Annotated in this window: 350 protein-coding genes, 1 tRNA gene, 1 rRNA gene, 1 other RNA gene and 4 pseudogenes (1 of these 357 running past the window's edge); 183 read left to right on the top strand and 174 right to left on the bottom strand. The window is 63.0% G+C overall.

Translation table 11 applies throughout. The features are described 5' to 3' along the window. Positions 1-117: 117 nt before the first annotated feature. The 7 genes from rrf (at position 118) to ACQKPS_RS16855 (ending at position 11,959) form a co-directional block, all read left to right on the top strand. Positions 118-233: ribosomal RNA gene (gene rrf, locus ACQKPS_RS16885) — 5S ribosomal RNA — on the top strand. Between the two features lie 124 nt (positions 234-357). Further along, on the top strand, positions 358-3,819 hold the full coding sequence (gene recC, locus ACQKPS_RS16880) for an exodeoxyribonuclease V subunit gamma (protein ID WP_427604959.1): 3,462 nt from the start codon (positions 358-360) through the stop codon (positions 3,817-3,819). Then, positions 3,816-7,484, top strand: a complete 3,669-nt coding sequence (gene recB, locus ACQKPS_RS16875) for an exodeoxyribonuclease V subunit beta (RefSeq protein WP_427604957.1) — start codon at positions 3,816-3,818, stop codon at positions 7,482-7,484. Before recC ends, recB begins: the two co-directional genes overlap by 4 nt. Beyond that, complete coding sequence (gene recD / locus ACQKPS_RS16870; protein WP_427604955.1) at positions 7,481-9,556, top strand: exodeoxyribonuclease V subunit alpha; 2,076 nt, start codon at positions 7,481-7,483, stop codon at positions 9,554-9,556. Before recB ends, recD begins: the two co-directional genes overlap by 4 nt. A gap of 70 nt (positions 9,557-9,626) precedes the next feature. Next, positions 9,627-10,193: a YfiR family protein gene (locus tag ACQKPS_RS16865; protein WP_254481461.1), complete on the top strand. Its 567-nt coding sequence runs from the start codon at positions 9,627-9,629 to the stop codon at positions 10,191-10,193. Further along, positions 10,190-11,464 carry a diguanylate cyclase domain-containing protein gene (locus ACQKPS_RS16860; RefSeq protein ID WP_427604953.1) on the top strand — a complete coding sequence of 425 codons (1,275 nt, stop codon included), beginning with the start codon at positions 10,190-10,192 and terminating at the stop codon, positions 11,462-11,464. Before ACQKPS_RS16865 ends, ACQKPS_RS16860 begins: the two co-directional genes overlap by 4 nt. 3 nt (positions 11,465-11,467) lie before the next feature. Then, complete coding sequence (locus ACQKPS_RS16855) at positions 11,468-11,959, top strand: OmpA family protein (RefSeq protein WP_283724822.1); 492 nt, start codon at positions 11,468-11,470, stop codon at positions 11,957-11,959. Positions 11,960-12,098: 139 nt separating this feature from the next. Here ACQKPS_RS16855 and ACQKPS_RS16850 read toward each other — a convergent pair whose 3' ends face one another. Further along, positions 12,099-13,049, bottom strand: coding sequence for a LysR family transcriptional regulator (locus ACQKPS_RS16850; protein ID WP_254481458.1), 951 nt, complete (start codon positions 13,047-13,049; stop codon positions 12,099-12,101). A gap of 132 nt (positions 13,050-13,181) precedes the next feature. Between ACQKPS_RS16850 and ACQKPS_RS16845 the strand changes: the two genes are divergently transcribed. Continuing rightward, positions 13,182-14,708 (top strand): CoA-acylating methylmalonate-semialdehyde dehydrogenase, encoded by a 1,527-nt coding sequence (locus ACQKPS_RS16845; RefSeq protein WP_283724821.1) that lies wholly within the window; start codon positions 13,182-13,184, stop codon positions 14,706-14,708. Positions 14,709-14,718: 10 nt separating this feature from the next. Continuing rightward, entirely contained in the window at positions 14,719-15,609 is an 891-nt protein-coding gene (gene mmsB, locus ACQKPS_RS16840) for a 3-hydroxyisobutyrate dehydrogenase (RefSeq protein WP_427604950.1), read from the top strand. 87 nt (positions 15,610-15,696) lie between these two features. Here the strand turns inward: mmsB and ACQKPS_RS16835 are convergent, their stop codons facing one another. Beyond that, a complete protein-coding gene (locus ACQKPS_RS16835; protein WP_003258412.1) occupies positions 15,697-16,041 on the bottom strand; it encodes a cupin domain-containing protein in 345 nt (114 codons plus the stop codon). A 96-nt stretch (positions 16,042-16,137) separates the two neighbouring features. Continuing rightward, the gene (dmeF, locus tag ACQKPS_RS16830; protein WP_427604948.1) at positions 16,138-17,070 is read right to left on the bottom strand and encodes a CDF family Co(II)/Ni(II) efflux transporter DmeF; all 933 of its coding nucleotides are present in this window, start codon (positions 17,068-17,070) and stop codon (positions 16,138-16,140) included. Between the two features lie 70 nt (positions 17,071-17,140). Between dmeF and ACQKPS_RS16825 the strand changes: the two genes are divergently transcribed. After that, on the top strand, positions 17,141-17,416 hold the full coding sequence (locus tag ACQKPS_RS16825; protein ID WP_110639471.1) for a metal/formaldehyde-sensitive transcriptional repressor: 276 nt from the start codon (positions 17,141-17,143) through the stop codon (positions 17,414-17,416). Between the two features lie 108 nt (positions 17,417-17,524). Here the strand turns inward: ACQKPS_RS16825 and ACQKPS_RS16820 are convergent, their stop codons facing one another. After that, on the bottom strand, positions 17,525-18,409 hold the full coding sequence (locus ACQKPS_RS16820; RefSeq protein ID WP_427604946.1) for a LysR substrate-binding domain-containing protein: 885 nt from the start codon (positions 18,407-18,409) through the stop codon (positions 17,525-17,527). A 78-nt stretch (positions 18,410-18,487) separates the two neighbouring features. Between ACQKPS_RS16820 and ACQKPS_RS16815 the strand changes: the two genes are divergently transcribed. Further along, positions 18,488-19,252: a sulfite exporter TauE/SafE family protein gene (locus tag ACQKPS_RS16815; RefSeq protein WP_427604944.1), complete on the top strand. Its 765-nt coding sequence runs from the start codon at positions 18,488-18,490 to the stop codon at positions 19,250-19,252. Here the strand turns inward: ACQKPS_RS16815 and ACQKPS_RS16810 are convergent. Further along, positions 19,242-19,556: a putative quinol monooxygenase gene (locus ACQKPS_RS16810; RefSeq protein WP_283724815.1), complete on the bottom strand. Its 315-nt coding sequence runs from the start codon at positions 19,554-19,556 to the stop codon at positions 19,242-19,244. The genes ACQKPS_RS16815 and ACQKPS_RS16810 overlap by 11 nt on opposite strands. A 158-nt stretch (positions 19,557-19,714) precedes the next feature. Here ACQKPS_RS16810 and ACQKPS_RS16805 point away from each other — a divergent pair, with 158 nt between their 5' ends. From ACQKPS_RS16805 to ggt, 3 genes are all read left to right on the top strand, one after another. Continuing rightward, positions 19,715-20,305, top strand: coding sequence for an NAD(P)H-dependent oxidoreductase (locus tag ACQKPS_RS16805; RefSeq protein ID WP_254481451.1), 591 nt, complete (start codon positions 19,715-19,717; stop codon positions 20,303-20,305). Between the two features lie 30 nt (positions 20,306-20,335). Then, the gene (locus ACQKPS_RS16800; RefSeq protein ID WP_254481450.1) at positions 20,336-21,232 is read left to right on the top strand and encodes a LysR family transcriptional regulator; all 897 of its coding nucleotides are present in this window, start codon (positions 20,336-20,338) and stop codon (positions 21,230-21,232) included. A gap of 117 nt (positions 21,233-21,349) precedes the next feature. After that, the gene (gene ggt, locus ACQKPS_RS16795) at positions 21,350-23,017 is read left to right on the top strand and encodes a gamma-glutamyltransferase (protein WP_427604941.1); all 1,668 of its coding nucleotides are present in this window, start codon (positions 21,350-21,352) and stop codon (positions 23,015-23,017) included. Positions 23,018-23,136: 119 nt separating this feature from the next. Here the strand turns inward: ggt and ACQKPS_RS16790 are convergent, their stop codons facing one another. After that, a complete protein-coding gene (locus tag ACQKPS_RS16790; protein ID WP_283724813.1) occupies positions 23,137-25,056 on the bottom strand; it encodes a methyl-accepting chemotaxis protein in 1,920 nt (639 codons plus the stop codon). Positions 25,057-25,252: 196 nt separating this feature from the next. Then, positions 25,253-26,143 carry a KPN_02809 family neutral zinc metallopeptidase gene (ypfJ, locus tag ACQKPS_RS16785; protein ID WP_254481447.1) on the bottom strand — a complete coding sequence of 297 codons (891 nt, stop codon included), beginning with the start codon at positions 26,141-26,143 and terminating at the stop codon, positions 25,253-25,255. Between the two features lie 188 nt (positions 26,144-26,331). Here ypfJ and pcaH point away from each other — a divergent pair, with 188 nt between their 5' ends. Both pcaH and pcaG read left to right on the top strand, forming a co-directional pair. Then, positions 26,332-27,051: a protocatechuate 3,4-dioxygenase subunit beta gene (gene pcaH, locus ACQKPS_RS16780; RefSeq protein WP_054886879.1), complete on the top strand. Its 720-nt coding sequence runs from the start codon at positions 26,332-26,334 to the stop codon at positions 27,049-27,051. Between the two features lie 10 nt (positions 27,052-27,061). Next, positions 27,062-27,667, top strand: coding sequence for a protocatechuate 3,4-dioxygenase subunit alpha (gene pcaG, locus ACQKPS_RS16775; protein ID WP_099815682.1), 606 nt, complete (start codon positions 27,062-27,064; stop codon positions 27,665-27,667). Between the two features lie 41 nt (positions 27,668-27,708). Here the strand turns inward: pcaG and trmA are convergent, their stop codons facing one another. From trmA to ACQKPS_RS16760, 3 genes are all read right to left on the bottom strand, one after another. Then, a complete protein-coding gene (gene trmA, locus ACQKPS_RS16770) occupies positions 27,709-28,794 on the bottom strand; it encodes a tRNA (uridine(54)-C5)-methyltransferase TrmA (RefSeq protein ID WP_254481446.1) in 1,086 nt (361 codons plus the stop codon). Continuing rightward, the gene (locus ACQKPS_RS16765) at positions 28,791-30,086 is read right to left on the bottom strand and encodes an NCS2 family permease (RefSeq protein WP_254481445.1); all 1,296 of its coding nucleotides are present in this window, start codon (positions 30,084-30,086) and stop codon (positions 28,791-28,793) included. Before ACQKPS_RS16765 ends, trmA begins: the two co-directional genes overlap by 4 nt. Before the next feature lie 221 nt (positions 30,087-30,307). Next, positions 30,308-31,528 carry an MFS transporter gene (locus ACQKPS_RS16760; RefSeq protein ID WP_254481444.1) on the bottom strand — a complete coding sequence of 407 codons (1,221 nt, stop codon included), beginning with the start codon at positions 31,526-31,528 and terminating at the stop codon, positions 30,308-30,310. 367 nt (positions 31,529-31,895) lie between these two features. On the opposite strand from ACQKPS_RS16760, the gene ACQKPS_RS16755 reads away from it, so the two are divergent. From ACQKPS_RS16755 to ACQKPS_RS16745, 3 genes are read left to right on the top strand one after another with little or no spacing between them, the layout of a single operon-like run. Then, a complete protein-coding gene (locus tag ACQKPS_RS16755; RefSeq protein WP_254481443.1) occupies positions 31,896-33,332 on the top strand; it encodes a cytochrome ubiquinol oxidase subunit I in 1,437 nt (478 codons plus the stop codon). Positions 33,333-33,335: 3 nt separating this feature from the next. Further along, entirely contained in the window at positions 33,336-34,343 is a 1,008-nt protein-coding gene (gene cydB / locus ACQKPS_RS16750; RefSeq protein ID WP_186601184.1) for a cytochrome d ubiquinol oxidase subunit II, read from the top strand. Positions 34,344-34,352: 9 nt separating this feature from the next. Continuing rightward, positions 34,353-34,508 (top strand): DUF2474 domain-containing protein, encoded by a 156-nt coding sequence (locus tag ACQKPS_RS16745; protein ID WP_016489104.1) that lies wholly within the window; start codon positions 34,353-34,355, stop codon positions 34,506-34,508. 30 nt (positions 34,509-34,538) lie between these two features. Here ACQKPS_RS16745 and ACQKPS_RS16740 read toward each other — a convergent pair whose 3' ends face one another. After that, positions 34,539-35,663 (bottom strand): methyltransferase, encoded by a 1,125-nt coding sequence (locus ACQKPS_RS16740; protein WP_427604969.1) that lies wholly within the window; start codon positions 35,661-35,663, stop codon positions 34,539-34,541. Between the two features lie 93 nt (positions 35,664-35,756). Further along, the gene (locus tag ACQKPS_RS16735; protein WP_254481441.1) at positions 35,757-36,467 is read right to left on the bottom strand and encodes an autoinducer binding domain-containing protein; all 711 of its coding nucleotides are present in this window, start codon (positions 36,465-36,467) and stop codon (positions 35,757-35,759) included. A gap of 212 nt (positions 36,468-36,679) precedes the next feature. Between ACQKPS_RS16735 and ACQKPS_RS16730 the strand changes: the two genes are divergently transcribed. Then, positions 36,680-37,456, top strand: a complete 777-nt coding sequence (locus ACQKPS_RS16730; protein WP_176507689.1) for a ferredoxin--NADP reductase — start codon at positions 36,680-36,682, stop codon at positions 37,454-37,456. 33 nt (positions 37,457-37,489) lie between these two features. On the opposite strand, the gene mscL is transcribed toward ACQKPS_RS16730, so the two are convergent. Then, positions 37,490-37,909, bottom strand: a complete 420-nt coding sequence (gene mscL / locus ACQKPS_RS16725) for a large-conductance mechanosensitive channel protein MscL (protein WP_176507690.1) — start codon at positions 37,907-37,909, stop codon at positions 37,490-37,492. A 176-nt stretch (positions 37,910-38,085) separates the two neighbouring features. On the opposite strand from mscL, the gene radA reads away from it, so the two are divergent. Next, a complete protein-coding gene (radA, locus tag ACQKPS_RS16720; protein WP_060485566.1) occupies positions 38,086-39,453 on the top strand; it encodes a DNA repair protein RadA in 1,368 nt (455 codons plus the stop codon). 98 nt (positions 39,454-39,551) lie between these two features. On the opposite strand, the gene ACQKPS_RS16715 is transcribed toward radA, so the two are convergent. Next, a complete protein-coding gene (locus ACQKPS_RS16715) occupies positions 39,552-41,069 on the bottom strand; it encodes a nucleobase:cation symporter-2 family protein (RefSeq protein ID WP_254481438.1) in 1,518 nt (505 codons plus the stop codon). 242 nt (positions 41,070-41,311) lie between these two features. Then, complete coding sequence (locus ACQKPS_RS16710) at positions 41,312-41,695, bottom strand: PilZ domain-containing protein (RefSeq protein ID WP_283724809.1); 384 nt, start codon at positions 41,693-41,695, stop codon at positions 41,312-41,314. Between the two features lie 165 nt (positions 41,696-41,860). Here ACQKPS_RS16710 and ACQKPS_RS16705 point away from each other — a divergent pair, with 165 nt between their 5' ends. The 3 genes from ACQKPS_RS16705 to yjiA all read left to right on the top strand — a co-directional run bounded on the left by ACQKPS_RS16705 (position 41,861) and on the right by yjiA (position 45,194). Beyond that, a complete protein-coding gene (locus ACQKPS_RS16705; protein ID WP_254481436.1) occupies positions 41,861-43,927 on the top strand; it encodes a carbon starvation CstA family protein in 2,067 nt (688 codons plus the stop codon). Between the two features lie 13 nt (positions 43,928-43,940). After that, on the top strand, positions 43,941-44,138 hold the full coding sequence (locus ACQKPS_RS16700; protein ID WP_283724808.1) for a YbdD/YjiX family protein: 198 nt from the start codon (positions 43,941-43,943) through the stop codon (positions 44,136-44,138). A gap of 78 nt (positions 44,139-44,216) precedes the next feature. Further along, positions 44,217-45,194 carry a GTPase gene (gene yjiA, locus ACQKPS_RS16695; protein WP_254481434.1) on the top strand — a complete coding sequence of 326 codons (978 nt, stop codon included), beginning with the start codon at positions 44,217-44,219 and terminating at the stop codon, positions 45,192-45,194. Here yjiA and ACQKPS_RS16690 read toward each other — a convergent pair. Continuing rightward, positions 45,154-46,641 carry a methylenetetrahydrofolate reductase C-terminal domain-containing protein gene (locus ACQKPS_RS16690; RefSeq protein ID WP_254481433.1) on the bottom strand — a complete coding sequence of 496 codons (1,488 nt, stop codon included), beginning with the start codon at positions 46,639-46,641 and terminating at the stop codon, positions 45,154-45,156. The two genes, yjiA and ACQKPS_RS16690, sit on opposite strands and share 41 nt — an antisense overlap. Before the next feature lie 216 nt (positions 46,642-46,857). Here ACQKPS_RS16690 and metE point away from each other — a divergent pair, with 216 nt between their 5' ends. Then, complete coding sequence (gene metE, locus ACQKPS_RS16685; protein ID WP_427604932.1) at positions 46,858-49,143, top strand: 5-methyltetrahydropteroyltriglutamate--homocysteine S-methyltransferase; 2,286 nt, start codon at positions 46,858-46,860, stop codon at positions 49,141-49,143. A 68-nt stretch (positions 49,144-49,211) separates the two neighbouring features. Here the strand turns inward: metE and ACQKPS_RS16680 are convergent, their stop codons facing one another. Continuing rightward, positions 49,212-50,390, bottom strand: a complete 1,179-nt coding sequence (locus tag ACQKPS_RS16680; protein ID WP_427604930.1) for an acetyl-CoA C-acetyltransferase — start codon at positions 50,388-50,390, stop codon at positions 49,212-49,214. Positions 50,391-50,638: 248 nt separating this feature from the next. On the opposite strand from ACQKPS_RS16680, the gene fabV reads away from it, so the two are divergent. Further along, positions 50,639-51,850 carry an enoyl-ACP reductase FabV gene (gene fabV / locus ACQKPS_RS16675; protein ID WP_427604928.1) on the top strand — a complete coding sequence of 404 codons (1,212 nt, stop codon included), beginning with the start codon at positions 50,639-50,641 and terminating at the stop codon, positions 51,848-51,850. Between the two features lie 78 nt (positions 51,851-51,928). Continuing rightward, entirely contained in the window at positions 51,929-52,837 is a 909-nt protein-coding gene (locus ACQKPS_RS16670; protein ID WP_427604926.1) for an alpha/beta hydrolase family protein, read from the top strand. 30 nt (positions 52,838-52,867) lie between these two features. On the opposite strand, the gene ACQKPS_RS16665 is transcribed toward ACQKPS_RS16670, so the two are convergent. The 4 genes from ACQKPS_RS16665 to ACQKPS_RS16650 form a co-directional block, all read right to left on the bottom strand. Further along, entirely contained in the window at positions 52,868-53,209 is a 342-nt protein-coding gene (locus tag ACQKPS_RS16665) for a HopJ type III effector protein (protein ID WP_254481428.1), read from the bottom strand. After that, positions 53,202-53,498 carry a DUF1244 domain-containing protein gene (locus ACQKPS_RS16660; RefSeq protein ID WP_054884724.1) on the bottom strand — a complete coding sequence of 99 codons (297 nt, stop codon included), beginning with the start codon at positions 53,496-53,498 and terminating at the stop codon, positions 53,202-53,204. Before ACQKPS_RS16660 ends, ACQKPS_RS16665 begins: the two co-directional genes overlap by 8 nt. A 9-nt stretch (positions 53,499-53,507) precedes the next feature. Beyond that, positions 53,508-54,200: a dihydromonapterin reductase gene (folM, locus tag ACQKPS_RS16655; protein ID WP_427604923.1), complete on the bottom strand. Its 693-nt coding sequence runs from the start codon at positions 54,198-54,200 to the stop codon at positions 53,508-53,510. Between the two features lie 76 nt (positions 54,201-54,276). Further along, positions 54,277-54,837 (bottom strand): antibiotic biosynthesis monooxygenase, encoded by a 561-nt coding sequence (locus ACQKPS_RS16650; protein ID WP_313201590.1) that lies wholly within the window; start codon positions 54,835-54,837, stop codon positions 54,277-54,279. Positions 54,838-55,055: 218 nt separating this feature from the next. On the opposite strand from ACQKPS_RS16650, the gene ACQKPS_RS16645 reads away from it, so the two are divergent. Beyond that, positions 55,056-55,988, top strand: coding sequence for a MerR family transcriptional regulator (locus ACQKPS_RS16645; RefSeq protein WP_427604920.1), 933 nt, complete (start codon positions 55,056-55,058; stop codon positions 55,986-55,988). Here ACQKPS_RS16645 and ACQKPS_RS16640 read toward each other — a convergent pair. Together ACQKPS_RS16640 and ACQKPS_RS16635 are read right to left on the bottom strand one after the other, a co-directional pair. Then, positions 55,973-56,593, bottom strand: a complete 621-nt coding sequence (locus ACQKPS_RS16640; RefSeq protein ID WP_427604918.1) for a PilZ domain-containing protein — start codon at positions 56,591-56,593, stop codon at positions 55,973-55,975. The two genes, ACQKPS_RS16645 and ACQKPS_RS16640, sit on opposite strands and share 16 nt — an antisense overlap. Positions 56,594-56,653: 60 nt before the next feature. Continuing rightward, complete coding sequence (locus ACQKPS_RS16635) at positions 56,654-57,082, bottom strand: PAS domain S-box protein (RefSeq protein ID WP_254481423.1); 429 nt, start codon at positions 57,080-57,082, stop codon at positions 56,654-56,656. 106 nt (positions 57,083-57,188) lie between these two features. Between ACQKPS_RS16635 and ACQKPS_RS16630 the strand changes: the two genes are divergently transcribed. After that, positions 57,189-57,644: a flavodoxin gene (locus ACQKPS_RS16630; protein ID WP_283724800.1), complete on the top strand. Its 456-nt coding sequence runs from the start codon at positions 57,189-57,191 to the stop codon at positions 57,642-57,644. A 28-nt stretch (positions 57,645-57,672) separates the two neighbouring features. Here the strand turns inward: ACQKPS_RS16630 and ACQKPS_RS16625 are convergent, their stop codons facing one another. Then, positions 57,673-58,551, bottom strand: a complete 879-nt coding sequence (locus ACQKPS_RS16625) for a LysR family transcriptional regulator (RefSeq protein ID WP_254481421.1) — start codon at positions 58,549-58,551, stop codon at positions 57,673-57,675. 99 nt (positions 58,552-58,650) lie between these two features. On the opposite strand from ACQKPS_RS16625, the gene ACQKPS_RS16620 reads away from it, so the two are divergent. The 4 genes from ACQKPS_RS16620 to ACQKPS_RS16605 all read left to right on the top strand — a co-directional run bounded on the left by ACQKPS_RS16620 (position 58,651) and on the right by ACQKPS_RS16605 (position 61,812). Next, positions 58,651-59,037, top strand: coding sequence for a CidA/LrgA family protein (locus ACQKPS_RS16620; protein WP_427604916.1), 387 nt, complete (start codon positions 58,651-58,653; stop codon positions 59,035-59,037). Further along, positions 59,027-59,713: an LrgB family protein gene (locus ACQKPS_RS16615; protein ID WP_176507713.1), complete on the top strand. Its 687-nt coding sequence runs from the start codon at positions 59,027-59,029 to the stop codon at positions 59,711-59,713. The genes ACQKPS_RS16620 and ACQKPS_RS16615 overlap by 11 nt, the downstream gene beginning before the upstream one ends. 175 nt (positions 59,714-59,888) lie before the next feature. Continuing rightward, positions 59,889-60,794: an alpha/beta fold hydrolase gene (locus tag ACQKPS_RS16610; protein WP_427604913.1), complete on the top strand. Its 906-nt coding sequence runs from the start codon at positions 59,889-59,891 to the stop codon at positions 60,792-60,794. A gap of 115 nt (positions 60,795-60,909) precedes the next feature. Then, positions 60,910-61,812, top strand: coding sequence for an SDR family oxidoreductase (locus tag ACQKPS_RS16605; protein ID WP_313201595.1), 903 nt, complete (start codon positions 60,910-60,912; stop codon positions 61,810-61,812). Positions 61,813-62,022: 210 nt separating this feature from the next. Here the strand turns inward: ACQKPS_RS16605 and ACQKPS_RS16600 are convergent, their stop codons facing one another. Then, positions 62,023-62,805 (bottom strand): IclR family transcriptional regulator, encoded by a 783-nt coding sequence (locus ACQKPS_RS16600; RefSeq protein WP_254481416.1) that lies wholly within the window; start codon positions 62,803-62,805, stop codon positions 62,023-62,025. 113 nt (positions 62,806-62,918) lie between these two features. On the opposite strand from ACQKPS_RS16600, the gene hmgA reads away from it, so the two are divergent. The 3 genes from hmgA to maiA are packed head-to-tail and all read left to right on the top strand — an operon-like array spanning position 62,919 to position 66,160. Beyond that, positions 62,919-64,220: a homogentisate 1,2-dioxygenase gene (gene hmgA, locus ACQKPS_RS16595; protein ID WP_427604911.1), complete on the top strand. Its 1,302-nt coding sequence runs from the start codon at positions 62,919-62,921 to the stop codon at positions 64,218-64,220. Between the two features lie 3 nt (positions 64,221-64,223). Beyond that, on the top strand, positions 64,224-65,516 hold the full coding sequence (gene fahA / locus ACQKPS_RS16590; protein ID WP_283724797.1) for a fumarylacetoacetase: 1,293 nt from the start codon (positions 64,224-64,226) through the stop codon (positions 65,514-65,516). Positions 65,517-65,527: 11 nt separating this feature from the next. Next, positions 65,528-66,160 carry a maleylacetoacetate isomerase gene (gene maiA / locus ACQKPS_RS16585; protein WP_254481412.1) on the top strand — a complete coding sequence of 211 codons (633 nt, stop codon included), beginning with the start codon at positions 65,528-65,530 and terminating at the stop codon, positions 66,158-66,160. Here maiA and ACQKPS_RS16580 read toward each other — a convergent pair. Then, on the bottom strand, positions 66,154-66,960 hold the full coding sequence (locus ACQKPS_RS16580; RefSeq protein ID WP_427604908.1) for a SirB1 family protein: 807 nt from the start codon (positions 66,958-66,960) through the stop codon (positions 66,154-66,156). The genes maiA and ACQKPS_RS16580 overlap by 7 nt on opposite strands. Positions 66,961-67,084: 124 nt before the next feature. Between ACQKPS_RS16580 and ACQKPS_RS16575 the strand changes: the two genes are divergently transcribed. Beyond that, positions 67,085-68,104, top strand: a complete 1,020-nt coding sequence (locus tag ACQKPS_RS16575; protein ID WP_186601207.1) for a Leu/Phe/Val dehydrogenase — start codon at positions 67,085-67,087, stop codon at positions 68,102-68,104. A gap of 18 nt (positions 68,105-68,122) precedes the next feature. Here the strand turns inward: ACQKPS_RS16575 and ACQKPS_RS16570 are convergent, their stop codons facing one another. After that, positions 68,123-68,998 (bottom strand): helix-turn-helix transcriptional regulator, encoded by an 876-nt coding sequence (locus ACQKPS_RS16570; protein ID WP_254481409.1) that lies wholly within the window; start codon positions 68,996-68,998, stop codon positions 68,123-68,125. Positions 68,999-69,065: 67 nt separating this feature from the next. Next, a complete protein-coding gene (locus ACQKPS_RS16565) occupies positions 69,066-69,332 on the bottom strand; it encodes a YebG family protein (protein ID WP_254481408.1) in 267 nt (88 codons plus the stop codon). A 295-nt stretch (positions 69,333-69,627) separates the two neighbouring features. On the opposite strand from ACQKPS_RS16565, the gene ACQKPS_RS16560 reads away from it, so the two are divergent. Further along, complete coding sequence (locus tag ACQKPS_RS16560) at positions 69,628-70,098, top strand: phosphate-starvation-inducible protein PsiE (RefSeq protein ID WP_054884705.1); 471 nt, start codon at positions 69,628-69,630, stop codon at positions 70,096-70,098. 3 nt (positions 70,099-70,101) lie between these two features. On the opposite strand, the gene ACQKPS_RS16555 is transcribed toward ACQKPS_RS16560, so the two are convergent. Both ACQKPS_RS16555 and ACQKPS_RS16550 read right to left on the bottom strand, forming a co-directional pair. Continuing rightward, entirely contained in the window at positions 70,102-70,404 is a 303-nt protein-coding gene (locus tag ACQKPS_RS16555) for a DUF3509 domain-containing protein (RefSeq protein ID WP_254481407.1), read from the bottom strand. Positions 70,405-70,528: 124 nt separating this feature from the next. Then, complete coding sequence (locus ACQKPS_RS16550) at positions 70,529-70,876, bottom strand: HPF/RaiA family ribosome-associated protein (protein ID WP_283724793.1); 348 nt, start codon at positions 70,874-70,876, stop codon at positions 70,529-70,531. A 531-nt stretch (positions 70,877-71,407) separates the two neighbouring features. Between ACQKPS_RS16550 and ACQKPS_RS16545 the strand changes: the two genes are divergently transcribed. The 6 genes from ACQKPS_RS16545 to ACQKPS_RS16520 all read left to right on the top strand — a co-directional run bounded on the left by ACQKPS_RS16545 (position 71,408) and on the right by ACQKPS_RS16520 (position 77,634). Then, positions 71,408-71,713 carry a DUF3649 domain-containing protein gene (locus ACQKPS_RS16545; RefSeq protein ID WP_313201601.1) on the top strand — a complete coding sequence of 102 codons (306 nt, stop codon included), beginning with the start codon at positions 71,408-71,410 and terminating at the stop codon, positions 71,711-71,713. Next, positions 71,710-73,281, top strand: coding sequence for a PepSY-associated TM helix domain-containing protein (locus ACQKPS_RS16540; RefSeq protein ID WP_427604904.1), 1,572 nt, complete (start codon positions 71,710-71,712; stop codon positions 73,279-73,281). Before ACQKPS_RS16545 ends, ACQKPS_RS16540 begins: the two co-directional genes overlap by 4 nt. Next, a complete protein-coding gene (locus ACQKPS_RS16535) occupies positions 73,281-73,607 on the top strand; it encodes a DUF3325 domain-containing protein (RefSeq protein ID WP_427604902.1) in 327 nt (108 codons plus the stop codon). The genes ACQKPS_RS16540 and ACQKPS_RS16535 overlap by 1 nt, the downstream gene beginning before the upstream one ends. A 4-nt stretch (positions 73,608-73,611) precedes the next feature. Further along, on the top strand, positions 73,612-74,163 hold the full coding sequence (locus ACQKPS_RS16530) for an RNA polymerase sigma factor (protein ID WP_254481400.1): 552 nt from the start codon (positions 73,612-73,614) through the stop codon (positions 74,161-74,163). Then, positions 74,160-75,140, top strand: a complete 981-nt coding sequence (locus tag ACQKPS_RS16525) for a FecR family protein (protein ID WP_427604900.1) — start codon at positions 74,160-74,162, stop codon at positions 75,138-75,140. Before ACQKPS_RS16530 ends, ACQKPS_RS16525 begins: the two co-directional genes overlap by 4 nt. A 103-nt stretch (positions 75,141-75,243) precedes the next feature. Continuing rightward, the gene (locus ACQKPS_RS16520) at positions 75,244-77,634 is read left to right on the top strand and encodes a TonB-dependent siderophore receptor (protein ID WP_427604898.1); all 2,391 of its coding nucleotides are present in this window, start codon (positions 75,244-75,246) and stop codon (positions 77,632-77,634) included. 46 nt (positions 77,635-77,680) lie between these two features. Here ACQKPS_RS16520 and ACQKPS_RS16515 read toward each other — a convergent pair whose 3' ends face one another. After that, on the bottom strand, positions 77,681-78,556 hold the full coding sequence (locus ACQKPS_RS16515; protein WP_427604896.1) for a helix-turn-helix transcriptional regulator: 876 nt from the start codon (positions 78,554-78,556) through the stop codon (positions 77,681-77,683). A 264-nt stretch (positions 78,557-78,820) separates the two neighbouring features. Between ACQKPS_RS16515 and ACQKPS_RS16510 the strand changes: the two genes are divergently transcribed. Further along, complete coding sequence (locus ACQKPS_RS16510; RefSeq protein ID WP_254481396.1) at positions 78,821-79,723, top strand: DMT family transporter; 903 nt, start codon at positions 78,821-78,823, stop codon at positions 79,721-79,723. Positions 79,724-79,747: 24 nt separating this feature from the next. Further along, positions 79,748-81,361 carry a glucosyltransferase domain-containing protein gene (locus ACQKPS_RS16505; protein ID WP_427604894.1) on the top strand — a complete coding sequence of 538 codons (1,614 nt, stop codon included), beginning with the start codon at positions 79,748-79,750 and terminating at the stop codon, positions 81,359-81,361. Here ACQKPS_RS16505 and ACQKPS_RS16500 read toward each other — a convergent pair. The 3 genes and pseudogenes from ACQKPS_RS16500 to ACQKPS_RS16490 form a co-directional block, all read right to left on the bottom strand. Next, positions 81,318-81,461 (bottom strand): annotated as a pseudogene (locus ACQKPS_RS16500) (NAD(P)-dependent oxidoreductase); the annotation flags it as partial. The gene ACQKPS_RS16505 and the pseudogene ACQKPS_RS16500 overlap by 44 nt on opposite strands. 45 nt (positions 81,462-81,506) lie before the next feature. Next, the gene (locus ACQKPS_RS16495; RefSeq protein WP_254481395.1) at positions 81,507-82,481 is read right to left on the bottom strand and encodes a 2-hydroxyacid dehydrogenase; all 975 of its coding nucleotides are present in this window, start codon (positions 82,479-82,481) and stop codon (positions 81,507-81,509) included. Positions 82,482-82,560: 79 nt separating this feature from the next. After that, positions 82,561-83,508: a LysR family transcriptional regulator gene (locus ACQKPS_RS16490; protein WP_254481393.1), complete on the bottom strand. Its 948-nt coding sequence runs from the start codon at positions 83,506-83,508 to the stop codon at positions 82,561-82,563. 180 nt (positions 83,509-83,688) lie between these two features. Here ACQKPS_RS16490 and ACQKPS_RS16485 point away from each other — a divergent pair, with 180 nt between their 5' ends. Genes ACQKPS_RS16485 through ACQKPS_RS16470 form a run of 4 tightly spaced genes read left to right on the top strand, consistent with a single transcriptional unit; the run spans position 83,689 to position 88,468 of the window. After that, a complete protein-coding gene (locus ACQKPS_RS16485) occupies positions 83,689-85,218 on the top strand; it encodes an efflux transporter outer membrane subunit (protein WP_283724785.1) in 1,530 nt (509 codons plus the stop codon). Beyond that, positions 85,215-87,392, top strand: a complete 2,178-nt coding sequence (locus tag ACQKPS_RS16480) for an FUSC family protein (RefSeq protein WP_313201609.1) — start codon at positions 85,215-85,217, stop codon at positions 87,390-87,392. Before ACQKPS_RS16485 ends, ACQKPS_RS16480 begins: the two co-directional genes overlap by 4 nt. A 4-nt stretch (positions 87,393-87,396) precedes the next feature. Continuing rightward, the gene (locus ACQKPS_RS16475) at positions 87,397-87,597 is read left to right on the top strand and encodes a DUF1656 domain-containing protein (RefSeq protein WP_008097766.1); all 201 of its coding nucleotides are present in this window, start codon (positions 87,397-87,399) and stop codon (positions 87,595-87,597) included. Positions 87,598-87,607: 10 nt separating this feature from the next. Then, positions 87,608-88,468 carry an efflux RND transporter periplasmic adaptor subunit gene (locus ACQKPS_RS16470; RefSeq protein ID WP_283724783.1) on the top strand — a complete coding sequence of 287 codons (861 nt, stop codon included), beginning with the start codon at positions 87,608-87,610 and terminating at the stop codon, positions 88,466-88,468. 443 nt (positions 88,469-88,911) lie between these two features. Here the strand turns inward: ACQKPS_RS16470 and ACQKPS_RS16465 are convergent, their stop codons facing one another. Continuing rightward, positions 88,912-89,361, bottom strand: coding sequence for a universal stress protein (locus ACQKPS_RS16465; protein ID WP_427604891.1), 450 nt, complete (start codon positions 89,359-89,361; stop codon positions 88,912-88,914). A gap of 273 nt (positions 89,362-89,634) precedes the next feature. Here ACQKPS_RS16465 and ACQKPS_RS16460 point away from each other — a divergent pair, with 273 nt between their 5' ends. The 5 genes from ACQKPS_RS16460 to ACQKPS_RS16440 all read left to right on the top strand — a co-directional run bounded on the left by ACQKPS_RS16460 (position 89,635) and on the right by ACQKPS_RS16440 (position 95,543). Next, positions 89,635-90,543: a LysR family transcriptional regulator gene (locus tag ACQKPS_RS16460; protein WP_254481386.1), complete on the top strand. Its 909-nt coding sequence runs from the start codon at positions 89,635-89,637 to the stop codon at positions 90,541-90,543. Positions 90,544-90,653: 110 nt separating this feature from the next. Beyond that, on the top strand, positions 90,654-92,195 hold the full coding sequence (locus ACQKPS_RS16455) for an MFS transporter (RefSeq protein ID WP_254481385.1): 1,542 nt from the start codon (positions 90,654-90,656) through the stop codon (positions 92,193-92,195). A gap of 27 nt (positions 92,196-92,222) precedes the next feature. After that, the gene (locus ACQKPS_RS16450) at positions 92,223-93,284 is read left to right on the top strand and encodes an HlyD family secretion protein (RefSeq protein ID WP_427604889.1); all 1,062 of its coding nucleotides are present in this window, start codon (positions 92,223-92,225) and stop codon (positions 93,282-93,284) included. Next, on the top strand, positions 93,281-94,735 hold the full coding sequence (locus ACQKPS_RS16445; RefSeq protein WP_427604887.1) for an efflux transporter outer membrane subunit: 1,455 nt from the start codon (positions 93,281-93,283) through the stop codon (positions 94,733-94,735). The genes ACQKPS_RS16450 and ACQKPS_RS16445 overlap by 4 nt, the downstream gene beginning before the upstream one ends. Before the next feature lie 13 nt (positions 94,736-94,748). Next, complete coding sequence (locus ACQKPS_RS16440; protein ID WP_427604885.1) at positions 94,749-95,543, top strand: SDR family NAD(P)-dependent oxidoreductase; 795 nt, start codon at positions 94,749-94,751, stop codon at positions 95,541-95,543. A 106-nt stretch (positions 95,544-95,649) separates the two neighbouring features. Here ACQKPS_RS16440 and ACQKPS_RS16435 read toward each other — a convergent pair whose 3' ends face one another. The 15 genes from ACQKPS_RS16435 to yaaA all read right to left on the bottom strand — a co-directional run bounded on the left by ACQKPS_RS16435 (position 95,650) and on the right by yaaA (position 114,800). Continuing rightward, on the bottom strand, positions 95,650-96,462 hold the full coding sequence (locus ACQKPS_RS16435) for an SDR family oxidoreductase (RefSeq protein WP_254481382.1): 813 nt from the start codon (positions 96,460-96,462) through the stop codon (positions 95,650-95,652). Positions 96,463-96,532: 70 nt separating this feature from the next. Next, entirely contained in the window at positions 96,533-96,997 is a 465-nt protein-coding gene (locus tag ACQKPS_RS16430; protein WP_254481381.1) for a multidrug transporter, read from the bottom strand. Positions 96,998-97,097: 100 nt separating this feature from the next. Then, positions 97,098-98,552: a mannose-1-phosphate guanylyltransferase/mannose-6-phosphate isomerase gene (locus ACQKPS_RS16425; RefSeq protein WP_254485622.1), complete on the bottom strand. Its 1,455-nt coding sequence runs from the start codon at positions 98,550-98,552 to the stop codon at positions 97,098-97,100. Between the two features lie 36 nt (positions 98,553-98,588). Further along, a complete protein-coding gene (locus ACQKPS_RS16420; protein WP_283724777.1) occupies positions 98,589-99,236 on the bottom strand; it encodes an alginate O-acetyltransferase AlgF in 648 nt (215 codons plus the stop codon). Between the two features lie 20 nt (positions 99,237-99,256). Beyond that, positions 99,257-100,414 (bottom strand): alginate O-acetyltransferase, encoded by a 1,158-nt coding sequence (locus tag ACQKPS_RS16415; protein WP_254481379.1) that lies wholly within the window; start codon positions 100,412-100,414, stop codon positions 99,257-99,259. Between the two features lie 10 nt (positions 100,415-100,424). Beyond that, positions 100,425-101,882: an MBOAT family O-acyltransferase gene (locus tag ACQKPS_RS16410; protein ID WP_254481378.1), complete on the bottom strand. Its 1,458-nt coding sequence runs from the start codon at positions 101,880-101,882 to the stop codon at positions 100,425-100,427. A 139-nt stretch (positions 101,883-102,021) separates the two neighbouring features. After that, a complete protein-coding gene (locus ACQKPS_RS16405) occupies positions 102,022-103,125 on the bottom strand; it encodes a mannuronate-specific alginate lyase (protein WP_254481376.1) in 1,104 nt (367 codons plus the stop codon). A gap of 7 nt (positions 103,126-103,132) precedes the next feature. After that, positions 103,133-104,575: an alginate O-acetyltransferase gene (locus ACQKPS_RS16400; protein WP_427604882.1), complete on the bottom strand. Its 1,443-nt coding sequence runs from the start codon at positions 104,573-104,575 to the stop codon at positions 103,133-103,135. A gap of 13 nt (positions 104,576-104,588) precedes the next feature. After that, positions 104,589-106,148 carry a mannuronan 5-epimerase AlgG gene (gene algG / locus ACQKPS_RS16395; RefSeq protein ID WP_283724774.1) on the bottom strand — a complete coding sequence of 520 codons (1,560 nt, stop codon included), beginning with the start codon at positions 106,146-106,148 and terminating at the stop codon, positions 104,589-104,591. A 16-nt stretch (positions 106,149-106,164) separates the two neighbouring features. Further along, entirely contained in the window at positions 106,165-107,643 is a 1,479-nt protein-coding gene (locus tag ACQKPS_RS16390) for an alginate export family protein (protein WP_254481371.1), read from the bottom strand. Continuing rightward, positions 107,640-109,067, bottom strand: a complete 1,428-nt coding sequence (algK, locus tag ACQKPS_RS16385; protein WP_254481369.1) for an alginate biosynthesis TPR repeat lipoprotein AlgK — start codon at positions 109,065-109,067, stop codon at positions 107,640-107,642. Before algK ends, ACQKPS_RS16390 begins: the two co-directional genes overlap by 4 nt. A gap of 12 nt (positions 109,068-109,079) precedes the next feature. Further along, positions 109,080-110,246 carry an alginate biosynthesis protein Alg44 gene (locus tag ACQKPS_RS16380; protein ID WP_254481367.1) on the bottom strand — a complete coding sequence of 389 codons (1,167 nt, stop codon included), beginning with the start codon at positions 110,244-110,246 and terminating at the stop codon, positions 109,080-109,082. Positions 110,247-110,283: 37 nt separating this feature from the next. Next, positions 110,284-111,765, bottom strand: a complete 1,482-nt coding sequence (locus tag ACQKPS_RS16375; protein ID WP_254481365.1) for a glycosyltransferase family 2 protein — start codon at positions 111,763-111,765, stop codon at positions 110,284-110,286. A 73-nt stretch (positions 111,766-111,838) separates the two neighbouring features. Then, positions 111,839-113,155: a nucleotide sugar dehydrogenase gene (locus tag ACQKPS_RS16370; RefSeq protein ID WP_254481364.1), complete on the bottom strand. Its 1,317-nt coding sequence runs from the start codon at positions 113,153-113,155 to the stop codon at positions 111,839-111,841. An 865-nt stretch (positions 113,156-114,020) separates the two neighbouring features. Continuing rightward, positions 114,021-114,800: a peroxide stress protein YaaA gene (yaaA, locus tag ACQKPS_RS16365; RefSeq protein ID WP_254481362.1), complete on the bottom strand. Its 780-nt coding sequence runs from the start codon at positions 114,798-114,800 to the stop codon at positions 114,021-114,023. Positions 114,801-114,936: 136 nt separating this feature from the next. Here yaaA and ACQKPS_RS16360 point away from each other — a divergent pair, with 136 nt between their 5' ends. The 5 genes from ACQKPS_RS16360 (at position 114,937) to moaE (ending at position 119,003) form a co-directional block, all read left to right on the top strand. Further along, positions 114,937-116,064 carry a polysaccharide deacetylase family protein gene (locus tag ACQKPS_RS16360; protein ID WP_427604878.1) on the top strand — a complete coding sequence of 376 codons (1,128 nt, stop codon included), beginning with the start codon at positions 114,937-114,939 and terminating at the stop codon, positions 116,062-116,064. A 283-nt stretch (positions 116,065-116,347) separates the two neighbouring features. Continuing rightward, positions 116,348-117,742, top strand: a complete 1,395-nt coding sequence (locus ACQKPS_RS16355) for a PhoH family protein (RefSeq protein WP_254481358.1) — start codon at positions 116,348-116,350, stop codon at positions 117,740-117,742. Between the two features lie 96 nt (positions 117,743-117,838). Next, on the top strand, positions 117,839-118,309 hold the full coding sequence (moaC, locus tag ACQKPS_RS16350; protein WP_427604875.1) for a cyclic pyranopterin monophosphate synthase MoaC: 471 nt from the start codon (positions 117,839-117,841) through the stop codon (positions 118,307-118,309). Beyond that, positions 118,309-118,554, top strand: coding sequence for a molybdopterin converting factor subunit 1 (gene moaD / locus ACQKPS_RS16345; protein ID WP_283724770.1), 246 nt, complete (start codon positions 118,309-118,311; stop codon positions 118,552-118,554). Before moaC ends, moaD begins: the two co-directional genes overlap by 1 nt. A gap of 2 nt (positions 118,555-118,556) precedes the next feature. Further along, a complete protein-coding gene (moaE, locus tag ACQKPS_RS16340; protein ID WP_254481356.1) occupies positions 118,557-119,003 on the top strand; it encodes a molybdopterin synthase catalytic subunit MoaE in 447 nt (148 codons plus the stop codon). A gap of 67 nt (positions 119,004-119,070) precedes the next feature. On the opposite strand, the gene rhlB is transcribed toward moaE, so the two are convergent. Both rhlB and ACQKPS_RS16330 read right to left on the bottom strand, forming a co-directional pair. Further along, complete coding sequence (gene rhlB / locus ACQKPS_RS16335; RefSeq protein ID WP_254481354.1) at positions 119,071-120,534, bottom strand: ATP-dependent RNA helicase RhlB; 1,464 nt, start codon at positions 120,532-120,534, stop codon at positions 119,071-119,073. A 100-nt stretch (positions 120,535-120,634) separates the two neighbouring features. Then, positions 120,635-121,291, bottom strand: a complete 657-nt coding sequence (locus ACQKPS_RS16330) for an alpha/beta hydrolase (RefSeq protein ID WP_254481352.1) — start codon at positions 121,289-121,291, stop codon at positions 120,635-120,637. A 331-nt stretch (positions 121,292-121,622) separates the two neighbouring features. Between ACQKPS_RS16330 and ACQKPS_RS16325 the strand changes: the two genes are divergently transcribed. The 4 genes from ACQKPS_RS16325 to ACQKPS_RS16310 all read left to right on the top strand — a co-directional run bounded on the left by ACQKPS_RS16325 (position 121,623) and on the right by ACQKPS_RS16310 (position 125,780). Further along, positions 121,623-122,651, top strand: a complete 1,029-nt coding sequence (locus ACQKPS_RS16325) for an amino acid ABC transporter substrate-binding protein (RefSeq protein ID WP_054884657.1) — start codon at positions 121,623-121,625, stop codon at positions 122,649-122,651. A gap of 67 nt (positions 122,652-122,718) precedes the next feature. Next, the gene (locus ACQKPS_RS16320) at positions 122,719-123,897 is read left to right on the top strand and encodes an amino acid ABC transporter permease (protein ID WP_254481350.1); all 1,179 of its coding nucleotides are present in this window, start codon (positions 122,719-122,721) and stop codon (positions 123,895-123,897) included. Between the two features lie 10 nt (positions 123,898-123,907). Further along, positions 123,908-125,005 (top strand): amino acid ABC transporter permease, encoded by a 1,098-nt coding sequence (locus ACQKPS_RS16315; protein ID WP_254481348.1) that lies wholly within the window; start codon positions 123,908-123,910, stop codon positions 125,003-125,005. Positions 125,006-125,015: 10 nt separating this feature from the next. Then, on the top strand, positions 125,016-125,780 hold the full coding sequence (locus tag ACQKPS_RS16310; protein ID WP_027918029.1) for an amino acid ABC transporter ATP-binding protein: 765 nt from the start codon (positions 125,016-125,018) through the stop codon (positions 125,778-125,780). Positions 125,781-125,824: 44 nt separating this feature from the next. On the opposite strand, the gene algW is transcribed toward ACQKPS_RS16310, so the two are convergent. Beyond that, complete coding sequence (algW, locus tag ACQKPS_RS16305) at positions 125,825-126,985, bottom strand: Do family serine endopeptidase AlgW (protein WP_254481347.1); 1,161 nt, start codon at positions 126,983-126,985, stop codon at positions 125,825-125,827. Between the two features lie 168 nt (positions 126,986-127,153). Here algW and ACQKPS_RS16300 point away from each other — a divergent pair, with 168 nt between their 5' ends. The 3 genes from ACQKPS_RS16300 to cysN all read left to right on the top strand — a co-directional run bounded on the left by ACQKPS_RS16300 (position 127,154) and on the right by cysN (position 130,979). After that, on the top strand, positions 127,154-127,912 hold the full coding sequence (locus tag ACQKPS_RS16300) for a Nif3-like dinuclear metal center hexameric protein (protein ID WP_254481345.1): 759 nt from the start codon (positions 127,154-127,156) through the stop codon (positions 127,910-127,912). Positions 127,913-128,143: 231 nt separating this feature from the next. After that, positions 128,144-129,061, top strand: a complete 918-nt coding sequence (gene cysD / locus ACQKPS_RS16295) for a sulfate adenylyltransferase subunit CysD (RefSeq protein WP_283724765.1) — start codon at positions 128,144-128,146, stop codon at positions 129,059-129,061. A gap of 16 nt (positions 129,062-129,077) precedes the next feature. Continuing rightward, positions 129,078-130,979, top strand: coding sequence for a sulfate adenylyltransferase subunit CysN (gene cysN / locus ACQKPS_RS16290; RefSeq protein WP_427604869.1), 1,902 nt, complete (start codon positions 129,078-129,080; stop codon positions 130,977-130,979). A 459-nt stretch (positions 130,980-131,438) separates the two neighbouring features. Here the strand turns inward: cysN and ACQKPS_RS16285 are convergent, their stop codons facing one another. The 5 genes from ACQKPS_RS16285 to ACQKPS_RS16265 all read right to left on the bottom strand — a co-directional run bounded on the left by ACQKPS_RS16285 (position 131,439) and on the right by ACQKPS_RS16265 (position 135,349). Further along, the gene (locus tag ACQKPS_RS16285) at positions 131,439-131,705 is read right to left on the bottom strand and encodes a bacteriocin immunity protein (protein WP_254481343.1); all 267 of its coding nucleotides are present in this window, start codon (positions 131,703-131,705) and stop codon (positions 131,439-131,441) included. Beyond that, a complete protein-coding gene (locus ACQKPS_RS16280; protein ID WP_427604867.1) occupies positions 131,699-132,055 on the bottom strand; it encodes an S-type pyocin in 357 nt (118 codons plus the stop codon). Before ACQKPS_RS16280 ends, ACQKPS_RS16285 begins: the two co-directional genes overlap by 7 nt. A 121-nt stretch (positions 132,056-132,176) precedes the next feature. After that, a complete protein-coding gene (locus tag ACQKPS_RS16275; protein WP_313201630.1) occupies positions 132,177-132,440 on the bottom strand; it encodes a bacteriocin immunity protein in 264 nt (87 codons plus the stop codon). Further along, entirely contained in the window at positions 132,437-134,755 is a 2,319-nt protein-coding gene (locus ACQKPS_RS16270) for an S-type pyocin domain-containing protein (protein WP_427604865.1), read from the bottom strand. The genes ACQKPS_RS16275 and ACQKPS_RS16270 overlap by 4 nt, the downstream gene beginning before the upstream one ends. Positions 134,756-134,869: 114 nt before the next feature. Beyond that, a complete protein-coding gene (locus tag ACQKPS_RS16265; protein ID WP_313201632.1) occupies positions 134,870-135,349 on the bottom strand; it encodes an Lrp/AsnC family transcriptional regulator in 480 nt (159 codons plus the stop codon). Between the two features lie 127 nt (positions 135,350-135,476). Between ACQKPS_RS16265 and ACQKPS_RS16260 the strand changes: the two genes are divergently transcribed. Continuing rightward, the gene (locus ACQKPS_RS16260) at positions 135,477-136,673 is read left to right on the top strand and encodes a methionine gamma-lyase (protein ID WP_427604862.1); all 1,197 of its coding nucleotides are present in this window, start codon (positions 135,477-135,479) and stop codon (positions 136,671-136,673) included. A 99-nt stretch (positions 136,674-136,772) separates the two neighbouring features. Here ACQKPS_RS16260 and ACQKPS_RS16255 read toward each other — a convergent pair whose 3' ends face one another. Continuing rightward, on the bottom strand, positions 136,773-137,210 hold the full coding sequence (locus ACQKPS_RS16255; RefSeq protein ID WP_186601252.1) for a YhcB family protein: 438 nt from the start codon (positions 137,208-137,210) through the stop codon (positions 136,773-136,775). Positions 137,211-137,345: 135 nt separating this feature from the next. On the opposite strand from ACQKPS_RS16255, the gene ACQKPS_RS16250 reads away from it, so the two are divergent. The 3 genes from ACQKPS_RS16250 (at position 137,346) to zapE (ending at position 140,536) form a co-directional block, all read left to right on the top strand. Continuing rightward, positions 137,346-137,981, top strand: coding sequence for an alpha/beta hydrolase (locus ACQKPS_RS16250; RefSeq protein ID WP_254481340.1), 636 nt, complete (start codon positions 137,346-137,348; stop codon positions 137,979-137,981). Positions 137,982-138,006: 25 nt separating this feature from the next. Then, positions 138,007-139,356 (top strand): tryptophan--tRNA ligase, encoded by a 1,350-nt coding sequence (locus tag ACQKPS_RS16245; RefSeq protein WP_254481339.1) that lies wholly within the window; start codon positions 138,007-138,009, stop codon positions 139,354-139,356. Positions 139,357-139,441: 85 nt separating this feature from the next. After that, positions 139,442-140,536, top strand: a complete 1,095-nt coding sequence (gene zapE / locus ACQKPS_RS16240; RefSeq protein WP_176508307.1) for a cell division protein ZapE — start codon at positions 139,442-139,444, stop codon at positions 140,534-140,536. 34 nt (positions 140,537-140,570) lie between these two features. On the opposite strand, the gene ACQKPS_RS16235 is transcribed toward zapE, so the two are convergent. Both ACQKPS_RS16235 and ACQKPS_RS16230 read right to left on the bottom strand, forming a co-directional pair. Continuing rightward, positions 140,571-141,491, bottom strand: a complete 921-nt coding sequence (locus ACQKPS_RS16235) for a GlxA family transcriptional regulator (RefSeq protein WP_176508366.1) — start codon at positions 141,489-141,491, stop codon at positions 140,571-140,573. 223 nt (positions 141,492-141,714) lie between these two features. Then, positions 141,715-142,755 carry an NADP(H)-dependent aldo-keto reductase gene (locus tag ACQKPS_RS16230; RefSeq protein WP_283724755.1) on the bottom strand — a complete coding sequence of 347 codons (1,041 nt, stop codon included), beginning with the start codon at positions 142,753-142,755 and terminating at the stop codon, positions 141,715-141,717. 258 nt (positions 142,756-143,013) lie between these two features. On the opposite strand from ACQKPS_RS16230, the gene rplM reads away from it, so the two are divergent. The 7 genes from rplM (at position 143,014) to ACQKPS_RS16195 (ending at position 147,878) form a co-directional block, all read left to right on the top strand. Further along, positions 143,014-143,442, top strand: a complete 429-nt coding sequence (gene rplM / locus ACQKPS_RS16225; RefSeq protein WP_003260798.1) for a 50S ribosomal protein L13 — start codon at positions 143,014-143,016, stop codon at positions 143,440-143,442. Between the two features lie 14 nt (positions 143,443-143,456). Next, positions 143,457-143,849: a 30S ribosomal protein S9 gene (rpsI, locus tag ACQKPS_RS16220; RefSeq protein ID WP_003260797.1), complete on the top strand. Its 393-nt coding sequence runs from the start codon at positions 143,457-143,459 to the stop codon at positions 143,847-143,849. A 263-nt stretch (positions 143,850-144,112) separates the two neighbouring features. Beyond that, positions 144,113-144,706 carry a ubiquinol-cytochrome c reductase iron-sulfur subunit gene (petA, locus tag ACQKPS_RS16215; RefSeq protein ID WP_054884640.1) on the top strand — a complete coding sequence of 198 codons (594 nt, stop codon included), beginning with the start codon at positions 144,113-144,115 and terminating at the stop codon, positions 144,704-144,706. Beyond that, complete coding sequence (locus ACQKPS_RS16210; RefSeq protein WP_054884639.1) at positions 144,706-145,917, top strand: cytochrome b; 1,212 nt, start codon at positions 144,706-144,708, stop codon at positions 145,915-145,917. The genes petA and ACQKPS_RS16210 overlap by 1 nt, the downstream gene beginning before the upstream one ends. Then, a complete protein-coding gene (locus tag ACQKPS_RS16205) occupies positions 145,917-146,696 on the top strand; it encodes a cytochrome c1 (protein WP_054884638.1) in 780 nt (259 codons plus the stop codon). Before ACQKPS_RS16210 ends, ACQKPS_RS16205 begins: the two co-directional genes overlap by 1 nt. A gap of 116 nt (positions 146,697-146,812) precedes the next feature. Continuing rightward, positions 146,813-147,436 (top strand): glutathione S-transferase N-terminal domain-containing protein, encoded by a 624-nt coding sequence (locus ACQKPS_RS16200; RefSeq protein ID WP_427604857.1) that lies wholly within the window; start codon positions 146,813-146,815, stop codon positions 147,434-147,436. 10 nt (positions 147,437-147,446) lie between these two features. After that, positions 147,447-147,878: a ClpXP protease specificity-enhancing factor gene (locus ACQKPS_RS16195; RefSeq protein ID WP_427604855.1), complete on the top strand. Its 432-nt coding sequence runs from the start codon at positions 147,447-147,449 to the stop codon at positions 147,876-147,878. Between the two features lie 51 nt (positions 147,879-147,929). On the opposite strand, the gene ACQKPS_RS16190 is transcribed toward ACQKPS_RS16195, so the two are convergent. The 5 genes from ACQKPS_RS16190 to ACQKPS_RS16170 form a co-directional block, all read right to left on the bottom strand. Then, the gene (locus ACQKPS_RS16190) at positions 147,930-148,148 is read right to left on the bottom strand and encodes a YgdI/YgdR family lipoprotein (RefSeq protein WP_054884635.1); all 219 of its coding nucleotides are present in this window, start codon (positions 148,146-148,148) and stop codon (positions 147,930-147,932) included. An 80-nt stretch (positions 148,149-148,228) separates the two neighbouring features. Beyond that, the gene (locus ACQKPS_RS16185) at positions 148,229-148,807 is read right to left on the bottom strand and encodes a BON domain-containing protein (RefSeq protein ID WP_176508311.1); all 579 of its coding nucleotides are present in this window, start codon (positions 148,805-148,807) and stop codon (positions 148,229-148,231) included. Continuing rightward, entirely contained in the window at positions 148,804-149,397 is a 594-nt protein-coding gene (locus tag ACQKPS_RS16180; RefSeq protein ID WP_054884633.1) for a phosphoheptose isomerase, read from the bottom strand. Before ACQKPS_RS16180 ends, ACQKPS_RS16185 begins: the two co-directional genes overlap by 4 nt. A gap of 86 nt (positions 149,398-149,483) precedes the next feature. Beyond that, positions 149,484-149,855 (bottom strand): YraN family protein, encoded by a 372-nt coding sequence (locus ACQKPS_RS16175; protein WP_283724753.1) that lies wholly within the window; start codon positions 149,853-149,855, stop codon positions 149,484-149,486. Next, entirely contained in the window at positions 149,855-151,672 is a 1,818-nt protein-coding gene (locus ACQKPS_RS16170) for a penicillin-binding protein activator (RefSeq protein ID WP_427604852.1), read from the bottom strand. Before ACQKPS_RS16170 ends, ACQKPS_RS16175 begins: the two co-directional genes overlap by 1 nt. A 221-nt stretch (positions 151,673-151,893) precedes the next feature. Between ACQKPS_RS16170 and rsmI the strand changes: the two genes are divergently transcribed. From rsmI to lpxC, 18 genes are all read left to right on the top strand, one after another. Beyond that, positions 151,894-152,736 (top strand): 16S rRNA (cytidine(1402)-2'-O)-methyltransferase, encoded by an 843-nt coding sequence (gene rsmI, locus ACQKPS_RS16165; protein WP_283724827.1) that lies wholly within the window; start codon positions 151,894-151,896, stop codon positions 152,734-152,736. 67 nt (positions 152,737-152,803) lie between these two features. Further along, positions 152,804-153,163: RNase P RNA component class A (gene rnpB, locus ACQKPS_RS16160), an RNA gene on the top strand. A 308-nt stretch (positions 153,164-153,471) separates the two neighbouring features. Beyond that, positions 153,472-153,927, top strand: a complete 456-nt coding sequence (gene mraZ, locus ACQKPS_RS16155) for a division/cell wall cluster transcriptional repressor MraZ (protein ID WP_427604850.1) — start codon at positions 153,472-153,474, stop codon at positions 153,925-153,927. Beyond that, entirely contained in the window at positions 153,924-154,871 is a 948-nt protein-coding gene (gene rsmH, locus ACQKPS_RS16150; protein WP_054884629.1) for a 16S rRNA (cytosine(1402)-N(4))-methyltransferase RsmH, read from the top strand. Before mraZ ends, rsmH begins: the two co-directional genes overlap by 4 nt. Then, positions 154,868-155,161, top strand: coding sequence for a cell division protein FtsL (gene ftsL, locus ACQKPS_RS16145; RefSeq protein WP_054884628.1), 294 nt, complete (start codon positions 154,868-154,870; stop codon positions 155,159-155,161). The genes rsmH and ftsL overlap by 4 nt, the downstream gene beginning before the upstream one ends. Next, positions 155,161-156,894, top strand: a complete 1,734-nt coding sequence (locus ACQKPS_RS16140; protein WP_192858710.1) for a peptidoglycan D,D-transpeptidase FtsI family protein — start codon at positions 155,161-155,163, stop codon at positions 156,892-156,894. Before ftsL ends, ACQKPS_RS16140 begins: the two co-directional genes overlap by 1 nt. Further along, positions 156,891-158,381, top strand: coding sequence for a UDP-N-acetylmuramoyl-L-alanyl-D-glutamate--2,6-diaminopimelate ligase (locus ACQKPS_RS16135; RefSeq protein WP_427604847.1), 1,491 nt, complete (start codon positions 156,891-156,893; stop codon positions 158,379-158,381). The genes ACQKPS_RS16140 and ACQKPS_RS16135 overlap by 4 nt, the downstream gene beginning before the upstream one ends. After that, positions 158,374-159,741 (top strand): UDP-N-acetylmuramoyl-tripeptide--D-alanyl-D-alanine ligase, encoded by a 1,368-nt coding sequence (locus ACQKPS_RS16130; RefSeq protein WP_427604845.1) that lies wholly within the window; start codon positions 158,374-158,376, stop codon positions 159,739-159,741. Before ACQKPS_RS16135 ends, ACQKPS_RS16130 begins: the two co-directional genes overlap by 8 nt. Continuing rightward, a complete protein-coding gene (mraY, locus tag ACQKPS_RS16125; RefSeq protein WP_254481332.1) occupies positions 159,741-160,823 on the top strand; it encodes a phospho-N-acetylmuramoyl-pentapeptide-transferase in 1,083 nt (360 codons plus the stop codon). Before ACQKPS_RS16130 ends, mraY begins: the two co-directional genes overlap by 1 nt. Positions 160,824-160,829: 6 nt before the next feature. After that, positions 160,830-162,176, top strand: coding sequence for a UDP-N-acetylmuramoyl-L-alanine--D-glutamate ligase (gene murD, locus ACQKPS_RS16120; protein WP_254481330.1), 1,347 nt, complete (start codon positions 160,830-160,832; stop codon positions 162,174-162,176). Next, positions 162,176-163,387 (top strand): putative lipid II flippase FtsW, encoded by a 1,212-nt coding sequence (ftsW, locus tag ACQKPS_RS16115; protein WP_254485618.1) that lies wholly within the window; start codon positions 162,176-162,178, stop codon positions 163,385-163,387. Before murD ends, ftsW begins: the two co-directional genes overlap by 1 nt. Further along, positions 163,377-164,456, top strand: a complete 1,080-nt coding sequence (murG, locus tag ACQKPS_RS16110) for an undecaprenyldiphospho-muramoylpentapeptide beta-N-acetylglucosaminyltransferase (RefSeq protein ID WP_254481329.1) — start codon at positions 163,377-163,379, stop codon at positions 164,454-164,456. The genes ftsW and murG overlap by 11 nt, the downstream gene beginning before the upstream one ends. After that, positions 164,449-165,897, top strand: coding sequence for a UDP-N-acetylmuramate--L-alanine ligase (gene murC / locus ACQKPS_RS16105; RefSeq protein ID WP_054884621.1), 1,449 nt, complete (start codon positions 164,449-164,451; stop codon positions 165,895-165,897). The genes murG and murC overlap by 8 nt, the downstream gene beginning before the upstream one ends. Beyond that, the gene (locus tag ACQKPS_RS16100) at positions 165,894-166,850 is read left to right on the top strand and encodes a D-alanine--D-alanine ligase (protein WP_254481328.1); all 957 of its coding nucleotides are present in this window, start codon (positions 165,894-165,896) and stop codon (positions 166,848-166,850) included. Before murC ends, ACQKPS_RS16100 begins: the two co-directional genes overlap by 4 nt. Before the next feature lie 5 nt (positions 166,851-166,855). Beyond that, positions 166,856-167,725, top strand: coding sequence for a cell division protein FtsQ/DivIB (locus tag ACQKPS_RS16095; RefSeq protein ID WP_427604841.1), 870 nt, complete (start codon positions 166,856-166,858; stop codon positions 167,723-167,725). Positions 167,726-167,739: 14 nt separating this feature from the next. Further along, the gene (gene ftsA, locus ACQKPS_RS16090) at positions 167,740-169,002 is read left to right on the top strand and encodes a cell division protein FtsA (protein ID WP_027594020.1); all 1,263 of its coding nucleotides are present in this window, start codon (positions 167,740-167,742) and stop codon (positions 169,000-169,002) included. Between the two features lie 55 nt (positions 169,003-169,057). Beyond that, a complete protein-coding gene (ftsZ, locus tag ACQKPS_RS16085; protein WP_003260772.1) occupies positions 169,058-170,254 on the top strand; it encodes a cell division protein FtsZ in 1,197 nt (398 codons plus the stop codon). Between the two features lie 114 nt (positions 170,255-170,368). Further along, positions 170,369-171,280: a UDP-3-O-acyl-N-acetylglucosamine deacetylase gene (lpxC, locus tag ACQKPS_RS16080; protein ID WP_054884618.1), complete on the top strand. Its 912-nt coding sequence runs from the start codon at positions 170,369-170,371 to the stop codon at positions 171,278-171,280. Positions 171,281-171,333: 53 nt separating this feature from the next. Here lpxC and ACQKPS_RS16075 read toward each other — a convergent pair whose 3' ends face one another. After that, positions 171,334-171,795 carry a DUF721 domain-containing protein gene (locus tag ACQKPS_RS16075; protein WP_254481325.1) on the bottom strand — a complete coding sequence of 154 codons (462 nt, stop codon included), beginning with the start codon at positions 171,793-171,795 and terminating at the stop codon, positions 171,334-171,336. Positions 171,796-172,087: 292 nt separating this feature from the next. Between ACQKPS_RS16075 and secA the strand changes: the two genes are divergently transcribed. The 4 genes from secA (at position 172,088) to ACQKPS_RS16055 (ending at position 177,832) form a co-directional block, all read left to right on the top strand. After that, a complete protein-coding gene (secA, locus tag ACQKPS_RS16070) occupies positions 172,088-174,823 on the top strand; it encodes a preprotein translocase subunit SecA (protein WP_283724750.1) in 2,736 nt (911 codons plus the stop codon). 87 nt (positions 174,824-174,910) lie between these two features. After that, positions 174,911-176,128 (top strand): bifunctional glutamate N-acetyltransferase/amino-acid acetyltransferase ArgJ, encoded by a 1,218-nt coding sequence (argJ, locus tag ACQKPS_RS16065; RefSeq protein WP_283724749.1) that lies wholly within the window; start codon positions 174,911-174,913, stop codon positions 176,126-176,128. A 130-nt stretch (positions 176,129-176,258) separates the two neighbouring features. Next, positions 176,259-176,891 (top strand): glutathione S-transferase family protein, encoded by a 633-nt coding sequence (locus ACQKPS_RS16060; protein ID WP_427604837.1) that lies wholly within the window; start codon positions 176,259-176,261, stop codon positions 176,889-176,891. Then, positions 176,888-177,832, top strand: a complete 945-nt coding sequence (locus ACQKPS_RS16055) for a Nudix family hydrolase (RefSeq protein WP_254481319.1) — start codon at positions 176,888-176,890, stop codon at positions 177,830-177,832. Before ACQKPS_RS16060 ends, ACQKPS_RS16055 begins: the two co-directional genes overlap by 4 nt. Before the next feature lie 34 nt (positions 177,833-177,866). On the opposite strand, the gene ACQKPS_RS16050 is transcribed toward ACQKPS_RS16055, so the two are convergent. The 3 genes from ACQKPS_RS16050 to ACQKPS_RS16040 are packed head-to-tail and all read right to left on the bottom strand — an operon-like array spanning position 177,867 to position 181,413. After that, positions 177,867-178,433 carry a cob(I)yrinic acid a,c-diamide adenosyltransferase gene (locus tag ACQKPS_RS16050; RefSeq protein WP_254481318.1) on the bottom strand — a complete coding sequence of 189 codons (567 nt, stop codon included), beginning with the start codon at positions 178,431-178,433 and terminating at the stop codon, positions 177,867-177,869. Between the two features lies 1 nt (position 178,434). Further along, entirely contained in the window at positions 178,435-180,465 is a 2,031-nt protein-coding gene (locus ACQKPS_RS16045; RefSeq protein WP_254481317.1) for a sensor histidine kinase, read from the bottom strand. Between the two features lie 30 nt (positions 180,466-180,495). Then, positions 180,496-181,413 carry a putative 2-dehydropantoate 2-reductase gene (locus ACQKPS_RS16040; protein WP_254481316.1) on the bottom strand — a complete coding sequence of 306 codons (918 nt, stop codon included), beginning with the start codon at positions 181,411-181,413 and terminating at the stop codon, positions 180,496-180,498. 102 nt (positions 181,414-181,515) lie between these two features. On the opposite strand from ACQKPS_RS16040, the gene ACQKPS_RS16035 reads away from it, so the two are divergent. From ACQKPS_RS16035 to ACQKPS_RS16025, 3 genes are all read left to right on the top strand, one after another. Then, the gene (locus ACQKPS_RS16035) at positions 181,516-182,001 is read left to right on the top strand and encodes a YajQ family cyclic di-GMP-binding protein (protein ID WP_054884610.1); all 486 of its coding nucleotides are present in this window, start codon (positions 181,516-181,518) and stop codon (positions 181,999-182,001) included. Between the two features lie 116 nt (positions 182,002-182,117). After that, positions 182,118-182,957, top strand: coding sequence for a mechanosensitive ion channel family protein (locus ACQKPS_RS16030; protein ID WP_254481315.1), 840 nt, complete (start codon positions 182,118-182,120; stop codon positions 182,955-182,957). A 123-nt stretch (positions 182,958-183,080) separates the two neighbouring features. Then, positions 183,081-184,325, top strand: coding sequence for an MFS transporter (locus tag ACQKPS_RS16025; RefSeq protein ID WP_427604833.1), 1,245 nt, complete (start codon positions 183,081-183,083; stop codon positions 184,323-184,325). A 68-nt stretch (positions 184,326-184,393) separates the two neighbouring features. Here ACQKPS_RS16025 and ACQKPS_RS16020 read toward each other — a convergent pair whose 3' ends face one another. Together ACQKPS_RS16020 and ACQKPS_RS16015 are read right to left on the bottom strand one after the other, a co-directional pair. Continuing rightward, positions 184,394-185,941 (bottom strand): AmpG family muropeptide MFS transporter, encoded by a 1,548-nt coding sequence (locus ACQKPS_RS16020; protein ID WP_254481313.1) that lies wholly within the window; start codon positions 185,939-185,941, stop codon positions 184,394-184,396. A gap of 43 nt (positions 185,942-185,984) precedes the next feature. Then, positions 185,985-186,338: an MGMT family protein gene (locus ACQKPS_RS16015; RefSeq protein ID WP_254481312.1), complete on the bottom strand. Its 354-nt coding sequence runs from the start codon at positions 186,336-186,338 to the stop codon at positions 185,985-185,987. A gap of 153 nt (positions 186,339-186,491) precedes the next feature. Between ACQKPS_RS16015 and ACQKPS_RS16010 the strand changes: the two genes are divergently transcribed. The 5 genes from ACQKPS_RS16010 to groL all read left to right on the top strand — a co-directional run bounded on the left by ACQKPS_RS16010 (position 186,492) and on the right by groL (position 191,092). Continuing rightward, positions 186,492-187,502 carry a DUF481 domain-containing protein gene (locus ACQKPS_RS16010; protein ID WP_427604830.1) on the top strand — a complete coding sequence of 337 codons (1,011 nt, stop codon included), beginning with the start codon at positions 186,492-186,494 and terminating at the stop codon, positions 187,500-187,502. A 93-nt stretch (positions 187,503-187,595) separates the two neighbouring features. After that, a complete protein-coding gene (locus tag ACQKPS_RS16005; RefSeq protein ID WP_427604828.1) occupies positions 187,596-188,327 on the top strand; it encodes a HugZ family protein in 732 nt (243 codons plus the stop codon). A 67-nt stretch (positions 188,328-188,394) separates the two neighbouring features. Continuing rightward, on the top strand, positions 188,395-188,856 hold the full coding sequence (locus ACQKPS_RS16000; protein ID WP_254481309.1) for an FxsA family protein: 462 nt from the start codon (positions 188,395-188,397) through the stop codon (positions 188,854-188,856). Positions 188,857-189,107: 251 nt separating this feature from the next. After that, positions 189,108-189,401, top strand: coding sequence for a co-chaperone GroES (locus tag ACQKPS_RS15995; RefSeq protein ID WP_054884602.1), 294 nt, complete (start codon positions 189,108-189,110; stop codon positions 189,399-189,401). Positions 189,402-189,451: 50 nt separating this feature from the next. Next, complete coding sequence (groL, locus tag ACQKPS_RS15990; protein WP_176508333.1) at positions 189,452-191,092, top strand: chaperonin GroEL; 1,641 nt, start codon at positions 189,452-189,454, stop codon at positions 191,090-191,092. A 58-nt stretch (positions 191,093-191,150) separates the two neighbouring features. Here groL and ACQKPS_RS15985 read toward each other — a convergent pair whose 3' ends face one another. Next, entirely contained in the window at positions 191,151-191,879 is a 729-nt protein-coding gene (locus ACQKPS_RS15985) for a phosphatase PAP2 family protein (RefSeq protein WP_427604826.1), read from the bottom strand. Positions 191,880-192,059: 180 nt separating this feature from the next. On the opposite strand from ACQKPS_RS15985, the gene colR reads away from it, so the two are divergent. The 5 genes from colR to ACQKPS_RS15960 all read left to right on the top strand — a co-directional run bounded on the left by colR (position 192,060) and on the right by ACQKPS_RS15960 (position 195,748). Further along, positions 192,060-192,743: a two-component system response regulator ColR gene (gene colR / locus ACQKPS_RS15980; RefSeq protein WP_003255215.1), complete on the top strand. Its 684-nt coding sequence runs from the start codon at positions 192,060-192,062 to the stop codon at positions 192,741-192,743. Next, the gene (locus ACQKPS_RS15975) at positions 192,733-194,034 is read left to right on the top strand and encodes a sensor histidine kinase (RefSeq protein WP_254481307.1); all 1,302 of its coding nucleotides are present in this window, start codon (positions 192,733-192,735) and stop codon (positions 194,032-194,034) included. The genes colR and ACQKPS_RS15975 overlap by 11 nt, the downstream gene beginning before the upstream one ends. Positions 194,035-194,141: 107 nt before the next feature. Further along, on the top strand, positions 194,142-194,822 hold the full coding sequence (locus ACQKPS_RS15970) for a class I SAM-dependent methyltransferase (RefSeq protein WP_254481305.1): 681 nt from the start codon (positions 194,142-194,144) through the stop codon (positions 194,820-194,822). A gap of 6 nt (positions 194,823-194,828) precedes the next feature. Then, entirely contained in the window at positions 194,829-195,530 is a 702-nt protein-coding gene (locus ACQKPS_RS15965) for a lipopolysaccharide kinase InaA family protein (protein WP_254481304.1), read from the top strand. Continuing rightward, the gene (locus tag ACQKPS_RS15960) at positions 195,527-195,748 is read left to right on the top strand and encodes a hypothetical protein (RefSeq protein WP_254481303.1); all 222 of its coding nucleotides are present in this window, start codon (positions 195,527-195,529) and stop codon (positions 195,746-195,748) included. The genes ACQKPS_RS15965 and ACQKPS_RS15960 overlap by 4 nt, the downstream gene beginning before the upstream one ends. 61 nt (positions 195,749-195,809) lie before the next feature. On the opposite strand, the gene ACQKPS_RS15955 is transcribed toward ACQKPS_RS15960, so the two are convergent. The 9 genes from ACQKPS_RS15955 to ACQKPS_RS15915 form a co-directional block, all read right to left on the bottom strand. Next, positions 195,810-198,854, bottom strand: coding sequence for a multidrug efflux RND transporter permease subunit (locus ACQKPS_RS15955; RefSeq protein WP_427604823.1), 3,045 nt, complete (start codon positions 198,852-198,854; stop codon positions 195,810-195,812). A 13-nt stretch (positions 198,855-198,867) separates the two neighbouring features. Beyond that, entirely contained in the window at positions 198,868-200,016 is a 1,149-nt protein-coding gene (locus ACQKPS_RS15950) for an efflux RND transporter periplasmic adaptor subunit (protein WP_427604822.1), read from the bottom strand. 209 nt (positions 200,017-200,225) lie between these two features. After that, on the bottom strand, positions 200,226-201,323 hold the full coding sequence (locus ACQKPS_RS15945; protein ID WP_254481298.1) for a DUF1513 domain-containing protein: 1,098 nt from the start codon (positions 201,321-201,323) through the stop codon (positions 200,226-200,228). 2 nt (positions 201,324-201,325) lie between these two features. Beyond that, positions 201,326-202,390, bottom strand: coding sequence for an imelysin family protein (locus ACQKPS_RS15940; RefSeq protein WP_427604820.1), 1,065 nt, complete (start codon positions 202,388-202,390; stop codon positions 201,326-201,328). A 19-nt stretch (positions 202,391-202,409) separates the two neighbouring features. Beyond that, positions 202,410-203,837, bottom strand: coding sequence for a di-heme oxidoredictase family protein (locus ACQKPS_RS15935; protein ID WP_254481295.1), 1,428 nt, complete (start codon positions 203,835-203,837; stop codon positions 202,410-202,412). 276 nt (positions 203,838-204,113) lie between these two features. Next, entirely contained in the window at positions 204,114-205,451 is a 1,338-nt protein-coding gene (locus ACQKPS_RS15930; protein WP_254481294.1) for an imelysin family protein, read from the bottom strand. A gap of 159 nt (positions 205,452-205,610) precedes the next feature. Further along, on the bottom strand, positions 205,611-207,662 hold the full coding sequence (locus tag ACQKPS_RS15925; protein ID WP_254481293.1) for a putative bifunctional diguanylate cyclase/phosphodiesterase: 2,052 nt from the start codon (positions 207,660-207,662) through the stop codon (positions 205,611-205,613). A gap of 239 nt (positions 207,663-207,901) precedes the next feature. Next, the gene (locus ACQKPS_RS15920) at positions 207,902-208,498 is read right to left on the bottom strand and encodes a superoxide dismutase (RefSeq protein WP_186601280.1); all 597 of its coding nucleotides are present in this window, start codon (positions 208,496-208,498) and stop codon (positions 207,902-207,904) included. Between the two features lie 191 nt (positions 208,499-208,689). After that, positions 208,690-209,289, bottom strand: coding sequence for a LysE/ArgO family amino acid transporter (locus tag ACQKPS_RS15915; protein WP_427604817.1), 600 nt, complete (start codon positions 209,287-209,289; stop codon positions 208,690-208,692). Between the two features lie 90 nt (positions 209,290-209,379). Between ACQKPS_RS15915 and ACQKPS_RS15910 the strand changes: the two genes are divergently transcribed. The 3 genes from ACQKPS_RS15910 (at position 209,380) to ACQKPS_RS15900 (ending at position 212,220) form a co-directional block, all read left to right on the top strand. After that, complete coding sequence (locus ACQKPS_RS15910; RefSeq protein WP_313203332.1) at positions 209,380-210,270, top strand: LysR family transcriptional regulator ArgP; 891 nt, start codon at positions 209,380-209,382, stop codon at positions 210,268-210,270. A 45-nt stretch (positions 210,271-210,315) separates the two neighbouring features. Further along, on the top strand, positions 210,316-211,311 hold the full coding sequence (locus ACQKPS_RS15905; RefSeq protein ID WP_254481290.1) for an NAD-dependent epimerase/dehydratase family protein: 996 nt from the start codon (positions 210,316-210,318) through the stop codon (positions 211,309-211,311). Between the two features lie 87 nt (positions 211,312-211,398). Next, complete coding sequence (locus ACQKPS_RS15900; protein WP_254481289.1) at positions 211,399-212,220, top strand: ATPase; 822 nt, start codon at positions 211,399-211,401, stop codon at positions 212,218-212,220. Between the two features lie 39 nt (positions 212,221-212,259). On the opposite strand, the gene ACQKPS_RS15895 is transcribed toward ACQKPS_RS15900, so the two are convergent. Next, the gene (locus tag ACQKPS_RS15895) at positions 212,260-213,309 is read right to left on the bottom strand and encodes an alkene reductase (protein ID WP_427604814.1); all 1,050 of its coding nucleotides are present in this window, start codon (positions 213,307-213,309) and stop codon (positions 212,260-212,262) included. Positions 213,310-213,326: 17 nt separating this feature from the next. Next, positions 213,327-213,629, bottom strand: coding sequence for an ArsR/SmtB family transcription factor (locus tag ACQKPS_RS15890; protein ID WP_254481287.1), 303 nt, complete (start codon positions 213,627-213,629; stop codon positions 213,327-213,329). 153 nt (positions 213,630-213,782) lie between these two features. Between ACQKPS_RS15890 and ACQKPS_RS15885 the strand changes: the two genes are divergently transcribed. Then, positions 213,783-214,367 carry an ACP phosphodiesterase gene (locus tag ACQKPS_RS15885; RefSeq protein ID WP_254481286.1) on the top strand — a complete coding sequence of 195 codons (585 nt, stop codon included), beginning with the start codon at positions 213,783-213,785 and terminating at the stop codon, positions 214,365-214,367. An 84-nt stretch (positions 214,368-214,451) separates the two neighbouring features. Here the strand turns inward: ACQKPS_RS15885 and ACQKPS_RS15880 are convergent, their stop codons facing one another. Together ACQKPS_RS15880 and olsB are read right to left on the bottom strand one after the other, a co-directional pair. Further along, positions 214,452-215,240, bottom strand: coding sequence for a lysophospholipid acyltransferase family protein (locus ACQKPS_RS15880; RefSeq protein ID WP_427604811.1), 789 nt, complete (start codon positions 215,238-215,240; stop codon positions 214,452-214,454). Further along, positions 215,240-215,995, bottom strand: coding sequence for an L-ornithine N(alpha)-acyltransferase (gene olsB / locus ACQKPS_RS15875; protein ID WP_254481284.1), 756 nt, complete (start codon positions 215,993-215,995; stop codon positions 215,240-215,242). Before olsB ends, ACQKPS_RS15880 begins: the two co-directional genes overlap by 1 nt. A gap of 147 nt (positions 215,996-216,142) precedes the next feature. Between olsB and ACQKPS_RS15870 the strand changes: the two genes are divergently transcribed. From ACQKPS_RS15870 to ACQKPS_RS15845, 6 genes are all read left to right on the top strand, one after another. Next, a complete protein-coding gene (locus tag ACQKPS_RS15870; protein ID WP_254481283.1) occupies positions 216,143-217,030 on the top strand; it encodes an acyl-CoA dehydrogenase family protein in 888 nt (295 codons plus the stop codon). Between the two features lie 68 nt (positions 217,031-217,098). After that, the gene (locus ACQKPS_RS15865) at positions 217,099-218,178 is read left to right on the top strand and encodes a serine hydrolase domain-containing protein (RefSeq protein WP_427604809.1); all 1,080 of its coding nucleotides are present in this window, start codon (positions 217,099-217,101) and stop codon (positions 218,176-218,178) included. Then, the gene (locus ACQKPS_RS15860; protein WP_427604807.1) at positions 218,175-218,471 is read left to right on the top strand and encodes an amidase; all 297 of its coding nucleotides are present in this window, start codon (positions 218,175-218,177) and stop codon (positions 218,469-218,471) included. Before ACQKPS_RS15865 ends, ACQKPS_RS15860 begins: the two co-directional genes overlap by 4 nt. A 44-nt stretch (positions 218,472-218,515) precedes the next feature. Then, a complete protein-coding gene (locus tag ACQKPS_RS15855; RefSeq protein ID WP_283724729.1) occupies positions 218,516-219,097 on the top strand; it encodes a YceI family protein in 582 nt (193 codons plus the stop codon). A gap of 1 nt (position 219,098) precedes the next feature. Further along, a complete protein-coding gene (locus ACQKPS_RS15850; RefSeq protein WP_283724728.1) occupies positions 219,099-220,256 on the top strand; it encodes a phospholipase D-like domain-containing protein in 1,158 nt (385 codons plus the stop codon). A gap of 50 nt (positions 220,257-220,306) precedes the next feature. Then, positions 220,307-220,885: a DJ-1/PfpI family protein gene (locus ACQKPS_RS15845; protein ID WP_427604804.1), complete on the top strand. Its 579-nt coding sequence runs from the start codon at positions 220,307-220,309 to the stop codon at positions 220,883-220,885. 44 nt (positions 220,886-220,929) lie between these two features. Here ACQKPS_RS15845 and ACQKPS_RS15840 read toward each other — a convergent pair whose 3' ends face one another. Further along, entirely contained in the window at positions 220,930-221,328 is a 399-nt protein-coding gene (locus tag ACQKPS_RS15840) for a nuclear transport factor 2 family protein (protein ID WP_283724727.1), read from the bottom strand. Between the two features lie 115 nt (positions 221,329-221,443). Between ACQKPS_RS15840 and ACQKPS_RS15835 the strand changes: the two genes are divergently transcribed. Both ACQKPS_RS15835 and ACQKPS_RS15830 read left to right on the top strand, forming a co-directional pair. Beyond that, complete coding sequence (locus ACQKPS_RS15835; protein ID WP_427604802.1) at positions 221,444-222,034, top strand: GNAT family N-acetyltransferase; 591 nt, start codon at positions 221,444-221,446, stop codon at positions 222,032-222,034. Then, complete coding sequence (locus ACQKPS_RS15830) at positions 222,031-222,903, top strand: carbon-nitrogen hydrolase family protein (protein WP_427604800.1); 873 nt, start codon at positions 222,031-222,033, stop codon at positions 222,901-222,903. The genes ACQKPS_RS15835 and ACQKPS_RS15830 overlap by 4 nt, the downstream gene beginning before the upstream one ends. A gap of 43 nt (positions 222,904-222,946) precedes the next feature. On the opposite strand, the gene ACQKPS_RS15825 is transcribed toward ACQKPS_RS15830, so the two are convergent. Then, on the bottom strand, positions 222,947-224,470 hold the full coding sequence (locus ACQKPS_RS15825) for a fumarate hydratase (RefSeq protein ID WP_110635935.1): 1,524 nt from the start codon (positions 224,468-224,470) through the stop codon (positions 222,947-222,949). Positions 224,471-224,720: 250 nt separating this feature from the next. On the opposite strand from ACQKPS_RS15825, the gene ACQKPS_RS15820 reads away from it, so the two are divergent. Next, positions 224,721-225,641, top strand: a complete 921-nt coding sequence (locus ACQKPS_RS15820; RefSeq protein ID WP_427604798.1) for an iron-sulfur-binding ferredoxin reductase — start codon at positions 224,721-224,723, stop codon at positions 225,639-225,641. 109 nt (positions 225,642-225,750) lie between these two features. On the opposite strand, the gene pyk is transcribed toward ACQKPS_RS15820, so the two are convergent. Continuing rightward, complete coding sequence (pyk, locus tag ACQKPS_RS15815) at positions 225,751-227,205, bottom strand: pyruvate kinase (RefSeq protein ID WP_254481274.1); 1,455 nt, start codon at positions 227,203-227,205, stop codon at positions 225,751-225,753. A gap of 180 nt (positions 227,206-227,385) precedes the next feature. Between pyk and ACQKPS_RS15810 the strand changes: the two genes are divergently transcribed. From ACQKPS_RS15810 to sbcB, 3 genes are all read left to right on the top strand, one after another. Beyond that, positions 227,386-227,772, top strand: a complete 387-nt coding sequence (locus ACQKPS_RS15810; RefSeq protein ID WP_176505935.1) for a tetratricopeptide repeat protein — start codon at positions 227,386-227,388, stop codon at positions 227,770-227,772. 124 nt (positions 227,773-227,896) lie between these two features. Then, on the top strand, positions 227,897-228,256 hold the full coding sequence (locus tag ACQKPS_RS15805; RefSeq protein ID WP_254481273.1) for a PilZ domain-containing protein: 360 nt from the start codon (positions 227,897-227,899) through the stop codon (positions 228,254-228,256). Between the two features lie 45 nt (positions 228,257-228,301). Continuing rightward, entirely contained in the window at positions 228,302-229,741 is a 1,440-nt protein-coding gene (gene sbcB, locus ACQKPS_RS15800) for an exodeoxyribonuclease I (RefSeq protein ID WP_313202554.1), read from the top strand. 66 nt (positions 229,742-229,807) lie between these two features. Here sbcB and mvaT read toward each other — a convergent pair whose 3' ends face one another. Then, the gene (gene mvaT / locus ACQKPS_RS15795) at positions 229,808-230,185 is read right to left on the bottom strand and encodes a histone-like nucleoid-structuring protein MvaT (RefSeq protein ID WP_099815758.1); all 378 of its coding nucleotides are present in this window, start codon (positions 230,183-230,185) and stop codon (positions 229,808-229,810) included. Between the two features lie 297 nt (positions 230,186-230,482). Between mvaT and purU the strand changes: the two genes are divergently transcribed. Continuing rightward, on the top strand, positions 230,483-231,334 hold the full coding sequence (purU, locus tag ACQKPS_RS15790; protein ID WP_023378897.1) for a formyltetrahydrofolate deformylase: 852 nt from the start codon (positions 230,483-230,485) through the stop codon (positions 231,332-231,334). 185 nt (positions 231,335-231,519) lie between these two features. Here purU and ACQKPS_RS15785 read toward each other — a convergent pair whose 3' ends face one another. The 5 genes and pseudogenes from ACQKPS_RS15785 to ACQKPS_RS15765 form a co-directional block, all read right to left on the bottom strand. Then, on the bottom strand, positions 231,520-232,512 hold the full coding sequence (locus ACQKPS_RS15785) for a lysylphosphatidylglycerol synthase transmembrane domain-containing protein (RefSeq protein ID WP_427604794.1): 993 nt from the start codon (positions 232,510-232,512) through the stop codon (positions 231,520-231,522). Further along, positions 232,509-233,273: a DUF2334 domain-containing protein gene (locus ACQKPS_RS15780; protein WP_283724720.1), complete on the bottom strand. Its 765-nt coding sequence runs from the start codon at positions 233,271-233,273 to the stop codon at positions 232,509-232,511. Before ACQKPS_RS15780 ends, ACQKPS_RS15785 begins: the two co-directional genes overlap by 4 nt. Then, on the bottom strand, positions 233,266-234,387 hold the full coding sequence (locus ACQKPS_RS15775) for a glycosyltransferase family 4 protein (protein WP_254481269.1): 1,122 nt from the start codon (positions 234,385-234,387) through the stop codon (positions 233,266-233,268). The genes ACQKPS_RS15780 and ACQKPS_RS15775 overlap by 8 nt, the downstream gene beginning before the upstream one ends. 198 nt (positions 234,388-234,585) lie before the next feature. Then, positions 234,586-235,182: pseudogene (locus ACQKPS_RS15770) on the bottom strand (methyl-accepting chemotaxis protein); the annotation flags it as partial. Between the two features lie 261 nt (positions 235,183-235,443). Beyond that, positions 235,444-236,460, bottom strand: a pseudogene (locus tag ACQKPS_RS15765) (HAMP domain-containing protein); the annotation flags it as partial. Between the two features lie 164 nt (positions 236,461-236,624). Between ACQKPS_RS15765 and ACQKPS_RS15760 the strand changes: the two are divergent. Next, complete coding sequence (locus tag ACQKPS_RS15760) at positions 236,625-238,094, top strand: helicase HerA-like domain-containing protein (protein ID WP_427604791.1); 1,470 nt, start codon at positions 236,625-236,627, stop codon at positions 238,092-238,094. 105 nt (positions 238,095-238,199) lie between these two features. Here ACQKPS_RS15760 and ACQKPS_RS15755 read toward each other — a convergent pair whose 3' ends face one another. Together ACQKPS_RS15755 and ACQKPS_RS15750 are read right to left on the bottom strand one after the other, a co-directional pair. Beyond that, on the bottom strand, positions 238,200-239,672 hold the full coding sequence (locus ACQKPS_RS15755; protein ID WP_027917931.1) for an inorganic phosphate transporter: 1,473 nt from the start codon (positions 239,670-239,672) through the stop codon (positions 238,200-238,202). 315 nt (positions 239,673-239,987) lie between these two features. Next, complete coding sequence (locus ACQKPS_RS15750) at positions 239,988-240,188, bottom strand: hypothetical protein (RefSeq protein WP_027917930.1); 201 nt, start codon at positions 240,186-240,188, stop codon at positions 239,988-239,990. 457 nt (positions 240,189-240,645) lie between these two features. Between ACQKPS_RS15750 and pcaR the strand changes: the two genes are divergently transcribed. The 7 genes from pcaR to pcaC all read left to right on the top strand — a co-directional run bounded on the left by pcaR (position 240,646) and on the right by pcaC (position 248,560). Continuing rightward, on the top strand, positions 240,646-241,521 hold the full coding sequence (pcaR, locus tag ACQKPS_RS15745) for a pca regulon transcriptional regulator PcaR (RefSeq protein WP_054885056.1): 876 nt from the start codon (positions 240,646-240,648) through the stop codon (positions 241,519-241,521). A gap of 291 nt (positions 241,522-241,812) precedes the next feature. Next, a complete protein-coding gene (locus ACQKPS_RS15740) occupies positions 241,813-243,156 on the top strand; it encodes an MFS transporter (RefSeq protein ID WP_427604788.1) in 1,344 nt (447 codons plus the stop codon). Positions 243,157-243,308: 152 nt separating this feature from the next. Continuing rightward, positions 243,309-244,514, top strand: a complete 1,206-nt coding sequence (pcaF, locus tag ACQKPS_RS15735; RefSeq protein ID WP_177332383.1) for a 3-oxoadipyl-CoA thiolase — start codon at positions 243,309-243,311, stop codon at positions 244,512-244,514. 188 nt (positions 244,515-244,702) lie between these two features. Beyond that, positions 244,703-245,992, top strand: a complete 1,290-nt coding sequence (locus ACQKPS_RS15730) for an MFS family transporter (RefSeq protein WP_283723728.1) — start codon at positions 244,703-244,705, stop codon at positions 245,990-245,992. Positions 245,993-246,001: 9 nt separating this feature from the next. Beyond that, positions 246,002-247,354: a 3-carboxy-cis,cis-muconate cycloisomerase gene (locus ACQKPS_RS15725; protein WP_427604786.1), complete on the top strand. Its 1,353-nt coding sequence runs from the start codon at positions 246,002-246,004 to the stop codon at positions 247,352-247,354. 11 nt (positions 247,355-247,365) lie between these two features. Next, a complete protein-coding gene (gene pcaD / locus ACQKPS_RS15720) occupies positions 247,366-248,157 on the top strand; it encodes a 3-oxoadipate enol-lactonase (protein ID WP_427604784.1) in 792 nt (263 codons plus the stop codon). A gap of 10 nt (positions 248,158-248,167) precedes the next feature. Beyond that, a complete protein-coding gene (gene pcaC / locus ACQKPS_RS15715) occupies positions 248,168-248,560 on the top strand; it encodes a 4-carboxymuconolactone decarboxylase (RefSeq protein ID WP_028635111.1) in 393 nt (130 codons plus the stop codon). On the opposite strand, the gene ACQKPS_RS15710 is transcribed toward pcaC, so the two are convergent. The 6 genes from ACQKPS_RS15710 to ttgA form a co-directional block, all read right to left on the bottom strand. Beyond that, positions 248,557-249,069: a DUF962 domain-containing protein gene (locus ACQKPS_RS15710; RefSeq protein WP_254481260.1), complete on the bottom strand. Its 513-nt coding sequence runs from the start codon at positions 249,067-249,069 to the stop codon at positions 248,557-248,559. The two genes, pcaC and ACQKPS_RS15710, sit on opposite strands and share 4 nt — an antisense overlap. A 71-nt stretch (positions 249,070-249,140) precedes the next feature. After that, positions 249,141-250,064 (bottom strand): LysR family transcriptional regulator, encoded by a 924-nt coding sequence (locus tag ACQKPS_RS15705; RefSeq protein WP_313202563.1) that lies wholly within the window; start codon positions 250,062-250,064, stop codon positions 249,141-249,143. Between the two features lie 209 nt (positions 250,065-250,273). After that, positions 250,274-251,530 carry an OprD family porin gene (locus ACQKPS_RS15700; RefSeq protein ID WP_283723732.1) on the bottom strand — a complete coding sequence of 419 codons (1,257 nt, stop codon included), beginning with the start codon at positions 251,528-251,530 and terminating at the stop codon, positions 250,274-250,276. Between the two features lie 237 nt (positions 251,531-251,767). Next, complete coding sequence (locus ACQKPS_RS15695; protein ID WP_254481257.1) at positions 251,768-253,222, bottom strand: AdeC/AdeK/OprM family multidrug efflux complex outer membrane factor; 1,455 nt, start codon at positions 253,220-253,222, stop codon at positions 251,768-251,770. Continuing rightward, complete coding sequence (gene ttgB / locus ACQKPS_RS15690) at positions 253,219-256,371, bottom strand: multidrug efflux RND transporter permease subunit TtgB (protein ID WP_254481256.1); 3,153 nt, start codon at positions 256,369-256,371, stop codon at positions 253,219-253,221. The genes ACQKPS_RS15695 and ttgB overlap by 4 nt, the downstream gene beginning before the upstream one ends. A 3-nt stretch (positions 256,372-256,374) precedes the next feature. Next, entirely contained in the window at positions 256,375-257,529 is a 1,155-nt protein-coding gene (gene ttgA / locus ACQKPS_RS15685) for a toluene efflux RND transporter periplasmic adaptor subunit TtgA (protein ID WP_254481255.1), read from the bottom strand. 254 nt (positions 257,530-257,783) lie between these two features. Between ttgA and ttgR the strand changes: the two genes are divergently transcribed. Beyond that, positions 257,784-258,416 carry an efflux transport transcriptional regulator TtgR gene (ttgR, locus tag ACQKPS_RS15680; protein WP_054885044.1) on the top strand — a complete coding sequence of 211 codons (633 nt, stop codon included), beginning with the start codon at positions 257,784-257,786 and terminating at the stop codon, positions 258,414-258,416. Between the two features lie 78 nt (positions 258,417-258,494). Here ttgR and ACQKPS_RS15675 read toward each other — a convergent pair whose 3' ends face one another. After that, a complete protein-coding gene (locus tag ACQKPS_RS15675) occupies positions 258,495-259,946 on the bottom strand; it encodes an MDR family MFS transporter (protein WP_427604779.1) in 1,452 nt (483 codons plus the stop codon). A gap of 352 nt (positions 259,947-260,298) precedes the next feature. Here ACQKPS_RS15675 and ACQKPS_RS15670 point away from each other — a divergent pair, with 352 nt between their 5' ends. Beyond that, on the top strand, positions 260,299-261,168 hold the full coding sequence (locus ACQKPS_RS15670; RefSeq protein ID WP_254481253.1) for an isocitrate lyase/PEP mutase family protein: 870 nt from the start codon (positions 260,299-260,301) through the stop codon (positions 261,166-261,168). 47 nt (positions 261,169-261,215) lie between these two features. On the opposite strand, the gene ACQKPS_RS15665 is transcribed toward ACQKPS_RS15670, so the two are convergent. Then, positions 261,216-262,124 (bottom strand): LysR family transcriptional regulator, encoded by a 909-nt coding sequence (locus ACQKPS_RS15665; RefSeq protein ID WP_254481252.1) that lies wholly within the window; start codon positions 262,122-262,124, stop codon positions 261,216-261,218. 109 nt (positions 262,125-262,233) lie between these two features. Between ACQKPS_RS15665 and ACQKPS_RS15660 the strand changes: the two genes are divergently transcribed. After that, positions 262,234-262,848, top strand: coding sequence for an NAD(P)-dependent oxidoreductase (locus ACQKPS_RS15660; RefSeq protein ID WP_254481251.1), 615 nt, complete (start codon positions 262,234-262,236; stop codon positions 262,846-262,848). 12 nt (positions 262,849-262,860) lie between these two features. Here ACQKPS_RS15660 and ACQKPS_RS15655 read toward each other — a convergent pair whose 3' ends face one another. Then, positions 262,861-263,736 carry a LysR substrate-binding domain-containing protein gene (locus tag ACQKPS_RS15655; protein WP_427604776.1) on the bottom strand — a complete coding sequence of 292 codons (876 nt, stop codon included), beginning with the start codon at positions 263,734-263,736 and terminating at the stop codon, positions 262,861-262,863. Positions 263,737-263,865: 129 nt separating this feature from the next. On the opposite strand from ACQKPS_RS15655, the gene ACQKPS_RS15650 reads away from it, so the two are divergent. Beyond that, positions 263,866-265,503: a 5-guanidino-2-oxopentanoate decarboxylase gene (locus ACQKPS_RS15650; protein WP_427604774.1), complete on the top strand. Its 1,638-nt coding sequence runs from the start codon at positions 263,866-263,868 to the stop codon at positions 265,501-265,503. A 1-nt stretch (position 265,504) separates the two neighbouring features. Here the strand turns inward: ACQKPS_RS15650 and ACQKPS_RS15645 are convergent, their stop codons facing one another. Continuing rightward, a complete protein-coding gene (locus tag ACQKPS_RS15645; protein ID WP_313202569.1) occupies positions 265,505-266,425 on the bottom strand; it encodes an AraC family transcriptional regulator in 921 nt (306 codons plus the stop codon). Positions 266,426-266,627: 202 nt separating this feature from the next. Between ACQKPS_RS15645 and ACQKPS_RS15640 the strand changes: the two genes are divergently transcribed. Both ACQKPS_RS15640 and ACQKPS_RS15635 read left to right on the top strand, forming a co-directional pair. Continuing rightward, the gene (locus ACQKPS_RS15640; RefSeq protein ID WP_054885035.1) at positions 266,628-266,921 is read left to right on the top strand and encodes a putative quinol monooxygenase; all 294 of its coding nucleotides are present in this window, start codon (positions 266,628-266,630) and stop codon (positions 266,919-266,921) included. Positions 266,922-266,966: 45 nt separating this feature from the next. Further along, on the top strand, positions 266,967-267,200 hold the full coding sequence (locus ACQKPS_RS15635; RefSeq protein WP_283723737.1) for a hypothetical protein: 234 nt from the start codon (positions 266,967-266,969) through the stop codon (positions 267,198-267,200). Here the strand turns inward: ACQKPS_RS15635 and ACQKPS_RS15630 are convergent, their stop codons facing one another. Together ACQKPS_RS15630 and ACQKPS_RS15625 are read right to left on the bottom strand one after the other, a co-directional pair. Beyond that, on the bottom strand, positions 267,201-267,806 hold the full coding sequence (locus ACQKPS_RS15630; protein WP_054885033.1) for a flavin reductase family protein: 606 nt from the start codon (positions 267,804-267,806) through the stop codon (positions 267,201-267,203). A 100-nt stretch (positions 267,807-267,906) separates the two neighbouring features. After that, entirely contained in the window at positions 267,907-268,194 is a 288-nt protein-coding gene (locus ACQKPS_RS15625; RefSeq protein ID WP_254481246.1) for a hypothetical protein, read from the bottom strand. Between the two features lie 351 nt (positions 268,195-268,545). On the opposite strand from ACQKPS_RS15625, the gene ACQKPS_RS15620 reads away from it, so the two are divergent. After that, positions 268,546-269,298, top strand: coding sequence for a COG4705 family protein (locus ACQKPS_RS15620; RefSeq protein WP_254481245.1), 753 nt, complete (start codon positions 268,546-268,548; stop codon positions 269,296-269,298). A gap of 69 nt (positions 269,299-269,367) precedes the next feature. On the opposite strand, the gene ACQKPS_RS15615 is transcribed toward ACQKPS_RS15620, so the two are convergent. The 4 genes from ACQKPS_RS15615 to bglX form a co-directional block, all read right to left on the bottom strand. Continuing rightward, positions 269,368-270,687 (bottom strand): MFS transporter, encoded by a 1,320-nt coding sequence (locus tag ACQKPS_RS15615; RefSeq protein WP_254481244.1) that lies wholly within the window; start codon positions 270,685-270,687, stop codon positions 269,368-269,370. A gap of 222 nt (positions 270,688-270,909) precedes the next feature. Then, a complete protein-coding gene (locus ACQKPS_RS15610; RefSeq protein ID WP_427604771.1) occupies positions 270,910-272,238 on the bottom strand; it encodes a sigma-54-dependent transcriptional regulator in 1,329 nt (442 codons plus the stop codon). Next, a complete protein-coding gene (locus tag ACQKPS_RS15605; RefSeq protein ID WP_427604770.1) occupies positions 272,232-273,989 on the bottom strand; it encodes an ATP-binding protein in 1,758 nt (585 codons plus the stop codon). Before ACQKPS_RS15605 ends, ACQKPS_RS15610 begins: the two co-directional genes overlap by 7 nt. 147 nt (positions 273,990-274,136) lie before the next feature. Beyond that, the gene (bglX, locus tag ACQKPS_RS15600) at positions 274,137-276,428 is read right to left on the bottom strand and encodes a beta-glucosidase BglX (RefSeq protein ID WP_283723795.1); all 2,292 of its coding nucleotides are present in this window, start codon (positions 276,426-276,428) and stop codon (positions 274,137-274,139) included. Between the two features lie 187 nt (positions 276,429-276,615). Between bglX and ACQKPS_RS15595 the strand changes: the two genes are divergently transcribed. Both ACQKPS_RS15595 and ACQKPS_RS15590 read left to right on the top strand, forming a co-directional pair. Further along, positions 276,616-277,233 carry a TPM domain-containing protein gene (locus ACQKPS_RS15595; RefSeq protein ID WP_427604768.1) on the top strand — a complete coding sequence of 206 codons (618 nt, stop codon included), beginning with the start codon at positions 276,616-276,618 and terminating at the stop codon, positions 277,231-277,233. 73 nt (positions 277,234-277,306) lie between these two features. Continuing rightward, entirely contained in the window at positions 277,307-278,521 is a 1,215-nt protein-coding gene (locus tag ACQKPS_RS15590) for a class I SAM-dependent methyltransferase (protein ID WP_427604766.1), read from the top strand. Positions 278,522-278,537: 16 nt separating this feature from the next. Here the strand turns inward: ACQKPS_RS15590 and ACQKPS_RS15585 are convergent, their stop codons facing one another. From ACQKPS_RS15585 to ACQKPS_RS15545, 9 genes are all read right to left on the bottom strand, one after another. After that, positions 278,538-279,548 carry a DUF4917 family protein gene (locus ACQKPS_RS15585; RefSeq protein ID WP_283723744.1) on the bottom strand — a complete coding sequence of 337 codons (1,011 nt, stop codon included), beginning with the start codon at positions 279,546-279,548 and terminating at the stop codon, positions 278,538-278,540. A gap of 146 nt (positions 279,549-279,694) precedes the next feature. Further along, entirely contained in the window at positions 279,695-279,982 is a 288-nt protein-coding gene (nadS, locus tag ACQKPS_RS15580; protein WP_254481238.1) for a NadS family protein, read from the bottom strand. Beyond that, positions 279,979-280,299, bottom strand: a complete 321-nt coding sequence (locus ACQKPS_RS15575) for a type II toxin-antitoxin system RelE/ParE family toxin (protein ID WP_254481237.1) — start codon at positions 280,297-280,299, stop codon at positions 279,979-279,981. The genes nadS and ACQKPS_RS15575 overlap by 4 nt, the downstream gene beginning before the upstream one ends. A gap of 152 nt (positions 280,300-280,451) precedes the next feature. Next, a complete protein-coding gene (locus tag ACQKPS_RS15570) occupies positions 280,452-282,152 on the bottom strand; it encodes a SulP family inorganic anion transporter (protein WP_254481236.1) in 1,701 nt (566 codons plus the stop codon). Between the two features lie 199 nt (positions 282,153-282,351). Next, a tRNA-Gly gene (locus ACQKPS_RS15565) sits at positions 282,352-282,425 on the bottom strand. Between the two features lie 111 nt (positions 282,426-282,536). After that, positions 282,537-283,436 carry an alpha/beta fold hydrolase gene (locus tag ACQKPS_RS15560; protein WP_427604764.1) on the bottom strand — a complete coding sequence of 300 codons (900 nt, stop codon included), beginning with the start codon at positions 283,434-283,436 and terminating at the stop codon, positions 282,537-282,539. 324 nt (positions 283,437-283,760) lie between these two features. Then, the gene (locus ACQKPS_RS15555) at positions 283,761-284,462 is read right to left on the bottom strand and encodes a pseudouridine synthase (RefSeq protein ID WP_427604762.1); all 702 of its coding nucleotides are present in this window, start codon (positions 284,460-284,462) and stop codon (positions 283,761-283,763) included. A 43-nt stretch (positions 284,463-284,505) separates the two neighbouring features. Beyond that, positions 284,506-284,736: a cysteine-rich CWC family protein gene (locus ACQKPS_RS15550; RefSeq protein WP_427604760.1), complete on the bottom strand. Its 231-nt coding sequence runs from the start codon at positions 284,734-284,736 to the stop codon at positions 284,506-284,508. Next, complete coding sequence (locus ACQKPS_RS15545) at positions 284,729-286,219, bottom strand: sensor domain-containing diguanylate cyclase (protein WP_427604757.1); 1,491 nt, start codon at positions 286,217-286,219, stop codon at positions 284,729-284,731. Before ACQKPS_RS15545 ends, ACQKPS_RS15550 begins: the two co-directional genes overlap by 8 nt. A 213-nt stretch (positions 286,220-286,432) precedes the next feature. Between ACQKPS_RS15545 and ACQKPS_RS15540 the strand changes: the two genes are divergently transcribed. After that, entirely contained in the window at positions 286,433-286,873 is a 441-nt protein-coding gene (locus ACQKPS_RS15540; protein ID WP_427604755.1) for a hypothetical protein, read from the top strand. Between the two features lie 5 nt (positions 286,874-286,878). Here the strand turns inward: ACQKPS_RS15540 and ACQKPS_RS15535 are convergent, their stop codons facing one another. Next, on the bottom strand, positions 286,879-287,988 hold the full coding sequence (locus tag ACQKPS_RS15535; protein ID WP_427604753.1) for an enoyl-CoA hydratase/isomerase family protein: 1,110 nt from the start codon (positions 287,986-287,988) through the stop codon (positions 286,879-286,881). A gap of 126 nt (positions 287,989-288,114) precedes the next feature. Between ACQKPS_RS15535 and ung the strand changes: the two genes are divergently transcribed. Further along, complete coding sequence (gene ung, locus ACQKPS_RS15530; protein ID WP_186601325.1) at positions 288,115-288,807, top strand: uracil-DNA glycosylase; 693 nt, start codon at positions 288,115-288,117, stop codon at positions 288,805-288,807. A gap of 27 nt (positions 288,808-288,834) precedes the next feature. Here ung and ACQKPS_RS15525 read toward each other — a convergent pair whose 3' ends face one another. The 5 genes from ACQKPS_RS15525 to ACQKPS_RS15505 all read right to left on the bottom strand — a co-directional run bounded on the left by ACQKPS_RS15525 (position 288,835) and on the right by ACQKPS_RS15505 (position 294,288). Beyond that, positions 288,835-289,866, bottom strand: a complete 1,032-nt coding sequence (locus tag ACQKPS_RS15525) for an AbrB family transcriptional regulator (RefSeq protein ID WP_427604751.1) — start codon at positions 289,864-289,866, stop codon at positions 288,835-288,837. Further along, positions 289,859-291,373: a tripartite tricarboxylate transporter permease gene (locus ACQKPS_RS15520; RefSeq protein ID WP_254481228.1), complete on the bottom strand. Its 1,515-nt coding sequence runs from the start codon at positions 291,371-291,373 to the stop codon at positions 289,859-289,861. The genes ACQKPS_RS15525 and ACQKPS_RS15520 overlap by 8 nt, the downstream gene beginning before the upstream one ends. 3 nt (positions 291,374-291,376) lie before the next feature. After that, positions 291,377-291,835, bottom strand: a complete 459-nt coding sequence (locus ACQKPS_RS15515; protein ID WP_254481227.1) for a tripartite tricarboxylate transporter TctB family protein — start codon at positions 291,833-291,835, stop codon at positions 291,377-291,379. 139 nt (positions 291,836-291,974) lie between these two features. Next, complete coding sequence (locus ACQKPS_RS15510) at positions 291,975-292,955, bottom strand: Bug family tripartite tricarboxylate transporter substrate binding protein (RefSeq protein WP_283723755.1); 981 nt, start codon at positions 292,953-292,955, stop codon at positions 291,975-291,977. A gap of 43 nt (positions 292,956-292,998) precedes the next feature. Then, positions 292,999-294,288, bottom strand: a complete 1,290-nt coding sequence (locus ACQKPS_RS15505; protein WP_427604749.1) for an OprD family porin — start codon at positions 294,286-294,288, stop codon at positions 292,999-293,001. A 200-nt stretch (positions 294,289-294,488) separates the two neighbouring features. On the opposite strand from ACQKPS_RS15505, the gene ACQKPS_RS15500 reads away from it, so the two are divergent. Together ACQKPS_RS15500 and ACQKPS_RS15495 are read left to right on the top strand one after the other, a co-directional pair. Next, positions 294,489-295,160, top strand: coding sequence for a response regulator (locus tag ACQKPS_RS15500; protein WP_054885013.1), 672 nt, complete (start codon positions 294,489-294,491; stop codon positions 295,158-295,160). After that, positions 295,153-296,532, top strand: coding sequence for a sensor histidine kinase (locus tag ACQKPS_RS15495; RefSeq protein ID WP_427604747.1), 1,380 nt, complete (start codon positions 295,153-295,155; stop codon positions 296,530-296,532). The genes ACQKPS_RS15500 and ACQKPS_RS15495 overlap by 8 nt, the downstream gene beginning before the upstream one ends. 65 nt (positions 296,533-296,597) lie before the next feature. Here ACQKPS_RS15495 and ACQKPS_RS15490 read toward each other — a convergent pair whose 3' ends face one another. Both ACQKPS_RS15490 and ACQKPS_RS15485 read right to left on the bottom strand, forming a co-directional pair. Beyond that, the gene (locus tag ACQKPS_RS15490) at positions 296,598-297,404 is read right to left on the bottom strand and encodes an HDOD domain-containing protein (RefSeq protein ID WP_254481224.1); all 807 of its coding nucleotides are present in this window, start codon (positions 297,402-297,404) and stop codon (positions 296,598-296,600) included. Positions 297,405-297,435: 31 nt separating this feature from the next. Continuing rightward, entirely contained in the window at positions 297,436-298,377 is a 942-nt protein-coding gene (locus ACQKPS_RS15485; RefSeq protein WP_427604745.1) for a YgfZ/GcvT domain-containing protein, read from the bottom strand. A gap of 133 nt (positions 298,378-298,510) precedes the next feature. Here ACQKPS_RS15485 and ACQKPS_RS15480 point away from each other — a divergent pair, with 133 nt between their 5' ends. Both ACQKPS_RS15480 and ACQKPS_RS15475 read left to right on the top strand, forming a co-directional pair. Then, on the top strand, positions 298,511-298,765 hold the full coding sequence (locus ACQKPS_RS15480) for a succinate dehydrogenase assembly factor 2 (protein WP_427604743.1): 255 nt from the start codon (positions 298,511-298,513) through the stop codon (positions 298,763-298,765). Beyond that, the gene (locus ACQKPS_RS15475; protein ID WP_254481222.1) at positions 298,749-299,210 is read left to right on the top strand and encodes a protein YgfX; all 462 of its coding nucleotides are present in this window, start codon (positions 298,749-298,751) and stop codon (positions 299,208-299,210) included. The genes ACQKPS_RS15480 and ACQKPS_RS15475 overlap by 17 nt, the downstream gene beginning before the upstream one ends. On the opposite strand, the gene nadB is transcribed toward ACQKPS_RS15475, so the two are convergent. Then, positions 299,197-300,801 carry an L-aspartate oxidase gene (gene nadB, locus ACQKPS_RS15470; protein ID WP_427604740.1) on the bottom strand — a complete coding sequence of 535 codons (1,605 nt, stop codon included), beginning with the start codon at positions 300,799-300,801 and terminating at the stop codon, positions 299,197-299,199. The two genes, ACQKPS_RS15475 and nadB, sit on opposite strands and share 14 nt — an antisense overlap. A gap of 435 nt (positions 300,802-301,236) precedes the next feature. Between nadB and rpoE the strand changes: the two genes are divergently transcribed. From rpoE to pdxJ, 10 genes are all read left to right on the top strand, one after another. Then, complete coding sequence (gene rpoE, locus ACQKPS_RS15465; RefSeq protein ID WP_003252049.1) at positions 301,237-301,818, top strand: RNA polymerase sigma factor RpoE; 582 nt, start codon at positions 301,237-301,239, stop codon at positions 301,816-301,818. Between the two features lie 31 nt (positions 301,819-301,849). Further along, complete coding sequence (locus tag ACQKPS_RS15460; RefSeq protein ID WP_427604738.1) at positions 301,850-302,440, top strand: sigma-E factor negative regulatory protein; 591 nt, start codon at positions 301,850-301,852, stop codon at positions 302,438-302,440. A gap of 12 nt (positions 302,441-302,452) precedes the next feature. After that, positions 302,453-303,418 carry a MucB/RseB C-terminal domain-containing protein gene (locus tag ACQKPS_RS15455; RefSeq protein WP_254481220.1) on the top strand — a complete coding sequence of 322 codons (966 nt, stop codon included), beginning with the start codon at positions 302,453-302,455 and terminating at the stop codon, positions 303,416-303,418. A 187-nt stretch (positions 303,419-303,605) separates the two neighbouring features. After that, entirely contained in the window at positions 303,606-305,042 is a 1,437-nt protein-coding gene (locus ACQKPS_RS15450) for a DegQ family serine endoprotease (RefSeq protein WP_254481219.1), read from the top strand. Positions 305,043-305,224: 182 nt separating this feature from the next. Beyond that, positions 305,225-307,024 carry a translation elongation factor 4 gene (gene lepA / locus ACQKPS_RS15445; RefSeq protein ID WP_176505995.1) on the top strand — a complete coding sequence of 600 codons (1,800 nt, stop codon included), beginning with the start codon at positions 305,225-305,227 and terminating at the stop codon, positions 307,022-307,024. A 5-nt stretch (positions 307,025-307,029) separates the two neighbouring features. Beyond that, a complete protein-coding gene (gene lepB / locus ACQKPS_RS15440) occupies positions 307,030-307,884 on the top strand; it encodes a signal peptidase I (RefSeq protein ID WP_152954572.1) in 855 nt (284 codons plus the stop codon). Between the two features lie 161 nt (positions 307,885-308,045). Next, positions 308,046-308,735 carry a ribonuclease III gene (rnc, locus tag ACQKPS_RS15435; RefSeq protein ID WP_027917873.1) on the top strand — a complete coding sequence of 230 codons (690 nt, stop codon included), beginning with the start codon at positions 308,046-308,048 and terminating at the stop codon, positions 308,733-308,735. Further along, positions 308,728-309,630, top strand: coding sequence for a GTPase Era (gene era / locus ACQKPS_RS15430; protein ID WP_427604735.1), 903 nt, complete (start codon positions 308,728-308,730; stop codon positions 309,628-309,630). Before rnc ends, era begins: the two co-directional genes overlap by 8 nt. A 105-nt stretch (positions 309,631-309,735) precedes the next feature. Then, complete coding sequence (recO, locus tag ACQKPS_RS15425) at positions 309,736-310,419, top strand: DNA repair protein RecO (protein ID WP_427604733.1); 684 nt, start codon at positions 309,736-309,738, stop codon at positions 310,417-310,419. 61 nt (positions 310,420-310,480) lie between these two features. Beyond that, positions 310,481-311,203: a pyridoxine 5'-phosphate synthase gene (gene pdxJ, locus ACQKPS_RS15420; RefSeq protein WP_409519884.1), complete on the top strand. Its 723-nt coding sequence runs from the start codon at positions 310,481-310,483 to the stop codon at positions 311,201-311,203. Between the two features lie 111 nt (positions 311,204-311,314). On the opposite strand, the gene ACQKPS_RS15415 is transcribed toward pdxJ, so the two are convergent. Both ACQKPS_RS15415 and ACQKPS_RS15410 read right to left on the bottom strand, forming a co-directional pair. Beyond that, positions 311,315-312,697, bottom strand: coding sequence for a heavy metal sensor histidine kinase (locus tag ACQKPS_RS15415; RefSeq protein ID WP_427604731.1), 1,383 nt, complete (start codon positions 312,695-312,697; stop codon positions 311,315-311,317). Beyond that, on the bottom strand, positions 312,694-313,368 hold the full coding sequence (locus ACQKPS_RS15410; protein WP_427604729.1) for a heavy metal response regulator transcription factor: 675 nt from the start codon (positions 313,366-313,368) through the stop codon (positions 312,694-312,696). The genes ACQKPS_RS15415 and ACQKPS_RS15410 overlap by 4 nt, the downstream gene beginning before the upstream one ends. 242 nt (positions 313,369-313,610) lie before the next feature. Between ACQKPS_RS15410 and ACQKPS_RS15405 the strand changes: the two genes are divergently transcribed. Continuing rightward, positions 313,611-313,814, top strand: a complete 204-nt coding sequence (locus ACQKPS_RS15405; protein ID WP_313202605.1) for a hypothetical protein — start codon at positions 313,611-313,613, stop codon at positions 313,812-313,814. 70 nt (positions 313,815-313,884) lie between these two features. Here the strand turns inward: ACQKPS_RS15405 and cmoB are convergent, their stop codons facing one another. From cmoB to ACQKPS_RS15370, 7 genes are all read right to left on the bottom strand, one after another. After that, positions 313,885-314,841, bottom strand: a complete 957-nt coding sequence (gene cmoB / locus ACQKPS_RS15400) for a tRNA 5-methoxyuridine(34)/uridine 5-oxyacetic acid(34) synthase CmoB (RefSeq protein ID WP_254481214.1) — start codon at positions 314,839-314,841, stop codon at positions 313,885-313,887. Beyond that, positions 314,838-315,581, bottom strand: a complete 744-nt coding sequence (cmoA, locus tag ACQKPS_RS15395; protein ID WP_313202592.1) for a carboxy-S-adenosyl-L-methionine synthase CmoA — start codon at positions 315,579-315,581, stop codon at positions 314,838-314,840. The genes cmoB and cmoA overlap by 4 nt, the downstream gene beginning before the upstream one ends. Positions 315,582-315,670: 89 nt before the next feature. Beyond that, positions 315,671-316,063: a protease inhibitor I42 family protein gene (locus ACQKPS_RS15390; protein WP_283723765.1), complete on the bottom strand. Its 393-nt coding sequence runs from the start codon at positions 316,061-316,063 to the stop codon at positions 315,671-315,673. A 170-nt stretch (positions 316,064-316,233) separates the two neighbouring features. After that, the gene (gene lon / locus ACQKPS_RS15385; RefSeq protein ID WP_254481211.1) at positions 316,234-318,654 is read right to left on the bottom strand and encodes an endopeptidase La; all 2,421 of its coding nucleotides are present in this window, start codon (positions 318,652-318,654) and stop codon (positions 316,234-316,236) included. A gap of 146 nt (positions 318,655-318,800) precedes the next feature. Then, on the bottom strand, positions 318,801-321,212 hold the full coding sequence (locus ACQKPS_RS15380; RefSeq protein WP_254481210.1) for a glucose/quinate/shikimate family membrane-bound PQQ-dependent dehydrogenase: 2,412 nt from the start codon (positions 321,210-321,212) through the stop codon (positions 318,801-318,803). A 27-nt stretch (positions 321,213-321,239) separates the two neighbouring features. Then, a complete protein-coding gene (locus ACQKPS_RS15375) occupies positions 321,240-322,586 on the bottom strand; it encodes a carbohydrate porin (RefSeq protein ID WP_427604726.1) in 1,347 nt (448 codons plus the stop codon). Positions 322,587-322,809: 223 nt separating this feature from the next. Next, a complete protein-coding gene (locus ACQKPS_RS15370; RefSeq protein ID WP_254481208.1) occupies positions 322,810-324,849 on the bottom strand; it encodes a TonB-dependent receptor in 2,040 nt (679 codons plus the stop codon). Between the two features lie 164 nt (positions 324,850-325,013). Here ACQKPS_RS15370 and ACQKPS_RS15365 point away from each other — a divergent pair, with 164 nt between their 5' ends. Both ACQKPS_RS15365 and ACQKPS_RS15360 read left to right on the top strand, forming a co-directional pair. Continuing rightward, the gene (locus ACQKPS_RS15365; protein ID WP_023378991.1) at positions 325,014-325,235 is read left to right on the top strand and encodes a VF530 family DNA-binding protein; all 222 of its coding nucleotides are present in this window, start codon (positions 325,014-325,016) and stop codon (positions 325,233-325,235) included. A 1-nt stretch (position 325,236) separates the two neighbouring features. Further along, on the top strand, positions 325,237-325,872 hold the full coding sequence (locus ACQKPS_RS15360) for a Pr6Pr family membrane protein (protein ID WP_254481207.1): 636 nt from the start codon (positions 325,237-325,239) through the stop codon (positions 325,870-325,872). Positions 325,873-325,930: 58 nt separating this feature from the next. On the opposite strand, the gene ACQKPS_RS15355 is transcribed toward ACQKPS_RS15360, so the two are convergent. From ACQKPS_RS15355 to ACQKPS_RS15345, 3 genes are all read right to left on the bottom strand, one after another. Continuing rightward, the gene (locus ACQKPS_RS15355) at positions 325,931-326,689 is read right to left on the bottom strand and encodes a siderophore-interacting protein (protein WP_254481206.1); all 759 of its coding nucleotides are present in this window, start codon (positions 326,687-326,689) and stop codon (positions 325,931-325,933) included. Beyond that, a complete protein-coding gene (locus ACQKPS_RS15350) occupies positions 326,682-327,227 on the bottom strand; it encodes a PadR family transcriptional regulator (protein WP_254481205.1) in 546 nt (181 codons plus the stop codon). The genes ACQKPS_RS15355 and ACQKPS_RS15350 overlap by 8 nt, the downstream gene beginning before the upstream one ends. Positions 327,228-327,312: 85 nt before the next feature. Further along, positions 327,313-330,450: a transglycosylase domain-containing protein gene (locus ACQKPS_RS15345; RefSeq protein ID WP_254481204.1), complete on the bottom strand. Its 3,138-nt coding sequence runs from the start codon at positions 330,448-330,450 to the stop codon at positions 327,313-327,315. Positions 330,451-330,839: 389 nt separating this feature from the next. Between ACQKPS_RS15345 and ACQKPS_RS15340 the strand changes: the two genes are divergently transcribed. The 4 genes from ACQKPS_RS15340 to ACQKPS_RS15325 all read left to right on the top strand — a co-directional run bounded on the left by ACQKPS_RS15340 (position 330,840) and on the right by ACQKPS_RS15325 (position 335,207). After that, positions 330,840-332,258, top strand: coding sequence for an amino acid permease (locus tag ACQKPS_RS15340; RefSeq protein ID WP_427604722.1), 1,419 nt, complete (start codon positions 330,840-330,842; stop codon positions 332,256-332,258). A 175-nt stretch (positions 332,259-332,433) separates the two neighbouring features. After that, complete coding sequence (locus ACQKPS_RS15335) at positions 332,434-332,802, top strand: GtrA family protein (protein WP_313202601.1); 369 nt, start codon at positions 332,434-332,436, stop codon at positions 332,800-332,802. After that, positions 332,787-333,749 carry a glycosyltransferase family 2 protein gene (locus ACQKPS_RS15330; RefSeq protein ID WP_254481201.1) on the top strand — a complete coding sequence of 321 codons (963 nt, stop codon included), beginning with the start codon at positions 332,787-332,789 and terminating at the stop codon, positions 333,747-333,749. The genes ACQKPS_RS15335 and ACQKPS_RS15330 overlap by 16 nt, the downstream gene beginning before the upstream one ends. A gap of 246 nt (positions 333,750-333,995) precedes the next feature. Further along, the gene (locus ACQKPS_RS15325) at positions 333,996-335,207 is read left to right on the top strand and encodes a glycosyltransferase family 39 protein (protein WP_427604720.1); all 1,212 of its coding nucleotides are present in this window, start codon (positions 333,996-333,998) and stop codon (positions 335,205-335,207) included. Positions 335,208-335,211: 4 nt separating this feature from the next. Here ACQKPS_RS15325 and ACQKPS_RS15320 read toward each other — a convergent pair whose 3' ends face one another. Both ACQKPS_RS15320 and ACQKPS_RS15315 read right to left on the bottom strand, forming a co-directional pair. Next, entirely contained in the window at positions 335,212-336,822 is a 1,611-nt protein-coding gene (locus tag ACQKPS_RS15320; RefSeq protein ID WP_254481199.1) for an FMN-binding glutamate synthase family protein, read from the bottom strand. Positions 336,823-337,189: 367 nt separating this feature from the next. After that, on the bottom strand, positions 337,190-341,476 hold the full coding sequence (locus tag ACQKPS_RS15315) for a DEAD/DEAH box helicase (RefSeq protein ID WP_427604718.1): 4,287 nt from the start codon (positions 341,474-341,476) through the stop codon (positions 337,190-337,192). Between the two features lie 90 nt (positions 341,477-341,566). Between ACQKPS_RS15315 and ACQKPS_RS15310 the strand changes: the two genes are divergently transcribed. Then, a complete protein-coding gene (locus tag ACQKPS_RS15310; RefSeq protein WP_254481197.1) occupies positions 341,567-341,980 on the top strand; it encodes an NUDIX hydrolase in 414 nt (137 codons plus the stop codon). On the opposite strand, the gene metR is transcribed toward ACQKPS_RS15310, so the two are convergent. Then, positions 341,964-342,881, bottom strand: coding sequence for a transcriptional regulator MetR (metR, locus tag ACQKPS_RS15305; protein WP_003258025.1), 918 nt, complete (start codon positions 342,879-342,881; stop codon positions 341,964-341,966). The two genes, ACQKPS_RS15310 and metR, sit on opposite strands and share 17 nt — an antisense overlap. Positions 342,882-343,078: 197 nt before the next feature. Here metR and ACQKPS_RS15300 point away from each other — a divergent pair, with 197 nt between their 5' ends. Next, positions 343,079-344,074: an alpha/beta fold hydrolase gene (locus ACQKPS_RS15300; protein ID WP_427604715.1), complete on the top strand. Its 996-nt coding sequence runs from the start codon at positions 343,079-343,081 to the stop codon at positions 344,072-344,074. A gap of 53 nt (positions 344,075-344,127) precedes the next feature. Here the strand turns inward: ACQKPS_RS15300 and ACQKPS_RS15295 are convergent, their stop codons facing one another. From ACQKPS_RS15295 to ACQKPS_RS15270, 6 genes are all read right to left on the bottom strand, one after another. Then, positions 344,128-345,456: a sigma-54-dependent transcriptional regulator gene (locus ACQKPS_RS15295; RefSeq protein WP_283723773.1), complete on the bottom strand. Its 1,329-nt coding sequence runs from the start codon at positions 345,454-345,456 to the stop codon at positions 344,128-344,130. Beyond that, positions 345,453-347,357, bottom strand: coding sequence for a sensor histidine kinase (locus ACQKPS_RS15290; protein WP_254481195.1), 1,905 nt, complete (start codon positions 347,355-347,357; stop codon positions 345,453-345,455). Before ACQKPS_RS15290 ends, ACQKPS_RS15295 begins: the two co-directional genes overlap by 4 nt. A gap of 69 nt (positions 347,358-347,426) precedes the next feature. After that, complete coding sequence (locus ACQKPS_RS15285) at positions 347,427-348,161, bottom strand: amino acid ABC transporter ATP-binding protein (protein WP_003258023.1); 735 nt, start codon at positions 348,159-348,161, stop codon at positions 347,427-347,429. Then, positions 348,158-348,829, bottom strand: a complete 672-nt coding sequence (locus ACQKPS_RS15280; protein WP_254481194.1) for an amino acid ABC transporter permease — start codon at positions 348,827-348,829, stop codon at positions 348,158-348,160. Before ACQKPS_RS15280 ends, ACQKPS_RS15285 begins: the two co-directional genes overlap by 4 nt. After that, entirely contained in the window at positions 348,830-349,576 is a 747-nt protein-coding gene (locus tag ACQKPS_RS15275; RefSeq protein ID WP_254481193.1) for an amino acid ABC transporter permease, read from the bottom strand. Between the two features lie 146 nt (positions 349,577-349,722). After that, positions 349,723-350,640: a glutamate/aspartate ABC transporter substrate-binding protein gene (locus ACQKPS_RS15270; protein WP_054885875.1), complete on the bottom strand. Its 918-nt coding sequence runs from the start codon at positions 350,638-350,640 to the stop codon at positions 349,723-349,725. 322 nt (positions 350,641-350,962) lie between these two features. On the opposite strand from ACQKPS_RS15270, the gene ACQKPS_RS15265 reads away from it, so the two are divergent. Beyond that, positions 350,963-355,096, top strand: coding sequence for an NEL-type E3 ubiquitin ligase domain-containing protein (locus tag ACQKPS_RS15265; RefSeq protein ID WP_427604711.1), 4,134 nt, complete (start codon positions 350,963-350,965; stop codon positions 355,094-355,096). Between the two features lie 35 nt (positions 355,097-355,131). Here ACQKPS_RS15265 and glpD read toward each other — a convergent pair whose 3' ends face one another. From glpD to ACQKPS_RS15245, 4 genes are all read right to left on the bottom strand, one after another. Then, a complete protein-coding gene (gene glpD / locus ACQKPS_RS15260) occupies positions 355,132-356,667 on the bottom strand; it encodes a glycerol-3-phosphate dehydrogenase (RefSeq protein WP_427604709.1) in 1,536 nt (511 codons plus the stop codon). Positions 356,668-356,874: 207 nt separating this feature from the next. Further along, positions 356,875-357,630 (bottom strand): DNA-binding transcriptional repressor GlpR, encoded by a 756-nt coding sequence (glpR, locus tag ACQKPS_RS15255; RefSeq protein WP_054885872.1) that lies wholly within the window; start codon positions 357,628-357,630, stop codon positions 356,875-356,877. Between the two features lie 101 nt (positions 357,631-357,731). Next, positions 357,732-359,231 carry a glycerol kinase GlpK gene (gene glpK, locus ACQKPS_RS15250; protein WP_313203220.1) on the bottom strand — a complete coding sequence of 500 codons (1,500 nt, stop codon included), beginning with the start codon at positions 359,229-359,231 and terminating at the stop codon, positions 357,732-357,734. A 41-nt stretch (positions 359,232-359,272) separates the two neighbouring features. Continuing rightward, complete coding sequence (locus tag ACQKPS_RS15245) at positions 359,273-360,124, bottom strand: MIP/aquaporin family protein (RefSeq protein WP_254481189.1); 852 nt, start codon at positions 360,122-360,124, stop codon at positions 359,273-359,275. Between the two features lie 302 nt (positions 360,125-360,426). Between ACQKPS_RS15245 and ybaK the strand changes: the two genes are divergently transcribed. Then, positions 360,427-360,897: a Cys-tRNA(Pro) deacylase gene (gene ybaK / locus ACQKPS_RS15240; RefSeq protein WP_254481188.1), complete on the top strand. Its 471-nt coding sequence runs from the start codon at positions 360,427-360,429 to the stop codon at positions 360,895-360,897. A 37-nt stretch (positions 360,898-360,934) separates the two neighbouring features. On the opposite strand, the gene ACQKPS_RS15235 is transcribed toward ybaK, so the two are convergent. After that, the gene (locus ACQKPS_RS15235; RefSeq protein WP_427604705.1) at positions 360,935-362,044 is read right to left on the bottom strand and encodes an ABC transporter ATP-binding protein; all 1,110 of its coding nucleotides are present in this window, start codon (positions 362,042-362,044) and stop codon (positions 360,935-360,937) included. After that, positions 362,041-362,961 carry an ornithine carbamoyltransferase gene (gene argF / locus ACQKPS_RS15230; RefSeq protein ID WP_427604703.1) on the bottom strand — a complete coding sequence of 307 codons (921 nt, stop codon included), beginning with the start codon at positions 362,959-362,961 and terminating at the stop codon, positions 362,041-362,043. The genes ACQKPS_RS15235 and argF overlap by 4 nt, the downstream gene beginning before the upstream one ends. A gap of 383 nt (positions 362,962-363,344) precedes the next feature. On the opposite strand from argF, the gene ACQKPS_RS15225 reads away from it, so the two are divergent. Next, a complete protein-coding gene (locus tag ACQKPS_RS15225; RefSeq protein WP_427604701.1) occupies positions 363,345-365,453 on the top strand; it encodes a molybdopterin oxidoreductase family protein in 2,109 nt (702 codons plus the stop codon). Positions 365,454-365,544: 91 nt separating this feature from the next. Continuing rightward, positions 365,545-365,880, top strand: coding sequence for a Grx4 family monothiol glutaredoxin (gene grxD, locus ACQKPS_RS15220; protein ID WP_010952251.1), 336 nt, complete (start codon positions 365,545-365,547; stop codon positions 365,878-365,880). A gap of 58 nt (positions 365,881-365,938) precedes the next feature. Here grxD and bfr read toward each other — a convergent pair whose 3' ends face one another. Continuing rightward, positions 365,939-366,412 carry a bacterioferritin gene (gene bfr, locus ACQKPS_RS15215; RefSeq protein WP_176506029.1) on the bottom strand — a complete coding sequence of 158 codons (474 nt, stop codon included), beginning with the start codon at positions 366,410-366,412 and terminating at the stop codon, positions 365,939-365,941. Positions 366,413-366,613: 201 nt separating this feature from the next. Then, positions 366,614-366,835, bottom strand: a complete 222-nt coding sequence (locus tag ACQKPS_RS15210; protein ID WP_054885863.1) for a bacterioferritin-associated ferredoxin — start codon at positions 366,833-366,835, stop codon at positions 366,614-366,616. 213 nt (positions 366,836-367,048) lie between these two features. Between ACQKPS_RS15210 and ACQKPS_RS15205 the strand changes: the two genes are divergently transcribed. Further along, a complete protein-coding gene (locus ACQKPS_RS15205; protein WP_027918971.1) occupies positions 367,049-367,651 on the top strand; it encodes a peroxiredoxin in 603 nt (200 codons plus the stop codon). 172 nt (positions 367,652-367,823) lie between these two features. On the opposite strand, the gene rnt is transcribed toward ACQKPS_RS15205, so the two are convergent. Both rnt and pyrC read right to left on the bottom strand, forming a co-directional pair. Next, the gene (gene rnt / locus ACQKPS_RS15200) at positions 367,824-368,435 is read right to left on the bottom strand and encodes a ribonuclease T (protein WP_225923474.1); all 612 of its coding nucleotides are present in this window, start codon (positions 368,433-368,435) and stop codon (positions 367,824-367,826) included. 59 nt (positions 368,436-368,494) lie between these two features. Continuing rightward, the gene (gene pyrC / locus ACQKPS_RS15195) at positions 368,495-369,541 is read right to left on the bottom strand and encodes a dihydroorotase (protein ID WP_427604698.1); all 1,047 of its coding nucleotides are present in this window, start codon (positions 369,539-369,541) and stop codon (positions 368,495-368,497) included. Positions 369,542-369,671: 130 nt separating this feature from the next. Between pyrC and ACQKPS_RS15190 the strand changes: the two genes are divergently transcribed. Continuing rightward, a complete protein-coding gene (locus tag ACQKPS_RS15190; RefSeq protein WP_283723781.1) occupies positions 369,672-370,619 on the top strand; it encodes a flagellar protein MotY in 948 nt (315 codons plus the stop codon). A 446-nt stretch (positions 370,620-371,065) separates the two neighbouring features. After that, entirely contained in the window at positions 371,066-372,283 is a 1,218-nt protein-coding gene (locus ACQKPS_RS15185; protein ID WP_054885859.1) for an argininosuccinate synthase, read from the top strand. 86 nt (positions 372,284-372,369) lie between these two features. Here ACQKPS_RS15185 and ACQKPS_RS15180 read toward each other — a convergent pair whose 3' ends face one another. Then, positions 372,370-372,795, bottom strand: coding sequence for a hypothetical protein (locus tag ACQKPS_RS15180; RefSeq protein ID WP_283723782.1), 426 nt, complete (start codon positions 372,793-372,795; stop codon positions 372,370-372,372). Between the two features lie 302 nt (positions 372,796-373,097). Here ACQKPS_RS15180 and ACQKPS_RS15175 point away from each other — a divergent pair, with 302 nt between their 5' ends. Continuing rightward, positions 373,098-373,724, top strand: a complete 627-nt coding sequence (locus ACQKPS_RS15175; RefSeq protein WP_254481183.1) for a response regulator transcription factor — start codon at positions 373,098-373,100, stop codon at positions 373,722-373,724. Positions 373,725-373,768: 44 nt separating this feature from the next. Here the strand turns inward: ACQKPS_RS15175 and ACQKPS_RS15170 are convergent, their stop codons facing one another. The 8 genes and pseudogenes from ACQKPS_RS15170 to metG form a co-directional block, all read right to left on the bottom strand. Continuing rightward, positions 373,769-373,945 carry a PA3496 family putative envelope integrity protein gene (locus ACQKPS_RS15170; protein WP_027918964.1) on the bottom strand — a complete coding sequence of 59 codons (177 nt, stop codon included), beginning with the start codon at positions 373,943-373,945 and terminating at the stop codon, positions 373,769-373,771. Between the two features lie 104 nt (positions 373,946-374,049). Further along, positions 374,050-374,688: an endonuclease III gene (gene nth, locus ACQKPS_RS15165; RefSeq protein WP_427604695.1), complete on the bottom strand. Its 639-nt coding sequence runs from the start codon at positions 374,686-374,688 to the stop codon at positions 374,050-374,052. Between the two features lie 4 nt (positions 374,689-374,692). Then, complete coding sequence (locus tag ACQKPS_RS15160; protein WP_254481181.1) at positions 374,693-375,211, bottom strand: Rnf-Nqr domain containing protein; 519 nt, start codon at positions 375,209-375,211, stop codon at positions 374,693-374,695. Next, complete coding sequence (locus tag ACQKPS_RS15155) at positions 375,204-375,794, bottom strand: RnfABCDGE type electron transport complex subunit G (protein ID WP_427604692.1); 591 nt, start codon at positions 375,792-375,794, stop codon at positions 375,204-375,206. The genes ACQKPS_RS15160 and ACQKPS_RS15155 overlap by 8 nt, the downstream gene beginning before the upstream one ends. Positions 375,795-375,802: 8 nt before the next feature. Then, complete coding sequence (locus ACQKPS_RS15150) at positions 375,803-376,774, bottom strand: RnfABCDGE type electron transport complex subunit D (protein ID WP_427604690.1); 972 nt, start codon at positions 376,772-376,774, stop codon at positions 375,803-375,805. A gap of 268 nt (positions 376,775-377,042) precedes the next feature. Then, a pseudogene (locus ACQKPS_RS15145) lies at positions 377,043-377,426 on the bottom strand (RnfABCDGE type electron transport complex subunit B); the annotation flags it as partial. Positions 377,427-377,434: 8 nt separating this feature from the next. Continuing rightward, positions 377,435-377,983, bottom strand: coding sequence for an Rnf-Nqr domain containing protein (locus tag ACQKPS_RS15140; RefSeq protein ID WP_254481178.1), 549 nt, complete (start codon positions 377,981-377,983; stop codon positions 377,435-377,437). 89 nt (positions 377,984-378,072) lie between these two features. Then, positions 378,073-380,112: a methionine--tRNA ligase gene (gene metG, locus ACQKPS_RS15135; protein ID WP_283723786.1), complete on the bottom strand. Its 2,040-nt coding sequence runs from the start codon at positions 380,110-380,112 to the stop codon at positions 378,073-378,075. A gap of 156 nt (positions 380,113-380,268) precedes the next feature. On the opposite strand from metG, the gene apbC reads away from it, so the two are divergent. Beyond that, a complete protein-coding gene (gene apbC, locus ACQKPS_RS15130; RefSeq protein ID WP_054885851.1) occupies positions 380,269-381,363 on the top strand; it encodes an iron-sulfur cluster carrier protein ApbC in 1,095 nt (364 codons plus the stop codon). A gap of 191 nt (positions 381,364-381,554) precedes the next feature. Here the strand turns inward: apbC and ACQKPS_RS15125 are convergent, their stop codons facing one another. Beyond that, positions 381,555-381,764, bottom strand: a complete 210-nt coding sequence (locus tag ACQKPS_RS15125; RefSeq protein WP_003254922.1) for a cold-shock protein — start codon at positions 381,762-381,764, stop codon at positions 381,555-381,557. Between the two features lie 328 nt (positions 381,765-382,092). Between ACQKPS_RS15125 and dcd the strand changes: the two genes are divergently transcribed. Further along, entirely contained in the window at positions 382,093-382,659 is a 567-nt protein-coding gene (dcd, locus tag ACQKPS_RS15120; RefSeq protein ID WP_003254920.1) for a dCTP deaminase, read from the top strand. 99 nt (positions 382,660-382,758) lie between these two features. Continuing rightward, on the top strand, positions 382,759-382,986 hold the full coding sequence (locus ACQKPS_RS15115) for a hypothetical protein (protein ID WP_099815169.1): 228 nt from the start codon (positions 382,759-382,761) through the stop codon (positions 382,984-382,986). Position 382,987: 1 nt separating this feature from the next. Here the strand turns inward: ACQKPS_RS15115 and pdeM are convergent, their stop codons facing one another. Then, positions 382,988-383,647 (bottom strand): ligase-associated DNA damage response endonuclease PdeM, encoded by a 660-nt coding sequence (pdeM, locus tag ACQKPS_RS15110; RefSeq protein WP_254481176.1) that lies wholly within the window; start codon positions 383,645-383,647, stop codon positions 382,988-382,990. Continuing rightward, positions 383,644-384,228 carry the final stretch of a ligase-associated DNA damage response DEXH box helicase gene (locus ACQKPS_RS15105; RefSeq protein ID WP_427604685.1) on the bottom strand. The gene runs 1,866 nt beyond the window's last position, so the window shows 585 of its 2,451 coding nt (coding positions 1,867-2,451); the start codon falls outside the window, past its right edge; its stop codon occupies positions 383,644-383,646. Before ACQKPS_RS15105 ends, pdeM begins: the two co-directional genes overlap by 4 nt.

Below are 384,228 nucleotides of genomic sequence, written 5' to 3'. Positions count from 1 at the left end.
CAATTTGCTAGCGCAGATTGCGGTGGTGAAGATGATACGAACCGAAAGTTCGCAACCACAAATTCACATATCCGAATTAGCCAAGAGTGTTCAACAGACATTCTGGCAACAGAATTTCTTGACGACCATAGAGCATTGGAACCACCTGATCCCATCCCGAACTCAGTAGTGAAACGATGCATCGCCGATGGTAGTGTGGGGTTTCCCCATGTGAGAGTAGGTCATCGTCAAGATTCATTTCGCAAAACCCCTATCTGCGCAAGCAGGTAGGGGTTTTGTCTTTTCTGGCTTTTACTTGGCCCAGCATCGGCAGCCAGCCGTGATATCGTTCCCCATTATTCTCCCAGGGACTTTTCCATGCCCAGTACCACCTCACTGCAACCCGGTTTCATGATCGTCCACGGCAACCGCCTGGACGACCTGCGCAGCCTGGTCGTGAGTTGGATGCGCCGCTATCCGCTGGCACCGCTGGAAAACGAAATCGCCCTGGTGCAAAGCAATGGCATTGCTCAATGGCTCAAGCTTGCCCTTGCCGAGGACCCACAGGACGACGACATGGGTGGTTGCGGAATTGCTGCCGCCGTCGATGTGCAATTGCCCGGTAGCTTCATGTGGCAGTTGTACCGCAAAGTGCTTGGGCGCGACGAGATCCCAGAAGTATCGCTGCTCGACAAGGCACCCCTGACCTGGCGCCTGATGCGCCTGTTGCCCGCGCTGATCGAGCGCCCGCATTTCGAACCGCTGCGTCGCTTCCTGACCGATGACAATGACCTGCGCAAGCGCTATCAGCTGGCCGAGCGCCTGGCCGACCTGTTCGACCAATATCAGGTCTATCGCGCCGACTGGCTCAAGGACTGGGCTGCCGGCGAGCACATCCTCAATACCGCCCGTGGAGAGCGCAAGCCCCTCGCCCCAGGCAACCGCTGGCAGGCCGAACTGTGGCGAGCACTGCTCGAGGATGTGGGTGAGCAGGGCATGGCGCAGAGCCGGGCAGGGGTACACCAGCGCTTCATCGAGCGCATCAACAGCCTGAACACCGCACCTCACGGGCTTCCTTCGCGGGTCATCGTGTTCGGTATTTCTTCTTTGCCTGCCCAGGCATTGGAAGCGCTAGCCGGTTTGTCCCGTTTCAGCCAGGTATTGCTCTGTGTTCACAACCCTTGCCGTCACCACTGGGCAGACATCGTTGCTGACAAGGACCTGCTGCGTCACCAGTACAAGCGTCAACAGCGCAAGCCAGGCATGCCCGTGCAGCTGGATGACGAGTCGCTGCATCAGCATGCCCACCCATTGCTGGCCGCCTGGGGCAAGCAAGGCCGTGATTACATCAACCTGCTGGACAGCTACGACGACCCCGGCAGTTACCAGGGCGTATTCAGCGATGGCCGTATCGACCTGTTCAGCGAAGCCCAGCCCATCACGCTGCTGAACCAGCTTCAGGACGATATTCTTGAACTGCGCCCACTTGCCGAAACCCGCGACCTGTGGCCCGAGGTCAACCTGGCCAAGGACCGTTCGGTGCGTTTCCACGTGGCACACAGCCCGCAGCGTGAGGTGGAAATCCTCCACGATCAGCTATTGGCCCGCTTCAGCGCCGATCCGTCGCTAAGCCCGCGTGACGTCATCGTCATGCTCCCAGCAATCGACACTTACGCGCCGCATATCCGCGCGGTGTTCGGGCAATTGCAGCGCAACGACCCGCGCTATATCCCGTTTACCCTGACCGACCAAGGCCAGCGTGGCCGCGATCCGCTGCTGATTGCGCTCGAGCACCTGCTCAAACTCCCCGACAGCCGCTTCGCCGTCAGCGAGGTGCTCGACCTGCTCGACGTTCCGGCGGTCCGCGCGCGTTTCGGCATACGCGAAAGCGACCTGCCCACGCTGCACCGATGGATCGAAGGCGCAGGTATTCGCTGGGGTTTGAACGCCGACCAGCGCGCCACACTCGGGTTGCCCCAAGGCCTTGAGCAGAACAGTTGGCGCTTCGGCCTGCGGCGCATGCTGCTGGGCTACGCGGTTGGCGTGGGAGAGGGATGCGACGGCATTGAACCCTACGATGAAATCGGCGGCCTGGATGCCGCCTTGATCGGCCCGCTGGTCGCGTTGCTGGATGCCCTCGATGTGGCCAACCAGACCTTGTCTCAACCTGCCACTGCCAGTGAATGGGGAGATCGCCTCAACGCGTTGCTGCAAGTGTTCTTCCTTGCCGAGGCGGAGCACGACGAATACCTGTTGATGCAACTGCAAGAGTTGCGCGACAACTGGCTGGAAGTCTGCGAAACCGTAGGCCTGCAAGACCAGCTGCCACTCACGGTGATCCGCGAGGCCTGGCTGTCGGGCCTCGACGAAGGCAAGCTGTCCCAGCGTTTTCTCGCAGGTTCGGTGAACTTCTGCACCCTGATGCCGATGCGGGCCATTCCTTTCCGCGTCGTCTGTTTGCTGGGTATGAACGATGGCGACTATCCCCGCGCCCAGCCGCCGCTGGACTTCGACCTGATGGCCAGCGACTACCGCCCCGGTGATCGTTCGCGTCGCGAGGACGACCGTTATCTGCTGCTCGAAGCGCTGCTGTCGGCACGTGACCAGCTCTATATCAGTTGGGTGGGTCGTAGCATCCGTGATAACAGTGAGCGGCCAGCGTCAGTGTTGATCGGCCAGCTACGCGACCACCTGGTTGCCGGTTGGCGCCTCAAGGGTGATGCTGACGGTGAGCAACTGCTCCACGCATTGACTCAGGAGCACCCACTGCAGCCTTTCAGTGCGCGCTATTTCCAGAAGGGTAGTGCGCTGTTCAGCTATGCCCACGAGTGGCAATCGCTGCACCAGCACACCACTGACGTCGAGCAGCCAGACCTCGGGCTGCCTCCTTACGTCAGCGATGAAGCGCTGACGCTGACTCAGTTGCAGGACTTCTTGCGTCACCCAGTAAGGCATTTCTTCAGCCAGCGGCTGAAAGTGTTCTTCGAAGCCTTGGAAGCGCCCACGCCAGACGAAGAGCCATTCGTGCTGGACGCATTGCAACGCTACAGCGCCAGCGAAAGCCTGCTCGGCGCCGCCTTGAGCGATCCGGATAACGCCGAGCGCGCATTGCAGGCCCAGGCCCGGCGGCTCCAAGCCTGCGGCATGCTGCCCCTGGCGGGGTTTGGAGAACTGCTGCAGGCCGAACTGATCCAGCCTTTGCCCGATCTGCTGCAACGTCATCGCCAACTGTTGCAGCGCTGGCCAACGGTGGTCGACGGTGCGCTGCCGATCCACTTCGAACACGCAAGCCATCGTCTTGAGGGGTGGCTGGGCCGGGTCTACAAGGCCGACGATCAAAGCCTGTTGAGCATCACCACGGTGCCCAATACCATCAGCGCCGGGCGCACCCTCAAGTGGCACCGCCTGATTGCCAGCTGGGTGATGCACTTGGCTGCTTGCGCCGCGGGTTATCCCCTGCACAGCGCACTGCTGGCCAGCGACATCACGCTGCTGCTCGGCCCCTTGCCGCAGGCTCAGGCTGGTGAACAACTGGGTCACCTGCTGGTGGCGCGCCAGGCTGCGATGAATGCGCCACTGCCTGTGGCCGCCAAGACCGCTTTCGCCTGGCTGGCCCAGGACGACCCTGACAAGGCCCTGGCTGCCGCCATTCGTGCTTACGAGGGAGATGGCCGCACCAGTTTTGGCGAGCGCAGCGAAAGTGTTGCCCTGGCGCGGCAGTTCCGCGATTTCGCCGCGCTCAGCGCCGACGAAACTTTCGAAGGCTGGTGTGAAGCCTTGTACCGCCCCCTGTTCAGCGCCGACTGGCAGGCCCAAGGCAATCCGGAGAGTCAAGCATGACCCAGGCCCGACCCCTGGCATTGAGTTTTCCCCTGCATGGTAGCCAGCTGATCGAAGCCAGCGCCGGTACGGGCAAGACGTTCACCATTTCTGCTCTGTACCTGCGCCTGATCCTCGGTCACGGCGGCGAGCAAGGCTTTAGCCGCCAACTGCTACCACCACAGATTCTCGTGGTGACCTTCACCGATGCCGCCACCAAGGAGCTGCGCGAGCGTATCCGCGCTCGTCTGGCCGAGGCTGCGCGCTTCTTCCGCGGCGAACTGGAAGGTGGCGACCCGCTGCTGCAGCAGCTGCGTGACGACTACGCCGAAGAACACTGGCCACGCTGCGCCAACCGCCTGGAAGTTGCCGTGCAGTGGATGGATGAAGCAGCCGTGTCGACCATCCACGGCTGGTGCCAGCGCATGCTCCGCGAGCATGCTTTCGACAGCGGCAGCCTGTTCACCCAAAGCCTGGAAACCGACCACAGCGACCTGCTTGGCCAGGTCATGCGCGATTACTGGCGGCGCTTCTGTTATGGCATGCACGGCGAAGCGCTGAACTGGGTGCGTAGCCAATGGGGCAGTCCCGATGCCCTGCTACCGCGCATCCGGCCGCTGTTCGGCCGTGTGCGTGCACAGCAGGACGAAGCGCAACCGCAAGCGCTGATCGATGCCGCGCTGCAACAGCGCGTCGAGCAGTTGCGCCAACTCAAGGCGCCGTGGGCGCAATGGGCGGATGAACTGCAGCAGATCTGCCGCGACGCCGTGGCAGCGAAACAGGCCGATGGCCGCAAACTGCAGGCGCGTTACTTCGAGCCCTGGTTCGAGAAACTGCGTAAATGGGCCAGTGATGAACAAGCGGTGGAGCTCGACTTGGGCACCGGCTTCACCCGCCTGACCCCGGCCGGGATGGCTGAAGCCTGGAAAACCGACCCGCCCGACCATCCGGCCCTGCATGCCATGCAGAATCTCCAGCAGCAACTGCAGGCCCTGACCAGCCCGGATGCCCGCTTGCTTGAACATGCCGCCGCTTGGGTTGCGGCGCGCTTCGAAGTGGAAAAACGCCGCCGCGCCGAAATGGGCTTCGACGACATGTTGCTACGTCTGCAGCAGGCGTTGGGCACGGAGTCGGGAGAACGCCTGGCGGCGCTGATCCGTGAGCAGTTCCCGGTGGCGTTGATCGACGAATTCCAGGACACCGACCCGGTCCAGTACGGCATTTTCGAAAGCATCTATCGCATCAGCGAGAACAACCCGGAAACCGGCCTGTTCATGATCGGTGACCCCAAGCAGGCGATCTACGCCTTCCGTGGCGCCGATATCTACACCTACCTGTCTGCCCGGCGCGCTACCGCCGGCCGGCTGCACAGCCTGGACACCAACTACCGTTCCAGCCAGGCGATGGTCGCGGCGGTCAACCAGGTCTTCATGCAGGCCGAAGCCCGCGAGGTGGGCAGGGGGGCCTTCCTGTTCCGCGAAGCCGACGACAATCCGTTGCCGTTCGTCGAGGTGCGCGCCAGGGGGCGCAGTGAGCGCCTGCTGATCGACGGCAAGGTGTGTGCGGCACTGCAATGCTGGCAGCTGGAAAGCGAAGAGCCGGTATCCAGCACGCTCTACCGTCAGCAGCTGGCCGCCAGTTGCGCCAGCCATATCGTTTGCGTATTGAACGGTGGCCAGCGCGGGGTGACCGGCTTCAGCGATGACCAGGGCGAACTGCGCCCCTGCCAGCCTTCGGACATTGCCATCCTGGTGCGTGATGGCCATGAAGCGCAGTTGGTGCGCGACGAGCTCGCCGCTCGCGATGTGCGCAGCGTCTACCTGTCCGACAAGGATTCGGTATTCGCCGCCCAGGAGGCCCATGACTTGCTGGCCTGGCTAAAGGCCTGCGCCGAGCCGGACTCCGAACGCCTGCTCAAGGCCGCCCTGGCCAGCCTGACACTGGAACGGTCGCTGGCTGAACTTGACCAGCTGAACCAGGACGAACGGGTCTGGGAGGGTTGGGTCATGCGTTTCCGCCGCTACCGAGAGATCTGGCAGCGGCAGGGTGTGCTGCCCATGCTGCGGCACCTGCTGCACGACTTCGAGTTGCCGCGCATGCTGATTGGCCGCACGGAGGGTGAGCGTGTGCTGACCAACCTGCTGCACTTGGCCGAACTGTTGCAGCAGGCGGCCGCTGAGCTGGATGGCGAACAGGCGCTGATCCGTCACCTCGCCGAGCACCTGACCCATTCCGGTCAAGCGGGCGAGGAGCAGATCCTGCGCCTGGAGAGCGACGAGCAGCTGGTCAAAGTGGTAACTATCCACAAGTCCAAGGGCCTGGAATACCCGATGGTCTATTTGCCGTTCATCTGCACCAGCAAGCCGGTGGACGGCAGCCGCCTGCCCCTGGTCTGGCACGACAGCTTGGGCAACGCACAACTGACGCTGACCCCTGACGCAGCGCAGGTCGCCTTGGCCGACGAGGAGCGCCTGGCTGAAGACTTGCGCTTGCTCTACGTGGCGCTGACGCGTGCTCAGCACGCCTGCTGGCTGGGTGTTACCGACCTCAAGCGCGGCAACCTGAAGAGTTCGCAACTGCACCGCTCGGCGCTCGGCTACCTGCTAGGTGGAGGCCTGCCACTGCCCGGCTCGCAGCACCTCAAGGCATGGCTGCAGAGCTTGCTGGCAGGCTGTGAGCACATTGCCTGCCCGGCCCTGCCGCAGGCCAGTGATGAGCGCTACCGTGCGGCCCAGGCCGAGCACGAGCTGATACCCGCACGCAAGCCGCGGCGGGCTGCCGCCGAACATTGGTGGATCGCCTCCTACAGCGCTTTGCGCGTGGGTGAACAGACCCTCGGTGCCGACAGCTCGCAGGCCCAGCAACTGCTGGATGACGAAGTTGCCGATACCCCAATGCCCCGTGAAGTACCTGGTGACGGCGACGACATCCATCGCTTCCCCCGCGGCCCCAACCCGGGCACCTTCCTCCATGGGCTGCTGGAGTGGGCCGGACGGGAAGGCTTTGCCGAGGTCAGCGGCAACCCCAAGCTCATCGAGCGTACGGTTGGCCAGCGTTGCAACCGCCGCGGCTGGACCGGCTGGATCCCGACGCTTGGCCAGTGGCTGCAGCGCCTGCTCAACGAGCCCCTGCCGGCCGGCCATTCGCCGCTGACGCTCGCGCACCTGCAGCATTACCAGATCGAGATGGAGTTCTGGTTCGCCAGCCACAACGTCGACGCCGAGCACCTGGACCGCCTGGTGGCCCGGCATACCCACCCCGGCACAGCTCGCCCGGCTGCGCAGCCGACCCTGCTCAATGGCATGTTCAAAGGTTTCATCGACCTGGCGTATGAGCTTGACGGGCGCTATTACGTGGCAGACTACAAGTCCAACTGGCTCGGCCCGGACATCCAGGCCTACGATACCCAGGCCATGGAAAAAGCCATCCTCGAACACCGTTATGACCTGCAGTACGTGCTTTACCTGCTGGCCCTGCATCGCCAGTTGCGGGCACGGCTGCCTGACTATGATTACGACCGCCATGTCGGCGGTGCCCTGTTCATCTTCCTGCGTGGCGCCAGCAGCAGTGGCCACGGCGTGTATTTCGCCAAGCCGCCACGCGAGCTGATCGAGGCCCTCGACGCGCTGTTCCGGGGCGCGCACCAGCCCGAACAGCAGGACCTGTTTGCCGGAGCCGCGACATGAGCCGAACCCTCGACGATATCTTGCCTGCGCCACTGCACGCCGAGCACCTGTTGGCCCTGGCTCCCCAGCACAGCAGTGCGGACCTGCTGCAGTTGCTCGATCGCTGGGTCGAGCGAGGCTGGCTGCGTGCGCTCGACCGGGCGTTCGTCAGCTTTCTTGAAGAGCTTGCCCCTGGCAGTGACCCGTTGGTCTTGCTGGCGGCAGCATTGGCCAGCCACCAGCTGGGCCACGGGCATGTCTGCCTCGACCTGCAACAAACCCTCGCCGAGCCGGATTTCGCTCTGTCTCTGCCACCCGAAGGCGATGCCCTGACCGGCCCGTTGCTATTACCCTCGCAGCTGCTGGCCAACCTCGGCCTGCCCACCTGGCTGCAGCGTATTGCCGCAAGCCCTCTGGTGGCTGCCGGCAATACGCCGGGCCAGCAAGCACGTCCGCTGGTGCTCAGCGGCCAGCGCCTGTACCTGCGGCGCTACTGGAGCTACGAGCGGCAGATCGACCAGGCCCTGCGCCAGCGCCTGAGTCAACAGGAAGCAACACCGGCCGACCTGCCTGTGCGCCTGGCGCAGCTGTTCGACGAAGGCGCCTTGACTGGGCAGGTGGACTGGCAAAAACTGGCCTGCGCCCTGGCCACCCGTGCAGGCTTCAGCATCATCACTGGCGGCCCTGGCACCGGCAAGACCACCACGGTAGTGCGTTTGTTGGCGCTGCTGCAGGCGCCTGCGGTGGAGCAGGGCAGGCCGCTGCGTATTCGCCTGGCCGCGCCGACCGGCAAGGCCGCCGCACGCCTGACCGAATCCATTGGCCAGCAGGTTGAACGGTTGCAAGTCAGCGCCGAGGTGCGCAGGCAGATCCCCACCGACGTCAGCACCGTGCATCGCCTGCTCGGCAGCCGCCCAGGCTCGCGGCACTTCCGTCACCACGCCGGCAATCCGCTGCCGCTGGATGTGCTGGTGGTCGACGAGGCGTCGATGATCGACCTGGAGATGATGGCCAACGTGCTGGAGGCGTTGCCGCCCAAGGCGCGGCTGATTCTGCTCGGGGACAAGGACCAGCTGGCTTCGGTCGAGGCTGGAGCCGTACTCGGTGACCTGTGCCGGGATGCCGAAGAGGGCTGCTATTCGCCCGCTACCCAGGCCTGGCTGGAACAGATCGGCGGTCAATCGCTTGCCGCCAGTGGCCTGAAAACCGGTGATGCCCAACGCAATCCTCTGGCCCAGCAAGTGGTGATGCTGCGCTTCTCACGACGTTTTGGTGAGGGCAGTGGCATCGGCCAGCTGGCGCGCCTGGTCAACCGCCAGGAGGCCCAGGCGGCACGCGACCTGCTGAGCATGCCGCCAGCGGACGTGTTCGGCCTGGCGCTGCGCGGCGAGCAGGATCTGGCCTTCGACCGCCTGATTCTCGACGGCCTCGGCCGCGGTAACGAAGGGCCTCAGGGCTATCGCAGCTACCTGCGCGCCATTGGCCGCCATCGCCCGGTACCGGGCAGCGCTTTCGACGATCCGCGCTGGGAACAGTGGGCTGCCAGGGTGCTGCACAGTTTCGAAGACTTCCAGCTGTTGTGCGCCGTGCGCAAGGGGCCATGGGGTGTCGAAGGCCTCAACGAACGCGTGGCGCGGGTGCTGCACAATGCCGGGCTGATCGACAACCAGCAGCCGTGGTATGAAGGTCGCCCGGTGCTGGTGACGCGCAACGACTACGGCCTGGGCTTGATGAACGGCGACATTGGTATCGCCCTGCGCTTGCCGGACGAGCACGGTGAAGCGCTGCTGCGTGTGGCTTTCCCGCGTAACGACGGCAGTGGTGGGGTGCGCTTCGTGCTGCCCAGCCGCCTCAACGAGGTGGAAACCGTTTACGCCATGACGGTGCACAAGTCCCAGGGCTCCGAGTTCAGCCACACCGCGCTGGTGCTGCCAGATGCACTCAACCCGGTGCTGACCAAGGAACTGGTGTACACCGGCATTACCCGGGCCAAGCATTGCTTCAGCCTGATCGAGCCGCGCCAAGGCATTTTCGAGGAAGCGGTGCTGCGCAAGGTACGGCGTATTTCCGGCCTCATGCTTGAACAAGTCTGACGCTCCTCCGGCTAGCCAGCGTTGTGCTATCGTTGCGCCGACTCAGACAGGTTTTTGAGAGAACTCTCACATGACAGGCGCCAGGGAGCGGTTGACAGGCTGTGCGCTTTTGTTGCTTCTGGTTGCCCTGTCGCTATTGGCCGGCCCCGTCCAGGCGGGCGGTTCTGCCACCTCCGCTCAGGCCCAGCAGCGTGCCAAGGCGGTCACCCAAGTGGTCCTGGGCATCTTCAGCTATGCACGCTGGCCTACCGAGCCTGTGCCCTTGCGCTTGTGCATGGTCGGCCCGACCGAATATGCCGACGACTTGATCAAGGGCAACGTGCAGAACGCTGGCCAACCCTTGCAGGTGCGCCGCCTGCTGGCCGACGACCGGCATGTCGCCCAAGCCTGTGACGCGGTGTACATCGGCAAGCTCGACGATGCCCAGCGGGAACACCTGTTCCAGGCCATCAATGGCCATCCGGTACTGAGCATCAGCGAAGCCGACGACCCGTGCACGGTGGGCAGCCTGTTCTGCCTGCGCGTCGGTGACCAGCAGGTCGCTTTCGAGGTCAACCTCGACTCCGTGGCACGTTCCGGGGTGCGTATCCATCCCAGCGTGTTGCAGCTGTCACGGCGACGCGGAGCTGTGCCATGAAGCGTTCAGCCAGGAAGGCCGGCGTGCGTCCGACGTTGCGTTCGGTACTCGGCCGCGGCCACCTCAGCGTTGCCCTGATGGCAGTGGGCCTGGCCGGTATCTCGCTGACCCTGCTCGGTGTGCTGGCCCTGCGAGTGTACGCCCACCACAACCTGCACCTGATTGCCCGTTCGATCAACTACACCGTCGAAGCCGCGGTGGTGTTCGACGACAGCGCAGCGGCCCATGAGGCGCTGGAACTGATCGCCAAAACCGAAGAAGTGGCGGACGCCAAGGTATTCAACAACGATGGGGAGCAGCTGGCGCACTGGCAGCGCCGCGAAGAAGGCGTGCTCGGGCACCTTGAGGCGCAGGTGGCGTCGGCCTTGCTGAATGGGCCGATCAACCTGCCGATCATGCACCAGCAACAGCAAGTCGGGCATATCGAACTGGCCGGCCAGGGCCGCAGCTTGCTGCTGTTCCTGCTCAGCGGCCTTGGGGGCATCCTGTTCTGCACGATCCTCAGTGCCTTCGTTGCCTTGTACCTGTCGCGGCGCCTGCTTGGCGACATCGTGCGCCCCTTGCGCAGCCTGGCCAGTGTCGCCCACGCCGCGCGTCGCGAACGCAGTTTTGACCGCCGTGTGCCGGAAGCGCCCATTGCCGAGCTGAACGAGTTGGGTAACGATTTCAACGCGTTGCTCGATGAACTGGAGGTCTGGCACAGCCACTTGCAGAGCGAGAACGCCACCCTGGCTCACCAGGCCAGCCACGATAGCCTCACCGGCTTGCCCAACCGCGCGTTCTTCGAGGGGCGCCTCAGCCGCAGCCTGCGTAATGCTGCACGGCAGCAAGACCATGTGGCGCTGCTGTTCCTCGACAGTGACCACTTCAAGCAGATCAACGACAGCCTCGGCCATGCCGTGGGTGACGAAGTGCTGATCAACGTGGCCGACCGCGTGCGTGCGCAACTGCGCGAGCACGATCTGGTGGCCCGCCTGGGAGGCGATGAGTTTGCCGTGCTGCTGACCCCGCTGCACTCGCGTGAGGACGCAGAGCGCATCGCCGAGAAAATTATCGCCAGCATGCAGCTGCCGATTCTGCTCGATGGCGGTGAAAGCCTCACCACGTCGCTCAGTGTCGGCATCGCCTATTACCCGGAGGATGGCGATGACCCGGCCAGCCTCCTCAATGCCGCAGATGCGGCGATGTACCAGGCCAAGCGCAAGCGCCGAGGCCAGTGGCAAGCGGCGCAGACGGAACGGTCCGCCGCCGATTCCAGCAACAGGAGTTGAACCGTGATACAGCGTTTGCGTTTTTCATTCGTCGTGATGGTGCTGGCCTTGCTGGCGTTGGCAGGGTGCCAAAGCGCGCCACCCAAAGGGCTGAGCGCCGAACAGATTGCAGTACTCAAGCGTGAAGGCTTCGCCCCTACCGAGGAAGGCTGGGCATTCGACCTGTCAGGCAAGGTGCTGTTCGGCAGCGACCTGGACAGTCTCAATGCCCCGAGCCAGGCGATCGTCGAGCGGATCGGCAAGGCTTTGCTGGGCGTGGGTATTCAGCGTGTGCGGGTCGATGGCCATGCCGATGCTTCGGGCAAGGCGGCGTACAACCAGCTGCTGTCCGAGCGGCGTGCGCAGAGTGTGGCCAAGGCGTTGATCGACGTTGGCATGCAGGCGCAGAACATTCATACCCGCGGGCTGGGCAGCACGCAGCCAGTGGCGGACAACCGCACGAGTGCCGGGCGAACCGAGAACCGGCGGGTGTCGATTGTGGTGGCGTCTTATTGAAATAGCTGTAAAGAATGCAGCGCGGTGTAGCTGACAGGTGCCTGCCTTGGCGCTTTCAGCGCCTATCAGATCGACCGCGCGGGCGGCGCCCGATCTGATAGGCGCTGGAAATGCTGTGGCGAACACTTAAAGACCTCCATCAACCCTTAGCAAACCGCATCTCGCGCGTCTCACCCATCAACAACGGAGCATTCGCCTCGGTCACCCCACGGATGTAATCCCACAACAAGGTGATCCGCTTGAGCTTTCTCAAGTCCTCCCGGCAATACATCCAGAACTGCCGCGTCACCTCGATCTCCTCCGGCAACACCGTCACCAGCCGCGCGTCCTGCGACGCCAGGAAGCACGGCAATATCGCCAGCCCGCGCCCCTGCAACGCCGCCGTGTATTGGGCAATCACACTGGTACTGCGTAAATGTGCGTTGGCATTGGGAATCAGGTTGGCCAGGTACAGCAGCTCAGAACTGAACGCCAGGTCGTCCACATAGCTGATGAACGGGTGGTTCACCAGGTCGCTGACCTGGCGGATCGGTGCATGGCTGTCGAGGTAGTCCGGGGTCGCATACAGGCGCAGCCGGTAGTCGCACAGCTTGCAGCACACATAAGGCCCATGCTCTGGCCGCTCCAGGGCGATGACGATGTCCGCCTCGCGCTTGGACAGGCTGATGAAGTGCGGCAGCGGCAGGATATCTACCGAGATTGCCGGGTAGGCATCGACGAAATGGCTTAACTGCGGTGTAACGAAGAAGCTGCCAAAGCCTTCGGTGCACCCCATGCGCACATGCCCTGAGAGCGCCACGCCGGAGCCGGAGACCTGTTCGCAGGCCATGTGCAAGGTGCTCTCGATCGACTCCGCGTAGCCCAACAGGCGTTGCCCCTCGGCGGTCAGGACGAAGCCGTTGGTGCGTGACTTTTCGAACAGCAGCGTGCCCATCGCCCCCTCCAGCGAGCTGATGCGCCGCGATACCGTGGTGTAGTCGACAGCCAGGCGCTTGGCCGCGCTGCTGGCTTTGCGCGTGCGCGCCACTTCGAGGAAGAACTTCAGGTCGTCCCAGTTCAGCGCACTCAGGGAGGTCAGGTCTTTTTGCATGTTGATCCGGTTTTTTTGTGCGTTCTTGTTGGATGTTTGCACATCTATACTCGAAAAAAGCCCCAAGGCGCCACCTCGCGTTTGCCCGGCGCTGGCGATCTCGTCCTGACAATAATTCCAAGGAGAACGCAGATGAACGCACCACAATCCCCTGACAAGACCAAGGTCGAGCAGGTCAAGCTGCTGATCGACGGCCAGTGGGTCGAGTCGAAAACCAGCGAATGGCGCGACATCGTCAACCCGGCCACCCAGGAAGTGCTGGCGCGGGTACCGTTCGCCACCGTCGAAGAAGTGGATGCTGCCGTGGCTGCCGCACAGCGCGCCTTCAAGACTTGGCGTGACACCCCGATCGGTGCACGCATGCGCATCATGCTCAAGCTGCAGGCGCTGATCCGCGAGCACACCAAACGCATCGCCCAGGTGCTCAGTGCCGAGCAGGGCAAGACCCTTGCCGACGCCGAAGGCGATATCTTCCGCGGCCTGGAAGTGGTCGAGCACGCGGCTTCCATCGGCACGCTGCAGCTGGGCGAGTTCGCCGAGAACGTCGCCAGTGGCGTGGACACCTACACCCTGCGCCAGCCCATCGGCGTGTGCGCTGGCATCACCCCGTTCAACTTCCCGGCGATGATCCCGTTGTGGATGTTCCCGATGGCCATCGTCTGCGGCAACACCTTCGTCCTCAAGCCTTCCGAGCAGGACCCGCTGTCGACCATGCTGCTGGTCGAGCTGGCGCTGGAAGCCGGTGTGCCGGCTGGCGTGCTCAACGTGGTGCACGGCGGCAAGCAGGTGGTCGATGCAATCTGCACCCATCAGGACATCAAGGCGATCTCCTTCGTCGGTTCCACCGAAGTGGGCACTCACGTGTACAACCTGGCCAGCCAGCACGGCAAGCGTGTGCAGTCGATGATGGGCGCCAAGAACCACGCCGTGGTGCTGCCAGACGCCAACCGCACGCAAACCGTCAACGCCCTGGTCGGTGCCGCCTTCGGCGCAGCGGGCCAGCGCTGCATGGCCACCTCGGTGGCAGTGCTGGTGGGCAAGGCGCGTGACTGGCTGCCAGACATCAAGGAGGCGGCCAGCAAGCTCAAGGTCAACGCCGGTTGCGAGCCAGGCACCGATGTTGGCCCGGTGGTTTCCAGGCGCGCCAAGGAACGTGTGCTGGGGCTGATCGAAAGCGGCATCCGGGAAGGTGCCAAGCTCGAACTCGATGGCCGTGGGGTCAAGGTGCCGGGGTATGAGCAAGGCAACTTCGTCGGCCCGACCCTGTTCTCCGGGGTGAAGACCGACATGCAGGTCTACACCCAGGAAATCTTCGGCCCGGTGCTGGTGACCCTGGAAGTCGACACCCTCGACGAAGCCATTGCCCTGGTCAACGCCAACCCGTTCGGCAACGGTACCGGCCTGTTCACCCAGAGCGGCGCGGCGGCGCGCAAGTTCCAGAGCGAGATCGACATCGGCCAGGTGGGTATCAACATCCCGATTCCGGTACCGGTACCGTTCTTCAGCTTCACCGGCTCGCGCGGCTCCAAGCTCGGCGACCTCGGCCCGTACGGCAAGCAGGTGGTGCAGTTCTACACTCAGACCAAGACCGTCACCGCCCGTTGGTTCGATGACGACAGCGTCAATGACGGTGTGAACACCACCATCAGCCTGCGCTAAGGAGCACGCCATGCGTATCGCATTCATCGGCCTGGGCAACATGGGCGCGCCCATGGCCCGCAACCTGATCAAGGCCGGGCACCAGTTGAACCTGTTTGACCTCAACAAGACCGTGCTTACCGAGCTCGCCGAACTGGGCGGCCAGGTCAGCGCCTCCCCGAGGGCCGCGGCGGCCAGCAGTGAGCTGGTCATCACCATGCTGCCGGCGGCGGCCCATGTGCGCGCCGTATACCTCAACGAAGACGACGGCGTGCTGGCGGGCATCCACCCAGGCACGCCAACCCTGGATTGCAGCACCATCGACCCGCAGACCGCACGTGAGGTTTCCAAGGCTGCGGCGGCCAAAGGTGTGGACATGGGCGATGCGCCGGTGTCCGGGGGTACCGGTGGCGCGGCGGCAGGTACGCTGACCTTCATGGTCGGCGCCAGCGCAGAACTGTTCGCCACGCTCAAGCCGGTGCTGGAGCAGATGGGCCGCAACATCGTGCACTGCGGTGAAGTGGGTACCGGGCAGATCGCCAAGATCTGCAACAACCTGCTGCTGGGCATCTCGATGATCGGCGTCTCCGAAGCCATGGCCCTGGGCAATGCGCTGGGCATCGACACCAAGGTGCTGGCGGGGATCATCAACAGTTCGACGGGGCGTTGCTGGAGTTCCGATACCTACAACCCGTGGCCGGGCATCATCGAGACTGCACCGGCCTCGCGGGGGTATACCGGCGGGTTTGGCGCCGAGCTGATGCTCAAGGACCTGGGGCTTGCCACCGAGGCTGCGCGTCAGGCGCACCAGCCGGTGATTTTGGGGGCTGTGGCCCAGCAACTGTATCAGGCGATGAGCCTGCGCGGTGAAGGCGGCAAGGACTTCTCGGCGATCGTCGAGGGGTACCGCAAGAAGGATTGACGAGCGAGGACTTTATCGCGGGCCGGGCGGCCTTCCCTCTGTAACTGCGCACCAGAGGGAAGGGCACCTGCCCCGCGATGTTTTTTATCAGGCGAAGACGAAGTATTTGCGCACAGTCTCGACCACTTCCCAGGTGCCTTTCATACCCGGTTCGATCACGAACACATCACCCGCTTTCAGGTGCTTGGGCTCTTCACCTTCCGGGGTAATGATGCAGTAGCCATCGAGGAAGTGGCAGAACTCCCACTTCTCGTAGTTGACCTCGAACTTGCCCGGGGTGCAGATCCACGTGCCCATGATCTTGCTGCCGTCGGCCGACAGGTAGGCGTTGAGGTTGACGGTGTGCGGATCGCCGCCGATGCGCTTCCACTTGGTGGCGTCCACGACCGGCGTCGGGCAGGTTTCGCGCAGGACGGTGATGAAATCGGACATGGCACAACTCCTGGTGACTGGCTGAATGACTGGTCACCATAGGGCCATCCGCCGAGCCGCAGTTGCCTGGGCTCGACGTCCAGCTGCCTGCCCGCGCTATGCCAGGGCGTTGATCTCGACGGTGACGTGGGCCAGTTCCTCGTGCACGCTCAAGGCCTGGCGCACGCTGTCGGCGCTCAATGCGGCCTGGGTGGCGAGGCTGAGGATGCAGGCATATTGGTCTTTGCCCACGCGCCACACGTGCAGGTCGGTGATGGTGGCGGGTACCGGCAGTTCGGCGACCACCTCGCGTATTTCCTCGACCACCGGCGCATCCATCTCGGCGTCCAGCAAGACACGGCCGGTATCGCGCAGCAGGCCGCGGGCCCAGAGCGCCACCAACAGCGCACCGACCAGGCCCATTACCGGGTCGAGCCAGCTGGCGCCCCAGAACTTGCCGGCCAGCAGGGCGACGATCGCCAGCACCGAGGTGGCGGCGTCGGCGATCACGTGCAGGTAGGCCGAGCGCAGGTTCAGGTCGTGGTGGTGATGGCCGTGGTCGTGATGATGGTCGTGGCCATGGTGGTGATGATCGTGATCGTCGCGCAGCAGCCAGGCGCAGATCAGGTTCACGGCCAGGCCGATCACCGCAATGAAGATCGCCTCGTCATAGTGGATCGGCCCCGGCGTCAGCAGGCGCTCGGCCGACTGGAAGGCCATCAGCGCGGCCACACCGAGCAGCAGCAGGGCACTGGAATAGCCGCCTAGGATCTCGATCTTCCAGGTGCCGAAGGCGAAGCGCTGGTCCTTGGCATAACGACGCGCGGCAGCGTAGGCCAGCAGCGACAGGCCCAGGGCCAGGGCATGCGAGCTCATGTGCCAGCCGTCGGCGAGCAGGGCCATGGAATTGAATAACCAGCCACCGGCGATTTCCGCCACCATCATTACCGCCGTCAGCCACACGGCCAGGCGTGTCTTGCGCTCGGCGCCGAGGTTGCTGGTGTGGAACTGGTGGCTGTGCTGCCAGCGGCCTGAGGTTTGTGTCGCCATGGTTTATGATGCTCACGGAATGTCGAGAAATATACTATACCCCAGTATACCTAGCATGGTGTGTAAGCGAATGGCACATACGATCAAGAGCAAGAAGCAACTGCTGACCCGCGTGCGCAAGATCAAAGGCCAGGCCGCCGCCCTGGAAACCGCGCTGGAGCAGGACAAGGACTGCCTGGCGATCCTCCAGCAGATCGCCGCCGTACGCGGTGCGGTGAATGGGCTGATGACCGAGGTGATGGAAGGGCACATCCGCGAACACTTGGTGGCGGAAGGGCTGAGCGCCGAGGAACGGCAGGAAGAGGCGGACAAGGTGGCGGCGTTGTTGCGGTCTTATCTGAAGTGATACCCCCTGGGGGTATAAGAACATTGATTGACATGAGCACTTTTTTGCCTGGGCTGGCCCTTTCGCGGGTAAACCCGCGAAAGGGCCAGCCCAGGCAGCGATGAACGTTCAGCTCTGTATCAATCGCTCAACCAACCCCGCCGCATACCCTGGCAACCCGGCAAAATCCCGCGTACACAACAGCAACCGTCGGTTGGCCCAATCCTCTCGCAGCGCCACCCAGTGCATCGGCAGCATGCCCTTCCAGCGCTGCACCGATGCCAGCGGCACCACGCCGATCCCCGCACCACCGGCGACCATGCGTATCACCCCGTCAAACCCTTCAGCTCGCACCCGTACCTGCATGCGGTGGCCTTCGCGCAGGGCCTGTTCTTCCAGGTACAACGCGAGGGCACTGTTCGCCCCAAGCCCGACATGGCCGTGGGCGAGGGAGTCGATAAAGCTCGGGGCGGGCGCTGCGGCGAGGGGATGATCCAGCGGTGTCACCAGCACCAGCGGGTCATCGCGAAACGGCAAGGTCTGCAGATGCGCGCTGGGCGCTGCGGTGGAAATGATGCCCAGGTCAGCCATGCCCTGGGTGATCGCCTGAACGATGCGCAGGCTGGGCAGCTCCTGCACATCGACGCTGATTCCTGGGTTGTCGGCGAGGTAGCTGGCCAGCAGTTCCGGTAGGTATTCGGTCAGCGCCGCCGTGTTGCACAGCAGCCGCACCTGCCCTTGCCGGCCCTTGGCATAGTGAGCCAGGTCGAACTGCAGGCGTTCGACCTGCTGGCCGATGAGCCGCGCATGCTGCAACAGCGCCTGCCCGGCGGGTGTCGCCTGCACGCCACGGCGATTGCGCTCAAGCAACGGCGTACCCAGCGAGGCCTCCATGGCGCGGATGCGCGCACTGGCCGCTGGCAGCGACAGATGGCTGCGGCGGGCGCCGGCGGTGATGTTGCCGCATTCGGCGGTGTGCTGGAAAAGCCTGAGGTCGATCAGGTCGAAATGCATCTGCCTCTGTCCTTGCAAGAGTCTGGCTGAGTATATGGCAGATTTTCATGCCAGCCGCTGCACGCCATCATGGCGGTCATGGATAACTTGGTTGCTTTCTACCAGAACATCGGCCCGGCCCTAACGCTGCTGGTGATCATCACCTTCTTGCTGGCCGGTGCCGTCAAAGGGGTGATCGGCCTCGGCCTGCCGACCATCGCCATGGGCCTGCTGGGGCTGGCTATGTCTCCGACGCAGGCTGCTGGATTGTTGATTGTGCCTTCGATGCTTACCAACCTCTGGCAACTTGCGGCTGGCGGGCATCTGCGCGCACTACTGCGAAGGCTCGGGCCAATGTTGGCGATGACAGTCCTCGGTACGTTGCTTGGCAGTGCCTGGCTGGGCATCAACAGTGGGCCCTGGGCGGTGCATGCATTGGGGGCGGCGCTGGTGATCTACGCGCTGTACGGGCTGGCAGGCCCGTCCTTGCGGGTGGCGCCGGAGCGGGAAGGGTGGCTGGGGCCGGTCTGTGGGCTGGTGACTGGTGTGGTCACTGCAGCCACAGGCGTGTTCGTGATGCCAGCGGTGCCTTACCTGCAGAGCCTGGGCCTGAGCCGCGACGAGATGATCCAGGCACTGGGCCTGTCGTTCACGGTCTCGACCTTGGCGCTGGCCCTTGGCCTGGCCGGGCAGGATGCCTTGGGTGGGCAAGCGCTGGGGGCTTCGCTGCTGATGCTGGCGCCGGCCCTTTTGGGCATGCTCGCCGGGCAGTGGCTGCGCCAGCGTATCAGCGCAGCGCTGTTCAAGCGCTGCTTCTTCATCGGCCTGGCCGCGCTGGGCGGCCACTTGCTGATCAACGGTTAGCGGACGAGGCGCTGAGCATGACAATGGGCTGGATGTCGAAATCGCGCTCCAGATAATCCATGCGCTTTTCAAAGAACTCGGCCATGTGCGGCAGTGCCGAGTGCACATCCAGCGCGGCCTTGTCGGCCCACACTTCATAGAACACGAACAGGGTCGGGTCCTGCTGGTCGCGCAGCATGTGGTATTCGATGCAGCCTGGTTCCTGGCGGCTGGGCTCGACGTAGGCACGGAACAGGGTTTCGAACGCTTCGGCCATTTCCGGACGGGTCTTGGCCTTGAGGATGAATGCGTGCTGCTCGCTCATGGATCGTACTCACAGATAAATGGAGAATCGATTCTACGGCAATAATTGATTCGTCATTCGTGACTTCCGGTCAATTGTATTTTGCCCGCCAACTGCTGTATCCCGCGTCCGCGAGCCATTACTGTGCCGGTCATTCATCCAATGACTTGAGGCCCAGCATGAAAAAGATCCTTCTGCTCAACGGCGGCAAACAATTCGCCCACTCTGACGGCCGTCTCAACCAGACCTTGCACGACGCCGCGCTGGCGCACCTGGACCGTGCCGGTTTCGATGTGCAGCAGACCTTCATCGACGGTGGCTACGACGCCCAGGCCGAGGTCGAGAAATTCCTCTGGGCCGATGTGATCATCTACCAGATGCCAGGCTGGTGGATGGGCGCCCCATGGACCGTGAAGAAGTACATCGACGATGTCTTCACCGCTGGCCACGGCAGCCTTTACGCCAATGATGGCCGTACCCGCTCCGACCATTCGCAAAAGTACGGCAGCGGTGGCCTGGTGCACGGCAAGCAGTACATGCTGTCGTTGACCTGGAACGCACCGCAGCAAGCATTCGATGACCCGGGCGACTTCTTCGAGGGCAAGGGTGTCGATGCGGTGTATTTCCCTTTCCACAAGGCCAACCAGTTCCTGGGCATGACCGGGCTGCCAACCTTCCTTGCGGTGGATGTGATGAAGCGCCCGGATGTGCCGGCAGCCCTGGCGGCTTACGAAGCTCATCTGGACAAGGTCTTCGGCAAGGCTATCTAATCCCTGCACGGACCCGACACAGGCGCTCAAGTGAAAACCCGCTCCGAAGAACTCCAGGTATTCGTCGCCGTCATCGACTGCGGCTCAATCTCCGCCGCTGCCGAGCAGATGGGCCAGACCCCGTCTGCCGTCAGCCGCACCCTGTCGCGCCTGGAGGCCAAGCTCGGCACCACCTTGGTCAACCGCACCACCCGGCGCATGGACCTCACCGAAGAGGGCCGCTTCTTTCTCGAACGCTCACGCCTGGTGCTGCAGCAGATGGACGAGATGGAGGAGCGTCTGTCGATGAACCGGCAGACGCCGTCCGGGCGCCTGCGCATCAACGCGGCGGCGCCGTTCATGCTGCACGCCATCCTGCCGTGGATCGGCGAGTTCCGCCGCCAGTACCCCGGCATCGAGCTGGAGCTCAACACCGACGACCTGATCATCGACCTGCTGGAACAGAGCACCGACGTGGCCATCCGCATCGGTGACCTTGCCGACTCCAGCCTGCATGCCCGCTCGCTCGGTTGCAGCCCGGTGCAGGTGCTGGCGAGCCCGGAATACCTGGCACAACACGGCACGCCGAAAAGCGTCGAAGACCTGAACGATCACTGCCTGCTTGGCTTCAGCCAGCCTGAATCGTTGAACCAATGGCCGTTGCGCCACGCCCAGGGTGACCGCTGGGGCATTCGCCCGGCGTTGATCGCCTCCAGCGGCGAAACCCTGCGCCAGCTGGCGCTGGCCGGTGAGGGCATCGTCGCCCTGTCGCATTTCATGACCCACGAAGACATCCGCGCCGGTCGCCTCAAGGTGCTGCTGAGCGAGGCCAACAATGGCTACCGCCAGCCGATCCACGCGGTGTACTACCGCAACACGCAGCTGGCCCTGCGGATTCAGTGCTTCCTTGATTTCATCCAGCGCAAGTTGGCCATGTACGCCTGCTGAGTTGCCTGATCGCGACAGGTCCTGTCCACAGGCGGCGAAACTTCCTGCGTTTGATTGCACAGTCAGAGCGCTTCGGCCTTACTGACTGCTCAACAAAAATAACACCAAGGAAGTGTCATGCGTATTGTCCCGTTCCAGTACCTGGCTCTGGCAGCCGCGATCCTGAGCTGTTCATCGACTTACGCCGCCACGTTGGAAGGTGGCGCTGTGGCCGCCCCCGATCAATATGGTGCACAGGTTGCAGCCGACATTCTCAAGAAGGGCGGCAACGCGGTGGACGCGGCCGTGGCCACGGCCTTCACCCTGGCAGTGACCTACCCCGAGGCGGGTAACATTGGCGGCGGTGGCTTCATGACCCTGTTCGTCGACGGCAAGCCGTACTTCCTCGACTACCGCGAAGTGGCGCCCAAGGCCGCCTCGCGCAACATGTACCTGGACGACAAGGGCGAGGTCATCGAGAACCTGAGCCTGGTCGGCGTGCGCGCCGCCGGCGTGCCAGGCACGGTGATGGGCTTGTGGGAAGCCCACCAGAAGTTCGGCAAGCTGCCCTGGAGCGAGCTGCTGACGCCGGCCATCGGTTATGCGAAAAACGGCTTCAAGGTCGCCGAGAAGCAGTACCAGTACCGCAACGATGCCCAGGGCATGTTCAAGACCGCGACCAACTTCAACGACTATTTCGGCAACATGAAGGTCGGAGAACTGTTTAAACAGCCGGAAATGGCCCAGACCCTCGAACGCATCGCCGACAAGGGCGTGAGCGAGTTCTACCAGGGCAAGACCGCCGACCTGCTGGTGGCGCAGATGCAGGCCGACAAGGGCCTGATCACCAAGCAAGACCTCAAGGATTACAAGGCCGTGTGGCGCGAGCCCATGGCCCTTAGCTGGCGTGGCAATGTGGTCTATACCGCGCCGCCGCCAAGCTCCGGCGGCGTGGCCCTGGCCCAGCTGCTGGGTATCAAGGAAGACCGCGCGGCGGACTTCAAGGGCGTTGCGCACAACTCGGCGCAGTACATTCATCTGCTAGCGGAGATTGAAAAGCGTGTGTTCGCCGACCGTGCCGACTACCTCGGCGACCCGGCGTTCACCAAGGTGCCGGTCGACCAGTTGGTGGCCAAGGACTACCTGGCCAAGCGCGCCGCCCAGGTCAACCCGAAGGCCATTTCCGAAACCGACAAGGTCAAGCCAGGCCTGGAGCCGCACCAGACCACGCACTTCTCGATCGTTGACAAACAGGGCAATGCGGTCAGCAATACGTACACGCTCAACCTCGATTACGGCAGCGGCGTGGTGGTCAAGGGCGCAGGCTTCCTGCTCAACGATGAGATGGACGATTTCAGCGCCAAGCCTGGCGCCGCAAATGCCTTTGGCGTGGTCGGCGGTGACGCCAACGCCATCGAACCGGGCAAGCGCATGCTGTCGTCGATGAGCCCGAGCCTGATGACGCGCGATGGCAAGGTCGAGCTGGTGATCGGTACCCCGGGCGGTTCGCGAATCTTTACCTCTATCTTCCAGGTGATGAACAACCTGTACGACTACGGCATGCCGTTGGAGAAGGCCGTGGCGGCGCAGCGTGTGCACCATCAGTTGCTGCCCAAGGACACCATTTACTTCGACAACTACGCGCCGTTGACCGGGCCGGTGGCCGATGAGCTTAAGAAGATGGGCTATGTGCTGGAAGATCAGGGCTGGGAGATGGGCGATATCCAGGCGATCCGGGTGAACGGCGCGCAGCTCGAGACCGCTTCGGATCCGCGTGGGCGTGGGGTGGGGATGATCGTCAAGTAGTTCTGTATCGGCAGGGCTGGCCCCTTCGCGGGCACGCCCGCTCCCACAGGTTCACCGCTGACGTCAGGAAAGCGGCGAAACCTGTGGGAGCGGGTTTACCCGCGAAAGCGATCTTGAGGTCAGACGCGGAACTGGCTGACCAGCATCTGCAAGTGCCCACCCAGGCGCGCCAGCTCAACGCTGGACGCCGCCGTTTCATCACTGGCCGCCGCGGTCTGTTCCGACACATCCCGCACATTCAGGATGCTGCGGCTGATCTCTTCCGCCACCGCACTCTGCTGCTCGGCCGCCGCTGCGATCTGCTGGTTCATCGACTGGATGCTCGACACCGTACTGGTGATGTTCTCCAGCGACGAACCGGCCTTGCGCGCCAGCTCCACACTGCTGTCGGTCAGCGTGCGGCTGCCCTGCATGGCATTGGCCACCTGCTGGGTGCCGTGCTGCAGGCTGGCCACCAACTCCTCGATTTCTTCGGTGGACTTCTGCGTGCGCTGGGCCAGGCCACGCACTTCGTCGGCCACCACGGCAAATCCGCGGCCGGCTTCACCGGCACGGGCCGCTTCGATCGCGGCGTTGAGGGCCAGCAGGTTGGTCTGCTCGGCCACCGACTTGATCACGTCCATCACGCTGCCGATCTTCTGGCTTTCCTGTTGCAGCAGGTTCATGGCCTCGGTGGAGCGGTGCACTTCTTCGGCCAGGCGCTCGATCTGGCTGATCGCCTCGCCGACCACGCGGTCACCGGCACGCGCTTCGTCATCGGCGCCGGTCGCGGCATGGGAAGCCTGCTCGGCGTTGCGCGCCACTTCCTGAACGGTGGCGGCCATTTCGTGCATGGCGGTGGCGACCTGGTCGGTCTCGACCTTCTGGCTGTTGGCACCGGCGCTGGTCTGCTCGGTCACCGCCGACAACTCTTCGGCGGCGCTGGCAATCTGGGTGACGCCATCACGGATGCCGCTGATCAGCTCGCGCAGGGTCGTGCCCATGCGCGCAATGCCTTGTTGCAGCACGCCGATTTCATCGCGGCGGGTCACACGCAGGTCGTGGGTCAGGTCGCCACCGGCGATGCGCTCCACGGCTTGCAGGGTATCGCGCAGCGGGCGGGTGATCTGGCGGGTGATGACCACCGCTGCGATGACGCCAGCCAGCAGCGCCAGCAGCGTGGCGATGGTCTGCAGGCTGCGGGCCTGGGTGCTTTCTGCGTCGCGACGTTCCAGCTGGATGCTGTACAGCGCGTCGCTGCGCTTGACGATATCGGCGCCTTGCACGGTCATCTCGGCGCGGGCGACGGTGATCTCGGCGACCGCATCGCGGAACTGGCGCACGGCATCGCGATAGGCCTGCACCGATTGCTCGAACTGCTGCACGCGAGTGGCTTCGGCTGGGAGCTGGCGCTTGAGGTTGTCGATTTCGCCCAGCGCACCCTCCAGCTGGCGCAGGGCGGTCTGCTCGTTGGCGGTGCTGTTGTCGGCAATGTAACCGCGCACATCGATACGCACCTGCAGCAGTTGCTGGCGCGCCTTGCTGATCAGTTGGTACTGGGCCAGGCGCACGCTGTCGGGTTCGGGGCGGGCCATGACGTCCTGGCTGAGGGCTTCCATGGCCTGGTCGGCCTTGGCCGCCGACACGTTCATTGCATCACGGGCGGCCAGCGAGCTCTTGTAGCCGGCGCGCATCTTGTTCAGCGATACCTTGTACTCGCTGATGGTCTGCCCCAGTTCCTTGAGCAGCACGACGTTGGCCGGGCTGGTGAAGGTGGTGACCAGGTATTGCTGCTGCTTGCTGAAGGCGTCCAGCTTGGCCTGGGTATTGGCCGCGGCCGCGTCATCGCCGTTGGCGATCATGTACTGCAGACGCGCAATGCGCAGGTCGGTCAGATCCTTGTTGAGCTGACCGATGTCACCCATCCAGTTGCTGCGGTCAATCAGGCTGCCCAGGCTGGTCCAGCCGGTCAGGGCCAGCAGGCCGGTTAGTACCAGCACCAGGCCGAAGCCCAGGCCGAGTTTGAGGTTGACGCTGATATTGGCGAACCAGCTGTTCATGCACGCTCTCCAGAAAATTCATTCGCTCACTGATCTTCGATCGCAGGGCGTTGTTGTTCTGGGGCCCGCTGATTCGTGCAGGTGTTATCGGCACGTCGAGGGTAAAGCTGAATCGCTTTTGCAGTTGATTTGTAACCAGGCGAAAAAGTGTGGGAGCGGGCATGCCCGCGAAGGGCCGCAAAGCGGCCCCAAGACCTCAAAGGCTACGCGCCCCGAAGGTATCGCAGCTGTTCACATCGCCTTGGGCAAACCCGGCCTTGAACCAGCGCACCCGCTGCGCAGAGGTGCCATGGGTGAAGGAGTCGGGCACCACGCGCCCCTGACCCTGCTGTTGCAGCCGGTCATCACCAATGGCATTGGCGGCATTCAGCGCCTCTTCAACATCACCCGGCTCCAGCCAGTTCAGTCGCTTCTGCGCCTGATACGCCCAGACGCCGGCCAGGCAGTCCGCCTGCAGTTCCTGGCGCACCAGCAGGCCATTGTCGCCTTCAAGGCGCTGGCCACTGCGCCGCGCGGCATCGACCTTGGCCGACACCCCCAACAGGGTTTGCACGTGGTGGCCGATCTCGTGGGCAATCACGTAGGCCTGGGCGAAGTCACCGGCCGCAGCGAAGCGGGTTTCCATTTCGCGGAAGAACGACATGTCCAGGTACACCCGCTGATCCGCCGGGCAGTAGAACGGGCCGACTGCCGCAGACGCAAAACCGCAGGCCGAATTGACCTGGCCGCTGAACAGCACCAGCTTGGGATCACGGTACTGCTTGCCCGCTTGGGCGAACAGGGCCTTCCAGGTGTCTTCCGTATCGCCCAGGATCGAGGCGACGAACTGCGCCTGTTCGTCATTGGCCGGTGGGGCCTTGCCGCCAGCGCCACTGGGTGCTGCCTGCTGTTGCTGTTGTTCCATCTGCCCGGCGAGCTGGCCAAGAATCTGCAGCGGGTCCTGGCCGGTCAGCCAGCCGATACCGACAATCAACAGCACAGCGCCAAGCCCCAGCCCTTTGCCGCCGCCAAAGCGCATGCCGCCGCCGCCACCTTCGCCGCGAGCATCAACCACGTTGTCGCTGCGCCGGCCTTTTCGCCATTCCATGAGGAGCTCTCCAGAGCTTGAAACATAGGGATAAAGATTAGATCACCACAGCCAAAGCCACTAATACATAACCGTTTGGTTATGTTATTGACGGGTGATTTCATTATCCATCCCTCGCGACCTGTCTGAAACTGCAAGTCCGCCTGCCGTGTACAGGCGTTTTCATAATTCCAAGAGAGGAATCCGGCATGCCTGCCCAGGACAACAGCCGCTTCGTGATCCGTGATCGCAACTGGCACCCCAAGGCCCTGACGCCCGACTACAAGACATCCGTTGCCCGCTCGCCGCGCCAGGCACTGGTCAGCATCCCGCAGTCGATCAGCGAAACCACCGGCCCGGACTTTTCCCACCTGGGCTTCGGTGCCCACGACCATGATCTGCTGCTGAACTTCAACAACGGTGGCCTGCCGATCGGCGAGCGCATCATCGTTGCCGGCCGCGTCGTCGACCAGTACGGCAAGCCTGTGCCGAACACCCTGGTGGAGATGTGGCAAGCCAACGCCGGTGGCCGCTATCGCCACAAGAACGACCGTTACCTGGCGCCGCTGGACCCGAACTTCGGTGGCGTCGGCCGTTGCCTGACCGACCGCGATGGCTACTACAGCTTCCGCACCATCAAGCCGGGCCCGTACCCATGGCGCAACGGCCCGAACGACTGGCGCCCGGCGCACATCCATTTCGGCATCAGCGGCCCGTCGATCGCCACCAAGCTGATCACCCAGCTGTATTTCGAAGGTGATCCGCTGATCCCGATGTGCCCGATCGTCAAGTCGATCGCCAACCCTGAAGCCGTCCAGCAGTTGATTGCCAAGCTCGACATGAGCAACGCCAACCCGATGGACTGCCTGGCGTACCGCTTCGATATCGTGCTGCGTGGCCAGCGCAAGACCCACTTCGAAAACTGCTGAGGACCCCGCCATGCCAATCGAACTGCTGCCGGAAACCCCATCGCAGACTGCCGGCCCCTACGTGCACATCGGCCTGGCCCTGGAAGCGGCCGGCAACCCGACCCGTGACCAGGAAATCTGGAACCGCCTGGCCAAGCCGGATGCCCCGGGCGAGCACATCGTGCTGATCGGCCATGTGTATGACGGCAACGGCCACCTGGTGCGTGATTCGTTCCTGGAACTGTGGCAGGCCGACGCCAACGGTCAGTATCAGGATGCCTATAACCTGGAAAACGCCTTCAACAGCTTCGGCCGCACCGCCACCACCTTCGATGCTGGTGAGTGGACCGTGCACACGGTCAAGCCGGGTGTGGTGAACAATGCTGCAGGCGTGCCAATGGCGCCGCATATCAACATCAGCCTGTTCGCCCGGGGGATCAACATCCATCTGCACACGCGGCTGTATTTCGACGACGAGGCCGAGGCCAATGCCAAGTGCCCGGTGCTCAACCTGATCGAGCAGCCGCAACGTCGTGAGACCTTGATCGCCAAGCGTTGCGAGGTGGACGGGAAAACGGCCTATCGCTTCGATATCCGTATTCAGGGGGAAGGGGAGACGGTCTTCTTCGACTTCTAAGAGAATGCCGGGGCCGCAAAGCGGCCCCGGCAGTCTGAAAGTCAGCGCCGAACCAGCAGGACGCCACTTTCCATGTGGTGCGTATACGGGAACTGGTCAAACAACGCACAACGCTCGATGCGGTGCGTGTCCTGCAACTGGGCAATGTTCGCCGCCAGCGTCTCTGGATTGCACGAGATGTACAGAATCCTTTCAAAACGCCGGGTCAGCTCGCAAGTGTCCGGGTCCATCCCTGCACGGGGCGGGTCGACGAACACGGTGCCGAACGCGTAGCTTTTCAGGTCGATCCCTTCCAGCCGGCGGAACGGCCGCACCTCGTTCAGCGCCTGGGTCAGCTCTTCTGCCGACAGGCGCACCAGCCGCACGTTATCCACAGCGTTCTCGTCGAGGTTGCTCAGCGCGGCATTGACCGAAGTCTTGCTGATCTCGGTGGCCAGCACCTGGCGCACGCGGGTGGCCAGCGGCAGGGTAAAGTTGCCGTTGCCGCAATACAGCTCCAGCAAGTCGTCTTCACGCTCGCCGATGGCCTCGAACGCCCAGCTCAGCATCTTCTGGTTCACCGCGCCGTTGGGCTGGGTGAACGCGCCTTCCGGTTGGCGGTAGCTGAAGACGCGACCGGCGACATCCAGTTTTTCCACTGCATAGTCGCGGCCAATCACCAGCCGTTTGCCCTTCGAACGGCCGATCACGCTCACGCCGAGGTCTTCGGCCAACTGCCGGGCAGCCACTTCCCAGGCCTCGTCCAGCGGGCGGTGGTAGCACATCGTGATCATGGCATCGCCGGCCAGCGTGGTGAGGAACTCCACCTGGAACAAGCGATTGCCCAATGCCTCGCTGGCCTGCCAGGCGGCCTTCAGGCGCGGCATCAGCTCATTGATGCGCTGGCTGGCGATGGGGAAGTCGTCGATCAGAATCGCCTTGTGCTTGTCGCCAGGGGCGAACATCGCGTAGTGGCGCTGGCCATCTTCACGCCACAGGCGGAACTCGGCGCGCAAGCGGTAATGCTCGCGCGGTGAGTCGAAAACGGCCGGTTCCGGCGCGCCGAAGGGCGCCAGCAGCGTGCGCAGGCGGGCGACCTTGCCCTCCAGCTGGGTGTCGTAGGCGGAAGGATCGAAGACAGCACTCATGCGTTGAACCAGCCCAGCTTGATGACGAACAGGATGGAAAGGATCACCAAGGCCGGGTTCAGGTCGCGGCGGCGGCCGGAGATCAGCTTGACGGCGGTCCAGGAGATGAAACCGAAGGCGATGCCGTTGGCGATCGAGTAGGTCAGTGGCATGGCCAGGGCGGTCACCACCACGGGCGCGGCCTCGGTGATGTCGTCCCAATTGATTTCTGCCAGGCCCGAGGCCATCAGCACGGCGACGAACAACAGCGCCGGTGCCGTGGCAAAGGCCGGCACGCTACCGGCCAGCGGCGCGAAGAACAGCGCCAGCAGGAACAGGATGGCGACGACGATCGCAGTCAGGCCGGTGCGGCCCCCGGCGCTCACGCCTGCGGCGGATTCGATGTAGCTGGTGGTGGTCGAGGTTCCCAGCAGGGAGCCTGCCATGGCGGCGGTGCTGTCGGCGATCAGGGCACGGCCCATCTTTGGCATGTGGCCGTCCTTGCCCATCAGGCCGGCGCGCTTGGCCACACCGATCAGTGTGCCCGAGTTGTCGAACAGGTCGACGAACAGGAAGGCGAAGATCACGCTGACCAGGCCCACGTCGAGGGCGCCTTTGATGTCCAGCTGGAGGAAGGTCGGCGCCAGTGATGGCGGCATCGAGACCACGCCACCGAACGGTGTCACACCCATCAGGATCGAAGCGATGGTCACGGCCAGGATGCCGATCAGCACTGCGCCACGAACCTTCAGCGACTCGAGGCCGACGATCAGGAAGAAACCCAGGGTTGCGAGGATAGGCGCCGGCTGCTTGAGGTCACCCAGGCCAACCAGGGTCGCTGGGTTATCGACGACGATGCCGGCATTATGCAGGGCGATGAACGCCAGGAACAGGCCGATACCTGCAGCAATCGCCGAGCGCAGCGGCAGCGGGATGCTGTTAACGATCCATTCGCGGATGCGGAAGATCGACAACAGGAAGAACATCACCGCCGAGAGAAACACCGCGCCGAGTGCCACCTGCCAGGTGTGGCCCATGTGCAGGACCACCGTGTAGGTGAAGAACGCGTTCAGGCCCATGCCCGGCGCCAGGGCGATCGGGTAGTTGGCAATCAGGCCCATGGTGGTCGAGCCGATGGCGGCCGCCAGGCAGGTGGCGACGAAGATCGCGCCCTTGTCCATGCCGGTCTCACCGAGGATGCTCGGGTTGACGAACAGAATGTAGGCCATGGCCAGGAAGGTCGTGACGCCCGCAAGAATCTCGGTGCGCACATTGGTGTTGTGTGCTTTTAGTTGAAACAGCCTTTCCAGCATGCCCGCTCCCCAGGGCGCCCTCGCGCCGTGAATGTATCGACCCCATCAGCAAAGCACAGACCGAAGCCGATGCCGTGGTTTTGTGTGGGGCGGAAAAAAGCCGCGCATCATACCAGCATGCTCGGCAGGGGCCTATGGCCGTTGGGGAATGGGTGCTTTTTAGCCTGTGCTGGCTCTTCGCGGCGGTTCGACGCCGCGAAGAGGCCAGAACAGGCAACCAATCATCCGTTGTGCAACCGATCGCGCTTGGCCAGTGTGGGGAACAGTTTTATCCACACCCCGGTCACCACCAGCGTTCCCACCCCACCCAGCACCACCGCCGGCACTGTGCCAAACCAGTGCGCCGTCACCCCGGACTCGAACTCACCCAGCTGGTTCGAAGCGCCGATGAACAACCCGTTCACCGCACTCACTCGCCCGCGCATCTCGTCTGGCGTCTCCAGCTGCACGAAGGCGCCGCGGATCACCATGCTGATCATGTCCGCCGCGCCGAGCACCACCAGCACCGCCAGCGAGAACCAGAACGAGGTCGATAGGCCAAAGGCGATGGTGGCCACGCCGAACAGCCCGACTGCAGTGAACATGGTGCGCCCGACTTTGCGCTCGACCGGGAACCGCGCCAGCCACAGCGACATCAACAATGCCCCGACCGCAGGGGCGGAGCGCAGCAAGCCCAGGCCCCACGGGCCGGTGAGCAGGATGTCCTTGGCAAATACCGGCAGCAGGGCGGTGGCGCCACCCAGCAGCACGGCGAACAGGTCCAGCGAAATGGCCCCGAGGATGTCCGGGCGGCTGCGGATGAAGCGGATCCCGGCCATCAGCGATTCAATACTGGCGCGGCCGCGCTGAGGCACTTGCTGGCGCGAGTCGAGGCTGAGCATGAGCAGGCAGGCGATGGCATACAGGGCAACGGTCGGGCCGTACACCCAGATGCTGCCGAACGCGTACAGGAAGCCGCCCACGGCCGGGGCGACGATGGTAGCCGCCTGGGTCGCCGAGGCGGAGGCGGCTACCGCCCGCGGGAACAGCCCCGACGGCACGACGTTGGGTAGCAGCGCCTGGGTCGCCGGCATCTCGAATGAACGGGTGGCACCGAGCAGGAAGGCCAGGGCGAAGATCAGTTCGCGGCTGACACTGTCGGTGGCACTGCCCACTGCCAGCGCCAGGGCGATCAGCCCCTGCAAGGTCTGGCACAGCGCCGCCACCTTGCGCCGGTCATAGCGGTCGGCGACATGCCCGGTATGCAGCATGAACAGCACCCGGGGAGCGAATTCGACCAGGCCGACCAGGCCCAGGTCGAGCACATTGCCGGTCAGCTGGTAGAGATGCCAGCCAATGGCCACGGTGAGCATCTGGAAGCCACTGGCGGTGAACACCCGGGCCAGCCAGAAGGCGATGAAAGGGCGGTGATGACGCAATAACTGCGGTGCGGAATCGGACATCGGGAACCTGTTGGTCTCGGCGCAGTAGAGGGGCTCGCAGCGTATCATCTGTTTGTAACAACCGGTTACTGTTTGCCGTGATCGGCACTTTTCTATGTCTCGCGGAAGGGGGTGGGGCAACCGGTCACGCGGCAAACAACCGCACGGCCCAGCGGGCCATTCGGGACTATGCTTTCTAGCAGTCGTTGATCTGGATCAATCGTTGCTTTTGCAACAAATGGGCATTGAACGGGCAACGAATTGGCCTTCGGGCCGGAATCCCTGCGATCGAACAGAACAATTCCAAGACGCCGCACTCGACTACCGTGGGGGCAGTGGGCGACGGGGCCACAAGCCCAGACGCCGGATTATCTGAAGAGGAAGCACCATGTTCGGAATAGAAGCCTTAGAGCTCGCCCGAATGCAGTTTGCCTTTACCGTGTCGTTCCACATCCTGTTCCCGGCCATCACCATTGGCCTGGCGAGCTACCTGGCGGTTCTCGAAGGCCTCTGGCTGCGGACCGACAAGCAGGTCTACCGTGATCTCTATCACTTCTGGTCGAAGATCTTCGCTGTCAACTTCGGCATGGGCGTGGTCTCCGGGTTGGTCATGGCCTACCAGTTCGGCACCAACTGGAGCCGCTTCTCGGAATTCGCAGGTTCAGTAACCGGCCCCTTGCTGACTTATGAAGTGCTGACGGCATTCTTCCTCGAGGCAGGCTTTCTGGGCGTCATGCTGTTCGGCTGGAACCGTGTCGGGCGTGGCCTGCATTTCTTTTCCACGTGCATGGTGGCGCTGGGCACGCTGGTGTCGACCTTCTGGATCCTTGCCTCGAACAGCTGGATGCACACCCCGCAGGGCCACGCGATCGTCGATGGCAGGGTTGTGCCGATGGACTGGTTCGCGATTGTCTTCAACCCATCATTCCCCTTCCGCCTGATGCACATGGCCACGGCTGCGTTCGTCGCCACGGCCTTTTTCGTCGGTGCCTCGGCGGCCTGGCACTTGCTGCGTGGGAGGGACAACCCTGCCGTGCGCAAGATGTTGTCGATGGCCATGTGGATGGCCCTGATCGTAGCGCCGGTGCAGGCGGTGATCGGCGACTTCCATGGCCTGAACACGCTCAAGCACCAGCCGGTCAAGATTGCAGCCATCGAGGGCCACTGGGAAAACCAACCGGGTGAGCCGACCCCGCTGATCCTGTTCGGTATTCCCGACATGAAAACCGAAACCACTCATTTCAAGATCGAGATCCCGGTGCTCGGCAGCCTGATTCTGACCCATAGCCTGGACAAGCAAGTCCCTGCGATGAAGGAATTCCCTGCCGAGGACAGGCCCAATTCGACCATTATCTTCTGGTCGTTCAGGGTCATGGTCGCCATGGGCCTGTTGATGATTGCCGCAGGGCTTTGGAGCCTGCTGTTGCGCAGGGGGGGCAAGCTCTACAGCTCACGCCCGTTCCTGCATTTCGTGATGTGGATGGGGCCCTCCGGCCTGCTGGCCATCCTGGCAGGCTGGATCACTACCGAGGTGGGGCGCCAGCCGTGGGTGGTCTACGGCCTGATGCGCACTGCCGACGGTGTTTCCAACCACAGCTACGCCCAGCTCGGGTTTACCTTGATCGCGTTCGTAGTGGTGTATTTCGCGCTGTTCGGTACAGGCTTCGCCTACATGATGCGTTTGGTCCGCAAAGGGCCTCATACCGGCGAAGGCGACGATCAGCGGCCGGGTGGCCCTGGCCAGAAACGTACCCCGGCGCGGCCGTTGTCGGCCGCCGACGAGGGCAGCGATGCCGTCTCCGCCAACCTGAGCAAGGGGAACTGAGCCATGGGTATCGACCTTTCGCTGATCTGGGCCGTGATCATCATCTTTGGCGTCATGATGTACGTGGTGATGGACGGCTTCGATCTGGGGATCGGCATGCTTTTCCCCTTCGTCAAGGGCGAGCGTGACCGTGACGTGATGATGAATACCGTTGCCCCCGTGTGGGACGGCAACGAAACCTGGCTGGTGCTGGGCGGTGCCGGTTTGTTCGGGGCGTTCCCGATGGCCTATGCGGTGGTGCTCGAGGCGCTGTACTTGCCACTGATCCTGATGCTGATCGGCTTGATCTTCCGCGGTGTGGCGTTCGAGTTTCGCTTCAAGGCGACGGCCGAGAAGCGTCATATCTGGGACAAGGCGTTCATCGGCGGCTCGCTGGTCGCGACGTTCTTCCAGGGCGTGGCCCTGGGAGCCTTCCTCGAAGGCTTCAAGGTGGTCGACCGGCATTTCGCCGGTGGCACCCTCGACTGGCTGACACCGTTCAGCCTGTTCTGCGGCCTTGGCTTGATCGTCGCCTACACCCTGCTGGGCTGTACCTGGCTGATCATGAAGACCGAGGGCGATCTGCAAACGCGAATGCACGACCTCGCACGGCCTCTGGCGCTGGTGCTGCTGGCGGTGATCGGCATCGTCAGCCTGTGGACCCCGATCGCGTATCCACAGATTGCCGACCGCTGGTTCAGCATGCCCAACCTGTTCTGGTTCATGCCGGTGCCGTTGCTGGTGCTGGTGACCTTTTACGGCCTGCTCAAGGCGGTGGCGCGCAATGCGCACTACACGCCATTCCTGCTGACCCTGGTGTTGATCTTCCTGGGTTACAGCGGGCTGGGCATCAGCCTGTGGCCGAACATCATCCCGCCGTCGATCTCGATCTGGGATGCCGCCGCGCCACCGCAGAGCCAAGGTTTCATGCTGGTGGGCACGCTGTTCATCCTGCCGTTCATCCTCATGTATACCTTCTGGAGCTACTACGTGTTCCGCGGCAAGGTGACCCATGAAGACGGCTATCACTAGGAGGGCCGCATGATGACCGGTAAACATGGCCTGGAAGAGAAGAAACCTCTGTGGCAGCGGCTGGGCTGGCTGGTGCTGATCTGGGCAATGAGCGTGGCTGCGCTGGGCGTGGCCGCCTGGGTGATGCGGCTGTTCATGGGGGCCGCAGGCCTGACTACCCATTGAGTGCAGGGGGCGCGCCAGGCGCCCCTGCTTTTATTTGCGCGCCTTGAGGACCACGAACTTCGGTGTCGCAGCGACTTGCTCGACGCCGCGGAACAACCGCGCCAGCTTGCTGTGATAGCCCAGATGGCGGTTGCCTACGATGTACAGCGCGCCGCCCACCACCAGCGCCTCGCGCGCCTGCTGGAACATGCGCCAGGCGAGGAAGTCACCGACAACCTGCTGCTGGTGGAAGGGTGGGTTGCACAGCACTACATCCAGCGATTGTTTTTCAACGCCCGCCAGGCCGTCCCCCGGCATGATCGTGACTGGCCGCTCACCCAAAGCAGCCTGCCAGTTCTCCAGCGCCGACTGCACTGCCATGTACGACTCATCGACCAGGGTGTACTGCGCATCAGGATTTGCCAGCGCGCTGGCAATCGCCAGCACGCCGTTACCGCAGCCCAGGTCGGCTACGCGGGCGTTGCCCAGGCCACGGGGCAGGTGGGGCAGGAAGGCGCGTGTGCCGATATCCAGGCCCTCGCGGCAGAACACATTGGCATGGTTGAGCAGTTCCAGTGCCGGTTTGTCGAGCGTGTAGCGGGTCGGGTAGGGCGAGGTCGCGGTAGGGCGCCCGGCGACCGTGGCGGTCAACAGGCGGGCCTTTTTCTGCGCCAGTGAAGCCTGTACCGGGCCGATGTACTTTTCCAACAGGTCACCGGCCGCCCGCGGCAGGTGCTTGATCATGGCACCGGCAATCACCTGGGCGCCGGGTGCCAGGTGGCCTTGCAGGCGGATCAGTTGTTCTTCAAGCAGTGCGAGGGTTTTCGGCACGCGCACCAGCACGCGGTCGAACGGGCCTTGCCAGTGCTCGCTGGCCGGCACGAAGGGTACGCTGTCGAACGCCTTGCCATTGCGCGCCAGGTTTTTCTCCAGGGCCATGTGCGCCAAGTGCGAGTCGCCGCTGCTGACCACCTGCAGATGGTCGACCAGGCTGGCCGCCAGGGCGCCGAAGCTGTCGTTGAGCACCAGTACCCGGCTGCCAACGTCCAGGCCCTGGGCATGCAGCTGCTCGAGCAGGTATTCATCAGCGGCATCGAAGGCCTGCAGCGGGTCGTTGGCCTGGTCCGGCTGGCGGATCAGGTCGAGTTCGGCGTAGGGGGTGGTCAACAGGGGCATGGCGTCTGGCTCGGGTACGGATCTGCCCATGGCAGTCCGCCACGAGCTTTGGTACGCGATTCTACAGGGCTTTGTCCGAGGCCGCAGGCCTGGCTACTGTTCGATCAGGCCGCGCATCATGGCGATAGCGATGGCACCGGCCTTGTTGGCAGCGTTGGTCTTGGTGATCACGCTGCGGATATGGAAGTTCACCGTACTCTGCGACAGCGACAGGATGCAGGCTACGTCGGCGGCGGTTTTGCCGGCGGCCGACCACTTGAGCACTTCGATTTCGCGCTCGCTCATCTTCAGCGGGGCGCTGAGCTTGGCCAGGTGATATTCGCTGATGATTGCGTGCAGGGTGTGGCACAGCCACTGCACCTTGCAGGATTTGTCGTACAGCTCGGTAATGTTAACTTCTTTGCTAGGCCTGCAGATGCTGACCTGGCTCTCGTTATGCTGAAGGTCGTGCAAGGATTGCGTCCAGCCATGGCGTAGCCCGTGTGCGCAAGCTTGCTCGCGGAAGTCGGGTACTTCGCAGTACAGCTCGTCGGACCACATCACCGGCATGGTCGAGGTGTGGCTTCGGATCGCCGCTGCGTCCCGTTTGTAGAAGTCGTCACGCTGGTAGCGCTCGATCCACGCGATTGGATAGTTACTGTAGAGGTACAGCCGTGGCGATTGTGCTGCCAGTTGAATGCGAATTTTCAGCCCAAGAAACGCCATGTCCAGGTCTTGCGCCAGGTGCACAGCGAGGTCGAAAACCTTTTGCGGTGTGCTTTCGCTGATCAGCTGATGGAGATGCTCATGATTCCATTGAAGCATCTGTCACACTCCGTTGGATGTTGTTTGTCCATACCGTATGCATACCGGAAGGATTGTAGGAAAAGTCCGACTGATGTGTTGGGTTTTTTTGTTATAGAAGCCGCATTTTTCATCAGCGTTGACGCGATCCCCTGTTGTGCCCTTACATTCCGGCGGTTTTTATCAAGGCCGCTTTGCGCGACACTGGGCGCACGCCTTACACGGAGCCCGACATGACCGCCAGTGCCGAGAAATTTACCCGCCAGACCCTGCTCGACGTCCAGCCGCTGACGCCGAACCTGTTCAGCCTGAGGGTTACACGCGATCCTGGGTTTCGCTTCCGCGCTGGCCAGTTTGCCCGGCTGGGCGTAACCAAGGCCGATGGCAGCGTGGTCTGGCGTGCCTATTCGATGGTCAGTGCCCCCCATGACGAATACCTCGACTTCTTTTCAATCGTGGTGCCGGGTGGCGAATTCACCAGCGAACTGAGCCGCCTGGGCCAGGGCGATACCTTGTTGATCGACCGTCAGGCGTTCGGCTTCCTGACCCTTGATCGCTTCGTCGGTGGCCGAGACCTGTGGTTGCTGGCGACCGGCACCGGCATCGCGCCGTTCATGTCGATCCTGCAGGACTTCGAAGCCTGGGAACGCTTCGACAACATCAAGCTGGTGTATTCGGTGCGCGAGGCGAAAGAGCTGGCCTATGTAGACGACATCGCCGGGCTGGAGCAGCGTGACTACCTAGCCGAATTCGAAGGCAAGCTGCAGTTCATTCCGGTGGTGACCCGTGAGCAGCACCCAGGGGCATTGAATGCGCGCATCACCACGCTGATCGAAAATGGCGAGCTGGAAAAGGCGGCGGGGCTTGAGCTGTCGCCCGAGCATTCGCGGATAATGCTGTGCGGCAACCCGGACATGATCGACGAGACACGCAAGGTGCTCAAGGCGCGTGAGCTGCAACTGAGCCTGAGCAAGCGGCCGGGGCAGGTGGCGGTGGAGAACTACTGGTAATGCAAAGGGGCCGCAAATGCGGCCCCAGCTGTTTCACGGCAACCGGTTCTGGTTCTGTGCCTTGAGCAGGTCGCGAATCTCGGTCAGCAAGGTTTCCTGCGGCGTCGGTACCGGCGGGGCGCTTGGTGCCGCAGCTTCTTCTCGCTTGAGCTTGTTGATCGCCTTCACGCCCATGAAGATGGCGAAGGCGACAATGATGAAGTCGATCACGGTCTGGATGAACTTGCCATACGCCAGCACCACCGCCGGCACATCCCCTTGGGCAGCCTTCAGGGTGATCGCCAGATCGCTGAAGTCGACGCCGCCGATCAGCAGCCCCAGTGGTGGCATGACCACATCCCCGACGAATGAGGAGACGATCTTGCCAAAGGCCGCGCCGATGATGATACCGACCGCCATGTCGACGACATTACCTTTGACCGCGAAGGCCTTGAACTCACTGAGCATGCCCATGTTTGATTCCTTGTAACAAATGGTGAGGTTAACGCAGTGTAAGCCACTTGAACGCTTCATGCGCTGGCTTCAGGGGTAGTGACTGCGGTTAGAACGAATAGTTTTGTCGCATCTCGACGGGTCCGAGACACGTCGGCCTCGGCTATCATGGCGATTTTTTCCAGGAGACCCTGCCCATGGCCAAGGCCAAGCGCTTGTATGGCTGCACCGAGTGCGGCGCGACCTTCCCCAAATGGGCCGGCCAATGCGCCGACTGCGGGGCCTGGAACACCCTGGTCGAAACCATGATCGAGAGCGGCGGCGCGGCGGCGCCCAGCGGCCGCGCGGGTTGGACCGGGCAGCAGGCGCAGATCAAGACCCTGGCCGAAGTCAGTGTCGAAGAGATCCCGCGTTTCACCACCAGCAGCACGGAACTCGACCGCGTGCTCGGCGGTGGCCTGGTCGATGGCTCGGTAGTATTGATCGGCGGTGATCCGGGGATCGGCAAGTCGACCATTCTCCTGCAGACCTTGTGCAATATCGCCGTGGGCCTGCCTGCGTTGTACGTCACGGGTGAAGAGTCGCAGCAGCAGGTGGCCATGCGCTCGCGGCGCCTGGGCCTGCCCCAGGACCAGCTCAAGGTAATGACCGAGACCTGCATCGAAACCATCATCGCCACCGCCCGGGTGGAAAAACCCCGGGTCATGGTGATCGACTCGATCCAGACCATCTTCACCGAGCAGTTGCAGTCCGCCCCGGGCGGCGTGGCCCAGGTGCGTGAGAGCACGGCGTTGCTGGTGCGTTATGCCAAGCAGAGCGGTACGGCGATCTTCCTGGTGGGCCATGTCACCAAGGAAGGCTCGCTGGCCGGGCCCCGGGTGCTGGAGCACATGGTCGATACCGTGCTGTATTTCGAGGGTGAGTCCGACGGCCGCCTGCGCCTGTTGCGGGCCGTGAAGAACCGTTTCGGCGCGGTCAACGAACTGGGCGTGTTCGGCATGACCGACCGTGGCCTGAAAGAGGTGTCCAACCCGTCGGCAATTTTCCTCAACCGTACCCAGGAAGAAGTGCCCGGCAGTGTGGTAATGGCGACCTGGGAAGGTACCCGGCCGATGCTGGTCGAGGTGCAGGCGCTGGTCGATGACAGCCACCTGGCCAACCCACGGCGGGTCACCCTGGGCCTGGACCAGAACCGCCTGGCCATGCTGCTGGCGGTTCTGCATCGGCACGGGGGTATTCCCACCCACGACCAGGACGTGTTCCTCAACGTGGTCGGTGGCGTGAAGGTGCTGGAAACGGCTTCGGACCTGGCGTTGCTCGCAGCGGTGATGTCCAGCCTGCGCAACCGGCCGCTGGCCCATGGGTTGCTGGTGTTCGGTGAGATCGGCTTGTCGGGTGAGGTGCGGCCGGTGCCCAGTGGCCAGGAACGCCTGAAAGAGGCGGCCAAGCATGGCTTCAAGCGCGCCATCGTGCCCAAGGGTAATGCGCCGAAGGAGCCGCCTGCGGGGTTGCAGGTGATTGCCGTGACCCGTCTGGAGCAGGCGCTGGATGCCTTGTTCGAGTAATTTTTAACCTGCACTGGCCCCTTCGCGGGCACAGGCAAATGAAAAAGGGGAGCCGACGATGCGCATCGGCTCCCCCCACCTCACCGCTCAGTCAGCGATCAATGTTCGGCAACTGCGCTGCGCCGGGGCGCCTGGTTACCGTGCTCGTCGAGCTCCATCACGGGCACTTCGTTGTCGTCGGCATCGAACAGCTTGCCATCCTTGAAGTAGTCACCATCGCGCAGGCACGAGATGTCCGAGTACTGGATGGTGCGCTCGTAGGCCGCGGCGAATACCGACTGGTTCTCCGAGTTGCCCGTCTGGAAGTGGTTGAACAGCAGGTTCAGCAGGATCGCCATGATTGCCGCCGAGCTGATCCCCGAGTGGAAGATGGTCTCGAACCAGTTCGGGAAGTTGTGGTAGAAGGTCGGCGCGGCGATCGGGATCATGCCGAAGCCCAGCGACGCGGCGACGATGATCAGGTTGACGTTGTTCTTGTAGTTGACCTTCGACAGCGTGCGGATGCCGCTGGCGGCCACGGTGCCGAACAGCACGATGCCCGCACCACCCAGCACCGGCGTCGGTACGGCGGCAATCACCCGGCCCATCACCGGCAACAGGCCGAGTACCACCAGGATCACGCCACCGGTAGCTACCACGTAGCGGCTCTTGACCCCGGTCACGGCCACCAGGCCGACGTTCTGGGCAAAGGCGCTCTGGGTGAAGGAGCCAAAGATCGGCGCCAGGATGCTCGACGCCATGTCGGCGCGCAGGCCGTTGCCCAGGCGCTTGGAGTCGACCTTGGTGTCGATGATTTCGCCCACGGCGAGGATGTCGGCCGAGGTTTCCACCAGGGTCACCATGATCACGATGCACATCGACAGGATCGCCGCGATGTGGAACTCCGGCATCCCGAAGTGGAACGGAGTGGGGAAGGCGAACATCGGCCCTTGGCTGACCTTGCTGAAGTCGGTCATGCCCAGCGCCCAGGCGATCAGCGTGCCAATCACCATGGCCAGCAGAATCGACAGCCGCGAAATGGTTGCGCTGCCAAGTTTGCTCAGTACCAGGACGATGGCGAAGGTCAGTGCAGCCAGGCTGATGTTGGCCACGCTGCCGAACTCCGGCGATGCGCTGTTGCCGCCCATCACCCAGCGCGCGGCAACCGGCATCAACGTCAGGCCGATGGTAGTGATGACGATACCGGTCACCAGCGGTGGGAAGAACTTGGTGATGCGCGAGAACACTGGGGTGATCAGAAAGCCGATCACCGAAGCCGCCATGACCGCGCCGAGCACACCCGGCAGGCCACCACCGCCCTCACTGCTGAGGATGGCGCCCATGGTCGCGACGCCAGCGAATGAAACGCCCTGCACCAATGGCAGCTGGCAACCGAAGAACGGGATACCCAGCGTTTGCAGCAGGGTCGCCAGGCCACCGGCAAACAGCGAAGCGGCGATCAGCATGCCGATCTCGGCACCGTTGAGGCCGGCTGCCTGACCCAGGATCAGGGGTACCGCGACGATCCCGCCATACATGGTCAGCACATGCTGCAGACCATAAGCCAGGTTGGCACCCAGCCCGAGGTTTTCGTCCTCGGGGCGCTGGGCGGGAGACGTGCTAGGGGACGTAGTCATGGAGCAGGCTCTCTGTTTATTGTTGTGCCGCTACTGTAGACATTTCCTACAAAGTATTGCTACATGAATTGTATACAATATTTTGATCGGAGCGCGAACAGCGGGGCTTGCAATGTGTGCAAAACCTCAATGCAGAAGGCGTACCAAGTTATGCAATGCGGTGCTAGAGAGGTGTGTACAAAGCACTGCTACCCAGGCAGAAAGCTGTCTGGGTAGACAAGAAACAGAAGATGGGAAGGCTGTTAGTCAGCTAACAGATTGTATTCTTCGATCAGTTCGCGCAGCTCACGCATCATTTCGGTGCTATCGGCCAGGTTCAATTCCACAAGACGGTGCAAATGGCTCATCGACTCGACGTCGATGTACAAGCAGACGAAGCCCAGGCGGGCGGGTTCCTCATGACGCAATTCAACTTGCATCTGCACGCGCACTCCACGGTCCAGGTGGATGATCGCATCGAAATCCTGGCTCAGGTCTGCGTCCCACTGCTGCGGGCGCTCGACCAGCATGCCCTTGAGCGACACATCCAACAGTTTTACCGGCCAGCGGCGGTCGCCCTGGCGCAGCTCGGTGGGGGCATCGAAGTCGATGCGCTGGAAGCGGCGGCGTTCGTCGTGGTCGCTCATGAACAGGCCCTCGGGTGACATCCTGACTATAGTTAGTTGGAGACGTGCATCAGGTACCGCAATCTGGCCGCAGAGGCTCTAGACCAAAGCAAGTGTGGCAATGCGCGATGACACGCCCTAGACTCGATGGGCGGTCTTTTCCAATCCACCAGCTGGAAGCAAACCATGAACAACAATAATAGCCTGCTACGCCACATTCCGTGGCTGGCGCTGGCAGTCATAGGAGCCTGCGCGCTGGGTGTGGTTGCCCTGCGTCGCGGCGAGGCGATCAATGCCTTGTGGATCGTGGTCGCGGCGGTGGCCATCTACCTGGTCGCCTACCGTTACTACAGCCTGTTCATCGCCACCAAGGTGATGCAACTCGACCCTCGCCGGGCCACCCCCGCGGTGCTCAACAACGACGGTCTGGACTACGTTCCCACCAACAAGCACATTCTTTTCGGCCACCACTTCGCTGCCATCGCTGGTGCCGGCCCCTTGGTCGGCCCGGTCCTCGCCGCGCAGATGGGCTACCTGCCCGGTACGCTGTGGCTGATCGCCGGCGTTGTGCTGGCCGGTGCGGTGCAGGACTTCATGGTCCTGTTCCTCTCCACTCGCCGCAACGGCCGCTCGCTGGGCGACATGGTGCGCGAGGAGATGGGCCGCATCCCGGGTACCATCGCCCTGTTCGGCTGCTTCCTGATCATGATCATCATCCTCGCGGTGCTGGCACTGATCGTGGTCAAGGCGCTGGCCGAAAGCCCATGGGGCATGTTCACGGTAATGGCGACCATTCCGATCGCGATGTTCATGGGCGTGTACATGCGCTACATCCGCCCGGGCCGCATCGGCGAGATCTCGATAGTTGGTGTGGTGCTGCTGCTGGCGTCGATCTGGCTGGGGGGCCAGATTGCTGCCGACCCAGTCTGGGGCCCGGCGTTCACCTTCACTGGCGTACAGATCACCTGGATGCTGGTCGGCTACGGCTTCGTTGCCGCTGTGCTGCCGGTATGGCTGGTACTGGCGCCGCGTGATTACCTGTCGACCTTCCTCAAGATCGGTACCATCATTGCCCTGGCCATCGGCATCCTGGTGACCATGCCCGAGCTGAAAATGCCGGCGCTGACCCAGTTCACCGACGGCACCGGCCCGGTGTGGAAGGGCACCCTGTTCCCGTTCCTGTTCATCACCATCGCCTGCGGCGCGGTGTCTGGCTTCCATGCGCTGATTTCCTCGGGGACCACGCCCAAGCTGCTGGACAACGAAGCCAACGCCCGTTACATCGGCTACGGCGGCATGCTGATGGAATCGTTCGTCGCGATCATGGCCATGGTTGCCGCCTCGGTGATCGAACCGGGCGTGTACTTCGCCATGAACAGCCCCGCCGCCGTGGTGGGCGCCGATGCAGTTTCGGTGGCGCAAACGGTCAGCAGCTGGGGCTTCCTGATTACCCCTGAGCAGCTCGAAGCGGTAGCCCGCGACATCGGCGAGCACACCGTACTTGCCCGTGCCGGTGGCGCACCGACCCTGGCGGTGGGCATCGCGCAGATCCTGCACCAGGTGTTGCCGGGTGAAAACACCATGGCCTTCTGGTACCACTTCGCGATCCTGTTCGAGGCGCTGTTCATCCTTACCGCAGTGGACGCTGGCACCCGTGCCGGTCGCTTCATGCTGCAAGACCTGCTGGGCAGCTTCGTGCCGGCCCTCAAGCGCACCGAGTCGTGGACTGCCAACCTGATCGGCACCGCCGGCTGCGTGGCGCTGTGGGGCTACCTGCTGTATCAGGGCGTGATCGACCCATTGGGCGGCATCAACACCCTGTGGCCGCTGTTCGGTATTTCCAACCAGATGCTGGCCGGTATCGCGCTGATGCTGGGCACCGTGGTGCTGATCAAGATGAAGCGCGAGCGCTATATCTGGGTCACCCTGGTGCCGGCTGCCTGGCTGCTGATCTGCACCACTGCAGCGGGCCTGATCAAGCTGTTCGACCCGAACCCGGCGGTCGGTTTCCTGGCCCTGGCCAAGAAGTACAGCACGGCACTGGACGCTGGCCAGGTATTGGCGCCGGCCAAGAACATCGACCAGATGCAGCACGTGATCTTCAACGCCTACACCAACGCCGGCCTGACCATTCTGTTCCTGCTGGTGGTGTTCAGCGTGCTGTTCTTCGCCGTCAAGGTCGGCTACGCCGCCCTCGGCCGCAAAGAACGCACCGACAAGGAAACCCCGTTCCAGGCCCTGCCTGACGCTTGAGAGGACTGCAGTGATGTTCAACGACCTGGGTCGACTGGGTAAATACCTGGGGCAGGCAGCCCGCCTGATGGTCGGCATGCCCGACTACGACAACTACGTCGAGCACATGCGCAGCAAGCACCCGGACAAACCGGTGATGACCTACGAGGCGTTCTTCCGCGAACGCCAGGAAGCACGTTACGGTGGCAAGTCCGGGCCCAAGTGCTGTTGAACCTACAACGCGCGTGAACCTGTGGGAGGCCGGGCAACCGGCCTCCCACAATCATTTTCAGCTTCAGGAGATTTTTGCGTGCAGACGCCAATTCCCGTAACTGTCCTCACCGGCTTCCTCGGTGCCGGCAAGACCACGCTGCTCAAGCATATGCTCAAGGCCGAACACGGCCTGAAGATCGCCGTGATCGAGAACGAGTTCAGCGAGGCCGGTATCGACAGCCAGTTGCTGGGCGACGAGCCGGTTCAGGTGATGACCCTGGCCAACGGCTGCGTGTGCTGCAGCATCCATGGCGACCTGACTCGTGCCCTGTACCTGCTGCTCGAACGCCTGGATGCCGGCGAGATCGCCTTCGACCGCCTGGTGATCGAGTGCACCGGGCTGGCCGACCCGGCACCGGTGGCGCAGACATTCTTTATCGACGAAGAACTGCGCGATCGCTATATCCTCGATGGCATCATCACTCTGGTCGATGCTGCCCATGCCGAGGTGCACCTGACTCAGACCATCGCCCAGGCCCAGGTCGGTTTTGCCGACCGCCTGCTGCTGAGCAAGACCGACCTGGTCGAGCCTGCTGCGGTGCAGGCCCTGCGTGAGCGCCTGGCGCGGATCAACGGCCGGGCGGCAATCCGAGTGGTCGAGCATGGCCGCATCGACCTCGCCGAGCTGCTCGATGTACGCGGCTTCAACCTGAATCCGGACCTGGGCGCCAACCTCCAGCCCAGCCTGCGCCCGGTGCTCAAACCGGCCACGCCGGACCGGATTTCCACCCTGGTGCTGCGCACCGAGACCGCGCTGGACATCGACCGCCTCAGCGATTTCATGAACGAACTGCTGGAAGAGCACGGCAAGCAGTTGCTGCGCTACAAGGGCGTGCTGAACATTGCCGGTGAAGACCGTCGACTGGTGTTCCAGGGCGTGCTCAAGCTCTACGGTTTCGACTGGGATGCCGAATGGGCAGCAGACGAGCGCCGCGAGAGCGTCATGGTGTTCATCGCCGATGAACTGCCCGAAGCTAAGATTCGGGCTGGGTTCGAGGCGCTGGCTGCGGGCTGAGCTGGCGCGGCGGCTGGGCCTCGAACCACTGCGGCCAGGAGCTGCGGTGGCGTGTCTCGACTTCGATGCACGGGATCAGTCGCTCAGTAAGCACGGCGGTTTGCCCCACGGCCTTGGCGGTGCGGTACTTGACGCTGTGGATGCACTCGCGGTCGCCAAATTCGCAGCGGTTCAGCGTCGTGCCACCGCAAGGGCCGTTGGCCAGGCCCTTGGGGCAGGTTTCCGGGCAGGTGTAGAGGGTGTCCTCCAGGCGGCAGCGGCCGCAGGTGTCGCAGCCTGTCAGCGGGCGTTTGACCGCCCGTTCAAGCCCGTGCAGCACTCTTGCCCCACGCGGGCTTGCCCAGAGTGGCTGGCGTACGGCCCAACCGAATGCCTTGCTGAGCCAGTTGGCACGGCTGAACAGCAGCGAATGGGCGCCGTGCAGCAGGTGATAGCGGGCTTTCTCCTTGGCTGAGGCCATGACGATCGACTCGCCCTGGCGCCAATTGTCCTGTGGCGGATGGAACGCGACGATGGGAAGGCCCGGCATCTGCCAGCTGTCGGCCCAGGCCGGCGCCCAGTGGTCCAATGAATGGATCTCTGCCTGCCAGTGTTCCAGGTGCGCCTCGAGTGCCAACAGCTGCTTGAGTTCGTGGATGCCCGACAGGTGCACGCCGGCATAGCCCATCAGCTTCACGCCGATGATCTGCAAGGCCAGGCGATCGACACTGCGCGCCAAGGCAAAGGCCGTGGACACCTTGCTTTCGGCTTCGAGCAGGTTGCGCATCGAGGGGGTGACGGTAACGCCCGCCACCTGCTCGAGCATGGTCGCGCGGCCGTGGGTCAGGCTCATGAGGCAGGCAAGCATCGGTTTCGGCGCCGCCTGGCGCTGCATCCAGTGCATGGCTTCCTGGTGCTTGCTGGCATCGAAGCCCAGTTGCAGGGTGAGGAAATCGGCGCCGGCGGCGAGCTTTTTCTCCGCCTTGAAGTACTGTGCGCCGCCTTCTTCCTCGTGGTACTTGAACGGGTTCAGTGCCGCCCCGAGCAGCCAGTTCGGGCAAGCCTGGCGCGCAATCAGCAAGGCCGCGACTGATTCCAGGTAGCGCACTGGGCGTTGACCGGGTTGGTGCCCGGGCAGGCGGTCGCCCGTGAGTAACAACAGCTGATCGAGGCCAGCGGCGTCCATGCGCTGCAGCTGAGCCAACAGATGATGGCGCTCGCGGTCCTTGCCTGAAAAGTGCGGCAAGGCGGGGAGTGGGGTGTTGAACGAGGCGAGGGCGTCCAGGGGGGACATGTCCAGCGAGCTGCCTACGCGGTCGCCGATGGCGATGGTCATCGGCCAGCCACACAACTGCCCGCGGGCCATGATCGCCTCCATCGCGGCGAAGCGTTCCGCCGAGGGCTTGGGCACGAATTCCATTACGCAGACGAATTGGTTTTCGCGCAGCGCGGCTTTAAGCAGGCTCATGGCTCAAGGGCACCTGGAGTATTCAGGTGGGCATTGTGCGGCAGGTTGTCGCCAGGACTCATGTCTGAATGCGTAGGGTGCTGCTCTGAACGAGACATTCAGGATCGTCGGCATCATGAGTAATTCTTGAGTTCGTCACAAATTTAATGAGTTTGTCTCAAGAAGCCGCTAGCTAGAAAATTCCCTCATTCATTTCAGCATTCTGAGGGACAAGACATGGCATTGGCGCATAACCTGGGGTTCCCCCGCATCGGCCGCGACCGCGAGCTGAAAAAGGCCCAGGAAGCCTTCTGGAGGGGGGAGCTCGACGAAGCTGGCCTGCGTGCCGTCGGCAGTCAGCTGCGCGCTGCCCACTGGCAGTTGCAGAAGGACGCCGGGATCGAGGTACTGCCGGTTGGCGACTTTGCCTGGTACGACCAGGTACTGACCCATTCGCTGACCTTCGGCGTGATCCCCGAGCGCTTCCGCGGCCAGGATGGCGCCGAGCCGACCCTGCAAACCCTGTTCGCCATGGCCCGTGGCGTCAGCGACAGTTGCTGCGGCGCCCACGCCCAGGAAATGACCAAATGGTTCGACACCAATTATCACTACCTGGTCCCCGAGTTTGTCGCAGACCAGCAGTTCACCCTGAGCTGGGAGCAGTTGTTCGAGGAAGTCGAAGAAGCCAAGGCGCTGGGCCATGTCGTCAAGCCGGTGGTCATCGGCCCGCTGACCTACTTGTGGCTGGGCAAGACCAAAGGGGCCACATTCGACAAGCTCGCACTGCTCGACCGCCTGCTGCCATTGTATGACCAGATCCTCAACCGCCTGGCTGGCCAAGGCGTGGAATGGGTGCAGATCGATGAGCCGATCCTGGCGCTGGATCTGCCACAGGACTGGAAAAATGCCTACGAGCGCGTCTACAACATCCTCCAGCGTGCACCGCTGAAGAAACTGGTTGCCACCTACTTCGGTGGCCTTGAAGACAACCTTGGCCTCGCGGCCAACCTGCCAGTCGATGGCCTGCACATCGACCTGGTGCGCGCCCCTGAGCAGTTCCCGACCATTCTTGATCGCCTGCCGGCCTACAAGGTGCTGTCGCTGGGTGTGGTCAACGGCCGCAATGTCTGGCGTTGCGATCTGGAAAAGGCACTGGATGTCCTGCGTCAGGCCCATGACCGCCTGGGTGAGCGTCTTTGGCTAGCGCCTTCCTGTTCGCTGCTGCACAGCCCGGTAGACCTGGACCGTGAAGACCAGCTCGACAGCGAGTTGAAGAGCTGGCTGGCGTTCGCGGTGCAGAAGTGCCAGGAAGTTGCGCTGCTGGCCAAGGCCATCAACGTCCCGCAGGCCCCTGATGTCGAAGCCGCCCTGCAGCGCAACCAAGCCATCGAGGCTGGCCGGGCGGCTTCGCCGCGTATACATAAATCGGTTGTGAAGGAGCGCCTTGCGGCCATCAAGCCTGCCGATAGCCAGCGCAAGTCAGCGTTCGAACAGCGTATTGCCAGGCAGCGCGCCTGCTTTGACCTACCTGCATTCCCGACCACCACCATTGGCTCGTTCCCGCAGACCTCGGCCATTCGCCTGGCGCGCCAGGCCTACAAGCAAGGCAAGCTGACCGAAGCCGATTACATCGAGGCCATGCAGAGCGAGATCCGCCACGCGGTGCAGATCCAGGAAAACCTCGGCCTGGACGTGCTGGTGCACGGCGAGGCCGAGCGCAACGACATGGTCGAGTACTTTGCTGAACAGCTCGACGGCTACGCCTTCACCCGTTTCGGCTGGGTGCAGAGCTACGGTTCGCGGTGCGTGAAACCGGCGCTGATCTATGGTGACCTGAGCCGACCGAAAGCCATGACCGTGGGCTGGATCCGCTATGCCCAGGGCCTGACCAGCAAAGTCATGAAGGGCATGCTGACCGGCCCGGTGACCATGCTGATGTGGTCGTTCCCGCGTGAGGACGTAAGCCGTGAGGTGCAGGCGCGGCAGCTGGCACTGGCGATTCGCGACGAAGTGCTCGACCTGGAAGCTGCCGGTATCAAGGTCGTGCAGATCGATGAAGCCGCCTTCCGCGAAGGCCTGCCACTGCGCCGCAGCGCCTGGCCGGCTTATCTCGAATGGGCGACCGAGGCCTTCCGCCTGTGTGCTTCGGGAGTACGAGACGAAACCCAGATCCACACGCACATGTGCTACAGCGAGTTCAACGACGTGATCGAGTCGATTGCTGCGATGGATGCCGATGTGATCACCATTGAAACCTCGCGTTCGGATATGGAATTGCTGGAAGCATTCGAGCGCTTCGACTATCCGAACGAGATTGGCCCAGGGGTCTATGACATCCACTCGCCACGCGTACCGAGCCGGGAAGAGATGGTGAGGTTACTGCGCAAAGCGGCCCAGCGGATTCCCGCAGAGCGGTTGTGGGTAAACCCGGATTGCGGGTTGAAGACCCGTGGCTGGCCCGAGACCGAGGCGGCCCTGGTGAACATGGTGGCGGCTGCGCGCGAGTTACGCGCTACAGCCTGACTCCTGGGGGATCAGTTCCGGCCCTTTCGCGGGCGTGCCCGCGAAGAGGCGGCCTGATCAATCTTGAATCAGCGCTCGATCGCCAGTGCGACCCCTTGGCCACCACCAATGCACAAGGTGGCCAGCCCTTTCCTGGCATCACGCTTGATCATTTCATGCAGCAGGGTCACCAGCACCCGGCATCCGGACGCACCGATCGGATGCCCCAGGGCAATCGCCCCGCCGTTGACGTTGACCTTGCTCGCATCCCACTCCAGCGCCTTGCCCACCGCCAGTGCCTGCGCGGCAAACGCCTCGTTGGCTTCGATCAGGTCAAGGTCGGCCAGCTGCCAGCCAGCCTTGTCGAGGCAGCGCTGGGTTGCCGACACCGGGCCGATGCCCATGATCGCCGGGTCCACGCCCGCGCTGGCATAACTGGCAATCTTCGCCAGTATCGGCAGCCCCAGGGCCTGGGCCTTGCTGGCGCTCATCATCAGCACCGCGGCGGCGCCGTCGTTGAGGCTGGACGCGTTGCCGGCGGTGACGCTGCCGTCCTTCTTGAAAGCCGGGCGCAGCTTGGCCAGCGAATCGGCAGTGGTGTCCGGACGGGGTTGTTCGTCACGGTCGAAGACTTTCGGCTCGCCTTTTTTCTGCGGCATCACTATCGGCGTGATCTCGTCCTTGAAGCGGCCTGCTTCAATCGCCGCCACGGCCTTGCGTTGCGATTCGGCGGCGAAGGCGTCCTGCTGCTCACGGCTCAGGCCATATTTTTCCACCAGGTTCTCGGCGGTGATGCCCATGTGGTAGTCGTTGAAGGCATCCCACAGGCCGTCGCTGATCATGCTGTCGATCAACTGGCCATGGCCCATGCGCTGGCCGGTGCGTGCCGATGGCATTACGTACGGGGCCAGGCTCATGTTCTCCTGGCCGCCGGCAATCACCACCTCGGCGTCACCGCAACGGATTGCCTGAGCGGCCAGGTGCAGTGCCTTGAGGCCCGAGCCGCAGACCTTGTTCAGGGTCAGCGCCGGCACGCTGTAGGGCAGGCCGGCCTTGATCGCTGCCTGGCGCGCCGGGTTCTGCCCGGCACCGGCGGTAAGCACCTGGCCGAGGATCACTTCATCGACCTGGGCCGGGTCCAGCCGGGTCTGCTCCAGCAGCTGCTTGATCACGGCAGCACCGAGGTCGACGGCCGGCACGCTGGCCAGGGCACCCTGGAAGCTGCCGATGGCGGTACGGGTTGCGGCGACGATGACCACGTCGTTCATGTTGTTGTTCTCCGGGCAATGGGCGTAGTGCTGCCAGCATCTGCCGGTTTGGTTGATTTGTTAAGTTTGTTTTTCTTTGTGATTGATGTGAAAAGCCAATCAATGAGGGTGCAGACGATCCGCGGTTTTGCATCCCCCTGATCAGCCCGTAATATGTGTCGGATAACCTGCGGGGGTAGTCTCACCCTCTGATCAATCGGAATTGCCCCTACGGCGATTCCCCGGCATACACTGACGAGGTACAGACATTGGCCATCATTCATCCTAAGGTTCGCGGTTTCATCTGCACCACGACTCACCCGAAGGGCTGCGAGCTCAACGTCCGTGACCAGATCGAAGCCACCCGCAAGCTGGGCGTGCGCGAGGATGGCCCGAAGAAGGTCCTGGTCATCGGCGCTTCCAGCGGCTATGGCCTGGCAGCCCGCATCACCGCGGCCTTCGGTTTCAAGGCCGACACCCTGGGCGTGTTCTTCGAAAAACCAGGTACCGAGACCAAGGCCGGTACCGCCGGCTGGTACAACGCCGCTGCCTTCGACAAGTTCGCCAAGGCCGAAGGCCTGTACAGCAAGTCGATCAATGGCGACGCCTTCTCCGATGAAGCCCGTGCCAAGGTCATCGAGCTGATCAAGAACGAAATGGGTGGCAAGGTCGACCTGGTCATCTATTCGCTGGCTTCGCCCGTGCGCAAGCTGCCGCAGACCGGTGAACTAATCCGTTCCGCGCTGAAGCCGATCGGCCAGCCGTACAAGTCGACCGCCATCGACACCAACAAGGACACCATCATCGAGGCCAGCATCGAGCCGGCCACCGAGCAGGAAATCGCCGACACCGTCACCGTCATGGGCGGCCAGGACTGGCAGCTGTGGATCGACGCCCTGGCCGGCGCTGAGGTGCTGGCCGAAGGTGCGCGCACTGTGGCCTTCAGCTACATCGGCACCGAAATCACCTGGCCGATCTACTGGCACGGCGCCTTGGGCCAGGCCAAACAGGACCTGGACGAAACCGCGCTGCGCCTGGACAAGAAGCTGGCCGCTGAAGTGAAGGGCGGTGCCAATGTCGCCGTGCTGAAGTCGGTGGTCACCCAGGCCAGCTCGGCCATCCCGGTGATGCCGCTGTACCTGTCCATGGTCTTCAAGATCATGCAGGAAAAGGGTGTGCACGAAGGCACCCAGGACCAGCTGGACCGCATGTTCCGCGACCGCATGTACCGCGCTGATGGCGCCCCGGCTGAAGTGGACGAAAAAGCCCGTCTGCGCCTGGACGACTGGGAACTGCGCGACGACGTACAGGACGCGTGCAAGGCCATGTGGCCACAGGTCACTACCGAGAACCTGTTCGAACTGACCGACTACGCCGGTTACAAGAAGCAGTTCCTCAACCTGTTCGGCTTCGAGCGGGCTGACGTCAACTACGACGAAGACGTGGCCACCGATGTGAAGTTCGACTGCATCGAGCTGTAAGTTGATGTAAAAGATGGGGGCCGATACAGGCCCCCATTTTTTTTGCTAGTTTTGGCGCACAACAACAGGAAGTGCGCCATGAGCAGCCTCACCCAACCCGCCACTGCCTTTCGCCAGGCCACGGCCGACGGCTATAGCCTCGGCGGCTTTTGCTGGCGCCATGCCCAGGCAGATGCCCAGCGCCCGCTGGTGATCATCAACGCGGCCACCTCGGTGCGCTGCCACTATTATTCGCGCTTTGCCGACTACCTGTTCGCTCATGGCTGCGATGTACTGACCTACGACTATCGCGGTATCGGCGAATCACGCCCACCCTCATTGCGCGGCTTCCAGGCTAACTGGAGCGATTGGGGCAGGCTGGACTTCGAAGCCATGCTGGCGCACGCCGCCGAGCATTTTCCCGGCCAGCCGGTGGATGTGGTGGGCCACAGTTTCGGGGGGTGCGCCGTGGGCCTGGCACCGTCGGCGGGGCAGGTGCGGCGGGTGGTGATGGTCGGCGCGCAGTTTGCCTACTGGCGCGACTATGCGGCCGACCAGCGCTGGCGGCTGTTCGGCAAATGGCATGTGGTGATGCCGTTGCTGACCCGTGCCTTCGGCTATTTCCCCGGCAAACGCCTGGGCTGGCTGGAAGACACCCCGGCCGGTGTCGTGCATGACTGGACCACGCGCACACCGCGTTATGAACAGCGCCCGAGCGGTCGCGGCCTGGCGATGCTGCCTTTTGCCCAGGTGCAGGCCGCAACCCTGGCCATCAGCCTCACGGACGATCCGTTCGGCACGGTGGCGGCGACCGAGCGTTTGCTAGGGTATCTGCCCCCTGCGCAGCGGCGGCATTTGCGTATCGCGCCTGTGGATATCGCGGTCAGCGGGATTGGCCATTTCGCGTTCTTCCATGACCGGTTTCGCGAAAGTCTCTGGCCGATAGCGTTGCAGTGGTTGCAGGAGGGCAGGCTGCCGGACGGAGTGCCAGGGACGCTCATTCATTGAATGCTGGGGCCGCAAAGGGCCCCGGCAACCTCAAGCCTTGCGCGAAAGCGGCTGCGCGGCGAACTTCACGCCAGCCAGGCCATGTTTCATCAGCGCACGGATGTTGCCATGGTCACTGCCCTCGGGCGTGGCCAGCACGTCGCGGTAGTGCTCGCCAAAGGCCAGCAGCGCTTCCTGGTCGCTCAGGCCTTCCAGCAGGGCCAGGCCCAGGGTCTTGCAGGAACCTTCGTTCTGCCCAGCCGCATTCTCCACGCCACCGTTATTGAAGGCCTGGGGCTGGTAGCTGTAATTGTCGGCGATGAACGCCAAGGTATCGGCGAAGATGTGTTGGCCGCTGGCCAGGCTGCTGCGCAGGGTGTTCAGGTCAGTCACGAGGTTTTCCTTGTTCAAACGCCGCTTGCTGCTCGGCGCTGGCTTCTTTCTGGTATTGGGCTTTCCACTCGGCGTAGGGCATGCCGTACACCGCTTCACGGGCATCATCCAGGCTGATGTCGACCTGGCGCTCGTCAGCGGCGGCCTTGTACCACTTGGACAGGCAGTTGCGGCAGAAGCCGGAGAGGTTCATCAGGTCGATGTTCTGCACGTCGGTGCGTTTCTGCAGGTGTTCGACCAGGCGCCGGAACGCGGCGGCTTCGAGTTCGAGCTGTTGTTGCTCAGTCATGGCAGTCTCTCAGATCATGCGGTTCTTCAGATGGCGGCCACCGTTGATGACCACCTGGCTGCCGGTGCTGTACTGGCTGGCGAGCAGGTATTTCACCGTCTCGATCAGTGGCCCGGCGCCGGGTTCGAATTCCAGCAGGGCCTTTTTCAAGGTCTGCTGGCGGTAGGCCTCGTCACCGCCTTCCTTGAGGATCAGCAGGCCCGGCAAAATACCGTTGACGTGCACCTTGGGCGCGTATTTTTCGGCGAACGACAACACCATGTTCTGCAGCGCGGCCTTGGTCGCCGCGTAGCCAATGTGGCCCTTGCTGCCGCGTGAGGAGGTCTCGTCGCAGATGTGGATGATATCGGCCTTGTCGACCTTGTTCAGCAATTCGCCGAGCGCCAGGTTGAGGTGGTACGGCGCTTCGACGTGCAGGCGGAACATGGTCTCGAGGTTGTCGAGGCCATCGTCGAGCCACAGCGAGGCGTTGTGAATGATTGCACGCAGGCCGTCGTAGTTGCGCTGCAGGTGGTCGATCAACGCTTCACGGTCGGCTCTGACGCAGAGGTCGGCCTGGAGCTGCACGATGTTCGGATGCGCGGACTGCGCCTGGAGGCTGCGGCTGGCACTGACTACCGTATGGCCGGCTTGAGCCAGGTCAAGGGCCAGGGCCAGCCCGACGCGCTGGCTGGCGCCGGTGACGAGAATAGGGCTGTTCATGTGCGGGCGGTCAACTTGTCTGTCCTGTCGTTGCTGCCCAGCATACCCGAACTGTCTGCTCTTGTATGACCTCTGCTCAGCGGCTGCGCAGCCCTGGGCTGGCGGTTGGCGTGGCGTGCAGCCAGTTGGCCAGCAGGCGGGTGGACAACGGGATGAAGAGATAGACCATGACGGGTGTCAGCGCCAGCGTGCTGAGCATCACCCGGGGTACCAGCTCGAACGTAGCGAGCCAATGCCCGAACAGTGCATTGAACAGCAGCGAGACCGGGAAGAAGGCCAGCCAGATGGCCACGGCCTGCTTCCAGCGCGGTGGTTTTTGCACCATGCTGGTGCCAAACCAGTCATCAATGCCGGTGACGCGCCTCTCTTTGGGGCGTTCGAACAGGCCGTTACCCCGAGCCAGCCAGGCCCGGCGCGAGGCGGAATGCTCCCAGGCGTGCAGGGTGGGCTCGTCGCTGAAGCGGAATATGATCTGGAATTCATCGCTGTCGCGGGGCGGGGCGAGGATGCCCGAGCCGAGGTAGCCGGGGAAGTCGGTGGCCAGTTGCTCGCCTTCGTGCAGCCAGGCCAGCAGGTCCTGGTAGCGGCCATGGGCGGCGCGGCGCGACACCATCAAGGTGACGGGTGGGGTAGACATCGTGTATCTCCTGGCGACGGGGCTGGCGGGTAGCCGGCCCCTGACTGCGTGGCCCGGGGTGGTGGGCGACGTCTATCTGCATGCAAGAATCGGGCACGCGGCGGCATCCTGGTGACAGACTGCCTTGGCCATTGATCGCAAACGGTTGCTGGCTTGCAGCACCTGATGTCGTAGTAGAATGGCCGTTCAACTTCCGCACACAGGTCACTCCAGTGCAGATGAACAAACAGGGACGTAGCTCGGCTATCGAGGCAGGCCTGCAACACCAGGACCTGTTCCCCATCCGTGAGGTTTCCCGCCTGACCGGCGTCAACGCCGTGACCCTGCGTGCCTGGGAGCGCCGTTATGGGCTGATCCAGCCGACACGTACCGAAAGTGGTCACCGGCTGTATTCCCAGGCAGATATCGAACAGGTCCGGAACATCCTGGGTTGGCTCGAACGTGGCGTGGCGGTCAGCAAGGTCGGCGGCATTCTTGCTCGCGGCCAGGCCGTCGCCCAGGCCGTGGTATCGCCTGACAGCAGGGCACAGTGGCAGGCTCAGGTACGCCAGGCGGTGAATCGCTTCGACGCGTCAAGCCTGGATCTGCTGTTCGATCAGGTGTTCGCGGCAATCGCTCTGGACCAGGTGTTCAGCGATGTATTCCTGCCCGTCTGGCATGACCTGGCGGCGGGGCAGGGGGCGTTCGGCCAGGCCAGCGAGTGGCTGTTCCTCGACCAGTTCCTGCGTGGCCGGGTGTTCTCCCGTTTGCAGCTCTCCCGTCAGCCGCGGGCGCGCCATGTGCTGCTGGCTCCCCTTCCGGGGCTGTGTCACGAACTGGAACTGCTGGTGACCGGCTTGCTGCTGGGCTGCGAGGACATTGGCGTGAGCCTGCTCATGCCCGGCCAGTCGCTGGACGAACTGCCGCTGGTCTGTGAGCGCCTGCGGCCCGATGCGCTAGTGCTGTTCGCCAACCACGCGCCGACCGTCGAATTGAACAAGCGCCTGCGGCGCCTGGCAGCAGGCCTGGAATGCCCATTGCTGCTAGCCGGTGAGGCGTCCGAGAACGCTCAGGACAGCCTGGCGGGCAGCCCGGTTGCATGCCTCGGTGCGGAAAGTCAGCTGATGCGGCGCCGCTTGCAACAGTATCTGGCAGGTCAGCTCGATACCTGATCGTGCAGTTCTGGATGGGCCTGGCGATGGGCCTGCAGGATGTACTCGCGCAGTCGGTCGATTTCTTCGGCCGCGCTGCGGCTGAGGTCGTAGGCCGCCAGGTCCGGGCCGATACGTCGGCGCAGCCTGCCATGCAGGCTGATCGGGCTGGTGCCATCCGGGGCGAAATGCAGATCGAAACGCGAAGGGGCTTTGGCCGGTCCACGCACCTCGAGCAACGCACCCTTGAATGAAATGTCCCTGACCAGCAGGCCACTGGCCTTGCCCTGGGCATCCAGCAGGGCGCTGGGCTGCTCCATCGTCAGGCGCCAGGGGCGCAGTGTGGGGCCGTCGTCTTCGTAGATTTCCGGTGAGCCGATCTGCAGGTGAACGGCATGGAACTCGTCTTCCACCAGTTGCAGCGGGAAGCTGATCTGCTGGTTGTTGAACTGCGCCTGCAGGGTCACCTGCTCGTTGGCCACCAGGCGGGCGAGCAGTGACTGGATCTGGCGGTCGCCATTGACCAGCAGGCTCGACATTGAGTCGGCCAGGTTCAATTGCGGGGAATGCTGCATGTCCTGGATGAAATCCAGTTCGTCCTGGGTCAGGAGCGCTTCTGCTTGCATGATCGAACTCGATGATGACGATTTCTTCAACGGGAATTGACCATGTTCACAGCGCTTGGTTCAGGCGCGTTCGTCGGAATTCCGACGAGCGTGCAGTTCGGCCAGTTCGCGCTCGAGTTCGACTTGCCGGCTGACGTCCTTCTGGATACCGATGAAATAGGTGCGCTGATCGCCAGCATGCCTCACCGGGGTGATCGACAGCTCGTTCCAGAATGCACTGCCATCCTTGCGGTAGTTGCGCAGTACTTCACGGCAGGGACGGCCTTCGGCCAATGCCTTGCGAATGCGGGCTCGGCCCAGTTGATCGCGATCATCGGCCTGCAGGAAGCGGCAATCCTGATAGAGGATTTCATCCCGGCCGTAGCCGGTCAGGCGTTCGAAGGCCGCGTTCACGTAGATTAGGATGGTGTCGTCGCCTTCCTGTTCGGCGACCACGATCCCGTCGTTGGATGCTTCGACCATCGATTGCAGCAGCTGCGCGTTGATCATGTCCGGACCATTGGGGCAATGAAGGGGACTTGGATGGAGGCCGCCTTTTGCCGGCGCCGAATGCTAGTATCCTACGTTTTCACTCAGTTTCGGAATCCTCTTCCTGATGAAAGTCGCCATTATTTCCGGTTCGGTGTACGGCACCGCCGAAGAAGTCGCCCGCCATGCCGAGTCGTTGCTCAAGGCTGCCGGCCTTGAAGCCTGGCATGCTGCGCGTGCCACCCAGCAGGATCTTGAGGGCTTTGGCCCGCAAGCGTTGCTCGCGGTGACTTCGACCACCGGCATGGGGGAACTGCCAGATAACCTGATGCCGCTGTTCAGCAGCATTCGCGACACCCTGCCTGCGGCCTGGCGTGGGCTGCCGGGCGCGGTGATTGCCCTGGGCGATTCGAGCTATGGCGACACCTATTGCGGCGGTGGCGAGCAGATGCGTGAGCTGTTCGCCGAACTGGGGGTACGGGAAGTGCTGCCGATGCTGAAGCTTGATGCCAGCGAGACCGTGACTCCAGAGGCCGATGCCGAGCCTTGGCTGGCAGCGCTTGCTCAAGCACTGAAAGCCTGAGGTATTTCTACAGCTGGTACTGGCCTGCTCATGCTTTCTCCCTCAGCAACGCGAGCCAGGCCTGCGCCGCACGCGACAGGTAGGCTCCGCGCCGCCAGATGAAAGCGATATCCCAGCGTAGATCCGCCGGCGCCTCGAGCGGCAAGCGCACCACCCCAGGGCGCTCCAGCGCTTTTGCCACCACTCGGGGCAGCAGCACCACGCCCTGGCCGGCCGCGACCAGCGCCACGAGGAAATCCGCCTGGCCGCTGCGGCCCCCTTCCTTCGGGGTGAAGCCTTGCTGCTGACAAGCCCTGAGCAAGCGGTCGTTGAGCACGAAGCTGCGCTGGTACAGCAGAAACGGCGTATCCGCCAACTGCTTCAAGCTCAACGGGCCCAGCCCGGCAAGCCCATGCCCGGCCGGCAGCAGGGCATCCAGCGGTTCATTGCAGAACGGCTGGTATTCGAACGCCGGGTCGCTCGGGGTGAGGCTGCCGCCCAGCTCCAGTTCGCCACTCTTGACTGCCTGTTCGACGCTACGGCTGCCGCCCTCAAGCAGCTGAATGGCGATGTTCGGATGGCGCCTGCGGTATTCGGCGAACAACCCGGCGAACAAGGTATCGCTGCCCAGCATCGGCAAGCCCAGGCGCAACTCGCCGCGGGCCATGTGGCTGAGGTCGTCCAGCTCACTGAGCAGCTCCTGACGCTGGCGCAGCAGCGCTTCGCCGCGCTCCAGCACGATGCGCCCGGCTGCCGTCAGATGCAGCTGCGAGGCCTGGCGCTCAAGCAGCGGTTGGCCCACATCTTGCTCCAGCTGAGCGACTTGCTTGCTCACGGCTGACTGGCTGATGTGCAGGGTCTGCGCGGCTTGGGTAAAGCCGCCGCGATGGATGACTTCGATGAAGCTGCGCAGCTGTTTGAATTCCATGGTCGCAATTCCATTGTGGAATGGCTGCCAGTCTAACAATTCGCTTTTGGCCTAGGCAGACGAATCTTAAAATGAGGGCCTGTCGAGGAACGCCCGCCCATGAAACCCGCATTAATGAAAAAAACCCTGCGCCTGCTATTCGAGCTGGCGGTCCTGCTTGCCTTGTTCCTGTTCGGTGGCCAACTGGCCGCCTGGCTGAGCTGGCCGATCCCGGGCGGGGTGATGGGCCTTGGCCTGCTGTTGCTGCTGTTCGCTTTTGGTGTGCTCAAGCCTGCCACCTTGCAGATGGGCGCTGGCTGGCTGATGGCGGAAATGCTGCTGTTCTTCATCCCGGCACTGATGAGCCTGCTCGACTACGGCAGCCTGGTGCGCAGCGAAGGTTGGCGTATCTTGCTGGTCATTGCCGTGAGCACGCTGATGGTCATGGTGGTGACCGCCGTCACCGTGGAGATGGTCTGCCGCTGGAGGCTGCGCCGTGAGCCTTGAACCCATGCCGCTGTTCTGGTTGGCGCTGACCTTGGCCGCCTACCTGGCCAGCCGCTGGCTGTACCGGCGCACCGGGCGCTACCTGATGTCGCCGCTGATTCTGGTCCCGGCATTGCTGTTGGCGGTGGCTGTGCCATTGCACACGGCCTACGCCGAATATTCGCGCAACACCCATTGGCTGATGAGCGTGCTGGGCCCGGTGACCGTGGCCTTCGCCGTGCCGATCTGGCAACAGCGGGCGATGCTGGCGCGGCATTGGCCTGCGCTGCTGATGGGGATGGTGGCCGGCAGCGCGGCGTCGATCGCCAGTTCCTGGAGCCTGGCGCACCTGCTGGCACTGGATGATGCGATCAGCCTGTCGCTGGTGCCGCGTTCGATCACTACGCCCTTCGCCATGCCGCTGGCCCATGACCTGGGTGGCGTACCAGAGCTGACGGCGGTATTCGTGATGTTCACCGGGGTGCTGGGGGCCATGTTCGGGGGTCTGCTGCTGCGCTGGCTGCCATTGCGCACCCCCCTGGCGCGTGGTGCGCTATTCGGTGTGGGCGCGCATGGTGCGGGGGTCAGCCGGGCTCGGGAAGTGGGCTGTGAAGAGGGTTCGGTGGCCGGCCTGGTCATGGTCCTCACCGGCCTGCTCAACCTGTTCGCCGCGCCGTTGCTGGCGATGCTGCTGTGACCATACGTGCCACTGACTCGCTCGGTCATCAAGCTGGCTGTCAACGCAATTTTCACATGATGGACCGGTGACTACACTCGGCCTCGATATAGAGAGCACATGAAAGTGCCGAGGTGAATGCAATGACCGCAGCCTTGCCCTATTCCGTCATCACCCCTCCACCGGGACAATTCTGATGCCTATGGCCGAGATTCCATTGCGCGTCTGGCGTACCCGGGGGCAGGATTTTTCGTTCCGGGGCCAGAGCATCCGCTACTGGACCGCAGGGCAAGGAGAGCCCCTGCTTCTTTTGCACGGATTTCCCACCGCAAGTTGGGATTGGCATTACCTGTGGGCTCCGCTGGCCCAGCGCTTCCGGGTGATCGCCTGCGACATGCTCGGCTTCGGCGATTCTGCCAAGCCGCTCAACCACCGCTACAGCCTGATCGAGCAAGCAGACCTGCAGCAGGCGCTGCTGAGCCATCTGGATATTGACCAGCCGATACACCTGCTGGCGCATGACTACGGTGGCAGCGTCGCTCAGGAACTGCTGTCGCGCCACCACGAACAGCGTGCCAATATCGCCAGCTGCGTGTTCCTCAACAGTGGCCTGTTCCCGGAAAGCTGTCAGATCCCAAGAATCCAGAAGCTACTGCTCAGCCGCCTGGGCTGGCTGGTGGGGCGTTCGTTCGGGCGCGACGATCTGGTGCGCAACGTCACCCAGATCTACGGCCCGTGCACCCACCCCAGTGAAAGCGCGCTGGACGATTGCTGGAGCCTGATCGCCAGCCATCACGGTACGCGCATCCTGCACAAGCTGGTGGGCTACCAGCCTGAGCGAAGGCAGCATCGCGAGCGCTGGGTCTGGGCATTGCAGCGCGGTGGTGTGCCGCTGCGGTTCATAAATGGCATCGCTGACCCTTTATCCGGTGTGCAGATGGTCGAGCGCTATCGGCAGCTGGTGCCTGACCCCGATATCGTGCAGCTGCAAGGCATCGGCCATTACCCACACACCGAAGCGCCGGTGCAGGTATTGCGCCATTACCTGGCCTTTCGCGAACAGCTGCTGAGCTTTCTGCCGCAGAAAGTCGCCTGGTCCTGAGTCCGCGATCATCGCCTGCCGTTATCGCCCGGCATTCAGCCAGGGTGAGCTTGATTGTCCGCGTGCCTGGGCGGGCGGACAATCGATGCATTCAACCTGACCTGGAGCCTTGAGCATGAGCGAGCCGGTACGTCTGCAAGACCGTGTAGTGATCGTAACCGGGGCCGGTGGCGGCCTGGGCCGAGCCCATGCCTTGCTGTTTGCCGCACGTGGCGCCAGGGTCGTGGTCAATGACCTGGGCGGCTCGACCCATGGAGAAGGTGCCAATGCGTCGGCCGCCGACAAGGTCGTGGCCGAAATCCGCGCTGCCGGGGGCACGGCGGTGGCCAACCACGATTCGGTGGGCGACGGTGCGCGCATCGTCGAACAAGCGCTGGACAGTTTCGGCAGGGTCGATGTGCTGGTGAACAACGCCGGCATCCTGCGCGACAAGGCCTTCCACAAAATGGACGACAGCGATTGGGAGCTGGTCTACAAGGTCCACGTCGAAGGCGCCTACAAGGTCACTCGGGCTGCCTGGCCACACCTGCGCGAGCAGAACTGGGGGCGGGTAATCTTCACCGCCTCCACCTCGGGCATCTACGGCAACTTCGGCCAGGCCAACTACGGCATGGCCAAGCTGGGGCTGTATGGCCTGACCCGCACCTTGGCCATCGAAGGACGCAAGCATGGCGTGCTGGTCAATGCCATCGCCCCGACCGGTGGCACGCGCATGACCGAAGGGCTGATACCCCCGCAGGTGTTCGAGCGGCTCAGGCCCGAGTTGATCAGCCCTTTGGTGGTGTACCTGGGCAGCGAGCAGTGCCAGGACAGCGGCGAACTGTTCGAAGTGGGCGGTGGCTGGGTGGGCAAGGTGCGCTGGGAGCGTAGCCTCGGCGTCGGGTTCGATCCCGAGCAGGGGTTCACCCCGGAGCAGGTTGCCCAACACTGGGCGCAAATTGGTGATTTCGAAGGGGCAGTGCACCCCCAGGACAACCTGCAGGCGTTGCAACAGATGATGGCCAACCTGCAGAAATAAAAAAGGCCGCTGCAAGACGCAGCGGCCAATCGAGACGTTAGATCAAGGAGCTTCAAAATCAACGTCGGTGAACCTCGCGGGCCTGAAAGGCGGGGGGTAGAGCCCTTCATGCCGGCCAGTGAGGAAAGAATAAGCGCTTGATCCGGTGGGAAAAATAGCCGCTTGTGACATTCACCTTTACGTTTCGGGCAATAGTGCCGGCCGGGTACTTCACGCCGCTGGCGAATAGCCCATGCGCCAGCTGGTATCACGCGCCGCTGCCAGCAGGCGCTGTGCGGCTGGTCCGTGTTCATCGGCGTGGAAGATCGAGGTCGGGCCGACCACGGTCATCACCGCCGCGATCTGCCCCATGGCGTTGAAGACCGGGGCAGATAACGCATCCACACCTGGCATCAAAAGGCCGTGCACATGGTGCAGGCCCCGTTGGCGGATGCCTGCCAGCAAGCCTTCGTAGTCGCTGGCGCGCTGCTGCAGCGCGGCCAGTTCGCGATCACGCAACTCGACGGTCTCACGCTCGGGCAGATGGGCAGCAAACACCAGGCCGGTGGAGGAGCTGAGCAGCGGCAGCACCGAGCCGATCTGGGTCACCACCGTGACTGCACGCACGGCGGGCTCGATGCTGACCACGGTGGCGCCCTGATTGCCCCACACGGCGAGGAAGCAACTCTCGTTCAGCTCATCGCGCAATTGCGACAGTGGCAGCGCCGCCACTTTCAGCACATCGATGCTGCCCAGCGCCGCCAGCCCCACGCGCAATGCCTCACGCCCCAGGCCATAGTGGTTGGTGGCGCCATCCTGCTCGGCGAAACCACTGGCGATCAGCGCCTGCAGGTAGCGGTGCACCTTGCTCGCCGGCATTTGCACGTGCTCGGCCAGGCGCGACAGCGAGGTAGACGGCGACAGTTCGGCGAGGGCCTTGAGGATGTCGGTGCCGACTTCCGCCGAGCGGACTTTCTGCTTGCCGTTGTCGGCGGGGGAGCTGGCTTTGGCCATGGTAGGAAGCTTCCGGATTTTTCGCGTCGCGCCTTTATAGCTTGACGCCTGGCGGGGAGCAAATTACGTTATTCGTAATCTGATTACGATAAAAACAAAATCCGGAGGCTTCGATGAACCGCGACACGTCCCCCGATCTTCAGTACCTGAGCGGTTTCGGCAACGAATTCGCCAGCGAAGCCCTGCCAGGCGCCCTGCCGGTCGGGCAAAACTCGCCACAGAAGGCCCCCTTCGGTTTGTACGCTGAACTGCTGTCGGGCACGGCGTTCACCATGGCCCGTAGCGAGCTGCGCCGTACCTGGTTGTATCGCATCCGCCCGTCGGCCTTGCACCCGCGCTTCGAGCGCCTGCAGCGCCAGCCATTGGGCGGCCCGCTGGGCGCGGTCACGCCCAACCGCCTGCGCTGGAATCCGCAGCCCATCCCCAGCGAGCCAACCGACTTCATCGAAGGCTGGCTGCCGATGGTGGCCAATTCGGCCGCGGAAAAGCCGGCAGGGGTCAGCATTTACATCTACCGCGCCAACCGCTCCATGGAACGGGTGTTTTTCAACGCCGACGGCGAGCTGCTGCTGGTGCCGGAACAGGGCCGCCTGCGCATCGCGACCGAACTGGGTGTCGTGGATGTCGAGCCTCAGGAAATCGCCGTGATCCCGCGGGGCATGAAGTTCCGTGTCGAACTGCCCGATGGCCAGGCCCGCGGCTACATCGCCGAAAACCACGGCGCGCCGCTGCGCCTGCCGGACCTGGGGCCGATCGGCAGCAATGGCCTGGCCAACCCGCGTGATTTCCTCACCCCGGTGGCGCACTACGAAGAGCTCAATGGCCCGGTGCAACTGGTGCAGAAGTTCCTGGGTGAGCACTGGGCCTGCCAGCTGCAGCACTCGCCGCTGGACGTGGTCGCCTGGCACGGCAGCAACGTGCCCTACAAGTATGACCTGCGCCGCTTCAACACCCTTGGCACGGTCAGCTTCGACCACCCGGACCCGTCGATCTTCACCGTGCTGACTTCGCCGACCAGCGTGCATGGCATGGCCAACATGGACTTCGTGATCTTCCCGCCGCGCTGGATGGTGGCCGAGAACACCTTCCGTCCACCGTGGTTCCACCGCAACCTGATGAACGAATTCATGGGCCTGATCAACGGTGCCTACGACGCCAAGGCCGAAGGGTTCCTGCCGGGCGGTGCCTCGCTGCATGGGGTGATGAGCGCCCACGGCCCGGATGCCGAAACCTGCGAAAAGGCCATCGCTGCCGAACTGGCTCCGCACAAGATCGACAACACCATGGCTTTCATGTTCGAGACCAGCCAGGTGCTGCGCCCGAGCCTGCAGGCACTCGACAGCCCGCAGTTGCAGGCCGACTACGATAGTTGCTGGGCCACCTTGCCGAGCACCTTCAACCCGAACCGGAGATAACCCATGAACCAGACCGCCATTGCTCGTAGCTGGGTCGAGCACGCCAACGGGCACAGCGACTTCCCTTTGCAGAACCTGCCACTGGGCATCTTCAGCCGCCCGGGTGAAGCGCTGCGCTGTGGCGTCGCCATCGGCGATGCCATCCTTGACCTGGAAGCTGTGTTGGCCGCGGGCCTGTTCGCTGGCCAGGCCAAGGCAGCGGTGGAAGCCACCCGCGGTGGTGCGCTGAACGCGTTCTTCGCCCTGGGGCGTGCTGCCCGGGTGGCGCTGCGTGAGCGTCTGTTAGTGCTGCTGGGCGAACACAGCGAACACCAGGCCGAGCTCAAGGCTGCGCTGTATCCAGCCAGTGAGTGCCAGTTGCACCTGCCGGCCAAGGTCGGTGACTACACCGACTTCTACGTCGGCATCCAGCACGCGACCAATGTCGGCAAGCTGTTCCGCCCCGACAATCCGCTGCTGCCCAACTACAAATACGTACCGATCGGCTACCACGGCCGCGCCTCGACCTTGCGTCCTTCCGGGGCCGAGGTCCGTCGCCCGAAAGGCCAGACCCTGCCGCCCGGCCACACCGAACCGAGCTTCGGCCCCTGCGCGCGGCTGGACTACGAACTGGAGCTGGGCATCTGGATCGGCCAAGGCAACGACATTGGCCAGGCCATACCGATTGCCGAAGCTGACCAGCACCTGGCCGGCCTGTGCTTGCTCAACGATTGGTCGGCGCGGGATATCCAGGCCTGGGAATACCAGCCACTGGGCCCGTTCCTGTCGAAGAGCTTCATCACTACGCTTTCGCCTTGGGTAGTCACTGCCGAGGCCCTGGAGCCGTTCCGCTGTGCCCAGCCGGCCCGGCCGCAGGGTGACCCGCAGCCGCTGCCTTACTTGCTCGACGAGCGTGACCAAGCCAATGGCGCCTTCGATATCGAACTGGAAGTGCTGCTGCTCACCGAGCGCATGCGCGAGCAGGGTATGCCGGCCCAGCGTCTGGCCTTGAGCAACACCCTTAACATGTACTGGACCGTCGCCCAGCTGATCGCCCACCACAGCGTCAACGGCTGCCAGTTGCAGCCTGGCGACCTGTTCGGTTCCGGTACGCTGTCCGGTGCCTCAGCTGATTCGTACGGCAGCCTGCTGGAGACTACGGTGGGCGGCAAGCAGCCGGTGGAACTGGCCAGTGGCGAAAGCCGCAAGTTCCTCGAAGATGGTGACGAGATCATCCTGCGCGCGCGCTGCAAGCGCGATGGCGTGGCCAGCATCGGCTTCGGCGAATGCCGCGGCAGGGTCATCGCGGCCAACTGAGGGAGCAGGCCATGGAGCTGTACACCTATTACCGTTCCACCTCTTCCTATCGGGTGCGCATTGCTTTGGCGCTGAAGGGCCTGGAGTACCAGGCCCTGCCGGTCAACCTGCTCAAGGGGGACCAGCGCGCTGATGCCTATGTCGCGGTGAACCCGCAAGGCCGGGTTCCGGCCTTGCGCACCGATGAGGGTGAATTGCTGGTGCAGTCACCCGCAATCATCGAATACCTGGAAGAGGTTTATCCACAGCCGGCACTGTTGCCGGACGCTGCGGCAATGCGTGCCAGGGTGCGTGGTGTGGCGGCGATCATCGGTTGCGATGTGCATCCATTGCACAATGTCAGCGTGCTTAACCAACTGCGCCAGCTGGGCCATGATGAAGCGCAGGTCAATCAGTGGATCGCACACTGGATCGCTCAGGGGCTGGCAGCCGTGGAGCAGTTGATTGGCGATCAGGGTTATTGCTTCGGCGACGAGCCGGGGTTGGCGGATGTCTACCTGATTCCGCAGTTGTATGCGGCCGAGCGCTTCAACATCGACCTCAGCGGCTACCCCCGTATAGCCCGGGTCGCTGCACTGGCCAAGGGCCACCCGGCATTCGCCAAGGCGCATCCGTCCTGTCAGGTAGACACGCCTGCTCAGTGAATCGAGCGGTTCGCTGCCGGTAGCTTGCCGATACGCTCGGACAGCTTAAGGCGCTGAACCGGGTCGTCGGTCAGCAACAGCGCATGTTCCAGGTCGAAACGTTCGGCCTGGGGGCAGTCCAGGTATTGATACAGCGTTGCCCGGGTCATGTAGTCACTGACCTGGGCCGGGCCCAGTTGCATGACCCGTTCGGCGTCGATCAGTGCGGCCAAGTGGTTGTCATTGCTCATATGCAACTGGCGCAGGTTGCGCGAAAGGCGCTGCAGCATCTGCGTGGCACTGGCGCTGCGCAGGTGTTCGGCCGTCAGCGGCACATGCGGGCCAAACTGGCGCGCCAGCAGCTCGCGGCAGTCCTTGGGGTACAGGCGCCGGCCCCCACAAGGGTCGAGCAGGTGGTCGGCACCGGGGACGCGCAGAAGGAAGTGCCCAGGAAATGCCACGCCTTCCAAGGAGATGGACAGGCGCCGGGCCAGTTCCAGTGCAAGGATCGCCAACGCCAGGGGCTGGCCGCGTCGGCGCTGCAGTACCTTGTCCAGCAACGCCGCGTGCGGCCGCAACGGATGGAGTTCGTCCTGTTGGAAACCCAATGCATTGAGCTGCCGCAGCAGCGGCTGGGCCAGTTCGGATAATGGCAGCATGGGCAGGCAGGCACTGATCTGCCCTTGCAGGTTTTGCAACGTAGCAAGGCTGGCCGCAGGCTCGACCTTTCGATCATGCTCGGCGGCGATCCACAACGCAGCTTCCAGCAGGGCGACCGGCTCGCGCTCCAGGCAGGCCAGGCAGGCTTGACGTGGCTTCATGAGGGCTCTCCACACACGCTTGAGTATTAGCTGTGGGGCGTGGATTCGTCCAGTGGTCCGCCGACAGCGCCGGCTCTTGGCGCATGCCTATACTGGTAGGAGCACCTCGTTGGGGAGCCCGTCGATGTTCGCGCTGATGCAAAGCACGCGTACCCAGTCGCTGCACCTGTTCATTGACCCGCCCACCGGCCTCAAGGCCGTCGTGGCGATTCACAGCGAAAAATTGGGCCCTGCCGTGGGAGGGTGTCGCTACCTGCCTTATGCCGATGACGAGAGCGCCATGACCGATGCCATTCGCCTGGCCCAGGGCATGAGTTACAAGGCCGCACTGGCGGGCTTGCCGTTGGGTGGCGGCAAGGCGGTGATCATGCGCAACCCGCATGTGGAAAACCGCGCGGCACTGTTCGAGGCGTTTGGCCGCTTCATCGATACCTTGCAAGGCCGTTTCATCATTGCCGTGGACAGCGGTACCTCGACCCTGGACATGGACTGCATTGCCCAGAGCACACCGCATGTCACCAGCACCACGGCCTCTGGCGACCCGTCACCGCATGCCGCCATGGGCGTGTTCGCCGGCATACGCGCCACCTCGCAGGCACGCCTGGGTAGCAGCAACCTCGAAGGCTTGCGCGTCGCTGTGCAGGGGCTGGGCAATGTCGGTTATGCCTTGGCCGAGCAGCTGCACGCGGCGGGGGCGGAGTTGCTGGTCAGCGACCTGGACCCTGGCCGCGTACGCTTGGCGGTGGAGCAGTTCAATGCTCACCCGGTGACCAATGACGCCCTGATCAGCACCCCTTGCGATATTTTCGCGCCCTGTGGCGTGGGGCCGGTGCTCAATGGCCAGACGGTGATGCAGCTGCGTTGCGCAGCGGTGGCCGGGGCGGCCAACAATCAGCTGACCACCTTGCAGGTGGCGGATCAGCTGGAGTCGCGCGGCATTCTTTATGCCCCTGACTATGTGATCAATGCCGGTGGCCTGATCTACGTAGCGCTGAAGCATCACGGAGGCGACCTGGGCACCATCACTGCGCATCTGGCGCGGATACCGACGCGGTTGACCGAAGTTTTCGGTCATGCCCAGGCGGAAAAGCGCTCCCCGGCCAGGGTGGCGCAGATGCTGGCCGAGCGCCTGTTGTACGGTTGAGGGCCTGGCGCAGCTGCCTCAATCATGCATGAGCCAGGGCCTCAGTTGTTTGAGGTTGGCGACCACGACCTGTTGCGCTTCAGGGCTGGTCGCCACGTTGCGCGGGTCGATCTGATGGCGCTGCAGCACATACTTCACCAGAGCCCTGCGGCTCGGCACGACCAAGCGCCCTTCAATCATGCCGAAGTCGGCTTCGATGATTGCCTTCTGTGCCTCGTTCAAACGCTCGTCGGGCTTGAAGATCACCGGAATTTCGGCATTCCAGTCTTCGTCTTGTGCCCGGGGGTTGGGCGACTCATCCAGCAGGCCCGGCTGACCGCGCAAACGGCTGAGTACGAAGTCTCGGTACTCACGGTTCTTTTCACAGTACGCCCGCACATGCCAGCGCATGCCTGTGTATACCAGCGTGTGCGGGGCGATGAGGCGTATTTCGACGTTCGGCGTGTTGAGAGAAACGTATTCGATTTCCAGGCGCAGGCCTTCACGGCAGGCCTTGAGCAGGGGGCGCAGAACCTCTGGCCGAATGGTCCGGTCCGGTACATCGAGCACCTTGGTGTGGGCATAGGCCAGTGCCAGGCCGTCAATGTGCGGTGCGCGTTCACCGTTCTGATACAGCAGTTGCAGGTAGGCGCTTGCGCTGTCTTCGATGAAGGTGGGTATGAACTGATTACTGGGTACATAACCCTTGAGCTGTTTGTCGTACTCCAGGTTCTTCGGCGCATGCTCGGTGATGTAGGTATTGATGTCCTTGGATGCCTGCTGCCGGCTGATACCGAAACTCTGCATCAGGTGGCCGGTGGTCAGGCGGCCTTCCCACCAGGCGACGGTCTCGATCAGCTTGTAGCGCAGGGCCAGGTCCCAGCGCACCTGCCCGACGGTTTGCCTGCGTTTCATGATCTCTCCTGAGAAGGCATGCCTGGGAGGTGCTTTGCAGGCGGTGACCCCGACTCAGAGGTGCGGCCTACTCGCCGGCTTTTTCCGCTGCATCCAGATCAGCCAACGCCGCCGCATTGCTCTTGAACGCCGCTGCAAACACGGCCCTGTTCTTGGCCATGAAGATGCTTGCCTCTTCGGCGATGTTTTCATCCAGTCCCGGTACATGTTTCACCAGAACCTGAGTAAGCACCTCGGCCAGTTCCAGCATCTGGTCATGGGCGTCTGCGAGTTTGCGGTCCAAGAACGTGGTCTCCAAATCGCGCGTGCTGCGGTAAAGAATCTCAACAGCCATACGAGGCCTCTCGGTCAGTGGGGCAGGGACGCTGTGGTGCGCCTGCTGCTGTGCGGTTCAGTTGCTATCCAGGCAATCGGGCAGAATGCCGTCACCGAATACTGTATCTATATACAGTAATGACAAGGTCGTCATTTCGCAACCGGAAATTGTAGCTGTGCAGAATTCCCTCGCTTCCCGTGCCTTGCGGCAATCGGTCGCCTTCCAAGGCAGGGGCCTGGCCCTTTAACTGCATGGCACAAGCGTCACAGGCGTGACGCATCATCCTTCATGTCGTATCGGGGAATCGCACATCGTGGATATCAAATGGGCTGAAAAACTGCGCAAGGGCCTGCACGGCTCGGCCGACGCGCTGGGCAACCTGTGTGTGGAAGCGTTCCACTACCTGGCGCTGTTCGGCATTGGCGCGATTACCGCCTACGCGGCGGTGGTAACCTTCCTGGACATGCTCGGCAAGGGCGGGGTCAGCGTCGACGACATCCTGCTGCTGTTCATCTACCTGGAGCTGGGGGCGATGGTCGGTATCTACTTCAAGACCAACCACATGCCGATCCGCTTCCTGCTGTATGTGGCGATCACCGCGCTGACGCGCCTGCTGATTGGCGACGTGTCGCACCACAAGGCGCCGGACGAGGGGTTGTTGTACGTGTGTGGCGGAATCTTGCTGCTGGCGTTCTCGATCCTGGTGGTGCGCTACGCCTCGTACCGCTACCCCTCGACCAAGGTGCTGGACGCCAGCGGCAAGGAAGTGGAGGAGGGCAAATAGCCCTCAGTTGGCCAGGCCGACGCTTGCCAGGTGACGGGGCTCGTGGTGGCTGCCATTGGTGAGGGCGGCGAGCACCTGTAATGGGTTCTGCCCCAGTTCGATGGCCAGGCCCAGGCGGATGCTGTCGATCACCCGCTGCAGGCGTACCGGGTCGTTGCGCTGGGCCTTGCTGATCAGGCGTTTGGCGACCACGCCGGCGTCGTCGGAAAGGGTCAGCATGATGCTGCCGTCCAGCCGTTCGATACTGAGGTTGACCCGGTACTCGGGGGAGAAGGCGGCGCTGATCTGTTCGAATGGATTGTTCATGGTCTGGGTCCGCAATGGATGGCTGCAGAAGTTGACCGGGTAACCCTCACGATGGTTCAGCCCCATTGATCGGTGCAAACGAAAACGCCCGGCGCAAGCCGGGCGTTGTGGTTCAGGGAGCCGATCAGGCTTCGGGGTCAGTCAGTTCCAGCACACCACGCTTGCTGCGCAGTTTTCCGTAGAAGTGTTCCAGCGCATTGTTCAGCTTGCTGGCGGCACCGTCGACCGCCTGGTCCAGTGAGGCGGCGGTGTGGGTCACGGAAATCGGCTGATGGCCTTTCGGGCGAGCCTCCAACTGGCAGCGTTTGTCATGCGGGCCGGGCTTGGCGCCGTTCTCGTCACGCAGATGCACCTCGATGCGGGTGAGGTCGTCGTCATAGCGTTCGAGGGTGGCTTCCAGCGTACTGCGGACCCACTCGTTGAGACGGATGTTGCCTTCGATATGGTTGCTGCTGTTGACCTGGATTTGCATGATTCCAATCCTTATTCAGCTTGCTCGCATGGAGGCGTGCCTAGGCCATTGAGGGCCTTGGTATTTCTGCGCCTCTTGACTCTAAGGTCAGGCAACGGCGAAACGAATACAACCCCTTTTTGAAAATAAATTTTCTGTAGCAAATTCAGTAGAGGGGGCCGCCACCATGGGTTCGCCGCGAGCCTTGCAGCGCCTGTGCGATCGAGCGCCGCCCGCGCGGCGCATCGCGAGCTGCGCTCGCTCCTACGTTTGTTTCGGGCCAGTAACGCCTGTGACAGGCGCGCGCGACCGCCTTGTTGGTACGACGCGATATCGCGCCATGCGCCAAGGCGACCGCGCGCAAACCCCACAGGAAACATTGGCCCGAAACAAACGTAGGAGCGAGCGCAGCTCGCGATGCGCCGCGCGGGCGGCGCTCGATCGTACAGGCGCTGAATATGTGACGGCGAACACCCGACAGCCTCCATAGAGATTTTTGCTTATGAGAATTAAACTCATTACTATTGCATTTCCATTCCCCGGACCCACTCCATGAAGCGCTCCGCCGCCAGCCTCCCTCTCAGCTATCGCCTGGCCGTGGTGTCACGCAGCCTGGCGGCATTGCTGGGCGGCTATCTGCTGGCGTCGTTGCTCAGCGTCTGCCTGGCCCTGCTGCTGCCGTTGCCGCAGGTCGACGCCACGCTGACCGGCCTGATGCTCTCGTTCGTGTTCTACCTGTTGGCCTTCATCTGGTGCTTCGCCTGCCGCAGCGCCTGGCGTGCCTGGCTTGGCGTGCTACTGCCGAGCCTGGTGCTGGGGCTGCTCGGCGGGTTCGCCTACTGGATGAAAACCCCATGAAAGAAGGCTTCCGCCAGGCCATGGCCTGGCTGCACACCTGGACTGGCCTGGTATTTGGCTGGCTGCTGTTTGCCATCTTCCTGACCGGCACCCTGTCGTACTTCAAGGAAGAGGTCAGCCACTGGGCGCAGCCGGAAGTGCGCCGCCATGCCCTTGACCCGGTGACCAGCCTGGGCTTGGCCCAGCGCTATCTGGAGCTCAACGCCGCGCACTCGGACAGCTGGATGATCCGCTTGCCGAGCGAGCGCGACGCCGCCTTGAACGTGGGCTGGCGCGACCCCGAAGGCGGGCGCCGGGGCTTTGTCAGGAAGGATCTGGACGCGCAAAGCGGGCAGCCGGTGGACGCGCGTGACAGCCGTGGCGGCGAGTTCTTCTACCGCTTCCATTTCGAACTGCAGATGCCCTATCCGTGGGGCCGCTGGCTGTCGACGCTGTGCGCCTTCATCATGCTGCTGGGGCTGGTCACCGGGATCATCACTCACAAGAAGATCTTCAAGGAATTCTTCACTTTCCGCCCTGGCAAGGGCCAGCGCTCCTGGCTGGATGGCCACAACGCCATCGGCGTGCTGGTGCTGCCGTTCCACCTGATGATCAGCTACAGCAGCCTGGTGCTGTTCATGTACATGGTCATGCCGGCCAGCATCATCGCCAGTTACGGCAATACCAATGGGTACTTCAATGACCTGTTCGGCCGCGACGAGGCACCCAAGGCAGCCCATGTCGCCACGCCGCTGGTGCCGCTGGCGAGCCTCCACGCCAAGGTCCAGGCGCTGGTGCCGGGCGCGCGCATCGGCTTTATCCAGGTGCAGAACGCGGGCGATCGCAATGCCCGTGTCATCTTCACCCAGTCATCGGCGGACAACGTGCCCTACAAACGCAGTGCCAACTGGACCTTCGACGGGGCTACCGGTGAACTGCTGAAACAGGGCGCGCCGGAAAGCGCGGCGATGATGACCTCGTTCAGTTTCGCCGGGCTGCACATGGGCAACTACGCCGGGCCTTGGCTGCGCTGGTTGTACTTCGCCTTCGGGCTGGCCGGCACGGCGGTGATCGGCACCGGCCTGGTGATGTGGCTGGGCAAACGCCAGCTCAAGCATGCCAAGAGCGAACGTCTGCCAGGCGAGTTGCGCCTGGTCGAAGTGCTCAACATCGCCAGCATGAGCGGCCTGGTGCTGGCCGTGGCCGGTTTCTTCTGGGCCAACCGATTGCTGCCGGTGGCACTGCACGGGCGTGCTGACTGGGAGGTGAACACGTTCTTCCTGGTCTGGCTGGCGTGCCTGCTGCATGCCGTGCTGCGCCCGGGGCGCAGGGCCTGGGGCGAGCAGCTGGCAATGGGCGCACTGGCTTTTGCCCTGTTGCCGTTACTCAACGCCTTGAGCACCGGCCAGGGGTTGAACGTCTCTGTGCCTGCGGGTGACTGGGCCATGGCTGGTTTCGATCTTACCGCGCTGGCATGTGGGCTGTTCCTGGCCTGGGCCGCGAGCAAGATGCTGCGCCCACCGAAGCCCGTCGCAAAACGTGCGGCGAAGGCCTCCAAGGTCTCGCCCGGAATGGTCGAGGTGCAGTGATGCTGAGCATTGCCCTGATCGGTTTCGCCGGTTTCGCCGCGCTGTGCCTGGCGATGGAAAAGCACTTCAACGAGCTGCTCAAGCACAAGCCGCCGCCCGTCCAGTTGTGTGCATTGCGCGTTGGCGGTTGGCTGCTGCTGATACTGTCCCTGGTGCTGTCCGTTCACTGGCGTGGCTGGGCCCATGGGCTGGTGGAGTGGGCCGCGCTGTTGATGGCCAGCGTTACCCTGTGGGTGTTCGGCTTGCCTTACATGCCGCGTGCGTTGCTGGGCCTGGCTGCTGCCAGCCTGATACTGGGCCCGCTGTTGGCCGTGGTTGCCGGGTGATGCCTTGAGCGAAACCGAGAGCGACAGCACCCGCGCGCGTTTCCTCGAGGTGTTCCTCGCCCAGCGTGCGCGCATGGAGGCGTTGGTCAGCCGTCGGGTAGGCTGCCGCGCTACTGCGTCCGACCTGGTGCAGGAGCTGTTCCTGCGCTTCTGGCGTCGCCCCGAGGTCAAGGTCGAAGCGCTCGATACCTACCTGCTGCGCTGTGCCGGTAACCTTGCCATCGATCATCTGCGCAGTGCCGGCAGTCGCGAACGCCTTGCCGAAGCCTCGCTGCAGCAAGATGACGCGGCTCTGGCCCAGGCGCCAGAGCAGGCCGTCGAGGTGGATCATGACCTGCAGCGCATTGAAGCCGCCCTGCGAGCGCTGCCTGAGCGTACCCGGCAGATTTTTCTGCTCAACCGCGTCCACGGCTGCAAGTACGGCGAGATCGCCAAGGCCATGCAGCTTTCCCAGAGCAGTGTGGAAAAGCATATGATGCGCGCCCTCGAAGCGTGCAAGGCCAGTGTTGCCGAGCCCGCGACCTTCACTCGCAGGCCTGGGAGCGCCCGCCGATGAGCCATCCAGACCCGGTTACCGCTGCCCAGTCCGAGGCTGCCTTGCAATGGCTGATCCGCATCAACGAGCAGCCGGAAGCGGCCAGCAGTGCGCCGTTCAAGCGCTGGTTGCTGGCCGATCCCAAGCATCGCCAAGCCTACGCCGAAGCCCAGTGGCTGATGCGGCTCAGCGAAACACCGGCAGCGCGTCTGGCGCAAGAACAGCATGCAGATCTGCAGCCCTATTTACTGGCCATGGCCAAGCCACCCGGCAAGAGCCACTGGCGACGCGCTGGCATGGCATTGGCCGCGGCCTGCCTGGTGCTGGCGGTCAGCGTGGCGGGTGGCTGGCGGCCGGGTGACTGGTTACTGAACCTGCAGGCCGATTTCAGCAGCAGTGATGCGATTCGCCAGATAACCCTGGCGGACCAGTCGCTGGTGACCCTGGATGCGGGCAGCGCCATCACCGTCGATTTCCGGCACGATGAACGCCGCGTACGCCTGCTGCATGGCGCAGCCTTCTTCCAGGTGACCCACACCGGGCAGCCATTCGTGGTGCAAGCGGCTGGCGGCGAGGTTCGGGTGCTGGGTACACAGTTCGAAGTGCGTGACCAAGGGCAGGGTGCACAGGTCATCGTTCGCAGTGGGCGCGTGGCAGTCATCCCGGCCGCGGGGCAGGCCGCCCAGATACTGACGGTCAACCAGCAACTGGCCTATGCCGATGGACATGCAGGCGAGCTGGCGAGCGTGGACAGCGACAGCCGCCTGGCCTGGCGCCAAGGCTGGCTGAACTATTACCAGGCGCCGCTGGCGCAGGTAGTGGCAGACCTGGGCCGCTACTACCCCGGCCGTATCGTGTTGATGCATGGCGAGTTGGGGCAGCGCATGGTGAGTGGCAGTTTCCCGGTGGATGAGCCGTTGGCTGCACTGGATTCGCTGGGCAAGGTGCTGGGTTTCTCGCGGCAGACCTTGCTGGGGCGGCTGACCCTGATCCGCTGACAAAAAAATTGCAAAAGCGGATGAGGTAACCCGGCGCGGCATCCGTGTAATGAGTGGAAGTGCGATTCATTCGCAGTAATAACCCTCTCACAGGTCAGCGTCCATGAAGTTCACCCCGCGTTGCGTCCCCCTCTGGTTTGGCCTTGCAGTGTGCCCGGTCATCACCGCTGCCCCCGGCCTCATGGCCGCCGAGCAACTGCAACTGCACGCTTTCGACCAGCCCGGCCAACCGCTGGCCCAGGCCCTCAATGCCTTCAGCCGTGCCACTGGCCAGAGTGTCGTCTACACCCTCGAACTGCCCGGCGTGCAGGCCCCGGCCCTCAATGGCTCGTTCAGCGCCGAGCAGGCCCTGCAACGGCTGCTGGGTAACAGTGGGCTGACCTGGCGCCGCCTCGATGCACGCACCCTGACGCTGGAACCTGTGGATACCTCAGGTGCCCTCAACCTGCAGGCCACCACGGTGACCTCGCAAATGGACAGCGACAGCTATCAGCCGCCCGCCAGTGCCTCGATCATGCGCGGCCAGGGTCCCTCCCAGGACATCCCCCAAGCGATCAACGTGGTACCGGCGCAGGTCATCCGCGATCAGGCCCCGCGCAACCTTGACGACGCCCTGGCCAATGTCAGTGGCATCACCCAGGGCAACAACTTCGGTGGCACGTCCGACACGGTGATGAAGCGCGGCTTCGGTGACAACCGCGACGGCTCGATCATGCGTGAAGGCATGCCGGTGGTGCAGGGCCGCAGCCTCAATGCCAGCACTGAGCGAGTCGAAGTGCTCAAGGGCCCGGCCTCGCTGCTGTATGGCATCCAGGACCCAGGCGGGGTGATCAACGTCGTCAGCAAGCGCCCGCAACTGCAGCAATACAACGCCCTGACCGTGCGCGGTTCCACCTACGGCAGCGGCAAGAATGGCAGCGGCGGCGGCTTCGACAGCACCGGTGCGTTGGGCGACAGCAATTTCGCCTACCGCCTGATCGTCGATCACGAGGACGAGGATTACTGGCGCAACTTCGGCGTGCACCGCGAGTCGCTGTTGGCGCCGTCGTTGGCCTGGCTCGGCGAAGACACCCAGATGGTGCTGGCCTACGAGCACCGCGAGTTCCTCTACCCGTTCGACCGCGGCACGGCATTCGGCAGCAACGGCCACCCGCTGGACATCCCGGCGACACGCCGCCTGGACGAGCCGTTCAACGACATGGAAGGGCGCTCTGACCTTTACCGTCTGGAAGTCGATCACCAACTGACCGACGACTGGAAGCTGCACTTCGGCTACAGCTTCAACCGCGAGACCTACGATGCCAGCCAGGTTCGCGTTACCGGCGTGAACGAGGCCAAGGGCACGCTGACGCGCAGCATCGACGGCACCCACAACGCCATGAGCCGCGACCAGTTCGCCACTTTGAGCCTCAATGGCAATGTCGAGCTGGCCGGTATGCAGAACGACCTTCTGTTCGGCGTCGACCACGAAGACCGCAAGATCTTTCGAGGCGACCTGATCCGTCAGACCGCTCGATCGACCTTCAGCTACCTGAATCCGGTCTACGGCCAGGAGGTGGAGGGCAGCACGGTGCGCGCGAGCGACAGCGACCAGACCGACAAGCTGCGCACCGACGCCTTGTTCGTGCAGGACGCGCTGCACCTGGACGAGCACTGGATCCTGGTGGCGGGTGCGCGTTACCAGCAGTATGACCAGTACGCCGGTCGCGGCCGCCCTTTCAAGGCCAATACCGACAGCAACGGCCAGGCCTGGGTGCCGCATGCGGGCATCGTCTACAAGGTCGATGACCAACTGTCGTTCTATGGCAGTTACAGCGAGTCGTTCAAGCCGAACTCCAGCATCGCCCCGCTGACCGGGGGCGTGGTGCTGGATTCCTCGGTGGCGCCGGAGGAGGGCAAGTCCTGGGAGCTGGGCGCCAAGCTCGACATGCCGGGCAGCCTCACCGGTACCCTGGCGCTGTTCGATATCACCAAGCAAAACGTGCTGGTGTCCAACTTCGACAGCGGCACTGGCGAGACGGTCTACAGCAACGCCGGGGAAGTCAGCTCACGCGGCGTGGAGCTCGACCTGACCGGGGAGCTCAGCGAGCGTTGGAGCCTGATCGGCAGTTACGCCTATACCGATGCCAAGGTGACCAAGGACCCCGACCTTGAAGGCAACCGCCTGCAGAACGTGGCCCGGCATAGCGGTTCGTTGTCGGCGGTGTATGACTTCGGCAGCTTGCTCGGTGGCGATCGCCTGCGTTTCGGCGCGGGCGCGCGCTATGTGGGTGAGCGGCCGGGGAACTCCACCAACACCTTCGACCTGCCGAGCTATACCGTGGCCGATGCGTTCGCCACCTACGAGACCAAGCTTGACGAGCACAATGTGCGCTTGCAGCTGAACGTGAAGAACCTGTTCGACAAGGTCTACTACAGCTCGGCGGTGAACCAGTATTTCGTCGCCATTGGCGATGCGCGGCAGGTGAGCCTGTCGAGTACCTTCGAGTTCTGAGGCTTGTGCCGTCTGTGCCGGCCTTTTCGCGGCTGTAGGAGCGGCTTTAGCCGCGAAGGGCCATACGGTAATAGCCAGGAGTTGCACCGAACGCCTGGCGGAAGCGGTTGCTGAAATGGCTGGCACTGGCAAACCCGCACAGCAGCGCTACCTGGCCCAAGGGCAATTCGCCCAGGCGCAACAGCTGGCTGGCCCGATGCAGCCTGCGCGCCAGCAGGTACTGATGCGGTGGCAGGCCAAAGCTGGTGCGGAACATCCGCGCAAAGTGGTACTCGGACAGGTTGCAGCGCAGTGCCAGTTCTCCCAGGGTGATCGGCTGGTCGAGATGCGCCTCGATGTACTCCACCAGCTGTCGGCGCAGGCTCGGCGCCAACCCGCCTTTCAGGCGCAACCCTTGGCGCAGGCCAACCTGGCTGATCACGGCATGGTCGACGATCTCATGGGCCAGGCTGCTGGCCAGCAGACGCTCGGCGGGCTCATCCCAGTCCAGCGTGATCAACTGGCGAAAGCGCAAGGATTGTTGCGGGTCATCGAGGAAGGTCGCTTCCTGCAGTTGCAGTTCGCGTGGCTCGCGATCGAGCAGGCGCACACAACCCAAGGCGAACTGCGCTTCGCTGATGTACAGGTGGGCCAGGCGAATTGCACCGTTCACCACCCAGTTCGACTCGTGCCCTGCCGGCATGATGCACAGTTTGTCCGGCGCGCCCTTGTCGGCCGGGCGCTGGCGACGAAAGGTGCCGGTGCCGTCGGCGATATAGCACGACAGCGTGTGATGGCTCGGCGCCTGGTAGTCGCGCGCATCGTCGCGGTTGCTCCACAACGCCGCCGCCAACCCGTCGCCCAGGTGCGCGCTCAGCTCCAGCCGGGCGTTGGGCGAGGCGTGCATGGCGTTGAACACTTGCAGCTGGTTGAGTGGGGTCATGGGCAATTCCTCTGGCCTCATCCTACTGCGCCCGCGTTGCGCTGACAGCCACCCGGGGGCGAAAAGCGCAAGTTTGTGCAAGCGCAAAGCAGCGATCAGGCAGAACACTGGTGGCCCTGGCGAGGGCTGCGCCCTCGATTCGCGGGACAAGCCCGCTCCTACAGAGACCGCGCCGCTGGTAAGGCGAGTGATGTACCTGTGGGAGCGGGCTTGCCCCGCGAAAGCGCCGGGCACCGACTTTGAAAGGCCCAAGGAACCGCCGCCATGAATCTGTCCCTGTACCTGCTCACCGTCCTGATCTGGGGCACCACCTGGATCGCCCTTAAACTGCAACTGGGCGTGGTCGCCATCCCGGCGTCGATCGTCTACCGCTTCGCCCTGGCCGGCCTGATCCTGTTCGCCATTCTGCTGGTCACCCGCCGCCTGCAGCCGATGAACCGGCGAGGGCACCTGATCTGCCTGGCGCAGGGGTTCTGCCTGTTCTGCGTCAACTTCATGTGCTTCCTCACCGCCAGCCAATGGGTTGCCAGCGGCCTGATCGCGGTGGTGTTCTCCACTGCCACTTTGTGGAATGCCTTCAACGCGCGGATCTTCTTTGGCCAGAAGATCGCCAGCAATGTCCTCGCGGGCGGTGCGCTTGGCTTGCTCGGCCTGGGCCTGCTGTTCTGGCCCGAGCTGTCGCACCACGCGGCCAGCCGCGAAACCCTCTACGGCCTTGGCCTGGCACTGCTTGGCACGCTGTGTTTCTCGGCTGGCAACATGCTCTCAAGCATGCAGCAGAAGGCCGGGCTCAAGCCCATGACCACCAACGCCTGGGGCATGCTCTATGGCGCGGCGATGCTGGCGGTGTATTGCCTGGTCAGCGGCATCCCCTTCGCCATGGAGTGGAACACCCGCTACATCGGCTCGCTGCTGTACCTGGTCATCCCCGGCTCGGTGATCGGTTTCACCGCCTACCTGACCCTGGTCGGGCGCATGGGGCCGGAGCGGGCGGCCTACTGCACCGTGCTGTTCCCGCTGGTGGCGCTGAATGTGTCGGCATTCGCCGAAGGTTACCAGTGGACGACACCGGCGCTGCTGGGGCTGGTGGCGGTGATGGCGGGTAATGTGCTGGTCTTTCGTAAACTCAGGGTCAGACCTTCGGTTGTGATTGAGGCAACACGCTGAATGTACGTTTGACAACTGGTAGAAATGACAGGTGTGTGTCGGAGTACCTCGATTCAGAATTGTCGAGCGCAGTTCATTTGGGATCAGCCGATGTCATCTACACAGGCAGGGTGTCAATCTCTTACATTCAATCAGGTATGGTTGATCATCTCGCTGGCGTTGGCGTTTCATATAGTGCCGCTGCTCATGGCCGATCAGTTGTATCTGGACGATTACTGGCGCACCGTTCTTGCTGAAAATGACTGGACCAGCCAAGGACGACCGTTGACCGCTGCCCTGTTGGCGTTTCTGGGGTTTGCCAATGGAGCGCCAAATATCTATCCGCTGCCATTGCTACTCGCACTGCCTATCGTTGGCTACTCGCTCGCCCGGCTTGGCCGGCATTGGTACTCGACACCGTCTGTTGCCCACGTACTGGTGTTACTGCCCTTGTGGTACCAGCCTTTTTTCCTGCAGAACCTGTCCTATCAGTTCGACGGCACCGGCATGGCGTTGGCGCTGGTGGCGAGTATCCTGGCCATCACGGTAACTACCGAGGCTATCAAGTACTGGTTTCTGGGATGCCTGCTGGTGGCCACGGCAGTGGCTTTCTATCAGGTCGCCGTCAATGTGTTCATTGGCTTGTGCTGCCTGGACATCATGCGTCAAGTAATGGATGGGGCGTCGTTCAGTAGCGTCAGGCGTCAGGCAACGCAGCGATTGACACAGCTGATAGCGGGTTGCTTGCTCTATTACGCGGCCTGCTCAAGGATGATCACGGTGCCGCGAGGTAGCTTGCTTACTTTCGATGGCCACTGGCCGGAGCTGATCATAGGACGCTTGTCAGATGTTTGCGCTGACCTACGTCTGCTGGCCACGCCCCAGACAACCTTGTTCATGGACGCATTGCTGGTATTGGCAAGCATTGCGCTCGTAACAGAGTTGGCATGCCTGTGGCAGCGGCCATGTTCACGATGGGAGCAGTTGGGGTTGACGGTGGCTCTCTTGTTGCCGGTGCCTGTGATATACGTTTCGATCACAGGCGTCATGCTTCTATTTGCCGATTATGATCACGCTGCCCGGACGCTGATGGGATTCGGGGTCGCTTGCGTGTTGGTGCTGTCACTGGTGCAACGCGCATTGATGCGCTTGCCGCGCATCCAGATAGCTATTTTGTTGATCCCCAGTTTGTTCATGCTGTCGATTGCGTTCGCGTATGGGCGGGTGCAGTCGATGCAGAAGGAACTGAACCAGGCCCTAGCTCATTCGATTGCTCAGGATCTGTTTTCAGGGAATGGGCTGGGCTCATTGGACCACTATTATCTAGACGGGCACTGGATCAGCCAACGCTGGTTGCCAAGTGCACAAGGCCTGTTCCGGACGCTACCGGTGTTGACCCATGTGCAGGGAGTCAATGGTTATGCAATGCTGCTGCCCGAGATGTTGACCTTCGCCGGCGTTGCCAATGTCGGACCGGCACTGGGCGGATCTGCGCCGATGAGCCGTCAACAAGTGCTGGACCTCAGCCCGACTCCTGTGGTCGAACGAGCGCTTTACGAGATTCACAGAGTGGATAACACAGGGTATGTGCTGATGAAGGCGCCGCCCGCCAACTCAGCGGCTCCTTCTCATACACATCCAGGCCAGCGCCGCGAATAGTGCCGTTGTGTCGCGCTTCGATCAGCGCCGCCTCGTCGACCACCTGGCCACGGGCGATCTTGATCAGCAACGCGCTGGGTTTCATCAGCTTCAGTTCACGGGCGCGATCAGCTTGCGCGGGCCCAGTACATGCCGTACAGAGCGATCAACCCTTCCACACCTGCGGATTCACCAGATCCCGCGGCCGCTCACCGAGCAACGCCGCACGCAGGTTATCCATCGCCCGGTTGGCCATGGCCTCACGGGTTTCGGCAGTCGCCGAACCGATATGCGGCAAGGTCAGCGCATTAGGCAGCTGGAACAGCGGCGACTCACTCAACGGCTCCTTTTCGTACACATCCAGGCCGGCGCCACGAATGGTGCCGTTCTGCAGCGCCTCGATCAGCGCCGCTTCGTCGACCACCGGGCCCCGGGCGATGTTGATCAGGAACGCGCTCGGTTTCATCAGCTTCAGTTCACGGGCGCCGATCAGCTTGCGCGTGGCATCGGACAGCGGCACCACCAGGCAGACGAAGTCGGACTCGGCCAGCAGTTGCTCGAGGCTGCGGTACTGGGCGCCCAGCTCCTGCTCCAGGGCAGTCTTGCGGCTGTTGCCTGCATACAGGATCGACATATTGAAGCCGAAGCGGCCACGGCGGGCGACGGCGGCGCCGATGTTGCCCAGGCCGACGATGCCCAGCGTCTTGCCATGCACATCGCTACCGAAGTGCGAAGGGGCCACCGTGGCCTGCCAGTTGCCGGCCTTGGTCCAGGCGTCGAGTTCGGCGGTGCGGCGGGCGCAACCCATGATCAGCGAGAAACCCAGGTCGGCGGTGCTTTCGGTGAGCACGTCCGGGGTGTTGGTCAGGGCGATGCCACGCTCGTTGAAGTAGTCGACATCATAGTTGTCATAGCCGACCGAGACGCTGGACACCACTTCGAGCTTGCCTGCACCTTCGAGCTGCGCGCGGCCGAGCTTGCGGCCCGCGCCGATCAGGCCATGGGCCTCGGGCAGGGCTTCGTTGAACTGGGCACTGATGTCGCCGAGCTTGGGGTTCGGCACGATCACGTTGAAGTCTTGCTGCAGGCGCTCGGCCATGGCGGGGGTGATGCGGCTGAAGGCCAGGACGGTCTTTTTCATCGGCAACTTCTCGGGGCGGTGGGTCGGTTTGATTGGTTAGCAACCTACCATTGTCCACCGCCGCCGTGCAGCAGCTTTTTCAGTTGGCGATCAGCAATTCATGGGTTTTCAGGTCGGCTTCATGGGCCGCCAGGATTTCCGGCAGTGAGTTGCGCAGGTATTCGACCCAGGTCTTGATCTTGGCATCCAGGTATTGGCGCGAAGGGTAGATGGCATACAGGTTGAGCTCCTGCAGCCGGTACTCCGGCATTACCCGCACCAGGCTGCCGTCGCGCAAGCCGTCGATGGCCGAGTAGATCGGCAGCACGCCCATGCCCATGCCGCTGCGGATCGCGGTTTTCATCGCATCGGCCGAGTTGACCTGGAACGGCGAGCTGGTGATGTTGACCAGCTCTTGCCCTTCCGGGCCGTCGAACAGCCATTTTTCCAGCGGGATCACCGGGCTGACCATGCGCAGGCAGGCATGCTGCAGCAGATCCACTGGCTTGTGCGCGAAGCCGTGCTTGGCCACATAGTCGGGTGAGGCGCAGACGATGCTGTAGGTGATGCCCAGGCGTTGCGAGACAAAACCGGAATCCGGCAGCTCGGTGGCAAGCACGATGGACACGTCGTAGCCTTCTTCGAGCAAGTCCGGCACGCGGTTGGCCATGGTCAGGTCGAAGGTCACGTCCGGGTGCGATTCGCGATAGCGGGTGATGGCATCGACCACGAAGTGCTGGCCGACCCCGGTCATCGAATGCACTTTCAACTGGCCGGCAGGCCGGGCGTGAGCATCGCTGGCTTCGGCTTCGGCTTCTTCGACGTAGGTAAGGATCTGTTCACAGCGCATCAGGTAACGCTTGCCGGCCTCGGTCAGGGCGATGCGCCGGGTGGTGCGGTTGAGCAGCCGGGTTTGCAGATGGGCTTCCAGGTTGGAGACCGCCCGCGACACGTTCGCGGTGGTCGTATCCAGTTGCGCCGCAGCAGCGGTGAAGCTGCCTAGCTGGGCTACGCAACTGAAAGCACGCATGTTTTGCAGGGTGTCCATGGGTCACTCTCAAGATAGAGGACAAAATTGTGTCATGAAGTAACGCGAAAGTGCGTTCGACCAAAGCCGGATTATCGCTGTTTCGGTAACAAAGATTCGCAAGAATATACGCTTATCGCCAGTGCGGCGGCCCCCTAGAATTGCGCGGCCCCTCCACCTCTTCCTCGGGAAATCGCAGCTGTGCCGCGTCGCATCATCAGAACGCTTCAAGTGTTCAGTGCCTGTGCCCTTAGTTTCACCTTGAGCGGCTGTATCGGAACCTGGGGTATCGCCCCGCAAAGCAAGACCCTGCAAGCCAATTCCTTGACCACCGACGCGGCTATCCGCGAAGCGGCCAGCGACGCGCACTGGCCTGAGCAGCGCTGGTGGCAGGCCTATGGCGACCCGCAACTCGACCGCTGGATCGAGCTGGCCGTGGCCGGTAGCCCGAGCCTGGCCATGGCCGCTGCGCGGGTGCGTGAAGCCAAGGCCATGGCCGGTGTGGTCGAGTCGGCGGAAAAGCTCCAGGTCAACGGTGATGCGACGCTCAAGCGGCATAACTGGCCCGAGGATCAGTTCTATGGCCCTGGCGCGCTGTCGGGCGCAAATACCTGGGACAACAACGCCGCCATCGGCTTCAGCTACGCGCTGGACCTTTGGGGCCGCGAACGCAACGCCAGCGAGCAGGCAGTGGACCAGGCGCACATGAGCGTGGCCGAGGCCCGCCAGGCGCAGCTGGAACTGCAGAACAATGTAGTGCGGGCCTACATTCAGCTGAGCCTGCATTTCGCCCAGCGCGACATCGTCAAGGCCGAGCTGGACCAGCAGGAGCAGATCCTGGCCCTGGCCAAGCGCCGCCTGGACGGCGGTATCGGCACCCATTTCGAGGTCAGCCAGGCCGAGGCACCGCTGCCCGAAACCCATCGTCAGCTAGACAGCCTTGACGAGGAAATTGCCCTGACCCGCAACCAGCTGGCGGCGTTGGCCGGCAAGGGGCCAGGGGAGGGCGCGCAGTTGCAACGGCCGACCCTGGCCCTCGCTGCCCCGCTGAAACTGCCTTCGAACCTGCCTGCCGAACTGGTCGGCCAGCGCCCCGATGTGGTCGCCAGCCGCTGGCAGGTGGCGGCCCAGGCCCGTGGCATCGACGTCGCTCACGCCGGTTTCTTCCCCAACGTCGACCTGGTCGGCAGCCTTGGCTTCATGGCCACCGGCGGTGGCCCGCTGGAATTCCTCACCGGGCGCAAGTTCAACTACAACGTCGGCCCGGCGATCAGCCTGCCGATCTTCGACGGTGGCCGACTGCGCTCGCAGTTGGGCGTAGCCTCGGCGAGTTATGACGTAGCGGTGGCGCGCTACAACCAGACCGTGGTGGGCGCGCTGAAGAACATTTCCGATCAACTGATCCGCCGTGAATCGATGAAGGAACAGTCGCACTTCGCCGCTGAGTCGGTGGCCGCTGCGCAGAAGACCTACGACATCGCCACGGTGGCCTTCCAGCGCGGGCTGACCGACTACCTGAATGTGCTCAACGCGCAAACCCTGCTGTTCCGCCAACAGCAGGTGCAGCAGCAAGTGCAGGCTGCCCGCCTGATCGCCCATGCCGAACTGGTCACCGCCCTGGGCGGCGGCCTGCAGGCTGGCCAGGATGCACCGAACGAAGAGCGCCAGGCAGCGCCGAAAACCCCGGCCACCCTGGCCATTTTCGACAAGCAGCCGGATAACGCCGAATGAGCACTTCAAGTTTGCCCGTGCGCTGGCTGCAGAGCCTGGAATGGCGCCGTGGCTTCTTCGCCTGGGCGCGCACTGACGGGGTGACCTGGGTGTACATCTTCAAGGTGCTGGCCGCGGCGTTCATCACCCTGTGGCTGGCCATGCGCCTGGAGCTGCCGCAACCGCGCACGGCGATGATCACCGTGTTCATCGTCATGCAGCCGCAGAGCGGCCATGTGTTCGCCAAAAGCTTTTACCGGGTACTTGGCACCCTGGCCGGCTCGGCGATGATGGTGGCGCTGATTGCCATCTTCCCGCAGAACACCGAACTGTTCCTGCCCAGCCTGGCCGTGTGGGTTGGCCTGTGTTCGGCCGGCGCCATGCGCTACCGCACCTTCCGCGCCTATGGTTTCGTCCTCGCCGGCTACACCGCGGCAATGATCGGCCTGCCCGTGCTGCAGCACCCGGACCAGGCATTCATGGCGGCGGTGTGGCGGGTGCTGGAGATCGCCCTGGGCATCCTGGTATCGACCTTCGTCAGCGCCGCGGTCCTGCCGCAGTCGGCCAGTGCCGCCATGCGCAACGCCCTGTACCAGCGTTTCGGCGTGTTCGCCGGGGTCGTCGTGGAAGCCTTGCGCGGCGATAGCCAGCGCGACCGCTTCGAGGCCAGCAACGTGCGCTTCGTCGCCGAAGCGGTCGGGCTGGAGAGCCTGCGCAACGTTACCGCCTTCGAGGACCCGCACATGCGTCGCCGCTCTGGCCGACTGGTGCGCATGAACAGCGAGTTCATGGCCATCACCACGCGCTTCAACGCTTTGCACCGCCTGCTGGAGCGCCTGCGCGCGCGCGGCCCGCTGCAGATCGTCGGCGCCATCGAGCCCGGCCTGGACACCTTGGTGGAGCTGCTGCAGCCCTATGTGGGACGGGCCCTGACCGACGCCGATGCGCTGCGCCTGACGCTGGAGCTGGCGGCTTACAAGGAAGGCCTGCAGGCGCAGGTGCGTGGCTTGCGCGCCGATTATCTGGCCACCCAGCCCAGCGAATCCGACCTGCTGGACTTCCACACCGCATTCGAACTGCTCTACCGCTTCGTCGACGAGATGTACAGCTACGCCGAGACCCACGCTTCGCTGGCCGCGCACAAACACGAGCGCGAGCAGTGGGACGAACCCTATGTGGCGCAGACCAGCTGGCTGGTGTCCTTGGCTGCCGGTGTGCGCGCTTGCGCGGTGCTGTTGCTGCTGGGCAGTTACTGGCTGACGAGCGACTGGCCCAGCGGCGCCATGATGACCCTGATCGCCACCGTCACCGTGGGCCTCTCGGCCGCTTCGCCGAACCCCAAGCGCATGTCGTTCCAGATGGCCTGTGGTACGGCGATCGGGGCCTTCATCGGCTTCTTCGAAACCTTTTTCGTGTTCCCCTGGATCGACGGTTTCCCGCTGTTGTGCATGGTCCTGGCGCCGGTATTCGTACTCGGTGCGTTCCTGTCGTCGCGACCGGCGTACGCCGGCTACGGCATCGGCCTGCTGGTGTTCTTCGCCATCGGCTCGGTGCCGAACAACCTGACTGTCTACGACCCGTACAGCTTCATCAACGATTACATCGGCATGGTCATCGGCATGTTCGTCTGCGCCGCAGCGGGCGCGATCATCCTGCCGCCGAACAGCCGCTGGCTGTGGAGTCGCCTGGAGCAGGAGCTGCGCGGGCAGGTGCTGTTCGCCATCAGCGGCCGCCTGCGCGGCCTCGGTTCGGCCTTCGAAAGCCGCACCCGCGACCTGCTGCATCAGGCCTATGGCCTGGCTGCCGGCAAGCCGCAGGTACAGAGCGAGCTGATGGGCTGGATGTTCACCGTGCTGGAGATCGGCCACGCCATCATCGAACTGCGCAAGGAGCAGGCTCGCGCGCCGATCCACCCGGCCTACGCCGAGTCGCAACCGTGGCGCCAGGCCATTCGTGTCATGGGCCGCGCCCTGGCCCGCCTGTTCCTGCAGCCCAGCGCCAGCAACCACGAGCGTGCGCTGGTCGCGGTGGACCACGCCATTGCGCGCGTGCAGGCCACCGACGAACCCTTCGCCCGGCATTTCGACACCTCGGTGCTGCGCCGGGTGCAGAGCTACCTGCACTTCATCCGTTCTTCCCTGCTGGACCCACAGTCGCCACTGACCCCGGCGAAAGGATTGCACGATGCTTCGTGAAAGCATGCCCCGCGAGATCGCCTTTCATGGCGTTTACATGCCCACCATGACCCTGATGTTCCTGTTCGCCCTGGGCCTGGCCTGGGGCCTGGACCGGTTCATCGCCAGCCATGATGGCTACCGCTTCTTCTGGCACCCGGCGCTGCTGCGCCTGAGCCTGTTCGTCTGCCTGTTCGGCGCCCTGGCGCTGTCGCTCTACTGGTGAGAATCCTTCGATGAAAAAGTTCTTCAGCCTGATCGCCACCCTGCTGGTACTGGCCGCTGCCGTGGTGATCGGACGCCAGTTGTGGTTGCACTACATGACCACGCCGTGGACCCGCGACGGCCGCGTGCGTGCCGACATCATCAACGTCGCCGCCGACGTGCCGGGCTATGTGGTCGATGTGCCGGTCAAGGACAACCAGCGGGTGAAGAAGGGTGACCTGCTGATCCAGATCGACCCTGAGCACTACCAGCTGGCGGTCGACCAGGCCAAGGCCCTGGTCGCCTCGCGCAAGGCCACCTGGGAAATGCGCAAGGTCAACGCCAAGCGCCGCGCCGACATGGACAACCTGGTGATCTCCAGGGAAAACCGTGACGACGCCAGCAACATCGCTAACTCTGCCCAGGCCGACTACCAACAGGCCCAGGCTGAACTGGCTGCGGCCGAGCTGAACCTCAAGCGCACCCAGATCGTCGCCACGGTCGACGGTTACGTGACCAACCTGAATATCCACAAGGGCGACTATGCGCGTACCGGTGAAGCGGTGATGGCGGTTGTCGATGAGCATTCGTTCTGGGTGTACGGCTTCTTCGAGGAGACCAAGCTGCCGCATGTGAAGGTGGGTAACCAGGCCGAGCTGCAAATGATGAGCGGCGAGCGCCTCAAGGGGCATGTGGAGAGTATCGCCCGCGGCATCTACGACCGCGACAACCCACAGAGCCGCGAGCTGATCGCCGATGTGAACCCGACCTTCAACTGGGTGCGGCTGGCACAGCGGGTGCCGGTGCGGATTCATATCGATGAGGTGCCGGACGGGTTTCTGCTGGCGGCGGGGACGACGTGTACGGTGGTGGTGAAGCCGGGCGAGAAATAGCCAAAGCTTAAGTTGGATGTACTTATGTCTTTGGGAAAAGGACTACGAGAGAGTAGGAAGGGGATGGCATGAGCTGAATGGCGTTCGCGCTGCACAATGCCGTTTTCGCGTCGCCAACAAGAGCGATCCGGAAAAGGAATGGCCCCGCGTTGCGGGGCCATTGATACGTACCTAGCGTCATCACCAGCATGACCATCAGGTCTTCTGGGAGAGGGCGACTTAGGGCTGCACCGCGAATGCTAATACAGGATGGACGAGTTTGACAAATCAGGACTGGAGCCAATTCCTCGAACAGGCTTTTTCCAAGCCTCGCCTTGCCCGATACGCGATAAACCCTCGAAAAGCCGCAGCCGCCACGGCTTATGCTCACAATATGTTGTTAGGGCAAGCCATCTACCCATGCCTGCATGTGCTGGAAGGGTTAGCTGTGCCGTGTCTGACTGCTAGCAAGCAGCCCCCACCAACACCGGCACCTCAACTCGATCAATCACTTTTGCGCTGATCGACGGGTCCAGTAACCGCCCCAGCCGCGACAGGTGGCGGTGGCCCATGATGATCAGCTCGCAGTTCAGTTCCTGTGCTTTGGTGACAATTGCCTCGACTGGCTGACCGGCGACCATGCAGCCCCGGCTGCTGAAGCCGGCCTGTTGCAGCAGCGCCACCGCTTCGGCCACGGCGCGGTCGCCCAGGCGTTGCTCCTCGCAGGCGGCGGGGTATTCCTCCAGTTCTTCGGTGGTGTAGGGCCCAGGCTTGTCATGTACGGCGAAGGTCGAGTCGATGGCCAGCAGCACATGCAGAGCGTGTTCGCCGGGGCGGCAATAGCGGCGGGCCAGGGTGAGCAGGGCAGTGGAGGCGGGTGAGGCATCGATGGCGATAAGGACGGGGCTGGGCATGGGGGATCCTTTCTGGAGCTGGCAGATGTTACGGCAGGTTCGGCCCTTTCGCGGGGCAAGCCCGCACCCACATGGATTGCACAAGTCCCAGGCAATGTGAGGTTCCTGTGGGAGCGGGCTTGCCCCGCGAAAAGGCCGGGCCTGCCTATATTTCATTTATTGCCGAACACGACCTGAGAATAAATGCCCCACCACGCACGAGCGCATTGCGTCTGGTGCAATCCATCAACCTGCTACCATCGCCTTTCCCCACAGCTGTAACGGAAAACGGCCATGCAACTCCCGGACATGAACCTGCTAGTCGCCCTTGATGCCTTGCTCGACGAAGGCAGCGTGGTCGGCGCCGCGCAGCGCATGAACCTGAGCCCGGCGGCAATGAGCCGAACCCTGGGGCGTATCCGTGATGCCCTGGGCGACCCGATCCTGGTGCGTGCCGGCCGTGGCCTGGTGCCGACGCCGCGGGCGCTGGCCCTGCGCGAGCAGGTGGCGGCGTTGGTGGAGCAGGCTGGCGAGGTGTTCCGCAGCGCCGATGAAGTCGACCTGCCCAGGCTCGATCGCGCCTTCAACATTCGCACCAATGACCTGTTCATCGCCTTGTATGGCGCGCCGCTGTTGCGCCGTATGCATGAACAGGCGCCGCGCACGGTGCTGCGCTTCGTGCCGGAAAGTCCCGGGGGCGACGACGACAGCGTGCTGCGCGATGGGCGCACCGACCTGATCATCAGCTCGACCGTTGACCTGGGCCCGGAGATCAAGGTGCAGAGCCTGTTCCAGACCTACTACGTGGGCCTGGCACGGCGTGACCACCCGATCTTCGACCAGCCGATCACGCCAAGCAGCTTCGCCAGTTATCCACAGATCAGCGTGTCCCGCCGTGGCCGCGCCAACGGGCCGATCGATGTCGAACTGGCCAACTTCAAGGTGCAGCGGCGGGTGGCGCTGATCACCCCGAGTTTTCACTCGGCGCTGTTCTCGCTGCCGGATTCCGACCTGATCCTGCCGATGCCGGCCAATATCCTCAACAGCGTGCACAAGCTCGGGTTGCCGTTGCGCTCGTTCGAGATCCCGGTGCCGCTGGAGCGAGTGACGGTGCTGCAGGCGTGGCATCCGCGCTTTCATAATGACCCGGCGCATCGCTGGCTGCGGCAGACCCTGAAGGCCTGTTGCAGCGTCGATCCTTGAGCCGGATTGCGCCTGACGCAACTTAAACCTGCCGAGAAGTCAGTTTTCGTCAGCATTCGACCTTCTTAGACTGGCTCCAGTCGCAAATTTGTTGCTGGAGATGTCTGCCCATGAGTTCCCTGTCCGCCCCTTCTGCCGCGATTGCCGCCGCCCCCGCGCCGGCCGCGCCTGCGCAGACGGCGTTCGGCCTGCGGGTGGTGGTCGGGCTGTTCGGTGTGTTGCTGGCGGTGCTTTGCGCCGGCCTCAACGAGTCGGTCACCAAGATCTCTCTCGCCGATATCCGCGGTGCCATGGGCATCGGTGCCGACGAAGGCGCCTGGTTGCTGGCGGTCTACAGCGCTGCGTCGGTATCGGCCATGGCCTTCGCCCCCTGGTTGGCCACCACCTTCTCCCTGCGCCGCTTCACCATGACTGCGGTCGGCCTGTTTGCCGTGCTGGGTTTGCTGCAACCGTTCGCCCCCAATCTGCACAGCCTGATGCTGCTGCGTGTGCTCCAGGGCTTCGCCTCGGGCGCCTTGCCGCCGATGCTGATGAGCGTGGCGCTGCGCTTCCTGCCACCTGGCATCAAGGTCTACGGCCTGGCCTGCTATGCCCTGACCGCCACTTTCGGGCCAAACCTCGGCACGCCGCTGGCGGGCCTGTGGACCGAGTACGTTGGCTGGCAGTGGGCGTTCTGGCAGATCATCCTGCCCTCGGCACTGGCCATGTTCTGCGTCGGCTGGGGCCTGCCGCAGGACCCGCTGCGCCTGGAGCGCTTCAAGCAGTTCGACTGGCGCGGCGTGCTGCTCGGCCTGCCGGCGATCAGCTGCATCGTCCTGGGCCTGTCGCTGGGTGACCGCTGGGGCTGGTTCGATTCACCGCTGATCTGCTGGTTGCTGGGCGGTGGCGTGCTGCTGCTGGTGCTGTTCCTGTACAACGAATGGTCCGAGCCACTGCCATTCTTCCAGCTGCGCATGCTGCAGCGGCGCAACCTCAGCTTCGCCCTGCTGACCCTGGCCGGGGTGCTGATCGTGTTGTCCGGCGTGGGCAGCATTCCGTCGGCGTACCTGGCGCAGATCCAGGGCTATCGGCCAGCGCAGACCAGCCCGCTGATGATGCTGGTGGCCATGCCGCAGCTGATCGCCCTGCCGCTGACCGCTGCGCTGTGCAACATCCGTGCGGTGGACTGCCGTTGGGTGCTGGCCGTCGGCCTGGCCATGCTGGCAGTGTCGTGCGTGGGCAGCAGCCTGTTGACCAGTGCGTGGATCCGCGGCGATTTCTACCCGTTCTACCTGCTGCAGGTGTTCGGCCAGCCAATGGCCGTGTTGCCGCTGTTGATGCTCTCCACCAACGGCATGACCCCGCAGGAAGGCCCGTTCGCCTCCAGCTGGTTTAACACCGTCAAAGGCCTGGCTGCCGTGATTGCCGGGGGCCTGCTGGATGCCTTGGGCACCCTGCGTCGGCACTTTCATTCCAACCACCTGGTGGACAGCCTGGGCAACGCCCCGCTGATCGACGACAACGCTGCCGGTCTTGCCAAGCGCATTCACGACCAGGCGCAGGTGCTGACATCCGCCGACCTTTACCTGGTCATGGCCTGCATCGCCGTGGCCCTGATCTGCCTGATTCCTTTCGTGCCTACCCGGGTCTATCCGCCGCGCGCGGTGGCCTGAACCCTGGATGAATTCGAGACACTGAACATGACCCACAACCGTAAAACCCTTCTCATCGGCTCGGTGCTCGCCGTCGCCGTGCTGGCCGGTATCGTCGGCCCCTGGCTGTTCGGCAGCGACCACCGGCAGAGCACCAACGATGCCTACGTGATCGCCGATTACACCGTGGTCGCCCCCAAGGTCGCCGGTTTCATCAAAGAAGTGCTGGTCGAAGACAACCAGCAGGTGCAGGCCGGCCAGTTGCTGGCGACCATCGATGCTCGTGATTACCAGGCCGCGCTGGATGCTGCCCAGGCCCAGTTGCTGGTGGCCAAGGCGCAAAGCGCCGATGCCCGTGCCACCCTGGAGCGCCAGGCTGCACTGATTGCCCAGGCCCAGGCGGCAGTCACGGCAGCCCAGGCTGAAGCCGCGTTCGCCGACCATGAGGTCAACCGCTACAGCCGCCTGGCCGAGCAGGGCGCCGGTACCGTGCAGAACGCCCAGCAGGCGCGCAGCCGGGTTGACCAGGCCCGTGCACGGTTGGCCAACGCCCAGGCGGCGCTGGTGGCGACACGCAAGCAGGTGGACATCCTCACGGCCCAGGTGGCCAGCGCCGATGGCCAGTTGAAGCGTGCCGAAGCCGGCCTGGAGAAGGCCCAGCTGGACCTGTCCTACACCCGCATCACCGCGCCGGTCGACGGCATGGTCGGCGAGCGTGCCCTGCGCGTCGGCGCCTTCGTCAACCCCGGTGCGCGCCTGCTTTCGGTGGTGCCGTTGCAGCATGCCTATGTGGTCGGCAACTTCCAGGAAACCCAGCTGACCCATGTACAGCCAGGCCAGCCGGTCAGCATCAGCGTCGACACCTTCTCCGGTGAAACCCTCACAGGCCATGTCGAGAGCATCGCCCCGGCGACTGGCGTGACCTTCGCTGCGGTAAAACCGGACAACGCCACCGGCAACTTCACCAAGGTTGTGCAACGCATTCCGGTGAAGATCGTCTTCGATGACGGCCAACCGCTGCTCGAACGCCTGCGGGTGGGCATGTCGGTCGAGGCAACCATCGACACCCTCGGCGACAAGCTGGCCGGTAAAGAGGTGAGCGCCCGATGAAACCTGCCGTACGCTTGAGCCCGCTGCTGCTGGCCGTGCTGCTGGCCGGTTGCACCCTCGGGCCGGACTTTCAGCGTCCCGACAGCGAGGCCCCCCGGCAATGGGCAGCGCTGCAAGGTGAAGCCGCTGCCAGCCAGCCACAAGCCGAGCCGCTGGAACTGCGCTGGTGGGACACCTTCCATGACGCTCGCCTGAGCGCACTGATCCAGCGGGTTGCAGACAACAACCTCGACCTGCAGATGGCCAGTGCCCGCCTGTTGCAAAGCCGTGCCCTGCGCAGCACGGTGGCGGCCGATGAAACGCCAGCGGTCGATGCCAACGTTGGCTACAGCCGTGCCCGCAACAGCGCCGAAGGCCTGAGCGACCCGTCTGGCAACGCCGGCAAGTCAGCCTTCAACCTCTGGCAGGGTGACCTGGTCGCCGGTTGGGAGCTGGACCTCTGGGGCCGTGTGCGGCGCCAGGTGGAAGCGGCCGATGCCACCGTCGAGGTGGCCGAGAACGACCGCCGTGGCGTGCTGCTGGCGCTGCTCTCGGAAACCGCCGGTAACTACATTCAGCTGCGTGCCGTGCAGCACACCCTGGAGGTGACCCGCGACAACCTGAAGGTCGCCGAGCACAGCCTGAAGCTCTCTCAGGATCGTCAGGCCGAAGGCGTCGCCACCCGGCTCGACGTGGCCCAGGCCAGCGCCCAGGTGGCGTCCATCGAGGCGCGCCTGCCAAGCCTTGAGGCCCGGCGTGACGACCTGATCAATGCCCTCAGCCTGCTTGCCGCCGAACCGCCGCGCAGCTTGCAGGCCGAGTTGCTGCAAGCGGGAGAGCTCCCGGCGCCGCAGCAGAAGTTCGCCATCGGCTTGCCGTCCGAGCTGGCCGAGCGGCGGCCGGACATCCGCCAGGCCGAGGCACGCCTGCATGCTGCCACTGCGAGCATTGGTGTCGCCAAGGCCGACTTCTATCCCAGTATCCGCCTGTCTGGCAGCGTCGGTTTCCAGGCCATGCAACTGGCCGATTTCGGCGGCTGGGATTCGCGTCGCTTTGCCTTCGGCCCGCAGCTGTCACTGCCGATCTTCGAAGGTGGCCGGCTCAAAGGTACCCTGCAATTGCGCGAGGCGCAGCAACAGGAAGCAGCGCTCAACTACCGCAAAGTGGTGCTCGGCGCCTGGCACGAAATCGACGATGTGCTACGCCTGTACAACGCCAGCCAGTTGCGTCGCGACCACCTGGCCGAGGCAGTGCGGCAGAACCGCATCGCCCTGGAAACCGCCCAGCGCCAGTATGTGGAAGGGGCGGTGGACTTTCTCAACGTGCTGACCGTGCAGGGTGCCTTGCTGGCCAGCGAAGAGCAGTGGATCGACAGTTCTGCCGCGGTGTCGCAGGCGCTGGTAGGGCTGTACAAGGCCTTGGGCGGTGGCTGGCAGGCATTCGACGAGCAGCCGCAGCATTCTCATAGCTAGAGAGGGAGCACAGATGCACATTTCCTTGAACGGCAAGCGCGCCATCGTCAGCGGCTCTACCGCTGGCATTGGCCTGGCTATCGCCATCGGCCTGGCCGAGGCGGGCGCCGAAGTGGTACTTAACGGCCGCACCCAGGCCCGTGTCGATGAAGCACTCAAGGTGGTGCGCGAGCGCTTGCCGCAAGCGCGCATCATCGGCATTGCCGCTGACCTGGGCAGCCAGGAGGGCGCGCAGAAGCTGTTCGACCAGGTGCCACACACCGATATCCTGGTCAACAACCTCGGCATCTTCGAGCCCAAGCCGTTCTTCGAGATCGACGATGCCGACTGGCAGCGCTTCTTTGATGTCAACGTGCTCAGCGCCGTGCGCCTGTCGCGCCACTACGCCCAGGGCATGGCGCAGCGCAAGTGGGGGCGGGTGATCTTCCTGTCCAGCGAGTCGGCGTTGCAGGTCCCGACCGAGATGATTCATTACGGCATGACCAAGACAGCGCTGCTGGCAGTGTCCCGTGGCCTGGCCGAGACCCTGGCAGGTACCGGGGTGACCGTGAACTCGGTGCTGCCGGGGCCGACCCGCTCGGAGGGGGTGGGTGACTTCTTTGCCAAGCTGGCGCAGGAGCAGGGGGTATCCACCGAAGAGCTGGAGGCCAACTTCCTGGCCGAGCACCGGCCAACTTCGCTGATCAAGCGGTTGGCGACGGTTGAAGAGGTGGCCAACATGGTGGTGTACCTGGCATCGATGCAGGCCAGTGCCACGACTGGAGCGGCACTGCGGGTGGATGGCGGGGTGCTGCGTTCCATCGCCTGATTTGTCGTCGCCTGTACCGGCCCTTTCGCGGGGCAAGCCCGCTCCTACAGGGGATCGCGTTTTCTTGTAGGAGCGGGCTTGCCCCGCGAAAGGGCCGGCACAGGACTCAGAGGGGCCGGAGTAATCCGAAGCGCTTGCGCAAGGCCCAGTCCAGCAACCGCGTAGGCAGCAGGCGGGCCATGAGCGGCAGCGCCGTGCTGCCATTGCCCAACCGCACCACCGCCGGCACCGGCGACTTGCCAACTGCCGCCAGCACTCCCTGGGCAAACTCAGCCGCCGACGTCGGCTTGTCCTGCGACGCCCGCGCCCGCGCCTGCACATGTTCGCGCAGCGGCCACCACGGCGAATCCGCCGCCAGCACCTGATCGGCCTGGCGCTGGGCATTGCTGGCGAACTGCGAGGCAATCGCCCCCGGCTGCACCTCCATCACCTGAATGCCAAACGGCGCCAGCTCCAGGCGCAGTGCGTCGCTCAGGGCATGCACGGCGGCCTTGGAGGCGCAGTAAGCGCCTGCGAACGGCGTCACCAGCACCCCCGAGACGCTGCCGATATTCACCACCCGCCCGCGGGCACGGCGCAGCAACGGGAACAGTGCGCGGGTGACCCCGACCACGGCGAAGACATTGGTCTCGAACTGCTGGCGCAGGGCATCGACGCCGCCGTCGAGCAGCGGCCCCATGGCACCGTAGCCGGCGTTGTTGATCAGTATGTCGAGGGTTTGCAGTTCCTCGGCCAGGCAGGCCAGGGCTTCGCTGTCGTTCACGTCCAGTTGCCGGGCGCTGAAGCCGGCAGCGTTCAGTCGCTCGACATCCTCAGGCTTGCGGGCGGTAGCCCAGACTTGGTAGCCGGCATCGCGGAAGGCGTCGGCCAGTGCGCGGCCGATGCCGCTGGAACAACCGGTGATCAGGACGGTGGGCATGGTTGGGGCCTGTCAGCAGGTGAGAGAGGTATGAACCTGTGCCCGCGAAAGGGCCGGAACAGGCGCTGGATTAGTTGGCAAATGTACCTTGCAGATGCTCGGCACGGAATTCCAGTGTCTGTGGGCGATATCCCGAGCGCAATGGGGGCAGTGGCAGGCAGTCCTCCCACTCCGCCCCCGGCTGCAGTTCACCCGGGCCACGGTAGCGCGGTGCGTTATAAGTGTTCTCCGCAAGGTTCACGGTATCGCCCGGTGCATACGCCGCCACCCGCCAGCGCAGTTCGGTCAGCGGTACCGTGTTGCCGTTTTTCATGCGCACCTGCAGCGCACGGTCTGCAGGGCAGTGTTCGGGGGCATAGCTCAGGCGCAATTCCAGGCGTGCCAGTTGTGAGGCTTCGCGGTTGTCCTGCCAGATGACCAACAATGTCACCAGGCCAAGGCCACAGATTGCGGCCAGGGTAATCGGCAGGGCCTTGGCCGGGTAGCGCAACAGCAGCACCAGCCAGGTGAGGATGAGAAAGGCACCGATGATCATGGGGCAGGCAGACCTTGGTTGAGCAGGTCTGGTCATCGTAGCGCCAAAACTGGCCTGCCTCAAAAGGAAGGGGCCGCACTGGCGGCCCCTTGGGTGTTGCTTATTGCGCGATGGTTTTCACCGAAACGCCGCGCTCGATCGGCGTCGAAGTCCGCCCATACACATCCTCGAAGCGCTCGATGTCGTCCTCGCCCAGGTAGCTGCCGGACTGCACCTCGATGATCTCCAGCGGGATCTTGCCCGGGTTGCGCAGGCGGTGGATCGAGGCGATCGGGATGTAGGTCGACTGGTTCTCGGTGAGCAGGAACACGTTCTCGTCACAGGTCACCTCGGCGGTGCCGGACACCACGATCCAGTGCTCGGCGCGGTGGTGGTGCATCTGCAGCGAGAGGCTGGCGCCTGGCTTGACGGTGATGTGCTTGACCTGGAAGCGGCCACCCATGTCCACCGAGTCGTACGAGCCCCACGGGCGATACACTTCCAGGTGGTTCTGGGTTTCGCTGCGGCCCTGCTCGTCGAGGGTCTTGACCATCTGCTTGACGCCCTGGACCTTGTCCTTGTGGGCAATCATCATCGCGTCCTTGGTCTCGACCACGACGATGTTCTCAAGGCCGATCACCGACACCAGCTTGCCATTGCCGTGGATCATGCAGTTGCGGCTGTCCTGCACCACCACGTCGCCCTTGGTGACGTTGCCGTCGGCGTCCTTGTCGTGCACTTCCCACAGCGACGACCAGCAGCCCACATCGCTCCAGCCGGCCGACATCGGCACCACGCAGGCGCGCTGGGTCTTTTCCATCACCGCGTAGTCGATAGAGTTGTCCGGGCAGCAGGCGAAGGTGGCTTCGTCGATGCTCAACACATCGCCGTCTTCATGGCTGCGCTCAAGGGCCAGCAGGCAGGTATCGTAAATGTCGGAGTCGTGCTTTTTCAGCTCTTCAAGGAAGCGGCTGGCGCGGAACAGGAACATGCCGCTGTTCCAGAAGTAGCCACCGGCGGCGACGAACTCGGCGGCGCGCTTCTCGTCGGGCTTCTCGACGAACTGGGCAACCCGGGCCACGCCTTCGGGCAGCAGCGCGTCCTGGCTGGAACGGATGTAACCGTAGCCGGTCTCCGGCTTGGTTGCCGGCACGCCGAACAGCACCATCTCGCCGCGCTCGGCAGCCACGGTGGCCAGGGCCAGGGCGCGTTGCAGGGCCTTCTGGTCGTCGATCACGTGGTCGGCGGGCAGCACCAGCATCAAGTCGTCACGGCCTTCGTTGACCAGCTTCATGGCCGTCATCGCCACAGCCGGGGCCGTGTTGCGACCGAACGGCTCCATCAGGATGCCCTGGGTCTCCAGGTTCAGGGCAGCCAGCTGCTCCTGGACGATGAACTTGTGGTCCTTGTTGCAGACCACGATCGGGGTGTCCATGCCGTCGAAGCGCAGGCGTTCGAGGGTCTGCTGGAACAAGGTGTGTTCGCCGGTCAGTGCCAGGAACTGTTTGGGGAACTGCTTGCGCGACAGAGGCCACAGACGCGAACCGCTACCACCAGAAAGAATTACCGGGATCATCATGTTTCTCCAATAGTCGTTATGAGGCAGGGGGGATCAGTTGCTAGCCACGGGGCGAGTTACCCACACCGGCGACAAGTTGCTGCCGGAACCCGTTACGTACAGCACGGCCGCTTCGCCACGCTCCAGGGCGACCGGTTTCAGGTCGCTGACTTTCTTGTTGCCTTCGAACAAGGCCAGGTTGACCTTGACCGGATTGATTTCGCGCTCGCCGCGCCCCTTGGTGGCCACCGACGGCACCACTTCGGTCTTGCCGTCGGCGGTCTTCAGGGTCACCGCCTGGTCGCTCAGGTTCTGCACGCGAACCAAGGCTTTCTGCTTGTTCTTGAACGGTGGTTCTTCGATCAGCTGCGGGGTGCCGTTGGCGCTGTTGACCAAGGTGTAGTACTTGTCCGCCGCCAGCTTCACCGGCACGCTCTTGCCGGCGACCTGGGCGGTGTAGTCACCGCCCGGCAGGAAGCTGAAGTCGCTGCTGGCCTGGGCACCGACCTGCTTGATCTGGGTGTTGCCGACGCTGGCCGCAGCCGGGGCGCTGGAGGCGTTGTACAGGCGCACGAAGGTCGAGCCTTTCGGCGCGCTCGGGCCGTACAGCGCGGCGTCGGCACCGGCGAAGGCCTGCATGGAGGCAAGGGAAAGGCCGGCCGCGAGGGTGAGGGCTTTGGCAATGGAAGTCTTGGTAGTCATGTGCATTTCCTCTCTATCGATCAGTGATTCGTCCGGGTGGACGACAAGGCCAGGTTTTCTTCGGATTTACGTGAGTTCTTCAGCTGTGCGATCCACTGCGGATCGAAGCTGCTGAGGTCGTTGGTCATTGGCAGATAACGTTCGGGGAATTCCCACACCACCACTTGTGGCGCGGCGTTCTTGAAGGCATCGCTTTGCAGGTACTTGAGCATCGGCAGCAACGGGCCGTGGCCGTCTTCGGCATAGTTGGCAACGTCGCTGTGCAGCGCCTGCTGCAGCGCGCCGAGGAAGTTCCAGTGCGGGTTGGCGCTGTAGCTGGTACCCACCAGGGCGACCGGGATCTGGTTATCGGCGAACAGGGCGTCGCCGCCGTCACCTGTGGCTTCGGCAGGGCGGGTCGTGCGTTGCTGCAGGTTGTCCGGGGTCGGCAGCAGGTTGCTGAACAGCGGGTCCAGGGGCAGGAAGTTGGTCAGGTCGCCCTTGTACGGGGCGGTGCTGCCAGCTTCGGTGATGAAGGTCTGCGGCGCGCCATTGAGCAGGCTCTGGCGGCTGACGGCCTCGGCCAGCGCCTGCGCCGCCACTTCGGCACCCATCGGCGTCCAGTGGGTGTCGGTACGCAGGAATACCTGACCGCGGGCCTTGGCCTGTTCCAGGGCTGCCATCAGGTCAGGGGCGAACACATTGGCCTGGCGTGCCTGGGCATGGAACCGGTTGTACAAGTCGTCGTGCAGGCTGGCCGGTTGCTGCTTGCCGATGTACTCGGAATACACCCGTGCCTTGGCCGGAATGATCGCCAGCACCAGCTGGCTGCCATGCTTCTGCAAGGTGTCGCGTACCCCGCGGATCAGTGCCAGGTTGTCCTGCATCTGCTGCTCGGCACCGGCGCTGGGCTTGAACTCTTCGTCGCTGAACAGCCACTGGTCGCGGCCCAGCACCACGCCTGGGCGGCCTTCGTTGAACAGCTTGAAGTCCAGCGCGGCCCAGAGGTTGGTACCCAGGCGCTTGATCGGGAACTGGTCGTCGTAGTGGGTCTCGGCGGCCTTGGCCAGCTTGCCGTTGAGCAGGGTCATCTGCTCGGTGCGGTGGAAGCTCTCGAAGCCGCCGGTGGACCAGACGCCCATGCCCACCAGCAGGCCGAGAAACGACAGGGAATAGGTGACGCGTAATGTCCGGGTCATGTCATCCACCTCAGAACTGGAAGTACAGGAACGGCGAGTAGCTCTGCGCCGAAAGCTTGAGGATCGAGGCCACGAACAGCAGCAGGATCAGGGCGCGGGTCATCACCCGGGTCCAGTCCAGGCCGATCGAGCCATCGGCATTGACCTGCACCGGAGTGGCCTTGGCGGTTGGCTTGGCGTTGCGGTAGAAGTCGCGCAGGCCGAAGAACGCCAGGGTGAGGTAGGCGATCACCAGGGTCGCTACCTGCAGGCCGGTGAGCTGGGCGCGGTTGAGTTCCGACAGCTGCCATTCGCCGAAGCTGAACATGGCGCCGTACATGCGGGCGGCGACGTGCAGGTTCTCGGCACGGAAGATCACCCAGCCGACCACTACCAGCAGGAAGGTGAAGGCCCACTTGACCGGGTTGAAGCGTTGCGGGTTGGTGTCGATGCCCAGTGCCCGCTCGATCGCCAGCCACATGCCGTGCCAGGCGCCCCAGATGATGTAGGTGAAGTTGGCACCGTGCCACAGGCCGCCCAGCAGCATGGTCAGGAACAGGTTGCGGTAGGTGTTGAAGGTGCCTTTGCGGTTACCGCCCAGGGTGATGTACAGGTAATCGCGCAGCCAGGTCGACAGGCTGATGTGCCAGCGCCGCCAGAACTCGGTGATCGACTGGCTGATGTACGGCTGCTTGAAGTTCTCCATGAAGCGGAAGCCCATCATCAGCCCCAGGCCGATGGCCATGTCGCTGTAGCCGCTGAAGTCGAAGTACAGCTGCGCGGTGTAGGCCAGGGCGCCGAGCCAGGCGTCGCCGGTGGTCGGGTTCTGCAGGGCGAAGCAATGGTCGGCCACCACCGCCAGGGTGTCGGCGATGAACACCTTCTTGATGAAGCCCTGCATGAAGCGGGTGCAGCCTTCAGAGAACTTGTCCAGGGTGTGGGTGCGGTTGTTGAACTGGTCGACCAGGTCCTTGAAGCGCAGCACGGGGCCGGCGATCAGGTGCGGGAAGATCGCCACGAACGCGGCGAAGTCGATCAGGTTGCGGGTGGCCGGGGTGTCGCCGCGGTACACGTCGATGATGTAGCTGATCGACTCGAAGATATAGAACGAGATACCGATCGGCAGCAGCACGTGGGTGAGGATGAACGGTTCGAGGCCGAACGAGGTGATGATCGCGTTGAGGCTTTCGACGCCGAAGTTGGCGTACTTGAAGTAGCCGAGGATCGCCAGGTCCACGCCCACGCCCAGCAGCAGCCAGCGTTGGGCCGGCTTGGTGCGCACGCCGGCGGCGCCGACTTTCAGGCCGATCCAGTAGTTCCACAGGGTCACGCCGGCAAACAGGGCGAGGAAATCGACCCGCCACCAGGCATAGAAGATGTAGCTGGCGACCAGCAGCAGCAGGTTGCGATAGCGTTGCCCGCTCAAGTAGTACAGGCCGAGGAAAACCGGCAAGAACAGGAACAGGAACACGTTGGACGAGAAGACCATCCCGGTTCTCCTTTTTGTTCACAGCATCCGGGGCACAGCGCCCCCCAAACCCCCCAGTGCAAAACTGGAAGGTCACCTTGGTCCGTGTGGGAGCGGGCATGCCCGCTCCCACAGGTTCCGACCCCGAATGGGGTTCAATTCATTTCTTGCTTTCTGCGCTCGGGTCGTAGACCCGGGTCACGTCGCCGCCGAGTCTGAAACTGTTGAACGGCTGCATGTGCTGCTTGCGTTGCAGGGTGTCGCCGACGCAGTGGTACAGCGCGCACCAGGGTTCGAGCCAGGAGTACTTGCTGTCTACCTTGAGGTCGGTCAGGTCCTGCTTCTCGCCCGCCCGCTCCTTGAAGTGGCTTGGATCGCGGGCACCCGCCAGCACGCCTTCGCCCAGCCGTTGCAAGGCGAAGTTGTTCTCGGCGCGCAAGTCCACGCCGTTGGCCTGGGCGAAGCTGGCGATCATCGCCAGCGGCGGCAGGGCGTAGTTGTGATAGGCCAGGGCACGCTGCTTGCGCTTGACCTCGTTGGGCAGGAAGCCCTGTTCATCGACCTGGTTGGCGCCGATCTTGTATTCCTTCACCGCCCAGTCGAACAGGTCACGGCGGTCGGTGGCGACGGCCGTGGCCATCACCGACCAGGCCGCCCAGTAGCTGTGGTTGTTGATCTTCTCCAGCGGCAGGTCGCTCCAGTCGCGCACGGTCTGCTCGGCGAGGCGGGCGAACCACTTCTCGATCAGCTCGGCCTCGGCCTGGTGCGCGGCCAGCGGCTGCGAGTTGGAAAACTTCAGGCGCAGCCACGAACCGCTCATGCTGCCCAGCGCCCATTTGCGCATGGACTTGCCGGTGTGGTTGTAGTCGGTGGACAGCAGCGCATCGGCGCGTGCCCAGGTACCGAGCCAGGCCAGGGTGCAGTCGAGCTGCGCCGGGCGGCCATCGCGCATGTACTGGCCGACCATCTTGCTCACGCCCTTCTCGAGCGTGGTGATGTCTTCGGTGGACTTGCGGAAGGCTTTTTCCGAGGCGACGTTGAGCGTCGCCCGGGCCTTGTCCGAGCCTTCGTACTTGCTGCGAAACTGCAGCGCGCCGGTATACGGCTTGGGGGCTGGCTCGCAGCGGAAGTTGCCGTCACTGGTCTTCAGCTTTTCGATGCCCTCGTAGTAACCCTGCGGGGGCACCAGCGCGGCCTGAGCGGCACTGCCAAACAGGGCGAGGGTGAGCAGGGTGGGGCGGAAAATTCGCTTGAGCATGGTCATGGTCGCCTCACTGGCCAGCCTGCGCAGTCTGCGCGGGCACGGCAAAGTTGTTGCGTTTGCAGAGCTTGGCTTCGACTTTCTGGGTGCCTTGTTCCGGGCCCTGGACTTCGAAGGCCAGCAGGCTCTGACTGGCCCAGTCTTCGTCTTCGCGCATCTGGAAGACGAAGCGGCCGTCGGTGTCCGAGGTCTCCGGCTTTTCCAGCTTGATGTCTTCGTGGCGGCCATTGAGGTACCAGAGCGTGGCCTGCAGCACCTTGACCGACGGGTCTTCGAACTTGACGTCCATTTGCATGTTGCGGTTGACCAGGTCCTTGATCACGCCGCCCTTGCCATTGACCATCAGCTCGTTCTTGCCGGGCTTGAGGGTGGCGCTGGCGCTCATCAGAGCTGGCCGGTCGTCGCAGCCGTCGTCGAGCAGGGCGAGGATCTGCCGCCAGATGGTTTCCTGGTCCAGGCGGTACAGCGGCGAGAATTCCCAGATCAGGATCTTCGGTGGGTGCTTCTGGAATTCTTCGCTGCCCAGGTACTGGATCATCGAGCCCTCCAGGCCGCCACCGGGGAAGGCGACGTTGAGCACGTCGGCGCCGATGTACTGCTCCAGGAAGCCGGAGAAGTTGTAGTTCTTGCCGCTGTGGCTGGTGCCGACCAGGGTGATCTGGGCGTTGCCGCTGTCACCGAACAGGTCGTCGCCGCCGCCGGTCGAGCCTTTCGGCTCGGTGGTGAACTGGTCCATGTACTGCACGGCGTAGCTCATGCCGCAGAGCTGGCCGGCAACGTTGTGCAGGGTGCCGGTCTTGCCCATGCGCCCGGACTTGTGGGTTTCGAATTCCTTGCGCGGGATGCCTTCGAAGGCCGGCATCTTGTGCACCGTGTCGGCCACGATTTTCGCCGCACGCTCGGCGCCGTACGGCGTCCAGTGCTGGTCGCCGCGGAAGTAGAAGTCCTTGCCCTGATCGGCGGCGGCCAACTGCTCGTTGGTCAGCGGCGAAAGGTCGGGGACGTTGTAGCCCATGCTGGCGAAGCGCTTGAGCATGGCCTGGTAGTTGCCTAGTGCCTTCTGGTAGTCGAAGGCGGCCTTCTCGGCCGGGTTGAGCATGTTGCGGTTCACCAGGCCACGGGTTGGCTGGTACACCACGACCAGCTCCACGCCGCGCTTCTTGAACGCATCGTGCACCTGCTGCAGGCGCTTGTAGCCGGCCGGGGTGGTATTGAACTCGGTACGCAGGTCTTCGCGGGTACGGAACAGCCAGTCGCCCTGGGCCTGCACCAGGGTGGTGAAGTTCTGCTGGTAGCGGGTGGTGTAGCGGCTGGCATCATGCGCCTCGGGGCACAGCTGGCAGCAAGGCTCGGCGGTGAAGGTCGGGGCCTTCACCTGGTCGGCGCGCACGCCCTGGCTGATGGCCAGGAGGGCGGCGGACAGGCCCAGCAGTTTCATCAGGTGTGGAGTCATGGTCTGGGCTTCCTTAATCGATCATTTCGGTCTGGCGTTCGACCGGGTCGATCAGCACGGCCTTCTGCTGGCGCACCAGCAGGTCGAGGATTTCGTCCTGGCGCTCGCCCAGCACGCCGTTGAGGCTGATGCCGCTGGCTTTGCGCGGGGCGAGCATGGACACCTTGTACAACTCGACCGACAGCGGCGAGTCGATGGACAGCGGGCCGGAGCCGTTGGCCGACAGCTCGCCGCCGACCACGATCAGCGACACCTTGGTGTCGAACGGGTCGAGGGCGATGTCGCGGTCGGTATCGGACAGGTCCTTGATGTGCCCGTACACGCCGACCAGGCCGTTGGCCATGGCGATGTTCTCGTACAGGCGGATGTTCACGCTGTTGCGCACGCGGATGCCGTGGCGGCGGTTGTTGATCAGCTTGTTGCCCCAGATCAGGTTGTCGCCGCTCTCGTACAGGGTGATGCCGTCGGTGTGGTTGCGGTAGATCTCGTTGTAGGCCACCAGGTTGTTGACGCTGTTACGGTCGATCACCACGCCGGAAAGCTTGTTGTCGTAGCTCTTGTTGTTGATGATCCAGCTGTCGTTGACCTCACGCGAAACGATGATGCCGTGCTTCTTCTTGGTGCCGTACACGGTGTTGCCCGCGATGATCAGGCGGTGCGAGCGGTCGTGGGGGTCGATGCCGTAGACGATGTTGTCGTGGTAGGTGTTGTCCTTGACCACGAAGTCGGAGGTCTCGTAGCAGTAGAAGCCGTACCACATGTCGCTGAATGTCGAGCCGATGATCCAGCCGGTCGGTTCCGCGCGGCCCATGCGTTTGGACATGTTCGGTGTGTACTGCGAGATGCTCACGCCATACGACTTGGACTTGGCATAACCGAAGCTGGCCATCGTGGTATTGACGATGTAGGTCTCGGTGCCACCCCAAGACAGCAGGAACGGGCGGAATTCCTTGGGCGAGCGGAAGGTCGCCGGGCCGTTGTCCTTCTCGCGCCAGCCAATCACCTGGGTGTCGGTGACGAACAGCTTGCCGTCGTTGACCAGGAACGAACCGCCTTCCTGAGACAGGCGCAGTTGCTTGACCTTGCCGTTGATCTCGAGAATGCCCTTCTGCCCGACCACGATCGGCAGGCGCGCCAGGTAGACGCCCGGCTCGACTTCGCTGAGGTACTGCTTGGGCACCTTCTTGCTCAGCTCGACCAGGTCGACATGGCCATCATCGATGAAGATCGCCTGGGGAATGCCGTGCTGGCGCTGCACCCACTCGGCGGCCTTGTTGTCGCCGCCGACGAATTCCTTGAGGGTGTCTTCCTGGAACATGCGGCGCAGGCTGACCTTGCCTTTGTGCCGACGGTCGATCTTCTTCTGCACGGCCTCTGCGGTGTAGCCGGTGAGGTCAGGCAGTTTCGGCGGGTCCATCTGCAGCGGCTCGATCGGTGCGCTGGCCACGGTGTAGGTCTTGGCCTGCTGCAGCTCCTTGGCGATCACCTGGGGCTCTGCGGCGACAGCCAGGTGGCTTGCCAGCAGCAAAGCGCTGGCAAGGAGGCTGGGACGGATGTGCGGGTGAAGGTTCATCAGGGGTCTCCCGGCCTCAGAAGCGCCAGATCACGTCGACGAAGGCGCGGTGCATGTACGAGTCCGCTTCCTTGCCATAGGCATCGCCCGGCTTGAACACGCCGGCGCGCAGGCGCACCAGGGCGGAAGGCTCGTCGATCGCCTGGCTCATCGAGGCCGGCAGCAGGCCTTGCTTGAAGTACTTGGTGACGACCACGTCCATTTCCTGGCCCAGGTCTTTTTCGCCATCGACCAGTTGGCGGTTCACGCCGTTGTCGTCGACCACTGCATTGATGCCGCTGGAACCGATGTTCTGGTTGCCGTCGACGCGCCAGAACTTGTGGTAGATGAGGCTGGCGTCGTAGTCGTCGCGCAGCTGCCAGGAGGCGAACAGGGTGGCCGCCTGGAGGTTGCCCAGCTCGCCGCGGAAGGCTTCGCCGAAGCGGTGGACGCGCGAGCGGGTGCCGGTGAAGTTGGAGCGGTTGCTCTCAAGGCCGGTCTGCTCGAAGTTGTTCGAACCGTCGTCGCCACCGCCGCCGCTACCACGGGCGTAGGCCGCACCGACCTGCCATTGCGGGTCCAGGCGCAGGCGAATGCCGAGGTCGGTGGCCCAGGCGTTGACGTTGCCGCTCTGCTTGCCGGTGGCCACGGTCTGGTCGCCGACAGTCTGGCTGCTGAGGGTGTCGCGGTCACCGGTCAGCCAGGTGACGCTGCCCCAGTAGTTGACGGTGTGGTCGTTGCGCCAGTTGTAGGCGTCGCTGTTGGCTTCCAGGCCCAGCCAGGTGAGGTCGCCGGTGCGGGTCTTGTCCAGCGCGTCGACGGTTTCGCCCGGGTTTTTCAGGCTGCCGCTGTCATGGGTGTGGTGGGCGCGCAGGCCAACCCAGTGGCCAGGGGTCCACTGCGTGGCGACGTTGCCATAGATGTGGGTGCGGTCCTTGTCTTCCGGGGCCAGCTCGGTGAGGTCGGTACGGTATTCGCTGAAGCGCTGGGCAACGCCCAGGTCGGCCTTGAGCAGGGTGGTGTCGAAGGTCCAGTTCAGCGCTTCGATGTTGGTGTCGCGCCACATGCCATCGTCGCTGCGCAGGCGCTGGCGGCCGAGGCGCAGTTGCTCGCCAGGGTAGGCAGTGAGGCCGCGGTAGCCGACCCAGAACTCGCGCATGGCCAGGTAGCTCTTGTCCTGCTTGCGGCCATCGGCGGCGGTGTCGGTGGTGGTGCCGTCGTCGTTCTGGCGCAGGGTATCGGTTTCGATGGTGTCGGTGGCGGTCACCGCCTGGCCCATGGCGTAGGCGCTCCAGTTGCCGCGCTCGCCGTACACCCAGGGGCGCAGGTCGAGGCCCAGGCCGTTGACGTCGCCGCCAGGGCGGGTGCCGAGGTCACGGTCGTCTTCCGACTGGCCGGTGATTTTCACATCGAGGCCGAAGTTCTTCTGGGCGGTCATGTCCGCCAGGGTCGGGCAGGACCACAGCAGGGCGAAGCTCAGGCCAATGCCGGCTTTCACGAATGGATTGAGCGTCATAGCGAGTCCTCAGCTTCTACTTCTTTTTCGTCGTCTTGCAGCGCTTCGAGGGCCAAGGTGCTGTTGGCACCCTGGAGCATGCTGCCGCGCGCCTGCTTTTCCTGCGCCAGCAGGCTCTGCGCCTGGCTGCGCTGGTCAGGCGTCAGTTGCTGGTCGAGCTGTTGCAGCAGTTCGCTGGACTGTGGCGTCGGGTTGACCTGGGACAGCTGGGCGAACACCCAGGCGTTACCCGGTTGTGGGCGAATGCCATGGCCTTCGCTGAACAGTTGGGCGAGGGCGTAGTCGGCACTGTTCTGGCCGCCGCGGGCGGCAGCCAGCAGGTGGTCGACGGCCTTTTGTGGCTCGACATGGCCCAGGTAGCCGCGGCGGTACAGCTGGCCGAGGTAGTAATGGGCGCTGATTTCGCCAGCGTCGGCGGCGGCCTGCAGGTGTTGCTCGGCCTTCTTGGCATCGGCTGGCAGGGTCTTGCCTTCGTAGTACAGGCGGCCCAGCAGCAGTTCGGCGCGTGGCTGTTCGGCCTCGCGGCCCTTGTCGATGTAGGCCATCAGCTGGTCGGTGTCGCCCAGTTCGGGGAAGTCGTACAGCAGCTGCGCCAGGCTGACCCAGGACGCCGGGTTGGCCGGGGCGACCTGCTCGAGCAAGTCCTTGGCGGTTTTCTCGTCGGTCTGGCCGAGGCTGCGGTCGGCCAGCACACGGGCAACGCTGTCGACCCGGGTCGCCGGCACCGCGCCACGGGCGTAGGCGGACTTGAGCTGCCCGAGCAAGGCAGCCTGTTGATCGGCCTGGCCACGCTTCTGGTAAACGGTGGCCAGCTCGACGTAGCAGATGTCGGTAGCGTTCAGCGCGGCTTTGCAGATTTTCTCGACATCGCCCAGGTGCTGGTCGTAGGTGCCCTGGGTGCGGTACAGCAGCACCTGGGCCAGGCCCGCTTCCGGGTTGCCGGCGGCGCGCCACTGGTCGATCTGCTGCTGCGCGTTGACGTTGGGGAAGCTCTGCGGGTAGGTCAGGTAGAGCATCGCCAGCGGGATCAGGGTATTGCTTTCACCTTGCCTGGCAGCGGCCTTGAGCAGGGTTTGCGCTTCTTCACGCTCGGCCTGCGTGCTGTCGGGCTTGGCCACCAGCAGGCGGCCAAGGCGTGCCTGGGCACGCGGCGAGGTCGAAGCGGCAGCGCGGTAGGTGGCCTCGGCTTCCTTGATCTTCGCCGGGTCCCGGGTAGCGACCTTGATGTCGGCCAAGCCTACTTGTGCGTCGCTGTAGCCCAGGTCGGCCAAGGCCTTGTAGTTGCGCTCGGCCAATGCGGTGTCACCGCGCTTGAGGGCTTCGTTGGCCAGGCGCTGGTCGGGCAGGCCCGCACAGCCGGCCAGCGCGACCGCGGCCGCCAGGGCACAGAGGCCCAGGCTTGCGCTTTTCTTATGGGGAATCATCAGAGGATCCTCTTACAGACCGCGGGCCACGGCTTTGTCGATCAGCCAGTTCAGCGAAGGGCCACGGTCGCTGTTGACCGAAGCCGGGCGACCGGCGAGCTCGGCAGGCATGGCGCTGTCGGGCTTGATCTGCACGCGGATGTCGGAGGCCAGGTCATCGCTGTTGAGGCTGGCGCTGCTGACGATCTGGCCGGTGCGTACTTCGTCCTCGCCGGCCACCTGGAAGTTGACCCGGGTGCCTGGCTTGACTTCGTCGAACTGGCGATAGCTGAAGCGGGCCTCGACCATCGGGGTAGTGGTGCGTGGCACCAGCTGGAAGATCGGCTGGCCCTTGGCAGCGTACTGGCCGTCGTCCACCAGCTGGCGCGCGACCACGCAATCGCAAGGGCTGGTCAGGGTGCCGGAGAGCTGCTTGCCGAACAGTTCCTCGATCTTTGCCGGTTCCAGCTGCGAGTCGTCCAGGCTGCCCTTGAGCATGTCCAGCATGCTGGTGGTAAAGCTGGCCAGCGGTGCGCCTTTGACGATCTGCCCGCCGGTTTCGGCCAGGCTGTTGACGGTACCGTCGCGCGGCATGGTGATGGTGGTGGTCGGCACGGCGACCACGCCGGCTTCGGCATGGCTGACGAAGTACATGCCGTACAGCGACTTGGCAACGAAACCAAAAGCGGCCACACCGACCACGAACACCCCAAGGGTCACGGTCACGGCCTTCAGGCGGCCGAAGGCAGACAGGCCGGAGCCGCCGTCCTTCTGCTTGCGGGCCTTGGTGAAGTTGTCGCGCTGCAGGGTGCTGAGCACGTCGCCGACCGTGATCAGTTCACCCGACAGGTGGGTGGTGATGATGTGGCGCAGGGTGGCGATGTCGCGCGGTTCGAGGTTCTGGAACTGCGCGCCGGTACGGCCGCTGCTGCGGTCGTGGGCGCGGACCTGGAATTCGATATCCATCGACAGGCCGAGGTTGTCGACCGTGAACTGCAGGCGACCGCGCAGCACTTCACCGACCGACAGTGGCTGTTGGGTGTGGAAGCTCAGGCCACCGGCGGAGAGGTCGTCGACCTTCACATCGTGGGCCTGGCGCTCTTTGTCGAGGAAACGCAGCTTGGCCGGGATGCGCACCCGGGCGTGTTGGCGCTGGGCTTCGGACTCATGCACGACGTTGACGTTCACGGCGGTATTCATCTTGGTTTGTTCCTGTTAGTTCCGATCCGGGTTGGGCTCACACGACCATGAACAGCACAGCGACGAAAATGCTGGCAGCCGAGAAGGTCATGGTCCGCGAGGACCAGGTGTTGAACCATTGTTGAAAACTGGCGAGGTCACGCTTGAGGGCAGTCGGTTGGCGGGTCCAGGACTGCTTGTCGAGGCGGAAGAACACATAGATCTTCATCAGCGCGCCGACGATCTGGTTGTAATAGAGAATCAGCGGGTAGGCCGGGCCGACGTTGTGGCCGGAGCACAGCAGCATGACGGTGAGGATCAGGCGGGTGATGCCGATCCACAGCAGGTACACCAGCAGGTAGCCCATGCCGAACTTGAGGCTGGCGATCACCGCCACGGTCAGCCCCAGCAGGCTGGTCCACATCGACACGCGCTGGTCGAACAGCACGATGCTGGTGAACAGGCCCAGGCGGCGCAGGCCGAGGCCCAGTGCACGGGAGTTCTGGCGCAGATTGTTGCCGTACCAGCGGTACATCAGCTTGCGGCTGGCCTTGAAGAAGCTCTTCTCCGGCGGGTGCTCGACCGTGTTGATCGCGGCGTCCGGCACGTAGAAGGTGTCGTAGCCCAGGCGCATCAGGCTGAACCAGCTGGACTTGTCGTCACCGGTGAGGAACTTGAAGCGGCCCAGGCGCCAGTGCATCAGCGAGTCGCTTTCGACGTCGGCGATGAACTCAGGGTTGGTCACGACGCTTGCGCGGAACATCGACATGCGCCCGGTCATGGTCAGCACGCGCTTGGACAGGGCCATCGAGCACATGTTGATGTGGCGCTGGGCGAAACGCAGCTTGTGCCACTCGCTCATGATGTAGCCGCCACGCACTTCGCAGAACTCGTTGGTGGTCAGGCCGCCGACGTTGGGGAACAGCTTGAACCACGGCACGGTCTTGCGCACCACACCTTCGCCGAGCACGGTGTCACCGTCGATGACTGCGACCACGGCGTTTTCGTCAGGCAGCATCCGCGAGATGGCGCGGAAGCCATAGGCCAGGCCGTCGCGCTTGCCGGTACCGGCAATGCGCACGATGTCCAGTGTGACGTGTGCGGGCGGGTTGTAGCGGGCCCACAGGCTCTTTACCAGCAGTTCATCGGACATCTCCACCAGCGAGCAGACCACGGTGGTGGGGTAGCCGCATTCGATCGCCTCGCGGATCACCGAGCTGTACACCTGGGCGGTGGTCAGCGCTTCGATACGGAAGCTGGTGACCATCAGGTACACGTGCGATGGCGCGGCGGAGTCGCCCATCTTCTGCACTTTGCGGCGCAGGTACGGGTAGACGCCGTAGAGGAAGATCATGCCGCGGATGAAATGGGTGGCGCCCATGGAATAGCGCCAGATGCCGACTGCGCCGACCAGGAAGATGAAGTGCTTCGACTGCGAGTCGAAGATATCGGCTGGCAGGGCCAGGGCGATCAGCATGAGCAGGCTCATGTAGAGCAGCCACCCGGCGCACTGCAACAGCACTGTCTGGAGCCTTTGCATGTTCAGCATCCGTCGAGAATTCGGGAAAGGGTGGGCAGCGATGGTGGGGAGGCCATCGCTGCCCGGTCGGGCATTACCAGCAAATGCCTTCGGTACGGCTGGTGTTGCAGGTTGGCTTGCTCATGAAACCGACCAGGTCGATCACTTGCTTGCCTTCCGGCGCTTGCTCGGCAAGGGTGCGGAACTGCTCGTCACGGTTGCCCAGGACGATGATGTCGGCGTTGTCGATGACCTTCTGGAAGTCGGAGTTGAGCAGCGACGAGACGTGCGGGATCTTCGACTCGATGTACTCTTTGTTCGCCCCGTGGACGCGGGCGTACTCGACGTTCTCGTCATAGATATCCAACTGGTAGCCCTTGCCGATCAGGCGTTCGGCCAGCTCCACCAGCGGGCTTTCGCGCAGGTCGTCGGTGCCCGCCTTGAAGCTCAGGCCGAGCAGGGCGACCTTGCGCTTGTCGTGGGCTTCGATCAGCTCGAAGGCGTTCTGCACCTGCGATTCGTTGCTGCGCATCAGCGAGTCGAGCAGCGGTGCACGCACGTCCAGGGAAGCGGCGCGGTAGGTGAGGGCGCGCACGTCTTTTGGCAGGCACGAGCCACCGAAGGCGAAGCCAGGGCGCATGTAGTACTGCGACAGGTTCAGGACCTTGTCCTGGCAGACGACTTCCATCACATCACGGCCATCCACGCCGACGGCCTTGGCGATGTTGCCGATCTCGTTGGCGAAGGTGACCTTGGTGGCGTGCCACACGTTGCAGGTGTACTTGATCATCTCGGCCACTTCGATCGGCTTGCGGATGACCGGCGCGTCGAGCTCTTCGTACAGGGCTTGCAGCACGTCGCCGCTGGCCTTGTCCAGTTCACCGATGACCGTCATCGGTGGGTGGTCGTAGTCCTTGATCGCGGTGCTTTCACGCAGGAACTCCGGGTTCACGGCAACGCCGAAGTCGGCACCGGCCTTTTTGCCCGAGCAGTCTTCGAGAATAGGGATTACCACGTTCTTCACGGTGCCCGGCAGCACGGTGCTGCGGACCACGATGGTGTGGCGACGTTCGCTGTCGCGCAGCACGTAGCCGATTTCGCGGCACACCGACTCGATGTACTCCAGGCCCAGGTCGCCGTTCTTCTTGCTCGGGGTACCGACACAGATCATCGACACATCGCTGGCGCGAATGGCCTCGGCGAAGTCGGTGGTGCCACGCAGGCGGCCGTTGGCGATGCCTTGTTGCAGCAGTGCTTCCAGGCCAGGTTCAACGATGGGCGACTTGCCCTGGTTGATCAGGTCGATCTTGGTCTTGGACACGTCCACACCAATCACGTCATGACCTCGCGCCGTCAGGCAGCCTGCACAGACCGCACCCACATAACCCAAACCAAAGATGCTGATACGCATCGCTATCACCTCATGTGTTTATCACGCCAACTCTTCCGGGAAGAGCCGGACTGGGTTGATTAACAACAGTTTTCAGGCGCACGGATCCATGGGCGAAAGCTCACTTCGCCGGGCGCAGGCATGAATAAATCCGTCGCGCACAAAGTTGTGCACTAAAAGTTGGCAGTATTAAGCCAGTACTTAAAAGGCGTGCCCTGTAATGCAGCCGTCTTTATTGCAAAGCGCTACTTGGCGCCATGCTGTGCTTGTTTTTTCAAGTGGAAAAATCCTTTGAAATCAACCACTAGGACGAGTTAGTAAGGGCGCGTTACTCCTCTTTGGGCAGCGCCTGCGGGGGGGCCCGTTGCGTCTGCCAGATTATCGAAGCGGGTAGTGATACCCGCCGGGTGTCATCTGTAAGTCATCTCTCACACCTGAGCGGCATGAAATTCGTTACGGCACTATGAGCGATGGGTCGTATGAGAAGTTCCGAGGTGGGTTCCGCTTCGATGAAAGATTTCTAAATAATTTTTCAGTGGCAAATACTTTCACTTTGATAGCACGTTGCAGTTTCACCCCCGCGTAGAAAGGACGAAACTGAAGCAAGGTGTTGTTGTGCCATCATGAAAAAAATTTTTTCAAATTTCGTCAAAAAAGTACGAACGGTCTTATGGCGTTTTGCGATAACCGGTAAGGTGCTGGTTTTCTGGCGTCGGAATACTGACTTGGTGGCACTTTGAAGCTTGCCCTGTTGCAGGGCAGAAGGGATGCATCAAGGCTGCTTGCCTTTTCGCGGGTGAACCCGCTCCCACAGGTAATGCAAGGCCTTGAAGCTTGCGTTGAACCTGTTGGGAGCGGGTACACCCGCGAAGAGGCCGTAAAAAGTTTACTCGGTAGGGTGATCGCGCAGGAAAACGAGGTGATCCGGCTTGGACTGCTCGGCACTGTAGTAGTAACCCTGTACGTCAAAGCGCTGGAGCTGCTCCGGGTCGTTGAGCCGTTCCTGAATGACGAAGCGGCTCATCATGCCGCGGGCCTTCTTGGCGTAGAAGCTGATGATCTTGTACTGGCCGTTCTTCAAGTCCTTGAAGTCGACGTTGATCACCCGGCCCTTGAACGCGCTGCGCTTCACCGCGCTGAAGTATTCGTTGCTGGCCAGGTTGAGCAGCAGGTCGTCGCCTTGCTCGGCCAGCGCCTGGTTCAGCCATTCGCTGATCCGCGTGCCCCAGAAGGCATACAGGTCCTTGCCACGGGCATTGGCCAGCTTGGTGCCCATTTCCAGGCGGTACGGCTGCATCAGGTCGAGCGGGCGCAGCAGGCCGTACAGGCCGGAGAGCATGCGCAGGTGCTCCTGGGCATAGCTGAAGTCGTCCTCGCTGAGGGTTTCTGCATCCAGGCCGGTGTAGACGTCGCCTTTGAACGCCAGCAGCGCCTGTTTGGCGTTGGCCGGGGTGAAGTCCGGCGTCCAGCTGCCGAAACGCGCGGCATTAAGGCCGGCAAGCTTGTCGGACAGGTGCATCAGTTCGCTGATCTGCGCTGGCGACAGGTCGCGCAGCTGGAGGATCAGTTCCTGGGAATCGTCCAGGTATTGCGGCAAGGTGAAGCGGTCGGTCACCGGCGCGGTGTCGTAGTCGAGGGTCTTGGCGGGGGAAATCACCGTCAGCATCGGTTCGGCTCCTGGAATCGTTGGCGGCAATTCTACGGGGTGGGGGGAGCAAGTCCAAACTATGGCGACGATAGTCACAGACCATCGGCCAGGCAGGCGCTATAGTGCGCGTTTTGCCGTCACGGAGAGAGCGATCGTGCGCATTGCCGGGGCCTTGCTGGCCACCTTGTTGAGCCTTGCCGCCCAGGCCGCCCCCATGCCCCCGGCCAGCCTGGACCGCAGCCAGTGGCCCGAGCAGCTGGACAGCCCGGTGCTGTTCGACGTCGCCTCGCGGGCCGAGATTCTGTCGTTTGCCCAGGTGCTGCATGAAAGCGAGCTGCTCGACGATGGTGCACTGGCTGCGCGTTTGGGGTTACGGCAGATCAACCTGCAGAAGATTCGTGCTGTGCGCGCGCAGATGTGGCAGCGTTTGTGGCAGGGTTACCAGCAGGCTCAGCGCAGTTGCGAGCAGGATGCCTCGTTCTGCTATCTGCTTGAGTCTATGGCCGACTTGCGCACCAGAGCGGCGACATTCGCTACCGATGTCGGCACGTTCTATACCGGTTGGGTCGAGCCTAGTCATCAGTTCCATGTGCGTTATCTGGATGAGCAACTGCGCAAGGCGGCGGTGCTGCCGCAGACCAGCAGTGAGGTCGAGCGCCTGTCCAGCCGCGAGCGCAATGGCGATGAACTGAACGACCGCCTGTTCCTGCTGAGCTTCGTCGGTGGCCCGGGGCCTGATGGCGGAAGCACCGATGAACTCACCGAGTACCTGCGCAAGCAGAAGCTGCAGGGCACCTTCTTTGTCCTGGGCAATCGCCTGCAGCAGCGGCGCGATGCCGGCGCGGCCAGCGCACTGACCGATCTTTATGCCGGCCAATGCGTGGGCATCCAAGGCTGGGAATATCGCTCCCACGCCCAGTGGCAGGGCTGGCAGGATTCGATCAAACGCGCCCAGGCGCGGGTTCAGGCCGACCTGCCGGAGCAATACGTGCCGTTGTTCCGCCCGCCTTATGGGCAGCGCCGGGCTGATGCCGAAGCGTTCATGGCCGGCCAGCAGCTGCGGGTTTCGCTATGGGACATCGACGCTCAGGATGATGGCCCGCTGACTGCCGAAGCGTCGGCCCAACGGGTGATAACCCTGATGCTGTTATGGCGCAAGGGAGTGATCCAGTTCCATGACAGCCTGCCCAAGGCCCGGACGGCGGTCGAGTGGTTGCTGCACAATACCGCGCAAAGCGGCATTGGCTGGGAGGGCTGCCGCGATTACGCCTATCGCGAATAGAGGGTATGACTTCTGACTGTAGTCTTGTCTGGTGCTGCCGCCAAGCGCTCTTCGTCAATCGGAAAAATAAACTTCAAAATCTCGTAAAAATGCTTTTTTCGGTCATGGCTTTTGCGGTATGAAGAAACCAGACAGCCGATTCCTGCAGCACAGGTGGCGTCATCCAGGCCCACCTTGCCAGGTACGCTTCCCGCCCGTAGCAACGCGGATACGGGGAGAACGGCGGTCACTCTGCGGCGCACTACAGAGCGTGCCGTGTGGCTTCGACATAAGGTGACCGAGTATGGATGACCAAGGACGCAACCCTTCCTCCAGCAAGCCAATCCTCTATGTGCTCGATACCAACGTCCTGATTCACGACCCCAACGCATTACTCAACTTCGAGGAGCATCACGTCGCCATTCCGATGACGGTGCTGGAGGAACTCGACAAGCTCAAGACCGGTAAACAGACCATCGCCGCCGAATGTCGCCAGGCCATCCGCCTGATCGACCAGACCCTCGGTGACGCTTCGCCCAGCGATGTGGAGCAGGGCGTGCCGATCCAGCGTGGCAAGAGCGGCCCCAAGGGCTACTTGTCGATCCTGATGAGCCCGCGCAACGAGCCCAGCAAGTTGCTGCCGGAAAACCTCAACGACAACATCATCATCAACACCTTGTTCGAAGTACGCAGCCGGCGCAACGACCTGGACGTGGTGCTGGTCACCAAAGACATCAATATGCGGCTGAAGGCGCGCGCCTGCGGGATCGCGGCCGAGGACTACAGCACCGACCAGTTGGTCGACGACGTCTCCTTGCTGTCCAAGGGCTATCACTCGGTCACCGGCTCGTTCTGGGACCGGGTCAGCAAGGTCGATACCCGCCAGGAACGTGGCCGCACCTGGCATCGGGTACAGATGGTCGATAACCTGCCTGCCGTGCACATCAACGAGTTCATCATTGACGAGCAAGGTTTTGTCGGCTGGGTAAAAGGCATTCGCAACGATGAGCTGCTATTGCTCGACCTGCACCAGGAACCCTTGCTGCATCAGGAAGCCTGGGGCCTGAAGCCACGGGACATTCATCAGAGCCTGGCGCTGTTCGCCTTGCTCGACCCGGACATCCACCTGGTCAACCTGACCGGCGCAGCCGGTTCCGGCAAGACCATCCTGGCCCTGGCCGCAGCCATCGAGCAGACCATGGTCAGCAAGCGCTACCGGCGCATCATCGCCACCCGTAGCGTGCAGGGGCTGGACCAGGAGATCGGCTTCCTGCCGGGCACCGAGGCGGAAAAGATGGAGCCTTGGCTGGGTGCCATCACCGACAACCTCGAAGCGTTGCATATGGACGATGAAAGCACCCATGGCAGCGTCGAATACATCCTCGAACGCGTGCCGCTGCAATTCAAGTCGCTGAACTACATCCGTGGGCGCAGCTTCCAGCAAAGCCTGATCCTGATCGACGAGTGCCAGAACCTGACCCCGCACCAGATGAAGACCATCATCACCCGGGCCGGCTCCGGTTCCAAAGTGGTGTGCCTGGGCAACCTGGCGCAGATCGACACGCCTTACCTGTCCGCGACCAGTTCGGGCCTGACCTACCTGACCGAGCGCTTCAAGGACTTCCCCCATGGCGTGCACATCACCTTGCAGGGTGTGCCACGCTCGGTGCTGGCCGAGTACGCCGAATCTCACCTGTAACCCTCCCGGCCGGGCGGCCCGCCGCCCGGCTTTTTTCCGCTGCGCAAACCTGACCCACGGGTTTACACTCTCCGTTCCCTTCACAGGAGCAGAGCAGTGCTGACTCATCTTGATTCCCAGGGGCGCGCCAACATGGTCGACGTCACTGAAAAGGCCGTGACCGAGCGCGAGGCCGTGGCCGAGGCGCGGGTGCGCATGTTGCCGCAGACCTTGCAGATGATCGTCGACGGCGAGCATCCCAAGGGCGATGTGTTCGCCGTGGCGCGCATTGCCGGCATTCAGGCGGCAAAAAAGACCAGTGACCTCATCCCGCTGTGCCACCCGCTGATGCTGACCAGCGTCAAGGTCGAACTGAGCGCCGAAGGCCAGGACGCGGTGCGCATCGTCACCCGCTGCAAGCTGGCCGGCCAGACCGGCGTCGAGATGGAGGCGCTGACTGCCGCCAGCGTCGCTGCGCTGACGATCTACGACATGTGCAAGGCGGTGGACAAGGGCATGGTCATCGAACAGGTGCGCCTGCTGGAAAAGGTCGGCGGCAAGAGTGGGCACTACAAGGTGGAGGCGTGATGAAGGTCAAGGTGATGTACTTCGCCCGCTATCGTGAAATGCTGGGCGTCGATGCCGAGCGCCTGGAAGGCGAGTTCAAGGTGGTTGACGATGTGCGCCAGGCTCTGGTGGCCAAGGGCGGGCAGTATGCGGTGCTGGCCGAACAGAACCTCATGAGTGCGCGCAACGAAGAGCTGTGCAAGCTCGACGAGCCGCTGGAAGAGGGTGATGAAGTGGCGTTCTTCCCACCGGTGACCGGAGGCTGAACATGGCAGTGCGAGTGCAACACGGGGCGTTCGACCCGGGGGCCGAGGTCAATGCCATGCATGCGGCCAATGTCGGCGTTGGTGCCGTGGTCGGTTTCGTCGGCTATGTCCGCGATTTCAACGATGGCCGGGAAGTGGCGGGGATGTTCCTCGAACATTACCCGGGCATGACCGAGAAGGCTTTGACCAAGATCGTGGTCGAGGCCGAGCAGCGCTGGCCGTTGCTCAAGGTCGAGGTGCTGCACCGCATCGGTGCGCTGGAGCCGGGTGAGCCGATCGTCTTTGTCGGCGTGGCCAGTGCCCATCGGCAGGCGGCATTCGACGCCTGCAATTTCATGATGGACTACCTGAAGACCCGGGCGCCGTTCTGGAAGAAGGAAAATACCCAGGAAGGGCCGAGGTGGGTGGAAGGCAAGCAGAGTGACCAGGATGCCGCTGGACGCTGGTAAACCTTCCGTTTGGCGGCCGGGGCGTTGTCCCGCTTCGCGGGATTACCCGCGAAGATTCCAGCGCCGATCAGTGATGCTTGCGAGGCACCGGTTTGAGCAGCTCATCTGGCGGCATCTCGCACTTGATCTTGCGCCCCAGCAGCTCTTCGATCGCCGGTAGCTGGTAGGAATCATCCTCACCGGCAAAGCTGATCGACACGCCGCTGGTGCCCGCGCGGCCGGTACGGCCAATGCGGTGCACATAGTCGTCCGGGTCTTCCGGCAGGGTAAAGTTGATCACGTGGCTGATGCCGTCGATGTGGATCCCGCGTCCGGCCACATCAGTGGCCACCAGCACGGTGATGCGGCCTTCGCGGAAGTTCTCCAAAGTGCGAATGCGCTTGTGCTGCGGTACGTCACCGGACAACTGCGCGGCGTTGATACCGTCGCGCACGAGTTTTTCCTCGATGCGCCGTACCTCGTCCTTGCGGTTGGCAAACACCATCACCCGTTCCCAGTTGTTCTGGGTCACCAGGTTGTACAGCAGCTTGTACTTGTCGCTGCCGGCCACCGCGTAAACGTGTTGCTCGACCGTTTCGCTGGCGACGTTTTCCGGCTCGATCTCGACGATCGCCGGGTTGGTGGTCCACTGCTTGGCCAGGTTCATCACGTCGTCGGTGAAGGTGGCGGAGAACAGCAGGGTCTGGCGTTCGCTCTTCGGCGGGGTCTGGCGGATGATCTGCCGCACCTGGGGGATGAAACCCATGTCGAGCATGCGGTCGGCTTCATCAAGTACCATCACCTCGACCATGTCCAGGTGCACCTCGCCGCGCTGGTTGAAGTCCAGCAGGCGGCCCGGGGTCGCCACCAGAATGTCGCAATGACGGGCTTCCAGCGCCTTGAGCTGCTTGTCGAAGTCCATGCCGCCGACGAAGCTCATCACGTTCAGGCCGGTGTACTTGGTCAGGGCGACGGCATCCTTGGCGATCTGCACCACCAGCTCGCGGGTTGGCGCGATGATCAGCGCGCGCGGTTCGCCCATGTAGCGCTCTTTGGGCGGCGGCGTCTGCTGCAGCTGGGAAATGATCGAAATCAGGAATGCCGCAGTCTTGCCGGTACCGGTCTGGGCGCGGCCGATGGCGTCCTGGCCGGCCAGGGTGTAGCCCAGTACCTGCGCCTGGATCGGCGTGCAGTAGGGGAAACCGAGATCGTGGATGGCGTGCATCAGCTCGTTGGAGAGCTTGAAATCGTGGAAGCGGGTCTTGCCCTCCTGCGGCTCGACCACGAAGTCTTCCGGCTTCCACAGGCTCGCCTGCGGCTTTGGCTTGCGTTCGCGGCGTGGTTTGTCCTTGGCCGGCCTGTCGGCAGGCGCTGCCGTGTGGCTGGGGGCTTCTGCCTTGGCGGCGGGCTTGGCGCGGGGCGCGGCCGGTTTCGGCGCGGGCCGGGCCTCGGCAGTGGGGGCGGGCGCCGTCGGCGTCACGCTGGCAGCAGGAGCGGCGGGCTGTGCCGCAGCGTCTCCTTTGCCGAATATTTTCTTGAGTGCCTTGAGCACGATCGTCTCATCAACTGGTTAAGGAATGTACGCCGGGCAGTGTAAAGCAAGATTTGGGCGCGGCGTAGCGGAAAACTCCCACAACTACAAATGCCGGAGCTTATTGCAATTGCTTGCTCAGCCAGTCGTGGATATCGCTCAGTTCTTCGACCACCACCTCGTGCTCCATTGGGTATTCGTGCCAGCGCGCGGCAACACCCCAGGTATTGAGGTATTCGAACGCGGTGCGGCCCATGGACGGAATCACCACCGGGTCGTGCACGCCATGCAGGCAGAGGGCCGGGGTGCGTTGCTGACAAGCGCTCAGCTGGTGGCTGTCGGTGAAGGTCGGGGCGTAGGTTGACAGGGCGATCACTCCGCCCAGCGCTTCCTGCCACTTTATATAGGCAGTGTGCAGCACCACCGCGCCACCTTGGGAGAAACCGGCGAGGAAGATCCGCGACAGGTTGATGCCCTTGGCCTGCTCGGCCTTGATCAAACCAATGACCTGCTCGGCTGACGCTTCCAGCTGTGCTTCGTCGATGGCACGGGCCGGGGTCATGGCCTTGATGTCGTACCAGCTGGGCATGGCGTAGCCGCCGTTGATCGTCACTGGGCGGGTCGGTGCCTGGGGCATGACGAAGCGTGTGCTGGTCAGCCGTTCCTGCATGAATTCGGCCACAGGTAGGAAGTCGTAACGGTCGGCACCCAAACCGTGCAACCAGATCACACAGGCGTCAGCGGTTTTCTGAGGTTCGAGAATCAGCGGATTGGTCATGACTGCTCCGAAAGTGTGCATGCCTGATTAAAAGGTGCATGAAAAGAAGGCGTAGGAATTATCTGACAGAAAGTTAATGTCGCAACGACACAACTTTTCCTACTTGACGATCGCTTAAACGCTACAGCCAGCAAATCTGGTACGCGCTTTGCAATTCTCCATTCGATGCAAAGGGCAGGCCGTGACGGTAACACCCTTTGCACGCGAAGGCTGTCACAGAACAGCCCATTGCGCCAATTGACCCAATAACAAGCCAACAAGGGTCGGATGCGCCTCATAAGGGTGCGGTGCAATTCCGGCTCGTACAACAAGAGCGATTTGGAGGTTGTGAATGAAGATGTTGAAAACCACCCTGGCAGTCCTGACCGCTGCCGCTGCACTGGGCGCCGTGAGCACCGCCCAGGCCGGCGCCACCCTCGATGCGGTAAAGAAGAAGGGCTTCGTCCAGTGTGGCGTGAGCGACGGTCTTCCAGGCTTCTCGGTACCTGATACGCAGGGCAAGATCGTCGGTATCGACGCCGATGTCTGCCGTGCCGTGGCCGCCGCCGTGTTCGGCGACGCGACCAAGGTCAAGTTCAGCCAGCTCAACGCCAAGGAACGCTTCACCGCGCTGCAGTCGGGCGAAGTCGATGTGCTGTCGCGCAACACCACCTGGACCAGCTCGCGCGATGCCGGCATGGGCCTGGTGTTTGCCGGCGTCACCTACTATGACGGCGTCGGCTTCCTGGTCAACAAGAAGCTCGGCGTTTCCAGCGCCAAGGAGCTCGACGGTGCGACCATCTGCATCCAGGCCGGTACCACCACCGAACTGAACGTTTCGGACTACTTCCGCGCCAACGGCCTGAAGTACACCCCGATCACCTTCGACACTTCCGACGAAAGTGCCAAGTCGCTGGAATCCGGCCGTTGCGACGTGCTGACCTCGGACAAGTCGCAGCTGTTCGCCCAGCGCTCCAAGCTGGCATCGCCTAAAGATTACGTAGTGCTGCCGGAAACCATCTCCAAGGAGCCCCTGGGCCCGGTAGTGCGCAAAGGCGATGAAGACTGGTTCAGCATCGTCAAGTGGACCCTGTTCGCCATGCTCAACGCTGAAGAGGCCGGCATCACCTCGAAGAACGTCGAGGCCGAGGCCAAGTCCACCAAGAACCCGGACGTCGCCCGTCTGCTGGGGGCGGACGGTGAATATGGCAAAGACCTGAAACTGCCTAAGGACTGGGTGGTGCAGATCGTCAAGCAGGTCGGCAACTACGGCGAAGTGTTCGAGAAGAACCTGGGCAAGAGCACACCGCTGGAGATCGACCGTGGCCTGAACGCTCTGTGGAACAACGGCGGCATCCAGTACGCGCCACCCGTGCGCTGATGGTTGCACCCTGCGGCGGCGTGTTGCCGCCGCGGGCTGTTCGAATCCCTAATGTCCGGGGCACTTCATGCAAAATCATATCGGCGCACGGAAGGGCTTGACCCTGAGTGATCCACGAGTGCGCGCGTGGCTGTTCCAGGTCCTCACGATCGCTTTCGTGGTGGGCCTGGGCTGGTACCTGTTTCACAATACACAAACCAACCTGCAACACCGGGGTATCACCTCGGGCTTCGACTTCCTCGAACGTAGCGCTGGCTTCGGCATCGCCCAGCACCTGATTCCCTATGTGGAGTCCGACAGCTATGCGCGGGTGTTCGTCATCGGCTTGCTCAATACCTTGCTGGTGACGTTCATCGGCGTGATCCTGGCGACCGTCCTTGGCTTCATCATCGGCGTGGCGCGGCTGTCGCCGAACTGGATGATCAACAAGCTGGCGACCGTTTATGTGGAAACTTTCCGCAACATTCCGCCGCTGCTGCAGATCCTGTTCTGGTACTTCGCGGTGTTCCTGACCCTGCCGGGGCCAAGGGGCAGCATCAACATCAACGATGCCTTCTTCATCAGCAACCGGGGCCTGAACATGCCCGGCGCCTCGATGGCTGATGGCTTCTGGCCGTTCGTGGTGGCCCTGGTGCTGGCACTGGTGGCAATCGTGCTGATGGTGCGTTATGCCAACCGGCGCTTCGACGCAACCGGCGAGCCGTTCCACAAGTTCTGGGTGGGGCTGGCGCTGCTCATCGTCATTCCAGGTGCCTGCGCGCTGCTGTTCGGCAGCCCGGTGCATTGGGAGGTGCCGCAGCTCAAGGGCTTCAACTTCGTCGGTGGCTGGGTGTTGATCCCCGAACTGCTGGCGCTGACCCTGGCGCTGACCATCTACACGGCGGCCTTCATCGCCGAGATCGTGCGTTCGGGCATTCGCTCGGTGAGCCACGGCCAGACCGAAGCGGCCCACTCGCTTGGCCTGCGCGACGGCCCGACCCTGCGCAAGGTGATCATCCCCCAGGCACTGCGGGTGATCATTCCGCCGCTGACCAGCCAATACCTGAACCTGGCGAAGAACTCGTCGCTGGCAGCCGGCATCGGCTACCCGGAGATGGTTTCGCTGTTCGCCGGTACCGTGCTCAACCAGACCGGCCAGGCCATCGAGGTGATCGCCATCACCATGAGTGTCTATCTCGCCATCAGCATCAGCATTTCGCTGCTGATGAACTGGTACAACAAGCGCATCGCGCTGATCGAGCGGTGAGGATACGCCCGTGAATGCTCATGTTTTCAAACCCGACATGCCGCCACCGGTGAAAACCGTCGGCGTGCTCGCATGGATGCGTGCAAACCTGTTCTCCAGCTGGCTCAACACCCTGCTGACTTTATTCGCCGTGTACCTGGTGTGGCTGATCGTGCCACCGCTGGTGCAATGGGCGTTCATCGACGCCAACTGGGTCGGCACCACCCGCGCCGACTGCACCAAGGAAGGTGCCTGCTGGGTGTTCGTACAGCAACGCTTCGGCCAGTTCATGTACGGCTATTACCCGGTCGAGCTGCGCTGGCGTGTCGACCTCACCGTATGGCTGGCCGTGCTCGGTGCGGCACCGCTGTTCATCAAGCGCTTCCCGCGCAAGGCCTTCTACGGCCTGGGCTTTCTGGTGCTGTATCCGATCATCGCCTACACCTTGCTGCATGGCGGCGTGCTGGGCCTGAGCAATGTCGCCACCAGCCAGTGGGGCGGCCTGATGCTAACCCTGGTGATTGCCACCGTGGGGATCGTCGGCGCCTTGCCACTGGGCATCCTGCTCGCCCTTGGCCGGCGCTCGCGGATGCCGGCGGTGAAGGTGGTCTGCGTGACCTTCATCGAGTTCTGGCGTGGCGTGCCGCTGATCACCGTGCTGTTCATGTCGTCGGTGATGCTGCCTTTGTTCCTGCCGGAAGGCATGAGCTTCGACAAGCTGCTGAGGGCGATGATCGGAGTGATCCTGTTCCAGTCGGCCTATGTCGCCGAGGTGGTCCGCGGTGGCCTGCAGGCTATCCCCAAGGGCCAGTACGAAGCCGCCGCTGCCATGGGCCTGGGCTACTGGCGCTCGATGGGCCTGGTGATTCTGCCGCAGGCACTCAAGCTGGTGATCCCCGGCATCGTCAACACCTTCATCGCCCTGTTCAAGGACACCAGCCTGGTGATCATCATCGGCCTGTTCGACTTGCTCAACAGCGTCAAGCAAGCCGCCGCCGACCCGGCCTGGCTGGGCATGGCCACCGAGGGCTACGTGTTTGCCGCCCTGGTGTTCTGGATTTTCTGTTTCGGTATGTCCCGCTACTCCATGCACCTGGAGCGCAAGCTGGACACTGGCCACAAGCGTTAGGAGTTTCGAAATGAGTGAAGCGATCAAGCAGCCTGCCGGCCCCGAAGGCATCATCCAGATGCAGGGCGTGAACAAGTGGTACGGCCAGTTCCATGTGCTCAAGGACATCAACCTGAACGTGCGCCAGGGCGAGCGCATCGTCCTGTGCGGGCCATCCGGCTCGGGCAAGTCGACCACCATCCGCTGCCTCAACCGCCTGGAAGAACACCAGCAGGGCCGCATCGTGGTCGATGGTGTGGAACTGACCAACGACCTCAAGCAGATCGAAGCGATCCGCCGCGAGGTAGGCATGGTGTTCCAGCACTTCAACCTGTTCCCGCACCTGAGCATTCTGGAAAACTGCACCTTGGCGCCGATGTGGGTGCGCAAGATGCCACGGCGCAAGGCCGAGGAAATCGCCATGCACTACCTTGAGCGGGTGCGTATTCCGGAGCAGGCGCACAAGTTCCCGGGGCAGCTCTCGGGTGGCCAGCAGCAGCGTGTGGCGATTGCCCGGGCGCTGTGCATGAAGCCGAAGATCATGCTGTTCGACGAGCCGACCTCGGCGCTGGACCCGGAAATGGTCAAGGAGGTGCTCGACACCATGGTTGGCCTGGCCGAGGACGGCATGACCATGCTTTGTGTGACCCACGAAATGGGCTTTGCCCGCACCGTGGCGAACCGGGTGATCTTCATGGACAAAGGGGAAATCGTCGAGCAGGCGGCGCCGGATGACTTCTTCGACCGCCCGCGCAGTGACCGGACCAAACTGTTCCTCAGCCAGATCCTGCACTGAGACACGCAGTGATGAAAAAGGGGCCGCGCATGCGGCCCCTTTTCTTAGTTCTCTTCCTTTGCCGGGCTCGGCGCCGGTGGCGGTCGCAGCCCCACCTCGGCAATCAGTTTGAGCTGCTGACCATTGCGCATCACCTCGATGGTGATCTTCTCGGTCGGCTTGATCCGCGCCACCTGGTTCATCGACTTGCGCCCGTCACCGGCCGGTTCGCCGTTGATGCTCAGGATCACATCGCCCAGCTGCAGCCCGGCCTTCTGCGCCGGGCCGTCGCGGAAGATACCGGCCACCACGATGCCCGGGCGCCCCTGCATGCCGAACGACTCAGCCAGCTCCTGGCTCAACGGCTGCACTTCGATGCCCAGCCAGCCACGGATCACCTGGCCATGCTCGACGATCGACTTCATCACCTCCAGTGCCAGCTTGATCGGAATGGCGAAGCCGATGCCCTGGGAACCGCCGGACTTGGAGAAAATCGCGGTGTTGATGCCGACCAGGTTGCCATTGGCGTCGACCAGCGCTCCGCCGGAGTTGCCCGGGTTGATTGCCGCGTCGGTCTGGATGAAATCTTCGTAGTTGTTCAGGCCCAGCTGGTTGCGGCCGGTAGCACTGATGATGCCCATGGTCACGGTCTGGCCAACGCCGAACGGGTTGCCGATGGCCAGCACCACATCACCGATGTGGATGGTGTCGGAGCGGCCGATGGTAATGGCTGGCAAGTTTTTCAGGTCGATCTTCAGCACCGCCAGGTCGGTTTCCGGGTCGCTGCCGATCACCCGCGCCAGGGTTTCACGGCCGTCTTTCAGGGCCACTACGATCTGGTCGGCGCCGCTGGTGACGTGGTTGTTGGTGAGCAAGTAGCCCTCGGGACTCATGATCACCGCCGAGCCCAGGCTCGACTCCCAGCGGCGCTGCTTGGGCAGGTTGTCGCCGAAGAAGCGGCGGAACTGCGGGTCTTCGAACAGCGGGTGCGCGGTCTTGTTCACCACCTTGGTGGTGTACAGGTTGACCACGGCCGGGGCGGCGAGGCTCACGGCGTCGGCGTAGGACACCGGGCCCTGCATGATCCGCGTGGTTTGCGGGGCTTGCTGCAGGTTGACGTCCTGGCTGGGCAGGCCGACCCATTCCGGGTAGCGCTGGATGATCAGTACGGCGATCAGAATACCGGTAAGCAGGGGCCAGCCAAAGTAACGCAACGCCTTGAACATGAACGAGTCCTGGAAAGAGCGGGGGCCGGTGGCCGCGCAGTGGGGCATGAGCGCGCGCGATCATACACCGGTTCCCCCGATGCCGGCGACGGCCCATAATGGCCCGCATTATACGGGCGTTCTGCAGGCGTTGCGCCCGTGAAAAGCGCAGATTTCGAGGAGATTTTCATGGCCGTCGCTCTCAACACCTTGGTCGAGGAAGCCGAACGCTACCTGGGCAGCGCGAAGATCCAGGACTATTGCCCCAATGGCCTGCAAGTGGAGGGCCGGCCGCAGGTCAGCCGCATCGTCAGCGGCGTCACCGCCAGCCAGGCCTTGCTGGATGCCGCGGTCGAAGCCGAGGCTGACCTGATCCTGGTGCACCATGGTTACTTCTGGAAGGGCGAGAACCCGTGCGTTACCGGGATCCGACAGCGCCGGCTGAAGACCTTGCTCAAGCACGACATCAGCCTGCTGGCGTTTCACCTGCCGCTGGATGTGCACCCTGAAGTCGGCAACAACGTGCAGCTGGCGCGGCAACTGGACATCACTGTCGAAGGCCCGCTGGACCCGGAAAACCCCAAGGTGGTCGGGCTGGTCGGTTCGCTGGTGGAACCGATGACCGCGCGCGATTTTGCCCGTCGGGTGCAGGAAGTGCTCGGGCGTGAGCCATTGCTGGTGGAAGGCGACGCGATGATCCGCAGGGTGGGCTGGTGCACCGGGGGCGGGCAGGGCTACATCGACACGGCGATTGCTGCGGGAGTCGACCTGTACCTCACGGGCGAGGCGTCCGAGCAGACCTATCACAGCGCCCGGGAGAATGGCGTCAGCTTCATTGCTGCCGGGCACCATGCTACCGAGCGCTACGGGGTGCAAGCCCTGGGTGACTACCTGGCGCGGCGCTTTGCCCTCGAGCACCTGTTCATCGATTGCCCGAATCCGATCTGACATCGGTGTCGCCGGCTTCCACAGGTTCGGCGTCAACCTCCAAGGCGACGCGGTCCCTGTAGGAGCGGGTTTACCCGCGAAGGGCCGGGCCTGCCAGCCCCAAACCCCCAGTCATATCGTTAGACTTTTTCGATCTAGCCCGCCTCCTAAATAGAAGCAGCCGCTGTGATAAAGTGGCTCGCTCGAACACGGCCCGCAGGCCGTCCATAAGATCGTTTTTCGTGAGTAGCCATGGTCGACAAACTGACGCACTTGAAACAGCTGGAGGCGGAAAGCATCCACATCATCCGCGAGGTGGCCGCCGAGTTCGACAACCCGGTGATGCTGTACTCGATCGGCAAGGATTCCGCCGTGATGCTGCACCTGGCGCGCAAGGCCTTCTTCCCGGGCAAGCTGCCGTTCCCGGTGATGCACGTCGACACCCAGTGGAAATTCCAGGAAATGTACCGCTTCCGCGACAAGATGGTCGAGGAGATGGGCCTGGAGCTGATCACCCACGTCAACCCTGAGGGTGTGGCGCAGGGCATCAACCCGTTCACCCATGGCAGCTCCAAGCACACCGATATCATGAAGACCCAGGGCCTCAAGCAGGCGCTGGACAAGCATGGTTTCGACGCCGCCTTCGGTGGCGCGCGCCGCGACGAAGAGAAGTCGCGGGCCAAGGAACGCGTGTACTCGTTCCGTGACAGCAAGCACCGCTGGGACCCGAAGAACCAGCGCCCGGAACTGTGGAACGTCTACAACGGCAAGGTCAACAAGGGCGAATCGATCCGCGTCTTCCCGCTGTCGAACTGGACCGAGCTGGACATCTGGCAGTACATCTACCTCGAAGGCATCCCGATCGTGCCGCTGTACTTCGCCGCCGAGCGTGAAGTCATCGAAAAGAACGGCACCCTGATCATGATCGACGACGACCGCATCCTCGAGCACCTTTCCGAGGAAGAAAAGGCGCGCATCGTCAAGAAGAAGGTGCGTTTCCGTACCCTTGGCTGCTACCCGCTGACGGGCGCTGTCGAGTCGCAAGCCGAGACGCTTACCGACATCATTCAGGAAATGCTCCTGACGCGCACTTCCGAGCGCCAGGGCCGGGTCATCGACCACGATGGCGCCGGTTCCATGGAAGACAAGAAACGTCAGGGCTACTTCTAATTTTCAGGGTCACTCCATGTCGCACCAATCCGATTTGATCAGCGAAGACATCCTCGCTTATCTGGCTCAGCACGAGCGCAAAGAACTGCTGCGTTTCCTCACCTGCGGTAACGTGGATGACGGCAAGAGCACCCTGATCGGGCGCCTGCTGCACGACTCGAAGATGATCTACGAGGACCACCTCGAGGCCATCACCCGTGATTCGAAGAAAGTCGGCACCACCGGCGAAGAAGTCGACCTGGCGCTGCTGGTCGACGGCTTGCAGGCCGAGCGCGAGCAGGGCATCACCATCGATGTCGCCTATCGCTACTTCTCGACCGCCAAGCGCAAGTTCATCATCGCCGACACCCCGGGCCATGAGCAGTACACCCGCAACATGGCCACCGGCGCGTCCACCTGCGACCTGGCGATCATCCTGGTCGATGCCCGCTACGGCGTGCAGACCCAAACCCGTCGCCACAGCTACATCGCCTCGTTGCTGGGCATCAAGCACATTGTGGTCGCGGTCAACAAGATGGACCTCAAGGGCTTCGACGAAGGCGTGTTCGAGTCGATCAAGGCCGACTACCTGAAGTTCGCCGATGCCATCAACCTGAAGCCAAGCAGCCTGCACTTCGTGCCGATGTCGGCGCTCAAGGGCGACAACGTGGTCAACCACAGCGAGCAATCGCCTTGGTATGCCGGCCCGACCTTGATGGAAATCCTCGAAACCGTCGAAGTGTCGGCCGATCGCAACTTCACCGACCTGCGCTTCCCGGTGCAGTACGTCAACCGCCCGAACCTGAACTTCCGCGGCTTCGCCGGCACCATCGCCAGCGGCGTGGTGCACAAGGGTGACGAAGTGGTCGTGCTGCCGTCGGGCAAGAGCAGCCGGGTCAAGTCCATCGTCACCTACGAAGGTGAACTGGAAAACGCCGGCCCGGGCCAGGCCGTGACCCTGACCATGGAAGACGAGATCGACATCTCCCGTGGCGACCTGCTGGTACACGCCGACAACGTACCGCCAGTCACCGACCAGTTCGACGCGATGCTGGTGTGGATGGCCGAGGAGCCGATGCTCCCGGGCAAGAAATACGACATCAAGCGCGCCACCAGCTATGTGCCGGGCTCGATTGCCAGCATCACTCACAAGGTCGATGTGAACACCCTGGAGCAGGGCGCTGCCAGCGCGCTGCAGTTGAATGAAATCGGCCGCGTCAAGGTCGCCCTGGACGCCGCGATCGCCCTGGACGGTTACGACAGCAACCGCACCACTGGTGCGTTCATCGTCATCGATCGCCTGACCAACGGCACCGTCGGTGCCGGCATGATCATCGCGCCTCCGGTCCTGCCGCACGGCGGTGCTGGCCAGCATGGCAAGCTCGCTCACGTAGCCACCGAAGAGCGCGCCCTGCGTTTCGGCCAGCAGCCCGCCACCGTGTTGTTCAGCGGCCTTTCCGGTGCTGGCAAGAGCACCCTGGCCTATGCCGTCGAGCGCAAGCTGTTCGACATGGGCCGTGCGGTATACGTGCTCGATGGCCAGAACCTGCGCCACGACCTGAACAAGGGCCTGCCACAGGACCGCGCCGGCCGCACCGAGAACTGGCGCCGCGCCGCCCATGTGGCGCGCCAGTTCAACGAAGCCGGCCTGCTGACCCTGGCGGCGTTCGTCGCCCCGGATGCCGAAGGCCGTGAACAGGCCAAGGCGCTGATCGGCAAGGATCGCCTGGTGACCGTTTACGTTCAGGCCTCGCCGCTGGCCTGCCGTGAGCGTGACCCGCAGGGCCTGTACGCAGCCGGTGGCGACAACATCCCGGGCGAAAGCTTCCCGTACGATGTGCCACTGGACGCTGACCTGGTGATCGATACCCAGAGCACCAGCGTTGAGGAAGGTGTGAAGCAGGTGCTGGATGTGCTGCGGCAGCGTGGTGCGATCTAAGCGTTGATGCTTGTGGAAAACCCCGCTTCGGCGGGGTTTTTTGTTTGTGGGTGCCTGCCTTGGCCTTTTCAGCGCCTGTGAAATCGAGCGCCGCCCGCGCGGCGCATCGCGGATAAATCCGCTCCTACATATGTTTCGGGCCAATAACTCCTGTGCCGCCAACAGGGAACGCCTTGGTGCATGTCTGAATACCGATGGTAAGGCGTTGCGCACACCTCAATATCGAAGGGTACAAACAGGGCGGACAATGGAGACTTCACAGGAGGGATTGGCCCGAAACATATGTAGGAGCGGATTTATCCGCGATGCGCCGCGCGGGCGGCGCTCGATTCGCGCACCACCAAACAACTCAAGACAGGCACTTGGTAGCAAGTTTCTGGTTCTGCTGATCAGGTAATAGAAAGAATTTTCCGTCTACACAACCTGTGAGAAACAGCATCAACACCCATACAGACTTATTCATTGCATGTCCTTGAACAGGGCAAGTCCCTTTGACTTTCGCCAGGCGATAATCCGTGCGATCACCCCCACGGCGCAGCCCTCCAGTTCGTTTGCCGGGTAGTAGAGGAGGTCAGAGCCATCCGGATGTCCGGCCATGTCGATAAAGTGTTCGAGCAAGCGATCCTGCCAGATGGAGGTTCCAGACGCCTGTAGCAATTCCTCAACCACCGTCTTGAATTCGGCGCAGGTGTAGTCGGCAAGGGAGTGTTTTGGGCTGATCACCATTTCACCTCCGATGACAGCGCATACTGCAGGGCGCTCATGATCCGCATGTTCTCGGCGTCGTACGTCGCACCGCCAAAGGCGGGTGGGTCGATGTGGCAGATCTCGTAGTTGCGCACGCCTTTTGCGGTTTCACCGAAAGGCGCCCGGGGTGGCCAGCCTTGCTTGATGCGGTTGAGTTGCGAGGTAACGAATTGTTGGGAGTAGATCGGGTCTTCGGCGATTGCCAGCCAGAAGGCTTGGGAGAAATCGTCGAAGTCGTTGAAGGTTTGTTCAGCAAGTTTGTTTGCGATGTGCCCGGGGAGTGGAAATGCCACGTCCGTGTTTCTCTCTTGAAGTGATATCGAGATCATGGCTGTGCATGTTTAGGATGGAAATATTCACCGTGCTACATTGGACGCAGGTTCTTTTTGAAAAATTTGTAGGAGGGTTCTCACTCCAAAGGAAGGCACCCCGCCGGAGCGGGGTGTACGCTCAGTTTTCCTTGAATCCAGGTTTTCCGTTAGCTGCACGCCACGCTTTGATAATGCTGAGAACCGCTTCAAGCTCACCCTGCTCATCATTTTCAGGCCAGTAAATCAGGTCTGTACCGCTAGGGTGCTCGGTAACTGCAGAAAAGTGCTCCAGCAATGGATCTAGTATCTCATCGGGCTCCTCGGCATTGGCGCGATAGATTTCCTCTAAAAACTCAATGAACTCCAACTCTGTATAATCGCTGTAGTTGGGCTTGATGCTCATAACTTGTCTCCATAATGAATCTTATGATGAGCCGCTGGCGTGACAACCCTTAAATTGTCGATGTCATACACCTCGCCGCCTTCGCTGATTGGCACTACATGATGCAGCTCAAAACTCTTCTTTTTTCCATAAACGTCGAGGTTTCTTGCTCTTGGAGCGTGCCCATTTTCCCGCATGCGAATAATGTTTTGTTTGGAAAACTGCCTTGAGAGTTCGGGGTCATTTGCTACGATTTTCCAGAGTTTTTCTCGAAAAGCATCGTAACTCCGAAATTCATTACCTCTAAGCTGATCAGCAATATGTGCCGGTATCGGGGCGCCTTCTCCGCGTGCTGCCTCGCCAAGCCAGAGTCCCGTTACTTGTGCGCCGACTCCTGTAACGATACCTGGCTCATACCTCGGACTCTTGAACACCACCAGAATAGGCGGCAATCCCGAGTCGATCGGGAAGGTGATGATCAGCCGTTCCTGATCGAGAAGATCCAGTGCAGGATAGCTTTCCGTTGGGTTGCTAACAGGGTTGAGGCTGCTGCCGGTATAAACAATCGTGCCCGGCGGAGCGGGTGGCAGGCTAGTGGAGCTACCTTCACCACCTCCGGGCGGGCTGGCGGGTGTCCAGGTCAGGATGCGCTGTGGGTTTTCCAGTGCGAGGCTGTATACCTGCCGTTCAGCATCAAATGTTGCGGCCCTAACCGGCACTGCCTTGCTGCCAGGAACCACGTACAAGCTGATGTCGTTTGCGTCTTCACTACCAGCAAGTAAATAAGGCACGTCCACGCTGGCTGTTGAAAGGGCTAGGGCGGCCAGGTCAGGCCCGCCTGGCGGAGAAAGGCTGGAAAGAGGAGTGCTGATCAGGTACCGCCTTTCCGAATTACCCAGCGTTGCAGGCCAGGCTGCCGAAAGTATGGCTACAGCCAAGGGGGCCGTTGTGGCAGCCAATCGACTTACTGCTGCGATGATTGCTTCTCGAATAGCAACCGACGCGACATCCGCAGCAAAGGTCGCCAACCCGATCGGAATGACGGTTGTCGCAGAGGCAGCGGAGTGGGTGTCGTTGATGTAACTGATGCGTTGGCGTGCTGCCTCGGCTTGGCGCCGTGCCGCTTCTTCAGCAGCTATCCGTTCAGCTTCTGTTTGCTGACGTGCAGCCTCCTCGGCAGCTGCATGTTCGGCTGCAATCCTTGCCTGCAGTTGTTCCATTTCCATCGCTCGCTGGGTGAGGTTCGCCATGGACGCGCTGAATTGCTGCAAATAGCGAATGGACTCTGTGAGCGCCAGTGCCCGGTGATAATCTGCCCAAAGTACGCCGGCCCGGCGGGTGGCCTGTTCGTCGACGAGGTCTTGCAGTGCCTCGGTTTGAGGCTTGGAAAGTGGCCCGACGATGTTCGGGTTGGAGTCACTGAAAGCGGGTATTTCAGCTTGCTTCGCTGTGATCATCGCATTGGCAGTGTTTACATAGGCCGAAAAGCGCTGGATGAGGGTATCGGTTTCCTGGGTTGGGGTGGACTGAGCCACTTGCTGCTGCAGGAAGCTGGGCAGGCAGTCGAAGCAGATCTGCTGTTCATGAAGAATTTGCCCATACCGCCGTTCGATGGCTTTGGGGAGGTCGACAGCAGGCTGCGCAATCTCTGCCTCGTCGACCTGGCGAGCCATTTCAGGCAGGTCCACCGCCAACGCCTGAAACTTCTGCGCTGCGATGTGCAAGCGATAGGCGGCATCGACAGAGGCGTTGAAAGTCTCCCAGACCTGTCGGCCCCATGCCTCGCCAGAGGTGCCTATCGGGAATGCGCCATCGTCATTCAACCGGGTTGCGAAGGAGTCGTAGCGTTTATAAAAAGGAATGGCACCGTAGAAGCTGGTTGCCACGGGGGCGATTTGAAGATATTCAGCGCGCCTTTGCTGCAAGCTCGTCGTGGTCAGTTGTTGGCGTAGCCCCAGATGCTGGACAGGCTGACCCGCAGCTCCCGCGATTGCCTGTTGTTCGATGGCGGCGCGTTCAGCGCTGATTTGCGCAGGAAGTTGCTCAAGAGCGGGTGCATATTGTTCGGCGTGGATATTGTTGACGGCAGTAAACTCCTCGCCGAAAACCGTTCGCCAGCCTTTTTCCCGGGCGAAAGGGCTAGGCCCTCCAGTACCTCGAGGCCGCCCTGCATCAAGCCCCCAGCCGCCATAGCCGGTCCCGGACAACGGGGGCAACGGGCTGAGGGACACTCGATCCGGGGCTTGCGCGCGCGTCAAGACGCCCTCATTCAGATTCAGCGTACCGCGGGAATCACGGAAGGGTTCACCAAATTTGACAGTTTCATTTTGAGCCATGTAGTCATCCTCCTGGTCGCTACATGGCAAAGCGTGCTCCAGGCAGTTTTTCCTGTATGTCAGGCGCTGCTCGTCAATCAGTAGGAGGATTCGTACTGAGAGGAAAGATCTGTTTTAGATGTGTTTTTCAGCAACCGGAATAATGCGTTTTTCCTTAACCGCCTTATAGGAAAAACTCGAATAAATCTCCTTCACCCCCGGCAACCGCTGCAGTACCTCCCGGGTAAATTCCCCAAACGACTCCAGATCCCTCGCCAGAATCTCCAGCAGAAAGTCATACCGTCCAGAAATGTTGTGGCAAGCAACGATCTCGGGAATCTCCATCAGCCGCTGCTCGAACGCCAAGGCCATGTCCTTGGTATGCGAATCCATCATGACGCTGACAAACGCTGTCACCCCAAACCCCAGTGACTTGGGTGACAAGATGGCCTGGTAACCGGTGATATAGCCGTTGTCTTCCAGTAACTTGACCCGCCGCCAGCACGGCGAGGTAGTCAGTGCGACCTGGTCGGCAAGTTCGGAAATGGTCAGACGGGCGTTGTCCTGCAGCGCGGCAAGCAGGGCGCGGTCGGTGCGGTCGAGGCTTGAAGGCATGATTTGCCCTCCTGGTGTTGTATTTGTTGTTTTCATTCCAAAACAGTCGCGAACTTGTGGGCTATTTTGGAAAAATTCAGGCAGCTCGGTGGCATAAGCTTATAACAAACCACCAGAGGCTGTTGCCATGCGCGACTCCCATAACAACACCGGTTTTTCCACCCGCGCCATCCACCATGGCTACGACCCGCTTTCCCACGGCGGCGCCCTGGTGCCTCCGGTTTACCAGACTGCAACCTATGCCTTCCCCAATGTCGAATACGGCGCGGCGTGCTTTGCCGGGGAGGAGGGCGGGCATTTCTACAGCCGTATCTCCAACCCGACCCTGGCCTTGCTGGAGCAGCGCATGGCATCACTGGAAGGGGGCGAGGCGGGCCTGGCGCTGGCCTCGGGCATGGGGGCCATCACTTCTACGCTCTGGACTCTGCTGCGTCCCGGAGACGAGTTGATTGTCGGGCGCACGGTGTATGGCTGTACCTTCGCCTACCTGCATCACGGCATCGGCGAGTTCGGCGTGAAGGTGCGGCATGTCGACCTCAATGACGCCATGGCACTGAAAGCTGCGATCACCGCTAAAACCCGGATGATCTACTTCGAAACCCCGGCCAACCCGAACATGCAGCTGGTGGATATCGCGGCGGTGGCCGAAGCGGTGCGGGGGCATGACCTGCATGTCGTGGTCGACAACACCTATTGCACGCCCTACCTGCAACGGCCATTGGAACTGGGCGCTGATCTGGTGGTGCATTCGGCGACCAAGTACCTAAGCGGCCACGGTGACATCACGGCCGGGTTGGTGATCGGGCGCAAGGGGCTGGTGGACCGGATTCGCCTGGAAGGCCTCAAGGACATGACGGGGGCAGTGTTGTCACCGCACGATGCCTCACTGTTGATGCGCGGCCTCAAGACGCTCGCGTTGCGCATGGAGCGTCACTGCGCGAATGCCCAGCAGGTCGCCGAATTTCTCGCACGTCAGCCGCAGGTGGAGCTGATCCAGTATCCAGGGCTGGCATCCTTCGCCCAATACGAACTGGCGCAGCGGCAGATGCGCTTGCCGGGCGGGATGATCGCTTTCGAGCTCAAGGGTGGGATCCACGCCGGGCGGCGCTTCATGAATGCGCTGCAACTGTTTGCCCGGGCGGTGAGCCTGGGCGATGCCGAATCGCTGGCGCAGCATCCAGCGAGCATGACTCATTCCAGCTATATGCCCGAAGAGCGGGCGCATCACGGGATTTCCGAGGGGCTGGTGCGGTTGTCGGTGGGGTTGGAGGATGTGGAGGATCTGCTGGCGGATGTCGAGCAGGCCTTGAAGGCTTGCCGCTAGATTGCCTGTACGGGCCTCTTCGCGGGCGCGCCCGCGAAGAGGCCCGTGAACCTGGCGCACAAAAAAGGCCTCATGCGAGGCCTTTTTCATTTCAGCGGTTCAGCGCTTGAGCCCGTAGCTCTCGTCGAGCATGCCCGGCGAGTTCGGCGTTTTGGGCGCGTAATCACGTGGCACTTCGGCGGTGTCTTTTGGTGGGGTCAGTCGATCGCGTGGAACCTGAGTGCCTTCCGAGTGCAGTGCAGCCAGCAGGCGTTGACGGGTCACTTCGTCGAGGGCCAGGGCGTTGGCGCCCTCTGCCAGGTGATCCTGTACATCCTGGTAGCTCTGGGTCAGCCGCTTGACCAGCACGGCAGTGCTGTTGAAGTGGGTGACCACCTCATGCTGGTAAGTGTCGAAGCGTTTCTGAATATCATCCAGCTGACGCTGGGTGCTGCTGGGTGCCGCATTGGGCAACAGGCGGGCCACGATGAAACCGACCGCCACACCGATGACCAGGGCCAGGGTTGGCAACAACCAAACAAGGAGCGAGAGTTCCACGAGTCCTTCCTCTATAAACGGCTTTGCTTTACGTTAACGGCTCAGACCTGCGCTGTATACCGCGAGCGATCGCAAATCAGAACAGAATTCCTCACCTAGACGAATCGACCCCCTTCGAGGTCACGGAGTAGTGCCTTGCTTGTCCGCGAAACCCCCTTGTTCATCGATGGCCCGATGGGCCAGCTGGAAGCCTTGTACCTGGACGTGGCCGATGCCCGCGGTGCGGTGTTGATCTGCCACCCCAACCCGGTCCAGGGCGGCACCATGCTCAACAAGGTGGTCTCGACCCTGCAGCGCACCGCCCGCGACGCCGGCTACGTGACCCTGCGCTTCAACTACCGCGGTGTCGGCCAGAGCGCCGGCAGCCATGACATGGGTGCCGGCGAGGTGGCCGATGCCGAGGCCGCCGCCGCGTGGCTGCGCGCGCAGCACCCCGGGCTGCCGCTGGTGCTGATGGGCTTCTCGTTTGGCGGCTTCGTCGCCACCAGCCTGGCCGGGCGCCTGGAGGCTCAAGGCGTGGCGCTGCAGCAGCTGTTCATGATCGCCCCGGCGGTAATGCGCCTGACCGCCGACTTCCCGCTGCCGCAGCGCTGCCCGATCGCCGTGGTGCAGCCTGATGCCGACGAAGTCGTCGATCCGCAGCTGGTTTACGAATGGTCCGACACACTGGGGCGCCCCCATGAGCTGCTGAAAGTGGCAGAATGCGGACACTTCTTCCATGGCAAGCTGACCGATCTGAAGGATCTGCTGCTGCCGCGCCTTTCGAACTGAGCCAAGCCTGAATAAGCGAACACCCATGACCACGCGCATCCTCACCGGTATCACCACCACCGGCACCCCGCACCTGGGCAACTACGCCGGCGCCATTCGCCCGGCGATCGTCGCCAGCCAGCAGCCGGGTGTCGACTCGTTCTACTTCCTGGCCGACTATCACGCCCTGATCAAGTGCGACGACCCGCTGCGCATCCAGCGCTCGCGCCTGGAAATCGCCGCGACCTGGCTGGCCGGTGGCCTGGACCCGGCCAAGGTGACCTTCTACCGTCAGTCCGACATCCCAGAGATCCCCGAGCTGACGTGGCTGCTGACCTGCGTCGCCGCCAAGGGCCTGCTCAACCGCGCCCACGCCTACAAGGCCTCGGTGGACAAGAACCTGGAAGCCGGCGAAGACCCTGATGCCGGCGTGACCATGGGGCTGTACAGCTACCCGGTGCTGATGGCTGCGGACATCCTGATGTTCAACGCCAACAAGGTGCCGGTCGGCCGTGACCAGATCCAGCACGTGGAAATGGCCCGCGACATCGGCCAGCGCTTCAACCACCTGTTCGGCCAGGGCAACGACTTCTTCGCCCTGCCGGAAGCGGTGATCGAGGAGAGCGTGGCGACCCTGCCGGGCCTGGACGGTCGCAAGATGTCCAAGAGCTACGACAACACCATCCCGTTGTTCACCAGCGCCAAGGACATGAAAGACGCCATCTCGCGCATTGTCACCGACTCGCGGGCACCTGGCGAAGCCAAGGATCCGGACAATTCGCACCTGTTCACCCTGTTCCAGGCCTTCTCGACGCCGTCGCAGTGCGCCGAGTTCCGCGAAGAGCTGCTGCAGGGCCTGGGCTGGGGCGAAGCGAAGCAACGCCTGTTCCAGTTGCTCGACGGTCAGTTGGCCGAGAAGCGCGAGCACTACCACCAGCTGATTTCGCGTCCGGCAGACCTGGAGGACATCCTTCTTGCCGGCGCCGCCAAGGCCCGCAAGATCGCCACCCCGTTCCTCGAGCAGCTGCGCGAGGCCGTGGGCCTGCGCTCGTTCCGCAGCAGCGTGCAGGCCAGCACCGAAGTGAAGAAAAAAGCCGCCAAGAGCGCGCGCTTCGTCAGCTTCCGTGATGAAGACGGCAGCTTCCGCTTCCGCCTGCTGGCCGCCGATGGCGAACAACTGCTGCTGTCGCGCAGCTTCGCCGATGGCAAGAGCGCTGGTGCCGTGAGCAAGCAGCTGCAGCAGGGTGGCGACGCCGACGTGCGCGTTGACGGCCTGGGCTTCAGCCTGTGGCTGAACGACGAGCAGGTTGCCGACGGGCCGCAGTTCGATACTGCCGAAGCCCGTGATTCGGCGATCGAAAGCCTGCGTGGAGCGCTTCAGCCGCAACAAGACTGAGGCATTTCGCCGCAAGTCTGATTGCCATTAAGCGGGCCTGTCGCTACAGTGACGGCCCGTTTTTTGTTGCCTCGCTAACGAAATCATGACGCCCCTAGAACGATATCAAGCAGATCTGAAACGTCCCGACTTCTTCCATGACGCGGCGCAGGAAACTGCGGTACGTCACCTGCAGCGTCTGTACGACGACCTGGTTCGCGCGCAGAACAACAAGCCGGGCGTGTTCGGCAAGCTGTTCGGCAAGAAGGAGCAGACGCCAGTCAAAGGCCTGTACTTCTGGGGCGGGGTAGGGCGTGGCAAGACCTATCTGGTCGACACTTTCTATGAAGCGCTGCCGTTCAAGCAGAAGATGCGCACGCACTTCCACCGCTTCATGAAGCGCGTCCATGAGGAAATGAAAACCCTCAAGGGTGAGAAGAACCCGCTGACCATCATCGCCAAGCGCTTCAGCGAAGAAGCCAAAGTGATCTGCTTCGACGAATTCTTCGTGTCCGACATCACCGACGCCATGATCCTTGGCACACTGATGGAAGAGCTGTTCAAGAACGGCGTCTCGCTGGTGGCGACCTCCAACATCGTCCCGGACGGCTTGTACAAGGACGGCCTGCAGCGTGCACGCTTCCTGCCGGCCATCGCCATGATCAAGCAGTACACCGACGTGGTGAACGTCGACAGCGGCGTCGACTACCGTCTGCGTCACCTCGAGCAGGCCGAGCTGTACCACTTCCCGCTCGATGACGCGGCGCACCAGAGCATGCGCGCAAGCTTCAAGGCCCTGACGCCGGAATGCACCCAGGCCGTCGAGAATGACGTGCTGATGATCGAAAACCGCCCGATCAATGCCCTGCGCACCTGCGACGACGTCGCCTGGTTCGACTTCCGCGCTCTGTGCGACGGGCCGCGCAGCCAGAACGACTACATCGAACTGGGCAAGATCTTCCATGCCGTGTTGCTGAGTAACGTGGAGCAGATGGGCGTCACTACCGACGACATCGCCCGCCGCTTCATCAACATGGTGGACGAGTTCTACGACCGCAACGTCAAGTTGATCATCTCGGCCGAGGTCGAGCTGAAGGACCTGTACACCGGCGGCCGCCTGAGCTTCGAGTTCCAGCGGACCCTCAGCCGTTTGCTGGAAATGCAGTCGCACGAATTCCTGGCGCGTGCGCACAAGCCTTAACGCAGCTGGGGCCGCATAGCGGCCCCAAAATCTGTCAGGCCTCTTGCATGAATTGTTGCCGATACTGGTTCGGCGACAACTCCGTGTGCTGCCGGAACAGCCGCGCAAAGAAACTCGCATCGTCATAACCGACCTCATAACTGATGGTCTTGATGCTCTTGCGCGTGCTCGAAAGCAGGCCCTTGGCTGTCTCGATGCGTAACCGTTGCAGGTAGTGCAGCGGTTTGTCACCGGTCGCCCCTTGGAAACGGCGCATGAAGTTGCGGATGCTCATGCCATGGTTGCGAGCCACATCCTCGAAGCGGAACTTGTCGGCGAAATGCTCCTCCAGCCAGTGCTGGATCTGCAGGATGATCAGGTCCTGGTGCAACTTCTGGCCACCGAAGCCCATGCGCCCTGGCGTGTAGTTGCGCTGCACTTCGTAGAGGATGTCGCGGGCCACGGCACGCGCCACATTGGCGCCGCAGAAACGCTCGATCAGGTAGATGTACAGGTCGCAGGCTGATGTGGTGCCGCCGGCGCAGTACAGGTTGTCGGCGTCGGTCAGGTGCTTGTCCTGGTTCAGGCGGATCTTCGGGAAGCGCTCGGCGAAACTGTTGAAGAAGCGCCAGTAGGTGGTCGCCTCCTTGCCATCGAGCAGGCCGGATTCGGCCAGCCAGAACACCCCGCTGGCTTCGGCGCAGAGCACGGCGCCACGGGCGTGCTGTTCGCGCAGCCAAGGCAGCACCTGCGGATAACGTTGCAGCAGGTTGTCGAAATCGTCCCAGAAGGCCGGGAGGATGATCACGTCGGCATCGTCGAGGCCGCCATCGACCGGCAATTGCACATTGCTGAAGCTGTCCACCGGCTGGGCATCGGGGCTCACCAGGCGAATCTCGAACATGGGCTGCAAGCCCAGGCCCAGCTGCTTGCTGTAGCGCAAGCTGGCGAGGTGGAAGAAATCCTTGGCCTGCATCAGGGTCGAAGCGAACACCTTGTCAATGGCCAGGATGCTGACGCGCCGCAACGACGCGGAGGGTTGGGTAAACATCATTGTCATTGTTCTTATAGGGTAGAGTGGTCAATCACCGGCTGGATCGTCTTATTTTTTGGCGATTGTGTCTACCCCGCCCCCTCAAGGTCTGCACCGAACCCTGTGGGAGCGGGTTTACCCGCAAGGAGTCGACACCGGATTCAGCTCAAGGCGCCGGGTTCGGCTGCTCCTGGTGGATCGCCTCGATCGCCGCGAGCAGTTCGTCACTGAGGTTCAGCTGCAGGCTGTCGAGGTTGCTCTGCAACTGCACCAGGTCGGTTGCGCCGATGATGTTGCTGGTGACGAATGGCTGCCGGGTCACGAACGCCAGGGCCATTTGTGCCGGGTCCAGGCCATGCGCCCGGGCCAGCTGTACATAACGGCTGCAGGCTGCCACGGTCTGCGGGTTGGAGTAGCGGGCGAAGCGGCTGAAGAGGGTCAGCCGGCCTTTTTCCGGCCGGGCACCGTTCTCGTACTTGCCCGAGAGCATGCCGAATGCCAGTGGCGAATAGGCCAGCAGGCCGCATTGCTCGCGGATCGCCACCTCCGCCAGGCCCACTTCGAAGCTGCGGTTGAGCAGGTTGTAAGGGTTCTGGATCGACACCGCTCGCGGCCAGCCGCGGCTATCGGCCAGGTGCAGGAACTTCATGGTGCCCCATGGCGTTTCGTTGGACAGGCCGATGTGGCGGATCTTGCCGGCACGTACCTGTTCGTCGAGCACTTCGAGGGTTTCTTCCAGTGGGGTGAACAGGTCGCTGGCCAGGTGCTGGTAGCCCAGCTTGCCGAAGAAGTTGGTGCTGCGCTCCGGCCAGTGCAACTGGTAGAGGTCGATGCGGTCGGTCTGCAGGCGCTTGAGGCTCTGGTCCAGCGCGGCGACGATGTGCTGGCGGTTGTGCTTGAGCTGGCCGTCGCGGATGTGGCTGATGCCATTGCCGGGGCCGGCGACCTTGCTGGCCAGCACCCAGTCGTCGCGATCGCCGTTGGCACGGAACCAGTTGCCGATGATGCGCTCGGTGGCGGCATAGGTTTCCGGGCGTGGCGGCACCGGATACATCTCGGCGGTGTCGATGAAGTTGATGCCGCTGGCCTTGGCCAGGGCAATCTGCTCGAAGGCCTCGTCCTGGGTGTTCTGCTCGCCCCAGGTCATGGTGCCCAGGCACAGGGCGCTGACGTCGAGGTCGGTACGGCCGAGCTTGCGGTATTCCATCGGGAAAACACTCCTTGGCAAAAGAAGCCCATCAAAGCAGGTTGAAATTTTTCGCGCAATCTGGATAATTCTGCCCCTCTCCGTGTGGCGGAAGTGATGCACCACCACGCAGGAAGAACCCCGTCGAACATTGGCGTGCCCGACCCGAGCCCCCAAAAGCGTCAGCGTTCGGCTGCGCGCTTGCCCTTGGCAAGCTGTGCACTATCCAGTAAGATTCGCCGTCTATTTTTCGCTGGGCGGCCTCTGAGGCTTTAGAGAATGAAAACTTTTACTGCTAAACCGGAAACAGTAAAGCGCGAGTGGTTCGTAGTCGACGCCGCTGGCCAGACCCTGGGTCGTCTGGCTACCGAAATCGCTAGCCGTCTGCGTGGCAAGCACAAACCAGAGTACACCCCTCACGTTGACACCGGCGACTACATCGTCGTCATCAACGCTGAACAGGTTCGTGTGACTGGTGCCAAGTCTTCCGACAAAATGTACTACTCCCACTCCGGTTTCCCAGGCGGTATCAAGGAAATCAACTTCGAGAAGTTGATCGCCAAGGCCCCTGAGCGTGTTATCGAAACCGCGGTCAAAGGCATGCTGCCTAAGAACCCGCTGGGTCGCGACATGTACCGTAAGCTGAAAGTGTACGCGGGTGCTGCTCACCCACACACTGCTCAGCAGCCTCAAGAACTGAAGATCTAACGGGAAAGTTCATTATGTCGGCGACTCAAAATTACGGCACTGGCCGTCGCAAGACCGCAACCGCTCGCGTATTCCTGCGTCCGGGTACTGGTAACATTTCCATCAACAACCGTTCTCTGGACGTGTTCTTCGGTCGCGAAACCGCTCGCATGGTTGTTCGCCAGCCGCTCGAGCTGACCGAAACCGTTGAGAAGTTCGACATCTACGTCACCGTTTCCGGTGGTGGTGTCAGCGGTCAGGCCGGTGCTATCCGTCACGGTATCACCCGCGCCCTGATGGAATACGACGAAACCCTGCGTGGCGCTCTGCGTCGTGCTGGCTACGTCACCCGCGACGCTCGTGAAGTCGAGCGTAAGAAAGTGGGTCTGCGTAAAGCGCGTAAGCGTCCTCAGTACTCCAAGCGTTAATACCGCTTCGGCAGTCGAAGAAAGCCCGGTTCCTTGGAACCGGGCTTTTTTTTGTGCTTGAACTAACCTGTCAGCATGTCGGTGACCACTGGTCGCATAGACGCAGATCAAGCAAAGCGCGGGTTATGGCCTCCTGTGGGGGTAATCACCTTGTCACTGTGTGGATTTGTTTCTTACCATGGCGACCAATTTTTAGTGCCACAGACATAACCTAAGTACAGGTCAGGTCCAACTGGCCAAGCAAGCTGATGGGAGAGGACTGAATGAGCAATGACGGCGTCAACGCAGGCCGGCGCCGCTTCCTCGTAGCCGCGACATCCGTGGTCGGGGCAGCGGGGGCAGTGGGGGCTGCGGTACCGTTCGTGGGGTCATGGTTTCCCAGTGCCAAGGCGAAGGCAGCCGGGGCACCGGTGAAGGTCAATATCGCCAAGGTCGAGCCGGGGCAGCAGATGGTTGCCGAATGGCGTGGCCAGCCGGTATTCATCGTGCGGCGTACCCAAGAGATCCTTGGCAACCTCAAGAAGATCGAAGGTGACCTCTCCGATCCTCAATCGAAAAGCTCGGTGCAGCCGACCTATGTCGACCCCGAGGTCCGTTCGATCAAGCCGGAAATCCTCATTCTCGTAGGCCTCTGCACGCACCTGGGCTGCTCACCGACGTTTCGCCCGGAAGTTGCGCCCGCAGACCTTGGGCCGAAGTGGGTCGGTGGCTATTTCTGCCCTTGCCACGGCTCCCATTACGACCTGGCCGGTCGTGTCTACAAGGCACAACCGGCGCCTCTCAACCTGCCAGTACCGCCGCATTCTTATGAGTCGGACGACATTGTCGTCATCGGCGTCGACCAGGAGAAAGCATGATGAGCAAGTTCATGGACTGGATTGACGCTCGCTTCCCCGCCACCAAGATGTGGGAAGACCACCTGAGCAAGTATTACGCGCCCAAGAACTTCAACTTCCTGTATTTCTTCGGCTCACTCGCGCTGCTGGTGCTGGTCAACCAGATCGTCACTGGCGTGTGGCTGACCATGAGTTTCACGCCCTCGGCGGAAGAGGCCTTTGCCTCGGTCGAGTACATCATGCGCGACGTCGAGTACGGCTGGATCCTGCGCTATCTGCATTCCACCGGTGCTTCGGCATTCTTCATCGTGGTCTACCTGCACATGTTCCGCGGCCTGCTCTATGGCTCGTACCAGAAGCCTCGTGAGCTGGTGTGGCTGTTCGGCATGCTGATCTACCTGGCGCTGATGGCGGAAGCGTTCATGGGCTACCTGCTGCCATGGGGGCAGATGTCCTACTGGGGTGCCCAGGTGATCATCTCGCTGTTCGGCGCCATACCGGTGATCGGCGGCGACCTGACCCAGTGGATCCGTGGTGACTATCTGATTTCGGGCATCACCCTGAACCGCTTCTTCGCCCTGCACGTGGTGGCTTTGCCGATCGTGATTCTCGGCCTGGTGGTGCTGCATATCCTGGCCCTCCACGAAGTAGGCTCGAATAACCCCGATGGTGTCGATATCAAGAAGAAAAAGGACGAAAACGGCATTCCGCTCGACGGCATTCCGTTCCACCCGTACTACACCGTGAAAGACATCGTCGGCGTGGTGGTGTTCCTGTTCGTGTTCTGCGCCGTGGTGTTCTTCTTCCCGGAGATGGGCGGTTATTTCCTGGAAAAACCCAACTTCGAGCAGGCGAACGCGTTCAAGACGCCCGAGCATATCGCGCCTGTGTGGTACTTCACGCCGTTCTACGCGATCCTGCGGGCGGTGCCTGACAAGCTCATGGGTGTAATCGCCATGGGTGCTGCAATTGCCGTGCTGTTCGTGCTGCCCTGGCTCGACCGCAGCCCGGTGCGCTCCATGCGCTACAAGGGCTGGATCAGCAAGGTCTTCCTGCTGGTGTTCTGCATCGCCTTCGTCATTCTCGGCATCCTCGGCGTACTGGCGCCTACGCCTGGGCGTACCCTGCTGTCGCAGGTGTGCACGGTGCTGTACTTCGCCTATTTCGTATTGATGCCGTTCTACACAAGGCTCGAGAAGACCAAACCGGTTCCGGAAAGGGTGACTGGCTGATGAAAAAGTTGATTGCAGTATTTTTGCTGGCAGTGATGCCTGCCTTTTCCTTCGCTGCCGAACACGGCCTGGAGCTGGACAAGGTCGATATCGACCTGACCGACAAGGCGGCCATGCAGGATGGTGCGCGCACCTTCGCCAACTATTGCATGGGTTGCCACAGTGCCAAGTTCCAGCGTTACGAGCGGGTTGCCGATGACCTCGGCATCCCTCATGAGTTGATGCTCGAGAAGCTCGTGTTCACCGGGGCCAAGATCGGCGACCACATGCAGATCGGCATGCAGCCCAGCGACGCCAAGACCTGGTTCGGCGCCGCACCGCCCGACCTTACCCTGGTTGCCCGGGTGCGGGGTACCGACTGGCTGTACACCTACCTGCGCAGCTTCTATGAAGACAAGTCGCGCCCGTACGGGGTCAACAACAAGGTGTTCCCGAACGTCGGCATGCCCAACGTGCTGGTCGGCCTGCAAGGCAACCAGGTTATTGGCTGCAAGCAGGTGCAGATGGTGGTCGATGGCAAGAAGCAATTCGACCCACTGACGGGTAGCCCGCTTACCCATGAAGCCTGTGACCAGCTGACCATTACGCCGAATTCCGGTACCCTGAACACCGAGCAGTTCGACGAGAAGGTCAAGAACCTGGTGACCTTCCTGGCCTATTCGGCCAACCCGGTCAAACTGGAAAGCCAGCGCATCGGTACTTACGTGTTGCTGTACCTGGCTTTCTTCTTCGTATTTGCCTACTTGCTCAAGCGCGAATACTGGAAGGACGTGCACTGATCACGCAGTAGTTTCTGGTAGTTGAACGCGCCCGCGGGGCCCTGGCAGATTTGCCAGGGTCCCGCGGGCGCGTTTTCATTTAGAGTTTACAAGCATCCCCTGCGAGGAGGCGCTACATGGGCGCAACCAACCGGTTAGCCTGTTATTCCGACCCTGCTGACCATTATTCTCATCGGGTACGCCTCGTGCTCGCCGAGAAGGGCATCAACGTGCAGGTGATCGACGTCGACCCTGCGCGTCTGCCAGCCAAGCTGGCAGAGGTGAACCCTTACGGCAGCGTACCGACCCTGGTCGATCGTGACCTGGCGTTATATGAGTCGACCGTGGTGATGGAATACCTCGAGGAGCGTTACCCTCATCCGCCGTTGATGCCGGTCTACCCGGTGGCGCGTGGTAACAGTCGTCTGCTGATGCACCGCATCCAGCGTGACTGGTGCGCCCTGGCGGATACCATTCTCGACCCGCGCAGCGCTGAGCCCGCCCGTGTCGAGGCGCGTAAGGCGCTGCGCGAAAGCCTGACCGGCGTCTCGCCGTTGTTCGGCGAGTTTGCTTGCTTCATGAGTGAGGAGCAAAGTCTGGTCGACTGTTGTCTATTGCCCATACTGTGGCGTTTGCCGGTTATGGGTATCGAGTTGCCGCGGCAGGCCAAGCCGCTGCTGGATTACATGGAGCGGCAGTTCGCCCGCGAGCCTTTCCAGGCGAGCCTGTCCTCCGTTGAACGTGAAATGCGCAAGCTTTAAGGAGCCGTTGATGAACTCCAGTCGCCCCTACCTGGTTCGAGCACTGTACGAGTGGATCGTCGACAACGATTGCACACCCCATATGCTGGTCAATGCCGAATTCCCGGCAGTCCAGGTGCCACAAGGTTTTGCCAGTGATGGTCAGATTGTCCTGAACATTTCGCCGAGTGCCGTGCGCAACCTGCACATGGATAACGATGCGGTAAGCTTCGAGGGGCGCTTCAGTGGCGTTGCCCACTCGTTGTTCGTGCCAGCAGGTGCCATCCTGGGTATCTATGCCCGGGAGAACGGCCAAGGCATGGTCTTCGAGCTGGAGCCACCGCTGACGGATGGCGATGAGCTGGAAGACGATAATGTCGAGCCGGATGACGATGGCCCGCCGGAAGGGGGTGGCAAGCCACCACGTCCAAGCGGGCGACCCAGCTTGAAGGTGGTCAAGTAACAAAAAAGGCGATCCGTATGGATCGCCTTTTTTTTTGTCGCGAAGCTATGCTTACAGGTCGCTGATGGTGCGAACCTGGTCCCGATTGATGCGGGTGCGCTTGCCGTCGAGCTGCTGGAATTCGTAGAAGCCCGAGTCCTTGTCGAAGTGCGGGGCGTCGACAGCCTGGATTTCGCGGCCGTCGTTGAGGGTGATCAGGCTTGGGGTGGAGCAGCCAGCCAGGGTGGCGAAGGTGCCGAGCAGCAGGGCGGGCAGCAGAAGCTTTTTCATGCGGTATTTCCTGGAAATTTGAACGGGTGGGGCAGGGTGCCGCCGATACCAGCCAGTAGCGGATAGCGGCGGCAACTGAATCAGTCGATGTACTCGAACAGTTTGACGATCTTCTGCACGCCAGACACGCCCTGAACCACGGCGGTGGCGGAGTTGGCCTCTTGCTGGGTCACCAGGCCCAGCAGGTAGACGATACCGTTCTCGGTGATGACCTTGATGCGCGAGCTGGGCACGGCATTGTCGGTGAGCATCTGGGCCTTGATCTTGGTGGTCAGCCAGGCATCGTTGTTACGCGCCAGGATGGAGGAAGGCTGCATCACTTGCAGTTCGTTGTGCACCTTCTTCACTCGCTGAACCTGGCTGGCAGTCTGTTCGGCCAGGCTCTTGAGGTCGGCCCGCGGGGTTTGCCCGGCGAGCAGGACGATACCGTTGTAGCTGCTGACGACGATGTGCGAACCCTTGTCCAGGTCAGGGCTGGCCTTGGCAATGTTGACCGAAGCCTTGGTTTCGATCAGCGAGTCGTCGATCTTGCTGCCAATGGTGCGGGTGCCGCGATCATCCTCGATCGGCGAGTTGCGGGTTGAGGTCAGTACCGAGCTGCAGCCGGTGACGCTCAGGCACAGGGTAAGGGCCATCAGGCCGAGGCGTATGGGGGTCATTCTTCACTCCCGAACAGTTGGCTGTCGATCAGATCGCACAGGCAGTGGATCGCCAGCAGGTGGACTTCCTGAATTCGTGCGGTGACCATCGACGGTACGCGGATTTCCACGTCTTCCGGCAGCAGCAGCGATGCCATGCCGCCGCCGTCACGTCCGGTCAATGCTACGACAATCATTTCGCGATCATGTGCGGCCTGGATCGCTTGAATCACGTTGGCAGAGTTGCCGCTGGTCGAAATCGCCAGCAGTACGTCACCGGGCTGGCCCAGGGCGCGGATCTGCTTGGAGAAGATTTCGTTGTAGCTGTAGTCGTTGGCGATCGAGGTCAGCGTCGAGCTGTCGGTGGTCAGGGCGATGGCCGGCAGGCTCGGGCGCTCACGCTCGAACCGGTTGAGCAGCTCCGAAGAGAAGTGCTGGGCATCGCCGGCCGAGCCGCCGTTGCCGCAGGCGAGCATCTTGCCCTCGTTGAGCAGCGCATTGACCATGACCAGGCTAGCCTGCTCGATGTGCGGTGCCAGGATGTCCATTGCCTGTTGCTTGGTGTCGATGCTGGCCTGGAACAGCCGGCGAATTCGGGATTGCATGTCCATCTGGTGACCTTAAGTGGGGCGGTGGCCGGCGCGGCGCGCAACAGGGACCAGCCCGCGAAACATAGAGCAAAAAATTCGGAGTGGGTTCAGCATTCGAAGGCGTTTTTCAGCCATTGAAGTGGCCGGCCTGCATGGTGGCTGCCCTGCAGGGCGACAACGTCGAAGCGGCAGGGGTGATTGGCCCAGCGGGACTCCTTCTGCAGGAACAGTGTGGCGGCAAGCACCAGTCGTTTCTGCTTGCGCCCGTCAATGCTGCCGAGGGCGCCACCGAAGTCCGCGTGCAGCCGGTAGCGGACTTCGACGAATACTACTGTATCGGCGTCGAGCATGACCAGATCAAGCTCGCCGCCTTTGCATCGCCAATTGCGCTTCAGCAGTTGCAGGCCTTGCCCTTGAAGGTACTCAAGGGCTTGGGTTTCTGCCGCCTGGCCGGCGCTGCTTGGCGATGCTGCAGGCATCAGCGCGAAGTATCTGGCAGGCGCTTGACCTGGCCACCCGCAAACTCGGCCCACGGCAACTGGCGCTCGACGCGCTGGCTGGCGTTGATGCTCAGGCTGCCAGACAGCCCTTGCACGCGATTGTCTGGCAGTGCCTTGAGCTGGCCCAGGCGCGGCGCTAGGCTGTAGGCGTCGACCCCCATGGCATACAGGCGGCCGAGGCTGCCGGCGGCCTGTGGCCACTGCTGTACCACCTGCTGGCGCAGGCTGTTGCTGGTGTCGAGCAGCCATGGGGTTTCGCAGAAGCGAATGCCGTTCATGTCGTTGTACTGGTTGACGTCACCGCTGGCGCTGTACAGGTTCGAGGTGGCGTAGACCGGTACGTCCCCGGCGTACTGGAAGTTCAGCGTCGGTTTGATCTGCTGCGCCTGCTGTGGGGTCGAGGCGAGGAAGATGAAATCGATGTCCTGGCGGCGCGACGGTTGTGCCGCGATATTGCCGCCCACGGTGCTCTGAAGGCTCTGGGCGCGGCCTTCGCTCTGGCGCAACTGGAACAGATTGGCGATCTGCTGGGCCAGGGCGACCGGCTGGGCGATGCGCTCGGCGGCGATGACGGTGCCGCCATTGCCTTCCCAGTCCTGGCGGAAGGCGGCCAGCACGCGGTCACCCCACTCACCGCTCGGTACCAGGGCAACCGCGCGGACCATGCCATCAGCACGCGCGCGGCGCGCCACTTCACGGGCTTCGTCCTCGGCAGCGAGGCCGAACTGGAACAGCTGCGGTGGTGCTTTCTGGCCGGCGTCGGCGTAGTTCAGGGCGAGGGTGGTGATGGGCAGTTGGCTGTTGCCAGCGAGCTGCTTGACCAGCGGCTTTTCAAGCGGGCCGACCACCAGTTGCACGCCATCGGCCTGAGCCTGGCGATAGAAGGCGTCGAGCGAGCCGATACGCGAGCTGTCATAGACCTGCACGGCTGGCGCTTGCCCACCCGCCTGCTGGGCCTGGAAGTGGGCGGCCATGAAGCCGTCACGCAGGGCCCGGGCAACGCCGGCCAGCGGACCTTCCTGGGGCAGCAGCAGGGCGATCTTGGTCAGCGGCTGGCTGGCCAGCTCCTTGAGCTTGGTCAGGGCCAGGGGCAGTTGCTTGGCGGCTGGGTGATCGGGGTGCTGCTTGCGCCAGGCTTCGATGGCCGCTTGTTGCTGCTCCAGGGTGCCGGCGCTTTTGACGGCCAGCGCCAGGCTGGTCCAGCCGGCCAGGATTTCGTTGTTGGCTGGCTGTTGCAGCTGCTCGGCCGGCAGCGAGGCGACCAGGGCCCAGATCGCGTCATGGTTCGCGATGGCCGCCTGGCCACTGAGCAGCGGGCTCAGCAGTATGCGTTGCTGGGCGGCGGCCAGGGCCTGGCCTTCGGCCTCGAGGGCGGCGGCATGGACGCTGTAGGTGCGCACCTGTTGTTGTTCCGGCAGCTCTGCAATGTGCTGCAGGCTCGGATGGGACAGCGCGGTCAGGGCGGCCTTGGGCTGGTTGCGGCTCATGGCGAGTTCCGCGCCGAGGGTGGCGGCGAAAATCTGCTGGGCCGGCTTGAGCGTGTCCATCGGCACCTGCTCGAGAATGCGTGCGGCGCGTGGGAAGTCCTTCTGCTTGTAAGCCAGGTCGGCTGCGCTCAGGCGCAGCAGGGCAGCGTCTTCCGCGGACTTGCTGGTGGCGGCCTTCTCGAGCAGTTGCTCGATACTGGCATCCGGGGTGCGTGGCAGTTCGCCCAGGCTGGATGAGGGCGAGCTGGCGCAGGCTGCCAGCAGGGCGGCGAGGCAGAGGGCTGTGAACAGCCGCAGGCAAGCGATCATGTAAAGGTCCTGTTACTCGATCAAGTTGGCCGGCAATTGTACCCAAGCAGTAGCCGGGGCGCGATCTGCCGTTAGCGGAACCTTCACTATAGGTGGCGTGCGCAGGAGGACCGAAGAAGTTCTTTGCGCCCTGTTACCGGCGCTCGGGCTACAATGGCGCCTTTGATCCGAAAGGCAGGGTGTGTGCAGTGACTGATGTGGCCGGGGCTTCGAAATCCACCATGGGGACGCTTTATGTGGTCGCGACTCCCATCGGCAACCTTGATGACATGAGCGCCAGGGCACTCAAGGTGCTGGCCAGTGTCGCCCTGATCGCTGCCGAGGACACCCGGCATTCGATCCGCCTTTTGCAGCACTTCGGCATCGACACGCCGTTGGCGGCCTGCCATGAGCACAACGAGCGCGACGAGGGTGGCCGCTTCATCGGCAAGTTGCTGGCCGGTGAAGATGTGGCGCTGGTCTCCGATGCCGGTACTCCACTGATTTCCGATCCGGGTTACCACCTGGTGCGTCAGGCCCGTGCCGCCGGCGTCAGCGTAGTGCCCGTGCCTGGCGCCTGCGCCCTGATTGCCGCGCTGTCGGCAGCCGGCCTGCCATCCGACCGCTTCATCTTCGAAGGCTTCCTGCCTGCCAAGGCCGCGGGTCGTCGCGCGCGTCTGGAGCAAGTCAAGGAGGAGCCTCGCACGCTGATTTTCTACGAGGCGCCACACCGCATCCTTGAATGCCTTGAAGACATGGAGCTGGTGTTCGGTGGCGAACGTCCGGCGCTGCTGGCGCGTGAGCTGACCAAGACCTTCGAGACCCTGAAGGGGCTGCCGTTGGGTGAGCTGCGTGCATTCGTCGCCGGCGACAGCAATCAGCAACGGGGTGAGTGCGTGGTGCTGGTGGGTGGCTGGAGTGCGCCTGAGGGCGAGGATGCGATCAGTGCCGAGGCACAGCGCGTGCTGGACCTGTTGCTGGCCGAGTTGCCGCTGAAAAGGGCGGCGGCATTGGCGGCGGAAATCACCGGTGTGCGCAAGAACCTGCTGTATCAGGTGGCCCTGGAAAAGCAGAAAGGGCAGTAGTGGCAATTAGACATAGTTGACGGTATCGCTTGTTCTTGCGCGCGCGTGCCGTTAACCTTGTCGGCGGAGAGTCGATCGGACAGTCGCTGCCGTCTTTTGTTCCGCAAAAGACGGGGGAGGAAAGTCCGGGCTCCATAGGGCAGAGTGCCAGGTAACGCCTGGGAGGCGCGAGCCTACGGAAAGTGCCACAGAAAATAACCGCCTAAGCACTTCGGTGCCGGTAAGGGTGAAAAGGTGCGGTAAGAGCGCACCGCACGGCTGGCAACAGTGCGTGGCTAGGTAAACCCCACTCGGAGCAAGACCAAATAGGGTTCCATCAGGCGTGGCCCGCGTCGGAACCGGGTAGGTTGCTAGAGGCGTCCAGTGATGGCCGTCGTAGAGGAATGACTGTCCTCGACAAAACCCGGCTTACAGATCGACTCTCCACCTTTCCCCTCCTGCTTGAATCGATAGCAGATACCTCTTGTTAATACCAAAAAGATCTTACTCTTAATAATTCACTTTAAGTTCGAACGGCATTCGTTTGAGTCGGTTTGATTTTTCTCGCGTTTTTCCCCTCTTGGCAGTCCTTCCGCCTTCCTTTGTTGCGCTAAATCTCGGTCCTGTAAGGGATTTCCTTATGAACGTGCCTTGACGGTGCAGCGGGCGGATTCCTATAGTGTGCGCAAGTGGCAGAAAGTGGGATGAAGTGGGTTTTCTGGCACAAAAAAGCTAACATTGTGGGGAATCGCAGCCGTGTTCCGCGGAGCCAACGCCGTCAGCCTCGATGCCAAGGGCCGTCTCGCCATGCCGAGCCGGTACCGTGACGAGCTCGATTCGCGTTGCAATGGTCAGCTGATCGTGACCATCGACGCCGTAGACCCCTGCTTGTGTGTTTATCCCCTCGATGAGTGGGAACAGATTGAAGCCAAGTTGCGTGCCTTGCCGTCGTTGCGTGAGGAAAACCGTCGCCTGCAGCGTTTGCTGATCGGCAACGCGGTTGACCTGGAGCTCGATGGCAGTGGGCGTTTCCTGGTACCGCCCCGCCTGCGTGAGTACGCCAAGCTGGACAAGAAGGCGATGCTGGTGGGGCAACTGAACAAATTCCAGCTGTGGGATGAGGATGCCTGGAACACGGTTTCGGCAGCCGACCTTGCAGCTATCCAACAACCGGGCGCCATGCCCGACGATTTGCGTGACCTGATCCTGTGACCATAGATAGCGGCTTCAACCACATCACCGTCCTGCTCGACGAAGCTGTCGAGGCATTGGCCCTGCGCGCCGACGGTTGCTATCTGGACGGCACTTTCGGGCGTGGCGGCCATAGCCGCCTGATCCTCAGCAAGCTCGGGCCGCAAGGGCGGCTTTTGGGCTTCGACAAAGATCCTCAAGCGATTGCCACCGGGCAAGCGCTGGCGGCCGAAGACGGCCGCTTTGTCATTGTGCAGCGCAGCTTTGCCGAGCTCGGTTCGGAAGTCGCCGAGCGTGGTCTGCACGGCAAGATCAGCGGCATACTGCTTGATCTGGGCGTGTCTTCGCCGCAGCTGGATGACCCTGAGCGCGGCTTCAGCTTCCTCAATGACGGCCCGCTGGACATGCGCATGAACCCGCATCAGGGCATCAGCGCTGCCGAGTTCATCGCTACCGCACCTGTCGAAGAAATTGCCCGCGTGTTCAAGGAATACGGCGAAGAGCGTTTTGCCGGACGCATGGCGCGTGCCGTGGTCGAGCGCCGCGAAAAGCAACCGTTCACCCGCACCGCCGACCTGGCTGAAGTGCTCAAGGTTGCAAACCCGGCCTGGGAAAAGGGCAAGAACCCGGCAACCCGCGCCTTCCAGGGTCTGCGCATCCACGTCAACAACGAACTGGGTGACCTGGAGGCTGGCCTCGAAGCAGCGCTCGATGCCCTGGAAGTGGGCGGCCGCCTGGCGGTCATCAGCTTCCATTCGCTGGAAGACCGCATCGTCAAACTGTTCATGCGCAAGCTGGTCAAGGGCGAGGCCGATAACCTGCCACGCAACCTGCCGGTACAGCACAAGGTCTTTGAGCCGAAGATCAAGCTGATCGGCAAGGCCCAGTTTGCCTCCGAGGCCGAACTCAAGGCCAACCCACGGTCGCGCAGCGCCGTAATGCGGGTTGCGGAGAAGCTTCGGTGAGCCGGCTTTTCGCCAAACCTCTGCCAGGCGGAAGCTTCCTGATGCTTCTGCTGTTTATCGGTGTGCTCGTTTCGGCCATCGCCGTGTCTTACAGCGCCCACTGGAATCGCCAGTTGCTCAATACGCTGTACGGCGAATTGAACGAGCGTGACAAGGCCCAGGCCGAGTGGGGCCGGCTGATTCTTGAACAAAGCACCTGGACCGCCTCCAGCCGTATCGAGAGCCTGGCCTCCGAGCAACTGAAGATGCGCGTGCCTGCGGCTGACGAAGTGCGGATGGTGGCGCCATGATGAAGCTCGAAGGCGCACTCTACCCCTGGCGCTTCCGGGTCGTGATCGGTTTGCTCGCGTTGATGGTGGGCGCCATCTGCTGGCGCATCATCGACCTGCAGGTGGTCGACCGTGACTTCCTCAAGGGCCAGGGCGATGCCCGCAGCCTGCGTCATATTCCGATCCCTGCGCACCGTGGCCTGATCACCGACCGCAACGGCGAGCCGCTGGCGGTCAGTACCCCGGTCACCACCCTCTGGGCCAACCCCAAGGAAATGCAGGCTGCCAAGGATCGCTGGCCACAGCTGGCCGCAGCACTTGGGCAGAACGCCCAGCAGTTGACCGAGCGCCTGACCCAGCAGGCCAACAAAGAGTTCATCTACCTGGTCCGCGGCCTGACCCCGGAGCAGGGCCAGCACGTGCTCGACCTGAAAGTACCGGGCGTGTATGGCCTGGAGGAATTCCGCCGTTTCTACCCGGCCGGCGACGTGACCGCCCACATGGTCGGCTTCACCGACCTCGACGACCACGGTCGCGAAGGTGTGGAGCTGGCTTACGACGAATGGCTGGCCGGCGTGCCCGGCAAGCGGCAAGTGATCAAGGACCGGCGCGGTCGCCTGATCAAGGACATCCAGGTCACCAAGAACGCCAAGGCCGGCAAGACCTTGGCGCTGTCGATCGACCTGCGCCTGCAGTACCTTGCCACCCGCGAACTGCGCAACGCCATCGCCGAACAGGACGCCAAGGCCGGCAGCCTGGTGATCATGGACGTCAAGACCGGTGAAGTCCTGGCCATGGTCAACCAGCCGACCTACAACCCGAACAACCGCCGTAGCATGTTCCCGGCTGCCATGCGCAACCGGGCGATCATCGACGTCTTCGAGCCAGGCTCGACGGTCAAGCCGATCTCGATGAGCGCGGCGCTGCAGAGCGGTCGCTGGAAGCCGACCGACAAGGTCGAAGTGTATCCGGGTAGCCTGCAGATCGGCCGTTACACCATCAAGGACGTGTCCAAGAGCGAGGGTCCCATCCTCGACCTGACCGGCATCCTGATCAACTCTTCCAACGTCGGCATGAGCAAGATCGCCTTCGATATCGGCGGCGAGGCCATCTACCGGGTCATGTCCCAAGTGGGCCTGGGCCAGTACACCGGCCTCGGCTTCCCGGGCGAACGCGTCGGCAACCTGCCCAACCACCGCGAGTGGCGCAAGGCTGAAACCGCGACACTGTCCTATGGCTACGGTGTGTCGGTGACCGCCCTGCAGTTGGTGCATGCCTACGCCGCGCTGGCCAACGACGGCAAGATGGTGCCGCTGTCGATCCTCAAGGTCGACAAGGCACCTGAAGCGGTGCAGGCCATTCCGAAGGAAACCGCCGAAACCATCCAGGGCATGTTGCAGCAGGTGATCGAAGCGCCGCGCGGCGTGTTCCGCGCCCAGGTGCCGTTCTACCACGTGGCCGGCAAGTCCGGTACCGCACGTAAAGCCACCGTCGGCTCCAAGGGCTACACCGAAAACGCCTACCGCTCGCTGTTCGCCGGTTTCGGCCCGATGAGCGACCCACGCTATGCCATCGTCGTGGTCATCGACGAACCGGGCAAAGGTGGTTATTTCGGTGGCCTGGTATCGGCCCCCGTATTCAGCAAGGTCATGTCGGGCACCCTGCGCCTGATGAACGTGCCGCCAGACAACCTGCCGCCGCCAAGCGATCCACAGCAGGCCAGCGCAGCACCCGCCAAGGGAGGGCGTGGATGATGACAATGCCATTGAGCAAGCTTTTCGCTCACGCCAGTCGCGATCCGCTGATCCGTGAACTGACCCTGGACAGCCGTCAGGTGCGCCAGGGTGACCTGTTCCTGGCCGTGCCAGGTGCCAAGGTGGATGGCCGTGAGCACATTGCCGATGCGCTGTCTCGTGGCGCGGCGGCTGTGGCCTATGAAGAGCAGGGCGTCAACGTGCTGCCGCTTACCGATGTGCCGTTGATTCCGGTGAAAGGCCTGATTGGCCAGCTCTCGCAGATTGCCGGGCGCTTCTACGGCGAGCCGAGCCGCCAGCTGAACCTGGTGGGCGTCACTGGCACCAACGGCAAGACCAGCGTCACTCAGCTGGTGGCCCAGGCGCTCGATGCGCTGGGCCAGCGTTGCGGCCTGATCGGCACCCTGGGTACCGGCTTCTACGGCGAGCTGCAGAGCGGCCGGCTGACCACGCCCGATCCGATCGCCGTACAGTCGACCCTGAACGATCTCAAGAAAGGCGGCGCCAAAGCCGTGGCCATGGAGGTCTCCTCCCACGCCCTGGAGCAGGGCCGGGTCGCCGCACTGGAGTTCGACATCGCGGTCATGACCAACCTGTCCCGCGATCATCTTGACTATCACGGCAGCATGGAGGCTTACGAGGCCGCCAAAGCCAGGCTGTTCGCCTGGCCGAGCCTGCGTTGCCAGGTGGTCAACCTGGATGATGAGTTTGGTCGCCGCCTTGCCGAAGACTTCGCCCGCCGCCCGAGCGTTGATCATATCGAGACCCGGTTGCTCAGCTATAGCCTGGAAAACCCGGACGCTTCGCTGTTCTGCCGCGAAGCGCATTTTGACGACGATGGCGTGCGCGCCATCATCGTCACCGCTCAGGGCGAACGCACCCTGCGCAGCCAGCTGCTGGGTCGCTTCAACCTGAGCAACATGCTTGCCGCTGTGGCCACGCTGCTGGCACTGGACTACTCGCTGGATGAGGTCCTGAAGGTCACCCCGCATCTGCAAGGGCCGGTCGGCCGCATGCAGCGCCTGGGTGGCGGTGACAAGCCGCTGGTAGTGGTCGACTACGCCCACACGCCCGATGCGCTGGAAAAAGTGCTCGAAGCCCTGCGTCCGCATGCTCACGGCAAGCTGCTGTGCCTGTTCGGCTGCGGGGGCGACCGTGATCGCGGCAAGCGCCCGCTTATGGCCGAAGTGGCCGAGCGCCTGGCCGACCGCGTGCTGGTCACCGACGACAACCCGCGTACTGAAGACCCGTTGCGCATCTTCGACGACATTCGCCCTGGTTTCGCCAAGCCTGCGGGCGTCGAGTTCGTTGCTGGCCGTGGCGAAGCCATTGCCCATCTGATCGCCACCGCTGCCGCCGATGACGTGATCGTCCTGGCCGGCAAGGGGCATGAGGATTACCAGGAGATCAATGGCGAGCGCCATGCTTTCTCCGACCTGATCGAAGCCGACAAGGCACTTGCAGCCTGGGAGGCTCCACATGCTTAAGCCCATGACCCTCAGCCAGCTGACCAGCGCCTTGAACGCGCGCCTGGTAAACGCCGACGCCAGCTTCACCGGGGTCAGCATCGACAGCCGCAGCGTTGCTGCCGGCCAGCTGTTCGTTGCCCTGACCGGGCCGCGCTTCGATGGCCATGACTATCTGGCCGACGTGCAAGCCAAGGGCGCCTCCGCTGCGCTGGTCGAGCGCGAGATTGCCGATGTCGATCTGCCGCAGCTGGTGGTCGCCGACTGCCGTGTCGCACTCGGCCAGCTGGGTGCGCTGAACCGCGCTGCCTTCGACAAGCCAGTCGTCGCCATCACCGGTTCCAGCGGCAAGACCACGGTCAAGGAGATGCTGGCCAGCATCCTGCGTACCCGTGGTCTGGTACACGCGACCCGCGGCAACCTGAACAACGACCTCGGTGCTCCGTTGACGCTGCTGGAAATCGCGCCGGAGCACAGCGCTGCGGTGATCGAGCTGGGTGCCTCGCGCATCGGTGAAATCCGCTACACCGTCGGCCTGACCCGGCCGCAGGTGGTGATCATCAACAACGCCGGTACTGCCCACGTTGGCGAGTTCGGCGGCCCCGAGAAGATCGTCGAGGCCAAGGGCGAGATCCTCGAAGGCCTGGGTGAGGGCGGCATCGCCATTCTCAACCTGGACGACAAAGCCTTCGCCATCTGGAAGGCCCGTGCCGGTGCGCACAAGGTAATCAGCTTCGCTCGTGGCAACGATCAGGCCGATTTTTACGCCAGCGACATCGGGCGCGATGCCCGTGGCTGCCCGTCGTTCAAACTGCATGGCGCGGGTGAAACGGTAGACGTGCAACTCAATGTGCTAGGCGAACACAACGTCAGCAACGCCCTGGCCGCTGCCGCCGCTGCCCATGCCGTTGGTCTGAGCCTGAGTGGCATCGCCGCCGGCCTCAACGCCGTGCAGCCGGTCAAGGGCCGCACCGTGGCGCAAATCGCCCCCAACGGCGTGCGCGTGATCGACGACAGCTACAACGCAAATCCCACCTCCATGTGCGCGGCCATTGATATACTCCGCGCCTTTTCCGGGCGCACCGTTCTGGTGCTGGGGGATATTGGTGAACTTGGCCAGTGGGCGGAAGAAGGTCACCGTCAGGTGGGCGAGTACGCGCATGGCAAGGTCGATGCCCTGTACGCAGTGGGTTCCAACATGATTCATGCGGTCAAGGCGTTCGGCGCCGATGGCCGTCATTTCGCAACGCAAGCTGAGTTGATCGACGCTGTTCGCGCCGAGACTGCCAGCGAAACCACTATTTTGATCAAGGGCTCGCGCAGCGCTGCGATGGAAAACGTCGTGGCGGCATTGTGCGGTGCCAGCGGGGAGAAACATTAATGCTGCTGCTGTTGGCCGAGTATCTGCAACAGTTCCATAAAGGCTTCGCGGTCTTCCAGTACCTGTCCCTGCGCGGGATTCTTGGCGTACTGACCGCGTTGTCGCTGGCGCTGTGGCTGGGGCCGTGGATGATCCGTACCCTGCAGATTCGCCAGATCGGTCAGGCCGTGCGTAACGACGGCCCGCAATCTCACCTGTCCAAGTCCGGCACCCCGACCATGGGTGGCGCACTGATCCTGTCGGCCATCGCGGTCAGCACCCTGCTGTGGGCCGACCTGTCCAACCGTTATGTCTGGACCGTGCTGATCGTCACCTTGCTGTTTGGTGCCATCGGCTGGGTCGACGATTACCGCAAGGTGATCGAAAAGAACTCGCGTGGCCTGCCGAGCCGCTGGAAGTATTTCTGGCAATCGGTGTTCGGCCTGGGCGCGGCGGTGTTCCTGTACATGACCGCCCCGACCACCGTCGAGACCACGCTGATCGTGCCGTTCCTCAAGGACGTCACCATCCCGCTGGGTATCGGCTTCGTCGTATTGACCTATTTCGTCATCGTCGGCTCCAGCAACGCGGTCAACCTGACCGACGGCCTCGATGGCCTTGCAATCATGCCCACCGTGATGGTCGGTGGTGCGCTGGGCATCTTCTGTTACCTGTCGGGTAACGTGAAGTTCGCCGAATACCTGCTGATCCCCTATGTGCCGGGTTCGGGCGAGCTGATCGTGTTCTGCGGGGCGCTGATCGGTGCCGGCCTGGGCTTCCTGTGGTTCAACACCTATCCGGCCCAGGTGTTCATGGGCGACGTCGGCGCGCTGGCGCTGGGCGCCGCGCTGGGCACCATCGCCGTGATCGTGCGCCAGGAAATCGTGCTGTTCATCATGGGCGGCATCTTCGTGATGGAAACCCTGTCGGTGGTGATCCAGGTCGCCTCGTTCAAGCTCACCGGCAAGCGGGTGTTCCGCATGGCGCCGATTCATCACCACTTTGAACTCAAAGGCTGGCCTGAGCCACGCGTGATCGTCCGCTTCTGGATCATCACCGTGATTCTGGTGCTGATTGGCCTGGCAACCCTGAAACTGAGGTAGAAAAGCGTGTCATTGATCGCTTCCGACCAATTCCGCATCGTTGTCGGCCTCGGCAAGAGCGGCATGTCCCTGGTTCGCTTCCTGGCGAACCGGGGCATTGCCTTTGCGGTCGCCGACACCCGTGAGCAACCGCCGGAACTGGAAACCCTGCGTCGTGATTATCCGCAGGTGGAAGTGCGCTGTGGTGAACTGGACGTGGACTTCCTGTGCCGCGCCAACGAACTGTACGTAAGCCCGGGCCTGGCACTGGCCACCCCGGCGCTGCAGCAGGCGGCAGCACGTGGCGTGCAGCTGTCCGGTGACATCGAGCTGTTTGCCCGCCATGCCAAGGCGCCGATCGTGGCGATCAGCGGCTCCAATGCGAAAAGCACCGTCACTACCCTGGTCGGCGAGATGGCCGCCAAGGCCGGCAAGCGCGTGGCCGTGGGCGGCAACCTGGGCACCCCGGCGCTGGACCTGCTGAGCGACGATGTCGAGTTGTATGTGCTGGAACTGTCGAGCTTCCAGCTGGAAACCACCGACCAGCTCAACGCCGAAGTGGCCACCGTGCTGAACATCAGCGAAGACCACATGGACCGCTACAGCGGCCTGCCGGCCTACCACCTGGCCAAGCACCGGATCTTCCGCGGTGCCCGCCAGGTCGTGGTCAACCGCCAGGACGCCCTGAGCCGGCCGCTGCCGGTGGAAGGCCGCCCGTGCTTCACCTTCGGCCTCAACCAGCCGGACTTCAAGGCTTTTGGCCTGCGTGAAGTCGATGGCGAAAAGTACCTGGCGTATGAATTCCAGACGCTGATGCCGGTGCGTGAGCTGAAGATCCGCGGCGCCCACAACCAGAGCAATGCCCTGGCGGCCCTGGCCCTCGGCCATGCCGCCGGCCTGCCGTTCGCGCCGATGCTCGAAGCTCTGCGTGAATTCAAGGGCCTGGCTCACCGTTGCCAGTGGATCCGTGAGCGCAACGGCGTCAACTGGTACGACGACTCCAAGGCCACCAATGTCGGTGCTGCCCTGGCGGCGATCGAAGGCCTGGGCGCGGACATCGATGGCAAGCTGGTGCTGATTGCCGGTGGCGACGGCAAGGGTGCCGATTTCGCCGCCCTGCGCGAGCCGGTCAAACGCTTCTGCCGCGCGGTAGTGCTGCTTGGCCGTGATGCCGAACGCCTGGCCGATGCCCTGGGCGATGGCGTGCCGCTGGTGCGGGTGAAGACCCTGGATGAGGCTGTTCAGCAGTGCGCCGGGCTGGCCCGGCCAGGCGACGCGGTGTTGCTGTCGCCGGCCTGCGCGAGCCTTGACATGTTCAAGAACTTTGAAGAACGCGGGCGCCTGTTCGCCCAGGCGGCGGGAGGGCTGGCATGATCTTCGGCGTCCTCAAGCCGTACCCCTCGCCGCTGATCAGCGGCCGTGGCGTCGACCTCGACTTTGCCATGCTGGCCGGTTGCCTGGCGCTGCTGGGTCTGGGCCTGGTGATGATCACCTCGGCGTCGTCGGAAGTTGCCGCCGTGCAATCGGGCAACCCGCTGTATCACATGTTCCGCCATCTGGTGTACGTGTTGCTCGGCCTGGGCGCCTGTGGCGCGACGATGATGGTGCCGATCGCCACCTGGCAGCGCATGGGCTTCATGATGCTGATCGGCGCCTTCGGCCTGCTGGTGCTGGTGCTGGTGCCGGGGATCGGCCGTGAAGTGAACGGTTCGATGCGCTGGATCGGCTTCAGCTTCTTCAACGTGCAGCCTTCGGAAATCGCCAAGGTCTTCGTGGTCATCTACCTGGCCGGCTACCTGGTGCGCCGGCAGACCGAGGTGCGCGAAACCTGGATGGGCTTCTTCAAGCCGTTCATCGTGCTGCTGCCAATGGCCGCTCTGCTGCTGATGGAGCCGGACTTCGGTGCCACCGTGGTGATGATGGGGGCTGCCGCCGCGATGCTGTTCCTCGGCGGGGTGGGGCTGTTCCGCTTCAGCCTGATGGTGGTGCTGGCGGTGGCTGCGGTGTTCATCCTGGTGCAGGCGCAGCCGTACCGGATGGCGCGTCTGATCACCTTCACCGACCCCTGGTCCGACCAGTTCGGCTCCGGCTACCAGCTGACCCAGGCACTGATCGCCTTCGGTCGCGGCGAATGGCTGGGCGTCGGCCTGGGCAACAGCGTACAGAAGCAGTTCTACCTGCCTGAAGCACACACTGACTTCGTGTTCTCGGTACTGGCCGAAGAGCTCGGCGTGGTCGGCTCGTTGGTGACCATCGCGCTGTTCGTCTTCGTCACCATTCGCGCCCTGTACATCGGCCTGTGGGCGGAGAAAGCCAAGCAGTTCTTTGCCGCCTACATGGCGTTCGGCCTGGCGTTCCTGTGGATCGGCCAGTTCCTGATCAACATCGGGGTGAACGTCGGCCTGCTGCCGACCAAGGGCCTGACGCTGCCGTTCCTCAGTTATGGCGGCTCATCGCTGGTGATCTGCTGTGCCTGCGTGGGGTTGCTGCTGCGCATCGAGTGGGAGAGCCGCACGCACCTGGGCAGCGAGGAGCATGAATTCAAAGAGAGCGATTTTGCCGAGGAGACCACTCATGGCCGCTGACGGCAAGAACGTGCTGATCATGGCGGGCGGCACCGGGGGCCACGTCTTCCCGGCCCTGGCCTGCGCCCGTGAATTCCAGGCCCGGGGTTACTCCGTGCACTGGTTAGGTACCCCGCGTGGCATCGAGAACGAACTGGTGCCGCAGGCCGGCCTGCCACTGCACCTGATCCAGGTCAGCGGCCTGCGTGGCAAGGGCAAGCTGTCCCTGCTCAAGGCGCCATTCACGCTGTTCAAGGCGGTGCTCCAGGCACGCCGTATCGTGCGTGAACTCAAACCGGTGTGCGTGGTTGGCTTCGGCGGCTATGTGACCGGCCCGGGCGGCGTTGCCGCACGGCTATGCGGTGTGCCGCTGGTGATCCACGAGCAGAACGCCCGTGCCGGCACCACCAACCGTCTGCTGTTGCCGCTGGCGGCGCGTGTCTGCGAAGCCTTCCCGGCGACCTTCGACGCCAGCGACAAGCTGCGTACCACCGGCAACCCGGTGCGTCCGGAGCTGTTCATGGACGCCGTGCGCGCGCCTCTGGCCGAGCGCCGCGCGCGGCTGCTGGTCATGGGTGGCAGCCTGGGTGCGGAACCATTGAACAAATTGTTGCCTAAGGCCCTGTCCGAAGTGCCGGCGAACCTGCGCCCGGAGGTGTTTCACCAGGCCGGCAAGCAGCATGCGCCAGCGACTGCCGAGCGTTACCGCGAGGTGGGGGTCGAGGCCCAGGTCGAACCGTTCATCAAGGACATGGCCCATGCCTATGGCTGGGCCGATATCGTGGTCTGCCGGGCCGGTGCCCTGACCGTCAGCGAACTCGCCGCGGCGGGCCTGCCCTCGATGCTGGTGCCCTTGCCCCACGCAATCGACGACCACCAGACCTACAACGCCCAATATCTGGCCCGGGAAGGCGCTGCCTTCCTCATGCCACAAGCGACAACTGGCGCAGCGCAACTCGCTGAACGCCTGAACGAGGTGCTGATGCAACCCGAGAAACTCAACACCATGGCAGGTACCGCACGGCGCCTGGCCAAACCTGCTGCAACCAGCACCGTGGTCGATATCTGCCTGGAGGTGGCCCATGGTTGAAAGCCAGAAAGCCATGCCCCAGCCAAAGATGGGCCGCATCAATCGCATCCACTTCGTCGGTATCGGCGGCGTGGGCATGTGCGGCATCGCAGAAGTGCTGCTGAACCTGGGCTACCAGGTATCCGGTTCCGACCTCAAGGCGTCGCCGGTGACCGAGCGCCTGGAGTCGTTCGGCGCCGAGATCTTCGTCGGCCACCGCGCTGAAAACGCCGCCAATGCCGATGTGCTGGTGGTGTCCAGTGCCATCAACCCGGCCAACCCGGAAGTCGCCACCGCTCTGGAACGTCGAATTCCGGTGGTGCCGCGTGCCGAGATGCTCGCCGAGCTGATGCGCTATCGCCACGGCGTGGCGGTTGCCGGTACCCATGGCAAGACCACCACCACCAGCCTGCTGGCTTCGGTATTCGCCGCCGGCGGCCTGGACCCGACCTTCGTCATCGGTGGGCGCCTGACCGCTGCCGGCACCAATGCACAGCTGGGCACCAGCCGTTACCTGATTGCCGAAGCCGACGAAAGCGATGCCAGCTTCCTGCACTTGCAGCCGATGGTCGCCGTGGTCACCAACATCGACGCCGACCACATGGCGACCTACGAAGGCGACTTCAACAAGTTGAAGAAAACCTTCGTCGAGTTCCTGCACAACCTGCCGTTCTACGGCCTGGCCGTGATGTGCCTGGACGACCCTGTCGTGCGCGAGATCCTGCCGCAGGTCAAGCGCCCGACTGTCACCTACGGCTTCAGCGAAGAGGCTGACGTGCGTGCCATCAACGTGCGCCAGCAAGGCATGCAGACCCACTTCACGGTGCTGCGCCGCGATTGCGAGCCACTTGAGGTGTCGGTGAACATGCCCGGCAACCACAACGTGCTCAACGCCCTGGCCACCATCGCCATCGCCACTGACGAAGGCATCAGCGATGACGCCATCGTCCAGGGCCTGTCCGGTTTCCAGGGCGTAGGCCGGCGCTTCCAGGTCTACGGCGAACTGCCGGTCGATGGCGGCAGCGTGATGCTGGTCGACGACTACGGTCACCACCCGACCGAAGTGGCTGCGGTGATCAAGGCCGTGCGCGGTGGCTGGCCGAGCCGCCGCCTGGTGATCGTCTACCAGCCGCACCGCTACAGCCGTACCCGCGACCTGTACGACGATTTCGTCCAGGTGCTGGGCGATGCCAACGTGCTGCTGTTGATGGAGGTCTACCCGGCCGGCGAAGAGCCGATCCCCGGTGCCGACAGCCGCCAGCTGTGCCACAGCATCCGCCAGCGCGGCAAGCTGGACCCGATCTACATCGAACGTGGCGCCGAACTGGCACCGCTGGTCAAACCGCTGCTGCGCGCCGGCGACATCCTGATCTGCCAGGGTGCCGGTGACGTCGGTGGCCTGGCCCCGCAACTGATGAAAAGCCCGCTGTTCGCTGGCGCCAAGCAGGAGAAGTCGAAATGACCAGCGCCTACGAACAACTGCATTCGACCCTGGACGTGAAAGCGTTCGGCCGTGTAGCCGTGCTGTACGGCGGCAAGAGCGCCGAGCGTGAGGTGTCGCTGAAGTCCGGCGCCGCGGTAATCGACGCGCTGACCTCCGCCGGTGTCGACGTGGTCGGCATCGATGTCGGTGACGACCTGCTGGTGCGCCTGCAGCACGAAAAGATCGACCGCGCCTTCATCATCCTCCATGGCCGTGGCGGTGAAGACGGCAGCATGCAGGGCCTGCTGGAGTGCCTGGGCATCCCCTACACCGGCAGCGGCATCCTCGCTTCGGCCCTGGCCATGGACAAGCTGCGCACCAAGCAGGTGTGGCAGAGCCTGGGTATTCCGACGCCGCGTCACGCGGTGCTGGCCAGCGAACACGATTGTGTTGCCGCCGGTACGGAACTGGGCTTCCCGTTGATCGTCAAACCGGCCCATGAAGGTTCCAGCATCGGCATGGCCAAGGTGAACAGCGTGGAAGAGCTGGTCACCGCCTGGAAGGATGCCGCCCGTTACGATTCGCAAGTTCTGGTCGAGCAATGGATTCACGGCCCGGAGTTCACCATCGCCGTGCTGCGTGGCCAGGTGCTGCCACCGATCGCCCTGGGCACTCCGCACGTGTTCTACGACTACGACGCCAAGTACATCGCCAATGACACCCAGTATCGCATCCCGTGCGGTCTGGACAGTGCCAAGGAGCAGGAACTGATCGACCTGACCGCGCGGGCCTGCGATGCCATCGGCATCGAAGGCTGGGGCCGGCTGGACGTGATGCAGGACGAGCAAGGCCGGTTCTGGCTGCTCGAAGTCAACACCGCACCCGGCATGACCGACCATAGCCTGGTGCCCATGGCGGCCCGCGCGGCCGGCCTGGACTTCCAGCAACTGGTGCTGGCGATCCTGGCTGAAAGCGTGAAGACGCGAGGTTAACCATCATGCAAGGCGCAATGATACGTCAGCAGCAACCCGTTACCGGCCGCAGCAAGCCGGTGCCGCGTGGTGCCAGCCGACTGGTGGCCGACGAGCCCGTATCGGCGCGCCTGCCGCGGCCCAGCCTGGGCGGCCTCAAGCGCCTGTTGTGGCCGCTGGTGCTGGTGGCTGCAGGCTTTGGTGCCTATGAGGGCGCCATCCGCCTGATGCCATATGCCGACCGCCCGATCACCAAGATCGACGTGCAGGGTGACCTCAGCTACATCAGCCAGCAGTCGGTGCAGCAGCGCATTGCGCCCTATGTGGCGGCGAGCTTCTTCAGCGTCGACCTCACCGCGATGCGCGCCGAACTCGAACAGATGCCATGGATCGCCCACGCCGAAGTGCGCCGCGTGTGGCCCGACGAAGTGGTGATCCGCCTGGAAGAACAGCTGCCGGTGGCGCGCTGGGGTGACGAGGCCTTGCTCAACAACCAGGGCCAGGCCTTTACCCCGCGCGAACTGGCCAACTATGAGCACCTGCCGCAGCTGGCCGGGCCGCAGCGCGCTCAGCAACAAGTCATGCAGCAATATCAGGTATTGAGCCAGATGCTGCGCCCCATGGGCTTTTCCATCGCTCGCCTGGAGCTGCGCGAGCGGGGCAGCTGGTTCCTGACCACCGGTGCGAGCAGTGCCGGGCCGGGTATCGAGTTGCTGTTGGGGCGCGACCACCTGGTGGAGAAGATGCGCCGTTTCATTGCCATTTACGACAAGACACTCAAAGAGCAGATCACCAATATCGCCCGCATTGATCTGCGTTACTCCAACGGACTTGCCGTTGGTTGGCGGGAACCGAACGCACCGACGACGGCCCAATCCGCCGTTGCGAAGAATTAGAGAGAGGCAGGACCATGGCAAACGCGCATAGCGGCAAAATGATCGTCGGGCTGGACATCGGCACCTCCAAGGTGGTGGCGCTGGTGGGTGAAGTGGGCGAAGACGGCACCCTCGAGATCGTGGGCATCGGCACCCATCCATCCCGCGGCCTGAAGAAGGGCGTGGTGGTGAATATCGAATCGACCGTGCAGTCGATCCAGCGCGCGGTGGAAGAAGCCCAGCTGATGGCTGGCTGCCGCATCCACTCGGCGTTCGTCGGCGTGGCCGGCAACCACATCCGCAGCCTGAACTCCCACGGCATCGTCGCCATCCGCGACCGTGAGGTGAGCGTCGCCGACCTCGAGCGCGTGCTCGATGCTGCCCAGGCCGTGGCCATTCCGGCTGACCAGCGCGTGCTGCACACCCTGCCGCAGGACTACGTGATCGACAACCAGGAAGGCGTGCGCGAGCCGCTGGGCATGTCGGGCGTGCGCCTGGAAGCCAAGGTTCACGTGGTCACCTGCGCGGTCAATGCGGCGCAGAACATCGAGAAGTGCGTACGCCGCTGCGGCCTGGAAATCGACGACATCATCCTCGAGCAGCTGGCCTCGGCCTACTCGGTGCTGACCGACGACGAGAAAGAGCTGGGCGTGTGCCTGGTGGACATCGGTGGCGGCACCACCGACATCGCCATCTTCACCGAAGGTGCGATCCGCCACACCGCGGTCATCCCGATCGCTGGCGACCAGGTCACCAACGACATCGCCATGGCCCTGCGTACGCCGACCCAGTACGCCGAGGAAATCAAGATCCGCTACGCCTGCGCCCTGGCCAAACTGGCCGGCGCCGGTGAGACCATCAAGGTGCCGAGCGTGGGCGATCGCCCACCGCGCGAGCTGTCGCGTCAGGCCCTGGCCGAGGTGGTGGAGCCACGTTACGACGAGCTCTTCACCCTGATCCAGGCCGAGTTGCGCCGCAGCGGCTACGAGGACCTGGTGCCAGCGGGCATCGTCCTCACCGGCGGCACCGCGAAGATGGAAGGTGCCGTGGAACTGGCCGAGGAAATCTTCCACATGCCGGTACGCCTGGGCGTACCGCACAGCGTTCGGGGGCTGAGCGACGTGGTGCGCAACCCGATCTATTCCACCGGCGTGGGCTTGCTCACCTACGGCCTGCTCAAGCAGTCCGAGGACATGGTCCTGACCGGTAACAGCAACAGCAGCAGCAACAGCTATGGCGATGAACCGAAGGCCCCAGTGCTTGAACGCTTCAAGCGGTGGGTCCAGGGCAACTTCTAAGTTTCAAAGCAGTAGTGGTAGGCGCGACAACTAGAGAACTGTAAGGAGAGGGAAAATGTTCGAGCTCGTAGACAACGTCCCGCAAAGTCCGGTCATCAAGGTGATCGGTGTTGGCGGTGGCGGCGGCAACGCCGTCAACCACATGGTGAAGAGCAGCATCGAAGGCGTCGAGTTCATCTGCGCCAACACCGATGCCCAGGCGCTGAAAAACATCGGCGCACGCACCATCCTGCAACTGGGTACCGGCGTGACCAAAGGTCTGGGTGCCGGCGCCAATCCGGAAGTCGGCCGTCAGGCCGCGCTGGAAGACCGTGAGCGCATCGCCGAGGTGCTGCAGGGCACCAACATGGTGTTCATCACCACCGGCATGGGCGGCGGTACCGGTACCGGTGCGGCGCCGATCATCGCCGAAGTGGCCAAGGAAATGGGCATTCTCACCGTTGCTGTGGTGACCCGTCCGTTCCCGTTCGAAGGCCGCAAGCGCATGCAGATCGCCGATGAAGGCATCCGTATGCTGGCTGAGAGCGTCGACTCGCTCATCACCATCCCCAACGAGAAGCTGCTGACCATCCTGGGCAAGGATGCCAGCCTGCTGTCCGCCTTTGCCAAGGCTGACGATGTGCTGGCCGGTGCCGTTCGCGGTATCTCCGACATCATCAAGCGCCCAGGCATGATCAACGTCGACTTCGCCGACGTGCGTACCGTCATGGGTGAAATGGGCATGGCGATGATGGGTACCGGCTGCGCCAGCGGCCCGAACCGTGCTCGCGAAGCTACCGAGGCTGCAATCCGCAACCCGCTGCTCGAAGACGTCAACCTGCAGGGCGCCCGCGGCATCCTGGTGAACATCACCGCAGGTCCAGACCTGTCGCTGGGTGAATACTCCGACGTGGGTAGCATCATCGAAGCCTTCGCCTCCGACCACGCCATGGTCAAGGTCGGTACCGTGATCGACCCTGACATGCGTGACGAACTGCACGTGACCGTGGTTGCCACGGGTCTGGGCGCGCGCATCGAAAAACCGGTCAAGGTGGTCGACAACACCCTGCAGACTGCACAGCAGGTGTACGAGGCTTCCAACCCGGCACCGGTCCGCCAGGAGCAGCCAGCCGTCAACTATCGTGACCTCGAGCGCCCGACCGTGATGCGCAACCAGGCCCACGCAGGTGCCGCTGCGGCAGCTAAACTCAACCCTCAGGATGATCTGGACTACCTCGATATCCCAGCCTTCCTGCGTCGTCAGGCCGATTGATGGAATTTATCAGGGGTATAAGGGTGATTGGTGTTCAGCAAAGGCCGGGTCTGTTATCATCCCCAGCCTTTGTTGATACCTGTTCGCATTATTTGCGCTGAAGCGGCCAATGCCATGATTAGACAACGCACCCTGAAGAATACCATCCGTGCCACGGGCGTCGGCCTGCACTCCGGGGAGAAGGTCTACCTGACCCTCAAGCCTGCGCCTGTCGACACCGGCATCGTCTTCCGTCGCGCCGACCTTGACCCTGTGGTCGAGATCCCGGCGCGTGCGGCCAACGTCGGTGAGACCACCATGTCCACCACGCTGGTCAACGGTGACGTCAAGGTCGATACGGTCGAGCACCTGCTCTCCGCCATGGCGGGCCTGGGCATCGATAACGCCTACGTCGAGCTCTCCGCCTCGGAAGTGCCGATCATGGATGGCAGCGCCGGTCCCTTCGTATTCCTGATTCAGTCTGCCGGCCTGGAAGAACAGGACGCAGCCAAGAAGTTCATCCGCATCCTGCGTGAAGTGACAGTGACGGAGGGCGACAAGAGCGCCACCTTCCTGCCATTCGACGGGTTCAAGGTGAGCTTCGAGATCGACTTCGATCACCCGGTCCTCAAGGGCCAGACCCAGAGTGCGGTCGTCGACTTCTCCAGCACCTCGTTCGTGAAGGAAGTCAGCCGCGCCCGTACTTTCGGCTTCATGCGTGACATCGAGTACCTGCGCAAGCACAACCTTGCGTTGGGTGGCAGTGTCGAGAACGCCATCGTGGTCGACGAGACTGGTGTGCTCAACGAAGACGGCCTTCGTTCCGATGACGAATTCGTCAAGCACAAGATCCTCGACGCCATTGGCGACCTTTACCTGCTGGGCAACAGCCTGATCGGCGAGTTCAAGGGCTACAAGTCCGGCCACGCGCTGAACAACCAGCTGCTGCGCAAGCTCATTACTGAAACCGATGCCTGGGAAGTGGTTACGTTCGAAGATGCCAGCACGGCACCGATCTCGTACATGCGCCCTGTTGCGGCTGTGTAAGTTCGAACACTCTCTAGTTCATTAAGGCCACCTTCGGGTGGCCTTTTTTATTTTCAGGGCTTTTCCTTGCATTTGGCGTGGCTGGCCAACCGCTCCAGGGCAGCTCGCAGCTTGGGGTCGGCGATACCCTCGGCGGAGTCGCGGATGCTCTCGGCAGCGTTGTTCGACAGCTCGGTCATGTTGCCGCCGCGCTTGGCCGGCACCAGCGGTGGCTGCACCTTGTACTGGATGCGCTGCAGGTTGCCGAAGGCTTCCAGGGCCTGCAGCTGGCGCTGCAGACGTTTTTGCTGGTAGCGCAGGCGAGTCGCCCAGTGACCGTCGGTCACCACCAGCAACAACGTGCCATCGCGCCAGGAGGCCACATGGCAGTGCTCGCGGGCAGCCGGCTGCAGCTGGCTTTCCAGCAGGCGCTGCAGATGCGCCAGGCGTTCGGCCTGGTTCAGCAGCAGGCGCAGCGGGCGGTTCTGGCGCAGCAGGGTGGCGGGCGGCTGGGCGGGGGAGGGTTTGTAGGCCATGGCGGTGTGCATGAGGTGACAAGTGGGCAGTCTAGCATCCCCGTCGCCTGAGCTGGCCTCTTCGCGGCTAAGTGTCATTCCCGCTACGTTTCATCAACCCGCGGGTTGAACTCAGGGAAAATGCCCCTATCTTAGAAAAGCCCCCGCCAAAGCGCTGTGCCAGCATCGTGGCAATCGACCACTTTCCTCACCATCGTTTCCGGGTAGAATGCTCGTTCGCATGCGGCCTCAGGGCTGCACGGGCGACTCATGGGGCCGCCCTCCATCCCTACGTGTGGAAGATCCTGCCGATATGTTTGCGCCTTTGTTAAAAAAACTTTTTGGAAGCAAGAACGAGCGTGAAGTCAAACGCATGCTCAAGACGGTAGCTATCGTCAATGCCTTCGAAGAGAAGATGGTGGCCCTCTCCGATGAGCAACTGCGGGCCAAGACCGCAGAGTTCAAGGAGCGCCTGGCCAAAGGCGAGACGTTGGACCAATTGCTGCCCGAAGCCTTCGCCGTGGCCCGTGAGGCTGGCAAGCGTGTGATGGGCATGCGCCACTTCGACGTGCAGCTGATCGGCGGCATGACCCTGCACGAGGGCATGATCGCAGAAATGCGTACCGGTGAAGGCAAGACCTTGGTCGGTACCCTGGCCGTTTACCTCAATGCCCTGTCCGGCAAAGGCGTGCACGTGGTCACGGTGAACGACTACCTGGCCCGTCGTGACGCCAACTGGATGCGCCCGCTGTACGAATTCCTCGGTCTGTCCGTAGGCATCGTCTCGGCGTTCCAGCCGCCTGAAGAAAAACGCGCTGCCTATGCCGCCGACATCACCTACGGCACCAACAACGAATTCGGTTTCGACTACCTGCGCGACAACATGGCGTTCAGCCAGGAAGAGAAGTTCCAGCGTGAACTGAACTTCGCCGTGATCGACGAAGTCGACTCGATCCTCATCGACGAAGCGCGCACTCCGCTGATCATCTCCGGCCAGGCCGAAGACAGCTCCAAGCTGTACATCGAGATCAACCGCCTGATCCCGCGCCTGACCCAGCACATCGAAGAAGTCGAAGGCCAGGTCACCCAGGAAGGCCACTTCACCATCGACGAGAAGAGCCGCCAGGTCGAGCTCAACGAAGCCGGTCACCAGTTCATCGAAGAGATGCTCACCCAGGCTGGCCTGCTGGCCGAAGGGGAGAGCCTGTATTCGGCGCATAACCTGGGCCTGCTGACCCACGTCTACGCCGGCCTGCGTGCGCACAAGCTGTTCCACCGCAACGTCGAGTACATCGTCCAGGACGGCCAGGTCCTGCTGATCGACGAGCACACCGGCCGTACCATGCCCGGCCGTCGCCTGTCCGAAGGCCTGCACCAGGCCATCGAGGCCAAGGAAAACCTGAACATCCAGGCCGAAAGCCAGACCCTGGCTTCGACCACCTTCCAGAACTACTTCCGTCTCTACACCAAGCTGTCCGGCATGACCGGTACCGCTGACACCGAGGCGTTCGAGTTCCAGTCGATCTACGCCCTCAACGTCATGGTCATTCCGCCGAACAAGCCACTCGCGCGCAAGGACTTCAACGACCTGGTGTACCTGACCGCCGACGAGAAATACGCCGCGATCATCGCCGACATCAAAGAGAGCATGACCCAGGGCCGCCCGATCCTGGTGGGTACCGCCACCATCGAAACTTCGGAGCACATGTCGAACCTGCTGAAAAAGGAAGGTATCGACCACAAGGTACTGAACGCCAAGTACCACGAGAAAGAAGCGGAAATCATCGCCCAGGCCGGCGCCCCGGGTGCGCTGACCATCGCCACCAACATGGCCGGCCGTGGTACCGATATTCTGCTGGGCGGTAACTGGGAAGCCGAAGTGGCTGCGCTGGAAAACCCGACCCCTGAGCAGATTGCCCAGATCAAGGCCGACTGGCAGAAGCGTCACCAGCAGGTGATTCAAGCCGGTGGCCTGCACGTGATCGCCTCCGAGCGCCACGAGTCGCGCCGTATCGACAACCAGCTGCGTGGCCGTGCCGGTCGTCAGGGCGACCCGGGTTCGAGCCGCTTCTACCTGTCGCTGGAAGACAGCCTGATGCGCATCTTCGCCTCTGACCGGGTGAAGAACTTCATGAAGGCACTGGGCATGCAGTCCGGCGAGGCCATCGAGCATCGCATGGTCACCAATGCCATCGAGAAAGCGCAGCGCAAGGTCGAAGGCCGCAACTTCGACATCCGTAAACAGCTGCTTGAATACGATGACGTGGCCAACGAACAGCGCAAGGTGATCTACCACATGCGCAACAGCCTGCTGGCGGCCGAGAACATTGGCGACACCATCGTCGAGTTCCGCCAGGAAGTGCTGGACGCCACCATCAGCCAGCACATCCCGCCGCAGTCGCTGCCGGAGCAGTGGGACGTGGCCGGCCTCGAAGCTTCGCTGGCCAGCGACTTCGCCATGAAGCTGCCGATCCAGCAGTGGCTGGACGAAGACGATCACCTCTACGAGGAAACCCTGCGCGAGAAGCTGCTGAACGAGATCACCAGCGCCTACACCGAGAAGGAAGACCAGGCCGGTATCGAGGCCCTGCGTACCTTCGAGAAGCAGATCCTGCTGCGCGTGCTGGACGACCTGTGGAAAGACCACCTGTCGACCATGGACCACCTGCGTCACGGTATCCACCTGCGGGGTTATGCACAGAAGAACCCGAAGCAGGAGTACAAGCGCGAGTCGTTCGCGCTGTTCCAGGAATTGCTCGAGTCGATCAAGCGCGACACCATCCGCGTGCTGTCGCACGTTCAGGTGCGTCGCGAAGACCCGGCCGAAGAAGAAGCCCGCCTGCGCCGCGAAGCCGAAGAGCTGGCCAGCCGCATGCAGTTCCAGCATGCCCCTGCGCCAGGCCTTGAAAGCGAGCAATTGAGCGAGGAGGGCGCTGAAGTGGCCGTGGCCGCTGCCCCGGTGCGCAACGACCTGAAGCTGGGCCGCAACGAGCCGTGCTGGTGTGGTTCGGGCAAGAAATTCAAGCATTGCCATGGTCAGATCGAGTGACCTGAGCTGACTGTTGTATCGTGACAACCTGGGGGCCGCATTGCGGCCCCCTTTTTCCATATTCACCGCTTTTCTAGGAGCGCTCTAATGGCTGTTGGTCTTGGTCCTTTGCCCACCCTGCACCCGGTTCCGGGTTTTGAACTCGGTATTGCTTCTGCCGGCATCAAGCGTCCTGGGCGCAAGGATGTGGTGGTCATGCGCTGCGCCGAAGGCTCCAGCGTGGCTGGCGTGTTCACCCTCAACGCCTTCTGTGCAGCTCCCGTGATCCTCTCCAAGCAGCGTGTGCAGGGCACCGTGCGCTACCTGCTGACCAACACCGGCAATGCCAACGCCGGTACCGGCGCGCCAGGCCTGGCAGCTGCCGAACGTACCTGCGCCAAGCTCGCCGAACTGACCGGCGTGCCTGCCGAGTCGGTGCTGCCGTTCTCCACCGGTGTGATCGGTGAGCCACTGCCGGTCGAGAAGATCGAAGGCGCGCTGCAAGCCGCATTGGACAACCTGTCGGAAAACCACTGGGCTGAAGCCGCCACCGGCATCATGACCACCGACACCCTGCCCAAAGGTGCCAGCCGCCAGTTCCAGCACGATGGCGTGACCGTCACCGTCACCGGTATCAGCAAAGGCGCGGGCATGATCCGCCCGAACATGGCCACCATGCTCGGCTACATCGCCACCGACGCCAAGGTCGCTCCGGCCGTGCTCAAGGACCTGATCCTCGACGGCGCCAACAAGTCGTTCAACCGCATCACCATCGACGGCGACACCTCGACCAACGACTGCTGCATGCTGATCGCCACCGGCAAGGCCAACCTGCCGGAAGTCACCGAAGCCAGCGGTGCGCTGTTCGAAGCGCTGAAGAAGGCCGTATTCGACGTGTGCATGGAAGTGGCCCAGGCCATCGTCCGTGACGGCGAAGGCGCCACCAAGTTTGTCACCGTGCAGGTCAATGGTGGTGGCAACCACCAGGAATGCCTGGATGTCGGTTATGCCGTGGCCCACTCGCCGTTGATCAAGACCGCACTGTTCGCTTCCGACCCGAACTGGGGCCGCATTCTGGCTGCCGTGGGCCGTGCCGGCGTGCCAGAGCTGGATGTCAGCCTGATCGACGTGTACCTGGGCGACGTGTGCATCGCCAGCAAAGGCGGCCGCAGCCCGAGCTACACCGAAGCGCAAGGTTCGGCGGTGATGGCCCAGGAAGAGATCACCATCCGTATCGAGCTTGGCCGTGGGCAGTGCAGCGAAACCATCTGGACTACCGACCTGTCCCACGAATACGTGAAGATCAACGCCGAGTACCGTACCTGATTCAAATGGGGCCGCTTTGCGGCCCTTCGCGGATAAATCCGCTCCTACAGGGGGCTCTTTGTAGGAGCGGATTTATCCGCGAAAGGGCTGCAAAGCAGCCCTGAAATCCGCAGATACATGGAGCCGAACCATGAGCTATCAACTGATCATCGGCGACAAGCTGTATTCTTCCTGGTCGCTGCGTGGCGCCCTGGCCCTCGAGCTGGCTGGGGTGCCCTACGAAGAAACGCTGATAAAGCTGAACCAGCCCGACACCCGCAAACGCATCCTCGAATTCTCCGCCACTGGCAAGGTGCCGCTGCTCAAGACCGAGCACGGTGTGATCGCCGACTCCCTGGCCATCGCCGAGTACCTCAACGAACGCCACCCCGAGGCCCAGCTGTGGCCGGCAGATGTTGCCGCGCGTGCCCAGGCCCGCTCGGCCTGTGCGCAGATGCACAGCGGCTTCTTCGCCCTGCGCGGCGCCATGCCGTTCGACCTGACCCGTGACCAGGCGCTGGATAACATCCCGCTGGACGTGCAAGTGGACATCGACCGCATCGTCGCGCTGTGGTCCGAATGCCGCCTGGTGGCCAAGGACAGCGGCCCCTTCCTGTTCGGCAAGCCGACCTTGGCCGATGCCTTCTTCGCCCCGGTGGCGGTGCGCCTGCGTAGCTACCGCGTGGAAGTGCCCGCCGAGGCAGCCACCTATATCGAGACCATTTACCAGTGGCCGGCCTTCCAGGCCTGGCAGCAAGCTGGCCTGGCGGAGCGTGCAGGTTGAAACGAATTCATGTAGTCGCCGCGGTGATCCGCGGCAATGACGGGCGCATTCTGATTGCCCGCCGCGCTGATACCCAGCACCAGGGCGGCCTGTGGGAGTTTCCGGGTGGCAAGGTGGAGGAGGGCGAGGGCGTCGAAGCGGCGCTCGCCCGCGAGTTGCGCGAAGAGCTGGGTATCGAAGTGACCCGTTCGCGGGCGCTGATCAAGGTCAGTCACGACTACCCGGACAAGCAGGTGCTGCTGGATGTCCGTGAGGTCGATGCGTTCATCGGCGAGCCCCATGGTGCCGAGGGCCAGCCGCTGGCCTGGGTCGCCCCGCGGGATCTGGCACAGTACGAATTCCCTGAAGCCAACAAGCCGATCGTCGCGGCTGCGCGCTTGCCGGATCAGTACCTGATCACGCCGGATGGCCTGGAAGTGCCGCAGATGCTCAAGGGTATCCAGAAGGCCGTGGCCAACGGTATTCGGCTGATTCAGCTGCGCGCCCCGGACATGTACGACCCCAAGTACCGCGATGTGGCGGTGGACGCGGTCGGGCTGTGCGCCGGCAAGGCGCAGCTGATGCTCAAGGGGCCGCTGGAATGGCTGGGCGACTTCCCGTCCGCCGGCTGGCACCTGACCGCTGCGCAGCTGCGCAAGTACGCCGCCAAAGGCCGCCCGTTCCCCAAGGAACGCTGGCTGGCTGCTTCGTGCCACAGTGCCGAAGAGCTGGCGCTGGCCGAGCAGATGGGCGTGGATTTCGTCACCCTGTCGCCCGTGCAGGCAACCCAGACCCATCCCGAGGCGGTGCCGTTGGGGTGGGATGAGGCGCAGCGACTGATTGCCGGGTTCAACCAGCCGGTTTACCTGCTGGGCGGGGTTGGGCCGGGTGAGCGGGAGAAGGCCTGGGAGGCCGGGGCACAAGGTGTAGCCGGGATTCGCGCATTCTGGCCAGAGGCCTGAGTAATTGGGGCCGCTTTGCGGCCCATTCGCGATATCAGCCCTCAGGCTTTTCCGCAGGCTGCCACAACACCTCTGCAATACCCTGCCGCCGCCCAATGATCCGTGCCGCCACAAACAGCAGATCCGAAAGCCGGTTGATGTAAGCCAACCCGACCCCCTCCAGCGGCTCCAGCGCATTCAACTGCTGGCATCGCCGCTCCGCACTGCGCGCCAGGCTGCGGCATACATGGGCCTGCGCCACCAGCGCCGAGCCACTTGGCAGGATGAAGTTCTTCAGCGGCCCCAGTTCTTCGTTCCATACATCGATGGCCGCTTCGAGCCGCTCCACCTCAGCCTGGTTCAAGGCCTGGTAGCTGGGCATCGCCAACTCGCCACCAAGGTCGAACAAGCGATGCTGGCATGGCGCCAGAACACGGCTCACCTCATCCAGCTTGTGCTCATCCAGGCCGGCCAGTAGCAGCCCGAGCTGGCTGTTGAGGCTGTCCACCTCACCAATCGCCTCGACCCGTGGGTGGTCCTTGGGTACCCGTCGCCCGTCGCCCAGGCCGGTTTCGCCCTTGTCGCCAGTGCGGGTGTAGATCTTCGACAGGCGATAGCCCATGTCATGCCTCCGTGTGGGTCGGCGCAGCCGCTGGCGGCTGGCCGAGGGGCAGGCGCAGGGTGAAGCAGGTGCCCTGGCCGGGCGTGGACTGCACTTCCATCTGCCCCTTGTGGTTGTTGGTGATGATGAAGTACGAAACCGACAGCCCGAGCCCGGTGCCCTGGCCGATCTCCTTGGTGGTGAAGAACGGCTCGAAGGTGCGCTTGCGAACGGCTTCGGGCATGCCCACGCCGTTGTCCTCGACCTGGATCTCGGCCCACGGCGGATTCAGCTTCGTACGCAGGATGATGCGCCCTGGCTCGCTGGGCTGCGGCCGCTGATGGATGGCCTGGGCGGCGTTCTTCAGCAGGTTCAGCAGCACCTGCTCCAGCTCGTTGGCGGTGCAGGGCACCGGGCCCAGGTTGGGGTCGAACTGGCGGATGATAGCCTGGCCCTTGAAGTCGAAGCCGATGGTCAGGTCGAAGTCGTTGCTGGCGATCTCCACGGCCTGGTCGATCAGCGCCGGCAAGTCGCAAGGCGCCAGCTGGCGGTTGCTGCGACGGCTGAAGCTGAGCATGTGGGTGACGATCTTCGCCGCGCGAGCGCCGGCTTGCTGGATGCCGTCGAGCAGTTGCGGCACTTCACGGTTTTCCAGATAGCGATTGACGTTGGCCAGGTCGATGCCCAACTCACTGGCCTGTTCCTGGTTGCGCGGCAGCTCTGCCGAGAGGCGTCGGCGTATGTTCTGCACGTTGTGCAGGATCGCGCCCAACGGGTTGTTGATTTCGTGGGCCATGCCGGCTGCGAGGCCGCCGACGGAGAGCATCTTCTCCGATTGCACCATCATTTCTTCCAGCGACAGGCGCTGGGTGATGTCGTCGATACGGATGACCACGCCGCGCCCACCGCCGCCCATCAGCGGGTAGAAAGTCAGGGCGTAATGGCGCAGGTCGTCGCCCTTGGGCCAGGTGACCCGTTCGATTTTCGCCACCCGGTGTTTTTCGACGCTTTCCTTGAGCTGTGGCAGAAACGGCTTGAGTGGCTCGAAGGCGATGAAGATCGGCTGGTTCAGCGCTTCGTCCAGCGGCGTGCCGGAGAGCACCGTGGCCTCGTGGTTCCACTGTGTGACATAGAGTTGCTCATCGAGGGCGATCAGCGCCGAGGGCATGGAGTCGATGATGCTGTTGAGGTAGTTCTGAAAGCCCGTGAGCTTCTTCTCGATCTTGCTGCGCACCTGGACTTCCAGCTCCAGCTTGCGATTGGTGTTGCGGGTTTCCTCGGCCAGGCCTTGGGCCTGGTCGTAGGCTGTCTGGAATTCGTCGCGGGTGCGCTTGAGTTGCTGTTCGCGGGCCTCGATACGTGAAAGCATGGTGTTGAAGGCTTCGGCCAGGCTGCCGATCTCGTCGTCGTTGCCGCGGGTAGCGCGCAAGGCATAGCTTTCTTCGCGGGTGACCTGGCGGCTGAGTTCTTCGAGCTGGTTGATCGGCTGGGTGATCAGGCGCTTGATCTGTCGGGCGATGACCAACCACAGCAGGATGCTGAACACCAGGATCGCCAGGCTGGCGCTGAGCGTACCGGTGTAGAACGCCGTGGGCAGTTCGCTGCTGGCCACCAGCAACAGGTGCGCCGGCGGGCTGGCATCGCGGGGGATGCGGATCAGCTGGGTGCTGCGAAACTCCATCAGGCGCCAGCCGTCGATATTGCGGTAGCGCTTGGGCAGGGCCAGTGACTCGCCGTGCTGGAGCTGGGCCAGCATGCGGCCGTCGCCGCCGTAGATGGCCGCGGCGCGTAGCGGCGTGTAGCTGTCCAGCTCCTTGAGCAGGGCCGTGGCGGTCTCGGTCGAGTCGCCGGCGCGGGCCGACAGCTGCGGGTTGGCCACCAGCTTGCCGATGGTCTGCAACGCCTGCGGCGCCATGCTCTCCTGGGTGATCCAGTAGGCGGCGCTGATGAAGGTCAGGTTGGCGACCAGCAGGATGGTCACCAGCAGTACCAGCAGGGCTGCCAGCAGTTTCTGCCCGACCGGGAGGTTTTCCAGGCGTTGGCGCAGGCTCATGGGCAAGGCAATGTCCGTATTGGGTTGACGTCAGGCGCTGGGCAAACCACGCGCTCGCAGGTTATCGACCAGACGCTGGTGCAGGTGTTCCAGCCGTGGCAGCGCCATGCCGTGGCGCTCGGCTGCCCGGCAGGCATGGCCCAGCAGGTAGTGCACTTCGGTACGCCGGCCAGCGCGCACGTCCTGGTACATGGAAGAGTAGTTGGCCGCAGTGGCCAGGATCACCCGGAGCACTTCTTCGTCCAGATCGGCTGCGGCTTCGGGCTGGCCGCAACGGCGCAGCAGCTCGGCCAGCTCAGTGCTCAACGCTTCGACCTCGCCGAGGTGCCCGAGCAAACCACCGTTCTGGCAATCGTGCAGCACGGTCAGCGGATTGATGGCGCAGTTGAGCGCCAGCTTGCGCCACAGGCGGGTAAGGATGTCGACCGTCCATTCGCCCGGAATACCTGCGTCGTTCAGGTCATCGAACCACTCTGGAGGGGTGGGGTTGGCCGTGTCCCCCAGCCAGTTGAAACCATGACCGGCGAAGCGCACCCGCCAGTCGTCCTCGCGGAATGCACCTTCGGTGCTGGAAGCGAAGATGCAGCGGGCGAGTGGGGCCTGGTCGGCGACTTCGTCCTGGCTACCCAGGCCGTTCTGCAACAGCACCAGTTCCGCGCCCTCAGCCAGGCGCGGCGCCAGGCGGGCAACGGCGGGAGCGGCATCGTAGGCCTTGCAGGCCACCAGCAGGCGGTGGATGGGCCCGCCAGATTCGGCTGTTTCGGCCGGGATGGCGTAGCGGCGGGTTTGCTCCTGCTCGGCCAGCGTCAGGCCGCCGGCCTGCTGGTAGGCCTGCAGGCGCTGTGCATCACGCAGGATCAGGCGTACTGCCTTGCCGGCGCGTGCCAGGCGGCAGGCCCAGAGGCTGCCGAGGCTACCGGCGCCGAGAATATGCCAGGTGCTGCTCATCTGCGTTTCGCAACCCGTTATAATGAGCCCGCATTTTAACCCGCTAACACCGACGCGCTCCATGTTCAGACTGAGCGCGCGTTTATTTTATGGAGATTACCCATGCCTTCGTTCGACGTGGTATCGGAACTGGACAAGCACGAAGTGCAGAACGCGGTCGACAACGCCATCAAGGACCTCGATCGCCGCTATGACCTCAAGGGCAAGGGCAGCTTCGAGTTCAAGGACAAGGAGCAGACCGTGGTGCTGACCGCCGAGGAAGAGTTCCAGCTCGAAGCCATGCTGGAAATCCTGCGCCTGGCGTTGGTCAAGCGCAAGATCGACGTCAAGTGCCTGGAAACCAAGGATCCGTACGCCTCGGGCAAGGAAAAGAAACAGGAAGCCAAGTTCCGCGAAGGCATCGACAAGGACCTGGCCAAGAAGATCGTCGCCACCATCAAGGATGGCAAGCTCAAGGTCCAGGCCGCGATCCAGGGCGAGCAGGTGCGTGTCACCGGCAAGAAGCGCGACGACCTGCAGGAAGCCATTGCCCTGCTGCGCACCAAGGAATTCGACATGCCGCTGCAGTTCAACAACTTCCGCGACTGATCGCCGGGAGGTCCGGAACCCCGATGGCGTAATGATGTCCATGGGGTCCATGGCCGCTGCAAGACCAGCGGCCTGCTTTACTGTGTACGTGCCGCTCGGCATCAGGAGATGAATACATGGATTTGAACGCTGAAGTCGATCAGCTGGTTCGCCAGTCGCAGACCTGGATCCCCTTGATCATGGAATACGGCAGCCGCCTGCTGCTGACGCTGTTCACCCTGGCCATCGGCTGGTGGATCATCAACCGGCTCAGTGCCCGCCTTGGCAAGCTGGTGGGCCTGCGCGCCGACGTCGCGCTGCAGAGCTTCATCGCCACCTTCGCCAACATCATGATGAAAGTGCTGCTGGTGGTCAGCGTGGCCTCGATGATTGGCATCGAGACCACCTCGTTCGTCGCCGCCATCGGTGCCGCGAGCTTGACCATCGGCTTGGCCCTGCAGGGCAGCCTGCGCAACTTCGCAGGTGGCGTGTTGATCCTCATGTTCCGCCCGTTCCGCATCGGCGACTGGATCGAGGCGCAGGGCGTGGCCGGTACCGTCGACAGCATCCAGATCCTGCACACCGTGCTGCGTACGGGTGACAACAAGACGGTGATCATCCCCAACGGCGCGCTGTCCGATGGCATCATCACCAACACCAACCGCCAGCCGACGCGCAAGGTGGTGTTCGATGTGGGCGTGGACTACGAGGCTGACTTGCAGAAGGCCCGCAACGTGTTGCTGGAGCTGGCGCAGGACCCTCGCGTGCTGCAGGACCCGGCGCCGCAGGCGGTAGTCTCGACCCTGGGTGACAGCTCGATCACCGTGTCGCTGCGCCTGTGGACCAAGACCGCCGACTACTGGGACGTGATGTTCATGCTCAACGAGCATGCCCGTGACCGGTTGAAGGCTGAAGGAATCGACATTCCGTTCCCGCAGCGGGTGATCCGCGTGGTGCAGGAAACTGCAGCGCAGTAACGCCAGACCGGGGCCGCCACAGCGGCCCCAGTCATTTTCAGCCTCCTTACACTTGTTCACAGCAATTCCCCGCCATCTCTGGCATATAGCCTGACCCCTCCTGCCCGCACCAGATACGCCATCATGAAACCACTGCTGTACATCACCCCTCTTCGTGCCCTGTTGTTCGGCCTGACGTTGGCCCTGTTCGAGCTGCTCACCTACCTGGCCAGCGACGCCGTGATGCCGGCGATGCCGGTGGTGGTCGAGCACTTGAACGCCAGCCCGGAGTACATCCCGCACGCGCTCAACCTGTACCTGCTCGGTGGCGTGGTGCTGCAATGGCTGATCGGCCCGCTGGCCGACCGCTATGGGCGCCGTCCCTTGCTGCTGGCCGGTTGCGCGTTCTTCGGCGGCGTCTGCCTGGCCACCTACTGGGTGCAGGACATCGGCCTGTTCAACCTGCTGCGCCTGTCGCAGGGCGTCGGCCTGGGCTTCGTGGTGACGGTCAGCTACCCGGCACTGAACGAGTCGTTCAGCGAAGCGGACGCGGTGCGCATGATGGCGTTGCTGGCCAACATCGCCTTGCTGTCGCCGCTGCTCGGCCCGCTGGTCGGGACCCTCATGCTGCAATGGCTGGACTGGCGCTGGCTGTTCGTGGCCTTTGCCATCGGCGCGGTGTTGTGCTGGTTGCTGCTGCATCGGCTGATGCCGGAAACCCTCGGTGTCGAGCGTCGTGATGGCTCACGGCTGCCGTTCACCCCGATCCACCTGCTGCCACTGCTCGCCGGTTACGGCCAGTTGCTGGCCAACCGCAAGTTCGTGGCCGGCAGTGCCGCGCTGGGGCTGGTGGGCCTGCCACTGATTGGCTGGATCGGCCTGTCGCCGGTGCTGCTGATTCACGATGAGGGGCTGAGTACGATGGAATATGCGCTGTGGCAGTTGCCGGTGTTTGGTGGGCTGATCCTGGGCAACCTGATCATCAACCGCATCGCCGACCGCTACCCGCTGCCGGCCCTGGTGCGCGGCGCGCTGGTGCCGTACCTGGCCGGCCTGTGCCTGATGCTGCTGGCGACCTGGGTATGGCCGACGGTAACCAGCGTGGTTGCTGGCATGTCGCTGTATGCGTTGGGGCTGGGTGTGGCCAATGCGGTGCTGTACCGCATGACGCTGTTCGCCAGCGAGCAAAGCAAAGGGTTGGTGTCGGCCATGCTGGGGATGATCACCATTGCCTTGCTGGGGCTGGGTGGTGCACTGCTGGCAATGATCGGGGCGGGGGAGAGCTTGCTGCACTTTGCCCTGGCTGCCGGAGTGGCGGGTGCCCTGGCGTTGTGGCCGCTGTGGTTCGTAGTCGGTGGGCGGCCTGGGGAAGGGGCTGTGGCTGAATAATCTTGTGTCTGTACCGGCCTCTTCGCGGGTTCACCCGCGAAGAGGCCGGTACAGACAGTGGAGAACTATCAGGGCTGCTCGGTCGCCGGGTTATCCACCGGCACCTGCTTTCCCCGGCTCACTTCCTGGCGCCAGTGCAGCGCGATCAGGATCAGCGTGGGCACGCCCAACAGTGCCGTGATCAGGAAGAAGTCGTGGTACCCGTACTTCTCCACCATCACCCCTGAGTAGCCGCCGATCAGGCGTGGCAGCAACAGCATGATCGAACTGAGCAAGGCATATTGCGTGGCCGAGAACTTCAGGTTGGTCAGGCTCGACAGGTAGGCGACGAATGCCGAGGTCGCCAGGCCCGAGCTGAAGTTGTCCAGCGAAATGGTCACCACCAGCATTTCCAGGTTCGGCCCCATGTCGGCCAGCATCAGGAACAGGATGTTGGTGGCCGCCGAGGCCGCGCCGCCGATGAACAGGATCGGCAGGATGCCGAAACGCACGATCAGCAAGCCGCCGACGCCCGCACCGACCAGGGTCATGACCAGGCCGAAAACCTTGCTGACGCTGGCGATCTGGTCCTTCGTGAAGCCCATGTCGATGTAGAACACGTTGGCCATGACGCCCATGACCGTGTCAGACATGCGATAGGTGGCAATCAGGCCGAGCAGCAACAGGGCCTGCCAGCGGTAGCGGGAGATGAAGTCGTGCACCGGTGTCAGCACCGGGGCCAGGCCACGCCGGCCCATGCTCGAAAGGCAGGCCCAGGTCAGCAGCACGTAGAGGATCAGGCGCAGGAAGGCACGGTCTTCGAGCAGCAGGTCGAGAGGCGTCGCATCGCCGGAAATGACGCTCGACCAGCCGGTGTTGAACATCTGGGTAAAGCTGGCCGGCACCGACACCAACAGGATGATCAGCACGAACACCGAGGCCATCTGATGCATCAGGCCATAGCGTGCGGCCGACAGCTGGGTGCGCATTGGCACCGGTGGCTCACGCATCACCAGCGTGGTGAACAGCGCCGGCAGCATCAACACACCGAACAGCACGTAAGTACCGGCCCAGGCCTTGTGCAAGTAGCTGAAGCCGGTGGAACCGAACCATTCGGCGAAGAACAGCGCGCCTGCTGTCGCGAGCAGGGCGGCAACCCGGTAACCGGCCATGTAGCTGGCGGCGAGGGCCGCCTGGCGCTGGTCATCGGCAATCTCCAGGCGATAGGCATCGACGGCGATATCCTGGGTGGCCGAGGCAAAGGCCACCAGCACCGCCAGGGCGATCAGCCAGGAAAGGTGTTGCTGCGGGTCGCACAAGCTCATGCCGACCAGCCCGATCACCACCAGCGATTGCGACAGCAACAGCCACGAGCGTCGTCGCCCCAGGCCGCCAAGCAGCGGCAGGCGCCATTGGTCGAGCAGCGGTGACCAGACCCATTTGAAGGCATAGGCCAGGCCGATCAGGCTGGCGTAGCCAATGGTTTCACGGGCCACGCCGGCTTCACGTAGCCACACCGACAGGGTCGAGAACACCAGCATGTAAGGCAGGCCGGCGGCGAAGCCCAGCAGCAAAAGCACCAAGGTTGACGGGCTGGCATAGGCAGCGAGCGCAGCGCGCCAGGTTTTACGGGGCATGGACCAACATCTGCCTCAAATTTGCGGAAACAAAGCGCGCACTCTAACCGCTGTGCTCCATCGGGCGCCAGCCATGGCGCGCTATTCCCACACGATTATTAGACACTTCAACACCTTCCGCCCGCAGACGAGCCCGCTGTTCATCGCCGGATGGCGTGCCGGCAGCGAGGCTCAAGCGACCTCCTGCACCTACCACCCTGTGCCAGGGCAATCGGGTATCGGCTGGCAACTGGCCAAGTGTGCGTCCGACCCAACGTGCCGCCCGCCCAAGCCCCGCCAGCTCGGCGAGCTCGCCGTAGCTGACCACCTTGCCCTCAGGTACTTGGCCAAGCACCGAATACAGCGCCGTTCGTCGGGCTTCGGGCGATGCCAGGGTGTGCTCATATCCCTCAGGCATCACGGCTGCCCTGGCCTGGGATGAAACCGGACGAATGGTCGCGGCAAATCAGTGTTGAACTCAACGGCATGCTCCTGGGTCAGTCCTTGCTCTGGTCGGTGGTATCTGGATAATGCCCGGCTTTTTTCGTCAAATCGAACCTGTAGCGCGCTTATGTATTCTAGATCCTTGCTTTGCCTGTTGACCGCTTCCCTGTGCGCCAGCCCGGTGTTCGCCGACACCGTGTGGATGAAGAACGGTGACCGGCTCAGCGGCAAGATCCGTGTATTCGACGGGGGCAAGCTGCTGCTGGAAACCCCCTATGGCGGCTCGATCTCGCTGGACTGGAAACAGGTCCAGACCCTGGATAGCGACCAGGAACTGCTGGTCAAGCAGGACGCCTATAGCGGCGAAAAGGCCAAGTCACTGAAGGCTGCCGAGCCGGGCAAGGTGACCCTGGCCAACGGCGATGCACCGAAGACGGTCGACCTCGCCAGTGTTCAGCAAATCTTGAAGCCGAAACCGCTGGTCGAGGACTTCATCTGGAAAGGCAACGTCGACGTGGCCATGGACTACAAGCGTGCCGAGACCGACAGCGACGACTACGACATCGACTTCAAGACCACCGCCCGCCACGGCCGCTGGCGGCACAATGCCGAAGGCGAATACAACCGGGAAACCAAAGACGACGTCACCACCACCGACAACTGGAGCGCCGAATACGCGCTTGACCGCTTCCTCACCGAGAAGTGGTTCTGGCAGGGACGCATGGAGTACAAGCGCGACCGCATCGAAGACCTCTCACGCCAGCGCACGATCGGTACCGGCCCTGGCTACCAGTTCTGGGACGACGAACTGGGCGCGTTCTCGCTGGGCTCGCTGATCAACCGTACCGACTTCGAGTACCAGGACGGCGCCAAGGACAATTTCTACTCGGCGGCGGTGAAGTGGGACTACACCCGCTACCTGATCGGCAAGAACGTCCAGCTGTTCACCAATGGTGAGTTCGCCAAGCCGCTGGGCGGTGTGGCCGACTACGCGCTGGATGCCGAAGTGGGGCTGCGCTACAAGGTCACCGAATGGGCTTCGCTCAACCTAAAGGCAGAGAAGGACATCATTACCGGGACGCGCGACAGCGATCTGGACAAGACCCGCTATACCGCAGGGTTCGGTGTGACCTGGTAACTCGCCAATGGGCTGCGCAGCAGCCCATTGGCGCTGGCAGCTGATAATGCTTATCTTGTCAGCATCCAGTCCGCCGTCAGGAGCCGCCCTCACGTGAGTACCAACGCCATTCGCCCCGCCCGGGAACTGCTGCTCAAGGAATACCGCGGCGTGCTTTCGACCCATTCCAAGTCCATGCCTGGATTCCCGTTCGGATCAGTGGTGCCGTACTGCCTGGATGCCCAGGGCAATCCGTTGATCCTGATCAGCCGCATCGCCCAGCACACTCACAACCTGCAGAAAGACCCCAAGTGCTCACTGCTGGTCGGTGAGCGCGAAGCCGAAGACGTGCAGGCCGTAGGCCGCCTGACGGTGATGGCAGAGGCGCACAAGCTGGTCGACGAGGCTGCCATCGAGGCCGCCGCCGAGCGCTACTACCGCTACTTTCCCGATGCCGCCAACTACCACAAGGCCCATGATTTCGACTTCTGGGTCCTGCAGCCAGTGCGCCATCGCTACATCGGCGGCTTCGGTGCGATCCACTGGCTCGACCAGGTAACCCTGGCCAACCCGTTCGTGGGCAAGGCCGAGGCGAGCATGATCGGGCACATGAACAGCGACCATGCCGATGCCATCGCCCATTACGTCGAGCTGAGCGGCCTGCCGCGCAGCGTGCCGCCCCAGATGGTCGGCATCGACAGCGAAGGCATGCACCTGCGTATCGGCCAGGGCATCTACTGGTTGGCATTTCCGGCTCCTTGCAACACCCCGACACAAGTCCGCGAAGCATTGGTTCTGCTGGCGCGCGCCGACCAATGGCCGACTGCGACGGAAGTCGAGGCTTGAAATAGCGAGCGCATGCATCCATCTGTAGGTCTTACAGGAAGGGTCTCTTCCGACGAGGAATGCTTTGATGCGTGCTTTTCTACTGCTGTTTCTCCTGTTTCCGGTGCTGGAGCTGTTCGTTTTCGTCAAGGTTGCCGGCGCCATCGGGTTCTTTCCGGCGCTGCTGCTGATCATCGCCGGTTCTGCTCTGGGTGTGCTGGTGGTACGCGTGGCCGGCCTCGCCACCGCCCTGCGTGCCCGCGAAAGCCTGCAGCGTGGCGAACTGCCCGCCGAGGATATGTTCCAGGGCCTGATGCTGGCCGTGGGTGGGGGGTTGCTGCTGTTGCCCGGCTTCATCAGCGATGTGCTGGGCCTGCTGTGCTTGCTGCCGTTCACCCGCCATCTGGCGGCGCGCAAGATGCGCCAACGCGCCGAAGCCCAGGCCATGCGCCAGCGGGCGTTCCAGGACGACCCGTTCCAGGCACCGCCGCGTGACGGCGGCCATCGCCCGAACGTGATCGAAGGCGAGTACGAGCGCCGCGATCAATAATCAGGGCTGTATCCTCCGGGGCCGCGCAAGCGGCCTCGGTCTTTTTCAGCACCCTGAAATTTTTTGCATATCAAGCCTTGTAATTGCATATGGCGGCCTCATGTATGTGGTCACCGCAAGGTTTCTGGTGGAAACACCAGTCATGACAAAGGTGGTTCGCCCTTTGCGGGCCACCCCCGGCATCGCCGGATTGCATTAACCCGCCGGTTTCGTACCGGCCGATGAAAACCACTATTTGGGAGAGATCGACAATGAAGCTTCGTCCTCTGCATGACCGCGTAGTCATCCGTCGCAGCGAAGAAGAATCGAAAACCGCTGGCGGTATCGTCCTGCCGGGTTCGGCCGCAGAAAAACCAAACCGCGGTGAAGTCGTTGCAGTTGGCACCGGTCGCGTTCTGGAAAACGGCGAAGTACGTGCGCTGGCCGTTAAAGTCGGTGACAAAGTGGTATTCGGCCCTTACTCGGGCAGCAACACCGTGAAAGTCGATGGCGAAGACCTGCTGATCATGGCCGAGAACGAAATCCTCGCCGTTATCGAAGGCTGATTTTCCCCGACTTCCCGTTACTCCAAAGATTTTTCAAGGATTAAACGATCATGGCTGCTAAAGACGTAAAATTCGGCGATTCCGCTCGTAAGAAAATGCTGGTTGGTGTCAACGTTCTGGCTGACGCAGTAAAAGCGACCCTCGGCCCGAAAGGCCGTAACGTGGTGCTGGCCAAGAGCTTCGGCGCTCCGACCATCACCAAGGACGGCGTTTCCGTCGCCAAAGAAATCGAACTGAAAGACGCCTTCGAAAACATGGGCGCCCAGCTGGTCAAGGAAGTTGCTTCCAAGGCCAACGACGCTGCCGGTGACGGCACCACCACCGCTACCGTTCTGGCTCAGGCCATCGTCAACGAAGGCCTGAAAGCCGTTGCTGCCGGCATGAACCCGATGGACCTGAAGCGCGGCATCGACAAGGCCACCGCCGCCGTTGTCGCCGAGCTGAAGAACCTGTCCAAGCCATGCGCCGACTCCAAGGCCATTGCTCAGGTAGGCACCATCTCCGCCAACTCCGACAACTCCATCGGTGAAATCATCGCCGAAGCCATGGAAAAAGTCGGTAAAGAAGGCGTGATCACCGTTGAAGAAGGCTCGGGCCTGGAAAACGAACTGTCCGTCGTAGAAGGCATGCAGTTCGACCGTGGCTACCTGTCGCCATACTTCGTCAACAAGCCGGACACCATGGTTGCCGAGCTGGAAGGCCCGCTGCTGCTGCTGGTCGACAAGAAGATCTCCAACATCCGTGAGCTGCTGCCAGTTCTGGAAGCCGTTGCCAAGGCCGGCCGCCCTCTGCTGATCGTTGCCGAGGACGTCGAAGGCGAAGCCCTGGCTACCCTGGTGGTCAACAACATGCGCGGCATCGTCAAGGTTGCTGCGGTCAAGGCACCGGGCTTCGGCGACCGCCGCAAGGCCATGCTTCAGGACATCGCCGTCCTGACCGGCGGCCAGGTCATCTCCGAAGAAATCGGCCTGACCCTGGAAACCACCACCCTGGAGCACCTGGGCAACGCCAAGCGCGTCATCCTGTCCAAGGAAAACACCACCATCATCGACGGTGCTGGCGTTGACGCCGACATCGAAGCACGCGTCAAGCAGATCCGTGCCCAGATCGAAGAAACCTCTTCGGACTACGACCGTGAGAAGCTGCAAGAGCGTCTGGCCAAGCTGGCTGGCGGTGTTGCCGTGATCAAGGTCGGTGCTGGCACCGAAGTTGAAATGAAAGAGAAGAAAGCCCGCGTTGAAGACGCCCTGCACGCTACCCGCGCAGCCGTCGAAGAAGGCGTGGTGCCTGGCGGTGGTGTTGCCCTGGTTCGCGCCCTGGCTGCCATTGCCGGTCTCAAAGGCGACAACGAAGACCAGAACGTCGGTATCGCCCTGCTGCGTCGCGCTGTAGAAGCCCCGCTGCGCCAGATCACTGCCAACGCCGGCGACGAGCCAAGCGTTGTCGCTGACAAGGTCAAGCAAGGTTCGGGCAACTACGGCTACAACGCCGCTACCGGCGAATACGGCGACATGATCGAGATGGGTATCCTCGACCCAGCCAAGGTCACCCGTTCGGCGCTGCAAGCTGCTGCTTCGATCGGCGGTCTGATGATCACCACCGAAGCCATGGTTGCCGACCTGCCGGAAGACAAGCCAGCTGCTGGCATGCCTGACATGGGCGGCATGGGTGGCATGGGCGGCATGATGTAAGCCAGCCTTACCCCCTGCACCAAGAAAAAGCCCCGCCTAGTGCGGGGCTTTTTCATTTTCAGGCGACGCGATGCTCGGCGGCTGGCGCCTCGGCCATGCCCTTGCGATACAGCACCAGGTAATACGACCCCAGGCCGATCAACCAGCAGAACACCGCCGTCCACACGTTGTGCGACAGGAAGTGCGCGCCCTGCAGCATCCGCCCCAGCCCCAGCGTCGAGCCAGCCACCAGGGCCACCCCGAACGCCACCCGCGCCAGCTTCGGCTTGCGGTCACGCAGCATGAAGAACAGGCCGAACAGGCAGAAACCGGTGGCGGCATGCCCACCTGGCCAGCACAGGCCTGGCTTGTCGGTCGCCGGGCGATGTTCCAGCAGCTTGCTGTAGGTTTCCTTGCCGCCGAACTGGGTCAGGCTCCAGGGGCATTGCACCTGGGTCACCTTCTTCAGTGGCGTGACGAAGGCGGTTGATAACCCCAGCGCCAGCACCAGGCAACCCAGCTCGCGGCGCCAGCTGAACAGGCGCTTCCAGAAGAAGCTCGAAGCGAACGCGCCCAGCGCGATCAGGCCAAGCAGGATCACGCCTTGCTTGACCCGGTCATGCATGACGGTTTCCAGCAGGTAACTGTGACGCCCGATGAACTGCCCTGCAGCGGGGTCGTAGAACAGGTTGGCGACGTCCATGTCGACCGAGGTCAGTTCCAGCAGCAGCAGGGTCGCGGCAACCGCCAGCGGTATGCCCAGGTACAGCCAGAGGTTGATCGGACGCGGACGAGTGCGTTGTTGCATGACAGCTCCAGGGGGTAAAAAGACCGGGCATTGTCATGCGCCCGCTATTCTCTGTCCGTGAAGGATCAGTGAAAAAACTGTCAAGTTCGCTGAATTTGCCCCAGGGCTGGCACAGTACCGGCGATGGCCTTAAGCTGCGCCTGCCGCGCACCGTAGCGAAGCGCCGCACAGGAGAACCCGATGCGTATTCTATTGGTTGAAGACAACCGCGATATTCTTGCCAACCTTGCCGATTATCTGGGCATGAAAGGCTACACCGTCGACTGCGCCCAGGACGGCCTCTCGGGCCTGCACCTGGCCGCCACCGAGCATTACGACCTGATCGTGCTCGACATCATGCTGCCCGGCATCGACGGCTATACCCTGTGCAAGCGCCTGCGCGAGGATGCCCGCCGTGACACCCCGGTGATCATGCTCACGGCACGCGACCAGCTGGACGACCGCCTGCAGGGCTTCCGCTCCGGTGCCGATGATTACCTGCTCAAGCCTTTTGCCCTGTCCGAACTGGCCGCGCGCATCGAAGCGGTGCTGCGCCGGGCCCAGGGCGGCGGGCGCCGTACCCTGCAGGTCGCGGACCTGAGCTACGACCTCGATACGCTCGAAGTGACCCGCCAGGGCCGCCTGCTCAAGCTCAACCCGGTCGGCCTCAAGCTGCTCGCCGTACTGATGCAGAAAAGCCCGCACGTGCTGCGCCGGGAAGTGCTGGAAGAAGCCCTGTGGGGTGATGATTGCCCTGACAGCGACAGCCTGCGCAGCCATGTGCACCAGCTGCGCCAAGTGATCGACAAACCGTTCGAGAAACCGCTGCTGCATACCGTCCATGGCGTCGGCTATCGCCTCGCCGAGGGCCGCGATGGAGTTTAAGCAAAGCCTTGCCCAGCGCATCATCATCGCCTTTGCGTTGATGAGCGCGCTGGTGGCCGGCGCCTTCGCCTTCGGTATCGTTGCCACCGTGCATCTGGTTGAGGAGCGCCTGATCTCATCGGTGCTCGGCGGCGATCTGCAGCGCCTGCTGCGCATGGACAGCGTCAGTGACTGGAGCCACCGGCCACGGCCCGACCAGCTGTTCTACTTCAGTGGCGGGCGCGATGATTTCGAGCTGCCCAAGGACTTGCGCCACCTCGATGTGGGCTTCCATGAAGTATTCCGCGACCAGCTGTCCTACCACGCGATGGTCGAGATCGTCGATGGTCGCCGCTACGTACTGCTGCAGGACCAAAGCGATTTCGAAGAGCGTGAGCGGGTGCTGTTCGCCGTGGTGGTGGTGGGCTTCGTGCTCAGCCTGGTACTGGCCGTGGTGCTCGGCTGGCTATTGGCGCGCAGGGTAATGGCACCGGTCATCCGCCTGGCGCGCCAGGTGCGTCATCGCGACCAGCTGCTCGGCCTGGCGCCGCCTTTGGCACCGGACTACGCGGCCGACGAAGTCGGCCAGCTGGCGGCGGCATTCGACGATACCCTCGGCCGGCTGCGTGATGCACTGACCCGCGAGCGTTTGTTCACCAGCGATGTCAGCCATGAGCTGCGTACACCGCTGATGGTGCTGGCCACCTCGTGCGAGCTGCTGATGGAAAACCCCAATCTGGATACCCGCTCGCGCAACCAGGTAGAGCGCATCGCCCGCGCCACGGAAGAGATGCGCGAGCTGGTCAAGACCTTCTTGATGCTGGCGCGTGCCCAGCGCGACCAGGGCGCCGTGGCGTCCCAGGCAACCCTGCGCGAAGTCGCCGACGACTTGATCGGGGTGTGGCGCGATACCATCGAGCAGAAGGGCCTGGCGCTCTACTATGATGGGCAGGTCAGTGCAGGCCCACTGCTGTACAACGCCACCTTCCTGCACTCGGTGATGGGCAACCTGCTGCGTAATGCCGCGCATTACACGGATAGCGGTTATATCCGCCTGAGCCTGGAGCTCAACGGCTTCAGCGTCGAAGACAGCGGCGTGGGTATCCCGGAGGAAAAACGCGAGGCCATGTTCCAGCCTTTCGTGCGGGGCGAGGAGCGGCGTGGCGAAGGCCTCGGCCTGGGCCTGTCGCTGGTACAGCGGATCTGCGATGACCAAGGCTGGCGGGTGACATTGAGTTCGACGTCGCCGCACGGCTGCCGCTTCCAGGTGGACCTGAGCCAGAGTGCGGAAAAGACCGATCCCACCCTGTAATAAGATGAAACAGTCCTGCCGTTTGATGACGTTATTTTCACATTGGCATGACCTGTTTCCCACGGTTGGGTACCTAAGGTAGGCGCATTGAAGATAGGAGCCTTTCGATGCGCAGCCCGATCAAACTCGAATTTTCCGAGAAGTACGACCAGCAACACGCCCAAGCGTATTTCCTCAAGCATCAGGACGGACTGGCACGACGCCTGTCCCACAAGCGCGACGAGCATCTTGCCCGTCGTGCCCTGACGCTGGCCGGAGAACCGGGCCTGGTCCTCGATCTGCCCTGCGGAGCAGGCCGATTCTGGCCGTTACTGGCGGAAAAGCCGAACCGGGTGATCATCGGCGCCGATAACTCCGAGGCGATGATCAAGACCGCTTGTGCCGCACAACCGCCAGAAGTGGTGGCGCGGGTACGCCCTTTGCAGACTTCGGCATTCGCGATCGATTTGCCGGATAATTCGGTCGACAGCATTTTCTGCATGCGACTGTTTCACCATATTGGCCAAGCGGCTCATCGCAAAACCATTCTTGACGAGTTTCAAAGGGTTAGCCGTGACAGCGTAATCCTGTCATTGTGGGTGGACGGTAACTTCAAGGCTTGGCGCCGCCAGAAGCTCGAGCAAAAGCGCAGTGCCAACGGCGAACAGGGCAGCTATCAGAACCGTTTCGTGTTACCGGCAGAAACGGTTGAAGCAGAATTCAAGGCCGCCGGCTTCAGAATCCAGGAGCGCCTCGACTTCCTGCCGTTCTATGCCATGTGGCGGGTATATGTATTGCGTAAGGGGTAGTGTTTGATGGCTGTAGCCCAAAATGGGGAGTCGCGGTTCGATTATTACTGGCGCCAGCAAGGTGAATGGGTCGAGGAACCCAACCAGCGGCGCGGTGGTGAAAGTGGCGTACAACGTCTGAGGGATGGCAACGGCAAGGTGCTGTATGCCAAGCGTCAGGTTGGCCATATCTATCGCAGCCTGTTACACCCATTCGGCAGGCCGACGGTGTTGCGCGAGCTCGATGCACTGAACAGCTTCGAACAACTCGGTGTGCGCGTGCCACGTATCGTGTTCTGTGGTGCCGAGCGTGATCCAGAGCATCAATGGCGTGCGCTGCTGGTCAGCGAGGCGCTGGATGGCTTTGTCGAGCTCGACACCTGGCATGCCGAAGGTGCGCGCGAGCGGTATCCGCAGGTAGTGCATGAACGCATGCTCAAGGACCTGGCCGACAACCTGGCGCGCATGCACCTGGGGCATTGGCAGCATGGCTGCCTGTACGGCAAGCACGTCTTCATCAAGGTCATCGGCGAAGGTGAGCAGGCCCGCGTCGAGGTAGCACTCCTGGACCTGGAAAAGTGCCGACGACGTATCAGCTGTCAGCGGGCTGCAGGCAACGACCTGCGCCAGCTGCGCCGCCACTCGTCGCTAAATGACACGGAATGGCAAACGCTGCTCTATTTTTACCAGATGGCGTTTGGCAGCGCTGTCAAAGGGTTAGGGCGATGAAACTAGAAATAGCTCGAGCTTTATTCCTGGTGGCTGGGCTGGCTGTGACCACGGCGGCGGTAGCTGCCTGGGAAGAGCCGCGGCCTGTGGTGTTCAGCAAGGCTGGCCAATGCGCGGTGCCGCATACGGTCAAGGCGCAGCAGGCCAAGGCTGAACCAGACCAGGACTTGCTGTTGTTCCTCTTCGGCATGCGCCAGGGGCTGCGGCCGTTTGGCTGATGGCGCTCGAGCAAGATGAAGGCCTCGCGAACGCGAGGCCTTTGTTTTTGAGGCAGCCGGATCAGGCTGCCAGCGGTTCCTTGGTAGCGGATTTGTGCGCCAGCAAGGTGTAGATACACGGCAACACGAACAGGGTAAACAAGGTCCCGATCGACATCCCGGTGGCGATCACCGTGCCGATGTCGAACCGGCTGACCGCCCCGGCGCCGGTAGCCAAAATCAGCGGCACCATGCCGAACACCATGGCCGCCGTGGTCATCAGCACCGGCCGCAGGCGAATGGCGGCAGCCTCCTCGATGGCCTGGCGAATGCTCAAGCCCTGTTCCTCTCGCAACTGGTTGGCAAACTCGACGATCAGGATGCCGTGCTTGCTGATCAGGCCGATCAGCGTCACCAGCCCCACCTGGGTATAGATGTTCATGCTGGAAATGCCGAGGAACAGCGGAAGCAGCGCGCCACAGATCGACAAGGGTACGGTCACCAGAATCACCAGCGGGTCGCGGAAGCTCTCGAACTGCGCGGCCAGCACCAGGAAGATGATCGCCAGTGCCAGGCCGAAGGTCACCCACAGGGCGCTGCCTTCCTGAACGTACTGCCTGGCCGCACCGGCATAGTCGAAGGAAAAGCCCTCAGGTGCTTCTTCCCGGGCAATATCACGCACCGTCTGCAACGCCTCGCCAATGCTGACCATCGGCACCCCTTGGATGATCGCCGAGTTCAACTGCTGGAACTGGTTGAGCTGGCGCGGGCGGGCGCGGTCACGGAGGGTGATCAGCGTCGACAAGGGCAGCAGCTGCCCTTGCTCGTTCTTCACGTAGTAGTTGTTCAGCCAGCCGGCGTTGTCCCGGTAGGGCCGCTCCACCTGGGCAATCACTTTGTAACTGCGGCCTTCGAGGGTGAAGCGGTTGATTTCAGCCTCGCCCAGCAGGGTGGCCAGGGTACTGCCCAGCGTATCCATGGACACGCCCATCTGCGCCGCCTTGGCCCGGTCGATGTCGACCACCACTTCTGGCTTGTCGAAGGCCAGGTCGATGTCGAGGAAGGCGAACTTGCCTGACTCTTGCGCCCTCTGCTTGACCCGCTGGGCGACTTCCAGCAGGGCAGGGTAGTCACCGGCGGTGTTGATCACGAACTGGAACGGCAGGCCCTCGCCGGTACCCGGCAGCGACGGCAGGTTGAAGCCGAAGATCTGCAGCCCGCCGATCTGCTCGAGTTTGGCCTGCACCAGCGGTAGCAGCTCCATCTGCGTGCGTTGGCGTTCGTTCCAGGGCTTGAGCAGAAAGCCACCGATGCCGCTCTGCACACCGTTGAAGCCGTTTATCTGGAACGATGAGTAGTACTCGGGGAAGCTCTTGAACAGCGGCGTGAACTGGTCGGTGTAGGCATTCAGGTAGTCGAGGTTGGCCGGCTGCGGCGAGCTGCTCATCATGAAGATCACGCCCTGGTCCTCGTTGGGCGCCAGTTCGTTCTGGGTGAACTTGAGCAACAGCGGGATCAGGCACAGGATGATCACGGCGAACACCAGCACCACCGGGCGGCTGTCGAGGGTAGCGTGCAGCACGCGCTGGTAACGCACCTTGAGGCCGTCGAACAGCACATCGAGCCGATGGGCCAGGCCGCTGGGGTTCTGCTCCTGGCGCAGCAGCAGGGCGCACATCATCGGCGACAGGGTCAGGGCGACGATGCCGGAGATCACCACGGCCCCGGCCAGGGTCAGGGCGAACTCCTTGAACAGCGCACCGGTGAGCCCGGTGAGAAAACCGATAGGGGCGTACACCGCCGCCAGGGTGATGGTCATCGACACCACCGGCATGGCGATCTCCCGTGCGCCCTCCAGGGCCGCATCGAAGGGGGACTTGCCTTCCTCCATGTGCCGGTGAATGTTCTCTACCACCACGATGGCATCGTCCACCACCAGGCCGATGGCCAGTACCATGGCCAGCAGCGTCAGCAGGTTCAGCGAGTAACCCATCATCTGCATGAAGAACAGCACGCCAATCATCGACAGCGGAATGGTCACCACCGGGATCAGCACCGAGCGCAGGGCGCCGAGGAACAGGAACACCACCACGATGACGATCAGCACCGCTTCGCCGAGGGTCTTGATCACTTCATCGATGGACGCCTGGATGAACAGTGTGGCGTCGTAGGCGATCGATACCTTCAGTGCCGACGGCAGCTGGCTTTCCAGCTCGGGCATGATGCGCCGTACTTCCTTGATCACGTCCAGCGGGTTGGCTGCCGGGGTGGCCTTGATGCCGATATAGACCGACGGCGTGCCATCGAACGAGCTGACCGTGTCGTAGTTTTCCGCGCCCATTTCCACACGTGCCACATCACCCAGCAGCACCCGGCTGTCGCCGGACACCTTGAGCGGCAGGGCGGCAAAGGCTTCGGCCGATTTCAGCTCGGTGCTCGCGTTGATGCTGGTGACCACGTATTCGCCCTTCACCTCACCGGCGGCGGAGAGGAAGTTGTAGCGGCGCACGGCATTGGTCACGTCGCTGGCGGCGAGGCCGAAGCCGGCCAGTTTCACCGGGTCGATCCAGATGCGCATGGCGAACACCTGGTTGCCGAGGATTTCCGCCTCGGCCATGCCTGGCAAGGTGGCAAGCTTGGGCTGGATCACCCGCGACAGGTAGTCGGTGATCTGCGGGTTGCTCATCTGCTTGCTGTAGAAGCTGATGTACATCAGTGCCGAGGCGTCGGCGGCCTCCTTGCTGAGCACCGGGTCTTCGGCGTCCTGCGGCAGCTGGTTGCGCACTTCGTTGGCCTTGGCCAGCAGTTCGGTGAACAGGCGGTCGCTGTCGGCGCCGATGCGCGCGTAGATGGAAATCACCGAGAAGTTCTGGCGGCTGACCGAGGTCATGTAGTCGATGCCTTCGGCACTGGCCAGGCTCTGTTGCAGCGGCTGGGTGATGTAGCCCTGGATGGTCTCGGCGTTGGCCCCGGGGTAGGCGGTGGTCACCGTGATCAGGGCGTTCTCCATTTTCGGGTACTGGCGGATCTGCAGCTTGTGCCATGCCTGGAAGCCGAGCAGCAGGATCAGCAGGCTGACCACGCTGGCCAGCACCGGGCGGCGGATGAACGGGTCGGTGAACGCCATGCCTGCCTCCTGCTCAGTCGCTGCGCGGTGCGCCCTGTTCGGGCTTGAGCGCGCTGTCCTGGCCAATGCGGATGGCTGCACCGGGGGTCAGCTTGAGCTGCCCGGCGGTGACCACCCGCTCCCCGGCCTTGAGGCCCTTGCTGATCACCACCACCCCATCGCGGCGTTCGCCGGTCTGTACGGTGCGCTGTTCGGCGCTGAGCTGTGGCTCGCCCTTTTCGTCGGTGGCGGGGTGGCCGTCCTTGTCCTTCTTCGGCGTGGCAACGTACACCGAGTTGCCGTAGAGGGTGTAGGTGATTGCACTTTCCGGCACGACCACCTGGGGTTGCGGGTCGGGCAGCAGGATCAGCAGGTTGGCGAACATGCCTGGCAGCAGTTTGTCGTCCGGGTTGGCCAGGGTCGCGCGAACCAGCAGGTTGCGGGTGTTCTCATCGACCTTGGGGTTGATCGCGCTGAGGCTGGCCGGGAAGGTCTGGCCAGGGTAGGCGGCCACCTGCACCAGCACTTGCTGGCCCAGGCTCAGGCGCGGCAAGGCCTGCTCTGGGACGTTGAAGTCGACGTACAGGCTGGACAAGTCCTGCAGGGTGGCGATCACCGTGCCGGCGGCCAGGTACTGGCCGATGTCCACCTGGCGAATGCCGATGGTGCCGCTGAACGGCGCGTTGATGCTTTTCTTGATCTTCTGCGCCTTCAGTTGTTCAACCACCGCCTGGTTGCGCCGGTACTGGGAGGACAGGCGATCGAATTCACCGCGGGAGATGGCGGCATCACCGACCAGCTGGCTGCCGCGACCGAAGTCGACCTTGGCCAGCCCCAGGTCGGCCTGGGCAGTGCCGAGCAGGGCGGTTTCCTGGTCGTCGTTGAGCTGCAGCAGGGGTTGCCCGGCTTTGACCTTCTGCCCCGAGTCGAAGTACAAAGCCTTGACGATGCCCTCTACCTCCAGGCTCAGTTCGACGCCTTGCAGGGCCTTGAGGCTGCCGACGGCAGGGAGGCGCTCCTGCCACTGGCGCTGTTCGGCCGGGGCGGCCGCAACGGTGATGGGTGGCCTGGGCGCAGAGAACATCTGGATCTGTTGGTAGATCGAGAAGCCCTTGTAGCCCCCCAGGGCCAGCACGATCAACAGAACGACAGCCAACATGATGAGCATGCGGCGGCGCAGCATAAGTCCGGTTCCTTGGATGCGTGGTTGTTATTCGTTTTGACACGACAACGGGCGATCCTGCCCACGTGCGGATAGAGAGTAGTATTGCAGAAGGAGAGGGGATTGCCTGTGCCGGCCTCTTCGCGGGGCAAGCCCGCTCCCACAGGGATCCCATAATCCTTGGGATTACAGTGAACCTGTGGGAGCGGGCCTGCCCCGCGAAAGGGCCTTCAGACCAGGTGCAGGTGGTTGTCCCAGAACCCGGACGGCAGGTTCATCGGTTGCCCGATCAGTTCGGCCTTGCGGCAGTCATAGAAGCGGCAACGACCCTGCCCGGAAGTCACGACAAACCCATCCTTGACCGCGCCGACCCCGGCGCAATCGGGCATCGGTGCGTCGAGCTTCACCGCGCCGCTGTCCAGGTCCCAGACGAACAGGCGGTTGGCCCGCGGTGCGGTCAGCGCTACCAGGCGCAGGTCGCTGTGGATGGCGACGCTGGCGGTGTACTGGGCCATCGATTGCAGCTGGCGCTCCGGCACCGGGAAGGCCTTGAACGGCTCGCCCGGGCGCTTGATCGCCAGCAGCTCGGCGGTTTCGTCGGCAGCCCCCATGAACTGCTGGCAGGCGGCAATGGTGCCATCGTCGCCGACTGCGAGGTGGCGCACGCTGTTCATCTGCTGGGCCAGGGTTTCCTTGCTCAGCAGGGTGCCGTCGCGCTGCATCAGCACCAGGCTGGGTTCCATGGCGTCGAGGTTCATCTCGACCCGGCTCTCGGCCTCGGTACGGATACCGCCGTTGGCCACCACCAGGGTTTCGCCGTCCGGCAGCCAGGCCACCTCATGGGGGCCGATGCCATGGGTCGGGATCTCACCGCTGTGCACCAGCCGTTCGCCCTCGAAACGGTACACGCCGAGCACGCCGCGGCCTGGGTCGGTGGTGTCGTTTTCGGTGGCATACAGCCATTCGCCACTCTTGTGGATCACCGCGTGGCCATAGAAGTGCCGGTTCGGTTGCGAGGTGATGGTCTGCAGCAAGCGCCCGTCGCGCAGGTCGACCAGGTAGCTTTCGGTACCGGGGCGACGGGCGACGAACAGGGCGATCGGCAGCTCGGGGTGGTTGATGATCGCATGGCAACGCTGGGCGACCTGGGTGCTGAACACCTGGGTGCCGTCCAGGCGGAACCCGACCGCGTAATGCTTGCCGTCGCCATCGTCCCGCGCCGACAACAGCAAGGGTTCGCTGCCTTTGTTGCGCAGCAGGCTCCAACCGCCCAGGGTCAGGGCGCTGAGCAATACGCTACCGAGTTTGAGGGCCTGGCGTCGCAGCATGATCAGTCACCGTCGTTGGCATTGAAGCCCAGCTGGATGTTCAGCGCCTTGGCCAGGTCGCCTTCGTGCAGGCGGTGGACGGCGTTCAGAGCATCGTAGATCTGATTGAGGGTCTGCTGCCCGGCGTCATCGGCCAGCAATTCGCCGAGGGTCTTCTGGTTGTCGGCCAGCAGTTTGAGCGCCGTAGCGTAGGCATCGTCGATCTTCTGCGCCAGCGGTTTCTGATCGCTGGGCAGCAGGCTGCGCAGGCCCTGGTTGTCGACCCCGACCCACACCGCCTGAGCGGCCTTGAGGGTGGCTTCCAGGCTTTTCAGCGAGGAGTGGCTGCGCCAGGCTTCGGCCTGCAGCGGTTGTGGGATGCCCTTGCTCTGGCGGCCCATGGGGGCGCCCAGCTTCTTCTTCAGGGTGTCCAGGGCGGTGACCTGGGAGCGCAGCAGGTCGGCGATCGCCTCGTGGGAGTCGGCGTAGCGCTGGTTGGGGAACTTGGTCATCTGCGACAGCATGCCGTCGGTGCTGTTCCAGGTCTTGAGGATATCCTCGGCCAGGGCCTTCTGGTGATCGGCAATGGCAACCAGCAGCGGGCAATAGCGGGCCTTCTGCTCGGCAATGGCGATGTCCGGCTTGCTGTCGAAAAGGATGTACTCGTAAGCCGACAGGCCGCGTACCACGACGCTGGCCTTGCCCAGGGCGGCGGCATCGACCGGCTTGTCGCCATTGACCAGTTGCTCGACCTGGCGGCCGACCAGGTTCTTCTTGTCAGGCCAGAATTGTACCTGCCAGGCGCGGTTGCCTTCGGCCAGCGGGCCGACCAGCAGCGGTTGCAGTTCGGCCCAGGCTTTTTGCGCATTGAGGAAATCGGCGCGCGCGGTGTCCAGGCTTTCCTTGCCCTCACAGTAGGCCAGGGCGCTGGCGGCCAGCTGGCGGTCGGCTTCGACCCAGCGGCTGTAGGTCGGCAGGATCACCTGCTTGGCGATGGCGGCGGAAGTCACTGCCTGCGGGTCCTGCGGCGAGCAGGCACCCAAGGCGAGTGCGGCGAGGCTGGTGAACAACAGTTTGGGTCGGAACATGCCCGGCTCCTTGCGCGTTTTAAAGTGAGTTCAGGAAAGCCAGCAACGCGGCGCGCTGCTCGGCGTTGAAGGTCAATACGTGGTCGCGCGCCGACTGCGCTTCGCCGCCGTGCCAGAGCACGGCTTCGAGCAGGTTGCGGGCGCGGCCGTCGTGCAGGTACTGGGTGTGGCCGCTGACCGTTTCGGTCAGGCCGATGCCCCACAACGGCGGGGTCCGCCAGTCCTGACCGTTGGCTGCGAATTCGGTGCGCTCGTCGGCCAGGCCTGGGCCCATGTCGTGCAACAGCAGGTCGCTGTAGGGGCGGATCACCTGATTGGCCAGCTCCGCTTCGGCGGTGTTGGCGGCAGTGGTGAACTGCGGGATATGGCAGGCCTGGCACCCGGCCTGGAAGAACAGGTTCTTGCCGGCCAGCACTTGCGGCGCGGCGACGTCTCGACGTGCCGGCACGCCGAGATTGCGGGTGTAGAAGGTGACCAGGCGCAGGATATTGTCGCTGACCTCCTTCTCGTCGCCTTGGCCGTCGCCATTGGGCGCGGCCAGGCAGTCGACCTGGGCCGGGGTGCAGTCGTCCTTCGGTTGCAAGGTGCTGGTCAGGCCCATGTCGCCGTTGAAGGCGTGCACGTTCTGCTGGTTGACGTTGGGCTGCCCGGCCTTCCAGCCGAAGCGGCCGATCACGGTCTTGCCCTGGGCGTCGTCCCAGACCCGGTTGGCGCGGCCGCGGATACCGTCGTGGTTGCGGTCGTCCGGGTCTTCGTTGGCCAGGATATCGGCTTCGGGTATGGCTTCGAGCAGGCCCAGGCCGATCATCGGCGGGGCGACACGGGCCGAGAAGCGCGTGTCGGGGTGCAGCGGGCCGTAGCCAAGCTGGGTGATCTGCAGCGTCGGGCGGCGCAGCTCGACCCGGTGGCCGTCGTTGAAGGTGACGGTCTGGGTGGTGTAGTTCACCCGCACCTTGCCCTCTGGCGCCACGCCGGGGATGGCCATGTCTTGCAGCTGGGTGCCGTAAGTGGGCTCGGGGACCACGCCCAGGCGCTCGATCTGCTTGGCCAGGTAAGGCTGATCGGGGATCGACAGGCGCACCAGCATGCCCACGGCATTGCTGTCATCGGGTTCAGGAGGGTGCCCGCGGCCATCGCGCACGTGGCAGTTCTGGCAGGCCGTGGTGTTGAACAACGGGCCCAGGCCATCACGCGCGGTGGTGGTGGACGGGGCGATCACCCAAGGGCTGCGGAAGAAGCTGTTGCCCACGGCGAAGTCCAGGCGTCGCTCGGCCGAGAGGTTGGCCGAGGGCAGGGAGAATGCCTTGCGGTCGTCGCGCTGAACCGTTGCCTGCCCGCCGGACAGCGCTTCGCCTGGCTCGGCCTGGGTGAAACGCGGAGCGTCATCACAGGCAGCAAGGGCGAGGGCCAGCAGCAGAGGGGAGAGTCGGGACAGCGACGAGGACATGCAAAATCCTGGGCGTGGACGAAAAACCGGCGTGCAAGCTTAGCAGGCCGGCGTAATTTGAATAAGAGCAATTTGCAATTACCCGGGTGAAAAGGATGTGAAAGGCCAGCATTTTCATGGACTTCACCGGCCCTTTCGCGGGTAAACCCACTCCCACAGGGACCACACCAGGTCGGAGCCTGTGGAGATCCTGTGAGAGCGGCTTTAGCCGCGAAGAGGCCGGCACAGAAAAAAGGCGACCCGAAGGTCGCCTCTTTTCATCACCCGCTCCGCGAATCAGAACTCGTGGTCAGCGGTATCCGGGTTCAGGTTGGCGATACCCAGCTTGCCTGCTGCCTGCTCGATCGAGCCGGTCTGCTTGACCAGCGAGGCGATGGCATCACGCACGATCTGGTTGCCGGCAGCATTGTCGGCGGCGATCAGCTGGTCGTAATGCTCGCCCTTGAGCGCGTGGTCGACCATCACCTGGATTTTCGCTTCGGTGGCTTCAAGGTCGGCCTTGAGAGTGGCGTCGGCAGCCGGATCGGCTTTGGCCACCAGCGAAGACAGGCTCGGGCCGGTCAGCTTGGTGCCGTCGACACGGGTGTACTCGCCCAGGTAGACGTTGCGGATGCCCTTGGCGTCGTAGAAGTGCGAGTAGTGGGTGTTGTCGCTGAAGCAGTCCTGCTCGTCTTCCGGCGAGTTGGCTTCCAGCGAGACCTTCATGCGCTCACCGGCCAGTTCGCCCAGCGACAGGCTACCCATGCCGAACAGCATCTTGCGCAGGCCATCGGCCACCGGCTCGGCTTCCAGCGTGGCACGGTAGTTGTCGGCGACGTTCGGCTTCCAGTTGCCGACCATCTCTTCGAGGTCGTTGACCAGCAGCTCGGTAACCGCTTTCAGGTAGGCACGGCGACGGTCGTTGTGGCCGCCGGTGGCACCTTTGCCTTCCAGGTAATCGGAAGCCGGGCGGTTGCCTGCGCCTGGGCCGGTGCCGTTGAGGTCCTGGCCCCAGAGCAGAAACTCGATAGCGTGGTAGCCGGTGGCGACGTTGGCTTCGGAACCTGCCAGTTCGTTCAGGCTGGCCAGCTTCTCAGGGGTGATGTCCTTGACGTCGACCTTCTCTTCACCCACCTGGATCTCGGTGTTGGCGATGATGTTGGCGCTGGCCGCCGGGTTGCCCAGGGCGTGCTCATAGCTTTTGTCGACATAGTCGATCAGGCCTTCGTCCAGCGGCCAGGAATTCACCTGACCTTCCCAGTCATCGATGATGGTGTTGCCGAAGCGGAACACTTCGCTCTGCAGGTAAGGTACGCGCGCCGCAACCCAGGCCTCTTTGGCGGCCTTCAGGGTTTCGTCGTTGGGCTTGGCAAGGAATGCGTCGACGGCAGTCTGCAGGGTCTTGGCGGTGCTCAGCGCGTCGCTATACACGGCATAGACCATTTCGGTGTAATGCTTGACCACTGCTTTGCCGGCCGCTTCGTCGACAGCCCCGGGCGCCGCCGCTGCGGTGCTGGCCGCAGCAGGTGCCTGAGCTTGCGGAGCGGCAGCCTTGTCGTCCTTGCCTTCGCCGCAACCGGCGAGAGCGATGGCGATGGCCAGCAGACTGGCGGAGGCCAGAGGCATACGAATCATTGTTGGTTTTCCTGCGTCGTGTGGTTGGACCAAGGGGTTAGGCCGTGCGCCGTGGCACGCGAAACGACAACATCATGCGAAAGATTTGCATTTGCTGTAAAGGGGTTGGCGCGCAATTCATGCAAATGCGCATCACGGGTTCAAATCGAGTGGCAAGCCTTACAGTGCGGAGACCTGATTGCGCTGGGCTTGTTTGAGGAAGTTGGTCAGTTCCCGGGCCGACAACGGTTTGCTGTAGTGGTAGCCCTGACCCTCATGGCAGCCTTGGGCGATGATGTAGGTTTCCTGTTCGGCGGTTTCCACGCCTTCGGCAATCACCTGCATGCCCAGGCTCTTGCCCAGCTGGATGATGGCGCGAACGATGGTCGCGTCATCATCATCGTCGAGCAGGTCCTGGACGAAGCTCTTATCGATCTTGATCTTGTCCAGCGGCAGCGACTTCAGGTAGCTGAGCGACGAGTAACCGGTGCCGAAATCGTCGATGGCGATCAGCGCCCCCGAGCGGCGCAGGCTCAGCAGGTGCTGGGCGGCGGTACTGATGTCTTCCATCAGGCCTGTCTCGGTCACCTCCAGCTCCAGGCTGCGCGGAGGCAGGCGGTAAGCCTGCAGCAGGTTGTTGACCACCCGCGGCAGCTCGCTGTGATGCAGCTGGACGGTGGACAGGTTGACCGCCATGCGCAGTTCGCTGAAGCCCAGGTCATGCCATTCGCGCAACTGCCGGCAGGCCTGGTCGAGCACCCACTCGCCAATCCTGATGATGCTGCCGTTCTGTTCGGCCAGCGGGATGAACTGATCGGGCGGGACCATGCCCAGCTCCGGGTGCTGCCAGCGCAACAAGGCCTCGACGCCGACCACGCGGTGGTCGCGGTAGCTGATCTGCGGTTGGTAGACCAGGTACAGCTGGTTACGCGGCAGGGCTTCGCGCAGGTCCTTTTCCAGCTCGCGGCGACGGCGCATTTCGCTGTCGACGCTGGCAATGTAGAACTGGTAACGGTTGCGTGAGCGGGCCTTGGCCAGGGTCATGGTCTGTTCGGCCTTTTGCAGCAGCTTCTCGGTGCTGTCACCGTCCTCCGGGAACAGGGTGATGCCGATGGTGGCGCGCAGGCGGATCTGCTGTTGGTCCAGGGCGAACGGCTGTTCGAGATCGTCGAGAATGCTCTGGGCCAGCTCCGCCGCCTCGTAAGGCTGCTGGATATTGGCCTGGACCAGGGCGAACTGGTCGCCGCCCAGGCGCGCCAGGGAACCCAGGCGGCCACTGTGAGCGCGCAGGCGATCGGCCAGGGCCAGCAGCAACTGGTCGCCGGCCTGGTAGCTGAACTGCTCGTTTATGCCCTTGAAATCGTCCAGGCCCACGCACAGCACGGCCACGCGATGTTGCAGGCGGCCGGCGTCGGCGAGGATCTTGTCGAGTTGTTCCTGCAATTGCTGGCGGTTGGGCAAGCCGGTGAGGAAATCGTATTGCGCCATGCGCTGCAAGCTGTTTTCGGCTTCGTGGCGCAGGTGGGTGTTGCGCTCGATCGAGGCCAGCAGCTGGTTGGCGGTGTTGACCCAGAGGCCCAGCTCATTCTTCTCGTGGCCCTTGAGCAGCGGGATCTGGTGCTGGCTGGGGCGATCAGGGTTGATCTGGGTAAGGTGCTCGATGATCTTCGACAGCGGCTTGGTCAGCAGCCAGTGGTACACCAGATAGAGCACCAGGCCCATGGCCAGGGCGCGCAGCACCCCGGAAATGAAGATGATCACCGCATTGACCAGGAAGTCTTCGCCATAGGACGAGGTATCGAGGGTGATGCTCAGGTCGCCGTAGTACTCGCTGAACGGGCCACGGCCGACCAGTTGGGTCGTGTAGGTGCGTTCCTGGCCGAGGATCAGGTCGGTCAGCCAGCGCATCGACATGTCCTGCAGCGGACGGGACTTTTCCGCCAGCATGGTTTCGTTGGGGTGGCCGATCGAAGCCATGCGCACCGACTCGTCCTGGAACAGGCCTTCCATCACCTGCATGCCCATTTCACGGTCGAGGCTGTACACCGCCTGGGTGGAGGGGTCGCGGAACATGTCGAGGATGCGTTGGGCGTCGTTATTGACGGCCTGGCGGGTCTTGTAGGTGTCGTAGACGATCTGCGCGCAACTGAGGACGACGCCGACCGCCAGCGCCGAAAGGAGCACGACCCTGAGCAACTTGACCGACAAGCTGTTCCGCAATTCCAGCTTCAATGGGTTTTTCCTTAATCCATGCGCATAACATCATTTTGCCATTAACCGTTGGCAATACACTATCGGCCGACCTTGGGTAGTGTATCGGTTGCCCGACCCTGCAACTTGAGTGCGCGGTATCAAACTTCCAGACGGTTGATGTTAGCGTGCTCTACGCGCTGAGCAAGACCATGAAGGAAAACTGCCAGGCATGAAAAAGCCCGGCGCAGGGCCGGGCTTTTCGTTCAGGGCTGACTGGATCAGGCCTTGAAGGTCTTGCCTTCGAACTGCTCGGCAACGAATTTCCAGTTGACCAGGTTCCAGAATGCCTCGACGTACTTCGGACGCAGGTTGCGGTAGTCGATGTAGTAGGCGTGTTCCCAGACATCGCAGGTCAGCAGCGGGGTGTCGCCGCTGGTCAGCGGGCAGCCGGCGCCGATGGTGCTGGCCAGGGCCAGGGAGCCGTCAGCTTTCTTCACCAGCCAGCCCCAGCCGGAACCGAAGGTGCCGACCGAAGTCTTGGTGAACTCTTCCTTGAACTTGTCGAAGGAACCGAAGGCAGCGTTGATGGCATCGGCCAGGGCGCCGGTCGGCTGGCCACCGGCGTTAGGTGCCAGGCAGTTCCAGTAGAAGGTGTGGTTCCAGACTTGAGCGGCGTTGTTGAAGATGCCGCCCGAAGAGCTCTTGACGATCTCTTCCAGGGTCTTGCCTTCGAATTCGGTGCCTGGGACCAGGTTGTTCAGGTTCACGACATAGGTGTTGTGGTGCTTGTCGTGGTGATACTCCAGGGTTTCCTTGGAGATGTGCGGCTGCAGGGCATCGTGGGCGTACGGCAGCGGCGGCAATTCAAAAGCCATGGTGGATCTCCTGATTCAGGTCTGTTTGCGGTTTGCGCAAGGCCGATCACGGGCGGCCCGATGTACGTCGGCGAGTTTGTACTCTTTGCGACGCAAGGGCTGGATCATAGCACCGGGCCCGACGCATAACCACGCAACAAAGATAGGGAATAGAGGTTCCAGAGCGGTTGGCGGCTGGCGACCGGCGGCCTTCAGTTGAAGATCAGCTGCGCCGCCACGGCAAACATCATCACCGCCACCATCAGGTCAAGCATCCGCCAGGTGGCTGGACGCGCCAGCCATGGCGCGAGCCAGGCGGCACCGATCGCCAAGGTCGAGAACCACAGCAGCGAAGCGCTGGCCGCGCCTGCCACATAAGCCCCTGGCGCTGTCTGCTGGGCCCCGAGCGAGCCGATCAGCAGTACGGTGTCGAGGTACACATGCGGGTTGAGCAGGGTCACCGCCAACGCGCTAAGCAGGACCGCCTTGCGCGAGCGCATGCCCTGGCCTTTCTGGTGTTGCAGGCTCTGCTTGGAAAAGGCACTGCGCAGTGCCTTGGCGCCATACCAGATGAGGAACACTGCCCCGCCCCAGCGGGCGATCGCCAGCAGTGTCGGGTTGTGCGCCAGCACCGTGGCCAGGCCGAACACCCCGGCTGCCACCAGGATCGCATCGCAGACGATGCACAGCGCAGCCACGGGCAAATGGTGCTCGCGGCGCAGGCTCTGGGCGAGGACGAAAGCGTTTTGTGCACCGATGGCCATGATCAGGCCGAAGGCCACCAGCATGCCGTTGAGATAGCTTTGCCACATGGCAATTACTCCAAAGAAGATGCTGGATAGTGTGGCGAGGTACGCTGTATAAGAAAAACAAATAGCGCTGATCCGTCATTAGGAAAATCGATGTTCGACTACAAACTGCTGGCTGCCCTCGCGGCGGTGATCGAGCAAGGCGGTTTCGAACGTGCCGCGCAGGTGCTTGGGCTGTCTCAGTCGGCCATTTCCCAGCGCATCAAGCTGCTCGAAGCACGGGTCGGCCAACCGGTGCTGGTGCGTGCCACCCCGCCGAGCCCGACCGAAGTCGGCCGGCAATTGCTCAACCATGTGCAGCAGGTACGGCTGCTCGAACGTGACTTGCAACGCCAGGTGCCGGCGCTGGACGAGGAGGGCATGCCCGAACGCCTGCGCATCGCCCTCAACGCTGACAGCCTGGCGACCTGGTGGGCCGGTGCGGTGGGGGCATTTTGCGCCGAGCACCAGTTGCTCACCGACCTGGTGGTGGAAGATCAGGAGGTTGGCCTCAAGCGCATGCGTGCGGGCGAAGTGGCGGCCTGCCTGTGTGGCAGCGAGCGGCCAGTGGCTGGCGCACGCAGCCTGCCGCTAGGTGCCATGCGCTATCGGGCGCTTGCCAGCCCAGGCTTCATGGCGCGGAATTTCCCGCAGGGTTTCGCGGCGCAACGGCTGGCCCGCACGCCGGCCATCGTCTACGGGCCAGACGATTTCCTGCAGCACCGTTACCTGGCTTCGCTGGGGATCGAGGACGGCTTCCTGCACCATTTGTGCCCGTCGTCCGAAGGTTTCCTGCGCATGACCGAAGCCGGCCTGGGCTGGGGCCTGGTGCCCGAGTTGCAGGCTCGTGAGCAGTTGGCCAATGGCCAACTGGTGGAAATCTGCAGCGATACCCCCATCGATGTGCCGTTGTACTGGCATCATTGGCGCAACGGCGGGCACCTGCTCGCGCAACTGACCGAACACCTGCGGCACACGGCACGGCATTGGCTGGTGCCCTTGTAGCGGCGGCTGGCGTCTGTTGCATCTGAAATCAAGGCGGAGTCATACATGCAAATTCTGGTCACCGGCGCGAGCGGCTTCATTGGCGGGCGTTTTGCGCGCTTTGCCCTGGAGCAAGGCCTGGCTGTGCGGGTCAGCGGGCGGCGCGCCGAAGGCGTGGAGCACCTGGTCAAACGTGGCGCACAGTTCATCCCTGGCGACCTGGGTGACCCTGAACTGGCCCGCCGCCTGTGCCAAGGCGTCGAGGCCGTGGTGCATTGCGCGGGCGCGGTGGGCAGCTGGGGCCGCTACCAGGACTTCCACCAAGGCAACGTGGTGGTCACGGAAAACGTCGTCGAGGGCTGCCTCAAGGAGCATGTGCGGCGCCTGGTACACCTGTCGTCGCCATCGATCTACTTCAATGGGCGTTCGCGCGTGGGTATCCGGGAAGACCAGGTGCCGCGCCGTTTTCACGACCACTATGCGCAAACCAAGCATATCGCCGAGCAGAAAGTCTTCGGTGCCCAGGAGTTCGGCCTGGAGGTGTTGGCGCTGCGGCCGCGCTTCGTCACCGGGGCTGGTGATGCAAGTATCTTCCCACGCTTGATGCAGATGCAGCGCAAGGGCCGTGTGGCGATCATCGGCAACGGCCTGAACAAGGTCGACTTCACCAGCGTGCACAACCTCAACGAGGCGCTGCTCAGCGCGCTGTACGCCGAAGACCGTGCACTGGGCCAGGCCTACAACATCAGCAATGGCCAGCCGCTGCCGCTGTGGGACGTGGTCAACTACGTGATGCGCCAGATGCAGCTGCCGCAGGTGACCCGCTACCGCCCTTACGGCCTGGCCTACAGCCTTGCTGCACTGAACGAAGCCGCTTGCATGCTATGGCCCGGGCGTCCTCAGCCAACCTTGTCGCGTCTGGGCATGCAGGTCATGAGCCGTGATTTCACCCTGGACATCAGCCGCGCCCGTCAATACCTGGATTACCAGCCCAAGGTCAGCCTGTGGACAGCACTGGATGAATTCTGTGCCTGGTGGAAGCATCAACCGCTCGGCCAGTGAACCAGATGCGCATATGTTGGTCATCAGTGCGCCGCACGAGCGGTTTATACTCATGTCTCTTTGCTACCACCGCGGTTGAAGCCACCTATGCGTAACGATGCCCACGACGATTTCGACGATGTGCCCACCTTGCGGGCGGGTACCCCCGATGACGACGAGTTGCTGCCCGCGCACGTCTCGCGCAGCCGCCAAAAGGCCGCCAAGCCGGCCAGCAATGGGCCTCTGTGGGCGTTGCTGGGCGCGTCGTTCATCGCTTTGGCAGGGCTGGGCTGGTGGAGCTTTCAGCAGATCTCGCTGATGGAGCAGCAGCTGGTGGCCACCCAGGAAAGCTTCGCACGGATCAGCGAAGAAGCCGCCGGGCGTTTGCAGGCCATCAGCGGCAAGGTCGAAGCCAGCGAGTCATCGACTGCCACAGGCAGTGAAGCATTGAAGCTGCAGATCCGTCAGTTGCAGGCCAGCCTGGCCGAGCAGGGCAAGCAGCAGCAAGGTGTGGCCGGGCAGGCGGGTGACTTGGGCAAGCGCCTGGAGCAGGTACTGGCCGATACCCGCGAGCAGCAGAAAGCGGTGACCGAGTTGCAGACGCAGCTTCAGGCCCAGCTGAAGGCGGTGAATGCCGAGTTGGCAGCGCTGAAGTCGGGGCAAGTGGATGGCGGCAAGCTCGATGGCCAACTGAAGAACCTGAGCGATGAAGTGGCCGCATTGAAAAAGCAGGGCAACCAGAAGGCTGCAGTGGAAAGCCTGGAGCAGGATGTGCTGGTGCTCAAGACCCAGATGGAAAACCGCACGGCGTCATCGAGCGGGGCGACGGTGCAGGAGTTCGATGCGTTTCGCGGGCAGACCACGCGCAACCTCAATACCCTGCAGAGCCAGATTCAGAACCTGCAGCAGCAGATCAATTCCCGCCCGTGAACATGCAGGGGCCGCAAAGCGGCCCCCGACGAAGCTCTGCTACAGGCGCGGATAGTCGATGTAGCCCACCGGCCCTTTGCCATAGAAGGTCTCCGGATGTGCCTCGTTCAGCGGAGCATTCGCCGCCAGCCGCGCCGGCAGGTCAGGGTTGGCAATGAACGGCACACCAAACGCCACTGCATCGGCCTTGCCCGCCGCCAAGGCAGCGTTCGCGCTGGCCTTGTCGAAGCGTTCATTGACGATGTAAGGGCCACCGAATGCCGCCTTGATCAGTGGGCCGATGCTGTCGTCGGCTTCCTTCTCCCGCGAGCAGATAAAGGCAATGCCGCGTTTGCCCAGCTCCCGTGCGACGTAGGTGAAGGTCTCGGCGCGGTCGGCATCGCCCATGTCATGGGCATCGGCACGAGGCGCCAAGTGCACGCCGACGCGGCCTGGCCCCCACACGTCGATGGCCGCATCGGTCACTTCCAGCAGCAACCGTGCGCGGTTTTCCAGCGAGCCGCCGTACTGGTCGGTACGCTGGTTGGTGCTGCTTTGCAGGAACTGGTCCAGCAGGTAGCCATTGGCACCGTGGATCTCCACGCCGTCGAAACCGGCAGCCTTGGCATTCTCGGCAGCGCTGCGGTAGGCCTCGACGATGTCGGCGATCTCTTCGGTTTCCAGGGCGCGCGGGGTCGGGTAGTCGCTCAGCGGGCGCACCAGGCTGACGTGGCCTTTGGGCTGGATCGCGCTGGGCGCTACGGGCAGTTCGCCATTGAGGTAGCTAGGGTGGGAAATACGGCCAACATGCCACAGCTGCAGGAAAATACGCCCGCCAGCGCCGTGCACGGCCTGGGTGACGTTATGCCAGCCGCGCACCTGCTGGTCGTTCCAGATACCGGGCGTATCGGGGTAGCCGACGCCCATCGCGCTGACCGATGTCGCCTCGCTGAGAATCAGGCCGGCACTGGCGCGCTGCACGTAGTATTCGGCCATCAACGCATTGGGCACGCGGCCTTCGTCGGCGCGGCAGCGGGTCAGTGGGGCCATGATGATGCGGTTGGGCAGTTGTACGTCGCCCAGTTGAATCGGATCGAAAAGCGTGGTCATAACGGTTACCTGCCTTGTCAAAGCGCTTTGCGCAGTTGTTCGAGGAACGCCTCGATGGTGGCTTCGTTGCGTTTGAAGAAGTGCCACTGGCCGACCTTCTGGCTGCTGATCAGGCCGGCCCGCTGCAGGGTGGCCAGGTGGGCAGAGACGGTCGACTGCGACAGCCCGCAGCGTTGGTCGATCTGCCCGGCACAGACACCGTTCTCGGTGCTGTGGTACTGGTCGGGAAACTGCGTTGCCGGGTCTTTCAGCCAGCTGAGGATTTCTCGTCTGACCGGGTGGGCCAGTGCTTTTATGATTTCGTCGAGATCGAGTGGCATGGGTGGAGGGCTCGTGCTGTAGCGGTATATCGCGATAGGACGAAACTTACATCGGTATTTCGCGATATACAAATATGAAGAGGTTCTGAGCTGAGCGCGAATCGCTATATCGCGTTATAACGATATAGGGCAGGGCGGTGTTAGACTGCGAGCATGAACTACCTCGCACACTTGCACCTGGGCGGCCCGGCGCCGCAGCAACTGCTCGGCAGCCTGTATGGCGACTTCGTCAAAGGGTCGCTGGAGGGGCGCTTTGCGCCTGCGCTGGAGGCGGCCATCCGGCTGCATCGGCATATCGACAGTTACACCGACCAGCACCCGTTGGTGCTGGCAGCGCTGTCGCGCTTCCCGCGGGAGCGGCGGCGTTTCGCCGGGATCGTCCTGGATGTGTTTTTCGACCATTGCCTGGCGCGGCACTGGGAGGACTACGCAGAGCAGCCGCTGGGGCAGTTCACCGAGGATTTTTACCGGGTGTTGCTCGCCGAGCCCGAACTGCCAGGGCGGCTGGCACGGATTGCGCCGTTCATGGTGGCGGATGACTGGCTGGGGGCGTATGGCGATTTTGCCACGCTGGAGCAGGTGTTCAACGGCATTGCCCGGCGCCTGTCGCGGCCTGAAGGAATGGTTGGGGTGATGGTTGAGCTGGAACGGCTGTATGAGCCGTTGCTGGCGGATTTTCGCGAGTTCTATCCACAGCTGCAGGCGTTTGCGGCGGCAGGAAGGTTGTCTGATAGCTGAATCTTTATTGCCTTCACTGACTTCTTCGCGGGTTTACCGAGGCGTCGAACCGCCGCGAAGAGGCCAGTTCAGGCGATGCATGAATCAGGCTGCGCGCGCCTGACGCCGAGGCACCACCGTCACTTCTTCAGCCCCGAACAACGCCATGTGAATTGCCTGCTGCGCCTGAAACGCCAGCGCCGCCCGTTCCTTCCCGCCACTGCCAATCGGCTTCAGCAAGTGAATGCACACCTCACCCCGAGGCTCGGCAAACAAGCGCATCAAGTGCGAAACCAGATCATCGTTACCAATGAACGGCGCAACCGGGTCCGCTTCACCATAGCGTAAGTACTGAATTGCCACCGGCTGCACAGCCACACCTCGGTCGATGGCTCCGGCCAGCAAGCGGCCGTGGAAGGTGCGCAACTGGCGCCCGTCGGTGGTGGTGCCTTCGGGAAAGATAAGCAGCGGCCGTGCCTGGCCCAGTTGCTCGCTGATCTGTTCGCGCAGGCGTTGGCCATCGCCGCCACCGCGGCGGATGAACAGCGTGCCGGCCTTTTCCGCCAGCCAGCCGGCCACCGGCCAGTGACGGACTTCGGCCTTGGAAAGGAACGACAGCGGCAGCAGCATGCCAAGCAGGGGGATGTCGGTCCAGGACACGTGGTTGCTGACCCACAGCATCGGCTGTTGCGGCAGCTCACCGATTATCCGCACCTCGAAAGGCAGGGCGGCGACCAGGCGTTTCATGAACCAGCAGGACCAGCGCTGGCGAAGCTCGATCGAGGCCTTGATCCCCAGGCGTTCGCCCACGGCAATGACACCGGCCATGAGCATGCCCAGCGATAACACCAGCAGCAGCCGCGAGAGGCGGGCCAGTACCCGCAGGCCAGGCATCAGACCGCTGCCTTGAAGTGGCGGGCATAGCGCGGGCAGAGGTCGTCACGCTTGAGCAGGATGAACACGTCGGCGACCTGGAAATCCTCGTCCCAGCACGGTTCGCCGCAGATTTTTGCGCCCAGGCGCATGTAGGCCTTGAGCAGTGGCGGCATTTCAGCGATGACGTTGTTCGGCAGGGCCAGGCTGGGCAACGGGTTCTTCGGCTCGGCACGCAGGTGCTCGGTACACAGGTAGCGTTCGCGCAGGCGCTGCATGACCGCGTGGGCTTGCATGCCGCCGTCCTGCATGGGGATGCTGGCGCATCCCATCAGGTAGCTGTAGCGGCCCTCGTTGAGCACCTCCGCCAGCTCGCCCCAGAGCACGGCGATGGTGCCGCCGTTGCGGTAGTTGGCAGCAACGCAGGTGCGGCCGAGTTCGAGAATCGGGCCCTGTAGTTGCAGCAGGCCGTGCAGGCTGAATTCTTCTTCGCTGTAGAAGCGCCCCAGGCTGCTGGCTGCCTGGTGGTCGAGCAGACGCGTGGTGGCCACCAACTCGCCAGTGCTCAGGTCGCGCACGCCGATGTGGCGGCAATGTACGTCGTAGTCATCCATGTCCAGGCCCAGTTCGGCGCCTTTGAGCTTGGCCTTGAACTCCGCGCTGAACACCTTGTAGCGCAGGGCCTGGGCTTCCTGCAGGGCCGCAGCGCCCACCAGGCGTTCGGCTTGCAGACGGCGTTCAGTGCTGTTGTCGCCAGCGTGAGCGATCCGAGTCATTGCGAGTCTCCATAAGCCAGCCATGAAAGGTTGCGGCCGGTCGGCTTTGTTGTGCAAAGTCAGCCTAGGTAGGCGCGGTGTCACCCCTGTGAACCTTTGGTGATGCTTGCATGACACACCCCGACAGCCCCCGTGAAGGAGCGTTCGATGGCTTGGTTGCAACGACTCAACGACCCCCTCCGCCAGCCCCTGGCCGGCACCTTGGGCGAGGCTTATGCCGCGCAGCTCGAACGCCTTGGCGCGGTAGCCCCGTTCGAACTGGCGGTGCTGGGCGGTCGCGCCATGGCCACGCCAGGCCTGGCGTTCCTCATCGGTTACCAGGCTGCCTTGCGCGTGCTCTGGCCCAGCGCACCGGCCAGCCTGGGTGCGCTGTGCGCCACCGAGCGGCGTAGCGTGCGCCCGGCAGACATGCATACCCGGCTGGTCGGTTTGCGCCTCAATGGCGCCAAGGATTTCGTCACCGCCGGCCTGGATGCCGAGTGGCTGCTGGTGGCTGCGCGCAGCGAGGCGCTGGGTGAAGCGCCGCGGCTGAGTCTGGCGGTGGTCTACCCGGGGGAGGCCGGGGTTACCCTGGAGGCATTGCCGACCCTGCCGCTGATGCCCGAAGTAGGGCATGGTCGCCTGCACTTGCAGGACGCGGCGTGTGAGCTGCTGGCTGGCGATGGCTGGGACGCTTACGTCAAACCGTTCCGCTCGCTGGAAGACTTGTACGTGCTCGCGGCGCTGACTGCCTGGCTTTACGGGGTAGGGCAGGAGTGTGGCTGGCCGCAGGAGCTGCGCCTGCGGCTACTGGGACTGTTGGCGGGATGTGCCGAGGGCAGCCGACAGTGCCCTGACAGCGTCGGCTGTCACCTGCTGCTGGGGGGATTGTTTTCGCAGTTTCAGGAATTGCGCGGGGCAATCGACAAGGCGCTGCTTGCCGGGCCGGAGCAGTGGGCGCAACTGTGGCAGCGCGATCAGGGGGTACTGGCATTGGCCACTGCGGCGCGGGAAAAACGCCTGGCCAAAGCCTGGTCGGCAGCAGGGTTGTCATGAAAGCCTGAAAAGCTGTGTGATCTTTCAGATCTTGGGGCTGCTTCGCAGCCCCCCAGCGGGCGATGTAGATGAAAGCATTTCTAGTGCTTCTTGCTTTGATTGTGAGCCCAGCCTGGGCCGAAGTATGGCCCGAACCGGACTGGCCAATCGACAACACCGCTGTCGACTGGCAGGACGTCGATGCCTACGCCTTCCCGGCGCGCAACGCCAGCGAGCGCAGCGGCATCCGCACCGACGCCTTGTTGGTCATCCGTGATGGTCGCATTCTCTACGAACGCTACGCCGCCCCTACCACCGCCAATACCGCGCACCTGACCTGGTCGGTCAGCAAGAGCGTGCTGGCCACCGTGCTCGGCGTGGCCCAGGGTGAAGGCCGCTTCCAGCTGCAGGACCCGGCCGCACGCTTCTACCCACCGATGCAGGCCCACCCTGATGTGCAGTTGGCCGACCTGCTGCACTGGGCCAGTGGCCAGGACTGGCAGGAAGACTACGAGTTCGCACCGCTGAAGTCTTCGGTGGTGGCCATGCTCTATACCCGCGGGCGCGACGACATGGCGGCCTATGCCGCTGTCCGCGCCAGTGCCGAAAAGCCTGGCCAGCGCTTTCTCTACTCCAGCGGCGACAGCAACGTGCTGGCTGCCGCACTGCGCGGCATGCTCGACTCCAGTACTTATGCCGACTACCCCTGGCAGGCACTGTTCACCCCTTTGGGCATCGACAGCGCGGTGTGGGAGCGGGACGGCGCGGGCACGTTCGTCGGCTCTTCCTACCTCTACCTCAGTGCCCGCGACCTGGCGCGCATCGGTTTATTGATGCAGCGCGAGGGCCGCTGGCAAGGGCGACAGTTGTTGCCGGCAAGCTGGGTGGCCTTCAACCGCACACCGTTCACCCAGGCCGCCGCCATACCCGGTGAGGCCAACCCGGGCGGCCACTGGTGGCTCAACCTGCCATTGCCAGGTAGCCCGACACCGTGGCCCGACGCCCCGACCGATGCCTATGCTGCGCTCGGCCATTGGGGCCAGGCGCTGTATATCGTGCCGTCTCACAAGCTGGTGATCGTGCGCTATGCCGATGACCGCGACGGCAGCTACCGCCATAACGAACTGCTCAGGCGGGTCCTCGCGGCACTGGCCAGGGAGGGCGCATGAAGCGCGCGCTGTTGCTGATGATCGTCGCCTTGCTTGGCTGGGTATGGCTGGAACGGCAGGCATTGACGGACTTCCCGGGCATCCTTTCGGCCTACTCGGCCAAGGAGTACTGCTCGTGCCGCTTCGTGATGGGCTTCGACGAGGCCTATTGCCGGAGTTATGTGAAGCAATGGTTGCCCCTGAGCCGGCTGGAGGAAGACGGCCCACAGCGGCGCGTCCGCGCCGAAGGCCTTGGCCAGCGCAACCAGGCGGCGTGGCAGGGCGCCCAGGCGGGCTTCCGCTTGCTGCCATGAAGACGGGCGGGTAAGGTTGGCGGTCAAGTTTCACGAGACCTGTCATGTTCAAGCTGCCCCGTATCCTGCCTGCCCTGCTGCTGGCTTTGTGCCTGCCCGCCCACGCCAACTGGCACCTCGATGGCGAGTCATCACGCCTGTCGTTCGTCACCGGCAAGAACGGTGACACTGCCGAGGTGCATCGCTTCCTGGTCTTGCATGGCAGCGTCGACCGCAAGGGTGCGGCAGCGCTGCGTATCGAGATGGACTCGGTAAGCAGCGGCATCCCGCTGCGTGACGAGCAGATGCGCGACAACCTGTTTGAGGTGCAGCGCTTCGCCGAGGCGAACGTGAAGGCGCAGATCGACCTGCGGCCGATCAACGACCTGGCCGATGGCGCACAGATCGAGCTGCGCCTGCCGCTGACGGTCACCCTGCATGGCCAGTCGCACAGTTACAACGCGCTGTTGCTGGCCACTCGCCTGGATGAGCGGCGCTTTCAGGTGGTGACCCTCGAACCGCTGGTGTTGCGGGCCTCGGACTTCGGCCTGCTGCCTGGTCTGGAAAGCCTGCGCACGTTCGCCAGACTGAAATCCATCAACCCGTCGGTACCGGTCAATGCGGTACTGATCTTCACCGCCCGCTGACATGTCGGGGCCGGTCTTCCCATGGCGCGGTGGCAATCAGTTCGAATTGCTGATCGACGGCCCCGAGTTCTTTCCGCGCATGCTCCAGGCGATCATGCGCGCCGAGTTCCAGGTCGACCTCGAACTCTATCTGGTCGAGGCGGGTGCTTGTGCCGAGGCCGTGGTGGAGGCGCTGGAGCAGGTAGCCTTGCGTGGCGTACGCGTGCGTTGCCTGTTCGATGACTATGGCTCGCTGGCTTTTACTGCAGCGTTGCGCCAGCGCCTGGTGGAAGCCGGGGTGTACTTGCGCTGCTACAACCGCCTGCGCTGGAAGCGGGGTTTTCGCAACCTGTACCGCGACCATCGCAAGCTGTTGCTGGTGGACGAACGTTGGGCGGTGGTGGGCGGCACGGGCGTCACCGACGAGTTCTGGACGCCCGGTGAGGCGGCCAGCGCCTGGCACGAGGTGATGGTGCAGATGCAAGGGCCAGTGGTGAGCGACTGGCAGTTGCTGTTCGATCGCCAGTGGCAAGCCAACAACCGCCGCACCGCCTGGCGCCCGGCTGAAGGCTTTGGCCTGCCGCGCCTGCCCAAGGTGCCGGTGCAGGGCCAGGGCATGGGCCGCGTGGCCTATGCCGACGCCCGTCAGCACCAGGACATCCTGCACTCGCTGGTGCGGGCGATCAACAGTGGCAAACAGCGGGTGTGGCTGGCCACGCCCTACTTCCTGCCGACCTGGAGCGTGCGCCGGTCGCTGCGCCGCGCCGCCAGCAAAGGCGTCGATGTGCGGCTGCTGCTGACCGGGCCACGCACCGACCACCCTTCTGTGCGTTATGCCGGGCATCGCTATTACCCCCGATTACTGCGCGCCGGGGTGCGCATATACGAATACCAGCCGTGCTTCCTGCACCTGAAGATGGTGCTGATCGACGACTGGGTCAGTATTGGCTCATGCAATTTCGACCACTGGAACCTGCGCTTCAACCTGGAGGCCAACATCGAGGCCCTCGACCCGCCGCTGACCGCTGCCGTGCTGGCCAGCTTCGAGCGTGATTTCGCCTTGAGCGAGGTGGTCGACCTTCAGCACTGGCATGCCCGCCCGCTGTGGCGACGGGTGAAGCAGCGCGTATGGGGCTGGCTGGACCGGCTGGTGGTCAACTTGCTCGACCGGCGCGACTGAGAGCGGCTATCGTGCAGTGACTGTCCAAGGCAATCGAAGGAGTGGGTGAGATGACGGTGAAGAAGATTCTCATGCTGGTGGGCGACTATGTCGAAGATTACGAGGCCATGGTGCCGTTCCAGGCATTGAGCATGGTTGGCCACACGGTGCATGCGGTGTGCCCGGAAAAGGTCGCGGGGCAGACCGTGCGCACGGCGATTCACGATTTCGAAGGCGAGCAGACCTACAGCGAAAAGCCCGGGCACAATTTTGCCCTCAACTATGATTTCGTGCGGGTGCGGGCCGAGGGTTACGACGCGTTGCTGATCCCGGGTGGCCGTGCGCCGGAGTACCTGCGCCTGGATGAGAAGGTGCTGGAACTGGTGCGGGCGTTCGACCAGGCGGGCAAGCCGATTGCCGCGGTGTGCCATGGTGCGCAATTGCTGGCGGCAGCGGGTGTGCTGGAAGGGCGCGAGTGCAGTGCCTATCCGGCCTGCGCGCCGGAAGTACGCCTGGCCGGTGGCACGTTCATCGATATCGCGGTGGACCAGGCGCACGTCGATGGCAACCTGGTGACTGCCCCTGCATGGCCGGCGCACCCCGCCTGGCTGGCGGCTTTCCTCAAGGTGCTCGGCACCCGTATCGCCTGACCCGGCCTCTTCGCGGGTGAACCCGCGAAGGGGCCGGTACAGGTTCACGCCACCTGCTCTACCCAGTCATTGAGGTTGTAGTAATTGGTCACCCGGGCAATCTTGCCGCAGTGAATGTAGAAGAAGGCCCCCGCCGGCAGCACGTAGGTCTGGCCATTGGCTGCCGGCAGCCCTTCGTCGTCGGCCAGGTATTGGCCATGCACGGTGAACTCCGCAGCCGCCCGGCTGCCGTCGGCGTTCTGCATCACCACGATGTCGGCCAGGCGCTCGCGGTAGCAGCGGTTCATCTTGTCCATGAACGCAGCGAATCTGGCTTTGCCCATCTGCCGCTCGCCCTGGTTGATGTCGTGGATCACGTCTTCGCTGAGCAGTGCCAGGAAGGCCGGCATGTCGCCGGCATTGAAGGCGGCGTAGTAAGCATTTACCAGTTCGGTAGCGGTCATGGAACAATACCTGTCGTGTAGGGAAAAGGCGGTGCGTTGGCTCGGATGATAGGGTTTCCCCTCAAGCCCGGCTTAGCCGAGCGCGTCATCCACATCGACAAAACGACCGCCAAGCATGGAAATACGCCTGTTGCACGGCGCCGCTATCGCGCCTTACATCGATGACCTCGCTCGCCTGCGCCTGACCGTGTTTCGCGAGTTTCCCTACCTCTACGACGGCACCCCGGAGTACGAGGCCGACTACCTTGCCAGCTATGCCCGCTCCGGGCGCAGCCTGGTGGTGCTGGCCCTGGATGATGGCCAGGTCATTGGCGCCTCGACCGCCCTGCCGCTGGTGGATGTGGCCCCGGAGTTCCAGCAGCCGTTCCTGGCCCTGGGGCGCGACCCGGCCAGTGTCTACTACTTCGGCGAGTCGCTGGTGCTGCCGCAGTACCGCGGCCGGGGCCTGGGCGTGCGCTTCTTCATCGAACGCGAATCCTATGCCCACAAGCTGGCCGAGTTCGACTTCTGCGCGTTCTGTGCCGTCGAGCGACCGGGGGGACACCCGCGCCGGCCTGCGGATTACAAACCACTGCATGGGTTCTGGCGCAATCGTGGCTTCCTGCACGACCCTTCCCTGCGCACCCGCTATGCCTGGCGCGACCTGGACGAGCAGGAAAGCTCGGAAAAGATCCTGTCGTTCTGGACCAAGGAGCTGCCGATTTGATCCGTCTTGCAGCCTGCCAGTACGCCATCGAGTTGCATGAGACCTGGGATGCCTATGCTGACCATCTGCAAGCCTTGTGCGCCGAGGCGGTGGAAGCGGGCGCCCGGTTGCTGCTGTTGCCGGAATACGCCGGGCTGGTGCTTAGCGGCCAGTTGCCGGCCGAGCAGCGGGGTGACCTCAAGGCTTCGATCGCTGGCATCCAGCCGCTCATCGAGCCGTGGCTGGCGCTGTGCGAAGGGATTGCCCGACGCTGGGGCATCTATCTGCAGCCGGGCAGCTTGCCGGTGCTCGACTTTGATGGGCAGTACCGTAATCGGGCCTGGCTGTTCGGCCCCAAGGGCAAACTCGGTTACCAGGACAAGCTGATGATGACCCGCTTCGAGCGGGAGCAGTGGGGCATTGCTGCCGGAAAGGGGCTGCAGGTATTCGACACTGTTCTTGGCCGCCTGGGCATCCTGATCTGTTACGACAACGAGTTCCCGATGCTGGCGCGGCGCCTGGCCGAGCGTGGAGCCGACCTGATCCTGGCGCCGAGCTGTACCGACACCGAGGCGGGTTACCACCGGGTGCGCATTGGCGCACAGGCACGGGCACTGGAAAACCAGGTAGCCGTGTTGCAAAGCCCGACGGTAGGGGTGGCGCCCTGGTCGCCGGCACTGGATGAGAACATTGGCCGGGCTGGGCTGTTCGTTCCGCCGGATCACGGGATGCCGGGGGACGGTGTGGTCGCTTCGAGCGAGACGTTGAGCCCGCAGAGCAGCCAGTGGCTGGTGTGTGAGGTGGATCTTGAGCAAGTGCGGCGGGTGAGGCGGGAAGGGCAGGTGTTTACCCGCAGGGACTGGCCGGAGCAGTTCGAGAGACTTCTGTGAGAGCGGCGTCGCCCGCGAAGCAGGCGACGCCACTGCATCAGGTTTACTTCACTTCGACTGCCAGGCTCTGGGCAATCTTGCTCTGCCACAGAGCAGGGCCAGTGATGTGTACCGACTCACCGTTGCTGTCGACAGCGACGGTCACCGGCATGTCCTTGACCTCGAACTCGTAGATCGCTTCCATGCCCAGTTCGGCAAAGGCCAGGACCTTCGACTTGCGGATGGCCTGGGCCACCAGGTAGGCAGCACCACCAACGGCCATCAGGTACACCGCCTTATTGTCCTTGATCGCTTCGATCGCGGTCGGGCCACGCTCGGACTTGCCGATCATGCCCAGCAGACCGGTCTGCTCGAGGATCTGACGGGTGAATTTGTCCATGCGGGTAGCGGTGGTCGGGCCGGCTGGGCCTACCACTTCGTCACCGACCGGGTCGACCGGGCCGACGTAGTAGATGAAGCGGCCTTTGAGGTCGACCGGCAGTTCTTCACCGCGGTTGAGCATCTCGACCATGCGCTTGTGCGCAGCGTCGCGGCCGGTGAGCATCTTGCCGTTGAGCAGGATGGTCTCGCCCGGTTTCCAGCTGGCGACTTCTTCCGGGGTGATATCGTCGAGGTTGACGCGACGGGCGCTTGGGCCGGCTTCCCAGACGATTTCCGGGTAGGCGTCCAGCGACGGCGCCTCGAGCTCGGCCGGGCCGTTGCCGTCGAGCACGAAGTGGGCGTGACGGGTGGCGGCGCAGTTCGGGATCATGCACACCGGCAAGGATGCGGCGTGAGTCGGGTAGTCCATGATCTTGACGTCGAGCACGGTGGTCAGGCCGCCCAGGCCCTGGGCGCCGATGCCCAGCTGGTTGACCTTCTCGAACAGCTCCAGGCGGATCTCTTCGAGGCGGTTCTGCGGGCCACGGGCTTTCAGTTCGTGGATGTCGATGGACTCCATCAACACTTCCTTGGCCATGACCGCGGCCTTCTCGGCGGTACCGCCGATGCCGATGCCGAGCATGCCAGGCGGGCACCAGCCGGCGCCCATGGTCGGAACGGTCTTCAGCACCCAGTCGACGATCGAGTCGGACGGGTTGAGCATGGCCATCTTCGACTTGTTCTCCGAGCCGCCGCCTTTGGCTGCAACGTCGACTTCGACCTTGTCGCCAGGGACGATGGAATAGTGGATGACGGCCGGGGTGTTGTCCTTGGTGTTCTTGCGGGCACCGGCCGGGTCGGCCAGGATCGAAGCGCGCAGGACGTTTTCAGGCAGGTTGTAGGCGCGACGCACACCTTCGTTGATCATGTCGTCGACGCTCATGGTGGCGCCGTCCCAGCGCACGTCCATGCCCACGCGGATGAACACGGTCACGATACCGGTGTCCTGGCAGATCGGGCGGTGGCCAGTGGCGCACATGCGCGAGTTGATCAGGATCTGGGCGATCGAATCGCGTGCCGCAGGCGATTCTTCACGCAGGTAGGCTTCGTGCATCGCCTGGATGAAATCGACGGGGTGGTAGTACGAGATGAATTGCAGGGCGTCGGCGACGCTCTGAATCAGGTCGTCTTGCTTGATCACGGTCATGCAGCGCGCTCCTCTTAAAGACGGGAACATTCAAAAAGACGCTCGACGGTGCCGACCAGCGTGTCGAAGCGCCTTGCAAGGCGCGCCGGCAGGCTGGCCGACGCAAAAGGGCGCGGCAGTATAGCGCGCCTCACCGCGCGAAACACCTGCGCGTGGTCAGGACCATGGTCGGCAGCAGGCAGGCATCCTTTTTGCTGCCAATGCGCGCTTGGCATACAGTGACTCGATGATCGACGGAGACAGACCTACCATGCCCGAACTTTGCGTGGGCGAGCGCCGCTGGGCGGTGCCGACCGGCAGCAACCTGCTCGATGCTCTCAACGGTGCCGGGCTGAATGTGCCCTACAGCTGCCGTGCCGGCAGTTGCCACGCCTGCCTGGTGCATTGCCTGGATGGCCAGCCGGCGGATGCCTTGCCCGAGGCGCTGGCGCTAGACAAGCACGCCCAGGGCTGGCGCCTGGCTTGCCAGTGCCGGGTGGTCGAAGACCTGCACGTGGCGGTGTTTGACCCGCAGCAGGACGGCGTGCCGGCGCGGGTGAGCGCGGTGGACTGGTTTGGCGAGGTGCTGCGCGTGCGGCTGCGGCCAGAACGGGCGCTGCGTTACCAGGCGGGGCAGCATGTGGTGTTGTGGAATGGCGCTGTTGCCAGGCCTTACTCACTTGCCAGCTTGCCGGGGGAGGATGACTTCCTCGAGTTTCATATCGATTGCCAGCATCCCGGTGCCTTTTGCGACAAGGCGCGTGTGTTGCAGGTGGGAGACGAGTTGCGCCTGGGCGAGTTGCGGGGCGGGGCGCTGCATTACGACCCGGACTGGCAGGCGCGGCCACTCTGGCTTTTGGCAGCGGGCACCGGGCTGGCGCCGTTGTGGGGTATCTTGCGCGAAGCGTTGCGCCAGGGGCATCAAGGTGAGATTCGGGTGGTGCATGTGGCGTGGGACAGCGCTGGGCACTATCTGGCTGAGCCGCTGATGCAGTTGGAGGGTGTGACGGTCGAGCTGGTGCTGGCGGAGCAGATGGAGGACGCGCTGGCGGGGTTGCGGCCGTCATCGCGGCAGACAGTGGCGCTGGTGTGCGGGGCGCCCGGGCGTGTCGAGCGGTTTGCCCGGCGGCTGTTCATTGCCGGGGTGCCGCGGGGGCAGGTGTTTGCTGATGTGTTTGTCGAGCATGCCTGAAGCATGTGTGCTGCCTATTCGGGCCTCATCGCGACCAGCGGTCGCTCCTACGGGGGATTGCGATTTCCCGTAGGAGCGACCGCAGGTCGCGATGAGGCCTCAAGGGCTATCAGCCGACCAGCGGATCACCGACGTGGAGGATCTTCATGCCGTTGGTGCCACCGATGGTGTGGTAGCTGTCGCCTTTGGTCAGGATCACCCAGTCACCTTGCTCCACCAGGCCGCGCTTGAGCAGCTCGTCGACGGCCGCCTGGCTGACCTTGTCGGCCGGCAGCGAAGCCGGATCGAAGGCAATCGGGTAGACGCCGCGGAACATGTTGGCCCGGGCCTGGGTGGCGCGGTGCGGTGACAGCGCGAAGATCGGCACGTGCGAACGCAGGCGCGACATGATCAGCGGGGTGTAGCCGCTTTCGGTCAGGGCGATGATCGCCTTCACGCCCGGGAAGTGGTTGGCGGTGTAGATGGCCGCCAGGGCGATGCTTTCGTCGCAACGCTCGAAGGTGGTGTGCAGGCGGTGGCTGGACTTCTGGCTGGTCGGGTGCTTTTCGGCACCGGAGCAGATACGCGCCATGGCCTGTACGGCTTCGATCGGGTAGGAACCTGCGGCGCTTTCGGCCGACAGCATCACCGCATCGGTGTTATCGAGCACGGCGTTGGCCACGTCGGACACTTCGGCGCGGGTCGGCATCGGGTTCTGGATCATCGACTCCATCATCTGGGTCGCGACGATCACCGCCTTGTTGTTGCGGCGGGCGTGCTGGATGATCTTCTTCTGGATGGCGATCAGCTCGGCGTCGCCGATTTCCACACCCAGGTCGCCACGGGCAACCATGACGGCGTCGGAGGCGAGGATCAGCTTGTCGAGTGTTTCATCGTCGGCAACGGCTTCGGCGCGTTCGATCTTGGCCACCAGCCAGGCGCTGCCGCCAGATTCGTCACGCAGCTTGCGGGCATATTCCATGTCGCTGGCGTCACGCGGGAACGACACGGCCAGGTAGTCCAGGTCCATTTCCGCGGCGAGCTTGATGTCGGCCTTGTCTTTTTCGGTCAGGGCCGGAGCGGTCAGGCCGCCACCTTTGCGGTTGATGCCTTTGTGGTCCGACAGCGGGCCACCGATGATCACCACGCAGTGCAGGGCGTCTGCGGTGGCGGTCTCGACGCGCATGACCACACGGCCGTCGTCGAGCAGCAGTTCGTCACCGACGCCGCAGTCCTTGACCAGGTCGGGATAGTCGATACCGACGATGTCCTGGTTGCCTTCGGTCAGCGGGTGGGCGGTGGAGAACGTGAACTTGTCACCGATCTTCAGTTCGATGCGCTTGTTGGCGAACTTGGCGATGCGGATCTTCGGACCCTGCAGGTCGCCCAGCAGTGCGACATGGCGGCCGTTCTTGGCGGCGATGTCACGGATCAGGCGGGCGCGTGCCTTGTGCTCGTCCGGCGTGCCGTGGGAGAAGTTCAGGCGTGCCACGTCCAGGCCGGCGAGGATCAGCTGTTCGATCACTTCCGGCGAGTTGCTGGCGGGGCCAAGGGTGGCGACGATTTTGGTACGGCGGATGCTCATGCACAGACTCCTATAGTGAAGCGCAGCGAAAGGCTACTCCTCAATTACGCTGTAGTCATTGTTCCGTTGCACTACCTGCGACCGATGCAGGGTGGCATTTGAACGGGCGGGAGTATCCTTGCAAAACGCTGTGAAGATTTGCCGGCAATGGCCGATACACTGGCATCAAAGGAGATACCCATGCGCGCCCTGATCATCATTGCCCTGGCGGCCAGCACCGTCGGCTGCACCCGCTGGTCCATGGACCACCACCTGAACAATGCTTACCGCGCCTATGACCGGGGCGATTGTTCGAAGGTCATGCTGGAGTTGTCGCAGGTCGACCGCACCAGCCGTGCGCGGCCGTTCATCCACCCGGAGGTGTCGCTGCTGCGTGGTCAGTGCCTGGAGCGGGACATGCTGTATGTGGATGCCGCGCAAACCTACGAGTACCTGATCCAGCAATACCCGGGCAATGAATACGCCTATCGCGCCAAGGCGCGCCTGGAGACCCTGCAGAAGCTCGGGCACTACCGGGGCGGGGAGGCGGCGGTGGCCAACCCGGTGACTACCCCCACTTGGCGTTAACACCAAGGTGTCTTCAATTTCACGGGATTTGCCCGGTCTGCTGCGCTAATCTGTAACTCAGTCGTTACAGCAACCGCCAGTACCTCGCATTCCTGGCATCAGGTACAGGACTGCACTCGCAATCATGTTCATCCCGCGCCGTATCGAACGCCATCAGTTGCCTTGTGTGCTGATGGTCTACAACCGTCTCACCGATCAACCGATCGGTCAGCTGGGCAATGCCTCCGAAGACGGCATCATGCTGATCAGCTCGCTACCTGTGCTGGTCGGGCCGGATTTCGAACTGCAGTTGCGCCTTCCGTTGGCGGGTGGCGGGTTTCAGTTCATCAACCTGACCGCCAGCTGCCTGTGGTGCAGCGAAGACCAGACCCCGGGCCACTACGATTCTGGCTTCATGCTGTTGCAGGCGCCGCGCGAATACGATGAATTCGTCCGCTCGCTGCGCGACTATTTCAGTTTCCGCCCCGCCAACGCTTCCGCCTGAGCCTGTCTCCGCTAGAATCGGTCGATCTTGCAACAGGACGACCCCGTGACTTCCAGCATCTTCTGGCACGACTACGAAACCACCGGTATCAACCCGCGCTGCGACCGGCCGCTGCAGGTTGCAGGTGTGCGCACCGATTTCGAACTCAACGAGATCGAAGAACCGGTCAACCTCTACTGCCGCCCCTCGGACGATATTCTGCCGCACCCTGCGGCCTGCCTGGTCACAGGCATCACCCCCGAGCAACTCGCCATCCAGGGTTTGTGCGAAGCCGAGTTCATGACCCGGGTCCACGCGCAACTGGCGCGCCCCGGCACATGCAGTGCCGGCTACAACACCCTGCGTTTTGACGATGAAGTCACCCGCTACAGCCTGTACCGCAACTTCTTCGACCCTTATGCCCGCGAGTGGCAGGGCGGCAACAGCCGCTGGGACCTGATCGACGTGGTGCGCACGGCCTATGCCCTGCGCCCGGAGGGTATCGTCTGGCCACAACAGGACGGGCGCACCAGCCTGCGCCTGGAATTGCTCAGCCAGGCCAATGGCATCGACCACGGGCATGCCCACGAAGCGCTTTCCGACGTACGGGCCACCATTGCCTTGGCACGCCTGATCAGGCAGAAACAACCCAAGTTGTACGAATGGCTGTTCCAGTTGCGCAGCAAGCACAAAGTGATGGAACAGATCTGCCTGTTGCAGCCGATGGTGCATATATCCGGGCGCTTTTCTGCGGCGCGTAATTATCTGGGCGTGGTCTTGCCGTTGGCCTGGCACCCGCGTAATCGCAATGCACTGATTGTGTGCGACCTGCATCAGGAAACCCTACCGTTACTAAGGGAAAGTGCCGAGGTACTGCGCGAGCGCCTGTACACGCGGCATGAACAATTGTCTGAGGGGCAATTACCGGTCCCGCTCAAGTTGGTGCAGATCAATCGCTGCCCGGTAGTGGCTCCGCTTTCGGTATTGCGCCCCGCCGATCAGCAGCGACTGGGCATCGATTTGGCGCTGCTGCAATCACGTGCTGAACAATTGGCTAAGCAACAGGCGCTGTGGCAAGACAAGCTGGAGTTTATCTATGGCAAGGAAGATTTCGCTGCGGTTGAAGACCCGGAACAGCAGTTGTATGACGGTTTCATTGGTGATCGCGACCGTCGCTTGTGCGAGCAAGTTCGCACGCTGGACCCTGCGCAATTAGCGCATGGCCACTGGATGTTCGATGATCCGCGCCTGCCGGAGTTGCTGTTCCGCTATCGCGCCCGTAACTTCCCGGAGACCTTGAACAGCGAAGAGCGGCAACGCTGGTATGGATTCTGCCAGCAACGCCTGAGCGACCCGCAGTGGGGCGCACCGAACACGCTGGGGGATTTCGAGCAGGCCAGGCTGAGCGCATGGGCCAACGCCGACGAGGCCGGGCGGCGGGTGCTGGAAGCGTGGCAGGCGCATGCCCGCAACTTGAGTGAGCAGTTTGCCATCAGCATTGAGTGAACAAACAAGAACGCCGGCATCATGCCGGCGTTCTTGTTGGTATATGTCGTGCGTTGCTGCGGACAATCAGTCCAGCAGGGTCGCCCAGCTTTCAACCACGTCGCCACCCCATTTGGCTTTCCATTCTTTCAGGGTCTTGTGGTTGCCGCCTTTGGTTTCGATCACTTCGCCGTTGTGCGGGTTCTTGTATTGCTTGACCTTGCGCGCACGCTTGGTAGCAACAGGTTTCGCTGCACCGCGTGGGCCTTTGCTCAGTTTCGACTCTGGGTCGAGCAGGGCAATGACGTCGCGCAGCGACTTGGAGTATTCGCCCATCAGGTTGCGCAGTTTGCCTTCGAACTCCAGTTCTTTCTTCAGCTTGTCATCCTGCGACAGGTTGGCCAGGCGGGCCTGAAGTTCCTTGATGGCTTCTTCGGTAGCGCGGTACTCGTTGATCAGGGACATGGAGTGTTCCTTTAATGCGTGTTCAGAAATGTGTGAGGCAATAATAGACAGGCGATACTCTCAAGTAAACATATTATTCAGTACTTAACTGTTATTAGCCCTGTGACAAAATATCTCAAGATTAAGAAAAATTTACATATGGCCCTGCACTTCGTCCTGGTGGTCGTCAGGCGGTCGCGGCCGGGCTTGCCGCCAGGGTGGCCGGGCATGTCACGGCCGGCGGGCGCGATGATTACTGCGTTTTTCTGGTCGGGCCGCTAGAATGAGCGCCTTTGCGAAGTTCTGGAGTCTTAATTCATGCGCACCTATCGTCTGGTGATCGCCTGCCCCGACCGTGTTGGCATCGTGGCGAAAGTCAGTAATTTCCTGGCCTTGTACAATGGCTGGATCAACGAAGCCAGCCACCACTCTGATGAACAGAGCGGCTGGTTCTTCATGCGCCATGAAATCCGCGCCGAATCGCTGCCATTCGGTATCGAGGCGTTCCGCGAGGCCTTCGCGCCGATCGCCGAAGAGTTCTCCATGACCTGGCGCATTACCGACTCGGCGCAGAAGAAGCGTGTGGTATTGATGGCCAGCCGCGAATCGCACTGCCTGGCTGACCTGCTGCACCGCTGGCATACCGATGAACTGGACTGCGAGATCCCGTGTGTGATTTCCAACCATAACGACCTGCGTAGCATGGTCGAGTGGCACGGCATTCCGTTTTTCCACGTGCCGGTCGACCCCAAGGACAAGGCCCCGGCCTTTGCCGAAGTGTCGCGCCTGGTTCAGGAACACGCGGCTGACGTGGTGGTGCTGGCGCGTTACATGCAGATCCTGCCGCCGCAACTGTGCCAGGACTATGCCGAAAAGGTCATCAACATCCACCACAGTTTCCTGCCGTCGTTCGTCGGCGCCAAGCCGTATCACCAGGCAGCCCTGCGTGGCGTGAAGCTGATCGGTGCAACCTGCCATTACGTGACCGAGGAGCTGGATGCCGGCCCGATCATCGAGCAGGACGTGGTGCGTGTGAGCCACGCCGACAGCATCGAAGACATGGTCCGCTTCGGCCGTGATGTCGAGAAGATGGTACTGGCCCGTGGCCTGCGCTATCACCTGGAAGATCGCGTGCTGGTGCATGGCAACAAGACAGTGGTATTCGACTGATAGTGAGTGGGGCTGCGCAGCAGCCCCTCATTCTCCACGGGAGGGATTCATGGCCAAGCGCAATAAACCCACCGCTTCAGCTCCCCCCACCCTCGGCGAAGGGTGTCTGGCCCGCTATGACCCCGAAGCCTTGAGCGACGACGACGGTACCGACTTCCCCGATGCCGCCCGATTGTGGCGCCAGCTCAACCCGCCTGACGCCGCCAGCGCTCCAGCAACGGACGCGCCAACAGGCAGAAAAACACCGGCCCACCCGCCAGCAGATAAAAATAGTAAGTGACCGCACGCCAGACCAGGATCGCCGCTGCGGCTGTCGAACTGCCCACCAGCGGTGTCAGCAGGCTGGCCGAGGTCAGCTCGGCGGCACCGGCGCCACCTGGTAGCAGGCTGAACTGGCCGGCACTGAGCGCCAGCATCTGCACCAGGAAGCTCGGGATCCACGACAACTCTGCCCCCAGCCCCCGCAGTACCAGATACAGCACGCTGTAGCGCAGGCTCCAGTGCAGGCAGGTGAGCGTGAACACCAGCGCCAGGGTGCGCTTTGGCAACTGCCAGGTCTGTGCCAGGGCATTGATGAAATGCAAGACCTTGCGGGCCCAGCGGCGTCTGCGTTTGCCAGGCATGCCCAGGCGCCGCAGCACGCGCCCGTTTAAGCGCATCAACGCCCGGCGATAACGTAGCAGTACCACGATAATGGCCAGGGCAGCGCACAGCAGCAACGCACTGCCCAGCAGCATGCTTTGCTGGCTGCGCCCAAGCCTGTGGAACAGGGCATAGCCGGCAATCGCCAGCATTGCGCAGAAGAAGAACAGCAGGTCGTTCAGCTGATCCATGGCAAACACCGCACCGCTGCGAGCCGGCCCGATGCGGTCACGAGCGAGCAGGGCCATCAGCGTGATCGGGCCGCCACTGCCCCCTGGCGTGGTGCAGATGGCGAACTCGGTGGCCATCACCACACCGAGGCTGCGCACTCGACCCAGCTGCGCTGCCTGCTGGCCGAGCAGCAGGCGCAGGCGTATGGCATTGATCACCCAGCACAGCAGGATCATGCCGAGCAGGGCCAGCAACAACCGGGTGTCGAAGGCTGCCAGCCTGGGCAGTAGTTCGTCGCCGCCGAGCCATGCCGGCACCAGCAAGGCGCCGACCAGTGCCAGGGCCAGCCAGCCGAAGCGGTTCATGCGCTCACCTGGCGCTCCAGCCACGCCGACTTAGTCAGTGGCTCTCGGCCTTGCTGCAGCAAATTATCGAGGGTGCGCAGCCAGTAATTGCGCGATGAGCGGTGGCGCATGTCCACAGGGTGCAAACCCAGACGCAGGGTTTCAGCGCTGTGCCAGCGCCGGCATTGCCAGTCGCAGACCACCTTCGACAGCCCCCGGCGCCACGCGCTGCGTGCGCTCCATACCAGCCCCGGCGCCTCGAACGCGGTGAAGTCCGGCAAGCGGTAAAGGTGCTGGGGCGTGCTGGTGTAACGCAGTGGGAGCCGGCTCAGGGCCTGCCGGGTGCCTTGGCTCATCAGCCAGGCCGGGGCGACGAAACCGGCCACTGGCCAGCCTTGCCCGGCGAACAGCGCCAGGCCCCGTTCCAGGCGCTGCAGGGCTTGCGCCTGGTCCAGGGCATAGAACTCGCCTTCGTGGGTGTAGATACGGCGCATGAAGTATTCGCCGAGGCTGCGCGGGGTGGGCCCATCGTCGGCGTGGTAAAACCCGTGCAGGGCCAGTTCGTCACCCCGCGCCAGGCGCCGTTCGAGCAGGCGGCAGAAGGTCGGTGAGCGGGTCAGCGGGTTGCGGTGATGAAAGTCTGGCACCACCAGCCAAGTCATTGGCACGTTACCCATCTCGTCCACGGCCTGCACGAACGGCTGGTAGTCCGGCCAAGTCTCGGGCGCAACATCGTGCAGCACCAGCATTACGCTGCCGGAGGCGTTAGCGGCCTCAGCCATGGGCGCGGACCTGAGGTTGATGGCCGAGTACTGCCTGGTAGTGTTGCAGCAGGCCGGAGACCACGTTGTCCCATGAATAATGTTGCTCCACATGGCGGCGCGCCTGGGCACCCAGCTTGCGCACGCCGGCTTCGAACGCTTCGCGCACGGCCAAGGCCATGGCCCGGCCATCGTTGGCCGGGCACAGGCGGCCACACTGTTCGTTGACGATCTCGCCGAACGCCCCGGCGCGAACTGCGACCACCGGCGTGGCACTGGCCATGGCTTCGAGGATGACCAGGCCGAAGGTTTCCTGGTCGCCGGCGTGCACCAGCAAGTCGGCGCTGGCCATCAGCCGGGCGACTTCATGCGGCGGGCGGAATTGGTCGATGACGCTGACGTTCCCGGGCACGCTGGCCGGCATGTTCGAGCCGACCAGCAACAGGTGGTAGGGCTGCCCGAGGTGTTGCATGCATTCGAGCAGCACGGGCAGGTTCTTCTCCCGTGAGCCACGCCCGGCATAGATGAGCAGGCGGCTGGTATCGGCGATGCCCAGCTGGGCCCGCAGTTGCGGGTCGCGCCGGTCGGGGTGGAAGGTCTGCAGGTCGACACCCAGGCGCTGCACGTGCACGTCGCGCACGCCGAGGCGGCGCAGTTTGTCGGCCATCACCAGGCTCGGCGCCAGCACCCGGTCGAAATTGCCGTAGAGTTTGCTGACATAGGCTTCGACATTCGGTGTGAACCAGTTGCCCATGCGGTTGCTGACCAGCAGTGGCAGGTCGGAGTGGTAGAAGCCGATCACTGGCACGTCGAGCTTGCGCCGCGCTTCCAGCGCCGCCCAAGCGGTGAGGTAAGGGTCGCCGACTTCGATCAGGTCGGGCTTGAGGCTGCGCAGCACGTTGCACCAGGGCGCCAGGCGCACCGGGAAGCGGTAGCCGTTGCCGAATGGCAGGGGCGGTGCAGGGACTTGGTAGATGCCATCGGCATGGCTGGCGCTGGGGCCGGGGATCAGAAGGCTGTGGCGTACGCCCGCATGCGCGTCGAGGCGATGGTGTTTGGCGTCGAGGTAGGTCCGCACGCCGCCGCTGGCCGGGGCGTAGAACATGGTGATGTCGGCGATGTGCACGATCAGCATCCCTCCGGGATCGTCTTCGGGTTTGTCATCTGGCGATGACGCGCCTAAAAGTTGACCTGCCAGAAGGATAGTTTGTTCGATCGGGTTGGGCGGGAGGGCAGCGGGTGGATTCTTCGCGGCTGAAGCCGCGCTCCTACAGGAAATTCCACAATCCTGTAGGAGCGGCTTTGCCGCGAAGCAGGCGACGCGGTCTGACGGTCAGATCCGGAAGCTGCCGACCAGGTGCTTCAGGCGGGTGGCCTGCTGCTCCAGGTCCGAGCAGGCGCGCAGGGTGGCCTGCAGGTTCTCGACACCCTCCTGGTTGAGCATGTTGATCTCGTTTATATCCATGTTGATCGAATCGACCACCGCGGTCTGCTCTTCCGTGGCAGTGGCCACCGACTGGTTCATGCCGTCGATTTCGCCGATGCGCACGGTCACGCTGTCCAGGCGCTCGCCGGCCTGGTTGGCGATCTGCATGCTGTCCTGGCTGTGGCGCTGGCTCTGGCTCATGGTATCGACCGACTCGCGGGCGCCGACTTGCAACTCTTCGATCATGGTCTGCACCTGCTGTGCCGACTCCTGGGTGCGGTGCGCCAGGTTGCGTACCTCGTCGGCAACCACGGCGAAACCACGCCCGGCCTCACCGGCACGGGCCGCTTCGATCGCAGCATTGAGCGCCAGCAGGTTGGTCTGCTGGGAAATGCTGGTGATCACTTCTAGGATCTGGCCGATGTTCACGGTCTTGCTGTTGAGCGTCTCGATGTGCGCGCTCGAGGTGACGATCAGGTCGGACAGGCGGTTCATCGCGGCGATGTTGCGCTCAACCACCTGTTGGCCTTCCTCGGCCAGCAGGCGCGCGGAGCTGGCGTGCTGCGAGGCCTGAGCGGCATTGCCGGCGATTTCCTGGGCAGCGGCGCCGAGTTCGTTGATGGCTGCGGCGACGCTGTTGGTACGGTTGGACTGCTCGTCGGAGTTGGCCATCGATGAATTCGAGGCGCTGATCACGCGCAGCGCCACTTCATTGACCTGCTCGGTCGCTGACGACACTTCGCGGATCGAGCCGTGAATGCGTTCGACGAACCGGTTGAAGGCTTTGCCGAGGATGCCGAACTCGTCGTGGCTGTGGATGCTCAGGCGCTTGGTCAGGTCGCCTTCACCTTCGGCGATGTCTTCCATGGCCCGGGTCATGGTGAGCAGCGGCTGCATCAGCACGCGGATCAGCAGGCCAAGCAGGCCGATGATGATCACCACTGCCACCAGCGTGGCGATCACCGCCGAGGTGCGGAAGGTGCTGAGCATGGCAAAGGCCTTGTCCTTGTCCACCGACAGGCCGATGTACCAGTTGGCCGAGGGCAGGCCCTTGATCGGGGTGAAGGTCAGCAGGCGGACTTGGCCGTCGGAGTTGACTTCGGTCAGCGCGCCGGACAGTTTCGGCGTGTCCTGCGGGAACAGGTCCGACACCGACTTCATCACCAGATCCTTGTCCGGGTGGACCAGGATCTTGCCTTGGTCGTTGACCAGGAAGGCATAACCCATACCGCCAAAGTTCAGCGAGTTGATGATTTGTACCAGGCCATCGAGGGCAAGGTCGCCTCCGACCACGCCGACGTTGGCAGAAACCTTGCTGATGATGCCGATGACCATCTTGTTGGTGGCCATGTCGATGTATGGCTCGGTGAGAATGGTGCCCTGCGCGTTCATGCCGTCCTTGTACCAGGGGCGGGTGCGCGGGTCGTAGCCATCGGGCATCTTGGAATCAGGGCGCACGCTGAAGCCACCATCGACCTTGCCCAGGTAGACGGTGAGGAAGCTCGAGATCAGGGCGTTCTGGCCCATCAGTGTTTCAGCGTTGGCCGGTTGCTGGGCAATGTTCTGCGCCAGGTTTTCGACCAGTTTGATACGGCCATCAAACAGGTTGCGGATGTTGGTCGAAGTGGAGTCGCCCATTTCAGCCAGATAATTCTCCAGATCCTGGCGGATCGCATTACGCTGAAGGTAATCGTTGTAAAAGGTGAACAGGCTGAAGGCGAGTATGACGATCAATGACGCAGCCAGAAGTATCTTGTGGCTGAAACGCAGGTTTTTGTTCATGGCGTAATCGATTCCGCTAAGGTTTTATCGGGCGTTCGCACGGTATCGCTGCAAACAGTGCAACATCCCGAAAAGTCCTTTTCGGTTGCTCCTGTCTATTAAGGCGAATATCACCCAATGGTATCGGCCGAATTAAGCCAAAGCTTGAGCGGGGGATGAGAGAGATGTCGGATACTTCGACCATAGTTGTAGGTGCTGACCCAAGCGGTCAGCCAGTCCAGCAAGCCATGCGCCTGGCCAATCGCCATGGCCTGGTCGCCGGTGCTACGGGTACTGGCAAAACCGTGACCCTCCAGCACCTGGCGGAGGTGTTCAGCGATGCCGGGGTGGCGGTGTTCGCGGCAGACGTCAAAGGCGACCTGTGCGGCCTGGGTGCTGCAGGCGCGCCACAAGGCAAAGTGGCCGAGCGCATCGCTGGCATGCCGTGGCTTGGGCATACACCCAAAGCCTATCCGTTAACGGTCTGGGATGTGGCGGGGCAGTCCGGCCACCCGTTGCGTACCACGCTCAGCGAAATGGGCCCGCTGCTGCTTGGCAATCTGCTGGAGTTGACCGACAGCCAGCAGGCCGCCCTGTATGCGGCATTCAAGGTGGCGGATCGCGAAGGGTTGCTGCTGCTCGACCTGAAAGACCTCAAGGCCCTGTTGGCGCACCTGAAGGACAACCCGCAACTGCTGGGCGAAGACAGCGCATTGATGACCACTGGCTCGACCCAGGCCCTGCTGCGCCGGCTGGCAACGCTGGAGCAGCAGGGGGCCGAGGCGCTGTTTGGCGAGCCGGCGCTACAACTGGAAGACCTGTTGCGGCCGGATGCCGATGGCCGCGGGCGTATCCACCTGCTCGACGCCAGCCGGCTGGTGCATGAGGCGCCGAAGGTGTACGCGACCTTCCTGCTGTGGCTGCTGGCCGAGTTGTTCGAGCAGTTGCCGGAACGCGGTGATGCCGACAAGCCGGTGCTGGCGCTGTTCTTCGATGAGGCTCACTTGTTGTTCAATGGCACGCCGAAGGCGCTGCAGGACCGTCTGGAGCAAGTGGTGCGGCTGATCCGCTCCAAGGGCGTTGGCGTGTATTTCGTCACCCAGTCGCCGGGGGACTTGCCCGACAGTGTCCTGGCCCAGTTAGGGTTGCGTATCCAGCACGGCCTGCGCGCTTTCACGGCCAAGGAGCAGAAGTCACTCAGGGCCGTGGCTGATGGCTTTCGCCCCAACCCGGCGTTCGACAGCCTGGCGGTGCTGACTGAACTGGGAATTGGCGAGGCCTTGGTGGGCACCCTGGAAGACAAGGGCACGCCGGCGATGGTCCAGCGGGTGCTGATCGCGCCACCGCAATCGCGGATCGGGCCATTGAGTGGGCCGGAGCGCAGTGCTTTGATCGCAGCTTCCCCCTTGTTGGGGCGGTATGACAAAGCGATTGATCGGGAGTCGGCCTATGAAATGCTGACTCAGCGCAAAGGTGAAGCGGTGGAGCCGGTGCCGAAAGCGAATGAAGAGAGTTTCGCCGACAAAGCAGGGGACTTTTTGCAGAGTGCGGCGGGGCAGGCGATCAAGTCGGCGGTGCGCCAGGCGGCCAACCAGTTGGGGCGGCAGCTGGTGCGTGGATTGATGGGGTCGTTGCTGGGTGGCAAGAAGAAGTGACTGCCTGTGCCGGCCCCTTCGCGGGCGTGCCCGCGAAGGGGCCGGTGCAGGAAAAACTTACGAAAAAGGCGCCCGAGGGCGCCTTCTTCAGTGCAGCGAAATCGCTCAGGCCAGGGCCTTGGAGGCCAGCCAGAACAGCCCGGCCGCCAGGCCCATCGAGGCGGGCAGGGTCAGGACCCAGGCCAGCAGGATGGTCTTCACGGTGCCACCTTGCAGGCCGCTCTTGTTGGCGACCATGGTGCCGGCAACGCCGGACGAGAGTACATGGGTGGTCGACACCGGCAGGGCGAACACGTTGGCCATGCCGATGGCGCAGGCCGCGGTGATCTGGGCCGACATGCCCTGGGCATAGGTCATGCCCTGCTTGCCGATCTTTTCGCCGACGGTCAGTACCACACGCTTCCAGCCGACCATGGTGCCCAGGCCCAGCGCCAGGGCGACGGCCACGATCACCCAGAACGGGGCGTATTCGGTGGTGGCGGTCAGGTCCTTGCGCAGCTTCTCGAGGTCGGCTTTTTCACGGGCCTCCAGGCCAGGCAGCTTGCCGACTTTCTTCGCGGTGTCGTCCAGGCACAGCAAATAGCGGCGCACTTCAACACGCTTCTCGGCATCCAGCGCATGGTAATCGGTCACGCCTTGCAGCGACGACTGCAGGGCGGCAATGGTCGGTTCGGTCTGTTGCGGGTTGCAGCTGAACTGCTCCGGCAAGTCGGTCGACTTGGCCTTGCCCAGTGCCAGGAACTCGCCGAGGGTGGCGGCGTTGCGCTGGTAGAACTGGCTCATGTGCAAGGTGGCGTCGCGGGTGCGCTCGATCTGGTAGGTGGTGCTGTTCAGGTCGAGGACGAACTTGGCCGGGACGATACCGATCAGCACCAGCATGATCAGGCCGATGCCTTTCTGGCCGTCGTTGGAGCCGTGCACGAAGCTCACGCCCATGGCCGAAATCACCAGGACCAGGCGGTTCCAGAACGGTGGGTGCTTCTTGTCGTCGAGCTTGCGGCGCTGCTCAGGCGTCTTATGCATCTTCGACAGCGGGCGCCACCATTTCAGGCCGATGAGCACCAGGGCTGCGACAGCGAAGCCGGCGATCGGCGAGACCACCAGCGACATGGCGATGTCGATCGCCTTCTGCCAGTTGACGCCATCGCCAAGCGGAATGTCGTTGATCAGTGCATTGGCCAGGCCCACCCCGAGGATCGAGCCGATCAGGGTGTGCGAGCTGGAGGCGGGGATGCCGAAGTACCAGGTCCCGAGGTTCCAGGTGATGGCGGCGGCCAGCAGCGAGAAGACCATGGCCAGGCCATGCCCGGTATTCACATTGATCAGCAGCTCGACCGGCAGCAGGTGCACGATGGCGTAGGCCACCCCGACACCACCGAGCAGAACGCCGAGGAAGTTGAACACCCCGGAAAAGAACACGGCCAGGTGTGGTGGCATGGCTTTGGTATAGATGACGGTGGCTACCGCGTTGGCGGTGTCATGAAAGCCATTGATGAACTCGAATGCGAGCACGAAGGTCAGGGCGAGCAGCAGGCTCACCAATACCCAGGCATCCAGTCCGCTGAATAAATCGATCATGAAGGTTGTCTGGCGGTCATAGGGGGGCGGGATTATGCCAGAAAACCTTGGCAATCGATGCACCCACTGCTGACCGATGGCAACGTTGTGAGTGCCCTCTCAGCCTGACAGGTGGCCAGATTCGGCGGAAAAACTAACGGTAAAAGTCACGAAATTGGCAAAAAAAGGTCGAATGTCCTGGAAAAGATTGGGTCCGTCACAATTAAAACGGTCGTATGAAATTTGTGTAATTCCATTTCATCCTCGGCTTTTCGGTAAATATAAGCCGCGTCGGGGGCGCTGCGCCCGCGACGTGATGGCAGTGCAGCGGGCAGATCAAGGTTGCTCGCTGCGCAGTTCCTTTTCCATTTTTTCCAGTTCCTGGCTGAACGCCTGGTCCTGGACGGTGGCACGTTTGCGCCACGGCTTGCGTTCCGGTTCCGGTTGCGCGGCATACGTGGTGACTTCACCACCGTAAACTTCCTTGTAACGTTCTGCCTGGCGCTCGAGTTCTGCGCGCAGTTCATCTTTCGTCACGGTAATACCTGAATGAGTAGTAGTGGGCTGGTGTTGTGCACAGGGCAGATTCCCCATACACGCGACGTGCTGGAGGGCGGACGAAACCGGGCCAGTGTTGCAGGGGCAGAGTATCGATCCGGGCCAGCGGAATCGATTATAGCAATCAGTAAATCGTCAAACAGGGGTGTTTATGTAAGCGCGTGCAAAGTTTTAACAACCTTGGCGGTTCGTACGAACTTTGAGCAAACAGCACCTGCAGCAGTTCACTGTTTTTTTAACCAAAAGCAGAAATAAAACGGCCCCGCACGAGGCGAGGCCGTTGCCTGGGGACTTCTACGGTGGGTACCTGACCAGTCTCTCCAAAGAAGCCACATGTGGCAGGAGAAAGGTATAAGTAAATTTGTCAGCGGTCAATTGCGATTATCGGCCGTTCGTTCGATAATCGCACGAGCCAGCGATTTATTTGAGGTGAGCGATGAACGACGAAACCACGGCCAACGAAACTGCCAACCCGGAAGCGCCCCGCCCAAGCGCACCTGCGCTGGCACCGCCGATCGTGGCTTCGCCGGCCAAGCGTATCCAGGCGTTTACCGGTGACCCTGATTTCATGACTTCCCTGGCACGTGGCCTGGCGGTGATCCAGGCCTTCCAGGAGCGCAAGCGCCACCTGACCATCGCTCAGATCAGCCATCGCACGGAAATCCCCAGGGCCGCTGTGCGCCGCTGCCTGCACACGTTGATCAAGCTGGGTTACGCCACCACCGATGGGCGTACCTATTCGCTGTTGCCGAAAGTGTTGACCCTGGGCCATGCCTACTTGTCGTCAACACCGCTGGCGGTGTCGGCCCAGCCCTACCTGGACCGCATCAGCGACCAGTTGCACGAGGCTGCCAACATGGCGACCCTCGAAGGCGACGACATTCTGTATATCGCCCGCTCGGCCACGGTGGAGCGGCTGATTTCGGTCGACCTGTCGGTAGGCGGGCGATTGCCGGCCTATTGCACGTCCATGGGCCGTATCCTGCTGGCGGCGATGGATGACACCAGCCTGCGCGAATACCTCGACCGTGCCGACCTCAAGGCGCGCACCAGCCGTACCCTGAATGACCCGGAGTCATTGTTCGCCTGCATTCAGCAAGTGCGGGAACAGGGTTGGTGCGTGGTCGACCAGGAACTGGAACAAGGGCTGCGCTCGATCGCCGTGCCTATCTATGATGCGTCCGGGCAGGTGCTGGCGGCGCTGAACGTGAGCACTCACGTCGGGCGGGTGACGCGCAGTGAACTGGAGCAACGCTTCCTGCCGATCCTGTTGGCGGCCAGCCGCGATCTCTGCCACCAGTTGTTCGGCTGACGGCATCGGCGACACTGTTTCCTGTTCGATAAACGCACAGTGTCGCTCCGGGTCAATTGCGCCTCCTCCAAACGCTGATTAATGTCTCTCGCAACGGTCGGCTCAGCCGACCGATACAAGAAAAACATAAGAGGCGCATCCCATGACCACTGTCACTCGACTGCCGCGGCCGCACCCGTTCGCAGTACCGTTGTATCCAGGCTGACTCAGGCCGCACTTCATCGCTATCAAGTCCTGTACTGTCGACCCTGGTGCAGTGGCCGGACCGTGCCCCCTTTCTGGATAACAACAATGAACCAACCACAGTCTGTCGGGAACAATCTCGACGTTCAGTCCTTCATCAATGAACAACCGCTGTCGTGCTATCAGTGGCGCGTAGTGATCCTCTGCTTTTTGATTGTCTTCCTCGATGGCCTCGACACGGCTGCCATGGGCTTCATCGCGCCAGCCTTGTCGCAAGAGTGGGGCATCGACCGTGCCAGCCTCGGCCCGGTAATGAGCGCCGCATTGATCGGCATGGTGTTCGGTGCCCTGGGTTCCGGGCCACTGGCCGACCGTTTCGGGCGCAAGGGCGTGCTGGTCGGTGCGGTGCTGGTGTTCGGTGGTTTCAGCCTGGCTTCGGCCTATGCCAGCAATGTTGACCAGCTCCTGGTGCTGCGCTTCCTGACAGGCCTGGGGCTGGGGGCGGGGATGCCCAATGCCACCACGCTGCTGTCCGAATACACCCCGGAGCGCCTCAAGTCGCTGCTGGTGACCAGCATGTTCTGCGGCTTCAACCTGGGCATGGCCGGCGGTGGTTTCATATCGGCGAAGATGATTCCAGCCTACGGCTGGCACAGCCTGCTGGTGGTCGGTGGCGTGCTGCCGCTGCTGCTGGCCGTGGTGCTGATGGTCTGGCTGCCGGAGTCGGCACGATTCCTGGTCGTGCGCAACCGCGGTAACGACAAGGTGCGCAAGACCCTGGCGCCGATCGCGCCGGCGGTGGTGGCACAGGCGGCCAGCTTCAGCGTGCCGGAGCAGAAGGCCGTGGCGACGCGCAACGTGTTTGCGGTGATCTTCTCGGGTACTTATGGCCTGGGCACGGTGCTGCTGTGGCTGACTTACTTCATGGGCCTGGTGATCGTCTACCTGCTGACCAGCTGGTTGCCGACGCTGATGCGCGACAGTGGCGCCAGCATGGAGCAGGCTGCGTTCATCGGTGCGCTGTTCCAGTTCGGCGGCGTGCTCAGCGCTGTAGCGGTAGGCTGGGCCATGGACCGCTTCAACCCGCACAAGGTCATTGGCATCTTCTACCTGTTGGCCGGGGTGTTTGCCTACGCCGTGGGCCAGAGCCTGGGCAATATCACCGTGCTCGCGACCCTGGTGCTGGTGGCTGGCATGTGCGTCAACGGCGCGCAGTCGGCCATGCCGTCGCTGGCCGCACGCTTCTACCCGACCCAGGGCCGCGCCACAGGCGTATCGTGGATGCTGGGTATCGGCCGCTTCGGCGCCATCCTTGGGGCGTGGAGTGGTGCAACACTGTTGGGCCTGGGCTGGAATTTCGAGCAGGTCCTGACCGCCTTGCTGGTGCCGGCGGCGCTGGCGACGGTGGGGGTGATCGTCAAGGGGCTGGTGAGCCACGCTGACGCGACCTGATCAGGCGGGGCTGCGCTGCGGCCCCGTAAGCAGCGATGGATAGCAAGGCAACATTTAGTTCGATAATCGCACATATAGTCGATTATCGAATTGTAAGCGACCCCTGTGTCTCCTTAATCTGGGCTCAACGTAGCACCCCTGGCAGGAGAAGCCTGATGCGTGAAGTATTTATCTGTGACGCCATCCGCACCCCGATCGGCCGCTTCGGCGGAGCCCTGGCCGGCGTGCGTGCCGACGACCTGGCGGCCGTGCCGCTGAAGGCGCTGATCGAACGCAACCCCTCGGTCCAATGGGGCGAGCTCGACGAAGTATTCTTCGGCTGCGCCAACCAGGCCGGTGAAGACAACCGCAACGTCGCGCGCATGGCGCTGTTGCTGGCCGGCCTGCCAGAGAGCGTCCCAGGTGTGACCCTCAACCGCCTGTGCGCTTCGGGCATGGACGCCATCGGCACGGCCTTCCGCGCCATTGCCAGCGGCGAGATGGAGCTGGTGATTGCCGGCGGCGTCGAGTCGATGTCGCGTGCGCCGTTCGTCATGGGCAAGGCCGAAAGCGGCTACTCGCGCAATATGAAGCTGGAAGACACCACCATCGGCTGGCGTTTCATCAACCCGCTGATGAAAAGCCAGTATGGGGTCGACGCCATGCCGGAAACCGCCGACAACGTGGCTGACGACTACAAAGTGTCCCGCGCTGACCAGGACGCCTTCGCCCTGCGCAGCCAGCAGAAGGCGGCTGCGGCCCAGGCCGCCGGCTTTTTCGCCGAAGAGATCGTGCCGGTGCGTATCGCCCACAAGAAGGGTGAAACCATCGTCGAGCGTGACGAGCACCTGCGCCCGGAAACCACACTGGAGGCGCTGACCAAGCTCAAACCGGTCAACGGCCCGGACAAGACGGTTACCGCCGGCAACGCCTCGGGCGTCAACGACGGCGCTGCGGCACTGATCCTGGCCTCGGCCGAGGCGGTGAAGAAACACGGCCTGACACCACGTGCCCGGGTACTGGGCATGGCCAGCGCCGGCGTTGCGCCGCGTGTCATGGGCATCGGCCCGGTGCCGGCGGTACGCAAGCTGACCGAGCGCCTGGGTGTGGCAGTCAGTGATTTCGATGTGATCGAGCTCAACGAAGCGTTTGCCAGCCAAGGCCTGGCGGTATTGCGTGAGCTGGGCGTGGCCGACGACGCGCCGCAGGTGAACCCCAACGGCGGCGCTATCGCCCTCGGCCACCCGCTGGGCATGAGCGGTGCGCGTCTGGTGCTGACTGCACTTCACCAACTGGAGAAGAGTGGCGGCCGCAAGGGCCTGGCGACCATGTGTGTGGGTGTTGGCCAAGGGCTGGCGTTGGCCATCGAACGCGTTTGATCAGCTCCGGCCTCTTCGCGGGTAAACCCGCTCCCACAGGGGGAACCACGCCTCCCTTTGTGGGAGCGGGTTTACCCGCGAAGAGGCCGGCACTTTCGACACAAGGCCAATTGCCAGCCCGCAAGCTGAACGAGTGTGTTACCGGGTATGTCTAGACTTACCTGTGACCCTTCAGGAGTAAACACACCATGACCTCAACCTATTACACCGGTGAAGAGCGCAGCAAGCGCATTTTCGCCATAGTTGGTGCCTCATCGGGCAACCTGGTTGAATGGTTCGACTTCTACGTCTATGCCTTTAGCGCGATCTACTTCGCCGCGTCGTTCTTCCCCTCCGACGACCCCACCGTGCAGTTGCTCAACACGGCCGGTGTTTTCGCTGCAGGTTTCCTGATGCGCCCGATCGGTGGCTGGCTGTTCGGCCGCCTGGCCGACCGCCATGGCCGCAAGAATTCGCTGATGATCTCGGTGCTGATGATGTGCTTCGGCTCGCTGATGATCGCCTGCCTGCCGACCTATTCGAGCATCGGTGCCTGGGCACCGGCGCTGCTGCTGCTCGCCCGGCTGATCCAAGGCCTGTCGGTGGGAGGCGAGTACGGCACCACCGCGACCTACATGAGTGAAGTGGCCCTGCGCGGTCAGCGCGGCTTCTTCGCTTCGTTCCAGTACGTGACCCTGATCGGTGGCCAGTTGCTGGCAGTGCTGGTGGTAGTCATCATGCAGCAACTGCTGAGCGATGAAGAACTGCGCGCCTGGGGCTGGCGCATTCCCTTCGTAGTGGGCGCCATCGCCGCGCTGATTTCGCTGATGCTGCGCCGTTCGCTGCACGAGACCAGCAGCGCCGAAACCCGCAAGGACAAGGATGCCGGCACCATCAAAGGGCTGTTCCGCCACCACACCGCAGCGTTCATCACCGTACTGGGCTACACCGCCGGTGGCTCGCTGATCTTCTACACCTTCACCACCTACATGCAGAAGTACCTGGTCAACACGGCAGGCATGCCGGCGAAGACCGCCAGTTACGTGATGACCGGAGCGCTGTTCCTGTACATGGTGATGCAGCCGTTCTTCGGCATGCTTTCCGATCGCATCGGCCGGCGTAACTCGATGCTGCTGTTCGGCGCGCTGGGCACGCTCTTCACCGTACCGCTGCTGATGGCGCTGAAGACCGTGAGCAGTCCGTTCATGGCCTTCGTGCTGATCACCCTGGCGCTGTGCATCGTCAGTTTCTACACCTCGATCAGTGGCCTGGTGAAAGCCGAAATGTTCCCGCCGCAGGTCCGTGCACTGGGCGTGGGCCTGGCCTACGCGGTGGCCAACGCGGCGTTCGGTGGTTCGGCCGAGTACGTGGCCCTGGGCCTGAAGACCATGGGCATGGAAAACACCTTTTACTGGTACGTGACGGCCATGATGGCGATCGCCTTCCTGTTCAGCCTGCGCCTGCCCAAGCAGGCGGAATACCTGCACCACGATGATTAAGGACGTTGCATGAGCAACCAATTGTTCGACGCCTACTTCACCGCGCCGGCCATGCGCGAAGTGTTCTCCGACCGTGGCCGGCTGCAGGGCATGCTCGATTTCGAAGCCGCGCTTGCGCGGGCCGAGGCCGCCGCCGGGCTGGTACCGCACAGCGCCGTGGCGGCCATCGAGGCAGCTTGCCAGGCCGAGCGCTATGACGTGCGCGCCCTGGCCGATGCCATCGCCACTGCCGGCAACTCGGCGATCCCGCTGGTCAAGGCGCTAGGCAAGGTGATCGCCAGTGGCGTGCCCGAAGCCGAACGCTACGTGCACCTGGGCGCCACCAGCCAGGATGCGATGGATACCGGGCTGGTCTTGCAGTTGCGCGATGCACTGGACCTGATCGAAGCCGACCTCGCCAAGCTGGCCGAGACCTTGGCGCGCCAGGCCTTGCAGCATGCCGATACCCCGCTGGTGGGCCGTACCTGGCTGCAACATGCCACGCCTGTGACGCTGGGCATGAAGCTGGCGGGCGTGCTCGGTGCCTTGACTCGCCATCGCCAGCGTCTGCAGGAACTGCGCCCGCGTCTGCTGGTGCTGCAGTTCGGCGGTGCTTCGGGCAGCCTGGCGGCCCTGGGCAGCAAGGCCATGCCGGTGGCTGAAGCGCTGGCCGAACAACTCAAGCTGAGCTTGCCCGAGCAACCTTGGCACACCCAGCGTGATCGTCTGGTGGAATTCGCTTCGGTACTGGGCCTGGTTGCCGGCAGCCTGGGCAAGTTCGGCCGTGATGTCAGCCTGTTGATGCAGACTGAAGCCAGCGAGGTGTTCGAGCCTTCCGCGCCGGGCAAGGGTGGTTCCTCGACCATGCCGCACAAGCGCAACCCGGTGGGTGCGGCGGTGCTGATCGGCGCCGCTACCCGCGTGCCGGGCCTGCTTTCGACACTGTTCGCCGCCATGCCCCAGGAGCACGAGCGCAGCCTCGGCCTGTGGCATGCCGAATGGGAAACCTTGCCGGACATCTGCTGCCTGGTCTCTGGTGCCCTGCGTCAGGCCCAGGTGATCGCCGAAGGCATGCAAGTGGATGCCGAGCGCATGCGCCGCAACCTCGACCTGACCCAGGGCCTGGTGCTGGCCGAAGCGGTCAGCATCGTGCTTGCCCAGCGCCTGGGCCGTGACCGCGCCCACCACCTGCTGGAGCAGTGCTGCCAGCGGGCCGTGGCCGAACAGCGTCATCTGCGCGCCGTACTGGGTGACGAGCCGCAGGTCAGCGCCGAACTGAGTGCGGAAGAACTAGACCGCTTGCTCGACCCTGCCCATTACCTCGGCCAGGCTCGCGTCTGGGTGGCGCGCGCCGTGGCCGAACATCAACGTTTGACTGCCTGAAGGAGACCGCTGTGGCGCACTTGCAACTGGCCGATGGCGTACTGAACTACCAACTTGACGGCCCGGCCGATGCTCCGGTGCTGGTCCTGTCCAACTCGCTGGGCACCGACCTGGGCATGTGGGACAGCCAGATCCCGCTGTGGAGCGAACACTTCCGCGTGCTGCGCTACGACACCCGTGGCCACGGCGCTTCGCAGGTCACCGAGGGCCCGTACAGCATCGAGCAACTGGGCCGGGACGTACTGGCGCTGCTCGACGCGCTGGACATCCAGCACGCGCACTTCGTCGGCCTGTCCATGGGCGGCCTGATCGGCCAGTGGCTGGGCATCCATGCAGGCGCGCGCCTGCACAGCCTGACCCTGTGCAACACCGCAGCCAAGATCGCCAACGACGAGGTGTGGAACACCCGCATCGACACCGTGCTCAAGGGCGGTCAGCAAGCGATGGTCGGCCTGCGCGATGCCTCCATCGCCCGTTGGTTCACACCCGCATTTGCCGAGAACCAGCCGCAACAAGCCCAGCGCATCTGCCAGATGCTGGCGCAAACCAGCCCTGAAGGTTATGCCGCCAACTGCGCGGCGGTGCGTGACGCCGACTTCCGTGAGCAACTGGGTCGCATCCAGGTGGCGACGCTGATCGTCGCCGGTACCGAAGACGTGGTCACCACGCCGGAGCACGGCCGCTTCATGCAAGCCGGCATCATCGGTGCCACCTACGCCGAGTTCCCGGCCGCGCACCTGTCCAACGTCGAGATCGGCGAGGCATTCAGCCGCCGCGTGCTCGACTTCCTGCTGGCTCGCTGAGGATTTGGCCATGGATGAGAAACAACGTTACGACGCTGGCATGCAGGTTCGCCGTGCGGTGCTGGGGGATGCCCATGTGGATCGCAGCCTGGAGAAGCTCAACGACTTCAACGGCGAATTCCAGGAAATGATCACCCGGCATGCCTGGGGTGACATCTGGACCCGCCCGGGCCTGCCACGTCACACCCGCAGCCTGATCACCATTGCCATGCTGATCGGCATGAACCGCAATGACGAGCTCAAGCTGCACTTGCGCGCGGCAGCCAACAACGGTGTGACCCGCGACGAGATCAAGGAAGTCCTCATGCAGAGCGCGATCTATTGCGGCATCCCGGCAGCCAATGCCACCTTCCACCTGGCCGAGTCGGTGTGGGATGAGCTGGGCGTAGAGTCGCGGGGTTAAACCCCGCGCACGGCCACCGGCCCGGCATTGGCTTCCACAGCCTGTTTCAGCGCCGGGCACAGGCCCAACATGAATGCCGCTTCGGCCACCACGAACAGCGGGCCGATGATCAGCCCGCTGATATCGTCGATGAATGCCGGTTTGCGGCCTTCGTAATGATGCCCGACGAACTGGATGATCCAGCCCACCACGAACGCACCCAGCCCGGCGCTGAGCCAGAGGCCGGTGGATTGCGTGGCCAGTGCCTGGCCGAGCCACAGGCACAGGCCCAGCAACAGGCCCATGACCAGGCCGAAGCGCAGGTCCAGGCGCAGGTAGAAGCGCACGGCAGCGGCAGCAACGAGCAGGGCGGGGGATAGCCAGATACCTGCAACGTCCCAGCCGGGGCGCGACAGCAGCACAGTGACAGCTACCACGATCAGCGGAATGCCGACGAAGTGGGTGGCGATGTTGCGCGGGTCTCGGTGGTAGTTGGCGTACTGGCTCAGGTGTTCGACGAGGTTTTTCATTGTTGTTCCTCCCTGTGTGGCCGATGCCTGGATATAGCTGAGAATAGCCCGCGGTCACCACCATCATCAGTTCAGCGAATGGCAGCAGCGCGCATTGGCGCATCCAGCCCTACCAGCGTCTCGATCATCGCCCGTGCCGCTGGTGACAAGCGGTAGCCGCTGCGGCTGACCACCCCACAGCGCACGCTGAGCACCTCCAGTGCCGGTGGCAGGTTGCGCCAGTGCAGGCGTACCAGGCGGCCACTGGCGAGATCGTCGGCCACGGCTTCTTCGCTGGCCGTGCCCACGGCGTCGCTGGCCAGCACCACGCTGCGCAACACCGCCAGGTGCTCGGTCTGCAGGTGCGGGATGAAATCGCTGCGCCCGCTCAGGTTGGCCAGGCGTTTGCGCACGCCGGGCGCAAGCAGGGCGCTGGCCAAGGGGTAGGCGAACAGGTCGTTGGTCGAGAGGCTGTCCTTGGCCAGGAGCGGGTGGCCGGGGCGGCAGAAGAACAGCCCGGGGCGTGGCGTGAGCGGTTCGGTATGGAAGTTGGGGTCGGCTTCGAAGGGGCGGATATCGTCAACGAAGAACTCGATCTGTTCGCGACGCAGGGCCTGGCCCAGGCGCTCGGCATTGTCCACCATCAGTGCCGTGCGGATGCCGGGGTGGCTGGCGATAAAATGCTGCAGTGCCTGGGGGACCAGGCGCACGGCCAGCGCCGGGCCACTGCCAAAATGCAGTTCACCCGCGTCGAGCTTGGTCATTTGCAGGACTTCATTGCTCAACTGGTTGGCGCCTTGCACCAGGCGGCGGGCGTGCTGCAGCACCACCAGGCCTTCGGGAGTAGGGTGCAAGGCTTTGCTGGCGCGATCTATCAAGGGGCAGCCGAAAGTCTGTTCGAGGCCCTGGATGGCCCGGCTGAAGGCGGGTTGGGTGATGCCCATGGCTTCGGCGGCGCGGACGAAACTGCGGTATTCAGTGAGGGCGATGAAGTAGCGCAGCTGGCGAAGGTCCATGTCGAGGCTCTGCGGCGGGAACAGGGCTCGATTTAACCGACTGTTTCATATGTCGTCAAAGAAGGTTTTTGGATTTGTTTATGCCTTTTGGTTATTTTTTTGGGCGCTTGGCCTCTTCGCGGCTAAAGCCGCTCCCACAGGTACCGCACAGCTTCTGAAACTGCGCAGTACCGGTAGGAGCGGGTTTACCCGCGATGAGGCGAGCGGATTCAGAGGAGGTTCAGCGGGTAGCTCACGATCAACCGGTTCTCATCGAACGAGTTGGTGCTGAAATCCCGCCGCATGGTGGAGTTACGCCATTTCACCGACAGGTCCTTGAAGGTGCCAGACTGGATCACATAGGCCAGCTCGCTTTCCCGCGCCCATTCCTTGCCGTCGGTCACGCCACTGGCGGTGACATTGTCACCCTTGATGTAGCGGTTCATCAGGGTCAGGCCGGGGATGCCGACGCTGACGAAATTGAAGTCATGGCGGACCTGCCAGGAGCGTTCCTTGGCGTTGTCGAAGCTCGAGTTGTAGCTGTCGTTGGCCAAGGTGCCGCCACTGGTGCCGTTGACCCGCAGCCAGGCATTGTCCCCGCTGACCTTCTGCAAGCCGACGTAGAAGGTGTTGCCCTTGTAGCGCGCCGACAGCATCGCCGAGGCGGTCTTGTTGTCCAGCTGGCCTGCGCGTTCGGCACCGTCTTCCTTGCCCCAGAAATAGCCCAGGTTGGCCCCCAGGGTCCATTCGCCCAACGGTTGGCTATGCACCACGTTGAGGTACTGCTGGCGGTAGATGTCCTTGAGCTGGGCGTCCCACAAGCCGATCATGGTGCGCTTGTCGTTGAAGGTGTATTCACCGCCGCCAAAGTTGAAACGGTCGGAGGTGAAGGCCGCGCGGCCATTGAGCGACATGTCTTCCATGCTGGCGTCGTTGCGCGGGCTGTTGCCGCGGAACTGGCCGGCATACAGGGTCAGGCCTTCGATCTCTTTCGAGGTGAGCTGGCCACCACGGAACGTCTGCGGCAGCGAGCGACCGTCGTCCGAGCGCAGGATTGGCAGTACCGGCATCCATTCGCCGACTTTCAGTTCGGTCTCGGAGACCTTGGCTTTCAAGGCCACGCCCAGGCGGCCGAAGTCATCGGCGGGGCGGCCATCGTCATGCACGGGCAGCAGCTGGGTGTTGGTGGTTCCTTTGCCGCCGTCCAGCTTGACCGAGTACAGGCCGAGCACGTCAATGCCGAAGCCGACGGTGCCTTGGGTGAAACCGGAGCGGGCATCGAGGATGAAGTTCTGGGTCCATTCTTCCGCCTTCCCTTGAGGATGAGCCGGGTCGACGAAGTTGCGGTTGATGTAGAAGTTGCGCAGGTTGAGGCTGGCCTTGGCGTCCTCCAGGAACCCGCCATTGTCGGCGGCGTATACAGGCAGGGCGCAAGAAATGGCCAACAGGCCGGGCAGCAGCTGGCGTGCGGGTTGCGAAGTGCTCATCTGTCGTAAATCTCTTGTTTTTATGGGCGACCCGCTACTCGGCAGGATGCGGCCTGCAGGTGCGGGTCTTTGATGAACGTGCGAAGCGTTGCGTGGGGGATGGTGCGGGGCTGGCCGGGGGTGAGGCAATTCGCCGCAAACGGTATTGGGCGATAATCGAACGCTATGTTCCAGTTGGTTAATGGTGGACAATAAAAAGCCCAGCACGAGGCTGGGCTTGAGGCTGTTGCGGGTCGATCAGCCCTTTGGTGTGTCCACCGAAGCCTGCTGGTTGGCCTGGCCACTCTGCTCGTACCAGCCACCGCCAAGCGCCTTGTACAGATTGACCTCGCTGGTCAGCTGCGAGAGGCGGTCGGTGATCAGCGATTGCTGGGCGCTGAACAGGTTACGCTGGGCATCGAGGAAGGTCAGGTTGCTGTCGATACCGATGCGGTAGCGGCGTTCGGCCAGGCGGTAGTAGTCCTGGTTCGCCTGCACCAGGTCGCGTTGCGCCTGCAGCTGCTCTTCGAAGGTCTTGCGCGCCGCCAGGCCATCGGAGACTTCCTGGAAGGCCGTCTGGATGGTTTTTTCGTACTTGGCGACGTTGATGTCCTTCTGGATCTTCGAGTAGTCCAGGCTGGCCTTCAGGCTGCCGGCGTTGAAGATCGGCAGGTTGATCTGTGGCTGGAACAGCCAGGTGCCCTGGCCGCCGGCGAACAGGTGGCCCATGTCGGGGCTCAGGCTGCCGGCGTTGGCGGTCAGGCTGATGCTCGGGAAGAACGCCGCACGGGCGGCACCGATATTGGCATTGGCGGCTTTGAGCAGGTGCTCGGCTTCCTGGATGTCCGGGCGACGCTGCAGGATATCGGACGGCAGGCCGGCCGGCACTTCGGCCAGCTGGTCGGCATCGAGATCCAGCGGCTTGGCCAGGTCGGCGGGAATGCCGGTACCCAGCAGCACGGTCAGGCTGTTGAGGTCCTGCGCCACCAGGCGCTGGTACTGCGAGTACTTGACCCGTGCGCCTTCCACGGCGGTGCGCGACTGGCTGACGTCGAGCGCCGAAGCCACACCGACTTCGTTGCTGCGACGGGTGAGGTTGTAGCTTTCCTCGTAGGTCTTCAGCGTCTCTTCGGTCAGCTTGAACAGGGCCTGGTCGGCCTGCCAGGTGTAGTAGGCGTTGGCCACGCTGGCCACCAGGGCGATCTGCGTAGAGCGACGCGCCTGCTCGCTGGACAGGTAGGTTTCCAGGGCCTGCTCGGTCAGGCTGCGGACGCGGCCGAACAGGTCCAGCTCATAGGCGCTGACACCCAGGGTGGCCGAGTACTGGCTGGTGATGCCGGATTCACCGGTTTGCGACATGTTCGCCGGCACGCGCTGGCGGCTGCCGCTGCCGGTGGCCGAAACCGCCGGGAACAGGTCGGCCCGCTGGATGCGGTACTGGGCGCGGTAGGCGTCGATGTTCAACGCCGCCACACGCAGGTCGCGGTTGTTCACCAGCGAGGTCTGAATCAGCTGCTGCAGTGCCGGGTCGTGGAAGAACTGGCGCCAGCCCTGTTCGGCGGCGGCGACGTCGGCCGACTGGGTCGGCGAGTACGCAGGGCCTTGCGGCCACTGCGCAGCCACCGGCGATTCCGGGGTCTGGTAGTCAGGGATCAGCGAGCAGCCGCCGAGAATGAAAGCGGTTACCGCCAGGGACAACAAAGACTTGGTCATTGCCCAGCCTCATAACGTGGAGTTTCAGGGGTGGCGTCCTTATCCGGCTCTTTGCTGCCGAACAGCGACGACACTGCGACGAAGAATAGCGGTACCCAGAAGATTGCCAACACGGTCGCACTGATCATGCCGCCGATCACACCCGTGCCGATGGCGTGCTGGCTGCCGGCGCCGGCGCCGCTGGCGATGGTCAACGGTACCACGCCGAGGATGAACGCCAGCGAGGTCATGATGATCGGGCGCAGACGCATGCGGCACGCTTCGATGGCCGAGTCGTACAGGCTGCGGCCCTGCTCGTGCAGTTCCTTGGCGAATTCGACGATCAGGATCGCGTTCTTCGCCGCCAGGCCGATGGTGGTCAACAGGCCGACCAGGAAGTACACATCGTTGGACAACCCGCGCAGGCTGGTGGCAATCAGTGCACCGATAATACCCAGCGGTACGACCAGCACCACCGCGATCGGGATCGACCAGCTTTCGTACAGCGCTGCCAGGCAGAGGAACACGAACAGTACCGAAAGGGCGAACAGCGCCGGCATTTGCGAACCGGAGAGCTTTTCCTCGTAGGACGTGCCGGTCCAGGAGAAGCCGACGCCGCTTGGCAGTTCACTGGCAATGCGCTCGACCTCGGCCATGGCGTCACCGGTACTGTAGCCTGGGGCCGGGGCACCGAGAATTTCCATGGCTTCGACGCCGTTGTAACGCGACAGCTTCGGCGAACCGTAGGTCCATTCGCCCTTGGCGAAGGACGAGAACGGTACCATCTCGCCGGCGCCGTTGCGCACGTACCACTTCTGCAGGTCTTCCGGGCTCATCCGCGAGTTGGGTTGACCCTGGATGTACACCTTCTTGACCCGGCCACGGTCGATGAAGTCGTTGACGTAGCTGGCACCCAGGGCAATCGACAGGGTGTTGTTGATGTCGGAGATGGTCACGCCGAGGGCGCTGGCACGTTCGTCATCGATGGTCAGCTGGTATTGCGGCTCGTCGTTCAGGCCGTTCGGGCGCACGGCGCTGAGGACCTTGCTTTGTGCGGCCTTGGCCAGGAACTGGTTGCGCGCTTCCATCAGCTTGGCATGGCCGACGCCGCCGCGGTCCTGCAGGAACACGTCGAAGCCGGTGGCGTTACCCAGCTCCAGTACCGCAGGCGGGGCGAAGGCGAACACCATCGCGTCACGGAAGGTAAAGAAGTGCTGCTGGGCACGCTGGGCCAGGGCGAACACGCTGTTCTCCTTGGAGCGTTCATCCCACGGCTTGAGCATGATGAACGCCATGCCCGAACTCTGGCCGCGACCGGCGAAGTTGAAGCCGTTCACGGTGAATACCGACGATACCGTGTCGGCTTCGTCCTTGAGCAGGTACTCGCGCATCTGGTCGACCACCACCTGGGTGCGCTCGGCACTGGAGCCAGCCGGTGTCTGCACCTGGGCGAACAGTACGCCTTGGTCTTCTTCAGGCAGGAACGCGGTAGGGATACGGGCGAACAGCCAGATCATGCCGACCACGATCAGCGCATAGGCCAGCAGGAACGGCACCTTGTTACGCAGGATCGCGCCGACACTGCGCTCATAACCATTGACGCTGCGGTCGAAGTTGCGGTTGAACCAGCCGAAGAAGCCACCTTTGGCGGTGTGGTGCTCGCCTTTCTTCAGCGGCTTGAGCATGGTTGCGCACAATGCCGGGGTGAAGATCAACGCTACCAGCACCGACAGGCCCATGGCCGATACGATGGTGATGGAGAACTGCCGGTAGATCACACCGGTGGAGCCGCCGAAGAACGCCATAGGCAGCAGTACCGCCGACAGCACCAGGGCGATGCCCACCAGGGCGCCCTGGATCTGCTCCATGGAGCGCTTGGTCGCCTCCTTGGGTGGCAGGCCTTCCTCGGACATCACCCGCTCGACGTTTTCCACCACGACGATGGCGTCGTCCACCAGCAAGCCGATGGCCAGGACCATGGCGAACATGGTCAGGGTGTTGATGCTGAAGCCCGCAGCGGCAAGGATGCCGAAGGTACCCAGCAACACCACGGGGACGGTCATGGTGGTGATGATGGTGGCGCGGAAGTTCTGCAGGAACAGGTACATCACCAGGAACACCAGGACTACCGCTTCGATCAGGGTGTGAATCACCCCACTGATCGATTCGGTGACCACCGGGGTGGTGTCATACGGGAACACCGCTTTCACCCCTGGCGGGAAGAACGGTTCCAGGTCGGCAATGGTCTTGCGCAGGGCCTTGGCGGTGTCCAGGGCGTTGGCGCCGGTGGCCAGTTTTACTGCAAGGCCGGAAGCCGGCTTGCCGTTGAACTGGGCACTGACCGCATAGTTTTCACCGCCCAGGCCGACTTGGGCAACATCACCCAGGCGCACCTGCGAACCGTCGCTGTTGACCTTGAGCAGAATCTTCTCGAACTGCTCGGCGGTCTGCAGACGGGTCTTGCCGATGATGGTCGCGTTCAGCTGGGTGCCTGGCATGGCCGGGAGCCCGCCGAGCTGGCCGGAGGACACCTGCACGTTCTGTGCAGCCACCGCGGTCTTGACGTCGACCGGGGTCAGCTGGAACTTGTTCAGCTTGGCCGGATCGAGCCAGATACGCATGGCGTACTGCGCACCGAACACCTGGAAGTCACCCACACCGGCAGTCCGCGAAATCGGGTCCTGCATGTTGGAAACGATGTAGTTGGCCAGGTCGTCCTTGGTCATGCTGCCGTCTTCGGACACCAGGCCGATCACCAGGAGGAAGTTCTTCACTGCCTTGGTGACGCGGATACCTTGCTGCTGCACTTCCTGCGGCAGCAACGGGGTGGCCAGGTTCAGCTTGTTCTGCACCTGGACCTGGGCGGTGTCAGGGTTGGTGCCCTGCTCGAAGGTGGCGGTAATGGTCATGCTGCCGTCGGAGTTACTTTCCGACGACACGTAGCGCAGGTTGTCGATACCGTTGAGCTGCTGCTCGATGACCTGCACCACGGTGTCCTGTACGGTCTGCGCCGAGGCGCCCGGGTAGGTCACGGCGATGGCGATGGCCGGCGGTGCGATGCTTGGGTACTGGTTGATCGGCAGCTTCAGGATCGACAAGGCGCCGACCAGCATGATCACCAAAGCGATCACCCAGGCGAAGATCGGGCGATCGATAAAGAACTTCGACATGGTTTACTCCGCTTTGGCGTCTGCTTTGGCCGCGTTGGCCTGATCAGGGCTGCCCGGCTTTTTGACGTTGGTGGCGTCGCTGACCTTGACCTCGACGCCTGGGCGCACGTACTGCAGGCCTTCGGTGATCAGGCGGTCGCCCGGGTTCAAGCCTTCCTCGATCAGCCAGTCGCTGCCCAGGGTACGGCTGGCCTTGAGCTGGCGCAGTTCGACCTTGTTCTCCTGGTTGACTACCAGCGCGGTCGGCGCGCCCTTGAGGTCGCGGGTCACGCCCTGCTGCGGGGCCAGGATGGCGTTGGCGTTGACCCCGGCCTTGAGCCGCGCATGCACGAACATGCCTGGCAGCAGAGTGTGGTCCGGGTTGGGGAAGAGCGCGCGCAGGGTCACCGAGCCGGTGGTCTCGTCGACCGAGACTTCGGAGAATTCGAGGCGACCTTCCTGCTTGAACAGGCTGCCGTCTTCCAGCACCAGCTGCACCGAGGCGGCGTTGTCGCCGGCCTTCTGCAGCTGGCCGCGTTCCAGGTCACGGCGCAGCTTGAGCAGCTCGGCGGTGGACTGGGTGACGTCGACGTAGATCGGGTCGAGCTGCTGGATGGTGGCCATGGCGTTGGTCTGGCCATTGCTTACCAGGGCGCCTTCGGTGAACGCGGAACGGCCGATGCGGCCGCTGATCGGGGCGAGGACCTTGGTATAGCGCAGGTCGATCTGCGCACTTTTCAGCGAAGCTTCGGCTTGCAATCGTTTGGCATTGGCGTCGTCGTATTCCTGTTTCGACACCGCCTGCTCGTTGACCAGCTGCTTGTAGCGCTCGGCCAGCGACTTGGTCGACTGCAGGTTGGCCTGGGCATTGGCCAGGTTGGCTTCGTACACGGCTGGGTCGATCTGGTACAGCTGTTGGCCTTCCTTGACCTCGCTGCCTTCCTTGAACAGGCGCTTGAGGATGATGCCATTGACCTGCGGGCGCACTTCGGCGACGCGGTAGGCGCTGGTGCGCCCCGGCAGTTCCGAGGTCAGGGTGAAGGGTTGTGGCTGGATGGTCACGACGCCGACCTGAGGAGCCTGCGCTGCGGGCGGGGCTTCTTCTTTCTTACAGCCACTTAGCAGGGTTGCCAGGGCGACGGCGGAAACCAGAGCGGTAACGGCTGGCTTGAATTGCATAGGATCCTCGGGTCGCAAGAGCAGGGAGACGCTCAAGAGTAATGGAAGAGTCTTGTCAGAAAAAAACTATCCGGTGGATAAATAGCTTACTAACGAATATACTTACATTCACGGTTGTTTGTAAATACCGCTGGGTAGTACTTGGCTACTACCGCAGCCCTTGATTAGCCCATCCGGCAGTCACCCTGTAGAGGTGACCCCGGCGGTTTTCCCCGCCTGCACAGCGCAGCGGGCCCAGATGAGGTTGCACTGCCATGGTCCGTCGAACCAAAGAAGAAGCCCAGGAGACCCGCGCCCAGATCATCGAGGCAGCGGAAAGGGCCTTCTACAAGCGCGGCGTCGCGCGCACCACCTTGGCCGACATCGCCGAACTGGCGGGCGTGACCCGCGGGGCGATCTACTGGCATTTCAACAACAAGGCGGAGTTGGTGCAGGCGCTGCTCGACAGCCTGCATGAAACCCATGACCATCTGGCGCGGGCCAGTGAAAGCGAAGACGAACTGGACCCGCTCGGCTGCATGCGCAAGCTGTTGCTGCAGGTACTCAACGAGCTGGTACTGGACGCCCGTACCCGACGTATCAATGAAATCCTGCATCACAAGTGCGAGTTCACCGATGACATGTGTGAAATTCGCCAGCAGCGCCAAGGCGCGGTACTGGATTGCCATGTGGGCATCAAGCTGGCATTGGCCAATGCCGTGCGCCGTGGCCAGCTACCCGCGGACCTGGATATAGAGCGAGCAGCCGTGGCCTTGTTCGCCTATGTCGATGGCCTGATCGGGCGCTGGTTACTGCTGCCGGACAGTTTCGAACTGCTGCCCGACGCGGAAAAATGGGTCGATGCCGGGCTGGATATGCTGCGCTTGAGCCCTGCGTTGCGCAAATGACACTTTGTTAAGGATTGTGAGGAAGTGTTTCCCCGCGTATTAAGTGGGTATTAATACCTTTCAGCCGCTACGCCGCCCTCATCGGCCGCGCAATTGCCGGTCCGGCAGCGCCAGGGCGGCGAGCAGCCCCAGCAGCGCAATTCCCGCACTGCCCAGCAGCAGGTGACGGAACGTCTCCAGCAGCTTCAACTGCGTCAGCGGGTCCGCCTCACCGGCTTTGAGGCTCCCCAGCAGCGGGTTGCCCAGCAATTCAAAACCGCCCTGTTGCAACAGCCCCAGCAACAGGCTGGACATGCAGGCCACGCCCATAGCCCCGCCGAGCGAGCGGAACAGGTTGGTGGTGCTGGTGGCCACGCCGATATCCTTGCTTGGTACCGCGCTTTGCGTGCCCACCAGCGAGGTGGGAAACTGCAAGCCGCAGGCGATGCCGGTCAGCAGCATGAACACTGCACTGAGCAAGCCAGACTGGGGTGGCGTGATGGCCATGGCGAAGATTGCCACCGGCATCAGCACCGCACCGGCCAGAATCTGTGGTTTGAAACGCCCGGTGCGGCTGGTCATGCGGCCACCGGTGAAGGCGCCCAGGGGCAGGCCCATGGCCAGTGGCAGCAGGTGCAACGCGGCGCTGTCGGCACCGGCGCCAGTGATGCCCTGAAAGCGCAGCGGCATCAGCATGGTCAGCGAGATCGACTGGAAACTGGCGAAGAAGATCACTCCCCAGCACAGCACGGCCACCCGGTTGCCGAACAGGTCCATGGGCAGCAGCGGTTCATCGTAGCGACGCTCGTGGCCGACGAACAAGGCCAGGCCGAGCACCGCGCAGGCGAACAATGCCAACACGGGAGGGGCGGTCCAGGGCTGCCCTTGGCCGACCAGGGTAATGCCCAGCAACAAACTGCCCAGGCCGAGAATCAGCAGCACGGCGCCAAGGTAATCCACCCGGGCCTGACGGTGCTGCACGGGCATGCCGGCCAGGGCGCGACGAATCGCCCACAGCGCGAGCAGGCCCAGCGGCAGGTTGATCCAGAATACCCAGCGCCAGGACAGGTATTCGGTCAGCCAGCCGCCGAGCACAGGCCCGGCCACGCTGGCCACGGCGTACATGCTGCTGAAGTAGCCCTGATAACGGCCCCGTTCACGCGGTGGCACGAAATCGCCGATGATCGCCTGGCTCACCGACACCATGCCGCCGGCGCCGATGCCTTGCAGCACGCGCGCCATGACCAGTTGCTGCATGTCCTGGGCCAGGGCGCAGGCGATCGAGGCCAGGGTGAACAGGCTGATGCCCGTGAGGATCATCCGCCGTCGGCCATACAGGTCACCGAGCTTGCCGTAGATCGGCACGGCTACGGTCATCGCCACCATGTAGCCGGAAATCACCCAGGCAAGCAGGCCGACGTCGTTGAACCGGGCCGAGATGGCCGGCAGTGACACGGCGACGATGGTCTGGTCAAGGGCACCAAGGAAGATCGCCAGCATCAGGGCGGTCAGCACGTTGCGCAGGACGGTTGGGGGCAGGGCGGCTGTCACGGGAGTACCTTGTCTGGAAGGGTGACGCGATGGGGCGATTGTAACCCGAGTTAGGTAGCTTCCTATGTACTATCTGCATCGCCTATGCAAGATCGGCATTGGCGCATTCATCCAGTGCTGCATGGCCGCGTGATATCGTTGGTATGCCACAGGGGCTGAAAGCCGCGGCCTGCACCAGCTTGGTGCAGCAATTTGTCGCAGGTTGTCAGGCCACTGTCTCCCACACCTTTTATTCCTCTGCCTGCATGTCGAGCATGACCGCCCAGATGGCGACGGTTGGAACAGGTCAGGTAGACCCGATTCAGGGGTCGGTAGCAACCGTTCAATTTCTACTTAGATAAGCGGAGTGATCATGCCCAAGGCTTCCCATCAAGATCTGCGTTTTGCCTTCCGCGAGCTGCTCGCTTCAGGGGCCTGCTACCACACCGCCTCCGTGTTCGACCCGATGTCGGCGCGCATCGCTGCCGACCTGGGTTTCGAAGTCGGCATCCTCGGTGGTTCGGTGGCTTCATTGCAGGTGCTGGCCGCACCGGACTTCGCCTTGATCACCTTGAGCGAGTTCGTCGAGCAGGCCACCCGCATTGGCCGCGTGGCGCAACTGCCGGTACTTGCCGATGCCGACCACGGTTACGGCAATGCACTCAACGTCATGCGCACGGTCATCGAACTGGAGCGCGCCGGTGTAGCTGCGCTGACCATCGAAGACACCTTGTTGCCTGCGCAGTTCGGGCGCAAGTCCACTGACCTGATCTCGGTCGAGGAAGGGGTGGGCAAGATCCGTGCAGCCCTGGAAGCGCGGGTCGACTCGTCGCTGTCGATCATTGCCCGGACCAACGCCGGGGTGCTCTCCACCGAGGAAATCATCGTCCGCACCCAGAGCTATCAGAAGGCGGGTGCCGACGGGATCTGCATGGTCGGCGTGAAGGATTTCGAGCAGCTGGAGCAGATTGCCGAGCACCTGACCGTGCCGCTGATGCTGGTGACCTACGCCAACCCCAACCTGCGTGACGACGAGCGCCTCGCTCGCCTGGGCGTGCGTATCGTGGTCGACGGCCATGCCGCCTACTTCGCCGCGATCAAGGCCACCTATGACTGCCTGCGGCTGCAGCGCGGCCAGCAAAACAAGTCCGAGAACCTGAGCGCCACCGAACTGTCGCACACTTACACCCAGCCTGAAGACTATATCCGCTGGGCCAAGGAGTACATGAGCGTCGAGGAGTGATCGGCGTGGTGTCGCTCACCTGGGCGGCAGCTGAACCTTTGTGAGGGTCAATACAGGTCGCGGTCCCACTCCGGTTCGTCCTTGAACCGATGCACCAGAAAATCCAGCATGCTGCGCAAGGTTGCCGGCATATGCTTGCGCGAGGTGTATACCGCGTTCAGGTTCAGCTCCCGCGGCCGTGCTTCGGGCAGCAAGCGCTGTAATGCGCCGCTGCGCAGGGCGGTGGCCGCCTGGTAGGTAGGCAGCATGGCGATACCGGCGCCTGCCAGGGTCGCGTTCTGCAGGGTCATGACCTCGTTAGCGCTGATGTTGCCTTGCACCGGCACCGCGATCTGCTGGCCGCCCACCTCGAAATGCCACAGGCTGTGGCCGAAATAGGCATGGGTCAGGCAGTTGTGCTGGCTCAGTTCTTCGACCCGTTGCGGCGTGCCATGCTCGCGCAGGTACGCGGGCGTTGCGCAGATCACCGAGCGGCACACGGTCAGGCGTCGGGCGATCAGGTTGGGGTCCAGCGTGTTGCTGGTGCGGATCGCCAGGTCGATGCGCTCGTCCACCAGGTTGACCGTGCGATCGAGCATCTGCAGTTCAACCTTCACGGCTGGGTAGCGCCGAACATAATCGGCGACCGCATTCACCAGCTGCGCCTGGCCAAACGACGTACTGACGCTGATGCGCAGGGCACCCTTTGGCGCATCTTCCGGTTGTTGCACGGCGGCCTGCAGGTCGCCGGCCAATTCCAGCAGCTGCCGGCAGCGGGGCAGGGTTTCCTGGCCGGCGGCGGTCAGGCTGAGCTTGCGCGTGGTGCGCTGCATCAGCCGTGCGCCAACCCAGTCCTCCAGTTCGGCAAGGTAGCGCGACACCACTGGCCGCGACAGCTGCAGGTGTTCCGCCGCTGCCGACTGGCTGCCCAGGTCGACGACGGTGACGAATACGCGCATGGCGTTGAGACGGTCCATGATTTGCCCGATTTCAAAAACAAACTATGTCTGAGCATCGCATTTTTTGTCATGGATCGGACAACTAAGCTGTGTGTACTCGTTGTTCAAACTGCTGGAGAATCGATCCATGAGCAAAATCGCAATCATTGGAGCCACCGGCCGTGCCGGCAGCCAATTGCTTGAAGAAGCCTTGCGCCGTGGCCATAGCGTGGTGGCTATCGCCCGGGACCCGTCGAAGTTGCAGGGGCGTGAGGGTGTCACCACCCTGGCGCTGGATGCCAAGGATAGCGCGGCCCTGCAGCAGGCGGTTGCGGGTGCCGATGCGGTGCTCAGTGCCGCGCACTTCTCAACCCTCGAGCCCCACGCCATCATCGACCCGGTCAAGCGTGCCGGGGTCAAGCGCCTGCTGGTCGTGGGCGGTGCCGGCAGCCTGCTGTTGCCTTCCGGGCACCGTGTAATCGACAGCCCGGACTTCCCCGAGGCCTACAAGGCTGAAGCCAGTGCCGGCGTGCGCTTTCTCGACGTGCTGCGCCAGGAGACGACGCTTGACTGGACCTTCCTGTCGCCATCGGCGGAATTCGTCGAAGGCGAGCGCAGCGGGCACTACAAGCTGGGCAAGGACCATCTGCTGATCGGTGCGGATGGCAAAAGCACGATCACCTTTGCCGACTTCGCCATTGCCATGCTCGATGAGCTGGAAAAGCCTTCGCACTCACGCCAGCGTTTCACCGTCGGTTACTGAGGCAACGACTGCTCAAGGACTGGCCTGGCTTTCCAGCCAGTCCATGAGCTCTACCAGCCCCAGCGGCAAGTTCTTCGCCTGACTCACCAGGTAATACCCCTTGCCGGTCTGTACCTTCAGCGCAAACGGCATGCACAGCCGCCCGGCGCGCAAGTCATCAGCAATCAGCGCCCAGTCACCAATCGCCACCCCGGTTCCCTGCGAAGCCATGGCCATCGCCATGTCCAGCGTCTCGAAATGCTGTTTCGGCCCGTGAGCCAGCAGGTCCACGCCTGCCGCCTGTAGCCACAGCCGCCAGTCATGCTCATCCCGTGATGGATGCAACAGCATGTGGCGGGCGAGGTCCTGGATCCGTTGCAGCGGAACGGGCCCCTTCAACAGCGAAGGCGCGCACACCGGGGTCAGTTGTTCATCGAACAGCTTGCGCGCCCGCAGCCCGTGGTTTGGCGCATCGCCATAGACCACAGCGGCATCGAACCCCTCACGGCGCAAATCCACACCGTGCTGCACCGTGGTGGTCAGCTCGACCGGCACGTCCGGCCGCAGCGCTTGCCACTCCATCAGCCGTGGCAGCAGCCAGCGCATCACGCAGGTCGGTGCCTTGAGCTGCAAGGTGGCACTGCGTCCCCCCACTTCGCGCACGCCCTGTTCCACAAGGCTGAAGATCTGCTGCACCCGCGGTAGCCAGTCCTGGCCCTCGCGGGTCAGGCTCAGGCCTCGCGCCTGACGCTGGAACAATGGGTAACCCAGGTGTTCCTCAAGCCCGGCGATCTGCCGGCTCACGGCGCCCTGGGTGATGTGCAGCTGCTGCGCGGCGCGGGTGAAATTGCAATGCTGGGCGGTGACCAGAAAGGTGTAGAGAGCGGGCAGGGGCGGTAGCCGTTTCATTGCGCTGAGCCATGATTGCAGGACATGGCTAGTATGTGTTTTTTTACCTTGTGGCGGTAGCACTGCCTTGGGTCCAATGGGCGTAGATTCCAACAAGATTCTCCCTACCAAGATCCTAGGTGAAACCCGATGGCTACCTGCGGCGAAGTACTGGTCAAACTCCTTGAAGGCTATGGTGTGGACCATGTCTTCGGCATTCCCGGCGTGCATACCGTGGAGCTCTACCGCGGACTGGCGGGCTCGTCGATCCGCCACATCACCCCGCGCCACGAGCAGGGCGCCGGGTTCATGGCTGACGGCTATGCGCGCACGCGTGGCAAGCCGGGCGTGTGCTTCATCATCACCGGCCCGGGGATGACCAACATCACCACCGCCATGGGCCAGGCCTATGCCGATTCGATCCCGATGCTGGTGATTTCAAGCGTACAGTCGCGCGATCAACTGGGAGGTGGCCGTGGCAAGTTGCATGAACTGCCGAACCAGGCCGCGCTGGTGGCGGGCGTGGCGGCGTTCTCGCAGACGCTGATGAGCGCCGATGACCTGCCCCAGGTGCTGGCGCGGGCCTTTGCCGTGTTCGATGGCGCCCGTCCCCGGCCGGTGCATATCGAGATCCCGCTGGACGTGCTGGTCGAGCCCGCCGACCATCTGCTGCCTGGCCGTCCTGTGCGCAGTGCCCGCGCAGGTGCCGCGCCCCAGGCCGTAGCGGCCATGGCCGAGCGCCTGGCCATGGCCCGCCGCCCGCTGATCCTGGCGGGTGGCGGTGCGCTGGCGGCAGGTGGACCACTGGCGCTGCTGGCGGAGCACTTGCAGGCACCGGTGGCGCTGACCATCAATGCCAAGGGCCTGCTGCCGGCCAGCCACCCGTTGCAGATCGGTTCGACCCAATCGCTGGCCGCTACCCGTGAGCTGGTGGAAGAAGCCGATGTGGTGCTGGCGATTGGCACCGAGCTGGCCGAGACCGACTATGACATCACCTTCAAGGGCGGTTTCAAGATTCCCGGCAGCTTGCTGCGCATCGACATCGACCCGGATCAGACCGTGCGCAACTATCTGCCGGAGCTGGCGCTGGTCGCGGACGCCGAGCTAGCTGCCCGGTCCCTGCTTGAGGCCTTGCGGCAGTTACCCGCGCCAGTGCCTGTCGAGGGCTGGGGCGTTGGCCGTGCGCAGCGCCTGCGTGAAGCGTTGGCAACGGGCTGGGACCAGCCGACGCTGAGCCAGACGCGCCTGCTGAGCAGCATTCTGCAAAGCCTGCCCAACGCCATTCTGGTTGGTGACTCGACGCAGCCGGTGTACACCGGCAACCTGACCCTGGACATGGATCAGCCGCGCCGTTGGTTCAATGCTTCGACCGGCTACGGCACCTTGGGTTATGCATTGCCAGCGGCGATGGGCGCCTGGCTGGGCAGCGCCGAGCAAGCGCAAGAGCGTGCGCCGACGGTCTGCCTGATCGGCGATGGCGGGCTGCAGTTCACCTTGCCAGAGCTTGCCAGCGCGGTGGAGGCGCAGGTGCCGTTGATCGTGCTGCTGTGGAACAACCAGGGTTACGAGGAAATCAAGAAGTACATGGTCAACCGGGCGATCGAGCCGGTCGGGGTGGATATCCATACCCCGGACTTCATCGGCGTGGCTCGGGCGCTGGGTGCCGAGGCCGCGCATGTGGCCGATGTCGCGCAGCTGCAGGCTGCGCTTGGCAGGGCGGTGGCGCGCAAAGGGCCGACCTTGATCCAGGTCGACCAGAACCAGTGGCAGGCGGCGGTTGCGGGCTAGATCAGCCCGCACTTGCCCGTAACCGGGCCACGTCACGAATCGGTGGTGCGCCATATAGCCGGCTGTATTCCCGGCTGAACTGTGAAGGGCTTTCGTAGCCTACCCGGTAGGCCGCCACCGCTGCTTCCAGGCCATCGTTGAGCATCAACCGCCGTGCTTCCTGCAGGCGCAGTTGCTTCTGGTATTGCAACGGGCTCATTGAGGTCACGGCCTTGAAGCGGTGATGCAGGGTCGAGGTGCTGAGGTTGACCTCGCGGGCCAGGTCTTCGATGCGCAGCGGCTGCTGGAAGTTCTGGTTGAGCCAGGTGATGGCCTGGCTCACCCGGTGGGTCTGGCTGTTGGCCAAGGCAATTTCGTACAGGCGATAACCCTGTGGCCCACGTAGCAGGCGGTAAAGAATCTCGCGACGAATCAGCGGCGCCAGCATGCCGATGTCGCGCGGGGAATCCAGCAAGCGGACCAGCCGCAGCAGCGCGTCGAGCAGCTGCGGATCGGTGCGTTCCACATACAGGCCGCGGCCGGAGGGCAGGTTGGGCACCAGCATCGGCCCGCTCTCTGCGATCAGCTGGCTGATTTCGGCCGGGTCGAGGTCCATGCGCAAGCCAAGGCTGGGGTGCTCCGGGCTGGCGTCCAGCCTCACGCCGCTCAGCGGCAAGGTCACCGACACCACCATGTAATGCAACGGGTCGTAGGCATATTGCTCGTCGCCGAGGAACAGGCTCTTGCTGCCTTGCGCCAGGATGCACAACGCAGGTTGTGCCAGGGTCGGCACCGATCGGACGTTTTCGGTGTAGCGCACCAGGTACAGGTCGTCGATGGCCGAGGCGGGGCCGTAGGGCTCACCGGCGTGCCTGCGGATCAGGTCGGCCAGTTCCTGGCGTTGTACTTCCAGTGTCGGGTCGATGGACGGGGCTGTGGTCATGATGGCTTTCCTCTGCTGACCGACGCAGCATAGGTTTGGGCAATGACTGGCGCTAGTCGAAAGCTGCACGTCGATTGCCTGATCCTGCTGCGCTGCAGGATCAGGCAATCGCTGAGCAGTAATGGCCTAACGCGTCGCGTGCGCCAGCCCCTAACCTTGGCAGCCTGGTATTTCCGCCCGCTCGCTTCAAGGAGATCGTGCAATGACCCTAAGACAACCGGTCACCCATCTGGCTTTCATCCGTGCCAGCAGCGGTCGCTCCGCGGAACTCGGCGCCCGCCTGCGCGACCTGCTGGAGCCGTCATTACGCACCCCGGGTTGCCTGAGCTTCAGCGTGCAGCGCTCCCAGGCCGACGCCGACCTGTGGCTGCTCAGCGGTAGCTGGCGAGATCAGCAGGCGATGAGCGGTTACTTCGCCTCACCTACCCTCGATGTGTTCGGCGAACTGGTCCAGGCGCAGGTCGTCAGCAGCCTCGACTTGCATACCTTCGATTGAAACATGGTTAGAATGCCGCCCTTCGATCAACAGGCGGAAGGCAATATGGCACGTAGAGAATTCCCGCATTTCGAAGCGGTTTCGGCGATGGTCCCGGTGGAAGGCGGGGGCTATTACGCCGCTATCGCGGTCAAGGCCCTGGGCATGGGCGGCGCGCCGCGCTTTCACAAGGTACTCGACGAGCAAGTGTTCAAAAGCGCCGTGGCGGCTGACGAAGCCGCCTGCGCCGAGCTTGCACGCCTGCAGGGCGTGGGCGAGGAAGGCGAACTGGTCTGGTGATCAGGCCTGTGGGCGAGCCATCTTGAACAGGTTGCCCAACTCGAAGTAATCAGCCGGGCCACCGCCACGCAGGATCGGCTCGGCGGCGGCGGTGTCGTAGATACCGTTCTTCAGCAGGTGTTCGGCAATGTGCACCGCCACCACTTCACCCAGGATCAGCCAGCTCGGTACCAGTGCCTGATCGGCGCGCTTGAGCTGGACGATCTGGCTCACCTTGCATTCGAAGGCCACGGGCGTTTCGCCCACGCGCGGCACCTTGACGATGTTCGATGCCACCGCAGTCAGGCCGCTCAGTTCGAATTCGTTGATATCGGCGGCAACGGCCGCGCAGCTCTGGTTCATCTGCTCGGCCAGTGGCCGGGTAGCCAGGTTCCAGACGAACTCACCGGTCTGCTCGATGTTGTTCAGGCTGTCTTTGCGCCCGACGCTGCAGAAACCGATGATCGGTGGAATGTAGTTGAAGGCATTGAAGAAGCTGTACGGCGCGAGGTTCAGCTGGCCGTCCCGGCTTTGTGAGGAGATCCAGCCGATCGGGCGCGGGCCGACGATGGCATTGAATGGGTCGTGGGGCAGGCCGTGGCCTTTGGCGGGTTCGTAGTAGTACATCTGCCAGCATCCTTGGAACGAGGCGCCTAGTGTGCCAAGCCTTTGGCCGTCTGGAAATGATCAAGCCCGGCCGAGGCCGGGCTGGTAGCGCACAACAGGGTCAGCTGATGCGGTGGGCGTTGGTGCGGTCGAAGCCGTCTTCGGCGAAGCGTTGGCCGCCAGTGCGGTCGAAGCCATCCTCGGCGAAGCGTTGGCCGCCAGTGCGGTCGAAGCCATCCTCGGCGAAGCGTTGTGCGCCAGTGTGGTCGAAACCGTCTTCAGCGTAGCTGGCCGATTGAGTTTGAGCGGCGGCGAAAGTGTGGGCATTGGTGCGATCAAAACCATCTTCGGCAAAAGCGCCAGCAGCGAATACCGAGAGGGCCAGGGTGAGGATCAGTTTGCTTTTCATGGTCGTTGCTCCTTTGGATGAGAGAGGTTGTTTGTTGCTATGGGTTTAATACTACGCCTATTAATTTGATTAAAAAGCGCAAAAAATAGTGTTTAAAAATCGAATTTGTAGATGTTTTTGCCGTGCGCCTTGCATCCCGTGTGGGCGGGAGCTTCTCGATGAAAGGTGTCAAGCTGGACAAGCGCAATGCTTCGTCAGCCGTTGCAGATTGAGGGCGGGGGATTAATCAGGGGTTAAGAACGGAAAATCTTAATTTGTAACAGCGTATGAACGCTTTTTTCATAGATCGCCAACCGATTTTTCAGGCGCTGCTCAGCACCATCGCCGCACTCAATTCCGGAGCGGCAATCAATGAACAAACTTCCGCAAATCACCTTGGCCTTCTGGGTCATGAAGATCTGCGCCACCACCCTTGGCGAAACTGCCGGTGATCTGCTGTCGATGACCCTGAACGTTGGTTATGCCGTCAGTTCGATGGTGCTGATCAGCGTGTTTCTGGTGACCTTGTTCGGTCAGCTGTTTTCGCGCAGTTATCATCCGATGCTGTACTGGCTGGTGATTCTGTCCACCAGCACGGCTGGCACCACCATGTCTGACTTCATGGACCGCACCCTGGGCCTGGGTTATGCCGCGGGTTCGGCAATCCTGATCGGCATCCTGCTGCTGACCTTCCTGGTATGGCGCCTGAGCGGCAACCCGCTCGATGTCACCCGCATCAAGAACCGCACCGGTGAAATCTATTACTGGATCGCCATCCTGTTCTCCAACACCCTGGGTACCGCGCTGGGTGACTACCTGGCGGATGACTCAGGCCTGGGCTTTGCCGGTGGCGCACTGCTGGTCGGCAGCGCCATCGCGCTGGTGGTACTGGCCCGCTACTGGACGCGCATCCCCGGTGTGGTGTTGTTCTGGGTAGCCTTCGTGCTGACCCGTCCGTTCGGCGCAACCCTTGGTGATGTCCTGACCAAGCCGCACGAAAAGGGCGGGCTGGATTTCGGCACCATCGGCTCTTCCGCAGTGCTGGGTGGCGTGCTGCTGGTGCTGGTGCTGATGGCGAGCTGGTCGCAGAAGCGTGAGCCGCGTCAGGTGCCGGAAATGTCCTGACCGCGGGTGTTTGCATGACAAGTAAAAAGGGCGCTCTTGAGGGCGCCCTTTTTCATTACGCAATGGCATTCAATCAGTGGTAATCCGCGAATGTTGCTTGGTGTCCTTCATGGTCGCATACACCAGCAGCGAGCAGGCGATGCACGCCGTGACGTACCAGTAGAAGCCGCTTTCCATGCCGACGCTCTTGAACCACAGCGCCACGTACTCGGCGGTGCCGCCGAAGATCGACACGGTCAGCGCGTACGGCAGGCCAACACCCAGGGCGCGGATTTCGGTCGGGAACAGCTCGGCCTTCACCACTGCGTTGATCGAGGTATAGCCGCTGACGATGATCAGCGCTGCCATGATCAGGAAGAATGCACCCCACCAGGTCTGGATGGTGTGCAAGGTGCTGAGGATCGGCACGGTAAACAGGGTGCCGAGCACGCCGAATGCGATCAGGATCGGGCGACGGCCGATCTTGTCGGACAGGCCACCGATCACAGGCTGCAGGCACATGAACAGGAACAGCGTGGCCGCCGAGATGGTGGTCGAATCGCTGATGCTCATGCCCACGGTGTTGACGAGGTACTTCTGCATGTAGGTGGTGTAGGTGTAGAAGGCCAGTGTGCCGCCCATGGTCAGGCCGACCACGGTCAGCAGCTCCTTGGGGTGGCGCATCAGGGTGCGCATCAGGCTTTCCTTGGCCTTTTCCTTCTTGGTGAAGGAAGCGGTTTCTTCCATCCCGCGGCGCAGGTACAGGGCAACAACTGCACACAGGGCGCCGATCACGAAGGGTACGCGCCAGCCCCAGGCATACAGCTGCTCGGTGGTCAGGGTCTGTTGCAGGATGATCAGTACCGCCAGGGCAATGAGCTGGCCGGAAATCAGCGTCACGTACTGGAAGCTGGAGAAGAAGCCACGGCGCTCCTTGCTGGCCATCTCGCTGAGGTAGGTGGCCGAGGTGCCGTATTCGCCGCCCACCGACAGGCCCTGCATCAGGCGTGCGATGACCAGCAGGATCGGCGCGGCGACGCCGATGGTTTCATAGCCGGGGGTCAGGGCGATCACCAGGGAGCCGGCGCACATCAGCAGCACCGAAGCCATCAGTGCAGCCTTGCGGCCCTTGCGGTCGGCGTACAGGCCCATCAACCAGCCACCGATCGGGCGCATCAGGAAGCCCACGGCGAAGATCGCAGCGGTGTTGAGCAACTGGGCGGTGGAGTCGCCGGCGGGGAAGAAAGCCTTGGCAAAGTACAGCGAGAATGCGGCGTAGACGTACCAGTCGTACCATTCGACCATGTTGCCGATGGAACCACTGAAGATCGACTTCAGGCGGCTGGCGGTGGTTTTTTCAGCGGCGGGCGTGACGGCCGCCCCGGCTGGCAGGGAGGTGGCGTTATCCATCAGGGATACCTTCTCGTTGTTTTTGTGGAGCGCGCCGGAGCGCAGCTTGCCTGGGCAGTTGCAGAAGGTGTGCCAAATGGGTGCGTGGCGATCCAAATGGGGGCGTAATGCCTATGGGCGCTGGGTGGTGGCCAGTGGCTGTGGAACAGACTCCCTTGTCTATCCAGGGTTGGATTGGGCGGATTTCCGCTTATTGGATGTGTCTGATAGGCAATAAACCGCTTATCGAAGAAAGTCCTCGCGCACCAACCCGTGCCGCTGCATCTTCTCGTTCAGCGTACGCCGAGGCAGTTGCAGCGCTTCCATCACTGCCTTGATCTCGCCCCTGTGCTGTCGCAATGCTGCACGCAGGCACTGTGCTTCGAACGCTTCCATCTGCTCGCCCAGCGATCGGCCTGCAGGTGTCACCTCGATGTTCGGCGAGCCCAACCCCAGGGCATGTCGCTCTGCCGCGTTGGCCAGCTCACGCACATTGCCCGGCCAGTCATGCGAGAGCAGCTGCGCCAGTTGCGCACCGCTCAGCGGTGGCGCCGAGCGCCCCAGCTTTTCGGCTGCTGCGCGGGCGAAATGCTCGAACAGCAGCGGGATGTCCTCACGCCGTTCACGCAGCGGCGCCAGGCGCAGTTCCGCCACGTTCAGGCGATAAGCCAGATCCTCGCGGAAACGCCCGGCACGGGCTTCATCAAGCAAATCTGGCTTGGTAGCGGCAATGATCCGCAAGTCGACGCTGATGCTCTGATTGGCCCCCAGCCGCTCCAGCTTCTGCTCCTGGATCACTCGCAACAGCTTGGCCTGCTGGGCCAGCGGCATGCTCTCGATCTCGTCGAGGAATACCGTACCGCCGTTGGCATATTCCAGCTTGCCGATGCGCTTGCCCTGGGCGCCGGTGAAGGCACCGCTTTCGTGGCCGAACAGTTCGGCTTCGAACAGTGCTTCGGGGATGGCCGCGCAGTTGAGCGCGACAAACGGTTTTTCGGCACGCGGGCCGAAGTCGTGCAGGCAACGCGCTACGCGCTCCTTGCCGCTACCGGTCTCGCCGCGGATCAGCACATTGACCGGCAGGCCGGCCAGGTCCAGCACCTGCCGGCGCAACTGCTGCAAGCCGTGGGACATGCCCAGCAGGGTCGTTTCCAGGCGCGACTTGAGGTCGGCCTGTTCGTGCAGCCGTCGGTTCTCCAGGACCAGCTGGCGCTTCTCCAGTGCGCGGCGCAGGCTGCCCAGCAAATGTTGCGGTGTGAACGGCTTTTCCAGGAAGTCATAGGCGCCGTTGCGCATCGCTTCGACCGCCATCGGCACATCTCCGTGGCCGGTCAGAAGGATCACCGGCAGGTCTGGGTCATCTTTCTGCAGGCGTTCGAGCAGTTGCAGGCCACCCATACCCGGCATTCGCACGTCGCTGATGATCACCCCGGCAAAATGCACGGGCAGCTGGGCCAGGCAGTCTTCGGCACGGGCGAACAGTTGCACGCTGAAGCCCGACAGGCTTAGCCACTGCTCGACCGCCGTGCGGATGCTGGCTTCATCATCGACGACGATCACTGAATTCAACATACAGGCTCCAGGTCGCGGGGCAGGGTCATGCTCAGCCGGGCGCCGCCCGGCACGTTCTCGGCGTGCAACTGGCCGCCGGCTTCGATGATGATGCCATAGGAAATCGCCAGGCCCAGGCCCAGGCCTTCGCCCACCGGCTTGGTGGTGAAGAACGGGTCGAAGACCTTGGCCAGGTCCGCTTCGGCAATGCCGCCGCCGGAGTCCAGTACGCTGAGGCGCCATTGCGCATGATCCGGTTCGATGCGGACTTCCAGGCGTTTGTAGCGTTTGTCGGCCATGGCGTCGAGGGCGTTGCGCAGCAGGTTGATCAATACCTGCTCGAGGCGGATCGCATCGCCCCGCACCCAGGCCGGGCGTGCCAGGTACAGGGCCACTTCGACTTCCTCGCTGCGTATACGGGCGTCCAGCAATTGCAGGGCCTGGTCGACCACGTTGGCCAGGTCGAGCCGTTCACGCAGGCCGACCGGGCTGTTGCGGGCGAAGGTTTTCAGGTGGCTGGTCAGGGCAGCCATGCGGGTGAGCATCTGCTCGAGCGGCTCCAGGGCCTTGCGCGCGTCGTCGTAGCGACCGTGGTCGAGCAACAGGCGCAAGGTCTCCAGTTGCATGCGTTGGGTAGTCAGCGGCTGGTTGATCTCGTGAGCCATGGCCGCCGACATCTGCCCCAGGGCAGCCAGCTTGGCCGATTGCACCAGGCCTTCCTGAGCGGTGCGCAGCTCGCGCGTACGTTCCTCGACCTGGCGTTTGAGCTCTTCGCGGTTACGCTGGCGCAGGCGCGCCAGGCGCAGACGCTGGCTGACGAACAGCGCGGCGAACACCAGGCTCAGCCACACCGCTGCAGCACCCAGTGCAGCGTTGCGACCGGCAGCCTCGACCTGGGGTTTGCGCAGCAGGTGCAAGGTCCAGTCCTCGCCTTCCAGTGGCAGGCTCTCCCAAAGGAATTCGGCGCTGCCATCCGGGCTCTGCACGCGGCTCAGATGACTGTTGCTGGCAAAGCGAGTCAGCACCTGATGCTGAAGCGGTACCAGCGGCTGCTTGTCGTACTGACGGGTTTCTGCCAGCTCGGTACGGTCGGCGCCACTCAGGGGTTTTAGCTCGCGGTAGCGCCAGCCTTCCTGGTTGGCGATGAAGATGATGCCGCGGGCGTCGCTGACCAGCAGGATGTCACTGCCTTGGCGCCATTCGCGTTCGAGCTCAGGGAACTCCAGCTTGACCACCATGGCGCCGAGGAAGCGCCCCTGTTCATCGCTGACCGCGCTGGCCAGGAAGTAGCCCGGCACACCGCTGGTCACGCCAACCGCGTAGAAGCGGCCACTGCCTTGGCTGCGGGTCTGCTTGAAGTAGGGGCGAAAGCCATAGTTGGAGCCAACGTAAGTGGTGGGCAGGCGCCAGTTGCTCGCGGCCACGGCCAGCCCGGTACGGTCGAGCAGCTCAAGGGTCGAGGAGTTGGCGGCGCCGTTGATGCGTTCGAGCTTGAGGTTGAGTGCGTGTTGTGTTTGTTCACTGACCGGGCCGCGCAAGGCTTCGATCAGTTCCGGGTCCAGTGCCAGCACGGCGGGCAGGGCGCGGTAGCGTTCGATCAGGGTATGCAGGGCATTGGCGTACAGCACCAGTTGCTGGCTGGCGCGGTGGGCGTCGTCTTCCATGGCCTGGCGCTTGGCCTGGTGCATGGCCCAGCCGGCGCTGAGCACAGTGCCGAGGACGATGAGCAGGGTGATCAGCCCCAGACGCAGGGCGCGAAAGGAAAACGGCATGGGGCGGATCCGGGTGATGGGGATATCAGGTCCGGCCTCTTCGCGGGGCAAGCCCGCTCCCACAGGTATTGTGCAAGCCGTTGGCATGCACGTTACCTGTGGGAGCGGGCTTGCCCCGCGAAAAGGCCGGCACAGGCGACCAACCACTTACAGCAGTTCGAAGCTCTTCTGTTGTACCGCCTCGGAATCCAGCCCTACCTGCACATTGAACTCGCCAGGCTCGGCCACCCGCTGCAGTTGGCCATTGTAGAACTTCAGGTCTTCCTCGCTGATGCGGAACGTCAAGGTTCGCGATTCGCCAGGCTTGAGCATCAGCTTCTGGAAGTTCTTCAGCTCCTTGACCGGGCGGCTCATCGACGCCGAGACATCCTGCAGGTACAGCTGCACCACCGTCTCGCCTTCACGCTTGCCGGTGTTCTTCACCGTCACCTTGGCCTCCAGGGTGTCGCCACGCTTGAGGTCCTTGCCCGACAGGGCCAGGCCCGAAAGCTCGAAGCTGCTGTAGCTCAGGCCATAGCCGAACGGGTACAGCGGGCCGTTGGGTTCTTCGAAATACTGCGAGGTGTAGTTGCCTGGCTTGCCGGGGGTGAATGGGCGGCCGATGCGGGTGTGGTTGTAGTACATCGGGATTTGCCCGACCGAGCGCGGGAAGGTGATTGCCAGCTTGCCCGACGGGTTGTAATCGCCGAACAGTACGTCGGCGATGGCGTTGCCGCCTTCGGTGCCGGAGAACCAGGTTTCGAGGATGGCGTCGGCCTGTTCACGCTCCCAGCTGATCGACAGCGGGCGGCCGTTCATCAGCACCAGTACCAGCGGCTTACCGGTGGCTTTCAGGGCCTTGATCAGCTCGCGCTGGCTGGCGGGGATCTCCAGGGTGGTTCGGCTCGACGACTCGTGGGACATGCCACGGGACTCACCGACCACGGCCACGACCACATCGGACTGCCTGGCAGCCTTGACCGCTTCATCGATCAGCACCGCCGCAGGGCGCGGGTCATCGACGATTTCCGGGGCATCGAAGTTGAGGAAGTTCAGGTAGTCGAGGATCGCCTTGTCGCCGGTGACGTTGGAGCCTTTGGCATACACGAGCTTCGCCTTGCCCTCGACAGCGCGGCGCAGGCCTTCACGCACGGTGACCGAGTGCATTGGCTTGCCGTCGGCGGCCCAGCTGCCCATCATGTCGATCGGCGCATCGGCCAGCGGGCCGACCAACGCGATGGTGCCAGCCTTTTTCAGCGGCAGCGTCTGGTTGCGGTTTTCCAGCAGCACCAGGCTGCGGCGTGCCACGTCGCGGGCGACGTCGCGGTGCAGACGGTCTTCGGCGTAGTAGTCCTTCAGGTCGCTTTCGGCCTTACCGATGCGCACGTACGGGTCCTTGAACAGGCCCATGTCGTACTTGGCGCCAAGCACCTCGCGCACGGCCTGGTTCAACTCCTGCTGGGTCACTTCGCCGGACTTCAGCAGCCCTGGCAGCTCCTCGCCGTACAGGGTGTCGTTCATGCTCATGTCGATGCCGGCCTTGATTGCCAGCTTGGCGGCTTCGCGGCCGTCGCGGGCAACACCGTGGCGGATCAGCTCCTGGATGGCGCCGTGGTCGCTGATGGTCACGCCCTTGAAGCCCCACTGCTTGCGCAGCAGGTCGTTCATCAGCCAGGTGTTGGACGTGGCTGGTACGCCGTTGATCGAGTTGAGCGCTACCATCACCCCGCCAGCACCGGCGTCGAGCGCGGCGCGATAGGGCGGCAGGTAGTCGTTGTACATCTTCGGCAGGCTCATATCCACCGTGTTGTAGTCCCGCCCGCCTTCCACCGCGCCATACAGGGCGAAGTGCTTGACGATGGCCATGATGCTGTCGGCGTTGGCCGGGCTGCTGCCCTGGAACGAGCGGACCATCACCTGGCCGATCTTCGAGGTCAGGTAGGTGTCTTCGCCGAAGCCTTCACTGGTACGGCCCCAGCGCGGGTCGCGGGCGATGTCGACCATTGGCGCGAAGGTCATGTCCAGGGCGTCGGCCGACGCCTCGATGGCCGAGGTGCGGCCGACCTTGGCGATGGCATCCATGTCCCAGCTGGCGGCCAGGCCCAGGCCGATCGGGAAGATGGTGCGCTCGCCGTGGATGGTGTCGTAGGCGAAGAACATCGGGATCTTCAGGCGGCTGCGCATGGCGGCGTCCTGCATCGGACGGTTTTCGGGCGCAGTACGCGAGTTGAAGGTACCGCCGATGCGCCCCGCGGCGATTTCTTCGCGGATCTTCTCGCGCGGCATCTCCGGGCCGATGCTGATCAGGCGCAGCTGGCCGATCTTTTCGGCTTCGGTCATCTGGCTGATCAGATGATCGATGAAAGCCTGCTTGTCCTGCAGGGGCGGGGCGGATGGGGCGGCAAGGGCCGCCTGGCTGGCTAGGCCCATGGCCAGGCCCAGCAAAGACAGTTTCATTATCAATTCCATTGTCGAGGCTTTGCCGTATCCAACGGTGATACGCGCATGGCCGAAGTTTTCAGGCGGCTATTGTTGTACGATTCGCCGGTAATTCATCCAGCAGTCGATTATGCCTGAATATATCGGCTGCGGAGGAAGCCCCGAATGCCGGGAAAACAACTATAAGAACGCTTGAGAGACCGAAGGCATGACGCTCCTCAACGAATACGAACGCCGTCAGGTGGCCGAGGCCATTGCCCGCGTCGAGCGGCGCACCGACGCGCAACTGGTAACCGTGTTGGCGCGACGGGCCGATGATTACGCCTACCTGCCGCTGTTCTGGGCTGCGGTGCTGGCGCTGGCCGTGCCTGGCCTGATGCACTGGTTGCTGGGCTGGCCGGGCGTGCGTGGGCTGTTGGTAGCCAATGTGCTGTTGTTCATCGGCCTGTGCCTGGTGCTGCGTAGCCCTCGTGTGGCTGCTCTGCTGATCCCGGCCACCTTGCGCCGCTGGCGCGCCTCGAGCCTGGCGCGCCAGCAATTTCGCGAGCAGAACCTGCAGCGCACGGAGGGGGCCACGGGGGTGCTGATCTTTGTCGCCGAGGCGGAGCGGCATGTGGAAATCCTCGTCGACCAAGGGATTGATCGCCATCTTGATGCGCAGGTCCGGGCGGCGATGGTTGCGCGTTTGGCCGAGCAGGTGCGCCAAGGGCGCACCTTGCAGGGTTTTGTCGAATGCATCGAAGCCTGCGGCGAACTGCTGTGCCAACAGGTGCCTCGCACCCATGCACGCAACGAACTGCCCAACCGTCTGGTGATTCTCGACTGAAGCGGCGGCTGCAGGGGTGTAGAATGCGCGGCATTGCGCATCGCGCCCCTGCTATCCGAGGCACCCGTTTTCCATGTCCGCCAGTACTTCCGCTTCCCCTGCGCCGGATGCGCGCGCCCAGTTCCTCGACCTGCTGAATGCCGCGCTGCGCGGCAGCACATTGGTCAAGCTGGTGCTGGCGCGCCACGTCGGGGCCGATCAGACCTTGCAGCGCATCATCGCCAAGCCGTTGCAGGTGAAGGGCCAGGCCCAGCTGTCGCTGGTCTACCGACACCAGACCCGCGACATCACCCGCAATCTGCCACTGGACCAGGCCCAGGCGCTGGTCGCCGAATTGCTGCCGGCGAGCTTTCGCAACGCCCACCTGTTCGATGCCGACGGCGAAGTGCAGCTGACCTTCAGCAAGAAGGGCAAGCCGATGCTTCAGCGCCACGGCGCGCAGGCACCCCGCGAAACGGTTGCCAATACCGGCCATGACCGCGAGAAAAAACGCTACCTGGAGCTGACGCGGCCATTCCTGCGTGACCTGGGCGTGACCGATGCCCAAGGTGCACTGATCCCGTCGATGTCGCGCAAGTGGAAACAGATCAACAAGTTCATCGAAGTCTTCGACCATGCCCTGGCCAACGCCCCGCTAGCGGCTGACCAGGTGCTGCGGGTAGCTGATTTCGGATCGGGCAAGGGCTACCTGACCTTCGCCATGCATGACTACCTGCGCAATACCCTGGCCCGCCAGGCCCAGGTGACCGGGGTGGAGTTGCGCCAGGACATGGTCGACCTGTGCAATGCCGCTGCGCAGCGCCTGGAGCACCCGGGCCTGGTGTTCCAGTGCGGCGACGTGCGCAGCGTGGTGCCCGAGGCCATCGAGGTGATGATTGCCCTGCACGCCTGCGATATCGCCACGGATTACGCCATCCACACGGGCATCCGCTGCCACGCCGCGATCATCATGTGCTCGCCATGCTGCCACAAACAGATCCGCCCACAACTGCACAGCCCGGGGTTGCTGCAGCCGATGCTGCAATACGGCCTGCACCTGGGGCAGCAGGCCGAGATGCTCACCGACAGCTTGCGTGCGCTGTATCTGGAAGCCTGTGGTTACGAGACCAAGGTGTTCGAGTTCATCTCCCTGGAACACACCAACAAGAACAAGATGATTCTTGCGGTGAAGCGCCGGCAGGTGGGGGATAACGCAGCCTTGCTGGAGAAGATCGAACAGCTCAAGGCGTTTTATGGGGTGCAGGAGCACTGCCTGGAGACGTTGTTGTGGGCGGATAAGCTGATCTGATTACAGCTTGGGGTTTTTAGCGACGAGCTGCCGGTACCTCGATAGCGAGTTCCTCGAACCCCAACGGATGCGTGCTGGCATCGAAGAAGTGCAGCGCCGTCCCGGTCATATCCCCGAACCGTTCGGCGAAGTGCTGCTTCTGGTTGACCACCGATGCCTCGCTCAACGGCCGTATGGCAATCGACAGGTGGTCCGGCCGCGCCTGGCGAATGGCTTCGACCAGGTGCTGGTCAGTACTGTCCAGGTGTTGCCCGAACAGGCACAAACCCTGGCTTTCCTGTGCCAGTTGACCCAACCCCCAGGCCAGGTAATCCGAGCTGCGAATGGCGCGCAGCTTCTCGTCGCTGCGGTCTTCGTTGACGAACAACGGCACTTCGCCCGGAATGTTCACCGCAAAGCCGTCCAGCAGCTCGGCACTGTCGGCGCTGCGCTGGCGGGTGCTGCCGTCGGGCAGCTTGAGCAGGTGCAGGCCGCCGTGCAGGTGCAGCACACGGGTGCCCTCACTGCGGGTGCGGCGTACGTCGAAGAAACCTTGATCATCGAACAGCGCGGCGAAGCCCTGCGGATTATGTTGCAAGGCCCAGGGCAGGATCAGGTCGTAGTTGCTGGTATAGACGCTGCGGTATGCGCGCAAGGCCTGGTTGATCGACGCCAGGGTGGCAGCGGGCATCAGCGGCCAGGGCAGGTGCAGGGTGCGAATGGCGTGGATCAGGCCTTCCTTGATCGAGTAATAGCGGTTCAGCGGCGCAGTGGAGTTGATGGCCAGGGCGGCGTTGGCGCGCACGGTGTGGTTGAGGGTACTCAACACTGGCTCGAACAACTCGGTGCCCAGCGACTTGAACAGGGCCTGGTCGCTGATCGCCAGGCCCTTCTTGCGCCCGGCGCGTTGGGCTTCCTCGTACAGCGAGAAGTAGCCGAACGGTTTCCACAGCGCACGACTGGCGCCGTTGCCCAGCAGCAGGGCTGGGCACGGGTGGCGCTGGTTGAGGTCTGGCCAAGAGGCGAGGCGGGCGTCGAGAGCTGGCATGTGCGGTCCGTTCGGTGGCGCGGGAAACGGCGGGGACTTTAGCATGTCATGCAAGGTGGGCGAGGGTTGGTGATCAGATTTCCGCCTGTTGCGTCCTGATCAGCGCCAGGCAGAAAAGAGGTTACCGAAACGTCCGCGATAGTGAATCAATGGGCAAGTGCCCTGAGGACATGGTCAGGGTCGTTGCGTATGGCACGTAGCAAAGCCTTGGCCGGCCCGGTAGGCTCCCTGCGCCCTTGCTCCCAGTTCCTTAGCGTGGCGACCTGAACATCGATCATCTCGGCGAAGCGCACTTGGGACAAGCCGGTCGATTTGCGTATGCTCCTGACCTGCAGTGCATCAATCTCGACTTCTCGTGAGGGCACACGCTTACCTTGAACGATTTCATCCATCTGCTGGACGCTTTCCATCAGCTCTTCAAAAAATTTGCTCACGTATGCCTCCAGTGCTCGATGATGTTCTTCAGTGCCTTGCGTTGCTCTGCAGACAAGTCAGATTGTTCATTTTTCGGAAAGATGTAGAGCATGGCAATCTGTGAGCTTGAGGTGAAGTGGTAATAGATGACCCTGGCTCCGCCACGCTTTCCATGGCCGCTGGCAGCAACGCGAAGCTTGCGTAGGCCTCCGGTGCCTTCGATCAAGTCACCTGCATCCGGCGCGCTCATCAGCTTTACCTGCAGTAGCCGATAGATGCCGTCCTCCAGGAGTTCTTTCACTCGCTTGGTGAAAATGGGGGTTTCGATGAAGAGCATAGCAGGATGTGCGCCAATGGCGTAGTCGCTGGTCGCCCGACGCTACGGAAAGGAAGATGTCCCAGCGTTTATTCTGCGTGGGATGACGAGGCTAGCGGATGGTGCACTGGCAAGCAGATCGTCCTTTTCCGGCTCCGCTGTAGTCCGCTTCTTTATTTAACCACTGGCTCCTTGCGACTCCTGTTCCGCCAAACCCGATAGGCCCGTATCCCCGCTCGCACCGAGCCGAACAGCAGTTTGTCTTCCATTTCCCGCGCTAGCCCCGAACGCACCAGCATGCGCAGGAAGGTGCCGCGTGCGCGGGCGATGGCGAAGTGGATGCCTTGTGCCGTCAGGGTGTCGCGCACTTCGCGCAGGGCGGCGATGCCGCTGACGTCGATGCTGCTGACCGCTTCCGCATCGAACAGCACTGCCTGGGGCTGGGCCTGGCTTTGCACCGCTTCGAGCAGGCGCATCTTGAAGTAGTCGGCGTTGAAAAACAGGATCGCGTCGTCGAAGCGGTATACCACCAGACCCGGCACGGTACGGGCGTCCTTGTGCTTGCGGATGTCGACCTGGCCTTCGGTGCCCGGCAGCCACCCGAGCACGGCGTCGGTGGGCTGGTAGATGGTGTAGAGCAGGCGCAGGATCGCCAGGGTCACGGCAAACACGATGCCCGGCAGCACGCCCAGACCGAGCACGCCAACCGTGGTCAGCAGGCACAGCCAGAACTCGAAGCGGCTCAGGCGCCTGATGCTGCCCAGCGACTTGATGTCGATCAGGCCCCAGCCGGCCATCAGCAGCACGGCGCCCAGTACCGCCTGCGGGATCCACGCCATGGGTGCGGTGAAGAACAGCAGGATCAAGGCGATGACCAGTGCGGCGATGATGCCGACCAGCTGGCTCTTGCCTCCGACCATGTCATTGACTGCCGTGCGCGAGTCGGCGCCGCTGATGGCAAACCCTTGGGAAATACCGGCGGCCAGGTTGCTCACGCCGAGGGCGACGAACTCATGGTTGGCGTTGATCGCATAGCCGTGCCGCGCGGCGAAGCTGCGCGCGGTGAGCATCGCGCTGCAGAAGCTCACGGTGGCGATGCCCAGGGCATCGCGCAGCAGGCTCTTGGTTTCACCGAGGTTGCTGTGCGGCCAGGCGAGCGTGGGGATGCCGGATGGCACGGGCCCGAGAATGGCGACGCCAAAACGGTCCAGGCCGAGCAGGCCGACCAGCAACGTAAAGACCGCCACGGTCACCAGGGCCGCTGGCAGGCGCGGGTAGCGGCGCGGCAGCCAGACCAGCAGCGCCAGCCCGGCCAGGCCGATGGCCAGGGTCATCCAATGGATCTCGTTCAGGCGCTGGAAGAAATTAACCACGCTGAGGATGAAGCCGTCACCCTCGATCTTGAACCCCACGACCTTGGACAGTTGCCCGGCAATCAGGCTCAGGCCGATGCCGTTGAGGTAACCGATCAAAATCGGCCGCGAGAAGAAGCTGGCGATGAAACCGGCGCGCGCCAGGCCAGCGACAATCAGCATCACCCCGACCAGCACGGTGACGATCACCGACAGCTCGGCGATGCGATGCGGGTCGCCCATGGCCAGTGGCGCCACGGCGCCAGCGATCATGGCGCAGGTGGCAGCGTCCGGGCCGACCATCAACTGCCGCGAGCTGCCGATCAGGGCATAGACCATCATGGGCAGCACGCAGGCGTACAGGCCGTATTGCGGCGGCAGGCCGACGATCTGTGCGTAGGCGATGGCGATGGGGATCTGGATCGCGGCCACCGATAGCCCGGCCTGCAGGTCGGGCTGGAACCATTCACGACGGTAGTGCAGGAGGTTGGCAAGGCCGGGTAGCCAGCGGGAGAGAAACATGCGTCGTCCTTTCGAAATGTTTCACGGTTCCATGAAGCATATGCGCCCCACGCCGTTTCGCTTGCAAGCGAATTGAAGCGAAAGGTATCGAACGCGGCCATGGGCCATATCAATGAAAGGGCAGAATCGAAAAAAGGAGCCTTGGGCTCCTTTTGACAGCGATGACGTTGCTGAACGCCATGCGGGGAAATGCAAGATGTGGAGCGGGTAGAGGGAATCGAACCCTCAACTAAAGCTTGGGAAGCTTTCGTTTTGCCACTAAACTATACCCGCGTATGCGCTGGACTTTTTACCAGAACCCTCCCCAAATTAGAAGCCCAAGTTATAAAAAAGCTGGTCGGCGCCCCGTGACCTGCGGGTGTCGGGTACGCGGCGCCGATGCGCTCAAATGGCCAGTGCATGCTGCCCCTGCTGCCCCTGCTGGATGTATGCGTAACTGCGTTGACGGGCCTCGCGCACGGTCGGCTTGAGGAACCCGAGCATGGCGTTACGGGTGTCATCACAGGCTGCCTTGTGTTCCATGTCGAGGAAGTGGCCAGCGTCGCGGATCACGCTGAACTGACTGTTGCCGATATGCTTGCCGAATTCCCGGGCATCTTCGACGGTGGTGTATTCGTCGCGCTCGCCGTTGATGAACAGCACCGGGATGTCGATGTTGCGTGCGCCGTTCAATGCCCGTTGCAAGTCACGCTGCAGCACTTCGTTGATGTGGAAGTGCATCTGCGCGTACTCATGGCTGTCCAGGCCGCTGACATGCCGGTAGTTGAAGCGCTTGAACAGTGATGGCAGGTACTTGCCGATGGTGTCGTTGACCAGGTTGCCGACCTGGTAGCGATCACAGGCGGCCAGGTACTGGCAACCACGTTCGAGGTAGTCGCGCATAGGCTCGTTGATGACCGGTGAGAACGAGCTGACCACTGCCTTCTTCACCCGCCGCGGCTGGTGCGCCAGCGCCAGCAGCGTGCAGGCACCGCCCCAGGAGAAGGACATGACGTGATCGCACTGGAAGCGCTCGATCAGTTCGAGAAGGATCTGCGCTTCGTCCTCCTTGCTGATCAGCCGTTCCTGGCGGTTGTGGGGCTTTGACTTGCCGGCATAGGGCTGGTCGTACAACACAACATTGAAATGCGGGTGCAGGTTGCGCACCGTCTGGGCGAACGAGGCAGTGGTGGCCAACGACCCATTGATCAGGATGATCGTCTTCTCGGCCGCATCCGCGCGATAGAACTCCGTGTAAACCCGATACTGACCTTGGATATCAAGTACAGCGATTTCTGGCCTCATGTCATCGACTCCTGGCGCAAAAAGGGTAATCGCGTCACCTAGGGTGCACGTTCTTTATGACAGGTAGGCATTCGCCTGAATAAATCGGGGAGCCCTGTGTCGATCCTTGGCACATGTGTCGACGATATTGTTGTGGCGGGCAATTTGCCGTGCCCCAAGGCATCTGGGCTTCGGGTGGCCGGCAAAAGGTGCCAGGAACCGCAGGCGTGACTGGTTGGTCACTCGCGGACTGACAAGCTAGGAGTCAAGCAGTGGCACAGCGATCCCGCAAGTGCCGTTTGCGCAAATTTGTGACTCGGGCCGCTCAGCGGTCGTATGGCGGTATTACGGCATTCGGACCGAAGCGATTTCATCGGCTGTCAGGGCCCTGAATTGGCCAGGTTGCAAGCCCGGATCGAGCTGGATCGTACCCATGCTTTCGCGATGCAGGCCAACCACCTTGTTGTCGAAATGGCCGAACATGCGCTTGATCTGGTGGTAGCGTCCTTCGACGATGGCCAGCCGAGCCTGACGCGGGCCGAGGATGTCGAGCCGGGCGGGCAGGGTGGTCAGGTCTTCGAAGGCGAAATAGAACCCTTCGCTGAACTTGGCGACATAGTGCGCGCCGATCTCGTCTTCGGTTTCTACCAGGTAATGCTTGGGCAGCTTGGTGGCCGGTTGGGTCAAGCGCCGCGACCATTGGCCGTCGTTGGTCAGGATCATCAGGCCGGTGGTGTTGAAGTCCAGGCGCCCGGCGATGTGCAGGTCCTCGCGCAATTCGCCGGGCAGCAGGTCGAGCACGGTGCGGTGCTGCGGATCATGCGTGGCGCTGACGCAGCCCGTGGGCTTGTGCAGCATCAGGTAACGTGCGGGGCGGCCGGCCTGCAGCAGTTGCCCGTCCACTTCCACGCGGCTGAATGCCCGCACCTCTGCCTTGGGGTCGCTGACCACTTCATGGTCCAGGCGCACACGGCGCTGCACCAGCAGCAGGCGCACTTGCTGTCGGTTGTAGCAGGGCAGGTTGGCGAGGAAGCGGTCGAGGCGCATGTAAGTCTCTGATTAATGGGGAAACTGTGGGAGCGGCAAACTTTTAGAATTGAGCAGGATGGTTGCTCCCACTTGCAGTTTTCAGTTGCTCTTCCACAGCGGCGCAGCGTGGGCACAGGCAAGCCTTGTCGCGCAGTTCGGCAGGCAGGGCCTGGAGTACGGCGGGGTCGATGGTCACGCCATAACACCAACAGGCCTGGGTGGCGCTGCGAGGGTCGGCCAGGCTGCACTGGTTGAGGGCACCGCAGGCGGGGCAGTGCTGGTTGTCATTCATGTCCGGTTCCGGGTGTTTCACTGCAGACGCGGTTGCGGCCGGCCTGCTTGGCACGATAAAGCGCACGGTCTGCGCGAGTCAGCAGGGCGTGCAGGGTATCACCCGGCTGCAAGGCGCTCAGGCCGATACTGGTGGTCAGGCGTAAAGGTTGGCCTTCGTAGCTGAACGTCAATTGCTCGGTACCACGAAGGATCTTCTCGGCCACGTCGATGGCCTGCCGGCCCTCGGCCTCACGCAGCAGCACGATGAATTCCTCACCGCCCCAGCGGCAGAGTATATCCGACTGCCGCAGGCTGCCCTGCAGCACGTTGGCGAACTGACGCAGCACTTCATCGCCTGCCAGGTGGCCATGGGTATCGTTGAGCACCTTGAAGTGATCGAGGTCGATCAGCAAGGCGACCAACGGCGCGCAATCGCGCTGGGCTGCCAGGAGGGCCTGCGCGGCCAGCAGGTCGAAGCTGCGCCGGTTGGGCAGCCCGGTCAGGCTGTCGAGGGTTGCCAGCGCCTCGGTACTGACTTGGTGGCGCCTGAGCATGCCGTTGAGCAGCAACAGAACGATCAGGGTGATCATCGCGCAGATCACCAGGTTCAGGTACAGCGAGTGGCGGATAGGGTCCAGGGCTCCGGTCTCGCGCTTGTCAACCAGCAGGTACCAGCCCAGTTCGGGCAATTGCCGTACATTGAGGAAGTGGCTGTGGCCTTCGCTGTCCTTGTACTCGTGGCTGCCTTCGGTGGGGGTCGGGCGCTGCGCCAGCAAATCGCTCAGGTCGGCATTGTCCGTCAACGGCTGCCCGATCTTCAGGCCGTAGGGGCCTCCCTCCGAGCCGGTCAGGATGACCTTGCCCTTGGCGTCGGTGAAGAACACAGAGCGCTGGTAGCGGCGCTGGTACTTGTCGATCAGCTTGATCACCGCGTTGACACTCAGGCCCACCCCGGTGGCGCCAATGAAGCGTTGCTGGTAGTCCAGCACACGATAGTTGATGAACACCGCCAGGTTGTCCTGGTTGGCCATGTCCAGGTCGACGTTGATCTCATACGGCGCATTCAGCTCGCGCAAGCGGAAGTACCACGCGTCGCGCCAGGTGTCCGGTACCACCTGTTTGAGAATGCCCTTGGCCTGGTAGTACGTAAGGGTGCGGTCGGAGACGAAGAATGAGGTGAAGGTGTCCTGCTTGCCCATGACCTCGCCAAGAAAGCGAGTGATGCGCTGGGTATCCTGCTCACCCGCCAGTACCCAGTCGCGCAGGAAGGTATCCTGCGCCATCATCGAGGCGATCAGCACCGGGCGGATCAAGTCTTTCTGGATTTCCGAATAGACGGTATCGGAGGTGAGCGGCAGTTCGGTATTGATGATGCCGTCGCGGATCGTGCTGCGCGAGGCGAAATAGCTGATCAGCGAGGTGGCGAGGAAGCCGCAGGTCAGCAACGACAGCAAGGCGAGGATCAGCGAGCGCTGTGAAAACAGGGCGGAGCGTGCGGGCATGATCTTCCCATGTTGTGTGCCGGGGCGCTCATTCTATTGGGATGACACGTAAATGACTGCATGTTTTTAAGGGTTATTTCGACCTGTATCAATTTGTTGCTGAAATGGCACTGCACCTGAGTGCCGTTGTCTGATTCATTGTCGATGAACGCATTTGCGTCGACGCTCGCCAGCGCCGCTGTTCGAGCACCCCCAGCGGTCCAGGAGGCCGCCATGTCCTATCGAATTCTGTTGATCGCCCTGCTGGGTCTGATGACGTCCGCCTGTGCGCCCTATTACGAGGGCGGTGGCTATTCCCGTTCCGAATACTATTCGACCGATCGTTATGTCGCGCCGGGGTATTACCGCTATGACCGCTACTATGTGACGCCGCAGCCGCGCTACTACTACCAGCCGGCGCCCCGTTACTACCGGCCGGCACCGGCTCCCTATTACCGGCCGGGCCCGACGCCGGGCATGAACCAGTGGCATGGCAATCTACGCTACGACTACGGCAATCGCCAGCGCTACGACTATGGCCGGGATCGCGACCGTCATGACTATCGCGATGGCAGCCAGCGCTACCAACATGATCGCTGGCATTCGAACAACCGCGGGGACGACGACCGTCAGTCGGATCGTGGGCGCGGAAGGGACCATGACTGGCGCCGCTGACGGCCTCATGCCCCCAGGTCGGCCAACGGATGCCGACCTTCCCACACCTTGGCAAAATGCGCCTCGACCACCGCCGCTGGCACCTGCGCCACATCGGGCCAGTGCCAGCGTGGCTGGTTGTCTTTGTCCAGCAGGCGAGCGCGTACGCCTTCACTGAATTCCGGGTGCCGGCAGCAATTGAGGCTCATGCTGTATTCCATCTGGAACACCTGGGCCAGTGACAGATGCCGGGCACGTCGGATCTGCTCCCAGACCAGGTGCGCCGTCAGCGGGCAGCCTTCATGTAGCCGTTGACCGGCTTCGGCCAGCAATGGATCAGCGTGATGCTTGAGGTTTTCCAGGGCGCGCCAGGCGGCAGCCGGGTCGGCCACATCGAGCAGCTCGTCGATCACCTGGCGCCGCGGCAGCCATTGCGCCGCTGGCAGTTCGGCCCAGGCGCGATGCTGTTCGGCCTTGAGCAGGCTGTTCAGCTGCAGGTCGGTCTGCTCCTGCCAGTTCAATTGCAGCAGCTCCTCGAGCAATGCCTCTTGCTGTTCCTCGCCAAGGAATCGATCAGCCAGGCCCAAATCGAGCGCATCTCGGGCGTTGATCGGTGCGCCGGTCAGCCCCAGGAACAAGCCGAGCTTGCCGGGCAGGCGGGCCAGAAACCAGCTGGCCCCCACATCCGGGTAAAGGCCGATGCTGATTTCCGGCATGGCCAGGCGGCTGCTTGGGGTGACGATGCGTACACTGGCGCCCTGCAACAGCCCCATGCCGCCGCCCAGCACATGCCCGTGGCCCCAGCACAGCAGCGGTTTCGGGTAGGTATGCAGGCGGTAATCCAGGTGGTATTCAGCGGCAAAGAAGGTCGCAGCCAGGGCAGGGACGCTGCCGGGGCGGGCCAGGCAGGCCTGGGCCAGCGCCCGCACATCGCCGCCGGCGCAGAAAGCCTTGGCACCATTGCCCCGCAACAGCACACAGACCACCCCAGGGTCGCTGGCCCAACTGTGCAGCTGGTCGCCAAGCACTTCGATCATCGGCAGGTTGAGGGCATTGAGCGCCTTGGGGGCATCGAGTGTGGCGATGCCGATTCGGGCGCCATCGGCGCCGGTGAGTACCTCGCAATGAATGGCCATGGGCTACCTCGCACAAGTCATCCCCCAAGTATGGCCTGCGTGGCCGATCATGCCGGTCGTCGGTCGGATCGATTGACAAGGGCAAGTGGCTTACCTAGTGTCGCGCCATTGTTTACGGATGGCCCCATGACTGAAGACGATCGCATCAAACTCGAACCCAGCTGGAAGGCTGCGCTGCGCGCCGAGTTCGACCAGCCCTACATGCAGCAGCTGCGCGAGTTCCTGCGCCAGGAGTACGCTGCCGGCAAGGAAATCTATCCGCCAGGGCCGCTGATCTTCAATGCGCTCAATTCCACGCCGCTGGATCAGGTCAAGGTGGTGATCCTCGGCCAGGATCCGTATCACGGCCCGGGCCAGGCCCATGGTCTTTGCTTCTCGGTGCAGCCGGGCGTGCCGGCGCCACCTTCTCTGGTCAACATCTATAAAGAGCTGCAACGTGACCTGAACATCCCGATTGCCAGCCATGGCTACCTGCAGAGCTGGGCCGAGCAGGGCGTGCTGCTGCTCAACACGACCATGACCGTAGAGCGCGCCAATGCCGCCTCGCATGCGAAGAAGGGTTGGGAGTCGTTTACCGACCGGATCATCCAGGTGGTCAGCGAGCAGTGCCCGAACGTGGTGTTCCTGCTGTGGGGGGCACACGCCCAGAGCAAGCAGAAGCTGATTGACGGCACCCGGCACCTGGTACTCAAGTCGGTGCACCCGTCGCCGCTGTCGGCCTATCGCGGTTTCCTCGGCTGCGGGCACTTCAGCCGCACCAACAGCTTCCTCGAACAGCGTGGCATGGCGCCCATCAACTGGGCGTTGCCACCACTGTGAAGATGGGCGGGGCGGCCTGGCAGCCCCCTAGCCCTGGTTTTTGACCCAGTAGCGGAACAACGGCTCCGCCAGAAACAGCACCAGAATCAACCGCACCACCTGCAGCGCCGTCACCAGCGGCACCGACAGTTGCAGGGTTTCGGCCGTCAGGCTCATCTCGGCGATCCCGCCCGGCATCATGCCCAGGGTCAGCGAACGCAGGTCCAGTTCGGCCATCACGCTCAACACCCACGCTGCGCTGCCGGCAATCGCCATGCACAGCGCCGTGGCCAGCAATGTGCGGGCGAGGAAGGAGGGGGCGCGGCGGAAGAACGCACGGTTGAAGTGGCAGGCCAGGCCGCTGCCGATCAGCCACTGGCCGATCTGGCTGGCACCGTTGGGCAAGGCGATCTGCAGGTTGCCCGCCAGGCTTACCGACGCGGCGACCAGCAACGGCCCGAACAGCCACGGGTTGGGCTGGCGCAGGCGCTGCCAGGCAACGCCCACCGCCACGCCCAGTGGCACGATCAGCGCCAGCCAGCCCCAACTGACACTGCCTGCGTGATTCAGCGGCACACCGTCACCCAGCAGGAATTTGAACAGCGCCGGCACGCACAGCACCACGGCCAGCACGCGCAGGCTCTGCGCCGCCGCGACCTGGCTGAGTACCGCGCCATTGCGAGCGCCAAGATTGACCATCTCTCCCGAGCCACCGGGCATGCTGGCGAAGAACGCCGTGGCGCGGTCTTCGCCGGTACGCCGCAGCAGCCATACGCTGATCACGCTGGAAAGCGTGGTAAACAGTGCGCCGAAGACGATCAGCACGAAGTGGCTGGCGACCTGCTCGATCACCGCCGGGGTGAAGTGCAGGCCGATCCCGATACCGATGATGCATTGCCCGCACTTGCGGCCATTGGGGATTTCCGGCAGCTGCCAGGGCGTCAGGCAGCGCACCAGGATGATCGCCAGCAACGCACCGACCATCCACGGCAAAGGCCAGCCGACCTTGCTGGCGGCAAAACCGCCAGCAAGGCCGACCAGCCCGGTTGCGACAAACAGCGGCAGTGAGCGATCAGGCATCCGCCATGGCCCGGCGCTGCAGGCTGCGCTTGCGCCAGATGCGCAGCAGCGGCAACGTCAGCATGCAGACGACCAGCACCCACACCGACATGCTGATCGGGCTCGACCAGAGGATGCCCAGCTCGCCGTTGGAAATCGACAGTGCCCGGCGCAGGTTCTGCTCCATCAGCCCGCCGAGGATGAAGCCGAGCAGGATAGGCGACAGCGGGAAGTCCAGCTTGCGCAGGATGTAGCCCATGATGCCGATGCCGACCATCAGGAACAGGTCGAAGGTGGTGGCATGCACCGCGTACACGCCGATCGCGGTGATGATCGCGATCACCGGCACCAGCGCCCAGTTCGGCACGGCGAGGATGCGGGTGAAGATGCGGATCATCGGGATGTTCAGGATCACCAGCATGATGTTGGCGATGAACAGCGAGGCGATCAGGCCCCAGACGATGTCTGGCTGCTGTTCGAACAGCAGCGGGCCTGGGGTGATGTTGTACAGGGTCAGCGCGCCGATCATCACCGCCGTGGTGCCCGAGCCGGGAACGCCGAGGGTCAGCATTGGCACCAGGGCGCCGCAGCAGGAAGCACCGATGGCGGTTTCCGGGGCAGCCAGGCCGCGGGCGTCGCCTTTGCCGAACGTGCCCTTTTCTCCGGCGATGCGTTTCTCGGTCATGTAGGCCACGGCGCTGGCCAGGGTCGCGCCGGCACCCGGCAGCACCCCCATGATGAAGCCCAACAGGCCGCAACGGATGTTGACCACGAACACCGAGGCCGCTTCCTTGAAGTTGAACAGCATGCGCCCGGTGGCCTTCACTGCCTGGTGGCCATGGTGGGTCTTCTCCAGCAGCAAGAGGATCTCGCTGATGGAGAACAGGCCCAGCACCAGCACCACGAACTGGATGCCGTCGGCCAGGTGCACGCTGTCACCCGTGAAGCGGTACACGCCGCTGTTGGCATCGATGCCGACCGCCGAGAGGAACAGGCCGATCAGCGCGGCGATGAAGGTCTTCAGAGGCTTGTCTCCGGCCATGCCGCCGAGGGCGACGATGGCGAACACCATCAACACGAAGTATTCCGCAGGGCCGAAGGCAATCGCCCATTTCGCCAGCAGCGGGGCGAACAGCACCATGCCGCAGGTGGCGATGAGCGCGCCGATGAACGAACTCCATGCCGACAGCGACAAGGCCACGCCGGCCAGGCCTTGGCGCGCCATCGGGTAGCCATCGAGGGTGGTCATCACGGTCGAGGCTTCGCCCGGGATGTTCAGCAGGATCGAGCTGATCCGGCCGCCGTATTCGCAACCCAGGTACACCGCGGCCAGCAGGATCAGCGCCGACTCCGGTGGCAGGCCCAGGGCAAAGGCGATCGGGATCAGCAGGGCCACGCCGTTGATCGGCCCCAGGCCCGGCAGCAGACCGACCACGGTTCCGATCAGCGTGCCCGACAGGGCGGTGACCAGGTTGTAAGGGGACAGGGCGACGCCGAAGCCCTGGCCCAGGTAGCTCAAGGTATCCATGTGTCAGTTCTCCAGTACGCTCAGCAGGCCGAGGGGCAGGGGTACGTCCATGACGCGATCGAACAGCCAGTAGAGGAACACGCTCATGCCCACCACCACGAGGGTGTTGTTCAACCAGCGGCCGCCATACAGGCGCGCCATGGGGATGCCGACCAGGATCGCGCTGAGGATGAAGCCCAGGGCTTCAAAGGTCGCGGCGAAGATGATCAGCAGGCCGACGCAGGCGGTGATCTTGATCAGGGTTTCGCGGTCGAGCGCCGGCTCGTCGTCCTTGCGCACGATGGGCGTGGGACGGATGGCCAGGTACAGCAAGCCCAGGCTCATCAGGCCGAGCATCAGCAGCGGGTAGGCGCGTGGCCCCACCGGTTCGTAGGAAAACGCGGCCTGGTAGGGCCAGGCCATCACGGCCAGGGCGGCGCACACCGCCAGCAGGACCAGGGCGAAGATGCGTTGCAGGATCATCAGAGAGTCCTCGTTGGACGCGGGCCCTGTGGGAGCGGGTTCACCCGCGAAAGCGTCAGGCGCGAAAACGGAGATGCCTGAGCTGACGCCTTCGCGGGTAAACCCGCTCCCACAGGGAGCGGTGAAAGGTCGTAGGGGCTTACTGGATCAGGCCGAATTCCTTGGCCAGTGCCTTGTACTCAGTCACCTGCTTCTTCACATAGCCGTCCAGCTCCGCGCCGGTCATGGCGAACGGGAACAGCTCGCGCTGGTCACGCAGCTTGGCGAAGTCCTCCGATGCCAGCATCTTGTCGAACGAGTCTTTCCACCAGGCGTAGTCTTCGTCGCTCACCTTCGGCCCCAGATAGAAGCCGCGCACCACCGGCCAGACGATGTCGTAGCCCTGTTCCTTGGCGGTGGGGATGTCTTTCATTTCCGGCTCGTCCAGGCGATGTTCCGAGAACACCGCGAGGATGCGCATGTTGCCGCTCTGGATGTGTGGCATGGAGTCGGATATGTCGGTGGAGCCAACCTGGATGTGCCCACCCAGCAGCGCGGTGGCGATCTCGCCGCCGCCCTCCAGGGCCACGTAGCGCAGGTCGCGCGGGTTGATGCCAGCGGCCTTGGCGATGAGTGCGGTCTGCATCCAGTCCTGGCTGCCGACGGTGCCGCCGGAGCCGATCACCACCTTGCCCGGGTCCGCCTTCAGTGCAGCGACCAGGTCATCGAGGGTCTTGTACGGCGAATCACTCTTCACTGCGATCGCGCCGTAGCTGGTGCCGACCGCGGCCAGCCATTTCACCGCGTTCTCGTCGAAGCGGCCGAACTTGCCCTGGGCCAGGTTCAGCAGCGAACCACTGGACCAGGCCACCAGGGTGCCAGCGTCGGCCGGGCGCTGGGCGACCACGGCGTTGTAGGCGACTGCACCGACACCGCCTGGCATGTAGGTCACGCGCATCGGCTTGCTGAGGATCTTCTCCTCCACCAGGGCGCTCTGCACCAGTTTGCAGGTCAGGTCGAAACCACCGCCGGGCGAAGCCGGGGCGATGCATTCAGGGCGTTTCGGTTCGGCGGCGAGGGCATTGCCGGCCAACAGCAGGCAGCCGGTGGCGAGGACGAGGCGGCGCAGTGAAAAGGTCATCGAATGTCTCCGTGAGCGTTTTTGTTTTGGGTTACCGCAGGGGTTACCAGAGCGCTACGCTGTAGCTCACCAGCAGCCGCACTTCGTCCGCATCGCGAGCGAAGTTGGAGCGGAAGGTGGCGTTGCGCAGGCGCACGGCGACGTTCTTCAACGGGCCGCTTTGTACCACGTACTTCAGTTCGGTGTTGCGCTCCCACTCCTTGCCCTCGCCACCGGCGGCACGGCTGACGTTGTCGCCATTGATGTAGCGGGTCATGAAGGTCAGGCCGGGGACGCCGAGGGCGGCGAAGTTGTAGTCGTAGCGCGCTTGCCACGAGCGTTCGTCGGCGCCGGCGAAGTCGTTGATCTGGACGAAGTTGACCAGGTACGGGTCGGCGCCATCGATGTACGGGAAGGCGCTGTCACCCGACAGCTGCTGCCAGGCGGCGCTGACCTTGTGCCCGCCCAGGCTGTAGCTGAGCATCGTGTTGAACGTGGTGTTGTCGATCCGCCCGGCCTTCGCCGCGCCCGCATCGTCGCTGATCGCCAGGCGCACGTCGGCACCGAAGGTGCCCGGGCCCCAGGGCTGGGTGGCCAGCATGCCGATGAAGTGCTGGCGGTAGATGTCGTCGAGCTGGGCGAAGTGGTAGCTGCCGGTGATGCGGTCGGTAAATTTGTAGTCCAGGCCGGCCAGGTCGAGGTTGTCGGCACTGAAGGTGCCGCCGAAACGGCCATTCTTGTTGTTGAGGGCCAGGTCTTCCCAGTTGGTGTCGTTGCGGTCCTTGGCCTTGTCCAGGCGCCCGCCGGTGAAGGTCAGGCCCTTGATCTCCTGGGAGGTCAGCAGGCCACCTTCGAAGGTTTGCGGCAGGATGCGACCATCATTGGGCTGCAGGGTCGGCAGTTCAGGGATCAGGGTACCGATCTTCAGTTCGGTCTTCGACACTTTCACCTTGCCGGTCAGGCCGAGCTTGGAATACTCGTCGGCGGCCTTGCCGTCATCGTGGGTCGGCAGCAGGCCGGTGCCGGTGCGGTCGGGGCTGGAGTCGAGCTTGATGCCCATCATGCCCAGCGCATCCAGGCCGAAGCCTACGGTGCCATCGGTGTAGCCGGACTCGAAGTTGAGCATGAAGCCCTGGGCCCACTCGTCGCGCCTGGATTGTTGTGCGCTGGTGCCATCGCGGAAGTCGCGGTTGAAGTACATGTTGCGGGTTTCGAAGGTCGCCGTGCTGTCTTCGAAGAAGGCGGCCTGGCTCAACGGGGCGACACCGGCAAGTGCAAGGGCACCGGCGATGGCAGAAGGGCGTGCGGACAGGGAACGGCTAGGCGCGAACGCCTGAGGCTGCGATGACAGCATCGGGATGACTCCGTTTTTTTGTTCTTATTCGTTGCACCTTGCTGGTGCTTTTTTCGGCGCGTGGGGCGACCGTGGTGCGATGCTAGGTAATGAACCTTTCGCTAACCTTTCAGCGAGAAAGGTTTGTTCCGAGGGGCTTCACAGGCTTGCCGACAGCGGTACACTCCGCGCCACCGCCCCACCCGAGCAGGGAGAATCCGATGCGTGTGCTGTTGGTCGAAGACCATCTGCAACTGGCCGAAAGCGTGGCCCAGGCCCTGAAGAGCCAAGGCCTGACCGTGGATGTATTGCACGATGGCGTGGCTGCCGACCTGGCGTTGGCCAGCGAGGAATATGCCGTTGCCGTGCTCGACGTGGGCCTGCCGCGGATGGACGGATTCGAGGTGCTGGCGCGCCTGCGTGGCCGTGGCAAGACTCTGCCGGTGCTGATGCTCACCGCGCGCAGCGATGTGAAGGACCGTGTGCATGGCCTGAACCTTGGCGCCGATGATTACCTGGCCAAGCCGTTCGAACTGACCGAGCTTGAAGCACGGGTCAAAGCGCTGCTCAGGCGCAGTGTGCTGGGCGGCGAACGCCAGCAGCGCTGCGGGCCGCTGGTCTATGACCTGGACACCCGGCGCTTCAGCCTTGGCGAGGACAACCTGACCCTGACCTCGCGCGAGCAGAGCGTGCTGGAGGCTTTGATCGCCCGCCCGGGCCGGGTGATGAGCAAGGAACAGCTGGCCGCCCAGGTATTCGGCCTGGATGAAGAAGCAAGCCCTGATGCCATCGAAATCTACATCCATCGCCTGCGCAAGAAGCTCGACGGCCACTCGGTCGCCATCGTCACCTTCCGTGGCCTGGGTTACCTGCTCGAGCACCGCGATGCGTGACAACGGCAGCCTGCGCGGGCGGTTGCTGGGCAACCTGGCACTGCTGCTGGTGGTGCTGATGCTGGCCAGCGGCCTCAGCGCCTACTGGAACGGTCGTGAAGCAGCCGATACCGCGTATGACCGCACCTTGCTGGCGTCGGCGCGGACCATCGCTGCCGGGCTGTCCCAGCGTGACGGCAGCCTGAGCGCCGATGTGCCCTATGTGGCGCTGGACACTTTCGCCTACGACAGCGCCGGGCGTATCTACTACCAGGTTCTGGACATCAACCAGAAGCTGATTTCCGGTTACGAGCACTTGCCGCCACCGCCGCCCGGCACGCCACGCACCGACGACTATCCGGCGCTGGCGCGCTTCTACGACGCCACCTACCTTGGCCAGGATGTACGAGTGGTCAGCCTGCTGAAGGCGGTGAGCGAGCCGAACATGAACGGCATGGCGGAAATCCGCGTGGCCGAGACCGAAGAGGCGCGGGTGCGCATGGCCCGTGGGTTGATGGCCGACACCCTGCTACGGCTGGGTATGCTGGCGCTGGGCGCGCTGGTCATGGTGGGGTTCGCGGTCAGCGCGGCACTTCGCCCGCTGGAGCGCCTGCGTACGGCGGTAGAGGAGCGTCAGCCGGATGACCTGCGGGCGTTGCCGGTGGTCCAGGTGCAGCGTGAGCTGGGCCCCCTGGTGCGTGCCTTGAACCACTTCACCGAGCGGTTGCGCGGGCAGTTCGAACGCCAGGCACAATTCATTGCCGAGGCTGCCCACGAACTGCGCACGCCGCTGGCGGCACTGAAGGCACGGGTCGAACTGGGGTTGCGTTCGCAACAGCCCGAAGAATGGCGGCAGACCCTGGAGTCGGCTGCACAAGGCACTGATCGCCTGACTCATCTGGCCAATCAGTTACTGTCGCTGGCGCGGGTCGAGAACGGTGCGCGAGCGATTGCCGAAGGCGGTGCCCAGCGCCTGGACTTGAGCCAGCTGGCCCGTGAATTGGGCATGGCCATGGCGCCACTGGCCTACAACCGGGGCGTAGCCTTGGCGCTGGAGGCCGAGGCGCCGGTGTGGTTGAAGGGCGAGCCGACGCTGCTCAACGAACTGCTCAGCAACCTGGTCGACAATGCGCTGGCGCATACCCCGGCGGGCGGCAATGTGATCTTGCGGGTGCTGGCCCCGGCGGTTCTGGAAGTCGAAGACGATGGGCCCGGAATCCCCGAAGATGAGCGCGAGCGGGTGTTTGAGCGGTTCTACCGGCGGGGTGTGCAGGGCAGTGGGCTGGGGTTGGCCATCGTCGGCGAGATCTGCCGGGCGCACCTGGCGCAGATCAGCCTGCATGATGGCGAGAGGGGCGGGTTGAAGGTGCGGGTGAGTTTCATCGCCGACTGATGTGCTGCCTGTGCGGGCCTCTTCGCGGGTAAACCCGCGAAGAGGCCCGCACAGGCAGCATGAAATCAGCGCAACATGCTTCGCGCTTCCAGCAGCTCGGCAACCTCCAGCTCGGTACCAAAGGGAAGCCCCAGGTGGCGATAGGCCGGCAACGCCGCCAACGGCCGGCTGCGCGCGCGCTGGCTCAGGCACTTGGCGATCTGCACCACGTCGATGTAGTCCACCTTGTCGGTGCGCCGGTCCAGGTCCTGGACCTGGCTCGGCAGGTTGACCAACTGCTCGGGAAACTCCCATGAAGAAAGGATCTTGTCGCCCAATACTGGCTGGATCTGCTCGATCACATAGTGCAGGCAGACCGGGTCGGAAATCAGCTCGTTGTGTTCTTCGGCGTAGATCAGCACCGGTAGAGCACCGATCTGGTGGACCAGCCCACCGAGCGTCGCCTGGTCCGGTTTCAGTTGGGTGAAGCGCCGGCAAATTTCGTAGCTGATGCCGGCAACTTCAAGGCTGTTCGACCAAATGTCGCGCAGTTTCTGTTCGACTGCCGGCGAGCGGGCATGGAAGATCTGTTCGATCACCAGGCCGATGGCCAGGTTGCAGCTGTAGTTGATGCCCATGCGGGTGATGGCCGTGTGCAAGTCGGTGACTTCGACCGCGGCACGCAACAGCGGGCTGTTGACCACCTTGATCAGGCGCGCCGACAGGGCGGCGTCACGGCCGATCACCTTGCTCAGGGCGGCAACGCTGATCTCGCTGTCTTCGGCGGCCTCGCGAATGCTCAGGGCTACCTCGGGCAGGGTGGGCAGGACCAGGTCATCATTGTCGATGGCAGCCAGCAACTGCGCTTGAACCATCTCGGCCAGCTTGTTCATGAACGTCTCAACGGCAAGGGTGGTGCACTGTTCAGCGCTGGATTTCCTGATCGCGGTCCAGCACGTACGGCAGGCTCAGGACCTGCAGGCGAGGGCCTTCGAGGCCGCCCAGGTGCAGGTTGTCGTCCTCCACCGACTCGGCGCTGAGCACGGCAAGCAGCTCGCAGCCCTGGCCGGTGCTGGCGGCCAGCACCACCTCGCCCACCGACGAGCCATGGGTCGGTGAGAAGATTTCCGTCCCCGGAACGGGGATATCCTGCTGCTCAAGTGCCAGCCGGTACTGGCGGCGCTTGAGCTTGCCCAGATACTGCATGCGCGCGACGATTTCCTGGCCGGTGTAGCAGCCTTTCTTGAAGCTCACGCCATCAACGGCCTGCAGGTTGATCATCTGCGGGATGAACAACTCACGGGTCGGGCCCATGACCTGGCCGATACCGGCGCGCACCTGCCCTAGCAGCCAGTCGTTGAGGCTGCCTTGCGGCAACGCGGCTGCCAGCTGTTGGCGAACGCTGTCGGCCTGGGCTGCCGGTACCCAAAGTTCGGCACGGTCGGCAGAGACGGAGATAGCGATCAGGCCATCATGGCGAGCGGTGCTACCCGCTGCTGGCGGAAGGTCCAGCCCCAGTGCCTGCAGTGCGGTGCCGCCACTTTGCAAGCCGAAGCGTGCCCAGGCTGCGCTCTCATCAGTGAGCGTGGCCTTTGAAAAGACGGCGTACTTCTTCAGGTCGGCCAGTTGTGGCTCCAGCAACTCGCTGGCCATGGCCAGCAGGTAACCGTTGCCCTCGGGCAGGATGCGGAAGCTGGACTGCATGCGCCCCTTGACCATGCAGCGCGCGCCAAGGCTGGCGTGCTCGAGGCTGAGGTAGTTGATGTTGCAGGTCAGCTGGCCCTGCAGGAACTTGCCGGCGTCGGAGCCGCGGACGGCGAGGATGCCCTCGTGGGACAAGGGGCTGAAGAAAGCGGAATCGGCCATGGGTCATCGCGGTGGCTAAAGACTGGCGGCCATCATAGAACGCCAGTAACAAAATAGGTAGGTGACTAGACCAACGCCCTGTGCCGCTTCGTTCACTGCGCGGTATACTGCGCGACCATTCGAGGAGGGCCCCATGGTCGAACAAACTGAACTCAACCGGCTTTTCTGGCACAGCCGCCGCGGCATGCTGGAACTGGACGTACTGCTGGTGCCATTCACCCAGGAGGTCTACCCGACCCTGAGCGAAGCCGACCGCGAACTTTATGTCCGTCTGTTGGGCTGTGAAGATCAGGACATGTTCGGCTGGTTCATGGAGCGCACCGAGTCGGAAGACCCGGAGCTGCAGCGCATGGTCCGCATCATTCTGGATCGTGTCCAGCCCAAGTGAGTGTTTCCAGTGTCGCTGGCAGGGCTCACGCCTGTTGCTGGCGGCCTATCTGGGTTGCCAGGTGCTGGCGCTGCTGGTCTTGTGGCTGAGCGCGCTGCCCTGGTGGCTTGGCTTTTGTATCCTGGCTGCTTGTATCGCCCACGGTCGCTGGGTGATTCCCCGACGTATCCTGCTGACTCATCCCCGTGCCGTTACCGGTTTGCGCCGCGATGCGTCTGGCTGGCACGTCTTCAGCCGGGCGCTGGGCTGGCAGCCGGTGGGCTTGTGTCGGGACAGCGTGGCGCTGCCGGGGCTGGTGGTGTTGCGGTTCGTCAGGGCAGGGCACTGGCTGGGTGAGAGCCAATGCGTGCCGCGGGATGCCTTGGGCACTGACCTGCACCGACGTTTGCGGGTGAGGCTGAAATTCAGCCGGCGCAGGTTCGACGCCTTTTTCAGGCCGGGCTGAGGATGGTGTCCTTGGCCTCGGGCAGCATCCCCGGGTAATCCAGGGTGTAGTGCAGCCCGCGGCTTTCCTTGCGCTGCATTGCCGAGCGAATCATCAGTTCGGCTACCTGGGCCAGGTTGCGCAGTTCGATCAGGTCGCGGCTGACCTTGTAGTTGCTGTAGAACTCGTCGATCTCGTCGAGTAGCAGGCGAACCCGATGCTCGGCGCGCTGCAGGCGTTTGCTGGTGCGCACGATACCCACGTAGTCCCACATGAAGCGCCGCAGCTCGTCCCAGTTGTGCGCGATGATCACGTCTTCGTCGGAGTCAGTGACTTGGCTGGCATCCCAGCAGGGCAGGGCCCTGGGCATGGCGATCTGATCCAGGTGCGCCTCGATGTCCGCCGCTGCGGCACGGCCATAGACGAAGCACTCCAGCAACGAGTTGCTGGCCATGCGGTTGGCGCCATGCAGGCCGGTGAAGCTGGTTTCGCCGATGGCGTACAGGCCAGGGACATCGGTTTGGCCACGATCATCGACCATGACCCCGCCACAAGTGTAATGGGCCGCCGGCACCACCGGGATCGGCTGGCGGGTGATGTCGATGCCGAAGCCCAGGCAGCGCTCATAGACGGTCGGGAAGTGGCCCTTGATGAAATCGGCCGGCTTGTGGGTGATGTCCAGGTAGACACAGTCGACGCCCAGCCGCTTCATTTCGTGGTCGATGGCACGGGCGACGATATCGCGCGGTGCCAGTTCTTCACGCGGGTCGAAGCGCGGCATGAAACGCTCGCCGTTGGGCAGGCGCAACAGCGCACCTTCGCCACGCAGGGCTTCGGTGATCAGGAAGCTCTTGGCCTGGGGGTGGTACAGGCAGGTCGGGTGGAACTGGTTGAACTCCAGGTTCGCCACCCGACAGCCGGCGCGCCAGGCCATGGCAATGCCATCGCCGCAGGCGCCGTCAGGGTTGCTGGTATAGAGGTAGACCTTGGCTGCGCCCCCCGTGGCAAGCACGGTGAAGCGCGCGCCGAAGGTGTCGACTTCTCCGCTGTTGCGGTTCAGTACGTAAGCTCCCAGGCATCGGTCACCCGCCAGGCCCAGGCGGCGCTCGGTGATCAGGTCGACCGCCACGCGCTGCTCCAGAAGCTCGATGTTCGGGCGCTTGCGGGCTTGCTCCAGCAGCGTGGTGAAAATTGCCGCGCCGGTGGCGTCGGCAGCATGGATGATGCGTCGGTGGCTGTGGCCGCCTTCACGGGTCAAGTGGAATTCGAAACCGCCATCATCAACGCTGTAGTGCTCGTCACGGGTAAACGGTACACCTTGCTCGATCAGCCATTCGATGGCTTCGCGGCTGTGCTCGACGGTAAAGCGCACAGCCTCTTCGTTGCACAGGCCGCCGCCGGCATTGAGCGTATCTTCGACATGCGACTGCACGGTATCGGTGTCGTCGAGTACGGCGGCGACCCCGCCCTGGGCCCAGAAGGTCGAGCCGTTGGCCAGGTCGCCCTTGCTCAGCACGGCAATGCGCAGGTGGCCGGGGAGGTTCAGTGCCAGGCTGAGACCGGCTGCGCCGCTGCCGATCACCAGGACATCATGTTGGAATTGTTGGCTCATGTCGGGACACTAGTAATCTTTGGAAAGGGCGCGGCACAATAGTCACGTGCAGATGGCAATGTGAAACTATCGTGAATACTGGCCGGGGTGCCTTTATAGCAGCCTGCGGTAGCCAATTTCCATGCCACTACGGACGTTGCGTCAATCTTTGTGGGAACTTTCCGACACGGCCGGAAATCCTATGAAGGCTGCCCGCACGCCATAATTTGCCGCGGCGACGCGGGGCGGCAGCTCTATACGGGCTGACACCTGCGTATTCGAATCCTGATTATCGACGCAGCGGGCCGTGACCGTGCCGCGTCTTCCGTGCGAGCCGACCAAGGGCCGCAGGAAACTTGCTTGGAGGGGAGAACTTTTGCGCAAAGCCCGAGTCTATGGTTGCAAGCCTGAACAAAGGCTGTGGCAACGCTCCTTCGAGTTCACTGAGGAGTGTTCATGCTAACCCAGGAAGAGGATCAGCAGCTTGTCGAGCGCGTGCAGCGCGGAGACAGGCGAGCGTTCGATCTGTTGGTGCTGAAGTATCAGCACAAGATTCTAGGGTTGATCGTGCGGTTCGTTCACGACACCCACGAGGCCCAGGATGTGGCGCAGGAAGCCTTTATCAAGGCCTACCGTGCGCTTGGCAATTTCCGCGGTGACAGTGCGTTTTATACCTGGCTGTACCGCATCGCCATCAACACGGCGAAGAACTACCTGGTGTCCCGTGGAAGACGGCCACCAGACAGTGATGTGAGCTCCGAGGATGCGGAGTTTTACGACGGCGATCATGGTCTCAAGGATCTCGAGTCCCCAGAGCGCTCGTTGTTGAGGGATGAAATCGAAGGCACTGTCCATCGCACCATCCAGCAACTGCCCGAAGATTTGCGCACGGCATTGACCCTGCGTGAATTCGACGGATTGAGTTACGAAGACATTGCCAGCGTCATGCAATGTCCGGTGGGTACCGTGCGCTCTCGAATCTTCCGCGCTCGGGAGGCCATAGACAAAGCCCTGCAGCCGTTGTTGCAGGAAACCTGAGACAGCGGCGACAGCCAAGAGAGGAACCGCCATGAGTCGTGAAGCTTTGCAGGAATCGCTGTCCGCGGTTATGGATAACGAAGCGGACGAACTGGAATTACGTCGGGTGTTGAATGCCGTCGACGATTCCGAAACCCGTGCCACCTGGTCGCGTTACCAGGTAGCCCGCGCAGCGATGCACAAGGAGCTGTTGCTGCCTAAGCTGGATATCGCCTCGGCGGTCTCCGCCGCGTTGGCTTATGAAGCCGTGCCGGCCAAGGTCAAGCAGGGCCCGTGGCGCAGCCTTGGCCGCCTGGCCGTCGCTGCCTCGGTCACCGTAGCGGTGCTGGCGGGTGTGCGCATGTACAACCAGGACGAGATCACTGGTGCCGAGCTGGCTGCCCAGCAGCCTGCGCAGCAGGGCCTGAGCATGCCACAAAGTCAGGGCCCGGCTGTTTTGGCAGGCTATAGTGAAAGCAGTGAGCAACCGACCGGGCCGATGGCCAACGGCGTGCTGCAGAACCAGGCCGGCTGGGATCAGCGTCTGCCAGGCTATCTGCGCCAGCATGCGCAGGAATCCGCGCTCAAGGGCACTGAAACCGCATTGCCGTACGCCCGCGCTGCCAGCCTGGAAAACCGCTAAGTAAGGAGGATCATGCGCGCGCTACCTCTCCTGTCGCTGCTGATAGGCAGCTGCATGACGGTGCCAGCGTTGGCAGCCAACTCCTCGCCCGAGGCGAGCGAATGGTTGAACAAGCTGGCACAGGCCGAGCAAAAGCAGAGCTACCAAGGCTCCTTCGTCTACGAACGTAACGGCAGCTTCTCTTCCCACGATATCTGGCATCGCGTTCAGGACGGCAAGGTCAGCGAGCGGCTTCTGCAGCTCGATGGCTCCGCCCAGGAAATCGTGCGCGTGGACGGTAAGGTGCAGTGCGTCAGTGGTGCCTTGGCAAGCGGGGTGGGCAACCCTCCCGATGCTGCGCAGCGCTCGCTCGATCCTCTCAAACTGATGAGCTGGTATGACCTCAGTGTGGCGGGCAAGTCTCGGGTTGCTGACCGTGACGCGGTGATTGTCACGCTGACACCGCGTGACCAGCACCGTTACGCATTCGAACTTCATCTGGACCGCCGTACCGGCTTGCCACTGCGCTCATTGATGCTCAATGACAAAGGGCAGTTGCTCGAGCGCTTCCAGATGACCCGCCTGGACACCGACGACCTGCCTACCGACCAGGAACTGCAAGCCAGCGCTGCGTGCAAGCCTGTCGAGTCAGTGGCCAGTGGCACCCGCGAAGCGATTGCCGGATGGCGCTCCGACTGGCTGCCGCCGGGCTTCGAACTGATCAACAGCACGGTACGCCGCGACGCGGAGCGCAACAGTTCGATCAGCAGCCTGATGTATGACGATGGCCTGGCCCGTTTCTCGGTGTTCCTCGAACCCGTGAAGGATGACGCCGGTGCCGATGTGCGCACCCAGCTTGGCCCGACCTCGGCCGTTTCAAGGCGACTGAACACGCCCAAGGGCAAGGTGCAGGTCACCGTGGTGGGCGAGATACCGCTGGGTACGGCAGAACGTATCGCGCTGTCGATGCGGCCTCAGGATGCCCAGGCGCGCCAGTGACGGCGCGTTTTTGCGGGCCGGATCAAGGGCAATGCAAAGGCGAACGGACACGCGGCTGAAATGAAATTAAAGCATTGTCATTTGCAATCCTTCGGCAAATTTTTTATAGGTCAGGCTTCTAGGAGTCTGGCCTTTGCTGCTTTGTGCAGGGCTATTTCCAACTACCGCTCGTTGTGACGGGAGCCGTATGTCAATACCACGTTTGAAATCCTACCTAACGATGTTCGCCGCCGTGCTGATGCTCGGCCAGGTGCTCAGTGCCCAGGCCGATGAAGCCCTGCCGGACTTCACCACCTTGGTCGAGCAGGCCTCACCGGCCGTGGTCAACATCAGCACCAAGCAGAAACTGCCGGACCGTGTCGCCTCTGGGCAGATGCCGGACCTCGAAGGCCTGCCGCCGATGTTCCGCGAGTTCTTCGAACGCAACATGCCACAGCAGCCGCGTTCGCCGCGCGGTGACCGACAGCGCGAGGCCATGTCGCTGGGCTCGGGCTTCATCATCTCAAGCGATGGTTATGTACTGACCAACAACCATGTGGTCGCCGATGCCGACGAGATCATCGTCCGCCTGTCTGATCGCAGCGAGCTGCAAGCCAAGCTGATCGGCACCGATCCGCGTACCGACGTGGCCCTGCTCAAGGTCGAGGGCAAGAACCTGCCGACCGTCAAGCTGGGTGACTCCGAGAAGCTCAAGGTCGGTGAGTGGGTGCTGGCCATCGGTTCGCCGTTCGGCTTCGACCACTCGGTGACCAAAGGCATCGTCAGCGCCAAGGGCCGGACCCTGCCCAATGACACCTATGTGCCGTTCATCCAGACCGACGTGGCCATCAACCCGGGTAACTCCGGTGGCCCGCTGTTCAACATGAAGGGCGAGGTGGTGGGTATCAACTCGCAGATCTTCACCCGTTCCGGTGGCTTCATGGGCTTGTCATTCGCCATCCCGATCGACGTGGCCCTCGATGTGTCCAATCAGCTGAAGAAAGACGGCAAGGTCAGCCGCGGCTGGCTGGGCGTGGTGATCCAGGAGGTCAACAAGGACCTGGCTGAATCGTTCGGCCTCGACAAGCCGGCCGGCGCGCTGGTGGCGCAGGTGCTGGAAAACGGCCCGGCAGCCAAGGGTGGCCTGCAGGTGGGTGACGTGATCCTGAGCATGAATGGCCAGCCGATCGTCATGTCGGCCGATTTGCCGCACCTGGTCGGCAGCCTGAAGGATGGCGAGAAAGCCAAGCTCGAAATCATCCGCAACGGCAAGCGCCAGACCCTGGACGTCGCCGTCGGCCCGATGCCGGACGACGATGCCGACATCGGTGCCGGTAGCGGTGCTGACGGCAGTGCCGAGCGCAACAGCAACCGCCTGGGTGTGTCCGTGTCGGACCTCACCGCTGAACAGAAGAAGACCCTCGAGCTCAAGGGTGGCGTAGTCATCAAGGAAGTTCAGGACGGCCCGGCGGCGATGATCGGTCTGCGTCCGGGCGATGTGATCAGCCACCTGAACAACCAGGCGGTGGTATCGGCCAAGCAGTTCACTGAAATTGCCAAGGACCTGCCGAAGAACCGTTCGGTGTCGATGCGCGTGCTGCGTCAGGGCCGTGCCAGCTTTATCACCTTCAAACTCGCTGAATAAGCGGGCTCGGGGGCAGGAAAGGGCAGCTTCGGCTGCCCTTTTTCATGAAAGTTCACAATTGCAGGCACGAATGCTGTGTACAGTCCGATAGAGGAATCTCCCATATCCCGGCAGCTTAAGGTACAATTCCCGGCTATTTTTCGGCGGGCGTCCGGCTCGCAGCCTTTTCCGAGTGTTGACCCGTGAGTGATTTGAGTCATATCCGCAATTTCTCCATCATCGCCCACATCGACCATGGCAAGTCGACGCTGGCCGACCGTTTCATTCAAATGTGCGGTGGCCTGTCGGCGCGCGAAATGGAGGCCCAGGTACTGGATTCCATGGACCTGGAGCGCGAGCGCGGTATCACCATCAAGGCCCACAGCGTCACGCTCAACTACAAGGCGCAGGACGGCAAGGTCTACCAGCTGAACTTCATCGACACGCCCGGTCACGTCGACTTCACCTATGAAGTCTCGCGTTCGCTGGCAGCCTGTGAAGGTGCGCTGCTGGTGGTGGACGCCGGCCAGGGCGTCGAAGCCCAGTCTGTGGCCAACTGCTACACCGCCATCGAGCAAGGCCTGGAAGTCATGCCGGTGCTGAACAAGATGGACCTGCCCCAGGCCGATCCGGACCGCGTGAAGGACGAGATCGAGAAGATCATCGGTATCGACGCTACCGACGCCGTGGCCTGCAGCGCCAAGAGCGGCATGGGCGTGGACGAGGTGCTGGAGCGTCTGGTGCAGACCATCCCTGCGCCGGAAGGCGATATCGAAGCGCCACTGCAGGCGCTGATCATCGACTCCTGGTTCGACAACTACCTGGGCGTGGTCTCGCTGGTGCGTGTGCGCCACGGCCGCGTCAAGAAAGGTGACAAGATCCTGGTCAAGTCCACCGGCAAGGTGCACCTGGTCGACAGCGTCGGTGTGTTCACCCCGAAGCACACCCAGACCGCCGACCTGAAGGCCGGTGAAGTAGGCTTCATCATTGCGAGCATCAAGGACATTCACGGTGCGCCGGTGGGTGACACCCTGACCCTGTCCGCGACCCCCGAGGTCGAAGTGCTGCCAGGCTTCAAGAAGATCCAGCCGCAGGTGTATGCCGGTCTGTTCCCGGTCAGCTCCGACGATTTCGAGGACTTCCGCGACGCCCTGCAGAAGCTGACCCTCAACGACTCGTCGCTGCAGTACATGCCGGAAAGCTCCGACGCCCTGGGCTTCGGCTTCCGTTGCGGCTTCCTGGGCATGCTGCACATGGAGATCATCCAGGAGCGCCTGGAGCGCGAATACGACCTGGACCTGATCACCACCGCACCAAGCGTAATCTACGAGCTCGAACTCAAGACCGGCGAAACCATCGTCGTCGACAACCCGTCGAAGCTTCCGGATGTCTCGTCCGTGGCCGATTTCCGCGAGCCGATCGTCACCGCGACCATCCTGGTGCCGCAGGAGCACCTGGGCAACGTCATCACCCTGTGCATCGAGAAGCGTGGCGTGCAGCGCGACATGCAGTTCCTCGGCAGCCAGGTGCAGGTGCGGTACGACATGCCGATGAACGAAGTGGTACTGGACTTCTTCGACCGCCTGAAGTCGACCAGCCGCGGCTATGCTTCGCTGGACTATCATTTCGATCGCTACCAGTCGGCCAACCTGGTCAAGCTGGACGTATTGATCAACGGCGACAAGGTCGATGCCCTGGCATTGATCGTGCACCGCGACAACGCGGCCTACAAAGGCCGTGCGTTGACCGAGAAGATGAAGGAGCTGATCCCTCGGCAGATGTTCGACGTAGCGATCCAGGCTGCCATTGGCGGCCAGATCATTGCGCGGACGACCGTCAAGGCGCTCAGAAAGAACGTACTGGCCAAGTGCTACGGTGGTGACGTCAGCCGTAAGAAGAAACTGCTGGAGAAGCAGAAGGCCGGTAAGAAACGCATGAAGCAGGTGGGTAACGTGGAGATTCCACAGGAAGCCTTCCTCGCCGTGCTCAGGTTGGATAGCTAGGTCCTATGTCGCTAAATTTCCCGCTGTTGCTAGTCATCGCCGTCTTTGTCTGCGGTCTGCTGGGCTTGATCGATCTGCTGTTCCTGGCTCCGCGCCGGCGGGCAGCGATCGCCAACTACCAGGGCAGCGTCACCCAACCAGAAATGGCGGTGGTCGAGCGCCTGAGCAAAGAGCCGCTGCTGGTCGAATACGGCAAGTCGTTCTTCCCGGTGCTGTTCATCGTGCTGGTGCTGCGCTCGTTCCTGGTCGAGCCGTTCCAGATCCCTTCAGGGTCGATGAAGCCGACCCTGGAAGTGGGCGATTTCATCCTGGTGAACAAGTTCTCCTATGGCATCCGCCTGCCGGTGATCGACAAGAAGGTCATCGAAGTGGGTGACCCGCAACGCGGCGATGTAATGGTGTTCCGCTACCCGAGCGACCCGAACGTCAACTACATCAAGCGTGTGGTTGGCCTGCCGGGCGACAAGATCAGCTACACCAGCGACAAACGGCTGTTCGTCAACGGCCAGCCGATTGCCGAGCAGCTAGTCGGTGCCGAGCCGGGTACCCTTGGCAGCGCCGAGCTGTACAAGGAAAAACTGGGCGAAGCCGAGCACCTGATCCGCAAGGAAATGACCCGTTATCGCATGCCGCCAGACCAGCAATGGACCGTGCCGGCCGGCCATTACTTCATGATGGGCGACAACCGCGACAACTCCAACGACAGCCGCTACTGGGATGACCCGAAAATCCCTCAAGCGCTGCACGGCATGGTTCCTGACCGGAACATCGTCGGCAAGGCCTTCGCGGTCTGGATGAGCTGGCCAGAGCCCAAGCTCAGCCACTTGCCCAACCTGTCGCGGGTAGGCCTGATCCATTGATACCCTTCGGCGCTGTCCTGCAGACAGCGCCGAATGCATTTCTGACATAGGCTGTGTTCTCAAGGAACGAGAGATTCGCCGCTCGCCGCGACGGACCACAGCCAAACAGTCTTTCAGGATGTTGATTTGAACAACGCGTTGAACAACCAACGGGTGGCTGCATGAGTGCTTCCCTTGCCCGTCTCGAGCGCAAGCTCGGCTATACCTTCAAGAACCAGGAGCAGATGCTGCTGGCCCTGACTCACCGCAGCTATGCCGGGCGTAACAACGAGCGCCTGGAGTTTCTCGGTGATGCCATTCTCAACTTCGTCGCCGGCGAGGCGCTGTTCGAGCGCTTCCCTCAGGCCCGTGAAGGCCAGCTGTCGCGCCTGCGCGCCCGCCTGGTCAAGGGCGAGACGCTGGCCCGCCTGGCCCGTGGCTTCGACCTGGGTGATTACCTGCGCCTGGGCTCGGGTGAGCTCAAGAGCGGTGGCTTCCGCCGCGAGTCGATCCTGGCTGATGCCCTGGAGGCGCTGATCGGCGCCATCTACCTGGACGCGGACATGCAGACCGCGCGCGAGCGTGTGCTCGCCTGGCTGACCGACGAGTTCGAAGGCCTGACCCTGGTCGACACCAACAAGGACCCGAAAACCCGCCTGCAGGAGTTCCTGCAATCGCGCAGCTGCGAGCTGCCGCGTTACGAGGTGGTCGACATCCAGGGCGAACCGCACTGCCGCACCTTCTTCGTCGAATGCGAAGTGGTGCTGCTGAACAACAAGAGCCGTGGCCAGGGCGTCAGCCGGCGTATCGCCGAGCAGGTCGCCGCCGCTGCTGCATTGATCGCCCTGGGCGTGGAGAATGGCAATGACTGATAACAATCCGACCCGCTGCGGTTACGTGGCCATCGTCGGCCGCCCGAACGTGGGCAAGTCGACCTTGCTGAACCACATCCTCGGCCAGAAGCTGGCGATCACCTCGCGCAAGCCGCAGACCACTCGCCACAACATGCTCGGTATCAAGACCGAGGGTGACGTGCAGGCGATCTACGTCGACACCCCGGGCATGCACAAGGCCAACGACAAGGCCCTGAACCGCTACATGAACCGCAACGCTTCGGCGGCCCTGAAAGACGTCGACGTGGTGATCTTCGTGGTCGACCGCACCAAGTGGACCGACGAGGACCAGCTGGTGCTTGAGCGCGTGCAGTACGTGACCGGCCCACTGATCATCGCTGTCAACAAGACCGACCGCATGGAAGAGAAGGCCGAGTTGATCCCGCACCTGCAGTGGCTGCAGGAACAACTGCCGAACGCCGAAGTGATGCCGATCTCCGCGCAGCAGGGCCACAACCTGGATGCGCTGGAAGCCCAGATCGCCAAGCACCTGCCGGAAAACGATCATTTCTTCCCGGAAGACCAGATCACCGACCGCAGCAGCCGTTTCCTCGCCGCCGAACTGGTGCGCGAGAAGATCATGCGCCAGCTGGGCGCCGAACTGCCGTACCAGATCACCGTGGAAATCGAAGAGTTCAAGCAGCAGAGCCACGTGCTGCACATCCATGCACTGATCCTGGTCGAGCGTGATGGCCAGAAGAAGATCATCATTGGTGACAAGGGCGAGCGCATTAAGCGCATTGGTTCTGAAGCGCGCAAGGACATGGAAGTGTTGTTTGACTCCAAGGTCATGCTCAACCTCTGGGTCAAGGTCAAGGGCGGCTGGTCCGACGACGAACGCGCCCTGCGTTCGCTGGGCTACGGCGACCTGTAACTCCACCTGAGCAATTGGCGACCCTGTGGGAGCGGGTTTATCGAGGCGTCGAACCGCCGCGATAAACCCGCTCCCACAGTCGTTTGTGACAAGTAGAGATCGCACATGGATCAACCTGTCGGCCAGCCGGCCTACGTCCTGCACAGCCGCGCCTACAAGGAAACCAGTGCACTGGTGGACTTGTTCACGCCGCAAGGCCGCGTGCGCGCCGTGCTGCGCCGGGCACGTGGCAAGGGTGGCAGCCTGGTGCGGCCGTTCGTTCCACTGGAGGTGGAGCTGTTCGGCAAAGGTGAGCTGAAGAACGTCAGGCGCCTGGACACCGTCGGTATTGCGGCCTGGCTGCATGGCGATGCGCTGTTCAGCGGCCTCTACCTCAATGAACTGCTGATGCGCCTGCTGCCTGCCGAGGCACCGCAACCCGAACTGTTCGAGCATTACGCCCTGACCCTTCAGGCGTTGGCGGCAGGCAGGTCGCTGGAACCCTTGCTGCGCTCCTTTGAGTGGCGGCTGCTGGAGGACTTGGGCTACGCCTTTTCGCTCAACTACGACGTCAACGACGACCTGATCGAAGCTGACGGCTTGTACCGGCTGCGGGTCGATGCTGGCCTGGAACGGGTGTACCTGGCCCAGCCCGGTCTGTTCAATGGCATCGAGCTACTGGCCCTGGCCCAGGCCGACTGGGATGCGCCAGGCGCCTTGCTGGCGGCCAAGCGCCTGATGCGTCAGGCGCTGGCAGTGCACCTGGGGCCAAAACCGCTGGTCAGCCGGGAACTGTTTCGCAAGCGCTGAGCACGTCGTATGCTGTGTGGCTCAATCCTCAGGAGAGCCTTTCGTGACTCACAGCAACCGCATGCTTCTCGGCGTCAACATCGACCACGTGGCAACCCTGCGCCAGGCCCGCGGTACCCGCTATCCGGACCCGGTCAAGGCTGCGCTGGATGCCGAGGAAGCGGGCGCCGATGGCATTACCGTGCACCTGCGCGAAGACCGTCGGCATATCCAGGAGCGCGACGTGCTGCTGCTCAAGGACGTGCTGCAGACGCGCATGAATTTCGAAATGGGCGTCACTGAAGAGATGATGGCCTTTGCCGAGAAGATCCGCCCGGCGCATATCTGCCTGGTCCCGGAGACCCGTCAGGAACTGACCACCGAGGGTGGCCTGGACGTGGCCGGCCAGGAGGCGCGGATCAAGGCGGCGGTCGAGCGCTTGTCGCGTACCGGTGCCGAAGTGTCGCTGTTCATCGATGCCGACGAGCGGCAGATCGAGGCTTCGCGCCGTGTCGGCGCGCCGGCTATCGAATTGCACACCGGGCGTTATGCCGATGCCGAGACACCGACCGAAGTGGCCGAGGAACTGCAGCGCATTGTCGATGGCGTGGCGTTTGGCGTGGGCCAGGGGCTGATCGTCAATGCCGGCCATGGCCTGCATTACCATAACGTCGAGGCGGTGGCGGCGATCAAGGGCATCAATGAACTGAACATTGGCCATGCGCTGGTTGCGCATGCACTGTTCGTTGGCTTCAAGGCCGCTGTGGCCGAGATGAAGGCGCTGATCGTCGCGGCTTCGCGCTGATTGATCGGCTGCCTGTACCGGCCTCTTCGCGGGGCAAGCCCGCTCCTACAAGGATCGCGTACCTCTGTAGGAGCGGGCTTGCCCCGCGAAAGGGCCGGTTCAGGCAACCTCTTATTCTGCTTGAAACACCAAGGTGAAGCGCGTCGGCCCTGAAAGGTCGCTGTTCACCTCGACCCGCCCCCCATGCAACTGCATGATCGACTTCACGATCGCCAACCCCAATCCCGTCCCGCCCTCCAGCCGTGATCGCCCCGATCCCACGCGATAGAACCGCTCAAACAGCTGCGGCCAGTGTTCTTCGGCAATCCCCGGCCCCTGGTTCTCCACCCACACCCGTACCTCACTGCCTTGCCGCTCGATACCCAGCTTCACTGCCTGTCCTTCAGGCCCATGGCGAATGGCATTGCTCAACAGGTTCGACAGCGCCCGCTGGAACATCAAACGGTCCGCCAGCGCTGTCCCCCAGCCCTGCAAGCGCAGCTCGATGTTCTTGAGTTCGGCACTGAAGGCAAACAGCTCGCTCACCTGCGCTGCCTCGTCCGCCAACGCCAGCGGCTTGAGCGCCACCTGCGCCTGGGGTTGGCTGACCTGGGCGAGGAACAGCATGTCGTTGATGATGCGGTTGAGCCGGGTCAGCTCCTCGATACTGTCTTCCAGCACTTCCCGGTAGTGTTCGCCATTACGTTCACGGGCCAGGGTGACCTGGGCCTTGCCCATCAGGTTGCTCAGCGGGGTGCGCAGCTCGTGGGCCAGGTCATCGGAGAACTGCGAAAGCTGGCGCACACCTTGGTCCAGGCGATCGAGCATGACGTTGATGCTGCGCGCCAGCTCTGCCAGCTCCAGCGGTAACCCGTTCGCGGGCAGGCGGTGTTGCAGGTCTTGGGCGGAGACCTTGCCAGCGATGCGGCGGAAGTGGCGCAGTGGCTGCAAGCCGCGTTGCACCAGCCACCAGGCGCCTGCGCCGATCAGCAGCAGCAGCAGTGGCAGGGCCAGCAGCGTCGAGTGCAGGTAGGCTTGCAGCAGGGCATGATCGTCGGCGCGGTTGAGCGACATCATCACCCGCACCGGGGTGTCGTCGCGCAGGCGCATCTGCCGGGTGACGGTAAGAATCTGATTACCGCTGCTGTCACGCCATTCGTGGTAGGTCAGCCGTGCATCAGTCTGCAATTCGCCCACACGGGACTCAAGCGCAGGGCCGAGGCTGAGCAGGTGCGGGTGGCGCCCCTCGAGGGCCAGGATGCTAAGGCTGAGGTTGTCGTGGCCCATCACCAGGTCGAGCAACGGGTGGGCGCGGCTGCCAAGGTCTTCGCTGCGCAGGTCGACCCGCAGGTTATGTTCGACCTGCAACATCTTGCGCGCGAGGTCCCTGCGGGCGCGGCTGTCCAGTTCGTGGTCGAGGGCGAACACCGCCAGGCAGGCGAGCAGCAGTACCAGCGCGGCGCCCATCAGGGTCACACTCAGGCCCAGGCGCAGGGACAGGCTGGCGTACTTCACACACGGGCCTCCAGTACATAGCCGACGCCGCGCAAGGTGTGGATCAGCTTGTCTTCGAACGGATCGTCGATCTTCGCCCGCAGGCGGCGGATCGAAACCTCGACGACATTGGTATCGCAGTCGAAATTCATGTCCCACACCAGCGAGATGATCCGCGTGCGCGACAACACCTCGCCGCTCTGGCGCATCAGCAGGTGGAGCAGGGCGAATTCCTTGGCGGTCAGGTCGATGCGTTTGCCGGCGCGGTAGGCGCGGTGGCGGCCAGGGTCCAGCTCAAGGTCGGCGACGCGCAGTGTGCTCGGTTGCAGCTGTTGATCGTTACGCCGCAGCAGGCTGCGGATGCGCGCCAGCAACTCGGGGAATTCGAACGGTTTGAGCAAGTAGTCATCTGCGCCCAGATCCAGGCCTTTGACCCGGTCCGACAGGCGGCCATGGGCCGTCAGCATCATGATCCGCGTGGCCGATTCGGCGCGCAGACGCTGCAGCACTGTCCAGCCATCGAGTTCGGGCAGGTTGACATCGAGAATGATCAGCTCATAAGGCTGCTGGCGCGCCAGGTGCAGGCCGTCGGTGCCCGTGTGGGCGCAGTCGACCACGTAGCCGTTTTCACGCAGGCCTTGTTGCAGGTAGTCGGCGGTACGCAGTTCGTCCTCGATGATCAGCAGGCGCATGGGGGGCTCGGTATGGCTGGAAAAGGGCAGGATTCTCAAGCCTGAAGGGGCTTCAGGGTCAAGCCGCAGGATGTTACGGCATGCAAATGGCCCATCGGCGTAAATAACCGATTTGTAATCCTGCTGTTATCTGCCTGTCTGCCAAGGCCACATTGCAAGACTGTAATGCCCGCCTCACCTTGCCGTTAGCTGCCCGAGGATACGATTGCCCTGTCTGATCGCTTATCAACGAGGCAAGCATGATGAACCTGACCCGATACCTGTTGCTGGCGACCTTCGCCCTGGGCACTGCCAGCGCCTACGCCGAAGGCGGCGGTGAACGTTCCAGGCAGTTCTGGCAAGCGTTCCGCCAGGACCAGGAGCGCCTGCACGGCGACACGCAACAGGCCATCGCCGAACGCGAGCGCAAGGCGCAGGAGAAGGCCCGCGAGGTGGCCAAGGACTGAGGCAACGGCAGCTGTGCCGGCACTGCTCCCCGGCACAGGTGTGATTCGGGCGTCCACATGGACGCCTTTTTTATTTGCGCGCCAGCAGGGTGGCGCGGCGCGGGGCGGGCAGGCCTTCGATGGTCTTGCTGTGGTCATTGGGGTCGAGGAAATCGCCCAGCGACTGGTAGCGCATCCATTCGGTGCTGCGCTGCTCCTCGATGCTGGTAACGCTCACGTCCACGCAGCGCACCTCGCTGAATCCGGCGCGGCGCAACCAGCGCTCCAAGGCCGGTACCGATGGCAGGTACCAGACATTGCGCATCTGCGCGTAACGGTCTTCGGGCATCAGTACCTGGTTTTCGTCGCCCTCGATCACCAGGGTTTCCAGCACCAGCTCGCCGCCTTTGACCAGGCAGTCCTTGAGCGCCAGCAGGTGTTCGATGGGCGAGCGGCGGTGGTAGAACACGCCCATGGAGAATACGGTGTCGAAGCCTTCGAGGTTGGCCGGCAGCTCTTCGAGGGCGAATGGCAGATGCCAGGCGGGCAGGTCGGGCAGGTATTGCTGCACGGCCTGGAACTGGCAGAAGAACAGCCAATTGGGGTCGACGCCGATGACCATGTCGGCACCCGCACCGAGCATGCGCCACTGGTAGTAGCCGTTGCCGCAGCCAACGTCGAGCACGCGCTTGCCTTTGAGGTCGAGGTGCGGGCCGACCCGCGACCACTTCCAGTCCGAGCGCCACTCGGTGTCGACATGCACGCCGAACAGGTCGAACGGCCCCTTGCGCCAGGGCGACAGGCCCATCAGCGCCTGGCGCATCTGCGCACGGGTGGCGTCATCGCACTCGCAATCCAGGCGCAGGCCGTCAGTCAGGTCGATTTCACTGGGCGTCAGGGCCGGCAGCGCATCCAGCGCGCCACGCCAGCGGTCGAGGTCGCCGTGGCCTTTTTCCAGCTTGGCTTGCAGTTGTGCTTGCAGGCCCTGGGACCAGGAAGCCAGGGGCGTACCCGCCAGACGGCGGACGAGGGGGGACAGATCGATCATGGCAGGGCTATCAGCGAGGCAAAATTGAGGCATTGGAACCACGGCACCACCTTGGTGAAGCCGGCCGCGTGCAGGCGTTCCTGATGGGCTTGCAGGGTGTCGGGCTTCATCACGTTCTCGATGGCGCTGCGCTTCTGGGCGATTTCCAGTTCGCTGTAGCCATTGGCCCGCTTGAAGTCCAGGTGCAATTCGTTGAGCAGGGTCTGCTCTTCGTCATCGGCGAAGCGCAGTTTCTCCGAGAGGATCAGCGCACCGCCGGGCAGCAGCGCCTGGCGGATCCGGCTGAGCAGCGCCAGGCGTTGTTCAGGTGCGATGAACTGCAGGGTGAAGTTCATGGCCACCACCGAAGCCGGTTCGAAGGGCAGGGTGAGGATATCGGCTTCCAGCACGTCGACCGGCAGCAGCTCCTGGAACATCGAGTCCTGGGCGGTGAGGTACTGGCGGCAACGTTCGACCATGGCGGCGGAATTGTCCACCGCGATCACCCGGCAGCCGTCGCTGCGCACATGGCGGCGCAGCGACTGGCTGACGGCACCCAGCGATGCGCCCAGGTCGTACAGTGCAGTGTTCGGCTGGGCGAAGCGCGCGGCCAGCACGCCGAGGTTTTCGACAATGGTCGGGTAACCGGGCACCGAGCGCTTGATCATGTCCGGGAACACGCGCACCACGTCTTCGTTGAATACGAAGTCGGGGACTTGCTCCAGGGGTTGGGCGAAAAGGCGGTCGGGTTGTTTGCTCACGGTGAATCCAGGCGGCTGGCGATATGCAGGGCCGGCATTCTAGCCAAACCGCGACGTGGATGCATGGTTGGCTGACCAGCGCTTTGCGTTTAGTTGACCCGGATGGCGCAATCGAAGGTCTGTACCGGGCGCACTTCCGGCGCCCAGGGCTGCTGGTAGACCAGCACCAGGTGCCCTTCACCGGCGGCGCGGGCCTGGTAACGCCAGGTCGAAATGCCCGAGCTGCCGACGATACCGGCGTCCTCGGGGGCGCTGTAGACCTCGGGGCCGAGGCTTTGCAGCACGTTCGAGGCCGGGTTCTGTACCAGCCAGCGGTAGCCGGTGGTGGGGTTGCTGGGCAGCGTCAGGGTGAGGCTCTGGCCGACCTGCAGGCGCTTGGGGCATTCGCTTTCGGCGTCCAGTTCGACGGTTTGCTTGGGCTGTTGGGCGCAGGCGGCGAGCAGGGCGAGGCTCAGGGGAACGAGCAGACGAGGGGTGGTCATGGTGGCTCCGGAGGCTGGCGATGGCCTGAGGATACCCGATGAACGAGGGATTTTGTGTTGCCAGTGCCGGCCTCTTCGCGGCTAAAACCGCTCCCTCAGGGACAACACAGCGCTTGAAAACTGTGATTTCCCTGTGGGAGCGGCTTTAGCCGCGAAGGGGCCGGTACAGGTCAGAACAGCACTTTGGCGACGTCAGCGAAGCGCTTGGCGAAATGCACGGTCAGGCCTTCGCGCAGGTAGTCCGGCAGTTCTTCGAAATCGCCGCGGTTCGGCTCCGGCAGGATCAGCTCGAAGATCTTCTGCCGCCGCGCTGCGATCACCTTCTCGCGCACGCCACCGATCGGCAGCACCTGGCCGGTGAGGGTGAGCTCGCCGGTCATGGCCACGCCTCTCTTCGGCGCCTGGTCGCGGGCCAGCGACAACAGCGCGCTGGCCATGGTGATGCCGGCGCTCGGGCCATCCTTCGGCGTCGCACCTTCGGGCACATGCAGGTGAATGAACGCTTCGTTGAAGAAGCCGGGGTCACCGCCGAACTGCTTAAGGTTGGAACTGACATAGCTGTAGGCGATTTCTGCGGATTCTTTCATCACATCACCCAGCTTGCCGGTGAGCTTGAAGCCGCGGTTCAGGGTGTGGATACGCGTCGCCTCGATCGGCAGGGTCGCACCGCCCATGCTGGTCCAGGCAAGGCCGGTGATCACACCTTTGCCAGCCAATACCTGCTCGCTGCGGAACACCGGCATGCCCAGGGCGGCCTCCAGGTCCTTGTTGCCGATCTTGAGCTTGGCGTCCGGGTCGTCCAGCAGCTTGACCACGGCCTTGCGCACCAGCTTGCCCAGCTGTTTCTCCAACTGGCGCACGCCAGCTTCCCGGGCATAGCCCTCGATCACCGTGCGCAGGGCGCTGTCGCTGATGCTCAGGCTGGTCTTGGCCACACCGGCCTTTTCCAGCTGCTTGGGCCACAGGTGGCGCTTGGCAATGGCCATCTTCTCTTCGGTAATGTAGCCGGACAGGCGGATCACTTCCATGCGGTCGAGCAGCGGCCCGGGGATCGAGTCGAGGGTGTTGGCTGTGCACACGAACAGCACCTTGGACAGGTCCAGGCGCAGGTCGAGGTAATGGTCGAGGAAATCGACGTTCTGCTCCGGGTCGAGGGTTTCCAGCAGCGCCGAGGCGGGGTCGCCCTGGTAGCTCTGGCCCATCTTGTCGATCTCGTCGAGCATGATCACCGGGTTCATCACCTCGACGTCCTTCAGCGCCTGCACCAGCTTGCCCGGCTGGGCGCCGATGTAGGTGCGGCGATGGCCCTTGATCTCGGCCTCGTCGCGCATGCCACCGACGCTGAAGCGGTAGAACGGCCGGCCGAGGGATTCGGCGATGGACTTGCCGATGCTGGTCTTGCCCACCCCGGGCGGGCCCACCAGCAGCACGATCGAGCCGCTGATCTCGCCTTTCCAGGCGCCAACGGCGAGGAATTCGAGGATGCGCTCCTTGATGTCGTCCAGGCCGGCATGGTGCTGGTCGAGCACCTTGCGCGCATGCTTGAGGTCGAGTTTGTCCTTGCCGTACAGCCCCCAGGGCAGCGCGGTGGCCCATTCCAGGTAATTGCGCGTGACCGCGTATTCGGGCGAACCGGTCTCGAGGATGGCCAGCTTGCCCATCTCTTCGTCGATGCGCTTTTTCGCCTGCTCGGGCAGGGTCTTGCCGACAAGGCGCTGCTCGAACTGCTCGAGGTCGGCGCTGCGGTCGTCCTTGGTAAGGCCCAGCTCCTGCTGGATGACCTTGAGCTGTTCCTTGAGGAAGAATTCACGCTGGTGCTCGCCGATCTGCCGGTTGACCTCGGCGGAAATCTCGTTCTGCAGGCGCGCCACCTCCACTTCCTTGCGCAACATCGGCAAGACCTTTTCCATGCGCTTGAGCATGGGCACGCAGTCGAGCACTTCCTGCAGCTGGTTGCCGGTGGCGGAGGTGAGTGCGGCGGCAAAGTCGGTGAGTGGCGACGGGTCGTTGGGGCTGAAGCGGTTGAGGTAGTTCTTGAGCTCTTCGCTGTACAGCGGGTTGAGCGGCAGCAGCTCCTTGATCGCGTTGATCAGTGCCATGCCGTAGGCCTTGACCTCGTCGGTCGGTTCGGCTGGCTGGCGCGGGTATTCGAGCTCGACCAGGTACGGCGGGCGATGGTGCTTGAGCCAGGTGCGGATGCGCACCCGGGTCAGCCCCTGGGCGACGAACTGCAACTTGCCGTTTTCGCGGCTGGCGTGATGCACCTTGACCAGGGTGCCGTATTCCGGCAGGGCCGAGGTGTCGAAATGGCGGTGGTCTTCCGGCGGGGTGTCCATGAAGAACAGTGCCAGCGAATGGTGTTCGGTCTTGGCCACCAGATCGAGGGTTTCGGCCCAGGGTTCTTCATTGACGATCACCGGCAGCACTTGTGCGGGGAAGAACGGGCGGTTGTGGATCGGGATCACGTAGACCTTGTCCGGCAACTGCTGGCCGGGCAGGGCGAGGGCGTGGCCGATATCGGCCTTGGCGTCAGGCTGTTCGATTGCGCTGTGTTCGTCGGGTTGTTCCGGGAAATCCTGCTGGTCGCTCATGGGGCACCTGCGTGAATGACTATGGTGCTTAGATGGGGCGGGGGGGAATGGGTTTCAAGCTTCACGCTTCAAGCTTCACGCGGCAAAAAAAAGCGGGGCCATGCAGGCCCCGCTTTCTCTAGTAGCTTGCAGCTGCCGCTTGAAGCTTAGTCAGCCAATTTGTAAGCGATGATGTAATCGCCCATCTTGGTGCCCAGCGAGCCATGCCCGCCGGCGACAATCAGCACGTACTGCTTGCCGTCCTTGCCTGTATAGGTCATCGGTGTGGCCTGGCCACCCGCTGGCAGGCGCGCCTTCCACAGTTCCTTGCCGTTGTTCACGTCATAGGCGCGCAGGTACTGGTCGAGGGTGCCACTGAGGAAGCCGACGCCACCGGCGGTGACGATCGAACCGCCCATGCTGGGTACGCCCACCGGCATGCCGATCGGCACCGGGGTGCTGTCACGGGTAGTGCCGTTCTTGCGCTTCCATACCACCTTGTTGGTGAACAGGTCGATGGCCGCCACGTAGCCCCAGGCCGGCGCCTGGCAAGGGATGCCGATTGGCGACATGAACGGGTGCATGGTCACTGCGTAGGGCGCGCCGGTATTCGGCTGCACACCGCTGGTCTCGCTTTCGCGCTTGCTCCCGGCAGCCACCTGTTCACGCGGCACCATCTTCGACACGAAGGCCATGTAGTTGGGCGAGGTGAACAGCAGCTGGCGTACCGGGTCGACCGACACGCTGCCCCAGTTGAACACACCAACGTTGCCTGGGTAGACCAGGCTGCCCTGTTCGGACGGCGGGGTGTACTGGCCTTCGTAGCGCAGCTCGCGGAACTGGATGCGGCACAGCATCTGGTCGAACGGGGTGGCGCCCCACATGGCCTGCTCGGTCAGCTCAGGGCCAAGCAGGTTGAGGTCGGAGCGGGCCTGTGTCGGTGCAGTGTGGTCACCCTTGACCGCGCCTTGCGGAACCGGGATCTCGCGAATCGGCACGATCGGCGTGCCGTCGCGGCGGTCGAGCACGTACAGGCTGCCCTGCTTGGTCGGCACGATGATCGCTGGCTTGATGTCATCCTTGGTCTTGAGGTGCACCAGGGTCGGCTGGCTGCCGACGTCCATGTCCCACAGGTCGTGGTGGGTGAACTGGTAGTTCCAGCGTGCCTTGCCGGTGGCAAGATCCAGGGCAACCACGCCGGCACTGTACTTCTCGGCGCCTGGGGTGCGGTCAGCGCCCCACTGGTCAGGGGTCTGGTTGCCCAGCGGCAGGTAGACCATGCCCAGGTCCTCGTCGACGCTGGCCAGCGACCACATGTTGGCCGAGTTGCGGCTGTACATCTTGCCGGGGGCCAGTGGCTTGGTGTCGTCCGGGTTGTTGCTGTCCCAGTTCCATACCAGGCGGCCATCGTGCACGTCGTAGGCGCGGATCACCCCGGACGGTTCGTTGGTCGACTCGTTGTCGGTCACATGGCCACCGATGATCACCAGGCTGCGGGTGATCGCCACGGGCGAGGTGGAGTAGTAGCCGCCCGCGGTGAACGGGCCGATACCGGTGGTCAGGTCGATCGCACCCTGGTTGGCGAAGCCTTCGCAGACCTTGCCGTTGTCGGCGTTGATGGCGATCAGGCGGGCGTCGGCGGTCGGCAGGTAGAGGCGGCGCGGGCAGGCCTGAGCCACGGCCTGGCCGGCGTCGGACACCTTCGGTGCCGGGCTGCCGTCGCGGCTGACGTAGCTGTTCTCGTCATAGTACGAGACGCCGCGGCAGGTCATGTGGGCGAAGCCCTTGAAGGTGCCGACCGGGGTCTTGATCTGCGGGTCGTAGCGCCAGATTTCAGCGCCGGTGTCCGGGTCCAGGGCCAGCACCTTGCTGTGGGCGGTGCAGGCATAGAGCATGCCGTTGGCTTTCAGCGGGGTGTTTTCGTTGGTCAGTTCGACCGGGTCGTTGTCGGTCGGCAGGTCACCGGTGCGGATGCGCCAGGCCTCTTCCAGGCGATAGGCGTTCTGCGGCGTGATCTGGCGCAGCGGCGAATAGCGGTCGCCGTGCTCGGTGCGGCCATAGGCCTGCCAGTCGCCATCCGGCATGGCCGGTGCGGCGCTGCCCATTTCGCTGTTGTCGCGGCCGAGTTCGCCAAACACTTCACCCGGGTGTGTGAACTGGCTGCCCAGGGCACAGGCGCCCGAAGCCAGCACGGCGATGCTCAGCAGCGCGGTGTTGGCCTTGGCAGCAGGGCCGGTCAGCGGACGGCGTGCCCATGGCAGCAGCAGCACCACGCCGATGGCGAACCAGATGGCCAGGCGCGGCACCAGTTGCCACCAGTCCAGGCCCACTTCAAGCATGGCCCATACCGTACTGCCCAGCAGCACCAGGCCATAAAGGCCCAGGGCGAGGCGGCGCTTGGCCAGCAGCAGGGCACCCGACACGGCGAAGCCAATACCGGCAATCAGGTAGTACAGCGATCCGCCCAGCTGGCTCAGCTTGATGCCGCCGGCCAGCAGGGCCAGGCCCATCAGCAACAGCAGCACGCCCATCAGGCGTGGTAGCCAGCGGGTTCCTTGGTTGGCACTGTCAGTGCTCATCTTAGGTTCTCCGTTATAGGAAGGTGGTCAGAAAGTGCTTTGGATCTTCAGGCCGCCGATCAGCGCGCTGTCGACCTGCGACACCCCGCCCGGATGGCGGATGTATTGCAGGTTCGGGCGTACCGTGAGCCAGTCGGCCAGGTGAATGCCGTAATAGAGTTCTGCGCTGTATTCGGTGTCTTGCACCGGTAGGTAACCGGGGTTGTCATAGTCGTCGAGCCCGGCCACCTGATTGGCCAGGCGGGCGTTCTTGCGGTAGGCCGGGTTAGCGTGCACGCGGGCAAGGGCGAAGCCGATGTCGTCCTTGGCGCGGGCGTCGAAGGGGCCTTTGTAAACCAGTCCTGCCTGAACATAGTTGTCGATGACATTGGTCTTCTTGTCGTGCACCGTGGCGTTGGCGAACAGGCTCAGGCCGCGCGACTGGTCGGACGCCAGCGAGGTGACCTGCTGCTGGGCGCCGAGCCACCAGCCGTGCTTGCTCGAGCTGCTGCGGTAGGCGGCGCCACTGATGGCAGCCGGCTGGCCGTTACTGTCCTTGAGAACATCCTGTGCCTTGGCATTACTGTAGTAGTAGCCGACGCGATATTCCCCTTTAAGGTCTTGGAAGCGTGGGCTCCATACCAGTTCAATCGGCATCACCGCACCTTGGGTGCCGCTGCCGCTGAGCTTGAAGCCATTGCCCGATTCGAGGTTGGACGGGTTCTGCTCGTACACCCCGACCTGGGCGTACAACTCAGGTGAAAGGTTGTAGCGCACGCGCATGGCCCACTGGCTGACCGGCCAGTTGTACCAGATGCCGCCGACCCAGTTGCCTACCTGCGAGCCACAGAAGGCCAGGTTCTGGAAGTCGCACGGGAAGCTGTTGAAATCCTCGCCTTCGCCGAAACGGCCGACTTTCACGTCCAGGGCTCCGTCGAAGTATTTCTGCTTGATCCACATCTGCGTCAGTCGCCAGGTTTCGCCACGGCCCCAGACCTCCTGAGCCGAGGTGAATCCGCCGACCCGCGGGTCGTTGATGCGGTCATTGCTGATGTTATCGCCGTGGCGTTCAGTGACGGTCAGCTGCAGTTCGGTGTCGTTCCAGCCGAGGATCTTCTCCAGGTCCAGATGGCTGCCAAAGGTGAACTGGTCGCTGTAGCGGGCCGTGCGGTCGTGGTCGTAGCCGCCGTGCAGGTTGCTGCCCATCTCGCCGGTGTAGCCGAGGGTGAAGTCGTAGCCTTTTTCCAGCAGCTCGCTGCGAGTGCCACCCCAGTCGCCGAACATCCACGGGGAGTCCTTGGCGAAGGGTTCGCTGGCGCTGGCCGTGCTCGGCAGGGCGGCGGTGAAAGCGATGAGAGCGAAGCCGGTGTAGCGGGTTTTGGGCGGTTGGAACATGAGATAGCGCTATCTTTTTGATTGTTGAGCAAACGGCAAGCGCACCGAGGAGCGTGCTCTTCGATGTATTTGGCAATTGGGAATGCTGGGTGAAGCGATTCAGCTTGCGGCCGGGAGGATATAGGGGAAGTTGTAAGAAAAAAAGACAAATTGTCGCAGTTGATTGTTGCTGATCCAGTAACAGTCTTGGAATAAATGGGGCTGCAAAGCAGCCCCAGCGATTTCAGAAAGTGGTGCGCAACCCGACTTCCACACTGCGCCCCGGCGCAGGGGCAATATCCCGCAGGATGGAGCTCGCATAGCGCACGGTCTGGTCGGTCAGGTTCTCCCCCCGCACGAAGGCCAGCCACTGGCTCTGGCCGATATCGAAGCGGTAACCGACGCTGGCGCCGAGCGTAGTGTAGCCATCGGTACTGGTCTCGTTATCAGGCTTGCGATGCTGCGATGCGGCATGCTGCACATCGACCCGCGCCTGCCAGCGGTCCCGTTCCCATACCAGCCCACTGTTCAGCCGCAAGGGGGCAATACGCGGCAATGGCTCGCCGCTATCAAGGTTCTTGGCCCGGGTGTAGTCGCCGGACAGCTCCAGCGCGAAGCTGCCATAGCGGTTCTCCAGCAGTTTCCAGCGATCCTGTGCCTCGATGCCATAGAAGCGCGCACGGACACCCTCGTAACGGTACTCGGGGAGCCCGTCATGGTCATGATCTTGGTCGTGATCATCCTCGTCATGGTCATGGCCTTCACGCAGGTTGCCGGTGCCGATCAGCCCGATGTAGTTGCGGAAGTGGCTGTAGAACACGCCGACGCTGCCCTTGTGGGTGCCATTGTCGAAGCGCAGGGCCAGGTCGCTGGAAATGGCCTTTTCCTTGTTCAGGCTGGCATCGCCGACTTCGAATGCGCCGGTGGCCACATGGGCACCATTGGCGTACAGCTCATAGAAGGTCGGCGCGCGCTCGGTGTAGCTGAGGTTGGCCGCCAGCGACCAGATCGGGTCGAGCTGGTACACCGCGCCCGAGGACAGGCTGAAGGCGTTGAAACTGCTGGCGCTGTCGGCATCGACGAAGTTCTCGTTACCTTTGGCGTCAGGGTCGACCCGGGTGTGTTCCATGCGCGCGCCCAGGCTCAGGTTGAGGCGCTCGGTGGCCTGCCATTGTTCGAGCATGAACAACGCCAGGCTGTCGGTGTCGGTGTGCGGGACGAAGGCTTCCTCGCCCAGTGCCGAGAACTCGTTGCGACTGACCTGCGCACCGATTACGCCTTCAAGCGGGCCGAGCGGCTGATGACGCGCTTCGATACGGGCTTCGTAGCCTTTGTTCTTGAAGGTGGTATGCACCTCGCCTTCTTCAATCTCGCTGTGCGCGTAGTCGGTGTAACCGGCATCGACCTTGACCGAGCTGAACGGACCGTCCAGGTCACGCAGTTCCGAGGCAAAGGCGTAGTGGTCTTGCTTCATGTCCAGGCGCACGCCGGATTCGGCAACCGAACCGTAGTTGCTGTCGTAGCGGCTGTAGGATAGGCCGGCGTAGCCATGCTCCCAGTTGTAGGAACCGCCGATCGCGCCACCCTCCTGGCGGCCGTCGCTGTTTTCCAGGCGGTGGCGGCTGCCCGGTGCGTCGGCGTCACGGACCTTGGCGCTCTGCGCGTAGCCAGGAATGCGCAAGTCGTTGAACTGTCGGCTGTTGGCGTCCAGGTGCAAGGCGAAGGCACCGTCACCGGCTTCCAGCTTGCCGGCGCTGCTGCGGGTGGTGTCGGCGCCGCCGTAGCGCAGTTCGCCGGCACCGTGGATGCCCTCGATCGGTGAATCGGGGATGCGATTGTCAAAGGTGTTGACCACGCCGCCGATGGCATTGCCGCCGTAGAGCAGGGCGGCCGGGCCGCGGACGATCTCCACGCGGTCGACCGTGACCGGGTCCAGTGGTACCGCGTGGTCGTAGGACAGCGATGAAGCATCCAGCGCGCCCACGCCATTGCGCAGAATGCGAATGCGATCGCCATCCAGGCCACGAATCACCGGGCGGCTGGCGCCAGGGCCGAACCAGGTGGAGGCCACGCCGGGTTGCTTGTTCAGGGTTTCACCGAGGCTGCCGTGCTGCTGTTGCAGCAGGTCGTCGCCTTCGAGCACGGTGCTGGGGGCAGCCAGTTGACGATTGCCGAGCGGGTTGGCAGTGATGACTTGGGGTTCCAGTTCCACGGCCTGGCTGGGTGATGAAGCGAGCCACAGGGCGACAGCGAGGGGGGAGAGACGAAGCGGGATGTGCAGCATGGGGATGAGGCGTTCCTTGGCAGATATTTAGTGTTGTTACAATATAACATTTCTATTTCAGCACAGAGGTTTTGCGCCTGGCCAGCGGTTTTTCCGCAAGCACCACACATCCCACCCGCCACTACACTCGTGTAAGGTGCGCATCTTTCCTACGGAGCACTGGCATGAGCACGGCCCAACACAACGCGCTGCACGGCAAGACCCTCGAACAGATCCTCACCGAACTGGTGGCGCACTACCAATGGCAGGGCTTGGCCGAACGCGTTGACGTGCGCTGCTTCAAGAGCAACCCGAGCATCAAGTCGAGCCTGACCTTCCTGCGCAAAACCCCTTGGGCGCGGGAGAAGGTCGAGCAGTTGTACGTGAAGCTGCAGCGTCAGGCCTGACATGCCACGGCGCCCCTGGCTGACGTCGATGGCGTTGCTTGGCTGGTTCGGCCTGGCGGTGCAGGTCTACCTGGTGCTGCTGGCGCGCTGGCAGGAGCAGGCCAGCCTGATCGGCGGACTGATCAATGTGTTCGGTTACTTCACGGTGCTGACCAATACCCTGGTTGCAACCGTGCTCAGCTACGCGGCCTTTGGCCGCGAGTCCACGGCAAAGCGCTTCTTCCTGTCGCCATCGGTGAGTACTGCGGTGGCGGCGAGCATCGTGCTGGTGGCGTCGGCTTACAGCGTGCTGCTACGGCACCTCTGGCAGCCCGAAGGCTGGCAATGGTTGGCGGATGAGCTGCTGCATGATGTGATGCCCGTGCTGTTCGCCTTGTACTGGTGGTTCGAGGTGCCCAAGGGCAGCCTGCGGCTATGGCATCTCGGGGTGTGGGCGCTATACCCGGCGGTGTACTTCGGCTATGCGCTGTGGCGGGGGAGCGAGATTGGCGCGTATGCCTACCCGTTCATCGATGTGGCGAGCCTGGGGTATGGGCAGGTGATGCTCAATGCTCTCGGGGTACTGGCTGGGTTCTGGGGTATTGCTCTGGTCTTGCTGGGGCTGGATCGGTGGCGGGGAAGGTACAGATGGGGGTGACCTGCACCGGCCTCTTCGCGGGGTTACCCGGGAAGAGGCCGGTGCAGAAGACAGCTGATCACTCGTCGTCCGCGGTCCCGTCGGCTCGCCAGTAAGCTGCGGCTTTCAGGGCATCCTCTGCCACACCTTTTTCCAGCAGCAGCGCCTTGGCCTGCCGGGTCAGGGATTTTTCCAGTGCGACCCAGCTGTACAGCTTGCCTTCCGGCAACGCCAGCGCCTCGAGCCGCGCCAGCAGGTCCTCATCGCGCTTTACCCAGATGACTTCCACCTGCGCCGCGCTCGGCAGTGGCTGGCGCTCCTGCTCATCTTCGATCTGGATCACCGCCACCACGCGACGCCCCGCCGGCAGCTCTTCCAGACGCCGGCCAATCGCCGGAATCGCCGTCTCGTCACCCACCAGCAGGTAGCTGTCGAAAATGTCCGGCACCACCATCGATGCCCTGGGCCCGGCGATGTTCAACGTCTGCCCAGGTTCTGCCTGCGCAGCCCAGGTCGAAGCAGGGCCGTCGCCGTGCAGCACGAAGTCGATGTCCAGCTCGTTGGCCACCAGGTCGATACGGCGCGGCGTGTACTCGCGCATGGTCGGCCGGGCGCCGCCGTCACGGCCCAGGTTGCGGGCGTCGATGGCTTGCTGCTGTTCGGCGGTTTCCGCGAACAGCAATTTGATGTGGTCGTCACTGCCCAGGCTGGTGAAGCCCTGCAGCTCGGCGCCGCCCAGGGTGATGCGGCGCATGCGCGGGGTGAGGTCGGTCACCCGCAGCACCTGCAAGCGACGTTGGCGGATTTCGTGGTTGACGCGGTGAATGGTGTCACTCATGAGGATTCTCCCTGACTGGATCGGCTGGCCCGGAGGCAATGGCCTTGGCAGTGTCGTTGAGCAGGTTGCGTACCCGTTCGATTTCGTCCGGTGTCCAGCGGCCGCTGTGCATGTGCAGGGCATGGCGCAAGTTGCCGACCGCTTCGTGGATTTCTGGCGGGCGGTCGTGGCCACGCAAGGCGCGCTTGCTGACTTCGATGCGCATGCGCACGCCATCCAGGGCGACGGCCTGATCGGCCAGTGCGTTTCGGCCGGCAGCGGTGATGGCGTACAGGCGTTTGCTGCCATGCACCTGGCCACTGATCAGTTCGGCTTCTTCGAGGAAATTGAGGGTGGGGTAGATCACCCCGGGGCTCGGCGTGTAATTGCCATCGAACAGGTTCTCGATCTGGCGGATCAGGTCATAGCCGTGGCCCGGTTGTTCGGCCAGCATCGACAGCATCAGCAGCTTGAGGTCACCTGGGGCGAATACCCTCGGGCCACGCTCGCCACGGGCGGGGCGGCGGTCAAAAGGGTCATGTGCGGAGTGGTCACGCATTGAAGGCTCCTGGTGTTTCGATATATCGCAAGATATTACTCAAGATATATCGAAACACAAGCCTCTAAATGCCGATGATTATCATCTACGTCTTAGATGAATCGCTGCCATGCATCGCGACCTGCGGTGGCTTGCATTCGTTCGGGTTGCCCGGCTGCAAGTACGGCATCAGGATCGGCGCCATGCCCTTGAGCACCTGGACGGGCAATGCCGACGTGAACTTGAACGCCTCCGCCGAGCGCCCGGGAACGAAGGCCGTCAGGGTGCCGAAGTGATTGTCGCCGAGGAAGAACACGAACGTAGCGGTACGGTTCAGCGAACGCGAGCCTATCAGCCGGCCGCCGGCACCGAAGCTTTCGATACGGTTGTCGCCGGTACCGGTCTTGCCACCCATCACCAGTGGCGTGCCGTCATTGAGCTTGAAGCTGCCGGAAATACGCCGCGCGGTACCGGCATCGACCACCTGCGACATGGCGCCTTTCAGCGCCCGAGCCACTTCCACCGGCAGGATCCGCACGCCTCGGTCCGGGTCGCTGACCAGCTTGGTTTCGTAGGGTGTATTGGCGGCGAAATGCAGAGTGTCGATACGCAGCGTAGGCAGGCGCACGCCGTCGTTCTGGATGATGCCGACCAGTTCCGAGAGCGCGGCCGGGCGGTCGCCGGAGCTGCCAATGGCGGTGGCCAGCGAGGGCACCAGGTGATCGAACGGGTAGCCCACGCGTTTCCAGCGTTGATGGATGTCGAGGAACGCCTCGATCTCGACCATGGTGCGGATGCGGCTGTCACGGGCACCCTGGTGCCGGCTCTTGAACAGCCAGCTGTAGACTTCCTGGCGCTCGAAACGGCTGGCGTTGACCATTTCGGTGAGCGTGGAGCTCGGGTTCTTCAGCAGGTAGCCCAGCAGCCACAGGTCCAGCGGGTGGACCTTGGCGATGTAGCCCTGGTCGGGCAGGTCGTACTTGCCCGGGCCATAGGCTTCGTACATCTCCGCCAGCTTGCCGTCGGTGAGTTTGCCCAGGGCGATCTTGTCGTCCTTGCTGTGGGCACGGACGAAGGCATTGAAGGTTTCCTGGCCGGCTTCCGGGAACAGGTAACGGTGCACCGCAGCCAGGCGTTGCGGGGTGGCGCGCATGCTGTCGAGGAAGGTGTCCAGGCGCTGTTGCGAGGTTTTGCGCTGGTACTTTTTCCAGAAGCGCATCAAGTAACTGGTGCCTTCCTTGTCGGCGAAGCGGGCCAGGTACTCCTGGCGGCGCGGGTCGGAGTCATCCTTGAGCAGCGGCACGCGGTTGAACGGCTGCTGGTAGGTGACGTAGCGCACCAGGTCGCGCATCAGGCGGATGAACGGCAGGTTGATCGACTCGCGCAGGGCATCCTTGAGGGTCGGGTTGCGGTTGTTGTCTTCCTTGCGGAAGTTGTTGAACACGTGCATGCCGCCACCGGTGAAGAAGGCTTCGCCGGTATTGGCCGAGTACTTGCGCTCCAGCGCCGCGTCGAGCATGGCGTCCAGGCTCTGGTTCTTGCTGTTCTGTGCCAGCCATTCCAGCGACCACTGGGTGATGCGGTCAAGTTCGGCGACTTCGACTTTCTTCAACTCGGCGGCAGGTTTGCCGGCGTACTTGTCGTGCAACTCGGCGATGATCTCCAGATAAGTCGTGAGCACCCGCAGCTTGGCGGTCGAACCCAGTTCCAGTTTGCTGCCTTCGTTGATGTCGAACGGCTGGTTGGTACTGTCGGTTTGTACCCGCACCCGTGAGCCATCGGCCGTGCGTTCGAACAAGGTGAAGCTGTAGCTCACCTGGTCGGTGGTCTTGGTGGTGAGCAGGCGTTCGCCGATCAGGCCCATTTGCGCCGCGAATTCGGGGTCGGCAAGGTTTTTTAGGTACTGGCTGACCTGCAACTGCAAGTCGGCCTGCAGGGTACTGGTCGCGGACACGTCAAGGCGGTCGAGGTCGTACAGCGGGCGGTTGAGCATGGCTGCCAGGCGGTTGCGGGCCAGGCTGATGCCCTTGTTGGTGATGATCGGCACGATGGTCGGCTGGGCAACCCAGTCGCGGTAGACCGCCTTGCTGGCCAGCGCCGCACTGGCCAGTGGTTGCTCGATGATTTTGGCGGCCGCCAGCACGCGGATATGCGCATCGGTGAGTTCGGCCAGTTCGACCCGGCCCTTGGACAGGTAATGCGAAGGGCGGCGCTGGGCGATCATCAGCGACAGCACCTGGCGCAGGGCCAGGCCCCGTGCGGCCATGCTCTCCGGGTCCGTGGCGGTGGAGGTCAGCGCCTGGTTGACCTGGTCGAAATCGGCGCCGTACCACACCCGCAGACCCTCGGCCATGCCATGCACCTCGCCATGCCCGGGCACAGCCGACAGCGGCACGCTGTTGAGGTAGTCACGCACGATCCGGTGGCGCGCTTCGCTGGTGTCGGGGCCGCCCTGGTAGGCCCGCACGCTGGCCGAGATCATCTGGCGAATCTTCTCGGCACCATTGACGGTCAGGCCATCCGGTGAGTGGCGGTACTTCTCCAGCTGGGTGGCCAAGGTACTGCCACCCGCTGACTGGCCAGGCAAGGCCAGGTACTTGGCCACCTGGCTGTACGCGGCCTTGGCAAAGCGCGGCCAGTCCACGGCCGGGTTGTTCTTCACGTCCTTGGTATCGAGCAGGTCGCGGTTCTCGATGAACAGCAGGCTGTTGACCATCACGGGCGGAATGGAGGCGAAATCCGGGTACAGGTGTTGCGGGTAGTTGTACTGGTACAGCGTCTCGCCCCGGCAGTCGGTGATCGACAGGCCGGCCTGGATCTTTTCGATGTACGGCGCGAACAGGCCATGTTCGACATAGCGCATCAGCGCCGGGGAAAACCGCACCTGCTCGCTGATCAGGTAGTCGCGCTTGAGCAGACGTGGCAGGAACTCGCCCAGCCCGCTGTAGCCCAGGCGCTTGTCGAAGGGCCCTTCGCCCGGATAGATGATCGCATCGCTCGGCCCTGGCTGCAGCGAATAGGTGAGGGTCGTGGCCAGCTTGCTGAATTCGCGAGACTGCAGGTTGGAGGTGCGGAACTCGTCGTAGGCAGCGAAACCGATGGCGATCAGTGCCACCAGCAGGATCAGGAAAATCAACCGCCACCAGAGCCTGCGCTGACGTGGGGGCTGCGGTTGTGGCGTCATGGCCGGAGGTGCTTCAGATGCTTCCGTTCTGGTTGGTTCCGATTGCCACAGTGCGCCCATAGTCTTCTATCCGGCCAGGTATCTTCGTCTTGCTTGTCTGAAGCTTAGACGTTGGTGGGAGCAGGTGAAAAATTTGTAGGAAGCCGAGAATAGCGGCGTAGGACTATGCGGCTTTGGTGTGGGTTTATTCCTGTGACGTTGTTGATAGGGTGGTCGTGGACTTGGGGCTGGTGCAACTGCCCCGAAAAACTCGCTGAATTTCCGTGGTTATACAGCGAAAACCCCTGTATCGAAGTTTCTATACTGCTCGGCCCTTCGCCGTGCCGGCCGCTCTAGCCTGGCACACGGGCCGGCCCACGAGGCCAGCCCGGCAAGCCAACGCCACGCCTATCGGCAGGGCCGGTGCTGCACGAAGGACTACTCCAATAACAAAATGAGGTTGTATTGCTATGTCAGTCGGCAACCCTTCTGCCCCTGTCGAGCCCACCGAGGGCGGCCCGCTCAAGCGTGAGCTGGGCGAACGGCACATCCGTTTGATGGCGCTGGGCGCCTGTATCGGCGTCGGACTTTTCCTCGGTTCGGCCAAGGCCATCGAAATGGCCGGTCCTGCGATCATGCTTTCCTACATCATTGGTGGCCTGGCGATCCTGGTGATCATGCGTGCCCTCGGCGAGATGGCGGTGCACAACCCGGTCGCCGGCTCGTTCAGCCGCTATGCCCAAGACTACCTTGGCCCGCTGGCGGGCTTTCTCACCGGCTGGAACTACTGGTTCCTGTGGCTGGTGACCTGCGTTGCGGAAATTACTGCGGTAGCGATCTACATGGGCATCTGGTTCCCTGACGTGCCGCGCTGGATCTGGGCGTTGATGGCGCTGGGCAGCATGGGCGCAGTCAACCTCATCGCGGTCAAGGCGTTCGGCGAGTTCGAGTTCTGGTTCGCCCTGATCAAGATCATCACCATCATTGCCATGGTCCTCGGCGGCATCGGCGTGATCGCGTTTGGTTTCGGCAATGATGGCGTCGCCGTGGGCATCTCCAACCTGTGGAGCAACGGCGGTTTCATGCCTAATGGCGTGACCGGCGTGCTGATGTCGCTGCAGATGGTCATGTTCGCCTACCTCGGCGTGGAAATGATCGGCCTTACCGCTGGCGAAGCACGCAACCCGCAGAAAACCATCCCGCAGGCGATCGGTTCGGTGTTCTGGCGCATCCTGCTGTTCTATGTCGGCGCGCTGTTCGTGATCCTTTCGATCTACCCATGGGACGGCATTGGCAGCCAGGGCAGCCCGTTCGTCATGACCTTCGAGCGTCTGGGTATCAAGACCGCTGCCGGGATCATCAACTTCGTGGTGATTACCGCTGCGCTGTCGTCGTGCAACGGCGGCATCTTCAGTACCGGGCGCATGCTCTACAGCCTGGCGCAGAACGGCCAGGCCCCGGCCGCCTTCGCCCGCACTTCGAAAAGCGGCGTGCCGCGCAATGCACTGCTGCTGTCGATCGGAGCACTGCTGCTGGGCGTGCTGGCCAACTACCTGGTACCGGAAAAGGTGTTCGTCTGGGTGACCTCGATCGCCACCTTCGGCGCGATCTGGACCTGGGTGATGATCCTGCTGGCGCAGATCAAGTTCCGCGCCGGCCTCACCACCGCTGAGCAGAAAGGGCTGAAATTCCGCATGTGGCTGTGGCCGCTGAGCTCCTACCTGGCCCTGGCCTTCCTGGTGCTGGTGGTGGGCCTGATGGCGTACTTCGAGGATACCCGCGTGGCGTTGTATATCGGCCCGGCGTTCCTGGTGCTGCTGACGGTGTTGTACTACGCGTTCCGTCTTGCACCAAAGCAGGAACAGGGCATCGTCAGCCCTGTGTCCTGATGTGAAAAGGGGCTGTCACGCAGCCCCTTGTCCTGCCGCTGCGGGAACCTCCCGGGTCTGCCCCAACTCCCTGTTTCATTTCAACTGGCATTTTTGTCAGTAGTGCGCTTGTCCGGATTCACCTAATTTGGCGCAAGGTCAGAAAGGGTAGGCTCGAACCCGCATGCCACGCAGAATGCCGACATTCCTCAAGTACCTGATCGTGGGCATTTTCAATACCGCTGTCCACGTGGTGGTGTTTGCCGCGATGCAACTGGCGGGCAATGACCAAGCACTCAGCAATCTGGCCGCATTCATCGTAGCGGTGTCCTTTTCGTTCATCGCCAATTCCCGATTGACCTTCAAGGTACCCGTGTCACTCATGCGTTATTGCGTGTTCGTGGCAGGGATGGGCAGCCTCAGTGCGTCACTAGGGTACTTCGCTGACAGCCAGCGTTGGCCACCACCGTTGACCGTCGGGGTGTTCAGCCTGATCAGCCTGCTGCTGGGCTTCCTGTTTTCGCGATGGGTCTTCACGGAGAAGCGCAGATGGATATTTCGCTGATCGTGCCGGTATTTAACGAGGAGCAGGCGATCAGGCCATTCTATGACGCGGTGCGCCAGGCACTTGCCAACCAGACTGATCGGGTCGAGTTGATCTTCATCAATGACGGCAGCCAGGATGGCACGGAAAAACAGATCCGCCAGCTGATCGCGGGTGATCCCGATGTCGCACTCATCGACCTTTCACGCAACTTCGGCAAGGAAGCCGCGCTTTTTGCCGGGCTGGAACAGGCCGGTGGTGATGCCGTCATTCCCATCGACGTCGATCTGCAAGATCCTGTCGAGGTTATTCCCGAGCTGATCGAACAATGGCGGGCAGGCTTCGATGTCGTGCTTGCCAAACGTCGTGACCGTTCCTGCGACAGCTACTTGAAGCGATACACGGCTGCGGGGTTTTACTTGCTGCTGAATCGCATTTCGCAGATTCGCATCGAGGAAAACGTCGGTGATTTTCGTCTGCTCGATCGCAAGGTTGTGGAGGTGATCAAGTCGATGCCCGAACAGCAACTGTTCATGAAGGGCATGTTGTCGTGGCCTGGCTTCAAGACTGCGGTGGTCGAGTACGAGCGCGCTTCGCGTACGGCGGGCAAGAGTCGCTTCAACGCCTGGAAACTGTGGAATCTGGCCCTCGATGGGATCACCTCGTTCAGTACCGTGCCGTTGCGCCTCTGGACCTACGTGGGTGGTGTAGTCGCACTGCTCGCGCTGGCTTCAGCTGCCTGGCAGGTCATTGATAAATGGCTGTTCGGCAACCCGGTACCAGGATATCCCTCATTGATGACCGCTGTCCTTTTCCTGGGGGGTGTACAACTGATCGGCATTGGTGTGCTGGGCGAATACATCGGGCGGATCTACATGGAATCCAAGCATCGACCGCGCTATGTGGTACGGGCCGTGGCGGGTCACCGGTGCAGCCGGCAGGAACGTTCGACGTTCAAGGAGGACTGATGCGTAGCCATGTTGACTGGCGGGCAAGGGTGACAGGCTCGATTGTTGTAGCAGCGATTCTGTCACTGGCACTCGCTGTGCGTCTTTACCAACTTGACGTTCAAGTTGTCTGGTTCGACGAAGCTTACAGCGTATGGTTGGCTCGAATGCCGATAGCCCGAGCAATCTTCTTCACGGCCCAGGACGTTCATCCGCCTTTGTACTATTTGCTTTTGCAATGTCGTTTTGGGTGTAATGACGGTTGCCGTGGGCATGCTACTGGCGCAACGCATAGCTTCGCGACGTATCGCCGCGATGGCGGGGTTATTGTTGGCTATGTTTCCGATTGCTGTTTATTACAGCCAGGAAGCCCGCATGTACGCGCTGCTCGGCTTGCTCATGTTGTCTGCGGCCTACATGTTGGTGTCGTGGGCGCAGCTGCAGTCCAGCAGTTACTTGCTGAGTTATACGCTATTGATGATTGCCGGCTGGTACACCCATTACTTTGCTGCGCTGGGGGCACTTGTCAGCTGGACGTATGTTCTGTTGGCTCGTGCGCCGGGCGGGCGGCGCTTGATCAGCGTGCAGCAGTGGTGGTTTTGCAATCTGGTCATTGTCATCGCGTACCTGCCGTGGCTTCCGACTTTGTATGAGCAGATCCATGAAAATACCGTGATGATGGATTGGATCGCGCCAGTGACGCTGGTCACCATACCGGAGAGTCTCTGGGTTGCATTCATGCTAGGCACGGAGTCGTCGGCTACCGGTGTAATGATGGTGGTTTTCACTGTGTTGGTCATTGCAGTGGCTGCCCGTGTAGTTCGCCAAAACAACGGGCCTCATAAGCCAGGTGCATTGTTGGTCGTCTACTGTTTTGTGCCCATCTGTGTGACATGGCTGTTCTCCTTGGCCTTGCCGTTGTTTGTAGAGCGCTACCTCGTATTTGCATTTCTGGGATTACCCATTCTGCTGGCGATGGCAATGAACGGATTCCGATGGAAATGGCAGCTAGCACTCCTCATCGCCTGCCTGCTGTTTGAGGGGATTGGATTGACGACCCTGTATAACCGCACATTCAACCTGCGGGGCGGCAATCAATGGGTGAACAACCGGCTTGATTACGTCATGGCCCAGGTTGCCGCGCGTTGGCAGGCAGGTGATGCGTTACTGATCGAGGACAGGGGGGGGTGGTCGCTTACGATTGATTTTTACAACAACACCGGCGTGGCGCCGTTGGTTTTCAAGGAGCATGAACCCGATGCTGCCAGCATGTGGTATCCATTGAACCTTGATCAAGTCGTGACCGAACCGCGAACGCTGGCAAGCCAATACAAACGGGTTTGGTGGGTAACCAGCGGTGAAGTCACTGAGATTGAGAAACGGATGCTGCAGGATTGGGTCAAGCTGGAAGAGCTGGACAAGGGCGACTCTCGGGCACTGCTCTTTGCAATGCCCGAGCAATCGGCACGGATCAACTGAGCGCTCAGGCGGCCATCGGCTCGAAGCTGTCCGCCCGGGCCATCTGCCACATGCGCGAATAGAACTGCCCATCGATCTCGCCGGTGAGCAGCTCACCCGGCTTGAGGAACACATGCATCTGCGAGAACAGCTTGATCTCGGTGGCTGACACGCGCCGCACCAGGTGCTTGGCCTCCAGCTGCGCCGGGTGCTCGAGGCCCGCTGCGGCGAGCATCTCGGCCAGCGCACGCAAGGTGTTGTGGTGGAAGTTCAGCACCCGCTGGGCCTTGTCAGGCACCACCAGGGCGCGCTGGCGCAGCGGGTCCTGAGTCGCGACGCCGGTCGGGCACTTGTTGGTATGGCAGCTCTGCGACTGGATGCAGCCGATGGCGAACATGAAGCCGCGCGCCGAGTTGGCCCAGTCGGCGCCGATGGCCAGCACGCTGGCGATGTCGAAGGCGCTGACGATCTTGCCGCTGGCACCGAGCTTGATCTTGTCGCGCAGGTTCAGGCCGACCAGGGTGTTGTGCACGAACAGCAGGCCTTCGCGCAGCGGCACGCCGATGTGGTCGGTGAACTCCACTGGTGCGGCGCCGGTGCCACCTTCCTTGCCATCGACCACGATGAAGTCGGGCAGGATGCCGGTCTCCAGCATGGCCTTGGCGATACCCATGAATTCCCACGGGTGGCCCAGGCAGAACTTGAAGCCTACCGGCTTGCCCCCGGACAGCTCACGCAGCTGGGCGATGAACTGCATCATTTCGATCGGGGTGGAGAAGGCGCTGTGGCGCGAGGGCGAGATGCAGTCCTCGCCCATCAGCACACCACGGGTTTCGGCAATTTCCTCGGTCACCTTGTGCTTGGGCAGGATACCGCCGTGGCCGGGCTTGGCGCCCTGGCTCATCTTGATCTCGATCATCCGCACCTGCGGCGAGCGGGCTTGGGCGGCGAAGCGCTCCGGGTCGAAGCGGCCGTCAGCGGTGCGGCAGCCAAAATAGCCGCTGCCCAGCTCCCACACCAGGTCGCCGCCGTGTTCGCGGTGGTAGGGGCTGATGCTGCCTTCGCCGGTGTCGTGGTGGAAGTTGCCGAGCTTGGCGCCTTTGTTCAGGGCGCGGATGGCGTTGGCACTGAGCGAGCCGAAGCTCATCGCCGAGATATTGAAGATCGACGCCGAATACGGCTGGCTGCACTGCGGCCCACCGACGATGACCCGAAAGCTGGCCGGGTCGGTGAGGGGCGCCGGGCGCATGGAGTGGCCGATGAACTCGAAGCCCGACTCGTAGACGTCGATCAAGGTGCCGAAGGGTTTGTCCGAGGCTTCGTTCTTGGCCCTGGCGTACACCAGCGAGCGCTGGGCGCGGGAGAAGGGCAGGGCGTCGCTGTCGGCTTCCAGCAGGTACTGGCGGATTTCCGGGCGGATGGCCTCGACCAGGTAGCGGATGTTGCCGAGGATCGGGTAGTTGCGGCGCACCGCGTGGCGCTGCTGCAGCAGGTCGAACACGCCGATCAGGCTGAGTACCGCGGTGATCAGGGTGAACGGCCATAGCCATTCGTGATGGAGGAACGGCAGGCTCGCCAGGGTGAACAGTACACAGGCGGTGAAAAAGGCATAACGGCTGAGAAGTGACAGGCTCATACGGGGTCCTTGCGATGGCGCGGTCAGGCTCAGGGCCTGGGGCAAACCCCGACCATAGCCAAGTTGTGTGGCAGTGCAAATCGAAATCGGGGTAGCAAAAATCATTCTCGCCCGGGGAGTACCCCGTTAGGGTTTCAGCGCCTGTGAGATCGAGCGCCGCCCGCGCGGCGCATCGCGGATAAATCCGCTCCTACATTTGTTGCAACGTGCCGAACCTGTTACGCCATGGTCGCCTGCCTTGGCGCATGTCTTGAGTCTTGCAAACCGGCTGACAACCATGGCCTCACAGGCATGGCCACGTTGCAACAAATGTAGGAGCGGATTTATCCGCGATGCGCCGCGCGGGCGGCGCTCGATCTCACAGGCGCTAAAACCCTGTCGGTGTACGCAGCAATTTCTGCTTCCACGCTTCCTGCTCCTGCGCCGTGGCATCCACCAGGTAGCTATACCGCCCAGCCACCCGCACCGCCACCGGCACACCGTCGCGATACAGCAGCCGGTTGCCACCGACAGCAGGCACCTTCGCCCCAGGCAACAACGACCCGATCAGGTTAAGCGGGTCGCTGGCACTTATCACCACCAATTCTGCATCCAGGGTTCGCCGGCGAACCTGGCGCAACAACCCGACCGCCTCCGGCAAGGCGAACTGCTCGCCGGCCAGCCCGGCAATGAAACGCCCGCCGCGAATCTCGCCACGCGCTTCCAGCCGGTGGTAGCAGCGCAGCAGCTCGCGCCAGGGCGGCAGCACATCGCTCTCTCGCTCCAGCAACCGCCAGCAGATCACGCCATAGCGCCGTAGCAGGGCGCGGGCGATGTGCTCCAGGCGCTGGTGCTCGTCTACGTTGCCGCTGCCCCGACGCAACAACGCCCAGCGCCCGGCGTGGGCCATGCTGCTGGACAGCGGCGGGTGGCCGCGGCGGCTGTTGCGCGAGGTGCGCTTGGCAGCCGGGGTAATCAGGCTGCGCAGGCCGGTGAAACTGTCGGCGCCCACCAGGCCGGCACCGACCAGTTCCTGCAGCGCCGTTTCCAGCTCGCTGGGCAGCAGGTGGGCATCAGCGGTCAATTCGTCGAAGAACAACGCCCCCTGGGCCTGCAACGCCTCCAGCACCCGTCGTGCCCGCCCGCCAAGCGCCTCAGGGGCCGGCTCGGGGGCGAGGCTTCGCCACAGGCCCAAGTGCTCACGCGGCAGCAACACCAAAGGCGTGCTCGACAAGGTATTGCTCGCCGCCGTCGCTGCCAGCCGGCTCCAGGCAAACTGCCCACTGCGGCAGGCATCGTCCAGCCAGTGCGGGCTGTAGTCCTTGATCCGTGCGGGCAACAGTTCCGCTTCCCAGGCGCCGGCCGCGCTGGGGAAACCCTGCAACTGGCCCAGCACTTCGGTTACGGCCGCCGGGCCACGCAGGCGCTCGTCAGCAGCGAGGTGCTGCCAGTCGAACAGAAAACGCATGAAATCCTGCAGGCTGACCGGCTCGATCTCCCGACGCAGGCGTTTCACCGTGTAGCGATGGATGCGCGCCAGCAGGTGGCGCTCGCACCATTGCAGGTCCAGCGCCCCAGGGCTGAAGTGGCCACGCAGCACATAGCCTTCGGCTTCCAGGCGGGCCAGCGCCTGCTCGACCTCAGCTGCAGGCTTGCCCAGTGGTGCGCCGATCTGCGCCACGCTCAGCGGGCCGTAGCCGCTCAGGCGGGCGCGTAGCAGTTCGTTCAGTGCGCTGTCCGGGTCGATGGCCTGATCGAAGCCGGGCAGTACGGCCAGCGCAGGCTCCATCCGCGCAGCCGGATACAGCGCTTGCAGCAGGTTCAGGCGCTCGCGCGCCAGCCACAGCTTTTCATCGGTCAGGCGCAGCGCTCGCCCGGCCTTGGCCAGCTGACGCAGCAGCAGGTCCCAGCTGGGGTTGGCCTGGACTTCGTCATGGCTGATGGCGCCCAGGGTCATCAGCGCCTCGTGCATCTCGTCGGCATTGCCCGGCTGCGGCCAGGCCTCGGCCTGCACGGCGCTGATCGCATCGGCGTCCAGCGCGCCGAGGTCATCGCCGTCATGCACCTCATTCCAGCGCCGGTTGAGCACTGCCTGGGTGCGTCGCTCCTCCAGCGGGGCGTCGTCGAGGAAGGCGTAGGGCCGTGCGTTGAGAATGGCCGAGGCCAGCGGCGAGGGCGCTGGCAGGTCGCGGCACAGCAGGCGCACCTGGCCACTTTCCATGCGCCGCAGCAACGCCAGCCAGCCTTCGCTGTCCATGGCCTCGTGCAGGCAGTCATCGAGGGTCTGCTCGACCAGTGGGTGATCAGGGATCTGCCGCTCGCCGACGATGTTCTCCAGGCAGGCGATCTGGTCGGGGAACACCGCAGCGATCAGGTCTTCGCTTTTCATGCGCTGAATCTGCGGCGCCACCTTGCGCCCACCGACGAAACGCGGCAGGGCCATGGCCACGCCGGCATTCCAGCGCCAGCGCACGCCGAACAACGGGGCGTCGAGCACGGCCTGGATGAGGATCTGCTCGGCGCTGCGGCTGTTGAGGTAGCGCCACACTTCATCCAGCTCGAAACTGTGGCTGGTCGACAGCGACAGCACGATGGCGTCCTCGCTGGCCGCGGCCTGCAGCTCGAAATTGAAGGTGCGGCAGAAACGTTTGCGCAGGGCCAGGCCCCAGGCACGGTTGATGCGGCTGCCATAGGGCGAGTGGATGATCAGTTGGGTACCGCCAGACTCGTCGAAGAAGCGCTCCATTACCAAGGTCTGCTGTGAGGGCAGGGCGCCCAGCACTTCGTGGGTGCGGGCGAGGTAGTCGAGCAACTGGCTGGCGCTGGCCTCGTCCAGCTCGAACGTGGTCTGCAGCCACTGCTGAACCGCAGCAAGGTCGCCATCGTTCAGCACCAGCTGTTCATCGATGCGCGCCTGCAGGCGGGCGACCGCAGCGGACAGTTCATCGCTGCGCCCCGGTGCTTCGCCAAGCCAGAACGGAATGGTTGGCGGCAGGCCTTGGGCGTCCTCGACCCGGACCCGGCCAGGCTCGACCCTCAGGATGCGGTAGGACGCGTTGCCCAGCTGGAAGATATCGCCTGCGATGCTTTCCACGGCGAAGTCTTCGTTGACGCTGCCGATGTTCAGCGCCTGTGGCTCAAGCAGCACCGCGTAGTCGGCGTTGTCGGGAATGGTGCCGCCGCTGGTCAGCGCCGTCAGCTGGCTGCCTCGGCGGCCGCGCAAGGTGCCGCTGACTGCATCACGATGAAGATACGCGCTGCGGATGCCCTGGCGGCCGTTGTAGCCTTCGGCGAGCATGCGCAGCAGCGCCTGGTAATGCCTTGGGTCCAGTTCTGCGTAGGGCGTTGCCTGGCGCAGGCAGTCGAACAACGCCTGTTCCTGCCAGGCCTGGTTGCTGACTTCGGCGACGATCTGCTGGGCCAGCACATCCAGGGGGGCCTTGGGGATATGCAATTCGTCGAGTTCGCCAAGGCGGATGCAGTCGAGCAACGCCACGCATTCGATCAGATCATCCCGTGAGGTCGCGAACAGCCGTCCTTTGGGAACGCCATCGACCTGGTGCCCGGAGCGCCCGACGCGCTGCAAGAAGGCGGCGATCGAGCCGGGCGATTCGATCTGGCAGACCAGGTCGACATCGCCGATGTCGATGCCCAGCTCCAGCGAGGCGGTGGCAACCAGCACTTGCAGCTGGCCGTTCTTCAGGCGCTGTTCGGCGTCCAGGCGCAATTCCTTGGCCAGGCTGCCATGGTGCGCGGCCACGGCCGTTTTGCCCAGGCGGTCGCTGAGGTGGCGGGTGATGCGTTCGGCCAGGCGCCGGGTGTTGACGAATACCAGTGTGGTGCGATGTGCGTGGGCCAAGGCAGCCAGGCGGTCATAGACCAGGCCCCAGACGTCGGTGGCCATGACCGCGCCGAGCGGCACCGGGGGCACTTCGATGGCGAGGTCGCGCTGGCGCGCGTGGCCAACGTCGATGATCGCGCATGGGCGATGGCGGCCGACCAGGAACTGCGCCACGCGCTCCACCGGGCGTTGGGTGGCAGACAGGCCGATGCGTCGCAGTGGGCGCCCGCACAAGGCCTGCAGGCGCTCCAGGGTCAGCGCCAGGTGAGCGCCGCGCTTGTTGCCGGCCAGGGCGTGGATCTCGTCGACGATCACCGTGTGCACGCTGGCCAGGCCTTCGCGGCCGGAAGCCGAGCCCATCAGTACGTACAGCGACTCGGGTGTGGTCACCAGGATATGCGGTGCCCGTTTGCGCATCGCCGTGCGTTCCTTCTGCGGCGTATCGCCAGTGCGCACGGCGGTGGTGATGCTTGGAGCTTCCAGGCCCTGATCCTGGAGCGCCTGGCTGATGCCTTCGAGCGGGGCCTGCAGGTTCAGGCGGATATCGTTGGACAGCGCCTTGAGAGGCGAGACGTAGATGACCTGGGTGTGGGCAGGCAGCTCGCCGCCACGCTCAAGCCCCTCGCGGAACAGTTCGTCGAGCACCGCCAGGAAGGCGCTCAAGGTCTTGCCCGAACCGGTCGGCGCGGCGAGCAGCAGCGATTGGCCGCCATGGATCAGCGGCCAGGCACGGGCCTGGGCATCGGTGACCTTGGTGAAGTGGCTACGGAACCAGGTGGCGACGGCCGGGTGGAACAGTTCGAGCACCGGGTGCTGGTGGGCTGGCAGGTTCATGCGTCCGTTATGGCGGGTGATGGTCGGGTTGGCAAGGGGCCGTTCGTCGTGGAACTTCTGTAGACTGTCGGTTTTTCAGCGAGCCCATCCATGCCCAACATCATCCGCATCGCCGCCGCCCTGTTGATAGACCCGCAAGGTCGCACCCTGCTGGTGCGCAAGCGCGGCACACAGGCATTCATGCAGCCTGGTGGCAAGATCGATGCCGGGGAGTCGCCGGTTCAGGCACTGGCGCGCGAGCTGTTTGAAGAGCTGGGTTTGCGCATCGACCCCGCTCAGGCCGTGCACCTTGGCCAGTTCAGCGCGCCGGCCGCCAACGAGCCGGGCTTCGAGGTGCAGGCCGAACTGTTCCGCGTCGACAGTGCCGAGGCTGTAGCCCCGGCGGCGGAAATCGAAGAAGTGCGGTGGCTGGTCGCCGATCAGGCTGAAACGCTGGAACTGGCGCCGCTGACCCGCGACCTGATCCTGCCGCTGTACCGCCAGGCCGTCAGCGTACCGCGCTGACCCCGTCGAGGGTGGCGAACGAGGTGTCCTTGGCGGTCAGCAGGAAGTCGCGCATGTAGGGCGCATCGAGCATGTCGGTGCGCACCGCTGCGTACAGCGTGGCAAACAGGCCTTTCTCGCCCAGGCGCTTGCCCTTCACATAGCCGCGCGAGCTGTATTCATGCAGCGCCCAGTGCGGCATGCCGCAGACGCCACGGCCGCTGGCCACCAATTGCATCATCATCACTGTCAGCTCGGACGTGCGCACGGCAGCCGGCTCGATGTCGGCCGGCTCCAGGAAGCGGGTGAAGATGTCCAGGCGGTCGCGCTCCACCGGGTAGGTGATCAGGGTCTGGTCGAGCAGGTCCTGGGGCACGATGTACGGTTTGCTGGCCAACGGGTGCTGGTTGGCCACGGCGAGCATGGCCTCGTAGGTGAACAGCGGCACATAGGTGATCCCGGCAAGGTCCAGCGGGTCGGAGGTCACTACCAGGTCGAGGTCGCCCCGCGCCAGCGCCGGCAGCGGGGCGAAGGCGAAGCCCGAGGCCAGGTCGAGTTCCACCTCCGGCCAGGCATCGCGGAACTGGTCGATGGTCGGCATCAGCCACTGGAAGCAGCTGTGGCACTCGATGGCCATGTGCAGGCGCCCGGCGGTGCCACCCGCCAGGCGGGCGATGTCACGCTCGGCGCCGCGCAGTAGCGGCAGGGTGGCATCGGCCAGTTGCAACAGGCGCAGGCCGGCGCTGGTGAAGCGGATCGGCTTGGTCTTGCGCACGAACAGTGGCAGGCCCAGGCGCTCTTCAAGCTCCTTGAACTGGTGCGACAACGCCGACTGGGTCAGGTGCAGGCGCTCGGCCGCCTCAACCAGGCTGTCGGCCTCGCGCAGGGCATGAAGGGTCTTCAGGTGGCGGATCTCCAGCACGGCTATCTCCGAGAAAATTTTTTGAGGAAACGGGGAATGAGTTGAGTTTCACTCATGTTGCCCCGGGCTGTCGACTGGACGATCAGCCGCACCGCTCGGCAGGGTTCATCAAACTGTCACTGAACTGTGGCAGCGCGCCCGAATTAAATTCATCAGACTCGCGCTCTACTGGGGATCTGCATTCTGGTGTTTCTTTCATGCGGGCTTTTCTGCTGTTTTTCTTTCTGCTGTTCAGCGCTTCGGCCAGCTTCGCCGACACGCGCTGCGACGCCCATGTGCCGGTACAACGTGCCGAAGTCGGCAACCTGAGCCTGGTCTACCAGAGCGTCGGCGCGCCTCGTGATCCGGCCTTGCTGCTGGTCATGGGCCTGGGCGGGCAACTGATCCATTGGCCTGACGATGTGGTCGAGGCCATGTGCCGCCAGGGCTTTCGGGTGATTCGCTACGACAATCGCGATGTCGGCCTGTCGCGCTGGAACCAGTTGCCGCCTTCGGCCAACCTCACGGTCGAGCTGTTGCGTTACAAGCTGGGCCTGCCGGTAGCGGCGCCCTATACCCTGACCGACATGGCCGATGATGGCCTGCAGTTGATGAACGTACTAGGCATCCGCCAGTTTCATGTGCTGGGGGTGAGCATGGGCGGGATGATCGCCCAGCACCTGGCAGCCATGGCCCCGGAGCGGGTACGTAGCCTGACCCTGGTGATGTCCAGTTCGGGAGCGGCCGGGCTGCCGGCACCGGATCCTGCGTTGGTGCAGTTGCTGGCGCGGCGCAGTGCGCCGAATCGCGAGGTGGCCATCGAGCAACAGGCCGACCTGCTGGCGGCGCTGGGTAGCCCGCAGGTGCATGATGACCGGGCGGTACTGCTGCAGCAGGCGGCGGTGGCGTACGACCGGGCGTTCAACCCGGAGGGGGCGAAACGCCAGATCATGGCGATCCTGGCCGAACCGAGCCGGGTGCCGTTACTGAATGAGTTACGGGTGCCGACGCTGGTGGTGCATGGCACGGCCGATCCGTTGTTGCCGGTGATGCATGGGGTGCACCTGGCGGCGCATATCCAGGGCAGCCAGCTGCGGTTGATTCCGGGGTTGGCGCATCGCTTCCAGGAGCCATTCAAGGCGCCGTTGCTGGCGGCAGTGCTGCCTTATCTGCAGTCACATCGACAGGATGTCACCCATATCGCAGGGCTTTGAATCGGTCTGGTCCTCTTCGCGGGCATGCCCGCGAAGCAGGCGACGCTGCTCCATCAGCCGAGCCCGTACTTCTTGACCTTGTCGAACAGCGTAGTCTTGGCCATGCCCAGCTCCTGGCTGGCCTGGCTGAGGTTGCCACCGGTGCGCTGCAGGGCATCACTGAGCAGGTTGCGTTCGAACGCTTCCACCGCCTCGGCAAAGCCAAGCCCTTGGCTGGCGCCGCCGCTCGGGCCTTTCTTGAACGCTGGCAGCCCCAAGGCATAGCGCTCGGCCACGTTGCGCAATTCGCGCACGTTGCCCGGCCAGTCATGAGCCATCAAGCGCGACAGGGTCTGGCTGTCCAGCGTCGGGGCTTCGCGGTCGAATCGCAGCGCCGACTGCTGCAGGAAGTGCTCGAACAGTTGCAGGATGTCTTCCCGACGTTCGCGCAGCGGCGGCAGCTCCAGGGTGACGACGTTCAAGCGGTAATAGAGGTCGCTACGGAACTGCCCGGTCTGACCGAGGGCGTCGAGGTCGGATTTGGTGGCTGCGATCACCCGGCAATCCACCGCTATGCTCTGGTTCGAGCCCAGGCGCTCCAGGGTGCGCTCCTGCAGCACGCGCAGCAGCTTGATCTGCAGGTTGATCGGCATGCTCTCGACCTCGTCGAGGAACAGCGTGCCCCCATTGGCGTGTTCGATCTTGCCGATGCGGCGCTTGCCGGCACCGGTGAAGGCGTTGGCTTCGTGGCCGAAGATCTCGCTTTCGAACAGGTTTTCCGGCAGGCCACCGCAGTTCAGCGCCACGAACGGCTGGCCCTGGCGCCGGCTGAAATCGTGCAGGCAGCGGGCGACCAGCTCCTTGCCGGTGCCGGTTTCCCCCTCGATCAGCACGTTGGCCGACGTATCGGCCACGTTAGCGATCAGCTCGCGCAGGTGTTCCATCGCAGGCGAGCGGCCGATGATGCGCCCCTCGAGGCTGCTCTGCCCGGCCAGTTGCCGGCGCAGGGCCACCACTTCGCGGGACAGCCCGCGCTGCTCCAGCGCGCGGCGCACCACATCGACCAGACGCTCGGGGGAGAACGGCTTCTCCATGAAATCGTAGGCGCCGTTGCGCATGGCGCCGACGGCCATGTCGATATCACCGTGGCCGGTGATCAGCACCACCGGCAGGCTGCGGTCGCGGGCCTTGAGGCGGTTGAGCAGCTCCAGGCCATCGATGCCTGGCAGGCGGATATCGCTGACGACGATGCCGGCAAAATCATCGCCGATGCGCTCCAGGGCCTGCTCGGCACTGCCGACACCCTCGCAGGCAATGTCCTCCAGGGCCAGCGCCTGCTGGCAGCCGAGCAGCACATGCGGGTCGTCTTCAACGATCAGAACGGTAAGTGGCGCTGGGTTCATGGTTGCTCTGCCGATTCGCTGGGGGAGGTGACCAAGGGCAGGGCGAGGACGAAGGCCGTGCCACCGGTGGCGGGGTGCTCGACGTTCAGGCTGCCCTTGGCGGCGGCGGCAAGGCTCGCCGACAGGGTCAGCCCCAGGCCCAGGCCGTGTTCGCCCGGTTTGGTGGTGAAGAAAGGTTCGAACAGGTGCTTGCGGGTCTCGGCATCGATGCCGTGGCCGTTGTCGCGGACCCGCAGGCGGTACTTGTCGCCTTGCAGTTCACCTTCGAGCCACAGCTCGGGCAGTGGCTGGGTGGCCATGGCGTCAAGGGCGTTGCCGACCAGGTTGACCAGGATTTGCTCGAGGCGGGTCTGGTCGATGGCCAGTTGCTGGTCGTCGAACTGGTGGTGCAGCTGCAGGTTGCAGCCCGAGATGCGGTCGTTCAATACCTGCAAGGACGCTTCCACGGCCTTGGCCAGCGACGCCTGGCCACTGTCGTCACCGCGTCGGGCGAACGAGCGCAGGCTGGCCGTGATGCGGCCCATGCGGTCGATCAAGCCGTTCATGGTGCGCAGGTTGGTGCTGGCGGTGTCCAGCGCACCCCGCTCGAGAAAGCGCACGGTGTTGCCAGACAGGGTCCGCAGCGCCGCCAAAGGCTGGTTGAGCTCATGGGCAATGCTCGTGGACATCTGCCCGATCGCCGCCAGCTTGCCGGCCTGGACCAGTTCGTCCTGGGCATGGCGCAGGGTCTGCTCGGCATGCCGGCGCTCCCGGATCTGGCCCTTGAGCCGTTCGTTGCTGGCGCGCAGGTCGGCGGTGCGGTCGGCGATGCGCCGCTCCAGCTGGCTGTTGGCTTCCTGCAGTGCCTCGCGGGCGGCCAGGCGTGTGGCAACGACCTTGCGCCGTTCGTTCCAGGCGATGCCGAGGATGGTCAGCAGGGCGAAGGCCACGCCGACCAGGATGCCCTGCACCATGGACTCGCGGCGCAGGTCCTGCAGCGGGGTGAGCAGGGTGAAGTGCCAGGGCGTATCGGCCAGGCGCCGGGTCTGGGCCAGGTAGCTCACTTCATGGGGCTTGCCTTGGGCCGTTTCGGCGTTGGCCGGGAAGGTCAGCTTCTCCACGCCATCGGCCAGGGTTTCCCGCGCCAATGGTTGCAGCTCGTTCAGCGGCCACCAGTAGTACTGCAGGCTGCGCGCCAGGCGCTCCTTGATCTGCGGGGTCAGCGGGCGCACCGATTTCAGGCGCCGGGCTGGGTCGCTGGAAAGAATGATGATGCCGTTCTCATCGCTGACGAAGGCTTCCAGGCGGGCACGCTGCCAGCGCTCTTCCAGGGTATCCAGGCGCACTTTGATCACTGCCACGCCGATGATCTTGCCGTGTTCCTCCAAGCCGTGGGCAAGGTAATAGCCAGCCTCGCCCGTGGTGCTGCCGATCCCGTAGAACCGGCCCGGTTCTCCACGCACGGCGCTCTGGAAATAGGCCCGGAACGACAGGTCTTCACCGAGGAACGAGTCGGCATCGCGCCAGTTGCTGCTGGCCTGCACCCGGCCGTTGGTGTCGAGGACGAAGATCGCCCGGCTACGGCTGCGGCGGTTCAGGCCTTCGAGGTATTCGTTGACGGTCTGCCGATTGGCGCCATCTGGGTCGGTGAGCAGTTGCGAAACGCTGTCCTCCAGCTCCAGCAGGCTCGGCAGGTAGGTGTACTTGCTGATTTCGCTCTCGACCGTGCGCGCATGCAGCTCCAGCGCACGCTCGCCGCTTTCGCTCAAGGTGCGGATGCCATTGCTTTCGCTGATCAGGAAACCGGCCATGCCCAGGCCGATCATCAGCAGGATGATCAGGGGCGGCAGCAGTAATTGGCGAATCAGGCGGGATTTCACGGCGGGCTTGGCAGGGAGAAGAAGCGAAGGGTCGCATTTCATCACAGTGGCCTTGTCACGGCCAGCATCCGCTGCCGGGCGAACCCGGGCAGCGGTGCCGTTGTTGCCGAATCAGTGTTGCAGGATCTTGCTGAGGAAGTGCTGGGTGCGTTCGTGGCGGGCGCTCGGGTTGCCGAAGAAGTCTTCCTTCTGGCAGTCCTCGATGATGTTGCCCTTGTCCATGAAGATCACCCGGTTGGCCACTTTGCGGGCGAAGCCCATTTCGTGGGTCACGCACATCATGGTCATGCCTTCGTGGGCCAGCTCGACCATCACGTCCAGTACTTCGTTGACCATCTCCGGGTCCAGCGCCGAGGTCGGTTCGTCGAACAGCATGACGATCGGGTCCATCGACAGCGCACGGGCAATGGCCACGCGCTGCTGCTGGCCGCCAGACAGCTGGCCGGGGTGCTTCTTGGCGTGGGCACCAAGGCCGACGCGGTCGAGCAGGGCCAGGCCCTTCTTGGTCGCTTCCGCCTCGCTGCGGCCGAGCACTTTGCGCTGGGCGATGGTCAGGTTCTCGGTGATGCTCAGGTGCGGGAACAGCTCGAAATGCTGGAATACCATGCCGACCCGCGAACGCAGCTTGGGCAGGTTGGTCTTGGGGTCGGCGATGGAAGTACCATCGACCACGATGTCGCCTTTCTGGAACGGCTCCAGGGCGTTGACGCATTTGATCAGGGTCGATTTGCCCGAGCCCGAAGGGCCGCAGACGACAACCACTTCACCCTTCTTGACCTCGGTGCTGCAGTCGGTCAGCACCTGGAAGTCGCCGTACCACTTGTTGACGTTCTTGATGGAAATCATACGGTGATCCTTTTTTGCAGGCGCTTGACCAGCCACGAAGCGGAGAAGCTGATGACGAAGTACACGACCCCGGCGAAGATCAGGAACTCATGGGAGCGCCCGATGATGTCGCCGTTGGAGCGTGCCGAGTTGAGGAAGTCCACCAGGCCCACGGTGTACACCAGCGAGGTGTCCTGGAACAGGATGATGCTCTGCTGCAGCAGCAGCGGGGTCATCTTGCGGAAGGCCTGGGGCAGGATGATCAGGCGCATGGTCTGGCCGTAGGTCATGCCCAAGGCCTGGGCAGCGCCCATCTGGCCCTTGGAGATCGACTGCACACCGGCGCGGACGATTTCGCAGAAGTAGGCGGCCTCGAACATCATGAACGCCACTACGCACGAGGTGAAGGCACCCACCGGGGTGTCCTCGCCGGTGATCCAGCGCAGCACGAACGGCACCGCCAGGTAGAACCAGGTGATCACCAGCAGCAGCGGGATCGAGCGGAAGTAGTTGACGTAGGCACCGGCCACACGCGACAGCAGCTTGCTCGACGACAGGCGCATCAACGCCAAGATGGTACCCAGCACGATACCGCCGATCACGCCCATGACCATCAGTTGCAGGGTCATCAGCATGCCGTCCCAGAGGGCTGGCAGGGCGGGGATGATTTCGCTGAAATCCATGTCCATTTACTTGCCCCCCACGGAGATCAGGCCAGGCACGGCGACTTTCTTCTCGACCATGCGCATCAGCAGCATAAGGCCCATGTTCAGGGTGAAGTAGATCAGCGTGGCCAGGGTGAAGGCCTCGAACAGGTTGGCCGAGAATTCGGCGGTCTGCTTGGTCTGCGCCAGCAGCTCCATCAGGCCGATCAGCGAGGCCACCGAGGAGTTCTTGAACACGTTCAAAAATTCCGAGGTGAGCGGTGGAATGATGATCCGGTAAGCCTGCGGCAGCAGCACGTTGTTGTAGATCTGCGGCAGGCTGAAGCCCATGGCGCGGGCGGCGGCTTCCTGGCCGCGGGGCAGCGCCTGGATGCCGGTGCGCACCTGTTCGCAGACGCGGGCCGCGGTGAACAGGCCCAGGCAGATGACCACGCTGATCAGTGCCGAGGTGGTCGGGTTGAGGTCTTGCTTGAACCATTCCTGCAGGCCTTCGGGCAGCAGGTCCGGTACCAGGAAGTACCAGATGAACAGCTGCACCAGCAGCGGCACGTTGCGGAACAGCTCCACGTAGGCGGTGGCGATGCCCGATACCAGACGGTTCGGCACGGTACGCATGACGCCGAGGACCGACCCCAGCAGCAATGCGATGATCCAGGCGGAGATGGCGATGGCGATGGTCCAGCCCAGACCGGTGACGTACCAGTCCAGATAAGTCTCGCTGCCCACGCCGGTGGACTTGAAGAACACGCCCCAGTCCCAGTTGTAATTCATCGGGATTTCCCCTCAGACGGTTGTTTCACGGGCACCTTCGAGCATCCGAAGGCGCTGGGCGCCCTCGGATGAAAGGGTAGACACTAAAGCGTGGCCTGTGGGTTCAATCGTGCACGGATGCGCGCCAGGCCACTAATTGCTGAGGGTCAGGACTTCTTCTCGTCCGCGGCCTTGTCGGTCGGCTCGGCGATCAGTTTCTTCAGCTCGTCGCTCATCTGGAAGTTCAGGTTGAGGCCCTTTGGCGGGATCGGCTGGGTGAACCACTTGTCGTAGCTCTTGTTGACTTCGCCCGATTTGAAGTAGGCGACGATGGCGTCATCGACCGCTTTCTTGAACGCCGGGTCATCCTTGCGCACCATGCAGCCGTAGATTTCGTACGACTGCGGGGTACCGGTAATGACCCAGTCCTTTGGATTGCGCGCCTTGGCCATTTCACCGGCGAGCAGGGCGTCGTCCATCATGAAGGCCACGGCACGGCCGCTTTCGAGCATGTTGAAGGCTTCACCGTGGTCCTTGGCGGAAATCACGTTCATCTTCATCTGCTTGTCGGCGTTCATCGCCTTGAGCAGGCGCTCAGATGTAGTACCCGCAGTGGTCACCACGTTCTTGCCGGCCAGGTCCGGGAAGTCTTTGTAGGAAGGCTGACCGTCCTTGACCTTGGTCAGCAGACGGGTGCCGACTTCAAAGATGCCGACCGAGAAGCCGACTTGCTGCTGGCGCTCGACGTTGTTGGTGGTCGAACCGCACTCAAGGTCGACGGTGCCGTTCTGCACCAGCGGGATGCGGGTCTGGGACGTAACGAGGTTGTACTTGACCTTGATGTCGGTACCCAGTTGCTTCTTCAGGGCATCGACCACGGCCAGCTGGATGTCGTGGGAGTAACCCACGGGCGTTTGACCGCCGGCCAGGTAGGAAAACGGAATGGAAGAGTCGCGGTGGCCCAGGGTGATGGTGCCCGAATCCTTGATCTTCTTCAGGGTACCGGTCAGTTCTTCAGCCATGGCTGGCGAAGCGATGATCGCGGCGGCGATGGTTGCGCCCAACAGATGACGAACGATACGCATCAAATTTTCCTCGACGTGTTTGTTTTTTTTATGGAGCCGTTGGCGGACTCTTCGTTCAACGAATACAGCAACAAGCGAGTGCATTCGGCTACCAAGTGTAGAGCATGAGTCGTGCCAAGCTCTGCTAACGATCATAACGCCGTGAAAACACGCGGGATTAATCTTTTCTGACGGTTTTTGAGTGATGTCAATTGGCCGGCTTTCCGAACGAATGTTTTTCCTTCATTCGGAAATCCGAATGAACGGATGGTAGGCATAATTAAAGCCAAGGTGGCGTTGGCGCATGGTGTTCTGAGCCTTTATCAGACTGGAGAACACTCGCATGGCATCCGCCGACATCTTTCCATCGTCCGGTGTCGATCACTTGATCGCACGGCAACTGCCCGCTTGGCTGACCAACGCCGAAGCCCCCCATCTGAACGCTTACCATCAGGCGTTGCGGGCACAACAGGAGGCGGCCGACCGCCTGCAGAAGGTACTGGGAACCTTGCCGACCCTTGACGATTTCGCTGCCCCTTTGCTGGAAAAGGCGCTGGCTGAAGCCGGGCTCGCCCATGTCGATCCAAGACATGCGTTTACCGTTGTCAGCGAAGAGTTTGCGTTGCCATCGGCGGCGGAAAAAATCCACAAGCCGAGCATTACCTACACCACGCGGCAGTCGCTGCTCGCCGCCTGCCTGCATAACTTCGAAGCGCAGGAAAGCCAGGCGTGGCTGTTGCGCAAGGCCTACCTGACCGACGCCAAAGGGACGCGGCTGGGCATGAGCTTCGAACGCTTCGTCAGCCTGTGCCGGACGCTGGATATAGGTGGGCGCTATCAGAGGTTGCTCAATACAGTGCTGCAACCGAAGGCGGGCCGTGGCCAGCCAGAGGACCAGGCACGCAAGGCCATCGAGCGACTTTTCGAGGAGAGCCTGCGCACGCAGATGAAAGCTGCGTTGTATCACGGGCGGCTCAACGGCACGCTGGACGAGTTAGACCTGCAGCGCCTCTTACCGGTTTTGGAGGCGCCGCCGTTGCCTGGTTACAAGGGGGGCACGCTGACGCCCCGCCAGTTGTACCTGCTGGGCAAACCCATGGTGGGAATCGTCACGCTCGAATGGCGGCCGGCGCCGAGTGCCGATATCGACGAAGTCATCGCCTGGATCCCCGGTGACCCTGAGAAAAGCCTGCGTCACTACGACGCCTGGGATGACCTGTATGACGACTTTGGCAAACGTCTGAAGCAGAACGCTTTCCGCCGCTTTATCAGCCGTTTCGTCAAGCTGCAGGATCGCACGCCCTTTGATAGTGCGCTGGCGCGGCTGCTGGCGAGTACGGTCGCTGGCCAGTCGCTGCAATTGGACGGGCGCGACCTGCCTGCCGACGGCGCGGTGTTTGCCCATGTGCGCAAGTTGCTGATCAAGAAGATACACGATGACGCACGCTTTCTCGCTGTGCCGACCGGTGATGAGGACCGTCTGAGTCGCCACAAGCGTCTACAGGGGATGCTGTCTGCAGGGCTCGATCTGCTCGGCCTGGCGGCTTTCGTGGTGCCGTTGCTGGGTGAGCTGCTGTTCGTGGTCAGTGCGGCGCAATTGCTGGATGAAGTGTATGAGGGTTATCAGGACTGGCGGCTTGGTGACCGCCAGGGCGCGCTGGACCATCTCTTTGCTGTTGCCCAGGGGGTAGTGCTCACGGGCGCAACCGTGGGGGCGGCGCAGGTGCTGAAGCGGGTGCCTTTCGTAGACGGACTGGAACCGAAGGCGGTCAGCGAAGGCGGGGTGCGCTTGATCAGGAACCCGCATTACCCGGCAGCGGAGGACAATCCGCTGGTATTGCTCCAGGGCCTGCAAGGCGAGCACTTCGCCGACCTGCTGTCGCCCAGGGCCAGCGTCTTGCTGGAAGCCACTGGCCTGGGGCTCGACCCGTTGCGTCGCCTGCACCTGGAGCGGGCTGCGCCACCAGCCCGTCTGCTTGACCTTCATGAGCGCCTGGCGCTATCGGCCCGTCATCCGCAATTGCGTGGTTCAGCGTTCGAGCGCGAGTTGCAGGGCCTGCGCCAGCCCGGCTCGCCTGAACAGGAAAAGTTGATGTCGATGTTCAGCGGCCTGTCGCCCCGAGGGGCGCAGGAAATCATTGACCACAGCAGTTCGTCCCAGCAGCAGATGCTCGGCAGCGGCGGCCGGGTACCGTTGAGCATGGCCGAGCGTGCGCGTTGGTACGTGCGTGACAGCCGGGTCGACCGTGCCTTGCTGGGTATCCGCCTGCCTCACCTGGCCACCGTCGATAGTGAAAAGCTGGTAATGGGACTGGTCGAACTCAAGGCGCCGTGGCCCGCGTCGGTACGCGTCGAGCTGCGAGTGGGCAACCGTGAGGGGCGCCTGCTGTTCGCCAGCAAGTCGAAGGAAGCTTCACTGGTACGCGTCATCATCCGCGACGAGCAAGGTTATTGGCTGGACAACCCTGCGCCAGGGCATGCTGGTTCGCTGCTGCAAACGCTGCTCGACTGCCTGGACGACGATCAGAAGGCGACTTTTGCCAAGCCCAACTTGCAGGCCGGCGCGTTGCGCGATGCGTTGCTGTCTAGCGCTGCAACGCAGCGTGAGCAGGCTGCCAGGCTTATCGGCCTGGCCTCGGAAGGCGCTGGCGTGCGCCCACCCAGGCGCTTCGGCGACGGTCGCCTGGGCTACCCGCTGAGCGGCGGCGGCGAAAGCAGCCGGCAGGCGATACGCAGGGGGATCCACCAGATCTTCCCGACCCTGAGCGATGTTCAGCTTGATGCTTACCTAGACGCCGTGCGCCAACGAGGGGAGAACCTGTGGGACCATTATCTGCAGTTGCAGCGCCAGTTGGAGGCGTTGCGCGAAACCTTGCGCCAATGGCAGGCCGAATGGCAGACGCCGATCGATGCGATTCGCCGTCGCCGCGTTGCCGACACCTTGCGCCGCAGCTGGCGGCGCAAGCTGGTGGACGGCAACGATCAGTACGAGCTGACCATCGATGGTGAGCACATCGAGGCCTTGCCGACATTGCCCGTCGGCCTCGACTATCAACATGTTCGCCGACTGACGCTGCGCAACATGCACTTGCCAGCGATTGACGCGTCGTTCCTGCGGCTGTTCCCCAACGTGGTCGACCTCGACCTCAGCGGCAACCGCCTGACACAGGTGCCCGAGGGCATCGAGGTGCTCACCCAGCTGCGGCGGGTGAACCTGGGCAACAACCTGATCAGCCTTGACCAGGCAGGCAGCCAGCGGCTGCAGCCCTTGCAGCGCCTCGATACCCTGATCCTGAGCTACAACCCCCTCAACGGCGTACCGGACATCTCGGCCTTGCCCTATATACGCGATGTGCGCCTGCGGGCGACCGGGCTGATGGACATGTCACTGGTCCACCAGAACGTGGCCCTGCGCGCGCACATCGACCTGCGCGACAACCGTATCAGTGAGTTGCAGCACGAGATGCGCGGGTTGCGCCAGCGCCTGCAACGGCTGAACCTGCATGACAACCCGCTGAGCGAAGCGACTGTGCGTTATCTGGACGAGGCACGAGGGGGCAGCGAAACGCGGTCACGGGGAGGTGCAGCGTACGCGCACCACTCGGTCGACGCCGATACCCGTGCGGCATGGGTCGCCAGCCGTGACGTAGACCTGCGTGCGCGACGTGAAGCGGCGTGGGATCGATTGCGGCAAGAGCCCGGTTCGGGTGGCCTGTTCCGCTTCCTCGCCGATTTCGCCGAAGGCGATGATTTCGAGATGCATCCGCGGCATTACCGTCGGCGCATCTGGCATATCCTCGAGGCCTGCGAGCACAACGAGGCCCTGCGTGAACTGCTGTTTCGCGAGGCCGATTCGCCCCGCAGCTGCGAGGATCGCCTGCTGTTGATACTGAACCAGATGGAGGTGGGCATTCTCGCCTACCAGGGTGTCGAGGGCGTGCCGGTGGCGGTGCGCGAGGCGCGGTTCCTGCGCCTGGGGCGGCAGTTGCATCGCCAGGAGCTGCTCGACGGCATCGCCACGCGTCATGTGCAGCGCTTGCGTGAAGACGGCCTGATCAAGGTCGATGAAATCGAAACGCGGCTCTACTACCGCCTGAACCTGGCCTCGAGCCTGGACTTGCCGGTGCCGCCGGACGAAATGCATTTCCCTTCGTTTGCCCATGTCAGCCGCGCTGACCTCAGCCAGGCGCAGTTCGAGGTGCTGGCGGCGGACACGGACCTGTCAATGCTCGATGCGCTGGCCGGCAGGCCCTTTTGGCAGCGCTACCTGCGCGAGCACCACGGCGATCGTTTCGAAGCGCTTGCCGCACCGTTCCACGAGCGCCTGGAAGCCTTGGAGCAGCACGCCAGCGCAGGGCAGGAAAGCGACTACGCAAGGCGGGCGGACGCGTTGATGCACGAGCACGATGCGGCCGAACAGGCCTTGATGCGCAGCCTGACCACCGAGGCCTGGGCGCGTTCGCGGCACTCCATGTAAGGACTGGCTGGCGCGCCGCTCGGGGCAATAATGGCTCAGGCTGCCCGGACGCGGGCCTGCTGGGCGTGCTGTTGCAGGTAATCCTGCAAGGCCTGCTGTTCACTTTCGCGGGTGAACAGCCCCAGCTTGGTCCGGCGCCACAGGATATCGTCGGCCTCGCAGGCCCATTCCACGCGGCACAGGTAGTCCACCTCACGGCCGAACAGCCCGGCGCCGATGGCCTGGCCCAGGTCTTCCGGGCCGTTTACGCCCTCAAGCAACTGCCACACGCGGTAGCCGTAGGTCAGCGCCCAGCGCTTGGCGATGTCCATCGGCAACCAACCGCAGCGCGCCAGGATGGCATCGACCAGGGCTTGCACGGTGGTCATGTTTTCCCCGCCCGGCAGCGGCGCACTGGCGGTCCAGCTGCCACGCATCTGCGGGAAGTGAGGCTTGAGCTCGGCCATGGCCGATTCGGCCAGTTTGCGGTAGGTGGTCAGCTTGCCGCCGAATACCGACAGCAGCGGTGCCTGCCCCTCGTTGGCCGACAGCGCCAGGGTGTAGTCGCGGGTAACGGCCGAAGGGTTGTCGGATTCGTCGTTGCACAGCGGGCGTACGCCGGAGTAGGTATGCACGATATCGCTACGCACCAGCTGATGGTTGAAGTGCTCGTTGACTACTTTCAATAGATAGTCGGTTTCTTGCTCGGTAATCGCCACCTTGGCCGGATCGCCACTGTATTCGCGGTCGGTGGTGCCGATCAGGGTGAAGCGGTCCAGGTACGGAATGCAGAAGACGATACGCTGGTCTTCGTTCTGCAGGATATAGGCATGTTCGCCTTCGTACAGGCGCGGCACGATGAGGTGGCTGCCCTGGATCAGGCGGATGCCGTACGGTGCATCGAGCTTGAGGTCGTCTTTGATGAAGCTGGCAACCCAAGGGCCGGCCGCGTTGACCAGTGCGCGGGCACGAATGGTCTGCAAGCTGCCGTCGGCGTGCTGCAGCTCCACCTGCCACAGGCCCTCGACGCGCTCGGCGCGCAGGCAGCGAGTGCGGGTGTGGATGTGCGCGCCGTGCTCACGGGCGGTCATGGCATTGAGTACCACCAAGCGGGCGTCGTCCACCGCGCAGTCGGCGTATTCGAAACCACGGGTGATCACCGGCTTGAGCGGGTAGCCGGGGCCAAAGCGCAGGCTGCGCGAGGCGCCCAAACGCTTGCGCTTGCCCAAGTGGTCGTAGAGGAACAGCCCGGCCCGGATCATCCAGGTCGGGCGCAGGTGCGGGCGGTGCGGCAGCACGAAGCGCATCGGCTTGACGATATGCGGGGCCTTGGCCAGCAACACTTCACGCTCGGCCAGCGCTTCACGCACCAGGCGGAATTCATAGTGCTCCAGGTAGCGCAACCCGCCATGGATCAGCTTGCTACTGGCCGACGAGGTGTGCTGGGCGAGGTCGTCCTTTTCGCAAAGGAAAACCTTGAGGCCACGGCCAGCGGCGTCGGCAGCGATGCCCACGCCATTGATACCGCCGCCAATCACGGCGAGGTCATAACAGTCGGCGAGTGGGGGCTGGGACGAAACGGGCTGGGACACGGGCAAGGCCTCCTGGGGCTGTTCACATCGAATATGAACATTGATGTTCGTTTCCGAAAATACTAGCGCAACAGAAAGCCGGTCGCCAGTCAGTCCTTATAGAAAAAACTGATCAGATGACAAGAAAGTGAACATTTACGAAGATTTTTGGTGATCGGTTTCGGTCTCACAGGCGACAAAAGGCTCATGCCTTGCACCCAGAGGCCCTCAGACCACCTCAAGCCGGATCTTGTACTGGTTCAGCAGTTGGGTAAGGGCAGGCGCAGGTGCCTGGTCGGTCACCAGGCAGTCGACCAGGCTGATCGAGCCCAGGCGCACCATGGCGTTGCGCCCGAATTTGCTGGAATCGGCAGCAAGCACCACCTGGCGGGCATTGGCGATGATCGCCTGCGACACCCGTACCTCCTGATAATCGAAATCGAGAAGGCTGCCGTCCTCATCGATGCCGCTGATGCCGACCAGGGCGAAATCAACCTTGAACTGGTTGATGAAGTCGACGCTGGCCTGGCCTACCACGCCGCCGTCACGCCGGACCGTACCGCCGGCCACCAGCACCTCGAAGTCATCCTTGGCGGCGAGAATCGCCGCCACATGCAGGTTGTTGGTGATGACTTTGAGGTGGTTGTGGTTAAGCAATGCCCGCGCAATCGATTCGGTGGTGGTGCCGATATTGATGAACAGTGAGGCATGGTCGGGAATCTGCCGCGCCACCGCTTCGGCAATGCGTTGCTTTTCGTCGCGCATCTGGTCGGCGCGCATGGCATAGGCGGTATTCTCGATGCTCGAATCATAGGCCGCACCACCATGGTAGCGGCGCAGCAGGTTGAGTTCGGCGAGCTGGTTGATGTCGCGGCGGATGGTTTGCGGTGTGACGACGAACAGCTGCGCCATTTCTTCGATACTGACGTAGCCGCGGTCGCGCACCAGTTCGAGGATTTGTTGTTGGCGTGGGTGCAGATTCATGGGCGGTCCTTTGGGGCTGCCGGACAAATTCTGCAATGATGCCGTAGGAAGGGGATGACGGCCAATAGACCATTGGGGCCGCGTGGCGGCCCCGGCCGGTTTTACGCTTCGTGATCTTCCCAGTCACGGGTGCGCTCGACGGCTTTCTTCCAGCCGGCGTACAGCGTCTCTTTGGCAGCCTCGTCCAGCTGCGGGCTGAACTCGCGCTCGATGATCGCCTTGTCGCGCAGTTCGTCCAGGCCGCTCCAGAAGCCACAGGCCAGGCCTGCGAGGTAGGCGGCGCCGAGTGCGGTGGTTTCGCGCATTTTCGGGCGCTCGACGCAGGTGCCGAGGATGTCGGCCTGGAACTGCATGAGGAAGTTGTTGGCCACTGCGCCACCGTCCACGCGCAGTTCAGACAAGCGCTGGCCGCAGTCCTGCTGCATGGCGTCGAGCACGTCGCGCGTCTGGTAGGCAATCGACTCCAGCGCGGCGCGAATGATGTGGTCGACCTTCACCCCACGGGTCAGGCCGAACAGTGCACCGCGGGCATACGGGTCCCAATAGGGCGCGCCGAGACCCGTGAATGCAGGCACCAGGTACACACCGTTGCTGTCCTTGACCTTGCTGGCGAAGTATTCGGTATCCAGCGCGTCGTTGACGATTTTCAGCTCGTCACGCAGCCACTGCACGGTGGAACCACCGTTGAAGACCGCGCCCTCCAGGGCATAGGCCACCTCGCCACGCGGGCCGCAGGCGATGGTGGTGAGCAGGCCGTGGGAAGACTTCACGGCCTGGTTGCCGGTGTTCATCAGCAGGAAACAGCCGGTGCCGTAGGTGTTCTTGGCCTGGCCTGGCTCCACGCACATCTGGCCGAACAGCGCCGACTGCTGGTCGCCGGCGATACCGGCGATGGCGATGCCGCTCTTGGTGTGGCCGTACACTTCCGATGACGGGCGTACTTCGGGAAGCATCTGCCGCGGGATGCCGAGGATTCCGAGGAGGGTTTCGTCCCACTGCAGGCTGTGAATGTTGAACATCAGCGTGCGCGAGGCGTTGGTGTAGTCGGTGACATGCACCTTGCCGCCGGAGAATTTCCAGATCAGCCAGGTATCGATGGTGCCGAACAGCAGTTCGCCGCGTTCGGCGCGCTCACGGGCACCTTCGACGTTATCGAGGATCCACTTCAGCTTGGTGCCGGAGAAGTACGGGTCGGTGACCAGGCCGGTGGTTTCGCGGATGTAGTCTTCATGGCCATCACGCTTGAGCTGGGCGCAGATTTCGGTGCTGCGGCGGCACTGCCAGACGATGGCGTTGTACACCGGGCGGCCGGTTTCCTTGTCCCACACTACGGTGGTTTCACGCTGGTTGGTAATGCCCAGTGCGGCCACCTGGGCATGGCTGATGCCCGCCTGGGCCAGGGCCTCGACCATGGTCGCGCTCTGCGTGGCGAAGATCTCCATCGGATCGTGCTCGACCCAGCCGGCTTGCGGGTAATGCTGGGCGAACTCGCGCTGCGAGGTACCGACCACGTTGGCATCGCGGTCGAAAATGATCGCTCGCGAACTGGTGGTGCCCTGGTCCAGGGCGATGATGTAGTTCTTATCCTGGGTGTCTGTCATGGTCGTAGGCCTTGCATAAAAGAGGAGTTCAGGCGCCAGCATCAGTTGGCTTGAGTATCGCCCTGGCGATTGTCGGTTGTCTCGGCGCTTGCGCTTTGCGCCGTCGGCAGGTTGCGGGCGATAAGGCCGCGGTAGGCTGCGGCACCCAGGCAAGCGCCGAGGATCGGTGCGAACACCGGAACCAGGAAATAGGGAATGTCCCGACCGCCAGTGAAGGCGATTTCGCCCCAGCCAGCCAGGAAGGTCATCAATTTGGGCCCGAAATCGCGGGCCGGGTTCATCGCAAAGCCGGTCAGCGGGCCCATGGCACTGCCAATCACGGCGATCAGCAGGCCGATCAGCAGAGGCGCCATGGCGCCGCGCGGCAGGCCATTGTTGTCGTCGGTCAGGGCCATGATCACGGCCATCAGGATCGCCGTGATCACCACTTCGACCAGAAATGCCTGGCCAGTGGACAGTGATGGGTGCGGATAGGTCGAGAATACCGAGGCCAGTTCGAGGCTCTCGGCGCTGCCACGCAACAGGGCGTGGGCCTGTTCGAAATCGAAGAACAGGTTGCTGTAGAGCGTGTAAACGAGCGCGGCGCCACAGAATGCGCCGCAGACCTGGGCGAGCGCGTAGAACGGCAGCTTGCGCTTGTCGAAGCCGGCAAACAGGGTGAGCGCGATGCTCACGGCCGGGTTCAGGTGCGCGCCGGAAATGCCTGCGGTGAGGTAGATCGCCATGCTCACGCCGACGCCCCAGATGATGCTGATTTCCCAAAGGCCGAAGCTGGCGCCAGCGACCTTGAGGGCGGCGACGCAACCTGTGCCAAAGAAGATCAGCAAGGCGGTGCCGAGAAACTCGGCCAGGCATTGGCTGGATAGAGTGGGTTCGCGTAGTGCAGTCGTCATGTATGACCTCGTTGTTTTTGTTGTGAGGCGCAAAGCGCTCGACAGCAAAGCCTGATGTCTATCCCCATTGACCTCAGGCGGGTGTTTAGAAGCGCACCTTAAAAGTGCACCATTTATTCAGAAACGAAAAAATATAGACAAGAAACGCTGATGTCAAAGGTCGAAAGTGAACGGGTAGTCACGTTTTGCTCGCCAGTTTCAAAGGCTGAAGCCCGTCGTAGACGGCCGCGTCAGCCCTTGGCTGGCTGGGATGTAGGATTTGCCCTAAAGTAGCCGCGACCTGTCCCAGACCGGAGCATTGCATGACCCCCGCACTCGACCTGTTGAAAAAAGCCCGCGCCGAACATCGCGTGCACAGCTATGAGCATGACCCCAAGTCGGCGTCCTATGGGCTGGAGGCGGCGGAAAAGCTCGGCCTTGAACCGCAGCAGGTGTTCAAGACCTTGCTCGCGAGCAGCGAGAAGGGCGAGTTGCTGGTGGCGGTGGTGCCGGTGGTAGGGACACTGGACCTCAAGGCGCTGGCCCATGCGGCTGGCGTGAAGAAGTGCGAAATGGCCGACCCGGCTGTGGCCCAACGGGCGACCGGTTACCTGGTGGGTGGGATCAGCCCCTTGGGGCAGAAGAAGCGGCTGCGCACCTTCATCGATGATTCGGCGCAGGATTACGCCACCATCCATGTCAGCGCCGGACGTCGGGGGCTGGAGGTCGAGTTGGCGGCGGCGGTACTGGCCGAGCATACCCAGGGTGCATTCGCCGCAATCGGTAAGGCTTGAAGCCATTGGGGCCGTAAAGCGGCCCCGGTTCCTGCAGTCAGGTCGCCGAGCTGTAGCGGCGAACCCCATTCTCCTGGCGCGCCGACTGCGTCGCGACACTGCCCGGCACGGGGAACAGCACCAGGTGATCGGCCTTTACCGCGATACCCACATCCTCACCCACCTGGTGGTCGATGTGGCTGGGGAAGATCGCTTCGAGCTGGCTGCCCGTGGGGAGCTGCAAGCGGTACAAGGTCGATGCACCCAGGAAGCTCTTGCCGACGATGTTCGCCTGCAGCGCGCTGCCTGGCGCCGGTACGATGTCGTCAGGGCGCAGCAGCACATCCACCGAGCTGCCCGGCGCCATGCTGTAGGCGCGGTTGCCACGCAGCTCGCCCAATTCGGTATTGACCGCTTCATGGCTGCTCATCTGGCCTCGGATGAAGTAGCCCTGGCCGACGAAACTGGCCACGAACGGCGTCTGTGGTTCGTGATACAGGTTGTACGGCGTATCCCATTGTTCGAGCCGGCCTTCCTTGAACACACCGACGTGATCGCTCACGGCAAATGCTTCTTCCTGGTCATGGGTCACCAGGATCGCACTGGTGCCGCGGCTCTTGAGGATGTCGCGCACTTCGTGGCTGAGGCGCCGGCGCAGTTCCACGTCGAGGTTGGAGAACGGCTCGTCGAGCAACAACAGTTGTGGCTCCGGTGCCAGTGCACGCGCCAGGGCGACACGCTGTTGCTGGCCACCGGACAGCTCATGCGGGTAGCGCCCGCCAAGGCCACCGAGCTTGACCAGTTCGAGCATCTCTTCGATCACCTGCGCCTGGTTCGGGTGCCTGGCGATGCCGAAGGCGATGTTCTGCGCCACGGTCAGGTGCGGGAACAGGGCGTAGTCCTGGAACACCATGCCGATCCGGCGTTTTTCCGGAGCCAGGGTGAAACCAGCGCGGGAAATCACCTCGCCGGCCAACTGGATTTCACCCTCGTGCACCGGCTCGAAGCCAGCGATGGCACGCAGGGTGGTGGTCTTGCCGCAACCCGATGAACCCAGCAGGCAACCGATGTCGCCTGCGTTCAGATGCAGGTTGAGGTCCTGGACGATGCGCTGCTCGCCGTAGCCGCAGGCGAGGTTGCGCAGGTTGAGCAGTAGGGGTTGACTCATGCGTGGTGGTAAGCCGGTTCGACAAGGAATTCGAGTAGGGCCTTCTGTGCATGCAAGCGGTTCTCAGCCTGATCCCAGGCGACCGAACGGGGGTCGTCGAGCAGGTCATGGCTGATTTCCTCGCCCCGATGGGCGGGCAGGCAGTGCATGAACAGGGCGTCGGGTGCCGCCAGGTCGAGCAATGCGCGGGTGACCTGGTAAGGCGCGAAATGCGCCAGGCGCCGTGCAGTTTCCTCTTCCTGGCCCATGGAAGTCCAGACATCCGTGGTCACCAGGTGCGCATCGCGCACGGCTTCCTGCGGATCGCGGACGATCTGCACATGGTCGCCACCCAGTTCCATGAAGCGCGCATCGGGCTCGTAGCCTTCCGGGCAGGCGATGCGCAGCTGGAAGTCGAACTGCCTGGCCGCTTCGATGTACGAGTTGCACATGTTGAAGCCATCGCCGATCCAGGCCACGGTCTTGCCCTGGATCGAGCCGCGGTGCTCCAGGAAGGTCTGCATGTCGGCCAGCAACTGGCACGGGTGCGACTCGTCGGACAAGGCGTTGATCACCGGCACGCGGGATTTGGCAGCGAATTCGGTCAGGGTGCTGTGGGCGTGGGTACGGATCATCACCACGTCGAGCATGCTCGACAGCACGATGGCGCTGTCGCCGATCGGTTCGCCACGGCCCAGCTGGGTGTCGCGCGGCGAGAGGAAGATGGCCTGGCCACCCAGCTGGATCATGCCGGCTTCGAACGACACGCGGGTACGGGTCGAGGATTTCTCGAAGATCATGCCCAGCACGCGGTTCTTCAAAGGCTCGAACAGCACGCCTCGCTTGCGCAGGTCCTTCAGCTCGATGCCTCGGCGGATCACACCGAGCAATTCGTCGGTGGTGAAATCCAGCAGTGAGAGAAAGTGCCTAGCGCTCATGATTGACTACCTTATCTGCAACGGTATGCAGGTCGACCGTATGGTTTTTTTTGACAACGGGAGTGACCTGCGGCGTAAGCCGCACGGGGCGGACGAAATGGGGAAAGGCGCAATACTATAATTAAATGTCGCCTGAAACCAAGAGGAGAAACAGCAGCCGGTGCTCAAGATGTTGCAAAGGGTGTCGTCACCCTTGAGCCAGTGCTGTTTTTTATTTGCTACAGAAGGTTGTACACGGCTTGCTGGCAATCTGGCAAATGGCTGTCGCGAATCGTACGCCTGATGTCGCGGGATTCACGCCGCGAAGCACGCTGGCCGAGGCGAGTGCTGCGGCGCATAGTCGTTGCTCGACCAGCCCTAACACCACCAAGGCAGAAGCGGCCATGACCAAGACCCTGCATCACCGTGCCTGTCACCTGTGCGAAGCGATCTGCGGCCTGAACATAGAAGTCAGCCATGAACCAGACGGGCGGGCGCTGATCAGTTCGATCAAGGGTGACCCGCAAGACCCGTTCAGCCGGGGCCACATCTGCCCCAAGGCAGTGGCCCTGCAGGATATCCAGAACGATCCGGATCGCTTGCGCCAGCCTCACCGGCGGGTCGGCAGCGAGTGGCAGCCGATTGGCTGGGATGAGGCTTTCGCCTTGGCCGCCGACAGGTTGTGGGCGGTCCAGCAGGCCCACGGGCGCAATGCTGTGGCGGTCTATCAAGGCAACCCCAGCGTGCACAATTATGGGCTGATGACCCATAGCAACTACTTCCTCGGCCTGCTCAAGACCCGCAACCGCTTCTCGGCCACCTCGGTCGACCAGCTGCCACAGCATCTGACCAGCCATCTGATGTACGGCCACGGCCTGCTATTGCCCATACCGGATATCGACCATACCGACTTCATGCTGATCCTTGGTGGCAACCCGCTGGCCTCCAATGGCAGCATCATGACCGTGCCCGACGTGGAAAAGCGCCTGAAAGCCCTGCGCGGGCGAGGTGGACGCCTGGTCGTGGTCGATCCCCGCCGTAGCGAAACCGCTGCCATGGCCGACCTGCATCTGTTCATTCGGCCCGGTGGCGATGCTGCCTTGCTCTGTGGCCTGCTCAACACCTTGTTCGATGAAGGGCTTGCGCGCGGCTCGCATTTGCCGGTCAGCGGCCTGCAGCAGGTGCGCGAAGCGATTGCGCCGTTCAGCGCAGAAGCGATGAGCGCACAGTGCGGCATCGCCGCCGGTCAGATACGTCAACTGGCACGGGACTTTGCCGCAGCGGACAAGGCGGTCTGCTATGGGCGCATGGGGGTCTCGACCCAGGCGTTCGGCACGCTGTGCCACTGGCTGGTGCAGATGATCAACCTGGTGACCGGCAACCTCGACCGAGAGGGTGGGGCGCTGTGCACCGAGCCTGCGGTCGATCTGGTGGCGACCACCTCAGGTGGCCATTTCAATGCCTGGCAGAGCCGGGTCTCGGGCTTGCCGGAATACGCGGGCGAGCTGCCCGTGGCGGCCTTGGCCGAGGAGATGCTGACCCCGGGGGAGGGGCAGGTGCGCGCCTTGGTGACGGTCGCCGGCAATCCGGTGCTGTCCACACCCAATGGCCGCCAGCTGGATGCGGCGCTGGAGGGTCTCGAGTTCATGCTCAGCATCGACCTCTATATCAATGAAACTACCCGCCACGCCGACCTGATCCTGCCGTCGACCTCGGCGCTGGAAAACGACCATTACGACAGCACCTTCAACCTGCTGGCCGTGCGCAATGTGACCCGTTTCAATCGCGCCATCCTGGCCAAGCCGGCAGGCGCCCTGCATGACTGGGAGATTTTCGTCGGCCTCGCCCAGGCCTTCGCCAAGCGCGCCGAACTGGAACTGAAACCGACCTGGCCGCCAGCGCAGATGATCGACCTGGCCCTGCGCAAGGGGCGCTATGGCGAGGCCAGCGCCTGGAAGCTGTCGCTGCAGGCACTGGAGCAATACCCTCACGGGCTTGACCTGGGGCCGCTGCGCGCCAACCTGGCGACGCGCCTGGCAACGGCCAGCAAAGCCGTCGAGGTGGCACCGCAGGTGCTGCTGGATGATTTGCAGCGGTTGGCCTTGAGTGCGCCGCCTGCGCCGGGCGAATTGCTGCTGATCGGTCGACGCCATGTGCGCAGCAACAATTCGTGGATGCACAACTATCATCGCCTGGTCAAAGGCAAGCCGCGTCATCAACTGCTGATGCACCCCCACGACATGCATGACCGGCAATTGCAGGATGGCCAGCGGGTGCGTATCCGTTCGCGCACTGGCCTGCTGGAAGTCGAGGTACAGGCTTGTGAAGACATGATGCCCGGGGTGGTCAGCCTGCCCCACGGTTTCGGTCATGGTCGCCAGGGCGTGCAGTTGCAGGTCGCCCAGGCACAAGCCGGTGTGAGCGCCAACGACCTGACGGATGAGCGCCTGCGCGACGCGGTATCCGGTAATGCTGCGCTCAATGGCGTGCCCGTGCAGGTCGAGGCTGCCTGAGCAACGGTAAGGCCGAGCATGCTGCTCGGCTTTCCGATACAATGCCTCACCGTGCCGACGATCGCGTCGGAAAGTTCAGCCGAGGTGCTACATGGATATCATCGAAACGATCAAAGAGCAGATTGCCAACAACACCATTCTGCTTTACATGAAAGGCTCGCCGAATGCCCCACAGTGTGGCTTCTCCGCGCGTGCCTCGCAGGCTGTGATGGGTTGCGGCGAGAAGTTCGCCTACGTCGACATCCTGCAGAACCCGGAAATCCGCGCAAACCTGCCGAAATACGCCAACTGGCCGACCTTCCCGCAACTGTGGGTAGCCGGTGAGCTGGTAGGCGGCAGCGACATCATGCTGGAAATGTTCGAGAAGGGTGAGCTGCAGACCCTGATCAAGGACGCCGCCGCCAAGGCCAAGGCTTCCGAAGCCTGATCATCAGGCAGCCATGAAAAAACCCGCTCAGAGCGGGTTTTTTTATGGAGCGAGTATTTTATTCTTCGCCCATCTGCGACTGCAGGTAGTTCTCGATGCCGATCTTGTCGATCAGGCCGAGCTGGGTTTCCAGCCAGTCGATGTGTTCTTCCTCGGATTCGAGGATGTCTTCGAGCAAGTCACGCGAGCCGAAGTCGCCAGCGGTTTCGCAGTGGGCGATGGCGGCTTTCAGGTCGACCAGGCCCTTCTGTTCGATCTTCAGGTCGCACTCGAGCATCTCTTTGGTGTGCTCACCGATCAGCAGCTTGCCAAGGTCCTGGACGTTGGGGATGCCTTCGAGGAAAAGAATACGCTTGATCAGTTTGTCAGCGTGTTTCATCTCGTCGATGGATTCCTTGTACTCGTGCTTGCCGAGCTTGTTCAGGCCCCAATCTTCATACATGCGCGCGTGCAGGAAGTACTGGTTGATCGCGACCAGCTCGTTTCCGAGGATCTTGTTGAGATGCTGGATGACGCTTACGTCGCCTTTCATGTCGGGTTCCTGCCCTGTAGAAGTGTGCCAATACAGGGAAGTTTGAGCCTGTAACGGGGGGCTGTCAAACCTAAGTGTTTGAATAATAAGTGAAAATTAATAGGAATAAGAATGTTTGTGAACCGCGTTGGAACGCTAACTTATTGATATTCAGGCATAAAAAAACCGGACACGTGGTCCGGTTCTTCGAATTCTGTAATATCAGGCAGCAGTAAATTCCACCGGATAGGGCAGGGCGGCGTGCTGGCTCACCTGCAATTCGGTGAGGGTCTCACGGACCACCTCTTTGGCCAGGCAGGCACATTTGCCACACTGGCTGGCGACGTTGGTCGCCGCTCGGACTTCCTTGTAACTGCAGCATCCTTCATAGATCGCATCGCGGATCTGTCCGTCGGTGACGCCGACACAAAGACACACATACATAGGGCTGACCATCGCGGGTTGAGTCGATGGGTTGGAGCTTAATGTTAATGAGAATGCTTGTCAAAGGACTTTCTGAAAGGGCCGTGCTTGAGCGACCGACGGTTGCATTCGGCCTGTCACCGGAAGCCGTGTATGATGGTCAGCCTTTGTTGGATGTCGGGCAAGCCTGCCTTGGCCCGGCAAACGGTTCTTCACCCTCATCAGGAGATTACAATGAGCGTACTCGTTGGCAAACAAGCCCCCGACTTCACCGTCCCAGCTGTCCTGGGCAATGGCGAAATCGTCGACAGCTTCAACCTGGCTTCGGCCATCAAGGGCAAGTACGGCCTGGTGTTCTTCTACCCACTGGACTTCACTTTCGTCTGCCCGTCCGAGCTGATCGCCCTGGACAACCGCATCCCTGATTTCCAGGCGCGCAACGTTGAAGTGATCGGCGTTTCGATCGACTCGCACTTCACCCACAACGCCTGGCGTAACACCCCGGTCAATGCCGGCGGTATCGGCCAGGTCAAGTACACCCTGGCTGCCGACATCACCCACGAAATCTGCAAGGCCTACGACGTCGAGTCCGAAGGCGGCGTAGCCTTCCGCGGCGCCTTCCTGATCGACACCAACGGTGTTGTGCGTTCGCAGATCGTCAACGACCTGCCGCTGGGCCGTAACATGGACGAGCTGCTGCGTCTGGTCGACGCCCTGCAATTCCACGAAGAGCACGGCGAAGTCTGCCCTGCCAACTGGAAGAAAGGCGACCAGGGCATGACCGCTTCGCCAGAAGGCGTTGCTGCTTACCTGAGCGAGAACGCTGGCAAGCTGTAATTGCCACGCGCATGAAAAAAACCGGCCCACGTGGCCGGTTTTTTTGTGCCAGCTTGTGCCGGCCTCTTCGCGGGTGAATCGGATCGCCGCACCGCCGCTCCCACAGGAACCGCACAATGGCACAGGCCTATGCGGTACTTTGGGAGCGGGCGTGCCCGCGAAGCTTTTCAGGTCAGTCGTTGAAGTCGCGCCAGCCGCCCATTTCCTTCCAGCGATTGACGATGCCGCAGAATAGCTCGGCCGTCTTCTCGGTGTCGTAACGCGCCGAGTGCGCTTCACGCCCGTCGAAGTCGATGTCGGCGCTCTGGCAGGCTCGTGCCAGTACGGTCTGGCCGTAGGCCAGGCCAGCCAGGGTCGCGGTGTCGAAGCTTGAGAACGGGTGGAACGGGTTACGCTTGATGTCGTTGCGCGTGACCGCTGCATTAAGGAAACCAAGGTCGAAGCTGCTGTTGTGGCCGACCAGGATCGCCCGTTTGCAGCCGTTGGCTTTAAGCGCCTTGCGCACACCGCGGAAGATGTCGGTGAGCGCGCTTTCCTCGCTCACCGCCATGCGCAGCGGGTGGTCCAGCTTGATGCCGGTGAATTCCAGCGCAGCCGGCTCGATGTTCGCCCCTTCGAACGGTTCGACCCGGTAGAAGTAGGTGTGCTCGGGGAACAGAAAGCCCTTTTCGTCCATGCCGATGGTCACTGCGGCAATTTCCAGCAGGGCGTCGGTGGCGCTGTTGAAGCCGCCAGTCTCGACATCCACGACTACCGGCAGATAGCCACGGAAGCGCTCGGCCATCGGGTGGCGCGAACCGCCGCCGACCTGACCGTCCTGGTCGTCTTCGTACAGGTCTTCGCTCACGCATTGTCCTCCAGCAGGCGCCAGCGCAGTTTCTCACCGGCGCGCAGCGGGATCACGGTTTGCTCGCCGAATGGCAGGCTGTCCGGGGCGGTCCATTCTTCGCGAACCAGGGTGATGGTGTCGGTGTTCGCTGGCAGGCCATAGAAGGCCGGGCCATGCAGGCTGGCGAAACCTTCCAGCTTGTCCAGTGCATTGCGCTGCTCGAACGCCTCGGCGTACATCTCGATGGCAGCGTATGCGGTGTAGCAACCGGCACAACCGCAGGCGGCTTCCTTGGCGTGGCGGGCATGCGGTGCCGAGTCGGTGCCGAGGAAGAACTTCGGGTTGCCGCTGGTGGCCGCGTCCAGCAGCGCCACCTGGTGGGTGTTGCGCTTGAGGATCGGCAGGCAATAGAAGTGCGGGCGAATACCGCCGACCAGCATGTGGTTGCGGTTGTACAGCAGGTGCTGGGCAGTGATGGTCGCACCGACGTTGGCCGGGGCTTCGGTGACGAACTGCGCGGCGTCGCCGGTGGTGATGTGCTCGAAGACCACTTTCAGGGTCGGGAAGCGTTCGACCAGGCGGCGCATGTGTTCGTCGATGAAGCGCTTCTCGCGGTCGAACACGTCGATTTCGCTGCGGGTGACTTCACCGTGCACCTGCAACGGCATGCCGACTTCCGCGAGTGCCTCGATGGCGGGGAAGATGTTGTCGATGCTGGTCACGCCCGAATCGGAGTTGGTCGTCGCACCGGCCGGGTACAGCTTGGCGGCGTAGACGATACCGCTGGCCTTGGCCGCGCGGATGTCCTCCGGGCTGGTGCGGTCGGTGAGGTACAGCACCATCAGCGGTTCGAAGCGGCTGCCGGCCGGGCGTGCGGCAAGGATGCGCTCGCGGTAGGCGCCGGCTTCGACGGCATTGCGCACCGGCGGAACCAGGTTGGGCATGATGATGGCACGGGCGAAAATACGCGCCACATCGCCAACGGTATGGGGCAGGACGGCACCATCGCGCAGATGGATGTGCCAGTCGTCGGGACGCAGGAGGGTCAGGCGATCGGACATTGGGAATTCCAGGCGGGTCGAACTCAGGCCCCAATGCTACCGGAAAACCCCGGCCCGAGCACGGCTATCAAGTTTTCCGGCAAGCGTCCGATAGCCTGCCTGTAAGCCGTCAGAATTTGTGGAGCCACCCGTGCGCCAGCGTTACCTAGCCCTGTTGACCCTTGTCGCCAGCCTGCCGGCCGGTGCACTGACCTTCCAGACCCGCATGGAGAATGTCGCCTGGAAAGTCGAGGGTGACCAGTTCGAATGCCGCCTGATCCAGCCGATCGACGGTTTCGGCAGTGGCGAGTTCGTGCGCAAGGCCGGTGAGCAGCCGGTGTTCCAGTTGCGTTCGCACAGCAATGCGCTGGGCGCAGGTTCGGCCACTTTGCTGGCCGCCGCTGCCCCCTGGCAGCCGGGCCGTGCAGATGTGAACCTCGGCGCTGTGCGCATGGCCCGCAGCGGCGTGCTGTTCAGTTCGTCGCAGAGCCAGGCCAGCCGCCTGATCAACGGCCTGCTCGATGGGCGCAGCACGGTGGTGCGCAATTACACCGGCGAAGGCGGGAGGACGATGGAAGTACGCGTGCTGCCGGTCAGCTTCGCCAAGGCGTACAGCGACTATCAGGCCTGTGCCGGCAAGATGCTGCCGATGAACTATGATCAGGTGCGTCAGACCCAGGTGGGCTTCCCGGGGGGGGGCTTCGACCTGGACGCCGATGCCCGTGCGCGGCTGGACGTGATCCTCGATTACCTCAAGGCCGACCCGACGGTGAACCACATCGAACTCAACGGCCATTCCGACAACAGCGGCAACCGCCTGACCAATCGCGACACATCGCGGCGTCGGGCCTTGGCCGTTGCCGACTACTTCAAGGCTCATGGTGTGCCTGAAGAGCAGATCGTCGTGCGCTTTCATGGCGAGCGCTATCCGCTGGTCAAGAACAACAGCCCGGCCAATCGGGCGCGTAACCGGCGGGTGAATATCGAGCTGGATCGGGTGGCGCAGGTGGAGAAGCCGGTGCAGCAAACGGCACCGGCTGCTCCTGCTGTTCCACCTGCGGCTGCGGCGCCGGCTGCGACCGGAGCAAAGACACCCTGATATCAAGGTGTTTCTCTGGGGCTTGGGACCGCATCAGGGCCACCAGTTGCTGCCACAAAATTTTCAGCGCCTGTGAGATCGAGCGCCGCCCGCGCGGCGCATCGCGAGCTTTGCTCGCTCCTACGTTTGTTTCGGGCCAGTAACGCCCGTGACAGGCGCGCGCGACCGCCCTGTTGGTACGGCGCGATATCGCGTCATGCGCCAAGGCGTACGCGCGCAAATCCCACAGGAAACATTGGCCCGAAACAAACGTAGGAGCGAGCGCAGCTCGCGATGCGCCGCGCGGGCGGCGCTCGATCTCACAGGCGCTGAACCTTTTGTGGCAAGCACGTCGCGCCACCGACAGTTCCTGTCGCTTTGTCGTCAGAAGCTGTCGCCCCACTGTAAATTTATCCGCAACGCCGGTAGAATCGGTCCCTTTCCGTACAACCCCGTGGAGTGATGGCATGGCGGACGTAAAAAAGGTCGTACTGGCGTATTCCGGCGGCCTTGATACTTCGGTGATTCTCAAGTGGCTGCAGGATACCTACAACTGCGAAGTGGTGACATTCACCGCTGACCTGGGGCAGGGCGAAGAAGTCGAGCCGGCTCGCGCCAAAGCTCAGGCGATGGGCGTAAAAGAGATCTACATCGACGACCTGCGCGAAGAGTTCGTGCGTGATTTCGTCTTCCCGATGTTCCGCGCCAACACCGTCTACGAAGGCGAGTACCTGCTGGGTACTTCCATCGCCCGCCCGCTGATTGCCAAGCGCCTGATCGAAATCGCCAACGAAACCGGCGCCGACGCCATTTCTCACGGCGCGACCGGCAAGGGTAACGACCAGGTCCGCTTCGAACTGGGTGCCTATGCGCTCAAGCCTGGCGTCAAGGTCATTGCTCCATGGCGCGAGTGGGACCTGCTGTCCCGCGAAAAGCTGATGGACTATGCCGAAAAGCACGGCATCCCGATCGAGCGTCACGGCAAGAAGAAGTCGCCCTACTCGATGGATGCCAACCTGCTGCACATCTCCTACGAAGGCGGTGTCCTGGAAGATACCTGGACCGAGCACGAAGAAGACATGTGGCGCTGGAGCGTCTCGCCAGAAAACGCCCCGGACCAGGCTACCTACATCGAGCTGACCTACCGCAATGGTGACATCGTCGCCATCGACGGCGTCGACATGACCCCAGCCACCGTGCTTGCCGAGCTGAACCGTATCGGCGGCGCCAACGGTATCGGCCGTCTGGACATCGTAGAGAACCGTTACGTGGGCATGAAGTCCCGCGGCTGCTACGAAACCCCTGGCGGTACCATCATGCTCAAGGCCCACCGCGCCATCGAGTCGATCACCCTGGACCGCGAAGTCGCTCACCTCAAAGACGAGCTGATGCCGAAGTATGCCAGCCTGATCTACACCGGCTACTGGTGGAGCCCGGAGCGCCTGATGCTGCAGAAGATGATCGACGCTTCGCAGGTCAACGTTAACGGCGTCGTGCGCCTGAAACTGTACAAGGGCAATGTCATCGTGGTTGGCCGCAAGTCGGACGACTCGCTGTTCGATGCCAATATCGCTACCTTCGAAGAAGACGGCGGCGCCTACAACCAGGCAGATGCGGCTGGCTTCATCAAGCTCAACGCGCTGCGCATGCGCATCGCTGCCAACAAAGGCCGCGGGATGCTCTGAGCACCTGGCTGAATTGGCAAACGAACCCCGGCTCTGGCCGGGGTTTTTTTTGTCTTCTCGACAGAGGGCTGCTCGGTATCATGGGGTCAATCCTCAGGCAAGCGGCTGATGGAAAGAAGGATGCATTGATGTAGCTCCGTATTACAGAAGCGCCATTGCTTGTGTTCGGCATGCGGTTGGGTAATGGCCTGCATGAGTCGCTGTTGTATCTGTTTCGGGGCATCAGGGCCGGAAAACATGACAGTTACAATTTCTTGAGGGGGGGCGGGCGATGTTGGCCCGGTCTTCTGGGGGGGATCGGACTGTTCCGGTTGGTAAAAGGATTTGGAGTTGAAGTTCAGGGTGAGGAAGAACAACGCTGTAAGGAAGAATGGAAACCCTACAAGGAACCATGTGTAGTACGTCTGACTTTCGTCGCTGAGAAAAGGCAGGGTTGCCAAGGCAGAAGCTTCGATAATGCCTGCAAATATGGCGATGATCGTCAGTGGGGCGACGGGTTGGTTCGCAGTCATGATTAATGCCTCCTGCATGTTTTACATACCAATAACCCACTGGCTCCCTTTACCAAATTGTGGACTTTTTCCCGGTGCGGTAATTTTTCGAAGGCGAGGCATGACAAATCGATCATGCTTCGTGCGTTTGTTCTCAATCACTCTCAAGGCAAGTCTGTAAATCTTTCTTTGTAGGAAATTTCCCAAACCGACGTAAGGTTCATCTATTCAGCTACTTAAGGGGGGGATCGACGCGCCATTGAGCGTTCCGCTCGGTTATGGTGGGGCGTCGTCAAAGCAGAATAACGAATGATGGATATCGCATGAACAAAGTCCTTATCGTGGATGATCATCCGGTCATACGCTTGGCAGTGCGCATGTTGATGGAGCGACATGGGTACGATGTTGTCGCGGAAACCGACAATGGCATTGCCGCCTTGCAGCTTACTCGAGAACATCTTCCCGATATCGTCGTGCTCGATATCGGCATCCCCAAGCTCGACGGCCTGGAGGTCATTGGCCGGATGGCAGCAGCGAGTCCTGGCAGCCGCGTGCTGGTTCTGACGTCGCAGGCGCCCGGGCATTTCTCCATGCGCTGCATGCAAGCGGGGGCCTCTGGCTATGTATACAAGCAGCAGGAGCTCACCGAACTGCTGAGCGCCATCAAGGCGGTGCTCTCGGGTTACAGCTATTTCCCGAACCAGGCCTTGCACAAGTCACGTGGCAGGGTCGGGGGGGCAAGTGAAACGGAAATGGTCGATCGCCTGTCTGCCAGGGAGATGATGGTCCTGCAGCAGTTGGCGCGGGGACGGTCCAACAAGGAGATAGCCGACAGCATGTACCTCAGCAACAAGACGGTCAGTACCTACAAGACGCGCCTGTTGCTGAAGCTCAATGCCCACTCGCTGGTGGACCTGATCGAGCTGGCCCGCCGCCATGGCCTGAGCTGAACCAGCCATGGACAAAGCCTCCGCAAGGGAGGCTTTGGTGGGGGCTAAAGGTCGTAGTCGAAATCGGCCAATTGCCGCTGCAGGCGCCGCTCTTCGAGGAGGTTGTCAATGGTACGACGCTTGCTCAGGTTGGTTTTCGCGGTTTCTACCTGAGGCTCCGCTTCGTCGTCAGCGGTAGCAAAGTCATCTTCGATCGACAGGTCGTCTTTATCGGTACTCATGAGTCGCTCCAAGCCAAAGGGCCATTGGCCGTCCTTATAACGAGAAAGCGATGTCCGGTAAAAAAGATTTTTTCAATCGCAACGCAGCTGTTTTTGCTATTGGCTCAATCGTCGCAGGTCTTGTGCTTGTATTCGCACAGGTCTTCGATGCGGCAGCTACCACAACGAGGCTTGCGTGCCTGGCACACGTAGCGGCCATGCAGGATGAGCCAATGGTGAGCGTCGAGCAGGTAATCCTTGGGTACGAATTTGACCAGTTTCTTCTCGACTTCAAGCACGGTCTTACCGGGCGCTATGCCGGTGCGGTTGCTGACCCTGAATATGTGCGTGTCCACGGCCATGGTTGGCTGGCGGAAGGCGGTGTTGAGCACCACGTTGGCGGTCTTGCGGCCAACGCCTGGTAACGCCTCCAGTGCTTCGCGGGTTTGCGGCACTTCGTCGCCATGGCGCTCGATCAGCAGGCGGCACGCCTCGATGACGTTCTTGGCCTTGCTGTTGTAGAGGCCGATGGTCTTGATGTAGTCGCTCAGCCCCTCGACCCCCAGCGCGTAGATGGCCTGCGGTGTGTTGGCGACCGGAAACAGGCGTGCGGTGGCCTTGTTGACCCCGACATCGGTGGACTGTGCGGAAAGCGTCACGGCAACCAGAAGCTCAAAGGGGGTGGTGTAAGCCAATTCCGTTTTCGGATCGGGATTGTCTTCGTGCAGCCTGCGAAAGATCTCCAGGCGTTTGGCGGCATTCATGGTTTCAACGCTTTCCTTGACGACAAGTGAGGGTGGGGCGTAGCCGATTGTACAAGGCCAGCAGCGCGCCGAGCAGTAGCAGCCCACCTGGCGGCAAGTTGGCCAGGTGCATACCTGCGGACGCCTCCAGCCAGTGGCGCCCCGCGCCAAGCAGCAGGCAGGCGAGCAGCAGGCCACTCAGAAGCAGTAACAGATGCCGCCAGCGCCCTGCTGTTGGCAGCAACGTGTCGATGGCAAGGCACTGCAGGCAAATCAGCGCCGGATAGAACCCAAGCGTCTGCGCCAAGGGCAATGCCCAGGCACGTAGGGCCAATTGCAGGCAGCTGCCAAGCGCAGCAAGCAGCAGCAGGCTTGCCAGCCAGTACCTGGCGCCGCTGAGTGTTGCCCGCAGCGGGCCAAGCAAGGCTTGGTGGAGAAGGATCATCAACCACATACACGCACCGATGGCCACTGCATGGGTGAAAGTGCGAGTCGCGCCAAGCAGCGGAGCCAGGCCTGTGATCAGCAGGCAGAATCTATTCATGGGTAGAGGCCCCGAGCAGTTCGCTGCGATGCTGATCAAAAAACCGCAAGGCCTCCTGCTGGGCATCGATGACGGCCCGGGACGTAACGGTCGCCCCGGCCAGCTGGTCGAAATCGCCCTGGTCGCGTCTGAGTGCCCAGCGGTCGCCAAGGCCGTGCCTGGCAAACTGATGCAGCCAGCCAGACTGCGGATCGGCAATCTGGCCGCCCAACCCAGGGCTTTCGTGCTGTTCGATCACCCGAGTGCCGATCAGGCGGCCATCGGCAGCGATGGCGATGGTCAGCTTGATGGGGCCGGCATAGCCCTGCACTTGGCTCACCAGCACGATGGCTGTTGGCGAAGTGCCGTGGCTTGCGCGGTAAGCCGCGAGTACCTTGCTGTGCTGCGGCTGTTCGGCAGGCAATTGCAGCGCGCTGTCCATAGGGCGGTTGTCGTAGCTTTGCGGGGGCAGCACCGCCATTAACTGGCTTGCCTGAAGCTGGCGCTCGGCATCGATGATGGCCGGGCGAGTCCAGTGCTGCCAGGCCAGCGTCGATACGACTGCCGACCCGCCGACGGCAAGCAGCAAAAGGCTGCTGCGCATGGGCGCGATCATGGCGAAACCTGTTGGCGCTGCACGGCGAACCGATCCAGGGCGGGCACTGCCAGGTTCATCAACAGGATGGCGAAGGCCGTGCCATCCGGGTAACTGCCCCAGGTGCGAATCAGGTAGATCAGTGCGCCTGCGCCGAAACCGAACAACAGCCTGGCCAGATTGGCCTTCGGGCCGGACACCGGCTCAGTCGCGATGAAGAACGCCGCCAGCATGGTTGAACCGCTGAACAGATGCAGCAGTGGCGAACCGTTCGAATCCGAACCGGAGCCATTCCAGGCCAGCAGGCTGAACAGGAAAAGGCCGGCCAGCAGCCCTGCCGGGGCATGCCAGCTGATCACCTTGCGCTGCAAGAGAAACAGCCCGCCGCACAGCAATGCCAGATTGATCCATTCGCTGCTGCGACCGCCAACATTGCCAAAACCGGCGTGACTGGCGAACAGTTCGTCGAGGGTCAGGCTGCGGTTGTGGCGCAGGCCATCGAGGATGGTTGGCCCCGCCCAGGCATCGATCTGGCCGCCCCCGCCAGCCACCTGCTGCAGGCTCTCGACAAAGCCAATGGCGTGGTTGGGCCAGTGGTTCATGTGCAGCGGAAAGTTCAGCAGCACGAAGGCGTAACCGACCATGGCCGGGTTGAACAGATTGCGGCCCACCCCGCCAAAGGCCTGCTTGCCGACAGCTATGGCAATGCCTGCTGCTGTCACTGGCACCCACCAAGGCGCCTGTCCGGGCAGGGCGATGGCCAGCAACACGGCAGTCACCAGCGCACTGCCATCGTTCAGTGCCGGCAGAACAGGCTGGCGACGCATAGCCAGCAAGGTCGCCTCGCAACACAGCGCACTGATGGCACACAGCAACAGGCTGAACAGGACTCCCCAGCCCTGTGTCCAGAGGGTAGCGAGCAAGCCGGGTATGCAGGCCAGCAGCACCAGGCCCATGGCTGTGCGTAGCCGGGGGTCAGGGCTTGCCATGTTCAAGCCTGGCGCCTGTGGGCAGCGCATCGGCAGCGGCGCTTTTCTGCGCCTTGATCCGCTCCAGAGCAGCTTTGATCGGGTCTGCCGCGCCTTGTGTGGCTTCGGCCGTACGCGCCAGGCGCTGCGCCTCACGGCGCGCGATTTCGCGTCGCAGGCGGGCGTTTCGCTGTTGGTGGCGCTGGCGCGCATGATCGCGGCGCTCGCGGCGGGCCAGCAGTTGTTCGGGGGAATGAGCCAGGCCGCTGACGATGGCTACCAACCCTGCTGGCAGTGGCTGCATCTCGATGCAATCGACCGGGCAGGGCGCCAGGCAAAGGTCACAACCGGTGCATTCGTTGGCAATGACCGTGTGCATCAACTTGGCGGCGCCGACGATGGCATCGACCGGGCAGGCCTGGATGCACTTGGTGCAACCGATGCATTCGGCTTCGCGAATGTAGGCGACCTGGGACGGTGCGCTGCCGCGTAGCGGGTCAGGCGCAAGCAGTGGCCGCTCGAGCAACGCTGCCAGCGCGGCAATGGTTTCGCTGCCACCTGGCGGGCACTTGTTGATGGCCTCGCCCGCAGCCAGTCCTTCGGCGTAGGGCCGACAGCCGTTGTGGCCACATTTGCCACATTGGGTTTGCGGCAGCAGGGCATCGACGCGTTGAATCAAATTCATTGAAAGAAAAGTCCGTTGAATCCGGAGAACGCCAGGGCCATGACGCCTGCACCGATCAAGGTAATCGGCAAACCGCGCAACGCGGCCGGTACTTCCGCCTGCTGGCTGCGCTGATGCAGGTCGTCGAACAGCACCAGCGCCAGCCAGAAGCCCAAGCCGGCCAAGGCCCCCCAGCACAACGTTGCAAGCACCGAGGTGTCATCTGCCGTCGCTTGCAGCGTCAACCCGAGCAGCATGGCGTTGCCCAGCAAGGGCAGTGCAAGTTCGCCGGTGGGCCACTGCGGCCGCAACCCGCCCAGCGCCCTCGGTACGCCCCATGCCAGCCATGCCAGCCAGGGCAACAGCAGGAACAGGCGCAGGTCCTGCAACTGCCAGGGCGCCACGATGAGCCGTTCGAGCGCTTGCCCGCCGCTTGCCCCGAGTGCCATGCACAGGGCGCCCGCCAGGCCACACACATGCAGGCGTAGCCGGCTCAACGGCTGTTGTTGCAAGAGCAGGTGGCTGACCAGCGCAGCGCTGGCCAGGATCAGCATGTAGTCGTTCATTTGAATGACGATAGCCGGGAATCGCCTTGAGCGTCCGGCATTGCCGCAGCAGATGGAACTGCCCCGGCGGTGAGGCCGGGGCAGAAGGCTTACTTGATGCGCTGACCTGGTTTGGCGCCGCTGTCAGGGCTGAGCAGGTAGATTTCTTCGCCGCCAGGGCCGGCCGCCATGACCATGCCTTCGGACACGCCAAAACGCATTTTGCGCGGCTTGAGGTTGGCCACCATCATGGTCAGACGGCCTTCCAGTTTGGAAGGGTCCGGGTAGGCCGACTTGATGCCGGAGAACACGTTGCGGCGCTCGTCGCCGATGTCCAGGGTCAGTTGCAGAAGCTTGTCGGCGCCAGGCACGGCTTCAGCCTTGACGATCAATGCGACACGCAGGTCAACCGCGGCAAAGGTGTCGAACTCGATTTCGGCAGACAGCGGGTCCTTGGCCAGCTCGCCGTTGCCGGCGGGTGCCTGGGCTTCGGCGGCCAGCAGGTCTTCCTTGCTGGCAGCGACCATGGCTTCGACCTTGGCAGGTTCGATACGGCTCATCAGCGCCTTGAACGGGTTCAACTGGTGGTTTTCCAGGCGCGATTGATGGTCGTTCCAGGTCAGTGGTGCGACGTTGAGGAATGCCTCGGCATCGGCGGCAAGCAGCGGCAGCACGGGTTTGAGGAAGATTACCAGCTGGCGGAACAGGTTGATGCCCTGGGCGCAAATGGCCTGGACTTCGTCCTGCTTGCCTTCCTGCTTGGCCAGCGACCAAGGTGCCTTGTCGGCGATCCAGGCGTTGGCGCGGTCGGCCAGGGCCATGATTTCGCGCATGGCGCGGCCGAAGTCGCGGCCTTCATAGGCTTCGGCAATCGACGGGGCGGCGGCGAGGAAGGCCTCGGTCAGCTCCGGCGCAGCATCGCCAGCGACCATCACGCCGGCATTGCCTTTATGGATGAAGCCGGCGCAACGGCTGGCAATGTTGACTACCTTGCCAACCAGGTCGGAGTTGACCTTCTGCACGAAGTCTTCGAGGTTCAGGTCGAGGTCGTCGACGCCACGGCCGAGCTTGGCGGCGTAGTAGTAGCGCAGGTATTCCGGGTGCAGGTGGTCCAGGTAGGTGCGGGCCTTGATGAAGGTGCCGCGCGACTTGGACATCTTGGCGCCGTTGACGGTCAGGTAGCCGTGCACGTTGACTGCGGTCGGCTTGCGGAAGCCGGCACCTTCGAGCATGGCAGGCCAGAACAGGGCGTGGAAGTTGACGATATCCTTGCCGATGAAGTGGTACAGCTCGGCCTTGGAGCCTTCGTTCCAGAAAGCGTCGAAGTCCAGCTCCGGGCGGCGTGCGCACAGGTTCTTGAAGCTGGCCATGTAGCCGATGGGCGCGTCCAGCCAGACGTAGAAATACTTGCCCGGCTCGCCCGGGATCTCGAAGCCGAAGTACGGCGCATCCCGCGAGATATCCCACTCCTGAAGGCCGGAATCCAGCCATTCGGCAAGCTTGTTGGCGACGGCGTCCTGCAAGGTTCCGCTGCGGGTCCACTGCTGCAGCATGGCCTGGAAGTCAGGCAGCTTGAAGAAGAAGTGCTGGGAATCGCGCAGCACCGGAGTGGCCCCGGAGATGGCCGACTTAGGGTTCTTCAGTTCAGTCGGGGCATAGGTGGCGCCGCATTTCTCGCAGTTGTCGCCGTACTGATCTTCAGCCGCACATTTCGGGCAGGTGCCCTTGATGAAACGGTCGGCAAGGAACATGCCCTTTTCGGGGTCGAAATACTGGGTCACCGAACGGGTGGCGATGTGCCCTGCGTCGCGTAGGCGGCCGTAGATCAGGCCTGAGAGTTCGCGGTTTTCGTCACTGTGGGTGGAGTGGAAGTTGTCGAAGTCCACCAGGAAGTCGGCGAAGTCGCCACTGTGCTCGGCCTGGACATTGGCGATCAGCTGCTCAGGGGTTATGCCTTCCTTCTCGGCACGCAACATGATGGCCGAGCCGTGGGCGTCGTCGGCGCAGACGTAGATGCACTGGTTACCGCGCAGTTTCTGGAAGCGCACCCACATGTCCGTCTGGATGTACTCCAGCATATGGCCAAGGTGGATGGATCCATTGGCATAGGGCAGGGCGCTGGTAACGAGAATCTGACGTGGCTCGGACATGGTGGCTCGGCTACTTATCTGGCTCGGGTAAAAATGAGGGTGATCGGCCACTATAAAGGGCTGGCGAAGATATTTCACCCCAAGCACGCATCTGCTGACGATTGACGGGTTAGGATAGGCGTCTGTTTCGTACTCAGTTTGCCAATGGGAGTGTCCATGAGTGCCGTCACCCGTGCCGCCGTCGAAGGCGTGCTTCGCCAGTACACCGACCCCTATCTGAATCAGGACCCGGTCAGCGCCGGTTGCGTGCGCGCCATCGACATCCAGGGCGGGCAAGTCGCTGTGCAGCTGCAACTGGGCTACGCCGCCGGCCTGTTCAAGAACGGTTGGGCCCAGGTGCTGCAGACCGCGATCGAGAATCTCGACGGCGTCAGCTCGGCCCAGGTGTCGATCGACTGTGTCGTCGCCGCCCACAAGGCCCAGGCCCAGGTGCCGGCCATGGCCAATGTCAAGAACATCATCGCCGTGGCCTCGGGCAAGGGCGGTGTCGGCAAGTCGACCACCGCTGCCAACCTGGCCTTGGCCCTGGCCCGTGAAGGCGCCCGCGTGGGCATTCTCGACGCCGATATCTATGGTCCCAGCCAGGGCGTGATGTTCGGGATTGCCGAGGGTACCCGCCCGCAGATCCGCGAGCAGAAGTGGTTCGTGCCGATCAAGGCCCATGGTGTGGAAGTGATGTCCATGGCTTTCCTCACCGATGACAACACGCCGATGGTCTGGCGTGGGCCGATGGTATCGGGTGCGCTGCTGCAACTGGTGACCCAGACCGCCTGGGACGACCTGGATTACCTGGTCATCGACATGCCGCCGGGAACCGGCGATATCCAGCTGACCCTGGCGCAGAAGGTGCCGGTGGCCGGTTCGGTGATCGTCACCACGCCACAGGACCTGGCCTTGCTGGATGCCAAGAAGGGTGTGGAGATGTTCCGCAAGGTCAACATCCCGGTGTTGGGCGTGGTGGAAAACATGGCCGTGCACATCTGCTCGAACTGCGGCCATGCCGAGCACCTGTTCGGCGAAGGCGGTGGCGAGAAGCTGGCGGCACAGTACGGCGTTGACCTGCTGGCGTCGCTGCCGTTGTCGATGCTGATCCGCGAACAGGCCGACAGCGGCAAGCCGACGGCGATCGCTGAACCGGAAAGCCAGATTGCCATGGTCTACCAGGAACTGGCTCGCCAGGTAGGCGCACGGATCGTGCTGCAGGAAGCGGCGGCGCCGGCGATGCCGAGCATCACCATCAGCGAGGACTGACACAGTTTCTGTGGGAGCGGGTTTACCCGCGAAGCAGGCACCGCATTGAATGGCACGGGCTTCGCCCGTGTTCGCGGGTGAACCCGCTCCCACAGGATCGCGCCAACGTTGAGCCTCTGGATTACTTCAGCAGGCATAAAAAAACCCGCCAGAAGGCGGGTTTTTTTGAAAGCTAGAAAGCTGAGATCGACTTAGGCGATCTGAACTTCTTCAGCCTGCATGCCTTTCTGGCCGCGGGTAGCGACGAAAGTAACAGCCTGGCCTTCTTTCAGGGTTTTGAAGCCGTCAGCTTGGATGGCTTTGAAGTGCACGAACAGGTCATCGCCCGACTGAGGGGTGATGAAGCCGTAGCCTTTCTCATCGTTGAACCACTTAACAACACCGGATTGACGGTTGGACATTTTTCTGTCTCCTTGGACAATTTGATAACGGTCAGGAAAAACCCTGGCCGGGACTGAGCGCAAAGAGAGCAGAAAATTCAGCGATGGGCCGATCAGGATCGTGCATCAAACTAGAGATTCTCGGTGTCACGTGCAGCACAGTGGCGCCACCTTACCCCACTTTCCACGAGCTGCCAATGGTCTGTGAACGCTTTACGCAAATTCGGATCGACGGCGGCTGCAACCCCCGTCCGGCGCGGGGTGGGGCACTGGAACTTTAACCCGGGCGCCGGGACCGGTAAGATGCGCGTCTGGATTTTCCCCTCGCAACTCTTCAGGACACCCCGCCATGAGCATCAAATCGGACAAGTGGATTCGCCGCATGGCGCAGGAACACGGCATGATCGAACCGTTCGTCGAGCGCCAGGTGCGCGGCGAGCAGGACAACCGTGTCATCTCCTTTGGCGTTTCCAGCTACGGCTACGACGTGCGCTGCGCCGACGAATTCAAGGTGTTCACCAACATCAACTCGGCTACCGTCGACCCGAAGAACTTCGACGCCGGCAGCTTCGTCGACATCAAGAGCGACGTCTGCATCATCCCGCCGAACTCCTTCGCCCTGGCTCGCACCGTCGAGTACTTCCGCATTCCGCGTGATGTGCTGACCATCTGCCTGGGCAAGAGCACCTACGCCCGTTGCGGCATCATCGTCAACGTCACCCCGCTGGAGCCGGAGTGGGAAGGCCACGTGACCCTGGAGTTCTCCAACACCACCACATTGCCGGCCAAGATCTACGCCAACGAAGGCGTGGCGCAGATGCTGTTCCTGCAGTCCGACGAAGAATGTGAAGTGTCGTACAAGGACCGGGGCGGCAAGTACCAGGGGCAGCGCGGCGTTACCCTGCCACGCACCTGATCCGACGAGCGCAGGGAATTAGTTTCCCTGATGGCACTCCAACAGGTTGAACAGTGCCGATACGTATGCAGCGTGTCGGCCCTCGTCCAGGAGCTGCCAATGAAACTCAACCCCGCAATCAGTGCGAAGCTGGCTGTACTGCAGCCCAACCAGATCGGGTTGCTGGCCTGGTCACTGCTGGCGCACCCGCTGCCCGTGCAGGCTGGCGGCGTGCCGCACCAGCCTGATCCTGATACGCCGCAGCCGCCAGAGCCCGGCGAACACCCGCCGATGGAGCCCGGTGAGCCAACCCTTCCCGACGAGCCACCACCGTCACCTGTCGCCTGACTCAGGTGGCCAGCGCCCAGACCTGATCGCCTCCGGCAAGGAAAACCCGCGTACCGGAACCCGGCTCGACCAACCACCCACCGGTGAACTCACCGAACGCCGGGAGCAGGCTGACCTGAGCATCGATCAGGAAGCACGGCAGCCTCAACCGTTGCCGTGCCCGGCCTCGCAGCACGTACACCGGATGCACGTGCCCGGCGAGTACCGGGTGGCTGGGGTGAGGCTTCGGTTCGTGCTGCAGGGCAAAAGGCTCAAACAGCAGGGGTTCGTCTACCACTTCGATCCCCAGTCGCACCGGCGGATCACCGGCGTGCCGATCATGGTTACCACGCACCAGGATTACCCTCAGCGCGCTGTGGCGGGTTCTCCATGTCTGCAGGCTGGCCTGCGTGCCAGGCGACAGCGCAGCGCGGGCATGCAGGAAGTCGCCGAGGATGATCAGCTGCTCGCAGGCGTAGTTGGCCAGTAATGTGTCCAGGCGTGCCAGGGTTGCGCTGGTGGTACCGCGCGGAACGGGTTGATGCAGTGCCCGGTAACTGGCTGCCTTGCCGATATGAACGTCGGCCACCAGTAAGGTGCGGCGGGCCGGCCAATAGATGGCCTTGTCCGGTAGCAGCCATAGCGTTTCGCCACAGTGTTCGACAGGCAGATAGCGACTCATGGCCGGTTTGCCGCTTTTTCCAGGTCGGTCACCATCCGTGCAATGCGGTCCGCCAGCTTTTCCGTGCTCAAGGTTTCGCGCATGCCTTCGACCAGCAGGGCGAACGCCAGGGGGCCAGGCCGTTGCAGCATGCGCAGGTCCAGTTGCAGGTTTTGCATCTTGAGCAACTGCCGGTGCAGGCGCTCGATCTCCAGTTCTTCATTCAGTACTTCATCGCGCGCCTGGCCGAGCAGCAAGTTGCTGGCGTCATGTTTGCGGAATACTTCGTAGAACAGCCCGCTGGAGGCCTGAATCTGCCGGGTGCTCTTTTGCGCGGCCGGGTAGCCGCCGAACACCAGCCCGGCGATCTGGGCGATTTCGCGGAAGCGTCGCAGCGCCATTTCGCCAGCGTTCAGGCTGGCCAGCACATCCTCCAGCAGGTTGTCGCCCGACAGCGCGTCAGGCAGGCAACTGGCCCAATCCACGGTGCTGGGGCTGAGCAGTTCGAAACCATAGTCGTTCACAGCGATGGACACCGACAGGGGCTGCACCCGGCTTACCCGCCAGGCAATCAGGTTGGCCAGGCCCAGGTTGGCCATGCG

The organism is Pseudomonas sp. NPDC086566 (assembly GCF_050280885.1).
GTDB lineage: Bacteria > Pseudomonadota > Gammaproteobacteria > Pseudomonadales > Pseudomonadaceae > Aquipseudomonas > Aquipseudomonas vlassakiae.
The sequence above is the reverse complement of the archived record's forward strand: the minus strand, read 5'-3'. Positions and strand labels throughout refer to the sequence as shown.

Bases quoted from the DNA above. Each gene is read 5' to 3' on its own strand.
- recC (WP_427604959.1), top strand. From the start codon at position 358: ATGCCCAGTACCACCTCACTGCAACCCGGTTTCATGATCGTCCACGGC.
- recB (WP_427604957.1), top strand. From the start codon at position 3,816: ATGACCCAGGCCCGACCCCTGGCATTGAGTTTTCCCCTGCATGGTAGC.
- recD (WP_427604955.1), top strand. From the start codon at position 7,481: ATGAGCCGAACCCTCGACGATATCTTGCCTGCGCCACTGCACGCCGAG.
- ACQKPS_RS16865 (WP_254481461.1), top strand. From the start codon at position 9,627: ATGACAGGCGCCAGGGAGCGGTTGACAGGCTGTGCGCTTTTGTTGCTT.
- ACQKPS_RS16860 (WP_427604953.1), top strand. From the start codon at position 10,190: ATGAAGCGTTCAGCCAGGAAGGCCGGCGTGCGTCCGACGTTGCGTTCG.
- ACQKPS_RS16850 (WP_254481458.1), bottom strand. From the start codon at position 13,049: ATGCAAAAAGACCTGACCTCCCTGAGTGCGCTGAACTGGGACGACCTG.
- ACQKPS_RS16845 (WP_283724821.1), top strand. From the start codon at position 13,182: ATGAACGCACCACAATCCCCTGACAAGACCAAGGTCGAGCAGGTCAAG.
- mmsB (WP_427604950.1), top strand. From the start codon at position 14,719: ATGCGTATCGCATTCATCGGCCTGGGCAACATGGGCGCGCCCATGGCC.
- ACQKPS_RS16835 (WP_003258412.1), bottom strand. From the start codon at position 16,041: ATGTCCGATTTCATCACCGTCCTGCGCGAAACCTGCCCGACGCCGGTC.
- dmeF (WP_427604948.1), bottom strand. From the start codon at position 17,070: ATGGCGACACAAACCTCAGGCCGCTGGCAGCACAGCCACCAGTTCCAC.
- ACQKPS_RS16825 (WP_110639471.1), top strand. From the start codon at position 17,141: ATGGCACATACGATCAAGAGCAAGAAGCAACTGCTGACCCGCGTGCGC.
- ACQKPS_RS16820 (WP_427604946.1), bottom strand. From the start codon at position 18,409: ATGCATTTCGACCTGATCGACCTCAGGCTTTTCCAGCACACCGCCGAA.
- ACQKPS_RS16815 (WP_427604944.1), top strand. From the start codon at position 18,488: ATGGATAACTTGGTTGCTTTCTACCAGAACATCGGCCCGGCCCTAACG.
- ACQKPS_RS16810 (WP_283724815.1), bottom strand. From the start codon at position 19,556: ATGAGCGAGCAGCACGCATTCATCCTCAAGGCCAAGACCCGTCCGGAA.
- ACQKPS_RS16805 (WP_254481451.1), top strand. From the start codon at position 19,715: ATGAAAAAGATCCTTCTGCTCAACGGCGGCAAACAATTCGCCCACTCT.
- ggt (WP_427604941.1), top strand. From the start codon at position 21,350: ATGCGTATTGTCCCGTTCCAGTACCTGGCTCTGGCAGCCGCGATCCTG.
- ACQKPS_RS16790 (WP_283724813.1), bottom strand. From the start codon at position 25,056: ATGAACAGCTGGTTCGCCAATATCAGCGTCAACCTCAAACTCGGCCTG.
- ypfJ (WP_254481447.1), bottom strand. From the start codon at position 26,143: ATGGAATGGCGAAAAGGCCGGCGCAGCGACAACGTGGTTGATGCTCGC.
- pcaH (WP_054886879.1), top strand. From the start codon at position 26,332: ATGCCTGCCCAGGACAACAGCCGCTTCGTGATCCGTGATCGCAACTGG.
- pcaG (WP_099815682.1), top strand. From the start codon at position 27,062: ATGCCAATCGAACTGCTGCCGGAAACCCCATCGCAGACTGCCGGCCCC.
- trmA (WP_254481446.1), bottom strand. From the start codon at position 28,794: ATGAGTGCTGTCTTCGATCCTTCCGCCTACGACACCCAGCTGGAGGGC.
- ACQKPS_RS16765 (WP_254481445.1), bottom strand. From the start codon at position 30,086: ATGCTGGAAAGGCTGTTTCAACTAAAAGCACACAACACCAATGTGCGC.
- ACQKPS_RS16760 (WP_254481444.1), bottom strand. From the start codon at position 31,528: ATGTCCGATTCCGCACCGCAGTTATTGCGTCATCACCGCCCTTTCATC.
- ACQKPS_RS16755 (WP_254481443.1), top strand. From the start codon at position 31,896: ATGTTCGGAATAGAAGCCTTAGAGCTCGCCCGAATGCAGTTTGCCTTT.
- cydB (WP_186601184.1), top strand. From the start codon at position 33,336: ATGGGTATCGACCTTTCGCTGATCTGGGCCGTGATCATCATCTTTGGC.
- ACQKPS_RS16745 (WP_016489104.1), top strand. From the start codon at position 34,353: ATGATGACCGGTAAACATGGCCTGGAAGAGAAGAAACCTCTGTGGCAG.
- ACQKPS_RS16740 (WP_427604969.1), bottom strand. From the start codon at position 35,663: ATGCCCCTGTTGACCACCCCCTACGCCGAACTCGACCTGATCCGCCAG.
- ACQKPS_RS16735 (WP_254481441.1), bottom strand. From the start codon at position 36,467: ATGCTTCAATGGAATCATGAGCATCTCCATCAGCTGATCAGCGAAAGC.
- ACQKPS_RS16730 (WP_176507689.1), top strand. From the start codon at position 36,680: ATGACCGCCAGTGCCGAGAAATTTACCCGCCAGACCCTGCTCGACGTC.
- mscL (WP_176507690.1), bottom strand. From the start codon at position 37,909: ATGGGCATGCTCAGTGAGTTCAAGGCCTTCGCGGTCAAAGGTAATGTC.
- radA (WP_060485566.1), top strand. From the start codon at position 38,086: ATGGCCAAGGCCAAGCGCTTGTATGGCTGCACCGAGTGCGGCGCGACC.
- ACQKPS_RS16715 (WP_254481438.1), bottom strand. From the start codon at position 41,069: ATGACTACGTCCCCTAGCACGTCTCCCGCCCAGCGCCCCGAGGACGAA.
- ACQKPS_RS16710 (WP_283724809.1), bottom strand. From the start codon at position 41,695: ATGAGCGACCACGACGAACGCCGCCGCTTCCAGCGCATCGACTTCGAT.
- ACQKPS_RS16705 (WP_254481436.1), top strand. From the start codon at position 41,861: ATGAACAACAATAATAGCCTGCTACGCCACATTCCGTGGCTGGCGCTG.
- ACQKPS_RS16700 (WP_283724808.1), top strand. From the start codon at position 43,941: ATGTTCAACGACCTGGGTCGACTGGGTAAATACCTGGGGCAGGCAGCC.
- ACQKPS_RS16690 (WP_254481433.1), bottom strand. From the start codon at position 46,641: ATGAGCCTGCTTAAAGCCGCGCTGCGCGAAAACCAATTCGTCTGCGTA.
- metE (WP_427604932.1), top strand. From the start codon at position 46,858: ATGGCATTGGCGCATAACCTGGGGTTCCCCCGCATCGGCCGCGACCGC.
- ACQKPS_RS16680 (WP_427604930.1), bottom strand. From the start codon at position 50,390: ATGAACGACGTGGTCATCGTCGCCGCAACCCGTACCGCCATCGGCAGC.
- ACQKPS_RS16670 (WP_427604926.1), top strand. From the start codon at position 51,929: ATGAGCAGCCTCACCCAACCCGCCACTGCCTTTCGCCAGGCCACGGCC.
- ACQKPS_RS16660 (WP_054884724.1), bottom strand. From the start codon at position 53,498: ATGACTGAGCAACAACAGCTCGAACTCGAAGCCGCCGCGTTCCGGCGC.
- folM (WP_427604923.1), bottom strand. From the start codon at position 54,200: ATGAACAGCCCTATTCTCGTCACCGGCGCCAGCCAGCGCGTCGGGCTG.
- ACQKPS_RS16650 (WP_313201590.1), bottom strand. From the start codon at position 54,837: ATGTCTACCCCACCCGTCACCTTGATGGTGTCGCGCCGCGCCGCCCAT.
- ACQKPS_RS16645 (WP_427604920.1), top strand. From the start codon at position 55,056: ATGAACAAACAGGGACGTAGCTCGGCTATCGAGGCAGGCCTGCAACAC.
- ACQKPS_RS16640 (WP_427604918.1), bottom strand. From the start codon at position 56,593: ATGCAAGCAGAAGCGCTCCTGACCCAGGACGAACTGGATTTCATCCAG.
- ACQKPS_RS16635 (WP_254481423.1), bottom strand. From the start codon at position 57,082: ATGATCAACGCGCAGCTGCTGCAATCGATGGTCGAAGCATCCAACGAC.
- ACQKPS_RS16630 (WP_283724800.1), top strand. From the start codon at position 57,189: ATGAAAGTCGCCATTATTTCCGGTTCGGTGTACGGCACCGCCGAAGAA.
- ACQKPS_RS16625 (WP_254481421.1), bottom strand. From the start codon at position 58,551: ATGGAATTCAAACAGCTGCGCAGCTTCATCGAAGTCATCCATCGCGGC.
- ACQKPS_RS16620 (WP_427604916.1), top strand. From the start codon at position 58,651: ATGAAACCCGCATTAATGAAAAAAACCCTGCGCCTGCTATTCGAGCTG.
- ACQKPS_RS16610 (WP_427604913.1), top strand. From the start codon at position 59,889: ATGCCTATGGCCGAGATTCCATTGCGCGTCTGGCGTACCCGGGGGCAG.
- ACQKPS_RS16605 (WP_313201595.1), top strand. From the start codon at position 60,910: ATGAGCGAGCCGGTACGTCTGCAAGACCGTGTAGTGATCGTAACCGGG.
- ACQKPS_RS16600 (WP_254481416.1), bottom strand. From the start codon at position 62,805: ATGGCCAAAGCCAGCTCCCCCGCCGACAACGGCAAGCAGAAAGTCCGC.
- hmgA (WP_427604911.1), top strand. From the start codon at position 62,919: ATGAACCGCGACACGTCCCCCGATCTTCAGTACCTGAGCGGTTTCGGC.
- fahA (WP_283724797.1), top strand. From the start codon at position 64,224: ATGAACCAGACCGCCATTGCTCGTAGCTGGGTCGAGCACGCCAACGGG.
- maiA (WP_254481412.1), top strand. From the start codon at position 65,528: ATGGAGCTGTACACCTATTACCGTTCCACCTCTTCCTATCGGGTGCGC.
- ACQKPS_RS16580 (WP_427604908.1), bottom strand. From the start codon at position 66,960: ATGAAGCCACGTCAAGCCTGCCTGGCCTGCCTGGAGCGCGAGCCGGTC.
- ACQKPS_RS16575 (WP_186601207.1), top strand. From the start codon at position 67,085: ATGTTCGCGCTGATGCAAAGCACGCGTACCCAGTCGCTGCACCTGTTC.
- ACQKPS_RS16570 (WP_254481409.1), bottom strand. From the start codon at position 68,998: ATGAAACGCAGGCAAACCGTCGGGCAGGTGCGCTGGGACCTGGCCCTG.
- ACQKPS_RS16565 (WP_254481408.1), bottom strand. From the start codon at position 69,332: ATGGCTGTTGAGATTCTTTACCGCAGCACGCGCGATTTGGAGACCACG.
- ACQKPS_RS16555 (WP_254481407.1), bottom strand. From the start codon at position 70,404: ATGAACAATCCATTCGAACAGATCAGCGCCGCCTTCTCCCCCGAGTAC.
- ACQKPS_RS16550 (WP_283724793.1), bottom strand. From the start codon at position 70,876: ATGCAAATCCAGGTCAACAGCAGCAACCATATCGAAGGCAACATCCGT.
- ACQKPS_RS16545 (WP_313201601.1), top strand. From the start codon at position 71,408: ATGAAGCGCTCCGCCGCCAGCCTCCCTCTCAGCTATCGCCTGGCCGTG.
- ACQKPS_RS16540 (WP_427604904.1), top strand. From the start codon at position 71,710: ATGAAAGAAGGCTTCCGCCAGGCCATGGCCTGGCTGCACACCTGGACT.
- ACQKPS_RS16535 (WP_427604902.1), top strand. From the start codon at position 73,281: ATGCTGAGCATTGCCCTGATCGGTTTCGCCGGTTTCGCCGCGCTGTGC.
- ACQKPS_RS16525 (WP_427604900.1), top strand. From the start codon at position 74,160: ATGAGCCATCCAGACCCGGTTACCGCTGCCCAGTCCGAGGCTGCCTTG.
- ACQKPS_RS16520 (WP_427604898.1), top strand. From the start codon at position 75,244: ATGAAGTTCACCCCGCGTTGCGTCCCCCTCTGGTTTGGCCTTGCAGTG.
- ACQKPS_RS16515 (WP_427604896.1), bottom strand. From the start codon at position 78,556: ATGACCCCACTCAACCAGCTGCAAGTGTTCAACGCCATGCACGCCTCG.
- ACQKPS_RS16510 (WP_254481396.1), top strand. From the start codon at position 78,821: ATGAATCTGTCCCTGTACCTGCTCACCGTCCTGATCTGGGGCACCACC.
- ACQKPS_RS16505 (WP_427604894.1), top strand. From the start codon at position 79,748: ATGACAGGTGTGTGTCGGAGTACCTCGATTCAGAATTGTCGAGCGCAG.
- ACQKPS_RS16495 (WP_254481395.1), bottom strand. From the start codon at position 82,481: ATGAAAAAGACCGTCCTGGCCTTCAGCCGCATCACCCCCGCCATGGCC.
- ACQKPS_RS16490 (WP_254481393.1), bottom strand. From the start codon at position 83,508: ATGGACACCCTGCAAAACATGCGTGCTTTCAGTTGCGTAGCCCAGCTA.
- ACQKPS_RS16480 (WP_313201609.1), top strand. From the start codon at position 85,215: ATGAGCACTTCAAGTTTGCCCGTGCGCTGGCTGCAGAGCCTGGAATGG.
- ACQKPS_RS16475 (WP_008097766.1), top strand. From the start codon at position 87,397: ATGCCCCGCGAGATCGCCTTTCATGGCGTTTACATGCCCACCATGACC.
- ACQKPS_RS16470 (WP_283724783.1), top strand. From the start codon at position 87,608: ATGAAAAAGTTCTTCAGCCTGATCGCCACCCTGCTGGTACTGGCCGCT.
- ACQKPS_RS16465 (WP_427604891.1), bottom strand. From the start codon at position 89,361: ATGCCCAGCCCCGTCCTTATCGCCATCGATGCCTCACCCGCCTCCACT.
- ACQKPS_RS16460 (WP_254481386.1), top strand. From the start codon at position 89,635: ATGCAACTCCCGGACATGAACCTGCTAGTCGCCCTTGATGCCTTGCTC.
- ACQKPS_RS16455 (WP_254481385.1), top strand. From the start codon at position 90,654: ATGAGTTCCCTGTCCGCCCCTTCTGCCGCGATTGCCGCCGCCCCCGCG.
- ACQKPS_RS16450 (WP_427604889.1), top strand. From the start codon at position 92,223: ATGACCCACAACCGTAAAACCCTTCTCATCGGCTCGGTGCTCGCCGTC.
- ACQKPS_RS16445 (WP_427604887.1), top strand. From the start codon at position 93,281: ATGAAACCTGCCGTACGCTTGAGCCCGCTGCTGCTGGCCGTGCTGCTG.
- ACQKPS_RS16440 (WP_427604885.1), top strand. From the start codon at position 94,749: ATGCACATTTCCTTGAACGGCAAGCGCGCCATCGTCAGCGGCTCTACC.
- ACQKPS_RS16435 (WP_254481382.1), bottom strand. From the start codon at position 96,462: ATGCCCACCGTCCTGATCACCGGTTGTTCCAGCGGCATCGGCCGCGCA.
- ACQKPS_RS16430 (WP_254481381.1), bottom strand. From the start codon at position 96,997: ATGATCATCGGTGCCTTTCTCATCCTCACCTGGCTGGTGCTGCTGTTG.
- ACQKPS_RS16425 (WP_254485622.1), bottom strand. From the start codon at position 98,552: ATGATCCCGGTAATTCTTTCTGGTGGTAGCGGTTCGCGTCTGTGGCCT.
- ACQKPS_RS16420 (WP_283724777.1), bottom strand. From the start codon at position 99,236: ATGACTACCAAGACTTCCATTGCCAAAGCCCTCACCCTCGCGGCCGGC.
- ACQKPS_RS16415 (WP_254481379.1), bottom strand. From the start codon at position 100,414: ATGACCCGGACATTACGCGTCACCTATTCCCTGTCGTTTCTCGGCCTG.
- ACQKPS_RS16410 (WP_254481378.1), bottom strand. From the start codon at position 101,882: ATGGTCTTCTCGTCCAACGTGTTCCTGTTCCTGTTCTTGCCGGTTTTC.
- ACQKPS_RS16405 (WP_254481376.1), bottom strand. From the start codon at position 103,125: ATGACCATGCTCAAGCGAATTTTCCGCCCCACCCTGCTCACCCTCGCC.
- ACQKPS_RS16400 (WP_427604882.1), bottom strand. From the start codon at position 104,575: ATGACTCCACACCTGATGAAACTGCTGGGCCTGTCCGCCGCCCTCCTG.
- algG (WP_283724774.1), bottom strand. From the start codon at position 106,148: ATGAACCTTCACCCGCACATCCGTCCCAGCCTCCTTGCCAGCGCTTTG.
- ACQKPS_RS16390 (WP_254481371.1), bottom strand. From the start codon at position 107,643: ATGACGCTCAATCCATTCGTGAAAGCCGGCATTGGCCTGAGCTTCGCC.
- algK (WP_254481369.1), bottom strand. From the start codon at position 109,067: ATGATTCCCCATAAGAAAAGCGCAAGCCTGGGCCTCTGTGCCCTGGCG.
- ACQKPS_RS16380 (WP_254481367.1), bottom strand. From the start codon at position 110,246: ATGAATACCGCCGTGAACGTCAACGTCGTGCATGAGTCCGAAGCCCAG.
- ACQKPS_RS16375 (WP_254481365.1), bottom strand. From the start codon at position 111,765: ATGCAAAGGCTCCAGACAGTGCTGTTGCAGTGCGCCGGGTGGCTGCTC.
- ACQKPS_RS16370 (WP_254481364.1), bottom strand. From the start codon at position 113,155: ATGCGTATCAGCATCTTTGGTTTGGGTTATGTGGGTGCGGTCTGTGCA.
- yaaA (WP_254481362.1), bottom strand. From the start codon at position 114,800: ATGCTGACGGTGATTTCCCCCGCCAAGACCCTCGACTACGACACCGCG.
- ACQKPS_RS16355 (WP_254481358.1), top strand. From the start codon at position 116,348: ATGGATGACCAAGGACGCAACCCTTCCTCCAGCAAGCCAATCCTCTAT.
- moaD (WP_283724770.1), top strand. From the start codon at position 118,309: ATGAAGGTCAAGGTGATGTACTTCGCCCGCTATCGTGAAATGCTGGGC.
- moaE (WP_254481356.1), top strand. From the start codon at position 118,557: ATGGCAGTGCGAGTGCAACACGGGGCGTTCGACCCGGGGGCCGAGGTC.
- ACQKPS_RS16330 (WP_254481352.1), bottom strand. From the start codon at position 121,291: ATGACCAATCCGCTGATTCTCGAACCTCAGAAAACCGCTGACGCCTGT.
- ACQKPS_RS16325 (WP_054884657.1), top strand. From the start codon at position 121,623: ATGAAGATGTTGAAAACCACCCTGGCAGTCCTGACCGCTGCCGCTGCA.
- ACQKPS_RS16320 (WP_254481350.1), top strand. From the start codon at position 122,719: ATGCAAAATCATATCGGCGCACGGAAGGGCTTGACCCTGAGTGATCCA.
- ACQKPS_RS16310 (WP_027918029.1), top strand. From the start codon at position 125,016: ATGAGTGAAGCGATCAAGCAGCCTGCCGGCCCCGAAGGCATCATCCAG.
- algW (WP_254481347.1), bottom strand. From the start codon at position 126,985: ATGTTCAAGGCGTTGCGTTACTTTGGCTGGCCCCTGCTTACCGGTATT.
- ACQKPS_RS16300 (WP_254481345.1), top strand. From the start codon at position 127,154: ATGGCCGTCGCTCTCAACACCTTGGTCGAGGAAGCCGAACGCTACCTG.
- cysD (WP_283724765.1), top strand. From the start codon at position 128,144: ATGGTCGACAAACTGACGCACTTGAAACAGCTGGAGGCGGAAAGCATC.
- cysN (WP_427604869.1), top strand. From the start codon at position 129,078: ATGTCGCACCAATCCGATTTGATCAGCGAAGACATCCTCGCTTATCTG.
- ACQKPS_RS16285 (WP_254481343.1), bottom strand. From the start codon at position 131,705: ATGGTGATCAGCCCAAAACACTCCCTTGCCGACTACACCTGCGCCGAA.
- ACQKPS_RS16280 (WP_427604867.1), bottom strand. From the start codon at position 132,055: ATGATCTCGATATCACTTCAAGAGAGAAACACGGACGTGGCATTTCCA.
- ACQKPS_RS16275 (WP_313201630.1), bottom strand. From the start codon at position 132,440: ATGAGCATCAAGCCCAACTACAGCGATTATACAGAGTTGGAGTTCATT.
- ACQKPS_RS16270 (WP_427604865.1), bottom strand. From the start codon at position 134,755: ATGGCTCAAAATGAAACTGTCAAATTTGGTGAACCCTTCCGTGATTCC.
- ACQKPS_RS16265 (WP_313201632.1), bottom strand. From the start codon at position 135,349: ATGCCTTCAAGCCTCGACCGCACCGACCGCGCCCTGCTTGCCGCGCTG.
- ACQKPS_RS16260 (WP_427604862.1), top strand. From the start codon at position 135,477: ATGCGCGACTCCCATAACAACACCGGTTTTTCCACCCGCGCCATCCAC.
- ACQKPS_RS16245 (WP_254481339.1), top strand. From the start codon at position 138,007: ATGACCACGCGCATCCTCACCGGTATCACCACCACCGGCACCCCGCAC.
- zapE (WP_176508307.1), top strand. From the start codon at position 139,442: ATGACGCCCCTAGAACGATATCAAGCAGATCTGAAACGTCCCGACTTC.
- ACQKPS_RS16235 (WP_176508366.1), bottom strand. From the start codon at position 141,491: ATGCAGGCCAAGGATTTCTTCCACCTCGCCAGCTTGCGCTACAGCAAG.
- ACQKPS_RS16230 (WP_283724755.1), bottom strand. From the start codon at position 142,755: ATGGAATACCGCAAGCTCGGCCGTACCGACCTCGACGTCAGCGCCCTG.
- rplM (WP_003260798.1), top strand. From the start codon at position 143,014: ATGAAAACTTTTACTGCTAAACCGGAAACAGTAAAGCGCGAGTGGTTC.
- rpsI (WP_003260797.1), top strand. From the start codon at position 143,457: ATGTCGGCGACTCAAAATTACGGCACTGGCCGTCGCAAGACCGCAACC.
- petA (WP_054884640.1), top strand. From the start codon at position 144,113: ATGAGCAATGACGGCGTCAACGCAGGCCGGCGCCGCTTCCTCGTAGCC.
- ACQKPS_RS16210 (WP_054884639.1), top strand. From the start codon at position 144,706: ATGAGCAAGTTCATGGACTGGATTGACGCTCGCTTCCCCGCCACCAAG.
- ACQKPS_RS16205 (WP_054884638.1), top strand. From the start codon at position 145,917: ATGAAAAAGTTGATTGCAGTATTTTTGCTGGCAGTGATGCCTGCCTTT.
- ACQKPS_RS16200 (WP_427604857.1), top strand. From the start codon at position 146,813: ATGGGCGCAACCAACCGGTTAGCCTGTTATTCCGACCCTGCTGACCAT.
- ACQKPS_RS16195 (WP_427604855.1), top strand. From the start codon at position 147,447: ATGAACTCCAGTCGCCCCTACCTGGTTCGAGCACTGTACGAGTGGATC.
- ACQKPS_RS16190 (WP_054884635.1), bottom strand. From the start codon at position 148,148: ATGAAAAAGCTTCTGCTGCCCGCCCTGCTGCTCGGCACCTTCGCCACC.
- ACQKPS_RS16185 (WP_176508311.1), bottom strand. From the start codon at position 148,807: ATGACCCCCATACGCCTCGGCCTGATGGCCCTTACCCTGTGCCTGAGC.
- ACQKPS_RS16180 (WP_054884633.1), bottom strand. From the start codon at position 149,397: ATGGACATGCAATCCCGAATTCGCCGGCTGTTCCAGGCCAGCATCGAC.
- ACQKPS_RS16175 (WP_283724753.1), bottom strand. From the start codon at position 149,855: ATGCCTGCAGCATCGCCAAGCAGCGCCGGCCAGGCGGCAGAAACCCAA.
- ACQKPS_RS16170 (WP_427604852.1), bottom strand. From the start codon at position 151,672: ATGATCGCTTGCCTGCGGCTGTTCACAGCCCTCTGCCTCGCCGCCCTG.
- rsmI (WP_283724827.1), top strand. From the start codon at position 151,894: ATGGGGACGCTTTATGTGGTCGCGACTCCCATCGGCAACCTTGATGAC.
- ACQKPS_RS16140 (WP_192858710.1), top strand. From the start codon at position 155,161: ATGAAGCTCGAAGGCGCACTCTACCCCTGGCGCTTCCGGGTCGTGATC.
- ACQKPS_RS16135 (WP_427604847.1), top strand. From the start codon at position 156,891: ATGATGACAATGCCATTGAGCAAGCTTTTCGCTCACGCCAGTCGCGAT.
- ACQKPS_RS16130 (WP_427604845.1), top strand. From the start codon at position 158,374: ATGCTTAAGCCCATGACCCTCAGCCAGCTGACCAGCGCCTTGAACGCG.
- mraY (WP_254481332.1), top strand. From the start codon at position 159,741: ATGCTGCTGCTGTTGGCCGAGTATCTGCAACAGTTCCATAAAGGCTTC.
- murG (WP_254481329.1), top strand. From the start codon at position 163,377: ATGGCCGCTGACGGCAAGAACGTGCTGATCATGGCGGGCGGCACCGGG.
- murC (WP_054884621.1), top strand. From the start codon at position 164,449: ATGGTTGAAAGCCAGAAAGCCATGCCCCAGCCAAAGATGGGCCGCATC.
- ACQKPS_RS16100 (WP_254481328.1), top strand. From the start codon at position 165,894: ATGACCAGCGCCTACGAACAACTGCATTCGACCCTGGACGTGAAAGCG.
- ACQKPS_RS16095 (WP_427604841.1), top strand. From the start codon at position 166,856: ATGCAAGGCGCAATGATACGTCAGCAGCAACCCGTTACCGGCCGCAGC.
- ftsA (WP_027594020.1), top strand. From the start codon at position 167,740: ATGGCAAACGCGCATAGCGGCAAAATGATCGTCGGGCTGGACATCGGC.
- ftsZ (WP_003260772.1), top strand. From the start codon at position 169,058: ATGTTCGAGCTCGTAGACAACGTCCCGCAAAGTCCGGTCATCAAGGTG.
- lpxC (WP_054884618.1), top strand. From the start codon at position 170,369: ATGATTAGACAACGCACCCTGAAGAATACCATCCGTGCCACGGGCGTC.
- ACQKPS_RS16075 (WP_254481325.1), bottom strand. From the start codon at position 171,795: ATGGCCTACAAACCCTCCCCCGCCCAGCCGCCCGCCACCCTGCTGCGC.
- secA (WP_283724750.1), top strand. From the start codon at position 172,088: ATGTTTGCGCCTTTGTTAAAAAAACTTTTTGGAAGCAAGAACGAGCGT.
- argJ (WP_283724749.1), top strand. From the start codon at position 174,911: ATGGCTGTTGGTCTTGGTCCTTTGCCCACCCTGCACCCGGTTCCGGGT.
- ACQKPS_RS16060 (WP_427604837.1), top strand. From the start codon at position 176,259: ATGAGCTATCAACTGATCATCGGCGACAAGCTGTATTCTTCCTGGTCG.
- ACQKPS_RS16050 (WP_254481318.1), bottom strand. From the start codon at position 178,433: ATGGGCTATCGCCTGTCGAAGATCTACACCCGCACTGGCGACAAGGGC.
- ACQKPS_RS16045 (WP_254481317.1), bottom strand. From the start codon at position 180,465: ATGAGCCTGCGCCAACGCCTGGAAAACCTCCCGGTCGGGCAGAAACTG.
- ACQKPS_RS16040 (WP_254481316.1), bottom strand. From the start codon at position 181,413: ATGAGCAGCACCTGGCATATTCTCGGCGCCGGTAGCCTCGGCAGCCTC.
- ACQKPS_RS16035 (WP_054884610.1), top strand. From the start codon at position 181,516: ATGCCTTCGTTCGACGTGGTATCGGAACTGGACAAGCACGAAGTGCAG.
- ACQKPS_RS16030 (WP_254481315.1), top strand. From the start codon at position 182,118: ATGGATTTGAACGCTGAAGTCGATCAGCTGGTTCGCCAGTCGCAGACC.
- ACQKPS_RS16025 (WP_427604833.1), top strand. From the start codon at position 183,081: ATGAAACCACTGCTGTACATCACCCCTCTTCGTGCCCTGTTGTTCGGC.
- ACQKPS_RS16020 (WP_254481313.1), bottom strand. From the start codon at position 185,941: ATGCCCCGTAAAACCTGGCGCGCTGCGCTCGCTGCCTATGCCAGCCCG.
- ACQKPS_RS16015 (WP_254481312.1), bottom strand. From the start codon at position 186,338: ATGCCTGAGGGATATGAGCACACCCTGGCATCGCCCGAAGCCCGACGA.
- ACQKPS_RS16010 (WP_427604830.1), top strand. From the start codon at position 186,492: ATGTATTCTAGATCCTTGCTTTGCCTGTTGACCGCTTCCCTGTGCGCC.
- ACQKPS_RS16000 (WP_254481309.1), top strand. From the start codon at position 188,395: ATGCGTGCTTTTCTACTGCTGTTTCTCCTGTTTCCGGTGCTGGAGCTG.
- ACQKPS_RS15995 (WP_054884602.1), top strand. From the start codon at position 189,108: ATGAAGCTTCGTCCTCTGCATGACCGCGTAGTCATCCGTCGCAGCGAA.
- groL (WP_176508333.1), top strand. From the start codon at position 189,452: ATGGCTGCTAAAGACGTAAAATTCGGCGATTCCGCTCGTAAGAAAATG.
- ACQKPS_RS15985 (WP_427604826.1), bottom strand. From the start codon at position 191,879: ATGCAACAACGCACTCGTCCGCGTCCGATCAACCTCTGGCTGTACCTG.
- colR (WP_003255215.1), top strand. From the start codon at position 192,060: ATGCGTATTCTATTGGTTGAAGACAACCGCGATATTCTTGCCAACCTT.
- ACQKPS_RS15975 (WP_254481307.1), top strand. From the start codon at position 192,733: ATGGAGTTTAAGCAAAGCCTTGCCCAGCGCATCATCATCGCCTTTGCG.
- ACQKPS_RS15970 (WP_254481305.1), top strand. From the start codon at position 194,142: ATGCGCAGCCCGATCAAACTCGAATTTTCCGAGAAGTACGACCAGCAA.
- ACQKPS_RS15965 (WP_254481304.1), top strand. From the start codon at position 194,829: ATGGCTGTAGCCCAAAATGGGGAGTCGCGGTTCGATTATTACTGGCGC.
- ACQKPS_RS15960 (WP_254481303.1), top strand. From the start codon at position 195,527: ATGAAACTAGAAATAGCTCGAGCTTTATTCCTGGTGGCTGGGCTGGCT.
- ACQKPS_RS15955 (WP_427604823.1), bottom strand. From the start codon at position 198,854: ATGGCGTTCACCGACCCGTTCATCCGCCGCCCGGTGCTGGCCAGCGTG.
- ACQKPS_RS15950 (WP_427604822.1), bottom strand. From the start codon at position 200,016: ATGCTGCGCCGCCGCATGCTCATCATGTTGGCTGTCGTTCTGTTGATC.
- ACQKPS_RS15945 (WP_254481298.1), bottom strand. From the start codon at position 201,323: ATGCTGCGACGCCAGGCCCTCAAACTCGGTAGCGTATTGCTCAGCGCC.
- ACQKPS_RS15940 (WP_427604820.1), bottom strand. From the start codon at position 202,390: ATGTTCCGACCCAAACTGTTGTTCACCAGCCTCGCCGCACTCGCCTTG.
- ACQKPS_RS15935 (WP_254481295.1), bottom strand. From the start codon at position 203,837: ATGTCCTCGTCGCTGTCCCGACTCTCCCCTCTGCTGCTGGCCCTCGCC.
- ACQKPS_RS15930 (WP_254481294.1), bottom strand. From the start codon at position 205,451: ATGATTCGTATGCCTCTGGCCTCCGCCAGTCTGCTGGCCATCGCCATC.
- ACQKPS_RS15920 (WP_186601280.1), bottom strand. From the start codon at position 208,498: ATGGCTTTTGAATTGCCGCCGCTGCCGTACGCCCACGATGCCCTGCAG.
- ACQKPS_RS15915 (WP_427604817.1), bottom strand. From the start codon at position 209,289: ATGTGGCAAAGCTATCTCAACGGCATGCTGGTGGCCTTCGGCCTGATC.
- ACQKPS_RS15910 (WP_313203332.1), top strand. From the start codon at position 209,380: ATGTTCGACTACAAACTGCTGGCTGCCCTCGCGGCGGTGATCGAGCAA.
- ACQKPS_RS15905 (WP_254481290.1), top strand. From the start codon at position 210,316: ATGCAAATTCTGGTCACCGGCGCGAGCGGCTTCATTGGCGGGCGTTTT.
- ACQKPS_RS15900 (WP_254481289.1), top strand. From the start codon at position 211,399: ATGCGTAACGATGCCCACGACGATTTCGACGATGTGCCCACCTTGCGG.
- ACQKPS_RS15895 (WP_427604814.1), bottom strand. From the start codon at position 213,309: ATGACCACGCTTTTCGATCCGATTCAACTGGGCGACGTACAACTGCCC.
- ACQKPS_RS15890 (WP_254481287.1), bottom strand. From the start codon at position 213,629: ATGCCACTCGATCTCGACGAAATCATAAAAGCACTGGCCCACCCGGTC.
- ACQKPS_RS15885 (WP_254481286.1), top strand. From the start codon at position 213,783: ATGAACTACCTCGCACACTTGCACCTGGGCGGCCCGGCGCCGCAGCAA.
- ACQKPS_RS15880 (WP_427604811.1), bottom strand. From the start codon at position 215,240: ATGCCTGGCCTGCGGGTACTGGCCCGCCTCTCGCGGCTGCTGCTGGTG.
- olsB (WP_254481284.1), bottom strand. From the start codon at position 215,995: ATGACTCGGATCGCTCACGCTGGCGACAACAGCACTGAACGCCGTCTG.
- ACQKPS_RS15870 (WP_254481283.1), top strand. From the start codon at position 216,143: ATGGCTTGGTTGCAACGACTCAACGACCCCCTCCGCCAGCCCCTGGCC.
- ACQKPS_RS15865 (WP_427604809.1), top strand. From the start codon at position 217,099: ATGAAAGCATTTCTAGTGCTTCTTGCTTTGATTGTGAGCCCAGCCTGG.
- ACQKPS_RS15860 (WP_427604807.1), top strand. From the start codon at position 218,175: ATGAAGCGCGCGCTGTTGCTGATGATCGTCGCCTTGCTTGGCTGGGTA.
- ACQKPS_RS15855 (WP_283724729.1), top strand. From the start codon at position 218,516: ATGTTCAAGCTGCCCCGTATCCTGCCTGCCCTGCTGCTGGCTTTGTGC.
- ACQKPS_RS15850 (WP_283724728.1), top strand. From the start codon at position 219,099: ATGTCGGGGCCGGTCTTCCCATGGCGCGGTGGCAATCAGTTCGAATTG.
- ACQKPS_RS15845 (WP_427604804.1), top strand. From the start codon at position 220,307: ATGACGGTGAAGAAGATTCTCATGCTGGTGGGCGACTATGTCGAAGAT.
- ACQKPS_RS15840 (WP_283724727.1), bottom strand. From the start codon at position 221,328: ATGACCGCTACCGAACTGGTAAATGCTTACTACGCCGCCTTCAATGCC.
- ACQKPS_RS15835 (WP_427604802.1), top strand. From the start codon at position 221,444: ATGGAAATACGCCTGTTGCACGGCGCCGCTATCGCGCCTTACATCGAT.
- ACQKPS_RS15825 (WP_110635935.1), bottom strand. From the start codon at position 224,470: ATGACCGTGATCAAGCAAGACGACCTGATTCAGAGCGTCGCCGACGCC.
- ACQKPS_RS15820 (WP_427604798.1), top strand. From the start codon at position 224,721: ATGCCCGAACTTTGCGTGGGCGAGCGCCGCTGGGCGGTGCCGACCGGC.
- pyk (WP_254481274.1), bottom strand. From the start codon at position 227,205: ATGAGCATCCGCCGTACCAAAATCGTCGCCACCCTTGGCCCCGCCAGC.
- ACQKPS_RS15810 (WP_176505935.1), top strand. From the start codon at position 227,386: ATGCGCGCCCTGATCATCATTGCCCTGGCGGCCAGCACCGTCGGCTGC.
- ACQKPS_RS15805 (WP_254481273.1), top strand. From the start codon at position 227,897: ATGTTCATCCCGCGCCGTATCGAACGCCATCAGTTGCCTTGTGTGCTG.
- mvaT (WP_099815758.1), bottom strand. From the start codon at position 230,185: ATGTCCCTGATCAACGAGTACCGCGCTACCGAAGAAGCCATCAAGGAA.
- purU (WP_023378897.1), top strand. From the start codon at position 230,483: ATGCGCACCTATCGTCTGGTGATCGCCTGCCCCGACCGTGTTGGCATC.
- ACQKPS_RS15785 (WP_427604794.1), bottom strand. From the start codon at position 232,512: ATGAACCGCTTCGGCTGGCTGGCCCTGGCACTGGTCGGCGCCTTGCTG.
- ACQKPS_RS15780 (WP_283724720.1), bottom strand. From the start codon at position 233,273: ATGGCTGAGGCCGCTAACGCCTCCGGCAGCGTAATGCTGGTGCTGCAC.
- ACQKPS_RS15775 (WP_254481269.1), bottom strand. From the start codon at position 234,387: ATGCTGATCGTGCACATCGCCGACATCACCATGTTCTACGCCCCGGCC.
- ACQKPS_RS15760 (WP_427604791.1), top strand. From the start codon at position 236,625: ATGTCGGATACTTCGACCATAGTTGTAGGTGCTGACCCAAGCGGTCAG.
- ACQKPS_RS15755 (WP_027917931.1), bottom strand. From the start codon at position 239,672: ATGATCGATTTATTCAGCGGACTGGATGCCTGGGTATTGGTGAGCCTG.
- pcaR (WP_054885056.1), top strand. From the start codon at position 240,646: ATGAACGACGAAACCACGGCCAACGAAACTGCCAACCCGGAAGCGCCC.
- ACQKPS_RS15740 (WP_427604788.1), top strand. From the start codon at position 241,813: ATGAACCAACCACAGTCTGTCGGGAACAATCTCGACGTTCAGTCCTTC.
- ACQKPS_RS15730 (WP_283723728.1), top strand. From the start codon at position 244,703: ATGACCTCAACCTATTACACCGGTGAAGAGCGCAGCAAGCGCATTTTC.
- ACQKPS_RS15725 (WP_427604786.1), top strand. From the start codon at position 246,002: ATGAGCAACCAATTGTTCGACGCCTACTTCACCGCGCCGGCCATGCGC.
- pcaC (WP_028635111.1), top strand. From the start codon at position 248,168: ATGGATGAGAAACAACGTTACGACGCTGGCATGCAGGTTCGCCGTGCG.
- ACQKPS_RS15710 (WP_254481260.1), bottom strand. From the start codon at position 249,069: ATGAAAAACCTCGTCGAACACCTGAGCCAGTACGCCAACTACCACCGA.
- ACQKPS_RS15705 (WP_313202563.1), bottom strand. From the start codon at position 250,064: ATGGACCTTCGCCAGCTGCGCTACTTCATCGCCCTCACTGAATACCGC.
- ACQKPS_RS15700 (WP_283723732.1), bottom strand. From the start codon at position 251,530: ATGAGCACTTCGCAACCCGCACGCCAGCTGCTGCCCGGCCTGTTGGCC.
- ACQKPS_RS15695 (WP_254481257.1), bottom strand. From the start codon at position 253,222: ATGACCAAGTCTTTGTTGTCCCTGGCGGTAACCGCTTTCATTCTCGGC.
- ttgB (WP_254481256.1), bottom strand. From the start codon at position 256,371: ATGTCGAAGTTCTTTATCGATCGCCCGATCTTCGCCTGGGTGATCGCT.
- ttgA (WP_254481255.1), bottom strand. From the start codon at position 257,529: ATGCAATTCAAGCCAGCCGTTACCGCTCTGGTTTCCGCCGTCGCCCTG.
- ttgR (WP_054885044.1), top strand. From the start codon at position 257,784: ATGGTCCGTCGAACCAAAGAAGAAGCCCAGGAGACCCGCGCCCAGATC.
- ACQKPS_RS15670 (WP_254481253.1), top strand. From the start codon at position 260,299: ATGCCCAAGGCTTCCCATCAAGATCTGCGTTTTGCCTTCCGCGAGCTG.
- ACQKPS_RS15665 (WP_254481252.1), bottom strand. From the start codon at position 262,124: ATGGACCGTCTCAACGCCATGCGCGTATTCGTCACCGTCGTCGACCTG.
- ACQKPS_RS15660 (WP_254481251.1), top strand. From the start codon at position 262,234: ATGAGCAAAATCGCAATCATTGGAGCCACCGGCCGTGCCGGCAGCCAA.
- ACQKPS_RS15655 (WP_427604776.1), bottom strand. From the start codon at position 263,736: ATGAAACGGCTACCGCCCCTGCCCGCTCTCTACACCTTTCTGGTCACC.
- ACQKPS_RS15650 (WP_427604774.1), top strand. From the start codon at position 263,866: ATGGCTACCTGCGGCGAAGTACTGGTCAAACTCCTTGAAGGCTATGGT.
- ACQKPS_RS15645 (WP_313202569.1), bottom strand. From the start codon at position 266,425: ATGACCACAGCCCCGTCCATCGACCCGACACTGGAAGTACAACGCCAG.
- ACQKPS_RS15640 (WP_054885035.1), top strand. From the start codon at position 266,628: ATGACCCTAAGACAACCGGTCACCCATCTGGCTTTCATCCGTGCCAGC.
- ACQKPS_RS15635 (WP_283723737.1), top strand. From the start codon at position 266,967: ATGGCACGTAGAGAATTCCCGCATTTCGAAGCGGTTTCGGCGATGGTC.
- ACQKPS_RS15630 (WP_054885033.1), bottom strand. From the start codon at position 267,806: ATGTACTACTACGAACCCGCCAAAGGCCACGGCCTGCCCCACGACCCA.
- ACQKPS_RS15625 (WP_254481246.1), bottom strand. From the start codon at position 268,194: ATGAAAAGCAAACTGATCCTCACCCTGGCCCTCTCGGTATTCGCTGCT.
- ACQKPS_RS15620 (WP_254481245.1), top strand. From the start codon at position 268,546: ATGAACAAACTTCCGCAAATCACCTTGGCCTTCTGGGTCATGAAGATC.
- ACQKPS_RS15615 (WP_254481244.1), bottom strand. From the start codon at position 270,687: ATGGATAACGCCACCTCCCTGCCAGCCGGGGCGGCCGTCACGCCCGCC.
- ACQKPS_RS15610 (WP_427604771.1), bottom strand. From the start codon at position 272,238: ATGTTGAATTCAGTGATCGTCGTCGATGATGAAGCCAGCATCCGCACG.
- ACQKPS_RS15605 (WP_427604770.1), bottom strand. From the start codon at position 273,989: ATGCCGTTTTCCTTTCGCGCCCTGCGTCTGGGGCTGATCACCCTGCTC.
- ACQKPS_RS15595 (WP_427604768.1), top strand. From the start codon at position 276,616: ATGACGCTCCTCAACGAATACGAACGCCGTCAGGTGGCCGAGGCCATT.
- ACQKPS_RS15590 (WP_427604766.1), top strand. From the start codon at position 277,307: ATGTCCGCCAGTACTTCCGCTTCCCCTGCGCCGGATGCGCGCGCCCAG.
- ACQKPS_RS15585 (WP_283723744.1), bottom strand. From the start codon at position 279,548: ATGCCAGCTCTCGACGCCCGCCTCGCCTCTTGGCCAGACCTCAACCAG.
- ACQKPS_RS15575 (WP_254481237.1), bottom strand. From the start codon at position 280,299: ATGCTCTTCATCGAAACCCCCATTTTCACCAAGCGAGTGAAAGAACTC.
- ACQKPS_RS15570 (WP_254481236.1), bottom strand. From the start codon at position 282,152: ATGTTTCTCTCCCGCTGGCTACCCGGCCTTGCCAACCTCCTGCACTAC.
- ACQKPS_RS15560 (WP_427604764.1), bottom strand. From the start codon at position 283,436: ATGAGGCCAGAAATCGCTGTACTTGATATCCAAGGTCAGTATCGGGTT.
- ACQKPS_RS15555 (WP_427604762.1), bottom strand. From the start codon at position 284,462: ATGCGCCTCGACCGCTTCCTCGCCAACCTGCCCTGCTACAACCGACAG.
- ACQKPS_RS15550 (WP_427604760.1), bottom strand. From the start codon at position 284,736: ATGAATGACAACCAGCACTGCCCCGCCTGCGGTGCCCTCAACCAGTGC.
- ACQKPS_RS15545 (WP_427604757.1), bottom strand. From the start codon at position 286,219: ATGCCCGCACGCTCCGCCCTGTTTTCACAGCGCTCGCTGATCCTCGCC.
- ACQKPS_RS15540 (WP_427604755.1), top strand. From the start codon at position 286,433: ATGTCCTATCGAATTCTGTTGATCGCCCTGCTGGGTCTGATGACGTCC.
- ACQKPS_RS15535 (WP_427604753.1), bottom strand. From the start codon at position 287,988: ATGGCCATTCATTGCGAGGTACTCACCGGCGCCGATGGCGCCCGAATC.
- ung (WP_186601325.1), top strand. From the start codon at position 288,115: ATGACTGAAGACGATCGCATCAAACTCGAACCCAGCTGGAAGGCTGCG.
- ACQKPS_RS15525 (WP_427604751.1), bottom strand. From the start codon at position 289,866: ATGCCTGATCGCTCACTGCCGCTGTTTGTCGCAACCGGGCTGGTCGGC.
- ACQKPS_RS15520 (WP_254481228.1), bottom strand. From the start codon at position 291,373: ATGGATACCTTGAGCTACCTGGGCCAGGGCTTCGGCGTCGCCCTGTCC.
- ACQKPS_RS15515 (WP_254481227.1), bottom strand. From the start codon at position 291,835: ATGATCCTGCAACGCATCTTCGCCCTGGTCCTGCTGGCGGTGTGCGCC.
- ACQKPS_RS15510 (WP_283723755.1), bottom strand. From the start codon at position 292,955: ATGACCTTTTCACTGCGCCGCCTCGTCCTCGCCACCGGCTGCCTGCTG.
- ACQKPS_RS15505 (WP_427604749.1), bottom strand. From the start codon at position 294,288: ATGCTGTCATCGCAGCCTCAGGCGTTCGCGCCTAGCCGTTCCCTGTCC.
- ACQKPS_RS15500 (WP_054885013.1), top strand. From the start codon at position 294,489: ATGCGTGTGCTGTTGGTCGAAGACCATCTGCAACTGGCCGAAAGCGTG.
- ACQKPS_RS15495 (WP_427604747.1), top strand. From the start codon at position 295,153: ATGCGTGACAACGGCAGCCTGCGCGGGCGGTTGCTGGGCAACCTGGCA.
- ACQKPS_RS15490 (WP_254481224.1), bottom strand. From the start codon at position 297,404: ATGAACAAGCTGGCCGAGATGGTTCAAGCGCAGTTGCTGGCTGCCATC.
- ACQKPS_RS15485 (WP_427604745.1), bottom strand. From the start codon at position 298,377: ATGGCCGATTCCGCTTTCTTCAGCCCCTTGTCCCACGAGGGCATCCTC.
- ACQKPS_RS15480 (WP_427604743.1), top strand. From the start codon at position 298,511: ATGGTCGAACAAACTGAACTCAACCGGCTTTTCTGGCACAGCCGCCGC.
- nadB (WP_427604740.1), bottom strand. From the start codon at position 300,801: ATGAGCCAACAATTCCAACATGATGTCCTGGTGATCGGCAGCGGCGCA.
- rpoE (WP_003252049.1), top strand. From the start codon at position 301,237: ATGCTAACCCAGGAAGAGGATCAGCAGCTTGTCGAGCGCGTGCAGCGC.
- ACQKPS_RS15460 (WP_427604738.1), top strand. From the start codon at position 301,850: ATGAGTCGTGAAGCTTTGCAGGAATCGCTGTCCGCGGTTATGGATAAC.
- ACQKPS_RS15455 (WP_254481220.1), top strand. From the start codon at position 302,453: ATGCGCGCGCTACCTCTCCTGTCGCTGCTGATAGGCAGCTGCATGACG.
- ACQKPS_RS15450 (WP_254481219.1), top strand. From the start codon at position 303,606: ATGTCAATACCACGTTTGAAATCCTACCTAACGATGTTCGCCGCCGTG.
- lepB (WP_152954572.1), top strand. From the start codon at position 307,030: ATGTCGCTAAATTTCCCGCTGTTGCTAGTCATCGCCGTCTTTGTCTGC.
- rnc (WP_027917873.1), top strand. From the start codon at position 308,046: ATGAGTGCTTCCCTTGCCCGTCTCGAGCGCAAGCTCGGCTATACCTTC.
- era (WP_427604735.1), top strand. From the start codon at position 308,728: ATGACTGATAACAATCCGACCCGCTGCGGTTACGTGGCCATCGTCGGC.
- recO (WP_427604733.1), top strand. From the start codon at position 309,736: ATGGATCAACCTGTCGGCCAGCCGGCCTACGTCCTGCACAGCCGCGCC.
- pdxJ (WP_409519884.1), top strand. From the start codon at position 310,481: ATGCTTCTCGGCGTCAACATCGACCACGTGGCAACCCTGCGCCAGGCC.
- ACQKPS_RS15410 (WP_427604729.1), bottom strand. From the start codon at position 313,368: ATGCGCCTGCTGATCATCGAGGACGAACTGCGTACCGCCGACTACCTG.
- ACQKPS_RS15405 (WP_313202605.1), top strand. From the start codon at position 313,611: ATGAACCTGACCCGATACCTGTTGCTGGCGACCTTCGCCCTGGGCACT.
- cmoB (WP_254481214.1), bottom strand. From the start codon at position 314,841: ATGATCGATCTGTCCCCCCTCGTCCGCCGTCTGGCGGGTACGCCCCTG.
- ACQKPS_RS15390 (WP_283723765.1), bottom strand. From the start codon at position 316,063: ATGACCACCCCTCGTCTGCTCGTTCCCCTGAGCCTCGCCCTGCTCGCC.
- lon (WP_254481211.1), bottom strand. From the start codon at position 318,654: ATGAGCGACCAGCAGGATTTCCCGGAACAACCCGACGAACACAGCGCA.
- ACQKPS_RS15380 (WP_254481210.1), bottom strand. From the start codon at position 321,212: ATGAGCACTGACAGTGCCAACCAAGGAACCCGCTGGCTACCACGCCTG.
- ACQKPS_RS15375 (WP_427604726.1), bottom strand. From the start codon at position 322,586: ATGTTCCAACCGCCCAAAACCCGCTACACCGGCTTCGCTCTCATCGCT.
- ACQKPS_RS15370 (WP_254481208.1), bottom strand. From the start codon at position 324,849: ATGCTGCACATCCCGCTTCGTCTCTCCCCCCTCGCTGTCGCCCTGTGG.
- ACQKPS_RS15365 (WP_023378991.1), top strand. From the start codon at position 325,014: ATGAGCACGGCCCAACACAACGCGCTGCACGGCAAGACCCTCGAACAG.
- ACQKPS_RS15360 (WP_254481207.1), top strand. From the start codon at position 325,237: ATGCCACGGCGCCCCTGGCTGACGTCGATGGCGTTGCTTGGCTGGTTC.
- ACQKPS_RS15355 (WP_254481206.1), bottom strand. From the start codon at position 326,689: ATGAGTGACACCATTCACCGCGTCAACCACGAAATCCGCCAACGTCGC.
- ACQKPS_RS15350 (WP_254481205.1), bottom strand. From the start codon at position 327,227: ATGCGTGACCACTCCGCACATGACCCTTTTGACCGCCGCCCCGCCCGT.
- ACQKPS_RS15345 (WP_254481204.1), bottom strand. From the start codon at position 330,450: ATGGGCGCACTGTGGCAATCGGAACCAACCAGAACGGAAGCATCTGAA.
- ACQKPS_RS15340 (WP_427604722.1), top strand. From the start codon at position 330,840: ATGTCAGTCGGCAACCCTTCTGCCCCTGTCGAGCCCACCGAGGGCGGC.
- ACQKPS_RS15335 (WP_313202601.1), top strand. From the start codon at position 332,434: ATGCCGACATTCCTCAAGTACCTGATCGTGGGCATTTTCAATACCGCT.
- ACQKPS_RS15330 (WP_254481201.1), top strand. From the start codon at position 332,787: ATGGATATTTCGCTGATCGTGCCGGTATTTAACGAGGAGCAGGCGATC.
- ACQKPS_RS15320 (WP_254481199.1), bottom strand. From the start codon at position 336,822: ATGAGCCTGTCACTTCTCAGCCGTTATGCCTTTTTCACCGCCTGTGTA.
- ACQKPS_RS15315 (WP_427604718.1), bottom strand. From the start codon at position 341,476: ATGAACCTGCCAGCCCACCAGCACCCGGTGCTCGAACTGTTCCACCCG.
- ACQKPS_RS15310 (WP_254481197.1), top strand. From the start codon at position 341,567: ATGCCCAACATCATCCGCATCGCCGCCGCCCTGTTGATAGACCCGCAA.
- ACQKPS_RS15300 (WP_427604715.1), top strand. From the start codon at position 343,079: ATGCGGGCTTTTCTGCTGTTTTTCTTTCTGCTGTTCAGCGCTTCGGCC.
- ACQKPS_RS15295 (WP_283723773.1), bottom strand. From the start codon at position 345,456: ATGAACCCAGCGCCACTTACCGTTCTGATCGTTGAAGACGACCCGCAT.
- ACQKPS_RS15290 (WP_254481195.1), bottom strand. From the start codon at position 347,357: ATGAAATGCGACCCTTCGCTTCTTCTCCCTGCCAAGCCCGCCGTGAAA.
- ACQKPS_RS15285 (WP_003258023.1), bottom strand. From the start codon at position 348,161: ATGATTTCCATCAAGAACGTCAACAAGTGGTACGGCGACTTCCAGGTG.
- ACQKPS_RS15280 (WP_254481194.1), bottom strand. From the start codon at position 348,829: ATGGACATGGATTTCAGCGAAATCATCCCCGCCCTGCCAGCCCTCTGG.
- ACQKPS_RS15275 (WP_254481193.1), bottom strand. From the start codon at position 349,576: ATGAATTACAACTGGGACTGGGGCGTGTTCTTCAAGTCCACCGGCGTG.
- ACQKPS_RS15270 (WP_054885875.1), bottom strand. From the start codon at position 350,640: ATGCGTATCGTTCGTCATCTGTTGGGCGCAACCATCGCCGCCGCGATC.
- ACQKPS_RS15265 (WP_427604711.1), top strand. From the start codon at position 350,963: ATGGCATCCGCCGACATCTTTCCATCGTCCGGTGTCGATCACTTGATC.
- glpR (WP_054885872.1), bottom strand. From the start codon at position 357,630: ATGAATCTGCACCCACGCCAACAACAAATCCTCGAACTGGTGCGCGAC.
- glpK (WP_313203220.1), bottom strand. From the start codon at position 359,231: ATGACAGACACCCAGGATAAGAACTACATCATCGCCCTGGACCAGGGC.
- ACQKPS_RS15245 (WP_254481189.1), bottom strand. From the start codon at position 360,124: ATGACGACTGCACTACGCGAACCCACTCTATCCAGCCAATGCCTGGCC.
- ybaK (WP_254481188.1), top strand. From the start codon at position 360,427: ATGACCCCCGCACTCGACCTGTTGAAAAAAGCCCGCGCCGAACATCGC.
- ACQKPS_RS15235 (WP_427604705.1), bottom strand. From the start codon at position 362,044: ATGAGTCAACCCCTACTGCTCAACCTGCGCAACCTCGCCTGCGGCTAC.
- argF (WP_427604703.1), bottom strand. From the start codon at position 362,961: ATGAGCGCTAGGCACTTTCTCTCACTGCTGGATTTCACCACCGACGAA.
- ACQKPS_RS15225 (WP_427604701.1), top strand. From the start codon at position 363,345: ATGACCAAGACCCTGCATCACCGTGCCTGTCACCTGTGCGAAGCGATC.
- grxD (WP_010952251.1), top strand. From the start codon at position 365,545: ATGGATATCATCGAAACGATCAAAGAGCAGATTGCCAACAACACCATT.
- bfr (WP_176506029.1), bottom strand. From the start codon at position 366,412: ATGAAAGGCGACGTAAGCGTCATCCAGCATCTCAACAAGATCCTCGGA.
- ACQKPS_RS15210 (WP_054885863.1), bottom strand. From the start codon at position 366,835: ATGTATGTGTGTCTTTGTGTCGGCGTCACCGACGGACAGATCCGCGAT.
- ACQKPS_RS15205 (WP_027918971.1), top strand. From the start codon at position 367,049: ATGAGCGTACTCGTTGGCAAACAAGCCCCCGACTTCACCGTCCCAGCT.
- rnt (WP_225923474.1), bottom strand. From the start codon at position 368,435: ATGGCCGAGCGCTTCCGTGGCTATCTGCCGGTAGTCGTGGATGTCGAG.
- pyrC (WP_427604698.1), bottom strand. From the start codon at position 369,541: ATGTCCGATCGCCTGACCCTCCTGCGTCCCGACGACTGGCACATCCAT.
- ACQKPS_RS15185 (WP_054885859.1), top strand. From the start codon at position 371,066: ATGGCGGACGTAAAAAAGGTCGTACTGGCGTATTCCGGCGGCCTTGAT.
- ACQKPS_RS15180 (WP_283723782.1), bottom strand. From the start codon at position 372,795: ATGACTGCGAACCAACCCGTCGCCCCACTGACGATCATCGCCATATTT.
- ACQKPS_RS15175 (WP_254481183.1), top strand. From the start codon at position 373,098: ATGAACAAAGTCCTTATCGTGGATGATCATCCGGTCATACGCTTGGCA.
- ACQKPS_RS15170 (WP_027918964.1), bottom strand. From the start codon at position 373,945: ATGAGTACCGATAAAGACGACCTGTCGATCGAAGATGACTTTGCTACC.
- nth (WP_427604695.1), bottom strand. From the start codon at position 374,688: ATGAATGCCGCCAAACGCCTGGAGATCTTTCGCAGGCTGCACGAAGAC.
- ACQKPS_RS15160 (WP_254481181.1), bottom strand. From the start codon at position 375,211: ATGAATAGATTCTGCCTGCTGATCACAGGCCTGGCTCCGCTGCTTGGC.
- ACQKPS_RS15155 (WP_427604692.1), bottom strand. From the start codon at position 375,794: ATGCGCAGCAGCCTTTTGCTGCTTGCCGTCGGCGGGTCGGCAGTCGTA.
- ACQKPS_RS15150 (WP_427604690.1), bottom strand. From the start codon at position 376,774: ATGGCAAGCCCTGACCCCCGGCTACGCACAGCCATGGGCCTGGTGCTG.
- ACQKPS_RS15140 (WP_254481178.1), bottom strand. From the start codon at position 377,983: ATGAACGACTACATGCTGATCCTGGCCAGCGCTGCGCTGGTCAGCCAC.
- metG (WP_283723786.1), bottom strand. From the start codon at position 380,112: ATGTCCGAGCCACGTCAGATTCTCGTTACCAGCGCCCTGCCCTATGCC.
- apbC (WP_054885851.1), top strand. From the start codon at position 380,269: ATGAGTGCCGTCACCCGTGCCGCCGTCGAAGGCGTGCTTCGCCAGTAC.
- ACQKPS_RS15125 (WP_003254922.1), bottom strand. From the start codon at position 381,764: ATGTCCAACCGTCAATCCGGTGTTGTTAAGTGGTTCAACGATGAGAAA.
- dcd (WP_003254920.1), top strand. From the start codon at position 382,093: ATGAGCATCAAATCGGACAAGTGGATTCGCCGCATGGCGCAGGAACAC.
- ACQKPS_RS15115 (WP_099815169.1), top strand. From the start codon at position 382,759: ATGAAACTCAACCCCGCAATCAGTGCGAAGCTGGCTGTACTGCAGCCC.
- pdeM (WP_254481176.1), bottom strand. From the start codon at position 383,647: ATGAGTCGCTATCTGCCTGTCGAACACTGTGGCGAAACGCTATGGCTG.